General features: G+C 60.5%; 434 protein-coding genes, 6 tRNA genes and 5 pseudogenes (2 of these 445 only partly in view). 199 read left to right on the forward strand and 246 right to left on the reverse strand.

The window, feature by feature from the left end:
* On the forward strand, positions 1-933 hold the 3' portion of the coding sequence (locus tag ACSBPU_RS14130; RefSeq protein ID WP_442598356.1) for an aromatic ring-hydroxylating oxygenase subunit alpha. 252 nt of this gene lie to the left of the window's left edge; only the last 933 of its 1,185 coding nucleotides appear in the window; its start codon lies beyond the left edge, outside the window; the stop codon is at positions 931-933.
* Between the two features lie 43 nt (positions 934-976).
* Here ACSBPU_RS14130 and ACSBPU_RS14135 read toward each other — a convergent pair whose 3' ends face one another.
* The gene (locus tag ACSBPU_RS14135; RefSeq protein WP_442592701.1) at positions 977-1,840 is read right to left on the reverse strand and encodes a sulfurtransferase; all 864 of its coding nucleotides are present in this window, start codon (positions 1,838-1,840) and stop codon (positions 977-979) included.
* A complete protein-coding gene (locus ACSBPU_RS14140) occupies positions 1,833-2,756 on the reverse strand; it encodes a DMT family transporter (RefSeq protein ID WP_442592702.1) in 924 nt (307 codons plus the stop codon). Before ACSBPU_RS14140 ends, ACSBPU_RS14135 begins: the two co-directional genes overlap by 8 nt.
* 153 nt (positions 2,757-2,909) lie before the next feature.
* On the opposite strand from ACSBPU_RS14140, the gene htpX reads away from it, so the two are divergent.
* Together htpX and ACSBPU_RS14150 are read left to right on the forward strand one after the other, a co-directional pair.
* A complete protein-coding gene (htpX, locus tag ACSBPU_RS14145) occupies positions 2,910-3,791 on the forward strand; it encodes a protease HtpX (protein ID WP_442592703.1) in 882 nt (293 codons plus the stop codon).
* A 119-nt stretch (positions 3,792-3,910) separates the two neighbouring features.
* Positions 3,911-5,581: a Na/Pi cotransporter family protein gene (locus ACSBPU_RS14150; RefSeq protein WP_442592704.1), complete on the forward strand. Its 1,671-nt coding sequence runs from the start codon at positions 3,911-3,913 to the stop codon at positions 5,579-5,581.
* A 135-nt stretch (positions 5,582-5,716) separates the two neighbouring features.
* On the opposite strand, the gene ACSBPU_RS14155 is transcribed toward ACSBPU_RS14150, so the two are convergent.
* Positions 5,717-6,502: a dienelactone hydrolase family protein gene (locus ACSBPU_RS14155; protein ID WP_442592705.1), complete on the reverse strand. Its 786-nt coding sequence runs from the start codon at positions 6,500-6,502 to the stop codon at positions 5,717-5,719.
* A gap of 33 nt (positions 6,503-6,535) precedes the next feature.
* The gene (polA, locus tag ACSBPU_RS14160; protein WP_442592706.1) at positions 6,536-9,259 is read right to left on the reverse strand and encodes a DNA polymerase I; all 2,724 of its coding nucleotides are present in this window, start codon (positions 9,257-9,259) and stop codon (positions 6,536-6,538) included.
* Positions 9,260-9,311: 52 nt separating this feature from the next.
* Here polA and ACSBPU_RS14165 point away from each other — a divergent pair, with 52 nt between their 5' ends.
* The 5 genes from ACSBPU_RS14165 (at position 9,312) to pdxR (ending at position 14,584) form a co-directional block, all read left to right on the forward strand.
* On the forward strand, positions 9,312-9,938 hold the full coding sequence (locus tag ACSBPU_RS14165; protein WP_180068275.1) for a TIGR00730 family Rossman fold protein: 627 nt from the start codon (positions 9,312-9,314) through the stop codon (positions 9,936-9,938).
* Between the two features lie 274 nt (positions 9,939-10,212).
* Positions 10,213-11,250: a taurine ABC transporter substrate-binding protein gene (gene tauA, locus ACSBPU_RS14170; RefSeq protein WP_180068273.1), complete on the forward strand. Its 1,038-nt coding sequence runs from the start codon at positions 10,213-10,215 to the stop codon at positions 11,248-11,250.
* A 69-nt stretch (positions 11,251-11,319) separates the two neighbouring features.
* A complete protein-coding gene (locus tag ACSBPU_RS14175; protein ID WP_442592707.1) occupies positions 11,320-12,144 on the forward strand; it encodes a taurine ABC transporter ATP-binding protein in 825 nt (274 codons plus the stop codon).
* On the forward strand, positions 12,137-12,964 hold the full coding sequence (locus ACSBPU_RS14180; RefSeq protein ID WP_180068271.1) for an ABC transporter permease subunit: 828 nt from the start codon (positions 12,137-12,139) through the stop codon (positions 12,962-12,964). The genes ACSBPU_RS14175 and ACSBPU_RS14180 overlap by 8 nt, the downstream gene beginning before the upstream one ends.
* Positions 12,965-13,069: 105 nt before the next feature.
* Positions 13,070-14,584, forward strand: coding sequence for a MocR-like pyridoxine biosynthesis transcription factor PdxR (gene pdxR / locus ACSBPU_RS14185; protein WP_442592708.1), 1,515 nt, complete (start codon positions 13,070-13,072; stop codon positions 14,582-14,584).
* 16 nt (positions 14,585-14,600) lie between these two features.
* On the opposite strand, the gene ACSBPU_RS14190 is transcribed toward pdxR, so the two are convergent.
* Together ACSBPU_RS14190 and ACSBPU_RS14195 are read right to left on the reverse strand one after the other, a co-directional pair.
* Positions 14,601-16,010, reverse strand: a complete 1,410-nt coding sequence (locus ACSBPU_RS14190; protein ID WP_442592709.1) for an NAD(P)/FAD-dependent oxidoreductase — start codon at positions 16,008-16,010, stop codon at positions 14,601-14,603.
* Between the two features lie 26 nt (positions 16,011-16,036).
* Positions 16,037-16,429: a nuclear transport factor 2 family protein gene (locus ACSBPU_RS14195; RefSeq protein WP_180068264.1), complete on the reverse strand. Its 393-nt coding sequence runs from the start codon at positions 16,427-16,429 to the stop codon at positions 16,037-16,039.
* 329 nt (positions 16,430-16,758) lie between these two features.
* On the opposite strand from ACSBPU_RS14195, the gene xsc reads away from it, so the two are divergent.
* On the forward strand, positions 16,759-18,555 hold the full coding sequence (gene xsc, locus ACSBPU_RS14200; protein WP_442592710.1) for a sulfoacetaldehyde acetyltransferase: 1,797 nt from the start codon (positions 16,759-16,761) through the stop codon (positions 18,553-18,555).
* A gap of 21 nt (positions 18,556-18,576) precedes the next feature.
* Positions 18,577-19,599 (forward strand): phosphate acetyltransferase, encoded by a 1,023-nt coding sequence (gene pta, locus ACSBPU_RS14205; RefSeq protein WP_442592711.1) that lies wholly within the window; start codon positions 18,577-18,579, stop codon positions 19,597-19,599.
* A 119-nt stretch (positions 19,600-19,718) separates the two neighbouring features.
* Here pta and ACSBPU_RS14210 read toward each other — a convergent pair whose 3' ends face one another.
* The 11 genes and pseudogenes from ACSBPU_RS14210 to scpB form a co-directional block, all read right to left on the reverse strand.
* Positions 19,719-21,428 carry a cobaltochelatase CobT-related protein gene (locus tag ACSBPU_RS14210; RefSeq protein ID WP_442592712.1) on the reverse strand — a complete coding sequence of 570 codons (1,710 nt, stop codon included), beginning with the start codon at positions 21,426-21,428 and terminating at the stop codon, positions 19,719-19,721.
* Positions 21,429-21,434: 6 nt separating this feature from the next.
* On the reverse strand, positions 21,435-22,400 hold the full coding sequence (locus ACSBPU_RS14215) for an AAA family ATPase (protein ID WP_442592713.1): 966 nt from the start codon (positions 22,398-22,400) through the stop codon (positions 21,435-21,437).
* Positions 22,401-22,425: 25 nt separating this feature from the next.
* Positions 22,426-23,229, reverse strand: coding sequence for an IclR family transcriptional regulator (locus tag ACSBPU_RS14220; RefSeq protein WP_442592714.1), 804 nt, complete (start codon positions 23,227-23,229; stop codon positions 22,426-22,428).
* 210 nt (positions 23,230-23,439) lie between these two features.
* Positions 23,440-25,260 carry a translational GTPase TypA gene (typA, locus tag ACSBPU_RS14225; protein WP_442592715.1) on the reverse strand — a complete coding sequence of 607 codons (1,821 nt, stop codon included), beginning with the start codon at positions 25,258-25,260 and terminating at the stop codon, positions 23,440-23,442.
* Between the two features lie 4 nt (positions 25,261-25,264).
* On the reverse strand, positions 25,265-26,014 hold the full coding sequence (truB, locus tag ACSBPU_RS14230; protein WP_442592716.1) for a tRNA pseudouridine(55) synthase TruB: 750 nt from the start codon (positions 26,012-26,014) through the stop codon (positions 25,265-25,267).
* A 32-nt stretch (positions 26,015-26,046) separates the two neighbouring features.
* Positions 26,047-26,457: a 30S ribosome-binding factor RbfA gene (gene rbfA, locus ACSBPU_RS14235; protein WP_442592717.1), complete on the reverse strand. Its 411-nt coding sequence runs from the start codon at positions 26,455-26,457 to the stop codon at positions 26,047-26,049.
* A 5-nt stretch (positions 26,458-26,462) separates the two neighbouring features.
* Positions 26,463-29,468, reverse strand: coding sequence for a translation initiation factor IF-2 (infB, locus tag ACSBPU_RS14240; RefSeq protein WP_442592718.1), 3,006 nt, complete (start codon positions 29,466-29,468; stop codon positions 26,463-26,465).
* Positions 29,469-29,532: 64 nt separating this feature from the next.
* Positions 29,533-31,017, reverse strand: coding sequence for a transcription termination factor NusA (gene nusA / locus ACSBPU_RS14245; protein ID WP_180068250.1), 1,485 nt, complete (start codon positions 31,015-31,017; stop codon positions 29,533-29,535).
* A complete protein-coding gene (gene rimP / locus ACSBPU_RS14250) occupies positions 31,014-31,505 on the reverse strand; it encodes a ribosome maturation factor RimP (RefSeq protein WP_442592719.1) in 492 nt (163 codons plus the stop codon). Before rimP ends, nusA begins: the two co-directional genes overlap by 4 nt.
* A gap of 343 nt (positions 31,506-31,848) precedes the next feature.
* The gene (gene rluB / locus ACSBPU_RS14255; protein WP_442592720.1) at positions 31,849-33,576 is read right to left on the reverse strand and encodes a 23S rRNA pseudouridine(2605) synthase RluB; all 1,728 of its coding nucleotides are present in this window, start codon (positions 33,574-33,576) and stop codon (positions 31,849-31,851) included.
* Positions 33,577-33,709: 133 nt separating this feature from the next.
* Positions 33,710-34,255: pseudogene (gene scpB, locus ACSBPU_RS14260) on the reverse strand (SMC-Scp complex subunit ScpB); the annotation flags it as partial.
* A gap of 67 nt (positions 34,256-34,322) precedes the next feature.
* Between scpB and ACSBPU_RS14265 the strand changes: the two are divergent.
* Positions 34,323-34,399 (forward strand) — tRNA-Met (locus ACSBPU_RS14265).
* Positions 34,400-34,624: 225 nt separating this feature from the next.
* On the opposite strand, the gene ACSBPU_RS14270 is transcribed toward ACSBPU_RS14265, so the two are convergent.
* Together ACSBPU_RS14270 and ACSBPU_RS14275 are read right to left on the reverse strand one after the other, a co-directional pair.
* Positions 34,625-34,771 (reverse strand): hypothetical protein, encoded by a 147-nt coding sequence (locus ACSBPU_RS14270; RefSeq protein ID WP_442592721.1) that lies wholly within the window; start codon positions 34,769-34,771, stop codon positions 34,625-34,627.
* A gap of 468 nt (positions 34,772-35,239) precedes the next feature.
* Complete coding sequence (locus ACSBPU_RS14275) at positions 35,240-36,265, reverse strand: CobW family GTP-binding protein (protein ID WP_442592722.1); 1,026 nt, start codon at positions 36,263-36,265, stop codon at positions 35,240-35,242.
* An 89-nt stretch (positions 36,266-36,354) separates the two neighbouring features.
* Here ACSBPU_RS14275 and ACSBPU_RS14280 point away from each other — a divergent pair, with 89 nt between their 5' ends.
* Positions 36,355-37,476, forward strand: a complete 1,122-nt coding sequence (locus ACSBPU_RS14280) for a GNAT family N-acetyltransferase (RefSeq protein ID WP_442592723.1) — start codon at positions 36,355-36,357, stop codon at positions 37,474-37,476.
* 152 nt (positions 37,477-37,628) lie between these two features.
* Here ACSBPU_RS14280 and phaR read toward each other — a convergent pair whose 3' ends face one another.
* The 5 genes from phaR to ACSBPU_RS14305 form a co-directional block, all read right to left on the reverse strand.
* Positions 37,629-38,192: a polyhydroxyalkanoate synthesis repressor PhaR gene (gene phaR / locus ACSBPU_RS14285; protein WP_180068244.1), complete on the reverse strand. Its 564-nt coding sequence runs from the start codon at positions 38,190-38,192 to the stop codon at positions 37,629-37,631.
* An 82-nt stretch (positions 38,193-38,274) separates the two neighbouring features.
* Positions 38,275-39,012: an acetoacetyl-CoA reductase gene (phbB, locus tag ACSBPU_RS14290; protein ID WP_180068243.1), complete on the reverse strand. Its 738-nt coding sequence runs from the start codon at positions 39,010-39,012 to the stop codon at positions 38,275-38,277.
* Between the two features lie 22 nt (positions 39,013-39,034).
* Positions 39,035-40,669 carry a PHA/PHB synthase family protein gene (locus ACSBPU_RS14295; RefSeq protein ID WP_442592724.1) on the reverse strand — a complete coding sequence of 545 codons (1,635 nt, stop codon included), beginning with the start codon at positions 40,667-40,669 and terminating at the stop codon, positions 39,035-39,037.
* Between the two features lie 105 nt (positions 40,670-40,774).
* Positions 40,775-41,569 (reverse strand): peptidoglycan editing factor PgeF, encoded by a 795-nt coding sequence (gene pgeF, locus ACSBPU_RS14300; protein ID WP_442592725.1) that lies wholly within the window; start codon positions 41,567-41,569, stop codon positions 40,775-40,777.
* Positions 41,557-42,519 (reverse strand): RluA family pseudouridine synthase, encoded by a 963-nt coding sequence (locus ACSBPU_RS14305; protein WP_442592726.1) that lies wholly within the window; start codon positions 42,517-42,519, stop codon positions 41,557-41,559. Before ACSBPU_RS14305 ends, pgeF begins: the two co-directional genes overlap by 13 nt.
* 155 nt (positions 42,520-42,674) lie before the next feature.
* On the opposite strand from ACSBPU_RS14305, the gene ACSBPU_RS14310 reads away from it, so the two are divergent.
* Positions 42,675-43,418: an outer membrane protein assembly factor BamD gene (locus ACSBPU_RS14310; RefSeq protein WP_442598358.1), complete on the forward strand. Its 744-nt coding sequence runs from the start codon at positions 42,675-42,677 to the stop codon at positions 43,416-43,418.
* 87 nt (positions 43,419-43,505) lie between these two features.
* Here the strand turns inward: ACSBPU_RS14310 and ACSBPU_RS14315 are convergent, their stop codons facing one another.
* Positions 43,506-45,608: an ATP-dependent DNA helicase gene (locus tag ACSBPU_RS14315; protein ID WP_442592727.1), complete on the reverse strand. Its 2,103-nt coding sequence runs from the start codon at positions 45,606-45,608 to the stop codon at positions 43,506-43,508.
* Between the two features lie 163 nt (positions 45,609-45,771).
* Between ACSBPU_RS14315 and ACSBPU_RS14320 the strand changes: the two genes are divergently transcribed.
* The gene (locus tag ACSBPU_RS14320; RefSeq protein ID WP_442592728.1) at positions 45,772-48,156 is read left to right on the forward strand and encodes a Tex family protein; all 2,385 of its coding nucleotides are present in this window, start codon (positions 45,772-45,774) and stop codon (positions 48,154-48,156) included.
* A 3-nt stretch (positions 48,157-48,159) separates the two neighbouring features.
* The gene (locus ACSBPU_RS14325; protein ID WP_442592729.1) at positions 48,160-48,681 is read left to right on the forward strand and encodes a hypothetical protein; all 522 of its coding nucleotides are present in this window, start codon (positions 48,160-48,162) and stop codon (positions 48,679-48,681) included.
* A gap of 119 nt (positions 48,682-48,800) precedes the next feature.
* Here the strand turns inward: ACSBPU_RS14325 and ACSBPU_RS14330 are convergent, their stop codons facing one another.
* The 5 genes from ACSBPU_RS14330 to ACSBPU_RS14350 form a co-directional block, all read right to left on the reverse strand.
* Positions 48,801-50,129, reverse strand: a complete 1,329-nt coding sequence (locus tag ACSBPU_RS14330; RefSeq protein WP_442592730.1) for a tryptophan--tRNA ligase — start codon at positions 50,127-50,129, stop codon at positions 48,801-48,803.
* Positions 50,130-50,192: 63 nt separating this feature from the next.
* Positions 50,193-51,284 carry a cell division protein ZapE gene (zapE, locus tag ACSBPU_RS14335; RefSeq protein WP_442592731.1) on the reverse strand — a complete coding sequence of 364 codons (1,092 nt, stop codon included), beginning with the start codon at positions 51,282-51,284 and terminating at the stop codon, positions 50,193-50,195.
* A 103-nt stretch (positions 51,285-51,387) separates the two neighbouring features.
* Positions 51,388-52,815 (reverse strand): dihydrolipoyl dehydrogenase, encoded by a 1,428-nt coding sequence (gene lpdA, locus ACSBPU_RS14340; RefSeq protein ID WP_442592732.1) that lies wholly within the window; start codon positions 52,813-52,815, stop codon positions 51,388-51,390.
* A 108-nt stretch (positions 52,816-52,923) separates the two neighbouring features.
* Positions 52,924-54,132 carry a 2-oxoglutarate dehydrogenase complex dihydrolipoyllysine-residue succinyltransferase gene (gene odhB / locus ACSBPU_RS14345; RefSeq protein WP_442592733.1) on the reverse strand — a complete coding sequence of 403 codons (1,209 nt, stop codon included), beginning with the start codon at positions 54,130-54,132 and terminating at the stop codon, positions 52,924-52,926.
* Between the two features lie 30 nt (positions 54,133-54,162).
* On the reverse strand, positions 54,163-57,030 hold the full coding sequence (locus ACSBPU_RS14350) for a 2-oxoglutarate dehydrogenase E1 component (protein ID WP_442592734.1): 2,868 nt from the start codon (positions 57,028-57,030) through the stop codon (positions 54,163-54,165).
* A 302-nt stretch (positions 57,031-57,332) separates the two neighbouring features.
* Between ACSBPU_RS14350 and ACSBPU_RS14355 the strand changes: the two genes are divergently transcribed.
* Positions 57,333-59,630, forward strand: a complete 2,298-nt coding sequence (locus ACSBPU_RS14355) for an NADP-dependent malic enzyme (protein ID WP_442592735.1) — start codon at positions 57,333-57,335, stop codon at positions 59,628-59,630.
* Positions 59,631-59,776: 146 nt separating this feature from the next.
* Here ACSBPU_RS14355 and ACSBPU_RS14360 read toward each other — a convergent pair whose 3' ends face one another.
* From ACSBPU_RS14360 to ACSBPU_RS14390, 7 genes are all read right to left on the reverse strand, one after another.
* A complete protein-coding gene (locus ACSBPU_RS14360; protein ID WP_442592736.1) occupies positions 59,777-60,061 on the reverse strand; it encodes a DUF1330 domain-containing protein in 285 nt (94 codons plus the stop codon).
* 79 nt (positions 60,062-60,140) lie between these two features.
* Positions 60,141-60,992, reverse strand: coding sequence for a 3-deoxy-8-phosphooctulonate synthase (gene kdsA / locus ACSBPU_RS14365; RefSeq protein WP_442598360.1), 852 nt, complete (start codon positions 60,990-60,992; stop codon positions 60,141-60,143).
* Complete coding sequence (locus ACSBPU_RS14370; protein ID WP_180068227.1) at positions 60,986-62,638, reverse strand: CTP synthase; 1,653 nt, start codon at positions 62,636-62,638, stop codon at positions 60,986-60,988. Before ACSBPU_RS14370 ends, kdsA begins: the two co-directional genes overlap by 7 nt.
* A gap of 176 nt (positions 62,639-62,814) precedes the next feature.
* On the reverse strand, positions 62,815-64,611 hold the full coding sequence (locus ACSBPU_RS14375) for an aminopeptidase P family protein (protein ID WP_442592737.1): 1,797 nt from the start codon (positions 64,609-64,611) through the stop codon (positions 62,815-62,817).
* Positions 64,611-65,264, reverse strand: a complete 654-nt coding sequence (locus ACSBPU_RS14380) for a 3-oxoacid CoA-transferase subunit B (RefSeq protein ID WP_180068413.1) — start codon at positions 65,262-65,264, stop codon at positions 64,611-64,613. The genes ACSBPU_RS14375 and ACSBPU_RS14380 overlap by 1 nt, the downstream gene beginning before the upstream one ends.
* 2 nt (positions 65,265-65,266) lie before the next feature.
* Positions 65,267-65,974 carry a CoA transferase subunit A gene (locus ACSBPU_RS14385; protein ID WP_442592738.1) on the reverse strand — a complete coding sequence of 236 codons (708 nt, stop codon included), beginning with the start codon at positions 65,972-65,974 and terminating at the stop codon, positions 65,267-65,269.
* A 100-nt stretch (positions 65,975-66,074) separates the two neighbouring features.
* Positions 66,075-66,524, reverse strand: a complete 450-nt coding sequence (locus tag ACSBPU_RS14390) for an acyl-CoA thioesterase (protein WP_442592739.1) — start codon at positions 66,522-66,524, stop codon at positions 66,075-66,077.
* Positions 66,525-66,709: 185 nt separating this feature from the next.
* Here ACSBPU_RS14390 and ACSBPU_RS14395 point away from each other — a divergent pair, with 185 nt between their 5' ends.
* A complete protein-coding gene (locus ACSBPU_RS14395; RefSeq protein WP_442592740.1) occupies positions 66,710-68,356 on the forward strand; it encodes an electron transfer flavoprotein-ubiquinone oxidoreductase in 1,647 nt (548 codons plus the stop codon).
* Positions 68,357-68,439: 83 nt separating this feature from the next.
* Here the strand turns inward: ACSBPU_RS14395 and ACSBPU_RS14400 are convergent, their stop codons facing one another.
* The 4 genes from ACSBPU_RS14400 to ACSBPU_RS14415 form a co-directional block, all read right to left on the reverse strand.
* Positions 68,440-69,330 (reverse strand): DMT family transporter, encoded by an 891-nt coding sequence (locus tag ACSBPU_RS14400; protein WP_442598363.1) that lies wholly within the window; start codon positions 69,328-69,330, stop codon positions 68,440-68,442.
* Between the two features lie 130 nt (positions 69,331-69,460).
* Positions 69,461-71,440, reverse strand: a complete 1,980-nt coding sequence (acs, locus tag ACSBPU_RS14405; protein WP_442592741.1) for an acetate--CoA ligase — start codon at positions 71,438-71,440, stop codon at positions 69,461-69,463.
* Between the two features lie 130 nt (positions 71,441-71,570).
* Complete coding sequence (locus ACSBPU_RS14410; protein WP_442598365.1) at positions 71,571-72,905, reverse strand: MFS transporter; 1,335 nt, start codon at positions 72,903-72,905, stop codon at positions 71,571-71,573.
* A complete protein-coding gene (locus ACSBPU_RS14415) occupies positions 72,905-73,309 on the reverse strand; it encodes a heme-binding protein (RefSeq protein WP_442592742.1) in 405 nt (134 codons plus the stop codon). The genes ACSBPU_RS14410 and ACSBPU_RS14415 overlap by 1 nt, the downstream gene beginning before the upstream one ends.
* Before the next feature lie 370 nt (positions 73,310-73,679).
* Here ACSBPU_RS14415 and ACSBPU_RS14420 point away from each other — a divergent pair, with 370 nt between their 5' ends.
* Positions 73,680-74,267, forward strand: a complete 588-nt coding sequence (locus tag ACSBPU_RS14420; RefSeq protein ID WP_442592743.1) for a C40 family peptidase — start codon at positions 73,680-73,682, stop codon at positions 74,265-74,267.
* A gap of 179 nt (positions 74,268-74,446) precedes the next feature.
* Here ACSBPU_RS14420 and ACSBPU_RS14425 read toward each other — a convergent pair whose 3' ends face one another.
* From ACSBPU_RS14425 to ACSBPU_RS14440, 4 genes are all read right to left on the reverse strand, one after another.
* A complete protein-coding gene (locus ACSBPU_RS14425; RefSeq protein ID WP_442592744.1) occupies positions 74,447-74,854 on the reverse strand; it encodes a DUF2325 domain-containing protein in 408 nt (135 codons plus the stop codon).
* 162 nt (positions 74,855-75,016) lie between these two features.
* Positions 75,017-75,991, reverse strand: a complete 975-nt coding sequence (locus ACSBPU_RS14430) for a CysB family HTH-type transcriptional regulator (RefSeq protein ID WP_442592745.1) — start codon at positions 75,989-75,991, stop codon at positions 75,017-75,019.
* Positions 75,992-76,064: 73 nt separating this feature from the next.
* On the reverse strand, positions 76,065-77,558 hold the full coding sequence (locus ACSBPU_RS14435) for a CoA-acylating methylmalonate-semialdehyde dehydrogenase (protein ID WP_442592746.1): 1,494 nt from the start codon (positions 77,556-77,558) through the stop codon (positions 76,065-76,067).
* Positions 77,559-77,607: 49 nt separating this feature from the next.
* On the reverse strand, positions 77,608-78,831 hold the full coding sequence (locus tag ACSBPU_RS14440) for an ABC transporter substrate-binding protein (RefSeq protein ID WP_442592747.1): 1,224 nt from the start codon (positions 78,829-78,831) through the stop codon (positions 77,608-77,610).
* 120 nt (positions 78,832-78,951) lie between these two features.
* On the opposite strand from ACSBPU_RS14440, the gene ACSBPU_RS14445 reads away from it, so the two are divergent.
* From ACSBPU_RS14445 to ACSBPU_RS14460, 4 genes are all read left to right on the forward strand, one after another.
* Positions 78,952-79,911: a LysR family transcriptional regulator gene (locus ACSBPU_RS14445; protein ID WP_442592748.1), complete on the forward strand. Its 960-nt coding sequence runs from the start codon at positions 78,952-78,954 to the stop codon at positions 79,909-79,911.
* A gap of 31 nt (positions 79,912-79,942) precedes the next feature.
* Complete coding sequence (locus tag ACSBPU_RS14450) at positions 79,943-80,638, forward strand: RNA polymerase sigma factor (RefSeq protein WP_442592749.1); 696 nt, start codon at positions 79,943-79,945, stop codon at positions 80,636-80,638.
* Positions 80,639-80,709: 71 nt separating this feature from the next.
* Positions 80,710-81,285, forward strand: coding sequence for a ferritin-like domain-containing protein (locus ACSBPU_RS14455; protein ID WP_442592750.1), 576 nt, complete (start codon positions 80,710-80,712; stop codon positions 81,283-81,285).
* Entirely contained in the window at positions 81,282-81,674 is a 393-nt protein-coding gene (locus ACSBPU_RS14460) for a c-type cytochrome (protein WP_442592751.1), read from the forward strand. The genes ACSBPU_RS14455 and ACSBPU_RS14460 overlap by 4 nt, the downstream gene beginning before the upstream one ends.
* A gap of 102 nt (positions 81,675-81,776) precedes the next feature.
* Here the strand turns inward: ACSBPU_RS14460 and lptF are convergent, their stop codons facing one another.
* Complete coding sequence (gene lptF, locus ACSBPU_RS14465; protein ID WP_442592752.1) at positions 81,777-82,898, reverse strand: LPS export ABC transporter permease LptF; 1,122 nt, start codon at positions 82,896-82,898, stop codon at positions 81,777-81,779.
* Positions 82,899-82,953: 55 nt separating this feature from the next.
* On the opposite strand from lptF, the gene ACSBPU_RS14470 reads away from it, so the two are divergent.
* The 3 genes from ACSBPU_RS14470 (at position 82,954) to ACSBPU_RS14480 (ending at position 85,849) form a co-directional block, all read left to right on the forward strand.
* A complete protein-coding gene (locus ACSBPU_RS14470; protein WP_442592753.1) occupies positions 82,954-84,465 on the forward strand; it encodes a leucyl aminopeptidase in 1,512 nt (503 codons plus the stop codon).
* A 7-nt stretch (positions 84,466-84,472) separates the two neighbouring features.
* Positions 84,473-84,922 carry a DNA polymerase III subunit chi gene (locus ACSBPU_RS14475; RefSeq protein WP_442592754.1) on the forward strand — a complete coding sequence of 150 codons (450 nt, stop codon included), beginning with the start codon at positions 84,473-84,475 and terminating at the stop codon, positions 84,920-84,922.
* Between the two features lie 219 nt (positions 84,923-85,141).
* Positions 85,142-85,849, forward strand: coding sequence for a Bax inhibitor-1/YccA family protein (locus ACSBPU_RS14480; RefSeq protein WP_442592755.1), 708 nt, complete (start codon positions 85,142-85,144; stop codon positions 85,847-85,849).
* Positions 85,850-85,961: 112 nt separating this feature from the next.
* Here the strand turns inward: ACSBPU_RS14480 and rarD are convergent, their stop codons facing one another.
* The 20 genes from rarD to ACSBPU_RS14580 form a co-directional block, all read right to left on the reverse strand.
* Positions 85,962-86,849, reverse strand: coding sequence for an EamA family transporter RarD (rarD, locus tag ACSBPU_RS14485; protein WP_442592756.1), 888 nt, complete (start codon positions 86,847-86,849; stop codon positions 85,962-85,964).
* Complete coding sequence (locus tag ACSBPU_RS14490) at positions 86,846-87,430, reverse strand: PIN domain-containing protein (RefSeq protein ID WP_442592757.1); 585 nt, start codon at positions 87,428-87,430, stop codon at positions 86,846-86,848. The genes rarD and ACSBPU_RS14490 overlap by 4 nt, the downstream gene beginning before the upstream one ends.
* Positions 87,427-88,011 (reverse strand): DNA repair protein RecO, encoded by a 585-nt coding sequence (gene recO / locus ACSBPU_RS14495; protein ID WP_442592758.1) that lies wholly within the window; start codon positions 88,009-88,011, stop codon positions 87,427-87,429. Before recO ends, ACSBPU_RS14490 begins: the two co-directional genes overlap by 4 nt.
* Positions 88,004-88,891, reverse strand: coding sequence for a GTPase Era (gene era, locus ACSBPU_RS14500; protein ID WP_442592759.1), 888 nt, complete (start codon positions 88,889-88,891; stop codon positions 88,004-88,006). Before era ends, recO begins: the two co-directional genes overlap by 8 nt.
* Positions 88,888-89,646: a ribonuclease III gene (rnc, locus tag ACSBPU_RS14505; protein WP_180068205.1), complete on the reverse strand. Its 759-nt coding sequence runs from the start codon at positions 89,644-89,646 to the stop codon at positions 88,888-88,890. Before rnc ends, era begins: the two co-directional genes overlap by 4 nt.
* Positions 89,646-90,533 (reverse strand): signal peptidase I, encoded by an 888-nt coding sequence (gene lepB / locus ACSBPU_RS14510; protein ID WP_180068204.1) that lies wholly within the window; start codon positions 90,531-90,533, stop codon positions 89,646-89,648. Before lepB ends, rnc begins: the two co-directional genes overlap by 1 nt.
* A 26-nt stretch (positions 90,534-90,559) precedes the next feature.
* Positions 90,560-92,353, reverse strand: a complete 1,794-nt coding sequence (gene lepA / locus ACSBPU_RS14515; RefSeq protein ID WP_442592760.1) for a translation elongation factor 4 — start codon at positions 92,351-92,353, stop codon at positions 90,560-90,562.
* A gap of 119 nt (positions 92,354-92,472) precedes the next feature.
* Positions 92,473-93,972: a DegQ family serine endoprotease gene (locus ACSBPU_RS14520; protein WP_442598367.1), complete on the reverse strand. Its 1,500-nt coding sequence runs from the start codon at positions 93,970-93,972 to the stop codon at positions 92,473-92,475.
* A gap of 28 nt (positions 93,973-94,000) precedes the next feature.
* Positions 94,001-95,005 carry a MucB/RseB C-terminal domain-containing protein gene (locus ACSBPU_RS14525; protein ID WP_442592761.1) on the reverse strand — a complete coding sequence of 335 codons (1,005 nt, stop codon included), beginning with the start codon at positions 95,003-95,005 and terminating at the stop codon, positions 94,001-94,003.
* Positions 95,005-95,511 (reverse strand): RseA family anti-sigma factor, encoded by a 507-nt coding sequence (locus ACSBPU_RS14530; RefSeq protein WP_180068202.1) that lies wholly within the window; start codon positions 95,509-95,511, stop codon positions 95,005-95,007. The genes ACSBPU_RS14525 and ACSBPU_RS14530 overlap by 1 nt, the downstream gene beginning before the upstream one ends.
* Before the next feature lie 9 nt (positions 95,512-95,520).
* A complete protein-coding gene (gene rpoE, locus ACSBPU_RS14535; RefSeq protein ID WP_180068201.1) occupies positions 95,521-96,120 on the reverse strand; it encodes an RNA polymerase sigma factor RpoE in 600 nt (199 codons plus the stop codon).
* Positions 96,117-96,467: a hypothetical protein gene (locus ACSBPU_RS14540; RefSeq protein WP_442592762.1), complete on the reverse strand. Its 351-nt coding sequence runs from the start codon at positions 96,465-96,467 to the stop codon at positions 96,117-96,119. The genes rpoE and ACSBPU_RS14540 overlap by 4 nt, the downstream gene beginning before the upstream one ends.
* A gap of 13 nt (positions 96,468-96,480) precedes the next feature.
* A complete protein-coding gene (fabF, locus tag ACSBPU_RS14545) occupies positions 96,481-97,710 on the reverse strand; it encodes a beta-ketoacyl-ACP synthase II (RefSeq protein WP_442592763.1) in 1,230 nt (409 codons plus the stop codon).
* A gap of 153 nt (positions 97,711-97,863) precedes the next feature.
* Positions 97,864-98,103 (reverse strand): acyl carrier protein, encoded by a 240-nt coding sequence (gene acpP, locus ACSBPU_RS14550; RefSeq protein ID WP_013742768.1) that lies wholly within the window; start codon positions 98,101-98,103, stop codon positions 97,864-97,866.
* Between the two features lie 183 nt (positions 98,104-98,286).
* The gene (fabG, locus tag ACSBPU_RS14555; protein WP_180068198.1) at positions 98,287-99,027 is read right to left on the reverse strand and encodes a 3-oxoacyl-ACP reductase FabG; all 741 of its coding nucleotides are present in this window, start codon (positions 99,025-99,027) and stop codon (positions 98,287-98,289) included.
* Positions 99,028-99,032: 5 nt separating this feature from the next.
* Entirely contained in the window at positions 99,033-99,965 is a 933-nt protein-coding gene (gene fabD, locus ACSBPU_RS14560) for an ACP S-malonyltransferase (RefSeq protein ID WP_442592764.1), read from the reverse strand.
* 36 nt (positions 99,966-100,001) lie between these two features.
* Positions 100,002-100,976, reverse strand: a complete 975-nt coding sequence (locus ACSBPU_RS14565; protein WP_180068196.1) for a beta-ketoacyl-ACP synthase 3 — start codon at positions 100,974-100,976, stop codon at positions 100,002-100,004.
* 20 nt (positions 100,977-100,996) lie between these two features.
* Positions 100,997-102,079, reverse strand: coding sequence for a phosphate acyltransferase PlsX (plsX, locus tag ACSBPU_RS14570; RefSeq protein WP_180068195.1), 1,083 nt, complete (start codon positions 102,077-102,079; stop codon positions 100,997-100,999).
* A 46-nt stretch (positions 102,080-102,125) separates the two neighbouring features.
* Entirely contained in the window at positions 102,126-102,308 is a 183-nt protein-coding gene (rpmF, locus tag ACSBPU_RS14575) for a 50S ribosomal protein L32 (protein ID WP_180068194.1), read from the reverse strand.
* Positions 102,309-102,369: 61 nt separating this feature from the next.
* Entirely contained in the window at positions 102,370-102,849 is a 480-nt protein-coding gene (locus ACSBPU_RS14580) for a YceD family protein (protein WP_442592765.1), read from the reverse strand.
* A 346-nt stretch (positions 102,850-103,195) separates the two neighbouring features.
* Between ACSBPU_RS14580 and ACSBPU_RS14585 the strand changes: the two genes are divergently transcribed.
* From ACSBPU_RS14585 to ACSBPU_RS14595, 3 genes are all read left to right on the forward strand, one after another.
* On the forward strand, positions 103,196-103,777 hold the full coding sequence (locus ACSBPU_RS14585; protein WP_442592766.1) for a Maf-like protein: 582 nt from the start codon (positions 103,196-103,198) through the stop codon (positions 103,775-103,777).
* A gap of 34 nt (positions 103,778-103,811) precedes the next feature.
* Positions 103,812-104,531 carry an SAM-dependent methyltransferase gene (locus tag ACSBPU_RS14590; protein WP_442592767.1) on the forward strand — a complete coding sequence of 240 codons (720 nt, stop codon included), beginning with the start codon at positions 103,812-103,814 and terminating at the stop codon, positions 104,529-104,531.
* A 66-nt stretch (positions 104,532-104,597) separates the two neighbouring features.
* Positions 104,598-105,398: an N-acetylmuramoyl-L-alanine amidase gene (locus tag ACSBPU_RS14595; protein WP_442598369.1), complete on the forward strand. Its 801-nt coding sequence runs from the start codon at positions 104,598-104,600 to the stop codon at positions 105,396-105,398.
* An 84-nt stretch (positions 105,399-105,482) separates the two neighbouring features.
* Here ACSBPU_RS14595 and ACSBPU_RS14600 read toward each other — a convergent pair whose 3' ends face one another.
* The 4 genes from ACSBPU_RS14600 to ACSBPU_RS14615 all read right to left on the reverse strand — a co-directional run bounded on the left by ACSBPU_RS14600 (position 105,483) and on the right by ACSBPU_RS14615 (position 108,824).
* The gene (locus ACSBPU_RS14600; protein ID WP_442592768.1) at positions 105,483-106,130 is read right to left on the reverse strand and encodes a sulfite oxidase heme-binding subunit YedZ; all 648 of its coding nucleotides are present in this window, start codon (positions 106,128-106,130) and stop codon (positions 105,483-105,485) included.
* Positions 106,131-106,145: 15 nt separating this feature from the next.
* Positions 106,146-107,108: a protein-methionine-sulfoxide reductase catalytic subunit MsrP gene (msrP, locus tag ACSBPU_RS14605; RefSeq protein WP_442592769.1), complete on the reverse strand. Its 963-nt coding sequence runs from the start codon at positions 107,106-107,108 to the stop codon at positions 106,146-106,148.
* A 112-nt stretch (positions 107,109-107,220) separates the two neighbouring features.
* The gene (locus ACSBPU_RS14610; protein WP_442592770.1) at positions 107,221-107,874 is read right to left on the reverse strand and encodes an HAD-IA family hydrolase; all 654 of its coding nucleotides are present in this window, start codon (positions 107,872-107,874) and stop codon (positions 107,221-107,223) included.
* Complete coding sequence (locus ACSBPU_RS14615; protein ID WP_442592771.1) at positions 107,871-108,824, reverse strand: RluA family pseudouridine synthase; 954 nt, start codon at positions 108,822-108,824, stop codon at positions 107,871-107,873. Before ACSBPU_RS14615 ends, ACSBPU_RS14610 begins: the two co-directional genes overlap by 4 nt.
* 503 nt (positions 108,825-109,327) lie before the next feature.
* On the opposite strand from ACSBPU_RS14615, the gene ACSBPU_RS14620 reads away from it, so the two are divergent.
* A complete protein-coding gene (locus ACSBPU_RS14620) occupies positions 109,328-112,330 on the forward strand; it encodes an Rne/Rng family ribonuclease (RefSeq protein WP_442592772.1) in 3,003 nt (1,000 codons plus the stop codon).
* Positions 112,331-112,540: 210 nt separating this feature from the next.
* Here ACSBPU_RS14620 and accD read toward each other — a convergent pair whose 3' ends face one another.
* From accD to ACSBPU_RS14640, 4 genes are all read right to left on the reverse strand, one after another.
* Positions 112,541-113,416 (reverse strand): acetyl-CoA carboxylase, carboxyltransferase subunit beta, encoded by an 876-nt coding sequence (gene accD / locus ACSBPU_RS14625; RefSeq protein ID WP_442592773.1) that lies wholly within the window; start codon positions 113,414-113,416, stop codon positions 112,541-112,543.
* A gap of 52 nt (positions 113,417-113,468) precedes the next feature.
* Positions 113,469-114,314 carry a tryptophan synthase subunit alpha gene (gene trpA / locus ACSBPU_RS14630; protein ID WP_442592774.1) on the reverse strand — a complete coding sequence of 282 codons (846 nt, stop codon included), beginning with the start codon at positions 114,312-114,314 and terminating at the stop codon, positions 113,469-113,471.
* A gap of 17 nt (positions 114,315-114,331) precedes the next feature.
* The gene (gene trpB, locus ACSBPU_RS14635) at positions 114,332-115,531 is read right to left on the reverse strand and encodes a tryptophan synthase subunit beta (RefSeq protein ID WP_442592775.1); all 1,200 of its coding nucleotides are present in this window, start codon (positions 115,529-115,531) and stop codon (positions 114,332-114,334) included.
* Between the two features lie 115 nt (positions 115,532-115,646).
* Positions 115,647-117,887, reverse strand: a complete 2,241-nt coding sequence (locus tag ACSBPU_RS14640) for a RelA/SpoT family protein (RefSeq protein WP_442592776.1) — start codon at positions 117,885-117,887, stop codon at positions 115,647-115,649.
* An 89-nt stretch (positions 117,888-117,976) separates the two neighbouring features.
* On the opposite strand from ACSBPU_RS14640, the gene ACSBPU_RS14645 reads away from it, so the two are divergent.
* The gene (locus ACSBPU_RS14645; RefSeq protein WP_442592777.1) at positions 117,977-118,492 is read left to right on the forward strand and encodes an NAD(P)H-dependent oxidoreductase; all 516 of its coding nucleotides are present in this window, start codon (positions 117,977-117,979) and stop codon (positions 118,490-118,492) included.
* 16 nt (positions 118,493-118,508) lie between these two features.
* Here ACSBPU_RS14645 and ACSBPU_RS14650 read toward each other — a convergent pair whose 3' ends face one another.
* Together ACSBPU_RS14650 and pncB are read right to left on the reverse strand one after the other, a co-directional pair.
* Positions 118,509-118,862, reverse strand: a complete 354-nt coding sequence (locus ACSBPU_RS14650) for a RidA family protein (RefSeq protein ID WP_442592778.1) — start codon at positions 118,860-118,862, stop codon at positions 118,509-118,511.
* Positions 118,863-118,896: 34 nt separating this feature from the next.
* Positions 118,897-120,072: a nicotinate phosphoribosyltransferase gene (gene pncB / locus ACSBPU_RS14655; RefSeq protein ID WP_180068180.1), complete on the reverse strand. Its 1,176-nt coding sequence runs from the start codon at positions 120,070-120,072 to the stop codon at positions 118,897-118,899.
* Positions 120,073-120,234: 162 nt separating this feature from the next.
* Between pncB and fdxA the strand changes: the two genes are divergently transcribed.
* From fdxA to ACSBPU_RS14705, 10 genes are all read left to right on the forward strand, one after another.
* Complete coding sequence (gene fdxA / locus ACSBPU_RS14660) at positions 120,235-120,558, forward strand: ferredoxin FdxA (RefSeq protein WP_442592779.1); 324 nt, start codon at positions 120,235-120,237, stop codon at positions 120,556-120,558.
* Positions 120,559-120,699: 141 nt separating this feature from the next.
* A complete protein-coding gene (locus ACSBPU_RS14665) occupies positions 120,700-121,926 on the forward strand; it encodes a polyhydroxyalkanoate depolymerase (RefSeq protein ID WP_442592780.1) in 1,227 nt (408 codons plus the stop codon).
* 48 nt (positions 121,927-121,974) lie between these two features.
* On the forward strand, positions 121,975-122,622 hold the full coding sequence (gene rsxB, locus ACSBPU_RS14670) for an electron transport complex subunit RsxB (protein ID WP_442592781.1): 648 nt from the start codon (positions 121,975-121,977) through the stop codon (positions 122,620-122,622).
* Positions 122,600-123,232: an endonuclease III gene (gene nth / locus ACSBPU_RS14675; protein ID WP_442592782.1), complete on the forward strand. Its 633-nt coding sequence runs from the start codon at positions 122,600-122,602 to the stop codon at positions 123,230-123,232. Before rsxB ends, nth begins: the two co-directional genes overlap by 23 nt.
* 99 nt (positions 123,233-123,331) lie before the next feature.
* Complete coding sequence (locus ACSBPU_RS14680) at positions 123,332-124,102, forward strand: ABC transporter ATP-binding protein (RefSeq protein ID WP_442592783.1); 771 nt, start codon at positions 123,332-123,334, stop codon at positions 124,100-124,102.
* On the forward strand, positions 124,102-124,815 hold the full coding sequence (locus ACSBPU_RS14685) for an ABC transporter ATP-binding protein (RefSeq protein ID WP_442592784.1): 714 nt from the start codon (positions 124,102-124,104) through the stop codon (positions 124,813-124,815). The genes ACSBPU_RS14680 and ACSBPU_RS14685 overlap by 1 nt, the downstream gene beginning before the upstream one ends.
* 105 nt (positions 124,816-124,920) lie before the next feature.
* Complete coding sequence (locus ACSBPU_RS14690) at positions 124,921-126,132, forward strand: ABC transporter substrate-binding protein (RefSeq protein ID WP_442592785.1); 1,212 nt, start codon at positions 124,921-124,923, stop codon at positions 126,130-126,132.
* Between the two features lie 93 nt (positions 126,133-126,225).
* Entirely contained in the window at positions 126,226-127,113 is an 888-nt protein-coding gene (locus ACSBPU_RS14695; RefSeq protein ID WP_180068172.1) for a branched-chain amino acid ABC transporter permease, read from the forward strand.
* Positions 127,110-128,075: a branched-chain amino acid ABC transporter permease gene (locus ACSBPU_RS14700; RefSeq protein WP_180068171.1), complete on the forward strand. Its 966-nt coding sequence runs from the start codon at positions 127,110-127,112 to the stop codon at positions 128,073-128,075. The genes ACSBPU_RS14695 and ACSBPU_RS14700 overlap by 4 nt, the downstream gene beginning before the upstream one ends.
* A gap of 239 nt (positions 128,076-128,314) precedes the next feature.
* On the forward strand, positions 128,315-130,477 hold the full coding sequence (locus tag ACSBPU_RS14705) for a sulfatase-like hydrolase/transferase (protein ID WP_442592786.1): 2,163 nt from the start codon (positions 128,315-128,317) through the stop codon (positions 130,475-130,477).
* 142 nt (positions 130,478-130,619) lie between these two features.
* Here ACSBPU_RS14705 and ACSBPU_RS14710 read toward each other — a convergent pair whose 3' ends face one another.
* The 4 genes from ACSBPU_RS14710 to ACSBPU_RS14725 form a co-directional block, all read right to left on the reverse strand.
* The gene (locus ACSBPU_RS14710) at positions 130,620-131,390 is read right to left on the reverse strand and encodes an ABC transporter ATP-binding protein (RefSeq protein ID WP_442592787.1); all 771 of its coding nucleotides are present in this window, start codon (positions 131,388-131,390) and stop codon (positions 130,620-130,622) included.
* A 2-nt stretch (positions 131,391-131,392) separates the two neighbouring features.
* Entirely contained in the window at positions 131,393-133,246 is a 1,854-nt protein-coding gene (locus tag ACSBPU_RS14715) for a branched-chain amino acid ABC transporter ATP-binding protein/permease (protein WP_442592788.1), read from the reverse strand.
* A gap of 3 nt (positions 133,247-133,249) precedes the next feature.
* Entirely contained in the window at positions 133,250-134,287 is a 1,038-nt protein-coding gene (locus ACSBPU_RS14720; RefSeq protein WP_442592789.1) for a branched-chain amino acid ABC transporter permease, read from the reverse strand.
* A gap of 187 nt (positions 134,288-134,474) precedes the next feature.
* Positions 134,475-135,644, reverse strand: coding sequence for an ABC transporter substrate-binding protein (locus tag ACSBPU_RS14725; protein WP_442592790.1), 1,170 nt, complete (start codon positions 135,642-135,644; stop codon positions 134,475-134,477).
* Between the two features lie 324 nt (positions 135,645-135,968).
* Here ACSBPU_RS14725 and msrB point away from each other — a divergent pair, with 324 nt between their 5' ends.
* From msrB to ACSBPU_RS14745, 4 genes are read left to right on the forward strand one after another with little or no spacing between them, the layout of a single operon-like run.
* Positions 135,969-136,361, forward strand: coding sequence for a peptide-methionine (R)-S-oxide reductase MsrB (msrB, locus tag ACSBPU_RS14730; RefSeq protein ID WP_180068166.1), 393 nt, complete (start codon positions 135,969-135,971; stop codon positions 136,359-136,361).
* Complete coding sequence (locus ACSBPU_RS14735; protein ID WP_442592791.1) at positions 136,362-136,952, forward strand: septation protein A; 591 nt, start codon at positions 136,362-136,364, stop codon at positions 136,950-136,952.
* Positions 136,952-137,215, forward strand: coding sequence for a BolA family protein (locus ACSBPU_RS14740; protein ID WP_442592792.1), 264 nt, complete (start codon positions 136,952-136,954; stop codon positions 137,213-137,215). The genes ACSBPU_RS14735 and ACSBPU_RS14740 overlap by 1 nt, the downstream gene beginning before the upstream one ends.
* A 9-nt stretch (positions 137,216-137,224) precedes the next feature.
* Positions 137,225-138,001 (forward strand): peptidylprolyl isomerase, encoded by a 777-nt coding sequence (locus ACSBPU_RS14745; protein WP_442592793.1) that lies wholly within the window; start codon positions 137,225-137,227, stop codon positions 137,999-138,001.
* Between the two features lie 214 nt (positions 138,002-138,215).
* Here ACSBPU_RS14745 and ligA read toward each other — a convergent pair whose 3' ends face one another.
* Genes ligA through smc form a run of 3 tightly spaced genes read right to left on the reverse strand, consistent with a single transcriptional unit; the run spans position 138,216 to position 144,905 of the window.
* Positions 138,216-140,315 (reverse strand): NAD-dependent DNA ligase LigA, encoded by a 2,100-nt coding sequence (ligA, locus tag ACSBPU_RS14750; RefSeq protein WP_442592794.1) that lies wholly within the window; start codon positions 140,313-140,315, stop codon positions 138,216-138,218.
* A complete protein-coding gene (locus tag ACSBPU_RS14755; RefSeq protein ID WP_442592795.1) occupies positions 140,312-141,337 on the reverse strand; it encodes a cell division protein ZipA C-terminal FtsZ-binding domain-containing protein in 1,026 nt (341 codons plus the stop codon). The genes ligA and ACSBPU_RS14755 overlap by 4 nt, the downstream gene beginning before the upstream one ends.
* A gap of 43 nt (positions 141,338-141,380) precedes the next feature.
* A complete protein-coding gene (gene smc / locus ACSBPU_RS14760; protein WP_442592796.1) occupies positions 141,381-144,905 on the reverse strand; it encodes a chromosome segregation protein SMC in 3,525 nt (1,174 codons plus the stop codon).
* Positions 144,906-145,194: 289 nt separating this feature from the next.
* On the opposite strand from smc, the gene lplT reads away from it, so the two are divergent.
* A complete protein-coding gene (lplT, locus tag ACSBPU_RS14765; protein ID WP_442592797.1) occupies positions 145,195-146,502 on the forward strand; it encodes a lysophospholipid transporter LplT in 1,308 nt (435 codons plus the stop codon).
* A gap of 46 nt (positions 146,503-146,548) precedes the next feature.
* Here lplT and ACSBPU_RS14770 read toward each other — a convergent pair whose 3' ends face one another.
* Both ACSBPU_RS14770 and tsaB read right to left on the reverse strand, forming a co-directional pair.
* Positions 146,549-147,493 carry a uracil-DNA glycosylase gene (locus ACSBPU_RS14770; RefSeq protein ID WP_442592798.1) on the reverse strand — a complete coding sequence of 315 codons (945 nt, stop codon included), beginning with the start codon at positions 147,491-147,493 and terminating at the stop codon, positions 146,549-146,551.
* Positions 147,490-148,728 (reverse strand): tRNA (adenosine(37)-N6)-threonylcarbamoyltransferase complex dimerization subunit type 1 TsaB, encoded by a 1,239-nt coding sequence (tsaB, locus tag ACSBPU_RS14775; protein WP_442592799.1) that lies wholly within the window; start codon positions 148,726-148,728, stop codon positions 147,490-147,492. The genes ACSBPU_RS14770 and tsaB overlap by 4 nt, the downstream gene beginning before the upstream one ends.
* A 281-nt stretch (positions 148,729-149,009) precedes the next feature.
* Here tsaB and ompR point away from each other — a divergent pair, with 281 nt between their 5' ends.
* From ompR to ACSBPU_RS14795, 4 genes are all read left to right on the forward strand, one after another.
* Positions 149,010-149,744, forward strand: coding sequence for an osmolarity response regulator transcription factor OmpR (gene ompR, locus ACSBPU_RS14780; protein ID WP_180068156.1), 735 nt, complete (start codon positions 149,010-149,012; stop codon positions 149,742-149,744).
* 48 nt (positions 149,745-149,792) lie between these two features.
* Positions 149,793-151,205: an ATP-binding protein gene (locus ACSBPU_RS14785; RefSeq protein ID WP_442592800.1), complete on the forward strand. Its 1,413-nt coding sequence runs from the start codon at positions 149,793-149,795 to the stop codon at positions 151,203-151,205.
* Between the two features lie 154 nt (positions 151,206-151,359).
* Complete coding sequence (locus ACSBPU_RS14790) at positions 151,360-151,908, forward strand: redoxin domain-containing protein (protein WP_180068154.1); 549 nt, start codon at positions 151,360-151,362, stop codon at positions 151,906-151,908.
* A gap of 109 nt (positions 151,909-152,017) precedes the next feature.
* Complete coding sequence (locus tag ACSBPU_RS14795) at positions 152,018-152,536, forward strand: carboxymuconolactone decarboxylase family protein (RefSeq protein WP_442592801.1); 519 nt, start codon at positions 152,018-152,020, stop codon at positions 152,534-152,536.
* Between the two features lie 36 nt (positions 152,537-152,572).
* Here the strand turns inward: ACSBPU_RS14795 and ispF are convergent, their stop codons facing one another.
* Complete coding sequence (gene ispF, locus ACSBPU_RS14800; protein ID WP_442592802.1) at positions 152,573-153,061, reverse strand: 2-C-methyl-D-erythritol 2,4-cyclodiphosphate synthase; 489 nt, start codon at positions 153,059-153,061, stop codon at positions 152,573-152,575.
* 22 nt (positions 153,062-153,083) lie between these two features.
* Positions 153,084-153,869: a 2-C-methyl-D-erythritol 4-phosphate cytidylyltransferase gene (gene ispD, locus ACSBPU_RS14805; RefSeq protein WP_442592803.1), complete on the reverse strand. Its 786-nt coding sequence runs from the start codon at positions 153,867-153,869 to the stop codon at positions 153,084-153,086.
* Positions 153,870-153,898: 29 nt separating this feature from the next.
* Between ispD and mfd the strand changes: the two genes are divergently transcribed.
* Positions 153,899-157,357 carry a transcription-repair coupling factor gene (gene mfd / locus ACSBPU_RS14810; protein WP_442592804.1) on the forward strand — a complete coding sequence of 1,153 codons (3,459 nt, stop codon included), beginning with the start codon at positions 153,899-153,901 and terminating at the stop codon, positions 157,355-157,357.
* A gap of 141 nt (positions 157,358-157,498) precedes the next feature.
* Here mfd and serB read toward each other — a convergent pair whose 3' ends face one another.
* From serB to ACSBPU_RS14915, 21 genes are all read right to left on the reverse strand, one after another.
* Positions 157,499-158,344, reverse strand: coding sequence for a phosphoserine phosphatase SerB (gene serB / locus ACSBPU_RS14815; RefSeq protein WP_442592805.1), 846 nt, complete (start codon positions 158,342-158,344; stop codon positions 157,499-157,501).
* Position 158,345: 1 nt separating this feature from the next.
* Complete coding sequence (locus ACSBPU_RS14820; RefSeq protein ID WP_442592806.1) at positions 158,346-158,909, reverse strand: DUF2818 family protein; 564 nt, start codon at positions 158,907-158,909, stop codon at positions 158,346-158,348.
* 4 nt (positions 158,910-158,913) lie between these two features.
* Positions 158,914-160,398: an NADH-quinone oxidoreductase subunit NuoN gene (nuoN, locus tag ACSBPU_RS14825; protein WP_442592807.1), complete on the reverse strand. Its 1,485-nt coding sequence runs from the start codon at positions 160,396-160,398 to the stop codon at positions 158,914-158,916.
* Between the two features lie 12 nt (positions 160,399-160,410).
* A complete protein-coding gene (locus tag ACSBPU_RS14830; protein ID WP_180068394.1) occupies positions 160,411-161,913 on the reverse strand; it encodes an NADH-quinone oxidoreductase subunit M in 1,503 nt (500 codons plus the stop codon).
* Entirely contained in the window at positions 161,910-163,913 is a 2,004-nt protein-coding gene (gene nuoL / locus ACSBPU_RS14835) for an NADH-quinone oxidoreductase subunit L (protein WP_442598371.1), read from the reverse strand. The genes ACSBPU_RS14830 and nuoL overlap by 4 nt, the downstream gene beginning before the upstream one ends.
* Before the next feature lie 13 nt (positions 163,914-163,926).
* Positions 163,927-164,235, reverse strand: a complete 309-nt coding sequence (nuoK, locus tag ACSBPU_RS14840) for an NADH-quinone oxidoreductase subunit NuoK (protein WP_180068146.1) — start codon at positions 164,233-164,235, stop codon at positions 163,927-163,929.
* Positions 164,232-164,870: an NADH-quinone oxidoreductase subunit J gene (locus ACSBPU_RS14845; RefSeq protein WP_180068145.1), complete on the reverse strand. Its 639-nt coding sequence runs from the start codon at positions 164,868-164,870 to the stop codon at positions 164,232-164,234. Before ACSBPU_RS14845 ends, nuoK begins: the two co-directional genes overlap by 4 nt.
* Positions 164,871-164,887: 17 nt before the next feature.
* Entirely contained in the window at positions 164,888-165,376 is a 489-nt protein-coding gene (nuoI, locus tag ACSBPU_RS14850) for an NADH-quinone oxidoreductase subunit NuoI (RefSeq protein WP_180068144.1), read from the reverse strand.
* A 20-nt stretch (positions 165,377-165,396) separates the two neighbouring features.
* Positions 165,397-166,470 (reverse strand): NADH-quinone oxidoreductase subunit NuoH, encoded by a 1,074-nt coding sequence (gene nuoH, locus ACSBPU_RS14855; RefSeq protein WP_180068143.1) that lies wholly within the window; start codon positions 166,468-166,470, stop codon positions 165,397-165,399.
* Positions 166,470-168,800 (reverse strand): NADH-quinone oxidoreductase subunit NuoG, encoded by a 2,331-nt coding sequence (gene nuoG / locus ACSBPU_RS14860; RefSeq protein ID WP_442592808.1) that lies wholly within the window; start codon positions 168,798-168,800, stop codon positions 166,470-166,472. The genes nuoH and nuoG overlap by 1 nt, the downstream gene beginning before the upstream one ends.
* A gap of 15 nt (positions 168,801-168,815) precedes the next feature.
* A complete protein-coding gene (gene nuoF / locus ACSBPU_RS14865) occupies positions 168,816-170,183 on the reverse strand; it encodes an NADH-quinone oxidoreductase subunit NuoF (protein WP_442592809.1) in 1,368 nt (455 codons plus the stop codon).
* On the reverse strand, positions 170,180-170,674 hold the full coding sequence (nuoE, locus tag ACSBPU_RS14870) for an NADH-quinone oxidoreductase subunit NuoE (RefSeq protein WP_180068140.1): 495 nt from the start codon (positions 170,672-170,674) through the stop codon (positions 170,180-170,182). Before nuoE ends, nuoF begins: the two co-directional genes overlap by 4 nt.
* Before the next feature lie 35 nt (positions 170,675-170,709).
* A complete protein-coding gene (locus tag ACSBPU_RS14875; protein ID WP_180068139.1) occupies positions 170,710-171,966 on the reverse strand; it encodes an NADH-quinone oxidoreductase subunit D in 1,257 nt (418 codons plus the stop codon).
* Between the two features lie 3 nt (positions 171,967-171,969).
* The gene (locus ACSBPU_RS14880) at positions 171,970-172,581 is read right to left on the reverse strand and encodes an NADH-quinone oxidoreductase subunit C (protein WP_442592810.1); all 612 of its coding nucleotides are present in this window, start codon (positions 172,579-172,581) and stop codon (positions 171,970-171,972) included.
* 37 nt (positions 172,582-172,618) lie between these two features.
* Entirely contained in the window at positions 172,619-173,095 is a 477-nt protein-coding gene (locus ACSBPU_RS14885; RefSeq protein ID WP_130008530.1) for a NuoB/complex I 20 kDa subunit family protein, read from the reverse strand.
* 108 nt (positions 173,096-173,203) lie between these two features.
* Positions 173,204-173,563, reverse strand: coding sequence for an NADH-quinone oxidoreductase subunit A (locus tag ACSBPU_RS14890; RefSeq protein WP_180068137.1), 360 nt, complete (start codon positions 173,561-173,563; stop codon positions 173,204-173,206).
* Positions 173,564-173,808: 245 nt separating this feature from the next.
* Positions 173,809-174,942: a porin gene (locus tag ACSBPU_RS14895; protein WP_442592811.1), complete on the reverse strand. Its 1,134-nt coding sequence runs from the start codon at positions 174,940-174,942 to the stop codon at positions 173,809-173,811.
* 467 nt (positions 174,943-175,409) lie between these two features.
* The gene (locus tag ACSBPU_RS14900) at positions 175,410-176,603 is read right to left on the reverse strand and encodes a DUF1513 domain-containing protein (protein WP_442592812.1); all 1,194 of its coding nucleotides are present in this window, start codon (positions 176,601-176,603) and stop codon (positions 175,410-175,412) included.
* Positions 176,584-177,720, reverse strand: a complete 1,137-nt coding sequence (locus ACSBPU_RS14905) for an imelysin family protein (RefSeq protein ID WP_442592813.1) — start codon at positions 177,718-177,720, stop codon at positions 176,584-176,586. Before ACSBPU_RS14905 ends, ACSBPU_RS14900 begins: the two co-directional genes overlap by 20 nt.
* Complete coding sequence (locus tag ACSBPU_RS14910; RefSeq protein ID WP_442592814.1) at positions 177,717-179,228, reverse strand: di-heme oxidoreductase family protein; 1,512 nt, start codon at positions 179,226-179,228, stop codon at positions 177,717-177,719. Before ACSBPU_RS14910 ends, ACSBPU_RS14905 begins: the two co-directional genes overlap by 4 nt.
* 21 nt (positions 179,229-179,249) lie before the next feature.
* Entirely contained in the window at positions 179,250-180,548 is a 1,299-nt protein-coding gene (locus ACSBPU_RS14915; RefSeq protein ID WP_442592815.1) for an imelysin family protein, read from the reverse strand.
* A gap of 142 nt (positions 180,549-180,690) precedes the next feature.
* Between ACSBPU_RS14915 and ku the strand changes: the two genes are divergently transcribed.
* Entirely contained in the window at positions 180,691-181,728 is a 1,038-nt protein-coding gene (ku, locus tag ACSBPU_RS14920; protein WP_442592816.1) for a non-homologous end joining protein Ku, read from the forward strand.
* Positions 181,729-181,733: 5 nt separating this feature from the next.
* Positions 181,734-184,175 carry a DNA ligase D gene (gene ligD, locus ACSBPU_RS14925; protein WP_442592817.1) on the forward strand — a complete coding sequence of 814 codons (2,442 nt, stop codon included), beginning with the start codon at positions 181,734-181,736 and terminating at the stop codon, positions 184,173-184,175.
* Here the strand turns inward: ligD and ACSBPU_RS14930 are convergent.
* The 9 genes from ACSBPU_RS14930 to ACSBPU_RS14970 all read right to left on the reverse strand — a co-directional run bounded on the left by ACSBPU_RS14930 (position 184,132) and on the right by ACSBPU_RS14970 (position 192,697).
* A complete protein-coding gene (locus ACSBPU_RS14930) occupies positions 184,132-184,740 on the reverse strand; it encodes a glutathione S-transferase (protein ID WP_442592818.1) in 609 nt (202 codons plus the stop codon). The two genes, ligD and ACSBPU_RS14930, sit on opposite strands and share 44 nt — an antisense overlap.
* Positions 184,737-186,473 carry an FAD-binding protein gene (locus ACSBPU_RS14935; protein ID WP_442592819.1) on the reverse strand — a complete coding sequence of 579 codons (1,737 nt, stop codon included), beginning with the start codon at positions 186,471-186,473 and terminating at the stop codon, positions 184,737-184,739. The genes ACSBPU_RS14930 and ACSBPU_RS14935 overlap by 4 nt, the downstream gene beginning before the upstream one ends.
* Positions 186,474-186,477: 4 nt before the next feature.
* Complete coding sequence (locus ACSBPU_RS14940; RefSeq protein WP_442592820.1) at positions 186,478-187,203, reverse strand: SDR family NAD(P)-dependent oxidoreductase; 726 nt, start codon at positions 187,201-187,203, stop codon at positions 186,478-186,480.
* 5 nt (positions 187,204-187,208) lie between these two features.
* The gene (locus ACSBPU_RS14945) at positions 187,209-187,928 is read right to left on the reverse strand and encodes an ABC transporter ATP-binding protein (RefSeq protein ID WP_442592821.1); all 720 of its coding nucleotides are present in this window, start codon (positions 187,926-187,928) and stop codon (positions 187,209-187,211) included.
* A complete protein-coding gene (locus tag ACSBPU_RS14950) occupies positions 187,921-188,688 on the reverse strand; it encodes an ABC transporter ATP-binding protein (RefSeq protein WP_442592822.1) in 768 nt (255 codons plus the stop codon). The genes ACSBPU_RS14945 and ACSBPU_RS14950 overlap by 8 nt, the downstream gene beginning before the upstream one ends.
* Positions 188,685-189,671, reverse strand: a complete 987-nt coding sequence (locus tag ACSBPU_RS14955; protein ID WP_442592823.1) for a branched-chain amino acid ABC transporter permease — start codon at positions 189,669-189,671, stop codon at positions 188,685-188,687. The genes ACSBPU_RS14950 and ACSBPU_RS14955 overlap by 4 nt, the downstream gene beginning before the upstream one ends.
* Positions 189,668-190,570: a branched-chain amino acid ABC transporter permease gene (locus ACSBPU_RS14960; protein WP_442592824.1), complete on the reverse strand. Its 903-nt coding sequence runs from the start codon at positions 190,568-190,570 to the stop codon at positions 189,668-189,670. Before ACSBPU_RS14960 ends, ACSBPU_RS14955 begins: the two co-directional genes overlap by 4 nt.
* 69 nt (positions 190,571-190,639) lie before the next feature.
* The gene (locus ACSBPU_RS14965) at positions 190,640-191,860 is read right to left on the reverse strand and encodes an ABC transporter substrate-binding protein (RefSeq protein ID WP_180068122.1); all 1,221 of its coding nucleotides are present in this window, start codon (positions 191,858-191,860) and stop codon (positions 190,640-190,642) included.
* 54 nt (positions 191,861-191,914) lie between these two features.
* Positions 191,915-192,697: an SDR family NAD(P)-dependent oxidoreductase gene (locus tag ACSBPU_RS14970; protein ID WP_442592825.1), complete on the reverse strand. Its 783-nt coding sequence runs from the start codon at positions 192,695-192,697 to the stop codon at positions 191,915-191,917.
* A gap of 192 nt (positions 192,698-192,889) precedes the next feature.
* Between ACSBPU_RS14970 and ACSBPU_RS14975 the strand changes: the two genes are divergently transcribed.
* Complete coding sequence (locus ACSBPU_RS14975; RefSeq protein WP_180068120.1) at positions 192,890-193,615, forward strand: FCD domain-containing protein; 726 nt, start codon at positions 192,890-192,892, stop codon at positions 193,613-193,615.
* Positions 193,616-193,633: 18 nt separating this feature from the next.
* Here the strand turns inward: ACSBPU_RS14975 and ACSBPU_RS14980 are convergent, their stop codons facing one another.
* The 5 genes from ACSBPU_RS14980 to ACSBPU_RS15000 form a co-directional block, all read right to left on the reverse strand.
* On the reverse strand, positions 193,634-194,173 hold the full coding sequence (locus ACSBPU_RS14980; protein ID WP_442592826.1) for a cytochrome b: 540 nt from the start codon (positions 194,171-194,173) through the stop codon (positions 193,634-193,636).
* Between the two features lie 110 nt (positions 194,174-194,283).
* A complete protein-coding gene (locus ACSBPU_RS14985) occupies positions 194,284-195,756 on the reverse strand; it encodes an ArnT family glycosyltransferase (protein ID WP_442592827.1) in 1,473 nt (490 codons plus the stop codon).
* Complete coding sequence (locus ACSBPU_RS14990; protein WP_442592828.1) at positions 195,740-196,789, reverse strand: glycosyltransferase family 2 protein; 1,050 nt, start codon at positions 196,787-196,789, stop codon at positions 195,740-195,742. Before ACSBPU_RS14990 ends, ACSBPU_RS14985 begins: the two co-directional genes overlap by 17 nt.
* A gap of 132 nt (positions 196,790-196,921) precedes the next feature.
* Complete coding sequence (locus ACSBPU_RS14995; RefSeq protein ID WP_442592829.1) at positions 196,922-198,208, reverse strand: ATP-binding protein; 1,287 nt, start codon at positions 198,206-198,208, stop codon at positions 196,922-196,924.
* 11 nt (positions 198,209-198,219) lie between these two features.
* On the reverse strand, positions 198,220-198,915 hold the full coding sequence (locus ACSBPU_RS15000) for a response regulator transcription factor (RefSeq protein WP_442592830.1): 696 nt from the start codon (positions 198,913-198,915) through the stop codon (positions 198,220-198,222).
* Between the two features lie 328 nt (positions 198,916-199,243).
* On the opposite strand from ACSBPU_RS15000, the gene ACSBPU_RS15005 reads away from it, so the two are divergent.
* From ACSBPU_RS15005 to mobF, 24 genes are all read left to right on the forward strand, one after another.
* Positions 199,244-199,489, forward strand: a complete 246-nt coding sequence (locus tag ACSBPU_RS15005; protein WP_442592831.1) for an antitoxin — start codon at positions 199,244-199,246, stop codon at positions 199,487-199,489.
* A complete protein-coding gene (locus ACSBPU_RS15010) occupies positions 199,486-199,665 on the forward strand; it encodes a type II toxin-antitoxin system RelE/ParE family toxin (protein ID WP_442592832.1) in 180 nt (59 codons plus the stop codon). Before ACSBPU_RS15005 ends, ACSBPU_RS15010 begins: the two co-directional genes overlap by 4 nt.
* Positions 199,666-200,274: 609 nt before the next feature.
* A complete protein-coding gene (locus tag ACSBPU_RS15015) occupies positions 200,275-200,568 on the forward strand; it encodes a plasmid mobilization protein (protein WP_442592833.1) in 294 nt (97 codons plus the stop codon).
* Between the two features lie 56 nt (positions 200,569-200,624).
* A complete protein-coding gene (locus tag ACSBPU_RS15020) occupies positions 200,625-201,290 on the forward strand; it encodes a TrbM/KikA/MpfK family conjugal transfer protein (protein WP_442592834.1) in 666 nt (221 codons plus the stop codon).
* Positions 201,291-201,301: 11 nt separating this feature from the next.
* Positions 201,302-201,967 carry a lytic transglycosylase domain-containing protein gene (locus ACSBPU_RS15025; RefSeq protein WP_442592835.1) on the forward strand — a complete coding sequence of 222 codons (666 nt, stop codon included), beginning with the start codon at positions 201,302-201,304 and terminating at the stop codon, positions 201,965-201,967.
* Between the two features lie 88 nt (positions 201,968-202,055).
* The gene (locus ACSBPU_RS15030) at positions 202,056-202,376 is read left to right on the forward strand and encodes a TrbC/VirB2 family protein (RefSeq protein ID WP_442592836.1); all 321 of its coding nucleotides are present in this window, start codon (positions 202,056-202,058) and stop codon (positions 202,374-202,376) included.
* Positions 202,377-202,379: 3 nt separating this feature from the next.
* Positions 202,380-202,700, forward strand: a complete 321-nt coding sequence (locus ACSBPU_RS15035; RefSeq protein WP_442592837.1) for a type IV secretion system protein VirB3 — start codon at positions 202,380-202,382, stop codon at positions 202,698-202,700.
* An 11-nt stretch (positions 202,701-202,711) separates the two neighbouring features.
* Positions 202,712-205,156: a VirB4 family type IV secretion/conjugal transfer ATPase gene (locus ACSBPU_RS15040; protein WP_442592838.1), complete on the forward strand. Its 2,445-nt coding sequence runs from the start codon at positions 202,712-202,714 to the stop codon at positions 205,154-205,156.
* 11 nt (positions 205,157-205,167) lie between these two features.
* On the forward strand, positions 205,168-205,725 hold the full coding sequence (locus ACSBPU_RS15045) for a hypothetical protein (protein ID WP_442592839.1): 558 nt from the start codon (positions 205,168-205,170) through the stop codon (positions 205,723-205,725).
* 190 nt (positions 205,726-205,915) lie between these two features.
* Positions 205,916-206,293, forward strand: coding sequence for a hypothetical protein (locus tag ACSBPU_RS15050; protein WP_442592840.1), 378 nt, complete (start codon positions 205,916-205,918; stop codon positions 206,291-206,293).
* An 81-nt stretch (positions 206,294-206,374) separates the two neighbouring features.
* Entirely contained in the window at positions 206,375-207,079 is a 705-nt protein-coding gene (locus tag ACSBPU_RS15055) for a type IV secretion system protein (protein ID WP_442592841.1), read from the forward strand.
* An 11-nt stretch (positions 207,080-207,090) separates the two neighbouring features.
* On the forward strand, positions 207,091-208,041 hold the full coding sequence (locus tag ACSBPU_RS15060; protein ID WP_442592842.1) for a type IV secretion system protein: 951 nt from the start codon (positions 207,091-207,093) through the stop codon (positions 208,039-208,041).
* A gap of 91 nt (positions 208,042-208,132) precedes the next feature.
* The gene (locus ACSBPU_RS15065) at positions 208,133-208,270 is read left to right on the forward strand and encodes a conjugal transfer protein (RefSeq protein ID WP_442592843.1); all 138 of its coding nucleotides are present in this window, start codon (positions 208,133-208,135) and stop codon (positions 208,268-208,270) included.
* 3 nt (positions 208,271-208,273) lie between these two features.
* Positions 208,274-208,960 carry a virB8 family protein gene (locus ACSBPU_RS15070; RefSeq protein ID WP_442592844.1) on the forward strand — a complete coding sequence of 229 codons (687 nt, stop codon included), beginning with the start codon at positions 208,274-208,276 and terminating at the stop codon, positions 208,958-208,960.
* A 27-nt stretch (positions 208,961-208,987) separates the two neighbouring features.
* Positions 208,988-209,875, forward strand: a complete 888-nt coding sequence (locus ACSBPU_RS15075; RefSeq protein ID WP_442592845.1) for a TrbG/VirB9 family P-type conjugative transfer protein — start codon at positions 208,988-208,990, stop codon at positions 209,873-209,875.
* Complete coding sequence (gene virB10, locus ACSBPU_RS15080; RefSeq protein WP_442592846.1) at positions 209,872-211,005, forward strand: type IV secretion system protein VirB10; 1,134 nt, start codon at positions 209,872-209,874, stop codon at positions 211,003-211,005. Before ACSBPU_RS15075 ends, virB10 begins: the two co-directional genes overlap by 4 nt.
* Positions 210,983-212,002, forward strand: coding sequence for a P-type DNA transfer ATPase VirB11 (virB11, locus tag ACSBPU_RS15085; RefSeq protein WP_442592847.1), 1,020 nt, complete (start codon positions 210,983-210,985; stop codon positions 212,000-212,002). The genes virB10 and virB11 overlap by 23 nt, the downstream gene beginning before the upstream one ends.
* A 148-nt stretch (positions 212,003-212,150) precedes the next feature.
* Entirely contained in the window at positions 212,151-213,068 is a 918-nt protein-coding gene (locus ACSBPU_RS15090; RefSeq protein WP_442592848.1) for a TrfA, read from the forward strand.
* 444 nt (positions 213,069-213,512) lie between these two features.
* Positions 213,513-213,971, forward strand: a complete 459-nt coding sequence (locus ACSBPU_RS15095; protein WP_442592849.1) for a hypothetical protein — start codon at positions 213,513-213,515, stop codon at positions 213,969-213,971.
* Between the two features lie 34 nt (positions 213,972-214,005).
* Positions 214,006-214,443, forward strand: a complete 438-nt coding sequence (locus tag ACSBPU_RS15100) for a hypothetical protein (RefSeq protein WP_442592850.1) — start codon at positions 214,006-214,008, stop codon at positions 214,441-214,443.
* Positions 214,440-215,147, forward strand: coding sequence for a StbB family protein (gene stbB, locus ACSBPU_RS15105; protein WP_442592851.1), 708 nt, complete (start codon positions 214,440-214,442; stop codon positions 215,145-215,147). The genes ACSBPU_RS15100 and stbB overlap by 4 nt, the downstream gene beginning before the upstream one ends.
* Positions 215,148-215,157: 10 nt before the next feature.
* Complete coding sequence (locus ACSBPU_RS15110) at positions 215,158-215,592, forward strand: hypothetical protein (protein ID WP_442592852.1); 435 nt, start codon at positions 215,158-215,160, stop codon at positions 215,590-215,592.
* A 12-nt stretch (positions 215,593-215,604) separates the two neighbouring features.
* On the forward strand, positions 215,605-217,266 hold the full coding sequence (locus ACSBPU_RS15115; protein ID WP_442592853.1) for a type IV secretion system DNA-binding domain-containing protein: 1,662 nt from the start codon (positions 215,605-215,607) through the stop codon (positions 217,264-217,266).
* A gap of 135 nt (positions 217,267-217,401) precedes the next feature.
* Complete coding sequence (mobF, locus tag ACSBPU_RS15120; RefSeq protein ID WP_442592854.1) at positions 217,402-220,299, forward strand: MobF family relaxase; 2,898 nt, start codon at positions 217,402-217,404, stop codon at positions 220,297-220,299.
* A gap of 100 nt (positions 220,300-220,399) precedes the next feature.
* On the opposite strand, the gene merR is transcribed toward mobF, so the two are convergent.
* Positions 220,400-220,807 carry an Hg(II)-responsive transcriptional regulator gene (gene merR, locus ACSBPU_RS15125; protein ID WP_442592855.1) on the reverse strand — a complete coding sequence of 136 codons (408 nt, stop codon included), beginning with the start codon at positions 220,805-220,807 and terminating at the stop codon, positions 220,400-220,402.
* Between the two features lie 70 nt (positions 220,808-220,877).
* On the opposite strand from merR, the gene merT reads away from it, so the two are divergent.
* The 4 genes from merT to ACSBPU_RS15145 all read left to right on the forward strand — a co-directional run bounded on the left by merT (position 220,878) and on the right by ACSBPU_RS15145 (position 224,502).
* Positions 220,878-221,228 carry a mercuric ion transporter MerT gene (merT, locus tag ACSBPU_RS15130; protein WP_442592856.1) on the forward strand — a complete coding sequence of 117 codons (351 nt, stop codon included), beginning with the start codon at positions 220,878-220,880 and terminating at the stop codon, positions 221,226-221,228.
* A gap of 12 nt (positions 221,229-221,240) precedes the next feature.
* Positions 221,241-221,519, forward strand: a complete 279-nt coding sequence (gene merP / locus ACSBPU_RS15135) for a mercury resistance system periplasmic binding protein MerP (RefSeq protein ID WP_442592857.1) — start codon at positions 221,241-221,243, stop codon at positions 221,517-221,519.
* 8 nt (positions 221,520-221,527) lie between these two features.
* Positions 221,528-223,216, forward strand: a complete 1,689-nt coding sequence (gene merA / locus ACSBPU_RS15140) for a mercury(II) reductase (RefSeq protein WP_442592858.1) — start codon at positions 221,528-221,530, stop codon at positions 223,214-223,216.
* Between the two features lie 587 nt (positions 223,217-223,803).
* Positions 223,804-224,502: an SOS response-associated peptidase family protein gene (locus ACSBPU_RS15145; RefSeq protein WP_180013290.1), complete on the forward strand. Its 699-nt coding sequence runs from the start codon at positions 223,804-223,806 to the stop codon at positions 224,500-224,502.
* A 249-nt stretch (positions 224,503-224,751) separates the two neighbouring features.
* Here ACSBPU_RS15145 and ssb read toward each other — a convergent pair whose 3' ends face one another.
* The 3 genes from ssb to ACSBPU_RS15160 all read right to left on the reverse strand — a co-directional run bounded on the left by ssb (position 224,752) and on the right by ACSBPU_RS15160 (position 227,207).
* A complete protein-coding gene (ssb, locus tag ACSBPU_RS15150) occupies positions 224,752-225,231 on the reverse strand; it encodes a single-stranded DNA-binding protein (protein ID WP_180013292.1) in 480 nt (159 codons plus the stop codon).
* A gap of 76 nt (positions 225,232-225,307) precedes the next feature.
* Complete coding sequence (locus ACSBPU_RS15155) at positions 225,308-226,108, reverse strand: DUF3560 domain-containing protein (protein ID WP_180013293.1); 801 nt, start codon at positions 226,106-226,108, stop codon at positions 225,308-225,310.
* Between the two features lie 565 nt (positions 226,109-226,673).
* On the reverse strand, positions 226,674-227,207 hold the full coding sequence (locus tag ACSBPU_RS15160; RefSeq protein WP_108621329.1) for a JAB domain-containing protein: 534 nt from the start codon (positions 227,205-227,207) through the stop codon (positions 226,674-226,676).
* A gap of 1,036 nt (positions 227,208-228,243) precedes the next feature.
* Here ACSBPU_RS15160 and ccmA point away from each other — a divergent pair.
* From ccmA to ACSBPU_RS15225, 13 genes are all read left to right on the forward strand, one after another.
* Positions 228,244-228,858 carry a cytochrome c biogenesis heme-transporting ATPase CcmA gene (gene ccmA / locus ACSBPU_RS15165; protein WP_227870574.1) on the forward strand — a complete coding sequence of 205 codons (615 nt, stop codon included), beginning with the start codon at positions 228,244-228,246 and terminating at the stop codon, positions 228,856-228,858.
* Positions 228,855-229,538, forward strand: coding sequence for a heme exporter protein CcmB (gene ccmB, locus ACSBPU_RS15170; RefSeq protein WP_180013295.1), 684 nt, complete (start codon positions 228,855-228,857; stop codon positions 229,536-229,538). The genes ccmA and ccmB overlap by 4 nt, the downstream gene beginning before the upstream one ends.
* A gap of 6 nt (positions 229,539-229,544) precedes the next feature.
* Positions 229,545-230,282 carry a heme ABC transporter permease CcmC gene (locus ACSBPU_RS15175; RefSeq protein WP_180013297.1) on the forward strand — a complete coding sequence of 246 codons (738 nt, stop codon included), beginning with the start codon at positions 229,545-229,547 and terminating at the stop codon, positions 230,280-230,282.
* Positions 230,279-230,473, forward strand: a complete 195-nt coding sequence (gene ccmD, locus ACSBPU_RS15180; RefSeq protein WP_180013299.1) for a heme exporter protein CcmD — start codon at positions 230,279-230,281, stop codon at positions 230,471-230,473. Before ACSBPU_RS15175 ends, ccmD begins: the two co-directional genes overlap by 4 nt.
* Complete coding sequence (gene ccmE, locus ACSBPU_RS15185; RefSeq protein WP_180013301.1) at positions 230,457-230,906, forward strand: cytochrome c maturation protein CcmE; 450 nt, start codon at positions 230,457-230,459, stop codon at positions 230,904-230,906. Before ccmD ends, ccmE begins: the two co-directional genes overlap by 17 nt.
* Positions 230,903-232,864: a heme lyase CcmF/NrfE family subunit gene (locus tag ACSBPU_RS15190; protein ID WP_180013303.1), complete on the forward strand. Its 1,962-nt coding sequence runs from the start codon at positions 230,903-230,905 to the stop codon at positions 232,862-232,864. Before ccmE ends, ACSBPU_RS15190 begins: the two co-directional genes overlap by 4 nt.
* The gene (locus ACSBPU_RS15195; protein ID WP_180013305.1) at positions 232,861-233,385 is read left to right on the forward strand and encodes a DsbE family thiol:disulfide interchange protein; all 525 of its coding nucleotides are present in this window, start codon (positions 232,861-232,863) and stop codon (positions 233,383-233,385) included. The genes ACSBPU_RS15190 and ACSBPU_RS15195 overlap by 4 nt, the downstream gene beginning before the upstream one ends.
* Positions 233,382-233,837 (forward strand): cytochrome c-type biogenesis protein CcmH, encoded by a 456-nt coding sequence (locus tag ACSBPU_RS15200; protein ID WP_180013307.1) that lies wholly within the window; start codon positions 233,382-233,384, stop codon positions 233,835-233,837. The genes ACSBPU_RS15195 and ACSBPU_RS15200 overlap by 4 nt, the downstream gene beginning before the upstream one ends.
* Positions 233,834-234,712 (forward strand): c-type cytochrome biogenesis protein CcmI, encoded by an 879-nt coding sequence (gene ccmI / locus ACSBPU_RS15205; protein WP_180013309.1) that lies wholly within the window; start codon positions 233,834-233,836, stop codon positions 234,710-234,712. Before ACSBPU_RS15200 ends, ccmI begins: the two co-directional genes overlap by 4 nt.
* Entirely contained in the window at positions 234,709-235,323 is a 615-nt protein-coding gene (locus ACSBPU_RS15210; RefSeq protein ID WP_442592859.1) for a TlpA family protein disulfide reductase, read from the forward strand. The genes ccmI and ACSBPU_RS15210 overlap by 4 nt, the downstream gene beginning before the upstream one ends.
* Before the next feature lie 46 nt (positions 235,324-235,369).
* On the forward strand, positions 235,370-236,116 hold the full coding sequence (locus ACSBPU_RS15215; protein ID WP_108621338.1) for a cytochrome c biogenesis CcdA family protein: 747 nt from the start codon (positions 235,370-235,372) through the stop codon (positions 236,114-236,116).
* 125 nt (positions 236,117-236,241) lie between these two features.
* Positions 236,242-236,676 carry a disulfide bond formation protein B gene (locus ACSBPU_RS15220; protein ID WP_108621339.1) on the forward strand — a complete coding sequence of 145 codons (435 nt, stop codon included), beginning with the start codon at positions 236,242-236,244 and terminating at the stop codon, positions 236,674-236,676.
* Complete coding sequence (locus tag ACSBPU_RS15225; protein ID WP_180013311.1) at positions 236,673-237,323, forward strand: thioredoxin domain-containing protein; 651 nt, start codon at positions 236,673-236,675, stop codon at positions 237,321-237,323. Before ACSBPU_RS15220 ends, ACSBPU_RS15225 begins: the two co-directional genes overlap by 4 nt.
* Positions 237,324-238,018: 695 nt before the next feature.
* On the opposite strand, the gene ACSBPU_RS15230 is transcribed toward ACSBPU_RS15225, so the two are convergent.
* The 7 genes from ACSBPU_RS15230 to ACSBPU_RS15260 form a co-directional block, all read right to left on the reverse strand.
* Complete coding sequence (locus tag ACSBPU_RS15230; RefSeq protein ID WP_442592860.1) at positions 238,019-238,666, reverse strand: cation transporter; 648 nt, start codon at positions 238,664-238,666, stop codon at positions 238,019-238,021.
* 10 nt (positions 238,667-238,676) lie between these two features.
* The gene (locus ACSBPU_RS15235) at positions 238,677-239,924 is read right to left on the reverse strand and encodes a cytochrome P450 (protein ID WP_180013313.1); all 1,248 of its coding nucleotides are present in this window, start codon (positions 239,922-239,924) and stop codon (positions 238,677-238,679) included.
* Positions 239,925-239,994: 70 nt separating this feature from the next.
* Entirely contained in the window at positions 239,995-241,539 is a 1,545-nt protein-coding gene (gene lnt / locus ACSBPU_RS15240; protein ID WP_227870576.1) for an apolipoprotein N-acyltransferase, read from the reverse strand.
* A 77-nt stretch (positions 241,540-241,616) separates the two neighbouring features.
* Positions 241,617-242,108 carry a c-type cytochrome gene (locus ACSBPU_RS15245; RefSeq protein WP_180013315.1) on the reverse strand — a complete coding sequence of 164 codons (492 nt, stop codon included), beginning with the start codon at positions 242,106-242,108 and terminating at the stop codon, positions 241,617-241,619.
* A 63-nt stretch (positions 242,109-242,171) separates the two neighbouring features.
* Positions 242,172-242,702 carry a signal peptidase II gene (gene lspA, locus ACSBPU_RS15250; protein ID WP_180013317.1) on the reverse strand — a complete coding sequence of 177 codons (531 nt, stop codon included), beginning with the start codon at positions 242,700-242,702 and terminating at the stop codon, positions 242,172-242,174.
* Positions 242,703-242,864: 162 nt separating this feature from the next.
* Positions 242,865-243,389: a copper chaperone PCu(A)C gene (locus ACSBPU_RS15255; RefSeq protein ID WP_108621346.1), complete on the reverse strand. Its 525-nt coding sequence runs from the start codon at positions 243,387-243,389 to the stop codon at positions 242,865-242,867.
* Positions 243,390-243,487: 98 nt separating this feature from the next.
* Positions 243,488-245,917 carry a heavy metal translocating P-type ATPase gene (locus tag ACSBPU_RS15260; protein ID WP_108621347.1) on the reverse strand — a complete coding sequence of 810 codons (2,430 nt, stop codon included), beginning with the start codon at positions 245,915-245,917 and terminating at the stop codon, positions 243,488-243,490.
* 149 nt (positions 245,918-246,066) lie between these two features.
* On the opposite strand from ACSBPU_RS15260, the gene cadR reads away from it, so the two are divergent.
* Entirely contained in the window at positions 246,067-246,489 is a 423-nt protein-coding gene (cadR, locus tag ACSBPU_RS15265) for a Cd(II)/Pb(II)-responsive transcriptional regulator (RefSeq protein ID WP_108621348.1), read from the forward strand.
* Between the two features lie 175 nt (positions 246,490-246,664).
* Here cadR and ACSBPU_RS15270 read toward each other — a convergent pair whose 3' ends face one another.
* From ACSBPU_RS15270 to arsC, 3 genes are all read right to left on the reverse strand, one after another.
* A complete protein-coding gene (locus ACSBPU_RS15270; RefSeq protein WP_108623208.1) occupies positions 246,665-247,648 on the reverse strand; it encodes an arsenic resistance protein in 984 nt (327 codons plus the stop codon).
* 182 nt (positions 247,649-247,830) lie between these two features.
* Positions 247,831-248,589 (reverse strand): arsenical resistance protein ArsH, encoded by a 759-nt coding sequence (arsH, locus tag ACSBPU_RS15275; RefSeq protein ID WP_108621349.1) that lies wholly within the window; start codon positions 248,587-248,589, stop codon positions 247,831-247,833.
* A gap of 59 nt (positions 248,590-248,648) precedes the next feature.
* Positions 248,649-249,074, reverse strand: a complete 426-nt coding sequence (gene arsC, locus ACSBPU_RS15280) for an arsenate reductase (glutaredoxin) (protein WP_108621350.1) — start codon at positions 249,072-249,074, stop codon at positions 248,649-248,651.
* Between the two features lie 40 nt (positions 249,075-249,114).
* Between arsC and ACSBPU_RS15285 the strand changes: the two genes are divergently transcribed.
* The 6 genes from ACSBPU_RS15285 (at position 249,115) to ACSBPU_RS15310 (ending at position 255,020) form a co-directional block, all read left to right on the forward strand.
* A complete protein-coding gene (locus ACSBPU_RS15285) occupies positions 249,115-249,456 on the forward strand; it encodes an ArsR/SmtB family transcription factor (protein ID WP_108621351.1) in 342 nt (113 codons plus the stop codon).
* A 57-nt stretch (positions 249,457-249,513) separates the two neighbouring features.
* Positions 249,514-250,035, forward strand: coding sequence for an arsenate reductase ArsC (locus ACSBPU_RS15290; protein WP_108621352.1), 522 nt, complete (start codon positions 249,514-249,516; stop codon positions 250,033-250,035).
* Positions 250,036-250,128: 93 nt separating this feature from the next.
* The gene (locus tag ACSBPU_RS15295) at positions 250,129-250,608 is read left to right on the forward strand and encodes an arsenate reductase ArsC (RefSeq protein WP_180013319.1); all 480 of its coding nucleotides are present in this window, start codon (positions 250,129-250,131) and stop codon (positions 250,606-250,608) included.
* 88 nt (positions 250,609-250,696) lie between these two features.
* Positions 250,697-251,983 (forward strand): arsenite/antimonite efflux transporter, encoded by a 1,287-nt coding sequence (locus tag ACSBPU_RS15300; protein ID WP_180013321.1) that lies wholly within the window; start codon positions 250,697-250,699, stop codon positions 251,981-251,983.
* Positions 251,984-252,219: 236 nt separating this feature from the next.
* Entirely contained in the window at positions 252,220-254,469 is a 2,250-nt protein-coding gene (locus tag ACSBPU_RS15305; RefSeq protein ID WP_322348759.1) for a heavy metal translocating P-type ATPase, read from the forward strand.
* Between the two features lie 104 nt (positions 254,470-254,573).
* Entirely contained in the window at positions 254,574-255,020 is a 447-nt protein-coding gene (locus ACSBPU_RS15310; protein ID WP_442592861.1) for a DUF305 domain-containing protein, read from the forward strand.
* Positions 255,021-255,434: 414 nt separating this feature from the next.
* On the opposite strand, the gene ACSBPU_RS15315 is transcribed toward ACSBPU_RS15310, so the two are convergent.
* The 8 genes from ACSBPU_RS15315 to ACSBPU_RS15350 all read right to left on the reverse strand — a co-directional run bounded on the left by ACSBPU_RS15315 (position 255,435) and on the right by ACSBPU_RS15350 (position 263,133).
* Positions 255,435-255,794, reverse strand: coding sequence for a hypothetical protein (locus ACSBPU_RS15315; RefSeq protein ID WP_442592862.1), 360 nt, complete (start codon positions 255,792-255,794; stop codon positions 255,435-255,437).
* A gap of 160 nt (positions 255,795-255,954) precedes the next feature.
* Complete coding sequence (locus ACSBPU_RS15320) at positions 255,955-256,371, reverse strand: DUF411 domain-containing protein (protein ID WP_108621359.1); 417 nt, start codon at positions 256,369-256,371, stop codon at positions 255,955-255,957.
* A 70-nt stretch (positions 256,372-256,441) separates the two neighbouring features.
* Complete coding sequence (locus tag ACSBPU_RS15325; protein ID WP_442592863.1) at positions 256,442-256,915, reverse strand: c-type cytochrome; 474 nt, start codon at positions 256,913-256,915, stop codon at positions 256,442-256,444.
* Positions 256,916-256,929: 14 nt separating this feature from the next.
* A complete protein-coding gene (locus tag ACSBPU_RS15330; RefSeq protein WP_442592864.1) occupies positions 256,930-257,439 on the reverse strand; it encodes a cupredoxin domain-containing protein in 510 nt (169 codons plus the stop codon).
* Positions 257,440-257,513: 74 nt separating this feature from the next.
* The gene (locus ACSBPU_RS15335; protein WP_442598374.1) at positions 257,514-258,731 is read right to left on the reverse strand and encodes a copper resistance protein B; all 1,218 of its coding nucleotides are present in this window, start codon (positions 258,729-258,731) and stop codon (positions 257,514-257,516) included.
* Positions 258,732-258,736: 5 nt separating this feature from the next.
* Positions 258,737-260,599: a copper resistance system multicopper oxidase gene (locus ACSBPU_RS15340; RefSeq protein ID WP_442592865.1), complete on the reverse strand. Its 1,863-nt coding sequence runs from the start codon at positions 260,597-260,599 to the stop codon at positions 258,737-258,739.
* Between the two features lie 161 nt (positions 260,600-260,760).
* The gene (gene dsbD / locus ACSBPU_RS15345; RefSeq protein ID WP_442592866.1) at positions 260,761-262,719 is read right to left on the reverse strand and encodes a protein-disulfide reductase DsbD; all 1,959 of its coding nucleotides are present in this window, start codon (positions 262,717-262,719) and stop codon (positions 260,761-260,763) included.
* A gap of 129 nt (positions 262,720-262,848) precedes the next feature.
* The gene (locus ACSBPU_RS15350) at positions 262,849-263,133 is read right to left on the reverse strand and encodes a DUF2933 domain-containing protein (protein WP_442592867.1); all 285 of its coding nucleotides are present in this window, start codon (positions 263,131-263,133) and stop codon (positions 262,849-262,851) included.
* A 311-nt stretch (positions 263,134-263,444) separates the two neighbouring features.
* Between ACSBPU_RS15350 and ACSBPU_RS15355 the strand changes: the two genes are divergently transcribed.
* Entirely contained in the window at positions 263,445-263,645 is a 201-nt protein-coding gene (locus ACSBPU_RS15355) for a heavy-metal-associated domain-containing protein (RefSeq protein ID WP_442592868.1), read from the forward strand.
* Between the two features lie 89 nt (positions 263,646-263,734).
* Here the strand turns inward: ACSBPU_RS15355 and ACSBPU_RS15360 are convergent, their stop codons facing one another.
* Positions 263,735-264,070 (reverse strand): four-helix bundle copper-binding protein, encoded by a 336-nt coding sequence (locus tag ACSBPU_RS15360; RefSeq protein ID WP_427956395.1) that lies wholly within the window; start codon positions 264,068-264,070, stop codon positions 263,735-263,737.
* Positions 264,071-264,354: 284 nt separating this feature from the next.
* Between ACSBPU_RS15360 and ACSBPU_RS15365 the strand changes: the two genes are divergently transcribed.
* The 4 genes from ACSBPU_RS15365 (at position 264,355) to ACSBPU_RS15380 (ending at position 268,143) form a co-directional block, all read left to right on the forward strand.
* Positions 264,355-265,038, forward strand: a complete 684-nt coding sequence (locus ACSBPU_RS15365; RefSeq protein WP_129968238.1) for a heavy metal response regulator transcription factor — start codon at positions 264,355-264,357, stop codon at positions 265,036-265,038.
* Positions 265,039-265,041: 3 nt separating this feature from the next.
* A complete protein-coding gene (locus ACSBPU_RS15370) occupies positions 265,042-266,457 on the forward strand; it encodes a Cu(+)/Ag(+) sensor histidine kinase (protein WP_442592869.1) in 1,416 nt (471 codons plus the stop codon).
* A gap of 373 nt (positions 266,458-266,830) precedes the next feature.
* Positions 266,831-267,181 (forward strand): helix-turn-helix domain-containing protein, encoded by a 351-nt coding sequence (locus ACSBPU_RS15375; protein ID WP_442592870.1) that lies wholly within the window; start codon positions 266,831-266,833, stop codon positions 267,179-267,181.
* A gap of 707 nt (positions 267,182-267,888) precedes the next feature.
* Complete coding sequence (locus tag ACSBPU_RS15380; RefSeq protein WP_442592871.1) at positions 267,889-268,143, forward strand: helix-turn-helix transcriptional regulator; 255 nt, start codon at positions 267,889-267,891, stop codon at positions 268,141-268,143.
* 11 nt (positions 268,144-268,154) lie between these two features.
* On the opposite strand, the gene ACSBPU_RS15385 is transcribed toward ACSBPU_RS15380, so the two are convergent.
* The 5 genes from ACSBPU_RS15385 to ACSBPU_RS15405 form a co-directional block, all read right to left on the reverse strand.
* The gene (locus ACSBPU_RS15385; RefSeq protein ID WP_442592872.1) at positions 268,155-269,420 is read right to left on the reverse strand and encodes a tyrosine-type recombinase/integrase; all 1,266 of its coding nucleotides are present in this window, start codon (positions 269,418-269,420) and stop codon (positions 268,155-268,157) included.
* A 186-nt stretch (positions 269,421-269,606) separates the two neighbouring features.
* Positions 269,607-269,691: transfer RNA gene (locus tag ACSBPU_RS15390), tRNA-Leu, on the reverse strand.
* Positions 269,692-269,765: 74 nt separating this feature from the next.
* Positions 269,766-270,284, reverse strand: coding sequence for a preprotein translocase subunit SecG (secG, locus tag ACSBPU_RS15395; protein WP_442592873.1), 519 nt, complete (start codon positions 270,282-270,284; stop codon positions 269,766-269,768).
* Positions 270,285-270,300: 16 nt separating this feature from the next.
* Positions 270,301-271,050 (reverse strand): triose-phosphate isomerase, encoded by a 750-nt coding sequence (gene tpiA, locus ACSBPU_RS15400; RefSeq protein ID WP_442592874.1) that lies wholly within the window; start codon positions 271,048-271,050, stop codon positions 270,301-270,303.
* Positions 271,051-271,172: 122 nt separating this feature from the next.
* On the reverse strand, positions 271,173-272,150 hold the full coding sequence (locus tag ACSBPU_RS15405) for an NAD(P)H-quinone oxidoreductase (protein ID WP_442592875.1): 978 nt from the start codon (positions 272,148-272,150) through the stop codon (positions 271,173-271,175).
* 181 nt (positions 272,151-272,331) lie between these two features.
* On the opposite strand from ACSBPU_RS15405, the gene ACSBPU_RS15410 reads away from it, so the two are divergent.
* Positions 272,332-272,421, forward strand: a tRNA-Ser gene (locus tag ACSBPU_RS15410).
* A 53-nt stretch (positions 272,422-272,474) separates the two neighbouring features.
* Positions 272,475-272,560: transfer RNA gene (locus tag ACSBPU_RS15415), tRNA-Leu, on the forward strand.
* 39 nt (positions 272,561-272,599) lie between these two features.
* Here ACSBPU_RS15415 and ACSBPU_RS15420 read toward each other — a convergent pair.
* Complete coding sequence (locus tag ACSBPU_RS15420; RefSeq protein ID WP_442592876.1) at positions 272,600-272,980, reverse strand: ISL3 family transposase; 381 nt, start codon at positions 272,978-272,980, stop codon at positions 272,600-272,602.
* Positions 272,981-273,009: 29 nt separating this feature from the next.
* Entirely contained in the window at positions 273,010-273,660 is a 651-nt protein-coding gene (locus ACSBPU_RS15425; protein ID WP_442592877.1) for a transposase, read from the reverse strand.
* 687 nt (positions 273,661-274,347) lie between these two features.
* On the opposite strand from ACSBPU_RS15425, the gene ACSBPU_RS15430 reads away from it, so the two are divergent.
* The 4 genes from ACSBPU_RS15430 to ACSBPU_RS15445 all read left to right on the forward strand — a co-directional run bounded on the left by ACSBPU_RS15430 (position 274,348) and on the right by ACSBPU_RS15445 (position 277,283).
* Positions 274,348-275,019, forward strand: coding sequence for an SOS response-associated peptidase (locus ACSBPU_RS15430; RefSeq protein ID WP_442592878.1), 672 nt, complete (start codon positions 274,348-274,350; stop codon positions 275,017-275,019).
* A complete protein-coding gene (locus tag ACSBPU_RS15435; RefSeq protein ID WP_442592879.1) occupies positions 275,016-275,489 on the forward strand; it encodes an alpha/beta hydrolase in 474 nt (157 codons plus the stop codon). The genes ACSBPU_RS15430 and ACSBPU_RS15435 overlap by 4 nt, the downstream gene beginning before the upstream one ends.
* A gap of 262 nt (positions 275,490-275,751) precedes the next feature.
* Entirely contained in the window at positions 275,752-276,054 is a 303-nt protein-coding gene (locus ACSBPU_RS15440) for a hypothetical protein (RefSeq protein WP_442592880.1), read from the forward strand.
* Positions 276,055-276,314: 260 nt separating this feature from the next.
* Positions 276,315-277,283: a protein kinase family protein gene (locus ACSBPU_RS15445; RefSeq protein WP_442592881.1), complete on the forward strand. Its 969-nt coding sequence runs from the start codon at positions 276,315-276,317 to the stop codon at positions 277,281-277,283.
* Between the two features lie 583 nt (positions 277,284-277,866).
* On the opposite strand, the gene ACSBPU_RS15450 is transcribed toward ACSBPU_RS15445, so the two are convergent.
* The 10 genes from ACSBPU_RS15450 to ACSBPU_RS15495 all read right to left on the reverse strand — a co-directional run bounded on the left by ACSBPU_RS15450 (position 277,867) and on the right by ACSBPU_RS15495 (position 283,289).
* The gene (locus ACSBPU_RS15450; protein ID WP_442592882.1) at positions 277,867-277,992 is read right to left on the reverse strand and encodes a hypothetical protein; all 126 of its coding nucleotides are present in this window, start codon (positions 277,990-277,992) and stop codon (positions 277,867-277,869) included.
* Positions 277,985-278,242: a hypothetical protein gene (locus ACSBPU_RS15455; RefSeq protein WP_442592883.1), complete on the reverse strand. Its 258-nt coding sequence runs from the start codon at positions 278,240-278,242 to the stop codon at positions 277,985-277,987. The genes ACSBPU_RS15450 and ACSBPU_RS15455 overlap by 8 nt, the downstream gene beginning before the upstream one ends.
* On the reverse strand, positions 278,232-278,810 hold the full coding sequence (locus ACSBPU_RS15460) for a glycoside hydrolase family 108 protein (protein WP_442592884.1): 579 nt from the start codon (positions 278,808-278,810) through the stop codon (positions 278,232-278,234). The genes ACSBPU_RS15455 and ACSBPU_RS15460 overlap by 11 nt, the downstream gene beginning before the upstream one ends.
* Positions 278,807-279,004, reverse strand: coding sequence for a hypothetical protein (locus ACSBPU_RS15465; RefSeq protein WP_442592885.1), 198 nt, complete (start codon positions 279,002-279,004; stop codon positions 278,807-278,809). Before ACSBPU_RS15465 ends, ACSBPU_RS15460 begins: the two co-directional genes overlap by 4 nt.
* Before the next feature lie 56 nt (positions 279,005-279,060).
* Positions 279,061-279,372, reverse strand: coding sequence for a hypothetical protein (locus tag ACSBPU_RS15470; protein WP_442592457.1), 312 nt, complete (start codon positions 279,370-279,372; stop codon positions 279,061-279,063).
* 95 nt (positions 279,373-279,467) lie between these two features.
* Positions 279,468-279,596 (reverse strand): hypothetical protein, encoded by a 129-nt coding sequence (locus ACSBPU_RS15475; protein WP_442592886.1) that lies wholly within the window; start codon positions 279,594-279,596, stop codon positions 279,468-279,470.
* Positions 279,597-279,803: 207 nt separating this feature from the next.
* Positions 279,804-280,427 (reverse strand): hypothetical protein, encoded by a 624-nt coding sequence (locus ACSBPU_RS15480; RefSeq protein ID WP_442592887.1) that lies wholly within the window; start codon positions 280,425-280,427, stop codon positions 279,804-279,806.
* 1 nt (position 280,428) lies between these two features.
* The gene (locus tag ACSBPU_RS15485) at positions 280,429-281,415 is read right to left on the reverse strand and encodes a hypothetical protein (RefSeq protein WP_442592888.1); all 987 of its coding nucleotides are present in this window, start codon (positions 281,413-281,415) and stop codon (positions 280,429-280,431) included.
* 114 nt (positions 281,416-281,529) lie between these two features.
* The gene (locus tag ACSBPU_RS15490) at positions 281,530-282,981 is read right to left on the reverse strand and encodes a hypothetical protein (RefSeq protein WP_442592889.1); all 1,452 of its coding nucleotides are present in this window, start codon (positions 282,979-282,981) and stop codon (positions 281,530-281,532) included.
* 17 nt (positions 282,982-282,998) lie between these two features.
* Complete coding sequence (locus tag ACSBPU_RS15495) at positions 282,999-283,289, reverse strand: hypothetical protein (RefSeq protein ID WP_442592890.1); 291 nt, start codon at positions 283,287-283,289, stop codon at positions 282,999-283,001.
* Between the two features lie 100 nt (positions 283,290-283,389).
* Here ACSBPU_RS15495 and ACSBPU_RS15500 point away from each other — a divergent pair, with 100 nt between their 5' ends.
* The 3 genes from ACSBPU_RS15500 to ACSBPU_RS15510 all read left to right on the forward strand — a co-directional run bounded on the left by ACSBPU_RS15500 (position 283,390) and on the right by ACSBPU_RS15510 (position 284,358).
* The gene (locus tag ACSBPU_RS15500; protein ID WP_442592891.1) at positions 283,390-283,623 is read left to right on the forward strand and encodes a hypothetical protein; all 234 of its coding nucleotides are present in this window, start codon (positions 283,390-283,392) and stop codon (positions 283,621-283,623) included.
* Positions 283,624-283,791: 168 nt separating this feature from the next.
* Positions 283,792-283,977: a CsbD family protein gene (locus ACSBPU_RS15505; protein WP_442592892.1), complete on the forward strand. Its 186-nt coding sequence runs from the start codon at positions 283,792-283,794 to the stop codon at positions 283,975-283,977.
* A gap of 9 nt (positions 283,978-283,986) precedes the next feature.
* Positions 283,987-284,358, forward strand: coding sequence for a hypothetical protein (locus ACSBPU_RS15510; protein ID WP_442592893.1), 372 nt, complete (start codon positions 283,987-283,989; stop codon positions 284,356-284,358).
* A 72-nt stretch (positions 284,359-284,430) separates the two neighbouring features.
* On the opposite strand, the gene ACSBPU_RS15515 is transcribed toward ACSBPU_RS15510, so the two are convergent.
* Positions 284,431-284,715, reverse strand: a complete 285-nt coding sequence (locus tag ACSBPU_RS15515; RefSeq protein ID WP_442592894.1) for an Arc family DNA-binding protein — start codon at positions 284,713-284,715, stop codon at positions 284,431-284,433.
* A 152-nt stretch (positions 284,716-284,867) separates the two neighbouring features.
* Here ACSBPU_RS15515 and ACSBPU_RS15520 point away from each other — a divergent pair, with 152 nt between their 5' ends.
* Positions 284,868-285,485 carry an integrase gene (locus ACSBPU_RS15520; RefSeq protein ID WP_442592895.1) on the forward strand — a complete coding sequence of 206 codons (618 nt, stop codon included), beginning with the start codon at positions 284,868-284,870 and terminating at the stop codon, positions 285,483-285,485.
* Between the two features lie 191 nt (positions 285,486-285,676).
* Positions 285,677-286,174, forward strand: coding sequence for a hypothetical protein (locus ACSBPU_RS15525; RefSeq protein WP_442592896.1), 498 nt, complete (start codon positions 285,677-285,679; stop codon positions 286,172-286,174).
* A gap of 58 nt (positions 286,175-286,232) precedes the next feature.
* Here the strand turns inward: ACSBPU_RS15525 and ACSBPU_RS15530 are convergent, their stop codons facing one another.
* Entirely contained in the window at positions 286,233-286,454 is a 222-nt protein-coding gene (locus ACSBPU_RS15530; protein WP_442592897.1) for a hypothetical protein, read from the reverse strand.
* Between the two features lie 275 nt (positions 286,455-286,729).
* Here ACSBPU_RS15530 and ACSBPU_RS15535 point away from each other — a divergent pair, with 275 nt between their 5' ends.
* The 4 genes from ACSBPU_RS15535 (at position 286,730) to ACSBPU_RS15550 (ending at position 289,017) form a co-directional block, all read left to right on the forward strand.
* Entirely contained in the window at positions 286,730-286,909 is a 180-nt protein-coding gene (locus ACSBPU_RS15535; RefSeq protein WP_180071476.1) for a CsbD family protein, read from the forward strand.
* Between the two features lie 8 nt (positions 286,910-286,917).
* Entirely contained in the window at positions 286,918-287,289 is a 372-nt protein-coding gene (locus ACSBPU_RS15540) for a hypothetical protein (RefSeq protein ID WP_442592898.1), read from the forward strand.
* Positions 287,290-287,460: 171 nt separating this feature from the next.
* The gene (locus ACSBPU_RS15545; protein WP_442592899.1) at positions 287,461-287,826 is read left to right on the forward strand and encodes a pyrimidine dimer DNA glycosylase/endonuclease V; all 366 of its coding nucleotides are present in this window, start codon (positions 287,461-287,463) and stop codon (positions 287,824-287,826) included.
* 51 nt (positions 287,827-287,877) lie between these two features.
* Complete coding sequence (locus ACSBPU_RS15550) at positions 287,878-289,017, forward strand: DJ-1/PfpI family protein (RefSeq protein ID WP_442592900.1); 1,140 nt, start codon at positions 287,878-287,880, stop codon at positions 289,015-289,017.
* Positions 289,018-289,127: 110 nt separating this feature from the next.
* On the opposite strand, the gene pnp is transcribed toward ACSBPU_RS15550, so the two are convergent.
* Complete coding sequence (gene pnp, locus ACSBPU_RS15555; RefSeq protein ID WP_442592901.1) at positions 289,128-291,275, reverse strand: polyribonucleotide nucleotidyltransferase; 2,148 nt, start codon at positions 291,273-291,275, stop codon at positions 289,128-289,130.
* 90 nt (positions 291,276-291,365) lie between these two features.
* Positions 291,366-291,635, reverse strand: a complete 270-nt coding sequence (rpsO, locus tag ACSBPU_RS15560; RefSeq protein ID WP_094825516.1) for a 30S ribosomal protein S15 — start codon at positions 291,633-291,635, stop codon at positions 291,366-291,368.
* A gap of 315 nt (positions 291,636-291,950) precedes the next feature.
* On the opposite strand from rpsO, the gene ACSBPU_RS15565 reads away from it, so the two are divergent.
* Positions 291,951-292,424 carry a hypothetical protein gene (locus tag ACSBPU_RS15565; protein WP_442598376.1) on the forward strand — a complete coding sequence of 158 codons (474 nt, stop codon included), beginning with the start codon at positions 291,951-291,953 and terminating at the stop codon, positions 292,422-292,424.
* A gap of 79 nt (positions 292,425-292,503) precedes the next feature.
* Here ACSBPU_RS15565 and pssA read toward each other — a convergent pair whose 3' ends face one another.
* The 8 genes from pssA to ACSBPU_RS15605 form a co-directional block, all read right to left on the reverse strand.
* On the reverse strand, positions 292,504-293,313 hold the full coding sequence (gene pssA / locus ACSBPU_RS15570) for a CDP-diacylglycerol--serine O-phosphatidyltransferase (protein ID WP_180071481.1): 810 nt from the start codon (positions 293,311-293,313) through the stop codon (positions 292,504-292,506).
* 5 nt (positions 293,314-293,318) lie between these two features.
* The gene (locus tag ACSBPU_RS15575; RefSeq protein WP_442592902.1) at positions 293,319-293,984 is read right to left on the reverse strand and encodes a phosphatidylserine decarboxylase; all 666 of its coding nucleotides are present in this window, start codon (positions 293,982-293,984) and stop codon (positions 293,319-293,321) included.
* A gap of 60 nt (positions 293,985-294,044) precedes the next feature.
* Complete coding sequence (locus tag ACSBPU_RS15580) at positions 294,045-294,869, reverse strand: heme ABC transporter ATP-binding protein (protein WP_442592903.1); 825 nt, start codon at positions 294,867-294,869, stop codon at positions 294,045-294,047.
* Between the two features lie 11 nt (positions 294,870-294,880).
* The gene (locus tag ACSBPU_RS15585) at positions 294,881-295,891 is read right to left on the reverse strand and encodes a FecCD family ABC transporter permease (protein WP_442592904.1); all 1,011 of its coding nucleotides are present in this window, start codon (positions 295,889-295,891) and stop codon (positions 294,881-294,883) included.
* A 1-nt stretch (position 295,892) separates the two neighbouring features.
* Positions 295,893-296,705 carry a heme/hemin ABC transporter substrate-binding protein gene (locus ACSBPU_RS15590; protein ID WP_442592905.1) on the reverse strand — a complete coding sequence of 271 codons (813 nt, stop codon included), beginning with the start codon at positions 296,703-296,705 and terminating at the stop codon, positions 295,893-295,895.
* Between the two features lie 2 nt (positions 296,706-296,707).
* Complete coding sequence (locus ACSBPU_RS15595) at positions 296,708-297,754, reverse strand: hemin-degrading factor (RefSeq protein ID WP_442592906.1); 1,047 nt, start codon at positions 297,752-297,754, stop codon at positions 296,708-296,710.
* A gap of 66 nt (positions 297,755-297,820) precedes the next feature.
* Positions 297,821-300,139 (reverse strand): TonB-dependent hemoglobin/transferrin/lactoferrin family receptor, encoded by a 2,319-nt coding sequence (locus ACSBPU_RS15600; protein WP_442592907.1) that lies wholly within the window; start codon positions 300,137-300,139, stop codon positions 297,821-297,823.
* Between the two features lie 87 nt (positions 300,140-300,226).
* Complete coding sequence (locus ACSBPU_RS15605; protein ID WP_442592908.1) at positions 300,227-301,015, reverse strand: TetR/AcrR family transcriptional regulator; 789 nt, start codon at positions 301,013-301,015, stop codon at positions 300,227-300,229.
* 194 nt (positions 301,016-301,209) lie between these two features.
* On the opposite strand from ACSBPU_RS15605, the gene ACSBPU_RS15610 reads away from it, so the two are divergent.
* The 12 genes and pseudogenes from ACSBPU_RS15610 (at position 301,210) to ACSBPU_RS15665 (ending at position 312,880) form a co-directional block, all read left to right on the forward strand.
* Complete coding sequence (locus ACSBPU_RS15610; protein ID WP_442592909.1) at positions 301,210-301,389, forward strand: hypothetical protein; 180 nt, start codon at positions 301,210-301,212, stop codon at positions 301,387-301,389.
* Complete coding sequence (locus ACSBPU_RS15615) at positions 301,386-302,174, forward strand: alpha/beta fold hydrolase (RefSeq protein ID WP_442592910.1); 789 nt, start codon at positions 301,386-301,388, stop codon at positions 302,172-302,174. Before ACSBPU_RS15610 ends, ACSBPU_RS15615 begins: the two co-directional genes overlap by 4 nt.
* Before the next feature lie 11 nt (positions 302,175-302,185).
* Complete coding sequence (locus ACSBPU_RS15620; RefSeq protein ID WP_442592911.1) at positions 302,186-303,466, forward strand: amidohydrolase family protein; 1,281 nt, start codon at positions 302,186-302,188, stop codon at positions 303,464-303,466.
* 8 nt (positions 303,467-303,474) lie between these two features.
* On the forward strand, positions 303,475-304,434 hold the full coding sequence (locus tag ACSBPU_RS15625; RefSeq protein ID WP_442592912.1) for a branched-chain amino acid ABC transporter permease: 960 nt from the start codon (positions 303,475-303,477) through the stop codon (positions 304,432-304,434).
* On the forward strand, positions 304,431-305,546 hold the full coding sequence (locus ACSBPU_RS15630) for a branched-chain amino acid ABC transporter permease (RefSeq protein ID WP_442592913.1): 1,116 nt from the start codon (positions 304,431-304,433) through the stop codon (positions 305,544-305,546). Before ACSBPU_RS15625 ends, ACSBPU_RS15630 begins: the two co-directional genes overlap by 4 nt.
* Positions 305,547-305,589: 43 nt before the next feature.
* Positions 305,590-306,831 carry an ABC transporter substrate-binding protein gene (locus ACSBPU_RS15635; protein WP_442592914.1) on the forward strand — a complete coding sequence of 414 codons (1,242 nt, stop codon included), beginning with the start codon at positions 305,590-305,592 and terminating at the stop codon, positions 306,829-306,831.
* A gap of 34 nt (positions 306,832-306,865) precedes the next feature.
* Positions 306,866-307,654, forward strand: coding sequence for an ABC transporter ATP-binding protein (locus ACSBPU_RS15640; protein ID WP_442592915.1), 789 nt, complete (start codon positions 306,866-306,868; stop codon positions 307,652-307,654).
* A gap of 16 nt (positions 307,655-307,670) precedes the next feature.
* A pseudogene (locus ACSBPU_RS15645) lies at positions 307,671-308,159 on the forward strand (ABC transporter ATP-binding protein); the annotation flags it as partial.
* 474 nt (positions 308,160-308,633) lie between these two features.
* The gene (locus tag ACSBPU_RS15650; protein WP_442598378.1) at positions 308,634-309,869 is read left to right on the forward strand and encodes a Tm-1-like ATP-binding domain-containing protein; all 1,236 of its coding nucleotides are present in this window, start codon (positions 308,634-308,636) and stop codon (positions 309,867-309,869) included.
* 9 nt (positions 309,870-309,878) lie between these two features.
* Positions 309,879-310,709, forward strand: coding sequence for a phosphoenolpyruvate hydrolase family protein (locus tag ACSBPU_RS15655; protein WP_442592916.1), 831 nt, complete (start codon positions 309,879-309,881; stop codon positions 310,707-310,709).
* A gap of 18 nt (positions 310,710-310,727) precedes the next feature.
* Positions 310,728-312,431, forward strand: a complete 1,704-nt coding sequence (locus ACSBPU_RS15660) for a flotillin family protein (protein ID WP_442592917.1) — start codon at positions 310,728-310,730, stop codon at positions 312,429-312,431.
* On the forward strand, positions 312,428-312,880 hold the full coding sequence (locus ACSBPU_RS15665) for an SRPBCC family protein (protein WP_442592918.1): 453 nt from the start codon (positions 312,428-312,430) through the stop codon (positions 312,878-312,880). Before ACSBPU_RS15660 ends, ACSBPU_RS15665 begins: the two co-directional genes overlap by 4 nt.
* 141 nt (positions 312,881-313,021) lie before the next feature.
* Here the strand turns inward: ACSBPU_RS15665 and ilvC are convergent, their stop codons facing one another.
* The 4 genes from ilvC to ACSBPU_RS15685 form a co-directional block, all read right to left on the reverse strand.
* A complete protein-coding gene (gene ilvC, locus ACSBPU_RS15670; protein WP_180071497.1) occupies positions 313,022-314,038 on the reverse strand; it encodes a ketol-acid reductoisomerase in 1,017 nt (338 codons plus the stop codon).
* A gap of 111 nt (positions 314,039-314,149) precedes the next feature.
* Positions 314,150-314,641 (reverse strand): acetolactate synthase small subunit, encoded by a 492-nt coding sequence (gene ilvN, locus ACSBPU_RS15675; RefSeq protein ID WP_180071556.1) that lies wholly within the window; start codon positions 314,639-314,641, stop codon positions 314,150-314,152.
* 10 nt (positions 314,642-314,651) lie between these two features.
* On the reverse strand, positions 314,652-316,373 hold the full coding sequence (locus ACSBPU_RS15680; RefSeq protein ID WP_180071498.1) for an acetolactate synthase 3 catalytic subunit: 1,722 nt from the start codon (positions 316,371-316,373) through the stop codon (positions 314,652-314,654).
* Positions 316,374-316,823: 450 nt separating this feature from the next.
* Entirely contained in the window at positions 316,824-317,714 is an 891-nt protein-coding gene (locus ACSBPU_RS15685) for an isocitrate lyase/phosphoenolpyruvate mutase family protein (protein ID WP_180071499.1), read from the reverse strand.
* Positions 317,715-318,042: 328 nt separating this feature from the next.
* Between ACSBPU_RS15685 and acnA the strand changes: the two genes are divergently transcribed.
* The 8 genes from acnA to ACSBPU_RS15725 all read left to right on the forward strand — a co-directional run bounded on the left by acnA (position 318,043) and on the right by ACSBPU_RS15725 (position 329,145).
* The gene (gene acnA, locus ACSBPU_RS15690; RefSeq protein ID WP_442592919.1) at positions 318,043-320,796 is read left to right on the forward strand and encodes an aconitate hydratase AcnA; all 2,754 of its coding nucleotides are present in this window, start codon (positions 318,043-318,045) and stop codon (positions 320,794-320,796) included.
* A gap of 19 nt (positions 320,797-320,815) precedes the next feature.
* Positions 320,816-322,186 (forward strand): dihydroorotase, encoded by a 1,371-nt coding sequence (locus ACSBPU_RS15695; RefSeq protein WP_442592920.1) that lies wholly within the window; start codon positions 320,816-320,818, stop codon positions 322,184-322,186.
* A 31-nt stretch (positions 322,187-322,217) separates the two neighbouring features.
* Positions 322,218-322,943 carry an isochorismatase family protein gene (locus tag ACSBPU_RS15700; protein WP_442592921.1) on the forward strand — a complete coding sequence of 242 codons (726 nt, stop codon included), beginning with the start codon at positions 322,218-322,220 and terminating at the stop codon, positions 322,941-322,943.
* 25 nt (positions 322,944-322,968) lie between these two features.
* Complete coding sequence (locus tag ACSBPU_RS15705; protein WP_442592922.1) at positions 322,969-323,979, forward strand: CobW family GTP-binding protein; 1,011 nt, start codon at positions 322,969-322,971, stop codon at positions 323,977-323,979.
* A gap of 196 nt (positions 323,980-324,175) precedes the next feature.
* Complete coding sequence (locus tag ACSBPU_RS15710; protein WP_442592923.1) at positions 324,176-325,195, forward strand: Bug family tripartite tricarboxylate transporter substrate binding protein; 1,020 nt, start codon at positions 324,176-324,178, stop codon at positions 325,193-325,195.
* 36 nt (positions 325,196-325,231) lie between these two features.
* Complete coding sequence (locus ACSBPU_RS15715) at positions 325,232-326,626, forward strand: FAD-dependent oxidoreductase (RefSeq protein ID WP_442592924.1); 1,395 nt, start codon at positions 325,232-325,234, stop codon at positions 326,624-326,626.
* 33 nt (positions 326,627-326,659) lie between these two features.
* Positions 326,660-328,045: an MmgE/PrpD family protein gene (locus ACSBPU_RS15720; RefSeq protein WP_442592925.1), complete on the forward strand. Its 1,386-nt coding sequence runs from the start codon at positions 326,660-326,662 to the stop codon at positions 328,043-328,045.
* Between the two features lie 95 nt (positions 328,046-328,140).
* Complete coding sequence (locus tag ACSBPU_RS15725; protein WP_442592926.1) at positions 328,141-329,145, forward strand: tripartite tricarboxylate transporter substrate binding protein; 1,005 nt, start codon at positions 328,141-328,143, stop codon at positions 329,143-329,145.
* 47 nt (positions 329,146-329,192) lie between these two features.
* On the opposite strand, the gene ACSBPU_RS15730 is transcribed toward ACSBPU_RS15725, so the two are convergent.
* Both ACSBPU_RS15730 and ACSBPU_RS15735 read right to left on the reverse strand, forming a co-directional pair.
* Positions 329,193-330,551, reverse strand: coding sequence for an MmgE/PrpD family protein (locus ACSBPU_RS15730; RefSeq protein ID WP_442592927.1), 1,359 nt, complete (start codon positions 330,549-330,551; stop codon positions 329,193-329,195).
* Between the two features lie 55 nt (positions 330,552-330,606).
* Positions 330,607-331,287 carry a GntR family transcriptional regulator gene (locus tag ACSBPU_RS15735; RefSeq protein WP_442592928.1) on the reverse strand — a complete coding sequence of 227 codons (681 nt, stop codon included), beginning with the start codon at positions 331,285-331,287 and terminating at the stop codon, positions 330,607-330,609.
* A gap of 219 nt (positions 331,288-331,506) precedes the next feature.
* On the opposite strand from ACSBPU_RS15735, the gene ACSBPU_RS15740 reads away from it, so the two are divergent.
* A complete protein-coding gene (locus ACSBPU_RS15740) occupies positions 331,507-333,741 on the forward strand; it encodes an FUSC family membrane protein (protein ID WP_442592929.1) in 2,235 nt (744 codons plus the stop codon).
* Between the two features lie 21 nt (positions 333,742-333,762).
* Here ACSBPU_RS15740 and yaaA read toward each other — a convergent pair whose 3' ends face one another.
* A complete protein-coding gene (gene yaaA, locus ACSBPU_RS15745) occupies positions 333,763-334,560 on the reverse strand; it encodes a peroxide stress protein YaaA (protein ID WP_442592930.1) in 798 nt (265 codons plus the stop codon).
* An 87-nt stretch (positions 334,561-334,647) separates the two neighbouring features.
* Positions 334,648-335,430 (reverse strand): 3-hydroxybutyrate dehydrogenase, encoded by a 783-nt coding sequence (locus tag ACSBPU_RS15750; RefSeq protein ID WP_442592931.1) that lies wholly within the window; start codon positions 335,428-335,430, stop codon positions 334,648-334,650.
* Between the two features lie 230 nt (positions 335,431-335,660).
* Between ACSBPU_RS15750 and ACSBPU_RS15755 the strand changes: the two genes are divergently transcribed.
* Positions 335,661-335,750, forward strand: a tRNA-Ser gene (locus tag ACSBPU_RS15755).
* A gap of 101 nt (positions 335,751-335,851) precedes the next feature.
* On the opposite strand, the gene ACSBPU_RS15760 is transcribed toward ACSBPU_RS15755, so the two are convergent.
* From ACSBPU_RS15760 to ACSBPU_RS15770, 3 genes are all read right to left on the reverse strand, one after another.
* Complete coding sequence (locus tag ACSBPU_RS15760; RefSeq protein WP_442592932.1) at positions 335,852-336,232, reverse strand: transposase; 381 nt, start codon at positions 336,230-336,232, stop codon at positions 335,852-335,854.
* 232 nt (positions 336,233-336,464) lie between these two features.
* Positions 336,465-337,004, reverse strand: a complete 540-nt coding sequence (locus ACSBPU_RS15765; RefSeq protein ID WP_442592933.1) for a lipocalin family protein — start codon at positions 337,002-337,004, stop codon at positions 336,465-336,467.
* A complete protein-coding gene (locus tag ACSBPU_RS15770) occupies positions 337,001-337,129 on the reverse strand; it encodes a hypothetical protein (protein ID WP_442592934.1) in 129 nt (42 codons plus the stop codon). The genes ACSBPU_RS15765 and ACSBPU_RS15770 overlap by 4 nt, the downstream gene beginning before the upstream one ends.
* 105 nt (positions 337,130-337,234) lie before the next feature.
* On the opposite strand from ACSBPU_RS15770, the gene ACSBPU_RS15775 reads away from it, so the two are divergent.
* The 20 genes from ACSBPU_RS15775 (at position 337,235) to ACSBPU_RS15870 (ending at position 362,079) form a co-directional block, all read left to right on the forward strand.
* Complete coding sequence (locus ACSBPU_RS15775) at positions 337,235-337,432, forward strand: hypothetical protein (RefSeq protein WP_442592935.1); 198 nt, start codon at positions 337,235-337,237, stop codon at positions 337,430-337,432.
* Positions 337,433-337,591: 159 nt separating this feature from the next.
* The gene (locus tag ACSBPU_RS15780; RefSeq protein WP_442592936.1) at positions 337,592-338,149 is read left to right on the forward strand and encodes a transcriptional activator RfaH; all 558 of its coding nucleotides are present in this window, start codon (positions 337,592-337,594) and stop codon (positions 338,147-338,149) included.
* 318 nt (positions 338,150-338,467) lie between these two features.
* Entirely contained in the window at positions 338,468-339,625 is a 1,158-nt protein-coding gene (locus ACSBPU_RS15785; RefSeq protein WP_442592937.1) for a polysaccharide biosynthesis/export family protein, read from the forward strand.
* Between the two features lie 68 nt (positions 339,626-339,693).
* Positions 339,694-341,898, forward strand: coding sequence for a polysaccharide biosynthesis tyrosine autokinase (locus tag ACSBPU_RS15790; protein ID WP_442592938.1), 2,205 nt, complete (start codon positions 339,694-339,696; stop codon positions 341,896-341,898).
* Between the two features lie 9 nt (positions 341,899-341,907).
* Positions 341,908-342,852 carry a Gfo/Idh/MocA family protein gene (locus ACSBPU_RS15795; RefSeq protein WP_442592939.1) on the forward strand — a complete coding sequence of 315 codons (945 nt, stop codon included), beginning with the start codon at positions 341,908-341,910 and terminating at the stop codon, positions 342,850-342,852.
* Entirely contained in the window at positions 342,849-343,436 is a 588-nt protein-coding gene (locus ACSBPU_RS15800) for an acyltransferase (RefSeq protein WP_442592940.1), read from the forward strand. The genes ACSBPU_RS15795 and ACSBPU_RS15800 overlap by 4 nt, the downstream gene beginning before the upstream one ends.
* Positions 343,433-344,563 (forward strand): DegT/DnrJ/EryC1/StrS family aminotransferase, encoded by a 1,131-nt coding sequence (locus ACSBPU_RS15805; protein ID WP_442592941.1) that lies wholly within the window; start codon positions 343,433-343,435, stop codon positions 344,561-344,563. Before ACSBPU_RS15800 ends, ACSBPU_RS15805 begins: the two co-directional genes overlap by 4 nt.
* Positions 344,560-345,519 (forward strand): GNAT family N-acetyltransferase, encoded by a 960-nt coding sequence (locus tag ACSBPU_RS15810; protein WP_442592942.1) that lies wholly within the window; start codon positions 344,560-344,562, stop codon positions 345,517-345,519. The genes ACSBPU_RS15805 and ACSBPU_RS15810 overlap by 4 nt, the downstream gene beginning before the upstream one ends.
* Before the next feature lie 32 nt (positions 345,520-345,551).
* Entirely contained in the window at positions 345,552-346,928 is a 1,377-nt protein-coding gene (locus ACSBPU_RS15815) for a polysaccharide deacetylase family protein (protein WP_442592943.1), read from the forward strand.
* A gap of 46 nt (positions 346,929-346,974) precedes the next feature.
* On the forward strand, positions 346,975-348,090 hold the full coding sequence (locus ACSBPU_RS15820; protein ID WP_442592944.1) for a hypothetical protein: 1,116 nt from the start codon (positions 346,975-346,977) through the stop codon (positions 348,088-348,090).
* A gap of 25 nt (positions 348,091-348,115) precedes the next feature.
* Positions 348,116-350,125, forward strand: a complete 2,010-nt coding sequence (asnB, locus tag ACSBPU_RS15825; RefSeq protein ID WP_442592945.1) for an asparagine synthase (glutamine-hydrolyzing) — start codon at positions 348,116-348,118, stop codon at positions 350,123-350,125.
* On the forward strand, positions 350,091-351,257 hold the full coding sequence (locus ACSBPU_RS15830; RefSeq protein WP_442592946.1) for a glycosyltransferase family 4 protein: 1,167 nt from the start codon (positions 350,091-350,093) through the stop codon (positions 351,255-351,257). The genes asnB (ACSBPU_RS15825) and ACSBPU_RS15830 overlap by 35 nt, the downstream gene beginning before the upstream one ends.
* Before the next feature lie 23 nt (positions 351,258-351,280).
* Positions 351,281-352,435 (forward strand): hypothetical protein, encoded by a 1,155-nt coding sequence (locus ACSBPU_RS15835; RefSeq protein WP_442592947.1) that lies wholly within the window; start codon positions 351,281-351,283, stop codon positions 352,433-352,435.
* A 10-nt stretch (positions 352,436-352,445) separates the two neighbouring features.
* Positions 352,446-353,612: a glycosyltransferase family 4 protein gene (locus ACSBPU_RS15840; protein WP_442592948.1), complete on the forward strand. Its 1,167-nt coding sequence runs from the start codon at positions 352,446-352,448 to the stop codon at positions 353,610-353,612.
* A 30-nt stretch (positions 353,613-353,642) separates the two neighbouring features.
* Positions 353,643-354,296: a sugar transferase gene (locus tag ACSBPU_RS15845; RefSeq protein WP_442592949.1), complete on the forward strand. Its 654-nt coding sequence runs from the start codon at positions 353,643-353,645 to the stop codon at positions 354,294-354,296.
* A 68-nt stretch (positions 354,297-354,364) separates the two neighbouring features.
* Positions 354,365-355,057 carry an acetyltransferase gene (locus ACSBPU_RS15850; RefSeq protein WP_442592950.1) on the forward strand — a complete coding sequence of 231 codons (693 nt, stop codon included), beginning with the start codon at positions 354,365-354,367 and terminating at the stop codon, positions 355,055-355,057.
* 126 nt (positions 355,058-355,183) lie between these two features.
* Positions 355,184-356,362: a DegT/DnrJ/EryC1/StrS family aminotransferase gene (locus tag ACSBPU_RS15855; RefSeq protein WP_442592951.1), complete on the forward strand. Its 1,179-nt coding sequence runs from the start codon at positions 355,184-355,186 to the stop codon at positions 356,360-356,362.
* Positions 356,363-356,422: 60 nt separating this feature from the next.
* Positions 356,423-357,745, forward strand: coding sequence for an oligosaccharide flippase family protein (locus ACSBPU_RS15860; RefSeq protein WP_442592952.1), 1,323 nt, complete (start codon positions 356,423-356,425; stop codon positions 357,743-357,745).
* Between the two features lie 62 nt (positions 357,746-357,807).
* Positions 357,808-359,694, forward strand: a complete 1,887-nt coding sequence (asnB, locus tag ACSBPU_RS15865; RefSeq protein WP_442592953.1) for an asparagine synthase (glutamine-hydrolyzing) — start codon at positions 357,808-357,810, stop codon at positions 359,692-359,694.
* Between the two features lie 204 nt (positions 359,695-359,898).
* Positions 359,899-362,079 (forward strand): polysaccharide biosynthesis protein, encoded by a 2,181-nt coding sequence (locus ACSBPU_RS15870; RefSeq protein WP_442592954.1) that lies wholly within the window; start codon positions 359,899-359,901, stop codon positions 362,077-362,079.
* Positions 362,080-362,174: 95 nt separating this feature from the next.
* On the opposite strand, the gene ACSBPU_RS15875 is transcribed toward ACSBPU_RS15870, so the two are convergent.
* From ACSBPU_RS15875 to ACSBPU_RS15890, 4 genes are all read right to left on the reverse strand, one after another.
* Positions 362,175-363,983 carry a thiamine pyrophosphate-requiring protein gene (locus tag ACSBPU_RS15875; RefSeq protein ID WP_442598380.1) on the reverse strand — a complete coding sequence of 603 codons (1,809 nt, stop codon included), beginning with the start codon at positions 363,981-363,983 and terminating at the stop codon, positions 362,175-362,177.
* Positions 363,983-364,423, reverse strand: coding sequence for a PCC domain-containing protein (locus ACSBPU_RS15880; protein WP_180071513.1), 441 nt, complete (start codon positions 364,421-364,423; stop codon positions 363,983-363,985). The genes ACSBPU_RS15875 and ACSBPU_RS15880 overlap by 1 nt, the downstream gene beginning before the upstream one ends.
* Before the next feature lie 79 nt (positions 364,424-364,502).
* Positions 364,503-365,036: a superoxide dismutase [Cu-Zn] SodC gene (sodC, locus tag ACSBPU_RS15885; RefSeq protein ID WP_442592955.1), complete on the reverse strand. Its 534-nt coding sequence runs from the start codon at positions 365,034-365,036 to the stop codon at positions 364,503-364,505.
* Between the two features lie 102 nt (positions 365,037-365,138).
* Positions 365,139-365,954 carry an IclR family transcriptional regulator gene (locus ACSBPU_RS15890; protein WP_442592956.1) on the reverse strand — a complete coding sequence of 272 codons (816 nt, stop codon included), beginning with the start codon at positions 365,952-365,954 and terminating at the stop codon, positions 365,139-365,141.
* A gap of 135 nt (positions 365,955-366,089) precedes the next feature.
* Here ACSBPU_RS15890 and ACSBPU_RS15895 point away from each other — a divergent pair, with 135 nt between their 5' ends.
* The 9 genes and pseudogenes from ACSBPU_RS15895 to ACSBPU_RS15935 all read left to right on the forward strand — a co-directional run bounded on the left by ACSBPU_RS15895 (position 366,090) and on the right by ACSBPU_RS15935 (position 371,899).
* Positions 366,090-366,821 (forward strand): RraA family protein, encoded by a 732-nt coding sequence (locus ACSBPU_RS15895; protein WP_442592957.1) that lies wholly within the window; start codon positions 366,090-366,092, stop codon positions 366,819-366,821.
* 13 nt (positions 366,822-366,834) lie between these two features.
* Entirely contained in the window at positions 366,835-367,734 is a 900-nt protein-coding gene (locus ACSBPU_RS15900; RefSeq protein ID WP_442592958.1) for an SMP-30/gluconolactonase/LRE family protein, read from the forward strand.
* Positions 367,735-367,777: 43 nt separating this feature from the next.
* The gene (locus tag ACSBPU_RS15905) at positions 367,778-368,731 is read left to right on the forward strand and encodes a Bug family tripartite tricarboxylate transporter substrate binding protein (protein WP_442592960.1); all 954 of its coding nucleotides are present in this window, start codon (positions 367,778-367,780) and stop codon (positions 368,729-368,731) included.
* 7 nt (positions 368,732-368,738) lie between these two features.
* Positions 368,739-369,677, forward strand: a complete 939-nt coding sequence (locus ACSBPU_RS15910; RefSeq protein WP_442592961.1) for a 2-hydroxyacid dehydrogenase — start codon at positions 368,739-368,741, stop codon at positions 369,675-369,677.
* Positions 369,678-369,726: 49 nt separating this feature from the next.
* Positions 369,727-370,044 carry an NIPSNAP family protein gene (locus ACSBPU_RS15915; protein WP_442592962.1) on the forward strand — a complete coding sequence of 106 codons (318 nt, stop codon included), beginning with the start codon at positions 369,727-369,729 and terminating at the stop codon, positions 370,042-370,044.
* A 135-nt stretch (positions 370,045-370,179) separates the two neighbouring features.
* Positions 370,180-370,491, forward strand: a complete 312-nt coding sequence (locus ACSBPU_RS15920; RefSeq protein ID WP_442592963.1) for a virulence factor — start codon at positions 370,180-370,182, stop codon at positions 370,489-370,491.
* A gap of 81 nt (positions 370,492-370,572) precedes the next feature.
* Positions 370,573-370,770 (forward strand): annotated as a pseudogene (locus ACSBPU_RS15925) (ATP-binding cassette domain-containing protein); the annotation flags it as partial.
* 78 nt (positions 370,771-370,848) lie between these two features.
* Entirely contained in the window at positions 370,849-370,980 is a 132-nt protein-coding gene (locus ACSBPU_RS15930; protein ID WP_442592964.1) for a hypothetical protein, read from the forward strand.
* A 34-nt stretch (positions 370,981-371,014) separates the two neighbouring features.
* Positions 371,015-371,899, forward strand: a complete 885-nt coding sequence (locus ACSBPU_RS15935; RefSeq protein ID WP_442592965.1) for a polysaccharide deacetylase family protein — start codon at positions 371,015-371,017, stop codon at positions 371,897-371,899.
* Positions 371,900-372,083: 184 nt separating this feature from the next.
* On the opposite strand, the gene ACSBPU_RS15940 is transcribed toward ACSBPU_RS15935, so the two are convergent.
* The 5 genes from ACSBPU_RS15940 to ACSBPU_RS15960 all read right to left on the reverse strand — a co-directional run bounded on the left by ACSBPU_RS15940 (position 372,084) and on the right by ACSBPU_RS15960 (position 378,636).
* Positions 372,084-372,872, reverse strand: coding sequence for an SDR family oxidoreductase (locus ACSBPU_RS15940; protein WP_442592966.1), 789 nt, complete (start codon positions 372,870-372,872; stop codon positions 372,084-372,086).
* Between the two features lie 27 nt (positions 372,873-372,899).
* Positions 372,900-374,252, reverse strand: coding sequence for a serine--tRNA ligase (serS, locus tag ACSBPU_RS15945; protein ID WP_442592967.1), 1,353 nt, complete (start codon positions 374,250-374,252; stop codon positions 372,900-372,902).
* A 65-nt stretch (positions 374,253-374,317) separates the two neighbouring features.
* Positions 374,318-375,667: a replication-associated recombination protein A gene (locus ACSBPU_RS15950; protein ID WP_442592968.1), complete on the reverse strand. Its 1,350-nt coding sequence runs from the start codon at positions 375,665-375,667 to the stop codon at positions 374,318-374,320.
* A gap of 4 nt (positions 375,668-375,671) precedes the next feature.
* The gene (gene lolA / locus ACSBPU_RS15955; RefSeq protein ID WP_442592969.1) at positions 375,672-376,295 is read right to left on the reverse strand and encodes an outer membrane lipoprotein chaperone LolA; all 624 of its coding nucleotides are present in this window, start codon (positions 376,293-376,295) and stop codon (positions 375,672-375,674) included.
* Positions 376,285-378,636 (reverse strand): DNA translocase FtsK, encoded by a 2,352-nt coding sequence (locus tag ACSBPU_RS15960; protein ID WP_442592970.1) that lies wholly within the window; start codon positions 378,634-378,636, stop codon positions 376,285-376,287. Before ACSBPU_RS15960 ends, lolA begins: the two co-directional genes overlap by 11 nt.
* Positions 378,637-378,680: 44 nt before the next feature.
* Between ACSBPU_RS15960 and trxB the strand changes: the two genes are divergently transcribed.
* Positions 378,681-379,640 carry a thioredoxin-disulfide reductase gene (gene trxB / locus ACSBPU_RS15965; RefSeq protein ID WP_442592971.1) on the forward strand — a complete coding sequence of 320 codons (960 nt, stop codon included), beginning with the start codon at positions 378,681-378,683 and terminating at the stop codon, positions 379,638-379,640.
* A complete protein-coding gene (locus tag ACSBPU_RS15970; RefSeq protein WP_442592972.1) occupies positions 379,627-380,427 on the forward strand; it encodes a Smr/MutS family protein in 801 nt (266 codons plus the stop codon). The genes trxB and ACSBPU_RS15970 overlap by 14 nt, the downstream gene beginning before the upstream one ends.
* Before the next feature lie 271 nt (positions 380,428-380,698).
* On the opposite strand, the gene ACSBPU_RS15975 is transcribed toward ACSBPU_RS15970, so the two are convergent.
* The 4 genes from ACSBPU_RS15975 to sdhC are packed head-to-tail and all read right to left on the reverse strand — an operon-like array spanning position 380,699 to position 382,626.
* Complete coding sequence (locus ACSBPU_RS15975) at positions 380,699-381,145, reverse strand: CBS domain-containing protein (protein WP_442592973.1); 447 nt, start codon at positions 381,143-381,145, stop codon at positions 380,699-380,701.
* A 41-nt stretch (positions 381,146-381,186) separates the two neighbouring features.
* Positions 381,187-381,885, reverse strand: coding sequence for a succinate dehydrogenase iron-sulfur subunit (locus ACSBPU_RS15980; protein WP_442592974.1), 699 nt, complete (start codon positions 381,883-381,885; stop codon positions 381,187-381,189).
* A 34-nt stretch (positions 381,886-381,919) separates the two neighbouring features.
* Positions 381,920-382,267, reverse strand: a complete 348-nt coding sequence (gene sdhD, locus ACSBPU_RS15985) for a succinate dehydrogenase, hydrophobic membrane anchor protein (protein WP_442592975.1) — start codon at positions 382,265-382,267, stop codon at positions 381,920-381,922.
* Complete coding sequence (gene sdhC / locus ACSBPU_RS15990) at positions 382,258-382,626, reverse strand: succinate dehydrogenase, cytochrome b556 subunit (protein WP_442592976.1); 369 nt, start codon at positions 382,624-382,626, stop codon at positions 382,258-382,260. Before sdhC ends, sdhD begins: the two co-directional genes overlap by 10 nt.
* A 225-nt stretch (positions 382,627-382,851) precedes the next feature.
* Between sdhC and ACSBPU_RS15995 the strand changes: the two genes are divergently transcribed.
* Positions 382,852-383,409: a sugar O-acetyltransferase gene (locus tag ACSBPU_RS15995; RefSeq protein WP_442592977.1), complete on the forward strand. Its 558-nt coding sequence runs from the start codon at positions 382,852-382,854 to the stop codon at positions 383,407-383,409.
* 195 nt (positions 383,410-383,604) lie between these two features.
* Here the strand turns inward: ACSBPU_RS15995 and ACSBPU_RS16000 are convergent, their stop codons facing one another.
* Both ACSBPU_RS16000 and icd read right to left on the reverse strand, forming a co-directional pair.
* Positions 383,605-383,877 carry an addiction module antidote protein gene (locus tag ACSBPU_RS16000; protein WP_442592978.1) on the reverse strand — a complete coding sequence of 91 codons (273 nt, stop codon included), beginning with the start codon at positions 383,875-383,877 and terminating at the stop codon, positions 383,605-383,607.
* A 181-nt stretch (positions 383,878-384,058) separates the two neighbouring features.
* A complete protein-coding gene (gene icd, locus ACSBPU_RS16005) occupies positions 384,059-385,315 on the reverse strand; it encodes an NADP-dependent isocitrate dehydrogenase (protein ID WP_180071532.1) in 1,257 nt (418 codons plus the stop codon).
* A 176-nt stretch (positions 385,316-385,491) separates the two neighbouring features.
* Here icd and ACSBPU_RS16010 point away from each other — a divergent pair, with 176 nt between their 5' ends.
* Positions 385,492-385,920, forward strand: coding sequence for a DUF1841 family protein (locus tag ACSBPU_RS16010; RefSeq protein ID WP_442592979.1), 429 nt, complete (start codon positions 385,492-385,494; stop codon positions 385,918-385,920).
* A gap of 140 nt (positions 385,921-386,060) precedes the next feature.
* Here ACSBPU_RS16010 and ACSBPU_RS16015 read toward each other — a convergent pair whose 3' ends face one another.
* Together ACSBPU_RS16015 and ACSBPU_RS16020 are read right to left on the reverse strand one after the other, a co-directional pair.
* A complete protein-coding gene (locus ACSBPU_RS16015) occupies positions 386,061-386,423 on the reverse strand; it encodes a c-type cytochrome (RefSeq protein WP_442592980.1) in 363 nt (120 codons plus the stop codon).
* 12 nt (positions 386,424-386,435) lie between these two features.
* On the reverse strand, positions 386,436-386,789 hold the full coding sequence (locus ACSBPU_RS16020; protein ID WP_442592981.1) for a c-type cytochrome: 354 nt from the start codon (positions 386,787-386,789) through the stop codon (positions 386,436-386,438).
* A gap of 145 nt (positions 386,790-386,934) precedes the next feature.
* Between ACSBPU_RS16020 and ACSBPU_RS16025 the strand changes: the two genes are divergently transcribed.
* From ACSBPU_RS16025 to ACSBPU_RS16040, 4 genes are all read left to right on the forward strand, one after another.
* Positions 386,935-387,804: an AAA family ATPase gene (locus ACSBPU_RS16025; RefSeq protein WP_442592982.1), complete on the forward strand. Its 870-nt coding sequence runs from the start codon at positions 386,935-386,937 to the stop codon at positions 387,802-387,804.
* A 53-nt stretch (positions 387,805-387,857) separates the two neighbouring features.
* On the forward strand, positions 387,858-388,475 hold the full coding sequence (locus ACSBPU_RS16030; RefSeq protein WP_442592983.1) for a GNAT family N-acetyltransferase: 618 nt from the start codon (positions 387,858-387,860) through the stop codon (positions 388,473-388,475).
* Positions 388,465-389,637, forward strand: a complete 1,173-nt coding sequence (locus ACSBPU_RS16035) for a vWA domain-containing protein (protein ID WP_442592984.1) — start codon at positions 388,465-388,467, stop codon at positions 389,635-389,637. The genes ACSBPU_RS16030 and ACSBPU_RS16035 overlap by 11 nt, the downstream gene beginning before the upstream one ends.
* 87 nt (positions 389,638-389,724) lie before the next feature.
* Complete coding sequence (locus ACSBPU_RS16040) at positions 389,725-392,472, forward strand: M16 family metallopeptidase (protein ID WP_442592985.1); 2,748 nt, start codon at positions 389,725-389,727, stop codon at positions 392,470-392,472.
* A gap of 162 nt (positions 392,473-392,634) precedes the next feature.
* Here ACSBPU_RS16040 and dnaJ read toward each other — a convergent pair whose 3' ends face one another.
* From dnaJ to hrcA, 5 genes are all read right to left on the reverse strand, one after another.
* Positions 392,635-393,756 carry a molecular chaperone DnaJ gene (gene dnaJ, locus ACSBPU_RS16045; protein WP_180071540.1) on the reverse strand — a complete coding sequence of 374 codons (1,122 nt, stop codon included), beginning with the start codon at positions 393,754-393,756 and terminating at the stop codon, positions 392,635-392,637.
* A 103-nt stretch (positions 393,757-393,859) separates the two neighbouring features.
* The gene (gene dnaK, locus ACSBPU_RS16050; protein ID WP_442592986.1) at positions 393,860-395,779 is read right to left on the reverse strand and encodes a molecular chaperone DnaK; all 1,920 of its coding nucleotides are present in this window, start codon (positions 395,777-395,779) and stop codon (positions 393,860-393,862) included.
* Between the two features lie 133 nt (positions 395,780-395,912).
* Positions 395,913-396,509: a nucleotide exchange factor GrpE gene (grpE, locus tag ACSBPU_RS16055; RefSeq protein WP_442592987.1), complete on the reverse strand. Its 597-nt coding sequence runs from the start codon at positions 396,507-396,509 to the stop codon at positions 395,913-395,915.
* A gap of 216 nt (positions 396,510-396,725) precedes the next feature.
* Entirely contained in the window at positions 396,726-397,778 is a 1,053-nt protein-coding gene (gene hemH, locus ACSBPU_RS16060; RefSeq protein ID WP_442592988.1) for a ferrochelatase, read from the reverse strand.
* A gap of 2 nt (positions 397,779-397,780) precedes the next feature.
* Positions 397,781-398,791 (reverse strand): heat-inducible transcriptional repressor HrcA, encoded by a 1,011-nt coding sequence (gene hrcA, locus ACSBPU_RS16065; RefSeq protein ID WP_180071544.1) that lies wholly within the window; start codon positions 398,789-398,791, stop codon positions 397,781-397,783.
* Positions 398,792-398,934: 143 nt separating this feature from the next.
* Between hrcA and ACSBPU_RS16070 the strand changes: the two genes are divergently transcribed.
* Together ACSBPU_RS16070 and recN are read left to right on the forward strand one after the other, a co-directional pair.
* Positions 398,935-399,834 carry an NAD kinase gene (locus ACSBPU_RS16070; protein ID WP_442592989.1) on the forward strand — a complete coding sequence of 300 codons (900 nt, stop codon included), beginning with the start codon at positions 398,935-398,937 and terminating at the stop codon, positions 399,832-399,834.
* A gap of 3 nt (positions 399,835-399,837) precedes the next feature.
* Positions 399,838-401,481: a DNA repair protein RecN gene (gene recN / locus ACSBPU_RS16075; RefSeq protein ID WP_442592990.1), complete on the forward strand. Its 1,644-nt coding sequence runs from the start codon at positions 399,838-399,840 to the stop codon at positions 401,479-401,481.
* Between the two features lie 101 nt (positions 401,482-401,582).
* Here recN and fur read toward each other — a convergent pair whose 3' ends face one another.
* Positions 401,583-402,011 carry a ferric iron uptake transcriptional regulator gene (gene fur, locus ACSBPU_RS16080; protein WP_180071547.1) on the reverse strand — a complete coding sequence of 143 codons (429 nt, stop codon included), beginning with the start codon at positions 402,009-402,011 and terminating at the stop codon, positions 401,583-401,585.
* A gap of 163 nt (positions 402,012-402,174) precedes the next feature.
* Between fur and ACSBPU_RS16085 the strand changes: the two genes are divergently transcribed.
* Together ACSBPU_RS16085 and dapB are read left to right on the forward strand one after the other, a co-directional pair.
* Positions 402,175-402,750: an outer membrane protein assembly factor BamE gene (locus ACSBPU_RS16085; protein WP_442592991.1), complete on the forward strand. Its 576-nt coding sequence runs from the start codon at positions 402,175-402,177 to the stop codon at positions 402,748-402,750.
* A 12-nt stretch (positions 402,751-402,762) separates the two neighbouring features.
* A complete protein-coding gene (gene dapB, locus ACSBPU_RS16090; RefSeq protein ID WP_442592992.1) occupies positions 402,763-403,554 on the forward strand; it encodes a 4-hydroxy-tetrahydrodipicolinate reductase in 792 nt (263 codons plus the stop codon).
* A gap of 100 nt (positions 403,555-403,654) precedes the next feature.
* Here dapB and murB read toward each other — a convergent pair whose 3' ends face one another.
* A complete protein-coding gene (gene murB, locus ACSBPU_RS16095; protein ID WP_442592993.1) occupies positions 403,655-404,776 on the reverse strand; it encodes a UDP-N-acetylmuramate dehydrogenase in 1,122 nt (373 codons plus the stop codon).
* Between the two features lie 214 nt (positions 404,777-404,990).
* Between murB and ACSBPU_RS16100 the strand changes: the two genes are divergently transcribed.
* Together ACSBPU_RS16100 and ACSBPU_RS16105 are read left to right on the forward strand one after the other, a co-directional pair.
* Positions 404,991-405,066 (forward strand) — tRNA-Gly (locus ACSBPU_RS16100).
* A 228-nt stretch (positions 405,067-405,294) separates the two neighbouring features.
* Positions 405,295-407,226: a tyrosine-type recombinase/integrase gene (locus ACSBPU_RS16105; protein WP_197913183.1), complete on the forward strand. Its 1,932-nt coding sequence runs from the start codon at positions 405,295-405,297 to the stop codon at positions 407,224-407,226.
* A gap of 37 nt (positions 407,227-407,263) precedes the next feature.
* Here the strand turns inward: ACSBPU_RS16105 and ACSBPU_RS16110 are convergent, their stop codons facing one another.
* The 3 genes from ACSBPU_RS16110 to ACSBPU_RS16120 form a co-directional block, all read right to left on the reverse strand.
* Positions 407,264-407,854, reverse strand: a complete 591-nt coding sequence (locus ACSBPU_RS16110) for a Dyp-type peroxidase (RefSeq protein ID WP_269475623.1) — start codon at positions 407,852-407,854, stop codon at positions 407,264-407,266.
* Positions 407,855-407,870: 16 nt separating this feature from the next.
* Positions 407,871-408,224 carry a Dyp-type peroxidase domain-containing protein gene (locus ACSBPU_RS16115; protein ID WP_425357293.1) on the reverse strand — a complete coding sequence of 118 codons (354 nt, stop codon included), beginning with the start codon at positions 408,222-408,224 and terminating at the stop codon, positions 407,871-407,873.
* A 169-nt stretch (positions 408,225-408,393) separates the two neighbouring features.
* Positions 408,394-409,047 (reverse strand): substrate-binding domain-containing protein, encoded by a 654-nt coding sequence (locus ACSBPU_RS16120; protein ID WP_012112376.1) that lies wholly within the window; start codon positions 409,045-409,047, stop codon positions 408,394-408,396.
* 119 nt (positions 409,048-409,166) lie between these two features.
* On the opposite strand from ACSBPU_RS16120, the gene ACSBPU_RS16125 reads away from it, so the two are divergent.
* On the forward strand, positions 409,167-409,460 hold the full coding sequence (locus ACSBPU_RS16125; protein ID WP_012112375.1) for a helix-turn-helix domain-containing protein: 294 nt from the start codon (positions 409,167-409,169) through the stop codon (positions 409,458-409,460).
* 23 nt (positions 409,461-409,483) lie between these two features.
* On the opposite strand, the gene ACSBPU_RS16130 is transcribed toward ACSBPU_RS16125, so the two are convergent.
* From ACSBPU_RS16130 to ACSBPU_RS16220, 19 genes are all read right to left on the reverse strand, one after another.
* Positions 409,484-410,374 (reverse strand): LysR family transcriptional regulator, encoded by an 891-nt coding sequence (locus ACSBPU_RS16130; RefSeq protein ID WP_012112374.1) that lies wholly within the window; start codon positions 410,372-410,374, stop codon positions 409,484-409,486.
* Between the two features lie 189 nt (positions 410,375-410,563).
* Positions 410,564-412,081 (reverse strand): thymidine phosphorylase family protein, encoded by a 1,518-nt coding sequence (locus ACSBPU_RS16135; RefSeq protein WP_012112373.1) that lies wholly within the window; start codon positions 412,079-412,081, stop codon positions 410,564-410,566.
* Positions 412,078-413,436, reverse strand: coding sequence for an MBL fold metallo-hydrolase (locus ACSBPU_RS16140; protein ID WP_012112372.1), 1,359 nt, complete (start codon positions 413,434-413,436; stop codon positions 412,078-412,080). Before ACSBPU_RS16140 ends, ACSBPU_RS16135 begins: the two co-directional genes overlap by 4 nt.
* A 35-nt stretch (positions 413,437-413,471) precedes the next feature.
* Positions 413,472-415,850 carry a D-xylulose 5-phosphate/D-fructose 6-phosphate phosphoketolase gene (locus ACSBPU_RS16145; RefSeq protein WP_012112371.1) on the reverse strand — a complete coding sequence of 793 codons (2,379 nt, stop codon included), beginning with the start codon at positions 415,848-415,850 and terminating at the stop codon, positions 413,472-413,474.
* Between the two features lie 38 nt (positions 415,851-415,888).
* Positions 415,889-416,785: a ribose-phosphate pyrophosphokinase gene (locus ACSBPU_RS16150; RefSeq protein WP_003050021.1), complete on the reverse strand. Its 897-nt coding sequence runs from the start codon at positions 416,783-416,785 to the stop codon at positions 415,889-415,891.
* A gap of 203 nt (positions 416,786-416,988) precedes the next feature.
* Positions 416,989-418,005 carry a lipid A deacylase LpxR family protein gene (locus tag ACSBPU_RS16155; protein WP_003296535.1) on the reverse strand — a complete coding sequence of 339 codons (1,017 nt, stop codon included), beginning with the start codon at positions 418,003-418,005 and terminating at the stop codon, positions 416,989-416,991.
* A 53-nt stretch (positions 418,006-418,058) separates the two neighbouring features.
* Positions 418,059-418,553 (reverse strand): universal stress protein, encoded by a 495-nt coding sequence (locus ACSBPU_RS16160; RefSeq protein WP_012112369.1) that lies wholly within the window; start codon positions 418,551-418,553, stop codon positions 418,059-418,061.
* 86 nt (positions 418,554-418,639) lie between these two features.
* Positions 418,640-420,391, reverse strand: a complete 1,752-nt coding sequence (locus ACSBPU_RS16165) for a PHA/PHB synthase family protein (RefSeq protein WP_012112368.1) — start codon at positions 420,389-420,391, stop codon at positions 418,640-418,642.
* Positions 420,392-420,571: 180 nt separating this feature from the next.
* Positions 420,572-421,777, reverse strand: coding sequence for a sodium/glutamate symporter (gene gltS / locus ACSBPU_RS16170; RefSeq protein WP_012112367.1), 1,206 nt, complete (start codon positions 421,775-421,777; stop codon positions 420,572-420,574).
* Positions 421,774-423,012, reverse strand: coding sequence for an acetate/propionate family kinase (locus tag ACSBPU_RS16175; protein ID WP_012112365.1), 1,239 nt, complete (start codon positions 423,010-423,012; stop codon positions 421,774-421,776). The genes gltS and ACSBPU_RS16175 overlap by 4 nt, the downstream gene beginning before the upstream one ends.
* A 79-nt stretch (positions 423,013-423,091) precedes the next feature.
* Positions 423,092-423,844, reverse strand: a complete 753-nt coding sequence (locus tag ACSBPU_RS16180) for an SDR family NAD(P)-dependent oxidoreductase (protein ID WP_012112364.1) — start codon at positions 423,842-423,844, stop codon at positions 423,092-423,094.
* 43 nt (positions 423,845-423,887) lie between these two features.
* Positions 423,888-425,309, reverse strand: coding sequence for a bifunctional enoyl-CoA hydratase/phosphate acetyltransferase (locus ACSBPU_RS16185; RefSeq protein ID WP_012112363.1), 1,422 nt, complete (start codon positions 425,307-425,309; stop codon positions 423,888-423,890).
* A complete protein-coding gene (locus ACSBPU_RS16190; protein WP_012112362.1) occupies positions 425,306-427,810 on the reverse strand; it encodes a DUF3141 domain-containing protein in 2,505 nt (834 codons plus the stop codon). Before ACSBPU_RS16190 ends, ACSBPU_RS16185 begins: the two co-directional genes overlap by 4 nt.
* A gap of 85 nt (positions 427,811-427,895) precedes the next feature.
* Positions 427,896-428,642, reverse strand: a complete 747-nt coding sequence (phbB, locus tag ACSBPU_RS16195) for an acetoacetyl-CoA reductase (protein ID WP_012112361.1) — start codon at positions 428,640-428,642, stop codon at positions 427,896-427,898.
* Positions 428,632-429,093, reverse strand: a complete 462-nt coding sequence (locus tag ACSBPU_RS16200) for a phasin family protein (RefSeq protein WP_012112360.1) — start codon at positions 429,091-429,093, stop codon at positions 428,632-428,634. The genes phbB (ACSBPU_RS16195) and ACSBPU_RS16200 overlap by 11 nt, the downstream gene beginning before the upstream one ends.
* A 47-nt stretch (positions 429,094-429,140) precedes the next feature.
* The gene (locus ACSBPU_RS16205) at positions 429,141-430,271 is read right to left on the reverse strand and encodes an ABC transporter permease (protein ID WP_012112359.1); all 1,131 of its coding nucleotides are present in this window, start codon (positions 430,269-430,271) and stop codon (positions 429,141-429,143) included.
* Position 430,272: 1 nt separating this feature from the next.
* On the reverse strand, positions 430,273-433,041 hold the full coding sequence (gene rbbA / locus ACSBPU_RS16210; RefSeq protein WP_442592994.1) for a ribosome-associated ATPase/putative transporter RbbA: 2,769 nt from the start codon (positions 433,039-433,041) through the stop codon (positions 430,273-430,275).
* A gap of 3 nt (positions 433,042-433,044) precedes the next feature.
* Positions 433,045-434,124, reverse strand: coding sequence for an HlyD family secretion protein (locus tag ACSBPU_RS16215; protein ID WP_012112357.1), 1,080 nt, complete (start codon positions 434,122-434,124; stop codon positions 433,045-433,047).
* A gap of 14 nt (positions 434,125-434,138) precedes the next feature.
* Entirely contained in the window at positions 434,139-435,626 is a 1,488-nt protein-coding gene (locus ACSBPU_RS16220; protein ID WP_012112356.1) for an efflux transporter outer membrane subunit, read from the reverse strand.
* Between the two features lie 452 nt (positions 435,627-436,078).
* On the opposite strand from ACSBPU_RS16220, the gene ACSBPU_RS16225 reads away from it, so the two are divergent.
* The 8 genes and pseudogenes from ACSBPU_RS16225 to ACSBPU_RS16260 all read left to right on the forward strand — a co-directional run bounded on the left by ACSBPU_RS16225 (position 436,079) and on the right by ACSBPU_RS16260 (position 444,500).
* Entirely contained in the window at positions 436,079-436,714 is a 636-nt protein-coding gene (locus ACSBPU_RS16225) for a TetR/AcrR family transcriptional regulator (RefSeq protein ID WP_094840677.1), read from the forward strand.
* Positions 436,711-437,757: an Lnb N-terminal periplasmic domain-containing protein gene (locus ACSBPU_RS16230; protein ID WP_012112355.1), complete on the forward strand. Its 1,047-nt coding sequence runs from the start codon at positions 436,711-436,713 to the stop codon at positions 437,755-437,757. The genes ACSBPU_RS16225 and ACSBPU_RS16230 overlap by 4 nt, the downstream gene beginning before the upstream one ends.
* Positions 437,758-437,777: 20 nt before the next feature.
* The gene (locus tag ACSBPU_RS16235) at positions 437,778-439,697 is read left to right on the forward strand and encodes an esterase/lipase family protein (protein WP_245545169.1); all 1,920 of its coding nucleotides are present in this window, start codon (positions 437,778-437,780) and stop codon (positions 439,695-439,697) included.
* A gap of 287 nt (positions 439,698-439,984) precedes the next feature.
* A pseudogene (locus tag ACSBPU_RS16240) lies at positions 439,985-441,490 on the forward strand (IS3 family transposase); the annotation flags it as partial.
* Complete coding sequence (locus ACSBPU_RS16245; RefSeq protein WP_162850478.1) at positions 441,475-441,978, forward strand: alpha/beta hydrolase fold domain-containing protein; 504 nt, start codon at positions 441,475-441,477, stop codon at positions 441,976-441,978. The pseudogene ACSBPU_RS16240 and the gene ACSBPU_RS16245, both read left to right, overlap by 16 nt.
* Positions 441,979-442,342: 364 nt before the next feature.
* Positions 442,343-443,083 (forward strand): annotated as a pseudogene (locus ACSBPU_RS16250) (Mu transposase domain-containing protein); the annotation flags it as partial.
* Positions 443,084-443,148: 65 nt separating this feature from the next.
* A complete protein-coding gene (istB, locus tag ACSBPU_RS16255) occupies positions 443,149-443,928 on the forward strand; it encodes an IS21-like element helper ATPase IstB (RefSeq protein WP_012112352.1) in 780 nt (259 codons plus the stop codon).
* Positions 443,929-444,122: 194 nt separating this feature from the next.
* Entirely contained in the window at positions 444,123-444,500 is a 378-nt protein-coding gene (locus ACSBPU_RS16260; protein ID WP_012112351.1) for a hypothetical protein, read from the forward strand.
* Positions 444,501-444,769: 269 nt separating this feature from the next.
* On the opposite strand, the gene mobH is transcribed toward ACSBPU_RS16260, so the two are convergent.
* A complete protein-coding gene (gene mobH, locus ACSBPU_RS16265; protein ID WP_012112350.1) occupies positions 444,770-446,635 on the reverse strand; it encodes a MobH family relaxase in 1,866 nt (621 codons plus the stop codon).
* Between the two features lie 301 nt (positions 446,636-446,936).
* On the opposite strand from mobH, the gene ACSBPU_RS16270 reads away from it, so the two are divergent.
* The 3 genes from ACSBPU_RS16270 to ACSBPU_RS16280 are packed head-to-tail and all read left to right on the forward strand — an operon-like array spanning position 446,937 to position 448,099.
* Entirely contained in the window at positions 446,937-447,254 is a 318-nt protein-coding gene (locus tag ACSBPU_RS16270) for a type II toxin-antitoxin system PrlF family antitoxin (protein ID WP_041536097.1), read from the forward strand.
* A complete protein-coding gene (locus ACSBPU_RS16275; protein ID WP_012112348.1) occupies positions 447,254-447,712 on the forward strand; it encodes a type II toxin-antitoxin system YhaV family toxin in 459 nt (152 codons plus the stop codon). Before ACSBPU_RS16270 ends, ACSBPU_RS16275 begins: the two co-directional genes overlap by 1 nt.
* 27 nt (positions 447,713-447,739) lie before the next feature.
* Complete coding sequence (locus tag ACSBPU_RS16280) at positions 447,740-448,099, forward strand: DUF3742 family protein (protein WP_012112347.1); 360 nt, start codon at positions 447,740-447,742, stop codon at positions 448,097-448,099.
* 6 nt (positions 448,100-448,105) lie between these two features.
* Here ACSBPU_RS16280 and ACSBPU_RS16285 read toward each other — a convergent pair whose 3' ends face one another.
* The 14 genes from ACSBPU_RS16285 to ACSBPU_RS16350 all read right to left on the reverse strand — a co-directional run.
* Complete coding sequence (locus ACSBPU_RS16285; RefSeq protein WP_012112346.1) at positions 448,106-449,629, reverse strand: conjugal transfer protein TraG N-terminal domain-containing protein; 1,524 nt, start codon at positions 449,627-449,629, stop codon at positions 448,106-448,108.
* A 15-nt stretch (positions 449,630-449,644) separates the two neighbouring features.
* Positions 449,645-450,004 (reverse strand): hypothetical protein, encoded by a 360-nt coding sequence (locus tag ACSBPU_RS16290; RefSeq protein WP_012112345.1) that lies wholly within the window; start codon positions 450,002-450,004, stop codon positions 449,645-449,647.
* Positions 450,001-451,395 carry an integrating conjugative element protein gene (locus ACSBPU_RS16295; protein WP_012112344.1) on the reverse strand — a complete coding sequence of 465 codons (1,395 nt, stop codon included), beginning with the start codon at positions 451,393-451,395 and terminating at the stop codon, positions 450,001-450,003. The genes ACSBPU_RS16290 and ACSBPU_RS16295 overlap by 4 nt, the downstream gene beginning before the upstream one ends.
* A gap of 9 nt (positions 451,396-451,404) precedes the next feature.
* A complete protein-coding gene (locus ACSBPU_RS16300; RefSeq protein WP_012112343.1) occupies positions 451,405-452,352 on the reverse strand; it encodes a TIGR03756 family integrating conjugative element protein in 948 nt (315 codons plus the stop codon).
* The gene (locus tag ACSBPU_RS16305) at positions 452,349-452,795 is read right to left on the reverse strand and encodes a TIGR03757 family integrating conjugative element protein (RefSeq protein ID WP_012112342.1); all 447 of its coding nucleotides are present in this window, start codon (positions 452,793-452,795) and stop codon (positions 452,349-452,351) included. The genes ACSBPU_RS16300 and ACSBPU_RS16305 overlap by 4 nt, the downstream gene beginning before the upstream one ends.
* A gap of 159 nt (positions 452,796-452,954) precedes the next feature.
* The gene (locus tag ACSBPU_RS16310; protein ID WP_012112341.1) at positions 452,955-453,449 is read right to left on the reverse strand and encodes a JAB domain-containing protein; all 495 of its coding nucleotides are present in this window, start codon (positions 453,447-453,449) and stop codon (positions 452,955-452,957) included.
* Positions 453,450-453,633: 184 nt separating this feature from the next.
* Positions 453,634-454,398 (reverse strand): DsbA family protein, encoded by a 765-nt coding sequence (locus ACSBPU_RS16315; RefSeq protein WP_113934405.1) that lies wholly within the window; start codon positions 454,396-454,398, stop codon positions 453,634-453,636.
* A 12-nt stretch (positions 454,399-454,410) separates the two neighbouring features.
* A complete protein-coding gene (locus ACSBPU_RS16320; protein WP_012112339.1) occupies positions 454,411-457,281 on the reverse strand; it encodes a conjugative transfer ATPase in 2,871 nt (956 codons plus the stop codon).
* Complete coding sequence (locus ACSBPU_RS16325; protein WP_012112338.1) at positions 457,281-457,730, reverse strand: TIGR03751 family conjugal transfer lipoprotein; 450 nt, start codon at positions 457,728-457,730, stop codon at positions 457,281-457,283. Before ACSBPU_RS16325 ends, ACSBPU_RS16320 begins: the two co-directional genes overlap by 1 nt.
* Positions 457,711-459,120, reverse strand: coding sequence for a TIGR03752 family integrating conjugative element protein (locus ACSBPU_RS16330; RefSeq protein WP_442592995.1), 1,410 nt, complete (start codon positions 459,118-459,120; stop codon positions 457,711-457,713). Before ACSBPU_RS16330 ends, ACSBPU_RS16325 begins: the two co-directional genes overlap by 20 nt.
* The gene (locus ACSBPU_RS16335; RefSeq protein WP_012112336.1) at positions 459,110-460,036 is read right to left on the reverse strand and encodes a TIGR03749 family integrating conjugative element protein; all 927 of its coding nucleotides are present in this window, start codon (positions 460,034-460,036) and stop codon (positions 459,110-459,112) included. The genes ACSBPU_RS16330 and ACSBPU_RS16335 overlap by 11 nt, the downstream gene beginning before the upstream one ends.
* Positions 460,033-460,722: a PFL_4703 family integrating conjugative element protein gene (locus tag ACSBPU_RS16340; RefSeq protein WP_012112335.1), complete on the reverse strand. Its 690-nt coding sequence runs from the start codon at positions 460,720-460,722 to the stop codon at positions 460,033-460,035. The genes ACSBPU_RS16335 and ACSBPU_RS16340 overlap by 4 nt, the downstream gene beginning before the upstream one ends.
* A complete protein-coding gene (locus ACSBPU_RS16345; RefSeq protein ID WP_012112334.1) occupies positions 460,719-461,129 on the reverse strand; it encodes a TIGR03750 family conjugal transfer protein in 411 nt (136 codons plus the stop codon). Before ACSBPU_RS16345 ends, ACSBPU_RS16340 begins: the two co-directional genes overlap by 4 nt.
* A gap of 11 nt (positions 461,130-461,140) precedes the next feature.
* On the reverse strand, positions 461,141-461,373 hold the 3' portion of the coding sequence (locus ACSBPU_RS16350) for a TIGR03745 family integrating conjugative element membrane protein (RefSeq protein ID WP_012112333.1). 127 nt of this gene lie beyond the right edge of the window; only the last 233 of its 360 coding nucleotides appear in the window; its start codon lies beyond the right edge, outside the window; the stop codon is at positions 461,141-461,143.

The following is a 461,373-nucleotide window of genomic DNA, read 5'->3' on the forward strand; positions in this document are numbered from 1 at the left end:
CAGGCAATCATGCTGGGCGGCGAAGCAGGCGACGTCTGCAGCGCCCGGCTGGCCAGCGGCAATCTGCGCGACACCGGCGGCAACATCGTCTGCCCCGTGCATCGCTGGACCTACAGCGATCAGGGCAAGCTGATCGGCGCCCCCCAGTTTCCCAAGACTCCATGCATGGACTTGCAGCGCTTCACGCTCAAGAACTGCCATGGTCTATTGTTCGAAGGCCCGCGCAATCCCGCCAAAGACATGGCGGCACTGTTCGATCGCCCCGAATTCGATTTCTCGGAATACGTGCTCGACCACGTCGAAGTCCACGAGTGCAACTACAACTGGAAGACCTTCATCGAGGTCTACCTCGAGGACTACCACGTCGCGCCCTTCCATCCCGGCCTGGGCCATTTCGTCACCTGCGACGATCTGGCTTGGGAGTTTTCAGATTGGTATAGTTCGCAGCGCGTCGGCGTGAACAAGGCCCTGTCGCAGCCTGGCAGCGACATCTACAGCAAATGGCATGATCGGCTGCTGGACTATCGCAGCGGCGATACGCCCGATTTCGGTGCGGTATGGGTCACGTACTTTCCCACGCACATGATCGAGCTCTACCCGCACGTGGTGGTGCTGTCGACGCTGCATCCGGTCTCACCGCAAAAGACCGTGAACATCGTCGAATTCTATTATCCTGAAGACATCGTCGCCTTCGAGCGGGAATTTGTCGAAGCACAACGCGCGGCCTACATGGAAACCGCCATCGAAGACGATGAAATCGCCGAGCGCATGGATGCGGGCAGGAAGGCCCTGATGCTGCGCGGCACGAACGAAGCCGGCCCCTATCAGTCGCCCATGGAAGACGGCATGCAGCACTTCCATGAGTGGTATCGGCGGATGATGAGCGTGGATGCGGCGTTGGGGTCAGACCCCGAATGGGGTCTGACCCCTTGAAGCGGACCCGGGGTCAGACCCTTGGGGTCTGACCTCCAGCCCCTTAGGAACGCTCTACAGGCCGCGCGGGATCGCTGACCCATTCGCTCCAGGATCCCGGATACAGCGCCGAGCCGCCCAGGCCGGCGAGTTCCATGGCAAACAGATTATGGCTGGCGGTGATGCCGGAGCCGCATTGATGGACCAGTTGCTCGGGCGTGCGATTGCCCAACAGCGCCAGGTATTCCTGCCTTAGCTGTTCGGCCGGTTTGAACCGGCCGTCGCCCTGGAGATTCTCGGTGTTGGGACGGTTCAAGGCGCCTGGAATGTGGCCGGCAACCGGGTCGATGGGTTCGGTTTCGCCACGGTAGCGGTTTGCCGCGCGGGCATCCAGCACGGTGAAGACCGGTTGCTGAAGGTTGGCGAGCACCGCCTGCGCGTCGACAGTCGGCATGGCAGGCTCGGGCGGCAAGCCCAGGCTCTGGAGCGCCTGGGCTTCTGTGACGGAAGGCGCGCGCTCTCCGGTTTCGACCTCGCCGCCCGCCTTCAGCCAGGCTTCCCAGCCGCCGTCCAGCACTTGCACATTTTCATGGCCCAGCCAGCGCAGCATCCACCACAAGTGGGCGGCGAACATGCTGTTGCCGGCGTCGTAGACCACTACTTGCGACTGGCGTGTCAGGCCTTGCGAACGCATGAGCGCGCCGAGGTCCCGGCGCTCGGGCAAGGGATGCCGGCCGTTGGAGCCGGTCTTGGCGGCCGACAATTCGGTTTCGTGATCGAGATACAGAGCGCCGGGTATGTGGCCCTGCTCGTATGCGCGACGCCCTGCCGAGTGATCGGAAAGATCATGCCTTACGTCGAAAATCAACCACCCTCGGGAAGAGATGTTCTTGCGCAGGTCTTCTGCAGAGATCAATAAGTTAGACACGCCTGGTCTCCTGTGTTGCTGTTTCCGCACCGACCGGCTGCGCCTGCAGCGCGGTCTGCCCCCTCATGATACGGTCTTCGCTGTAGGTGCGCCAGATGGACAGCAGGCCCGACGCGATGATCAGCGCCATGCCCGCCCAGGCCACGATATCGGGCAGGTCATCCCAGAAGATGATGCCCAGCAGGGCAGCAAAGATGATGGTCGTGTACTGCAGGGCGGCGGTCAACAAGGCGGAGCCCAGGCCGAACGCGCGTGTCATGGCCAATTGCCCGACCAGCCCGAACATACCTACGCCGGTCAGCGCCAGCAGGGTGGCGCCGTCGATTTCGCGCTGTCCATCGATTGCAAATCCGGTGAATCCGGTAAAGCATACAAAACAGGAGAAAATGAACACTGTGCGCCATTCGGGCTCGCCCGCCTTGCCCAGCTCGCGCACCTGCATCATGGCAACCGCCGACAGCGCACCGGCAACGAGCCCCACGGCTGCGGGCAGCAACTGGTCATGGCCGATGCTGGGCCGAAGCACGGCAACGACACCCAGAAAACCCAGGATCACGGCTGCGATCCGGACCGGATCGCGCTGGGTGCCGCCCCAGGCCAGCATCCAGCCCGCGATGAACAGGGGTGCGGTGTAGTTCAGGCTGACGGCCGTGGACAGGGGAAGGTGGGAGATGGCATAAAACCCGAGCCACATCGAAGTAACGCCCGATACATTACGCCAGACATGGAGCTTCCAGCTTTTCGGCCGCAGGCTGCGCCTTGTGAGCAGTGTCCAAAAAAAAAGGAGGATGACGGATGGGACACCTCGGAAAATGACGACATAAGACAGCGAGGCACCAAGTTCGTAGGCGACTTTTATACAAGCCCCCATGCCAGCAAACATGACACTCGCCAGTAACATCCACAGAGACTGCATTTAATGTCGACCAAAATCCGGATAAGTTTTCAACCAGCCGATACTATACTCTGATGCCCGGATTTTTTTGCCGCGCGGGCTTTAAAATCCGGAACCCGCCTCTATATAAATTGTCCAAGCTTCGGCTCGCATCGTTTTGGATACACACATAATATGAAACGAATCTTTCTTTTCCTGCTCACCAATATTGCCGTCATGGTCGTGCTCAGCGCGTCCATGAACATACTGGGTGTCGGCCGCTACCTGACGGCCCAAGGTCTCGACATCACCCAGCTCCTGGTGTTCTCGGTCATCATCGGCTTCACGGGATCCATCATCTCGCTGCTTCTTAGCAAATGGATGGCCAAGCGATCGACGGGCGCCCGCGTGATCGACCCGCAAGCGCCCGCCAATGCCCGGGAGGCCTGGCTCGTGGATACCGTCCATCAGCTTGCCGACCGCGCCGGCATAGGCCGTCCCGAAGTGGCCATCTATGATGGCGCACCCAACGCCTTTGCCACTGGCGCCTTCAAGAACGAAGCCCTGGTCGCCGTGTCGACCGGCCTGCTCGAAAGCATGACGGAAGAAGAAGTCGCCGCGGTCCTGGGGCACGAAGTCGCGCACGTCGCCAACGGCGACATGGTCACGCTTACCCTGATCCAGGGGGTCGTGAACACCTTCGTCGTCTTCTTCGCTCGCATCGTCGGCTATTTCGTCGACCGGGTCGTCTTCAAGAACGACCGCGACATCGGCGCCGGGTACTACATCACCGTGATCGTCTGTGAAATCATCTTCGGGGTGCTGGCGTCCATCATCGTGGCCTGGTTCTCGCGCCAGCGCGAGTATCGCGCCGATGCGGGTTCCGCCAGCCTGCTGGGTTCCCGCGAACCCATGATCCGCGCCCTGGCGCGACTGGGCGGCGTCGAATCGGGCGAACTGCCCAAAGCCATGCAGGCCTTCGGCATCTCGGGCACCCGCTCGATCAGCGCCATGTTCGCCTCTCATCCTCCCATCGAAGCGCGCATTCATGCGCTCCAGGCCGCCCAGCGGATCTAGGACGAGGGGTCGGACCCCATCCGGGGTCCGACCCCGGTTAAGGGCATGGGGTCAGACCCCGTAGGGGGTCTGACCCCTCAACCCCTCAACCTCGGCTGGTTCCGGTTTATCATTCACGCATGAGTGATATTGTCGGGCTTCTGAACTTCGGCGGTTTCATCGCCCTCCTCATCTGGGGAGTCCACATGGTCCAGAGCGGCGTGCAACGCGCTTTCGGCGCTGCGCTGCGGACCTGGATGGGGCGCGCCCTCAACACACGGCTGCGTTCCTTCTTCGCCGGCCTGGCCATTACCTCGGCCATCCAGAGCAGCACGGCGACCGGTCTCATGATCACCAGCTTCGCGGCAAGCGGCCTGCTGGGACTGGTTCCCGGCCTGGCCGCCATGCTGGGCGCCAACGTCGGCACGACCATCATCGTGCAGTTGCTCTCGTTCAACCTCAACGCGCTCGCCCCTACTTTGATACTGATCGGCGTCTGGCTGTTCCGCCGCTACGAGCCCGGCCGCAAGCGTGATCTGGGCCGGCTCTTCATCGGCCTGGGCCTGCTCATGCTGGCACTGCACGAACTGGTACTGATGTTCGCGCCCCTGCAAGACGCCCATCTGCTGGAGATCGTGCTGGACGCGCTGGCGGGCCAGCCCGTCATCGCGTTGCTGCTTGCCGCCGCCCTGGCGTGGGCCGCCCATTCCAGCTTGGCCGTCGTGGTGCTCATCATGTCTCTGGCCCACCACGAGCTCATCAGCACCCAACTGGCATGCGCGCTGGTTCTGGGCGCGAACCTGGGCACTGCCATCAATCCCATGCTTGAAGCGGGCTCCGGAGACGATCCCGCCGACAAGCGCCTTCCGCTCGGCAATCTCGGGACAAGGATCACAGGTTGCCTGCTGGCATTGCTGGCGCTGCCCTGGCTGCCGGATCTCATGAATGTTCTCAGCGACGACCGGTCTCGCGCCGTCGCGAACTTCCATACGCTCTTCAACGTCGCGGTGGCCCTGATTTTCCTGCCATTGCTGAAGCCCTATTCCAAGCTGCTCATACGCTTGCTGCCCAAGCGCGCCGATCCCGACGACCCGTCGCGGCCGCAATACCTGGATGAATCTGCGCACGAAGTTCCGGCGATCGCCCTGGGCAACGCCGCGCGCGAAGCTTTGCGCATCGCCGACATGGCCCAGAGCCTGCTCGGGATCGCCCGCGGGGCGTTCCTGCGCGATAGCCGGCACCGTGTGGCCCACGCCCGCTACGTCAACAATGCCGTAAGCCGGCTCGAAAACCATATCACCACCTATCTGGCGACCCTGGATCCCGAAACCATGAACCAGGACGACGACCGCCGGCGCGAAGAGATACTGAGCTTTTCCTCGAACATGGCCCATGCCGCCAGTGTGGCCACGCAAGGCCTGCTGGGTTATGCGGCCACCATGAACAAGAAGGGCTGGATCTTTACGCCGCAGCAGCGCGAAAACCTGACCAAGGCCATGGACCGCCTGATACGCAACCACCGCCAGAGCGCGGCGCTGTTCGTGGCGGAAGACTTGCGCGGCGCCCGTTATCTGGCCTTCGAAAAGGACCACTTCCGGGAAGTCGAAGCCAATGCGGCCGAGCAGCACCTGCAAAGCCTGAAATCGGGAGACCTGGAGCAAGCACAGCAAGGCTCGCTGTACCTGGACGTCCTGCGCGAAGCCAAGACGCTTAATTCCTGCCTCGTCGAAGCCGCCGCCTACCCGATCCTGGCCAAGCACAACGAACTGCTGCCCAACCGCCTGCGCGAAAGCGAACAGCCGGCGGAGTGACCGGGGTCAGACCCCGAATGGGGTCTGACCCCTATACCGGAAGCAGCACATGACCTGGGGTCAGACCCCGTACGGGGTCTGACCCCTCGCAGCGATCGACGGGAAGGGGGTCGGGCCCCATTCGGGGTCTGACCCCTACATATGGCGCTTGAACCAGTCCAGCATGCGCTGCCAGGCGTCGACGGCATCCGCCTGCACGTAGGTGGGGCGATAGTCCGCAAAAAAGGCGTGGCCGGAATCGGGATATACCACGAACTCGGACGCCTTGGCGGCGGCGTTGCCCTCGGCCAGGGCCGCTTCCATGCGCTTTACCCCGTCCAGCGGAATGCTGGCGTCCTGTGCGCCGTAAAGGCCCAGCACCGGCGCATGCAGATCGCCGCACACGTCGATGGGGTTACGGACCTGCAACGGGCCGTGCCCTGAAACGAGGCGGCCATACCACGCCACCGCCGCCTTGCATCCGGGGTTGTGCGCCGCGTAAAGCCAGGTCAGGCGGCCGCCCCAGCAAAACCCGGTGACGCCCAGGCGCGACGTGTCCGCGCCCTGTTCCGCCGCCCATTTCATGCTGGCATCCAGGTCCGCCATGACCTGCTCGTCAGGCACCTTGGCGACGACTTCCTTGATGAGGGTGGGCGCATCGGTGTAGCTGGCGGGATCTCCCTGCCGGTGATAGAGCTCGACGGCCACCGCCATATAGCCTTGTTTGGCAAGCCGGCGGCAGACGTCCTGGATATGCTCGTGCAGGCCGAAGATCTCCTGGATCACAAGCACCACGGGCACCCGGCCGCTGTTCTCCGGCGCTGCGAAATAGGCTGGTATCGAGCCGTCGAACGTGGGCATGTCGATCATGCCGCAGCGCAATGCGCCGCCGTCGGTTTCCACCGCGGTTCCCGCTTTACCCGTAATTGAGGAATATGCCATGTTGACTCCTTGGTTCAATGCCGCCACGCGGCGTCAATGGGCCTGCTCCCAGTTCGGCCCAGTGCCGACCTCGGCCATCAGCGGAACATCGAGCTTGGCGACGTTGCACATCAGCCCGGGCAGGTGCTTCGCTATGGTTTCGACTTCGTCCAGCGGCGCATCGAGGACGAGTTCATCGTGCACTTGCATGACCATCAGGGTATGCAGCTCTTCGCGCTCGATCCAATCCTGGACGGCCACCATAGCCATTTTGATGAGATCGGCCGCCGTGCCCTGCATGGGCGCGTTGATCGCCGCGCGCTCGGCCGCTTTCTGGCGCGGGCCTTTGGCCCCGCGCAGTTCGGGCAGCCACAGACGGCGTCCGAAGACTGTTTCCACATATCCCTGCTCGTGGGCGCTGCGCTTGATGCGCTCCATGTAGTCGGCCACGCCCGGATAGCGCACGAAGTACCGGTCGATATACGCACGCGCCGCATCGCGCGTGATGCCCAGGTTCGCCGCCAGCCCGAACTCGCCCATTCCGTAGATCAGGCCGAAGTTGATGGCCTTGGCAGCGCGCCGCTGCTCGGAGCTGACGTCGGCCAGGGGCACGCCGAAAACCTCGGCCGCCGTGGCCTTGTGGATGTCCAGCCCTGCTTCGAATGCGCCTTGAAGATTCTTGTCGCCTGAAACGTGAGCCATGACGCGGAGCTCGATCTGCGAATAGTCGGCGGAAACGATCCGGCCATTCGTGGCGATGAAAGCCGTTCGTACGCGCCGGCCTTCGGCCGTGCGGACCGGAATGTTCTGCAGATTGGGATCCGAGGAAGCCAGCCGCCCCGTAATGACGGCGGCCTGGGCATATCGGGTATGCACCCGCCCGGTGGAGGCGTTGACCATGCGGGGCAGCTTGTCGGTATAGGTGGACTTGAGCTTGGCCAGCGCCCGGTATTCGAGCAGCAGTGCCGGCAAGGGATAGTCGCGCGCAAGCTTGGACAATACGTCCTCATCGGTCGAAGGCGCGCCGCTGGCGGTTTTCCGCAACACCGGCAACTGCATGCGCTGGAACAGGATCTCACCCAGTTGCTTGGGCGAATTCAGATTGAAGGGCTGGCCCGCGAGGTCGTAGGCACGCTTTTCGAGATCCAGCATCTGCTGGCCGAGCTCATGGCTTTGGCTCAGCAAGAGGTCGGCGTCCACCTTCACCCCATTGCGCTCTATCGTGGTCAAGACCCGCGAAGCGTTGATTTCAAGCTGATATATGCGCTCGAGTCCGGGCTCGGCCGCCACCTTGGGCCGCAGGACCTGGTGCAGCTGCAGCGTGAAATCGGCGTCCTCGCACGCATAGTGCGAGGCGCGCCCGACTTCGATTTCATCGAAGCAGAGCTGCTTGGCGCCTTTGCCGCACAAGTCTTCATAGCTGATACCCGTGCGGCCAAGCCAGCGCTCGGCCAGCTCCTGCATATTGACGCGCCGGTGGGATTCGAGCACATAGGCCTGCAGCATCGTGTCTTCGACGATGCCGGTCAGGCTTACGCCCTCGTTGAGGAAGACGTGAGAATCGTATTTCGCGTTGTGCAGCAGCTTGCGGGCGGTGGGGTCTTCCAGCCACTCCTTCAAACGGTTCAGCACTTCCTGGCGAGGCAGTTGCTCGACCCGGTCGGGCCCGCGATGGGCGACGGGTATGTAGCAGGCCTCTCCGGCCTTGACCGACAGCGAAATGCCCACCAGGCGCGCGGCCATGGGATCGAGCGAGGTCGTCTCGGTATCGAGCGCGACGAGTTCCGCCGAACGCAGGGTATCCAGCCATTTGTCGAAAGACTGCCAATCGAGCACGGTTTCGTACCGGACATCCGCGACGGGCGGCGGCACCGGAGCATCGGGTGCAATGCGGCTGTCTTGCGCCGGAATCCGTTCCTGGTCGCCGGTAAGCTCGCGCAGCCAGGTGCGGAACCCGAAGGCATCGTAGAGTTCGATCAGTTTTTCCCGGTCGGGCGCCCTGGGAACCAACGTGTCCATGCCGACACCTAGCTCGTCCATCTCGCAATCCGTCTTGACCGTGATGAGCTTTCGGGTCATGTCGAAGTTCGGGATGGACGCCCGCAGGTTCTCGCCAGCCACCCCCTTGATCGCATGAGCGTTCTCCACCAGCTTGTCCACGCTGCCGTATTCCGCCAGCCACTTGGCCGCGGTTTTGGGGCCGACCTTGGGCACGCCCGGTATGTTGTCGACGGCGTCGCCGGTAAGCATGAGGTAATCGATGATCTGTTCGGGGCCCACTCCGAATTTGTTCCGGACGCCGGCGATGTCCTGGCGCTCGCCGTTCATGGTGTTGACGAGCTCGACGTGCTCGTTCACCAGCTGTGCCAGGTCCTTGTCGCCGGTAGAGATGATGGTGTGAATGTTCTCGCGAGCGGCGCGGCAAGCCAGGGTGCCGATGATGTCGTCGGCCTCGACGCCCGGCACCGCAAGCACCGGCCAGCCCAGGGCCTCGACCGCCTGATGGATGGGAACGATTTGTGCTACCAGTTCGTCAGGCATGGATGGCCGATGGCCTTTGTATTCCGGGTAGAGCTCGTCGCGGAATGTCTTGCCTTTTGCGTCGAAAACACATGCTGCGTAGTCTGCCTTGTAATCCTGGACCAGTCTTCGTAACATGGAGATGACACCATATAGAGCGCCAGTCGGTTCGCCCATGGCGTTTCTAAGGTCGGGCATTGCGTGAAAAGCTCGATACAAATAGCTCGACCCATCAACAAGTAACAAGGTTTTTTTCATGTCAAACAATAAATTGGTCCGTCTGCCGGCAAGTATGCAGATTCCCGGAATTATGGCAGAGATGGAACGCGCTGCCGAGACGCTGAAAGATTTGCGCTGGGGCGTCAGTGTATTCGGTAGCGCGCGCATCCGCCCCGACTCCCCCTACTATGCAATCAGCGAACAAGTCGGGGCAAGGCTTGCGCAAGCCGGCCTGCCCGTGATTGCGGGCGGCGGCCCCGGCATCATGGAAGCAGCGAACAAAGGCGCCTTCGAAGCCGGCGGCCAGAGCGTGGGGCTGAATATCAAGCTGCCCATGGAAACCAGCAATAACCGCTACCAAACCCATAGTCTCACATTCGACTACTTTTACTCCCGGAAAGCTACTTTTTTCATGCACAGCGCCGCCTACATCGCCCTGCCCGGCGGCTTCGGCACGCTGGACGAGCTTTTCGAAGTGCTGACCCTGGTCCAGACCCGGAAAGTGCCTGCCGCCCCCATCATCCTGATCGGCACCGCATTCTGGGAGGGACTCATCGGTTGGGTACGCCAGGAGCTGCTCACGAATCGGCTCATCGGGCCCAACGATCTGGATCTGCTCACCATCACCGACGACCTGGATGTCGTCATGCAAACCATCAGCCATTATTGCGACGTCTTTTCCGAAGAGCGCCAGGCCGCCCCCGCCTTGCCCGAATAATGGCAGCGGCGCGCTTTGTTGCGCGCCGCAGCACCCGCAATCGACATCGGCATTTACCCTTAAGCCCATTGGCCGTTCCGCCATGCTTTCATCGGGAAAAGCCTCTGCATGCGCAGTTTCTTCATCTCCATCAAATTTCGGCGTCAAAACTGGTCCAATCTAATAAAATCAACTGGACCTAGTCGCAGGCCATGACTATAGGCACTATCCATCAGCATAGCGACACAAAGCCGCACATTCCCAGAGTGTCGCGATAACGAAATGGAGACAAACCATGAAGCCCCTGTTTCAACGTGGTCGCAAATTCGCCCTGATCGGCATGGCAGCTGGAATACTCGGCCTGGGCTCGATCGCCGCCCAGGCCCAAACCAAAGTCGTGGTGGGATACCAGCAGATCGTAGGTCCGTTCGTCAGCGCCATCGCCGACGGCAGCTTTGACAAGGCCGCCCAAGAGGCCGGCTATAAAATCGATTGGCGCCAGTTCTCGTCCGCCGGCGACATCTCCACCGCTTTCGCTTCCCGCGACGTGCCAATCGGCGTCCTGGGATCCACCGGCATTACCGCAGCGGTCACGCGCGGCGTCAATATAGAACTGTTCTGGATCCTGGACAACATCGGCAAGTCGGAAGCCCTGGTGGCACGCAACGGTTCCGGCGTGTCCAAGCCCGAAGACCTGGTCGGCAAGAAGGTCGGGGTGCCTTTCGTTTCCACCGCCCACTTCCACCTGCTGGTCGGCATGGACAAAGTCTGGAAGATCGATCCCCGCAAGGTCAACATCCTGAACATGCAGCCGCCGCAAATCGTTGCCGCATGGCAGCGCGGCGACCTGGATGCCGCCTATGTGTGGCCACCCGCGCTGACCGAAATCCAGAAGACGGGCACCACCATCGCCGACTCCGAGCAAATCGGCAAGGCCAGCGTACCCACTTTCGACGGCATCGTGGCCGACCGCGACTGGGCAGCCAAGAATCCCAAGTTCATGGCTGCGTTCACCAAGGTTCTGGCCCAATCCTACAAAGACTACAACGCCAACGCCGGCAAGCTCGCGGCAGATTCCGCAGGCGTCAAGGGCATCAGCAAGATGATAGGCGGCAAGCCCGACGACATCGTTTCCGCTCTGCAGCTGCTGCTGTTCCCCGACGCCAAGGAACAGGCTTCCAATGCCTGGCTGGGCGGCGGCAAGGACGGCGGTGCAGTCAAGGCACTCACGGAAAGCGCCAAGTTCCTGAAGGAACAGCGCCAGATCGACAAGCCTCTCGACGACTACAGCCCGTTCGTCAACGCAAGCTACGCCGAAGCGGCCGCCAAGTAACAGGCGCTTCGCTACCCGCTGCATCCCGTTCCGGGCTGCGGCGGGCGCATCAAGACAAGGAGCAAATGCATGTCAGCCCCCATGGCCCGACTCAGTGTAAAAGGCGTCAGCGTCACCTACCCCGCCCTGCGCGAAGGCGGGTCCGTCACCGCCTTGAAAGACGTCAACCTGGATATCGAACCGGGCGACTTCGTGGTCGCGTTGGGTGCGTCCGGCTGCGGCAAGACCACGTTGCTCAATCTGCTTGCCGGCTTCCTGTCTCCCACGCAAGGCGAGATCCTGCTGGGCGACAACCCCATCGTGGGCCCGGGGTCGGATCGGGGCGTGGTCTTCCAGAAGCATGCATTGCTGCCCTGGCTGAACGTCATCGAGAACACCGAGTTCGGCCTCAAGCTTCAAGGGGTCGACAAGGCCACCCGCCGCAACGTCGCCGAGCGCAACCTGGAACTCGTCGGCCTGCAGGATTTCCACCAGCACATGATCTATCAGTTGTCGGGCGGCATGCAGCAGCGGGTCGGCATAGCCCGTGCGCTGACCTGCGATCCGGCAATGCTGCTCATGGACGAACCCATGGCGGCGCTCGACGCGCTCACGCGCGAAACCATACAAGAGCTGCTGCTGGACGTCTGGCAGCACACCCACAAGATGTTCTTCTTCATCACTCACAGTGTCGAAGAAGCCCTGTTCCTGGGATCCCGGCTCATCGTCATGTCGCCCCGCCCCGGCCGCATCACCAATACCTACAACCTGGATTTCAACAAACGCTATCTGGAAACGAGGGACGCCCGTGCGATCAAATCTAGTCAGGACTTTATCGAGATGCGCGAAATCATCCTTAGTATCATCTACGGCGACGAGCGCGCAGCCGGCGAACCGGAAATCATCCATGCCTAAGAAGCGGTTCCTTGGCAAGCCCGCCGCACCGGGCAAGGTCTACGGCGCACCCGGAGCCGGCTATAGCGGCTTCATCAGCTTCATGACGGCCGTCGTGCTGATCGCGCTCTGGTTTCTTGTCACCAGCATGGGCTGGGTCAAGCCCATATTCATGCCATCGCCCTACGCGGTCTTCAACAAGTTCATCGAGGCCTGGACCGAAGGGGTCGCGAATTCGACACTGCTGCAGCATACCCTGGCCAGTCTGGGCCGAGTGCTGGGCGGCTTCCTGCTGGCCATGGTCACCGCCATTCCCATCGGCATCCTGATGGGTGTCAACCGCATCATGCGCGGCGTCTTCGATCCCATCATCGAGTTCTACCGGCCGCTGCCGCCGCTTGCCTACCTTCCTTTGGTCATCATCTGGTTCGGCATCGGCGAATTCCCCAAGGTTTTCCTTATCTATCTGGCCATCTTCGCTCCCATGGCGATCGCCGCGCGCTCGGGCGTGCGCTCGGTATCCATAGAGCAGATCCATGCCGCCTACGCCATGGGTGCATCCAGCCGGCAAATCATCACCCATGTCATCCTCAAGGCAGCCATGCCGGAAATCTTCACCGGCATGCGCATCGGCATCGGCGTGGGCTGGACGACCCTGGTCGCCGCCGAAATGGTCGCCTCGTCGCGCGGCCTGGGCTTCATGGTGTTGAATGCCGCTCAGTACCTGGCGTCGGACACCGTCATCATGGGCATCCTGGTCATCGGCTTCTTCGCCCTGATTTTCGATCTGCTGCTGCGTCACCTCGAGAAAGTGCTGATTCCCTGGAAGGGGAAGGTGTAGAGCGGGGTCAGGCCCCGTACGGGCATGCTAAAGCGGTGGGGGGTCAGACCCCGTACGGGGTCTGACCCCATACCAGTGCCTGCCTTCTTGGGCTATCATCGATCCATGCAAGTACCCGCCTCCGCGCCCATCTCCTCCGTTCTATGGACGTCATTGTTCGAACGGGTCGGTGATTCCGGCCTCAGCCTGCAGGGGCGCATTCGGCAGATGCTCGTATCGGCCATCCTTTCCGGCCACCTGCCGCCCGGCGCCCCCGTTCCGTCCAGCCGCCTGCTCGCGGACAGCCTCGGCGTTGCCCGCAACACCGTGGTGTTCGCTTACCAGCAACTGGTCTCCGAAGGCTATCTGGTGTCGCGCGAACGCAGCGGGCATTTCGTCTGCGACGACGTACGCAAGAGCCACGTGGCCACGCCGGCCGAACCCGAAAATCCATCCCGCCACCACTACACCGCAAGATGGCATCAGCGCGTCGTGTTCCACCCGTCCCGGCAGCGCAACATCGTCAAGCCGGAAAACTGGCAAAGCATGCCCTACCCGTTCGTGTACGCGCAATTCGACGCGGCCCAGTTTCCCACTGCTGAATGGCGCGAATGCTGTACCCGGGCACTGTCCGTGCTCGACATACGCAGTTGGGCCCCCGACCTCATCACCAACGACGATGCCGCCCTGATCGAAGAAATCCGCACCCAGGTGCTGCCGCGCCGCGGCGTATGGGCGGAAAAAGACGAAATCGTGATTACCGTTGGCGCACAGCATGCGCTGTATCTATTGGCCGACCTGCTGATACATGCCCATACCGTGGTCGGCATGGAGGATCCGGGCTATCCGGATGCGCGCAATACCTTCGCTCATCGAAGCGACAGGCTGATGCCGCTGCCCGTGGATGAAGACGGCCTTTGCATCACGCCCGAACTCACCGCCTGCGACTATATCTTCGTCACGCCCAGCCACCAGTGCCCCACCACCGTCACCATGCCCATCGAGCGGCGCGAGGCCTTGCTGGAACTGGCCGCCAGGTCGGACAGCATCATCATCGAAGATGACTACGAAACTGAAAACCGCTACGACAACCAGCCGACGCCGGCCCTCAAAAGCCTGGACAAGCATGGTCGCGTCATCTATGTGGGCAGCCTTTCCAAAAGCTTCGCTCCGGGGCTGCGCATAGGCTATATCGTGGCGCCTGCGGAGCTTACCCACGAACTGCGTGCGCTGCGGCGCCTGATGCTGCGCCATCCGTCCGCCTATATACAACGGGCGTTCGCCTTGTTCATTTCGTTGGGGCACCACCACGCGTTGTTGCGGCGGCTGTCGTTGAGCTACCAGGATCGCGCGCGGGCGCTGACCGAAGCGCTGGCTTCGAGCCTGCCCGAATTCAGCATGGTACCCATTACGGGCGGCTCATCAAGCTGGGTCAGGGCGCCCGCCCATGTCGATACCGAACAGCTGGCGCGCGCAGCCCTTGACGTCGGCGTGGTCATCGAGCCGGGCCACGTTTTCTACCATACCCCGGGTCCGGGAAAGAATAACGATATCCGCATCGGCTTCGCATCCATCGATATCGAGAAGATCCCGGCCGGCATCGCTAAGCTGGCCGGCGTCTATCGCAAACTTTACGGATGAGCATGCCGGCACATAGTCACAGGATTTCGTCCCGCAAGTAATAATACTTGTAAAGCATGGCCTGCCCAAGACGGCGGAAAGGCGCGAACAAGTGGCCGGGCAAGGGGCTGTTGTAAATGGGCAGGTCCCACTGCTTCCCGTCCTTGCCCACAACACGCTCCGCCAGCCGGCGCCCCGCATTGGCGGACGACGACACCCCGTTGCCTCCGTATCCGAAAGCATAGAACACGAGCTCGTCGGGATTGGGCTGGACCACGCGCGGCATCATGTCGTGGCTGACGTCGACCCAGCCCCACCATGAATAAGCGATGGGAACATCACGCAGGCGCGGGAACTTCCTGTATAAGCCGTTCTTCAAGAGCTCAAGGTGCCGCCCGTTCTGCGCGTCCGCCCCGGTCAGCGCGCTGCGGCTGCCGATTTGCATGGACCCATCGGGCAGCAGCCGATAATAGAAACGCAGGGTTCGTGTATCGGTGATGAACACGGTGCTCTTGAGGCCGGCTTCGGCGCGTTCATCGGCCGTCAAGGGCCGGGTCACCATGGAATTCGACAAAATAGGCATCATGCGGTTGGTCAGCGACGGATGCAGCCCCTGCGGCGTATAGCCGCCCGTTGCCACCGCCACCCTGCGGGCACGGACCGTGCCGCCTGGCGTACGCAGATGATGGATGCCATCGCGGGTCTCCCAGCCGAGCACCGGGCTGCACGGATGTATTTTCACGCCCAGCGCGCGCGCCTGGCGGATATAACCGAAGGCCAGCTTGAGCGGATGCACGCCCACCCCTTCCTGCTCATGCAAGGCCCCTACCGCCTCCTGATCCTCGACATAGCGCTCGTGCAGCGCTTCGCGGCTGAGCATGCGGGTATCGTATCCGAAGACATCGCGCATGACGCGGCACTCGTTCTGCAGGAAAGCCAGCTTCTTGGGCCTGTGTGCCGTATACAGATGGCCGCCCGGTTGCGCATCGCAATCTATGGTCGCCACCAGGCTTTGCCAGTATTCGAATCCTTCCCGGATTTCGGTGTCGAGCCGCTTGGCGACATCCAGCCCCCAGCGCTGTATCCACTGGGAACGATACAGGCGGCCGGAAGCGTTCTGCCCCTGTCCGCCGTTGCGGCTCGAGCAGCCCCATACCGCGCGGTTGGCTTCCAGCACCACCGCCGAGACGCCGTGCTCTTTGGCAAGATTCAATGCCGTGACCAGGCCGGTGAAGCCGGATCCGATGACGACGACATCGGCATCGAAATCGTTGCGGACCGGGCCATCGTCTTCCGGTGGAGGACCTGCTGTGCCGACCCAGTAAGTCGGCGCATAGGCCTGGCCGCAACCGGTCTTGGAGACCAGTGGATCGTACCTGGGATCATAGGGGCTTTCTTGGAATCCCTCCGGCGACGAAGGGTCCGCAAATTCGGGAATGGCTGCCATCACGACTCCGTAACAGACAAAGAACTTCAGCCTCGGGCCGGCAGGTGGGGCCGGTTCTTGCGGAATGCGTTCTTCAGGATGATCTTGCCGTCGCGAAACTCGAGCAGATCCACCATGTTGGCCTCGATACGTGAACCGTCGGCGGCCGTCCCGGTGAACGTGGACTCCATCACGCCCTTGTCCCCATGCGCCCAGCACCGGGCGTTGAGCCATTGTGCGTCGGGTATCGTTTGCCATGCCGCTTCGAAAGCCTTGCGCACGGCCGTCATGCCTTCATGCCGCGAACCATGGGCCTCGGGGCCCGCCACCGTTTCGAATACGCAGTTTTCGTGCATGAACGACATCAGCGCGTCGATATCGTGCCGATTCCAGGCATCGCCAAACGCCTTGATGCGCGTCACCAGATCTTCATCGGACATTCCTGTGGTCTCCCTGTCGATTCGGGGCGTACGCTCGCTGCCCCATTGCCTCGTAAGGTAGAAGATCCGCCGCTGCAGGGCTAGAGCCAGAGCGGACGTTTCGCATGAGCCAGTTCCCGTCGGGCATGCGCCATGTTTACTGCCCTAGGTGTTTTCACCTAAATCAGTATTATTTGTTCCGAAAACGATAAATGAAATTGACATTTTGATCGCCCCCCTTAAAATTGAAAAACAAAACAAATAACGGAACTTATTATTTCACTTTTGATTATTTAGGCAGCTCGATCGCGCCGGATTTTCTCTTCGCTACCTCTACAGGACTTATAGCCATGCAAACAGACAACCGAGAACCCGTCAGCGGCGTTCAGAAAATGACACCGTCCGAGGCCTTCGTCGAAACGCTGGTCGCCAACGGCGTCCGCGAAATCTTCGGCATCATGGGCTCGGCCTTCATGGACGCCATGGACATCTTCGCGCCCGCGGGCATCCGGCTCATCCCGGTGGTCCATGAACAAGGCGCGGGACACATGGCCGACGGCTACGCGCGAGTCAGCGGGCGGCATGGCGTCGTCATCGGGCAGAACGGCCCCGGCATCAGCAATTGCGTCACCGCCATCGCGGCGGCGTACTGGGCGCATTCCCCGGTCGTCATCGTCACGCCCGAAGCGGGCACCATGGGCATAGGCCTGGGCGGCTTCCAGGAAGGCAATCAGTTGCCCATGTTCCAGGAATTCACCAAGTACCAGGGTCATGTCACCAACCCCACCCGCATGGCCGAGTTCACCGGCCGCTGCTTCGACCGCGCCCTGTCCGAGATGGGGCCCACGCAGCTGAACATCCCGCGCGATTACTTCTACGGCGAAATCAAGGCCGAGATCCCGCGTCCGCAACACCTGGACCGTGGTCCCGGCGGGGACAAGACCCTGGACGAAGCGGCCGACCTGCTGGCGACCGCCAAATTCCCCGTGATCATTTCAGGCGGCGGCGTCGTCATGGCCGACGGCATGGAAGAATGCAAGGCGCTGGCCGAGCGCCTGGGCGCGCCCGTCGTCAACAGCTACCTGCATAACGACTCATTTCCCGCCAGCCATCCGCTATGGTGCGGCCCCCTGGGATACCAGGGCTCGAAAGCCGCCATGAAGCTCATTTCGCAAGCCGACGTCGTCCTCGCGCTGGGCACGCGACTGGGGCCCTTCGGCACCCTTCCCCAGCACGGCATGGATTACTGGCCCAAGAATGCCAAGATCATCCAGATCGACGCCGATCACAAGATGCTGGGGCTGGTCAAGAAAATCACCGTCGGCATCTGCGGCGATGCCAAGGCAGCGGCCGTGGCCCTGACCAAGCGCCTGCAAGACCGCAGCCTGGCCTGCGATGCCACCAAGGACGAACGCGCCGGCAAGATCAAGGCCGAAAAAGAAGCCTGGGAAAAAGAGCTGGACGAATGGACCCATGAGCGCGACTCGTTCAGCCTGGACATGATCGAAGAACAGAAAGGAGAACCGGGCAACTACCTGCATCCCCGCCAGGTACTGCGCGAACTCGAAAAAGCCATGCCCGAGAACGCCATGGTCTCCACCGACATCGGCAACATCAACTCGGTGGCCAACAGCTATCTGCGCTTCGAAAGGCCACGCAGCTTCTTCGCGCCCATGAGCTGGGGCAACTGCGGCTACGCCCTTCCCACCATCATCGGCGCGAAAGTGGCCGCGCCCGATCGCCCCGCCATCGCCTATGCGGGAGACGGCGCCTGGGGCATGAGCATGTCCGAAATCATGACATGCGTGCGCCACGACATTCCGGTCACCGCCGTGGTTTTCCATAATCGGCAGTGGGGCGCCGAAAAGAAGAACCAGGTGGATTTCTACAACCGTCGTTTCGTGGCGGGCGAGCTCGACAACCAAAGCTTCGCCGGCATTGCACGGGCCATGGGCGCGGAAGGCATCGTGGTCGACAAGCTCGAAGACGTCGGCCCCGCACTCAAGAAAGCCATCGACATGCAAATGAACGAAGGCAAGACCACCGTCGTGGAAATCATGTGCACGCGCGAGCTGGGGGACCCCTTCCGCCGCGACGCCCTGTCCAAGCCGGTCCGCTTCCTCGACAAATACAAGGACTATGTCTGAACGTTGACGGAGAGGCCAGCCATGAGTCTGCTCGATGCCATCTTTCACAAAGCCCGGTTGAACCCGATGCGCATCGTGCTGTGCGAAGGCGATGACCCGCGCATACTCGAAGCCGCCCACAAGGCGGCTGCCGAGGGGCTGGCCCGCATTTCGCTGGTCGGCGACGGCGAACGGATCGCCCGCACGCTGGAGCACCATGGCTGGAACGATCCGCACATCGATGTCATCGACCAGAAGCAGTCCTCGCTTGCGCCCTCCTTCGCGCAAGAGCTGGCCCGCCTGCGCGCCAAGCGCGGCATGAGCTTGCAACAGGCCGAAGCCGCGATTCTGGAACCCCTGGTCTTCGCCATGCTCCTGCTGCGTCTGGGACACGTCGACGGTTCCGTCGCAGGCGCGGTCCACACCACGGCCGACGTGGTTCGCAACGCCATACAGATCATCGGCATGAAGCCCGGCACGAAACTGGTATCGAGCTTTTTCATCATGCTGCGCGACGAACCCTTCCACACCAACGCTCATGCACTGATTTTCGCCGACTGCGGGCTGGTCATCGATCCGGACGCGGACGAGCTGGCCGAAATCGCCATGGCGGCGGCAGACAGCGCGACCGCCCTGCTCGACACCGAACCACGGGTAGCGCTGCTGTCCTTCTCCACCGGCGGCAGCGCCCGGCATGGCTGTGTGGACAAGGTAAGGCAGGCAGCAGAACGACTCAGGGCCCGCCGCCCCGGCCTGGCCGTGGACGGCGACATCCAGCTGGATGCGGCCATCGTTCCGCAGGTGGCGCAAAGCAAGCTGCCGGGATCACAGGTCGCCGGACAGGCGAACGTGCTCGTGTTCCCCAACCTGGATGCCGCCAATATCGGCTACAAGCTGACGGAGCGGCTTGGGCACGCCACTGCGATCGGGCCGCTGCTGCAGGGATTGGACAAGCCGGCCAACGATCTGTCGCGCGGGTGCAATGCGAACGACGTGTACAACGCGATCGCCGTAACGGTGGTCCAGGCTCAAGGGACGAGGGGTCAGACCCCGTATGGGGTCTGACCCCGGCAATGCAGCGGGCAAGGGGTCACTATAGTGAATGAGGGGTCAGACCCTATAGGGTCTGACCCCAAAAAATGCCGCGAAGGGTCAGACCCCATACGGGGTCTGACCCCCGCGCCTTAGCGTTTGCCCTGACCGGCCAGCAAAGCCAGAAATACGTCGAATACGGAATTACCCACGCCTTCCGAAAGGTCCAGGCTCAACGAGCGCGCATAGTATGCGCTCAGATCCAGTCCCAGCCCCACCCCCAGGATTTCGATGCCGGCATGTTGCCCGTAGTGCCTGACCACCGATCTCAGATGGCGGTCGAGGTAGAACTCGTCGTTAGCGAGATGCGTGGCGCCGTCCATGGGACAGCCGTCTGAAATCACGAAAAGCACACGCCTTTCCTCGTCTCTTGCGAGCAGGCGCTCGCAAGCCCATTGCACCGCCTCGCCATCGACGCCTTCGCGGAACAGGTCCGGCTTCATCATGGCCACGATGCTGCTCCTCGCGCGCCGCCAGGGCTGGGAGGCCGCCTTGAACACGATATGGCAGAGTTCATTCAAGCGGCCCGGCGCGGCCGGCCTGCCGGCAGCCCACCAGGCTTTCTGGGCGCGGCCTCCATTCCAGGCCTGCGTCGTGAATCCCAGGATCTCGGACCGTACGCCTGCGTGGTCCAGGGCCCGCATCAGCACGTCCATGATGAAGGCAAGGTCGGCACGATACTGCTTCATGGAACCCGAGCAATCGATCAGAAAGCTGACGGCGCAATGGGATACGGGTGTATGCCGATCCTGGTAGAAAACGCGGCGCTCCGCCGGGGAGCTGACAATCGAAGCCAACCTCCGGCCATCGATTCGCCCTTCTTCCTCGCCATACTGAAAGCCATCCCGGCGCGGACGCGTCAGCAAGGCGCGCAGCGCGCGCGACAGCCGGCCGATGTTCACGCCTTCTTGCACAAGGCGCTGGTCCAGCGCCTCACGATATTCATGGGCAAGGCCGGAGCGCAAGAGGTCCGCGGCGTCCACCTCGCGGTCATAGCGGCGCGTGAAGACGCGATAGGTTTCGCGGCCGCCGGGAATCCCGCCCCGCTCGCCGATAATGGCCTGCGTCTCCGGCGCATCGGCATCGCCGGATTCGAAATCCAGCGACAGGCTGAAATCCCCCCGCCGGACCGCTTTGGTCTCGGGGCTGTCTTCATATTCGCATTCCACACGCTGCGCAATCTCGTGCGCGATATGGAGAGCATGACGGGCGTAGGCGGCCTGATCGTCGCGGCATTGGCGCAAGCCGACCAGCGCCGGGCCCAGCGAAGGCGCCAGCGAGGCTCGCACCGGCTCGAGCAGGTCTTGCACGTGTTCGGGCAGCGCTTGCGCCATCAGGCGGCTCCATACGATCTGGGAGAACGCAAAGAGCAATATTCCCAAACTGCTTTCCGCCGCGCCGGAATCGAGGAAGTCATCCGACCAGCGTCGATAGTTCCGGATCAAATTGCTCCGGGTGCCCGGCAGGGAGGACGGCGCCAGCGACTCCACGCGCAGCTGCTCCAGCCATTCGAAAAGCAGTTTTTCGATGGATTCATCCGGCATCAACCGCTGATGGAGGATGGTATCCGAGAAGCGGCTGCGCAACGCCAGTGCATCGGCCACGGCGCGGCTGGATTCGAAGTCCGCCCACAGGAGCTGTCTTTGCAGATGCGGCGCATGAACGGGAACAGGCCGGGCATCGTCGTAGACTCGGCCGCCCTCGAAATGCAGCTGAACGTTGCCGCTCAACGCTCGCAGGACGGCGGCCGCCAGCTGTTCTGTTTGTATGGGAAGGCGTCGATGAGCGGTGCCGCTGTCCATGGCGATTCAGCGCATGGCCTGCGCGGCGGACTCGTCAAGGTCGCAATCGAAACAGCGCTGATAGTATTCCGCCACGACGGGCTTTTCGGCGTCTTCGCACTTGTTCAGGAAAGACAAGCGGAACGCCAGTTCGATATCCGAAAATATGCGGCTGTTTTCCGCCCACGAAATCACCGTGCGCGGCGACATCAAAGTGGAGATGTCCCCCGCCTCGAATCCCTTCCTGGTCAGATTCGCCACGCCTATCATGGCTGCGACCGTTTGCCTGCCTTGACTGTCGTCCATGCCGGGGACGCGCGCCAGCACGATCTCGAGTTCTTCCGCAGGATGGAGATAATTGAGCGTGGCCACGATGTTCCAGCGATCCAGCTGCGCATGATTGAGCGCCTGCACGCCGTGATACAGGCCGTTCAGGTTGCCCTGGCCCACGGTATTGGACGTGGCGAAAAGCCGGAAGCCCTCATGGGGCCGGATCACCCGGTTCTGGTCGAGCAGGGTGAAGCTGCCTTCACGCTCCAGGATGCGCTGGATGATGAACATGACGTCGGGCCGGCCCGCATCGTACTCGTCGAAGACCAGCGCCACGGGACGCTGCAGCGCCCATGGCACGATGCCTTCCTGAAACTCGGTGACTTGCCGGCCTTCGCGCAGCACGATGGCGTCTCGCCCGACCAGATCCAGGCGGCTGATCTGGCCGTCGAGATTGACCCGTACGCAAGGCCAATTCAGCCGGGCCGCGATCTGTTCGATGTGCGTCGATTTACCTGTGCCGTGCGCGCCCTGGACCAGGACCCGCCGATTCTGCATGAAACCGGCAAGCACCGCCAGCGTGACTTCCGGATTGAATCGATAGACGGGGTCGATCTCGGGAACGTGCTCGTCGCGCTCGGCAAAGGCGGGGATCTGGAAATCCTGTTGCAGGCCGAACGCCGCGCGGCTGGATACATGCTGCATGGGCGGGGTCGCGGACATGTTGTGTGCTCCTTGATGGCCGGACTTACGATCGGCCGTTCTCGATTTCGATTTCGGACAGCGCCCCAGCCGCCCTGTGAAGCGCGGGCAGGCATTGCAAGGACTTTTCGACGGTCATGCGCAGGGTCGGGGCCTGAATGGCAACGGCGATATTCGACTTCCCTTCCTTGACCGGTACCAGCACCGCCACGCACACGAGCCCTGGAAGAAACTCTTCATTGTCGACCGCGTACCCGTCGCGCCGCACATGATCGATTTCGGCCTCGACCTGGTCCATCGTCAGCAGCGTCTTGTCGGTATATTTGGTCAGCGCGGTGTGTCCCAGCAGGCGCCGCCGCTGCGAGGGCGTCATCTGGGCCAGGAACAGCTTGCCGCTGGCCGAGCAATGCACCGGCACCCTGGATCCGGGATGCAGATAGAAGCGCAGCGGCGCCACGGTTTCGACACGGTCCAGATACACGACTTCATTTCCGGTGCAACTGGTGATGTTGCAGCTTTCCCCGACCTCTTCGACAAGTTGTCGCAGTATTGCGTGCCTGGCGCCATGCACGGTGTTGTTCAAGAGCAGGTTCTCGGCCATGCGGCGCAAACGCAAGCCGCTGCTGTATTGGCGACCGTCTCCGTCGCGCTGGATCATGCCGGCGCTTTCCAATTGCTGCAGCATGCGGTGCAAGGTGGGCTTGGGCAGGCCGAGTTCGTCCACCAGGCCTTGCAAGGAAAAAAACTGATTCTTGCGGGCGATGACCTCAAGCAGCGCAAAAAGCCGCATGGTCGGCGTGTTGCCGTCTATCTTGAGTTCATCGGACTCGGCGATGCTGTCTTTGGCCATGATGATACGAATTCCGGAAATAGGAATGAATTGTATCGTTTTTTTGAGAGATCGGCCAAAAAACTTGAGGAGTCAGACCCTGCACAGGGTCTGACTCCTTTCAGGGCAACTCGACGAACTGGGGGTCAGACCCCATACGGGGTCTGACCCCTTCATCTTCAGGCCAGCTCGAAAAACCTGAGGTCAGACCCCATGCGGGGTCTGACCTCCTCAGCTCGCTTCGCGCGACATGCGGCGGCGCTCGTGCTCCTGCAGGTAACGCTTGCGCAAGCGGATGGACTTCGGCGTCACTTCCACCAGCTCATCGTCGTCGATGAATTCGACCGCATACTCGAGCGTGATCTGCACGGGCGGCACGAGGTCGATGTGCTCGTCCTTGCCGGAAGCCCGCACGTTGGTCAACTTTTTCTCCTTGGTGGGATTGACCACCAGGTCATTGTCGCGGCTGTGAATGCCGATGATCATCCCTTCGTACAAAGGATCCTGGGGCGTCACGAACATGCGACCACGCTCTTGCAGTTTCCAGAGCGCATAGGCCACCGCAACGCCGTCGTCCTGGCTGATGAGCACGCCGTTGCGGCGCTCGCCCACCCCCCCCTCGCGCATGGGAGCGTAGTCGTCGAAGATGTGGCTGATCAGGCCCGTGCCACGCGTCAGCGTCATGAAATCGCCCTGGAAGCCGATGAGGCCTCGGGCGGGGATGCGGTATTCCAGCCGGGTACGGCCACGCCCGTCGGCCTGCATGTCGAGCAAGTCGCCCTTGCGGCGGCCCAGTTCTTCCATGACGCCGCCCTGATGGCTGTCTTCCACGTCGACGGTCAACAGTTCGTAAGGCTCCAGCTTGACGCCGTTCTCTTCCTTGAACACCACACGCGGACGCGACACGGCCAACTCATAGCCTTCGCGGCGCATGTTTTCGAGCAGGATGGTCAGGTGCAGCTCGCCCCGCCCGCAAACCTCGAACACCGTATCGTCGTCCGTATCGTTGACGCGCAAGGCCACATTCGATTTCAGTTCGCGGTCCAGGCGGTCGCGCAGCTGGCGGCTGGTCACGAACTTGCCTTCCCGGCCTGCCAGCGGCGAGGTGTTCACCATGAAGTTCATGGTCAGAGTGGGCTCGTCGATGCGCAGCATCGGCAGTGCCTCCGGCTTGGCCGGATCCATGATCGTGCAGCCGATACCGATTTCCTCGATGCCGTTGATCAGCACGATGTCGCCCGCTTCAGCCTCATCCACCAGCTCGCGCTCCAGGCCTTTGAACTTCAGAACCTGGTTGACGCGGCCCTTGATCGGATCGCCGTCAGGGCCGAACTTGACGACCACGTCCATGCCGGCGCGCATGCGCCCGCGATTGATGCGGCCCACGCCGATCTTGCCGACATAGGTGCTGTAATCCAGCGAAATGATCTGCATCTGCAGAGGCCCTTCGGCATCGTCCTCGCGCTGTGGAACATGCTTGAGGATGGCATCGAACAGGGGACGCATGTCGCCGCTGCGCACGTCATCGGTCAGACCGGCGTATCCGGACAGGCCCGACGCATAGATGACCGGAAAATCGAGCTGTTCCTCCGTGGCGCCCAGCTTATCGAAGAGGTCGAAGGTGGCGTTGATGACGAAGTCGGGGCGCGCGCCGGGACGGTCGATCTTGTTGACGACCACAATGGGCTTCAGGCCCAGCGCCAGCGCCTTGCGCGTCACGAAACGCGTCTGGGGCATGGGACCTTCCACTGCGTCGACAAGCAGCACCACCCCGTCGACCATGGACAGCACCCGTTCGACTTCTCCGCCGAAGTCCGCGTGTCCCGGCGTGTCGATGATGTTGATGTGGGTGCCTTCGTACTGCACGGCGCAATTCTTCGCAAGAATGGTGATGCCGCGTTCTTTTTCGATGTCGCCCGAGTCCATGACACGCTCGGACACCTGCTGGTTGTCGCGGAACGTACCCGACTGACGCAGCAATTGGTCGACAAGCGTGGTCTTGCCGTGATCGACGTGGGCGATGATCGCCACATTGCGCAAAGCGCGGTTCATAGTTTCAATCCTTTTGTGTAGGGGTTGCCGGCTTCAGCCCGGCGGGCAAGGCATCCAGCGCGATCAGGGCCGCCTTGGGATCCGGCATGGCCTGCAGGGCTTCGAGCCCGACGGCCTTGTCGAGCCCGAACGGCCCGACACTGGTGCGCCTCAGTGCCTTCAAATGTGCGCCACAACCTAACTGGCGGCCGATGTCCTGCGCAAGCGTGCGTATGTACGTGCCTTTGCTGCATTGGACCGCTATGACTGCCTCGAGCCGGTCAAAGCTCAAGAGCTCTATGTCGTGGATCGTGACCGCGCGGGGCGGGCGATCCAGTTCTATCCCTTGGCGCGCATACTCGTACAGCGGCTTCCCATCGCGCTTCAGGGCGGAGTACATGGGCGGGATCTGCTGGATCTCGCCCTTGAAATTCAACAGCACCCGTTCGAGATCCGCCTGATCGACACCATCGAAGCCTGCAGGCGCCAAGCTGACCGGGTTGCCGGTGAGGTCGCCGCTATCGGTTTCCTCGCCAAAACGGAGCGTGGCCACATAGCCCTTGTCGGCATCGAGCATATGCCCCGAGATTTTCGTCGCCTTTCCCAGACAGCAGACCAGCAGGCCTGTGGCAAAGGGATCGAGCGTGCCGGTGTGGCCGGCCTTGCGCGCGTCGAGCGCGCGCTTGGCGCGCTGCAAAGCATGGTTGCTGGATAGACCTTCCGGTTTGTCCAGCAACAGGACACCATCGAGCATCTGCCCGCGTCGGGAAGCCATCGTTCATAGATCCTGGTGAAAACGACAGCCCCCTAGGGCTGTTCGTCGGGGTCCTCGGGTTCCGAGGGCTTGAAAGGTTCGGTACGGGGCTGGTTCGCCCGATCGATCAGTTGTGACAGTTCAAGGCCGCGCACGATTTGCTCATCGTGAATGAAACGCAGCGTAGGAACGGTATGGATGTGCAGCAGCTTGAACAGCAGGGAGTGCAGCCAGCCGGCCTTTTCCGTCAGGGCGGCGGTAGCCGCTTCGGGCTCGGCCCCCATGACGGTGAAGTAGACCTTCGCGTGCGCGTAGTCGGCCGAAAGCTCCACGCCCGTGAGCGTGATGAGCCCGGCGCGCGAGATGTCGATCTCGCGCTGTATCAGGCCGGCCAGATCCTTCTGGATCTGGTCGGCCAGCCGCGCATTGCGGCCGGGATTGGGTTTGGATTTATGACGACCCATGATGCTTACAGAGACCGCGCAACTTCTTTGATTTCGAAGACTTCGAGCTGATCGCCCACTTCGATATCGTTGTTGCCCTTCAGGGTAATGCCGCAATCGAATCCCGACTTGACTTCCTTGACGTCGTCCTTGAAGCGGCGCAGGGATTCGATGTGTCCCGTCCAGTGCACGACGTGATTGCGCAGCAATCGAATCTGCGAGTCGCGGCGCACCACGCCATCGGTGACCATGCAGCCGGCAATGTTGCCGACGCGCGATACGGAGAAGATCTCGCGGATCTCGACCATGCCGATGATCTCTTCGCGCTGTTCGGGCGCCAGCATGCCGGACATGGCGTTGCGTACGTCGTCGATCGCGTCGTAGATGATGTTGTAGTAGCGCAGGTCGACGCCATTGTGCTCGGCCAGCTTCTTGGCGCTTTGCTCGGCGCGTACGTTGAAGCCGATGATGACGGCGTGCGATGCAATCGCCAGGTTCACGTCGCTTTCCGAAATGCCGCCTACGGCCGCATGCACCACCTGTACGCGGACCTCGTCGGTCGACAGCTTGACCAACGAGGAAACCAGCGCCTCTTGTGAGCCCTGCACGTCCGTCTTGACGATCAGAGCAAGCGTCTGCGTGCCTTCGCCGATATTGTCGAACATGGACTCCAGCTTCGCGGCCTGCTGGCGGGCCAGCTTGACGTCGCGGAACTTGCCCTGGCGGAATAGCGCGATCTCGCGCGCCTTGCGCTCGTCGGCCATGGCGATGACTTCGTCGCCCGCGGCCGGCACATCGGTAAGCCCCTGGATCTCGACCGGAATGGACGGACCCGCGCTGTTGACCGGCTTGCCGTTCTCGTTCAGCATGGCCCGCACGCGGCCGAAGCTTGCGCCGGCCAGCACCGCGTCGCCGCGATTGAGCGTGCCGCTTTGCACCAGAATGGTCGCCACCGGTCCGCGTCCCTTGTCGAGACGGGCTTCAATGACGATACCCTTGGCGGGCGCATCGACCGGCTCTTTGAGTTCGAGGATCTCGGCCTGCAGCAAGACGTTCTCGAGAAGGTCGTCGATACCTTCGCCCGTCTTGGCGGACACGCCCACGAAAGGTACATCGCCGCCGTATTCTTCCGGCACGACCTGCTCGGCCACGAGTTCTTGCTTGACGCGCTCGGGATTGCCGTCGGGCTTGTCGATCTTGGTGATCGCCACGACCAGCGGCACGCCGGCGGCCTGCGCGTGGTGGATGGCTTCCTTGGTCTGCGGCATGACGCCGTCGTCGGATGCCACCACCAGAATGACGATGTCGGTTGCCTTCGTGCCTCGGGCGCGCATCGCCGTAAAGGCTTCGTGGCCCGGGGTATCCAGGAAGGTGACCATGCCGCGATCGGTCTTGACGTTGTATGCGCCGATATGCTGCGTGATGCCGCCGGCTTCACCCGACGCCACCTTGGTGCGGCGGATGTAGTCCAGCAGCGAGGTCTTGCCGTGGTCGACGTGGCCCATGACGGTAACCACGGGTGCACGCGGCAATGCCGGGGCCTCGGGGCCTTCGGCCTGTTCGAGGAAGGCCTCGGGATCGTCCAGCTTGGCGGCGATCGCGATGTGGCCCAGTTCTTCGACCACGATCATCGCGGTTTCCTGGTCCAGCACCTGATTGATGGTGACCATCTGGCCCAGCTTCATGAGATGCTTGATGACCTCGGCTGCCTTGACCGACATTTTGTGGGCAAGATCGGCAACGGAAATGGTCTCGGGCACATGGACTTCGCGGGCGATGAACTCCGCCGGCGCGGCGACCTGGCGCTCGGGCTGGGCGTTCCTGCCGCGGCCACGGGCATTGCCCTTCGCTCCCTTGCCTGCCTTGCCGCCCGCGCGCCAACCGTCGCGGCTTGCGCCGGGCGCCTGGGTTTCGGTCTTCGCAGCGGGCTTCTTGCGGCCGCTGTCGTCGGACCACGACGATGAGACATCGGAAGCCTTGATGGTCTTCTTGACTTCTCCCGGTGCGGCCTTGGCGTCCTTCTTGGTCCCCTTGCCGGATGTGGGTTTATGCAGCGTGCCCGACAAATTGCCGGCCTCGGGCTCCGGTGCCTTCAGCACCTTGCGGGGACGGCTGAGCATCTCGCGCAGCGCCGCGGCCTCGGCCTCGGCGGCCTTGCGGGCGCGCTCGCGTTCGGGATCGACGGCAGGCGCCGAAGCGGAAACCGCACGCTTGACGGCCTTTGCAGGGCGGTCGGCGGGCTTGGCCGCGCGTGCCTGCGCCGCCGGCGCGGGCTGGCTGGGTGTTTCAGCAGCGGGAGCCGGCGCAGCTTCCTGCCTGGGCGCTTCGGCCTTGGCGGGTTCAGACGGCGCCGGCACCACGGCTTCTTCCGCCGCTGCGGAGGAGGCTTCGACAGGCTCGGCGCCGGCAGGCGCGGGCTCGGCTTCGGCCGGGGCCTCTGCAGGCGCCGATTCAGGCACCTGGGGCGCTTCCGGCTCGGGAGCCGGCGCGGCTTCAGGCGCTGCTGTGGGTGCGGGCGCTGCTACGGGCGCCGCCTCGGCGGGAGCCTGGGTTTCAGCCGCCGGCTCGATGGACGCGGGCGACTCTTGGGGCTCCGGCTGAGCGGGCGTCACGGTTTGGGGAGCGTCGTCATGGCCGAGTACGGGTTGCTCGGCCGCGGCTTCCTGGGCCGCGTGCACGACGGGTTCGACCTTGTCGACGCCTTCGGCCTTGATGGCTTCGGCGGCAAGTTCGGACGTATCGCGCTTGACGAAAGTGCGCTTCTTTCGCACCTCTACTTGAATCGTGCGCGAACGGCCTGAGCCGTCGGCCTGCCGGATTTCGGAGGTCTGACGGCGAGTCAGGGTGATCTTCTTGCCCTCGCTCCCGCCATGGGCGCGGCGCAACGACTCAAGCAGCCTCGCCTTATCCGCGTCAGTGACGGCATCGTCAACCGACTTGAGTTCAACGCCGGCCGAACGCAGCTGCTCCAGCAGCACGTTTGCAGGCATTTTCAGTTCAACAGCGAACTGGGCGACGGTGTTACTCGGCATTCGACTCTCTCTTGCTTGCTACTACTATTTTCAATAAATACACCCAACTGATTCGATTCGAGGATTACGCTTCATCGTCAAACCAGTGAGCCCGGGCGCGCATGATCATCTGGCTGGCTTCTTCTTCGGACAAGCCGGTGATCTCGGCCAGTTCGTCAGTGGACAGTTCAGCCAGGTCGTCCAGCGTGGTGACCTCGTTTTCGGCGAGCTTGCCGAGCAACTCGGGCGTCATGCCTTCCAGTTCCTGCATATCCTGCGCGACGGTCTGCACACGCTCTTCGTGCGCAATGGCTTCCGTCAGCAGGGCGTTGCGCGCGCGGGTGCGCAGTTCGTTGATGGTCTCTTCGTCGAAGGCTTCGATCTCGAGCAGTTCCTGCATGGGCACATAAGCGATTTCTTCCAGACCGGTGAAGCCTTCGTCGATCAGGATGTCGGCGACTTCCTCGTCGACGTCGAGCCTGCTGATGAAGGCCTGGCGCAGCTCGCCGCGCTCTTCTTCCTGGCGGTTCTGGCTTTCTTCCGGCGTCATGATGTTGATCTGCCAGCCGGTGAGCTCGGAGGCCAGGCGCACGTTCTGGCCGCGGGCGCCGATGGCCTTGGGGAGGTTCTCGGCGTCAACCACGACATCCATGGCGTGCTTGTCTTCGTCGACCACGATGGATTCCACATGCGCCGGCGCCAGCGCGCCAATGACGAACTCGGCGGGGTCTTCCGCCCACAGCACGATGTCTACCTGTTCGCCGCCCAGCTCGTTGCGGACGGCGGTGACGCGCGAACCGCGCATGCCGACGCAAGTGCCGATGGGATCGATACGCTTGTCGTAGGCAATGACGGCGATCTTGGCGCGCACGCCGGGGTCTCGCGCCGCCGCCTTGATCTCGAGCAGGCCTTGTTCGATTTCCGGTACTTCGTTCTCAAACAGCTGGCGGATGAAGTCGGGCGCCGTCCGGGACAGGATGACCTGCTGGCCGCGTGCGGCGTGATCGACCTTGAGCACCCAGGCGCGGATACGATCGCCGATGCGGATGTTTTCCTTGGGGATCATTTCGACACGGGGAAGGCGGGCTTCGATCTTGCCGGTCTCGATGATGGCATCGCCCTTGTCCATGCGCTTCACGGTGCCCGACACGATGCTTTCGCCGCGCTCGAGGAAGTCGTTCAGCACTTGCTCGCGCTCGGCGTCGCGTATCCGTTGCAGGATGGCCTGCTTGGCCGCTTGCGCGCCGATGCGGCCGAACTCTTCGGGCTCGAGGGGCTCTTCGATATAGTCGCCAACTTCGATGCCGGGAACGATTTCCTGGGCATCGGAATACAGCTCTTGTTGATCCGGTTCTTGCAGGCCGGCGTCGTCGGGCACGACCAGCCAGCGGCGATAGCCTTCGTGCTCGCCGGTATTGCGGTCGATCGTCACACGGATGTCGGCGTCTTCCTTGAAGCGCTTTTTCATGGCCGATGCCAACGCGCCTTCAAGTGCGCCAAAAACCACCTCGCGGGCGACGTTTTTTTCACGCGCCAAGGCGTCAACCAATAGAAGAATTTCGCGACTCATCGCTTTTTACCCTTGAAATCAAGAATCGGATCCAGTTTGGCACGATCAACGTCGTCGAAGGTGAAGCTAAGGATGCGGGTTTCGTCTTTCTTGTCGGCGTCGATTTCGAGCCCGAACTCAGGCGAGGAAGCCGCAGCTGCATCCGCATCGGCAGGAACGCGAAGCGTGCCGACAAACACCTTGCGGTTGTCGACGGCTTCGCGCAGCTTGATTTCGACCCGCTCGCCGGCGAAACGAATGAAGTCGGCAACGCGCCTCAAAGGCCGATCGACCCCAGGCGAACCCACTTCAAGGCGCTTGTAATCGATGTTTTCCACTTCGAATACACGCGACAGCTGTTTTGAAACCTGTTCGCAGTCTTCAATTCGCACACCATCCGGACGATCGATCGTTACACGCAACAGCCCAAGGGGCGCGCGTTCCACGTCGACAAGCTCGATATCCATACCGGCCAGGGCCTCTTGTGTCAAAGCGAATATATCTGCCATAAAATCCAAAAAAAATGGGCTGTCTACCAGCCCACTGTTATCGCATCCGCGGTGCATGACATTGCACGGCTGGGCATGCGATGCGCCGCATTTTCATGCCGCAATCAAGCTTGGCCGTGCGTAACCATTACTTCACCAAAATAAAGACGCATTCGAAAATGTGCCGCTACCATTGTCAGTCAAGGTTCGCATGACGATGCCGCATGACCAAAAGCATGACAAAAACAATATAGCTGTAAAGCCCTACATTCTAACAGAAAAACAAAAAAAATCCTGTCATGTCTTGGCCTTACATAAAAAAAGCAACAGTGGCGGGGCCTGAAGCCCCGCGAGCCCCGGATATCTAGCGCTGGCGACGACCGCCCAGCACGCCCAGCTGCGACTCATGGGCCGACGCACCGCGTGGCTGCCAGTCGTCTCCGCCGGGCGATCCCGCCTTGCCGCGCCCGCCCGTCTTGCCGGAGCGCGCCTTGCCTTCGCCACGGCCTCCACCCGCCTTGGGCGCCGCGCCGCCGGGCTTGCCCGAACGCGCGCCCGGGCCGCGGCGGCGGTTTTCGGAGGCCGCGGCCCCCTCGCCGGCGGCCTTGGGGCCGCCCTTCTTGCCCTTGCCCGTGCCCTTGCCGTTTCGGGCACCCGCCCCATTGCCGGTGGGATGCCCATTGGGCAAGCCGCCGCTGAACATGAGGCCGGTTCCGTACGGATCGGAAGGATAGGTTTCGAGCGCCGAGCCCCGTGTCGGCCGGCCGCCGGAGAGCTTGCCTCGCCTGCTGACCTTGGCGCCGTTCATGCCATTGCGTTCCAATGTGCCGAAGCCGGGCGGCAATGCGCTGTCGTGGGAGGCGGGTTGCCGCTCGCGGCGATTGCCGCGGCCGTCGCCGTCATCGTCGCGCAGCAAGCCGAGCTGAACCATGAGCGCCGAGACGAGCGTGCTGTCGAGCTCTTCCCAGCGTCCGCGGCGCAGATTGCGCGGAAGCACGACCTCGCCGAAACGCGTGCGGATCAGCCGGCTGACGGTGACGCCCGCCGCTTCGAACATCCGGCGCACCTCGCGGTTGCGCCCTTCGGTCAGGGTGACGCGGTACCAGCGATTGCTGCCCTCGCCGCCCAGGTACTCCAGTGACCCGAACTGAGCCACCCCGTCTTCCAGCTCTATGCCCTTCAGCAGACGGGACTGCTGCTCGTCGCCCAGCTCGCCCAGCACCCGCACGGCGTACTCGCGCTCGGCGCCATAACGAGGGTGCATCAAGCGATTGGCGAGATCTCCGGACGTCGTCAGAATCAGCAGGCCTTCGGTATTCAGGTCGAGCCGCCCCACCGACAGCCATTTTCCGACACGCATCTTGGGCAGTCGGGCGAATACCGTGGCGCGGCCCTCGGGATCGTCGTGGCTGACGATTTCGCCGACCGGCTTGTGATACAGAATGATACGCGGCGGCTTCTTGGCATTCGGACGGGTCACAAGGCGACCGTTGACACGCACCTGGTCGTTCGCGCCTACCCTTTGCCCGATATGCGCCGGCTCACCGTTGACCGAAACACGCCCTGCCACGATCAGCTCTTCCATTTCCCGACGCGATCCCACGCCCGCGTCGGCAAGCACCTTGTGCAGCTTGGGCATGATTGCATCGCTGCTCAGGTATTTGCCCAGCCGCTGGGAAATCGGAGCAGCGGTGTCCAGGTAAGAGAGCGCCTGTTCGGTTTCTTTTTCGGATTCCCCGGTATCGGCGACCCGTTTGGATCCTCGGCCGCGCGGCCGGGCCGGCGCTTCGGCGGCATCGGGGCCAGGCTGCGCGGGCGCATCGGCGGCGGCCGGCTTGCGCCGGCGCGGCGCACGGGCCGGCTTCGCAGCTACGGCCTCGGCTTCGGCCGGCTTTTCAATGCCGGGGGCCGCCTCGCCGGCCGGCTCGCTCGATTCCGCCTGGGCGTCGCCGCGGCGGCGCCTGAATGGGGTCCTGAGCTTGCGGCCGCGCCCACGAGGGGCCGCAGCCTGGGTTGAATCGTCAGGGGCCTCGGACGCCGCGGGCGCGTCGACCGGCGAGGCGCCGTCGTAGGACTCATTGATGTCAGTCATTTTCTTTTAGGTACTCCGTTTCCATATCCATATCTGTGTGCTCGGACGCCGCTTCCGCGGCGCCTGCGTGTTCTGTCTGTTCTTGCTTCGCCTGATCGGCGCCATCGTCTGCGGCCTCGTCGGGAACGAGCTCCAGATCCAGGCCCGCCAACGCGATGGAGGCATCCTGCGGTTCGAGATCGGGCAGCTCGTCCAGAGCCTTCAGGCCCAGGTCATCCAGGAACTGGCGCGTAGTGCCCAGCAATGCCGGCCTGCCCGGCGCATCCCGATGGCCCAGCACTTCGATCCAGCCGCGATCCTCCAGGGTGCGGACGATTTGCGACGACACCGTGACGCCGCGTATGTCTTCGATATCGCCCCTGGTGACCGGCTGGCGCCAGGCAATGATGGCTAGCGTCTCAAGCACGGCGCGCGAGTATTTCGGGGGTTTCTCGGGGCTGAGCCGGGAAAGGTAGCGCTGCATTTCGGGCCGGCTCTGGAAGCGCCAGCCGCTGGAAAGGTTCACCAGTTCCAGGCCTTTATCGCTCCAGCTTGCCTGCAATGTCGATAGATGATCCCGCAGCGCCTCTGGGGAAATTTCTTCCGCCACGAACAATTTTCGCAGATCTGCGACGCTCATGGGTTGATCCGCGCACAACAACGCGGTTTCTAGGATGCGGATGATCTCGGTTTCAGTCATCTAGGGCTTGGAAATACTACCTTGCTTGCATGAATCAAAGGTATGGGTTAATATTTAACTCTTCAGACGCGGGGTGGAGCAGTCTGGCAGCTCGTCGGGCTCATAACCCGAAGGTCACAGGTTCAAATCCTGTCCCCGCAACCAGTATTCGAAATGGGTCATTTGCTTCATGCATTTGACCCATTTTTATTTGTGCCGCCGCCTGCACTGCAAACGGCCCGAATGTCATAAACGGCCCGAATGTCATAAACGGCCCGAATGTCATAAACGGCCCGAATGCCACAAGCACCGCAAATGCCACAAACACGCCAAAAGCGGGCACGCAAAATCCTTGCATCAAGAATCCGGCTACGGATGCTGCCTTTGCCTTCACAACGGGCTGCGCTGCGCATTCATGCGATCGTAGCCCCGCCGCCTGGCCGCAGACGCCATTTTCCCTATCGACAATTCCGGCATGGACAAGTCCGGCATTGGTCGTGCGCGGCGATACAGCTGCGGCGAATTTTCGCGTAGCATTTCGAGGTGCCGGCATGCCGGCTTTGATCGGGATATAAGCCATTATTCCTATTTCATGGCGTAGCGTGCCAGCTGCGAGCATGGCTGGCGCTGGATCATGCCGAGCCCCGCAGGGCGCTACGGTGGAATATCGTGGTTCAGGACCTCGCGCCATGCCAAGCCGCGCCGCCTGATGACGGGCACTTGGCGCACGCGGAAGACGCCTGCTTAAAAATTATTCGTTTATATTGCGATGGCCGGAGAAAGGATTCATCACGAGCCGTGGCCCGCAGGCCTTTGGGATGCATGTTGCTTGATTCAAGGTATGGACCCGGCAAAAAGCCCGCAAAACATAAGGGCCCATGCAGCAAGACACCCAGCCTGGGAGGCGATAATGCAAACATTACACCATCTGCGCAGCATCTGCGCAAGCCTTCATTGCGCCAAGTTGTCTTCAGGCGACAATAGCAGGCCGGCAGGCGCCAGCCTTCAGCGTTGACTGGCTCCGGGCAAGTGCCGCCCGATGAGCTCAAGAAGCTCCGCCTGGGCATCATCCTTGCGGCGATGGAAGATCAGCACCAGCGCGCATCCGTCGCCGCCCAGACTTTCCCCTTCCCTCGCGGTTTCCGGCTCCATGGGATACAGGACCCGATGCACACCCTGTACCGACCAGCGGCCTGCGGAGCCGGTGAAGCGAAACGATCCCTTGATGCGCAGCATGTCCGCGCCGGCATATGCCATGGCGTCTTCCAGCGCTTTGGTGGCGGCGGATCGCAATTGTGGAACCTGCCATTCCAGCGCCATCACATCAAGCATGCCATGGGCATTTGCATGACCACGGGAAGCCGGGCCGGCCCCGAAACGAAATCCGGAAGCCGGCTGCTTCCTGCCGCTGCGCCGCTCCACCTCGCCGAAGACGTCGACGGTTCTTTGCCCTTCCGACAATACATGCAAGGGAACCGAAGGATTCAGTCCGGCCAAGGCGGATTGCAGCGCCTTCCGGTCATCCTCCGAGGCAAGGTCCGTTTTGCTCAATGCCAGGGCGTCGGCCAGCACGACCTGCTGAACCGCCTCCCTGCGTTCGCGCAGATGCCGCATGCCGTGCAAGGCATCCACGACCACCAGGCAACCCGCATAGGCATACCGCTCCTGGAGGAAGCGCTCATACTGCAAGGTATAGCGGACAGGAGCCGGGTCGGCGATACCGGTGGTCTCGATGATCATGCGCGAAAAAGGCGGAATGGCCCTGCGCAAGGCCTGCAGAAACAGTTCGCGCAAGGTGTCCACCAGCTCGCCCTGGACCGTGCAGCACAGGCAGCCCGACTCCAGCAGCACCACCTTGTCGCTCAGGTGCCTGACGCGCCTGTGGTCCAGTCCGATTGCTCCAACCTCGTTGATCAGCACCATGGTCGATGAAGCGTCTTCGGGCTGTTCGCGCAGATAACGATTCAGCAACGTCGTCTTGCCGCTGCCGAGGAATCCCGAAAGCACCGTCACCGGTATCTTGCCTGCCATGCCCATCCTTCCAAGTATTCACAGGCCCTGCCCTGCGTTACACTGGCCCGAAGCTCCATCAGCAAAACGACCGAACCGTCAAAAGCGCCTTGTCTCCAAGCCTCAGCCTATCCCCACTCCAAGATATTAACGCCGAACAATGGGACCGCCTTGCAGGCGAACAGCCTTTTCTTCGCCATCGTTTCCTGCTTGCACTGGACGAAACCGGTTGCGCGTCTTCGCGCACCGGCTGGACGCCCCACTTCCTGCTGTTGCATGAAGGGTCCGAGCTGTCCGGCGCCATGCCGCTGTATCTCAAGGCGCATTCCCGCGGTGAATATGTCTTCGACCACGCCTGGGCGGAAGCCTTCGAGCGCCATGGGCTGCGCTATTACCCCAAGCTGCTCTGCGCCATTCCTTTCACCCCTGTTCCCGGTCCGCGCATTCTGGCACGCACGCATGAAGCGCGAGTCGCGTTGGCACGCGGCGCCATCGAATTCTGCCGCGTGAACGGCATTTCGTCCTTGCATGTGCTGTTTCCATCAGGGGAAGACTGCAAAGCGTTCGCGGAGGCAGGGTTCATGTTCCGGCACGGCGTGCAGTTCCACTGGTTCAACCAGGGCTATGCAAGCATGGAAGACTTCCTCATGAGCCTGAACCAGAAGAACCGCAAAAAGATCAGGCAAGATAGGAAGAAGTCGGACGCCGCCGGCGTGCGGTTCCGCTTCCTCAGCGGCGACGGCATCGACGACGACAGTCTTCGCTTCTTCTATCGCTGCTATCACCAGACATATCTCGAACACGGCCATCTGCCTTATCTGAACAGCGACTTCTTCTTCAGGCTCCGTTCGGAGATGGCGGACAGCATCGTGATCGTGATGGCGTTGCAAGGAGATGAACCCATCGCGGCCGCATTGAACCTGCGCGACGATCGGACTCTGTATGGCCGCTACTGGGGCAGTGTCCGCTACGTGCCGGGCCTGCATTTCGAGACCTGTTATATGCAGGGCATCGCTTATTGCGTCCAGGAGGGGCTTTCAGTCTTTCAGGGCGGCGCCCAGGGCGAACACAAGCTGGCGCGCGGGCTGCTGCCGGTGGAGACGTGCTCGGCGCACTGGATCGCGGACCAACGGTATGCGGACGCGATCCAGGACTACCTGGACCGCGAAACCCCGGCGGTGCGCGCGTACGCGGACGAATTGCGGGATCACAGCCCGTACCGGAAGGCGTGAGGGATCAGACCTGAGGGGTCAGACCCCGCATGGGGTCTGACCCCAGGGACGGAAAGGGAAAGGGTCAGCCCCCCCTACGAGGTCTGACCCCAGGCCGGGAGGGAAAAGGGTCAGACCCCGTACGGGGTCTGACCCTATACGGGGTTGACCCTCTATTTTTTATTGTCTTTCGGCGGATTGGGTGCAAACGGAAACACGGAAAACATGTTGCGGGTCTGGTCCTGCATCTGGTCCTGCATTTGCACGAACAGATTCTTGCTTTGATCCACGTAGTTGCTCATCATGTTTTGCAGCACCGGCGCCTGGACGTTCATGAATTGCGCCCAGGCTTCGGGGCCGAACTGATTGCCGTACAGGCCTTTGGATTGTTCCGCGATGCGGTCCTGGACATCCATGAAGGCCTGGATGTTCTTTTCCAGGAAGGAGCCCATCACGCCCTGCATGGCATGGCCATAGAAACGGATGATCTGCGACAGCGCCGTTGCCGAGAACATGGGCATGCCATCGCTCTCTTCTTCGAGAATGATTTGAAGAAGGATGCTGCGCGTCAGGTCTTCGCCCGACTTGGCATCCACGACCTGGAAGTTTTCGCAATCGAGCACGAGTTGCTTGACATCAGCCAAGGTAATGTAAGCGCTGGTCTGCGTGTCGTACAGGCGCCTGTTGGGATACTTCTTGATCAGGCGAGTGGGGCTGCTAGCTTGAGATTGCGTCATGACGATGGCCAAAATACGAAAAGCGAAAGAGGAGTAGTCGATTCGGAATGCACTGCGTTGCAGCCGCAGTGAAAGCAGGTACTTACCCCATATGCAATCCGCCGTTCAGCGAGAAGTCCGCACCCGTCGCAAAGCCGGAATCATCAGATGCCAGCCATGCGACCATGGAGCCGATTTCCTCGGGGCCTCCGAGGCGCTTGACCGGTATCGTGGCCACGATTTTTTCTAGGACATCGGGGCGCATGGCGCGAACCATGTCGGTGCCGATGTAGCCGGGCGACACCGTGTTCACGGTAACACCCTTGCTGGCGACCTCTTGGGCGAGCGCCATCGTGAAGCCGTGGATGCCGGCCTTGGCGGTGGAGTAGTTGGTCTGGCCGAACTGCCCTTTCTGGCCGTTGACCGAACTGATGTTGATGATGCGCCCCCATTGGCGGTCGACCATGTCCTCGATGACCTGCTTGGTGACGTTGAACAGGCTGTTGAGGTTGGTGTCGATCACGGCGCGCCAGTCTTCCTGGCTCATTTTGCGGAACAGGCCGTCGCGCGTGATGCCGGCATTATTCACCAGCACATCGACGGGACCGTGCTTTTCGCGCACCTGCGCAAACGCTTGAGCGGTGGATTCCCAATCGGCAACGTTGCCCACCGATGCATGGAACTGATACCCCAGCGCCGACTGTTCGTCGATCCATTGCTTGTGGTTCCGGCTGGGCCCGCAGCCCGCCACGACGGTAAAACCTTCCTTGGCGAGCCGTTGGCAAATACTGGTGCCTATGCCCCCCATTCCACCCGTCACATAAGCTAATTTTCCGCTCATATTGTTCTCCTAAAAAATCAGACTACACGGCCCTTGCCTTGACATAGCTGCCAGGGGCTTCTTCAAGCGGGACATGGCGCGCATTGCCCAGGCTCTTGCCGGCTCGGACCTTGGGTCCCGCATGCGCGGCTTGCCACGCGGCCCAGTCCGGCCACCAGCTTCCCGGGTGTTCCGAGGCGCCGCCAAACCATGCATCGGGCTCGGCCGGCAAGCCAGCGGGTGGCGATTCGGCATCCAGCTTCCAGTAGCTGCGGCGCTGCTTGCTGGGCGGATTGATCACCCCCGCGATATGGCCGGACGCACCCAGGACGAACCGCGCCGGACCGCGCAGGATACTGGCGCTTGCGTAGGCGGACCGCCACGGAACGATATGGTCTTCGCGCGAGCCGTAGATATACGCCGGCATGTCGAGCGTGGTGAGGTCGATGGGATGGCCGCCGATATGCAGGCGGCCGGGCACCTTCAAATTGTTTTCCAGGTAGGTATTGCGAAAATACCAGGTGAAGAACGGACCCGGCAGATTGGTGCCGTCGGCATTCCAGTACAGCAGGTCGAATGCCGGCGGCGCTTTTCCCTTGAGGTAGTTGCCCACCACGTAATTCCAGACCAGCTCCCCGGGCCGGAGGAACGAGAAAGTGGTGCCCAGTTCCCGCGCCGTCATCAGGCCGCCCTGCCCGATCTGGCTTTCGCGCAAGCTGGCGTGCAGCTCATCGACGAACACATCGAGAACGCCGGTATCGTTGAAGTCGAGCAAAGTGGTGAGCAGCGTAAGACCGCTTACGGGGCGCTTGCCTTGTGCGTGCGCCAGCGCGAGCGCCGAGGCGAGCAGCGTGCCGCCAACGCAGAACCCCAGCGCGTTGATCTGCTTCTGGCGCGTAATGTCGCAGACGGCATCGATGGACGCCAGCACGCCTTCTTGCAGGTAATCGCCCCAGCCCAGTGCATCGATGCCGTCGTCTTCAAGAGGAAGCGGATTCCGCCACGACACCATGAACACCGTAAAGCCTTGTTCGACCGCGTACCGGACGAAGGAGTTCTCGGGTTGGAGGTCGAGGATGTAGTACTTGTTGATGCACGGAGGAACGATGAGCAACGGCTTCTTGTGCACGGTGGCGGTAAGAGGCGCGTATTGGATGAGCTGGACGAGCCGGTTCTGGAACACGACCGCACCCTTGCTGGTGGCCACGTTGGCGCCAAGTTCGAACCGGGATTCGTCGGTTTGTGATATGCGGCCTTTTTGCAGGTCTTCGAGCAGGTTCTGCATGCCCTGGCTGAGTGTCTGGCCATGGCTTTCGATGAGCGCCTGCTGGACATCGGGATTGGTGGCAAGAAAATTTGCGGGCGACAGGGCTTCCGTCCATTGCATGACCGAAAAGCGCAGGCGGTTGCGCACGGGTTCGGGGATGTCGGCCGCGTCGACCATTTGATTCATGGCCTTGGCCGAAAGCAGATAGGCATGCGCCATGAGCAGACTGACGGGGCTGCCCGACCAGGCCGGCGCATTGAAGCGGCGGTCGGACAAAGGCGCCAGCTTGCCCTGCTGCGCACTGGCGGCCATCTGCAGCCATTCGCGCGAGAACTCCGCCTGAATTGCCGCCAGTTTTTCCGGCGCAACGCAGGGCGGAACAGGCCACTTGGATATGAACGGAGCACTCACGGGACACCTTGCTTGTATGGATATCGATGCGTTCAAACTATGGTGGAGGCCAATTGAAACCCTGTCAATCAGGGTAAGTCGCTACACCTTGCAAACCCTTGAAGATCAAGTGTTTTGCGGCTTGATCCAGGCAAGCGTGGCCATGCGGCCGGTATGCGGATCGCGGCGATAGGAGTAGTACAGATCTTCGCGCGCGAAGGTGCAGTGGCCGCTGAGTTCGATGGTGTCCACCCCTGCCTGGAACAGCCGATGACGGGCCAGCCCCGCCAGGTCGGCATGCCATTTCCGCTGCGGGATTTTTTCGGCGAAGAACATGCGCGCCGCGGCGTCGCCGGCCGTGAAGGCATCGAAGACGTCCGGCCCCACTTCGAAGTGCGCCTGGCTGATCGCCGGACCTACCCATGCCCGGATGTGCGAGGCATCGGACCGCTCCTGGCCTGCCTTGACGCGGAGCGCCGCCACCGTCTTTTCGAGTATGCCGCCGGCCAGTCCACGCCAGCCGGCATGAGCGGCCGCCAGCACCGTGCCGTCGACCGTAGCCAATACCACCGGCAGGCAGTCGGCCGTCATGATGGCCAGCACGCGGCCGGGCATCGTGGTGACCGCCGCGTCGGCCACCGGCGCATTCTGCGATGCCGCTTGCGGGAATGCGTCCGCATCCAGGACCTCGGTGCCGTGCACCTGCTTCAGCCACACCGGCTCCGAAGGCAGCGTGCTACGCAATAGATCGCGGTTCGCCCGCACGTCGCGTTCGTCATCGCCCGCATGCAGGCCAAGATTGAAGGAAGCCCAGCGTCCGCGACTCGATCCGCCATGGCGCTGCGTGCTGAAGTACGCCACACCGTCCCAAGGAAGGCCCGACACCGAGCCAAACGTTTCATTACCGCTCAGTCTTCCCATTGCACCCTTTCCAGAACCGCCGCGAAGTCATGGGCGAGTTCCGCTTCGAAAGCCTTGCGCCCGCCATCTGAAAAATCATCGAAAGCCAGTGCCCGCGCATGCAGCAACTGACGCTGGGCGCCCGCGATCTGCTTGCCACCATACAGCAAGTCTCCTACAAGAGGATGACCAAGGCTTGCCATATGGACGCGGATCTGGTGCGTGCGCCCGGTCTCGAGCCGGCAAGCCACTCCGCACACGCCGAAGTCGCCGTCGGCCACACCCATGCGCAGCGGTTCGTAATGCGTGATCGCAGGCTTGACGGCAATGGCCGGCTCGACGGCCATACGCACCGGCACCCTGGGGTCGCGGCCGATGGCGCGATCAACGGTGCCCGCCCTTCCCATGCGGCCATGCACCAGCGCGACGTATTGCCGGCTTACGGTACGCGCCTGCAATTGCCTGATGAGATGCGTCTGTGCCTTCTCGTGCCTTGCGACGACCAGCAGGCCCGACGTGTCTTTGTCCAGGCGATGCACGATGCCGGCCCGCGCAACCTGTGCAAGCTCCGGATAACGGTACAGCAAGCCGTTCAGCAGCGTGCCGCTCCAGTTGCCCGCACCAGGGTGCGTTACCAGGCCCGCCGGCTTGTTGACCACGATCCAGTCGGGGGAATCGGCCACCACGGCGAACTCGACGTCTTCCGGCGCGAACGCCTGCGACTCGGGCGGCTGCTGTTCCCAGACGATCAGCTCATCGCCCGGATGCACGGCCTGCTTGACCTTGCCGGGCCGCCCATTGACGAGCACATGCCCTTCTTCTATCCATGCCTGCAGGCGGCTGCGGGAATGCTCGGGAATGAGACGGGCCAGCGCTTTGTCCAGGCGTTCCTGCACGGCGTCGACGGGCAGGCGGAACTCCAGCGGGGCGCCCGCCGTGAAACTTTCTTTGTCTATATCTGTGTCAGGCATGGCGACAAATCATATAATCAGCCTGCAATGCTAACACCAAGGATGCTTTTGTGACCCGAACAGATCTCAATCTCTCTCGCTTTCCCGGACTGGCGCGCCTGAATCGGGCCGCGCTTGCACTCGTGATCGTCGCGTTCGTCGCCGGCTGCGGGACCATGAAAGCCGAGCCGGACAAAACCGCCGGCTGGAGCGCAGAGCGCCTGTACCAGGACGCCCGAGAGGAAATGAGCGCAGGCAGCTGGAGCAACGCCCGCGCGCGGCTCGAAACGCTCGAGGCCCGATATCCGTTTGGCGGCTATGCGCAGCAAGCGCTCATCGATCAGGCCTATGTCAACTGGAAGGACGAAGAACCCGAACAGGCTTTGGCCGCCATCGACCGCTTCCAGCAACAGTACCCGAACCACCCGGGTACCGACTACATGCTCTACCTGAAAGGCCTCATCACCTTCACGCCTCCCAGCGCGGCCTTCTCGAACATCACGCAGCAGGATCCCAGCGAACGCGACCCGAAAGGCTTGCGCGAGTCGTATGAATCCTTCAACGAGCTCGTCAAGCGCTATCCCGACAGCCGCTACGCCGCCGACGCGAAAAAGCGCCTGACCTGGCTGGTCGACACGATCGCCCGCAACGAAGTCCACGTCGCCCAGTACTACTACGAGCGCGACGCCTATGTGGCAGCGGCCAACCGCGCACAGACCGTCATCACCGACTTCGAAGGCGTGCCCATCGCCGAGAAAGCGCTCTACATCATGTACCTGTCGTACGACAAGCTCGGCCTGACCGACCTGCGGGACGATGCCAAGCGCGTGCTGGATCTCAACTTCCCCAACAGCAAGTACTACGAGCAAGGGCTGGACGAGCCGCGTGGCAGCCGCTGGAACCCCATCAACTGGTTCTGATTCGGGGCCGGGGTCAGACCCCGTACGGGTTCTGACCCCATATCCTTGAACAACCTGGGGGTCGGACCCCGCATGGGGTCTGACCCCTCATCCTTGAACTGCCTGGGGGTCGGACCCCGCATGGGGTCTGGCCCCACTTTCTTGAACCGCATGGGGGTCAGACCCCGTACGGGGTCTGACCCCAGCCTGTTTCTTCTGCAAAAAGGCCAATGCGGGTCCCGCTTCCCGCGTACGGGCAAAGGGCGGCAGCCCGCGCCACAAGAGCTTGCCATAGGGTTTTTCCACCATGCGGCGGTCACCTACCATGAGCACGCCCCAATCCGCTTCCGAGCGGATCAGCCGGCCCGCACCCTGCTTCAGCGCGATGGCCGCCTCCGGAAGCTGATATTCCATGAAGGGGTTTCCCCCTTCGTTCCTGCATAGATTCAATCGCGCTTCCAGGACGGGATCATCGGGCGGCGCAAAAGGCAGCTTGTCGATCGCGACCAGCGTCAAGGCATCGCCGGGAACATCGATGCCTTCCCAGAAGCTCGCGCTGCCGACCAGCACGGCATCCCCCTCGGAGCGGAAGCGCTCGAGCAGCACGCGCCGCGAGCTTTCCCCCTGGCGCAACAAGACCCGTTCCACGCCCTCGTCATCGAAACGCTCTTCGAAAAGCTCGGCTATGCGCTCGACGGCGCGCAGCGTCGTGCACAGCACCAGGACGCCGCCCGTCGACGCCTTGATCAAAGGCATCAGCGTATCGACGAAACGCTCATTGAAACCATGCTCGCTGGGCAGCGGAAGATTCTTGGGCACATACAACAGCCCTTGCTCGGGATAATTGAACGGTGACTCCCACCGCAGGGTAGTGGCATCCCACAGTCCCAGTTGCCTGAGGAAATGGCCGAAGTCGCCATTGACGGACAAGGTCGCCGACGTAAGCACCCACGCCTGGTCCTTGCCTCGGAAGCGGGAGAAGATACGCGACACCGACAGTGGCGCGCTGTGCAGCCGCATGTGATGCTGACTTTGCTCCACCCATCTCACCGCCGCGGCCTCTTGCACCGCCGGCCCGTCCTCCGCCGAGACCGCCGGCTTCAAGGCATTCCGGCCCTGTCGATCGGGCTGGCTCCATTGAAAAAGCTTGGCGCGCAGATCCATGCAGGTCTTGGCGGCGGCCGCCAGGTCGGGGTGTTTTTCGCTCACCACGTCAAGAAGCCTGGTGCTCTTGTCCAATACGCTCAGCAGGTCATCGAGCGCCGTGTCGAACGTCTCCGGATCGGGTATGGTCTGGAATGTGGCCTTGCGCCCCGGCATGTTCTCGACGCCGGCGGCGGCCAGGCGCAACGAGCGCGCCGCCTGCTCGATCTGCTTGCCGGCCTCGCTCCAGTTGGTGGCTTCGCGCGCATGCGCCAGGCCCGCCGCCTCGGTGGCGCGCGCGAGGTCGAGCAATTGATGGGAAGAAACACTGGTACCCAGGAAGCGGGTGGCAATATCGGGCAACTGATGCGCTTCATCGAACACCACCATCTCGACCGTGGGGAGAAGCTCGGTGATGCCCTCTTCCCGCAGCGCGAGGTCGGCCATGAACAGGGCATGGTTCACCACCACCAGATCCGCGTCCTGCGCCTGCCGCCTGGCTTTCAGGACGAAACAGTCGCGCACGTGCGGACACTCCTGTCCCAGGCAGTTCTCGCGCGTGGACGTCACCCGGCCCCAGATGTCGGCGTCCTCGGGCACCTGCGCAAGATCGCTCTTGTCGCCATGACTGGACTGCTGGGCGAATACCTGTATGTGGCGCAACTGGCTTATTTCCGCGCGCGAGCGCAGGCCGCGGTCGTCTCCGGACAGACGCTCCAGGTGGTAGTGACAGACGTAATTCCCCCTGCCCTTGAGCAGCGCCACCGTGATGGGCAGGCCCAGCGCCTTGCGCAAGCGGGGCAGATCGCGGCGGAACAATTGGTCCTGCAGCGTACGGGTGCCGGTGGAGACCAGCACCTTGCTGCCGCTGAGGAAGGCGGGAACGAGATAGGCCCATGTCTTGCCGGTGCCCGTGCCGGCCTCGGCGATCAGCGTCGAATGGTTTTGCAAGGTTTCCTGGATGGCCTGGGCGAGCTCCTGCTGCGCCAGCCGAGGACGATAGCCCGGCTCCGCCTGCGCCAGCGGGCCTTCGGGGGAGAAAATATCGGAGAGTTCTTGCAAAAGCATCAAAACGTAAATATGAAAGGGCACCGGCATGCAACGCACGGCAAAGAGGTAAAGTATGCAGTCCTGGACGCATCGCCAGACAAGATCATACCCGCCTATGTTTCCGCCTTGCGGGCCAGTATGGCAAAATGCGCCGCGTAATTCATGTTTTTATGGCTCATCGATGACTGACTCTTCTGTTCAAGCCCGGGCGGGCGCGCCTGCCGACTCCACAGACACCGCCCGTATCGTGGCTTTGCTGGCCAAGGAGCTCAATGCGCGTCCCGCGCAGGTAGCCGCCGCGGTGGAACTGCTGGATGACGGCGCGACGGTTCCGTTCATTGCCCGTTACCGCAAAGAGGTCACCGGCGGCCTGGACGACACCGTGCTGCGCAATCTGGAAGTGCGCCTGCTTTACGTCCGTGAACTCGAATCCCGGCGCGCCGCCATTCTGGAATCCATACGCCAGCAAGACAAGCTCACGCCGGAACTGGAACAGGAGATCACCACTGCCGACACCAAGCAGCGGCTGGAAGACCTGTACGCACCCTACAAGCCCAAGCGCCGCACGCGTGCCCAGATCGCCCGGGAGGCCGGCCTCGAGCCCTTGGCCGACGCGATTCTGGCGGATGCGCAATGCGATCCCGCCCTGCTCGCGAACGGCTACCTCAATCCCGAGGCATCCATCAACGACGCCAAGTCGGCGCTCGACGGCGCTCGCGACATTCTTGCGGAACGCTACGCCGAAAACGCCGACCTGCTCGAGAACCTGCGCGAACATCTCTGGAGCACAGGCCTGCTGTACTCCAAAGTGGTGGAAGGCAAGGAATCCGAGGGCGACAATTTCCGCGACTGGTTCGATTTCAGCGAAACCTTGCGCTCCCTTCCTTCGCACCGCATCCTGGCGCTGTTGCGCGGCCGACAGCAAGGGGTGCTGGACATCCGTCTGGGCCTGGATCCGGAACTGGAAGCGCAAACGCCCCACCCCTGCGTCGCGCGGATCGCCGATTTTCTGCGCATGGGCGCGGACTTCTCGGCGGACGCCGGCCCGCGCGGCCGCTGGCTGGGCGAGGTCTGCCGCTGGACCTGGCGCGTGAAGCTGCTGACTGCGTTCGAATCCGAACTGATCGGCCGCCTGCGCGACGCCGCCGAGCAGGAAGCCATACGGGTGTTCGCCGCCAATCTCAAGGATCTGCTGCTCGCCGCGCCGGCAGGCCCGAAATGCGTCATCGGCCTGGATCCGGGCATCCGCACGGGCGTCAAGGTCGCCATCATCGACGCTACGGGCAAGCTGCTGGACACGACGACCATCTATCCCTTCGAACCCCGCCGCGACCGCGAAGGCAGCATCAACACGCTGGCGGCCCTGGCCGCCCGCCACAAGGCCGAGCTCATCGCCATCGGCAACGGCACCGCCTCCCGGGAAACCGAGAAGCTGGTAACCGACATGCAGGAAAAATTCAAAGACATCAAGCTCACCCGCATCGTGGTGTCCGAAGCCGGTGCGTCGGTGTATTCCGCCTCCGAACTCGCCGCCCTCGAATTTCCTGGACTGGACGTCAGCCTGCGCGGCGCGGTGTCCATCGCCCGCCGTCTTCAGGACCCGCTCGCCGAACTCGTCAAGATCGAGCCCAAGGCCATAGGCGTCGGACAATATCAGCATGACGTCAACCAGCGCGAACTGGCCCGCTCGCTGGACGCGGTCGTCGAGGACTGCGTGAACGCGGTGGGCGTGGACGTCAACACCGCGTCGGCACCCTTGCTGACCCGCGTCTCCGGCCTGAACTCCCTGCTTGCCAAGAACATCGTCGCCTGGCGGGACAGCAACGGTGCCTTCCCCAATCGCAAGGCCCTGCTCAAAGTTCCGCGCTTCGGCGACAAGGCCTTTGAACAGGCGGCAGGCTTCCTTAGGATTCCGAGCGGCGACAATCCGCTGGACGCATCCGCCGTCCACCCGGAGGCCTATCCGGTGGTCGAGCGCATCCTGTCAAGGATCACGGCGAAGGCAAGCGAGGTCATGGGACGCCAGGGCGCGCTGAAAGGCGTCTCGCCCTCCGAGTTCACCGACGACCGGTTCGGCCTGCCCACGGTCAAGGACATCTTCCAGGAGCTGGAAAAACCCGGCCGCGATCCGCGTCCCGAATTCAAGACCGCGCAGTTCATGGAAGGCGTCAATACGCTGAACGATCTGCATCCCGGGATGATCCTGGAAGGCGTCGTCACCAATGTCGCCAATTTCGGCGCCTTCATCGATATCGGCGTGCACCAGGACGGCCTGGTGCATATTTCCGCGCTGTCAGAAACCTTCGTCAAGGATCCGCGCGACGTCGTGCGCGTGGGGCAAACGGTAAAGGTCAAGGTTCAGGAAGTCGATCCGGCGCGCAAGCGCATCGGGCTGACCATGCGCTTGAACGATGATGCCGCACCCCTGCGGCGCGGCGCGGTCGACGAAAGAAATTCCGGAGGCGGAAACAGACGCCGCGGCAACGGAGGCTCGCCGGCGCGCACCGCCCAACCGGCCGGCGGCATGGGCGCGATGGCCGCCGCCTTTGCCAAGCTCAGGAAATAAGCCATGACCGAGCCCACCGAGGAATACGAAAACAAGCTTGGCACACTGATAGGCCTGCTCAGTTGCGGCGACCTGGATGAACACGAAACCCAGCGCATCGTCCAGGCTTGCGTCGCGGCGCGCCGCGACGCCCCGAAGACCCTGCGCGAATTCTACGGGGCGGATGCCGCGAAAGTCGCGCAGTACGATCCGGCCGGTGTGATCGCTTTCGTTCTTTTTGTCGAGCTCGAAGACTATTTCGCCGTGGCGGACACCGTGGATGAGCTCTATGAGCAAGTCGTCGATGCCTTCGAACACCCCGCCCTGCCTGAGTATCCCTACGACGACAACGACTTCCAATCCATACCCGATTTCTATCAGTGGGTGGACGAGCAGCTGCTGCGCCACCACGACAAGTACTGCCTGATCGAATTCGGCGAAAGCTATACCAATGACTTCCAGGTCATATTGGTCCACCGCGCAACGGTGGACCGGACTTTGGATCTTTGCCGGGAATTGGAGCTGCACGCGGCACGCTGTTTATGAGACCCATGGGGTCAGACCCCATTCGGGGTCTGACCCCGGCATGCTAAGTTCAAGGGGTCTGACCCCAGCGTGTGAAATTCAAGGGGTCCGACCCCGTACGGGGTCGGACCCCACGCCTGTCAGTCCTGCAGCGTAAGCAAGGCTTCGGCGACGGCGTCGTGCTTGGCGGCGTCGAAACGCGCAATGACGGCGCCGTCGATCGCCAGGACCATATCGTCGTCCTGGCGCGACGCGATGCCGTCGAGGCCAACGCTTTGCAAGGATTTGATCGCCGCCCCCGCCGCCTTGGGATCGCTGAAGGCTTCGGACAGAAAGAGCTCCTGCCCGTCCGCCGCCAGCAAGCGAAAGCGGAAAAGGTTGCCGTCGTCTCGGAAGCTGACCAGCCGCGCGCGCTTGCCCGACGCCTTCTTGCCTTCTGCCGCCCGTGCCGCGCCCGCGCTGCCGCGCAGGCCGACTGCTTCGCGCAGCGTCGCCATGAAGGGCTCGGACAAGCGCCTTGCCTTCTCGGCCCCGGCCTGCAGGATCTCTTCGATGCGTTCCGGATGCGCCATCAGGTCGGCGTAGCGGTCGCGCATGGGGCCTATTTCCTGTTCGATGCGCTCGCACAGCAAGGACTTCGCGTCCCCCCAGCCCATGCCTTCTTCGAGCTGTTTGCGGAACTGGCTGCTTTCCGAAGGAGTCGCGAACGCACGGTACAGCGCGTACAGGTGAGAACCCTCCGCGTCCTTGGGTTCGCCCGGCTCGCGTGAGTCCGTCACGATGCGCATGACTGCCGAGCGCAGCGCCTTGGCGCCTCCCTCGAATAAAGGAATGGTGTTGTCGTAGCTCTTGGACATCTTGCGTCCATCCAGCCCGGGCAGCGTCGCCACTTCTTCGTCGATCTGCGCTTCGGGCAGGACGAAGAAGTCGCTGCCCTTTCCATACAGGTGATTGAAACGGCTTGCGATGTCGCGCGTCATTTCCAGATGCTGGATCTGGTCGCGACCCACCGGCACCTTGTGCGCGTTGAACATCAGGATATCGGCCGCCATGAGTATGGGGTAGGAAAACAGCCCCATGTTGATGCCGTCGTCGGGCTCGGCCTGGCGAGCGACATTCTGGTCCACGGAAGCCTTGTAGGCATGCGCCCGATTCATCAATCCTTTGGCCGTGACGCAGGTCAGCATCCAGCACAGTTCGGGGATGGCCGGCAGATCGGATTGCCGGTAGAACGTGACTTTGTCGGTGTCCAGGCCGCCCGCGATCCAGGTGGCCGCGATCTCGAGGCGCGAACGCGCCACACGCTGCGGGTCGTCGCATTTGATCAAGGCATGATAGTCGGCCATGAAATAGAACGCATCCACGCCGGGCTGCGTGCTTGCCTGTATGGAAGGACGTATCGCGCCCGCATAGTTGCCCAGGTGGGGCGTTCCGGAAGTGGTGATGCCAGTCAGTACGCGGATAGTCATAGAGTGTTTCGAATATTCTTGAGACAGAAGAAAAAGCCGGTCCGTCCGGCCGGAAAAATTCAGCTACAGCGTGACCGCCTCGCGCTTCTCGGCTTCGAGATACTCGCGCGATTGCATCTCGAGGATGCGTGAAACGGTGCGATGGAACTCGTTGGACATCGGCCCCTGAGTGTAGAGCTCTTCCGGATCGCATTCAGCGGACATGATCAGCTTGACCTTATGATCGTAGAATACATCGATCAGCCAGGTAAAGCGGCGCGCTTCGGAAGCCTGGCGCGGGCCCATGCGCGGCACATCGGAAAGAATCACCGTCTGGAACCGGCTGGCCAGGTCCAGGTAGTCGTTCTGCGATCGCGGCCCGCCGCACAAGGTGGCGAAATCGAACCAGACGATGTTGCCGCCCAGCGCCACGGCTTTGAGCTCGCGGTTCTCCACCGTCAGCACCGGCTTCAGCGGCGCCGTGTCCAGCAGCCGGTCGAACGCCTGCTGCAGCTCGGCCTGCGTGTCGGCGCTGATGGGCGTCAGGTACATGCGCACCTGCTCCAGCGTTCGGCGCCGGTAGTCCGTTCCGACATCGACGTTCATGATGTCCATGCGTTCCTGGATGAGCTTGATGGCGGGCAGGATCCGGTCGCGATGCAAGCCGTCGGGATACAGTGTGGACGGCTCGTAGTTGGAGGTCATGACGAAGGACGTCCCGTACTCGAACAGGCGAAAGAGCAGCCGGTACAGGATCATGGCGTCGGCGACATCGGACACATGGAATTCGTCGAAGCAGATGAGGCGATACCGCTTTGCGATGCGCCGGGCGACTTCGTCCAGGGGATCCTGCTGGCCTCTGACGTCGTCCAGTTCCTTGTGCACGCTGCGCATGAACTCGTGGAAGTGCACGCGCGTCTTGCGCTTGACCGGCACCGTCAGGTAGAAGGCATCCATCAGGAAGCTCTTGCCACGCCCCACGCCGCCCCACATGTAGACGCCGCGCGGCACATCGGGACGCTTGAACAGCTTGCGGAACGTCGATGCGCGGGCCTTCTTGAACTCTATCCAATCATCGAAGTAAGCCTGGAGGCGATCGATGGCCCGCAATTGAGCCTCATCGGGCTGATAGCCTCGGTCTTCCAGGGCTTTGGAGTAATACTCACGAACATTCATACTTTGCCTTGAGATGGGGCCATATTGCCTCGGCCTTCCAAGGCAAAAAAGGGCGGGCCGCCGCCCGCCCTTTACTGAGTCGCCGGGGATGTGACATGCACGATCAAAAGTTCAGCGTGCGCTTGTCCACGGCCAGCGCCGCTTCCTTCATGGCTTCCGACAAGGTCGGATGCGCATGGCAGATGCGCGCGATGTCTTCGGCCGCGCCACGGAATTCCATGATGGTTACGGCTTCGGAAATGAGCTCCGACGCCATGGGCCCGATGATGTGCACGCCCAGTACCTCGTCGGTCTTGGCGTCGGCCAGGACCTTCACGAAACCGGTGGTGTCGCCCAACGCCCGCGCCCGGCCGTTGGCCATGAAAGGAAAGCTTCCCGCCTTGTATTCGCGGCCTTCGGTCTTGAGCTGCTGTTCGTTCTTGCCGACCCAGGCGATCTCGGGCGAGGTATAGATGACCGAGGGTATGGTGCCGAAATTGACGTGGCCGTGCTGGCCGGCGATGCGTTCGGCAACCGCGACCCCTTCTTCTTCGGCCTTGTGGGCGAGCATGGGCCCACGGACTACGTCGCCGACCGCCCAGACGTTGGGCAGGCTGGTCTTGCAGTCGTCGTCGACGGCGATGAACCCGCGCTCATCGCGCTTGAGGCCCACGACATCGGCGCCCAGCCCTTCTACATTGGGCACCCGTCCGATCGACACGATCAGCTTGTCGACCGCGAGCTTCTGCTCGGCGCCGGCCGCATCGGTGTAGTTGACGGTGACCGATTTGGCACCGGCCTTGACGTCGGTGATCTTGACGCCCGTGTGGATGGCCAGACCTTGTTTGGTCAAGGCCTTGTGTGCTTCCTTGGCCACTTGCTGATCCGCGACGGCCAGGAAATCGGGCATGGCTTCCAGCACCGTGACTTCGGCACCCAGCCTGCGCCATACGCTGCCCAGCTCCAGTCCGATGACGCCCGCGCCGATCACACCCAGCTTTTTGGGGACGGCCGGAATGCGCAAGGCGCCGTCATTCGACAGCACCTGGGTTTCGTCGAACGGCAGGCCGGGAAGCTCGCGCGGCGAGGAACCGGTGGCGATGACGACATGCTTCGCGATGAGGTCTTCTTCCGTCTTGCCTTCGACCTTGATGTTCCAGCCGCCATCCACATGAGCGACGAACGATCCCTTGCCGTGGAAGAAGGTGACCTTGTTCTTCTTGAACAGATACAGAATGCCGTCGTTGTTCTGCTTGACGACCGTATCCTTGCGGCCGATGAGCGTGTCGAGCTTGAGGCTCACACCCTTGATTTCAATGCCGTGATCGGCAAAGTGGTGATTGGCCTGCTCGTAATGCTCGGAAGACTGCAGCAATGCCTTGGAGGGAATGCAGCCTACGTTGGTGCAGGTGCCGCCGGGTGCGGGCTTGCCGTCAGCGGCGGTCCAGGCGTCTATGCATGCCACGGTCATGCCCAGTTGTGCCGCGCGAATGGCGGCGATGTACCCGCCGGGACCCGCGCCGATAACGACGACGTCGAATTGTTTAGCCATATTGATCTCGATAAGAATAGGGTTGCGACAAGAAAAAAGCCCCGGCGGGCGTATCCAGGCGCACTGGATCGCTTCCGGGGTTTTTCTTACACCTTTGCCTGCATTGTTTTAGACATCCAGCAGGAGGCGCTGAGGATCCTCGAGCGCTTCCTTCATGGCCACCAGGCCCAGTACCGCTTCGCGGCCGTCGATGATGCGATGGTCATATGACAAGGCGAGGTAATTCATGGGACGAATCACCACCTGGCCGTTCTCGGCCACCGGCCGGTCCTTGGTGGCGTGAATGCCCAGGATCGCGGACTGCGGGGGATTGATGATGGGTGTGGACAGCATCGAACCGAACACGCCGCCGTTGGAGATGGAGAACGTGCCGCCGGTGAGTTCTTCGAGGCTGAGCTTGCCGTCGCGGGCGCGGGCACCGAAATCGGCGATCTGCTTTTCGATTTCAGCAATGGACAGTTGATCGGCATTGCGCAGGATGGGCACCACCAGACCGCGTGGGCTGCCGACGGCGATGCCGATGTCGAAATAGCCGTGATAGATGATGTCCTTGCCATCGACCGATGCGTTCAGCACGGGGTACTTCTTGAGCGCTGCAACGGCGGCCTTCACGAAGAACGAGGTGAAGCCCAGCTTGACGCCGTGCCCTTTCTCGAATTCGTCTTTGTACTTCTTGCGCAGGTCGAGGATGCCCTGCATGTTGACTTCGTTGAACGTCGTGAGGATGGCGTTCTCGGATTGGGATTGCAGCAGGCGCTCTGCAACGCGGGCGCGCAGCCGGCTCATGGGCACGCGCTGCTCGGGACGGCCGTCCAGTGACAGCGTGGGCGGTGCGACGGGCGCCGCCGCCTTTTTGGCGGGCGCCGAGCCGGACTGCAGCGCGTCGCCCTTGGTGATGCGGCCACCGCGGCCCGTGCCTTCGACACTGGACGGATCCACGCCCTTGTCGGCGAGAATCTTGCCGGCGGCGGGCGAGGTGATGGCGGACGCAGCGGGTGCGCCGCCGGCGGCGGGTGCCGAGGCCGGTGCCGGCGCGGCGCTTTCGGCGGGCGCGGCGGCCGGAGCGGCTGCCTTGCCTTCGGTGTCGATGCGGGCAAGGACTTCGCCGGACGTCACGGTGCTACCATCGCCTTTCACGATTTCTTTCAGGACGCCGCCAGCCGGTGCGGGCACTTCGAGCACGACCTTGTCGGTTTCGACTTCAATAAGAATTTCATCGGCTTCGACCGCTTCGCCAGGCTGCTTCTTCCAGTTGAGCAGTGTCGCTTCCGAAATGGATTCGGAAAGCTGGGGTACGAGAACGTCAGTAATTGCCATGTTGTGTATTCCGTTTATGTAAGGTGTTCGTTACTTGGCCAGGAAGGTCTTGAACTTGGGCGCGTAAGCCTGTTCGAGCAGCGCGCGCTGCTGCTCTTGGTGCTTGGCCAGATAGCCCACCGCCGGCGAAGCCGACGCGGAGCGCCCGGCGTATCCCAGTTTTTGACCTTCGGTCATGTTCTCGTACAGATGGTGCTGGATGTAGAACCAGGGGCCCTGATTCTGTGGCTCGTCCTGTACCCACATGACTTCCTTGGCGTTCGTATACTTTTGCAGTTCGGCTTGGAAGGCCTTGTGCGCGAAAGGATACAGTTGCTCGATGCGCAGGATGGCGACGTCGTTCCGGCCCGCGTCGTTGCGCGCATTGACCAGATCGTAATACACCTTGCCCGAGCAAACCAGGACGCGCTTGACGCCCGCCGGATCGATGTCGGTGTTTTGCTCGCCGATGACGGGAAGGAACTGGCTGACGGCCAGGTCGGAAAGCGGCGAGGCGGCGTCCTTGTTGCGCAGCAGCGACTTCGGCGTGAAGATCACCAGCGGCTTGCGGAACGGACGTATCATCTGGCGGCGCAATACGTGGAAGATCTGCGCACCGGTGGTGGGTTGCACCACCTGGATGTTGTTGTCGGCGCAAAGCTGCAGGAAGCGCTCGATGCGCGCCGACGAGTGCTCAGGGCCCTGGCCTTCGTAGCCGTGCGGCAGCATCAGGGTCAGGCCGCATTGACGGCCCCACTTGGCTTCGCCGGACGTAATGAACTGGTCGATGACGACTTGAGCGCCGTTGACGAAGTCGCCGAACTGCGCTTCCCAGATGGTCAGCGTATTGGGTTCGGCCGTGGCGTAACCGTACTCGAAGCCCAGAACCGCCTCTTCGGAAAGCACCGAGTCGATGACGGTGAAGGGTGCCTGGTTGTCGGAGACGTTCTGCAGCGGGATGTAGGTGCCGTCGTTCCAACGCTCGCGCTTCTGGTCGTGCAATACCGCATGGCGGTGAGTGAAGGTGCCGCGGCCGGAGTCCTGCCCGGTGATGCGGATGGCGTAACCACTGGCCACCAGGGTCGCAAACGCGAGGTGCTCGCCCATGCCCCAGTCGACGTTCATTTCGCCCCGCGCCATGGCGCGGCGGTCATTGAGCAGCTTGTTGACCAGCGAATGCGGCGTGAAGTTTTCTGGGATGGTCGTGAGCTTTTCGCCGATGCGGGTGAGCTCGGAGAGCGGCACGCCTGTGTCGGCCGAGTCCGTCCACTTGGCGCCCAGGAACGGCGACCAGTCTGTGGCGTACTTGTTCTTGTAGTCGGTCAGCACGGGCTCGATGGTGCGTTGCCCGTCTTCCATGAGCTGACGGTAGTCCTTGACAAGCTGATCGGGTTCCTCGGGCGACAACACGCCCTGCGCCACCAGCTTGTCGGCATAGACCTTGCGCGTGCCCGGATGCTTGCCGATGCTTTTGTACATCAGGGGCTGCGTGAGCGAAGGGGTGTCCTGCTCGTTGTGGCCCAGCTTGCGGAAGCAGACGATGTCGATGACGACGTCGTGGCGGAACTTCTGGCGATAATCGAGCGCCAATTGAGTCACGTATACCACGGCTTCAGGGTCGTCGCCATTGACGTGAAACACCGGTGCTTCGATCATCTTGACGACGTCGGTGCAATACAGCGTGGAGCGCGTATCGCGTGGATCGGAGGTCGTGAAGCCGATTTGGTTGTTGATGACGATATGCAGTGTGCCGCCCGTACCGTAGCCGCGCGTTTGGGCCAGATTCAGGGTCTCCATGACCACGCCCTGCCCCGCGAACGCCGCGTCGCCATGCACCAGCACAGGCAGGACCTGCGTGCCGTCGGTATCGCCGCGGCGGTCCTGGCGTGCGCGCACGCTGCCTTCCACCACGGGATTGACGATTTCAAGGTGGGACGGATTGAACGCCAGAGACAAATGCACGGGGCCTCCGCGCGTAGACAGGTCGCTGGAAAAGCCGTTGTGATATTTGACGTCGCCGTCGGTCAGGCCTTCGGCGTGCTTGCCTTCGAATTCGGCAAACAGGTCGCCCGGCATCTTGCCCATGATGTTCACGAGCATGTTGAGACGGCCGCGGTGCGCCATGCCGACGATGATTTCCTGCACGCCGTTCTCGCCGGCGTGGTTCACGACTTCGTCCATGGCGGCAATGAAGCTTTCGCCCCCTTCGAGGGAGAAACGCTTCTGGCCGACATATTTGGTGTGCAGATAGCGTTCGAGGCCTTCGGCCTCGGTCACTTGCTGCAGGATGTGGCGTCTTTGCTCGGAGCTGAGGGTCAGCACGCCCATGGAGGACTCAAGCCTTTCCTGGATCCAGCGCTTGGCGGTGGGGTCGGAAATATGCATGAATTCCGCACCGACATTGCGGCAATACGTGTCGCGCAAGGCCTTGAGCATGTCGCGCAAGGTCATGGTGTCGGCTTTGGTGAAATACGTGTTGGTCGCCGCGTAGACCTGATCCAGGTCGGCTTCGGTCAGGCCGTAGGAGCTGGGATCCAGCTCGGGGATGGCCGGGCGATCCTGGCGCTTCAGGGGGTCCAGGTCGGCCAGGCGCGAGCCCAGCGAGCGGTAGGCCGCTATGATGGACTGGACGTAGACCTGCTTGCTGGCGACCGAAAGATCGGGTTCCTGGGCGCGCACGACGAAGGCGTTGGCCTTGGCGCGCTGAGCGAAGGACTCGATGACCGGCGCATGGGCTTGATCGCGCGTGGTTTCCTTGCCATCGGCCGCAGGCTGGTTTTGCAGCTGGTCGAAATACTGGCGCCACTTGTCCGGGACGGAGCCGGGATTGTCAAGGTAGGACTCGTAGAGTTCCTCGACATAGGGGGCGTTGCTACCAAAAAGGTAAGAAGTGGATAAAAGTTCTATTTCCGATGACATATATGCGCTTCACCTATCCGAGTGTCTCACTCGTTATGATGCAGGAACACCTTCCGCGACACGGCCAGACCGATTAGCGGATAGCGGGGCAGAAGGCAACGTACGACGCCTTGATAAGCCGTATTCGCAGTAGTATACCCTTGAAGCAACAGGGCACAAACTTGGCGGGCGGAAATGGCGGCCAAATCGGCCAAAGCGTTGGCATTAACAAACACCTGGCGCCATCTGTCTACATTTTCTTTACCCAGCCTGGCAATCCGGTTAACTTTTCTGTCTTTTTGTTTTCATCAGGAGCTGTACTCATGGACGCCAATGCCGACCTCGCCAAACTCGCTTTGGACTATCACGCAAATCCGTCCCCCGGCAAGATCTCGGTCATGCCGACAAAGCCGCTGGCCAACCAGGACGACCTCTCGCTCGCCTACTCGCCGGGCGTCGCCTTCGCCTGCATGTCCATCCATGCCGATGGCGAACAGGCAGCATCCATGTATACCTCCCGCTCCAACCTCGTGGGCGTGATCACCAACGGCACCGCGGTACTGGGCCTGGGCAATATCGGCCCCCTGGCCGCCAAGCCCGTAATGGAAGGCAAGGGCTGCCTGTTCAAGAAGTTCGCCGGCATCGACGTCTTCGACATCGAACTGGCCGAAACCGACCCCGACAAGCTGGTGGACATCATTGCGGCGCTCGAACCCACGCTTGGCGGCGTGAACCTCGAAGACATCAAGGCGCCGGAATGCTTCTATATTGAAAAGAAGCTGCGCGAGCGCATGAAGATTCCCGTCTTCCACGACGACCAGCACGGTACCGCCATCATCTCGTCTGCGGCCATCATCAACGGCCTGAAGGTGGTCGGCAAGCAGATCGGCGACGTGAAGCTGGTGTGCTCGGGCGCCGGCGCCGCCGCCATTGCCTGCCTCGACCTGCTCGTGCATCTGGGCGTCAGCAAGCAGAATATCTTCGTGGTGGACTCGCGCGGTGTGATCAGCGTCGGACGCGACCAGAACATGGAGCCCAACAAGGCCCGTTATGCTCAAGACACCCAGGCCCGCACCCTGGCCGACGTCTGCGTCGACGCCGACGTCTTCCTGGGCTGCTCCGCGCCGGGCGTACTGACGGCCGATATGCTCAAGACCATGGCGCCCAGCCCGCTCGTTCTGGCGCTCGCCAACCCCGAGCCCGAGATCCGCCCCGAAATCGCCAAGGCGGCGCGCCCCGACTGCATCATCGCGACCGGCCGGTCCGACTATCCCAATCAGGTCAACAATGTCCTGTGCTTCCCCTTCATCTTCCGTGGCGCACTCGACGTCGGTGCCACCGTCATCAACGAAGAAATGAAGCTCGCCTGCGTCAAGGCCATCGCCGAACTTGCCGAAGCCGAACAGAACGACGAGGTCGCCACCGCCTACGCCGACCAGGACCTGGCCTTCGGACCCGACTACATCATTCCCAAGCCCTTCGACCCGCGCCTCATCGTCAAGATCGCGCCGGCCGTCGCCGAAGCCGCCGCCGCATCGGGCGTGGCCCGCCGCCCCATCGAAGACATCGAGGCCTATCGCCAGAAGCTGATGAGCCTGGTCTACCACACCGGCCAATTGATGCGCCCCCTGTTCATGCAGGCCAAGGCCGCGCCCAAGCGCGTCATCTATGCAGACGGCGAAGACGAACGCGTGCTGCGCGCCGCCCAGACCGTCGTCGACGAGAACATCGCCTTCCCCATCCTGGTGGGTCGTCCGGCGGTGATCAACATGCGCATCCAGAAATTCGGCCTGCGGCTAGAGGCAGGTCGCAACATCGAGATCGTCGATCCCGAGGACGATTCCCGCTTTAACGAAACCTGGTCGGCCTACTACAAGCTCAAGGGCCGCGACGGTGTCACGCCCGACATCGCCAAGGCCATGGTGCGCAAGCACAACTCCCTGATCGGCGTCATGCTTTTGCAGCGCGGCGACGCAGACGCCATGCTGTGCGGGGTAAGCAGCCGTTTCGACAACCAGTTGAAATACGTCGAGGAAGTCATCGGCCTGAAGGAAGGCGCAAAGACCTTTGCTGCCATGAACGTGCTGATGCTGCCCACGCAAACACTGTTCATTTGCGACACCCACGTCAATGAAGACCCGGATGCCGAGCAAATCGCCGACATGACCATCCAGGCAGCCGAGGAAATGCAGCGCTTCGGCGTCGTGCCCAAGGTGGCCTTGCTGTCGCACTCCAACTTCGGAAGCCGCAGCACGAAGTCGTCGCGCAAAATGGCCGAAGCCCGCCGCATTCTCGCCGAGCGCGCGCCCCAGCTGGAAGTGGACGGCGAAATGCACGCCGACTCCGCGCTATCCGAGAAGATCCGCAACAAGGCCTATCCGGATTCCTCGCTGAAGGGACCCGCGAACCTGCTCATCATGCCCAATCTGGATACGGGCAACATTACCTACAACATGCTGAAGATGACAGGCAGCAATGGCGTCACCATGGGCCCCGTCCTGCTGGGCGCGGCCCGTCCGGTGCATATCCTCACCACCAGTTCCACGGTCCGCCGCATCGTCAACATGACGACGCTGGCGGTGGTGGATGCACAGCAGGAGGCCGGCCAGGTTTCGCGGTAAAAGCGGACTTAGGGTCGGACCCCATGCGGGGTCCGACCCTGGCCGGCCTGGGGTCACGCTGATGGATGAAGGGTCAGACCCCGCATGGGGTCTGACCCTGAGCCGGCCTGGGGTCAGACCCCGAAAGCTGACTTGGGGTCAGACCCCTACACGCCTTCAACCACATACATATTCATCACTGCCGCGCGTTCACGCACATTGCGGGCGCGCCGATACTGGGCGGAGTGATAGAACGCACGCGCCGCGGCCATGGTGGGAAACTGCAGCACAACGGTACGGCCGGGGTCCCGGCCTTCGAGCGTTTCAGTCTTGCCGCCGCGCACCAGCACCTTGACATCGTGCGCGCGCATGGCCAAGGTGGAAAAACGCCGGTATTCCTCGTACTTTTCGGGGTTCGTGACAAAAACGTTAGCAATTACGTAAGCCGCCATACTGAATCTCGTGATCGTTGCAATAACAGATCGCAATATACAGGACGGAATGCGTCTCGAGACCGAGCGTCAACAGACCCTAGTCCATAGCCAATACGCCGCTGTCCTTGACGTAGCGATCGATGCTGGCCAGCGATTCGAGCAGGCGGCGCATGCGGTCCAGCGGAACGGCGTTCGGCCCATCGGACAGAGCCTGGTCGGGATCCGGATGTGTTTCCATGAACAGCCCTGCGATCCCGACGGCGACCGCGGCACGCGCCAAAACGGGCACGAATTCGCGCTGGCCGCCCGAACTGGTGCCCTGCCCGCCCGGCAGTTGCACCGAGTGCGTGGCGTCGAAGACGACCGGACAGCTGGTTTCGCGCATGATGGCCAGCGACCGCATGTCGGAAACCAGGTTGTTGTAGCCGAATGAAGCCCCGCGCTCGCACACCAGGATGTTATGGCCGTCGCCCCCCGCCGCCAGCGCGGCGGAGCGCGCCTTGGCCACGACCTGAGTCATGTCGTGCGGCGCAAGAAACTGGCCTTTCTTGATGTTCACGGGCTTGAGGGTCGCGGCGCAGGCCTGGATGAAATCGGTCTGGCGGCACAGGAAAGCAGGTGTCTGCAGGACATCCACCACCTCGGCAACCATCGCCACCTGCTCCACCGTATGGACGTCGGTCAAAACGGGGACGCCCACCTGGGCACGCACGTCGGCGAGGATCCGCAGGCCCTCGTCCTGTCCCGGCCCGCGATAGGACGCGCCCGAGCTGCGGTTCGCCTTGTCGAAGGAGCTTTTGTAGATGAACGGTATGCCGAGCTCGGCCGTCATCTCTTTGAGTATTCCTGCGGTATCGAAAGCCATCTGGCGCGATTCGATGACGCAGGGACCCGCGATCAGGAAAAAAGGATGCGCTAGACCCGCTTCAAAACCGCATAGTTTCATGATGTCGCCTTGCGTTCAGCCTGATGTTCGATTGCCGCCCGGATGTAGCTGGTGAACAGCGGATGGCCGTCACGCGGCGTGGAGGTGAACTCCGGGTGGAACTGGACGCCCATGAACCAGCGGTGGCCTGGCAGCTCCATGATCTCGGGAAGGTTCTCAGTGGGCGTGCGGGCGCTGATCACCATGCCCGCGTCTTCGAGCCGGGGAACATAGACATTGTTGACTTCGTAGCGGTGGCGATGGCGCTCGTTGACCTCGCTGCCGTAGATCTTGCTGGCGCGCGTATCGGGCTTGACCGGGCATTTTTGAGCGCCCTTGCGCATCGTGCCGCCCAGGTCGGAGTCCTGGTCGCGCTTCTCGACCTTGCCTTCGCGATCCTGCCACTCTGTGATTAGCGCCACGACGGGGTGGGGAGCCGACGGGTCGAACTCGGTGCTGTTGGCGCCGCCCAGCCCGGCCACATGGCGGGCGAACTCGACGACCGCCAGCTGCATGCCCAGGCAAATGCCCAGATAAGGCACATTGTGTTCGCGCGCATAACGGATGGCCTTGATCTTGCCTTCCGTGCCCCGCTTGCCGAATCCGCCGGGCACCAGGATGGCATCCAGGTCTTCAAGGCAAGCCGTGCCTTCGGTCTCGATTTGCTCCGAATCCAGATATTCGATTTCGACGCGCGAACGCGTGTGGATGCCCGCGTGGACCAGCGCTTCGCTCAGTGACTTGTAGGATTCGGTCAGGTCGACATACTTGCCCACCATGCCGATGCGCACATGATGAACGGGGTTCTCGATGGCATCGACCAGGCGGTCCCACATGGTAAGGTCCGCGGGCGGCGGCGTGAGCGCCAGTGCGTCGCACACCAGGTTGTCCAGGCCCTGCTGATGCAGCATGGCCGGAATTTTGTAGATGGAATCGGCATCCCAGACGGAAATGACCGCGTCAAGGGGCACGTTGGAGAACAGCGAAATCTTCGCGCGTTCCTCGTCCGGAATGGGCCGGTCGGCGCGACACAACAGCGCATGGGGATAGATACCGATTTCGCGCAGCTTCTGTACCGAATGCTGGGTCGGCTTCGTCTTGAGCTCGCCCGCCGAGGCAATGAAGGGCACCAGGGTCAGATGCACGAAGGCGGCGTTGTTGCGCCCCAGGCGCAGGCTCATTTGACGCGCGGCTTCAAGGAAGGGCAGGGATTCGATGTCGCCCACCGTACCGCCGATTTCCACGATGGCGACGTCGGTTTCGCCATTCCAGCCCGCCTTGGCCCCGCGCGCCACGAAATCCTGGATTTCATTGGTGATGTGCGGGATTACCTGCACCGTCTTGCCCAGGTAGTCGCCGCGGCGCTCTTTGCGCAGCACGGATTCGTAGATCTGGCCGGTGGTGAAGTTGTTGACCTTGCGCATGCGCGCCGAAATGAAACGCTCGTAGTGACCGAGATCCAGGTCTGTTTCCGCGCCGTCCTCGGTGACGAAGACCTCGCCATGCTGGAAGGGGCTCATGGTGCCGGGGTCGACGTTGATGTAGGGATCGAGCTTCAGCAGGGTGACGCGCAGCCCCCGGGATTCCAAGATGGCGGCAAGAGAAGCAGCTGCAATGCCCTTACCCAGGGAGGACACGACGCCTCCCGTGACAAATACATATTTGGTCATTGTGTATATACATGCCCGGGATGACCGGACAGGAGCGGGAAATTTGGATTATAGCCGGGAGCCGACCGCTTGTTTTGCCTGGAAGCCGATATTTTGGGGTCAGACCCCATGCGGGGTCTGACCCCGGAAGGGCCCAGGGTTGGTAGGGGTCAGACCCCGCATGGGGGTCTGACCCCTCAAATCGCTTGCGTGCGCAGCACCAGCCACTGCAGCGCCGGCCCATCGACCAACGGTTCGAGCCGGCTGCGGACATATTCGTGGTACCTGTTCAGCCAGGCCCGCTCGTCGGCGGCAAGCAGGTCGGTATCGATGCAGCGCGTATCGATGGGGCAAAGCGTCAGGGTTTCGAAGCGAAGGAAGCGGCCGAACTCGGTTTCGCAGGCCGGCGTCGCCAGCACCAGGTTCTCGATGCGGATGCCCCATTTCCCGGGCCGATACAGACCGGGCTCGTTCGATGTGATCATGCCCGGCAGCATGGCGGAGTGCGGCGTGACCGTGGCGCGGTAGGCGATGGACTGCGGGCCCTCATGGACGTTCATGAAGTACCCTACCCCATGCCCCGTTCCGTGGCCGTATTCCGACCCGGTGCGCCAGATGGGCGCTCGGGCGATGGTGTCCAGCAGCGGCGCGGCGAGGCCTTCGGGGAAGACCGCTTGCGAAAGCGCGATCATGCCCTTCAACACCGCGGTGTAGTCGCGCTTCTGTTCGGCACTGACCCGTCCAACGGGCACGACGCGCGTGATGTCGGTCGTTCCGTTCAGGTACTGCCCTCCCGAATCGATGAGCAACAGGCCGTCGCCTTCGATGACGGCGTGAGAGGCTTCCGTGGCGTGGTAATGCGGCATCGCGCCGTTCGCGGCATAAGCCGCGATGGTGCCGAAGCTAGGGGATACAAATCCCTTTCGGCGGCTCCGCGCCTCGGTGATTTTTTCGTCGATGGTGAGCTCGGTGATTCGCCGACTGCCTTGCTCGGCTTCGAACCAGGCGAAGAATTCGCATAACGCGGCGCCGTCCTGCTCCATCGCGGCACGTACGTTCTCGATTTCCGCCGCGTTCTTGCGCGACTTCATGAGCTGCGTGGGGTTGAGCGCCTCGGCCTTGGTCGCGAAAGCGGCCGCCTGCAGCAGCCCTATCGTGGTCCGCGCCGGATCGACCAGCAAGGTCTGGCCTTCCGCCAGGCAAGCCAGAGCGCCGGCGATATCCTCATAAGGCTCGATGCGGATGCCATCGGCCGCCAGAGCCTGGCGCAATTCAGTGCCGATTTTTTCCTGAGCCACAAAGAGCCGCGCCTCTGTGCGGCCGATCAGCGCGTAAGCAAGGAATACCGGGTTGTAGGACACATCGCTGCCGCGCAAATTGAAGAGCCAGGCGATGTCATCGAGCGACGACAGCAGATGCCAATCGGCGCGGTGCTCGCGCATCGCCGTTCGCAGCCCCGCAAGATTCTCGGGCCGGGTCCTGCAGGCATAAGGAGGAAGATGTTCGAACACGGCCTCGTGCGGCAGCGCCGGCCGGGGCGTCCAGATGCCGTCCAGCGCATCCCGGTCGGAAACCAGCTTGATGTTCTTTTTCGATAGCACCTCCTGCCATTGCCGGTGCGCCTGCACCGACAGCGCATTGCCGTCGATGTTCACCCGCGCGCCCTCCGGTAGCTGGTTGGCCAGCCACTGAGCGGGGCCCGGAACGTCGGGCGCGCCGGCGCGCATCGTTGCGATGCCCGTGCCGGCCAGGTCGTTATCGGCCTGTTCCCAATACCGGCTGTCCGTCCAGAGGCCGGCGAAATCGGCGGTCACGACCAGCGTGCCGGCGGAACCATCGAAGCCGCTCAGCCACCGGCGCCCCTGCCAGCGATCGGGCAGGTACTCGGAAAGATGCGGATCCGACGACAAGGCCACATAGGCATCCAGGCCGGAGCTCTTGAGGGTGGCTCGCAGGGCCTTCAGGCGCCCGGCGAATTCCTGCTGGCCGGACATCACGCCACCGCCGAGACATCCAGGCGGGCCGCCGTCTTGGACTGGATTTCCTCGACCGTGACGCCAGGCGCGACTTCAAGCAGCTTCAGGCCGCTGTCCGAGACTTCCATGACGCCCAGGTCGGTGATGATGAGGTCCACGACGCCCACGCCCGTCAAGGGCAAGGTGCATTCGGGCAGCAGCTTCATATCCTCGGTGCCGTCCTTCTTGCGGGCCACGTGCTCCATGAGCACGACCACGCGTCCGACGCCGGCCACCAGGTCCATGGCGCCGCCCATGCCTTTGATCATCTTGCCGGGAATCATCCAGTTGGCGAGATCGCCTTTTTCGGACACCTGCATGGCGCCCAGAATGGCAAGATTGATCTTGCCGCCCCGGATCATGGCAAACGAATCGGCGGAAGAAAAAATGGAAGACCCCGGCAGCGTGGTCACCGTTTGCTTGCCGGCGTTGATCAGATCGGCGTCGATTTGCTCTTCGGTGGGGAACGGGCCGATGCCCAGCAAGCCGTTTTCGGACTGCAGCCAGACTTCGACGCCGGCCGGCACATGGTTGGCCACCAGCGTGGGAAGGCCGATGCCCAGGTTCACGTAGAAACCGTCCTGCAGCTCTTGCGCGGCGCGCGCCGCCATTTGGTCACGATTCCAGGCCATCATCAAGCTCCTTGGGCACCGCGGACGGTGCGCTGTTCGATACGTTTCTCGGGTGTGGCATTGAGCACGATGCGATGCACGAAGATACCCGGCAAGTGGATGTCGTCGGGATCCAGATCGCCGGTGGCGACGATGTGTTCGACCTCGGCCACCGTGATCTTGCCCGCCATGGCGACATTGGGATTGAAGTTGCGGGCGGTCCTGCGGAAGATCAGGTTGCCGCTGCGGTCGGCCTTGTAGGCCTTGACCAGCGAGACGTCGGGAACGAGCGAGCGCTCCATGACATAGGTTTCGCCATCGAATTCGCGGGTTTCCTTGCCTTCCGCCACCACGGTACCCACGCCGGTGCGCGTGAAGAAAGCCGGAATGCCGGCGCCGCCGGCCCGCAGCTTCTCGGCAAGCGTGCCCTGGGGAGTGAATTCCAGCTCCAGTTCGCCCGACAGGTATTGGCGTTCGAATTCTTTGTTTTCGCCCACATACGAGGCGATCATCTTCTTGATCTGCCGTGTGGTCAGAAGCTGGCCCAGGCCGAAGCCGTCGACCCCCGCGTTATTGCTGATGCAGGTGAGATCCTGCACGCCCGAATCGCGCAAGGCCGCAATCAGGGCCTCCGGGATGCCGCACAGGCCGAATCCGCCGACCGCAATGGTCTGGCCATCGGCAATCACGCCTTTGAGCGCCTCTGACGCGCTCGCATATACTTTATCCATTACTCCTGTCCTTTCATTGAATTTATATTCGCCAGGCGCTACGTTTATCGTCCGGCGACCCTTCTACCGCGCAAACATCACAAACGGCGGGACTGCCGCATCAACTAATTGAGAACATCTGCTCCAGCCGCCGTGCCTCCGCTTCCGTCCATGGCATGGACTTGCCGGTGGCCTTGTCGGACCCGACCATGACGTAGCGGCCCCGCGCGTAGACCACGCCCGGCTCGCCCTCGAGCTCGAGCGTGACCTCGACCTCGAGGCTGGAGCGGCCGATGCGCACCAGCCCCTGCCGCACCACCACCGTGGCGGGATACAGTACGGGCTTGAGGAAGTCACAGGACGCCTGCGCGAGAACGGATCCGCGCCCGGCGTCGTCGAAGATTCCCGCAGCGGCCAGCAACTGCACCCGGGCTTCTTCAAAGTAGCGGAAATAAACCGTATTATTGACGTGATCCATGGCATCGAGGTCGCCCCAACGCACCGGTATCACACAAGGCTCCGCCCAGCGAACGGACGGCAATGGCAAACGATCGGCGGCTTGAATCGACATAGGCTCTTCTGCTGAATCTGGTACCGAGCAAGTATACCGTGAGCCGCCCCTTTGGCGCGCCCTTTGCCGACCGCGCCCGCAGGCCTTTTCAACGCATACCCGGACTGCAATACAATTGCGGCAGAAAATTACGGCCCGCGCGGCTGAATGCAAGCCATACCTATTACATTCTGGAGAACCCACTCATGTCTGAACGTGAATCAATGGAATACGACGTAGTCGTGGTCGGCGCGGGCCCGGCCGGGCTCGCCGCAGCCATTCGGCTCAAACAACTCGCCTCGGAACGCGAACAGGAAATCAGCGTTTGCGTACTCGAAAAGGGCGCGGAAGTCGGTGCCCATATCCTGTCCGGCGCCGTCATGGATCCACGTGCGCTGACCGAACTCATTCCGGACTGGAAAGAGAAAGGCGCGCCGCTCGAAACGGAAGTGACGGAAGACAAATTCCTGTTCCTGTCTCAGAAAGGTGCCCGGGCCACACCGGGCTGGCTGCTTCCCGAATGCTTTCAGAACCATGGCAACTACATCGTTCAGCTGGGCAACGTGACCCGCTGGCTGGGCGAACAGGCCGAAGCGCTGGGCGTGGATCTCTTCCCGGGCTTTGCCGCGGCCGAGATCCTGTATACGGACGACGGCGCGGTCAAAGGCGTCGCAACGGGGGACATGGGCGTGGCGCGCGATGGTTCGCACACCGACCACTACCAGCCGGGAATGGAGCTGCATGCGCGCTACACCGTGTTTGCCGAAGGCTCGCGAGGCCAGCTGGGCCGCCAACTGACCGAGCGCTACAAGCTCGATGCCGGGCGCGATCCTCAAAGCTACGGCATCGGCATCAAGGAAATGTGGGAAGTCGATCCGTCGCAGTCGCAGCCGGGCCTGGTCGTGCATACCGCCGGCTGGCCGCTCGACTCCGACACCTACGGCGGCTCCTTCCTGTACCACTTGCCCAACAACATCGTGGTGGTCGGCCTGGTCGTCGGACTCGATTACGCCAATCCCTGGCTCTCCCCTTTCGAAGAATTCCAGCGCTACAAGACTCATCCGGCCATCCGCCCGACCTTCGAAGGTGGAAAACGCATCGCCTATGGTGCGCGTTCGCTGACGGCGGGCGGCCTGCTTTCCATTCCCAAGCTGTGTTTTCCGGGTGGCGTGCTCGTGGGCTGCGAAGCGGGCATGCTCAATGCGTCGCGCATCAAAGGCAGCCACTCGGCCATCAAGTCGGGCGCGCTTGCCGCCGAAGCCGCATTCGACGCGCTGGTCGCCGGCAGGAGCCATGACGAGCTGGTGGCGTATCCGGCCGCGTTCGAGGCATCCTGGCTTCATGCGGAGCTGAACAAAGCCCGCAATTTCAAGCAATGGTTCAAGAAAGGCCGGACCATCGCCACCCTGATGACGGGCGTGGAGCAATGGCTGCTGAAAGGCAAAATGCCATGGACGATTCACCGCAGCAAGCCGGATCACGCCTGTCTGCAACCTGCTGCGGAATGCGCGCGCATCGATTATCCCAAGCCCGACGGCAAGCTCACCTTCGACCGCCTGAGCTCGGTGTTCATCTCCAACACCAACCATGACGAAAACGAACCCATCCACCTGACGCTCAAGGATCCTAGCATTCCGGTTTCCGTGAACCTGGCGAAGTACGGCGGCCCCGAGGCGCGCTACTGTCCGGCGGGCGTCTATGAATTCGTCAAGACCGATACGGGCGAGGACAAGCTGCAGATCAACGCCCAGAACTGCGTCCACTGCAAGACCTGCGACATCAAGGACCCGACCCAGAACATCGTCTGGGTCGCGCCCCAGGGCGGCGAAGGGCCGGTATATAACGGCATGTAGGGCCTTGGGGTCAGACCCGATGGGTCTGACCCCCCGCCATGGCGTTGAATCGGGGTCGGACCCCATGCGGGGTCCGACCCCTTTTACCCGCGCCGGCTCTTGGGGTCAGACGCCGCATGGGGTCTGACCCCCCTTCCCAAAGCCGGCGCCAGATTCACCACCAGCAGGCCGCACATGATGAAGCCGATCCCCACCAGTTCCAGCCACGTCGGCCTTTCCCCCAGCAGCAGCCATGCAAGCACGACCGTCAAGACCGGCACTCCCAGGCTGGACATGCCCGCGACCATGGCGCTGACCCTGCGAACCACCGACATCCACAGCCACCAGCCCAGGGCCGAGGCGATGACCGCCATGTAGGCCACGCCCCAGAATAGCTCCGGAGCCCAGACCACCGGGCGTTGGGGAAAGAGCAGCGTCAACGGGAAAGTCACCGCCGCGCCCAGCAACATCTGCCAGCAAGTCAAGGTCAGGACGTTGGGCCGATGCCGCTGGAACATTTTCTTGGCCAGCACCATGCCCAGGCCCCAGCTCACGCCGCCGGCCAGGGCCAGCAGCGATCCGGTGAAAGACCCCAGGCCCTGCCAGGGCGCCACTATCCCCACGAGGCCCACGCCCGCCAGGAGGAATCCCAGCGTGTGCCAGCGCGTGGGCCGGTCACCCAGGATCAGCCAGGCGAACAGCGCCGCCCAGAAGGGCATGGTGTAGGCCAGCGTCGCCACCTTGCCCGCCCCGCCGGTGACGAGCGCCAGCTGGCACAGGCACTGAAAGCCGGAGGTCTGGAAGATCGCGATCCATACGTTCAAGCCATAGGGCCGCGGGCAGGCCAGGGGCTGCCGGGTAAGCAGCAGCACCGCGAAAAGAACCAGAAAGGCGATCGCATAGCGGGACATCACCAGATCGAAAGGCCCGATATAGTCGACGAGCGACTTCATGGCGATCCAGCTGAGCCCCCACAAGGTGACGGTCAGGGCCATCAGGGCCAAAGCGCCCCGATCCGTTTGATTCGATCCCAAGGGATGCTCCGCAAAAAACAAAAAGCGCCCCCATGGCGGGGGCGGCAAGCGCCGGAACGCCGCAGGGGCGGTCCGGTATCAGATCAGGACTTCAATGCGCCTGCGACAATTGATCGAGGATGGTTGGATTTTCGAGCGTGGAGACGTCCTGCGTGACTTTTTCCCCTTTGGCGACCACACGCAACAAGCGGCGCATGATCTTGCCCGAACGCGTCTTGGGCAGGTTTTCACCGAAGCGGATGTCTTTGGGCTTGGCGATCGGGCCGATCTCTTTGGCGACCCAATCGCGCAATTGCTTGGCGATCGCCACCGCTTCATCGCCCTCGGGCAAGGAACGGTTCAGCACGACGAACGCCACGACCGCCTCGCCGGTCGTGGCGTCCGGCCGCCCCACCACGGCCGCCTCGGCGACCAGCTCGTGCGAGACCAGCGCCGATTCGACTTCCATGGTGCCCAGGCGGTGTCCGGACACGTTCAGCACATCATCGATGCGGCCCATGATCCAGAAGTATCCGTCCTGGTCGCGCTGGGCGCCGTCGCCGGCCAGGTAATACCCTTTGAGCTCCGGGGGGAAGTAACTGCTCTTGAAGCGCTCGGGGTCGCCCCAGATGGTCCGTATCATTGCCGGCCACGGGCGCTTGGCGACCAGGAACCCGCCCTTGCCATGCTCGACGTCTTCGCCCGCCTCGTCCACCACCGCCATGGCGATGCCCGGCAGCGGCAATGTGCAGGATCCGGGCTTCAACGGGGTGACGCCCGGCAGCGGCGTAATCATGTGGGCGCCGGTTTCGGTCTGCCACCAGGTATCCAGCACCGGGCAGCGCTCGCGCCCGACATTGGTGTAATACCACATCCAGGCCTCCGGATTGATGGGTTCACCGACGGACCCGATGATGCGCAGGCTGCTCAGGTCGTACTGGCGCGGGTGGAATTCGGGCGTCGATTCCGCCGCCTTGGTGAGCGACCGTATCGCGGTGGGCGCAGTGTAGAACACGGTCACCTTGTGCCGCTGGATCATTTCCCAGAAGCGGCCGGAATTGGGATAGGTGGGAACCCCCTCGAAAACCACCTGTGTCAGGCCCGCAGCCAGCGGGCCATAAGTGATGTAGGTATGGCCGGTAACCCAGCCGACGTCGGCCGTGCACCAGAATACATCGCTGTCCTTGGCGTCGAACGTCCATTTGACGGTCATGAGCGACCACAGCAGATAGCCCGCGGAAGAATGCTGCACGCCTTTGGGCTTGCCCGTGGAGCCGGACGTATAGAGGATGAACAGCGGATGCTCCGCATTCACGGGGACGGGTTCGCAGGTGGACGGCTGGTTCGCGCATACGTCGTGCAGCCACAGGTCGCGGCCTTCCTTCCAGGCCACCTGGCCGCCGGTGCGCCGATACACGACGACATGCCGGACGGCCTCGCAGCCGCCCGACTCCAGGGCTTCGTCCACCGCGCTCTTGAGCGGAATGGTCTTGCCCCCGCGGACCTGCTCGTCGGCGGTGATGACCAGGGATGCGCCGACGTCGATGGTGCGCTCGTGCAGGCTCTTGGACGAAAAGCCGCCGAATACGACGGAATGGATGATGCCCAGGCGCGCGCAGGCTTGCATGGCCACCACGGCTTCGATGGACATCGGCATGTACAGAATGGCCCGCTCGCCCTTGGAATGCCCCAGCGCCTTCAGGCCGTTGGCCAGCTCGCAAACGCGGGCATGGAGCTCTTTATACGTGACCGTACTGACTTTGCCGTCATCCGACTCGAAAATAAGCGCCGTTTTATTGGCGGTTGGGGTATCGAGATGCTTGTCGAGGCAGTTGGCCGAAATATTCAGCTCGCCATCCCCAAACCAACGATAAAACGGCGCTTCGGATTCATCGAGCACCTGCGTGAACGGCTTGTGCCAATCCAGGTTTTCGCGGGCCAGGCGTCCCCAGAACTCGTCGGGCGCGCGTTCGGCCTCGGCGCACAATTCCTGGTAGGCCGGCATGCCTGATATGGCGGCTTCCTTCACCAGATTGGCGAACGGTGGAAAGACCCGGTTCTCGATCAACACCGATTCTATTTCACTGGACATGCTAATGACTCCTTCTATTTGATATGTTATTTCCGGCATTGCCGGCCTACCGTAGCGCAATCGGCTTACGGCACACTGACAATCCAGCGCAATGCGCACATGGCGTTCGAAGCCGTCGGTTTGGGACGTGCTATGCGCTGGCGGCGCGCGCCAGGGCGCCCCTGTGGAAGTCCAGGCGTGCCAGCACAGCCAGCCCTGCAACGAAGAACAGGCCGGTGCACAGCAAGGCGAGGCGATGGTTTCCGCCGGTCAACCAAGTGACCAGACCATAGCAGAATGGGCCCACGACGGCAGCCAGCTGCGTTGCGAAGGCCCATAACGAATAGAATTCTGCCAGCCGCTGCCTGGGCGCCAGCGCGCCTACCATGGCCCGGCCCGCGCTTTGGCTCGTGCCCATGCACAAGCCCGCGACGGTCGCCGCGCACCAGAAGACCCATACCTGCCTGGCCGAGTAAGCCAGCAACACCATGACGATCCACCCTACAAGTGTAATCGACAGCGCCTGTTTATGCCCGATTTTGTCCTGCAGATAGCCAAACAGGAAAGCGCCTGCCGCGGCGGCGATGTTCACCGTGAAAACCAGCATCATCGTTTGTGGCATGGTGAACCCCATGGCCTCCGATGCATACACGGCGGACAGGGTGATGACCACCGAGATGCCCGCATGGTAGCAAGCCCCGCAGAACAGCAGCAGGCGGAAGTCGGGAAAATGGCGGCCGGTGTCGCGCCAGGCATTCCGCAGCCGCTGCAGCATCGGTTCGTCAGGCTTGCGGCTTGCGGGACTACGCTCTTTCAGAAACAGGACCGACGGAACGGCCGCCACCGCGAAGATCGCGGCCGTCAACGCCATGACATACGGCACGTAATCGCTGGCGTTCCAGCCTTGCTCGGTAGCCCAGGCAACCAAGGCCAGCGACAGGCCCAGCGCCAGCATTCCGCCGAAATATCCGAAGCTCCAGCCCCAGCCCGAAACACGGCCCAGCGACTGGGGCCTTGCGATCTCCGGAAGGAAGGCTGCAATGATTGCCTCGCCGACGCAGTAGCAATAATTGGATATCGCAATGAACGCCAGGCCCCAGGCGATGTCGCCCGGGCCTGTGAATGCCAGCATGGCGGTCGCCAGCACGCAGCCCAGCGTGCTGGTAAAAAGCAGCCGGCGCTTGCCGGCCCGCGCATCCGCGCGAGCCCCAAGCGCCGGCATGGTAAGCATGATGAGCAAGTAGGAAAGGGAAAGCGCGGACGTCAGGGCCAGTGTGGCCCAGGGCTTCTGCCCTGCGACCACCCCGACGAAATATGCGCTGAATACGGTCGTGAGGACGACCGTGGTATAGCCCGAGTTGGCGAAATCGTACATCGCCCACGCCCAGACCTCGCGCTTGCGTACTCCGGCATTCAGGATGCCTTCCGGCGCGGGCGTCTCATGGGAGGCCCGCGCCGGTTCCGGGCCTGCACCGGAGCCCGCCATCATGCGGACAGCTTGGCGATACCCGCGCGGGCGATCTCGACGTCCTCGGACGATTTCACGCCGGACACACCGACCGCTCCGACGACATGGCCATCCACGACGACGGGCACCCCGCCTTCCAGCATGCCTTCGAGGGGCGCCGAAAGGAAGGCGGTGCGCCCTTGATTGATGGTGTCCTCATAGGTTTTCGATTCGCGGCGGCCCAGCGCGGCGGTTCGCGCCTTGGCCGGAGAAATCTGGGCGGAAATCGGGGCTGCGTCGTCCAGCCGCAGCAGGCCCAGCACATGTCCGCCGTCGTCCACCACCGAAATGGTGACCGCCCATTTGTTCTTCAGGGCGTGTTCTTCCGCCCCCGCCAGTATGGTTTTGACGTCGGAGGCGCTCAGCATTGGTTTGGTCTTCATGGGAATCCTTGGATGAATTTATTGTAACTGCGAGTAAAAGCAAAGGCGATCACGGATACGGACCGAACCATAGACTAGCCCGGCAAGCGGACCAGGTAAAGTAGCTGGAAAAGTAAAACACCTTTACGTTCACGTTTCGATTGAGTACACTTTCGCCACCCAATGTTCAATTTGTGTAAAGCATTTGGTTTTTGACGGCGGCTTGCCTTCCGATGTGAACGATTTAGCATCTGATAGATACAAAATCGCACATCCTCGTCAAGTGCTTTACACAAGCTAAAACGAAAAGCCCATGCCGCCGCACCATCGACTATATCGCTCGTTACCGTCCTTTCACTCTCTCTTCTTCACCCGCGGCGCCAAGTGTCTTTTGGCAGCCGCTACCGTGGTCCTCGCCGGTTGCGCAACGAATCCCCCCAGTACCTCGGCAAGCAGCCACCACCTGATACGCGACGCCTACCTGTCTTACACGCAGTCAGACCCGCTCGGCGCCTATCTCAAGTCTCAGGATCGCCAGAATTACGGCACAAGCACTCCCAATGCCAGCGAAGCTTCCCGCTCGTTCGCCAGCACGGCGCTCGGCGCGCTGGGAATCAAATATCGCTTTGGCGGCGATACGCCTTCCACCGGCTTCGATTGCAGCGGGCTGGTCGCCTATGCGGCTGAAAAGTCGCTGGGCCTGAAGCTGCCACGCAAATCGTCCGATATTGCACGGTTGGGCAAATCCGTCGACCGCAACGAACTCAAGAAGGGCGACCTCGTCTTCTTCAATACGCGCGGGCATCGCTTTTCCCATGTGGGCATTTATCTGGGCGACAAGAAATTCGTGCATGCGCCGCGTGCGGGCTCGGTGGTCCGCATCGAAAGCATGGACATCGCCTACTGGAAAAAGCGCTATAACGGCGCCCGGCGCTTGCCGGCGGGCAACACGGCCGAAACCCGGCTGGCCTCCAAATGATGAAAGCGGCGCAAGCCGCTTTTTTTTGTGGGGTCAGACCCCGCATGGGTCTGACCCCAGTCCTGTGCAATCTGCTGCCCGAAGGGGTCAGCCCCCCATGCGGGGTCTGACCCCGCAATCCTGATCAATCGCCGTTTCAAGGGGTCAGACCCCATTCGGGGTCTGACCCCGCCGCTCCGCTAACGGGGCCTGACTCCGCTGCGCTTGCCTTGCCTTCCCGCGTCCTTACCGGCATCGGGCGCGAACTTCATGTTCCGCTCCATCGGCACCTCCATGGAACAAGTCTCGCAGTAACCGCATTGATTCAATGCCTGCTTCATGCTGCAGACCGAGCGCCTGCAGGCGAGCACCCGTATTCCGGCGCGCTGAGCCGCTGCCCGAAATGTCTTCATGACGTTATGCCCGAGAAAGTCGGTGAGAAGAATCAGCAGTTCAGTACCGGACGGCAGCTGCAGCGTTTTCTTCTGATGCGAGGGATCGCGCCCGCTGATGTGATGGCGGATCGCAATGTTGTGCCCTTTGAGAAGATCCGGGATATTGCCGAGACGGTCGGCTCCAACGATGACTGCGCTGACGACTTGGGACATGACATCCTCCGATGAATGGTTTTCGTAACGATAATCATTCCTATTTGTGTTGTCAAATAGGGTTTGCGATTATGTGTTCATCGGAAAGGAGCTAGAAGGGGTCAGACCCCGTACGGGGTCTGACCCCCGTCCAGCGGGCACCAGCATGGGTCGTTTTCAGGGTCAGACCCCCTTGGGGTCTGACCCTGCTTCGGCGCCCGGCGCCTGATCTATGGCCTCTTGCACCACTTCGCGCGTGAGCTCGGGTGCCAGCATTTCGAGCAGCACGTACACGTAATCGCGCAGGAACACGCCGGACTTCACGGCAACGCGCGTGGTATGCGTGCCGAACAGATGCCCCGCGGGCAGGCCCACCAGGCCTTTGTCGCGTCGGGGATCGAAAGCCATGCCGGCAATGATGCCGATGCCCAGCCCCACATCCACATAAGTCTTGATCACGTCCGCATCGATGGCCTCGAGGACGATGTCGGGTGTGATGCCGGCCTGCATGAAGGACTTGTCTATCGCCCCCCTGCCCGAAAAGGCATGGTCATAGGTCACGATGGGATACTGTGCGACCTGCTCCAGGGAGATCTCCTTGGCGGCGCTGGACGTCAGTTCGGCGAGGGGGTGATCAGGGCGCACCACGATCGTGTGCTCCCATGAGTAGACAGGCAGCGCCGCCAAGCCGGGGGTTTGCGACAGCGTTTCGGTCGCAATGGCGACGTCGGCCTGTTCATGCAGCACCATTCTGGCCAGGTGCGGCGGGTTGCCTTCGGCTAGCGATACACGGACTTTGGGAAACCTTTCACGAAACGCCGGAATCACCTTGGGCAGGATGTAGCGCGCCTGGGCGTGCGTGCAGGCGATGACCAGTCCTCCTTCGTCGCGCCGGGCGAATTCGTCGCTCACTTTTTTAAGATTGTCGACTTCGCGCATGATGCGTTCGATGACTTGGGCAACGACTTGGCCGGGCTTGGTCAGGCCTTTGATCCGCTTGCCATGGCGCTCGAAGATCTTGACGCCCAGCTCGTCCTCGAACTCTATGATCGCCTTCGATACGCCAGGCTGCGAAGTAAACAACGTGCGCGCCGCCTCGGTCAGGTTGAAGTTGCGGCGAATAGTTTCACGAACGAACCGGAATTGTTGAAGATTCATAAAAAAATAGCCCTGTAAGTAGGGCTATTATATGTAATAAAGAAATTAATTTATATTTATTCTGGTAATAAGCTTACTTCATGGAGATGGTAGTGTTCACCCCTGTAGCGTGCGCCACCCAGCGCGCTGTCACGGTCTTTGTCTGCGTCCAGAAATGCACCGCCTGCTTGCCGTTGGGACCCAGGTCGCCCAGCTTCGAGGCGCGCGACCCGGTGAAGCTGAACCAGGCGACGGGAACCGGAATCGGGATGTTGATGCCGATCTGCCCGACGTCGATGTGGTTCTGGAAGTAGCGTGCGGTGCCGCCGTCCTGCGTGAACACGGCCACGCCGTTGCCGTTGGGATTCTGGTTGATGAACTCCACCGCCTCTTCCAAGGTGTCGACGCACACCACGCACAGCACTGGGCCGAATATTTCTTCGCGGTATATGGCCATGTCGGCTTTGACGCCACCGAAGACGGTCGGCCCCACGAAGTTTCCTTGCTCGTAGCCGGCGACGCTCAGGCCGCGCCCATCCAGCAGCAGTTCAGCGCCCTCTTCGACGCCCTTCTGTATCAAGCCCTCTACGCGCTTCTTCGCGGCGGGAGAAACCAGCGGGCCGAGATCCGCATCGCGATCGGAGCCTATATTGACCTTGAGCTTGCGTGCGCGCTCGACGAAATCCGGCAGCCAGTCCTTGGCCTCGCCGACCACTACCGCGACCGACGTGGCCATGCAACGCTGTCCCGCCGCTCCGAAGGCCGCGCCCACCAGCTGGTTCAATGCCACCTCGCGGTCGGCGTCCGGCATGATCACGCAGTGGTTCTTGGCGCCCATCATGGCCTGGCATCGCTTGCCCGCTTCGGACGCGCGCCGGTAGATTTCAGTGCCCACGCGTGTCGAGCCAATAAAGGAAACCGCCTTCACATGAGGGTGTTCGCACAACCCATTGGCAATGTCCGGGCCGCCATGGATCACATTGAGCACGCCTGGAGGCAGCCCCGCCTCCAGCGCCAGCTGGGCCAGCATCAGGGATGAGCTCGGATCCTGTTCCGACGGTTTCAGTATGAAGGTGTTGCCGGCCGCGACGGCGATCGGAAACATGAAGCAAGGCAGCATGATGGGGAAATTGAACGCCGTGATGCCGGCACATACGCCCAGAGGCTGTATCAGGGTATAGACATCGATGCCCGTCGCGGCGTTCTCGGCATATTCGCCCAGTTGCAAAGACGATATCGCGCACGCATGCTCGATGACTTCAAGACCGCGGCCCACCTCGCCTTCGGCATCCGGCAGGGTCTTGCCGTGCTCCAGCGTAATCGCCTTGGCCAGTGCGGCGGTGTTGTCACGAACCAGCTTCTGAAGATTGAGCATGACCCGCGTGCGGGCGGCCTGGCTGGTATTGCGCCAAGCGGCAAATGCCTCGCGCGAATTCTCCACCGCCAGATCGAGCTCCTCTTTGGTGGCGAACGGAACTTGCGCCACCACCTCCTGAGTCGCCGGATTGAATACATCGCGCCATTCGGTGGTTTTCGATTGCACGAGTTTTCCGCCGATCAGCAGCGGGATGCGTGGAACTGCACTCATTGAAGTCTCCTAGAACTATGCACGCGGATTGCGTGCCAAGGGTGATGCATCAGCCGGCGGCCTTGGATTCCGCCACGAGGGGGCATGTGGATTCGGACAAAGGCTGGAAGGCGTCCGCAGCCGGTATGGTGGCGACCAGCTTGGACAGATCCCATTCGCCGGTGGACTCCGAAGGCCGCTTCACCTCGTACAGATACATGTCGTGGATCACCCGGCCGTCCGGGCGTATGGACGCATTGCGCATGACCAGGTCCTGTATGGGCAATTCCCTCATCTTCGCCGCAACCACGTCGCCGTCGGTGGACTGCGCGGAAGCGACGGCTTTCAGATAATGCAGCACACTGGAATACACGCCGGCCTGCGTCATGGTCGGCTTCAGGCCGCGGAAGGCCTGCGCAAACCGGTCCGACCACTTGCGCGTGCCGTCATCGAAATCCCAATAGAATCCATCGACATACGTCAAGCCTTGCGCGGTATCCAGTCCCAGTGCGCGCAAATCCGAAAGAAAGATCAGGAGCGAGGCCAGCCGCTGTCCACCGGAGACGATCCCGAACTCGCGCGCCTGCTTGATGGCGTTGACCACGTCGGCCCCGCCATTGGCCAGCGCCACGACCTGCGCCTTTGAGCTTTGGGCCTGAAGCAGATAAGAGGCGAAATCCGGGACATTCAGGGGATGCAGCACCGAACCCACGACCGCGCCGCCCAGCTTCTGCACCATGTCCCCGGCGCCCTTCTGCAGGGAATGGCCGAACGCGTAGTCGACCGTGATGAAGAACCAGGACTTTCCGCCCTTCTCGATGGTGGCGCCCACACCGCCGACCGATTGGGAATAGACGTCGAACATCCAATGAAAGCCCACGGGAGAGCAAGACTTGTTGGTCAGTTCCGTGGTGGCCGGGCCGGAAAACATCACTACCTTGTTTTTCTCCTTGGCGATGCCTTGCACCGCCAGAGCCACGGCGGAGTTGGTCAGGTCCGCAATGGCGGTGACACCGTCCCGGTCGAACCATTCGCGCGCCTTGGCGGCGCCCACATCGGCCTTGTTCTGGTTGTCGGCCGACAGAAGATCGATGTCCATGCCCTTGCATTCGGCTGCCAGGCAGTCGTCGATGGCCAATTGCGCCGCGGCGACCGAACCCGCCCCGCCCATGGAGGCGTAGGTACCCGACATATCGGTAAGGATGCCGATCTTGACCGCCGGCGCCTTGGCGCTGGCCGTTCCCAATACGCCCATGCAAACACTGATAGCCAGTGACACACTGAGTCTCTTCATGCTTGTCTCCGATGTTTTTTATAGGGTCGCGCCCGCAGGCACTCTCGCAGTGTAGTTGTGTAAAAAACTAATTCCTATCAAAATATTTGCACATTAGTTGCTAATTTATGCACAACAGCCATGCTCGACTGGGACGGAATCCGTTATTTTCTTGAAGTGGCCCGCACGCAGCGCGTCAGCGCCGCGGCGCAGCGCCTGGGTGTGCGCCACAGCACCGTCTCGCGCAGGATCCAGGCCCTTGAACGCGAACTGAACGCCGTCCTGTTCAACAAGTCGAAGGCCAGCGGCTTCACGCTGACCGAAGATGGCCAACGCTTTTTTGCCTACGCCGAACGCATAGAAGGCACGCTGATCAATGCGCGTGAAGAAATATCCGGCCAGTCGCAAGCCGTGTCGGGCCATTTGCGCGTTGGCTCGACCGAAGGATTCGGCAGCTATGTCCTGGCGCCGCTCATGGTGGACTTCCAGCGCCGCTTTCCCGCAGTGACGCTGGACATCATGCCCGTGCCCCGTTTCATCAGCCTTTCCAAGCGCGAGGCCGATATCGCGATCTCCCTGGAACGCCCGCAGCGTGGGCCCTATCTATGCACGAAGCTGCTGGATTATTCGCTCAAGCTCTATGGCAGCAAGGCATATCTGGTGGATTCCCACCCGATACGCAGCAAGGCCGACCTGCCATCGCACACCTTCATCGGCTATGTCGAAGAGCTCCTGTTCAGCGATCACTTGCGCTATCTCGAGGACATCGTTTCCGACGCAAGAGTGATATTCAAGAGCACCAGCGTCGTGGCGCAATACCACGCCGCCCTGCAAGGCCAGTCTCTGGCCATCCTGCCCTGCTTCATGGCGGCACAGGACACCAGGCTCCAAGCCGTCCTCGAAGACGAGATCGAGGTGCGGCGCAGCTTCTGGATGTATTGCCACGAAGACCTCCGGCATTCCAGCCGCGTCATGGCGCTGTGGGACTTTCTGAAGGCCTCCGTACAGCTCAACCAGGGCCTGATGCGGGGTGATGAGGGCACACTGAAATACCTGCCGCGGGAAGCGGGCGGGAACGCCGCCGTCGCGCAAGGCATCTAATGGGGCAAGCAGATACATTCAGGATACCGACATGCCGCTCGCCCTGGTCAAACCCCAAGAAAATCATCTCGCCGACCTGCATCTGGCGCAACGCATCGCTCAAGGCGACCGCCAGGCCTTCATTGGCCTGATGCGCAGCCTGAACCAGCGCATGTATCGCAGCGCGCGAAGCATTCTACGCAACGATGCGGACGCTGAGGAGGCCGTACAAGACGCCTTCTACAAGGCCTACTGTGCCATGCACCGTTTCCACGGAAACTCCGCGCTCTCGACCTGGCTGGTGCGCATCGTGATCAACGAGTCCGTGCACCGCCTGCGCAAGATCAACCACCTGGCGGCCTGGCTCGAGTTCAAGGACGAGCCTTTAGATGGGGACATCAGCATGGAAACCTCGACGCCCCTGTCGGTGGGTGGCACGCCGGAGCAAAACCTGGCGGGACGCCAAGTCCGGCACATTCTGGAAACACGCATCGATCAGCTTCCCGATCTCTTCCGCATGGTGTTCGTTCTGCGCGCCGTCGAAGAACTGAGCGTGGAAGAGACAGCCGCGCTCTTGCAGATTGCGCCGGCCACCGTGCGCAGCCGCTATTTCCGCGCGCGCCGCCTGCTACGCGAATCTCTTGGAAGCATGCCGAAAGACGCCCTGCCCGAAAGCTTCAGCTTTGCCGGCGACCGCTGCAACCGCATCGTGGCAAACGTCCTCGCCCGGCTCGACGCCGCGCCATAGCGCAGGTCTTCCCCGCTCCTCTCTTTTCCCCATCAGGGGCCACTCCATCCTTTTCCTCAAGGAGAAGCATCATGTCGTTTCTCGCTTTTGCCGCCACGCCGGCCTTGCACCTTCCGCGCCGCGCCTTTCTCGGCGGCACCGGCCTCGTCCTGTCGGGCACTGCCATTGCCCTGCTCGCCGGACGGCCCGCCCTGGCCAAGGGCCAGGACGCGCCGGCTTCCGATGTCCGCGTCCTGAACTCCGCCCTGAGCGCCGAACTGGAAGCCATTGCGGCCTATCAGCTGGGCGCGGACAGCGGCCTGCTGAAGCCGCCCGTCCGGGACCTTGCCCTCACTTTTCAGGGACATCATGCCCAGCATGCGGAACTGCTGGCGAAAACCGTTCAGACGCTCGGCGGCCGACCCGCCTCGGCCAAGGACAAATATCAATTTCCGACCGATAAACTCAAGTCTCAGGAAGATGTGCTCCGCTTCGCCGCGCTGCTGGAAAAAGGGGCGGTCAGCGCCTACCTCGGCGCCGTGCCCATCCTGGACAATCGCGAACTCGCAAAGGCGGCGGCCAGCATACTGGGCGATGAAGCCATGCACTGGGCCGTGCTGCGCAATGCCCTGGGAGAGGCGCCGGTGCCGGACGCTTTCGTATCATGATCATGCGCCTAGCGTTGGGAGCCGGGCTGCTTTCAGGCGCCTCGCTGTGCGTGGCGGGCCCTGCCGGCGACGCCGTTCGAGGCGCCACCGTCTATGAGCGATGTCTGGCCTGCCATGCCCTGGCCTACGACCGGACCGGTCCGCGGCACTGCGGCCTGCTGGGGCGTAAGGCGGGGTCTGTGCCCGGCTTTCCTTACTCTCCGGCCATGCGGGCTTCCGGCCTAGTCTGGGACCAGGCTGCGCTGGACGCCTTCCTGCGCAGCCCCATGGACAGCGTGCCGGGAACGTCCATGGGCTATGCGGGCATCCCCGACCCCCAGGAGCGCGCCGACCTCATTGCATGGCTGCGACAGGCCGACTCGTCGCCCGAATGCAAGGCCCGGAAGTAGGGGTCAGACCCCGTACGGGGTCTGACCCCGAGATCTCCCGTACGGGGTCCGGACGTGGGGGTCAGACCCCGTAGGGGGTCTGACCCCAAGGCCTCCCCCCGCTCAAACCGCGGGGTCGGGTGGAGCCGGATCCTTGGGAGCCTTGACGCGCAGCTTGCGCCACATCATATAGGCCATCAACGCCGTGAAAATGGCATGCACCAGCCAGACGCCGACGCCGAAACTCAATTGCCCGCTACCGATCCAGCCACGCGACAGATTGATCAGGTTCATGTAAAGCAGGCCGACCAGGCCGGCGATGAGAAAATCGCCCGAGCGCCCGAGCCGCGGATTGACCGAGCCCAGCGGAATGGCCAGCAAGGCGAGGTTCAATGCCGCCAGCGGCAAGGCCAGCCGCCACATGATCTGCGACCTGGCCTCGTCCGTGTCGTCGGCGAACAGCTGCATGGTCGGCCTGGCCTTGATCTGGCTTTCGGCAAGCTGGCGCGCCGCGTCGATCGAGCTCGCGCTGGCCTTGCTTTCGAGTCGGAAGCCGTAGCGCTCGAAGTCGATCAGGCGAAAATCGGGCAGGCCGGGCTTCAGGTCGTAGCGATGGCCTTCGCTCAAGACCAGAAAGCGGTCGCCGTTGGCTTCCTCCTGGATGCGCGCGCCTTGAGCAGTGACGACGCTCAGCCATTCCTGATCCACGACCCGCGCAATGATGTTGCCCATCTCCTCGCCCGGTTGCGTGGGCTGTTCGGCAAAAAACACCCGTGCGCCGTCATTGGTTTCGATGAACTGGCCGGTCGTCACCTTGGAAAGGTCGGAACGCTGCTCGTAGCGCTGCCGGTACTCGGTGATCTGTCGATAGGCCCAGGGCGAGGCGACCAGGGTCAGGACCGCGATCATCAAGGCGATCGGCACCGCGCAGCGCATGATCGGCCCTATCCAGTCTTTCAGCGATAGCCCGCTGGCAAACCACACCACCATTTCGGATTCACGGAAATTGCGCGTGACCGTCGTCAGGACGGCAATGAACAGCGACACCGACAAAATGACGGGCAAGGCGGTGATGCTGGAAAACGTGGCCAGCCCGAACACCACGTCGGCGCCTATGGACCCGTTGGCTGCCTCGCCAAGCAAGCGCACCAGCAATACGCTGAGCCACACCACCAGCAGCGTGGACAGCACGACGCCGGCGTGACTCATGATTTCCGAGACTACGGAACGCTTGAATAGTGACATGAGAGAATATGCGGGATAATCACAAGCATCCTATGGACACTCTCGGGAAACTGGAATGGAATTTAGCACACAGACCACCGCTTCATTGCATCAATTGAAAACAGCGGCGCTGGCCATCGGCATATTCGCCGACGGCGCGCTGAGCCCTGCCGCTGAAACCATCGATCGCGCAAGCAATGGCGCCGTGAGCGCGGCGCTCAAGACTGAATTCAAAGGCAAGGCCGGTAGCCATCTTGCCCTGCACAACCTGCCCGGCGTGAGCGCCGTACGCGTCATTTTAGTCGGCCTGGGCAATCAAGAATCCTATACAGCCGCCACGCATGCCAAAGCCGAACAGGCTTTCGCAAAATACTGCGTCGGCGCCAACCTGTCCGAAGGCACCTCCACGCTGGCCGCCATCGACTGCCCCGACAGCAGCTTGCGGGCCCGCGCCCGTTCCGCCGCCTGCGCCGCCGGCGTGTCGGTCTACCGGTACAGCGCCACCCTGAGCAAAGACAAGGAAAAGGATGGCGCGCCCAAACTCAAGAAGTTCACGGTCTGGATCCCGCGCACACAGGCAACCCAAGTCCAGAACGGACTGCGCGAAGGTCGCGCCATCGCCAACGGCATGAACCTCACGCGCGAACTCGGCGACCTGCCACCCAACGTCTGCACGCCCACCTATCTGGGCGCCACCGCCAAAAAGCTGGCCAAGGAGTTCAAGTCGCTCAAGGCCGAAGTCCTCAACGCCAAACAGATCGAAGCCCTCAAGATGGGCTCCTTCCTTTCGGTGGCGCGCGGCTCCTATGAACCGCCCGCCTTCATCGTCCTCAGGCACACGCCCGCCACGGGCAAGCCCGCATCGAAGGGCGACAAGGCGCCCATCGTACTGGTCGGCAAAGGCATTACCTTCGACGCCGGCGGCATCTCGCTCAAGCCCGCCGCCAACATGGACGAAATGAAATACGACATGTGCGGCGCCGCCAGCGTGCTGGGCACGCTGCGCGCGGTTGCCGAGCTCGAGCTCGGCCGCGAAGTCATCGGCCTGATTCCCGCCTGCGAGAACCTGCCCAGCGGGCGTGCCAACAAGCCGGGCGACGTCGTCACCAGCATGTCGGGCCAGACCATCGAAATCCTCAATACCGATGCCGAGGGCCGCCTGGTGCTGTGCGATGCCCTGACATACGCCGAACGCTTCAAGCCGGCCGCCGTGATCGACATCGCCACCCTGACCGGCGCTTGCGTGGTGGCGCTGGGCCATGTCAACACCGGGCTTTTCAGCAAGAGCGACGAACTCGCCGACAGCCTTCTGAAAGCGGGACGCGAGGCCAACGATACCGCATGGCGCATGCCCCTGGAGGACGCCTATCAGGAACAGCTCCATTCGAATTTCGCCGACATGGCCAATATCGGCGGCATGCCGGGAGGATCCGTCACGGCGGCGTGCTTCCTGTCGCGGTTCACCAAGAACTATCCCTGGGCACACCTGGACATCGCCGGCACGGCGTGGCGCAGCGGCAAGGACAAGGGCGCATCGGGCCGCCCTGTCCCCTTGCTCGTCCATTACCTGCTGGCCCAGGCGGGCTGAACCGGCAGTGAGCCGCATCGACTTCGCCTTCGGCGCGCCGGACCGTCTGCGCATGGCTTGCCAAGTCGCCAACAAGCAGTTTCTGGCGGGCCGCCGGCTGGTCGTCTATACGCAAGACCAGGCCCGGCTGGCCAAATTCGATCGCTTGCTGTGGGGCTTCGAAGCCACGGCCTTCGTGCCCCATGTCCATGCCGACGACGCGCTCGCCCCGGAAACGCCGGTGCTGCTGACCAGCAACGCGCCCGTCCCGCCCGAGCCCGGCGCAGCCCAGGCCCCATGCTGGCTGCTCAACCTGGACCTCCAGTGCCCGCCGAACGCCGGGCAATTCGAGCGGATCCTGGAAATCGTGTCCGGCCACGACGAAGACAAGCTCGCGGCACGCGAACGGTGGCGCGAATACCAGGCGGCCGGGCACGACCTGCATGCCCATGACGTGTCCTCGGCATCCAAGCGCTGAACGGGGGTCGGACCCCGTACGGTGCCTGACCCCTTCAATGGAACCCATCACGACGTCAGGGGTCAGACCCCATATGGGGTCTGACCCCAACAATGAAATCCGGCGCGACCACCGGGGTCAGACCCTTTGGGTCTGACCCCATAATCAGCACCTTGCATTTTCAGCTAGTTGTCAGTTAACCTTAGCGTTAAAGTTTCTATCTATCTCAAAGGAAGCATCATGAGCGATCTTCGTCCAACCTTGGCTGACAACGGCGCGTACTCCACCGCCACGTCGGCAGCGGTGCGCAACCGTGTCATGCGCAATACTTATGGGCTGCTTGCCCTTTCGCTGGTGCCTACCGTCCTGGGCGCCTTCGTCGGGCTGAATTCAGGCATCAATCAAGTCATGGGCGCCAGCCCCGGCACCAGCGCCATCGTCTTCCTGATCGGCGCATTCGGCCTCATGTACCTCATCGAGCGCAACAAGAACAGCTCGGTCGGCGTCGCGCTGCTGCTCGCCTTCACGTTCTTCATGGGCATCATGCTGTCGCGCCTGCTGGGCCACGTCATGGGCCTGGCCAACGGCTCGCAGCTCATCATGCTGGCCTTCGGCGGCACGGCGGTGGTGTTCGGCGCCATGGCAAGCGTCGCCAGCACCAGCAAGCGCGACTTCTCCACCATGCACAAGTTCTTGTTCATTGGCGTGGTGATCCTCATCGTGGCCTCGCTCGCCAACATCTTCCTGCAGTTGCCCGCACTTATGCTGACCATCTCCGTCATGGCCATCGGCATTTTCTCGGCACTGCTTCTGGTAGACCTCCAGCGCGTCATCAACGGCGGCGAAACCAACTACGTTACGGCCACGCTCGCCATCTACCTGGACGTCTACAATATTTTCGCCAACCTGCTCATGCTGCTCGGCATTTTCGGCGGCGACCGGGAATAAAGGCGATAGGTGTCAGACCTCATGCGGGGTCTGACACCCAGATCGGACCTCGAGACCATGGGGTCAGGCCCCGTACGGGGCCTGACCCCCTCTTCTTGCGCCTCAGGCGGGTTCAGATCCGCTTGCGGCGTCTGAGCCCTTTCATTCCATCCAGGGCCACCAGCGCCACTGCCATCCAGATCGGAACGTAGGTCAGCCACGCCGCCGCCGGCACCTCTTCGCTCAGAAACAGCAGGGCGACCCAGAACAGCAGCACCGGTTCCACATACCCCAGCAGGCCAAACAGGCCCAAAGGCAGGTATCGGCTTGCCGTCAGATAGGCGATCAGCGCCGCGGAGCTGATGACGCCAAGCACCGGCACCAAGCCAAGAAGCGCCGGCCGCTGCCGGAACTGCTCGATCACTCCAAGATCCTGGCCTCCCAATATGAGCAAGGCGGCCGGCACCATCAGCATCATGTCGAACCAAAGTGTGCTCAGCGACCCCATCCGAAGCTTGCGGCGCACAATGAAATACGGCGGATAACCGAACATGACCAGCGCCGTCACCCAGGAGAACGTCCCGGTGCGCATGAGTTCATGGGCCACGCCCAAGGCCGCGACGAAGACCGCGGCGGTCTGTAGCCGGTTCAGCTTTTCCTGATAGAGTACGCGGCCGATCAGAACCATGACGAGCGGCAGCAGGAAATATCCCATGGAGACGTCCATCGCCCTCTGATGCAGGGGCGCCCAGACAAACAGCCAAAGCTGGGCGCCTATCAATGCGGAACTCAAAGGCAGCAGCAGCCATAGGCGCCATTCATGGCGCAGCCGCCTGAAAACCTGCGCCACCTCTTTCCAGCCTCGGGATCGGGCAAGCAACACCGCCACGGCGGGCAGGCACAGCAATATGCGCCAAGCGAATATCTCGGCCCCGTCCAGAGGATGAAGCAGGGTCGTGTAGTAGTACAGGACGGCAAACAGGACGGAGGACAGGACGGAAAGGACGACACCGCGCGTCATGGCGAACAGACGACCAGCTTGTTGATCCGGAACAGCCGCTCGCGCCTCAGTATGGCGTCCAGCGGCTCGAGCTCTTTGTCGGGCGCCAAGGCATAGCCGGGCAAGGCCGCCATCAGGCCATGCGTGGCATCCGGGTACTGTTGCCAGCAACGCAGCATGAACTCGTCCGGATCGAGCAGGCCGAGGCCCATCCCTCGCAGTTCCGAGCGATTGAAGTCCCGGATATTTCGCGTCAGGATGCTCGCTTCCAGCCCGGGCCACCGCGCCTGTGCCGCCCGGCCGGCCGCCACGACATGCCAATCCTTCGGATCGCTGCGCCGCAAGCCGGCCTTATAGGCTTCGACGTTTCCTTGGTCCGCCTCCGGAAACGCGTCTTGCAGTTCCTGCCATTGGGTCTGGACGTCTTCGTGGGGCACGCCCCACAAACGAGCGGCATTGCGGCGCCATTCATCGCCTATGACCTCGCTCCAGACCGGACGGAAACAGGCTTGCCGCGCCAGGTGAAGCACGCCTCGGCGCAGGACATTGGAAATCAGGACGCAAGTATCCATGACCAGGATATCGGGCACGCGCTTGTTCAATATCTTTGCAGCTCCATCAGGACCTTGCGGGTCTGGAGCGGGCGGCCGAGAAGCTCATCGAGACGCTCCCGCAGCTGCCGGCGCAGTTGAGGCTCCAGCGCCGGGTCGTCGAAATCGGGGGCGTCGTTTTCGACCCCGTATCCGGTTTCATGCAGCAGCATCCATTCGAAGCGGCGCAATGCACTTGCGGCCGGCTGCTGCGATGCGAGCCGCCTCAGCGCCGCATCATAGGCATCGAAAAGGACGGGATGAGGGTCCTCGCGCGGCAACAGCCGCAGCAGCAGTTCGTTCATGTACCAAGCGGACATGTGCGCCCGGCCGGAAAGCCTGTGCACCCCCGCGCATTCGGCCCGCGTGAGCGTCTTGACCTCGCCCGCGCCGCTCCAGGAAATCGCGAGCGGCTGAAAAGCGGACAGGACGGGCCTCAGGACGGAATACGGCCGTTTTGCGCCCCGCGCGGCAAGAGACACCACACCATGCTCGCGCGCGAATGCCTGGATCAGGAGCGAGGTCTCGCGCCAGGGCGAGGAATGCAGCAGATAGGCCTCGGCATCCTGGACACGCAGCGTCCTTCTACTCATACCCCAGTTCGCGCAGCGCGCTCTCGCGGTCCGACCAGCCCTTGCGGACCTTGATGTAGACCTCGAGGTGCACCGGTTTATCCAGAAGCTTGATCATGTCCTGCCGTGCCTCCGAAGCGATGCGCTTCATGTGGACGCCGCCCGCCCCCAAAAGAATGGGCCGATAGCTTTCGCGCTCGACAAGCACGCAGGCGGCCACGCGGGCTCCGGCGTCGTCCTCTTCCCACTGCTCGATCACGACCGTGCACCCGTAGGGCAGTTCGTCGCCCACCAAGCGGAAGATCTTCTCGCGGATGAGCTCAGCGGCGATGAAGCGGACCGGCCTGTCGGTCAGGGTATCGGCTTCGAACATCGGTTCGCCCTCGGGCAGGCGCGCCGCGATTTCCCCCAGCAGTTCCTCGAGCTGAACCCCGCGCAGGGCGCTGACCGGCACCACGGCGGAATAGGGAAACTGCGCCATGATCTTGCTCACGTAGGCGAACATGTCGTTCTTGCTCTTGAGCGCGTCGACCTTGTTGATCACCAGGATGGTGTTGCCCCCCTTGGGCAGCAAGGGCAGCAGCTGGGCGTCCCCCGCAGACCATTTGCCCGCCTCGACGACATGCACCACGACGTCGACGTCGGCGAGGGCCTGGGTAACCACCCGGTTCATCATGCGGTTCATCGCTCCGCCGTGGCGGGTCTGAAAGCCCGGCGTATCGACGAATACGAATTGTTCTTTGTCGCGTGTCAGCACGCCATGGATGCGATGCCGAGTGGTCTGCGCCTTGCGCGAAACGATGGAGATCTTGGTGCCGATCAGGGCGTTGGTCAGGGTCGATTTGCCCACATTGGGACGGCCCACGACGGCCACGAAGCCGCAACGATAGGGAGTGGTCATTTGTGCTCCTGTGGCACAGCGACGGGCAAGGAGAGCTGTGTGGATTTACGTGGCCGGTGCCCTCTTCCGCCCTTGGCCGGTGCCAGGGCCTCCAGCGCGGCGATGGCCTGTTCGGCCGCCTGCTGCTCGGCGGCGCGCCGGCTGCCGCCTCCGGCCGTCACTTTGATGTCGAACTTGGGGATATGGCACTCCACTTCAAAAAGCTGATTATGCGCCGCGCCGTGCGTGGCGATGACGGTATAGACGGGCAGGTCCACCTTGCGGGCCTGCAGGAGTTCCTGCAGCAAAGTCTTGGGATCCTTGCCCAGGGTCTTGGCATTCACGTTCTGCAGGATGGGTTCGTATTGCCTGGCGATCACGTGCTGTGCGGCGGCATAGCCGCCATCCAGGAATACGGCGCCGAACAAGGCTTCGAGCGCATCGGCGAGGATCGACGGACGGCGGAAGCCGCCGCTCTTGAGTTCGCCCTCGCCCAGCCTCAAGTATTGCGACAAGGACAGGTTCCCAGCGATGTCTGCCAATGAGGCCTGCTTGACCAGGTTGGCACGCAGCCGCGACAGATCGCCTTCGTCGATTTTGTCGAAACGCTGGAACAGCAAAGCGGCCACGACAAAATTCAGCACCGAGTCCCCTAGAAATTCCAGGCGCTCATTGTGCCGGGCGCTGTGGCTGCGATGCGTCAGCGCCTGCTCCAGCAGAGAGGCGTCCGCAAACTGATGCCCCAGGGCCGTCTGCAAGGAAACCAGGTTGCCCATTAGCGAAAGCCACCTATGCGACCGAGGTCGCCGAAGTTCATCCAGATGAAAAAGGCCCGGCCCACGATGTGCGCTTCAGGCACGAAGCCCCAATAGCGGCTGTCCAGGCTGTTGTCGCGGTTGTCGCCCATCATGAAGTAATGGCCGGCCGGCACGGTGCAGCGCACCCCGTTGCCCAGGTAGTCGCAATTTTCCCGATACGGGAAATTCGAGATGGGCATGTAGTCCTGGCGCGCCTGCTTGTTGAGCAGGATGTCGTGGCTCGTCTCGCCGAGCTCTTCGATGTAGCGCCCGACGTAGGCCGAGCGGTCCGGCTCGAAATAATCGCCGTCGCGTACGTGGCGCACCGGATTGCCATTGACGGTCAAGACCTTGTTCTGATACTGCACCACATCGCCCGGCAGGCCGACGACGCGCTTGATGTAGTCCACGTCCGGATCCACCGGATAGCGGAACACGATGACGTCGCCGCGCTTGGGCTCGCCGATGTCGATGATTTTCTTGTCGATGACAGGCAGCCGGATCCCGTACTGGAATTTGTTGACCAGGATCAGGTCGCCGTTCTGCAGTGTAGGCAGCATGGAGCCCGACGGGATGCGAAAAGGCTCCACAACGAAGGAGCGCAACGCAAAGACAAAAAGTATCACCGGAAAAAAGCTGACGCAGTATTCCACCCACCACGGCGCGCGATTGGCGTTGTCATAGGCCTCCTGGCGTATGCGGGCGGCATCGGAAGGCTCGAGCCCCTCGATGGCCGGCGCAACCGACGCCATGGCTGCGACGCCGTTCGCGCGCCGCCTGCTGCGCAGGAAAAAGAAATCCAGGCACCAGACCACACCCGTGACCAGCAGCAACAGGAACAAGATCAGCGCAAAATCCCAACTCATACCCGGTAAACCCTCATTTGAAATTATTATTTATCCTCGACCTGCAGGATGGCCAGGAAGGCTTCCTGGGGTATTTCCACGTTGCCCACTTGCTTCATGCGCTTCTTGCCGGCCTTCTGCTTTTCAAGCAGTTTCTTCTTGCGGGAGATGTCGCCACCGTAGCATTTTGCCAGCACATTCTTGCGCAGGGCCTTGACGTTTTCCCGGGCAATGACTTCGGCGCCGATGGCCGCCTGGATGGCGATGTCGAACATCTGTCGCGGTATGAGCCCCCGCATCTTGGACACGACCTCGCGCCCCCGATAGCGGGCGTTGGCGCGGTGCACGATCATCGACAACGCATCGACGCGATCGCCGTTGATCAGGAGATCGACCCGCACGACATCGGCAGCCCGGTATTCCTTGAACTCGTAGTCCATCGACGCGTACCCACGCGACACGGATTTCAGCTTGTCGAAGAAATCGAGCACGATTTCAGCCAGCGGCATTTCGTACATGAGATGCACTTGCCGGCCGTGGTAGGTCATGTTCAGCTGCACGCCGCGCTTGGCCATGCACAAGGACATCACGGGACCCACGTATTCTTGCGGCATGAACAGCGTGATGGTGACGATGGGCTCGCGAATTTCGGTGATGTTGCCGACCTCGGGCATCCGCGACGGGCTTTCTATCATGGCCACCGTACCGTCGCGCTGCTCGACTTCGTACACGACGGACGGGGCGGTCGTGATGATGTCCATGTCGAATTCGCGCTCGAGCCGTTCCTGGACGATCTCCATGTGCAGCAGCCCAAGAAAGCCGCAGCGAAAGCCGAAGCCCAGCGCCTGGGAGACCTCTGGCTCGAACATCAGTGAAGAGTCGTTCAGCTTCAGCTTCTCGAGCGAATCCCGAAGCTGATCGTACTCGCTGCTTTCGACTGGGTAAAGCCCGGCGAAAACCTGGGGCTTCACTTCCTTGAAGCCGGGCAGCGCCTGGCTGGCGGGCTTGCCGGACAGCGTGATGGTGTCGCCCACTTTGGCGTGTTCCAGCTCTTTGATGCCGGCGATCACGAACCCGACCTCGCCGGCCGACAGCTCGGTGCGCGGCACGGATTTGGGCGTGAAGACGCCGATATGCTCGCAAAGATGGCTGGCGCCGGCCGCCATCAGCAGGATCTTGTCCTTGGGCCGCAGCACGCCGTTCACGATCCGGACCAGCATGACCACGCCGACGTAGTTGTCGAACCACGAATCGATGATCAGCGCCTGCAGGGGCTTGGCAGGGTCGCCCACGGGCGGCGGCACCTTGCTGACGATCATCTCGAGGATGTCGTCGATGCCCATGCCGGTCTTGGCGCTGCAGAGTATGGCTTCGGAAGCGTCGATGCCGATGACGTCCTCGACCTCCTGGCGCGCCCCTTCGGGATCGGCGGAGGGAAGATCCATTTTATTGAGCACCGGCAGGACCTCGACGCCCAGCTCGATGGCCGTATAGCAGTTCGCGACGGTCTGGGCCTCGACGCCCTGCGATGCGTCGACGACCAGCAGTGCCCCTTCGCAGGCGGACAGCGACCGGCTGACTTCGTAGGAAAAGTCCACATGGCCCGGGGTATCGATGAGATTGAGCGCGTATTCCTTTCCGTTCCGGGCCTGGTAGCGCAGCGCGGCCGTCTGGGCCTTGATGGTAATGCCGCGCTCGCGCTCGATATCCATGGAATCAAGGACCTGGGTGGACATTTCCCGGTCGGCCAGCCCCCCGCAACGATGAATCAGGCGATCGGCAAGCGTGGACTTGCCGTGGTCAATGTGGGCAATAATGGAAAAGTTGCGGATGTGATCCATAAACCATCAGAAAGAAACCCGCCCGGGTGCCGGGCAGAGAGTATTAATGGGAAGCATAAAAAAGGGAGCGCTAGAGGGCGCTCCCTTTTGCCTGACGACATTTTAGCCGTTTCTGCCAATTATTTTCGGGGAGTGATGGTGATCCACTGGGATTGATCGCCACGCATCACCAGCAAGGCTGCCGCGCGGGATTTGTTCAAGCCCGACACCACCTTGGCATACTGCGAAGGGCTGGTGATGTCCACGTCGTTGATGGTGACGATGATGTCGCCCGGGGCAAGGCCCGCCGTGGCAGCCGGCTCTTCGACCTGGGCCACTTGCACGCCGCCCTTGATGTCCAGCTTTTCGCGGACCGCATCGGACACTTCGATCACCTTCAGGCCCAGGACGTCGGCCGCCTCGGCCTTGGGCTGCTCGCCCTGCTCTGCGCTCGGCTCGTCTCCGGAAGGCATTTCGCCCACCTTGACATGAAGGGTCACGGTCTTGCCTTTGCGCCAGACCTCCATGGGCACGCGATTGCCCGGCTTGGTACCGCCCACGATACGGGGAAGATCCGACATCTGGGAAATCTGCTTGCCATCGAAGCTGGTGATGACATCGCCGGAGCGCACGCCTGCCTGTGCGGCCGGGCCGCTGGGTTCGACGTTGCTGACCATCGCGCCCTTGGCGTTTTCAAGGCCTATCGCCTTGGCGACGTCTTCGGACACCGAACCGATCTGCACGCCGATGCGGCCGCGCGTCACCTTGCCATGCGCCTTCAGCTGGTCGACCACCCGCATCGCCTCATCGATGGGAATCGCGAGGGAAATCCCCATGAAGCCGCCGCTTTGGGAGATGATCTGGGAATTGACCCCTACCACCTGCCCGGCCAGATTGATGAGCGGCCCGCCGGAGTTGCCGGGATTGACCGCCACGTCGGTCTGGATGAAGGGAAGATAGTCGCCCGTATCGCGATTGATCGCGCTGACGATGCCGGAGGTTACGGTGGAGTCCAGCCCGAAAGGCGAACCGATGGCAAGGACCCACTGCCCCTTCTTGAGCTTGGTGGAATCGCCGATGGGCAACGGGGTGAGGCCTTCGGCGTCGATCTTGATGAGCGCGACATCGGTACGGGGATCCGTTCCGATGACCTTGGCCTTGTACTCCTTGCCCGACGTCAACGTGACGAAGATGCCATTGGATTTCGCCACCACATGGTTATTGGTGAGGATGTACCCGTCGGCCGAAATGATGAAGCCCGAACCGACGCCGCGAGGCACGGTGCGTTCTTGCTCTGGCGGCGTGGGCGCATTGCGCTGGCGCGGTCCGCCCGGACCGCCCGGCATGCCGGGCGGCACGAAATCGGGACCGAAGAACCAGCGGAACATTTCGTAGGGATCGTTGCCGCCGGGGCCCATGGGGCTGCGGCGCACGGGTACCGACTCGGTCGTGCGAATATTGACGACGGACCCTTCGGTCTGCTCGACCACCTGCGTGAAATCGGGAACGGACAGCGTCGGCGCGACACTGGACTGGGCGTTGACGGCCGTTCCCGCAACGGCTAAGGCCATGGCGACGCTGGCCGCGGCGCAGGCCGCGATACGTTTGATTGGTGTGCTTCCTAGACGTATCAATTGCATCATGGAACTCCTGGCTGGAAAATTCAAATTATTGGGATTGGGCCAAGGGGACGTACTCGGTGCGCTCTGCGATGCTTTGCAGGGTTTCCGGAGGAACTTCTCCCAAGGCTGTCAACCAGTGATCACCCACGCGCGTACGGAATATGTTCATTGCGCCGGCGTTGACGACCGCGTTGACGTTCTGGCCTTTCTGATCTTGCTCGAACGGCTCTATGAAGACGGAAATTGCGGCGAGCCCGTCAGTGACGACCAGCTGGCTGACCGCGCCGCGCTTCATGTGGCGCTGCACTTGCGTGATGGGCTGGAACCCTTGTGGAAAAGGGATGCGCCAGCCGTTTTTCGCGAGATCGATCGGTGACATGGAGGGTTCGACAACCGTCCAGTCCTTTAGGTTCCAATTGGAAGCGAGAAGACTCGATTCGACCTTGTCGCCGACCTGGATGCTGTTGAATGCGATCTGGTCCAGGACTTGGCGCTCGGCATTGAGGGTTTGCAGCTTGAGCAGCAGATCGGTCTTGGTATCGACGCAAAGGCGGTAGCCGTAGCGCAGCCCATCGCGTGGAATGAGCTCGACGATGCCGCATTCGCGGCCGGCCACGCGGCCCACCGCCGCCTGGGGCCGGACGTCGTAATGCGCCGGGATCTCTTTTCCGCCGGCCAGCAGCAGCGCGGGAAATCTCTCGCCATTGCGCCGCTCTATGACGACGGTTTTCTTTTCAGGAAAAAGGCATTGCGTGACGTCGTTCTGGCGGATGAATTCCCGCGGCATGCCGTCCAGGACCTCGATGCGCTCGCGCTCGCCCGTGCCGTCGACCATATGGATGATGCGCGAGGAGCTCATCACCTGGCCCTGCTGGTAGGTGTAGACCCCAGAGTAGTCGAGCTGGCGCGCAGCCTTGTGTATTTTTTCCAGCACCGCCAGGGTCTGTTCCGGGGCGGCTTCCGCCGCCCATGCGGACGCTGGCGGGAACAGACAGCCCACCGCCAGCCATACGGCCGAATACGCCTGGCCCATCTTGAACGAAAACCGCATCACCGGCGTACCTCGAACGAGGCCTGCCTGACGGGATTCACCCCGGCTATCTCACGGTGGGCGTCCAGGTAGTCGCCCAGCCCGGCGGGCTCGTCGGCGACGCTGGCCATCAGCGGAGCGCCGGTTACCGGAATGGATTGCTCGCCGGCCATGTACGGCAAGGCCACCCAGACGACGGTCGCCACGGCGGCCGCCACCGCCAGCCCTGACAGGCCGATGCGCAGCGGACTGCTTCGGCGCAGGTTGCGGGGCGCCACGATGGGCGGCTCGGCGTCGATGGCCTTGGAAACCCGGGCGTAGAAGAAGTCCGAGGGCTTGACGGCCAGGTCCTGATTGCGCAGGACATCGCCAATCAGGTGATAGGTATCCCATACCTGGCGTCCGTAGGGTGTATCCAATTCTTCAGGACGGATATCGTCTTCACCATCTATCCAAGAAGAAACCGACGCCTCCCAGGAAGGCTGAGCATCGTCCTGATTCAGCCCGGTCCGATTGACGTATTGCATTGTGGCTCCTTACCAACGACGGTCGGAATCGCCGCCCAGCACTGGACGCAACTGCGCCGCAATGGCTTCCCGTGCCCGGAAGATCCGTGAACGGACCGTTCCGATGGGACAGCCCATGCTTTGGGCGATATCCTCGTAACTCATACCTTCAATTTCGCGCAGCACGATGGCTGTGCGCAGGTCTTCCGGCAAACTGCTGATGGCCGCGTTCACCGTCTCGACGATTTCACGGCTGGCCATGGCTGATTCCGGGGTGTTGATGTCTGTTAGGTTGTCAATTTGGCTAAAAGTTTCACCATCTTCAGACTCAATTGCATTTAAAGTGACGGGGCGCCTGCCGCTGGCCGCCTGCCAGTTGCGCGCCGTATTGATGGCGATTCTGTAAAGCCAGGTATAAAAGGCGCTTTCGCCCCTGAATTGGGGCAAGGCCCGATAAGCCTTGATGAATGCCTCCTGGGCGACGTCTTCGACCTCGGCCGGGTCGCGTATCATGCGCGACAGCAAGCGCATGATCTTGCGCTGATACTTGAGCACCAGAAGATCATAGGCGCGCTTGTCGCCTCGCTGAACGCGAGCGACCAGTTCGGCATCGACATCGCGTTCGCTCATGGTGTGTCCTTATTATGACTACGGTCCGGCATGGCCTGCTGCGCGGCGACGCATCTCCGCAAGTGACGCCATTCTCCTTCCTTCAGGCCGGCTTTCCATACAGTGAACTCTAGTGGTTTTCCCCGAGCGCCGGGGGCATCTTCCTGAAATCGCAGCGTGATCCAGGCAAAGGCGGGCCACGCATGCACCAGCCGCAAGGGGCGGACCGTGCCGGCCAGGGAGACCGCCCAATGGCCGGCGCCCTGGAGTGTCAGCGTTGCCGGCGCATCCGGGTCCGCCAAGCCGAGCGCCTTCGCCAGGTCGGCCCAGCGGCCGGGCCGGACCGGCCAGCAGCCGACCATCGACATGGGGCCGGCCAGCCTAGATCCTCCGGACGACCATGGACCCGTTCGTGCCGCCAAAACCGAAGGAATTGGACAGCGCGACGTCGATCTTCATGTCGCGCGCCTGGTTGGCGCAGTAGTCCAGGTCGCACTCGGGATCCTGGTTGAAGATATTGATCGTGGGCGGCGAAATCTGATAGTGGACCGCCAAGGTCGTGAAAACCGCTTCGATACCGCCGGCCGCCCCGAGCAGGTGCCCGGTCATCGACTTGGTGGAGTTCACCACCAGACGGGCAGCGTGGTCGCCGAAAGCCAGCTTGAGCGCTTCGGTTTCGTTCTTGTCGCCCAAAGGCGTGGACGTGCCGTGCGCATTCACGTAATCGACGTCCTGAGGATTGATCCCGCCACTGCGCAAGGCGTTGAGGATGCCGCGGCGCGGACCGTCGCGGTCGGGCGACGTGATGTGGTGGGCATCGGAGCTCATGCCATAGCCTGCGAATTCGCCGTAGATGCGGGCGCCACGCTTGCGAGCGTGCTCGTACTCTTCGAGCACCACCACGCCTGCCCCTTCGCCCAGCACGAAGCCATCGCGATCGCGGTCCCAAGGCCGCGAAGCCGTGGCGGGATCATCGTTGCGGGTGGACAGGGCACGCATGGCGGCGAAGCCACCCACGCCCAGGGGCGAGACAGTGGATTCCGCACCGCCGGCCACCATGACGTCGGCATCGCCGTACTCGATGAGCCGCGCCGCGTCGCCGATGGAGTGCAGGCCGGTCGTGCAGGCCGAAACGACGGCGTAGCTGGGTCCCTTGAAACCCAGCATGATGGACAGTTGTCCGGAAATCAGGTTGATCAGCGAGGCAGGCACGAAGAACGGGGAAATCCGGCGCGGACCGCGTTCCAGGTATTCCGCCTGAGTTTCTTCTATGCGAGGCAAACCGCCGATGCCCGACCCGACGATGACGCCGACGCGCTCGGCGTTTTCCTCGGTGATTTCGAGGCCGGCGTCGCGCCATGCCTGCATGCCCGCCGCCACGCCGTAATGGATGAAAGTATCCATTGTTTTGGCTTCCTTGGCGGACATGTACTGCGTAACGTCGAAACCCTTGACCTCACCCGCTATCTGGGCATTGAGCGCAGACGGATCGAAGCGCGTGATTCGGCTGATGCCCGAACGCCCGTTGACGATATTGTCCCAGGCTGTGGGAATATCGTTGCCGACTGGCGAGACAATACCCAGGCCGGTAATGACGACACGTCGTTTCACGGATGACTCCTAAAATAAAAAAGCGGTTTAAAGCCCGCAGGCACCGCGCCTAGCCAAGCAATAGCGCTTGGGAAGAAGCGGGGCCCGGCTCTAAAAACCGCCCTGAAGGGAGGAGCGGCGGAGAAAACCGCGCCCGCACCCGAAAATGGAAAATTACTGTTTGCTGTGCGAAGAGATGTAATCAACAGCTTGCTGAACCGTCGTGATTTTCTCTGCCTCTTCGTCAGGAATTTCAGTTTCGAATTCATCTTCGAGTGCCATCACGAGCTCGACCATATCGAGCGAATCGGCACCGAGGTCGTCAAGGAAGGAAGATTCGTTTTTGATCTCGGCTTCGTTGACGCCAAGTTGTTCAGCGACGATCTTCTTGACGCGCTGTTCGATGCTTTCCATGCAGATCTCCAAGTGGGGAAAATTCCCGCGAATTATAGCCAAACGAATAAGTTATTGGTGTTGGCCATGATAAAAAACAGCATTGCCGAATGCTCAAGTCGCCCGCCTGGTTGCTGCAGGCGCATTCGGAACACCCTAAAAGTGGACAGATTTTACCCTACGAGAGGGTCACTGTCGGTTTCGTTACATATACATTCCGCCATTCACGTGCACGGTCGTGCCCGTGATGTAGCCCGCTTGCGGGCTGGCAAGGAATGCGACGGCGTGGGCGATGTCCGTGGCGGCGCCCAGGCGTCCCAAGGGAATCTGCGACAGTATCGCCGCCGTCTGGGTTTCGTTCAGGGCGCGCGTCATGTCGGTTTCGATGAAACCCGGCGCCACGCAATTGACGGTGATGTTCCGGCTGCCCAGTTCGCGCGCCAGCGCACGCGACATGCCGGCGACGCCGGCCTTGGCGGCCGCGTAATTGGCCTGGCCAGGGTTGCCGCTGGAACCGATCACCGAGGTGATGTTGATGATGCGTCCCCAGCGGGCCTTCATCATGCTCTTGGTCACGGCCCGCGACAGGCGGAACACCGCCGTCAGATTGGTGTCGATCACCGCTTGCCAGTCATCGTCCTTCATGCGCATTGCCAGATTGTCGCGCGTGATGCCCGCATTATTGACCAGGATGTGCGGCCCGCCCTCCTGGGCCAGGTCGGCCACTACCCGCTCGCAAGCGGCAGCGTCGTCCACATTGAGCGCCACGCCGCGGCCACCGGACCCGGCCAGCATTTCGCCTATCGATTGCGCGCCCGACTCCGACGTCGCCGTGCCGATCACGACGGCGCCCCGCGCAGCGAGTTCAAGCGCGATCGCTTTTCCTATGCCGCGCGTCGCGCCGGTCACCAGGGCAGTCTTGCCCTCGAGTTGTTTGTCTTGCATTGACGTCACCCTTGTAAAGTGTCCAAAGCATGCTGCAAGGAAGCCGGGTCGGTAATGGCCAGCCCGACCAGTTCACGGTCGATGCGCTTGGTCAGCCCGCTGAGCACCTTGCCCGGCCCGCATTCGACCACGTGAGTGATTCCCTGCGCCTTCATGGCCTGTATGGTTTCGACCCAGCGCACAGCATGCCAGGCCTGCCTGACGAGCGCATCCTTGATGCCGCCGGGATCGGATATTTCGGCCACGTCGACGTTATTGATCAGGGGGATGGCCGGCGCGGACATATCGATGCCGGACAGGGCCTCTTCGAGAACCAGCGCGGCAGGCTTGAGCAGGCGGGAATGGAAAGGCGCGGACACCGGAAGGACCAGCGCGCGCTTCGCGCCCGCCGCCTTGGCCAGATCGCAGGCGCGCTGCACTGCGTCCTTGTGCCCGGCGATGACCACCTGTTCCGGCGCATTGAAGTTCACGGCCTCCACGACCTCGCCCTGTGCCGCATCGGCACATACCGAGCGCACGGTGTCGTCGTCCAGGCCCAATATGGCGGCCATGCCGCCGGTGCCCACTGGCACGGCTTCCTGCATGGCGTCGGCGCGGATCCGTACGATGCGCACCGCGTCTTCCAGACGGATGGCGTCGGCGGCGGCAAGCGCGGAGTACTCGCCCAGGCTATGCCCGGCCACCAGCACGGGCTTTGCACCGCCCGCGGCGATCCAGGCCCGGTACATGGCCACCGCTGCCGTCAGCATGGCCGGCTGGGTGTTCGTGGTGAGATTGAGCTCGTCGGCCGGGCCGCCGGCAATCAGCGCCCCCAGGTCTTGCCCCAGCGCGTCGGAAGCCTGCTTGATGGTGTCTTCCACCACCTGGTTGCCGGCCCAGGCGTCGAGCATCCCAACCGATTGGGAACCCTGGCCCGGAAATACAAATGCAACTTTCATAGAATCCAATGAAAACGGTTAGACGATCCTGCTGCCTTACATGCGGGCCAGCACAGATCCCCAGGTGAAGCCGCCGCCCACCCCTTGCATCATGACCAGGTCGCCCTGCTTGATGCGCCCGTCGCGGCGGGCGGCATCGAAAGCAAGGGGAACGCTGGCCGCCGAGGTATTCGCGTGCTGATCCACCGTGACGACGACTTTATCGTCCGTCAGGCCGAGCCGGCGCCCAAGGAAATTGATGATGCGGACATTCGCCTGATGCGGCACGAACCAATCGATTTCTTCGAGCTTGATGCCGGCTTCCGCGCATACGTCGGTGGCGGACTTGGCCAGGGAAGTGACGGCAAGCTTGAATACCGCCTGCCCGTCCATGCGCAGGAAGGGATCGCCCACGACTTTTCCGTGCGCCACGTTGCCGGCCGCGCACAGGATTTTCATCTGGCTTCCGTCGGCATTCAGCTGGGCGGCAATGATGCCGGGCTCGTCGGCGGCCTTGAGCACCACCGCGCCCGCGCCGTCGCCGAACAGGACGCAGGTGCCGCGGTCGTTCCAATCGAGGATGCTGGAGAACACTTCGGCGCCGATGACCAGGGCGGTCTTGGCGCGGCCCGCGCGGATGAAGGCATCGGCCGTCGCCAGCGCATACACGAAGCCGCTGCAAACCGCCTGGACGTCGAATGCCGCTCCGCCCTTCGATCCCAGAGCCGCCTGAACCAGGCATGCCGTGCTCGGGAAGACGAAGTCGGGAGTGGAGGTCGCGACGATGATGAGGTCCAGGTCTTCGGCCGCCACGCCGGCGTCATCCAGCGCGATTTGCGCGGCGCGGGTCGCCAATTGGCTCGTCGTCACGCCGGGATCGGCCAGATGGCGCTGCCGTATGCCCGTGCGCTCGACGATCCAGGTGTCCGAAGTTTCGATTTGTCGAGTCGCCAGGTCCGCTGCAAGATCGTCATTGGTCACGACCCTGGGCGGCAGATAGCCGCCCGACCCGATAATTTTCGCATAAGGCATAGTAGCTTCCAGATACCTGGCTATGGCGCAGGATCAGATACATCGTTGGCGAGCTCCGCCGATTGCACGGCCGCAGCCTGCAAGCTCTGGCGAAGGCGATCTATGGCGCTTGTCGTTCCGTCAAGCAGGCCTTTGTGCACCGCATCGCGCGCGCGTTGCAGTGCATAGCCGAACGCATAGGCGTCGGCGGATCCATGGCTCTTTATGACGATTCCGCGCAGGCCCAGCAATGCGGCGCCGTTATAGCGCCGGTTGTCGACACGGTCGCGCAAGCGATTGAGCACAGGCTTGGCCACCATGCCGGCCGCCATCGACAGCGCGTCCCGGGTGAATTCGGCGCGCATCATGTTGGCAACCATCTTGGCCAGCCCTTCGATGGATTTGAGTACTACATTGCCGACGAAGCCATCGCAGACGATGACGTCGACGGTACCTTTGCAGATATCGTCGCCTTCGACATTGCCGTAGAAATTCAAACCGCTGCCGCGCAGCAACTCCGCGGCCTGCTTGACGACTTCGTTGCCCTTGATGACCTCTTCGCCGATATTGAGCAGGCCGATGGTGGGCCTTTCGTGCCGATCGACGGTGGAGGCCAGGGCGGAGCCCATGATGGCGAACTGCAATAAATGCTCGGCCGTACAGTCCACATTGGCCCCCAGGTCCAGCATGGTGGTCGCGCCACCCTTCTGGTTGGGTATGGAAGTGGCGATGGCGGGCCGGTCGATGCCGTCGAGCGTCTTGAGGACGTAGCGCGAAATGGCCATCCAGGCGCCGGTATTGCCCGCCGAGATGCAGGCGTCGGCACGCCCATCCTTGACCGCTTGCGCAGCCACGCGCATGGACGAATCCTTTTTGCGGCGAAGGGCGATCTCGACCGAATCGTCCATAGTGACGACCTCGGACGCAGGAAGGATTTCATACCACTGCCTGCCCAGGCTTGCCAAGCCCTGAAGCGCGGTTTCGATCGCCGCGGGGTCGCCCGCGAGAAGAAAGCGCGTATCGGGATGTTGCTTTGCAAACTGATGGGCCGCAGGAACGGTGACCGGCAAGCCGACATCACCGCCCATGCAATCGATGGCGATCCGAGTTTCTGATTTCGACATCAAGCGCGCAATCTGTGGCGTTTATAGCGAGATCGCTGGACGAAGCTTATTCGTCGTTCTTGGTCTTGATCACTTTACGGCCACGGTAGATACCGTTGGGGCTGATATGGTGACGCAGGTGCAATTCACCGGTGGTGGGTTCTACAGCCGTGGGAGGCGTGGTAAGAAAATCGTGCGAACGATGCATACCGCGTTTAGACGGGCTCTTTTTGTTTTGCTGAACGGCCATGATGACTCCTGAAAACGGGTCGCTATTGTACGCGATAGCCCCGCAAGTTAAGTGCGTTAAATCAATTTTTCTTGAGCTGGCTCAATACCGAGAACGGTGAAGGCCTGCCCGTGTCGCTGTCGGCATCCAAAGCCGCCGGCAACGAAGGACAAACATCGTGCTTGGGCACGTACGGCAGGGCGAGAATGATCTCGTCTTCGACGAGTTCCAGGACATCGAAACGCTGAGAGCCCAGAATACGCTCGGGCGCTTCGTCGTCGTCAAGCCCGCCTTCGGGATCGAGATCGGCTTCCGACGCAACGAGCTGCAAACGGCTGTCGACCTTGACAGGAAAAACAAAGGGCTGCATGCAACGCTGGCACATGAGCACCGGGCTCGCCTTGACATCGACACGCAAGAAACGCTGGCCGTGGGCGTCGGTTTCACCGCGCACCGACCAGACGACCTCGGAACCTTCCTGCGCAGGCAGATCGCCAATCAGGCGCTCAAAGCGGGCAATACCCGCCCGCCCGGCAACCTCGCGGCCCAACCGGGCAAGCACATAGGTATCTACGTACGCCTGGCTGCCTTGGTCGCTACTGCCTTGATCCGCAGTATTTCGACCCTCCGGGTCTGGACCCATATCTGGGTCCATATCTTGGCCCCTAGTATCTTGGCCCCTAGTATCTTGATCCCTAGTGTCTTGGTCCATATAGCCCTGTACCGTCCCGCGCGCAAAAGCTCCCCGTAAACCTTACAGTGGGCTTTCCCCCATGGGCTTTTCTCGTAAGCCTTTTCTCGCAAGCCCCGTGTTTTCTCGCCAACCGCGCTTTTCAAGCACAAAGAAAACATTAGATAATACTGTGTTTCAGCAATCGCAGTCAAACAGAACAGGCCCAGCTTCGCTTATGCGTCTCATCCTAGCCTCAAGCTCGCGCTATCGCAAAACCATGCTCGAACGGCTCGGCATGCCTTTTTGCAGCATATCGCCCGACATCGACGAATCGCCGCTGCAAGGCGAAACACCATCGCAGCTCGCACTGCGCCTTTCCATGGCGAAAGCCCAGGCCATCCTGGCCGGTCATCCGGACGCCGTCGTCATTGGCTCGGACCAGGTCGCCACGCTGGACGGCCAGCCCATCGGCAAGCCGGGCAATTTCGAGCGCGCCCGCGAACAACTGGAAATGCTCAGCGGGCGCACTGTGGAATTTCACAGCGCACTGTGCGTCACCGACGGCAGGCGCTACGAAATCGACGACGTCGTCACGCGCTGCCGCTTCCGCAGCTTGCGCACAAGCGAAATCATAGCCTATCTGGAGAAAGAACAGCCCTACGACACGGCCGGGAGCGCGAAAGCCGAGGGCCTGGGTATTGCCCTGATGGACGGCATGGAGTCCAATGACCCCACCGCCATCATCGGCCTGCCCCTGATCGCGCTGAGCCGCATGTTGCGCAGCTTCGGCCTGGATCCGCTCGCAGACGCCCAATAGCACGCCTGTCGCTCATTCCCTACTGGAAAACACCTTGAAACCAACCGGAACACTACATTTGATCCCCGTCGGCCTGGGCGACGCGCCGCCTGCCTCATGGCTGCCGTCCGACGTGCGGGAACTGGCGGGGCGCATTCCGACCTACATCGCCGAGAACGCAAAGACGGCGCGCGCCTTCTTGAAACTGGTGGGCACGCTGCGCCCCATACAGGAAATCACCATCCATACGCTGGATGCCAAGACTGACGCCAAGCAAATGCGTGCCTGGCTGCAGCCCCTGCTTTCCGGCGGCGACATCGGATTGGTTTCCGAGGCCGGGTGCCCCGCCGTTGCCGACCCTGGCGCCCGTGTCGTCGCCGAAGCGCACGACATGGGCCTGCGGGTTGCGCCCTGGGTAGGCCCGTCCTCCATACTCCTCAGCCTCATGGCCAGCGGCCTGGACGGCCAACGATTCGCCTTCCATGGCTATGCGCCGGTCAATGCATCGGAACGGTCCGCCCAGATCAAGTCCTGGGAGGCCTTGTCGCTCAAACATCAGCAAACGCAGATCCTGATCGAAACCCCTTATCGCAACGACGCCATGTTCCAGGCGCTGCTGCAATCGCTGAAGGGCAATACGCGGCTTTGCGTCGCACGCGCGCTCACCACACCCGACGAATGGATTGCCAGCCACGCCGTCAGCCGATGGAAAACCCTGCCGGCGCCCGACCTGTCGAAGAAGCCGGCCATTTTCCTGTTCCTTGCGAGCCGCTAGGGCATGAACACGGCAACCGTTGAACAACGGGAGAAGAAGCGCGATCGCGGCAGCTTCTTGGCAAGCATGCGCCGCGAGAGGCGGCAGCGCTCGCCTTTGTCGCCAGGGCTGGCCGCGCTGCTGCTGGCGATGGCCGGCTGCAGCGGCTACGACCCCGGCAAGCTGGACATAGATCGCAGCATACAGGCGAAAAGCCAGAGCAGCCGGGTGGATTTCATCGTGCTGCACTACACCTCCGCCGACAACGAAACCTCGCTCAGGATCCTTTCCGAGGGCAATGTCAGCAGCCATTACCTGATCACCGACCATCCGCGCCCCCGTGTCTACCAGCTCGTCGATGAAAGCCGGCGCGCCTGGCATGCCGGTGCCAGCTCCTGGTACGGCCGCAGCGGCGTGAACAGCAGTTCGATCGGAGTGGAGGTCGTGAATCCCGGAAAGGCCGATGAGACATGGAGCGCATACTCGTCCAGGCAAATCGCCACCCTTGCCACGCTCCTCAGGGATCTCATCAGCCGCCATCAGATCAAGCCCCAGAATATCGTGGGCCATAGCGATATTGCCCCTCAGCGCAAAATCGATCCCGGCCCCTTGTTTCCCTGGAAAAAGCTCGCCGACGAAGGGATAGGCCGATGGTACGACGAAGCAGCGGCGCAACGGTACGAGCGCGACTTCCAGGCAAATGGCCTGCCGGACGCCGCCTGGGTGCAGCAGGAGCTTGGCCGCGTCGGCTACGAGGTGCCGCGCAGCGGCCTGCTGGACCCCGCCACACGCAATGTGATCGCCGCCTTCCAGATGCGGTATCGCCCCGAGCTTTTCGACGGCATGCCCGACGCCAGAACCCTGGCGATCCTGAAAGCGCTGCCATAGGAAGGGGTCAGACCCCACATGGGGTGTGACCCTGATCTTATGCATGCGGGGGTCAGACCCCGCATGGGGTCTGACCCCTTCCTATCAACGCCCGGGGTCAGACCCCGTACGGGGTCTGACCCCGAAGAAAAACATCACGCGCAGCAATAGCAGCACAGCCAGGAGCACGCCATACGCGTATGGCTCCGCGAAATCGTTCTTGCCGGCGCGCACCAGCCAGAAATGCCAGACGGACAGGGCCGCGATCGCGTACACGCTGCGGTGCAGGCGCTGCCAATAGTGGCCCATCCGGCGTATCCAGCCCCGGGTGGAGGTAATGGCGAGAGCCAGCATGAGAACGAAGGCGATCGTACCGACCAGGATGAAAGTGCGCTGCACGATGTCTTCCCACATCGAAGCCAGGGACCAGCCTCTTTCCCAGAATGCCCAGCCGAGCACATGCAGGACAGTGTAGAAAAAAGCAAACAGGCCCAGCATGCGCCGCACACCGACGAGAGCGGGCTGTCCGAGCAATCTGCGCAGCGGCGTCACCGCCAGCGTCAGTCCCAAGGCAACTAGGCCCCATATGCCTGTGGAACGGATCAGGAACTCCGGCGGATTGGCACTGAGGCCATCGGTATAAGCCAGCCACACCCACCGGTAGACGGGATACAAAGCCAGCAGGAACAAGAAAGGCTTGAAGCGCGCGATCTGCTTGGACGACCAGTTGGAGCGAGGCGTGGCTATCTTCACTAGGACCCGTCAACGCTAGTAATACCGGTTCAAGTCCATGCCTTGATACAGCGAGGCCACCTGTTCGGCGTATCCGTTGAACATCATGGTTTCCACACGTGGCGCCAAAAAGCTTGCGCCGATGCGACGTTCCGTGGCCTGGCTCCAGCGGGGATGGTCGACGTCGGGATTGACGTTGGCGTAGAAGCCGTATTCGTTGGGCGCAATTTTCACCCAGCTGGTCTCGGGCATGGTTTCCAGCAAGCGTATCCGGACGATGGACTTTCCGGATTTGAAGCCGTATTTCCAGGGAATGGCAACACGCAGCGGAGCGCCGTTCTGGTTCGGCAGCATTTTCCCGTAGACGCCGAAAACCAACATGGTCAAGGGATGCATGGCCTCATCCAGGCGCAGCGCCTCGACATAGGGCCAGTCTATGATCCGGCTTCGAAGGCCCGGCATGGTGTCCGGCTGGGCTGCCGTCGTGAATTCGATGAACTTCGCCTTGCTGGTGGGCTGCACCTGGTCCAGCAACGCCGACAATGAATAGCCGATCCAGGGGATGACCATCGACCAGGCTTCCACGCATCGCAAACGGTAAATGCGCTCTTCCATGGGCGCAAGCTTGAGCAGGTCGTCGATATCGAAGGTGCGCGGCTTGGCCACCTCGCCCTCGACCGTGACGGTCCAAGGACGGGTCTGAAACCGGCCCGACCTGTCTCGGGGATCGGTCTTGCCCGTGCCGAACTCGTAGAAATTGTTGTAGCCGGTGACGTCCTTCTCGGAGGTGGGTTTTTCGCTCAGCCAGTACTGCGGATTAGGCGTGGCCGGCAGCGCCGGCTTTTCGGCGGCGGCCGCCCACGGCATCCCGGGCACCGAGGCCGCACCCAGCGCGACCGCCCCCATGCCCATTTGACGCAGCCAGACGCGCCGGGCTTGCCAGACCGGTTCGGGCGTGATTTCGGACGGTGCGATGCGTGGTATCTGGATCCTGGCCATGGCACTGGACTCCTTCAGGATGGGGTCAGACCCCGTAGGGGGTCTGACCCCTGTTTTTGATTCTACACCCAACGGCGCTCCGCGGGGTCAGACCCCGCATGGGGTCTGACCCCTACACCCGCTCCAGGAGCCAGGACCGCATTTCGCGAACGCTCGACACCATGATCGTCGGCTCCGCCTTCAGCAGGATGCTCTTCTGATGCGCGCCATAGGTGACGGCCATGCTGTCGACGCCGGCTGCCGTGGCCATCTGGATGTCGTGCGATGTGTCCCCGACCATCAATACCGCATGGGGCTCCAGGCTGAGTTCTTCCATGAGCTCCAGCAGCATTGCCGGATGCGGCTTGCTGAATGACTCGTCGGCACAGCGCGTGGCGTGAAAATAGCCGCCCAGCTGCATGTTGCCCAATACGCGATCCAGGCCGATCCGGCTCTTGCCGGTGGCCACGCCCAAGGTGACATCGCGCTGCTGCAGTGCGCCCAGAAGGTCCAGCATGCCGTCGAACAGCTTCAGATGCGGGTCGCGGCTCAGAAAATGAAAACGATAGCGCTCAAGAAACAAGGGAAGCTGCTCTGCGGTCAGCGTGGGCACGCAACGGTACAACGCGCTTTCGAGCGACAGGCCGATCACCCAGCTCGCCTCTTCGGCGGGGGGAATGGGAAGCCCGACATCCGCGCACGCCCCTTGTATCGCCTCGACGATGGAATGGGTCGAATCCATGACGGTGCCGTCCCAGTCGAAAATGACCGCCTTGTAACGCTTCACGAGTGTTGCTCCAGATAATCAAGTATTTTCAGACATGCGGGCGGCAAAGGCGCTTCCAGTCGCAGGGGCTCGCCGCTCAGCGGGTGCGGAAGCTCGAGCCGGCCCGCATGAAGAAACATGCGTTCCAGTCCGAGGCGCGCGAAATGCGCCCGGACCTCGTCCGAACCGTATTTGTCATCGCCGACGATGGGATGGCCGCTGGAGGCCAGATGGACGCGAATCTGGTGGGTGCGCCCGGTGCGCAGTTCCGCCCCCACCAGGCTGTATCGCCCGTACCGCTTTTGCATAGTGATGATGGTATGGGCGGCCTTGCCTTGCGCGTCGACCCTGACGCGCCGCTCGCCCGCCGCCGTCAGCCACTTGAGCAGGGGCAGCCGGATGTGCTGCCGGTCGTTGACCCAGTCGCCGACGACCAGAGCCTGGTAATGCTTGCGCCCCCCGCCCTCGCGCATCATGTCGTGCAGCGCCACCAGCGCCTTGCGCTTCTTGGCGATGATCAGCAAGCCTGAGGTTTCCCGGTCCAGCCGGTGGGCCAATTCCAGGAATGGCGCCTGCGGACGCGCGGCGCGCAATTGTTCGATGACGCCGAACGACACCCCGCTGCCGCCGTGAACCGCGACGCCCGCCGGCTTGTTGATGACCAGCATGGCGTCGTCTTCGTAGATGACTGGAAAGGAAGCCGGCGGGACCGGGCGGGGCTCGTCCGCCCGCGGCAGCCGGATCGGGGGAATCCTGACGGTATCCCCTTCCTCGACGCGGTAATCGGCCGAAGTACGCCCCTTGTTGACGCGTACTTCGCCGCTGCGGATGGCCTTGTATATATGGCTTTTGGGCACGCCCTTGCACAGCCGCAAGAGGAAATTGTCGATGCGCTGCCCGGCCTGTTCGGTCCCGACCTGGACCAAGCGGACGCTTGGCGGACTATCTTGGACAATAACTGTTTTGCGCATAGGGAAAAGCGGAATATAATCGCGTCAGCCTATAGAAGCTGAAAAACCGCCCGACGTAGAGATGCAAGGTGCGTCTCCGTTGGACGAACAAAGGTCATATTGTACTGCCTGGGTTTCAGCTTCTGGGTCATTAGGTCGCCGGGGCAAGCCCGATACGCCGATGGTGGTGTGGCGAACAGCCCGCTATTCGAGTATCACCTGCCAACCGCGTGCGACGCTGAATCTCTTTGCAAAGCTTGTCATCGTTCTTATGCACCAGCCGCGGCTTAAAACACGCGTCTGCCGTTCCCAGCAAATTTATTTTCGTCAACAACACTATAGTGAACCTGACCTCCCTGCTGACTGAACTGCGCACCTACCAGTGCGCCGTGCCTGCTCGACACAAGGTGGGCAATGCCTGACATCGTCAGCCATCCCTCCCACGCAGATTTAGCGCCACACACCGAGTGACCCGCGGTCGTGCGCCGATCAACGGTGCGCCATGACTACGGAGAAACACACTCATGAAACGAATGCTGTTCAATGCAACGCATCAAGAAGAACTACGCGTTGCTATTGTCGACGGTCAAAAACTCATTGACCTCGACATCGAAACCGCCGGGCGCGAACAACGCAAAGGCAACATCTACAAAGGGGTCATCACCCGCATAGAGCCCGGCCTCGAAGCCTGCTTCGTCAGCTACGGCGAAGAACGCCACGGCTTCCTGCCCTTCAAGGAAATCGCCCGCAGCTACTTCAAGGAAGGCGTCGATGTGCGTACGGCGCGCATCCAGGACGCCCTCTCCGAAGGTCAGGAGCTCATCATTCAGGTCGAAAAGGAAGAGCGCGGCAACAAGGGCGCCGCCCTGACCACCTTCATCTCGCTGGCGGGGCGCTACTTGGTCCTGATGCCCAACAACCCCCGGGGCGGCGGCGTCTCGCGCCGGGTCGAAGGCGAAGACCGCCAGGAACTGCGCGAAACCATGGACCAGTTGGACGTCCCGTCCGGCATGAGCATCATCGCCCGCACGGCCGGCATAGGCCGCAGCGTCGAAGAGCTCCAATGGGACTTGTCCTATCTGCTCCAGCTCTGGAATGCCATCGACGGCGCGGCGCGCGAAAACAAGGCGCCCATTCTCATCTACCTGGAATCCAGCCTGGTCATCCGCGCCATACGCGATTACTACTCTCCCGAAATCGGCGAAATCCTCATCGATACCGACGACATCTACGACCAGGCCACCGCCTTCATGAGCGTAGTCATGCCGGACAATGTCCAGCGCGTCAAAATGTATCGCGACGACATCCCGCTGTTCTCCCGTTTCCAGATCGAACACCAGATCGAAACCGCGTATTCGCGCACTGTCCAGCTGCCCTCGGGCGGCTCGGTGGTCATCGACCACACCGAAGCCCTGGTGGCGATCGACGTCAACTCCGCACGCTCGACGCGGGGCGCCGACATCGAAGAAACGGCGATGCGCACCAACCTCGAGGCGGCTGACGAAGTAGCGCGCCAGTTGCGCCTGCGCGACCTCGGCGGCCTGATCGTCATCGACTTCATCGATATGGAGGACAGCAAGAATCAGCGCGCGGTCGAACAACGATTGCGCGACGCCCTCCATTTCGATCGCGCCCGCGTGCAAATGGGCAAGATCTCCCGCTTCGGGCTCATGGAACTGTCGCGCCAGCGTCTGCGCCCCGCCCTGAACGAAGGCTCGCACATCACCTGCCCGCGCTGCAATGGCACCGGCGTCGTCCGCGACGCGGAATCCAGCGCCCTGCATGTGCTGCGCCTGCTGCAGGAAGAAGCCATGAAGGAAGGCACGGCCGCCCTTCACGCCCAGGTGCCGGTCGACGTGGCCACTTTCCTGCTGAACGAAAAGCGCACCGATATCACCAAGATCGAGTCCAGGCTCAAGGTCAACCTCGTCCTGATTCCCAACAAGAATCTGGAAACACCGCACCACCACATCGAACGGCTGCGCCACGACGATCCCCGCCTTGAGGAAATCAAGACCAGCTTCGAGCTCGTGACGCAACCCGAGGACAAGGTCGTCTGGGAGCCCAACAAGGCGCTGGAGTCCAAGACGCGTCCCGAAGCGCTGGTCAAAGGCATTACGCCTTCTCAGCCGGCACCCGTATCCGCCCCCAGCGCACAAGCGTCCGCCCCTGCTGCCCAGCAAGGCGCAGGTCTCCTGAAGCGCCTTATCAATTGGTTGACCGGCAGCGGGCAAAAGGCCGAGGCCCCCACCGCCGCCGAGCCCGCCAAGGCGGCGCATGGCGGTCGTGGTAAAGGAAACCGTTCCCAGGAACAACGCCGCGATCGCAGCCATGGCGAGCGCGGGCGCTCCCGCCGGGGCGACCGCCGTCCGGAAGCCGCCGGCATCAAGGGCGAAGAACTGGCCCCTGTCCAGAAATCCCGTCGCCACACGCAGGATGCTCCCATCGCGAGCGAAGCCCCTCGCCAGGCTCCCCAGCAGCCAGCCCCCTCCTTCGCCACCGACGCCACCGAAGGCAACGGGCGCAGCCGGAACCGGCGCGGACGCGGGCGCAGCCGCCGGGAAGAGACCCAATCCGAGGCAACGGAAACCGAAACCGTGCTGGCTACCCTGCCAGTTGCAGCGGCCCCCATCGTTGACGCCGTGATTCCTGCCGAACCCGAGACCGAGGCCATCGAAGAAACCATCGTGGCCGAATCCGAGCTCATCAGCGAAACGCCGGCCGAAGGCGACCAGCAGGAAACCGAGCGCAAGCGTCGTCGCCGTCGCAGCCGCCGTAGCCGCAAGTCTTCGGAAGCCGGCGTGGAAGGCAGCACCGTCCAGGCCGACGAGGACGGCTCAGCCGACGAGCAGGCTTCCTTCATCGGACACGAAACACCGGGCTTCGACCCCCAAGCCACGCCGGCCGCCGATGTCCAGCCTGCCGACGCAAGTGCGGAAGAGCCAACCGCCGCCGTCACCGACGTGGCGGAAGCCGAAACCAGCGACGCCCAGGCCAATATCACGGAGCCGGTCGCCATTGCGCACGCCGCCGCTGAACCGGTTGCCGACGTCCCGGCCTCCACGGATGCAGACGTCCAGGAAGCACCCACCGAGCCGGCCACGGTCGTCGCGGAAACTGCGGCGGTGCAGCCCGACGTGCAGGCGCCTGCCGACACCGTTCCGGCACATGAAGAGGCATCCATTACGGCGCAAGCACCGGCTGCCGAGCCGGAACAGGCCGAACTCTCAGCGGAACCGGAAGCCGCTTCGGCGGCCCAGCCTTCGGAAGCTCCCGAAGACACCGGCGCCCCCGTTGAAGAAACCGCCTCTACCCGCGATCAAGCCCCGATCGCGCTGAACGGCGCAGCTTCCAAAGCGGAAACCGGCCTGGATGAAGTGCTGCAGAACGCCGGCATGCAACTCATCGAAACCAAGGCAGCCTTGGCGCAAACCGAGGCTCCCGCCCCGGCGGTTCGCCTGGGCCGGGCTCGCAAGCCCGCGGCTTCCGTTGCCAGCGAAGCCTTGCAGCAGGTGGAAACCCACTGATGGCGCTCACGCCCGCCGCCTAGCGGCGGGCGTACGCAAAAAAAAGCCTTGCCGGTTTACCGCCGGCAAGGCTTTTTTGTGAGTTCCAAGGGGTCAGACCCCATTCGGGGTCTGACCCCGTCTTTACTACATGGGGCCAGACCCTTCCGGGTCTGACCCCCTTTATCCTTTTTCATGGGGTCAGACCCCGTCCGGGGTCTGACCCCTCATTCAGTCCTTGGCCACCACGTCGACCGGCTGACGAGTCAGAATGGCCATCAAGTGGGCCAGTTCGTTGCGCATTTCGCGGCGGTCGACCACCATGTCGATCGCTCCTTTCTGCAACAGGAACTCAGCGCGCTGAAAGCCCTCGGGGAGCTTCTCGCGCACAGTCTGCTCGATGACGCGCGGGCCGGCAAAACCGATCAAGGCCTTGGGCTCGGCGAGCACGACATCGCCCATGAAAGCGAAGCTGGCGGAGACGCCGCCCATGGTGGGATCGGTCAGCACGCTGATGAACGGCAGGCCCGCCGCCGACAGCCGCGTGAGCATGGCGTTGGTTTTGGCCATTTGCATCAGGGACAGCACGCTTTCCTGCATGCGCGCGCCGCCGGAGGCGGCGACGCAGATGAATGGGGTGCGGTTCTTGATGGCCTCCTGCACGCCCCGCGCAAAGCGCTCGCCGACCACGGAGCCCATGGATCCGCCCATGAACTCGAATTCGAAGCAGGCCAGCACGGTCGGCACCTCGAGGATGCATCCGCTCATGACGACCAGGGCCTCGTTTTCGCCCGTCTGCTTGACGGCTTCGGAGACGCGGTCCGGATACTTGCGCGTGTCGCGGAATTTCAGCGGGTCCATGGGGCGCGTTTCCTGCCCGATTTCGACGCGCCCGTCGGCATCGAGCAACGCATCGATGCGGGCACGCGAGCCGATGCGCATGTGATGGCTGCACTTGGGGCACACGTTGAGCGTCGCCTTCAGGTCTTCCTTGTACAGCACGGACTCGCAGGACGGGCACTTGACCCACACCCCTTCGGGGACCCGCCTGCCGCCCTCGTTGCTGCGGTTGATGCGCGGTGGAAGTATTTTATCGATCCAACTCATGTTCTTTTCCGATGTAGGCCCCCTTCGGGCCGTTGGGTTCTTGCTATGTTGCTCAACCGCCCGAAGGCAGGACCCGCCGTATTCCGGCCAGCCAGCCTTCCGCAGCCTCGATGGCCGCTGTGTCGGCCTCTTCGGGCGAGCCGCCGCGCTGGCTTACCTGCGCCACGGCGGCTTCCATGGTTTCTATCAGCTTGCTGCCGATGACGACCGCATCCGCGCACTCGGACAGGCGTTTGGCGCTATCAGCATCCCGGATGCCAAAGCCCACGCCAACCGGGATCGACACATGGCGGCGAATTTCGGCCAGGCGCGCCGCAACGTCTGCCGTATCCAGGTGACCGGCGCCGGTGACGCCTTTCAGCGATACATAGTAGACATAGCCGCGCGCCAATTGCCCGATCTTGCTCATGCGCTCCTGCGTCGAGGTAGGCGCCAACAGGAATATGGGATCGATCTCCGCCTTGCCCAGCAGTTCGGCGAATGCCTCGATTTCCTCGGGCGGGTAGTCCACCACCAGCACGCCATCGACGCCCGCCTGCTGCGCGCGTTCCGCAAACACGGCCGGCCCCATGCGCTCGATGGGATTGGCATAGCCCATCAGGACAACGGGCGTATCCTGGTTCTGAAGACGAAATTCGGCGACCATGTCGAGCACCTGGCGCAGCCCCACGCCCCGGCGTATGGCACGCTCGCCCGCACGCTGAATGACGGGACCGTCGGCCATGGGGTCGGAAAAAGGAACACCCAGCTCGATGACGTCGGCTCCGGCGCGAACCAGAGCGTGCATCAGCCGCGGCGTGGCCTCAATGGAGGGATCGCCTGCGGTAATGTATGGAATCAGCGCCGTGCGCCCTTTATCGGCAAAGCTCGCAAGCAAACGCTTGTTGGAAGAATTCATTATGTAAACCCCGCTCCCTACAGGCTGATGCCGCTGAAGTCGGCCACGGTATGCATGTCTTTGTCGCCTCGCCCGGACAGGCAGACAAGAATGATTTTGTCCTTGGGAAGCGTTGGCGCAAGCTTCTGTGCATAGGCGATCGCATGTGATGACTCGAGCGCGGGCATGATGCCCTCGATACGGCAGCAGGCATGGAAAGCGGCGAGCGCCTCGTTGTCATCGATGCATTCGTAGCGGGCACGCCCTGAATCCTTCAGCCAGGCGTGTTCGGGACCAACCCCGGGATAGTCCAGGCCGGCGGAGATGGAATGGGTCTCGATGATCTGGCCGTTGTCGTCCTGGATGACATAAGTGCGGTTGCCGTGCAGCACGCCGACCGCGCCCGCATTGAGCGACGCCGCATGCTTGCCGCTGGACAAGCCCTCTCCGGCCGCCTCGATGCCCACCAGGCTTACGTCCTGGTGTTCGATATAGGGATAAAAGATGCCCATGGCGTTCGAGCCACCACCCACCGAAGCCACTACGTAGTCGGGCTGGCGACCGGTTTCGGCCGGCATCTGCTCAAGGCATTCGTCGCCGATGACGGACTGGAAATCGCGGACCATCATGGGGTAGGGATGCGGCCCGGCCACCGTGCCGATGATGTAGAAGGTGTTTTCGACATTGGTGACCCAGTCGCGCATGGCCTCGTTCAAGGCGTCCTTGAGCGTGCGCGAGCCGGAATCGACAGGCACCACGGTGGCGCCGAGCAGCTTCATGCGGTACACATTGGACGCCTGGCGGCGCACGTCTTCGCTGCCCATGTAGACCACGCATTCCAGGCCGTAGCGGGCGGCGACGGTGGCGGTGGCAACGCCATGCTGCCCCGCACCGGTTTCGGCAATGATGCGGGGCTTGCCCATGCGTCGGGCCAGCAGGATCTGCCCTATGCAGTTGTTGATCTTGTGCGCCCCCGTGTGATTGAGGTCTTCGCGCTTGAACCAGATTTGCGCTCCGCCCAGCTCTTCCGACCATCGACGAGCATGGTACACAGGGCTGGGGCGCCCCACGAAGTGCTTGAGCTCGTAGGCGAATTCCTTCAGGAATTCGGGATCATTGCGGTACTTGTCGTAGGCAAGACGCAACTCGTCCAGGGCATGGACCAGGGTTTCAGCGGCGAATGAGCCGCCATACTGGCCAAAGTGCCCGTTCTGATCAGGCAGAGTATAGGATTTCAAAACATGACTCTCTGGTTATGCAACATTGTCGAGACCGGCCATTTTACCAGTCCCGACGCAAGGTTTCGGCGGCCCGGCGCGCCGGCAATGGAAACCGGCGCGGCGCATGCCGCCTTCAGTGGCGCGCCGCCGTCACCCCCGACAGCTCGTTCAGCGCCGCAAGCGCCCTGCCGATCTGCTCGCCGTTCTTCACCTCGATGGTGAACACCATGTGGGCCAGCGACCGCCTGCTGTGCGTATTGACGCTCACCACGTTCAGCCGCAGCTTGGCAAAGACCTCGGACAGGTCCCGCAGCAGATTGGGACGCTCCGGCGCATGGATGCTGATGTCGATGGGGTACACGGCGTCGCCGGTATTGCCCCAGTCCACGTCGATCAACCGTTCGGGACTGCGGGCGGCCAGCGCGGCATAGGCGCTGCAATCGCGCCGGTGTATGGACACGCCGCGGCCGCGCGTCACGAACCCGACGATGGAATCGGGAGGCGCGGGGCGGCAGCAGCGCGCAAGCTGGGTCATCAGCGAATCCACGCCTACCACCAGCACGCCGCTCTTGCCGGTGCGTGCCACGCTCTCGTCCCGGCTGCCGTAGATCCGGGCCTCGGATACGTTCGCCTCGGAGTCTCCCTCCGGTGTGCGACCCTTGCCGCCCATGAGCAGGTAGTCGATCTGGCGCAGGCTGAACTCTTCCTTGGCCACCGCGACGTAAAGGTCATCGGCGCGTGCGAAGTCGAGCTGTTGGGCCATTTGTTCGAGGTTGACCGCGGTCTTGCCCAGGCGCTGCAGCTCTTTTTCCACCATGGCCTGGCCCTGCGAGATGCGCTGCTGCAACTCGATCGCATTGAACCAGGCCCTGACCTTGGCGCGCGAACGAGGGCTGGCCAGGAATCCCAACTGGGGGTTGAGCCAGTCGCGGGACGGGCCGCCCGATTTGGCCGCAATGATTTCCACCGTCTGGCCGGTCGACAACCGGGTCAGCAGCGGGACCATCTGCCCATCGACGCGCGCGCCCCGGCAGCGGTGGCCCAGGTCGGTGTGCAGGTAATAGGCAAAATCGACCGGCGTCGCGCCGGCCGGCAGCTCGATGACCCGCGCCTGGGGTGTCATGACGTAGATGCGTTCATCAGTCGCCCGCGCAGTTTCGGTGCCCTCCGGCGCGCGCAGGGTTTCCGCGTCGTCTTTGTCCCAAGCAAGCAATTGCCGCATCCAGGCGATCTTCTGATCGTAGCCGCCCGAAGCAGCAACCTGGCCTCCGCGCGGCCCCGCCTCTTTATAGCGCCAATGGGCCGCCATGCCGTATTCGGCGAACTGGTGCATTTCGTGCGTGCGTATCTGAATCTCGAACGTTCTTCCCTGCACGTCGGCCACCACGGTGTGCAGCGACCGGTAGCCATTGGGCTTCGGCCGCGAAATATAGTCGTCGAACTCATCGGAAACCGGCGTCCACATGGCATGCACCAGCGCCAGCGCGCCATAGCAGGCGCGCTCGTCTTCGACGATGACTCGCAAGGCCCGCAGGTCGTACAGCTGATTGAACTCCAGGCTCTTGTTGCGCATCTTGTTCCAGATGCTGTAGATGTGCTTGGGCCTGCCGCTCACGTCGGCATGGATGCGCGCCTTTTTTAGAGCGGCCCGCAACCGCCGGACCGTGTCGCTGATGAAGGCCTCGCGCTCGACGCGTTTTTCCTCGAGCTGGCGGGCGATGGTCTTGTAGGTATCGGGCTCCAGGAATCGGAACGCCAGGTCTTCCATTTCCCATTTGATCTGCCATATTCCCAGCCGGTTCGCCAGGGGCGTGTAGAGCTCCATGGTCTCCTGCGCGAAACTCCTTGGGCATGGCGTCTTGGAACTGGCGTGCCAGCGCAAGGACTGCAGGCGCGATGCGAGACGCATCAGGACGATGCGCAAGTCGGCGGCCATGGCCAGCAGCATCTTGCGCTGCATTTCCTTTTGATCCGTGCCGGTGGCGGCCTGATCGGTCGCCTGCCCCGCAAGATGACCAAGCCGCAGCAAGGCGCGCGTACCCTGGACAAGAGACATGACTTCCGGGCCGAACCGCTTGAACAAAGGATCGTCGCGTTCGTTGCGTGTGTTCTCGGGCCGCAGGACGGTCAGCAGCGCGCTGGCGCGCGCCTGGGCATCGGTGCCGAGTTCGGCCAGAATCAGCACCACCTCCGCGCTGTGTTCCGCAAGCGGTTCGCCGGTGGTGGCCAGAAGGCCGGTGGTATGCTCGCGCGCCCAATCCGCGGCGTCCTTCAGCAACTGGCAGCCGCTCTCGTCCAGGTCTGCGCAAGCGCGTTTGAACCATTGCGCATCGAAGGGCAATTTTTCGGAATCCGGTGGAGCAATCGTAGCCATGGCGGGAAACTTACAGACAACAGAAGCGTGCGAATTTTGCAGCGCCCCTATACTAACGTGTATGGAGGCCATGCGAAACAACGACCATCATGAATTCAGAGACTCGGAAAACCCTGCTCGTCGTATGGCATTCGCGCACCGGCGCCGCAAAACAGATGGCGGATGCCGCAATTGCGGGCGCCCGCGCCGCCGCCGACGAGTTGCAGGCACGGCACAGGCTGGACATCGTGATCCGGCACGCTGACGAGGCCCAGGCGGAAGACTTGCTGGGCGCGGACGCCATGCTGTTCTGCTGTCCGGAGAATCTTGCCGGCCTGAGCGGAGCAATGAAGGAATTCTTCGACCGCAATTACTATGCCGTGCTGGACCGCCTGAACGGGCGCCACTACGGGTTGCTGGTCAGCGCGGGCAGCGACGGCGGCAATGCCGTGCGCCAGGCCGAAAGAATCTGCACCGGGTGGCGCCTGAAGCCGGCGGCCCCTGCCTATATCGCCAACACGGCGGCGCAAACCGCCGAGGCCATCCTGGCACCGAAGACCATCCGCCCTCAAGACCGGCAGGCCAGCGAAAACATGGGCGGCCTGCTGGCGGCCCTGCTGCTGTGAAAGCCGCCCTGCCGGCTTAACGCAGGGCGGCGGTGACGACGATTTCGACTTTGTAGTCGGGATTGGCCAGGCGCGCCTCGACGGTTGCCCGGGGCGGAGCGTTGCCCGGCGCGACCCAGGCGTCCCAAGCCTTGTTCATGCCGTCGAATTCCTTCATGTTGGCAACGAAGATCTGGGCCATTAGAATGCGGGACTTGTCGGTGCCGGCCGTGGCGAGCAGCCGGTCGATCGTGGCCAGGACTTGCGCTGTCTGGCCCTGGATATCCAGTGATGCGTCATCGGGAACCTGGCCCGCCAGGTAGGCGACGCCATTGTAGATGGCCATGTCCGACAGACGTTTTTCAACATTGACGCGTTCCACTTCGCTCATAAGAAGCCTCCAAAACTGGCAAATATAGCAGACCTCAGGCCGGCGGCAGCTCGAAGACCTGGCGCAGGTAGGCCAAGTAGGCTGGGTCGTCGCACATGGTCTTTTCTGGCGCATCCGACACTTTCGCCACGGGTTGGCCGTTGCAGCGGACCATCTTCATCACGATTTGCAAGGGCTCGTGGCCCAGGTCGTTGGTAAGATTGGTGCCGATTCCGAAAGAAATCTTGCAACGGCCGGCGAAATGCTTGGCGAGCTCGATGGCGCGCGGGATGGTCAAGGCGTCGGAGAACACCAGGATTTTAGTACGGGGATCGGTGCGGTTGCGAGCGTAATGCTCGAGCAGGCGCTCGCCCCATACGAAAGGGTCGCCCGAATCATGGCGCGCCCCGTCGAACAGCTTGCAGAAATACATGTCGAAGTCACGCAGGAAGGCATCCATGCCGTAGACGTCGGACAGCGCGATCCCGAGGTCGCCGCGGTATTCCTTGGCCCAGACTTCCAGCGCATAGACTTGCGAGTCGCGCAGGCGCGGCCCGAGGGCCTGGCAGGCCTGCAGGTATTCGTGAGCCATGGTACCCAGCGGGGTGACCTGGTGCTTCATGGCCAGTTCCACGTTGCTGGTGCCGGCAAAGTGGACGCCCATCTGGCTTTTCATGGTGGTCACGACTTCGTCGTGCCAGAGCTTCGAGAACCGCCTGCGTGTGCCGTATTCCGCGACACGGAAGTCGGCCAGAGCGGGATCATCGACGACCAGACGCATTTTTTCCTGCAGCCGCTTGCGCCCTTCTTCCCAGCCCGGTTCACGGCAGACGTTGCGGAAGTACACTTCGTTGACGATCGCCAGCACGGGGATTTCGAATAATATGGTGTGCAGCCACGGCCCCTTCACGCTGATTTCGATTTCACCCGGCACCTTGCTTTCGGTGATGCTGATGCATTTTTCGGGAAGGTGGAACAGCCCCAGAAAATCAACGAAATCGCTTTTGATGAATCGGAGCGAACGCAGATACTGAAGTTCCGCCTCGGTGAAGCGCAGCTGGCACAGCTGGTGCACTTCCTCGCGGATTTCGTCCAGATAGGCCGCCAGGTTGATATTGGGATTGCGGCACTTGTAACGATATTCGACCTGCGCGGCGGGGAACTGATGCAGGACCACCTGCATCATGGTGAACTTGTACAGATCGGTGTCGAGTAACGAAGTAATTATCATGGGGTCCGGCGAAAGTTTTGCTTACCATATCACAGGGCGGCCGCCCTGCCTCCGATGCAAACGACATCATAGAGGCAAAGACCAGCTTTGCCGACAGGTCAATCCGGGCTTACCTTCAGTTAATTGGGTAAAATCAAGCTCATCTGATGTTGGAGCTTTGAAATGACACACGTTGTCACCGAAAACTGTATCAAATGCAAGTTCACCGATTGTGTCGACGTCTGTCCGGTGGACTGTTTCCGCGAAGGGCCCAATTTCCTGGTGATCGATCCGGACGAATGCATCGACTGCGCAGTCTGCGTGCCGGAATGCCCTGCCAACGCTATCTTTGCCGAAGAGGACGTCCCCCAGGACCAGGTCCAGTACATCGAGCTCAACGCGGAACTGACCCCCGAGTTCGGCCCCATCAACCGGTCGAAGTCGCCTCTGCCCGACGCCGATGACTGGAATGGCGTGCCCGACAAACTGAAGTATCTTGAAAAGTAACGTTAAAACAACAGATGATCCGTGGTGCCGCCCAGGGAAGATGCAAACTTCTGGTAACTTCTTATTGGTAATCTAGCGTGATTGTGATTAGCTTATAACCATGCTCACAAGAAGAATATTTTTATAAGGCCGCACCCTCTCATGCTGTACGATCTGCACGAACTCCAACGGGCCTTCCTGACCCCTTTGGCCGCCTTTACCAATTCAGGCAGCCAGCTTTTTTCCCACCCCTACAGCCCCTTCAGCTATACGCCGGTGTCCCGGCAGGTTGCGGCCGCCTACGAGCTGGTCCACCGCCTGGGCAAGGATTATGAAAAGCCCGCATGGGGGCTGGACAGCACCGAGCGCGACGGCCATCCCGTGGTGGTCCGCAAAGAGATCGCGCTCAGCAAGCCTTTTTGCAACCTGATCCATTTTCAGCGCGACAGCCAGGCGAAGCTGGACGACGATCCGCGCATCCTCCTGGTGGCGCCGCTTTCAGGCCACCATGCCACGCTGTTGCGCGACACCGTCCGCACCCTGCTGCCCCACCACGACGTCTATGTCACCGATTGGCTCGACGCCCGCATGGTGCCCGCCGATGCCGGCCCGTTCCACCTGAACGACTACGTACGATACATACAGGGCTTTCTGCGCCATCTGGGCCCGCAGACGCACGTCATTGCGGTCTGCCAGCCCACCGTGCCGGTTCTGGCGGCGGTATCGCTCATGGCCGCCAACGATGATCCCTGTCAGCCCTGCAGCATGGTCATGATGGGCGGCCCCATCGATACCCGACAATCGCCGACCCAGGTCAACCGCCTCGCCACCACCAAATCGTACAGCTGGTTCGAGAACAATGTCATACACCGCGTACCGGCGCGCTATCCCGGCGCGGGCCGGCATGTCTATCCCGGCTTCCTGCAGCATGCGGGATTCATGGCGATGAACCCCGACCGGCATCTGCGCTCGCACTACGATTTCTACATGGACCTGCTCAAGGGCGACGACGATGACGCCGAGGCGCACCGCCGGTTCTACGATGAATACAACGCCGTGCTGGACATGCCGGCCGAATTCTATCTGGACACCATCAAGATCGTCTTCCAAGAGCATCGGCTTCCCCTCGGAACCTGGATCATCGATGGCCAGAAGGTCGACCCGTCCGTCATCCGGCATACCGCACTGATGACGATCGAGGGCGAACTCGACGACATCTCCGGCCAAGGCCAGACTCAGGCCGCGCAAACGCTTTGCGCCGGCATACCGGCCGAACGCAAGCAGCACTACACCGCCATGGGCTGCGGACACTATGGCATTTTTTCCGGTCGGCGCTGGCGCAACATCATCTATCCTAAAATAGTGCAATTCATACGCGACATGGCGTAGGGCCTGGCAAGCGCACGCCTTGGGGCCCTGCGCGGGCCCTTTTTACTTATGCAAGCCTCTTCACTCATCGAACGCATCGATGCCGCACTCCCGCAGACCCAATGCACGAAGTGCGGATACGATGGCTGCCTGCCCTATGCGCGCGCCCTGGCGACAGAAGGCGAAGCCATCAATCGCTGCCCGCCCGGCGGCCCGGAGGGCATACGCCTGCTCGCGGAAATCCTGGACACGCCCGAGCTTCCCCTTGACCCCGAATGCGGAGAGCATGTGCCGCTGCGCATCGCGGTCATAGACGAAGCCCACTGTATAGGTTGCACACTTTGCATACAGGCTTGCCCGGTGGATGCCATCGTCGGCGCGAACAAGCTCATGCACACGGTGCTGGCGGACCGCTGCACCGGCTGCGATCTGTGCGTGGCGCCCTGTCCGGTCGATTGCATCGACATGATTCCCGCCACTCACGAGTGGACGCCTGACCACGCAGCGCGGGCGCGCGAACGCCACCAGCGGCGTCAACAGCGGCTTAGCGGCCAGCACCATGAATCATCCGCGCTTGCCGCCCGGACCTTGGCTAACAAGGCGCCCATCGCCACGGGCATGGGCGGCGATTCCGCGCTCAAACAAAGAATCATTGCCGATGCGCTGGCCAAGGCCCGCGCGCGGCGTCGAAAAAATGAATCAGGCCAAGCGAACTGAAATCTTCGAGCGGCTGCGAGCCGCCAATCCCAGCCCTACGACCGAACTGGAATATGCAAGCACCTTCCAGTTGCTGATCGCCGTTCTCCTTTCGGCGCAGGCCACCGACCGGTCCGTGAACCTGGCCACGCGAAAATTCTTTCCCGAGCATGGCACGCCGCAAGGGTTGCTGGCGCTCGGCGAGGAAAGACTCAGCGACTACATCAAGACCATCGGCCTTTATAAGACCAAGGCAAAGAATGTGATCAAGACATGTCATATTCTGCTGGAACAGCACGGCGGCCGGGTTCCCGAAGACAGGGAAGCGCTTGAGGCCCTGCCCGGCGTAGGACGGAAAACGGCGAACGTGGTGCTCAACACGGCATTCGGGCATCCCACGATCGCGGTTGATACGCATATCTTTCGCGTTGCCAACCGCACCCGGATCGCCCCCGGTAAAAACGTAGTCGAAGTCGAACGCAAGCTTGAAAAAGTCATTCCGAAACCTTTCCTGCTCGACGCCCATCACTGGCTGATCCTGCATGGGCGCTACGTCTGCGTGGCTCGCACGCCCAAGTGCCCGCAATGCGGCATCGAGGACCTTTGTGAATACAAGGAGAAAACACGTTAAGGGTTTTCCAGATCCTATGTAAAACCCGCATGGCGTTTTACCGAGCCAACTCGCATACTTTTCGCAGCCTGAACAGTATAAAGAGCCAAGCGGGTTGGTATGAGCGATCACATTCTAGAAACAAAAGATCTCGTCAAGGAATTCCGCGGCTTCGTCGCCGTGAACGACGTCAGCCTGCAGGTAGAACGCGGCAGCATCCATGCTCTCATCGGACCGAACGGTGCGGGGAAAACCACCTGCTTCAATCTGCTGACCAAGTTCCTAGTGCCCACTTCAGGCAAGATCTTCTTCGCGGGCAAAGAAATCACCCACGAGAAGCCCGCGCAAATCGCGCGTCGCGGCATCATCCGCTCATTTCAGATCTCCGCCGTATTTCCCCAGTTGACCGTTCTCGAGAACGTACGCATCGGCCTGCAGCGCGGCACCGGCATGTCCTATCAGTTCTGGCGCAGCCATAGAACGCTCGACCGCCTCAATGATGCCGCTCGCGCCCTGCTCGAACAGGTCGATCTGGCCGACTTCGCAGACGAGCGCACGGTCAATCTTCCCTATGGCCGCAAGCGCGCCCTGGAAATCGCCACCACCCTGGCCATGGACCCCGAACTGATGCTGCTCGACGAACCCACGCAAGGCATGGGTCACGAAGACGTCAGCCGGGTCACTCAACTGATCAAGAAAGTCAGCGCAGGCCGCACGATACTCATGGTCGAACACAATATGAACGTCGTTTCCCAGATCGCCGACAAGATCACGGTGCTGGCCCGCGGATCGGTGCTGGCCGAAGGCAACTACCAAGAAGTCTCACGCAACGCCGCGGTCATGGAAGCCTACATGGGAACGACCAGCGGCGAACTCGAAGGGGCCCACTGATGAACGAGCCAGCACTCGAAATCTCCAATCTGCATGCCTGGTACGGCGAGTCCCATGTGCTGCACGGCGTGGACATGAAAGTCGAAAAAGGCCAGGTCGTCACCCTGCTCGGGCGCAACGGATCCGGCCGCAGCACCACATTGCGCGCCATTCTCGGCCTCACAGGATCACGCAAGGGATCCATCCGCATACAGGGAACCGAATCCATCAACCTGCCCACCTACCGCATCGCACACCTGGGCATCGGCTATTGCCCCGAAGAGCGCGGCATATTCGCCGGCCTGTCCTGCGAAGAGAACCTGCTGCTGCCGCCGGTCGTCGGCGATACGCTGGGCGGCGGCATGTCGCTGGCCGAAATCTATGAAATGTTTCCCAATCTCGAAGAACGCAAGCACTCTCCGGGCACGCGTCTTTCGGGCGGCGAACAGCAAATGCTGGCGGTGGCCCGCATCCTGCGCACCGGCGCCAATCTGCTCTTGCTGGACGAGATCTCCGAAGGTCTCGCTCCCGTCATCGTGCAAGCCCTCGCCCGCATGATCACCACTCTCAAGAGCAAGGGCTACACCATCGTGATGGTAGAACAGAACTTCCGCTTCGCCGCGCCCCTGGCTGACCACTTCTACGTGATGGAACATGGCCAGATCGTCGAACAATTCAATGCCAACGAGCTTCAATCCAAACAGGATGCGCTCAATATCCTGCTGGGCGTCTAGGGCCGATCGATGCCTTCCGGCCCAAAGCATCCCCACCCACTCATGCAGACCAGGCAGAACGATTTCCCGGCACATCCCGCCGGTCACGACAAGGAGACTCACCCTATGAAACTGCGCACCCTTACTGCAGCACTGTCCCTTGCGGGCGTAGGCTTTGCCACGCCCGGCCTGGCGGCGGGCATTTCCGACGACGTCATCCGCATCGGCTTCATCACCGACATGTCCAGTGTTTATTCCGATCTCGATGGCAAGGCGGGCGCAGACGCCATCCGCATGGCCATTGCCGATGCGGGCGGTGAAATCAATGGCAAGAAGATCGAGCTCCTCGTTGCCGACCACCAGAACAAGCCTGACGTCGCCTCGACCCGCGCGCGCGAATGGTTCGACGAGCAAAAACTCGATATGCTCGTCGGCGGCACGAACTCCTCCACGGCGCTTGCCATGGCCGCCGTCGCGGCCGAGAAAAAGAAACCCTACATCGCCATTGGCGCCGGGTCTTCCAACCTTACCAATTCGCAGTGCACCCCCTACACCATCCACTATGCCTACGACACCATCGCGCTGGCGCGCGGCACCGGGTCCGCGGTGGTCAAGAACGGCGGCGACTCCTGGTTCTTCCTGACCGCCGACTATGCCTTCGGCCACTCGCTCGAGCGCGATACATCCGAAGTCGTGAAAAAGGCGGGGGGCAAAGTGCTGGGCAGTGTCCGCGCGCCGCTGGCCGTTTCCGACTTCTCGTCCTTCCTGCTCCAGGCGCAATCGTCGGGCGCCAAGATCCTGGGCCTGGCCAACGCCGGCGGCGACTTCATCGCGTCCGTCAAGGCAGCCAGCGAATTCGGGGTCACGCAAACAATGAAGCTTGCCGGCCTGCTGGTGTTCATCAACGACATCCATGCGCTCGGCCTGGAAGCCACTCAAGGACTATATCTCACCTCCGGCTGGTACTGGGATCAATCCGACGAATCCCGCAAATGGGCCGAGCGTTTCTACAAGGACCACAACCGCATGCCCTCCTTCGTCCAGGCTGCGGACTACTCCAGCGCCGCCTTCTACCTGAAAGGCGTCAAGGAAACCGGCACCGACGACGCCGACACCCTCATGAAGTGGATGAAGTCCAACAAGATCAACGACATGTTCGCGACCAACGGCGTCGTGCGTGAAGACGGCCGCATGGTCTATGACATGTACTTGATGCAGGTGAAGGCGCCAAGCGAATCCAAGCGGCCCTGGGATTACTACAAGAAGGTGGCCACGCTACCCGGCAACGAGGTCTACGCCTCGCTGGAAGAATCCACTTGCCCGTTAATCAAAAAGTAAATCTAAGTGTCATAGGTCCCCGGCGCCTCCGGCCCGGGGGCCTGCGTGTCACCCCGGGCCCGCTGCGCGCCCTGCCACGGATTCAATATCAACATGACTGATTTATTCGGCATTCCTATCCAGGCCTTGTTGGGACAGTTGCTGCTGGGCCTGGTCAATGGTTCGTTCTATGCCGTGCTGTCGCTCGGCCTGGCCGTCATCTTCGGCCTGCTTAACATCATCAATTTCGCGCACGGCGCCCTCTACATGCTGGGCGCATTCGTGGCCTGGATGGGCTTGCAGTACCTGGGCCTGAACTACTGGATCATGCTCATCCTGGCGCCTCTCGTCGTCGGTCTCTTCGGCATCATCCTCGAGCGCCTGCTGATCCGCCATCTGTACAAGCTGGACCATCTCTATGGCCTGCTGCTCACTTTTGGCCTGACCCTGCTCATCGAAGGCGTTTTCCGCAGCCTCTACGGCGTATCGGGCCAGCCCTACCCCACGCCCGAATTGCTGCGCGGGGGCGTCAATCTCGGCTTCATGTACATGCCTGTTTACCGCGGCTGGGTGGTCATTGCTTCCGTCCTGGTTTGCCTGGCCACGTGGTTCATGATCGAAAAGACGCGGCTTGGCGCGCTCCTGCGGGCAAGCACGGAAAACTCCAAGCTGGTGGAGGCCTTCGGCGTCAACGTGCCGCTGGTCGTCACGCTCACCTATGGCTTCGGCGTCGCGCTGGCCGGCTTTGCCGGCGTGCTCGCGGCCCCCATCATGCAGGTATCGCCGCTCATGGGCTCCAACCTCATCATCGTGGTCTTCGCCGTCGTCGTGATCGGCGGCATGGGCTCGATCATGGGGTCCATCCTCACGGGCCTGGGGCTGGGCGTCATCGAGGGCCTGACCAAGGTGTTCTGGCCGGAAGCATCGAATACCGTCGTATTCATCATCATGGTCATCGTCCTGCTGCTGCGTCCCGCCGGGCTATTTGGGAAAGAAAAATGAATCGTCAACTGATCGGCTACCTGCTCGCCGCGATCGTCATCGCCCTGCTGCCGGCCCTCGGAGCCTATCCCATCTTCGTCATGAAGGTCATGTGCTATGCGCTGTTCGCCTGCGCCTTCAACCTGCTGCTGGGCTTCACCGGCCTGCTCTCCTTCGGGCATGCCGCCTTCCTGGGCGGTGCCGCGTATGCCACCGGCCACGCGCTCACGGTCTGGGGAATGCCCACGACCGCGGGGCTGCTGTTCGGCACGGCCGTCGCCGCGCTCATGGGCCTGGTCATGGGCGCCATTGCCATCCGGCGCAGCGGCATCTATTTCGCCATGATCACGCTCGCGATGGCGCAAATGCTGTTCTTCTTCTTTTTGCAGGCGCCGTTTACGCACGGCGAAGACGGCCTGCAACGCATACCGCGCGGCAGCGTGCTCGGCATCGACCTGTCCAACGACTTCAATCTGTACTATTTCATCATGGCCATTTTCATTCTTGGCTATGCCGTAATCTGGCGCGCAATCAACTCTCCTTTCGGACAGGTGCTCAAAGCCATACGCGAGAACGAAGCCAGGGCGATTTCCCTGGGCTACGACGTCGACAACTTCAAGCTCCTGGCCTTCGTGCTGTCGGCCACGCTCGCCGGCCTGGCCGGCGCCAGCAAGTCCCTGGTCTTCGTTTCGGCAACGCTGTCGGATGCCACCTGGCAAATGTCCGGCCTGGTCATCCTCATGACCCTGATCGGCGGCCTCGGCACGTTCACGGGTCCGGTGCTCGGCGCCTTCATCGTCGTCATGCTCGAAAACAAGGTCGGGGAATTCGGCCGTCTGCTCAGCCAGGAAACCGGCATCAAATGGTTCCAGGTGCTGGGCGAGTCCGTCACCATCGTGATCGGACTGATCTTCATCCTGTGCGTCATGGCCTTCCGGCGCGGCATCGTCGGCGAAATCAGCCATCGCCTCAAGAAAGAGTAAGCTCGGGGTCAGACCCGAAGTAGGCGTGGGGTCAGGCCCGAAGTAGGCATGGAGTCAGACCCGGAGTAGGCATGGGGTCAGACCCCGTACGGGGTCTGACCCCTTATTGCACCACCGGCAATAATCCGTTACCCTTTTCCTGACATCCTAATACGAAGAACATAGGCCTAGGTTAAAAGACGTAGCGTCATATTCAGCGTCCAGCGCCTGGGGCGGGCACGAGCCCTCAGGAGACTGCTGTGAAAAAGACGCTTCCAACGATGGCACTCGCCGCGGTCGCCGCGTTAGGCTTGACTTCCTGCGGCAGCGACAGCAACGTCGCATCCAGCGATCCCGCGCCGTCCAACATCCTGTTTGTCATCATGGACGACGTCGGTATCGATCAGATGAGGTCCTTCGGCTACGGTGGCGCCACGCCGCCAAGCATGCCGAACATGGATGCGATCGCGCGGGTAGGCGTCCGATTCCGCAATACCTGGTCGATGCCCGAATGCTCGCCCGGCCGCGCCGCCTTCTTTGCGGGCAGGTATCCATTCCGCACGAATGTGAACCAGGCACTCGGGCCCAGCGATCTGGCCAATTCCCAGCTCTCGCCCTACGACATGACGACGCCCAAGCTGCTGAAGGAGGCAGGCTATGAAAGCGGGCTGTTCGGCAAATTCCACCTAGCGGGTCCCGAAAACAATCAAGCCGGCGCCGCCACTCCCAGCGTGGCGGGCTGGGACTACTTCTATGGCTGGGTGGGCGGGCTGCCCGGTTCCGTCGACACCACCGCGGGCGGCGTAGGTGCCGAAAAAACCTATTCCTGCGGTTTCGTACCCGGCACGCAGGCCGGCGGCGCGGATACAGGCGCCTGCTATCAAGCCGACAACACTTGCTCGGTTGTCACGCGCAGCGCGCTTGTGCAAGACGCGGCCGGCCTGCAATGCCTGGCTTCCGGCGGCATCTTCGTTCCGAACGAGCTCTGCGGAAAGCCACCGTCCACGCTGAACTTTTCGCGCGTCAACGGGTACTACGTCTCGCCGCTGGTTATCATCAACGGAGACAGTGTCGAAGAGGTGCCCCTCGCCGATCCGCGCGCCCGAAAATACCGTACCCAATTGGAAGCCGATGCGGCGATCAACTGGATCAAGTCGCGTCCCGCGAATAAGCCCTGGATGGCCACGGTCAGCTTCACCGCGGCGCATACGCCCTGGCAGCAGCCGCCCGGCGAACTGCTTTCCATGCGCAACGATCCCGTATCAGACAACTGGAATTGCAACGGACCGGAAGCAGGCAGGCTGATTCAAGACAAAATGACGGAAGCCATGGATACCGAATTCGGGCGGCTGCTGGTCGAAACAGGCCTGGCCAGCCGAGCCGATGACGGCAGCCTGGTCTACGATCCCAAGACCTCGGGCACGACCATCGTGATCATCGGCGACAACGGCACACTCGGCACGGCAGTCAAACAGCCATTCATCCCGTCCCAGGCGAAAGGAACCTCTTACCAGACAGGCGTCTGGGACCCTCTGATCATCGCGGGGCCGCAAGTCGTCCAGCCCGACCGCAATGTCGAGCACATGGTCAACGCCGTGGATTTATTCCAGTTTTTCGCCGAGATCGCCGGCCTGGACGCCCACAAAACCGTGCCGCGCACCATCGATTCAGTGGGCCTGCTGCCCTATCTCGCCAATCCAGAGCAAGCCAGCCTGCGCACCATCAACTTCACGATGGGCGGCGGCAATCTGCAAGCCCATGGCGCCAGAAACGGCCCATGCGTGATCAGCGGCAGCTGCACCCAAAGCGCTCCGTCCAAAGAGGTATGCCAGGACAACCAAGGCAACTGGTGGGGTGCGGATTACACCCACGACAGCGTGATTCCCAACAATGGCGTGGGGTACGAGACATGCGCGGATGTAAACCATGCGCTATACAACGAAGGCCGGGAAATGTTCAACGTACTTCCGGACGTCACGATGGCCGTGCGCAACGACCGCTACAAGCTGGTGCGCAACATCGTCCTCGACTTCAATCCCGCTGTCAACGAAATCCAGACCAACACCATCGATGAACTATACGAGGTCGACCAGGCGACACCCAAGCCACTGCTCGATACGCCCGATCGCAACCTTCTGGCCAGCCCCACAACCGAAACGCAGGCCATCTATGACAATCTGCACGCGACGCTGGACCGCATCCTGGCCTCAGAACCCGATTGTCCGGGCGACGGCAACAAAGACGGGGTGGTCGACGCAAAAGACCTGGAGAACTGGCGCCAGATCGCCTTCCAATGGGGACTCTCCAGCGTCTACGACTTTGTCGTCGGCGGCGTTTACGATGGGCTGACCAACCACCTGGACGAAGCGGTCATCCAGAGCAACCTGAACAAGACCTGCAAGCGGTCTTACGGCGTGTATTAGAGGGGTCAGACCCCGTACGGGGTCTGACCCCATCACTCAAACGCCCAGGGTCAGACTCGTGCGGGGTCAGACCTCATTATTCAGACGCCCAGGGTCAGACCCCGCATGGGGTCTGACCCTACATGGGTTACCCCTGCCATCCTCAGTCTTTCTCCTTGTTCCCCGTACCCAATCCCAGGTAGCTTTCGATGACGCGCGGATTGCCGGCCAGCTCTTTGGCCTTGCCTTCCAGCACCACCTCGCCGGTCTCCAGCACGTATCCGTAGTCTGCCACTTGCAGGGCCGCGCGCGCATTCTGTTCGACCAGCAGTATGGCGACGCCCGTGCTGCGCAGGCGCGAGATGATCTGGAAAATTTCCCGGACAATGCGTGGCGCCAGGCCGAGGCTGGGTTCATCGAGCATCAGGAGCTGAGGCTGGGCCATCAGCGCCCGCCCGACGGCCAGCATCTGGCGTTCGCCGCCCGACAGCGTCCCCGCTTGCTGCGACTTGCGCTCGCGCAGGCGCGGAAACAGGTCGTAGACCTCGTTGATGGTTTCCCGCCAACCGTGCTTGCCGGCTCGATACAGGCGAAAGCCGCCCAACAGTAGATTGTCTTCCACCGACATGCTGCCGAAAAGCTCCCGCCTTTCGGGCACCAGCGAAATACCGTCCGAGACGCGGCGCTCCACCTGCCAAGCGCCGATCTCCGAACCCAGGTACTGCACGGAGCCCGAGCAGCTTCCGGTGGACGGCAAAGACCCCATGATGGAGTTCAGCAAGGTCGACTTGCCCGCGCCGTTGCCGCCGATGACCGTCACGATGCTGCCGCGCGTTACCGCGATATTGGCGCCCACGACTGCGTTGACCTTGCCGTACCGGGTGGAAAGATCGGTGACCTGCAGGATGGGATGCTTGGGTTTATTGACGTTCATGACTATCCTCCCGTCGCTGCCGGCACTGCTCCGCCCTTGGGCGTATCGCCCGGGGGATCATCAAAATCCATTTCATCATCGATTCCGCCAAGATAGGCTTCCAGGACCTTGGGATTCTTCTGAATGTCGGCGGGCAAACCTTCGGCCAGCTTCGTACCGAAATCCATGACGACCAGATGGTCGGTAAGATTCATGACAAAGTCCATATCGTGCTCGACCAGCAGGATGCTCATGCCTTCCTGGCGAAGCTGGTCCAGCACCTTCGCGAGTTCCTGCTTCTCCTTGTAGCGCAAGCCGGCGGCAGGCTCATCGAGCAGCAACAGTATGGGGTCCGCCGCGAGGGCGCGCGCGATTTCAAGAATGCGCTGCTGCCCCAGCGCCAGGTTGCCGGCCTGCTCGTACAGGTAGTCGCCCAGGCCGACGCGCTGCAGCTGCTTGGCGGCTTCGTGCAGCAGCTCGGCCTCGTCCCGCCGTTCGATATGCAGGGCGGCTGCCAGCACGCCGACCTTGCTGCGCAGATGCGCACCCAGGGCGACGTTTTCGAGCACCGTCATGGTCGGCAGCAACTGCACATGCTGGAAGCTGCGGCCCACGCCGAGCTTGGCGATCTCGCGCGAGGGCAGGACATCCAGCCGCTCGCCCAAGAACCGCACCGTGCCGCGCGTGGCCTGCAGGACGCCCGTGATCAGATTGAAGGTCGTGCTCTTGCCGGCACCGTTAGGCCCGATCAGCCCCATGATTTCCCCGGCCTTCAACGAGAAGCTGATATCGTTCACCGCGACCAGCCCGCCGAATTCCTTGCGGATGGAATCGACCTCGAGCACCAGCGAGCCTTTTTGAGGCCTTGCGCGCTGCGGCAGTGCGGGCGCCTCCGGAGGCGGCGCCATGCGGCGGCGCTCGGTTGCGCCGGTCAGCATGGACCACCAATTGCTGAGTATCGGCCAGACACCGTCGCGTGCATACTGCAGCACGAGTATCATCAATACGCCGAAAACGATGAGTTCGAAGTTGGAGTCAGTATCGAGCAGCTTGGGCAGGACGTTCTGCAGCTGGTCTTTCAGGCTGAGTATCAGCCCTGAACCCAGGACTGCCCCCCACACGCTGCCCACGCCGCCCACCACGGCCATGAACAGGTATTCAATGCCGTAGTTCAGGCCGAAGGGGCTGGGGCTCACCGCCCGCTGCATATGCGCATACAGCCACCCGGATACGCAAGCCAGCAGGGCCGCATAAACGAAGATGATGACTTTGTACGTGGCCATGTTCACGCCGAAGGATTCGGCCATGCCGCCGCCGCTGCGCAGCGCGCGTATGGCTCGGCCGGGGCGCGAGTCCAGCAGATTGCGGGTGGCCCACATGGACAGCAGGACGAAGACCCAGATCAAATAGTAAATATGCCGCCCCTGGCCCAGCGACAGGCCGAAAATCTCGATGGGCTGTATGCCGGCGATGCCGTCGTACTGGCCCAGGAAATCCAGGTTGCCGAACAGATAATACAGGGACAGGCACCAGGCGATGGTGCCCAAAGGCAGGTAGTGCCCGGACAGGCGCAGCGTGATGGCCCCCAATATGTAGGCGACCAGGAAGGTGATCGCCAGGCCCACCAGCAAAGCGGCCCAGGGCGACCAGCCCATGGCGGTGGTCAGCCACGCAGTGGCATAGGCCCCGATCCCCACGAAGGCCGCCTGACCGAATGAGGTCAGGCCGCCTACGCCTGTAAGCAGGATCAGGCCGAGCACGACCAGGCTGGCCAGCCCGACATAATTCAGATGGGTGATCCAGAATTCGGGTGTGGCCGGGACCATGGGCAGGCCGGCAATGACCAGCACGACGACGGCAAGCAGTATCTTGTTCATGGCTTACTCCTCGTCCTCGATGTGGTGCGACCCGAACGAGCGCCACAGCAATACGGGAATAATCAGCGTAAACACGATGACCTCTTTATATGCGCTGGCCCAGAACGATGAAAATGCTTCGAGGATGCCGACGAAGATTGCGCCGCCGGCCGCGATCGGGTAGCTGACCAGGCCGCCGAAGATGGCGGCGACGAAGCCCTTCAGGCCGATCAGGAACCCCGTGTCGTAATAGATGGTGGTGACCGGCGCGATGAGCATGCCGGACAATGCGCCGATGGCGGCAGCCAGCGTGAATGTCAGGCTGCCCGACATATTGGTGCTGATGCCCACGAGCCGCGCGCCGCGCCGGTTGACCGCAGTGGCGCGCAGCGCGCGGCCATACAGGGTCTTGCCAAAGAAAATCCAGAGTGCAATGATCAGCGCCGCACAAGTGCCGAGCACGAAGAATGTCTGGGCAGACCAGCTCACCACGCCCATTTGCACATCCCCTTCGACGAAAGGCGGCGTGCGCCAGCCTTCCGCGCCGAAGAAGACCAGGGCAAGACCGGTGAGCGCGAAATGCACCGCCACCGAAATAATGAGCAGGACCAGCACACTGGCTTCCGCCACCGGCTGGTAGACGAGGCGATAGAGCATGGGTCCCAGAGGGACGACCAGCGCCATGGAAAACAGGACGTTGACCCAAAGCGACGTGTCGTTGCTGACGATATACGGCGCAAGCAGGTAAAGAATCACGGGCAGCAGCAGCGTCCAGGCGAAGGTCTTGCCTATGCCCGTCCAGTTGCGGCTGCGCAGCGCGGCGATGCATTCGACCAAAAAAACGAGGGTGCCGATGATAAGCAGCAGATTGACCGTTCCCGGCATGCGGCCGTTGACCATGAAGGCCAATGTCAGCGCGCCGAAGGCGACGAACTCGCCCTGCGGGATGAAGATGACGCGCGTCACCACGAACACCAGCACCAGGGCGAGGCCCAGCAGCGCATAGATGGCGCCGTTGAGGACGCCGTCCTGCAACAGTATGAGTACTATCGTTGAATCCATTTCGGATAAGCCATAACAATGGGGCCAGGCTCAAATGTCCTGCCGGGTTGGCATGCATGCTCAACCGGGCAGGACAGCAGCCTTTCCGCCCCCTAATTCAAAAGACGGCGTGCCACGGTTCAGCGCCCCCCGCGGCACACACGCCGGCCCCGTCCGTTGGACAAGGGCCGGAATACCCGATTGGAAATCAGAGATCAGGTTGGTAGGTCCATTTGCCATCGACCACTTTGACGATGACGCGGGCGCGGTTGTCGAAACCGGCGTGATCGGTCGAGCTCATGGTGAAAACGCCCTGCGAGGCGGGCAGGTCCTTGATTTGCTCGATGGCGTCGCGCAAGGCTTTGCGGAACTCGGCGGTGCCCGGCTTGGCGCCGGACTTCAGGGCGGCGGGAATGGCCGTGCTGATCAGCAGGCCGGCGTCCCACATATGGCCGCCAAACGTGTTGATGGTGCCTTCGCCGTACTTGGCCTCGTATTTGGTCTTGTATTCGAGCGCGCTTTTCTTGACCGGGTTGCTGTCGGGCAATTGATCGGCAACCAGAAGAGGACCGGCCGGAAGAATCATGTCGTTGCAGTCTTTGCCGCAAACGCGCAGAACGTCGTTGTTGGCCGCACCGTGCGTTTGATACATGATGCCCTTGTAGCCACGGCTTTTGAGCTCGCGCTGAGGCAGCGCCACGGGCGTACCCGAGCCGGCGACCAGAATGCCGTCCGGCTTCGCGGCGACCAGCTTGAGCGCCTGGCCAGTAACGCTGGTATCGGTACGCCCGTAGCGCTCGACCGCCACCATCTTGATGCCCTTGGCTTTGGCGGCCTCGGTCATGACATTCAGCCAGCCCTCGCCATAGGCGTCGCTGTAGCCGATGAAGCCCAAGGTTTTCACCCCTTGCTTCGCCATGGCGTCGGCCAGCGCACCGGCCATCAACTGATCGTTCTGCGGCGTCTTGAAGACCCATTCGCGGGCGCCTTCGACCGGATCGACGATTTTGGCGTTGGCCGCCACGCTGATCATCGGCGTCTTGGTTTCCCCGGCGACATCGACCATGGCGAGCGAGCCAGGTGTGACGGAGGTGCCCACCACCACGTCGACCTTGTCGTCGGTGATCAGTTTGCGCATGTTCTTGACGGCAACGGTGGTGTCGGTACCGTCGTCGAGAACGATGTATTCGATTTTCTGGCCCGCGATTTCGGTGGGCAGCAGGCTGACGGTATTGCGCTCGGGAATACCCAGCGAAGCGGCGGGGCCGGTGCTGGCCACCGTAATGCCGACTTTGATCTGCGCCGAAGCGAGCATGGGCAGAGCCATTGCCACGGCCCCTGCCAGGACAGAAAGTCGAACTGACTGATTGAAATTCATTGTTGTCTCCATGGGGATGCTCGATATCCGTTCGCAAAGAATGAGGGGCGATGGGATACAGACGTTATACAAAATCCAGCCCGTCACTAAAATTACAGTATCACTTTGAATCGGCAAAACACATTAGTGTTTTCCAGCGATATTTTAGGGTTCTAGCAATTTTGCGCAGGTCCGGGAATTATGGACAAAAAGAGATACAAAGTCTTTTAGGGGATTCCCTGCATAGACAGTAAAAAGAAAACTCCGGTTTCCTTGAAACTTCTGGCGCACGGGAAAGTCGATTAACATGTTGAATATCATCGAATAGCCCTTACAGGTACTCACGTGAACAAGATTCAAAAATCCGACGCGCAGTGGCGCGCGGAGCTGACCCCCGAGGAATACATCGTAGCGCGCCAGAAAGGCACCGAGCGCCCGTTCACCGGCCGCTACTGGGACACGACCGAAACCGGCATCTACCGCTGCGTGGGCTGCGGCACGCCGCTCTTTGCATCCGATACCAAGTTCGATGCGGGCTGCGGCTGGCCCAGCTATTTCGAGCCTCTTGATCCCGACAACGTCCGCGAGGAAACCGACACCAGCCACGGCATGGTGCGTACGGAAGTTCTCTGCAACGTATGCGACAGCCACCTGGGCCATGTTTTCCCCGACGGCCCGCCGCCTACCGGCCGGCGCTATTGCATCAACTCCCTTTCGCTCAAGTTCGAGCCCGCATAAATGAAGAAATTCCTGTTCGACCTGTTTCCGCTCATCCTGTTCTTTGTCGCGTTCAAGTTCTATGACATTTTCACCGCCACGGCGGTCGCCATCGCGGCGGCCGTCGGGCAGTTCATTTGGCTGAAGGCCACCGGCAAGGCCATCGAAGCCGCGCACTGGATCAACCTCACCGTCATCGTCGTGTTCGGGGGCGCCACCCTGCTGTTCAAGAACGATGCCTTCATCAAATGGAAGCCTACGGTACTGTACTGGCTCTTCGCACTCATACTGGTGGGCGGCAAGGTGTTCTTCAAGCGCAATCTCATGCAAAAGCTTATGGGCGAAAAGGTTTCCATGCCGACTGCCGTCTGGGACAAAATGAACTACAGCTGGTCGGCCTTTTTCGTCGTCTCCGGCGCACTCAATCTGTATGTCGCGTTTTCAGGACACTACACCGAATCGCAATGGGTAAACTTCAAAGTATTCGGTCTCATGGCGCTGCTGCTGGTGTTCGTGATCGGTCAGTCCATCTGGCTGGGCCGGCACATGAAAGAAGGCGGCGATGCCCCCGATACGCTGGCCGCTCCGCGGGAACCAAAAGAGGGCCACTGATGTCTATAGACCGTATGCAATTGCTGAAAGAGCGGCTCGCGCCGCTCGCCCCGACATTCCTGGACGTCATCGATGAATCGCACCTGCACGCCGGGCACGAGGGCAGCAAATCGGGCGCAAGCCACTTCCGGCTCATCATCTGGACTGAACAATTCAACGGGCTTTCCACCTTGGCCAGGCACCGACTTGTGTATGATCGCGTTCACGATTTAATGCCTTATCCCATTCATGCCTTGGCCATCGTCGCCAAAAACAACTCTTAAAGGAAATACATGAAACGTCTTGCCGTACTCGCTGCAGCCTGCGCCATCGCCCTGCCGGTCTATGCTCAGAACGTAGCCACCGTGAACGGGCAGCCCATCACGCAAAAAAGCCTGGACCAATTCGTCGCCCTGCTCGTCGAGCAAGGTGCCCAGGACACGCCCGAATTGCGCACACAGGTGAAGCAGGAAATGGTCAACCGCCTGGTCGCCGTGCAAGCGGCCGAAAAAGCCGGCCTCGACAAGCAAGCCGCCGTCAAACAGGAGATCGAACTTGCGCGTCAGGGCATACTGGTCCGTGCCCTCATGGCCGACTACCTGAAGAAGAACTCGATCACCGACGCCAAGATCCAGGCCGAATACGACAAGATCAAGGCATCCCAGGCCGACAAGCAGGAATACAAGGTCCGGCACATCCTCGTCAAAGAGCAGAAAGCCGCTGAAGACATCACCGCCGCCATCAAGTCCAAGAAGGTCACTTTCGATGCCGCCGCGAAAAAAGACTCCATCGATCCCGGCAGCGGCAAGAATGGCGGCGACCTGGGTTGGGCGCCCTCCAGCAACTATGTGCCCGAATTCGCCCAGGCGGTCGAGGGCCTGAAAAAAGGCCAGATGACCGACAAGCCGGTTCAGTCGCAATTCGGCTGGCACATCATCCAGGTCGACGACACACGGGCCGCGAAGTTCCCTGAACTGGCAGAGGTCAAACCTCAACTGGAAGAAATGATGCGCCAGCAGCAACTGGCCGAATTCCAGGACAAGCTCATCAAAGACGCCAAGATCCAATAAGCCGTTTCAGCTCGGGGTCAGATCCATGGGTCTGACCCCCTCTTCTGATTCCGTCCGTTGGGAGCGGGGTCAGACCCCATACGGGGTCTGACCCCTTTTTCTTGCCGCCTCGTCCCGCCGGATGTGGGGTCAGACCCCGTACGGGGTCTGACCCCTTTTCTTGCCGCCGCGCCCCCGCTGGAGCGGGGTCAGACCCCGCATGGGGTCTGACCCCTCAGCCCGTCATATCCAGCAGATCTTTCAAGCCCTGCTCGTCGATCACCGGCACGCCGAGCTCTTGCGCCTTGACCAGCTTGCTGCCCGCATCCTCGCCCGCCACGACGTATGCCGTTTTTTTGGATACCGAGCCGCTGACCTTGCCGCCTGCCGCCAGGATATGCCGTGTGGCCTCGTCGCGGGTCCAGTTCGGCATGGTTCCGGTCAGCACCAGCGTCCGGCCGGCCAACCGCTGATTTCCGCCGGCTGGCACCTCCGGCGGGACCGCATGTACGCCGGCGCGAGCCAGCGCTTCGACCACGTCGCGATTATGCGGCTCGGCAAAGAACCGGAGGATGGAGCCGGCCACCACCGGGCCCACGTCGTTCACCTGCAGCAGGGCAGCCTCATCGGCGGCCATGACGGCCTCGATGCTGCCAAAGCGCAGGGCCAGGTCTCTTGCCGTGGCCTCGCCCACATGCCGGATGCCCAAGGCGTACAGCAATCTCCCCAATGCGGGCTTGCGCGCCGCTTCCAGCGCCGCCACCAGGTTCTCGGCGGACTTGCGGCCCATTCGCTCGTAGGCGGCAAGCTCTTCGACCGTCAAGGTAAACAGATCGGCAAGCGATTTGACCCGCCCGCTCTCCACCAGTTGATCCACCAGCTTTTCGCCCAGGCCTTCGATGTCCAGCGCCTTGCGGCCCGCGGCATGAGTCAGGCTCTGTTTGCGCTGCGCCGCACAAAAAAGGCCGCCCGTGCAGCGCGAGATGGCCTCGTCCTCAGGGCGCTCGACGGCTGATCCGCATACCGGACAGTGAGAGGGCATCACGAAGAGCGAGGTATCCGGGGGACGCAGCTCCAGCACCGGACCGACGATTTCCGGAATGACGTCGCCCGCCCGGCGCACGACCACCGTATCGCCGATGCGCACATCCTTGCGCCGGATTTCGTCGTCATTGTGCAGCGTTGCATTGGTGACCGTGACACCGCCGACGAAGACCGGCCTGAGCCTGGCGACGGGCGTAATCGCGCCGGTGCGTCCCACCTGCACGTCGATACCAAGCAACTGCGTGGTCTCCTCCTGCGCCGGAAACTTATGCGCGACGGCAAATCTCGGCGCGCGAGCGACATAGCCCAGGACGTCCTGCGCCGCGAGCTCGTTCACTTTGTATACGACGCCATCGATGTCGAAAGGCAGGCCCGCACGGCCGGCGCCCACCGCCGCGTAGAACGCCAGCATGCCGTCCGCGCCGAGAACTACCTTGCGCTCACCATTCACCGGCAGCCCCAGGGACTCGAACCAGTCCAGCATGCCGGCATGGGTGTCACATGGCATGTCGGCATCGCCTGCTTCCTGCAGGAAGCGTTCGACCTGCCCCCGGCTCACGAGGCGGATCTCGCCCCAGCCGTAAGCGAAAAAACGCAGGGGCCGGGTCGCCGTGATGCGCGGGTCGAGCTGCCGCAGGCTGCCGGCCGCCGCGTTGCGCGGATTGACGAAGATTTTTTCGCCTCGTGCCCGCTGCGCTTCATTCAAGCGCTCGAAATCGCTGCGATTCATCAGTACTTCGCCGCGGACCTCCAGCACTTCCGGATACTTGCCGGTCAGCATCAGGGGTACCGAGCGCAGCGTCCGGATATTGCTGGTGATGTCTTCGCCCGTCTGGCCGTCTCCGCGCGTGGCGGCCTGCACCAGCCTGCCCTGCTCGTAGCGCAGACTGACCGCCAGCCCATCGAATTTGAGTTCGGCCACATACTCCACTTGCTGGCCGGGGGTCACCATGCCGGCGCCGCTCAGCGTATCGGAAACGCGCTTGTTGAAAGCCTGCACATCTTCAGGGTCGAAAGCGTTTCCCAAGGAGCGCATGGGCACGGCATGCCGCAGACTGCCGAAAGCGGTCAAGGGCTGCGCCCCCACCCGCTGAGTCGGGGACTCCGGCGTGATAAGCCCGGGATGCGCATGCTCGATGTCGAGCAGCTCGTTCATCAGGCGATCGTATTCGGCGTCCGAGACGATGGGCGCGTCAAGTACGTAGTATCTATGGTTATGTTGTGCAATCTGGCTGCGCAGCACCTCGGCCCGCCGCGCCGCCTCTGAATCCGCCGTTTTTTTTTGCGTCACGAAAATACTCGCACGGTGCGCTCGGAGGCTGCCTCGAAGCCGGCATGCTCCAGGTTGCGATAAAGATCGAACAATTGGCGGTCTATGGTTTCATCTGCGCCGTCCGACACCGGACGGCCCTGGTCGTCGAGCAATTCGGCATGCAGGCGTCTTGCCAGGTCCCGGCCCACGCTCGCCATGCGGCTGAAAGCCTGCTCATCGGCCGGGCTGTTGGGCAAATCCAGCAAAAGATCCACACGATTGACGCTTTCGGATTTGAGCTCTTGCGGCGATATGCCGTCGAAAAGCGCGGTGAAGCGCGGCACCCCGGTATCGGACATCCATGCCAGTTGCCGGCCGTAGGGCAGGAAACCCGCATCCTCGAGCACCTGCCTGGCTTCGCTGGCGGCAACGGTTTCATTCAGGCGCAGAATGAGCCCGACCTGTGCATCCAGGCCGGCGCAAAGCTCGTCCAGCTGCGCCGCCCGCCGGACGACCTCGTCCTGTTCGGGGGCTTCGATGACGCCGTCGAAACGCTCGGCCAGCCCTTGTGCCGCAGACCAGAGCTGCGACCATTCAATATCCGTCAAGGGACCGTTGCGGTTGGCCAGCAGGACTGCAAGCTGCATGGAAACATAGGTCTCGTTCGCTCGCAAGCGAGCGCGGTGGCCGCCGCCGTCGCGCTCCGCGAAGATGCGTACCGGCTTGTTCCCCGCGCGAGCCAATCCCTGAACGGCCTGCTGCAACTGCCCCGACGCGACAGGCTGGGCAAAGCTGATGTCGATGACCACTTCGGTTCCGGGATCGACTTCCGCATCATCATCGGCGGCGGCCTCGCCGCTTTCGGTGATCATGGAGCCGAAGCCCGGCTCGCGGCGCACCGGCCCCTGAGGCTGCGCACCCATCAGCGGATCGTTATCTCGTTCCGGAAAATGCTCTTGCATCTTCTGCCGTATGCGCCTGTCCTGCCACCAATTGAACATGACGACCACCAGAATCAACAAGATGCCCAGTAGTATCAAACCGATTTGCAAATCGCTCATAGTCAGCCCCGCCGTATCACCAAACGTTTATACGCATACACTATCAGACCTCCGCCAACTGCAGGGCCGAATCTATGTCGACGGCGACGATACGCGACACGCCCTGCTCTTGCATGGTAACCCCGACCAGTTGCCTGGCCATCTGCATCGCAATTTTATTGTGAGAAATGAACAGGAACTGAGTCTGCTCGCTCATGCTGCTTACCAAATTGGCATAGCGCTCGGTATTGGCGTCATCCAGCGGCGCGTCGACTTCGTCGAGCAGGCAGAACGGAGCCGGATTCAATTTGAACAAGGCGAACACCAGCGCTGTCGCGGTCAACGCCTTTTCGCCCCCCGACAACAGATGGATGGTGCTGTTGCGTTTGCCGGGCGGCTGGGCCATGACTTGCACGCCCGCATCCAGGATCTCGTCGCCGGTGATGATCAGCTTGGCCTCGCCGCCCCCGAAAAGCCGCGGAAACAACTCGCCAAAGTGGTGGTTCACGGTATCGAAGGTGTCTTGCAGCAGCTGGCGAGTCTCGCGATCGATCTTGCGGATGGCGTCTTCCAGGGTCTCGATGGCGGTGGACAGGTCCTGATGCTGATCATCCAGGAAGCCCTTGCGCTCGCGCGCGGCCAACAGTTCATCCAGCGCGGCGAGGTTGACCGAGCCCAGGCCGTCGATGGCACGGGATATTCTTTGCACCTCCGATTGCAGCCAGCCGGTGCGGCGCCATTCCTCCGGCTTCTGATCAAGCATCTGCTGCAGGCCTGCGCGATCGACTTGATGCGCATCGAGCTGCTCGGCGAACTGTTCGACGGCCAGCCGCGCCGCCTGCTCCTGCAGCTGAAGTTCCATGATGCGGGCACGCCGGGGCTCGAGCGATCGCTCCAACGCAATGCGCTCCTCGTCGGCGCTGCGCAGCATGGCGGCAAGGTTGTCCAGCTCGATGCGGGCCAGGCGCAAGGATTCCTCGCGCTCGGCCCTGACCTCCAGGGCTTCCTGCAGGCCAGCCTGCGATGCCGAGGCGTCCAGCTCGAAGAGCTCGCCCTGCAGGCCTTCCATTTCCGCCGACGCACGCTGGGCCTGGTCCGCTGCCAGCTGCAGATTGCGCTTCAGGTCGGCGATACGGGTCTGCAATGCTCGTTCGGTGTATTCGGATTCGTGTACCGCCCGTTCCAGGTCGCGCAATTGCTGCCTGGCTCCTTCCGCCTCTTGCTGCAAGGCCTCGCCGGATATTTCCGCGTCCGAGAATCGCGATTGGTGCTCCGCGAGCTGGAGATCCAGCTCTTCGAACCGCACTTCCGCCTCTTCCCTGGCAGCGCGCAACTCCTCGGATTGGGCGGCGATCTCGGCCAGATCCTCGCGCAGGCGCGTCGCCCGCTCTTCGGACTGCTCGGCCTGCTGCTTGAGACGAGAATGTTCGAGCTGGATGTCATGCAGGCGCCGGGTAAGCTCCGCGGCGCGCTGGCGCGCCGGACCGAGCGCCTGCGATACCTGCTGCCATGCACTTTCCGCTTGCGCGACCGCGGCGACGGCCTGGTCGGCGATCAACTGCCTCGCCTTGACATCGCGCTGCAGATTTTCAATTTCCTGCTGACGCGCAAGCAGCCCCGACTGCTCGGAATCGGGTGCATAGAAGCGCAGGCTGTGGTGATCGACCAGATGGCCTTCCCGAACCACATACATCGCGCCGGGCGGCAGTTCGCCGCGCAGGCTCAGCGCCTTGCCAAGATCGTCAGTGACGTAGACGCCCTTCAGCCAGTCGTTGAGCAAAGTCCTGAGTTCCGGATCGCTGATGCGCAGCAGGCTGCTCAGGCCCTGGAGGCCCGGCACTGCGGCATCAGGCGCCTGGACGCCGGGCAACTGATAGAACGCAAGCCTGGCCGGCGGCGCGTCTGCTGCGAATGCGCTGGCATGTTCGAGCCTGCGCAGTTCGAGTCCAGCCATGCGCTCGCGCAAGACCGCTTCCAGCGCGGTTTCCCAGCCTGGCTGGATGCTGAGCTTTTGCCAAAGCCGGCCCAGGCGATCCAGTTCATGATGCGCCAGCCAGGGTTCCAGCGCTCCCTGTTTCTGCACATCGTCCTGCAGCTTGGTCAACGCAGTCAGGCGCGCATCCAGCCGTGCCATCGCCTGCGCTTCTTCGTGTGCCGCGCTTTGGGCGGCGCGCCGCTTATCGTCCAGCTCGGGCAGGCGCTCTTCGAGCTCGGCAAGCTGCGCCTGCGCCTCTTCCAGCTGTTCCTGCATTGCGGCGCCGTCGCCCGCCAGGCGCTCGATATTGGCGGGATCCGGAGCGTTGAGATCGCGCAGTTCTTGCTCCAGGCGCTCCTGCCGGTTTTCCAGCGCTTGCAACTGGCGGTCGGCATCGCGCTGAGCCTGCGCCACCAGCGCAAGCTGCTGTTCGAGCGCGGCAAGCGCGCTTCGCATTTCATCGCGCGCCGTCGCTGCGCCGCGGACGCGGCTTTCGACGTCCGGCAACTGCATCTGGGCCTGTTCGGCCCGGGCGCGGGACTCTTCCGTGCGCGCGGCCGCGGCTTCGAGATCGGCTTCCGCCTGGGCGATTTGTTCGGCGCAGTGGGCCTGCTGATCGGCCCACTCCTGCAACTGTTCTTGCAATTGCGCACGGCGCGCCTGCACGCGATTGCGCGAGTCGACCACGTGCCTGATCTCCGCTTCCAGCCGGCTGACCTGCGCACCCGCCTCGTACAACTGGCCCTGTGCGGCATGCACGGCGTCGCTGGCCGCGTAGTGGGCCTGGCGCCGGGACTCGAGCGTGGATTCGCCTGCGCGCAATCCCGCCATGGAAGCCTCGAGCTCGGTCTGCGCCTGTTCGATGGCCACGAACTTGGCGCGCTGATCTTCTTTGGCGTTGCTTTCCTTCATCAGCCACAAGGCGTGCTGCTTGAGTTCGCCGTCCGCCTGCAGCTCGCGATATCGCTTTGCGACCTCGGCCTGGGTTTCGAGCTTTTCCAGCTGACTGCCCAGTTCGCGAAGGATGTCTTCAACCCGGGTCAGATTCTCGCGCGTGTCGGACAACCGGTTCTCGGTCTCCCGCCGCCTTTCCTTGTAGCGTGAAACGCCGGCCGCCTCTTCCAGGAAAACACGCAGTTCTTCGGGGCGGGCCTCGATCAGGCGATTGATCATGCCCTGGCCGATGATCGCATAGCCGCGCGACCCGAGCCCCGTTCCCAGGAAGATATCGTGGATGTCGCGCCGCCGCACCTGCTGGTTGTTCACCAGATAGCTGCTGGTCCCGTCCCGGGTCAGCACGCGCCGCACGGCAATTTCGGAATACGTGCTCCATTGCCCGGCCGCGCGGCCTTCGGAATTGTCGAACACCAGCTCGACCGACGCCCGGGCCGCGGGCTTGCGATGGCCCGATCCATTGAAAATTACGTCCTGCATGGATTCGCCGCGCAATTCGGAAGCCCGGGTTTCGCCCAGCACCCATCGCACCGCATCGATGATGTTGGACTTTCCGCAGCCATTGGGGCCTACGACGCCCACCAACTGGCTGGGTGTGGGAATGATGGTCGGCTCGACGAACGATTTGAAACCAGCGAGTTTTATCTGGGTCAGGCGCACAGTAAGCGATCAATAAATTAAGGCGATGGCCTGTATTCGCAGAAACAGGCATTCATGAAAAAAAGGCGGCCATACTGGCAGGTAACCGGCTCGTATGATAACGCACCCTCCGGTCCCCGCTCCTATGTGAGAACGAAACTACGCTATTATTTTTCGTCCGGGCCTTGAGCCGACGCTATACTCGATAACATTTTTTTGCTATTTGCATAAAGAAGCTGTGGATAAAGCGAGCGACGACTTGTCCAACAGTTCTTGAACCTCGCCCCGCCAAACAAACAGGGATTTCGCTTTGAAAAAAGGCTTCTATCTGGTCATGATCGCCCAGGCGCTTTCGTCTGTCGCCGACAACGCGCTATTGATTGCCGCTATTGCGCTGATCGCCGATCTTCAAGGCCCCGACTGGATGGCGCCCATGATGAAATGGTGGTTCGCGCTTGCCTATGTGGTGCTGGCCGCTTTCGTCGGGGCATTCGCCGACTCCTTCCCGAAGGGGCGGGTGATGTTCATCACCAACGCCATCAAGATCAGCGGCTGCCTGCTGATGTTCAGCTACCAGACGCTGGGTTCGGATCATCATTCGCAATTGATACTCGTCTTCTGTGCGTACACCTTGGTCGGCATCGGCGCCGCCGCCTACTCGCCCGCAAAATACGGCATCGTCACCGAAATGCTGCCGCCCCATTTGCTGGTGAAGGGAAACAGCTGGATCGAAGGGCTCACTGTGCTGTCCATCATCATCGGCACGGTACTGGGCGGCATCCTCATCCACCCGTCGGTGTCCGACATGCTGCTTGCCCACTCGGGGATTGCGCAGTTCGCGCAGACACGGGCCGAAGCGGCCATTTTCATGATCGCCTTCGTGTACCTGATGGCGGCCGGCACCAATCTCCTCATACCGCTGACCAACGTCCGCTATCCCAAGCAACAGACCAATCCCGTCAAGCTCATCAGAACGTTCGGCGGGTATGTCAGCATTCTGTGGCATGACAAGCTGGGCCAGATTTCCTTGGCCGTCACCACTTTGTTCTGGGGCGCCGGGGCTACCTTGCAGTTCATCGTCATCGAATGGGGTGCGCAGCATCTGGGCTATCGCCTGGATCAGGCTTCAGTCCTTATGGGCATCGCGGCGGTGGGCACCGTCTTTGGTTCCATACTGGCAGGCCGCGTGCCGCTGAAACGGGCATTATCGGTATTGCCGGTCGGGGTGGTCATGGGCTTTGCCGTCATGCTGATGCCCATCGTTCGCGAAACCTGGGAAGTTTACGGCGTATTGCTGCTGGTCGGAGCACTGTCGGGATTTTTCGTCGTACCCATGAACGCGCTCTTGCAGCATCGCGGCCACGTACTGCTTTCCGCGGGGCATTCCATTGCCGTGCAGAACTTCAATGAGCAATTGAACATCCTTCTGATGCTTGCGATCTACAGCCTGATGCTATGGCTCAACCTGCCCATCAATGTGATCATCGTCATCTTCGGCGTGCTGGTCGCGACGCTGATGCTGATTTTCATCCGCTGGAACCGCATCAACCATCGGGCAAATCCAAATCTGGAAAGCACCATCGGCCAGCACGGCCACGGCCAGGCCCTGAAACCGTAGGGGCTTGGGGGCAGACCCCGTACGGGGTCTGACCCCCCAGGCGATTTTAAGGGGTCAGACCCCGAATGGGGTCTGACCCCTCGGGTGATGTTATGGGGTCAGACCTGGGGTCTGACCCCTTTTTCGCCACCGGGTCTGACCCATCCTCCCGCACGAGCGAGCGCAGCAATGCCAGGTCCCGCCAGGCATCGGCCTTGTGCTGAGGCCGCAGCAGCAGCGCAGCAGGATGGTAGCTTGCGACCACGCTGGTTTCCTCGCCTGTTTCACTGCGAATGACGTGCACCGCGCCGCGCAGCGCGTCTAGTTCTCCTTCGGTGCCCAGCAGCGCTTGAGCGGCCCAGTTGCCCAGGGCCAGGATATGGCGCGGCTTTGCCAGCGAAATCTGGCGCTGCAGGTAAGGCATGCAAGCCTGCACTTCTTCAGCGGTGGGCGGCCGGTTGCCCAAAGGACGGCACTTGACCAGGTTCGTGTAGAAGGCCGTTGCGCCGTCGAGGCCGGCCGCCGCGAGCATGGCCTGCAAAAGAATGCCCGCCTTGCCCTGGAATGGCAGCCCGGCTCGATCATCGGAGCCGCCGGGCGCCTCGCCGATCACCATCAGCTGCGGCGCCTGGACGTCTCCCGAACCAAAAACCGCGCGGCCCCGGACACTATGAAGCGCGCAGCCCTGGCATGACACGACTTGCTCGCGCAAGCCATCCCAGTCGCCCGCGACCTCGGCCCTGACCGGCGGTGTTTCGGCCGCAGGCGCCGCAGCCTGCGGTGCCCGCCTGGGGGGAGGCGTCTGGGCCGGAGGCCGTATGCCACGGGGCGGCGCATCGGCGGCCGGAGCGGCGATGTCCGGCCCGCTTGGCGCCGCTGCCCCCTGTCGGACGGGAGCCGTGCCGGGATCGCCGAATTCGCCTTGCGCGACGTAATGCGCCAGCATGCGGCGATCGATACCGATCTCCTGCAGCCATGCAATCTGGACGCGGGTCAGTTCGGGCGCGTTCATAATGCTTTCTGCATGATGCAGGCGTCTTCGCGCCTGCCGTCGGCGGCGGGATAATAGTCCCGCCGGGTGGACAGCTGCTGATAGCCTCCATGCCGATAGAACGCCAGCGCGTTGCCGTTCGAAGGCCGAACCTCGAGAATGATGGCCGGCAACTGCTTCGAGCGGGCCATTTGTTCGCAATGGTCCAGCAAACGGCCGCCGATTCCTTTTTTCTGCTGGTCGGGCGCCACGGCAATGACTAGCACGTGCGCGACATCAGGTGCGAACATGGCCATGTAGAAACCTACCGTCCGCCCGGCCTGCCGAGCCACGTAGGCGGTGTAGCCCGCGTCCAGGCCGTCCTGGAAATTGCGCCGGCTCCAGGGAAACGACTGCACCAGGCTCTCGATTTCGGCGACATCGTCCAGATGTTCCGGCAGCATGGGCTCAATGCGTATCGGAAAGCCTTCAGCGCGCGGATTGCCTCCGGCGCCCGACTCACGCTCGCGCGTCGTATAGGCAACCTTGTCGCGGACATACAGGGGCATGGCGTGATCCGGCGCCAGGGTTGCGCCATCTCGCCATGCCTGGAGCGCCAGGCTCGCGATGGCTGCGGCGTCCGCGCGCAACGCGTCGCCGGCCTCGGTGTCGATTCCGTCCAATCGGATGAGCCGGAGATCGGGATATGCGTCCAGGGCGTCTCCCACGAGCCTCAGTACAGGAGGACGGTGCCCGGTTGAGGGCCATTCCGGCCACGCCTGGCTCAGCCAGGGGCCGACGTCGGCCGCATCGAGCAGCACAGGAGCTTGCAAGGTTTCCCACTGGACGGCCGTGCCCGCCACGCGGTCTTGGTAGACACCCAGGTATACCTCGCCCATGCGCGCATCCTGAACGACGACCCGGACTGCACCGGTCTGCGCCTGCCTGTTCCGATCGCGCTCGGCCACGGCCAGGAGCGAAACAATCGGCACGACGGGAACGCCAAGCGCATAGGCGATGCCTTGCGCCACGCCACAGGCTACACGCAGGCCCGTAAAGCCGCCGGGCCCTTGCCCGAAAGCGACCCCCGACAACTGCGCCCTGTCGATGCCGGCTTCACGCATGACACCGTCGGCCATGGGGAGCAGGCGCTCGGCGTGCTCGCCGGTCGCGTCGTGCTCTTGGACGAACACCCGCACCGCGTCGTCGGAGCACGAGAGCAGGGCCACGCCGCAGACGCTTGAAGAGGTTTCTAGAGCAAGGATATGGACTGTCATAGCCGCCCATTTTACTGTCTACGGCAAATGTCGGACGGACAATCACGAGCGGCCCACCCTAAAATAGTATCGCTTGCGTCGGCAAGCGGATAAAATGAATTTGCAGCGACCAAAAAGAACAGAGAACCAGAAGGAGACTGCCAAACATCCAAGCGATACAGTTCCTATGGGGTTCCGTGTGCCCGAAGGGAATGTAATTGCAATTTCTACTATACGCTTAATGTGTAATATCTTGCTACAGACCCCTGTACGGCTTAACTCCACCCTGTTACATTTTCCTCATGAACACACAAAACCAATCTCTATCTCGCAAAATCCTCGTCGTTGACGACGATCCTCGCTTACGCGATTTGCTGCGACGTTATCTTTCGGAGCAGGGTTTTAATGTTTTCGTAGCCGAAGATGCCAAGGAAATGGGCAAATTGTGGCAGCGCGAGCACTTCGACTTGCTGGTACTCGACCTTATGTTGCCGGGTGAAGACGGGCTGTCGATCTGTCGCCGCCTTCGAGGCGGGCACGATAACACCCCCATCATCATCCTGACCGCCAAGGCCGAGGAAATCGACCGCATCGTTGGCCTGGAAATGGGTGCCGACGACTATCTTTCCAAACCGTTCAATCCGCGGGAGCTCCTTGCGCGCGTCAATGCCATTTTGCGCCGCCGCGGCACCGAAGAGCACCCGGGCGCACCCAGCCAGGAAAACGAGTCCATCGAATTCGGTCCCTATGTACTCAATCTTTCCACCCGCACGCTCACCAAGAACAACGAGCAGGTTCCCATCACCACCGGCGAATTCTCCGTCCTGAAGGTATTTGCCCGTCATCCCAAGATACCCCTGTCCCGTGACAAGCTGATGGAACTCGCGCGCGGCCGGGAGTACGAAGCCTTTGACCGGAGCCTGGACGTGCAGATTTCCCGCCTGCGCAAGCTGGTCGAGCCCAATCCATCCAAGCCGGTGTTCATCCAGACCGTCTGGGGGCTGGGCTACGTGTTCGTGCCGGACGGCGGCCACTGACACACAGCGCTCACTGGCACACAGCGGGCGTGATACCCTCGATCGGATATGTCTCCCCCGCAGAAGGCTCGCAGCAAGAAAACATCGCGTCTCCGCCTGGGTTTGTTCAGCCGGTCATTCCTGCTTCTGGCGGGACTGATGCTGGTCAGCCTGGGCGCTTGGCTGCAGGTTTTTTTCAGCATGGAAGAAGGGCCGCGCGCCGCACAGATGGCGCAGCGCGTCACGACCGCCGTCAGCATCACGCGTTCGGCCCTCATCTACGCGCCCACCAGCGTGCGGCCCGCCCTGCTTCTGGACCTGGCCACCAAGGAAAGCCTCCGCGTCCAGCCCCACGAGCCCACCGATGTTCTGGGAGGGCTGCCCAGCTCGAATTATTGGAAGCACGTCGCGCGCGACATCAAGGAAAGGCTGGGCCCGGAAACCCTGGTCATGTGGTCGGTGAACCAGACGCCCGGCGTCTGGGTCAGTTTCGAAATCAACAATGATCAATATTGGCTGGTATTCGATCGCGAGCAACTGGGGCTGACCGCTGGCGCGGAATGGCTGGGCTGGGGCCTTACCGCCCTGCTGCTGGCGCTCATCGGCGCGGCCGTCAGCGTCCGCTTCGTCAACCGCCCCCTTGCGCAGCTGGCCAAGGTCGCTCAGCAACTGGCTCGCGGGGAAACGCCTTCCCCGCTGCCAGAAAAAGGGCCGGCCGAGATCCGAGACATGAACATCGCCTTCAACCGCATGGCGCGTGACATACGCCAGACCGAAGCCGATCGCGAAATCATGCTGGCCGGCATTTCCCACGACTTGCGAACTCCGCTGGCGCGCATGCGGCTGGAGATCGAGATGAGCGATGTCTCCGAGGAAACACGCCAGGCGATCGACGAAGACTTGGGGCAGATCGACCACAGCATCGGCCAACTGATGGAATACGCGCGGCCGGCCGGCGTGGTGCCCGAACAGGGCACGGACATCTCGTCGGTTCTGCAAGACCTGTATGAGCGTGAACGCAGCCATACGGAATCCCTGGGGGGCGAACTCACCGCGTCCATAGAGCCCAACCTCTATGCCAAGATCAATGCCCACGACCTCAAGCGCATCGTTGGCAACCTGCTCGAGAACGCCCGTCGCTACGGTCGCAGCCCATCCGACGGCAAAGCCCGCATCGCCCTGTCGGCCAGGCAGCAGGGCAATATTCTTGCCATCGAAGTCAAGGATCAGGGCACCGGCATCGCATCGACGGACGTGCACCGGCTCCTGCGCCCTTTTTCTCGAGGCGAGTCAGCCCGCACCGGCGTCAGCGGCGCGGGCCTGGGCCTGGCCATCGTGGAACGCCTGCTTGGCCAGGTGGGCGGCCAGCTGGAACTCATTTCCGAGCCGCCAGGCGGCCTCCTTGCCCGCATCGAGATTCCCAAGGTCCGTATCCGGAACGCGGGGTCAGACCCCATGCGGGGTCTGACCCCGGAACGCTAGCCTGGAGACGCTGGAGTCGGACCCCATGCGGGGTCCGACCCTGGAGGCTTCGGGGTCAGACCCCGTACGGGGCCTGACCCCAACTCCACCTCATGGAATTTTGCGCCGCCATGTGCGACCATACGGTTGTTATTCCCCGAATTCAGGAGATCAGATGAAAACAGTTGGCGACAAGCTTGAACCCTTCAAAGTGGCCGGTGTCAAGCCAGGTTTCAATCACCACGAGGAAAACGCCGTCTCGGCGTTTGAAGACATCACCGAAAGCTCCTTTCCCGGCAAATGGAAGGTCATCTACTTCTATCCCAAGGATTTCACTTTCGTCTGCCCGACGGAAATCGTGGGCTTCAACAACCTGGTCCAGGATTTCGAAGACCGTGATGCCGTGCTGATGGGCGGCTCGGTCGACAACGAGTTCGTAAAGCTCGCCTGGCGGCGCGAACACACCGACCTCAGCAAGCTGGGCCATTACCAGTTCGGCGACACCACCGGTTCGCTGATAGACCAATTGGGCATACGTGAAAAGACGGAAGGCGTGGCGCTGCGGGCCACCTTCATCGTCGACCCCGACAACGTCATCCAGCACGTATCGGTGAACAATCTGAACGTCGGGCGCAATCCTGAAGAGATCCTGCGCATTCTGGATGGCCTGCAAACCGACGAGCTCTGCCCCTGCAATCGGGGTCTGGGCGGCGATACGCTGTAAGCCTGCCCGGGCGCTGAAGCCTGGTGCCAGTCAAGCCCGCCAGGCGGCACCGGCCTCCGGCCCGGCATGGTCCGGGCTTTTTTGTGTTTCGATGATACAGGTCTGAATCATGGAATTTCTTGCATCGATCAAAAGCTTGATCCCGGACTGGGCGAAAGACGTCCGCCTGAATCTGGACGGCACCATAGCGCGCTCTTCTCTGAAGCGCGAAGACGCCGTAGGCGTCGCCCTGGCGGCCGCCTATGCCGCCCGCAGCCAGGTCCTGGTCCGGGCCTTCAGGTCCGGACTCTCGGATACCGACGCCACTGGCGTGCTGACCGCCGCCGCCCTGATGGGCATGAACAATACCTACTATCCCTACGTGGAAATGTCCGGCGACGAGCAGCTCAAGACGCTTCCGCCGCAATTGCGCATGAACGCGTACGCCACGCATGGCGGCATCGAGCAGGCCCGGTTCGAGCTCTTCGCGCTGGCCGCTTCCATTGTCGGGAAGTGTCATTTCTGCGTGCGCTCGCATCACCAGAATCTGAAAAAAGCCGGCTACACGACAGAGCAGCTGCGCGACGCAGGCCGGATTGCGGCAGTCGTCAATGCGGCCTCGCTGGTGCTCGCGGCGGAGGGGCAATAGCATCCTGCGGAATCCGGGCCGGGCGGCGCAGGCCCGTCAGGCCTTTCTTGCCAGCAGGGCCACCACAGTGGCCGCAATGCCTTCCTTGCGTCCCAGGTAGCCCAACCCTTCATTGGTTTTCGCCTTGATGTTCACATCGGCTGGATCCACCCCCAGGTCGGCCGAGATATTGGCCGCCATGGCGGGCGCATGCGGGCCGATCTTGGGCGCTTGCGCGTGTATGGTCGCATCCACGTTCACCACCTTCCAGCCCGCATCCCGCAGCTTCTGCATCGCCGTCCGGAGCAGGACCCGACTGTCGGCGCCCTTGTAAGCCGGATCGGTATCGGGGAAATGGCGCCCGATATCGCCCATGCCCGCAGCCCCCAGGATGGCGTCGGTGATCGCATGCAGCAGGACGTCCGCATCGGAGTGGCCCTGCAGGCCCCGTTCGTGCGGAATGCACACTCCGCCGATGATCAAGGGCCGCCCCTCGACCAGCGCATGCACATCGAATCCTTGTCCTACACGAAATGGAAAATCCATTACTGCTTCCTTGTTCAAGCGGCTACTCCGGGCCTGTCGACGCCGAAATCGGCGCATCCGGTAGCCATTTTTCCATCAAATCGAAATCCTCGGGCCAAGTCACCTTGAAATTCCGCGCAGAGCCCGGCACCAGGCAAGGCTGGTATCCCAGGCGCTCCAGCGCGGAGGCTTCGTCGGTGATCTCCGCCGAATCGGCCGCCGCCTGGCGCAAGGCGGCCAGCAACAGCCCCGCGGGAAACATCTGAGGCGTCTGGGCCAGCCACAGCCCGTCGCGCGGAACGGTTGCCTCGGCATGCGGCACAACTGTCAGCGCGTCGCCATCGGTTGCGGCAGGCAGATTCGCCAACGGCACAACGGCCGCTCGCTTGACCGTATCCGCCACCGGCTGCGCCAGCAATCCTCCGGCATCCAGCGCCAGGCAGTGATCCAGCAAGCGGGCCAGCGCACCAGCCGGCAAGCCCGGCCGTGCGGCATCATGGACCAGCACCCAGTCATCGGGGCGGAGCCCGGCGTCTTCGATGGCCGCCCGGACGGTATCGGCCCGGCTTGGCCCGCCGCAAGCCCTCCATACCGTGCGAGGCAGGCCGGAGAGTGCCGCCTCCGCCCAGGTGTCCTGCGGCGCCACGGCCACTCTCACCTGATGTATGCGCGGATCGCGGAGCAAGGCCTTCACCGCCCAGCGCAGCATGGGCTCGCCCTTGAGCGGACGATATTGCTTGGGCAGAGGGGACCTCGCATCAGACCCGGCAGCCTGCGCGCGCGCGCCGATGCCCGCTGCGGGGACGATCGCAATCAGTTTCTTTTCCATAGGAAAGGCATTTTATAATGCAAGGCTACATGGCTACAGAATCCTCCTCTCTTTTGACCCTTCCCTCGACCAAAACCGTACTGGCCGCACTGCGCCCCGGGCAAAGACATGCGCAAGCGCTGCCGCCCGGCTCCGGCGACGCCTGGCTGCTCGCGGACCTTGCCCAGCAGGCCAGGCAGACCATCGTCGTGCTCTGCGCCGATCCTTTGACCGCCCAAAGGCTGGCCGATGAAATCGTAATGTTTGCGCCGGACCTGCGCGTCAGGCAGATGCCCGACTGGGAAACCCTGCCCTACGACAGTTTTTCCCCGCACCAGGACTTGATTTCGGAACGCCTGCGCACGCTGCATGCACTGATGCAAAATGCGGTGGACATCCTTACGGTCCCGGTCACCACGGCCTTGTACCGGCTGGCTCCGCCCGACTTTCTCGCCGCCTATACCTTCTCGTTCAGGCAGGGCGACAAGCTGGACGAAGAGGGCCTGCGGCGCCAGCTTACCCTGGCCAACTATACCCATGTCACGCAGGTGACCGCGCCCGGAGAGTTCTGCATCCGCGGAGGGCTGATCGACCTCTTCCCCATGGGTTCGGTCCTGCCTTACCGGCTGGATCTCTTCGACGACGAGATCGAATCCATCCGCAGCTTCGACGTGGATACGCAGCGCAGCCTCTATCCGGTAAAGGAAATCCAGTTGCTGCCGGGGCGCGAATTTCCGATGGACGAATCGGCGCGCAACCAGTTCCGCGCCCGGTTCCGGGAGATCTTCGAAGGCGACCCCTCGCGCGCACTGCCCTACAAGGACATCGGCAACGGCATTGCCTTCGCGGGCGTCGAATATTATCTGCCGCTGTTCTTCGAAGGCACGGCCACGCTGTTCGACTACCTGCCTGAACAAGCCGTCACCGTGACGCTGGGGGACATCAATCAGGCCATACAGCGATTCGCCGCCGACACGCACAGTCGCTATCAGTTCTTCAAGAGCGACCGGGAGCGCCCCGTCCTGCCGCCCGGCCAACTGTTCCTCGATGAGGAAGATCTCTTCATCCGTCTCAAGTCCTTTCCCAGGCTGGCGCTTGTTGCGGGAGAGACCCATCCGGACTTCTTCCAGGCCCCGGACGTGGCGGTCGCGCGGCGCGCGGACGACCCGCTGGCCAGTTTGCGCATGCTTTTGGGACAGGGCCGCAGCAAAGTCGTATTGTGCGCCGACTCACCGGGGCGGCGCGAAACGCTGATGCAAATGCTGGCGGAGTTCGGCATCCGGCCCGATTCGCCGAGCGAATCGCTGCAGGAGGCCCTTGAGTCCGCCACGCACTTCGCACTCGTCACTGCGCCTCTGACCAATGGCTTCGGGCTCGCCGAGCAGGGCTTGACGCTGCTGACGGAGAACAATCTTTATCCGACACAGGCAAGGACGCTGCGTCGCGGAAAGCGTGCCCAGCAGGCCAGCAGCGACGTCGAAGCCATGGTGCGCGATCTGTCGGAATTGCGCGAGGGCGACCCGGTGGTCCATGCCCAGCACGGCATAGGCCGGTATTGCGGGCTGGTCGAGATGGATCTTGGCGAAGGGCCCATGGAGTTCCTGCATCTCGAGTACGCCACCGGCAGCACCTTGTACGTTCCGGTGTCTCAGCTGCACGTCATTGCCCGCTACAGCGGAGCCGATCCCGAGAACGCGCCACTGCATCAGCTTGGTTCGGGCCAGTGGGACAAGGCGCGCCGCAAAGCGGCCAAGCAAGTGCGCGACGCCGCTGCGGAACTGCTGGCGCTGTATGCGCAGCGCGCCGCCCGCGACGGCTACCGCTACAAAGTGGCGCCCAATGATTACCAGGCCTTTGCGGAAGGCTTCGGCTTCGAGGAAACACCAGACCAGGCGGCAGCCATCGAAGCGGTCATCGGCGATATGACTTCCGGCCAGCCCATGGACAGACTGGTCTGCGGAGACGTGGGATTCGGCAAGACGGAAGTCGCACTGCGCGCTGCCTTCATCGCGGTGCTCAATGGCAAGCAGGTCGCCCTGCTCTGCCCCACCACCCTGCTGGCCGAGCAGCATGCCCAGACGTTTGCCGACCGCTTCGCGGACTGGCCGGTCAAGGTCGTGGAATTATCGCGCTTCCGTTCGGGCAAGGAGATCAGCGCGGCGGTGGAAGGCATCAACAAAGGCAGTGTGGACATCGTCATCGGCACGCACAAGATTCTGTCGAAGGACGTGAAGTTCAAGGATCTCGGACTCGTCATCATCGACGAAGAGCACCGTTTCGGCGTCCGCCAGAAGGAAGCGCTGAAGACGCTGAGGGCCGAGGTGGATGTGCTCACGCTGACGGCCACCCCCATTCCCCGCACGCTGGGCATGTCGCTGGAAGGCATACGCGACTTCTCGGTGATCGCCACCGCGCCGCAAAAACGCCTGGCCATCAAGACCTTCGTCCGGCGCGAGGACGGCAGCACGATACGCGAGGCGCTGCTCCGCGAACTCAAGCGCGGGGGCCAGGTATATTTCCTGCACAACGAGGTCGAGACCATCCATAACCGGCGCGCCAAACTGGAAGAACTCGTCCCCGAGGCCCGCATCGCGGTCGCACATGGGCAGATGCCGGAGCGCGAACTGGAAGAAGTCATGAAAGGCTTCTACCAGCAGCGTTTCAACGTGCTGCTGTGCACGACCATCATCGAAACCGGCATCGACGTTCCCACGGCAAACACCATCGTCATACACCGGGCGGACAAGCTCGGACTGGCCCAGCTGCATCAATTGCGGGGCCGCGTCGGCCGGTCCCACCATCAGGCCTATGCTTACCTGCTGACGCCCGGCGAGGATGCCATGACGTCGAACGCCAAGAAACGCCTGGAGGCCATACAGGCGATGGAGGAACTGGGTGCAGGCTTCTTCCTCGCCATGCACGACCTGGAGATCCGCGGCACCGGGGAAGTGCTGGGCGAATCTCAGTCCGGCAATATCCAGGAAATCGGATTCTCCATGTACTCCGAGATGCTCAACGCTGCGGTGCGAGCACTCAAGTCCGGCGAAGAGCCGGATCTGGATTCGCCCTTTTCCTCACTGTGCGAAGTCAACCTGCATGCATCCGCCCTCCTGCCACCCGATTACTGCCCCGATGTACATGCCCGGCTGGGCATGTACAAGAAGCTGTCCCATGCTCGCCATGAAGACGACATGATCGCCATCCAGGAAGAACTGATAGACCGCTACGGGAAATTGCCCGAAGCGGCGCAGACGCTGCTTGCCACCCATCGCCTGCGCTTGAGCGGCGAACCGCTGGGTGTGGTCAAGATCGACGCGAGCGAAAACCAGGCCATGATCCAGTTCTCGGCCAAGCCCAGCGTCGATCCGCTGCGCATCATCGAATTGGTGCAAAAGAGAAAGGACGTGAAACTGGCCGGCCAGGACAAGCTCAAGGTGGAGATCAAGCAGGGACAACAGGTTTCCGCCCGCATCGACGCCGTGCGCAACGTGCTGCGCGCGCTGGCTTGAAGGATTTAAGGGGTCAGACCCCGTACGGGGTCTGACCCCGGGCAAGTCTCTGAGGGGTGAGACCCATTGGGTCTGACCCCAGCTGATTTGACGGACGGGGTCAGACCCCGCATGGGGTCTGACCCCATGACACCAGACCCCCTACATCCGGAACCAGTTCAGGATGGCGTCCAGCGGGCTGACGTTGAGCGCATAATTGGCTTGCTCGCGCACGACCGGCTTGGCACGATAAGCGACGGAATATTTGGCCAGCGCCATCATCTTCAGATCGTTGGCGCCGTCACCCACGGCGATGATCTGGTCGGACGTTGCACCAAGCTCCTGGGCCAGCGACGCCAGGCGTGCGGCTTTGCCCTGGGCGTCGACGATATCGCCGTGGACGCGGCCGGAAAGCTTGCCGCCGCTGACTTCCAGCACATTCGCATGGCAGGCGTCCAGGTCCAGGCGGGCCTTGAGCCTTTCGGTGAAGAAGGTAAATCCTCCCGACACGAGCAGAACCTTCAGACCGTATCGGCGCGCCGTCGCAATCAGGTTTTCCGCGCCGGGATTCAGGCGCAGGCGTTCTTCATAAACCCTTTCAAGCGCCGTGGCATCGACGCCCTCCAGCAAGGCCACCCGGCGCCTCAGACTTTCGGCGAAATCCTTGATCTCGCCGCGCATCGCCGCCTCGGTGATGGCGGACACCTCGGCCTTGCGTCCGGCCAAGTCGGCGATCTCGTCGATGCATTCGATATTGACCAGCGTGGAGTCCATGTCCATCGCCAGTATCCTGCAGTCGCGCAAGCGCGCAATGTGATCGAAGAAAGCGTAGTCCATGCCGAATGCGTCACAGCATGCCTGCACTTCGGGCCGTACGTCAGGGTCGACATCCAGCAGGCGGACCGCCGTGTTGCCGAGCTCCTGCACCCCGCCGGCGCTGGCGATGGCGGCGATCTTTTCGATGTTGGAAGCGACCAGATTGGGCGCCTGCAGAATGAGATGTGTCATGTCAGTGTGCTGCGGCCGAGACCGCAGCCTTGCCAGGCTTGCGCCGGCGCATCAGATAGCGGAAAACGAACCCTGGATACCCCAGCACCAGGAACAGGCTTAGGGTGATGGCAAAGAACTCCCACTGCTTGGGAAACAGATTGCCCATATTGGCTTCGAATCCAAAGCCCATGGCGCCCACCAGGACGTAGAGCACCAATACCTCGAGCAGGCTCGAGAAAAAGGATTTGTCGGCCTGCCGGCCCCGGTTGCGCCAGCCGGGATAGGCGAGCAGCGCGATCGCAATGCCGACGACAGCCAGTAGCTTGATCGTGAACAAGGCGACCGATGCCGCGTCGGACGCCATGAAGAAAGCACCCGCAAGGAGTGCGTATCCACCATAAGCCATACCGGCCAGGGCAGCGAAAAAAACCAGTGATTCCAGCAGGTTCCGCCAAGCGGGACGCGGCGGTTCACCTGCCTGCGTCCAGGGCAGCGCCAGCATCGGGCGCTTCAGGACGAAAGGCAGGTTCGCCATCAAGAGCGAAAGGCCGATCAGGAACCAGATCGCAAATGCCTGTGTCATGCGATCAGAACTTCAAAGAGCTCTCGATGACCCGGACGCACAACGCCATGAGACCACCCGGCAATATGCCCAGCGCAAGGATCAGAAGGCCATTGAGAGACATCAGGCCGTTGGTGACGACGCCGGTATTGACCGGAACCAGTTCGCCTTCGGGCTCGTCGAAGTACGCAACCTTGACCACGCGCAAATAGTAGAAGGCGCCAATCAGCGAAAACAGCACCGCGACCACCGCCATGGCGATGTAGCCCGCGCCGATCAACGCCTGCAGCACCGCCAGCTTAGCGTAGAAGCCCGCCAGCGGCGGAATGCCCGTCAGCGAAAACATGGAGACCAGCAGCAGCCCGGCCAGTACCGGATTACGGCGATTCAGGCCCTTCAGGTCGGAGATCTCTTCGCACTCGAAACCTTCGCGGCTCAAGAGCAGGATCAGGCCGAAAGTGACCAGCGTGGTCAGGACGTAGATGACCACGTAGAACAGCGCCGAACCGTATGCCGAGCCTGCCGCGACCGCCTGCCCTTCCACCACGCCCGACAGCAGGCCCAGGAACACGAAGCCCATGTGCGAGATCGTCGAATAGGCCAGCATGCGCTTGAAATTGGATTGCATGATGGCGGCCAGGTTGCCGATGGCCAGCGACAGGACGGCCATCACGAGCAGCATGGGTTGCCAGTCGATGGCAATACCGTGCAGGCCTTCGATCAGAAGGCGCAGCGTGATGGCGAAAGCCGCCAGCTTGGGCGCGGCGCCAACGATCAGGGTGACGGAGGTCGGTGCGCCCTGATAGACGTCGGGGGTCCACATATGGAATGGCGCTGCGGTCAGCTTGAACGCCAGGCCGGAGACGATGAACACCACGCCGAAGACCAGTGGCAGGCGCTCGGCATTGCCACTGTTGATGACCTGGGCGATCAGGCGCATGTCGAGCTGGCCGGTCGCGCCGTAGATCATGGACATGCCGTACAGCAACACGCCCGACGCCAGTGCGCCCAGCACAAAGTACTTCATGGCGGCTTCCGTGGCCTTGATGTGATCGCGGCGCAGCGCAACCAGCGCATACAGGGCGAAGGACATCAGCTCAACGCCCAGATAGACCGTGAGCATGCTGCCGGCGGAGATCATGATCATCTGCCCGAGCAAGGCGAAGAGCGCCAGGCAGTATAGTTCGCCGCCATTCTTGACCATGTCGCGGCGCTCGGAATACTCGCGGCCGTAGATCATGGTGGCCGCCACTGCGATATAAGACAGTACCTTCAGGAAATGCGCGAGATCGTCGACGACATACAGGCCGCCGAAGGAGTTGCCCCGCACGCCGGCGCCCCATTGCCACAAGGAAATTACCGTCAGCACCAGCATGGCGCCGATGCTCAAGGTGAAGGTCGTATGGCGGGACTCGGTCTTGTTGAATGCGTCGACCAGCAAGATGGCGCAGGCCATGATCAACAGCGAAATCTCGGGCGTAGCCAAAGCGAAGTCAAATGGATTTTGCATAGTATTTCAGGTCTACAGTTTCGAGATAGAGACGTGCTGCAGCAAGGCCTGCACCGACACATGCATGACATCTGTAAACGGTTTCGGATGGATACCCATGTAAAGCACCGCGATGGCCATGACACCCAGGATGAAGAACTCGCGCCGGCTGAGGTCGCTCATGCTGCGCACCGCATCGTTGGCGATGTCGCCGAAAGCCACGCGCTTGAGCATCCAGAGCGAATAGGACGCACCGAGGATGAGCGAGGTTGCAGCCAGAAGGCCTATCCAGAAGTTGTATTCCACCGCGCCCATGATGACGGTGAACTCGCCCACGAATCCGCTGGTCGCCGGCAGGCCGGCATTGGCCATGGAAAACAGCACGAAATACGTGACGAAGCGCGGCATGACGTTGATGACGCCGCCATAGTCATCGATGCGGCGCGTGTGCAGGCGATCGTACAGTACCCCGATACACAGGAACATGGCGCCCGACACGAAGCCGTGGGAGATCATCTGCACGATGGCGCCCTCGAGGCCGGCCGTGTTGAACACGAAGAAGCCGAGCGTCACGAAGCCCATGTGGGCGACCGATGAATACGCCACCAGCTTCTTCATGTCGTCCTGAACGATGGCGACCAGGCCAATGTAGATGACCGCGATGAGCGACAGGGCGATCATCATGCCGGCCAGGCTCTGCGAGGCGTCAGGCGCGATCGGGAGCGAGAACCGCAGGAAGCCGTATGCGCCGAGCTTCAGCATGATGGCGGCCAGCACTACCGAACCTCCGGTGGGCGCCTCGACGTGCGCGTCCGGCAACCATGTATGCACCGGCCACATGGGAACCTTGACGGCGAACGCCGCAAGCAGGGCCAGGAAGATCAGGATCTGGGGCGTGTAGTCCAGTTTGAGCCCATGCCAGGCGAGGATGTCGAACGAGCCGCCGGCGGAATGCCACAAATAGATGAAAGCGACGAGTGTGAGCAACGAACCCAGCAAGGTGTACAGGAAGAACTTGAATGCCGCGTACACACGATTCGGGCCGCCCCATACCCCGATGATCAGGTACATCGGAATGAGCGTCGCTTCGAAGAACACGTAGAACAGCATGCCGTCCAGCGCCGCGAACACGCCGACCATCAGCCCCGAAAGAATCAGGAAGGCTGCCATGTACTGCGAGATCCGACTGGTGATGACTTCCCAGCCCGCAAGCACCACGATGATGGTGATGAAGGCCGTGAGCAGCACGAACCAGAGCGAAATGCCATCGATGCCGAGATGGTAGTTGACCGCAAAGGTTTCGATCCAAGATGCCTTCTCGACGAACTGCATGTCGGCTGTATCGGGATTGAAGCCCGTGTACAGCGGCAAGGTGACGAGAAACCCCGCGACGGCTCCGATCAGCGAAATCTTGCGCGTGAAGCCCGGCCGATCATCGCGGCCCAGCAGCAGCACCAACAGACCCGCAACAATGGGAACGAAAATCGAGAGCGTTAACCAGGGAAAATTAGAAGACGCCATATCGCTTGCCATCAGTGAACCGTCAGCACAAAAAAGGTTAATAAAGCCATGATCCCGATGATCATCGCAAAGGCGTAGTGATAGATGTAGCCGGATTGCAGGTGACGGCTGACCGCCGCCACCCAGCCCACCACGCGGGCGCTTCCGTTGACGAGCAGGCCGTCGATCAGGCCGCGGTCGCCGGCCTTCCAGAAGCCGTGGCCCAGGCAGCGCGCCAGACGCGCCACCACTTGCTCATTGAACCAGTCGGCGTAGTACTTGTTGTCCAGGATCCGGTTGACCACGGACAGATTGCGATGGATGGCGGCCGGGACCTTGGGATTGACCAGGTAGCAATACCATGCAACCACGAAGCCCGCGATCATCAGCCAGAACGGAACGGTGACGAAGCCATGCAGCGCATATGCCACCCAGCCGTGCCAGTGTGAAGCCAGCTCCGCCATGGCGGGATGCGCAGGCAGGACAGCGATGACGCCATCGAAGAAGCTGCCGAACAGCAGCGGATCGATGAACCACGCACCGGCAATGACCGACGGAATGGCCAGCAGCACCAGCGGCAGCGTGACGACCCAGGGGGATTCGTGCGGCGTGCCGCCGTGATGCCCGTGATCGTCGTGGCCGTGGGCGGCATGCCCAAGGGCGTCGAAGCGTTCCTTGCCATGGAAGACCAGGAAATACACCCGGAAGGAATACAGCGAAGTCACGAACACGCCGATCAGCGTCGCGTAGTAGCCGAAGCCCGCGCCCCATACGTCGGCCGCGCCCGCCGCTTCGATGATGTGCTCTTTCGAGTAGAAGCCGGCGAAGAAAGGCGTTCCGACCAGCGATAGCGTACCGATCAGGAAGGTGATCCAGGTGATGGGCATGTACTTGCGCAAACCGCCCATGTTGCGGATGTCCTGGTCATGGTGCATGCCGATGATGACGGAGCCCGCACCCAGGAACAGCAGCGCCTTGAAGAAGGCATGCGTCATGAGGTGGAAGATCGCGGCCGAGTATGCCGATGCGCCGAGCGCTACCGTCATGTAGCCCAGCTGGGAAAGCGTGGAGTACGCCACGACGCGCTTGATGTCGTTCTGGACGATGCCCAGTATGCCCAGGAACAGCGCGCCGATGGCGCCGATCACGATCATGACCGACAAGGCGGTGTTCGACTGCTCGAACAGCGGCGAGAAACGCGCGACCATGAATATGCCGGCCGTCACCATGGTGGCGGCGTGGATCAGTGCGGAAATCGGCGTGGGGCCTTCCATGGAATCTGGCAGCCAGGTGTGCAGCGGGACCTGCGCGGATTTACCCATTGCGCCCACGAAAAGCGAGATGCAGGCCACCGTCAGCAACTGCCAGTCGGTGCCCGGGAACGCCATGCCGGCGAGCTTCTCGCTTTGATCGAATATTTCGCCGTAGTGCATGCTGCCCGCATAGGCGAACAACAGACCGATGCCCAGGATGAAGCCGAAGTCGCCGACGCGGTTGACCAGGAAGGCCTTCATGTTGGCGAAAATGGCCGTGGGACGCGTATACCAGAAGCCGATCAGCAGGTAGGACACCAGGCCGACCGCTTCCCAGCCGAAGAACAGCTGGACCATGTTGTTGGACATGACCAGCATCAGCATGGAAAAGGTAAAGAGCGAGATGTAGGCGAAGAAGCGCTGATAGCCCGGATCGTCGGCCATGTAGCCTATGGTGTAGATATGCACCATCAGCGAAACCGAAGTAACGACGACCATCATCAGGGCGGACAGCGGATCGATCAGGAAACCGAGCTCCAGCTTGGTCGTGCCAATGACCGACCAGGTATATAGCGTGCCGTCGTAGGTATGCCCATCGAGAACCTGGAACAGCACCATGACCGAACCGATGAACGATACCGCCACCAAGGCGATGGTGAGCATGTGCGAACCGCGGCGGCTCACCCAGCGGCCCAGGAAGCCGGTGCCGAAAAGGCCGGCCAATATGGCGCCCGCCAGCGGCGCCAGCGCGATCAACAAGTAGAGATTTGGTGAATTCATAATTTGAGCAATCCCATCAACCCTTGAGCTGGTCAAGTGCGTCAACATTGATCGTATTCAGGTTGCGGAACAGCAACACCAAGATCGCCAGCCCGATGGCGGCTTCCGCCGCGGCCACCGTCAGCACGAAGAAGACGAACACCTGGCCGGCCGTATCGCCGAACCAAGTCGAGAACGCCACGAAATTCATGTTTGCGGCAAGCAGCATGAGCTCGATGGACATCAACAGGATGATGAGATTGCGGCGATTCAGAAAGAAGCCGAAGATGCCGATGGAGAAAAGAATTGCGCCAAGTATCAGATAGTGGGCAAGTGTCAATGTCATTTGGTATCCCCTTGAGCTTTTTCCGCCTCGTTTTTCGCGGGCGCTTCAGTCTGCGACGGCATGCTGACCATGCGCAAGCGGTCCTGGGCGCGGACCCTGACCTGTTGTGAAGGATTGGTGCGCTTCACGTCGCTCCGGCGCCGCAGCGTCAGTGCTATGGCGGCAATCATGCCCACCAACAAGACAACGCCTCCGACCTGCACGGCCAGCACGTAGTCCGTATACATGGCCACGCCCAGCGCATGCGTATTGTTGTAGTCGTCGGCAACAGGGGCGGCGGGGCCCGCGTCGAGCCAAGTGCTTGCAAGCACGAAGGCCATCTCGAGCACCATGATCGACCCGATCAGCAAGCCGGCGGGCAAATAGGCCTTGAAGCCGGCGCGCAGTGCATCCATGCGTACGTCAAGCATCATCACGACGAACAGGAACATCACCATGACGGCGCCGACGTAGACGACGACGAGCAGCAGCGAGAGGAATTCTGCGCCCAGCAACATCCAGATCATGGACGCGGTGAAGAACACCAGGATGAGATGCAGGACGCCGGTGACAGGACTGGAGGCGGTGACGACACGGAATGCGGCAATCACCAGCACCAGCGCCAGCAGATAAAACAGGACAGTAGAAAAAATCATAGGTGTCTGGTCCGGCATCAACGATAAGGGGCGTCTTCTGAACGACGGCGCGCGATTTCAGCTTCGTAGCGGTCCCCGACGGCCAGCAACATGTCTTTGGTGAAGTACAGGTCGCCGCGCTTCTCGCCGTGGTACTCGGAGATGTGCGTTTCGACGATGGAATCCACCGGACAGCTTTCTTCGCAGAAGCCACAGAATATGCACTTGGTCAGATCGATGTCGTAGCGCGTGGTGCGGCGGGTGCCGTCCTCGCGCTCCTCGGATTCGATTGAGATGGCCAGCGCAGGGCAGACGGCCTCACACAGCTTGCATGCAATGCAGCGCTCTTCCCCGTTCGGGTAGCGCCGCAAGGCATGCAGGCCGCGAAAGCGCGGCGATGCCGGTGTCTTTTCCTGCGGATATCGCAAGGTGACCTTGCGCTTGAAGAAATATTTTCCCGTCAGGCGCATGCCCTTCAGCATTTCGGACAGCATCAAACTGCCGAAGAAATCTTTAATTGCTTCCATAATCTTCTAGCCCCTGTGTCCTATTGCCAAATATTCCAGGGCGTCTGCATCCATATCGCCACAACGAGCAGCCAGATACCGGTCAAGGGAATGAACACCTTCCAGCCCAGACGCATGATCTGGTCGTAACGGTAGCGCGGGAACGTCGCACGGAACCATATAAACATCGAAACCACAAAAAAGGTCTTGATACCCAGCCACAGCCATCCTGGAATCCAGGTGAGCGGCGCGATGTCCAGCGGGGGCATCCAGCCGCCCAGGAACATGATGGACGCCATCGCCGAGAGCAGGATCATGTTCGCGTATTCGCCGAGGAAGAACAGCGCAAAGCCCATGCCCGAATACTCGACCATGTGGCCGGCCACGATTTCCGATTCGCCTTCCACCACGTCGAACGGATGCCGGTTGGTTTCGGCCACTGCCGACACCACGTAGATGACGAACAGCGGCAGCAAAGGCAGCCAGTTCCAGGACATGAAGGTAATGCCCTTGGAGGCGAACCACCCGGCGCCCTGCCCTTCCACGATGCCGCTGAGGTTCAAGGTGCCCGACACGAGAAGAACGGTGATGAAGACGAAGCCGATGGCCAGTTCGTACGACACCATTTGCGCGGCTGCCCGCAGCGCGCCCAGGAATGCATACTTGGAGTTCGATGCCCAGCCTGCGACGATCACTCCGTATACCCCCAGGGAAGTGATGGCCAGGACATACAGCAAGCCGGCGTTGACATCGGCCAGCACGACTTCAGGGCCGAAGGGAATCACCGCCCAGGCCGCCAGCGCGGGCATCAGGGTGACGACCGGCGCGAGAATATACAAGACCTTGTTGGCCTTGCTGGGCACGATGACTTCCTTGGTGAGAAGTTTGAACACGTCCGCAAAAGGCTGCAGCAGGCCGCGGTAGCCGACCCGGGTGGGCCCGAGGCGAACGTGCATGGCGCCGATCATCTTGCGTTCCCAGTAAGTCAGGTAGGCTACGCACAGGATGATGGGGACGGCGATGACTACGATCTTGACGAGCGTCCATACGACCAGCCACGCGGTGGGGCCCAGCAGGCCCACGCCATAGTTTTCAAGAACTGTAAGCCACTCCATTAGACTCGCTCCACCGTCAGTTGGCCGGAACCGCTGCCCAGCGCCAGAGTTTCATTGAACGCCGTCGCGATACGCACGCAACCAGGGGCAACCGTATCGTCCAGCTGCACCGCCAGAACCACCTCGCCCTGGGCGCTGCCCACACGCACGGCGGCGTCGGCCGCAATGCCAAGGCCGGCCATCGTGCCGGCGGACATGCGAGCCTTGGGAGGCAGCGATGCGGAAGCCTGCTGCAAGGGTTCGGAGCGGCGCACCAGCGCATCGCTGCGGTAGATGGGTACGTCGGCCACCCTTTCGAGCCCGGCCGCGGGCGCCGCAAGCGCCGGCAATGCCGCAACCTGATTGGACAGACGGGCTTCGACGCCGCCGACCATGACGGAATCGCGAACCGATTCGGAGGTTTCGTCTTCGAAGCCCTGGAGATCGAGCAAATTGCCCAGAACACGCAACACCTTCCAGGCCGGACGGGTATCCGCGTACGGCGCCGCGACACCCTTGAAGCTTTGCACCCGGCCTTCGATGCTGACGAAGGTGCCCGAAGTTTCGGTGAAAGGAGAAATGGGCAGCATGACGTCGGCCCATTCTTCAGCCGCCGAGCGGAACGACGTCAGTGCGACCTTGAATGAGGCCGACTTGAGAGTCTGGAGCGCTCGGGCGCCATTGTCGCTGTCAAGGGCCGGCTCGGCATGGAGCACGACATAGGCTTTCAGCGGTTGCTGAAGCATCTGCTCGGCAGTAAGTCCGCCGCGGACCGGCACGGCCCCGGCCAGGTATCCGCCCACGGTATTGCCACCCGAGGTCAGGAAGCCCAATGTCGCCTGTGCGGCCTTGGCAAGTTCCGACGCATTCGCAGCAATCAGGCTGGCATGGGCGGATGCCATGGCCATGTCGCCCAGGAAAACACCGACGCGTTGTCCGGAGGCCAGGCCGGCCGCGACCAGCCGAGCCGCCTCGGTGGGCTGAACATTGGCCAGGCCGTCTGGTGTGGATGGCTCTGCCGTGTTCTGCGCCAGCGCGACCAGCACCTCTGCCACGGCGTTGGGCACTTGGCTGGGGGCAACCGTGATCCGGCCGGCGACAGGGAACAGAGGGTCTTCGGCGGCCGAGTCGATGAAGAAGATCTGCGTGCCGCGCTTGGCAGCCTGGCGCAGGCGCTGGGCCAGCAACGGCTGCTCCTTGCGCAGGACCGAGCCTACGACGAGCACGCGATCGAGTTCGCCGAAGTCGGCCACGGACATGCCCAGCCAGGGCACGCCGGCAACGGCCTGGTCGAGCGTCGGATCGATGGCGCGCAAGCGGAAATCGACATTCTCGGAACCGACGGCGCGCATCAGACGGGCCAATAAAGCGAGTTCCTCGGTGGTGGCCATGGGGCTGCCGATGCCGCCGATTTGATCGCCGCCAAACTGCTCGCGCACGTTGCTCAACCCTTGGGCGACGACTTGCAGCGCGTCGGTCCAGGACGCCTCGCGCCATTGGCCGTCTTCGCCCTTCACCATGGGATGGGCAAGGCGGTCATGCGTATACAGGCCTTCATAGGAAAAACGATCACGGTCGCTGATCCAGCACTCGTTGACGTCTTCGTTCTCGAAGGGCACGACCCGCAGCACACGGTCGAGCTTGGTCTGCACGACCAGATTGGCGCCCAGGCTGTCGTGCGGACTCACCGAACGGCGTCGCGCCATTTCCCAGGTACGCGCCGAAAACTTGAACGGTTTCGAAAGCAAGGCGCCAACCGGGCAGATGTCTATCATGTTGCCGGAAAGCTCGGACTCGACCGCCTTGCCGACGAACGTCGTGATTTCGGAGTGCTCGCCCCGGTTGACCATGCCGATTTCCATGATCCCGCCGATCTCCTGGCCGAAGCGGACGCAGCGGGTGCAATGGATGCACCGTTGCATGCCGTCGGTGGAAATGAGCGGGCCCATGCTCTTGGCGACGACCACGCGCTTTTCTTCCTGGTAGCGCGACGCCGAAGCCCCGTATCCGACGGCCAGGTCCTGCAACTGGCATTCGCCGCCCTGGTCGCAGACCGGACAGTCGAGCGGGTGATTGATCAGCAGGAATTCCATGACGCTCTTCTGGGCCGCAATGGCCTTGGGCGAGCGCGTATGCACGATCATTCCGTTGGTGACCGGTGTTGCACAGGCAGGCAGGGCCTTGGGCGCCTTTTCGACGTCGACCAGGCACATGCGGCAGTTGGCGGCCACGGAAAGTTTCTTGTGATAGCAAAAATGCGGCACGAACACCCCGAGCTTGTGGGCGGCCTGGATAACCATGCTGCCTTCGGGTGCTTCTACTTTGATGCCGTCGATGGTGAGTTCAACCATTAGCGTGTCCTGACCCTACAGATATTTGGGCACCACACAGCTCTTGTGCTCGATGTGGTGTGCGAACTCGTCGCGGAAATGCTTGATGAAGCTGCGTACCGGCATGGCGGCCGCATCGCCCAGCGCACAGATCGTGCGCCCCATGATGTTCTGGGCGACGTTGTCGAGGACGTCGAGATCCTCGGGCCGGCCTTGGCCGTTTTCGATGCGCGCCAGCATGCGGTACAGCCAGCCGGTACCTTCACGGCATGGCGTGCATTGGCCGCAGCTTTCTTCGTAATAGAAATAGGACAGGCGCAGCAGGGATTTCACCATGCAGCGGGTTTCGTCCATGACGATGACGGCGCCCGAGCCGAGCATGGAGCCGGCCTTGGCGATGGAGTCGTAGTCGAGGTTGGTTTGCATCATGATGTCGGCGGGTAGCACGGGGGCGCTGGAGCCGCCCGGGATGACCGCCTTGAGCTTGCGGCCGCCACGCATGCCGCCGGCAAGCTCGAGCAGCTTGCTGAAGGGCGTGCCCAGGGGGACTTCATAGTTGCCGGGCAGTTCGACGTCGCCGGATATCGAGAACAGCTTGGTGCCGCCGGCATTGGGCACGCCGATATCCAAGTATTCTTGCCCGCTGTTGCGGAAAATCCAGGGAACGGCCGCGAAGGTTTCCGTGTTGTTGATCGTCGTGGGCTTGCCGTACAGGCCGAAACTGGCGGGAAACGGCGGCTTGAACCGAGGCTGTCCTTTCTTGCCTTCGAGCGATTCGAGCAAGGCGGTTTCTTCGCCGCAGATGTACGCACCGTAGCCGTGAAAGGCATGCAGCTGGAAATTGAAGCCCGAACCCAGGATGTTGTCGCCCAGGAAACCGGCCTCGCGGGCCTGCTCCAGAGCGCGCTCGAAACGATCGTAGATTTCGAATATTTCGCCGTGGATGTAGTTGTAGCCCACGGTGATGCCCATGGCGTATGCCGCGATGGCCATGCCTTCGATCACGATATGCGGATTGAAGCGCAGGATGTCCCGGTCCTTGAAGGTGCCCGGCTCGCCTTCGTCGGAATTGCACACCAGGTACTTCTGCCCAGGAAGCGTGCGCGGCATGAAGCTCCACTTCAAGCCGGTCGGAAAGCCCGCGCCGCCCCGGCCGCGCAAGCTGGATGCCTTGACCTCGGCAATGACGTCATCGGGCGTCATCCCCGTGGTGAGGATTTTGCGCAGGGCCTCGTAGCCGCCGCGCTTGACGTAGTCTTCCAGCCCCCAGTTAGAGCCGTCCAGCCCCGCGACGATCTGCGGGTTGATATGGCGGTCGTGGAAGATCATGCTGTTGGACAGATCATCGCCCGGGTTGGGCGTCAGTCCTTGCGAAAATCGCTGCAACAGACCGGGCGCGCTCATGCCGACTCCCCATGCTGTTTAAGTTCCTGGATCATTGCATCTATCCTTTCCGGAGACATGCGTACGCACATATGGTGATTGTTCATGAGCATGACGGGCGAATCACCGCAAGCCCCCATGCACTCACCCTCCATCAAGGTGAACAGCCCATCGGGCGTGGTCTCGTGGAAATCGATGCCCAGTTTCTGCTTCAGGTAATCGGCCGCCTTCACGCCGTCGCGCAAGGCACAGGGCAGGTTGGTGCATACCGTGATCTTGAAGCGACCGACGGGATGCGTATTGAACATGTTGTAGAAAGTGGCGACTTCCTGCACGGCAATGGAAGGAACGCGCAGGTAAGCGGCGATGTCGTCGATGACTTCAGTGGATACCCAGCCCTTCTCTTCCTGTGCAATGGTCAGCGCCGCCATGATGGCGGACTGTTGCTGGTCCTGCGGGAACTTCGTGAGCTCCCGGTCGATTTTCTGATAGGCTTGTTCGGAAAGCAGCATATTTTGAATCCGGTTTTTACCTTGGCTCGCGCCGGTTAACGGTCGATTTCGCCAAACACGATGTCTTGCGTACCAATGATGGTGACGGCATCGGCGATCATGTGTCCGCGCGCCATTTCGTCCATGGACTGCAAATGGGCAAAGCCGGGCGCGCGAATCTTCATGCGGTAAGGCTTGTTGGCGCCGTCGGAGACCATGTAGATGCCGAACTCGCCTTTCGGGTGCTCGACGCCCGCATAGACTTCACCGGCCGGCACATGCATGCCTTCGGTAAAGAGCTTGAAATGGTGAATCAAGTCTTCCATGCCCGTCTTCATTTTCTCGCGGGAAGGCGGAGCGACCTTGTGGTTGTCGACAATGACGGGGCCGGGGTTGTTGCGCAGCCATTCCACGCATTGCCGGATGATGCGATTGCTTTCGCGCATTTCGGCCACGCGGACCAGATAGCGGTCGTAGCAATCGCCGTTCACGCCGACGGGGATGTCGAATTCCAGGCGGTCATAGACTTCATATGGCTGGGTGCGGCGCAAGTCCCACTCGACGCCGGATCCCCGCAGCATGGGGCCGGTAAAGCCCAGCGCCTTGGCGCGGTCGGGATCCACCACGCCCACGCCCACCAGGCGCTGCTTCCAGATGCGGTTGTCGGTCAGCAGGGTTTCATATTCGTCGACGCAGGCCGGGAAGCGATTGGTGAAGTCTTCGATGAAGTCGAGCAGCGAGCCGGAGCGTGCCTCGTTCATGGCGCGCACTTCTTTTTCGCCACGGTACTTGCTGGACTGGCCGTACTGGGGCATGGCATCGGGCAAGTCGCGATACACGCCGCCCGGCCGGTAGTAGGCCGCGTGCATCCGCGCGCCCGACACGGCCTCGTAGCAGTCCATGAGGTCTTCGCGTTCGCGGAACGCATACAGGAAGACGGCCATGGCGCCGACGTCGAGCGCATGCGAACCCAGCGACATGAGGTGATTGAGCAGGCGAGTGATCTCGTCGAACATGACGCGGATGTACTGCGCCCGCAAGGGCACCTGGACGCCCAGCAGCTTTTCCACCGCCATGACATAAGCGTGCTCGTTGCACATCATGGACACGTAGTCCAGGCGGTCCATATAAGGCAGCGCCTGCAGGAAGGTTTTGTGCTCGGCCAGCTTTTCGGTGGCGCGATGCAGCAGGCCGATGTGCGGATCCGCCCGCTGGATGACTTCGCCGTCCAGCTCCAGAACCAGGCGCAGCACGCCGTGGGCGGCCGGGTGTTGGGGACCGAAGTTGAGTGTGTAGTTCTTGATGTCAGCCATGCTTTAGCGCCCTGCTCCGTAGCCTTCTTCACGCACGACGCGCGGGTTGATCTCGCGCGGTTCTATCGTGACGGGTTGATAAATGACCCGCTTCTGCTCGGTGTCGTAACGCATCTCGACGTTGCCGGACAGGGGGAAGTCTTTACGGAAAGGATGCCCGATGAAACCGTAATCGGTCAGAATGCGGCGCAGGTCGGGATGGCCTTCAAAAACAATGCCGTAAAGGTCGAAAGCTTCGCGCTCGAACCAATTGACGGTGGGCCAGACATCGACCAGCGAGGCAATGACCGGAAACTCTTCGTCTTCGATGTAGGCCCGCACGCGCAGCCGAATGTTGTTCTTGACCGACAGCAGATGAATAACCACGGCGAAGCGATGCGGATGCACGCTGGCGTCGGGCACATGGGTGGGCGCTCCCCAGGCGGAGTAATCGATGCCGCAGAGGTCGATGCATGTATCGAAACCCAGAGAGGGAGTGTCTCGCAAAGTGGTACAGGCATCGGCCCAGCTCTTGGCCGGCACCACGAGCGTCAGCTCGTTCAGAGCCAGCGTCAGCGTGGCGGATTCGCCAAATGCGGCCTGCAGATTGTGTTGTAGCGTTTCGAGCCTAGTCATATCTCTATTCAACGTTGAACGCGGCAGCCCGGCGGGCTCAGCGCGCGATGGTGTTGGTCAGGCGGATCTTGTTCTGCATCTGGAGCAGGCCGTAGACCAGGGCCTCAGCCGTGGGAGGACAGCCGGGCACATAGACGTCGACCGGAACGATGCGGTCGCAACCCCGGACCACCGAGTACGAATAGTGGTAGTAGCCCCCGCCGTTGGCACAGGAACCCATGGATACCACCCAGCGAGGCTCGGCCATCTGGTCGTACACCTTGCGCAAGGCGGGCGCCATCTTGTTGCACAGCGTGCCGGCGACGATCATGAGGTCTGATTGACGCGGGCTCGGACGAAAGATGATGCCGAACTGATCCAGGTCGTAGCGTGCCGCCCCGGCGTGCATCATCTCGACCGCGCAGCATGCCAGGCCGAATGTCATGGGCCACAGCGAACCCGTCTTGGCCCAGTTCAGAAACTTGTCTGCACTGGTGGTGATAAAGCCTTCTTTCATAATGCCGTCGATAGCCATATATTTGCCTCGTAGGTCGGCCGGACGCCTGGCGTCCGGACCGACAAAAACACAAGCGGCGTTACCGCGATGCGTGCAGCCTGAAACCGTGCGCTTCAGGCCTTGCCGTTATTCCCAGTCGAGCGCGCCTTTTTTCCACTCGTAGATGAAGCCCACGGTGAGAATGGCGAGGAACACCATGACGGTCCAGAATCCAACCAGCCCGATGGTTCCGTTGGCGATGGCCCAGGGGAACAAAAATGCGATTTCCAGATCGAACATGATGAACAGGATCGCAACCAGGTAATAGCGCACGTCGAATTTCATGCGCGAATCGCCAAAGGCCTCGAAGCCGCACTCGTACTGCGAGAGCTTTTCCTCGTACGGACGATGCGGACCAAGCAAGCGACCGGCGGCAAGCAGCGCAAAACCTATCAGCGTCGCAACGACAATAAACAGCAGAACGGGAAAGTACTGTTGCAGATTCATCCGGGGCGTCCAATCACAATAAGTAAACTCTGGGATTGTAGCATTTTGAGAGCGTCATTCGGCTGAAAGCCCTTGAACGGAAACAAGTTATTGGCTGCATGCCACCCTTTGCCGGACAAGGAAAAAACACACAGCAAAAAGCCACCCGAAAAGGGTGGCTTTTTGTTGCAAGCCTGGCTTGCTGCGCTCTGTATCGGCCCGGAAATCCGGGCCGACTCGGTGCATAGACGAGCTATGCGTACCGATTAGAAGCGGTGACGCAGACCGACGCCGATGACGGTCGATTTTGCATCAGGCAGGAACTGAGCGTGCTTGGTGTACGAACCGATAGCGTACACGTTGGTGCGCTTGGACAGGTCGTAGGTGTAGCCCAGGCTGTACGTTTGTTGCTTGTCGGTGTCCAGATCCGTACCGTTCCATGCATCGGGATTGCTACGGGGATCAGCCATGTGCCAGGAAGCCATTACCTTGCCGGCGCCCAAAGGAGCAGTCAAACCAACCAGGTAGGAATTGATCTTCAGGCCTTCAGCATTGACTTGGCCGGTGGGCAGTTGGCTACCGAAGCTTTCAGCAGCGAACAGACCATTGCGGGTTTGGCCGTATGCCAAGTGCAGCTTGACGACTTCGAAGTCGTAGGCAGCACCCAGGTTCCAGGCGCGGACCGTGAAGCCGTCACCGGAAGTCTTGGTCTGGTCGTAGCTCAAAGCAGCGGTCAGAGGACCATTGGCGTAACGCAGACCGGTGGTGATACCACGGTTGTTAGGATCGTCGTTGCCGCTGATCTTGAACTGTTGCGTGCCGCTGGTGCGGAACGAGTAACCTGCACCAAACTGGAAGCCCGAGAAGCTGGGGGTTTGATACATGACCATGTTGTCCCAACGCACGGTGTTGACGGCCGTGAAGGCTGCACCGATGTTGGCTTGGCCGAAGCCTTGGCTGAACGGATCGATCGCGCCGAAGTACTTGGAACCGATGTTGGTTTGACGACCAACGTCCAGACGGCCCCATGCGTCGCTTTGCAGACCCAGGGTTGCCTGACGGCCGAACAGACGGTCGTTTTGAGCGTTGGATTGACCTTGGTTACCAGTACCCAGGTCGAAGCCGCTTTCCACTTGGAAAATGGCTTGCAGGCCATTGCCCAGATCTTCGGTACCACGCAGACCCCAACGGTTGCCGGACTGAACGCCGTTGATCATGCCAGTCTTGGTCGCTTTGGAATCGGTCGCGCCAGTGCGGCTAGCCGAGTAGCTGGTGTTACCTTTGACTTGTTGATAGCCAATACCACCGTCCAGGATACCGTAGAGGGTAACCGACGTTTCTGCTTGAGCAACGCCAGCAAAGCCGGCGACTAGAGCAGCAGCGAGCAGAGTCTTTTTCATGTAAGAAATCTCCGTAGATTTGAGTAACTAGAGCAGCGACTACCAAACTGTGCTGCTGCTCTTTCTAACTCCGCGATGGGAAGTTGCTGCTATTGCATCAAAATTCCGGCCTCGTGGCTACGACAGCTTCAGCAAAAGACGGGTTTTTCGCTGTCTCTGTTGGCTAGCAACAACAGAACAGCCCCAGGGGAAACAAAAAGTAAGGGATTACCCGGGTCTATTTGTGGCGATGATGCGACATCGGCAAGCTGCGTTTTTGTTTTAAGGGGCAATTTAAGTATATGCCGCAAGCACCTGTTTTCATTAAGGCTTTTTCGGTGCTGCCCATTGCGGAAAAATCATACGTTTTTCAAGGATTTAACAGCTACGCCCCATCGGGAATGACGGAAATTTACGTTCTGGACGCCTGTACGAAACGGCGCATTCCTGGATAATGTAACGATCCTCCGCCGTGACCGCATTACCCGTCAAACGCGGCGCATGTGATTGTCCCAGGCCAGTTGCCGTTCAGCCTGGACGACAGCCTTGAAATTATCCTTCGGCGCGATTCTTGCCAGGCGCCCGTCGCCGCTGCTGATCAGAAACCCGCCGCCGGGCGCGGCTGCAACGCCGCAGCCATCGAAAATCGCGCTTCGTCCCAGGCATTGCCCGCTTTGCGCATCCCAGAAAACAGCCACACCGCCCACCGGGCTCGTCGTCGACACCACTTTGCCCCAGGGATCGTAGGCAAGCGAGCCTATATAGTTCTTCATGGCTCGCAAGTTGCCTTCGTCGGCCTGAAGCAATTCGGCGGGCATCCCGCGCCGATGCCTGCCCAGAAGCGGAGGCCTATGGGCCGCCGGCCCGGTGTACTGGCAGCCGAACCATACGTATCCCGCCTCGTCCACGACCAGATGGCGGATGGAAAGCCGGTTCAAGGATTCATCCAGGAATACCTGTTCCAGCAAGTCTCCCGTGGCCAGATCCAGATACGCCAGGGACGGCCGCATCTCAGCCGCGTTCAGTTGCAGTTTCCCGTAGTCGGGATGCGTCAGGATACCGCCGTTGGCCACGCATAGCGTGCGCCCATTCGCCAATAGCACGACCTCATGGGGGCCTACGCCGCCCGTGGAGTATTCGCCGATGCGGCCATAGCCCTGTCCCGGCCTGCAGTCGTACACCCCGATTACGCCACGCCCCGCCTCGTAGTCATTCTCGGTCGCGTACAAACGGCGGCCATCCGGCGCATACACACCATGGCCGTAAAAATGGCGGCCCACCTCCGCCTTCAGGATGAGCGGTTCGCCGGCGGAGTCGAACTCCATTGCCACCGCAAAGAAACCGGGCTGCCGGCCGAATGCAACGGCGCGGCGATGCTTGCTGTCTATCGCGAAACTGTGCCCACGGCCCGGCAAGGAAATGACCGATCTATCCTTCGCCTTGTCATCGAACAAGGCCGCTTCGTAACGTTCGCCATTTTTTCGCGCCGCGAGATAAAGAACGTCTTCCTGGATGGCGGAGGCGCTTCCGCCGCCGTCCAAAGCAAGGGATTGCGCACTGCTGCGCATAGGGTCAGATCCCGTATGGGGTCTGACCCCTTTGATCGCGTCCAGGCCGATGAAGAATCCGCCCAGCGCAATGGCCGACAGCAAGCGGCGCCGTTCAATCTCCATCGAGCGCATTGAATCCTATCCTTACGCCGAACGCCGGCGCCATGTGTTCGTCCACCACACTCTTCGCATTCTTCAGAATCAGGGCGATCAGCTGAAGCTGGCGGTAGCCATCGTCCGAGTTCACTGCCTGGTCCCATGGCGACGGGAGTCGGCCAAAGGCCTCCGCCGCCCTTTGCAGCTCATTCCGCACGCTTTCATCCACCCATTGCTCATCATCGCCGTACTGATATGCGCCAGCCAGGTAAAATCCGCGCATGCCTTCGATTGCCGCCCGCTGCGACATGGCTGCAAGCCCGCTCCTCCAAAATGGAGCACGGCGCGGCGTGGCGCCGGCGGCATCGCGTCCGAGTACCGGCTGAAGCTTGACGGTCTGTCCAAACTGCAGTCCCGTCGATAAAGCCTTGAGCGCCTCCGATGCGACTTCCTGCCGGCTGCGGTACAGCGCCCGGTCCGGTGCAGGCTGTACGAATTGACGTCCGAACTCGCTGTCCGCGCGCCACTCCGTCGTCAACGCCTCCCCGATGGCGGCAAGGTTGCCCGTGATGGCGCCGGCGAACCTGCAGGAACGTTCGCGCCCGGCCGCCTGCCCGGACAGCAGGCCATGCTCTCTATAAAGCACGTATTCCAACGCGGGCAATCCCTGCAGCGCCACGCTCAGCTTCGCCAGCCCTTCGGAATCCGGCAGATCCTGCTTCCCATTGAGCACCGCCTGTACCTGCCTCAAGACAACGCCGCGGGGATCAGGCCAGAACTGGATGCGCTCATAGCGGTTCTCGTTCATCATCGGACCGAACCGAAGGAATTCGATATGCGACCACGCACCGACCAGGGTGGCGAATTCTTTGGCGACGGCCATGCTTGACGATTGTGCCGGCCGCGCACAATACAGGCCCACCGCGGCCATCAAATTGCGCGCGGAATCGCGGAACTCCCGCATGGCCGGACTAATATAGTCCCGCAGCAGGTTCGCCCCCAGTTGCGGCGGCAGCGTTCCCGCCCAGCAAGCGCTCGCAACGGCCAACGAAGCCAGGCCGGCTGTGATGGCCGCCGATGCCAAGCGCCGGGGGGGCAGACCCCGTATGGGGTCTGACCCCTTCGCCTGACCAGGCTTTTGCCGGCAATTCATAAAGACTCCAGAAACCGGATCAGGTCGGCACGCTGTGCCGGCGTCATGTCGCGGACACGGTCGCGGGCCGCCTGCGCCTCGCCTCCATGCCAGAGAATGGCCTCCAGCAACGTGCGGGCCCGTCCATCATGCAACCACGTCGCGGCAGGATTGACCGTTCGCGTGAGGCCTATGCCCCACAACGGCGGCGTCCGCCATTCGCGCCCGGATGCCTCGCCCTCTTCCACGTTGTCCGCCAGGCCTTCGCCCATGTCGTGCAAGAGCAGATCGGTATAGGGCCAGATGAGCTGAAAACGATGCTCGGGCCGCTCGGCGTCGCGCCTGGTCACATACTTGGGCACATGGCAGCCTATGCAATTGGCCTCGTAAAACAGCTTCTTGCCGGCGAGCACCCGCTCGTCCTCGACGTTGCGCCGTTGCGGCAGCGCCAGATTGAGTGCGTAGGCCGTCACCAGATCCATCAAGCGCCCCGGCACTTCGTGCTCGCCCAGATGAGACTGCGCGCCATTGGGCATGGCGAGGCAGGCCTCCTGAACCGAGGTGCAATCGCCATAGTGGTCTGGAAACAAAGGCGAGGACAAGCCCATATCGCCCGAGAAAGCCCTCGCCGACTGGCGCGCCACCGAGGATTCGCCGGCCTTCCAGTTGAAACGCCCCAGGACTCGCTCGCCCGTGTCGGGATCGAGCACCCAGTTTGGCTTGCCCGAAATGCCGTCTCCGCGCGCTGCCGCGGCATTGGCGAGAATGTCGTCGGGATGTATCGCCTCCAGCAGCCCCAGGCCAAGCATGGGCGGCGCCAGGCGCGGCGAGACGCGCACGTCGGGATGCAGGGGCCCATAGCCCAACGACTCCAGGCGATAGCTTGGCACCATGAGAACCGCCGCCTCCTCGCCGTTCAAGCCGACGGGGTTTTCTTGATAGGAAATTCTGATTTCCCCTTCCGCCGGCAACCCCGGCACCGCAAAGGGCTGGAATTGATGGCCGTATACCGGATCGGGAATCAAGACGTTGCCGGCGCGTTTCAATCGGTCCTGGGCCTCCTGGGCCGTATCGGGCAGCGCCAGGCGCAGCAGCAAGGCCACCGCATCGTTCTGCTGCAGGGGATCAAAGCCCGGGACGGAACCACGTCCGTCTTTCACATGGCAAGCCTGGCACGAGCGCGCATTGAACAACGGGCCCAGCCCGTCCGACGCCTGAGTGGAGGACGGGGACGACACCCAGTCCTTGCGGAACAATCCGTTCCCGACCATGAAGTCCTGCCGGCCTTCGAAATCAAGGTTGGCGGCGGGATGAGAGAAAATATCGGGGTTGATCAGCTTGCGGACGGTGCCCGCGCCGCCCTGCATCGCCTCAAAAGATTCCGCCCGGTCGAATTGCGCGGCGGGCGCCGTGATCCGCCGGACGCGTTGCCGTTCCTCTTGCGACAGATCGGCACGCTGCGGACCGCCCGCCCACGCGGCACTCGTGCATGCGGCAAGAACGAAGGCAAGAAAGAAGGCGGATCGCACGGTCTGGGCTGAAAACGCCGCCTACTGAAAGACGGCCGATGGGTTGTCGAGGCTGTCCGACCCTTCCAGCTGAACCTGTCCCAGATCCAGCGCAGTGACGATGCGCTCTATGCTGCGTGTCTGCGTAACCAAGGCGTCGATGACCGCCTGCACCACCGCATTGCCCTCGGTATTGCCCTGCGCGATCATCTGGTCATAGGTTTCGATCTGCTCCGCCCTGTCCTTCATGGCCTGCATGGCGGACAGCGTCTCGCCCAGCCGGGCGCGCATTTCCCCGTCCAGCGCCGGGTCGCGCTGGCGGACGAGGTCCGACAGCGATGCTCCCTTGACGCGGGAGCCATCCACGCGCTGATATTCCCCGAGATAGACATTCATCATGCCGACCTGGTCATAGAAGTGCGAATTGTGGGTGTTGTCCGAAAAGCAATCGTGCTCTTCTTCGGGATCATGCAGCATGAGCCCCAATTTGATGCGCTCGCCAGCCAGCTCTCCGTAGGAAAGGCTTCCCAGTCCGGTCACCATGGCCACCAGCCCGGCTTGCGCGTCATCCTGGACGGCCTGGCGAGCCTCGCCCCCTTCTCTCCAGTTAGCCACCATTTCCTCCAGATCGGACACCAGCATGTCGGTCGCGGTCTGCAGGTACTGCGCGCGGCGGTCGCAATGGCCGCCCGTGCAGTTTTTCGCGTCGTAATCCGTGTAGGGCCGGTTGCCCGCATGCCGCTCTTGCGGCGTGCCCTGGCGGCCGGCCGGCGCGGGGCCTGTTCCGTTCAAGTCCTGTCCCCACAACAGGAACTCGATCGCGTGGTAGCCGGTTGCAACGTTCGCTTCGTTGCCGTCGGCTTCGTGCAGGACTTCACGCAGCAGCGTGGCATTGATGCGGCTGCTGTCCGCCGACTTTCCGCCGACCTTCAGTTGTTGATTGGCGATGACGTTCACGACGTAATAGACATTGGCATCGGAATCCGTGCCGTAGGAAGCGTCGACGTAATCGATCATGCCTTCGTCCAGCGGCCACGCATTGACCCTGCCTTCCCAGTCGTCGACGATGGGATTGCCAAAACGATAGGCTTCAGTCTGCTGATACGGAACACGCGCAGCCAGCCATGCCTTGCGCGCCGCAGCCATCGAATCGGCGCTGGGCTTGTCAACCAGTTCTTGCACCGCGTCCTGCAAGGCCTTGGCGGTGAAAAGCGCGTCTTCGTATTCGGCCAGAGCGATGTCGGCATAGGTCTGCAGCACCGCCGAAGGCGCGACATCGGCATGCGCCGCCGTTCCACACATCGCGACACCCAAGCCGACACTCAACAGCCATTTCCTCATGCTCCCCCCTTTTTGACGGCATGGACGTAAAACGAAATTGTAAACGATTTTCATTACGAAACCGGTGCTGCCAGCCACGCCCGCGCACTGCCGAGGCACGGAAATTGCTGCGGCAGGCGCACACACCCACAAGGAAAGGCACATGGCTGCAGGCAACAGGCGCTCCCTCTGGAAAGGCGCCATTTCATTCGGTCTGGTCCATATTCCCGTTGCCCTTTATTCGGCGACGGAAAGCCAGGGCATCGATTTCGACTGGCTCGACGAGCGCAGCATGGAACCGGTGGGATACAAGCGCGTCAATAAGGTGACCGGGAAAGAAGTCCGCAAGGAACATATCGTCAAGGGCATTGAATACGAGGACGGACAGTACGTGGTCCTCTCTCCGGAGGAAATCGCCGCTGCGTACCCCAAGACCACTCAGACAGTGGAAATAGAAACTTTCGTACCCATCGACGACATTCCCTTTGCCTACCTGGAACGCCCTTACTACCTGGCCCCGGTCAACAAAGGCGCCAAAGTGTACGCGCTGTTGCGCGAGGTGCTGGCCAAGAACGACAAGGCGGGGATCGCAAAAGTCGTGATCCATACTCGTCAGCATCTCGCCATTGTCATGGCCTGCGGACGCGCGCTGATCCTGAACCTGATGCGATGGGAAAGCGAGTTGCGCGGCACGGAGGACCTGAATCTTCCCGAGAAAGGCATCAAGGCCAACGGGCTCAGCCCCAAGGAGCTCGCTATGGCCGAACAACTGGTTTCCAATATGAGCGGCACATGGGAGCCTACCGATTTCTCCGACTCGTTTCGGGAACAGATTCTCCAGCTCGTCAAAGAAAAGTTCGAAGCCGGCGACATCCACGCCGTCGCTTCCGCTGAGTCCCTGGAAGAAACAGCTCCCAGCGCCCGCATCTATGACTTGACGGAAATGTTGCAGCGCAGTCTCAATAAAGGAACCGGCGCTCGCAAGACAGCGGAAGCCGAGCCCGCCAAAGCGAAAGCGCCGGCCAGCGGCAAAGCGGCGCCCAGGAAAGCGGCAAAGGCCGCTTCCAGGACGGCGCCGAGCGGCTCTGCCAAGCCAGCCCGCAAGAGCGCCGCAAAGACCGCCGTCAAAAGTGCGGCCAAAAAGGCCGCCGCCGCGAAGCCCCGTAGCACCCCGCGCAAAGGCAGCGCCAAAGCGGCTTGATCGACATGCCGAAAAAAGATCCGCTGCGCCAATACCGTTCGATGCGTGATTTTTCGCAGACGGCCGAACCCAGCGCCGGCGGCGCCGCCAGCACGGAGGCACCCGTCTTCGTGGTGCAGAAGCATTGGGCGACAAGGCTCCACTACGATTTTCGCCTGGAGCTGGACGGAAGCCTGAAGAGCTGGGCGGTTCCCAAAGGCCCGAGCCTCGATCCGGCGGACAAGCGCATGGCCGTGCACGTGGAAGACCATCCCATTTCATACAAGGATTTCGAAGGAACGATTCCCGCGAAGCAGTATGGCGCGGGCAAAGTCATCATTTGGGACCAGGGCGTGTGGAAGGCCCAAGGCGACGCGGCGCGCGGATACCGGGAGGGCAAACTCAAGTTCACGCTGGACGGACGGAAACTGCGCGGCGGATGGACACTGGTGCGAATGAAGGGAAAAAGCGAGAAAAACCCGCCATGGCTGTTGATCAAGGAAAACGATGCGCACGCCCGTCCTTCGAGCTCATTCAACATCGTCGACGAGATGCCGGACAGCGTCGCCGAACCGGTAGCCGCAGCGGGCGAAAGCCTGCCCGCCATGCTCAAGCCCCAGCTCGCAACCCTGGTTGATGCGGCACCGTCCGACGCCGCGGAGTGGGTGTTTGAAGCGAAATTCGACGGCTATCGCCTGCTGGCTCGGGTGGCGGACGGCAGCGCGCGCCTGTATACGCGCAGCGGACTCGACTGGACGCATCGCTTGAGGCCGCTGGCGAAAGCCGCCGGCCGCCTGCCAGAAGGCTGGTACGACGGCGAAATCGTCGTCCTCGACGCAAAAGGCGTCCCCGACTTTCAAGCCTTGCAAGGCTCTTTTGACGACAACTCGCCGGAATCCATCATTTACTATCTTTTCGATCTGCCCTATTCCCTCGGCCGGAACTTGCGCCGCCAGCCCCTGACCCTGCGGCGCGATCGCCTCAAGTCCTTGCTGGAACAATCAGGCCTGCTGGACGGCGATGATGAGCGCATCCGGTTCAGCGAAGGCTTCGACGTCCCTGCCGCAGACCTTCTGGAATCCGCCTGCCGGCTGGGTCTGGAAGGCCTGATCGGCAAGCGCAAGGATTCCTTCTATGTTTCGAGCCGGTCGCCGGATTGGATCAAGCTCAAGTGCGGGCAGCGCCAGGAATTCGTCATCGTCGGCTATACGGAGCCTCAAGGTACGCGCATAGGCGTAGGCGCCTTGCTTCTGGGTGTGCACGACGAAAATGGAACGCTGCGCTATGCAGGCAAGGTGGGCACTGGTTTTCGTTCAGGGTCGCTGGCCGCGCTGCGCAAACAGCTCGATGCGATCCGGACCGCACGCAGCCCGCTCGCCTCCACGGCGGGAACCGAGAAAGGCGCAATATGGGTGCGTCCGGACTTGATGGCCGAGGTGTCCTTCGCGCAATGGACCGGCTCCGGCCGCATACGCCATGCCGTCTTTCATGGGCTGCGTACCGACAAGCCCGCCCGTTCCATTTCCCGGGAAACCAGCATGAAAGCCAGAAAGAACGCCGGCCGAACCACCAAAGTAAGCCATCCCGAACGCGTCGTGGATGAAACGACGGGTACCCGCAAGATCGATATCGTCGATTACTACGCCGACGCGGCTTCTTTATTGATCGAACACCTGAAGGACAGGCCGGTGTCGCTGTTGCGCGCACCTGACGGGGTCACCGGCTCGATGTTTTTTCAAAAGCACCTTGGCCCGACCCAGATACCCGGGATTCGCGAGCTTTCCCGGGACCTTGATCCCGATCACGATCCATTGATGGAGATTCCCGGCACCGAAGGCCTGCTGTCCGCGGCGCAAATGAATGTGATCGAGTTCCATACCTGGAATGCGCGCAAGACGCTGATTGCGAAACCGGACCGCATGACTTTCGACCTCGATCCGGGCAAGGGAGTGGAGTGGCCGGCGGTCCAGGAAGGGGCGCTGATACTGCGCGCCTTCCTGCACGAACTCGAACTTCCCGGCTTCATCAAGACAAGCGGCGGCAAGGGCCTGCACGTCGTGGTGCCGCTGCAGCGGCGCCACGACTGGGATACGGTCAAGTCGTTCTCCCGCGACGTGGTGACCCATCTTGCCAAGACTCTGCCTCGTCATTTCAGCGCACGCAGCGGACCGCGCAACCGCGTCGGGAAAATCTTCATCGACTATCTGCGCAACGGCTTCGGAGCGACCACCGTATGTGCCTGGTCGGCCAGGGCCCGGCCGGGCATAGGCATCTCGGTTCCAATACGATGGGACGAAGTGGAACGCCTGGAGGGGCCGCAGCACTGGCGCCTGGAAAACATCAGGGAGCGCATGAGCGAAGGTAATGCGCCATGGGCGGATTATGCGGAAGCCGCCACCACCTTGACACGGGCAATGCGGATTCTCAAGCAGGCGGCGCCGAATCCTTCACGGAAGGACGCTGACTGAAGCTCGCGTACCACTTCGCCAGTGCCGGATGCGCGCTGCGCCAATCGTAGTCGGCGAAACGGAAATCCAGGTAACCGAGCGCGCAAGCCAGCGAGATCGTGCTGATGTCCACCACACCATCCTTGCCTGCAATGGCTTTCTCGAAATATCCGAGACCGCTGACGATCTTCTCCATCTGGCCCTGTGTCCAGCCTTCCCATTGGAACTCGGCCGGGCGAACCGCCTTCTCGTAGCGCGCCAGGAGCGCGGCATCCAGAATTCCGTCGGCAAGCGATTGTTCCGTCAGCGCCTGCCAACGGCGGTCGGGGTCCGAAGGGAAGATTTCTCCGTTTCCTCGATGATTCAGGTATTCGCAAATGACGCGGCTGTCATACAAGGCCTGACCGGTCTCGGTGAAGAAAGTCGGCACCTGGCCCAGCGGGTTGGTCGCGACGATGGTCTGGTCGCGGGTGACCGGATTCGCGGCGCTCGGCAGCTTCTCGATCTGCTCGGCCAGACCCAGTTCGGCGGCGACCACCATGCACTTGCGTACAAAAGGCGAGGAGGAAGAGAAATAGATCTTCATGCTTGGTTTTCCTGTTGATGTTGATGGCTGGCGGCGCGAGCCAAATGCCGGCCCGCGATCCAGCCGAATGTGAGCCCAGGCCCTAATGTAATACCGGGAGCCGGGTATGCGCCACCCATGACGGACTGCATGTCGTTGCCGACCACGTACAGGCCTGGAATGACCTTGCCATCGGCCATCAAAGCCTGGGCATGCTCATTCGTGGAAACGCCGCAGGCCGTGCCGATGTCGCCGGCGACCACCCGCACGGCATAGAACGGGGGCCGGACGACGGGACCAAGGCAGGGGTTGGGCAGATGGCCCGGGGCGCCCAGATACCGGTTATAGGCCGTGCTTCCCTTTCCGAAATCCAGGTCCTCGCCGTTTTGCGCCATATCGTTGTAGCGCTTCACGGTCTCCGACAATACCGCCGCATCCAGATTCAGCCGCCGTGCGAGATCCTCCAGACTGTCGCCGCGTATCAGATAGCCAGCGTCGATCAAGTGCCGCCTGGGCCGTCCTCCCGGCAATGCCAGGCCCAGGCCCCATTTTTCGATGAAGCCATGGTCGCAGATCAAATAGGCCGGGATGGCGGGCGAGGCCGGATTGGCACCATACATGGCCTTGACGAATTCATGGTACGAGGCCGACTCGTTGACAAAGCGCTTGCCCGACGCATCGACCGCGATCAATCCTGGTTTCGCCCTGTCCCAGACCAAATGGGGGTAGCGAACCGGACCGCCTTCTTTGCGTTCCAGCAGGGATACCGGCGCCCAGAAAGCGGGCGACACGTGGGCATCGCCCATGGCTGCGCCCGCCGCCAAGGCCAGCTCTATGCCCTGGCCCTCGTTGTCGCGCGGCGCCATGGACCAGGGACCGGTGGGCTTGGGATAGTGTTTGCTGCGCAGTGTCTCGTTCCATGGAAAACCGCCGGTAGCGACGACCACGCCCTTACGCGCCCGGATGTTGATGACTGCGCCCTGGCGCTTCACCGCCACACCCAGAATCCGCCCCTCGCCGTCCTGGTGTATGCCGCAGATTGGAGATTCCAGCCAATAGGGAAGACCGTGCTTGAGCACCGCATGAAATAGCTGGGCGGCCAAGGCATTACCCAGCAATAGCCGCGTACCGCGATGATAGCCCCGCAGGCGATCCGCCCAGTAGCGCAGCACCAGCACCCCTCCATGCAAGAACGACTTCAGCGAGCGGCTTGCTCCCAGCAGATGATAGACGTCGTTGATGTTGACCATCATGCCGCCCAGCACCAGGAATTCCTTCAATGGATCCCGCAGTTCACGAAATCGCGCCCCCAGCGTTCTGCCGTCGAACTCCACGGGGTCCAGCGAGCGCCCGCCCATGGCGGCGCCGGGCAGATCCGGATAATAGTCGGGGGAATAGGTGCGCGCAGCGAGCTTGATCGCCCCACGCGACACCATGTAGTCGTACATGGCCGGGCCCGCATCGAGAAAGGCCCGCTTCATATCGGCCGAAGAGGCGTCTCCCACCGTATGGGACAAGTATTCCCAGACTTCCTCATAGCTGTCCGGATGGCCGGCGCCTGCTGCGTCCGCGTTCAGCGGAAGCCAGACCGCACCGCCCGAGATTGCGGTTGATCCGCCGATCCTGGCCGCCTTCTCCACGATCAGTACTTCCAGCCCTTCGAAGTGCGCCGTAAGCGCCGCGGACATGCCGCTGGCGCCGGAGCCCGCGACGACCACGTCGAACGAGCGATCCCAGCGTATAGAATCCTTCATATGATTAAGCTCCCGACCCGCCCAGGGATTTCCCGCCGTCCACGAAAATGACTTGGCCTGTAATGAATTCCATCTTGGGGTCGGCCAGGAAAGACACGGCGTTGGCAATGTCCTCGGGCCTGCCGGCCCTGCCGGTGGGCTGCAGCGCCAGCTGCGCCGCCATGCGTTCCGGATCGAGCGCCCTCAACATGGGGGTGTCGATGAGGCCGGGAGCCACCGCGTTCACCAGTATGCCCCGCGGCCCGAGCTCCATGGCGCAGGCCCTGGTGTAGCCGACCAAAGCCGCCTTGGATGCCACATAATGGATATGATTCCTGGCGCCCAGATAGGCGCGCGAAGCGATATTGACGACTTTCCCACCGGGCCGCATGCCTGCCGCAACCGCCTGCGTCAAGGTGGCGACGGCGACAAGATTGATTTCGTACATGCGCCGGAAGTCCTGCGGATCGGCGTCGAAGAATCCCCGCTCGTCGAAGAGGCCGGCATTATTGACCAGCGCATCGACGGAAGGAAGATCTTCCACCAGCCTGCGGACCGCCGTCGCATCGGTGAGATCCAGCTCGCGCCCCTCGACGTCCAGGCCGTCGCCCCGATACAGTTCCACCACGCTCTTCAGCTGCTCTGCGTTCCGGTCGAGGATCACGGCGTGGAAGCCGTCTTCGGCCAATCTGCGCGCGATCGCCTTGCCTATTCCGCTGGCACCGCCCGTGACCACGGCAATCCGTTTCATATGCGTCAGGCCCCCAGATAGGCGCGCTGCACGCCTTCATCGTTCTGCAGATCGGAAGACCTGCCCTCGAGCGCCACTTCGCCATTTTCGAGAATATAGGCATAGCTGGACACCGCAAGCGCCAGCTTCACGTTCTGCTCGACCAGCAATATGGTCATGCCCTGCTCCCGGTTCAGGGTCAAAATCGTATCGAAGATCTGTTCGATGATCAGCGGAGCCAGGCCCATGGAAGGCTCGTCCAGGAGAATCATGCGCGGCCTGGCCATCATGGCCCTTCCCGTCGCCAGCATCTGCTGCTCTCCGCCCGACAGGGTGGCCGCCTTCTGTGACGCGCGCTCCTTCAGCCTCGGAAAGATCCGGAACACATTGTCGAAGTCACCTGCAATGCCGGAACGGTCGCGCCGCGTGTAGGCGCCCATTTCGAGGTTCTCGCGGACACTCATGTCGCGGAAGACTTCGCGGCCTTCCGGCACCTGGATGATTCCCCGGCGAACGATTTCGTCCGTCGGAAGGTCATGGATGGCTTGCCCATCGAACCGGACCGAACCGGATGTGGGCCGCACGATGCGCGAGATCACATTGAGCGTCGTCGACTTTCCCGCGCCATTGGCGCCCAATAGCGCGACGATTTCCCCTTTGGGCACTTGCAGCGACACGTTCTCCAGCGCCGAAATATTCCCATAGGACGCGGAAACCGACTCCACCCGCAGCAGTGGCTCACTCATGAGCGCCCCCTTTGCCCAGATAGGCCTCGATGACTTTCTCGTTGCTGCGAATCTCCTGGGGCGTGCCTTCGGCAATCTTCTGTCCGAAGGACATCACGGTGATGCGCTCGGAAATGGACATGACGAGCTGCATGACGTGCTCCACCAGCAATATCGTCATGCCTTCCTTGCCGGCAAGCTCCGTGAGTATGCTGTCCAGCGCATCGATTTCGCGGTTGCGCAAGCCGGCAGCCGGTTCGTCGAGCAGCAGGAGCTTGGGCCGGATCGCCATGGCCCGCGCAAGTTCCAGCATTTTCTGGCGTCCGAAATCCAGGCCTTTTGCAAAATGATGCCGATAATCGATCAACCCCACCCGCTGCAGGAGGTGTTCGGCAAACTCGCGGGTCTCGACGGCGGGTGCCCTCAGCACCTTGCGGAGGCCGCGGGCGCCGTGCGAATAGGTTCCAAGCAGCACGTTCTCGAGCACGGACAATTCGTTGAAGAGTTCCAGATTTTGAAAGGTGCGCGCCACGCCCATGCCGGCCATTTCGTCCGCGCGCCGGTGGGTGATGTCCGTGCCATCGAACCGGATGCTGCCTTGCGTGGGGTCGTAGTAGCGCGAAATGCAATTGAAGGTGGTCGACTTGCCCGCGCCGTTGGGGCCGATGAGCGCGTGTACGGTGCCCCGCTTCACCTCGAACGAGAGATCCTTGATGGCCGTCAGCCCGCCGAACTGCACCGTCAAGCCTTTGAGCGACAGCAGATTATCGTGAGAACTCATGCCTTGGTCCCCTTCGCTTCCGTTCCGACACGGCTTTTTCCTCCGACTTCCCGAGCGATGACGGATCGCCTCGATTCCCGCCCGCTGAAGAGCCCTTTGGGCAGAAACATCATGAATAAAATGAGGATGGCGCCATAAATGATCTCCTGGAAAGAAAGGACCTGACGCAATAGCTCAGAAATCAGCCCGAAAATGACGGCGCCGGCGATGGCGCCACGAACCGAACCGATACCGCCCACCACGATCATGATCAGGATCAGCACCGTTGCCTGGAAGCCCAGGCTGTCGGGGTGGATGAAGGAAGAAAACGTCGTAAACAGACCGCCCGCCAGCCCGGCATAGGCGGCGGAAATCATGAAGGCGATGCGTTTGACCCGATTGACGTTCACGCCCATGGCCTGCGCCGCCACATCGCTTTCGCGCACGGCCCGAAACGCGGAGCCGAGCTGCGAGCGGGACAGGTACACGGTCAGCCCGAGCATGGCGCCCGCCGCCAGCACGACGAATGGATAGGCGCGCAGGTCCGACACGAGCTCGAAGCCGAAGAACTGGGCGGGCGACATCCGATAACCGTTGGACCCATTGGTGACGGCAACCCAGTTCAGGAAAACCCATTGCATGGCTTCCCCGAAAGCGAAAGTCGACAAGGCGAGATAGATATCACGCATCCGGATCGCAAGCGCGCCCAGCATGTACCCGAGGACTCCCGCCACCACTGCGCTGACGAGTATGGAAATGACGAAGTTGGGGTGCCAGGCATTATTGATGATGCCCGCGGTGTAGATGCCTATGCCGTAGAAGGCGATATGCGCCAGCGCGAACTGCCCGGTCTCGCCCAGGACGATGTGCAAGCCCAGCGCGAGCACGATGTAGACCATCAGGAGATTGACGATAAAGAGCACGTAGCCGCTGGCCACGAAGGGCAAGACCGCCAGTATTGCGGCGCAGGCCAGCAGCAGTCCCTTGTCGAGATCGATTTTCATACTTTCTTAACCTGCAGCTTGCCGCCAAGGATGCCTTGGGGACGAACGATCAGAACGATCATGATGGCAAGAAAAGGCGCGACCACGATGGCGTTGGTCGAAATGAACAGCCCCACCAGGTTTTCCGCGACGCCGATGATGAAGCCGCCCACGATGGCCCCGGGAATGCTCGAGATTCCCCCCACGATGGCGGCAGCGAAGGCCAGGATGGCGATGTGCCCGATGTCCGGTGTGATCAGGATCTTGGGGGCGATGAGTAAGGCCGTCACGGCGGAAATCAGGCCGGCCAGCGCCCAGACCGCCGTGCGGATGCGCACCAGGCTTACCCCGACAATCTGCGCGGCGCGGGGATTCATGCCTACCGCCCTCATCGCCTTGCCGATGCGGGTGAAATTGAACATCAGGAACAGCGCCACCATCGTGCCGACGGCGACTGCAAAGATCATGAGGTCGAGCTTGGTAAGGAACGCGTCCCCGATCATGACGGTGTCGGTCGACACGAGAGGCGGCAGCGACCTGGGCGAATCGCCCAGGCCGGTCTGCCGAACGGCGCCCTTGAGCACATAGGCCAGCCCCAACGTCGCGATGACCAGCTGGACGCCGACGCCCTTCGATTTCACCACCTTCTCCATGACGATGCGCTGGAACAGCGCAGTGATGGCGGCAACGAACAGCAAGGTCAAGGGAATGACCACCCACGAAGGCCATTGCTGCATGAGCACCATGGCCAGGGCGGCGTATCCGCCCACCATGAAGATCTCGCCCTGGGCAAAATTGGGCACGTCCGTCGTCTTGAATACCGTGACGAAGGCGACGGCAAGAAGCGCATAGACGCTTCCCGTCACCAGGCCCGAGAGCACTCCCTGCTGCAGGAACAGCCAGACTTCCGTTAGCGTCATTGTCTTGTTCTCCACCTTCCGCCGGCCGTCAACCGGCGGCCGGCATCCGCCCCGTGCGGGACTCTCCTTCTATTGCTTGGGAACGTACTGCCAGACGCTCTTGAACGTGCCCGGAATCAACTCTTTGTTGACGCCGTCGAACTTGATGTAGATGGCGGATTTCAACGCCGCATGGTCCGTGGGCGTGAACTCGACCGGCGCCGCCATCACGTTGGTTTCCAGCTTCATGTTCTCGAGCGCGCTCAGCACTTTCTCCCGCGTGGGCTCGGGTCCGGCCTCTTGCAGTGCCTTTACGATAGACATGGCCGACGGCAGCCCGTAGGGCATGTAGCTTTGCGGATGTCCCGGCTTGGCTGCCAGGTCCGGGTAGTATTGCTTGTACATGTCATACACCCACGCCAGCTTGGGATCCGAGGGCAGCGCGGCCAGCACGTCCTGAATATAGAAGTTCTTCAGGGCGTCCGGCCCACCCACGTTCTCGACCAGCTGCGTCAAATCGGCGGTGCCGGTCACGGTCAGCACAATGGGCTTGGTCCAGCCCAGTTCGCGCGCCTTCTTGATGATGAGCGCCGCCGGCCGGGCATAGGTGGTGAGCACCAGCACGTCTGGGTTGGCGGCCCGGATCTTCAGCATGGGCGCCGTCACATCATTGATGTTGGCGTTGATGGACTGCACATTGAGGCTGACATCGCCCAGCTGCTTCACCTGCGCCTCGGCCGCCTCCAGGTTCCATGTACCGTAGGCATCATCATGGTTGATGTAGCCGATCTTCTTGGCCTTGAGGTGTTCCGCCACAAATTGCACGGCGGAGCCGCCGAGAGCATGCTGGGAAATCGAGAAGGCTCCATAGATGTACTTGGAAGGCGGATACAGCGCCCCGTCGCCCGATGCGTTCAGCATCAGGAAGGGAACCTTGGCACGCTCGACATATTCACGAGCGCCCACCACCGCTGCCGAGCAGGAGCCGCCATTCAGCAGAAAGACCTTGTCCTGCTCTACCAGCTTCTTCACCGCCGCCACCAGGTCATTCGCGTTGCAGCGGGTATCCTCGATGACAAGTTCGATCTGGCGGCCATGAATGCCACCCTCTTTGTTGATCTTGTCGTACCACATTTTTGCGGCGTTGATCACGTCGAAACCATAGGCCATGCCCGGCCCTGAAAGCGGCGAGAACAGGCCGATGCGTATCGTCTTGTCGGTAATGCCGGGTTCGGTCTGGGCGAGCGCGGGTTGCATTGCGCCCACGCCGGCGATCAGCACCGCCATTGCCATGCGTTTGAATATCTTCATATTGATGTCTCCATGGTATTTATAGTCAGTTCACTGCCGCATTCGAAAGCGAACTCATTGCATGCGATAGCCGCCATTCACATCAATGACGCCACCTGTGATGTATCCCGCCTCTTCCGAAACGAGATAATCGACGGCCGAGGCCACGTCGGCCACCGTGCCGATGCGGCCCAGCGGGATGCTGGCCGCCGCTGCCTCCATCGCACCGCTGCTGGTCACCGTGCTGCGCAGCATTTCGGTATCGATCAAACCTGGTGAAACGCTATTGACGGTAATGCCCAGCGACGCGACCTCGCGCGCCAGCGCTTTGGTGAATCCGAGCACGGCGGATTTGGCGGCGATATAAGAGGCGCTCGATCGATAGCCGCCCAATTGAGCGGCAACCGATCCGAAAGTGATGAAGCGGCCATGCGGGACGGGCGCCGCCTCGCGGCGCCGGACATAAGCGCGGGCGCAAAGGAAGACGCCTGTCGCGTTCACGGCCATGCTTCGATTCCAGAGTTCGAGCTCCGTGGATTTGATCAAGGGCCGATCCCCGTTGGGCTCGAACTGCAGCAAGCCCGCAGCGCATACCACCACGCGTACCGGACCGTGATCGGATTCCAGCTTGGAGAATGCCGACTCGACCGCGGCCTCGTCCGCCACATCGAACGCCAGGGACAAGTGCGTGGGTCCCAGTTCTTCGGCCACCGCACGCGCACGCTGCGCGTCGAGGTCCGCCACCACGACTGTCAAACCTCTATCCGCAAGCCTGCGGCAAATTTCCGACCCGATGCCGCCCGCCGCGCCGGTAACCAATGCGAGGCCCGACCCCTTTGTCTCCTTGTGTTGCTCCATGCTTTTGCCCGTATGTATACATGTGATGTGCGATCTCTTCCTGATAATTGAAAAATATCAAGAATATCGTCTAGAGGAGGCAATTATGAATACATGAGACTAAGGCAAAAATTAAGGTTTACCCTAGATTTCTCCAAAAAACCCTTCAATTCCAGTGGTAGAAGCCGGCTTTCCATGTATACAATTCTTCTCATGGATACATTATCACATTCAGTTACAGAAACATTGCGCGAATGGATCATCCAGGGTGTGCTTCCGCCCGGTGAGCGGCTGGAAGAGATTCCGTTAGCGAAGAAGCTGGGCGTATCGCGGACTCCGGTACGGGCCGCCCTGGCGTTGCTGGGCAACGACGGACTGCTCGAGCACCAGCCCAAACGCGGCTACACAGTGCGCGTGTATAAATTCGAAGAGGTCATAGGAGCCTATGAGGTCCGATCAGTGCTCGAAGGACTGGCATGCAGGCGGGCAGCCCAGCGCGGCCTCAGCGAGTCCGCCAAGGACGAGTTGCTGGCCTGCCTTGCCCAAGGGGATGCCATCCTGGCCTGCGGCAGCTTGCGGCCCGAAGACCATGCGCCCTATCAACAAGTCAATGTCCGGATTCACAATACCATCCTGCATGCCGCCGACAACTCATGGGTGACGCGTTTCGCAACCCAGGCGCAGACCACGCCCTTCGCCTCGGATCGCATCATGCTTTGGGACGACTACGACATCATCTACCGCTCGCATGGCGACCACCATCGCATCGTCGAGGCAATCATCAAACGGGATGCCGCAAGGGCCGAGGCACTGATGCGGGAACATGTCTACTACGCCGGCATCATCCTCACGAACAACTATGAAAGACTGGCACGGCAAGAGATTCCGCCGGGCGCAACCGCCGCCGGGCCACAAACAGGGCTGCTCGCGCAGCCCTGAACAAGAAACCCGGCCGCGTCAGCCCACCATGCGCGGCAACACCGTGGTTTCGCTGGAACGCGCATGCCAAACCGCCGCGACGATATGCCCGACGATCGAAGCCAGCAGAACCAGGCCAAGCAAGCCATGGAAATTGCCGCCCAGATCCACCATCCAGTGGATCCGCCCGCCCTCGAAGCCGTCCATCAAAGGCAAGCCGAAGGGAGAGAATTCCCTTCCCGAGCCATACTGCCGGATCAGGCCAATGAGCGGGACGGCGAACATCAAGACATACATCAGCTTATGGCCGATACTAGCCGCCGCACTGACGGAAGCCGGCCGCCTCGAGAAGTTCAGGGCGGCCCATATGGTGCGCAGCACGATCAGCAGCATCAGCAAGGCCCCCACCGGCTTGTGCGTCGCCCACATGAACTGGTCGAACGGCGAATCCTCGGCGAATATTCTGGCTCCGACCGAGGTGAACTGCCAGGCAAACAATACCGCCATCCCCCAATGCAGAAACCGAGTCACCAGCCCATAACGGGACGACGAATCACAGAACGTGGCGGATGCTTGCATGTTTTTCCCCTTTTTGAATTTCAAACTCGGCAGCCTATCAGAGGAATGTAGACGATCTGAAGCACGAATGGTTCCATTGGGCCGTCAGGCGCTTGAACTATACAGAAAACTCAGGCGCCCGGATTTCGGGATCGACGGAGATCGGCCGACGGCACCCTCACCAAGTTGAACCGCTTATTCGAGAAGACGGGGAGCAGAGGCTCATGCAGATCGCGTACGGCCGCGTCCAGCCTGTCCTTGGGAATCGCCAGATAGAACGCCTCGCCCTGTGTCATGAGCCGCGCCAGGTCCGCTTCCGTGATTTCCCGAGCATGCCCCGCCGAATAGAATTGAGCCGAGAAAGGAAGCTCCGCAAGATAGAACAGCGGTACCGAAGGCCCGGGCTGGTGCATGGCGTACCGGACCAGCTCGCGTTCCGTATTTCGCAGGTCGGGCTCCATCCACATGACGGCGCCTCCCGCCGACACCGCCATGGGCACCAGCGCGGCGGCCCACAGCAACCTACCGCGCAGCGACGCATACCGGTCCATTATCTCGACCGCCAGCATGGCCGCGAGAACGCTGAAACCCGCCAAAGAAGGGAGCAGATACGTCCAGAGTATGTTGGCGGAGAAGGTAAAGAAAACGGGTACGAACAGCGCGCTCGACATCCAATAGCCAAACAGTGGCCTCTCGCGGGCGGCTTGCATTGCCATGCGCAGACGCACGCTGCGATACGCACCAGCCACCGCGGCCAGAGCGAGCAGGCCCCACGGAAACGACGCTTGCAGCCAGTAAATCCATATCGTGCCATGGACCCGCCTATGGGCGCTGCCGTATAGATCTCCTGCCCATCCCGGGTCGACGAACCGCCGGTAGTGTTCGCCCACGATGAAGTAATCGATGAATCCCGGGGTTTTGATCTCGGCTAAAACATACCACGGCAAAGTCAAAAGCAGGGTAAGCGCCAGCCCATTTCGCCATGGTAGCGACACCGTGGCTTTCCGGATATTGCGGTGGAAAACCGTCCAGATCCCGATAGGCGCTGCGATGACAAGCACTGCCAGAGGGCCTTTGGCCAGCAGACCGATGGCAAGGCCCAGGAACACTCCGTATCGCCACCGTTGCGCACCGCCGCCATGCGCCACCCGGGCGAACGAAACCAGGGACAGCGTCGTGCCCAGCGCCAAGAACGGGTCGGTCAGGACGGCATTCGAACTTATGTAGGCCAAGGTGCATGTGCTATAGATGATGGCCGTCCATAATGCGACGCGCGCGCCCAGCACGGGCTTTAACCCGATGACGAACAAGATGCAGGTCAGGACCAGGCACAGCCAAGATGGAAGACGGCCGGCGAACTCGGTGTAGCCGAATGCCCTCATTGAAATCGCCTGCGCCCAGAATGAAAGCGGGGGCTTGCCCCAAAAAGGCACGCCATCGCTGAACCACGGAGTGATCCAATCCCCGGTCTCCGCCATGACCCTCGCGATCTCCGCGTAGCGGGGTTCACTGGTATCGTAGAACGGGACGATCGTCATGGAGAAGAGCGGCAACGGCAAAATCAACGAAAACAGCGGCCAGACTGCTTTACTCGGCTGCTGCATAGCCATCCTTGCTTGCCTTGTTCCAGCCGAACTTGCCGTTGATGCCGCTCGCCGCCTTCCCGCTGCGCATCACGTCGCGCACGATATAAACCGGACGCCGCTTGGTTTCGTAGTACGTCTTGCCGAGGTACTCTCCCAGCAGGCCTATCGATAGAAGCTGCGCCCCTCCGAGAATTGCAATCATGGATATGAGCGACGGGTATCCTTGAACGGGGTCGCCCAGAACCAGCGCCTTGACGACGATCCAGAGAGTGAACAGCACACCGAACAGAGCGGTCAGAAGCCCGCCCGCCATGGCGAGCCGCAAGGGAGCGGTAGAGAAAGAAGTGATCCCTTGGAATGCAAGATTGAACAGGCTCAGATAGTCCCACTTGGTAGCGCCGGCAATGCGCGGCATCCTGTCATATTCAATGACCGTCGTTGGCAGCCCGATCCATGCGAACAAGCCCTTCATGTATCGATTACGTTCATTGAGCTGAAGCAAGGCATCCACCGCCTTACGGCTCAGCAAGCGAAAGTCGCCGGTGTCCGGCGGGATGTCGACATCGCTGATCGCATTGAGCAGTCTGTAGAACCCATGCGCGCTGAAGCGCTTAAACCAGGACTCTCCCGCCCGAGAACGCCGACGCATGCACACCACTTCGGCGCCCGCTTTCCAGGCCTGCATCATTCGCGGAATAAGTTCCGGCGGATCCTGCAGGTCCGCATCCATGATGATGACCGCCTCGCCGCCCGCATGCTCCAGGCCGGCCGTAAGCGCCGCTTCCTTTCCGAAGTTGCGGCTGAGGAAAACCGCCGTGACGGTCGAGTCTTTAGCAGCCAGTTCGTGGAGCATGTGGGACGTGCCATCCCGGCTGCCATCATCCACCAGAACCAGTTCGTAAGCGACCTGCAAGCCAACAAGCACCGCCGTCACGCGCGCGTACATGGCCTGGATAACCTCATGCTCGTCGTACAGCGGGATGACGACCGACAGCCCTATCGGATGGGCCGCGTACGCATCGCACGGCCATTCTTCGGCTAAAGCATTCATCGAACAAAATCCTTTCGTAAAGAATAAAAGAATCGTTCCCTCCGCCACCACGGCGAGAGGCCTGGGCTTCGACAAGCCCAAACGATGAAGTCAGGATACGAAAGCGGGCAACAAGAATTCGTTAAGCAAACATCAAGATTTCATCAACAGGTCCTGGGACCTGTTGACGCCCAGGCGTATTTTTGTGCCGTTCTTGTCCGTGTGCGCAATATCGAGGCGCCAACCCAGTCTTTCAGCCATCAACGTGACGATGTAAAGGCCCAGTCCGCTCAGCGCTCCCCCATCGGCCGCCAGCTTCTTTCGCCCCGTCAGGATGGCCTGATGCTCCACCGCCAAGCCATGCCCCTGGTCCTCTATCTCTATGGAGTCTTTGCATATCGTCAGTCTGATGTCATGTTCGGTATGCTGCGCCGCATTCTGGATGAGGTTGCGAAGCAGCATTCCAACCATCACGGGATCCGCTTCCACAAGCAGCGTAGACGCCGTGTCGAGCCTTGCCCGGCCTTCCAGCTTATGGCCGACCGCCAAATCATCAAGGACCTTCTGCGCAATCGCGCCGACGTCTATCGACTCCCTAACCGGATCGCCCGGGTCACGGCGCGCGAGCTTGAGCAGAATCTCGACGTTGTCCCTCATTTCATCACATGCCTGCCGAACGCGCCTCAATGTAGCCCGGTCGTTATCGCTTAGCTGATCGCGCAGTTCTATCACGTCCAAAGCGCCGGACATCACCGCTATCGGCGTCCTCAGTTCATGGCTGGCCAGGCTCAAAAGGGATTGCTCCCTGCGGACAAAGGATTCGAGCTCGTCGAGAAACCGGTTGAATGTCCGCGCGATCGAATGCAGTTCGACATCGCCGTAGTCAACCGTCATGCGCGGCATGCTGGGCCCGACGGGTATTCTGCTGATGCGCTCGGACAAGAGCCTCAGCGGCCTGACGATACGGCGGCTGCTCAATATGGCAAGCAACAGGCTGAACGCAACGATGATCAGCGCCATGATGATGAGGGCAACTCCGAAGAGCGCTTCGCGTTTCTCGAAATGCGTTATGTTCTTTGCTATATACAGCACACCATTGCTCGCCGGCTCCACCGTCACGAGGTAGGTTTCATCCCCGAGTTCGATTTCCGCTGCGTAATGCCTTGGCAACCCCCTGAATATTTGCGGCAAAGCAGGGGGATGGGCTTCGCCGGAGGGCAAGAAGGCGACCGAAAACCCCGGCGTGTCCCATATAAAAACATCGTCTCCAGCATGATTCTGGAGTATGAAATCGCGCTCCTGTGCGAACTCGACGTTGAGCATGGTGTGCTCCAAGTCCTCATTGACCAGAAGGACGGTCGCCACCATGGCGAGCGTCGTGATCACGCTCACGGCGAGAATGGCCCGATAGACTCGCCTTGCAATCGACCTCGGTTTCATGGACTGGCCAATCACGGTGGCAGGAGCCGATAGCCGCGACCGTGCATGGTCTTGATAAGCGGTTGCCGAAAGGCATCCAGAAGCAGTTTGCGCAACGAATATACATGCGTGCGCAGCGTATTCATGTCCACTTCTTTTTCACCCCATACCTTGTCCCGGATTTGCGCATACGAAAGAAAATCCGGATATGCCTTGATGAGCTCCTCGAATATCCGTGCAGCAGTGCCCGAAAGCTCGAGCTGATCGCCATTATCGGTACGCACCATGAACGTTCCGGGATCGAAACTGATGCCGGGCGCCCGAAGCTCGGGCTTTCGCGGGGAACCAGTCTTGCGCCGGTAGAGCGCGTCCACCCGGAGCTGGAGCTCTCGAAGGTTGAACGGCTTGACCAGATAGTCATCCGCTCCCGTCGAGAATCCTTCTTCCTTGTCCTGCAATTGATCCTTGGCGGTCACCATAATGACCGGCGTGGAGGACTGGAGATCGTTACGCAGGCGCCGGCATATCTCGAACCCTGAAAGCCCGGGAAGCATCACGTCCAGGATGATGACATCATATGGATTGGTCGCGACCAGATGAAGCGCGGTCAATCCGTCCGACGCAAAATCAAGGATATAGCGCTCGTCGTTGAAGAACTCAAAAAGATTCGTTGCCAGTCCGGCGTGGTCTTCGACTATCAGTATTCGTACGGCCTGCCTCAACGACATCACATTGCCTCCAGCCGGTTTTCGAAACGTCTACGGTATCGTAAGCCATTCGCCGGCAACGATTTATCAAAAATATATCAAGAAAACATCAAAAAAGACCGCTCCGCATACCCAAACCTGAACACATTGCCATCGCGCGGCAACTCTTCTGCGACAACGCTAATGAGTACGGATCTTCCCTGAACGAAGCGAACTCAACTGATAGCGAATAATCCTTTCAGCCACCACAACGGAATACGCCGACCCGCTCTACCACTCATAGATGTCGACATGCAATCAGACCAAAATGTATAAATGTGGGTTTAATGAAATCTACGGAGCGACTGCTATGAGCCGCCTTACCATTGACATGACCGCCGAACAGCACCAAAGCCTGAAGGCGATGGCCGCCCTACAGGGCAAGACGATCAAGCAATACACGCTTGAACGGCTATTTCCTACTGACGATCAGGCGTGGCAGGACCTGCAAACCCTTCTGACCAAGCGCATCAATGACGGGTTAGCCGGGAAAGTATCCACCAAAAGCGTGGACGAAATTCTTGATGAAGAACTCGTCAAGGGTGACCACACTTGACCTCGCTTGGCTATCGCCTGGTCGATGCGGCTGAAGCCGATTTACGCGGCATCAGCCGCTACACGCGCAAACAGTGGGGCAATGCTCAGGTGCGCCGTTACATCATTACACTGGAACGACACATGGCCCGCCTGGCCACCCGCCAGGGCGTGTACCAGGACATGAACGCCCTCTAACCAGCGCTGTGCATGGCGCATGTGAGCACCATTACATATGTTGCCTGCCACGCGGGAAAGCGCCGGCGCTGATCGTAGCGATCCTCCACGAACGCATGGACTTGATGACAATTGGCGGTCAGATTAAATCCCGACCCGGTGCACCCGAATAGTTCTGCCCGGGCCTGTCTACGGCCACCTGCTTTCCTCTTCCCGGAGACTTCCCCAGCACACCCTTCCCGCCTTGCGAGCCGGGGCGCTGATGCTCGCCTGGCATGTCGGGTCTCCGTGGGGGAAACGCTATGGTATGTCAGTTTTAACATACCAAAAAACATGAGACTTACCGAAACAGCCTGAGGCGCCCTGAACGCAAAAAACCCGCATGAAACTAATGTTCATGCGGGTTCCGGGTACTTTACAAGTCGTTTTGAAGCGACCTGATTTTTAAATCTTGGTGCGACGGCGAGACTCGAATAGTCAATATCTATGCGGGTTTCAAAGCACATCAACTCTTTAAATACCAAAAGACATACCAAAAACGTGAGGCTTGTATACACCAGCCTAGCGTATTGGCGCCCAGGCCACGAGCTAATACAAGATTCTCACTTGTCCACTATAAGGGATAACACCATGAATGAACCTCTGTCCGAGGTCATCCGTATACGGGTGACCCCGTCTCATGCTGCTCGATTGGGCGAGGCTGCCGCCCTTTCCGGGCTATCCCTCTCTAACTATATAAGGCGGCGGCTGTCCGCCGACGACACGCTGCAGGAAGAATTGACGCTGTTGCGTCAGATCGTGGCCGATTTGGGCCATCTGCGCGACACACGCCTGGCCGCTATCGAAACCGCCCATCTGGTGCGGGCCATGGCCAAACCTGAACAGATTGCCCTAGCGCAACAGACGCTGCAGCATCAACGCTGATCCTTTCATGGCCTGTTCCAAGGCCACCTGCCGTACCCCTTCCCCGGAGACACTTCATGCACACCCTTCCCACCCTGCGGGCCGGGGCGCTGGCGCTCGCCTGCGTCCTGGCTCCTGTCACTCATGCTGCTGGCACTGCTGACTTGCTCACTGGCACCCCCCGCCTGGCCTGCGAAGCAACGTTATGCCTGTCTTCCAGCTTGCGGCCTGGCCAATGCAGTCCATCCCTGGACCACTACTTCGACATCAAGAAGTACAACAAGCACGGCTTGGACTGGTCTGCCACCGTCGCGGCGAGACGTTCCTTTCTATCCCAGTGCCCGGCGTCCGGAGACCCAGGCATGTCAGGCCGCATCGACGCCATTTCTCGTGGAGCGGGGAAATGTGACGCGGAATTCTTGAACCAAAACTATGCCGCTACGGCGTACAAATGGCGCAAACGCGAGTACGGCGGCGACAGCGGAGAGACCATCTACGACATCCATCCGTTGCCTACGGTCACACTCGACCAAATGCCCACCTATTGTGTCGTTTACAACGATCACGCCTGGACGTATGAGCTGTCTGTACGCTACGTTGGCAGGCCAACCATGGGCGGGCACTGGGTTAAAGCCGAAGAGTATGAGGCAGCGCAAGCCAAATGGGATGCGGACCATAATGGTCTATGGGCTAAAGGCTGGAATTTTTCGCTGACGGACCCCAGACACCGGCGCGGACGCTGAAGGAGCCACCCATGATCGCAGAACTTGCCGCCTTGGCCCTGACCTGCGCACCCAACATCCACCCAGTCACGCTGCATGCACTGATTCGTCATGAGTCCCGAATCCGGCAGTACGCCATCGGCGTCAACCGAAAGGGCCGGCACCTACGACGGCAACCTCGTTCCTTGTCCGAAGCGACCGCAGCCGCCGACCGCCTCATTGACCAGGGTATCGACTTCGATGCCGGACTGGGACAGATCAATGTTCGCAACTGGGCGTGGTTGAATCTGGATAGCAAAACCGTCTTTGATCCCTGCTGCAATCTGGCGGCCGCCCAGACTGTACTGGCAGAGTGCTATGCCCGAGCGTTACCCCGACAGGCGGATCCGCAGCATGCCTTGCGCGCCGCACTGTCCTGCTACAACACCGGCAATTTCAAGCGCGGTTTCACCAATGGCTATGTAGGCAAAGTGTTGGCCCAAGCCAAGATCAAGGTTCCGGCCTTGGCACCCTTGGAAAATGAAACGACCAGGCCCGCGGCAAAGGCTACACCGGCAGAGTCGGCGCAAAAACCTGATCAAGAACCACCCACTCAACCCGAAGGTGCACCGGACGGCTTCAGCGCTAATCCGGCAACCGACGGTTTTTCACAAACGCGCGACGACGAACGAGACATCAAGCCAGACTCCGACGCCTGACGCACCCCGGGCCGGCCCGGCTAAGTTCATTCCTTTTCTTATCTACCACACCCCTGCGCCACCTGGTGCCTGGGTCAGGAGCCTTTGCATGTCTCTACTGGAACACATCAGAAACGCTACGTCTCTCCTGCACATCATCAACAAACTGATTACAGCCACACTGCTGTTCGGCATCCATCAGGCTGCATTTGCACAATCCATCGGCGGACTTTCCCGAGCGCAAACCACATTGCAGACCCTCCGAGACAATCTGGATGTCATCCTGCCCATTGCAGCCATCATCATCGGCGTCATCATTTTTGTACTGTATTCCGCAGAGGTCATGCGCAAAGACGATGCCATACGCTGGGGCATCGGCGTACTGCTGGCGGGATCGGCTGCCGAGCTGGTCGTACTGCTTTGGAAGTAAGTCATGGCGACCAACACCTATCCGGTCTTTAGAGGACTGGGCCGCAAGGCCACCTTCATGGGCGTTCCCACCAAGTTGTTACTGGGTGCCTTTACCTGCGTGGCCATGATCGCCATGACGGCAGGCCTGGCGTGGTGGGGCTTGCTGTTCATCGTCATACCCACGCTCGCCATTGTCACCCGCGATGACGATAAAGCCCTCGATGTGCTGTGGCTCGAACTGAAAACGCGACGGCGCAATCGCAATCAACGCTTCTGGCAGGGCTCAAGCTACGCCCTGCAAGGCTATCACCGGCGCCGGCCCTGGCGCGCCTTCATCAAGTAAAGGATGTTTCCATGACTGCTGCTACCACCCTGGCCGTGGACGAACGGCGCGTCTCACGCTATCTGCCTTATTCCCACCACGTCACCGACCAGATCATTGCCTGCGATAACCATGAATATCTGGCGATCATAAAGGTAACGGGCCGCGCGCCGGACGCCTATGCACAAGATGAGCTGAAAGACTGGATCGAAGCGCTGCATAACGTACTACGCGGCTTGCCCATGGGATCGCTTGGCCTGTACTCCCATATCGTGCGCCGCCGCGTCACGGAATACCCCGACAGCACCTTTAACCAACCCTTTGCCTCCCGGTTCGATGCCGCCTACCGTGCCACGTTCGACGCCTCGGGCCTGATGATCAACGACCTATACCTGACAGTGCTCATTCACCCGGTACAGGATCCGATACTGGGCACATTCGCCAGCCTGGAAAAAGCCGACGCGCAACGCATTGCGCACTGGCAGGCCGAATCCATCGAACGCCTGAACGGCATCTTACGCGCCCTGAGCGCGGGCCTGTACCGCTACGATCCGCAAACGCTGGGCATCGTGGATCGCAAGGGCTTTGCTTTCAGCGAAGCCGCCGAGTTCCTGGGATTCCTGCTTTCCGGTACGCACAGGCCCGTACCAATCAGCCGGGAACGCTTGCGAGACACCCTGCCCTATGCCAGGCCGATCTTTGGCCGTCATGGGGAATTGGGCGAACTGAGGACCGTCGCCAGCTCCCGCATCTTCGGCATGATGGAGCTGCGCGACTACCCGGAAACCACAAAACCGGGACACCTGGATCGGCTGCTGGGCCTGCCCCACGAATTCGTGCTCACCCAATCGTGGGGCAGCCATACCGGGGCCGCAGCCAAGAAGCTGGTCAAGAAACACCATAAGCTGCTGGTCGATTCAGGCGACGATTCCATCAGCCAGGTCACCCAACTGACTGAGGCCATGGACGACCTGACGTCAGCTCGCATGGGCCTGGGCGATCATCACGCCACGATGCTGATTTATGGCGACACGGCTGAAGGCGTACGCCAGGCATTGGCTCAGACCGCCACGCTACTAGCCGAAGAGGCGGTCGGCTTCCGGCCACTGGATCGAGCGCTGGAAGCCGGGTTCTGGGCGCAACTGCCAGGTAACTGGCACTGGCGGCCACGTCCAGTGCCCATCACATCGCTCAACTTCCTGTGTTTTTCCAGCCTGCATAACCAGCTGACCGGCAAACCGGTCGGCAACCCCTGGGGGCCAGCGGTCACTCTGCTCAAAACCCAGACAGGTAGCCCGTTCTTTTTCAACTTCCACGCCTCTACCGAGGACTTGGACGAAACTGGAAAACGTCGCCCTGGCAACACCATGATCATTGGAATGACCGGCACGGGTAAGACCGTATTGCAGGGAATGCTGCTCACCCAGGCACAGAAGTTTGGTGCAACGTGTGTTGTTTGGGACAAGGATCAGGGCATGCAGGTGCTCATCATGGCGTTAGGGGGCCGATACTTCAACATCCGACTTGGTGAAACAACAGGCTGGAATCCGTTCCAGATGGAGCCCACCAAAGGAAACGTCGCCTTCATGGTGCGCCTAGTCGTATTCCTGGCCGAGCGCCGAGGCGAAGCTGTCACCACACGACAGCAGGCCGAGATCACCCAGGCAGTGCAGCAGCTAACCACGCTGATCGACCGGGAGGCCCGCACGCTATCGACCCTGAATACCTTGCTACCCAATCCGTACAGTGAGGATGACACCACAAGCACCATCCATGCTCGCCTGGCTCCCTGGTGCCAGGGCGGTGAATACGGCTGGGTGTTCGATAACCCTACCGATGAACTGAGTCTAGCCACCGACACGGGCGAACCTGCCATCTTTGGATTTGATCTGACTGAACTGCTCGATGATGACGCGGTACGGGGCGCAGCCACGATGTATCTGAAGCACCGCATTGATGCCCTGCACGATGGCCGGCGCATCATCAACCTGTACGACGAATGCCAGCACCCATTAAAGGACAGGCATTTTCAGGATGACATGCAGGACGCCAGCCGCACCATCCGCAAGAAAAACGGTGTGCTGGCCTTCGCCACCCAGGAGCCGGGTGCCATCACGGAAAACCCGGTCGGCCCCTCTTTGGTTCAGCAGACAGCCACCTTGATACTGCTGCCCAACCCCAGAGCCAAGGCCCGCGACTACATCGAAGGCTTCGGCCTGTCACCCACCGAGTTCGAGCTGTTGAAGTCTTTGGGCGAGGCCAGCCGCAAGTTCCTCGTCAAGCAAGGCTCCAGCGTCACCGTCGCCCAGCTGGACTTGTCCGGCTGCGAGGATGAACTGCTGGTGTTCTCTGGCAGTCCTGACATGGCCGAGATAGCCGAGCAGGCCGTGGCCCAGGCCGGGCATGATCCGGTTGCCTGGCTACCCGTGTACCTGGACATCGTCAGACAAAGCCGCCAGATAACCGCCATCTCATAAGAAGGTAGCCTATGAAACAAGATACTCATGACCGGGAAAAGCAGCGGGCAGCGCTTGAGCACAACCATCGCCAGGCACAGGCTCGCGACGATCTGCAGACAACAAAGGATGAGGACTTCTATGCCCGTCTGGGGCTTACCGGCTCAGAAGCCGAAGCGGGCACCGCGGATGACGCTTTTGTCATTTCCATCCATTGTGAACGCTGGACACTTCAAGACCTGGAAGCACGTGGAGTCAGTACCCACGATATCGAACTCGACCGCGTCATCGTCGTTGCCGATGATCTGGCGCGCCATGGCCGGGATTACGGGATTTCCGAACCATCGTGCACCGATCCCAGCATGGCCCCGGACATTTGGTTCCGCTCCACGTATCCGCGCCAAGATCGTGCCTATTTTGAGCAAGGTGTACAGAAATATTACAGCCTGCACATTCACGAAGTGAACGGCCACCCACCGAGCCCTATCGAGTATCAACGGGTGGCTGACTTGGTCGGCGTCCGCTTTGATCAAGCAGTGCTAAGGCAGGAACAGGGGCTCGAACAAGAAGGACCAGACCTATGCTTATGAATCCATTCAGCCTCCAAAATATCCCCGCTCCGAATGACGACATGGGCGTACTTTGTCGGTACATCCTGAAACATAAACAAGGACCCGACTGGCTTACAAAGGCTGGGCACGTTTGCAGCGTGACCGACGCCTGGGCAGCATTCCAACGTAGCCCGGCTCACCCCAACAACCGTTCACCATAGGAAACCCAATGAACCGACGAAATTTCATCACTGCCGCTGGTGTCAGTAGCTTAGCAATTCTTTCGGGCTGCAAGACCGAGCCCAACGGAGAAAAATTCATCGGGTACTGGTTCTCGGACAATGGTCGCTATCCCCCAACCCTGGTTCACATTGAACGCAATGGCGATAGCTTTCTGTTCACAGAAACCGCCTGGAATAATTTGGGCACGGTCGGCTACCAGTCCAATACTGTGCCTGCCACACTCAAGGGTTCAGTCAATATCCTCGTAGTGGCCGACGCTGCTCAGGTGGCCTACAAAGAAGCAGATGATGAGATTGTTTCCGACAGCCTGAAGGCCCGGCGCATCACAGAAGCCGAGTACCAGGCCGCCGTTTCCCGAAAGTAGCCGTTTACAGCTCATCCCCGAGCACGACACCAAAAATACGGCGATCCCGTTCGCCGTCACCATTTTTCCCTTGGAGCCCTCATGACACGCTGCAAATTCCTTGCGGCGGGCATCACCTTGTCCGTCACCTTCCTGAGTCCAGCCCACGCCAGTGGTATTCCCACGGTCGATGCAGCCACCATCGCCCAATTGCAGGAACAATTACTGACTGCCCGCGATCAGTTGCAGAACATGACTGAACAGCTACAAACGGCAAAAAGCCAATTGGCAGCTTTCACCCAGTCGAGCGGTTACGGCAGCCTCACGGGCGATCTCGATATCCGCAACCAGCTACGCGCCGCGCTGCCATCCAGCGCCCAAGACCTTCTGGATCGCTCCGGCAGTTCGGGCCTCAACGGGGATGTCTCCCGAATTACTGATGATGTTATGGCACCAGTGGACTTCAGCGAGGATCGCCAACAGCTCTCAAAACGGGCACTGAACATTGAAGCCACAGCAAAGGCCATGAGCGAACGTGCTTATGATTCCATGACCCAACGTCTAGCTAATGTGGATACGCTACAAAGCAAGATTAATCAAACCACCAATCCCAAGGAGATCGCTGAATTACAGGCTCGTATCCAGATTGAGCAGGCCAACATCACCGCAGAGCAGACACGTATTGAACTGGCGTCTCAGCAACTGGAAGCAGAACGTCACTTGCTGCAGGCAAGAGCCGAACGAGTCTATGGCGGCTGGTTTGGAAATAGCTCAGGATCCAGCAACCCCACCGGCCCTGCAGAATAGGGCCGAACATCATGGCCAGCCTCAGCCCTCCCGTCGCACCCCCATCTGCCCCGAGCGACATCGCACAATGGGTCACAACTCAGACTGAAAGCATACTGAGCGATGCCGTCAATGGCCCCATGCAGGCGCTGTTTGAAGCGCTTATGCCGGTTATCGTGGTGGGCCTCACCCTGCAATTCGTTGTGTACGCATTTGCCCTTATGCACGGGCAGAGCAATATGACTGTGACCGAGTTCTTTCGCAAAGCAATTCTCGTGGCCATTATTTCAATGATCTTTGGTGCTGGTGGCCTGTATCAGGCCGGCATCGCGAAGACGATGATCGCGCTGCCGGACGATGTCACACAATTGGCGCTCGGCACAGGTGACGTAGCCTTGGAAGTAGACAGACTACAGAATGAAACTAGTGAGGCATCCAATGCCATGCTCGGCGCTAGTGACCGTCCCTGGTACAACTTCATGCCTTCAACGAAGGAAGTCCTAGTCAGCATTCTGGCAACACTGTTGCGCATCAATGCCGCCGTAGTAGGCAGCATCATCATGGTGATAGTCGTGGTCTGCAAAGTAGGAATGGCCCTAGTCGTCGCAGCAGGCCCGATATTCATTGCCGCCACGTTGTTTGAATCAACCAAGCAGCTTTTCAACAGTTGGGTGTCTCAGGCACTGAACTTCATATTCCTGGCCTTGCTCGCAGGTCTTGTCTTTGGCCTCATCCTGCAACTCAATATTCAACTGATCCGCATGATTGCCGATCAGATCGAAACGGGTGTTTCTGACGTTCTCTCGCTGTTCGGAGCCCAAGTGCTGGTTGGCGCAGCAAGCCTTGTCATCATGGTCATGATTCCAGGCCTCGCCGCCGGACTCTCCAACGGCTTCGGCGCTCAGCTCGGTGTGGGTACCGCTGCCAAAGGCGCGTTCTCCATCATGCGTCTGCGCAGCATGATGCGCCTGCGCGCCAAATAGGCAATCCGCCTGTCGGCCCATACCGGGGCCATCGACCTGCTTTCCATCCCCCCCAATCCTTCTGCCGGTCCGGCAGGACAGGAATCTTCTCATGAAAAACTTCTTTGCCGCCTTGGCGCTGGCCGGGCTGCTGGCTGGCTGCGCCTTTCATGCGCCTCAGCCGCCGCAACCCGTCGACACTCCCCGCGTGCCAGTCAATGCCACGCCGCCTCTTTTCAAAGGAGTTTGACTCGTGTCCTCATCTCTCAAATCCGAAGACGTTGCCGCCTACCTGGAGCAATCGCGCGGCCTGGAGCGCGATCACCTCGGGGAGCTCGTCAGCAGCCGTAAGCGCGCCTGGCAGGTGGCCATCGGCGCGGGCCTTGTCGCCTTGGCCTCCATCGCTGCTGTAGCGGGCCTCACCCCTTTGAAGCAGCCGCCTGAAATGTATGTAGTACGCGTCGATAGCGCCACCGGCACCATCGAACATGTCAGCAGTCTGGGCCAGCCGCTCGAAGACTACGGCCAGCGCATCGCCAAATATTTTCTGAACACTTACGTGCTGAACTGCGAGGGCTACAGCTGGCAAACGATACAGGAGCAATTCGACACTTGCGCTTTGTTGTCCTCCGCGCCCATCCAAACGCAGTACGGCACACGATTCGAAGGGCAGGACGCCGTCACGACACGCCTCGGTACCCAGGGCACAGTCGATGTGCAGGTTCATTCGATCACATTGGGTGCCAACCAGGCCGCCATCGTGCGCTTTACCAAGACAGAGCGGGAAGTCACCACGGGCAACATCACCAAGGTTCAGCACCTGATTGCCACCATGGCGTACCAATACACCGACGTGCCGCTCACCGAAGCGGTCGCCCGTCTGAACCCGCTGGGCTTTCAGGTCATGCGCTATGACCTGGCTGCCGACCTGTCGCGCTGACACCGACAAGGATCTGAAGGAATTCTTATGCTCAAACATTTCCCCAGTCGGCAGGCGCTGGCGCTGTTCTTCTGCCTGGCCATACCTGCCAGCGCCCTGGCGCTGGAGACCCCTCGCTCCTCGCGGCTCGACCACCGCGTGCGTTATGTAAATTACAACGACGCCAATGTCATCCAGCTCAACGCCGTGATCGGCGTGGCCACCCATATCGTGCTGGAGCCAGGTGAGCACTATGTCTACCATGTCTTTGGCGACAGCCAGGCCTATGCATTTACCTACAAGAACAATCACCTGTTCTTCAAGCCCACGGCAGAGGACGCCAACACCAACCTCATCGTTGTCACTGATCGACGCGATTACAGCTTCAGGCTCTCGTACAGCGACAACCGCAACTCAGCCGCCTTGTACAAACTCGTGATCCGTTACCCAGAGGTTGAAGCCAGGCAACGAACTCAGGCCGCACAAGAGGCTGCGATTGAACGATCCTTACAAGCCGTTAGCACTAACATGAACTGGCAGGCCTACACCCGCAGCGGCGATGCGGCCATCGCGCCAGTACACGCCTGGGATGATGGCCGTCAGACCTGGCTGCAGTTTGCGCCGCAAGCCGACATCCCGACCGTGTACCGCGTCACGCCAGACGGCCAGGAAGTCATCACCAATCACCACATGGCAGATGAACGCACCATGGTGCTTCATCGCACGTCTGCCTTATGGCATCTGCGCCTGGGCGACCAAGTGCTGGCGATTCACAACGGCGCCTACGGCACCACACCCATGCCAGCACATACCGGGACGGCATCACCAGCAGTCAGACGCAGCATCAAAGGCACTGCGAGTCCGCAATCGCCCGCTGCGGCACCTGTGCCCACCATCCGCATACGCGAAGCCACGCAAGAAAGGAATTCCCCATGACGGAAAAGGAACAAGACCAGGCACAGGTACGAGCCTCGCAAGAGGGGAATCCAAAAGACGCGAACCTGGAAAGGGAAACGCTGAACCTGGAAGCAACCGGGCGCAGCGCCCCGCGCGGTGCCCGCGCATTTCTGTGGCTCACCATCCTGATCGCTGTGGCAGTGGCTGTCGGTGTGCTCATGAAGGTCTGGAGCCGCGAGTCAGCAGCAAAAGCCGATAACGGCCTGGAAGCCGATCAAAGCGGCATCACCAATCGCCTCAAAGCTCCCAAGGTAGAGCGCCCCACGCCACCTCCAGCACTGCCGCCTCCGACGCCCGAGCCAACGGTGGTGCCCAGCTACAACATCTCGCCACCCATGCCCGCAGCCCCGCCTCCTGTCGACGAACTTACCCAGCGTCGGCTGGCCAGTCCGCTACAGGCCGGTGGTGCAGACGCAAGCGGCACAACCCCAAGCCAGTCAAATGGCCCCCAAGGCCCTTATAGCGATGCTGGCCCTCTGGCCGACAAGCTGCGACCGCTGGAGCTGGCCCCATCAGTGGCTGGGCAACTGGGTGACCGCAACTTCCTTCTCACGCAAGGCACCATGATCGACTGCACCCTGCAGACAAAACTGGTCAGCACCCAGTCCGGGCTTCTGACGTGTCTGGCCACGCACGATGTCATGAGCGCCAACGGCAAGGTCAAGCTCATTGATGCCGGCACCAAATTCACGGGTTATCAGTCTGGAGGCATACAGCAGGGCCAGGCCCGCGCCTTTGTGACATGGAACCGGCTGGAAACGCCTACCGGCGTCATCGTGAATTTGAGTTCGCCCGGTACAGGCCCGCTGGGCGAAGCGGGATTGGGCGGACATATCGACAACCACTTCTGGGAACGCTTTGGCAACGCCATCCTTCTTTCTCTGGTGGGCGACTTCGGTAACTGGGCATCCAATCAAGGGCAATCGGGCAGCAACAACATCCGCTTTGACAACACCGCCGAAGGCGGACAAGAAGCGGTTGCAAAGATATTGGAAAAGTCCCTGGACATTCCTCCCACTCTTTACAAGAACCAGGGCGAGCGTATCGGCATCATGGTCGCCCGCGATCTGGATTTCAGCCACGTCTATGAGCTTGAACCCATCCCCTGAACCGATTCCCTTTGATCGATCCATTGCCGTTCGCACCTTTCTACGGCCCTTGTCCAAACACCTGGAAGACCCTAGCGTCACTGAAATTGCCATCGTGCGGGCCGGTGAGATTTACACCCGTACACGCGGTGCCTGGCAGCTTCACGAATGCCTTCAGCTTTCCTACCCGCACCTGGAAGCTCTGGCCACCGCGCTAGCAGCGTATAACCACATGGCGCGCGGTCCGATTCAATCTGTTGTCCTGCCCGACGGTGAGCGCGGCCAGATTGTGCTGCCCCCCGCCTGCATTGACGGCACGCTGGCCATCAATATCCGCAAGCACGCCCAGGTGGCTCTTTCCCTGGAGGAGTTGCACGCTCAAGGCGCTTTTGAGGCCACTCACGACGCCGCCGCCCAATATACTTCGGACGGTCTTTCGAAAACAGATCAAGAACTGATGGCCCTGAAGGATGCAGGTGACATTCGCGGATTTCTTCTCGCAGCCATTCAGGCCCGCAAGAATCTGGTCATCTCCGGCGCAACAGGATCCGGCAAAACCACCTTTGCGAGATCGCTGATCGACCGGGTGCCCGTCGATGAACGCCTGGTCACCATTGAGGACGTTCATGAACTCATTCTGCCTCGGCACAAAAACCGTATTCATCTGATGTATGGCGGCACACGCGGTCGCGTGTCAGCCACCGAAAGCCTGGCCGCCTGCATGCGCTTGTCGCCAGACCGGATATTCCTTGCCGAACTGCGCGGCCCTGAAACCTGGGATTACTTGGCGGCGTTGAATACCGGCCATCCGGGGTCAGTCACCACCACGCACGCCAATGGGGCCGCCGATACCTTTGACCGCCTGGCGATGCTCATCAAGCAATCACCCACGGGCGGCAACCTCGATCTGCCAACCATCCAGGCCTTTCTACGTCAGACCGTAGACATCGTGTTGCATTTCGAGCGGTTTCGGCTTAAAGAACTTTGGTTTGAACCCAGGCGACAAGTCAACGGCTGAACCGCAGCTAACTACGCCCTGACGGGCATCCATATTCATCCTTGCGGCCAGCCATCGCTTTGCCCGGTCGCATCTACCCCTGAACCCCGTGTGAGGCGCTGCACACGTTCCGGGCAGGCCTTGTATGGGCTCGTCTGGAGCTTTACCCATGACCTCATCCACACGCCTGCCGTTTCACCAGGCCACTAATCTACTGCGCCTGTCAGCAGCTATGCAACGGGCTCAGCAAAAGGCTACCCAGGCCTTGGCCGCCGCCGCAGAAAAGCAGGCCTCAACCCCGACCCCATTCATGCTGCCGGGTATCAATGAAACGGCCAGAGCCATCCCCAACTACATCGCCCGAAGCGCCATTTTTGCGCCGGTTCGTCGGGGCTGGCGCACTCTGCACGATGACACCGTTTTTCTGGAAGGCAGCAACATCCTGCTTAAAGGATCCGGCAAGCAGTTGAGCGAAGACCACGCCGACATCTGGATGCACGCCATGTACTTGCAGACCACGGCCCTGTTGGGCGAAGCGCCAGTTATCAACCGAGCGGATTTCCTGCGCGGCATGGGCAGACCCACAGGTGGCAGCGCCTATGAATGGCTGCATGAAGGCATGAAAGACTTGGCCCGCTTCACCCTATGCATTGAGGCCCGCAGAAAGGATGGCTCAGTCAAATACAGCTACGGCAGACATCCTTCTACCCGAGTCCTCGCCATGCTGGGCGGCTTTGATTACCACGAACCAACCGGAAGCTATACCCTGTACGCCGATCCTCGTTGGGCACAAATCTTCGGCAATCGGGAATATGCCCTGGTGGACTGGGCCAAGCGCCTGCAAATGCGACACGACCTGTCCAAAAGCCTGCAGCGCCTGATCGGCACATCCGCCGACATCCAGCAAAAGTACAGCCTGGACATTCTCAAGCAGCGCGCCCAATACACCGGTCGCATGCGTGATTTTCGGACGAGTTTGGAGCGCAGCCTGACGGAATTGGAAGAACTGGAGGTCATTACAAAGCCACGCATAGAAACCGCCACCCGGGGCCACGAGCAAGCCGTCTGGATACGTCTGGATCGCTAGATTTCCAATCGTCATAACATCGCGCCCGACTTACAGAAACATCCGATTCCAGGGTCTTTTACAGGTTGTGGATAAGTGGTTCTTACCGTCGTCATAGCATCGCACCGACGTCGTCATAAGATCGCGGCTTCTCGTCACAGCATCGCGCTTTATCGTCATAGCATCGCAAATAATTTCTGGAAACCCGCGTAAACAGGTCCTTTCCAGCCATCGATACGCCTTCTACCTTATTTCTACCTTACTTCTACCAACCAGGCCTGTGAATAAGTCGGCCTGCCCGATATGCACCGCCCCCGCCTGCACGGCTCAGACCGTCTTATATCATCACGCTGGGCAGCCGCACAGCGGCTGCATCGGTCAGCAACGGACCACATCCGCCCTTTCGGGCACTTCCCTCTTTCATCCCCATCACTGCCCTTCAAGCCATAGGGCAAAGGAGACTTCATGCACGCGAACATCGACACCCGCATGCTCGACATCGTTCAGCAAGCCGCTCACTACGGCATTGGCACTATGAGCCTGGGCGAAGCCCTGACGGCTGCCCTTGCGCTGGATCGCAGCGACTGGCTCCGTGAGCGAGGCTACAGCATCGCTGAAGCCTTGGATCGCATCGGTCCGGACTGGGCGGCCCGCCTCTGCGAGGTGGCCAGGCAATTTCATACTGAAGCGACTCAGGCTTCGCGGCGGTTCTCCTTCGAGATCATCCCCCACCACTCCGAGATCGGCGCCTACACCCTGCGCCTGCTCGATGACGGTCAGGAAGTCGGCGGCGGACAGTTCTCCGCACAAGGCAAGTCGGTTCGGTTCGCTGACGAACAATCTGCCTATGACGAAGCGCTTGCTGCAGGCTGCACCTGGCTGGCAGGCAAACAGGCCAAGGTCTTTCTCGAGCTGTCGCGCTGAGCGACACCGTGTTCACCCCAACTCCTGGAAAACCATGAATGAATCTCCATCCGTAACGCGCTACCGAACCACACTTGCGGCCCTGGATCCTCGCATCAGCATCGCTGCGCAGCTGCGCGCCCTGTTTCCCTTGATCGAAACTGAGCTGGCTACCGGCGTCCCACATGCTGCCGTGCTGGATGATCTGGCCGCCGCAGGCCTGACTGTACAACGCAGCACCTACGCCATCACGCTGTACCGCTGGCGCAAAGCCCAGCGACCAGCAGCCAGGCCTCCAGTCTCTGCAGTGAAACCACCCTCACATCCTCCGGCACTTGATGCTATCCAGGGCCGACCGCGCGACATTCAGACACCCGGCGATTTGCGCAAGATTCGCGACATGCAGATAGACCTGGAGGCTTTGCGCCGTGAGGGCTTGGCCAATCGTACTCAACCTGCTGACAGCAACCCCACCAAAAGGAATGAACCATGAAAGTCGCCGTCCTGAACTACACCGGCTCCGTTGGCAAGACAGTTGCCGCCTCTCACCTTCTGGCGCCACGTATGAACAGCGCACAGATTTTTGCAGTGGAATCCACCAACGAAACGGGCGCTGACCTGGGCCTGAATGTCGATCAGCTACGCGGGGAACACTTTGGCCGACTGTTCCGGGAACTACTCACCCGCGACGATGCGATTGTCGATGTGGGCGCCAGCAACATCGAGGATTTTCTGACGCACATGATGCGCTACGAAGGCGCGCACGAGGAAATGAATTACTTCGTACTGCCTGTCATCAATACCGGCAAGGCCCAGCGCGAGACCATCAAAACCGTGGCAGCCCTGGCTGAACTGGGCGTCGATCCAGAGCGGGTGCGGATCCTTTTCAATCGTGTCGATACCAGCGTGCAGGATGAATTTCCCTCGATCCTGGCCTATGCCGCCAAAACAGGTGAAGTGCAGGCCAACCCCCGGGCCGCCATTTACGAAAACGAAGTCTTCGAGTTGCTCGCAGACCAACGCACCACGATTGCCGACGTACTGGCTGACCAGACGGACTACCGCGCCCTGCTTCGCGCTGCCGATCCTGAAGACCATGTTCGCATTTCGCAGTTGAGCAACCGACACGCCCTGCGTGCGCTGGCCAAGCCAGTGGACCGGCAAATGAACGCAGCTTTCACCGCGCTGTTTTCCTGAGCTGGCCACTATGGAATCACACTCGAATTCCAGTGGCGCGCGTACCAAGCTGGATTTGCTGTACCACGAGGCATTGGGTGAAGTCGCAGGCCTCGTGGACCGACTGGAAAGCGCCACACAAAGTCTGGATGCGGTCCAGAAGCAGATGCAGTCCATGGGCGAAGCGCAGCAAGTCTTGCCTCAGCAACTTGGCCGCCATCTCACCGCCACGATGGAAGCGGCAGCCAAACCCATCAATCAGCAGGCCCAGCACGCCATCCAGACCATGCTGGATGACACCGACAGCCGGCTGAATCAGTTGTCCCGGGATGCCGCCCAGTACGCCAGCATCGCCCACCGATCCGCACGTCGCATGGCACTCATTGCCTTGGTCGTGGGCGGCGCAGCCGGCATTTTAGGAGGCTTACTGGCTGGCCTGACTCTGGGCCAGATTTTGATTTCTTGAGGATCGGCACTTATGTCCACCCTAATCTCGCCCATTACCCGGCGGCGCATCGCCGCCTTCTCTTTGGCCCTCCTCCCTACTGGTGCCTGGATGGCCGCTGCCACCTGGGGCAGCCGCATGCACTGGCGAGACTGGAATGCCCGAACCTTCCGGCATTTCGTCGTTTTGACGCCTCAATATCCCTTGCTCTACGGAGCGCTTGGCGTCGGCCTGGCCCTGTCGCTCATGCTCATCCTGATTATCGGGCGCACCGCCAAAACTGAAGGATTTGAGGGAGCTGCCTACAAGCGCTTTGTGCGTGGCACCCGAACCACCTCGGCAAAAAGCCTAGCACGCCAGTGCGCAGAGCGCGGCAAACAGCAGATCGACGTGGGCGGCATCCCTATGCCGACCGCCAACGAGAACCTGCATTTGCTCATCAGCGGCGCTACAGGTTCCGGTAAATCGGTGTTGTTGCGCAACATGGCCGCTTCTGTGCTGAATCGCTCAAGGCACAGCATGAACAACCGCTTGCCCGGCCGAACGCCAGAGCGCAACGATCGGATGATCGTGATCGACCCCAATGGCGACCTACTGAGCAAGTTTTGGCAGCCTAATGACGTGATCCTCAACCCCTACGATGCCCGCAGCCAGGGTTGGTCGTTCTTCAATGAAGTTCGTGCCGACTACGACTGGAAGCGGCTGGCCCATTCCATGGTTCCCATGAGCCAGGATAAGAACGCCGAAGAATGGAACGACTTCGGTCGCCTGCTGTTACGCGAGACTGCCAAGAAACTCCACCAGCTGCAGGGCGACGGGGCAAGTGTCATGGATCTGTTCCGGCTATGTACCATCGAAGACCCCAAGGTCTTGAAGCAATTCTTGGAAGGCACGCTGGCCGAATCCCTTTTTGTTGGCTCCAGCGAAGCCAGCAAAGCCCTGTCTTCTGCCCGCTTCGTGCTATCGAACAAGCTGTCCGAGCACACCGGCATGAAGCCTGGGCGGTTCTCCATTCGAGACTGGTTGGCTAAGCCTGACGGTGGAAACCTATACATCAACTGGCGCGAAGACATGATGAGTTCCATGAAGCCGCTGGTGTCGTCATGGGCTGACGTGTTCATTACGTCCATCTTATCCATGCCTGAAGGCACCCACCGACGCTGGTGGTTGTTCATTGATGAGCTGGCTAGCCTGGAAGCCCTGCCGTCACTGGAAGCGGGCCTGACCAAGGGTCGGAAAAATGGCCTGCGTATTGTGGCGGGTTTGCAGAGTACGTCGCAGTTGGAACATATCTACGGGCGCACCATGTCCACCACTATCCGGGCGAGCTTTCGCAACCTGGCTGTGCTGGGCGGCTCCCGTACCGACCCGCAAACGGCAAAGGATATGAGTGAAAGCCTCGGAAAGCACGAGGTCGAACGGCCTAAGTACAGCATCAGTCGCAGTGTGGATCATCGGAATACGTCGGACAACATGGATCGGACGACAGAAGACGTGGTGACCGCTGCACAGATACAGGCACTGCCGTCGCTGGGCGGGTATGTTGCCTTGGCAGGGGATTTTCCGATTGCGAGGGTGAGGTTGCCGTTCAGGGAGTTTGGGGCGACTGCGATGGCGTTTCAAGAGTCGGGAAGAGTGCTAAATGCTGCTACTTCCACAACAACACCATCTAATGGACTAATCGATCACGATTAGTTGCCCCGCCACTTATCCACATAATCTGTGGATAAACTTGTGTAAACCCTTCCTCCTTACCTTCAAGAGCTAGCACTGGTAAGGGTTAGTGCCCTGCTGGCCAATTTCTCGCCACCACCCTTGCCTGGAGCTCACATGATCTCGCACAGCCAGATCTATCGCGCCCGCGCGTCCCTTGCAACCCACTACTACGCCGATCAAGCCGATGATTACTACAGCCGTGACGGCAACGCCGCCACGTGGCAAGGCGAAGGCGCTCGACGTCTGGGGGCCATCGGTGAAATCGACCCTCAACGCTTCAAAGCCATGCTGCAGGGCGATTTTGGCCGTGGCGTCGCAGCCGGCAGGTCAATCCGCAAAGATGCCAAAGCTCGCGCCGCCCTCGATCTGACCTTCGGCGCACCTAAAAGCATCACCCTGCAGGCCTTGATCGGTGGCGACGAACGCCTGATTCACGCCAACGATAAAGCGGTCGCCTCGGCTCTCGTCTATGTCGAACAGCACCTAACCATGGGCCGTCGCAAGGAAAACGGCAAGTCAAGGGTAGAACACACAGGCAATCTCATTATTGCCAAGTTCCGCCACGAAACCGCACGCCCCACCGAAGGCGCTGCCCCCGATCCTCATCTGCACATTCACGCCCTACTGATGAATTTGACTCAGCGGGTCGACGGCAGTTGGGTAGCGTTGTCCAATGAAGAAATCTTCAAGCTGCTGCGCGTGACGGACTCGATCTACCAGGCGGAACTGGAACGCAATGTCCGTGCGCTGGGGTACGCGGTTCGCCATGAAAAAAGCCATATCGAACTGGCCCATATCAGCCGTGAGCAGATCGAGTTTTTCAGTAAACGCAGCGCCGGCATCACGGCTGAACTATCTGCACGTGGCACCAGTCGTGAAGCCGCCCCTCACGCCCTACGTCAAGGCATCACTCTAGCCCACCGCCAGGCGAAGACACAGGAACTCAATCGAACGGAACTGTATCGGCAATGGCGTGACGCCGCTACAGCTATCGGGATGCAGTTTGACCATGCCAACCAACAAGCGGATATCCAGCCGACACAGGAATTGGAGCATCGATCCGATTTGGTGGCTCAAGCCTCACTGAACTGGTCGATCCAACATCTGGCCGAAAGGGAATCCGTCATGCCTCTGGCGGATTTGCTGCAAAACGCCGTTCGCCATGCCGGTGGCCATACGGATATCACAGCCATTCAGGCAGCGATCCAGGAACGTGTGGCGTCCGGCGCATTGATCCGGGAAGCACCGCACTACCGCAGCACTCTAGACATGCAAGACCTTCCTTTGACGCGCGAAGGCTGGGCTGCAGAAGTCATACGTCTGCGCGGCCTGCCTCAGGACACCGCCCTGCAACTAGTTGATCAGGCCATTGCCGAAGGACGCCTGTTGATGGAAAGCCCACGCTATGCAACCCGAAAGGCCTTTGAGGTTGAATTCAGAATAATGGCCGCCGAACATGCTGGCCGCTGTGCCTGGCACGCCACAATTACCGACACCAGTGCCGAAAGCAGCCTGGACACACGCCTGACGCCAGGCCAGCGCGAGGCCGTCATGTTGATCACGACCGGCTCCGATCAAATCACCGGTATCCAGGGCCTGGCTGGCACGGGTAAATCCTTCGCTCTGCAAAATGCACAAGCCATCCTGCAACAACAGGGTCATGCCATGGCATCCCTAGCCCCCTACGGGAACATGGTTCGTAATCTGCGCGAAGATGGCATACCGGCCAACACGATTGCATCGGTACTTTCTGCGTCTGACAAACGCCCCTTCATCAACACCCTGGGGCCGAAAACCGTCGTAGTGATTGACGAAGCTGGGGTCGTGCCCGTGCGCCAGGTGGACAAGCTGCTGGCACTCATTCAACCAACAGGCGCTAAAGTAGTCTTGCTGGGCGACACCGCCCAGACCAAGGCCATCGAGGCAGGCCGCGCGTTTGCCATGCTTCAGGAAAGCGGCATGAAAACCGTATTGATGGCGGACATCCAGCGACAACGCTCTGAACGGCTACGCCAAGCAGTGCAGCTCGCCGCCGAAGGCCAAGCCAGCCGATCCCTACCGCTCCTAGATCAGGTGCTTAGCATCCCGGATCAATTCACTACTGACGAGCATGGCCACAAAAGCCGGGACAGTTCCGCACGATATGAAGCTATTGCCCAAGCCTATGTACAGCTTCCAGCGGCAGACCAAGCGGGCACCATCGTGGTGACTGGAACCAACTCGTCTCGCGTAGCCATCAATGAACGGATCCACGCCCTGCTCGGCCTGGAAGGAAAAGGGTACCGATGCCAACTGCTGACTCGCCATGACACCACTCGCGCAGAGCGCAGTGTCGCCCGGTATTACACCGTTGGCGACATTGTCGTTCCGGAACGGGATTACCAGTGCGGTCTGAAACGCGGCGAGCTGTACAGTGTCACCAGCAGCACGCGCCATGACCGCATCACCGTGGAACCGCTCAAGCCCAGCCCAACCCATGCCGAACCCATAGAGATCATCCCGAAAACCATGTCCAAGCTATCGGTCTACCACCTGAGCCGGGCAGAGCTGTCTGTGGGCGACCATGTCCGCATCACACGCAACGATGCCCAGAACGACCTAGTCAACGGCCAATTGGCGAAAGTCGCGGCGATTGATGCAAGCAGCGTCACCATCGAAACCAACGGTCGCCGCGTGCAGCTATCCACAGATCGACCGCTACACATGGACTATGCGTACACCACCACCGCGCATAGCGCCCAGGGTTTGACCTGCGACCGGGTGCTTTACAACGCTGAAAGTTTCAGCCGCACGACCGCCCAGGACACCTACTATGTCAGCATTTCTCGTGAGCGGCACGAAATTGTGGCATTTACAGATGATGCATCCAAGCTGCCCCAACGCGTGGATCGCCTGACATATAAAGGCTTAGCTCATGACCTGCAGCAGATGGCGGCACATGAGCTGGAGCAAGGAAAGAACGAGCTTGGCACAGCGCCCCTGAAAGCGGAATCCGAGTTGGACATTGCATGATTTCCAAGATCGCCCATCAGTTCAGGCACCTGTGCCCTATCTGGAGGCGTCTCAGAAATCGAAAAAAAAATCGTACGCTAAGGCGCGCGACAGCTTTGACCTAGCAGCAGTGCAACGCTGCAATCAACGGGCAGGAAACATTGCCGTGGTGCGCACTGCACTCGCTCACTAACTTCGACAGCGCTGCTTCCATTCGCGTGAGGTCCGCCATGCGTGCGCGCACATCGGCCAGCCGGTGGGCGGCCAGTTCGGCCGCCTCGCTGCAATGGGTGCCATCCTCCAGTTTCAGGAGCTGGCCAACCTCATCCAGGCTGAATCCTAAGCGCTGGGCTGATTTCACGAACGTCACCCGCGCCACGTCCGCCTGCCCGTAGCGGCGGATCCTCCCATAAGGCCGCTCTGGCTGGGACAGCAAACCCTTGCGTTGATAAAAGCGGATTGTCTCTACATTGACCCCGGCTGCCTTGGCGAAGGCACCAATGGTTAGATTCTCTTGAGCGCTCTGCACGGCCTTGACTCCGTAGTTGACTACGGAAGTAACATTACAGCATCAAGCGAAGACTCGGAAGGAAAACCTTATGTCGGAACCCAAGAGCGGTCGCGGCGCGTTGGCCGCTGGCGGTCTCGCGACCATCTTGGCCTCAACGTGCTGCCTCGGCCCGCTCGTCTTGGTCGCTCTCGGCTTCTCGGGCGCATGGATTGGCAACCTGACCGTGCTGGAGCCGTACCGGCCAATCTTCATCGTCGTAGCGCTCATCGCGCTGTTCTTCGCCGGGCGCAGCATCTTCCGACCGCCCCATGCCTGCAAGCCCGGCGACGTTTGCGCCTCACCCCAAGTCCGGACAGCCTACAAGGTGATTTTCTGGATCGTGTCCACCCTGGTCCTGGTGGCCCTCGTTTTCCCCTACGTCCTGCCGCTGTTCTATTGAAAGGAAATCCTCATGAGAAAACTCACTGTCCTGTTCGCCATTGCCACTGCGCTTTCCTCCCCGGCTTGGGCGGCCGATAAGTTGGTAACGCTGTCCATTCCAGGCATGACATGCGGCGCTTGCCCGATCACTGTGCGCACTGCACTCAACCGCATACCTGGCGTGGAGAAGATTGGCATCGACGAGGCGCACAAGCTAGTCAGTGTCACCTATGATGACAGCAAGACCAACGTACAGGCTCTGGTTGAAGCGACCAAGGACGCTGGCTATCCCTCCAGCGCCAAACAGTAGGGATGGCTATGACCGAAACCGCATCTCTTCACATCGAAGGCATGGCCTGCACGTCATGCGCCGAGCACGTCCAGGAGGCTTTGAAGAACGTGTCCGGCGTACGCTCGGCCTCGGTGTCCTATGCGCAACGGCAAGCCGACATTGAGGCGGACGCAGGCGTGAGCGTGGCCACGCTGGTTGGCGCAGTGGCCACGCTCGGCTATCGCGCACGGATTGCCGATATGCCGAACAAGCCTACCGGCCTGCTGAACAAGGCGCTGGGCCGGCTCGGTGGAGAAACGAAGCATGAAGGCAGTGAGCAAGCACTGCACGTGACCGTAATCGGCAGCGGCGGCGCGGCGATGGCGGCAGCATTGAAAGCTGTGGAGCGTGGGGCGCGCGTGACGCTGATCGAGCGCGGCACCATTGGCGGCACCTGCGTCAATGTGGGCTGCGTGCCCTCCAAGATCATGATCCGGGCCGCGCATATCGCCCACCTGCGTCGCGAAAGCCCATTCGATGAAGGTCTGCCTGCCGTAGCGCCTGCCGTACTGCGCGAGCGTCTACTGGCCCAGCAACAAGGCCGAGTCGAAGAACTGCGCCACGCCAAGTACGAAGGCATCCTAGCGAGCACCCCGGCCATCACGCAGCTAGCGGGCGAAGCTCGGTTCAAGGACGGGCGTACACTAACCGTGGCAACCGATGACGGCAGCACGCGCGAAGTGACCTTCGACAGTTGCCTGATCGCTACCGGCGCGGGTCCAGCGATCCCGCCGATCCCCCGCTTGAAGGACACGCCGTACTGGACGTCTACCGAGGCGCTGGCGAGCGATACGATCCCCGAGCGGTTGGCCGTCATCGGCTCGTCGGTGGTGGCGGTGGAGTTAGCACAAGCCTTTGCACGACTAGGCAGCCAGGTCACGATTCTGGCGCGCAGCACGCTATTCTTCCGCGAAGACCCGGCCATTGGCGAAGCCTTAGCAAACGCCTTCCGTGCCGAGGGCATCGAGGTGCTGGAGCACACCCAGGCGAGCCAGGTCGCCTACGCGGACGGGGAATTCGTGCTTACCACCGGGCATGGTGAGTTGCACGCCGACAAGCTGCTCATCGCCACGGGTCGCGCACCGAACACCGGCAACTTGAACCTCGAAGCGACGGGCATCGAGGTGAACACGCAAGGGGCCATCGTCATCGACCGCACCATGCGCACCAGCGCGCCGCACATCTATGCGGCCGGCGACTGCACCGACCAGCCGCAGTTCGTCTATGTAGCGGCGGCGGCCGGCACGCGCGCAGCGGTCAACATGATCGGCGGCAATGCTGAGCTGGACCTGACGACGATGCCAACGGTGGTGTTCACCGATCCGCAGGTGGCGACTGTGGGCTACAGCGAGGCGCAAGCGCACCACCACGGTATCGAGACCGACAGCCGCACACTCACCCTCGACAACGTGCCGCGTGCGCTCGCCAACTTCGACACGCGCGGCTTCATCAAGCTTGTGGTGGAGGCCGGCTCGGGGCGGTTGATCGGGGTGCAGGCGGTGGCTCCAGAAGCGGGCGAACTGATCCAGACGGCCGCGTTGGCGATCCGCCACCGGATGACCGTGCAGGAGCTGGCCGACCAGTTGTTCCCGTATCTCACGATGGTCGAAGGGCTGAAACTCGCGGCGCAGACTTTCAGCAAGGACGTATCGCGCTTGTCCTGCTGCGCCGGGTGAGGAAAAGGAGGTGTTCGATGACCGCCTACACGTTATCCCGCCTGCCCATACGTCGTAATGAATCTGTCCAGAAGAATTGATGGAACGCGCTCAGTCCCAGGACGCAGCCCTCTAGTAGATCTATTGCGGCGATCATGTAATCCCATCACAGCCCATATGCAATCATGGCGTGGCGCTCATGCAGCTTTGATGCTGTCACAGTGCAGAAGGAAAGCTGTCGATTTGTAGTCATAGTGTTGGGGCCATATGGTCGCCACCCCGTCTACGCACCAGAAGGCCACGACCGTAGCCTCAACCCTCCCCGCCATATCAAAGCCTTACACCAGTTTGTTGCTCTGTCTGTCCTACGACGGCGCACGTGACCGTTTTCCTGCAAGCATTTGATAAATAAGATCCTTCCTCACCCCGTCAGGGGTGCGTCTTGTGTGGCACTTTTAAGGCCACAAATGAGCGACAGCGAATTGGGGGATTTATAAGTGCCAGCCAGATCGAAGATCTGGCAACGTCATCAGTCAGGGACCCATCGAAGATGGGACACCAAACTTGCTCAGTTGATATCCGAGGCATGGGTTCTGTCACAATAAAGCATGTGCAATCGCTATGTGACACCGAGCCGGGCCGAAATTGAGAGGTTTTGGCATATTGGAAACCGGAACCAGCCTCGATGGTGGGAGGCTGCCGTTCACCCTCGTGCCGCCGGCCCATTTGTCCGGGCACACGATATCGGGCGTGATCTGGTAGTCGGCCAGTGGGCGCTTATTCCGCACTTTGCCAAGTCGGCGAAGCTGCCATATCAGACAAATAACGCTCGTTCAGAAGAGTTGACCAGCAAGGCAAGCTATCGCCAACCCTGGCAGCTCGGCCAACGCTGTATTATCCCGGCGATGTCTTTCGACGAGCCTTGCTGGGAAACTGGCCGCAACGTGTGGTGGCAATTCCGACGGTCAGACGGTGCCCCTTGGGGCTTGGCTGGTCTGTGGAACACCTGGACCGATCCGGCAACGGGCGAAGTATTGGAAAGCTACACGATGCTCACGATCAACGCCGATGCACATCCGTTGATGCGTCGGATGCACAAGCCTGACCCGACGAAGTCAGCCACTGCCCAAGACAAGCGCTCAGTCATTCCAATCGGAGTGAGTGATGTCGATTGTTGGCTGACAGGCTCAGTCGAGGAGGCTAGCAGCCTCTTGCGCTTGGCACCGGAAGATATTTTCGATGCCAAGCCTGTCGAGGTGCCTTCGCTGGGCGGTGCAAACGCCATCACCCAACAGGCGCTGTGGTAGCTACTCCGACATTTTTAACGATAGCTTTACGGTCTGAGACACTGTCATTCCGTCGTCCCAGGCAGACGCCAGGACGTCGTCACTCTGTACTTCCTGTGCCTCTATCATCGCCTGAGCATCTGACCATGTCATGTTGCCCTGCTCACTGAGCAAATCATATACAGCGCTTTCCCAATCGTTTCGTGGTTCGGCTGGCATTCTGTTCTCCCGTCTTAATGGATGCCCCAGCAAAAGCCGGGGCAGTCCTTCTTACATGCAAAGCCAGCTGCGTCCTGCACCTGCCAGATTGAACGGAATATCATCGGCCACGACAGCACCACCAGCCGTAGATGCAGGGGCTGCTGCCGCCTTACGGGCTGCAGGCTTAGCTGAAGGGGCCTGGCCGTCTGCACCACGGCCCCCGAGCATCTGCATTTCCTCGGCTACGATCTCGGTACTGTAGCGGTCAGCGCCAGTTTCCTTATCCTGCCATTTTCTGGTTTTCAAGCGCCCTTCTATATAGACCGCACTACCCTGGCGCAAGTATTCTCCGGCGATTTCTGCCAAGCGGTTATAGAACACAATCCGATGCCATTCGGTTTCTTCTCGTTTCTCGCCTGTCGCCTTGTCTTTCCAGTTTGTCGATGTTGCAACGGAAATGGTGCAGATCCCGACTCCATCCGCGCTATAGCGGATCTCTGGACCACGGCCCAAGTTGCCGATAATGATGACTTTGTTGACTGATGCCATGTTGTTGCTCCTGGTAGTGGTTCGGCGTGCTGGCCGACAAATTTCCCAGGCCGATAAAGCGGCCTGGGGCTTCGGTTTAGTTATCGGTCGAGCCGTTCAAAAGCTGCATGACGGCTTTTGCCTGCCAAATGGCGGCGTTGTTCAATTGACGCACCCACGCGCCACGGGTTGGGCTCCACCGAAAACCATGGCGTTTTAGAATTTCACGGGTGGCTTTTTCCGGTTTACCTTCGAACATAAACATCACACGATTCTCTTCCACGTCTTCAGCGTATGCATACCCCGTCCCCTGTATGCGTATTGGCTCACGCTCCTGGTTGGCCTGTAATTGTTTGATTCGTTGCTGAATACGGCGAATATTCGCGTTATTGTTAGTCAACGCATAAGCTGGGAAGCCTAAACGCCCGGCATAGTCCGGTGTGATCAGCTTCTGTGCGCTTTCTTCCGAGTACCCAAGCTCAACCAAAGCACGCCGTTGGCCCTCTGAATCTCCCTTATGCTTACGGATCATCTGGTTGATCTTCTTCATATGCTCCTGATGCGCTGTGAGTTGCTCTACCTGGCGCATGAGTTTTGCTATTGCATCCGGGTCATCGCTGGATACTCCCCCATCGCCTACAGCAGCCGCCTTCTTCACATAATGGTCAGCCTTCTTTTGCAGATCAAAGGCTTTGCCGTACGTGTTATGGATCCGCTGCCGGTAATTGCGGTCTCGGCCTTCGCTATGGTGGCCAACTAGGATCGGCTGTCCGAACGGAATCGCTTCACCCATTTGCTTTGCGCGGTCATAGGTGGTTGCCGCCTGTGCCTCGGCCTGCACTGCCCTGGCCTCTAGCCTGGCCTTACGATCTGCCTGCTTTGCTTCGTAGTGGTTCATGTCGCTTTCCTTCAAAAAGTGCGCAGTGGCGCGGTTGTGATGTCATTGCTGACCGGGCCTGAAGATTCTTGAGCCCGTTTGTAGGTTTTTGCTGCCTGGTTGTGTGTTGGTTCCATCGCGTTTTGCCGCCAGTCCTGTGAGTTCCATCGCCCTTGCCGTGCTGAATCAGGCAGTGACTAGCGGAAAGGGGGAAGATTTGTAAAAGTCGCGTAGCGGGTTTTATGAACACCCCCTTGAAGCGCCGGAACGTAGTGATACAGTCGGCGTTTTAGGGCGATGGAACCCTCAGGACCAGGCTTGCGGTGTCACCACACACAACCCGGCAGCAGCCCGCGCGGTGAGCGCCACCATCACCGAGGCGGTGATCTAAATTGAAGGCAGTTACGCAGCTGTATCCAGCTTGCGCCAGCAAGCCGCTACGCCCATCCCGGTACACCGGGATGGGCTGCTTTTGTTGAGAAGGAAGAAAGAGGAAAACTACTTGGGCGACAGCACAAGTCCAATCTGCGCCGCAGCACGCGGCGTCTACCTGTACAGGCGGGCTCACACCCGCCCTGCTCCAGGCTTACACCTGACCTCGTTCCGCTAACGAAGTGGTGTTCTGCCCGGTCACGATGATGTGATCCAACAAACGAACATCAACCAGCGCCAAAGCATGTTTTAAGTGCCGCGTCAGTGCCAGATCGGCCTCGCTGGGCTCAGGTATGCCGCTCGGGTGGTTATGCGACATGATGATTGCAGCCGCATCCAGGCGAAGCGCCGTTTTCACGATCTCACGAGGGTATACGCTGGCCTGCGTCAACGTTCCGTGACTCATTTCCATGTAACGGATCACCTTAAACTGGCTGTTCAGATACAGCACAGCGGCAACTTCATGCCCCATGCCCGACAATTTGGCCTGAAAATACCGTTTGACGGCATTAGGGTTCCCCATGTCAGCCCGATCACCGATCAAGCTTTCGGCTGCAATCCGCGCGGCAGCCAGCACGTGCGAATCGGTCGCGGCATGATATCGGCCTGACGGGCTACGCACATAAAGCGTCTGCCCTGCGTTCATGTTGTCATAGCCCAAAGCCGCATTGAGGTTAACGTGTTCCATTTTCCTGTTCCTTCAAAAGCCGGTTGGTTTTCCTGCTGACCGGGGCCGAAGATTCCGAGCCTGATCGTAGGTTTTCGGCGTTCGCAGTAATACGGTTCCTGCGGGGTTGCCGCCGTTGCCGTGAGTTCGTCGCCTTGCCGTGCTGAACTGCTGGCCGGGGCTGATGAACAGGACCGTGGAATATATGGAGGGGACCCGCCTTGCGGGGAGGAAGCCGTTTATGCCGCGAAAGCCAGGGCAGCGGAAACGGATGGCGGTACAGTCGGCGTTTTGGGCGGCGCACTCATGGCGACGGGAATGACGGCCCGATATGCACTAATTGCAAATGCTGGCCCGCGCGGCGAGCGCAATCATCGCCCAATGGGCGATCTAATCGAAATTGGTTTTAATGGCTAGGTCCGTTAGCATGAACACGAAAGCTTTGGTCCCATAGCCGTTTGCGAGACCTATGCCAACCCGGTACAATATCGAGCGTGTTGAATAGACTTATCCTCATCGTGATGCTTGCTCTTGTCCCGCTCCAGGCGTCCTGGGCGGTTGTGAGCATGTATTGTGGGCCAGAACAGGTGGGCTGCATTGACCCCTGTTATCCCACCAATCCGGAGCAACAAGTCTATTCAACCGATGTGGCGAAGCAATCAGCCCCAACATCCGGCATGCTGGATCACTATGAGCATTCATGCCATGCTTCTCCTGCGTTCCTCATTTCCTCTTCACACGAAACTCCTCCCCCGCACGTTTCCAACTTGGCTGCCCCGTTTCCAGAGGCAACGCTAAGTTTGGGTATGCTCGCAGAGCGGCCCGATCGGCCCCAGTGGCTTTCTCTTGCCTAAGCTGGCACGCCGCTAACTCAACTCATTTGCTTGATTGATCCCGCGTTCGGGGCGTGAAAGCGCACGCAGTTCACTGTGCGCGCCCTCTTCCAGCCATCTCAAAATCGCCTAGCGCCAAATGTACTGGACTACCGGTCTTCTAGCGCCAGGCCTTCACCGACGTTGCCCAACATTTAAAGCTATTGCTGGAGCTGGGACCGATAGTGCTTGAAGCCATCAATCTCGACTGCGTGCGCGGAAAACGCCGCTTATTTCATAGCCTGAGCTTTGAGCTCGAAGCTGGCGCGAGCCTGTTCGTGCGAGGTCAGAACGGAAGCGGAAAAACAAGCCTGCTGCGTATATTGGCAGGACTCACCCCGCCTAGTGCTGGAACTGTCCGCTGGAAGGGTAATTCCCTTCAAAAGCAGACAGATGAGTGGCGACGTGACCTCTGTTATTACGGACACCTCCTGGGCCTCAAAGATGACCTGACGGCAGCGGAGAATTTGGTTTACGCAACGGCGCTGGCTAACAAACCTATTAGCCATGCAGCGGTGCTGGAGGCCTTACATCAGAGTGGTTTGCAAGGTAGAGAACATCTGCCGGTGCGGACGCTGTCGCAAGGTCAGAAGCGTCGCGCAAGTCTGGCGAGACTGCTGTTACATCGGCGGCCTCTTTGGATACTCGATGAGCCTTTGACGGCACTGGACGACGAAGCTACCCAATGGGTACTCCGAATGATTTCGGATCACCTCAGAGACGGCGGCATCGTGGTTTGGACCAGTCACCTGGACATGCCCTTGTCCGGCGCCACGCGTACCTTACGGATAAACCTATGACCGACACATTCGGGTTGACTGCGCTTTCTGCAGTGATACGTCGGGACGTGCGCCTTGCCATGCGCCGTAAGGCCGATGCGTTAACGCCGCTTTTTTTCTTCGCCATCGTAGTGAGCTTGTTTCCGCTAGGCATCGGGCCAGAGCGCGACACGCTGCGTCAGATCGCCCCGGGGGTCCTTTGGGTCGCGGCGTTATTGGCAAGCATCCTCTCACTTAATCGCCTGTTCGAACAGGACTACGCCGATGGCACGCTAGAGCAACTCGTACTCGGGGCGGCTCCACTTGGCCTTCTAGTGGCCGGCAAAGTGACAGCGCACTGGCTACTCTCTGGCCTACCCCTGGTGCTGCTTGCGCCGCTATTGGCTTTGCAGTTCGATCTGCCCTCCGCGTCCTTACTCACTTTGGCGGCGTCCCTGGCGATCGGTACCCCGGTACTCAGTCTAATCGGTGCGATTGGAGCAAGTCTGACTGTCGGCTTGCGAGGCGGCGGCGTCCTCGTCGCGCTATTAGTGTTGCCGCTTTATGTGCCCGTGCTTATCTTCGGCGCGGGCGCGGTGAGCTCGGTTAGCGCTGGCTTGGACGGCGAGTCGCATCTCTCATTATTGGCAGCGGGCCTGGTGCTCGCCGGCTTCTTTGCGCCGTGGGCCACTACCGTGGCACTGCGGATCGCGTTGGAATAGGCAGAAATGATCAACTGGTTTAAGTACTCAACGCCAAGGACGTTTTATCCTCTCGCAGGAAGTGTGGTTCCGTGGTTCGCGGTGGGCGCCGTGTTGACGGCAATCGCAGGGCTTTATGTGGGGTTCTTTATGGCTCCTACCGATGCCCAACAAGGCGAAGGCTATCGAATTATTTTTGTGCATGTACCGGTTTCGTGGATGTCCATGTTCATCTACGTGGTCATGGCGTTCTGGGCCGCCGTGGGTCTCGCGTTCAACAGTCGGCTCTCGGCCATGATGGCCAGCGCCCTGGCGCCGACTGGCGCAATGTTCACCTTTCTGTCGCTTTGGACTGGGGCCCTATGGGGTAAGCCGATGTGGGGGACGTGGTGGGTATGGGATGCCCGATTGACCTCTGAACTGATTTTGCTGTTTCTATACATTGCATTCATGGCGCTGCAGTCGGCCATTGATGATCCTCGGCGCGCCGATAAAGCTGGCGCCGTGCTTGCGCTTGTCGGTGTCGTGAATATTCCCATTATTTATTTTTCGGTTCAATGGTGGAACACCCTGCACCAAGGTGCATCGGTATCACTGACCCGAGCTCCTTCCATGGCCACGATCATGCTGGTCGGAATGCTGCTCATGGCTTTGGCTGCGTGGATGTACACAGTGGCTGTCGCCCTGATGCGCGTGCGATGCATCATTTTGGAGCGTGAAGGACATGCCGAATGGGTTGGGCAACTGAACGAGGTGAAACGATGACCTGGAATAGTGCCGCTGAATTTTTTGCAATGGGCGGCTATGCGCAATACGTATGGGGTTCGGTCGGCGTCAGTGCTATCGCGCTGGCTGTGGAATTGTTCCTGCTTCGACAACGCCGACAAGGCGCTTTGTTGCAATCAAAACATGAATTAACTTTGGAAAGGAAAGGCCTCAATGAAAGCTCGACATAAGAGGATGGCACTCATTGGCGGTGGCTTGGCCGCGCTAGGGATCGCCAGTGCATTGGTGCTTAACGCTTTCCAAGACAATCTGGTGTTTTTCTTTACGCCCACACAAGTCAGTGCGGGAGAGGCACCCGAGAATCGCACCTTTCGCATTGGTGGCATGGTCCAAACCGCCAGCGTGCAACGCGATGGCCTGACGGTCCGGTTTGTTGTTACAGACTCGGCCAAGACCATACCAGTTCGCTATACCGGGATACTGCCTGACCTGTTTAGCGAAGGTAAGGGTGTGGTGGCCCAAGGCAAGCTGGAGAGCAGTGGTTGGTTTCGTGCCGACGAAGTTCTGGCCAAGCACGATGAAAACTATATGCCGCCCGAAGCCCAACATGCCTTGGATCAGGCAGCGATAAACACCCAATCCGCGAGGCAAGAACCAAAATGATCGCTGAACTTGGCCACTTTTCTCTTATTTTGACGCTGCTCGTCGCGCTTGCTCAAGGCGCTTTGACCCTGCCCGGCGCGGCACGCGGTAACGCAGCATGGATCGCTTTGGCGCGACCCGCCGCAGGTATCCAGTTCTTCTTAATTGTTATTGCTTTCTCGAGTTTGACATGGGCCTTTGTCACGAAGGACTTCTCGGTTGCTTATGTTGCGCAGAACGCCAATTCGCAACTGCCCTTGGCTTACCGTATCGCCGCGGTATGGGGCGGGCATGAAGGGTCGCTTCTGCTATGGCTGCTCATGCAAACGGGTTGGGCATATGCCGTCAGTATGTTTTCTCGACAATTGCCCGACGCAATGGTGGCGCGCGTACTCGGTGTTCTGGGCCTGGTGACAGCCGGCTTCTTGCTCTTTGTCTTGCTCACATCCAATCCTTTTGAGCGCCTTTCGCCCGCTCCGATCGAGGGGCTCGATTTGAACCCGTTGTTGCAGGACGTCGGGCTGATTTTCCACCCCCCGCTGCTGTACATGGGCTATGTCGGGTTTTCGGTGGTATTTGCCTTTGCCATTGCAGCCCTTCTTGCCGGCCAACTCGACGCGACATGGGCGCGGTGGTCCAGGCCCTGGGCGACAGCGGCATGGCTCTTTCTTACCTTGGGCATAGCATTGGGTAGCTGGTGGGCCTACTACGAATTAGGCTGGGGTGGCTGGTGGTTTTGGGATCCGGTAGAAAACTCGTCCTTTATCCCCTGGCTGGTGGGCACCGCCCTCATCCACTCATTGGCCGTCACCGAAAAGCGCAACAGTTTCAAGAGCTGGACGGTGCTGCTTGCCATTAGCACCTTCTCGCTCTCATTGCTCGGCGCGTTTCTCGTTCGCTCGGGCGTGCTGACCTCCGTACATGCCTTTGCCACGGATCCACGCAGGGGCGTATTCATCTTGTTGCTGTTTACGGTGGTAGTGGGAACCTCGTTATTCCTGTATGCGCTGCGGGCGCCCAAAATCGGATTAGGCGGTCGGTTCGATCTCATCTCCCGCGAATCCCTATTGCTTACCAATAATGTATTGATGGCGGTAGCCGCCGGATCCGTGATCCTGGGCACCTTGTATCCCTTATTTATTGATGCGCTGGGCTTGGGCAAGCTGTCTGTGGGCCCGCCCTACTTTAACGCCGTCTTTGTGCCGCTTATGGTGCCTGCCTTGTTGCTCATGGCCGTGGGTCCGGTTGCTAACTGGAAGTCGGCCAAACTGCCGGCCATGATGAAACGATTGTATGTGCCAGCAGTGTTGGCCGTCGCCGTCGGTGTTGGCGTGCCGTTTGTCCTAGGACGCTGGTCGTTGATGGTAGCTTTAGGCGTAGCGCTGGCTACATGGATCGCTGCTGCCGTAGTCCTGGGTATTTACGAGCGCATGCAAGCCACCCGTAGTGGTTTACTCGCGCAGCCGCGCAGTTGGCTTGGTATGCATGTGGCGCATCTGGGAATCGCTGTGTTCGTTGCCGGCGTCACGCTTGTGATGGGCTACGAGACCGAACAAGACGTAAGCATGGCGCCCGGACAAACCGTGAGCACGGGTGGTTACGAGTTGAAGTTCCTGGGCGTGCGAAAAGCTCGGGGGCCGAACTATGTCGCCGAAGTGGGCGACATCGAGATGTCGCGCGAAGGGAAGGTTCTGCGCTTGCTCCATCCGGAGAAGCGAACCTATGCATCCTCCGCTATGCCGATGACCGAAGCGGCGATCGATGCCAATGGACTTCGCCATGTGTACGTGGCGTTGGGCGAACCGCTTGCCGACGACGCTTGGAGTATTCGCGTCTATTACAAACCTTTCGTCGACTGGATCTGGGCGGGTTGCATCTTGATGGCGCTGGGCGGATTGCTGGCTATTAGCGACCGGCGCTACCGCCTGAAGCGCAAGCGGCATAGCGTCTCTACGGCATTGAAAGGGGCAACATCGTGAATCGTTTCTTTTGGCCCTTGGCCGGCTTTATCGTGTTGGTGGGTTTTCTTGCGATAGGTCTCACATTAAAGCCGAGCGAACTGCCGTCACCATTGATCAGTAAGCCAGCACCAAGCTTTTCCCTGCCCCACTTAGCGGCGCCCGAGAAGACCTTTACGCCTGAAGCGATGAAGGGTCAGGTGTGGCTATTAAACGTTTGGGCATCATGGTGTGTTGCCTGCCTTGATGAGCATCCTGTCATCACGGAACTGGCCAAATCGGGCATCGTGCCCATCGTAGGGCTCAATTACAAGGATGTGCGAAACGAAGCCCTCGCGTGGCTCGCACGGAACGGCGATGCTTATACGCTGTCAGTTTCCGATACGCAGGGGCGCGTGGGCATCGACTACGGCGTCTATGGCGTGCCTGAAACATTTGTGATCGATAAGCAAGGCGTGATTCGCTACAAACACATAGGGCCAGTGACGCAAAGCGCTGTGCGCGACACGCTTTTGCCTCTGATAAGGGAGTTGCAGCAATGAACTATTGGCGGCTGGCGGTGTTTTGCCTTCTGAGTGCCATGTCCTCCTTGGCGACGAGCGCCGATCTTGAGAAACGTATGCTCGGTATCGCAGCCGAATTGCGCTGCCTGGTATGTCAGAACGAATCCATTGCTGCATCACGGGCCGATCTGGCGGTCGATTTACGTCAGCAAATCCGCGAGCAGATCCAAGCCGGTCAGACTAACGATGAAATTCGAACCTATATGGTCGAACGCTACGGTGATTTCGTGCTCTATCGCCCGCCGCTCAAAGCCAGCACCCTTTTGCTTTGGTTCGGACCGATGCTGCTCTTTTTCTTTGGCCTCACGATACTAATGGTGTCGCTACGACGACGCAGGGCTCGAATCGTCAACTCGTCGTTGAGCGCTGAAGAGCGCCGACAAGCAGACGCGCTATTGGACCAATCTGCCGACACTGGGAAACCCCGATGAATCTGATCTTTATTGTACTTGCCGCGCTGCTGGTTTCAGTAGTCGTGCTGCGCCTTGGGCTCGTGCTATGGCGGGGGCCGCGCACAGACGGGCATCTCGAGCACCACGTTGTTAATGCGTCCGTACTGCGTGACCAATTAGCTGAACTGGACCGTGACCGCAGAAACGGCACCTTATCCGAGCAAGACCACGAAGAAACGGTTCAAGACTTACAACGCCGGGCCCTTGAGGAGGCAAAGCCGCCCACAACGATCGTGAGCCGCCGGCCAAACAGCAAGTATGCAGCGCTAGGCCTGGCCATCGTACTGCCCCTCGCGTCCACGTTGATTTACCTTCGTTTGGGAAATCCCGCGGCAATTAGCCCGGTACCCGTGCAAAGCATCCAAAATGTCACGCAGGCCGATGTGCAAGCCATGGTCGATTCGCTCGCTGCTCGCCTGGCGCTCAACCCCGATGATCCCGCAGGTTGGCTGATGTTGGCACGTTCGTATCGCTATTTCGACAAGTATGAAGACGCCGCTAATGCTTTCGCGAAAGCGGGCGGCGCGATCGAGTCAGACCCGCTCGCTTTGACCGAATATGCCGAAGCACTTGCAAGAAGTAGCCCAAATGGGTTCGCAGGCGAGCCCACCGCGTTACTTGGGCGCGCGCTCGCTCTTAAGCCTAAAGAACCCTTTGCATTGACCCTAGCAGGCGCGGCGGCGCTCGAACGCCGTGATTACGATCAGGCAATCAGCTATTGGCAACAGTTGCACGAACTACTTCCCTCCGATTCAGACGCCGCGCGCGCGGTCAACGATAGTATCGAGCGCGCGCGTGGGCAACGGGATCAAAATACAACTGCCGATAAGGTAGGGATTGAGCAGCCATCATGAAGAGTTCCTTTAAGATATTCGCCTGGTCGGCGCTAGCGCTTATCGCCGTCATTGCCATCGCGACCGCTTTGTATTTTTATCAGCGTGGCAATGCGTCGAAGAATCCCCTCGCTGGCATGCTCAATGTTGCAGTCGATATTGGAGACCAACGCTTTATGCGCTGGCATACGCCGCGCGACCTGCCCGCCTTCACTTTTCAGGACGAAGCCGGCAAGGAGATGAGCCTGACGGACTTCCGTGGAAAGGTCGTGTTGCTCAACATTTGGGCCACCTGGTGTCCACCTTGCCGAGAAGAAATGCCCTCGCTTGATCGGTTGAACGACAAACGTGGCGGCGAGAACTTTGAAGTGGTGGCCTTGTCGATTGATCGTGACACCGCCTTGGTCAAGCCGTTCTATGAAGAGTTCGGGATACAGGCTTTGCGCGGCTACTTCGATCCGTCGGCACAGATTCCAAATGCGCTTCGCGCCCCAGGCGTTCCAACGACTCTGCTGATTGATCGGGACGGACGTGAAATTGGTCGCGCAATGGGGCCTGCCGCTTGGGATAGTACTCAAGTAGAAGCCTTGATCGATGCCGCATTGGCGCGCTCGCCGGGTGAAGGCCAATGACAATGGGAAGCTTCAATGTTAAGAAACAACCGTTTGAGGCTATGCGATGCTTGAGTTGAGTACCGTTGGATTGCTAACAGCGTTTGTCGCCGGCATCGCGTCATTCTTGTCGCCGTGTGTGTTACCGCTCGTACCAGGCTATCTCTCTTTTGTTGCGGGTGGCGCGGTTGCGCCAACGGCATCCCCAATGGAGGTGCGCCTTAGGCGCTGGAGAACCCTTGGACTAAGCGCATGCTTTGTGCTGGGATTTTCGTCGGTGTTTCTGATTCTGGGCGCCAGCATTACGGCAATCGGACGCCTGTTCTTAAGCTATCGCTACGAACTCAATATTGCGGCAGGCGTCATTATCGCGCTTGCGGGCCTCATGATCATGGGCGTCGTTCGTACGCCGCTATGGGCTCAACGCTACTATCGCTTCGAGTCCAGCGTGAAGGGTGGTAACCCTTGGTCGGCAACATTGCTTGGCGTGGCCTTTGGTTTTGGTTGGACGCCATGCATTGGACCGGTGCTTGGCAGCATCCTTGTGCTGAGCGCCACCTCTGAGAGTGTTGGGCATGGAACAGTGCTGTTAGGTGTGTATGCCTTGGGGCTGGGGGTACCGTTCCTCCTTTCCGCATTCTTCATGACGCCTTTTATGCACCGTCTGAGCGCTTTGCGCCGTACGGGTCGTTACCTGCAGCTCGTAACCGGTGCGATCCTCGTCTTGATGGGTATCGCCGTAGCGAGCGGGCAATTGGTGCGTTTTGCGATTTGGTTGCTAAGGACATTCCCGGCCCTTGGCAGTATAGGTTAACGGACACAGGCCATGTGATCCAAGCCGATGCCGACGCTATATGGTCGCGAGCGCCATGGCGCTCGCCTCGTCCATTATGAGGTCGGCCTATTTTTTTGGAGTCGTCCATTGAGGACTGAAGTTTTATGACTATCGCAACGCATCTTTCTGAACCACGTTGGTATCGCCTCTTTGCTGCATGGATTATTGCACTTGTCGCAACGCTGGGGGCCTTATTTCTCAGTGAAATCATGGGCCTGGACCCTTGCGAGCTTTGTTGGTACCAGCGCATTTTCATGTTTCCGCTCGTTTTCGTTCTAGCAGTTGGCCTGGCCACTTCGGACACACAAGTCTTCAGGTATGCATTGCCGCTCGTCGCCGCTGGATGGCTTGTCGCCGCGTACCATAATCTTTTGTATGTCGGTGTTATTCCGGAAGCGCTCCAGCCCTGTGGCGCAGGCCCTTCCTGTGCGAAAGCCGATCTGAACCTGTTCGGTTTTATTTCGATTCCCCTCCTGTCGTTAGTCGCATTCACCACGCTCGCTGTTCTTCTTATCGTAAAAAAAGGTCCTCAAAAGTGAAAAAACGAACTCTTCTTACTCTTACCAGCATCGTCGCGGTCATGGCTTTTGCCCTGAGCGCTTTCGTATATGAACAGAGCCAGCTTCGCAAGAATAAGACGGCAGACACCCCGGCGAGCGAGCTCGTTCGAATGCATTCGCCTGTTTTCGGCGCGGCGAGCGCCAAGGTCACGATCGTTGAATTTTTCGATCCATCCTGCGAAACATGCCGGGCTTTCTACCCCGGCGTCAAAGATCTCGTCAACGCCCATGATGGAAAAGTCAAACTCGTCATTCGCTATGCCCCTTTTCACGAGGGCTCCGAGGACATGATTAAGATTCTTGAGGCGTCCAGAATGCAAGATAAGTATTGGCCGACTTTGGAAACGGTCCTACGTATGCAGCCCCAATGGGCCTCGCATGACAATCCACAGCCAGATCTAATTTGGGGCTTTCTCGAGGAAAGCGGTTTGGACGTTGAAAAGGCGCGTAAAGACGCGGGTAAGGAAACCGTTGCGGCCGTTATTGAACAAGACAAGACAGATCTTCGTACCTTGAATATAAAGCAGACGCCCACCTTTTTTGTCAATGGCCAGCCTTTGCCTAAATTTGGCTATGAGCAGCTTAAGGCGTTAGTTGAGCAAGAGGTCAAGGCGGCCTATCCCTAAAGCCCGCGCTTTCCATCCCACACCCCAGAACGGAATAACGGCTGACGTATTGATCAGATTGACGTTAGACGAGCATATCCATGAGGCGGAGGGGCGTGTCAAAGAATTGATGCAGTTCAAGAGGCATCTGATTCAAGTTGGAGTGTGGCGTGGTGGGTGGAAATCGCATGGCGAGAATCGACACAGAATCGCGCTAGAATTCTTGAACTATGTCTTGCGGTGCCGTAGCGCCGCTGCGGAGTGATAAATGATCAGTTTGGCCAGTGGCATTATACTGGTTGTCGCATTTGCGATAGCCTTTGCTATTTCCCGGCTTGTTGTAAAGCGCCGTGCGGCAAGCGCAGCTACACAGGAGCGATTGCGTGGTGAGCAGCTTCGACAAAACTCGCTGCCGCCTGTGCTATCGAAGAATAAAAGTAAAAGGCGGCGCCAAGAGCGTGCGCAACGCTGATGTCTGTTTTTGAGAGCGCCCCTTGTCAAGGCTTCTGTAGTGGTTTAGTGGCGTCATTTGTTGCAGGGCATAACAGGTGCATAAGGGTAAAGGAAAGTGTCCGTAGTTCGACGTTGTTGAGCGAACCAGCGCCACAATAATCATTGTCGAACCTATCGGCTCGTCGGCGAGGTAGAAGGGCAGAGCGACTTCAACCAACAACGCCTACGGCACGCGCCGTCATAAATGGGCCGCAGATAGGCGATTATCGTTGCTTTTCGGGTGCGGCAGGTGCCCCTTCGCGGCGCGCCTGGCGTGCTTGCTCTAGGATCTCCCATCCGCCCTTAAGCGCGATGCCGGCCACCACCAGCCCGATCAGCAAGTCCGGCAGTGGCGATTTGAAGAAAATGATCGCGACCCCAGAAACGGCAATGCCGGCATTAGCGATCATGTCGTTGGTGGTGAAAATCCACGAGGCATGCAGATTAACCGCCTCTTTCCGATGCGCCCGCAATAGGCGCAGGCAGACCAGATTGGCGGCTGCGTTTGCGATCGCCGCGACGATCATCACCATGCCGACCGGCTCTCCGCCCGCCGCAAAACGCCACAGGACTTCGACGAGCAGCCCCACGGCAAGCGCGATCAAGAAAAATCCGGACAAGCGCGCGGCTCGCGCCTTGGCGACAACAGAGTGACCGACGGCGTACAGGCTCACCGCATACACCAAGCCGTCGGCAAGATTGTCCAGGGCCGCGCCCATCAGACCAGTGGAGTCGGCAGCCACGCCGACGACGCCAATTACCAACGCTTGCGCCAGATTGATGGCAAGTACCCAAACCAGCGTGCGCCGCTGGGTAGCATCGCGCACATCAAGTTCGCTCTCGCCGCCATCGGCGTCGCATTCATTGCTCATGCCCAACCTCCTAGATCTGCCGCACATTCCTAATCAAAAATCGGCTGTTCGGCAATGCCGGGATGCGCGACAGACTGATCCGCAAATCCTGCTGCGAGACCTCGTATTGAATGCGCGCGCTCAGGAACTCCGCAGCTACTTTCATCAGTTCGATGGTAATCCACTCACCAGGGCAGCGATGGCCGTTGCGGTGGCTGCCTCCTCCCTGTGGGATGAAATTGAAGGCGCTCCCGTCCCAGTGTCGGAAACGCTCCGGTACAAATGCGTCTGGCCTATCCCAGAGTCGGGTATCGTGGTCCGTGCCGTATAAATCGAGGAGCACCCTTGTTCGCCCGGGCAATCGATAGCCCTTCCATTCGAACTCGTGGCGTGTGCGCGCGGCGACTACTGGGAAAAAAGGATAGAACCTGCGAACCTCCTGCACGAAACATTCCAGATAGCCCTCCTGCGCGGCCGCAATCCGTTGTCGACATTCAGGATATTGGTGCAACGCCAGGGCCGCGAACGTCACATACCAAGCTACGGCAACGGTCGGGCGCAGCACGTTGATGAGCTCCACCGCCGCGATCCGTTCATTCAGCAACTGCCCCTGCCTATCACGGTGAAATGCGATCATATGCAGCGCGCTGCCTTCATCCGGTGCTAGCCGGTGGTTACGTACATCCTCCACGATGCCGCCGATCCACTTTTCCGCCCGATTGCGCGCCCATCTTCCACGCCAGTGCCGCAGGCCGATCGCCGCCCCTGCGTCGATCATCGCGGCGAAGTCCCGAGCTCTTTTCGTTACCTCCAATTCTGCGAGCGGCACCCCAGCCCACTCGCATACGGCACGGCACAGGATTTCGCATGCTTCGTCCAGCAGCACAATCTGCTCCTGCTCTTCCCACTTTGCCGCATAGGCGCGCCACTGCATCGCGCTCAGCTCGCCCAAACGCGAGATGGCTTGCGCGCTCATCAGCGACAGAAACATCTCTTTGCGCCAACGGTGGGCCGCGCCGTCCGATCCCTGCACTCCGCCCCGGCCGAACAAGGTTTCCTGAACCCTGACCGGGGCGACGCCGGAGCGTTCGAACCGGCCTTCGTCGTAAAACAACCGCGCTGCGTCTTCGCCGCGCATGCAGATGCTTTTGCGTAGCAGGAGCCGCGTCTGAAACAGATCTGTTCGGTACCGATCGCAACGTTTCGTGACGAACAGGTAACCATCCCGTGCAAACGGAAGCGTGCTGTCCAATGTTTTGTCGCTTGGAGTCTTCAGCATAAAAATGTTCTCTCCATTGCAGGGCGATCGCGGTGCCAGCTTCCAGTACCATTTTAATAAGCTGCCTAGACTAACTCAGCAAGAATCTTGCCCGGTAGTTTCGCACCGCCGCGCACAGCACGAGCAGCACACCGGCTCCGCAGAGTAACAGAGTCGGCAGATTGCCCATCTGTACATAGGGCGTAGCCCCAGTAAAACCTTGTGCCATATCTAACAGCCCCACCGTCCTGTGCATTGGTGCCAATTGCACGATACGTCCGCGTTCATTAATGATGCCCGTGGCACCGGTATTCGTTGCGCGCAACATGTACCGGCCGGTTTCCAGAGCCCGCACTTGAGCGATCTGCAGATGCTGCGGCAACGCCAACGTGTCGCCGAACCAAGCCAGATTGCTGAGATTTACCAAGACTGTCGCCTCCGGCAAAGTCCGGATGATCTCCTCGCCGAACACGTCCTCGAAACAGATATTGATCGCCACTCTTTGGCCAGCCAGGCGTAGCGGCGGCTGCGCAGCGGCGCCAGACGATAAGTCGGCTAGCGGAATATGCAGGATATCGAGCACCCAGCCCAGCAACGGTTTGGCTGGGATGAATTCGCCAAATGGAACGAGATGTTGCTTGCGATACGTTTGTCCAGCCGACGTTCCCATGGTAACCGCGCTGTTGTAGTAACGCGTCTCGTTTTGTTCAACCACGCGCTCCGGTACGCCGATGATCAGATCGGCCTGGGCCGACCGCGTCCACCTGCTCAGTTCGTCAACATACCCCAACGGAAGCTCGTCAACGAACAACGGCAACGCAGTTTCCGGCATAACGACAAGCTTCGCCTTGCCTTGCTGCTGCAGCAATGAACGGTAAGTGTCTAGCGTTGATGCGACCTCGTCAGTACGCCATTTTCGGTCTTGCGGAATATTTCCCTGCAACAGCGCAACGAGAAATGACGGCCCGACGGGCGATGTCCAATGCACCTGCTGCAGCCCCGCGCCGACGGCCCACATGCCGAACAGCAGTGCGATACTCCATCGTTTTCGGCCCTTTCGATGCGTCAGAAAGTCATGCAACAGTGCTGCGCTTACTGCCACGACAAGGGAAACGCCATATACACCCAGCACCGGCACATAACCGGCTAACGGACTGGGAAATGTCTGCGAATAGCCGACAGCCAGCCATGGGAAACCGGTGAATATGACGCCGCGCATCCATTCTGTCGCCACCCAGCACGCGGGTAGCGCAACGATACACAACAGCCGGCCGTTATCGCGGGCATACCAAGCGCCGGCGCCAAACAAAGCGGAAAACAGCGCCAAAAAGCTGCAAAACCCGATGGTCGCGATGATCGCTAGCATCACCGACATACCGCCGTACACGTGCAAGCTGACGTAGATCCAGCTCACACCCGCGCCGAACAAGCCCAGCCCGAAAAAAAATGCCACCAGCGCAGCGTGCCTGGCGGTGGACTGTCGCAGCACGAGGCCAAACAGTGTGGCCAGCGAAAGCACCGGCACCGCGAAGAGTGCAAACGGCGCGTACCCGAGCACCGTTAACGCGCCCACTGTCAGGGCAACGGCACAGGAAAAGGCTGGCACGCCGACGATGACAGCGATTAATCGACGCAACCCCGCCTCCAGTCACCGTTCGAATGCCCTGCTAAGCTCTCGCCGCTCGGACGATATCGGTTAATCATCGCTTGATACTAAAGCTTACGTAGGTACGTGATGATTTTCCAGATTTCTGTTTCTTGGAGGACGCCATCAAATGGAGGCATTGCTGTTCCAAGCGGTACCCCGCCTTTCGCGATCGTCCAGTACAAATAGCCGTCCGTCGCCATCGGCATTTTGCTAAATACTGCAATGTTTGACGGGCGCGGGTTTAAAATCTTCCCCGCCTCGCCGTTACCCAGTCCTGTCGCTCCATGACAGGAAGCACAGTTTTGCTCATATAGTTTTTTCCCGCTCGCGATGATTTGTGAGTCAGGAGAAAGTGGATTGTTTTTGTTAGTGTATCTTTCATCAATGCCGTTCATCATGGCGAATCGATGACGCTTCATCGACATATTCATTTGTCCACAATCTTGCATCGGGCGCAAATCCATATGTCCGTCTCTCATCATTCCCATCTGACCATATCCCGATACTGGCAAAAGGACTACAGCGGACACGGCAATACTGGTAAACAGTTTTCTCATTTCACATCCTAGTCTCGCTTACGTTGAACAAGTTGCCAGTTGTCGCCGCAACGGAACTCCGGGCTATTCATTCGTTTTCTCCTTCGATACATCGTTTGCTTGACGCAGGCTTGAAAAGACCATCAGCGCGGCGCCGCAGACGATGGCGATATCCGCCACGTTGAATGCAGGCCAATGCCAGCCGCCCAGATGAAAATCGAGGTAATCGACGACGTGTCCGCGCAGCAGGCGATCGAACGCGTTCCCAAGCGCGCCACCTAAGATTAAGCTATAAGCTAATGCCTGCGACGCTGGCAACGGCTTGCGTAGCTCAAGAGCTATCCAGACCGAGACGGCGAAGGCGATCACGATGAAGAAATATCGCTGCCATCCCCCGCCGTCGGCCAAGAAACTGAACGCAGCGCCGGTATTCCAAGTATGCACAAGATTGAAAAAGCCGGTCATCGGAACCGATTGCCCATACGGCATTAGCGCCGACACGCCAGCTTTGGTGATGATATCCAGCACCAGCGCCGCGAACGCGATCATCAACCAGCGCCGTTGATACGCACGCACCTGATTAGGCATACTCGGTTGCAAGAGTTTATCGGTCATATTGCATCTCCAAATCTTCCTTGTGCCAGATCGGCATCAACATCGGCCGGAATGCGCGCGCATGCAAATCGGTTGCTTCGCCTAAGCGAAATGTGAAGCGGCCCATGGTCCGGTCATGCTCGCCTGTTCGGACCAGCGCAGAACTTGTCGCCATAATATGTACTACTTCGAGAGAGCGTTGGCAGGCTTAACTTCGCACAGCGCCTTAGCTGTTTCCCCTGACTGAAACGCGAAATCGGCTTCGACTTCCTTACCAACGGCAAGCGCTTGAGTAGGCTTCTCAAGCATCGCATGGTAGCTGCCCGGCTTAAACTCCAGTTCGCCACCGGCAGGGATCGAAACAGCGTCAGCCACGGCCATTCTGCTTTTCCCGTCCTGATCGATCGTTTGATGTAAGGACACCTGGTCGAAAGCGGCAATAGACATGGAGGCGAGCTTTGCTTCACTATTGCCGGCGTTCTTTATCACAAAGTAGCCCGCAGAAGGAGTCGGCCTTGGCAAGGAGCGAATCCAGCAATCCGAAACCGTCAGTGTTTTAGACAGCTCGGCGCCGCCATCGGCGCCTTTGCTGACGTGTTGTGCGGTTTGCGCATGAGCTGCGACGGGTACGTGTGCATCGTGTGGACCTGCAGCATAGACAATGGAACCCGTACACAGGACAAAAGCGCCAACAATCACTCTTTTCATACGGTTACCTCAGAAAAACGAAAACTTTCATAAACGCTCGGATGTCATTCCTGTCCGGACAGGATCAATATGAACCAAAACATCGCCTTCACGTTTGCTCACGATGCCCTTGCCGGCTGTAAGGGCAATTGATGATGCTTTGTCGGCGCCGCTCCCTTGAAACGCAGCAGACGTAACGCATTGAGCGTGACAATTGCCGTCGCGCCCGTATCGGCCATGACGGCAACCCACAAGCCCGTGACGCCCAGCACAGTGGTAATCAGGAATACGGCCTTCAAACCGAGCGCAAAAATCACGTTCTGATGGATATTTGCCATCGTTGCACGTGAAAGCGCGACTAGGTGGGCTACATCCGTAACGCGGCTTTTCAGCAGAGCCGCGTCGGCCGTTTCGATCGCCACGTCGGTGCCACCGCCCATCGCGATGCCGACATCGGCCGTTGCCAGCGCTGGTGCATCGTTGATGCCATCGCCCACCATGGCGACCTTGGCGCTGCGCTTCATTTCATCGATCAGGCGCAGCTTATCCTGGGGCAGAAGCTCGGCTTCCCATTCCATGCCCAAATGGCCGGCGATGGCTTGGGCGGTCAGGCGGTTATCGCCGGTGAGCATGACTGAGCGCACGCCCATCGCTTTGAGTTCGGCCACACCTTCTTGTGCGTCCTGCCTTGGCTCATCGCGTAGCGCCACCAGTCCAAGCACTTCACGGGTCTGTTCGTCCAGTAGAACGGAAACGGTTTTTCCGTCATGTTGCAGCGCTTCGATGCGTGCGCGTTGTCCTTCTGTCAGGGTTGCTGCTTGCGCGGTGTAAATCGGCGACCCAATGGCCAACTGGCGGCCAGCTACGCTTGCATGTACGGCTTTACCTGCGGTGGCGTAGGCATGCGAGGCAGCGGGGATAAGGCTGTTAGCGGCCTCGGCATGGCTCACAATGGCTTTGGCTAGCGGGTGATTCGAACCGGATTCTACGCTTGCGGCGAGCGCTAAAATCTCGTCCTCGCGCCCTGATGTAAAGGCAACCACGTCAGTGACGCGGGGCTTGCCCTCGGTCAAGGTGCCTGTCTTGTCAAACGCGATCGTACTCACCCGACCAATGGTTTCTAAGGCATTGCCGCCCTTGATGAGTAGCCCGCGGCGCGTCCCGACAGCCAAGCCTGAGGCAATAGCCGCCGGCGTAGACAGCACGAGTGCGCAGGGGCAGGCGATCAGCAACAGCGCCAGACCACGATAAAGCCACGTTTCCCAGTCAGCCCCCATCGCCAGCGGCGGAACAAGCACGATCAGCGCGGCAATAGCCATCACGGCCGGCGTGTAGTAACGACTGAACTGCTCAATGAAACGGGCGGTGGGTGCCTTAGAGGCCTGTGCCTGTTCAACCAGATGGATAATGCGCGAAATCGTGTTGTCGGCGGCGGCCTTTTCCACGCGAATCTGGAGCACTCCATCAATGTTGATGGAGCCAGCGAATACATTATCGCCTGCCGTCTTCGCAAGAGGTATGGACTCGCCTGTGATGGGCGACTCGTCAAGGCTGGACGCGCCTTGGATAATCACGCCATCGGCGGACACCCGGTCCCCGGGGCGCACGAGCACATGGTCGTTCACGTCCAACGAGGCCGCGAGGACCTCGCGTTGCCCACCTTGTGGATCGATTAAAACCGCCGTTTTCGGAACCAGTGATGCCAAGGCCCTGATGCCAGCGCGAGCATGGCCGGCAGCGACGCTCTCCAGCAACTCACCGACCGAAAATAAAAATACGACGGCCGCTGCCTCTTCGGCCTCGCCAATGACCAGGGCGCCAAGCGCGGCCACGGACATTAGCGTTTCGATCGAAAAGGGCGAGCCAGACTTGGCCAGCGCGAGCGCTTTGCGGGCAAAGGGAAAGACGCCGACAATCACGGCTGCAGCAAACACCCAGGCTCCGTAATTCGGGAAAAATTGCGCGATAGCGTAGGCGGTGGCCATCAGAATGCCAAGGCCCACGACCTGCTTGCCCTTTCTAGTTTGCCACCAACGCAGCTGGGGTGCGGCGGCTTGATCGTCCGTGCCGATGCCTGGCGTAGCGCTTTGGTCGGTACTGGCGGATACGCCAAAGCCCAAGCTCTTAATGGTTTTTTTGATGTCACCAAGCTGGGTGGGCGATTCGGGCGCCAGCGTCAGTTCGAGCCTCTCTGTGGCGAAGTTCAGCCGGATATCAGAAACGCCGGGCATGCGTGCCAGCGCCGTTTCAATCTTGCCGACGCAGCTTGCGCAGTCCATTCCCTCTACTTGCATGGAGACGCCTGGAGGCACTTCCTGGGCGGGAGCGGAAGCCGCGCTTTTAGCGACTGGGGCATCGCTGCCGCGGGGTGGGTAACCCGCCTGGCACAAGGCGGTTTCAAGCTGCATTCTTGTCGCTGACGAGGTGACTTGCACGCTGCGCGTGGGCGGATCGGTGGCGACCTCCGCCTTCGGATCGACTGAGTGGATGGCTTTGACGACATTGCCGGCGCAACCGCCACATGTCATGGCTTCGATATGAAACTGCATGAGAATTTCTCCTTTGAATGCAGGTATTAGAAAGCCTCTAGCGGCTTCAGAGTCAAGCGCTTTGATTTCACCCCGCAACAGGTCAGATCTTGATTTCTTGATCGCACAAGCCTATAGTCACTCGAGTGTTATAAACAATAGAGGCCGTCATGCCAATGAAGATCGGTGAGCTTGCCAAACGTACAGAATCAACGGTTGAAACCATCCGGTACTACGAAAAGGAGGGCTTGCTGCCCGAGCCTTCTCGAAGCGATGGCAATTATCGTTTGTATGGCGAGGAACACATTGAACGCTTACGATTCATCCGGCACTGCCGTACGCTCGACATGGCGTTGGACGAAGTTCGAACTTTGCTTCGGTACCGCGATACGCCTACTGAGGATTGTGGCGACGTGAATGCCTTGCTTGATGAGCACATCCACGCGGTGGAGGTGCGCGTCGACGAGTTGATGCAATTAAAGGGGCATCTGGTGGTTTTGCGCCAAAAATGCGCGAGCACGGCACCGACCAGTTCATGCGGGATATTGCGTGCCCTTTCCGATCGATCTTGCCATGCGGAGAAGCTGCCCTAGTGAGGTGACGAACCAGAAAACACGCGGATTACTTTATTGTCATATTTCCGAAATGATAGTCGGGTATACGAAGCCATGCGGTAGCGGCGCAGCAAGGACGCACAGCGGTGTGAGCGCTCCTTGCTTTGTTGACCTAAAGCTTTAATAAAGTAGGTAAGCGTGCAGGGCCTCTTGTTTACTTGGAGGCTTGCGGCGCAGTACGAACGGTGCCGCCGAGCTTTGCAATCAAACGTACGTAGACCAGTTCACTAATTAACTCGACCAAGGTTTGCGTGACGATGATTGCCGGCAGGACGGGGATGGCCCCAGGCACAGCGAGGGCAAGCGGCAACACGACCAGAGAATTACGCGTTCCGGCACTGAAAGCGACGGCCCGTCCGGCGGCGGGATCAAGGCGAAATAACCGGCCGACACTCCATCCGATGAATGGAGCAATCATGGCAAAGAGGATATAAAACGGGATCACGCCCAAGGCCGCATCGGTGGCTGGCCCGAGCTGCGCCAGGACAGCCAACACGACAATGAACAAGACGACGGCGGTCGCTGGTACGGGCAAAAACCCAAGTGCCGCGGATGCTCTTTTACCACTGTGGCTTCGAGCTGCCCACAGCTGCATGGCGCCGGCCAGGGCGAGCGGAGCAGCAATTAACCAGACAAAGGCATGGACGAAGGGGCCGGGCTGGACAAGGGTTGCTGCATCATTCCCGAGGAACAGTCCCAGATAGACTGGTAGCAACAACATCTGCACAACCAAGAGCGTGGGAGTTGCCGCCAATAGCAGGCGAGCATCAGCTCGCCCCAAGTGCGAGAACGTTACTACGTAGTCGATGCACGGCGTCAGCAACACCAACAGAACCCCTAATCGCACCAGAGGGTCGGGCGGCAGGAGTTGCACGACTACAGCAATCAAAAGCGGAATAGCCACAAAGTTCGTGGTGAGTAATGCAGCGAGAAACCGACCACGACCGAATGCTCGCCCAAGATCGGCTAATGGCACTTGCAGGAATGTTACAAACAACATAACAGCGAGCGCGGGATTGATGCCATATCCGAGTGCCGTGGTGCCAGGCACTAATGAAACCACTAAAACAGCTAAGACAACCGAGCCCAAATAGATGCCGACTTGGTGCTTTTCGACTAACTCTCTCTTGATTTGCATACCTCTGTTTAGCTCCGCCATACTAAATTACGTGCATATTATGCGGATGACCGAACGTCAACACGAAGCCCCGTAATAGCGTTGCTCTGAAATTCCGGGCAGATACAAGCATCAAACCATGGCCTACTCGCACCATACGTCAATATCCAAAGCACGGTCCGAAGACCGTGCTCCGTTGCCGTTTAGCTTCCTGTGCTTTCTGCCTCGTGCTCCATGGCGCGCTCCGCCAAGCGGGCGACCTCGGCCGCCACTCCCTTTCGCTCGCTGTAGCGGTCTGTCAAGTAATCGCTGCGATCCCGGACCAGCAAGGTGAATTTAACAAGTTCTTCCATCACGTCGACGACACGGTCGTAGTAGGCCGAAGGTTTCATCCGTCCGTCCTCGTCGAACTCCTGGTAGGCCTTCGCCACCGATGACTGGTTAGGGATGGTCACCATGCGCATCCAACGGCCAAGTACGCGCAGCGCGTTGACCGCGTTAAAGGATTGGGAGCCGCCGCTGACCTGCATGACAGCGAGGGTACGGCCTTGCGTCGGTCGCACGCTTCCCACCTCCAGAGGCAGCCAATCGATTTGGCTCTTGAACACCCCTGTTAAGGTGCCATGTCGTTCGGGGCTACACCAGACCTGCCCTTCGGACCAATTCGATAGTTCCCGCAACTCAATGACTTTAGGATGATCGGCAGGAACGCTATCGGGCAGCGGAAGACCCTGTGGATTAAAAATTCTTGTTTCGGCGCCCAAGCGCGTCAGGATGCGCGCCGCTTCTTCGGTAAGGAGGCGGCTGTATGAGCGCTCACGTAGCGAACCGTACAGTAGAAGAATACGGGGCGGATGCGTTGCCCCAACCGACAAGGAAAGTTTGTCATGAGTGGGTGTATCCAATAGGGTCTCGTCGACTATTGGCAAGGTCAAATCGGCGGGTGAAGAATAGCTGGTCATCAATATTCTCAAACTAACAAAAAAAGACGCGCTGAGTCGCGTTGGAGGGCGGAGTATCGTTAACGCACGCGTTGGCCGCGCTCATCGATGACAACTTCCCCGTCCTCTTTGGTAAAGGGCCCCTGCTGGGCTTGAGGAAGAATATCGAGAACCATCTCCGAAGGCCGGCACAGGCGTACCCCTAAGGGTGTAACAACGAAAGGTCGGTTCATCAAAATGGGATGCTCTTGCATCGCCTCGAGCAACTGGGCATCCGTGAGTGCCGTATTATCCAGGCCCAGTTCCATAAATGGAGTGCCTTTTTCACGTAGCGCCTGGCGCACCGTTAACCCGGCACGTTGAATTAGATCGGCGAGCGCCTCACGGGAGGGTGGCGTTTTCAAGTACTCAATTACGGTGAGCTCTATACCGGCATTGCGGATCAAGTCCAGCGTGTTGCGCGAGGTGCCGCAGTCGGGATTGTGGTAGATCGTGATATCGCTCATAGTGGTTCCATTATTTTAACGTTTCTAGTATTATTGATCAATGGAAACGAAAAGTATAGTCCGCGCACTGGCCGCCATCGCCCACGAGTCCCGCCTGGAAGCCTATCGCTACTTGGTGCAAGCCGGCCCAGCCGGCCTACCGGCCGGGCAGCTGTCAGAATTGGTAGGGATTGCGCCCTCCTCGCTTTCTTTTCACCTAAAAGAACTGGTGAACGCGGGGCTGTTGTCGTCGCGACAAGAAGGACGTTTTGTATTTTATTCAGCCGAATACGAAGCCATGAATTCTCTTCTGACCTATCTCACCGAAAACTGCTGTGGCGGAAACCCGTGCTCGCCCGTAAGTCTCGATGCCTGTGCCGTGACCCAGAAAACGCGCGCTTGACCACTCTCATGGACTGGCCATTGAACCAGCAACACACAACAGAGGACATTTTGCACTATGTCAGATAAAGTTTATAACACCCTGTTTCTTTGTACAGGGAATTCAGCGCGCAGCATCATGGCCGAAGTGCTACTCAATTCTTTCGGCCATGATCGTTTTAAGGCATTCAGCGCCGGAAGCCGCCCCGGCCCGCACGTGAATCCGATTGCTCTCGACATTCTTCAAGCAACGCGTCTGTCGGTCGATGGCTTGCGCAGCAAAAGCTGGGATGAGTTCGCCCGACCAGGAGCCCCACAAATGGACTTTGTGGTCACCCTCTGCGATAGCGCAGCGGGTGAAGAATGTCCATTGTGGCCTGGCCAACCGATCACCGCACACTGGGGCTTTGAAGATCCATCGGCCAGTACGGGAACCGCTGAAGAACAGCGAGGGAAGTTTGATAAGGTTTTTCGCCAGATCGCAACCCGCATCAAGATTTTCAATAGCCTGCCATTGGCCACGCTGGACAAAGCGGCAATCAAACGCGAACTCGACACACTGGGCGATCGCGCAACACTAGCGAGCACCACAGCTTCTTAACCAATATGCGCTCGGACAGGTTCGGCGCGAGCCCTTTTGCGGATCTGAATCTGTTGCCAGGATCGCCCTTCCCATCTCTTGTGTATCGCATATATGAACGTCCTTTTCCTGTGCACGGGTAACTCGTGCCGCTCTATCCTGGCTGAAGCCACTTTCAATCACCTTGCGCCTACAGGCTGGGAGGCCATGAGCGCCGGCAGCCATCCTACGGGCCAGGTTCACCCCAGGTCATTGGCGCTGCTCGCGCGTGAAGGCATTTCAGTTGATGGTTACTTCAGTAAAGCCTGGGATAACCTGCCGCACACGCCCGATGTGGTCGTTACCGTTTGTGCCAGCGCCGCAGGCGAAACCTGCCCCGCGTACCTGGGGCCAGCCATACGCACACATTGGGGCGTTGAGGATCCTGCCCACGCCACGGGCACCGACGACGAAATTGACGCGGCGTTCGATGCTGCATACCGCATTTTACGAACGCGCATTGAGGCATTCTTGGCGTTGTCGCTCACTGATTTGAAGAATGACCCGACCCGCCTGAAAGCCGAACTCGATCGTATTGGCGATCTTTTCCCTTGATGCATCATTGCGTTTTTGAATTGACGTTCTCATCTCCAATGCCCTTTGCCGAGGGCGCCTTCCCGTTTGTCGTAAAGAGAGATACAACGTGCTTGCTGCACTATTAATTTTTATTGTCACCATTGTCCTGGTTATTTGGCAGCCGCGCGGCTTGAACATTGGTTGGAGCGCTTTGATCGGCGCAGCACTTGCGCTGGCTTTCGGCGTAGTGAGCTTCAGCGACATACCCGTGGTCTGGCAGATTGTCTGGAACGCGACCGGCACGTTCGTGGCAATCATCATTATCAGTCTGTTATTGGACGAAGCGGGCTTTTTTGAATGGACAGCACTGCATGTCGCCAGGTGGGGCGGTGGGCATGGCCGGCGATTATTCGCACTGATCGTGTTGCTTGGGGCTGCGGTATCTGCGTTCTTCGCCAATGACGGCGCCGCCTTGATTTTGACACCCATCGTCATGGCCATGCTGTTGGCGTTAGGATTTAGCCCTGCAGCCACACTGGCTTTTGTCATGGCGGCGGGCTTTATTGCCGACACGGCCAGTCTGCCACTCATCGTGTCCAACCTGGTCAATATTGTTTCCGCTGATTTTTTCGATATTAGTTTTGCGCGATATGCCGCGGTCATGGTGCCCGTCAACGTTGTGTCCGTTGCCGCCACCCTGCTGGTTCTGTTGCTGTATTTCTACCGCAGTATTCCGGTTCGCTACGACGACAGCCAGCTCAAAGAACCGAAAACGGCGATTCGCGATCTGGCGACATTTCGCGCCGGCTGGATCGTACTAGGGTTGTTGTTGATCAGTTTTTTCACCCTTGAAGAATTTGGCGTGCCAGTCAGTGCCATTGCAGCTTTGGGTGCAATCACGCTGCTTATCGTCGCGGGACGCGGGCACAAAATCAGCACACGCAAAGTCGTGCGCGAAGCGCCTTGGCCTATCGTAATATTCTCTCTGGGCATGTATTTGGTCGTCTATGGGCTGCGCAATGCGGGGCTGACGGAAATGATCGCTAATCTGCTCGACTATCTGGCCAGCCACGGTTTATGGGCTGCCACCTTGGGCACCGGCGTGCTCACCGCCCTACTCTCGTCCATTATGAATAACATGCCTACCGTTCTGGTCGGGGCGCTTTCGATTGACGCCAGTCAGGCAACGGGCGTGGTTAAAGAAGCCATGATCTATGCCAATGTCATTGGCAGCGACCTGGGCCCCAAGATCACGCCTATCGGCAGCTTGGCTACGCTCCTGTGGCTGCATGTCCTGGCACGCAAGGGGATGACCATTACGTGGGGATATTACTTCCGAGTAGGCATCGTGCTCACTTTGCCCGTATTGCTTATTACCCTCGCGGCGCTCGCGCTGCGATTAGGTGTTACATGACAAAAATGTAATGCGCCAAGCCCCGAATTAACGTCTGATCACGTGTTGGTATGTGGCATGATGGAATTTGACCCCAATTTCCCTGGCGCTAAAAGCATCTGGCCGTACACGGGCTGAACTTGCGCTCACACTCTTGGAAGGTTTTTATCGCCATGGCGCACAACAAGTCTGAACCTCACAACCACAACGTGACGCAGCCCGCCTCCAGCTTGCAACTAACCGATCCTGTGTGCGGTATGCCAGTGACGAAAGACTCCGTAAATCAGGTTCAGCATGAAGGCAAGCGTTTCTATTTTTGTAGCACCAAGTGCTCGGAAACGTTCAAGCGTGATCCCAAAAAATTCACCGGTCAGAAAAACAAGAACGAAGCAGCTTTCGAGCAGGTAGCTCCTGGCACAATTTATACCTGTCCGATGCACCCTGAGATTCGACAGGATCGTCCAGGAAACTGTCCGAAGTGTGGCATGGCGCTCGAGCCACTGATGCCCAGCCTGGAAGACGACAATCCCGAACTGAAAGATTTCTCTCGGCGATTCTGGTGGACGCTGCCCTTTACGGTCATTGTGACCGTGCTGGCCATGTTCGGCCCGCAGCTTGGCTGGTTCAGCATGAGCGCCCAGACATGGATCGAACTCGTGTTATCTATACCCGTGGTGCTATGGGCCGGCCAGCCCTTCTTCGTACGCGGCTGGCAATCCGTTATCAACAGTAGCCCCAATATGTGGACGCTCATTGGCCTGGGTACAGGCGCCGCGTTTGTCTACAGCGTAGTGGCGACAATCGTACCGGACGTTTTTCCCGAAACGTTCATGTCCATGGGGCGTGTGGCTGTTTACTTTGAAGCCGCAGTGGTCATCATTTCCTTGACTCTGTTTGGCCAGATCCTGGAACTGCGGGCGCGTTCGCAGACGTCAGCTGCCATCAAATCACTGCTGGGACTCGCACCCAAAACAGCCCGCCGGATCAACGCGGATGGATCAGAAGAAGATGTACCCCTGACGCACGTGCATGAAGGCGATCGCTTGCGCGTGCGTCCCGGGGAGAAGGTCCCCGTTGATGGCGTCGTCGAAGATGGTGCGAGTTCGCTGGATGAATCCATGCTCACGGGCGAACCTCTGCCGGTGAGCAAGCGCGCTGGTGACAAAGTGATTGGCGCGACGATGAACACATCCGGCTCGCTAATAATTAGAGCTGAAAAGGTCGGCTCAGCGACCGTGCTTTCGCAGATCGTGCAGCTCGTCGCACAAGCGCAGCGCTCCCGCGCACCGATGCAACGCATGGCAGATCAAGTGGCTGGTTATTTTGTGATGGCAGTCGTCGTCATCGCCATCATCACGTTTTTTGTTTGGGGTACTTTTGGGCCGCAACCGAGCTGGGTATATGGCCTGATTAACGCCGTAGCTGTACTGATCATCGCCTGCCCATGTGCCCTGGGCTTGGCCACGCCCATGTCCATTATGGTGGCAACCGGCCGTGGCGCCACCCAGGGCGTGCTGTTTCGCGATGCAGCAGCCATCGAGAACCTACGTAAAGTCGATGTCCTTATCGTCGATAAGACCGGCACCTTGACGGAAGGCCGCCCTGCGTTCGAGCAGGCCATTCCGGCAGGCGACACAGAGGCTGCCGAAGTGCTGCGTCTGGCGGCTAGCCTTGATCAAGGCAGTGAACATCCGCTAGCAGACGCCATTGTTAGCGCAGCGCGTGAGCAAGGCTTAAGCCTCAGTGCCGTCAACGAGTTCGAATCGGGTAGCGGTATTGGGGTGCGGGGCCAGGTCGACGGTAAGCACCTCGCCCTCGGCAACACCGCTCTCATGGACCAAGAAAACGTTAACGTTACGATCATGGCCAGTACCGCCGAATCGTTGCGCACCAAGGGTGCAAGCGTCATGTATTTGTCAACAGACGGTCAATTAATAGGCTTGCTGGCCGTCTCTGATCCAATCAAGAAAAGCACACCGGAAGCCGTGAAGGATCTCAAGGCGGCTGGGATCCGCGTCATCATGGCAACAGGCGACGGCATTTCGACGGCTAAAGCTGTGGCACAGCAATTAGGAATTGACGAGGTTCACGGTGAAGTGAAGCCGGCCGACAAGCTGGATTTGGTCAGCAAACTTCAAGCAGAAGGCCGAGTTGTTGCGATGGCCGGCGACGGCATTAATGACGCACCTGCCCTAGCCAAAGCGGATGTCGGGATTGCGATGGGTACCGGAACCGACGTGGCGATGAACAGCGCGCAGGTCACGCTGGTCAAGGGAGACTTGCGCGGCATCTCGATTGCGCGCCACCTCTCGGACAAAACAATCGCCAATATGAAGCAAAATCTCGGCTTCGCATTCGTTTACAACGCTCTTGGGGTGCCCTTGGCCGCTGGGGTCTTGTACCCGTTTGTCGGGCTGTTGCTTTCACCCATGTTCGCGGCATTGGCGATGAGTCTGAGTTCAGCATCGGTCGTTTTCAATGCCCTTAGGCTTCGAAAGTCTACCTGAAGTGCAACGCGTCGCGTGAGTCGGTGGCACTTGAACTTAGCAAGTAGCCAAAGCTGACGTGTTTGGAGAAATAGCAAATCTTTACGTAAAACAGGAGTTCCGCCATGCGCCAATACCTTCGATTTGCCGCCATGATAGGCACCTCAACCATCATCATGTTCGGCCTTATGTATTTGAATACGTATGAGCTGACCGACGTATTTTTTAGTGAGACGCGCGTCTACATGGCGTTGCTGATGGGCGCTGCGATGGCGATCATCATGCTGGCCTTCATGCTGAACATGCATCAGAATCGCCGGGTGAATATCGGGATTTTTGCCGGAAGCGCGGTTGTATTCGTCCTTGCGCTCTGGCTTGTGCGTAGTCAGACAACCATCGAGGACGTTTCTTGGATGAAGGCAATGATTCCACATCATTCCATCGCAATCTTGACCAGCGAACGAGCGAATCTCTCAGATCCGCGTGTTCGTGAGCTAGCCGGTCAAATCATCGAGTCACAGCGAAGGGAAATCGAAGAGATGAAAGCGCTTATCAATGATCTCGAGAAATAAGTCCGCATCTGAGTCGCAAGTGAGACCAACGGAGTGACAGGAATAAGCTGCAAGCAACAAAACTCATTTGACTGCGTGGTTAACTGCGCAGGATTGAATTCCGGAACTTCTACATCAGACAGCGATGCGCTGACCTGGGTCTACAGCGTCGCGTTGGTCTCAGGCGCTCTGCCAATCGCATTGGCGACTGTGATCGCGCGACTGCTCATCAATGCAAAGCGAAGTGCGCAGGGTGCCGAAGGCAAATGGCTTGCTTAAGCGACCGCTCCATCGTCTCCAATGATGCTGCGGGATGGTGGTCTCCGGTTAGCGCCGGCATCTGGCAACCGACGCCCCATGAAAAGTGGCTCGCAGCGCATCCAAAGCCATCGAAATCGGTTTCTTGACAGGTCTTCGATTTGGACTCAGGTCTCGTTATTGAGGTGAGGATGGCACTTCAAGCTTATCGGCATACTTAATCATGATGTCGCCCATGGCACGCATCATCTCGCCATGCATCTGCATCATCACTTTGCCATTGGCGCCGCTAGCGGCGCTCATCATAGGGCAACTGCCCATCATCCCCATCATGCCGCCGCCCATCATGCCGTGATCTTTCATTGTGTCTGGCTTCATCTGACCCATCTGCGCCGCGTCACCATTTTGCATCATCCCTGGTCCAGCTCTCATGCCCGTGGTGGCGCCATCGCCGCTGGGAGTCGCTGCTACTCCCGCAACGCTTACGCCCAGCAAGAGCGCCGTAATGGGCGCAATAAATAGTGCTTTCATATTCATTTTGATCTCCTAAATTCAAAAAATTGACTTTTCACGAACCGGCTTGAACTTGTGGCGCAAGAGAGATGTAGGTGTGGAGGTGTAGTATCTTCCAGCGTCAGAGCAGCAAATGCGTACCAATCGTGGCGTACCCGGCTATATCGTTGCTCGTCTGTAGATTTTAGTCCTTAGAAAATGGTTTACCGTTAAAGTCGACAGTAACTAAATTGCCGTCCAGCTCCCCCATGCCCGGCGCATTCAACGGCATGCCAGGCGCCGACACGCCCTTCACCGACGAGTCAGCGAGCAACTTGTTGACTGCATTGGCGGGCACATGCCCTTCTATGATCTGGCCGGTGGCGTTTACCACGCCTGTATGGCACGATCCAAGCTTTGGTGGCACACCGAGTTTTTGCTTGACTGAAGCCATGTCGGCTGTTTTGATCGCCGTAACATCAAAGCCAGCATCCCGCATATGCTCGACCCATCCGGTGCAGCAGCCGCAATTGGGGTCCTGATATACGGTAATGGCCGTGCCGGCAGCCTGTGCAAAGGATGACGCGACAGATAAGGCAGCCGCTGTTAGCCATAGTTTCATGAAACCTGCTCCAGCAAAAATGTAGATCTTGAATGATTCATAGTATAGATAAAGACCACAACCAAGCAGCTTAGTTCTGCCGTTGCAAAGTAACTTCCTTCTGTGCCTCGAGAACCTTAGGAGGCCAAGTGCTCTTGATATAAGCCAGTACCGCAATGATCTCCTGGTCGCTGAGGATGTCGCGATACGCGGGCATGTCGCTTACATAGCCTGGAGGTGCTGTCTTCCCAGGGACCAGACCGTTTTTCACCATATCGACCAACATCGCATCGGGATGGTGCCAGGTATGGCCGGTCTTGTCATGGGGCGGTGCAGGTAGCCTGCCATTGGACATGCGTTCACGCCAGTTCGGCTGGCCTTGCAGGGCCTCGCCATGGCAGGCTGCGCAATTGTTCGCATAGATCGCCTTGCCCTGAATCACAAGGGAGGGGTCCGCAGGGTCGATGAATGCCGGGCCAGATGGCCGAATCGTGCTGTAAAGGACGGCGGCGGCTCCGATTATGACGACGCCAACCACTCCAAAGACCAATTTTCTCCGTGTCATTTGAATGCGCTAGATCAGCTGACTTTTACCTTGCCGACCATTCCAGCTTCCATGTGCCCAGGAATCAGGCAAGCGAAATCGACAGTGCCCGCCTGGTCGAACTGCCACACCAAGCCGCCAATCTTACCCGGGCCCAATGTGATCATATTCGGTTCCGAATGCTGCATCCCCGGCATTTTCTGCATTTCGGCCGCATGGGCCTTCAGATCGGCAATGGAGCCGATCACCATTTCATGGGGGATTTTCCCAGTATTCTTGATAAAGAAGCGGACGGTCTCGCCGGCGCGGACCTGGATGTCACCAGGCGTAAACCGCATGGTGTCGTCCATCGTCAGTTCAATCGTGTGCGTAACTTTAGCCGGATCTCCAGGCTGACCAGTTGGCGAAGGTGCATTCGACATGGTGGACATATCGTGACCGGGCATGCCGTGCGCCGGTGCGCCATGCCCCCCGCCATGGTTGCCGGCAGCTAATGCGAGGGTCGGAAGTACGCTCAAAGCCAGAATAGAAAGGGTCTTTTTCATATCAATACTCTCTTGAGATTTGCTTTAGCAGGCTGCCTTTTCAAGCCGCCCATGTGAAAAGGTGAAAGGCGACTTCAGAAGCGAAAGCTCAAACCGGCCACAAAACGGGTTTCCTGCTTGGAGTCGCCCGCTGCCCGTGCGTAGTCCGCCGTTTTTCCAAACTTGCTGGACCATTCGACGCCAACGTACGGGACAAACTGACGCGTGACTTCGTACTTGAGGCGCAAGCCCGCCGTGCCGTCTGTCAAGCCGCTGCCAATGCCCCAGCGTTCATCGTCCTTGCCATAGAAATTCACCTCGACGCTTGGTTGGAGGTACAGCTTCTGAGTCAGCAGGATGTCGTACTCGGCCTTCAGCGCCAAAGCGGTGCGGCCGCTCGAGCCAACATAGGCGGTGGCATCGACTTCAAACCAGTAAGGCGCTAACCCTTTAAAGCCAAATGCCAACCATTCCCGGTTCGGCACGCCTTGGCCATGATCGAAACGAAAACCCAGTTCCGTATCCCAAAACGTAGAAACTGCATGGCGCCACAGAAGTTGTGTCTCAGACTCTTGCAGCTTACCGCCCGCCACTTCGCCTTCGGCCTTGATCACGGCGCGGTTGTAAGTGCTGCCGTACCAGGCCTCGCCTTCATAGGCCACCCATTCCTCGCCGCGCGCCCTGACGTATTCCAACCGGTCAAAATTGACGGAGCCGAAGTTGTGCATGTCGGACATGACTAGCGCATCTGACGGCGGCAACGCATATTTTCCGGCATTGCGGACGTAGCCATCGGAGTACGCGTCCGGATCACGGGCATCCGGCGGCGGCGATCCGCCTTGCATTTGCATATCGCCGTGATCCATTTCGCCACTGCCATGATCCATCGCGCTCATGTCGTGGGCAGAGGCCGGCGCATTAGAACTCGACTGGCCGTGCATCATCCCCGGCATGGCGGAAGCATCTTCGCTCGTGCCAGCCTGCGTCATAGGCATCTTCATGGCTTCATGGCTTTGTGCTGGGACTTTCCCCGCACCATGGTCCATACCGGACATGTCCATCGAGCCGTGATCCATACCTGGCATACCCATTGAGCCATGATCCATATCGGACATGTTCATGGAGCCGTGATTCATGCCTGGAGCTGTCGCCGGTGCACTCGCCTTTGACGGCTCAGAGGTGTGGCCGGCATGGCCCGCATGCGTCTGCGCATAGGCAAGCACGGGCATCACTCCCACTGTAGCGATGGTCGCCGCAAGAAACTTCTTCTTCAATTGATTGTTCATGACCGGGATGCCTAACGTGTCGTTCATTGTCTTCATGCCACCACCACTTCGCGAAACATCCCTGCATCCATATGCAACATCAGATGGCAATGCCACGCCCAGCGTCCGAGCGCATCGGCGGTCACAAGAAAGCTGATACGCTGAGCAGGCTGCACGGGTATCGTGTGGCGTCGCGCCTGAAATTGGCCGTCTGGCGTTTCCAGCTCACTCCACATCCCGTGCAGATGCATGGGGTGCGTCATCATGGTGTCGTTGTGCAAGATGACTCTGACCCGTTCGCCATAACGGAAATGAACCGGGGTTGATTTTCCGAACTCGACGCCATCGAACGACCAGGTATAGCGCTCCATATTGCCGGTCAAATGGAGCTCGATTTCACGCTCTGCGCCGCGCGGGTCCATTGGCCCGCCCACGGTGTGCAAATCGGACAGCGTTAGCACGCGTCGGCCGTTATTGCGCAGACCGATGCCTGGGTCGTCTAGGTTGGTACGAGGCATGTCGACCCGCATATCGGTGCTTGCGCCGTACTCGGTCCTGGCATGGCGCACCTGAGGGCTGGCGCCGGCCGCAGACATCGCGCCGTGGTCCATGCCTGACATGCCTGCGTGATTCATACCTTGCATGCTGCCGTGATTCATCCCAGCCATATTCCCGTGGCCCATTCCGGTCATGCCTCCATGGTTCATGCCACCGGACGATTGGCTGGCTGCGCCATGATTCATTCCTGCCATGCCCCCGCCCATAGCGCCCATCATGTCCGCCATGGTCAACCATTCCACGGGGTCAAGCGCCGGTACTGGCGCTTCGAGACCAGCATGCGTGGCTAGCGTACCGCGCGCATATCCCGTGCGGTCCATTGCTTGCGCATAAACGGTGTAAGCGTCGTCCTTCGGCTGCACCAGTACATCGTAGGTTTCCCCGGGCCCGAATCGGAACTCGTCCACCGTAACGGGCTCCACATTGACCCCGTCGGCTTGAACGACGGTCAACTGAAGGCCCGGGATGCGTACATCGTAGAAAGTATTAGCCGCGCCGTTGATAAAGCGCAGCCGCACCCGCTCTCCAGGTCGAAATAGCCCCGTCCAGTTGCCCGCTGGCGTCGTACCATTCATCAGGTAGGTCAGCACGTTCGCGGACAGATCGGCCAAATCCGTGGGGCTCATGCGCATCTCGTTCCACATCTTGCGCTTGTCGATAGCCGCTTTCAGGCCCATCTGGGAGGCATCCTGAAAGAAATCGACGGCCGTGGGCTGGTTGTAGTTGTAGTAGTCGCCCTGCATCTTGAGCTTGGCCAGGACCCGCATCGGATCCTCGTCGGTCCAATCAGAGAGTTGGACGACGTACTCGCGATCGGCCCGTATGGGGTCAGCTTGCGCCGGGTCGATAATGATCGCCCCATAGACCCCTGTGGCCTCTTGCATGCCCGAGTGCGAGTGATACCAATACGTGCCGCTTTGCTGCACTTTAAACCGATACGTGAACGTTTCGCCGGGCGGGATCCCCGTAAAGCTGATCCCGGGCACTCCGTCCATCTGAAACGGCAGGATGATGCCGTGCCAATGGATTGAGGTGGTTTCGTTCAGGCGGTTCTTGACGCGAATGGTGATGGTATCCCCCTCACGCCAACGCAACGTGGGCGCCGGCAGCGAGCCATTGACCGTCGTCGCCATACGAGGGCTACCAGTGAAATTCACGGGTGATTCACCGATCTCCAGATTGAACTGGGTCCCAGTCAGTACAGCGGCTGAACCAGTACTCGTTCCGCCCGATTGCATTCCAGTGGCACGGGCAAATGGCGACAGGCCCAGCAACACGCCTCCGGCCACAAGGCCTTGCACAAAACGGCGGCGAGGTACGGCCGGGAGGGGAACGGCTAGCGTAGTAGAGCGTTTCACGCGGAGAGAATCCTGTAGTAAGTCGTTATTAGAAACGGCGTCTGCCAGTTCAATTGAAGCGACAGGGCGTCATTTCTTAACTTTAATCAAGTAGAGCTGTCGCACTAATGACGGCTCCATTACTTTTTTGTAATCCATGGACCGGATCGCACCCCGGGCCATTAGAGAGGTATTGCGGAATCCAATGAACGCAAAAATTTCTTTGGCGCCTGAAACCCGATGACTTGGTAATCGATCTCCATACCCTGTCTATCGAAAAAGACGATGCCGGGGGGGCCGAACAACTCAAAACGTTTAAGCAGTGCCTGATGGTCTGCGTTGTTTGCCGTCACATCGGCCTTAAGCAGCACAACGTCTTTGAGACGCTTTCTTACCTGAGCGTCTGTAAACGTGAAACGCTCCATTTCCTTGCATGAGATGCACCAATCTGCCCAGAAATCGAGCATGATGTAGCGACCTTCGGCCGCTTGGACTTCGGACTCGAGGTCAGCAAGGCTCGCAACTTTTTTAAACTTCAGCTCGGGCGAGCCGATATTTTGCGCGGCTGAAGCACCTGGAACTCTTAAACCGTCCAGCGGCTGCAGAACATCGCGGCCGCCTGACAGCACGCCAATGAGCAACGCAAGGCCCGAAACGAGTGCAATGACCCCAACCCCTTTGCCCAAACGCACAAAGCCAGGCGAGCCGTCAGGCAGGGGATCCAATGCCCTCAGGTACATCGCGGAAATAATGAGCAAGACCGCCCATAAGCTCATATGGACGACAGCAGGTATGACCGGGGAAATCAGGTAGATGGCCACAGCCAGCATCGTGACGCCAAAAAAGTGCTGCACGGACTTCATCCACGGACCAGCTTTTGGCAACAGTGCGCCCGCTGTGGTGCCAAAAATCAGAAGCGGGACCCCCATCCCTATGGCGAGCGAGAAAAGCGCCAAACCACCCAGCACAATATCTCCTGTCTGCCCAATGTAAAGCAGTGCTCCAGCCAGCGGCGCCGCAACGCATGGCCCGACAATAATGGCGGACAACACACCCATAACGGATACGCTCAAGACCCTGCCGCCGGCAGACCGGTTTGCGGCGCCCGCTAGGCGGGTCTGAATGGAAGCGGGTATCTGCAGCTGATAAAAACCGAACATGGAAAGCGCGAGCAGCACGAAGACGGCGGCAAAACTGCCCAGCACCCATGGGTTTTGCAGGTAGGCCGAGAGCATTGTGCCCGCTAACCCTGCGCCCACACCGGCGAGCGCATAGGTAACGGCCATGGCCATCACATAAACCAAAGAAAGGCCAAACGCATGGCGGCGGCTTATCGAGCGCCCTTGCCCAATAATCATTCCCGACAGAATTGGAATCATGGGAAGCATGCAGGGCGTAAACGCCAGAACCAAGCCAAACCCAAAGAATGCAGCAATGAGCGCCCACGCATTATCTTGGGCGAATAGATCTCGAATGAGGTTCGTCTCCGACACCGGGACCTCAGCTGCGCTCTGGGCTCCGCTGCTACGTGCCGGTGCTGGCATGGGGCTCACATCGCCAGAGTCGGAACTTGAGTCAGCTACCCCGACAAGGGGTACGGACAGCGTCTTCTCTATCGGCGGATAGCAGACACCGGTGGGATCGTTACAGCCTTGATAGGACGCTTGCAGAACCAGCGCCTCCGAAATGGATCCGGACGGGCGATTCAACGTAATTGGGATCTGAACGGACCCGTAGTACACCTGGACCTGACCGAAGGTGGGATCATCCTTGACCTTACCTTCAGGCAGCACGACGTTCTTGATCGCTGCGTCGGACGACTCCTGAAGATCAAACGCGATCCTGTCCCGATAAAGATAATAGCCCTCTGCTGCAGTGAGCATCGCGACCAGCGTATCGGCGTCGCGGGCCCTCACGAAGACTTTGAACGCTTCGTCTGGCGGCAAGAGCTCTTGGTTAGCACCCTCATCACCAAACCAATCACGCAAAGAATCGAAGAGGCCCTGAGTCGAGGAGCCAGAGTCTGAGGCCGTAATACTCGTGGAGCTGGCCGGTATTGCAGAGAATTCCGCTGGACTAATACCAGGTAGCCACGCCAGTGACAGTACGAGCAGGGCTGTCATCAAACGGATCGATTTCACTTCAACTACTCATCATCCAAAACATCATAATGCCCATGAAAACGAAGGCGAAAATGGCGACCAAGCCAATTGCCGCTAGTGCTAGGAGGACTATTCGCGTGAGTCTGGTCCCCATGGTCCGCTCAAGCATCAAGGCGCTTTACGACGGTTCAGCGGACGCGGGTGCCCGCCGGCATTAGTCCCTTCCAGTAGTGGTGCTTGAGTGGGTCTACCGTTCTTTGAACCGTTATCGCTGTGACACGACTGCATGCCTTTCATCATGAAAAACATCATCAGCGGACAGATCAAAAAGAATAAGAATGGGCTCACCGCAGCAATCCACTCCCGCGCGTCAGGCAAGGCCGCGTACGCCACTGCAATCAGCGCGGCCAGTCCGAGGCCGCCTTTCAACATCGCTTTCATATCGCATTTCATTGTGGGCTCTCCTTGTACTTGCGTCGCTGGAGCTCAATCTAGCGACGAGCTCACTGTAACGGTCCGTCGCTGTCAGAAAGATGGCGTGGGCATTACATCTTTGTCATCTTTGGAGAAGAGCTCAGGGAAGCAATAATTTAGTTGCTATATGTACAAAGCACTCGTATTGCTTTAATTGCACCGCCTTGCGCGGGGCAAAGCATTCTCTATTTACAACGGGCCGCAAAAACCACGGTATCTGTTGACATTGCCACTATGGGAATGTTTAACCTACAGTTATTCGGTTTGATGAGTAACGAAGAGAGGAAAAAATGATTCAGTTTGAAGTAAACGACATGACCTGTGGACACTGCGTGGGCGCTGTCACTGCGGCTGTCAAAGACGCCGCACCCGAAGCTACCATTTCGATTGACCTGGCCGAACACGCCGTACGCGTGGAAGGGGCTCGTGATGCAGGCGTAGTAGAACAAGCTATTCGCGCGGCGGGTTACAGTCCGTCGCGTAAAGCTTAAAAAGGCCAAGGTGCTGTGATGCGCCCTGGCCTCAATCTTTGGTTTGCCCGCACCATTCATGAGGGCAGGGGCCCTGCTTGTTAGGCCGCTCAGGCCATCTGCGCCATCCGCCTGCACTCTTCAGCACATCTGCGGCAAGCCTCGGCGCAGCGCTGGCAGTGGTCCATTTGGTGTTTGGCGCATTCGTCTCCGCAGGCTTGGCAAACATCCGCGCACAGACGGCAAAGCGCTTGGGCGAATTCACTTCCCCGAGCCATATAACTGGCCGCCATGCGGCAAATTTGTGCGCAATCCATGTCCAGCTTTATGCAGCGCGCCATGCTTTTAACGTCCTGTTCTCCGAGGCATGAAACGGCGCAGTGGTCGCACTCCGTAGCGCAGGCATAACAAGCGTCTATGCATGATTGAAACTTTTCATGAGGCATATCGATCTCCAACGAGGTTGAGGTGTGATCATCATGTGGCCACCGTCATGCGGAGCCACTTCCCTCATGCAGCAACTTGGATGCCGTACGCGCAGTAATTTGCCTATAAATGCTGGCATTTCCGTTCAAACTCAGCTCTGCGCGTGACGGCTTCTGCCCCGGCATTACACTTTTGTAATCCTCACGTCATGTTGCCGTCAGCGCCATCGCACTAAAGTCCGACTATGGACGGCAGAACGCTCTTCTTTTGTCGTGATAGCCGATAGACCTACAGGATCGAACCTATGAAATTGCTGTTGGTCGAAGATGAGACCAAAACCGGTGATTACGTACGCCAAGGGCTAGTTGAGTCCGGCTTCGTTGTGGACCTCGTGCGCACTGGCTTAGACGGGCATCATTTGGCCCTGACTGGTTCTTACGATTTGATTATCTTGGACGTCATGCTGCCCGATGTGGACGGTTGGCGTATCGTCCAGGCGCTACGTGATGCGAAATCGTCAACGCCGGTACTTTTTCTGACTGCCCGGGATAGCGTGGAAGATCGGGTCAAAGGGCTAGAGCTGGGCGCAGACGATTACTTGGTAAAACCGTTCGCTTTTTCAGAGCTCCTAGCGCGCGTTCGTACGTTATTAAGGCGGGGCGCCACTCCTGCTTTCCAGGATCAATTACAGATTGCCGATCTCGTTCTCGATATTCCGCGCCGCCGAGCTCAGCGCCAAAACGTGCGTATTAATCTTACGAACAAAGAGTTTGCCTTGTTGGAGCTCTTGGTACGCCGGCAAGGCGAAGTGCTGCCTCGCTCGTTGATCGCTTCCCAGGTTTGGGACATGAACTTTGACAGCGACACCAATGTCATTGATGTCGCGATCCGACGCCTACGCGCCAAAATCGATGACGATTTTGATCCTAAGCTTATCCACACGGTACGCGGCATGGGTTACATGCTCGACGTGACGCTGCCGGAATAGTTGATGAAAAGACGGCCGGCATCCCTAGCTGTACGGCTTACCGTTTCTATTGGGGCGGTCATAACAGTCGTCCTACTCACATTCGGCTGGATCGTAGAGCGGTCAATCAACAACCACTTTATCCAGCAAGATGTTGATGAACTGAATGCCGTCGTTCAGGCCTTGAAGCACACGCTAGCCACGCTACCGCCTGATATAGCACGTGCCGAATTGAATCAGCGGTTTGCCAATGCCGTGTCCGGCCACCATAACGCTCAATATCGTATCTCCTCGGACTCCGGTGCCCTAATCTATGCTACGCCGGGATCAAATTTGGACAGGTTTGCTCAAATCGCTCAGCCTGTAGAGAAAATCACTATCGACACGGTTGGCATATGGCAAGACCACGGCGAGACATTTCGAGGAGCTGTACTACGGACCGGAACCGACAGTTTCCCTGCACCGCGCACCTTAACCATCGCAGTCGCCACGGGCATCAATTTCCATCTGCATTACCTGGACAGCTTTCGGGACTACCTTCGAATCATCACGGTTGCGGCCTGTCTCATTGCGATTTTGGCTACATGGCTCGCGGTGCACCAAGGCCATGCACCGATACGGCGCATCAGCCGCGAAATCGGAAAAATCAGGTCTGATCAGCTGCATATACGACTCGAACCACACGCCGTGCCTACTGAACTGGTCGAGCTCGCAATGTCTTTCAACGGAATGCTTGAGCGGCTTGAGGACGTCTTCCGCCGTCTCTCCGATTTTTCAGGTGACATTGCGCACGAGCTTCGAACCCCCATCACGAACCTGAAAACCCAAACTGAAGTCGCGCTTTCTCAGTCCCGCAGCGTCGAACAGTATCGGGAGATCCTGTATTCGAACTTAGAAGAGTACGAGCGCATGGCCAAAATGGTCAGCGATATGCTGTTTCTAGCTCAGGCCGACAACAATTTACTTAAACCTGAGCTTGTTGAGATTGACCTCGAAGCCGAGATCAAGATGCTATTTGATTACTTTAGTGCCTGGGCCGAAGAACGCGAAGTGCAACTGCATGCTGTCGGCGGCCCAGTACTCGTCCGTGGGGACAGACTCATGATACGCCGAGCGCTGAGTAATCTATTGTCGAACGCCATTCGCTACGCGCCGCGTGGACGCAGCGTTACGGTATTGCTCAATCTCGTCGCCGACAAGGCAAGCGTTTGTATCGCGAACCCAGGGCCGATCATAACTCCGGAGCACCTCACCCATATTTTCGAACGATTCTATAGGCCGGATTCATCGCGCCAGCGCAGCAGTGAAGGCTCGGGGCTCGGCTTAGCTATCGTGAAAACAATTGTAGAGGCCCATGGGGGTCGAGTCAGCGCCAGCTCGACGGCCGATGCAACCCAGTTCGAAGTAGTGTTTCCAGCGGCGCAACGTTCAATACGCTAGCAGCACTCTGAGCCCCTATGGCTCTATCGCATAGTGCCGAGAGCGAGTCTAGCCCCGCTCCAGAACGGCGCTCGAAATCAGAAAACCACACTCAATATTTCCATCTGCATTCAGCTGGTCCGCCACGAGCGCGTCACGGCGCGCTGCATGCTGACGGCTGGTAGTGCTGCCTCCCGTACGGAAAGGTCGTTGTCTTTACAATCTTTGCCTCTCATGCTGTGCCGTTAGCTGTCACAATGGCGCAAATTGGAGTCAGCCATATGATTAACCGCGTGATTTTATTAGTTAAGTATTTTATCGACAGTTATATATTGATTCACCCTCATGTCATAATGTATCAAACTACTGGAAAAACCCCCTGACCCTCGACATCATGAGCATCGGCGAGCGCCTACGTATCGCACGTACGAAACGAGGCCTAACCCAAGAAGCGTTGGCCGGTCTGGTTCAGGCTCCCCTGACCCAGGGTGCCATCGCACATATAGAAAGCGGCCGAAGCGAGTCCTCACGCCACATAGTATGGATCGCTGCAGCCCTTCGAGTCCGCGCCGAATGGCTCGTTACCGGAGAAGGGGAAATGTTCGAGGATGAGTGGCCATGGCCCGGAATATCGCGGGACTCCGTATCAAAGCTGCCAACGTTGGTCTTGGAAGACATTGGCGATTACATCGAGATGAAACTCTCTAAGCATGGCAGGGACAGCGGCGAAGGCAAAACGGAATAAGACAACTAGACAGTTGCTGAAATGAGTCGCCGCAGGCGGCCATCGCTTCTAGATGGTCGCTGAAAAGCTACAAAAATCCTGCGCGCCGGCCTTCGACCTACAACGGATCAGAGCGATCCGGTTTGATTCATTCCGAATCACAATAAGCGTACCGTCTACAAATTTAAACGACCCATATGACTTATTCATATTAGTTTTGTATTGACTCTTCTAATTAGATACGTAATGATTGCACCAAGCCTGCTCTTTAACAACGCAACACCGATGAATACCGCGCCCTGCCCGACGACGGGCGGTGCGAGTGCGCGGCTACCCGAGTCGTCAGCATACTGCGGGGCGACAGGCACCTGGGTAGGAGCAAAACAGGTGAAAAATCATCACTCCCCCGGGCCGGTAGAGACTGGCGCAAACTGGGGGAACTGGTGACGATCCGTACCCACGGACGCCGGCACTGCCACCAAAGGCAGGCCACCCTCGACGGATGGCGCGTAATCCGTTGATGACAGCGGCAAAGACCGCAGTTCTCGGCATCCCACCGAACCGCAGCAGCGGGCCAGCGGCGGGCTCCGCCGAGAATGATCGAAGCACCCGGCCCCCATCGCGGCATCTTGGAGGGCCGTCCACGAAGGCGCGGGTCGCGCCTGCTTTGGAAAGCATCCTGAACCCCATTCTCCCAGGGTGCTTCCCAAGGTCCAACGGAGGAAGAAATGAAGGAACAGCAGGTCCAGTCACAAATTTTTGGCCACCCGTCAACCAGATACCATACCCAGCAAGCACCAGATCAAGCACTTCTCTACCGGATTCACACAGCCGAAGCCAAGCTTGGGGTATCGCGGTCAACAATCTATCGGCTGGTCAACGAAGGCGAGTTGGTACTGATCAAGATCGGCAAACGATCCAGCGGCATCACCGCAGCTAGCGTGCACGCGCTTATCGAGCGCAACAAAGCACTTGCCTGCTGACCCCTCGGATGCTACGCGCGTTTCATCTGCAATACCTTGGCGGATTCAGCCTGCTCATGCAGGAAGTCCGCCCACACTTTCATGACAACGCGCCGCTCGTCCTCAAACCGGGCCCGGTCGTAGGCGGCCTGAATCTCATCCGCCTTAGCATGAGCCAGCTGGGCCTCCAGTACATCAATATCGATCTTCAGGCGTTCACGCGCTACCGTGCGCAACATTGCTCTGAAGCCATGGGTTGCGTGCTGTCCTTGAAACCCCATATCGCGAAGCGCCTTACTCAATGCGTCGCGGTGCAAATGGGGATTGCCTCGTTTCCCGACGCCGGGAAAGACATATTCGCCACCGCCATACTGGCGCATCTCGTTCAACATTTCCAAGGCCTGCTTCGGCAGGCTGACCACATGCTCGATCCGAGTTTTCATCTTGACGGCAGGAATACACCATTCAGCCCGCTCTAGATCCATTTCGGCCCAGCGCGCTGATGCGACTACGCCGGGCCGGCAAGCCGTATAAGCGGCCAGCAGCAAGCCTCCACGCACCACCCTGCCCTCGTACCCTAGGATGGCCCGTATTAACGGCCCTACACCCTGAATTTTAGTGACGGCGGGAATATGGCCTCCTCGGTGCCGGGGCAAGGCGCGTTGCAGTCTCAAAAGCTGGTCGTCGCCACGAATACCACGCACGATACAGTAATCGACGATGCCATTCAGGCATTGGCGAGCCTTTACAGCAATGGATGGAGTCGCGGTCGCCAGATCAACCAGAACCGACACCACATCCTTGCTTGCGAGCGTTCGCATGTCAGCCCGACCGAGCAGCGGCTGCAAACGCTTCTGGACAATAAAAATCGACTTGTCGTAGGTCGCAGGAGCCCAGCCCGGCCTGCGATCTTCCAACCAAGCATCCGAGATTACGGTGAATGAATGCTTCCGCGCCTCTTCGGCGAGCCGTTCAACCTCGGCTTCTTCTTTGGATTTGGAGGCCATTTCAGCGCGCCGCCGGTCGTACATTCCCTCTGGCGGCTCGCCCATGCGGACTCGTTGACGCAATCCGTCCGCTGCTTTGTGCGCATCGGCGATTCCCATGTCTGGGTAAATACCGATAATGCGGTTGCCACGTTTGCCCTCAGGGGTCTGGAACCTGACCATCCACTGCTTGATGCCTGTCGGCTGCACGAGAAGAAATAGGCCTCGCCCCGAAGGCAAGGTATAAACAGCGTCTTTTGACTTGGCCTTGCGGGCCGCTAGATCGGACAATTGCGTGGGTGTTTTTGGCATGTCGAGTCTCTAAGTGGGCAATTCTATGGTATGTAAGTTTTAACATACCAAAGCGCATACCAAAAAAGCCGACATTTACCGAAACCCCCTGAGACGGCCTGAACGCAAAAAACCCGCAGAACGTTAATGTTCATGCGGGTTTCAGGTACTTTATCAGTCGTTATGAAACGGCCTGATTTTATGTCTTGGTGCCGACGGCGAGACTCGAACTCGCACAGCTTTCGCCACTACCCCCTCAAGATAGCGTGTCTACCAATTCCACCACGTCGGCGATGAAAGACCAGCATTCTAGCACAGTTTTCCGTGTATTGCGCCCGGGGCGCTAGGCACCCGTTGGAATTCAGGCTATTTGTTTGCGCCGCTTTCAGCAGGCTTATCCGAAGAAGCGCTGGAGCCCGCCGCAGTATCGGAGCCGGTCGCCGGCTGAGCCGCTTCTGCCGCAGGCTTTTCAGGCGACGCGGCAGGCGCTGCAGGGACGTCGGCCGGGACGGAAGGCACCGAGGGCACGCTGGAGGTTGCCGGGGTGGCCGCACCGGGCACTGCCGGAACCGCGCCGCCAGCCGCCGGAACGGCCGAACCCTGATAGTCTTGCATGACGCCGCCGTCAATCAAGCCCGTGCCCGCGGGATGATGCGCCATATAGGCCAGGCCGCCCGTGGACACGAAGAAGATGATGGCCGCCCATTTCGTCATGCGCGACAGAAAGTTCGCGGCGCCGGCCGCGCCGAACAGGCTCCCTGCCGAACCACCACCGAAGGACGAGCCCATATCGGCGCCCTTGCCTTGCTGCAGCAAGACCAGAACGATGATGCTAAGCGAAGAAATAACCTGGACCGCCATGAAAACGGGAGACAACCATTGCATGAAAAAACTCCGAGGCCTATGCGGCCGCTATACGTAAAAATTCCTCAGCCATCAGTGAGGCGCCGCCAACCAGCGCGCCGTCGATGTCTTCCATTGCAAACAGACTGCCCGCGTTGGACGCTTTGACGCTGCCGCCATACAACACACGGACTTGCGGCGCACCGAGTTCGGCCAGCCGCTCGCGGATGAAGGCATGCACCGCCTGCGCCTGCTCGGGCGTGGCTGTGAGACCCGTACCGATCGCCCACACGGGCTCGTAAGCCAACACCATGCCGGCAACGCGGTCCTTCCCCAGCGCCAGCACAGGCGCCAACTGGCGCGCGATGACTTTTGCGGTCTGGCCGGATTGCTGCTCGTCAAGGGTTTCACCGACACATACGACAGGCGTGATGCCGGCCTCGAGCGCCGCCAAGGCTTTGTCGGCAACCTGCTCGTCGGTTTCGGCATGCAGGCTGCGACGCTCGGAATGGCCGACCAGCACCCACTTGCATGCGAAGTCGTGCAGCATGGCCGCCGAAATCTCACCGGTATAAGCGCCCTGCTCATGCGTGCTGACGTCCTGGGCGCCCCAGGTAACGCCCGTGCCCCGCAGGTTTTCCTGCGCCTGCGCCAAGTACGGGAAAGGAACACAAACTGCAATATCGCTATTGTGTACGGCAGCTACACCGGCGCATATGCCGTCCAGGAGCTTGGCGTTCGCGGCCAAGCTGCCGTGCATCTTCCAATTGCCCATGACCAGGCGACGACGAGTGGGAACACTAAGCATTGAAGAAGAATAAAAAAATTGAATAACCCGGCATTGTAGCTTGGAAAAGCCCTCTTCGCCTACCATGCGGCGGCCTTGCCGGGCAAAAAACGGGTGGACACGCCCACCCGCATCCGAGATCGCTACACGGTAAGCACGATCTTGCCGATTTGCTCACCCGCGTCCATCATGGCGTGGGCGTCGCAGGCGCGCTCGAGAGGAAACGTAGCGTGAACAATAGGCTTGATCTTGCCGGCCTCGAACAGGGGCCAGACCCGCTCTTTCAACGAGCGGGCGATTGCCCCCTTGAACGACACCGGGCGCGGACGCAGCGTGGATCCCGTTACCGTGAGGCGACGGCGCAGTATCTGGCTGAAGTCCAGTTCCGCCTTAACTCCGCCCAGCAAGGCGATGATCACGGTTCTGCCGTCGTCAGCCAAGCAATTGATGTTGCGATTGACATAGCTGCCGGCAACCATGTCCAGAATCACGTCGACCCCCCTGCCGTCGGTGGCGTTCTTGATCTCCTCGACGAAATCCTGAGTGCGGTAATTGAAGGCTTTCACGGCACCCAGGGCCTCGACGGCGCGGGCGCGCTCATCGCTGCCGACGGTCGCATACACCTTATGCCCCAATGCCGTGGCCAGTTGCACGGCCGTCGTGCCGATGCCGCTGGCCCCACCGTGCACCAACAGGGTTTCGCCGGCCGCCAGGCGACCGCGATCGAACACGTTGCTCCATACGGTGTAATAGGTTTCCGGTATGCCGGCAGCTTCGACGTCGGTAAGCCCCTTGGGCACGGGAAGGCATTGCTCTACGGGCGCCGCGCAATATTCCGCGTAACCCCCACCGGCCACGAGAGCGCATACCTTGTCCCCCACCGCCAAACCGCTCGCGCCCAAATCGCCGGAAATGATCTCGCCCACGATCTCCAGGCCAGGCAGGTCGGAAGCGCCTGGAGGAGGCGGATACTTGCCCTTGCGCTGAACGACATCGGGGCGGTTGACGCCGGCGGCGGATACCTTGATGAGGACTTCTCCTGCCCGGGGTTCCGGCATGGGCCTGTCCACCGGAACAAGGACTTCCGGGCCGCCGGGCTTTGAAATTTCCACCGCTTTCATATGGTCTCCATAATGCAAAAGGCACAAAACCGCATTATCGCTGATATCCCGATTTTTTCCCCGATTTCCGCAAATGCGCCCCACAAGCCGGTCCACATAGGCTAAACTCTCGTGCTTCTGAAAGGTTGGGGCGAGCCGGTATAAAATCGAGCTTTCCTTTGGAAATTCTGTCAGTAACTACGGAAGCGTGCCAGAGCGGTTGAATGGACTGGTCTTGAAAACCAGCGACGGGGCAACCCGTCCGTGAGTTCGAATCTCACCGCTTCCGCCATCTACCTGGGTCGCCAACTCCCTTCGATACACCGGCAGCCCATCGCAAACCGCGCACCCATGGCGGAATTGGTAGACGCAAGAGACTTAAAATCTCTCGATCCTTGATCGTGCCGGTTCGATTCCGGCTGGGTGCACCAAAATGGGGCTCTACCCCATTTTCGGGGGATGCGCATTCACTAGACACGGTTGATGACACCGTTCCAACCGCACTGGGCCAAGACCCGCATGCGGTAATTCTCAAAATTCCTGAAGCCATACGCTCTGCGCGAGAGCATCTCCATCTTGGTGTGGAATCCTTCGGTGATGCCGTTGGATTTGGAGAAGCGCCACATGCGCACAATCGGCTCCAGCCACGATGTTAGCGTAGCGGCCAAGGCCCTGGCTGGACTTTGTTCGAACTGACGAATCAACGCCAGGAACTTGGGCAAGAGCCGCTGGGCTCGCTGGGCCCTCATGTTCTTCATGACAAGAAATCCATTCAGTTGCTGCTTGGCAAAATACAGCGCCCGCAGCACGGGCGACTGGGCCAGGTACTGATGCAGTCGCTCCTTTTGCACAGAAGAGAGCTTCCAGTGGTGCCGACGCATCAGGCTGAGCAGCCCCGGTTCTTGCGCCCTTCAGGGTCGTGCTGCTGCCACAGCTTCAGAAAATGCCGGTTCACCAACCGGATGACATGGAAGCGATCAGCCACGATCATCGCATTGGGAAAGTACTCCTGGGCAATGCGCCGATAGGTCTCGGACAGATCCATCACAATGACACGCACGTGCTCGCGGCCTGGTAAACGCTTCAAATAGGCCCGCAGACTCTGTTCGGAGCGGCCCAGCACCACATCGAACACCTTGTGGTGCTTTAAATCCACCAGCGTGGTGGCATAGCCCTTCTTGCGACTGAAGAAGTGTTCATCAATGCCCAGCACCTGGGGGCACGTTCGGCCAGACAGCTCCGAGACCCGTTGCTTGATAAAGGACTGGTACCAGCGCTCGACCGTGGCGCTGCCGATCCGGTGCGTGCGCGTGAGCTGACGCTGGCTCACGCCCCCGTCGTGCGCCTCGAAGACCTCCAGGCGATACGCCTCGGTGGCCCGGCGCCGCGGCCGGATGCCCGCAAAGCGATGGCGAAAATACCGATTGCAGTCCAAGCAGTGGTACTTGGGCACGGCCAGGTGCAACACCATGAGCTGATTGCCCTGGCGCGTGTGCTTGAGCGTACGCTGGTGCGTGGCTTTAATGCGCACCGGCCCTTGCTGGCAATGGATGCAGGCCGAGCGCTTGGTTGGCCTGGCCCAGACATGAATCTCTCGGCCACGCTCGACGCGTTCAATCAATACATCCCGGATTCCTAAGATAAAATCGACTGGGGACATCGGCATTCACTCCATTAGACGTGTTTCTTCGCAAAAACAAGTTTAATGAATGTCGCTGTCCCCCTTTTATGATGAAGAGCCAATCAATTACTTAGAGTGCAGCCGGATTTCGCTTTTTTGCGACGTTCCGCATTCGTTCCGCAAGGCGTTCCGCTTTTGCAAATAAACGACCGCCCATAGCCCGCCACCATGCGGGCTTTTTTGTGCTAAAAATACTGTGTTTATATCCAGTTTTATAGCATGCCTCCGCCTCCCCTCTCCCGTCTGGAATTGATCGCCATCCGCGACGGCAACTTACGCAACGCCGACGTGCGCAGGCTGCTGCACGAGATCCGGCGCCTGCGCGTGATAGCAGTTATCGCGCAGCAGTATGTAGATTGCGTGGATAGCAGATCTGAGTGCACAGACCTTGTACGCCATGGACTTGTGGAAAGGCTCAAGGTTGAGCCATGCATCCAGGAGATAGAGGACAATCGGCAGGCTATGCGCCAGGAATTGGATAAGGCGGGCGGTTGATGGCGTATTATTCAAGGCGTACACAGGCGAGCGGAGATCGTGATGTGCGGACGAATCAAGCAGGCCGTGGGGCTGGCCGACTACATGGAGACGCTCCGCTGGAGCCCTCGAGCGATCCTTGACGTTCCGGACGGTCCGAAATACAACGTCCCGCCTGGTGCCAGGCCGCTGGTCCTGCATCGGCTGGGTGACGGCGCCGAGCATGCAGACCGGCTCTTTTGGGGCTACAAGCCACCTTGGTACAAGCATGGGCCAGTGAGCAATGCGCGCTTGGACACCGTGCTCAAGGGCTCGGGCTTTTGGAAGCCGCTGCTGGCCAATCGAATCATCGTGCCGGCGGACGGCTGGTATGAATGGACCGGCGACAAGGGCGATAAGCAGCCCTGGTTTATCAACCCTAAGGATACGCAGCCCATTTTGATGGCCGGCATCACAGCCTGGCTACCGGGGCGCGAGGTATCCGCGGAAACCGGCTTTGCCATCATCACCGACGACGCCGCCGGCGGCATGGTCGATATCCACGACCGCAGGCCCATATGCCTGTCGCCCGAAGACGCGATCACGTGGCTGGATCCGGCCACGCCAGTCGATGCAGCGCTTGAGCTGCTCACCACCTCGCGGCCGGAGTCTGCGTTTCGGTGGTGGGAGGTAACGCGAAAGATGGGCAACACCAGGTATCAGCTTGACGATGCCAGTAAGCAGATAGATTTATGACCGAGCAACAATTTGCAGTCCTGGCTAGTTTGATGGGCCTTTCGGAACCAGACCGGGCAGCAGCGCATGCTGTCATTTTTGAGAATGAGCGCGGCACCGTCGCAGCGGCCAACATCGTAGATCGGCTGCGAGAGGCGGACATGGCTATTCGGGGCGCATACGTCGTTCACGGGCCAATGGAGTTCCGTATTGTTGTAGGCCACCGCGATACGCACCGTGCGCCGGGCGCGCTTGAGCTAAATATCGGGGACGTGGTGCAACTGACGGCCCAATCGACTGAACGATGGATCCCGGTTCGTGTTACCGCCCTGCCCACGAAGCCGACCGACTACTACAGCGGTGTGATTATCGAGCAGTTGGTGACTGCCAGCCGCTACCAGGTCGGCAATGGCGTCAGGTTCAGTGAGGATCAAGTAATGAGCGAGGCGCCACGCGCAGCATCGAGCTTTCGGCGCCGAAGATATTACTGAGAAATCTCGGTATGAGCTGCCGGATGCGAGTGAGCCAATTTAACCGCCCACGCGGGCGCCGTTACTCGAGGCCGCACGCAAGTCGAAGCCAGACGGATGGGGAGCCAGGGCGAACGAATGGATGATGGAGGGTAAATGCAAGGGGCGGTAGCGACCTCTGGCGCGACCCGGGAATGCAGCACTTCAGGCTGACCGATAAATATGTCAAAATGCATCCGCAGGTTCTGATCGATAACCGCCCGTCGTTGATACAGGAGCAGCCATGTTATTCAGAGCGTTCGTCGTAGCTATCATCGCCGCTGCCGCCACCGGTTGCGCGACTCCGACATCAGAGAGCGTTGCAGCGAAGTGGAAGGGCAAGAATATTACCGAAGCCGTGCAGGTACTTGGTCCCCCTCAGTCCACCATGCCCATGCCTGACAACATCACAATCTACACTTGGGAGGAGCAGTTCGGCTCGGCGAATGCAGCAGTACGCGGATATTGCCGCACGGGCCTACACGTCGACCACAAGGGCACCATCGTCGCGGCTTCCCAGGTGTCCCGCTCTCTTCTCTGTAAATAGTGCTCAAAAAAGGAAACGGTCCCGGACGGTGTCTCGAGCTGAGGCGGTGTGACTGCTGCCTAGTTGACAGAAAGCGGGGCTTTTCCGATTTGGTTGTCATGGCATGGTAACAACCAACCCCACGGAGAAACCCGAGGAGACGGAAGAATGGCTTGGGGGTAGGATGGCGCGGTATCACATGGCGGAAGCGGCGGAGCCGATTTGAACTGACGTCGCACAATGCTAACCCTGCAAAACGGCAATTCCAAAGGATCGTAGCGGTGAGCCAGTTTCCACAGCAGAATCAGTCTCCACATCAGAACGAGTGGATCGCACCACCACTGCAGGCCGCACCTTTAGGCCTTACTGTTCAGCAGGCGCCTGTTCGCACGTTCGTTCCCCCGACCGAAGGCGAGCGGATTTGGTCCAACAATATTACTTACTTCATAGGTCGAATAATCGACTCCGGCGCATTCGGGACAGTGTATGAATGTGTTGACGAATGGGGCAATGAGCTTGCAGCGAAAGTCATATCTCCACAATCCCAAACATATGAACAGGTTCGCGCCATTTGGCACGCAGAGCTGATGAGCCTGCTTTACCTGCGGCATCCCAATATCACATATGTTCACGCCGCCTTCGAGTTTAGAGATACGTTCTACATCGTGATGGAACGGTGTGCGATGACTCTTTCCGCCATCTTGCTCGCTCCAGGACTAAACGGAGAACTATGGTTGCCCCATGTCGCACGCCACGTGCTTCACGCACTTCACTTCATCCATGGGAGCGGATATGTTCACAAAGACCTCCACGCGGGGAATATCTTAGTGTCGCATCAGCGTGATGCAATGGCGCCGTGGAAGGATCCGGTTTGGCAATTCAAGGTTGCAGATTTAGGGATCAGTAACCTAGAAGGCAATATTCGACAATCCGGCTCAATCGTCGCGCAATGGATCATGCCTCCAGAATGCCTCAACCATTCTGAGTTTGGCGCCGTCGGCAGACATGTAGATATCTACCACGTAGGGCTGCTTCTGCTGAACCTAATTCATAACAAGGAATTGCATTTTGGTCGGCAGGATATATTGGATGGCGTGCCGCGACAGCTGGCCGAGGCACATTCGTCACCTTACGCTCCTGCAATCGCGAGAGCTCTAAGGCGGCATGTCAGCTCACGCACCCAATCGGCCATTGAGCTGTGGAGAGAAGTCTCTGCCACCGCAGCAAGTTTACGATCCCAGCAGACTTGATCAGTTATGCCCATAGAGTAATGCGATTCGCCCACGCGCCGCGTTAGCGCACTTTGTTGCGCCAGAGGATTTACCGTGCGCCCTGTGCGTGGACACATCACCTCGGCCACGCCTCCGCCGTCTCCCGGTGCCGCGCCGCATACTCTCCATACGCCACCAACACGCGTTCCTGCACTCAGGCTTGCCATGCGTCATGACCACTGGCACTGAGCAGTATTTCGGGCGGAGGCGGTGTGATCGTCAGGCGGACTTGATTGCTTGCAAATCATTCCTAGGTCAATGACGGTCCGTAGCGTATCCTGAACTGGTGACAATAATAAAAGTCGGCCACACGGAATCATCCCAGGTTGACGATTAGGATCTATATGACAGCTGTACCCTACACCGCTCACGCCCTATTTGCACAGGGCAGCAACATGAACATGCCACCCAACCCGCCCTCCCCGGCAGATGAGGATACGCGGAAACGCCGCTCCACTCTGCTAAGGAAGCGTCTCGTGCGCCAGCTGAAACGCACTTTCCCAGGCTTGCCGTACTGATGCGGGCTTATTGGGCACCGCACACCCTCTCCCACGTAGCCGCCTCACGCCGGGCACCGCAGCGCCCTCAACCGATTATGGACCAGCAGATCGTCGGCCAGCTCCTCGGTCAGAATGTCGCCCTGGCTCACCCTGAAGGGCTTGGTCCAGTAGCAGCTGGTATCAATCACGCGACCAGTCGCGCCGCAGCTCGCTAAGAGAGGCGCCAGGAGGCATGCTGCGCACAGCGTCTTCCACCGAGCTGCGGTCCGTGGCCGCTTTAAGCGCCTCGACCGCCTGTCTTGATTTCTCATCGCTTACCCCTTGATCGTATTTGTGTGAGCCGTACAGCAGCACGGTGCCGATGATGGCCAAGACGGCCAGCGCGCCGGCCAGCAGCTTCCAGTGGCTCCGGATCAATACCAGTGCGTTAAGCATCATCGGCTCCATAATTCAGATTTCCAGCCACCCGACGCGCCCAGCCCTTGCCGAAGCTGGGCCAGGTCGAAAGCTTGGTGTAAAACTCCAGCCGCGCCGCATTGAAACGGGCCAGCACGTCGGTGACGGTCATGCGCTGCACAGCCGACATCGTCACCGGCCCGATCAGCCCGTCGTCAGCCACACTGGCCGCCCGCTGCAGAAAACGGATGCTGTTGCCGATGCCATGGTTGACTGCGGCATCGAACACCTGAAAAGCAATGGCGCCGTCGAACTCGTCACACCGGGCCCGCTGCCAGTAGGCGGTGCGATAGATCTCGCGCGCTTGGTCACGGGTGAGTTCCCGAATGGAACCGGTGTAACCCACCTCTCGGGCCGTGCGCAGGGTGATGCCCCAGTTGGTTTCTCCGCCCGGGTCGTCAGGATGGTTGACGTAGCCGCCCTCGTGACCGATCAGCCGCTCAAATGCAAGATCGAACGTGACCGGCGTGCCGGGCGCTGGCAGCGCGGGCGGCGGGATTCTTTCGGGCGGCTTGGCGGTGGCACCAAAAAGATTCGATAGCCAGCTCATTGCGCACCTCGCACATGCTTATAGGCGACGGCCATGACATAGCCGGCCATGGCCAAGGCCAGCGCCGCGGATCCGTCGCTTGCCCAGCCATCCGCGACGATTCGGCATGCGGCACCCGTGGCCGCAAGCGACACCGCCGACAGCCCCAGCCGCTCCATGGTGGTGTCGTGGATCGACTTGGCAACCACGGCCAAGCCAGCACACCGCCGACACTGCCGCCTGGACGGTCATGTATATGGTTTGGTCCATGTCATACCCCTCGTCCGCGTATGCGATCGATGACGGCCTGCCAGATCGCGTTAATCGGAAAGGCCTGCACTGCTTCCCATGCCCGGGATGCGACGGCCATACCAAAGAATCCGACCAGGAATCCGGTCAGACCCTCGGGTATGCCGAGCCTCATGGAAATGTGTGGGGCGAGGTAGTAGCTGAGCAGTGCGCCGCTGGTCGCCATGCTCAGACGCTCAAGCAAGGTGCCCTGCAGGAATCGCATGGACACCACGGCCCCGGCCACACCCGCCAGCTTGACAGCTATCGCCTCGAAATTTTGCATATCAGCCATCGGCCTCTCTCGGTGGATAGAAAAGAAAAAGCCCCACCAATCGGCAGGGCCTGAAAGAAGAAACCCGGCGCGGGGCCGGGCATAGATATCAGCGGTCAACCGACTTCATTCAGCACTCCTTCTTCCAGGACATCGGAAAAAATACCGAAATAGTCGCGGTTCATCCGCTCCACGTAGGCGCGATCGCTCTCCGTGGCTTGCCGAACATGGGGCGTTATGCCCATTTGGCTCAGCCTTGATAGCACCGTGCGATACGGGTGGATTTTTCGCTTCCCCTTGAACGGGCCATCTGCGTACACTTCTTCAGCTTGCTTTAGATAGTCCACTGTCAACCCCACGAAAAAGAACGTACGGAAAAGTTACCGTTCAGGAAAGTGGGGCGCGGGGGGGAATATTTCAAGGGGCCAAAAAGAAACCGGCTCGGGGCCGGTCTATGCTTGGATGCTTGCGCCTAGGCGGAACATGTCGTCGATGCGCTCCTGGCTGAGCGGAACCAGCGCGGTGCCGCCCGTTTCAAGGGTGAGCGTCACCTCGCAGTTGCGATATGCTGGAATGCCCGTGAACTGCGCGTCACGCTGCAGATCAAAGGGCGCAAAGCACCAATCCCATGCGGTGGTCACCCGCGCGACCAACACGCGGCGATCGTCGAACACCACATCGCCGCCCGTCTTGTCTCGCACGACGACATGGGCGGCGGTCACGTTGCTCATGTTGCCCAGCCACAAACTGGTGATGACGCCGGGCTTGAACACCACCTCCAGGTTGGCGTCTATCGGCCCGACCGTCTGAGACTTGACCACCTTGTCAAACATGGCCACCCGATTCATCGGGCCCGTATCGACCCAGTACGGCAACTGGGCAACCGCGATATTCTCCTCGGGCGGCACACCGCCACTTGGAACGTTGTAGGCCGCTCGGTAGACGCGCTGAGTATCGGAGCGGGTGACGATTGACCCGGCTGGCCAGGCCGCGTTTGTCCACTCCACCTCGCCAGGCCGACGCTCAGGCGCGTTGGTGCTCACGATGGTGACTTCGTTGGAAAGCAATACATCCATATCAAGTTCCTGGGATCACTGCGACGGTGGGAACAGCTGCGTTCGTTACGTAGACCGGCGCCCCTTGTTCAGCCATCTGTCTATTGGTTTGCTCAATGTTCCGCGAGGTGCGGTTGCCCTCGTCCAGCTTCGTTGCCAGCATGGCGCGCAGCTCCCGGATCTCCTGCTGCAACAAGCGAATCTCGCTGCCTTGATTGCTCCCCCGGGCCAGCATCTGCATCAGCTCTCGGTTGTCAGCCGCAGGGACGATTCGCTCGCCCTCGTGGATAGAAACCCCGTGCATATCGAACGGCACGTAGTTCGTGCCCACCGCGAAAGAGCGGCCTTCGTTGCGCCCATACGTGTCCCAGTGATACTGAGCCCAGGCTTCGGGCGACATCCCCCACGACGTGTCGTAAGCAGTCAGGACATCGGGGTTGGACAGGAAGTAATCCGTTGTCCAGCTCGATGAGCCGATATCGGACCCGGGAACTGGCGTATAGCCTCCACCGCCACCTGTGCCCGCCCCACCGCCGGCTGCAGGCGGCATTACCAGCTTGATGTTGCCAATGGGCGCCGTGATGCCGGCGAGCGCTTCGGGGATCGTCAAGAGCGTCTGGTACGTGCCCATGGCGATGTCCAGGCGCTGACGCTCCATTTCCAGGAGCTGGTCCAGGCGCTCCATTTCCGCCTGGTACCACTGCTGCGAGTTCTTGAGCTGATCCTCCAGCGCGTTGAGTGCGCGCTTCTCGGTCGACAATTGGCTGTCGGCCAGCTCGTTCAGGCTGCTGATCGTGTGAGCCGTGCGCAAGAAATCGGCCTGGTAATCCTCGAAGCTGCTGAACAAGCCTTCGGAAGGCTCCGCCACAATGGACAGAGCCGCCTCAAAGTCGGCGCCCTGCGGCATGACACCAGTGAGCTTGGCCACCGACAGCGCCCGGTCAATGCGATCTCGTGCCCAGGCACGGTTCCGACTGTCGTCCAGGCCCTGTCCGATCATGCGCTGCACGGTCGAGGTCAGGCGCCCGGTCAGGCTCGTCAGCTCGTTGACCGTGCTTGAGGCGGCTGAGATCGAATTGCGCAGGGCGTCGGCAATGGCTTGCGATTCCTTCTGCAGGCGCGACTACTCGGCGGAGACGGACCGGGACAGCGCGCTGAACGCGGATTCGCCAGCCGCCACAGCCGTATCCCAGGCGGATTGCTGATCCTGCAACGACCAGATGTACCGCTGCAGCGCGTGATTGCTCGCGTCCAGCGCATCGAGCTCACGTCGACGGATCTCGGCTGTATTGCCTTGCAGTTGCAGCAGCTGCAGTTCCAGGCCCTGGCGCTCGCGCAGGATGTCGGCGGCAGAGCGGACCGTGTCGGCCACCGTCCCGGCAGCACCATTGAGTTCGCCAAACGCCGTGATCACCTGCGCAAACCCACCAGACAGGCCGGTGAGCGCCACAAACGTGCGCTGGCCTTCTTCGGTGGTCAGATCCAGCGATTCGACCATGCCCCGGAATGCAAGCCTTGCAGACTCCGCCCCAAGCGCAAGGTCCGGCATTGCGAAGCCCAGGCTCTCAAAGGCGCTGCTGATCTGGCTGGTCGAGCGGGCGAGCTTCTCCTGATCAGTATAAAAGTGCTCGTAATAGGTATTGAGGTTGCCGGTCAGCTTCTCCAGGCTGCCCGCTGCGGCGAGCATGCCTGCAGCTGCATCAAAGCTCAGCCCGCGCAGCTGCTCGAACGGCAAGGCCTCGACGGCGGTCAAGAATTGCGTCGCTCCATCGGCGACCGCGGCAAACCGCGTAGCAAGATCCTGCGCCGTCGCCGCGTCGATGTTGCGAAAATCGATGCCGGCAAGCATGTTCGACAGCACGCTCGGCAACTGGTCGCCCAACGCCTGGAAGGCTTCGAGCGTCGTCAGCGTGATGTCCGTCTGCAGGCGCGAGAGCATATCCTCGCTGGACCACCCACCGACCCCGGCGAAAGTCATGTCGCTCGACTGCTTTATGCCGATCTGGCGCAACTGGTTGCCGATGCGCAGCATGCCGCCCGAGGCTACGCCGTTGCGATCGCCCAGAACCGACGACTCCATGATCGCGTAAAACGATTCAATCCCGGCGTTGACGCCTACCTTGGCGAAGAGGTCATTGGCTGCAGCGACCGCGCTTTGTGCGGCGGCGAGTGCTGCTTGCTCAGATCCTGCTGCCTGGCGATCATCCACCGCCGAGATGCCGTATGCGCCACCGGTGTAGTCGATTGTGGTGCGTTGGCCGTGCCTCGTCTTCGGAGGTCCGCTGTCGAAGAGCCCGAAGGCGGAGGCGGCGGCCAGGCCGATACCGACATATGGCAAAGCCGCGCCGATAGCCGAACCGAGGCCGGCCGCACCGCCCCCGACAACGCTACCGACGACCCCGCTGCCTTCAATGACAGTGGCAAGCTGTTGCTCGCTCGCCCCGACCTGCTCAGCCCATTTCTTTGCATTCGCGATTTTCTCATCGCGCTGCCGGATGCGAGATTTCGACTGCTCGATCAGCTTGGCCCAGCCCTTGGCGGCGTGCGGTTGCGAATTCGCGTTTGGTGACGACAAATGCCATGGTGTATGCCTCAATAAGAATGGCCGCCTTGGTCAAGCGCCGCGGTGTCTATATCGATCCGCCTCACAGGCCCATCAAGATATAGGATGCACCCGCCGCGGTGAGGAATGTTGTCGTAGGCAATGATAGGGATATCAAGCAATCGCGCCAGTTCATTGACGATCGTCCCGTAGCTCATGGTGAGTCCTTCGATTTTGTGCTCACCCGGCTGTAATGAGCCGGACAATCCAGCAAATACCGGACCGAACGCAAACCAAGCGACGGTGCCGCGCGCGCCGTATCGTATACCGAGCGCGAGCATTCCACCTACCCATCGGGCACGGCTTATGCTTCGCTATGTTCCCACGCCCCGCCGGCAGCTCTACGAACCACCCGGGGCCTGGAGAATCAGGAGTCACACCATGACGCAAAATCAACCGAACCAAACGAACCAGCCTGGCCAACAAGGTCAGAACCAATCCGGACAACAAGGCGGGCAAAAGCCCGGCCAAGGACAGACCGGACAGGGACAGCCTGGTCAAGGGCAGTCTGGACAGTCTGGGCAACAACAGGGCCAGCAGGGGCAGCAAGGGCAGAATCAGCCCGGACAAGGCCAACAAGGGCAAAAGTCCGGGCAGCAAAATCAAGGAAAATAGTCAGCCGGCTTAACGTTCACCGCATATGACTATCTTGCAGCCTCTCTAGGAGGGGCTTTTCCATTCCTACGCCCTCCGTTACGAGTTCTTTCGACCTCGGCATCGCCGGGCACACTACTTGCCAACGTGTCTGTATCTGGCCATCGGGCCAGCCCATTGGAGATACAGATGGACAAAGACCAAGTTAAGGGCGCCGCCAAGGAAGTGAAAGGCGGTGTCAAGGAAGCATTCGGAAAGGCCACCGACAACCCCAAGACAGAGGCTGAAGGCAAGGTAGAAAAGAACGTGGGTACTGCTCAGCGCAAAGTCGGGGACGCAAAAGAAGCAGTCCGTGACGCTGTTAAATCAAAATAGGAACATCAAATGCAAACCAAAAACTTAGGACGAATCATCGCGATTGCCGCCACCCCTCTGCTCATGGCTTTCGCCGCTTCAGCAGGCGCTGCCCAGACAATGACCTCTGATCAAATCGATGCTCAGTATGACGCGGCCATGAAGCGTTGCGACGGAATGAGCGGCAACGACAAGGACGTTTGTAAGAAAGAGGCGAAGGCGCAGCGTGAAGCCGCAGAGGCGGACACAAAAGCGAACAAGAAGTCCGCCGAAGCCCGCCATGACGCGGAAAAAGACAAGCGCGACGCGAACTATAAAGTCGCCAAGGAAAAATGTGACGCCATGTCGGGCGACGCAAAAGATAAGTGCATTGCGGACGCAAAAACGATGTACGGCAAGTAAGCCTGCATAGCAAAGGTTTCTACGAACCGTCTGCAGAGCCCTCTTCGGAGGGCTTTTCTTCTGCCCGGCGCCCTACTTCCCATTCATTCGATTGAGCAGTTCATCGAGCTTTGCCTCGATGCGGGCCAGGCGCTCTTCGGCTTCGGTGGGCTTCTTCATGCCCTGCTCGATGAAGGCGACGATCTCGCTGTTTGCGGATCTGCCGTTGCGGGCGGCGAGCTTGTTGATGCGGTCGCGCAGGCCGTCCGGCAGCCGTATCGTTACCTGATCTGAGGTTCTTGTTGTGCGTGGTCTTCCCATGCCCGGCAGCGTACGCCCGCTATTTGCGTCGAATTCGTCCAGCTTTCGGAAAATCAACGTGGGATGCCATCACAGTTGCCCACCTCAAAGCATATCTAAAAGCCAGGAGCGCCAAGACCCAAGGCAATCGCGAGCTATCCGTGCTTTCGATTATTTGGAATTGGGCGCGCCTGGAAGGGCTGACCAGTCTTGCGTGGCCAGCGGCAGGCATGGAAAAATCCGGCTGGAAGAACAAAGAAAAGGCCCGCACGTTCGAGGTCACAGACGCCCTGTTTGATGCCGTCTACGAGAAAGCTGACCAGGTGCTTAAGGATTGCATGGACATTGCCACGGCAACCGCTCTGCGGATTACGGACGCGCGAACCGTGGCGATGCCCGTCGACGGTAAGCTGAGAATCAATGCCAGCAAGACCGGAAAAGCAGCCCACTTTGATGTCGACTCGTCACCCACCTTGTCGGCTATTGTGGCCCGCCGAAAAGCGATCAAGGCGAGCCACGTCATGCTGCTGTCCACGCCGACCGGGCGGCCTGTTACCTACGCAATGTTAAGGGCGCGCTGGGAGGATGCGCGAAAGGCTGCGGCGAAAAAGGCACAGGAGGCCGGCAACGATGCGCTGGCAAGGGAAATTGCAGCCATGTACCTGCGCGACATGCGCAAGCGCGCGAGCGACCTTGTTGAGACAGTGGAGGAGGCGGCTCAGCTGCTCCAGCACAGCAGCATTCATGTCACCCGCAAACACTATCGCGCAAGGCTGAAAAGCTGCGAGCCGTTCGGTAAAAAGTGTTCCGCATTGAATGTTTCTCATAGCGGGGAAATGTCGATTTAATGCGGAACGTTTCGCCCGGAAAACCGAATGGTTAAGCCATTTCGGCATGGGACTTAAAATCTCTCGATCCTTGATCGTGCCGGTTCGATTCCGGCTGGGTGCACCAATAAAAATCGCCACTGAAGGCTGCCGCCATACGGCGGATATAAGAATCGACAGAAGACTGCTATCGTCGGAAAAAAGGAGACGCTATGCCCTTCTTCGCTTCGCTAGCAGAGGACCAGGACCCCGGAATCGAATCGCTTCACGCATTCGTCTCGGCCGTTCAAGACTTCATCGGCGCAATCCTTGACCTTTCCATATTTGACGCCGAAGATCGGGACATCGAAATGCCTAATCTGTTTCGTCAATTCCATGACGACGCACAAGAGGTCTACAGGCAATATCTGCCCCGCTCCTTTGACGCCCTGCGAAGCAATATTCCCAAAATCAGGCCGGAGCATATCGAGGCACACGGACTGACCGGCGCGCCTCAGCGACTGAAGCTTCGTGTGCTGGGAGCCGTCGAGCAAGCTCGCAAACGGTTTCAAACCGTCTGGGACTGGCTGAAAGAGGCACTCAGGCAGATCAATCACATCCTGGAGTCCATTATTGATGCGGTTGCGGCTTCCACGGGCACTCCCCACGGCGGACTCATCAAGGAGTTCAAGGACACCTTGATGATCACGTTCGTTCAAATGCGTTCGTAAATGAAAAGATCGGGACGGCCCTGGCATGACAAATCATGCCGGGGCTCTTTCGTCCGGACTACTCGCCCAGCTGATCGAATATGATCGAATCCGGCTCTATATCGCCACGATAGAGCTGGGCGTCGACGTCTTCGTGCTCGCCGTCCGCCGCATCCACCCGGGGCAAATCGAGCTTGGCTGCCAGCTCTCTTTTTGCCTGAAGGACGCTGGAGACGGGCCCGTCTATGAGGGCGACCCCCTCGCTCCCGTCCATCTTCTTGAATTGGATTTGGGTTTTCATCTGGTCTCCTGATCGCGGGGCATCCGCTCAGCGGCCATGCTGCAAGTTTGATGCCCGGCGGCCTTGCCCAGATGTTTCGCAGGCGCTCCGCGTGGCCGGCTTGGCCCTGGCACCTCGTTTGCCGCCGATCGTACTCATCGCTGCCCTTATCGCGGGAATCGCGCTCGCCTAAGAGAGGTAGACCGTTTGGCAGCCATATGGTGCAGGCACGCCGCTTGCTAGATCAGCGATGAGCAGCGCTCGCAGATTGCGAGACCTCAACCCTAGGAGCAAATATGAACAAGGATCAAGTTAAAGGCGCCGCCAAAGAAATCAAAGGCTCCGTAAAGGAGACCGCCGGCCGAGTCACCGACAACAAGCAGACCGAGCTGGAAGGCAAGGTTGAAAAGAATATCGGCACTGCTCAGCGCAAGGTGGGTGAAGCGAAAGACGCCGTGCGTGACGCATCGAAATGAGGACATGTATGAAAAGCAGAAATTTGAAGCAACTTATCGTCATCGCGGCCACCCCGTTGTTCATGGGTCTCGCCGCCACGGCGGGTGCAGCTCAAACCTTGACGTCCGATCAAATAGACGCGCAATATGATGCCGCGATGAAACAGTGCGACGGCATGAAGGGCAATGACAAGGACGTTTGCAAGAAAGAAGCAAAGGCCCAGCGCGACTCGGCCGAAGCCGACATGAAGGCGGGCAAGAAAACCGCGGAAGCGCGTCATGACGCAGTGAAGGAAAAGCGCGACGCCGCCTATGGCGTTGCCAAGGAAAAGTGCGATGCCATGTCCGGCGACGCCAAGGACCAGTGCATCGCAGAAGCCAAGACCAAGTATGGAAAGTAGCCGTCTGGCCGACTAGTACCACACACTCCGTAGTTCTTTGCCCTCTTCGGAGGGCTTTTTTACGCAAATACCGGCCGTGGGCTGCGGTCTTCTTGTAGCTGCGAGTAAAATTCACCATGGGCGGTTACGCGCGGAAGTTCGTATACTGGCTTCTCATATCAGGTGGCCGAAGTGACTCGTATAAATTGCATCCCTGTCAATGAATTAAGCGGCCCGCATTTGGTGGCCGAATATCGCGAATTGCCCCGGGTTTTCAGACTCGCTGAAAAGGCCGCAAGCCGTGGAAAACTGGTTCAACCCGACGCATACACCCTGGGCAAAGGCCATCTTCTTTTCTTCTACACTCGTCTTGGATACCTGGCCAAACGACATGCGGAATTGATACAGGAAATGAAGCGCAGGAACTACAAGCCGTCGTTCGCCGGCATCGAGCGCGACCAGTTTCCCGGCATACCGGACAGCTTTTGGAATAACTGGAGTCCCACCGAAGAAGCCTTGCAGCTTAACCGGCAACGAATCCAAGAGCGCAGCCCATAAGGCGTGGGCCGCAGTTACAGTGAGTATCTTCAACCATTGGGCGGCCACACCATGAACCTGCGAAGAATCCTGTGGGTCGTACTGGGCATAGTGATCTCGTTATCCGCTTTGGGCACAGCTTGGCTCATGTCGTTGCCGGCCACGCCCGGCATCGCTGCCGCTGCTTCCATCCCGGAAACCGAAACCGCAGCAATGCTGGCGGCGTTGCAGCCGCCCAAGCGCAGCCGCCCGGTAATCGCCATCATCGCGATCAACGATGCTACCGAAACTACGGATTTCCTGATGCCTTACGGCATCTTGAAGCGTGCCGATGCGGCCGACGTCATGGCTCTGGCGACTCGACCGGGACTCGTATCGCTGTATCCAGCGCTCCAGGCTGAACCCGATGCGACCATCGCACAATTCGACGAACGCTATCCCGACGGCGCGGACTATGTGATTGTTCCCGCAATGAGCCGTGATGACGACCCCGAAGCCCTGCAATGGATCAAGCAGCAGGCAGACAAGGGCGCCATCATCGTAAGCGTCTGCGCGGGCGCCAAAGTGGCGGCGGCAGCCGGCCTGCTCGATGGCCGTTCGGCGACAACGCATTGGTACTATGTCGATGAGCTGCTTGAAGAACATCCAGAGATTCGTTATGTCGAGAATCGCCGTATGGTGGTCGACCGTGCGGTTGCATCCACCACGGGCATCACGGCATCCATGCCGATGATGCTGACGCTGATCGAAGCTTTTGCCGGCAAGGAAAAGGCGGCGGCCATTGCCGCAGGGCTGGGGGTCGCGAACTGGGATGCGCGCCATGACAGCGCTGCGTTCAAGTTCACGCGCGCGTTCGCCGCTACGGCCATAGCGAACCGCCTGGCTTTCTGGAGGGCGGAAGATCTGGGCATTCCGTTGCGCCCGGGCGTTGACGAAGTGTCTCTCGCACTCGTTGCCGACGCCTGGTCGCGCACGTACCGGTCAAGCGTCGTGACATACGCAAATGGCGCGCAGCCAGTCGAGACCCGCCATGGCTTGCGTATCATTCCGGACAAGACCTCGGCAGACTGGCCCGCCAACCGAAAGCTTACTCGAATAGAAGGGCTGAAGCCTGCTGAGGCGCTCGATCACGCGCTTGCAGGAATTGCGCTGCGTTATGGCAAAGACACGGCTCATTTCGTAGCAATGCAGTTGGAATACGCTCCGTTTTAAAGGGACAGGCTCCGCATGGTGCCTATCCCTAGTAAAAAAGACGACACCTTGCGGTGTCGTCTTTTTGGAGCGGGGGTCAGACCCCATACGGGGTCTGACCCCTTTGGCGATTATTCCTCGCCCGTAGCCGGCCCCTGGGGACCACCCTGAGCCTCGATGCCGCCGATGGCCTTCATGGAAAGACGCAAGCGGCCTTTGTCGTCCGCTTCGATGACCTTGATGCGCACCATCTGGCCGACCTTCAGCACATCGTTGATGTTGGCGATGCGATAGTTGGCGATTTCAGAAATATGCAGCAGGCCGTCGCGGCCGGGTAGCACTTGCACGATGGCGCCGAAGTCCAGCAGTCGCAGAACCGGGCCTTCGTATTCCTGCCCGACTTCGACATCGGCCGTCAGCTCTTTGATACGCCGCTCGGCTTCGCGTGCCTTGTCGAGATCTGCGCTGGAAATCGTGATGTTCCCGTCGTCGTTGATGTCGATCTGGGTGCCGGTTTCTTCGGTCAGGGCACGAATGGTTGCGCCGCCCTTGCCGATGACATCGCGAATCTTTTCAGGATTGATCTTGATGCTGAGCATGCGCGGAGCGAATTCGGAGAGTTCGTTGCGCGAGCCTTCGATTGCTTCCTTCATCTTGCCGAGAATATGCAGGCGGCCTTCCTTGGCTTGCGCCAAGGCGACCTGCATGATTTCCTTGGTGATGCCCTGGATCTTGATGTCCATCTGCAAGGCGGTGATGCCTTGGACGGTTCCGGCAACCTTGAAATCCATATCGCCCAGGTGATCTTCGTCGCCCAGGATGTCGGTCAGCACGGCGAACTTGCCGCCGTCCTTGATCAGCCCCATGGCAACGCCGGCTACGTGATCCTTGACCGGCACGCCGGCGTCCATCATGGCCAGCGAGCCGCCGCAGACGGACGCCATGGAAGAGGAACCATTCGACTCGGTGATTTCAGACACGACACGGATGGTGTATTGGAAATCTTCGGGTGCCGGCAAAAGCGATACGAGCGCACGCTTCGCGAGGCGGCCGTGGCCGATTTCGCGGCGCTTGGGCACGCCGAAACGGCCTGTTTCGCCAGTGGCGAACGGAGGCATGTTGTAGTGCATCATGAAGCGATCGCGATGCTCGCCCATGATGGAGTCGATGATTTGCTCGTCCTGCTTGGTTCCCAGCGTGGCCACCACGAGCGCCTGCGTTTCGCCGCGGGTGAACAGGGCCGAGCCGTGCGCGCGGGGCAATACGCCCAGGCGCACGCTGATGGGACGCACGGTGCGGGTATCCCGGCCGTCGATGCGCGGCTCGCCGTTCAGGATCTGGCCACGGACAATGCGTGACTCGAGATCGAACATGATGTTGTCGACTTCAACGCTGTCGGGTGTCTCTTCACCCTTGGCAGCCGCATGTTCAGCCAGCTTGGCCTTGACGTTGGCATAGGCTTCACGCAGCTTGCCGGTACGGTCCTGCTTCTGACGGATCTGGTAGGCCGCCTGCAGTTCGTCCTGCGCGGCCGACACGACTGCCGTGACCAGCGCCTCGTTCTTGGCGGCGGGCTGCCAGTCCCATTCCGGCTTGCCTGCTTCGGCGACCAGATCATGTATGGCGTTGATGACGGCCTGCATTTGCTCGTGGCCATACACCACACCGCCGAGCATGATGTCTTCGGAGAGCTCTTTGGCTTCGGATTCGACCATGAGCACGGCGGTTTCCGTGCCCGCGACCACCAGGTCCATGGCCGATGATTGCTTCAATTGCGTGCTTGTCGGGTTCAACACATACTGGCCATCGACATAGCCCACGCGGGCGGCGCCGATCGGGCCATTGAAGGGAATTCCCGAAATTGCCAGCGCCGCGGAAGCGCCGATCATTGCTGCGATGTCGGGATCGATTTCAGGGTTCACCGAAACCGTATGGATGATGACCTGGACGTCGTTGTAGAAGCCTTCGGGGAACAGCGGCCGCAGCGGACGGTCGATGAGACGCGAAGTCAGGGTTTCTTTTTCGGACGGCTTGCCTTCGCGCTTGAAGAAGCCGCCGGGAATACGGCCTGCCGCATAAGTCTTTTCGACATAATCGACGGTCAGGGGAAAGAAGTCTTGACCGGGCTTGGCATTCTTGGCCGCCACGACAGTGGCGAGCACGACAGTATCTTCAATCGAAACCAGTACGGCGCCGGAGGCCTGGCGAGCAATCTCGCCAGTTTCCAGAACCACCGTGTGCTCGCCGTACTGAAACGATTTGCTCACTTTATTAAACATTAGGGATTATCCTTACAATAAAAAAACCGTGCACACCGCGAAGTACTTCGCAGCGTCCACGGTTGCATCGTGGGGAGCCAGCCCCGGTGATCACTTACGCAGACCGAGCTTTTCGATCAGTGCGCGATACGAATCAGGGTTGCGGCCTTTCAGGTAGTCCAGCAATTTGCGGCGACGGCTAACCATGCGCAGCAAGCCGCGGCGCGAATGGTGATCTTTCATGTGCGCCTTGAAGTGGCCGGTCAGTTCGTTGATACGCGCGGTAAGCAGCGCAACTTGTACTTCGGGGGAACCCGTATCACCTTGCGCACGTTGAAATTGTGCAACGATTTCAGATTTTTTGATGTCGGCAACAGACATTATTCAGCCTCTTTGACAAGCGACAGAGCCGAGGTGCCCTGACGTGAGATGATTAACAAACTACAATTTTGAATGTTCCCCGAGAAATGGCGGTGTTGCAACACAGCATCACGGCTCGAAGAAGTTGGCATTATACCGGAAAGCGAGATCATGAGCCCACACACCCTCTTTTCCCTGCCCGGGGTCAGCCCCCAATCCTACGAAGACGGGGTCAGACCCCATACGGGGTCTGACCCCAAGCACATTCCGCAATCTTCCGAGGACGGGGTCAGACCCCGTACGGGGTCTGACCCCAAGCTGGCCGTCGCACTGGCAATGGCCGCCCTGCTGTCCGGCTGCGCCAACATGGCCGACACGCCCCCGGGGACCGCGTTGCAAGACGTCGAGGCCCGCTACGGCAAGGCCGGTTATTCATGCCCCGCCGACCAGGGCAAGCAACGGCTGATCTGGACCCAGCAGCCCTATGGGCAATATGCCTGGACCGCCCTTGTCGATGAAAATGGCAAGGTCGACCGGATCGTCCCCGCCCTGACCGATGCCCGCTTCCGAATCCTGGATTCGGGTTCATGGACGCCTGAGCAGGTTCGCTGCGAATTCGGTCCGCCGGCGGAAATCTCCACGATAGGCCTGCCCGGTTCCCGGCAGGTGGTATGGAGCTACCGCTACAAGCAGGACGGAGTCTGGAATTCGCTGATGTATATCTATTTCGGATCGGACGGCGCGCGGGTCACACGGCGCCATGCGGGCCCCGATCCCTTGTTCGACCCGATCGAGATCGAGCGATGGTAATTTACTTCAAAACGTAACGCACGCAGCGGCTTGCCTTCCCGCGTCCAGCAACGCTTTTCGGCGTCTGGCAAGGCCCGTGCTAAGTGCTTGGAGGCTCAGGCGGGTTTGGCGGCTCGCGTGGGGTTTCCGATTCGCTGCGCATGCGGGTAAGCAGTCGCGCGCGCCGCCAGCGCCACAGCATGATGAACCAGCCCGACAAACCGTAGATCACGAACAAACCGAAAAGGACGACGGGCGGGTCGCTGGAGACGAAGACAAAAGCGGCAACCACAAGCAAAATGACCCAGAACGGCACGCTGCGCCCCAGCGCAAATGTCTTGCCGCTATAGAATGGCGCGTTCGTCACCATGGCGATGCCGGCATACACCGTGAAGACGAACGCCAGCCATCGTATGGTTTGGGGATCCAGCAGGAACTTGTTGTCGACCGCCAGCCAGACGAACCCAGCCACCAATGCCGCTGCAGACGGGCTGGGCAATCCCTGGAAGAAGCGCTTGTCGATCACGCCGATATTGGTATTGAAGCGGGCCAGCCTGAGGGCCGCACCGACCACATAGATGAAAGCGGCCAGCCAACCCCAGCGGCCCAGGTCCTGAAGCGCCCATTCGTACATCACCAGCGCCGGCGCAATGCCAAACGAGGCCATATCGGACAGCGAGTCGTACTGCTCGCCGAAAGCAGACTGGGTGTTGGTCAGGCGCGCCACGCGCCCGTCCATGCCGTCGAACACCATCGCCAGGAAGATCGCGATGGCGGCCATTTCGAATTGTTCGTTCATGGCCTGCACGACGGCATAAAAGCCGGCGAACAGATTGGCGGTGGTAAACGCATTGGGTAGCAGATAGATGCTGCGACGCCGACGGGTTTCATCCATGGAGAAATTGGGCATAGTTTCTAGGGCCTGACGGAAGTATCCGGCAACTCAGCAAGTACCGTGCTGGTGGCCTGAACCTTGTCGCCGATGGCAACACGCGGACGCGCGCCAAGCGGCAGGTAGACATCGACACGCGAACCGAAGCGTATGAAGCCGTAACGCTGCCCAGCATACAACCGATCACCCTGCTTTGCATAACAAAGAATACGCTTGGCGACCAGGCCGGCCACCTGGACCGACGTGACCACGTGCCCGTGTTCGGTATGCAAGACCATCGCGTTGCGCTCGTTTTCAAGCGACGCCTTGTCCAGGGCCGCATTGACAAAGCTGCCGGGAAAATAGTTGATTTGCTGCACGGTTCCGTTTACCGGCGAGCGGTTCGAATGCACGTTGAATACATTCATGAACACGCTGATCTTCAACGCCTCGCGGTCGGCGTAGGCATCGCGCACTTCTTCTACCGCGACGATGCGCCCGTCGGCGGGAGAAAGAACGTTCAGTTCTCCGGCGGGCGCAACGCGCCCGGGGTCGCGAAAAAACTGCAGCACGAAGACCGAGACTATCCAGAATGGAATCGAGACAGGCGCAGACCATAGGCTGACCAGGATGGATATCAGCACAATGCCGGCCAGAAACGGCCAGCCTTCGCGAGCGATAATGGGGTGGGGGTATGGAGGTTTATTCATCTTAAGCCGAAGGATAACCGAAATGTGTCGGCTTTATAGCACAGTGCGTTACACACGCAATCAGCCGAACACGACCAGTGGTTTGTCGGGATGCAAGGGATGAGCCATCACGTGCACGTCCACGCCATACACCACATCCAGGTTTTGCGGTGTCAATACCTTGGCGGGGGCGTCACAGGCCAATATCTTTCCGTTTGCCAGCAAGGCGATGCGATCGCTCCAGAGCGCCGCGAGGTTCACATCGTGGATGACCACCAGAATACCCACCCTCTCCCCGCGCGCCAGCTGCCGCAGCGTTTCGAGCAGCGAACGCTGATGCAAAGGATCCAGGCTGGCGGTGGGTTCGTCCAGCAGCATATATCGGCCCTGCGGGTCTGCGCGCCGTTGCGCAAGCACCTGCAGCAGCACCCGGGCAAACTGGACCCGCTGCTGTTCGCCGCCCGAAAGCTCGAGATACCGACGCGCAGCCAAATGAGTGATTCCGGCACGCTGCAGTGCTGCGTGCACCGCCTCTTCGACGTCGGAGGCGGAAAGCGCAGGAAACGGATACGCCCCCATCGCGACGACTTCTCCGACATCCAGATCGAAGGCCAGGGCCGGTTTTTGCGGCAGGACCGTACGGATGCGCGCCTGCCGCGCCGCGGAAAGCATCGGCAATGCGAACCCATTGAGCATCACGCCCACATGTCCCTCACGGGCGTCGTCGGATTTGAGTTCGCCGGCCAGGATCGACAAGAGGGTGGACTTCCCCGCCCCGTTGGCGCCCAGGAGGCTCACGACCTCACCCGGCCGGATGCAAAGCGTGGCCTGGTCGAGCACCCGGCCTTGCCTGCGCCGCAGGACGATCTCGTCTGCCGCGAACTCGTCGCCTTTGCCGCTTTCCATATAGGTATCCATCACTGGCGTACGGCCCGTCCGCGGGCTAGCAGAAAGAAAAAGAAGGGACCGCCGACCAGGCTGGTGACCAGCCCGATGGGCAGCTCCGCGGGGCTTACGAGCAAGCGCGCGAGCCAATCCGCCAAGGTCAGCAGCAATCCGCCTGCGACCATGGACGCCGGCATCAGGTAGCGATGGTGCGCCCCCAGCAGCATGCGTATCAGATGAGGCACCACCAGCCCGATGAAGCCGATTCCGCCCGTAACCGCCACCAGCGGGCCAATGACCAGGGCCGTGACGACAATGAGACGGCGCCGGACGACCGCGAGTTCAAAACCCAAGTGCGCCGCTTCGCGTTCCCCCAGAAGCAAGGCGTTCAGTACCCGCCATTGCTTGCAAAGATAGGCCATCAAAAGCAGCGTCCAGGGACCCAGCCAAGCCAGGGTGGACCAGTCCGCTCCCGCCAGGCTGCCCATGTTCCAGAAGGTCAGGTCGCGCAACTGTGCGTCGTTGGCCAGATAAGTGAACACGCCGATGGCGCTGCCCGCTATCGTATTGATGGCAATGCCGGCAAGCAGCAGCCCCGCCACCCCGCTATAGCGACGGCCGATGGAGTAGGCAAGGAATGTTGCCGCCAGGCTACCAAGAAAGGCAAAGCAGGCTATGGTCAGGAAGCCCCCCGCTGTCATGACGATCGCGAATACCGCCCCCAGCGCCGCCCCGGATGAAATACCCACCAGGCCGGGCTCGGCCAGCGGATTCCGGAACAGCGCCTGCATGGTCACGCCCGTGGCGGCCAGGGCGGCCCCGGTCACGGTGCTGAAAAGCACCCTGGGCAAGCGGATATCCATCAGCACGCGATGCAGCAGGTCGTCGTCCGGTGACAAGGTTCCCCACAGCAGGCGTGGGAAGCTGTTCCAGGGAATGTATACGGCGCCGCTGGCGCTGGCGGCGAGCATCGCCAGCGCCAGGCAAATCAACAGAATGAGCAGGACTGGCTGGGGTGCCAGCTTGCGCGATTCAGACAGCATGTCAGTGCGCCGCTTCTTTCAGCAAGCGTATGGCGTCGCCCACCCGGGGGCCGATTCCCAGGATGAGCAGATCGTTCATGGCGACGACTCGCCCTTCGCGCGCCGCCGGCGTTGCGGCGATGGCCGGATTGGCGGTGAGTTTTTCCATGCCCCCGCTGGCTTTTACGGAGGCCTCGCTGACGATGATCATATCGGGTGCGAGCAAGGCCAGGCCCTCGGCCGACACGGGTTTGTAGCCCGCCTGCTGAGCAAGCGCGTTCTCCAGCCCGGCCAGTGCAAGAACGGCGTTGGCGGCAGTATTGCCACCGGCCCCGAGCAGCGGCCCCGTACGGTTGACCAGCACGACCGCCCGGCGCGCCGTGGATGGCTCGGCCTGAGCAGCAGCCACGTCCTCGCGCACGCGTTCCGACAATTCACGCCCCTGTTCGGGGACCTGGAGCTCCGATGCGACTTGTTGAATGCGGTCGTACAGAGAATCGATGGTGGGCTTGTCCGACACCGAGGTCAGCGGAATGCCCAGTCCCTTCAGTCTTTCCAGCGCTTTCGGCGGGCCGGCGTTCTCGGAAGCCAGGACCAGATCCGGTTTCATTGCCACCACGCCTTCCACGGGAACGGAACGGTAATAGCCGACGCGAGGCAATTCGCGCGCCGCTTCCGGATACATGCTGGACTCGTCGTCGGCAACGAGGCGCCCGCCCTGTCCCAAATCGTAGACGATTTCAGTAACGCTTCCGCCCAGGGTGACGACACGCTCGGCCGCGGCGTGCGCCGGCCCCGAGACCAAAAGACAAAGAGCCAGTAGACACCGCAACATCGTTACGCCGCCAGCGGTTCGGGACAATAACCGACCAGAAGCTCGCGCCAACTGGCAAGTTCCGGCACCCCCGGCTTGCGAGCACCGAAGAATTGGGCGATGAGGTCGCCATTCTCGGCATAGCATTCCAAGGAGGTCACCCAACCGTCCTTGGTCGGCTTGTTGACGATCCAACTGGAGGCGATGGCCGTGGTATCGAGATGCAGGTTGAAGTGCGGTTCGAGAACGTTGAACCATGGCCCCGTGCGCATCAGCTTCTTGACGGGTCCGGAATGGATCTGGATCATGCCCTTGTTGCCCACGAAGCACATGAAAGAGATGTCGCGTTCCGCGACGTCTTCCAGCATGCGTTCGGCCAGGCCATTGTCCACCTGCTGCGCAAGATCGGGGCCTATTCCGCGCAAAGCTGTCAGGCGCGAAACATTGTGCTTGCGCAGCAGTCCGAAGAATTCGTGCGTGTCTTCCATGGCAAGCCAGTCCGCACGCATTGCGGCGGGTATTTCCGGAAGCGTGGTGTCCTCTTCCTGCGCCAGCGGTTCGACCTTGGGCCAGGCCGGATCGGGATCCGTGAACTTCTGGACCAGGGCGTCGTAGGCCTCTTTGTTCGACTCGTCGGTGATGTACACCTTGTGTACGGCGTTGCCGGCTTTGTCGAAGAACTGCAGGCTTTGCCGGCCATCGTCCGTAACGGCGAAGGTGAACTTCCAGTCGCCGAAGAACATGCGCAGATCGATGTCGGGCCCCAATACGATGCCCATGGTGTTACCGGCGCGGATGTCCTCATAGGCACCGTGCCGTTCGTGTACGCACCAGTCGTTGCGCGTCAGCGCCATGACCCGGCCCAGGCTGCCCAGCTCTTTGAATATGGCCTGGGGCGGCTCTTTGAGCAAGGTCGATTTGACCGCGCCGCAGCCGGCGGCGACGAGTTCCATTTCGGAAACCTGCATCAGTTCGGCCAGATTGCGTATACGCATCTTCGGATGCTCTGCCTTGAGCTCGGCATAGCGTTCGCGCAGCGCCGCCGCCTCGCTTTCAAAGGGATGCGTCATGACGGGAAACTCCTTTTTGCAAGTAAGGTTTAATTATATCGATAATAAGATTGATTCTTGGTTCTATCAATATTGATAGGTCAAGGATACGCGCACGCTGCGTCCAGGTTCGGTGTAGCTGTCGATGGGCGCGGAATCCCGCCCGCCGGCGCGCGGCACATTCAATGCATTCCAGTACTTGCGGTCAAACACGTTGTACACCCCGGCCTGCAGACGCAAGCCTTTGACGGCGGCGGGTTTCCACCAGGCGTTCAGATCGAGCACGCCGTATCCGGGCGCCTCGAAGTCGGAAACACTGGTACCCGGCACGACATCGGGCGCTGAATATTCCACCTGCGTACGGCGTTTGGCGAGGGTCGTCAAGGCTTCCGCACCCCAGGCTTCGGTCCGGTAGCCCAGCGCCAGCGTAGCCTTCAAGGGCGCGACGGAATTCAGATAGCGGCCGGTGTCCTGATCGCGACCGTGCGCCCACGCGAGCGAGCCCCAGGTGTACCAGTTCTGGTCAATGTTCCAGTGGCCGCTGAGCTCGGCGCCGTAGATGCGCACGCGAGCGCGATTCGCGTATGCCGTGACGCCCATGGGGTAGGTGCCGGTCCAGGCCGGGCTCCATTCGGGTGAGCTCGGGGTAAGCGGCACCTCTTCTTCGATGAAGTTCTTGTAGCGGTTGTCGAACACGCTGAGGCGACCGCCCAGGTCGCGATTGCCCACGTCCACGCCCAGTTCCCATCCACGGCTGATCTCCGCCTCGAGGTTGGGATTTCCCACCCGAAGATAGGTTCCCGGCGCACCGTAGTTCATATAGAGCTGCGTTGCGGTGGGCGCCTTGTATCCGTAGCCATACCTGGCATAGAACGACAGGTCCGAAGCCGGCCTGTAGGTCGCCAGCAAGGACGGCGACAGGCGCTGGCCGCTGGCCGAGCTCAGGTCGGTTATTCCGGCATTCGGGTTGCTGTCGTAGGAAGCGCTGGACTCGGGCTTATGTTTATAGGAATCGAACCTCAGCGCCGGGGTGAGCGCGTATTTTCCGTCGCTCCAGGAGATTTCATCCTGGACCCATAACGCCCATTGCTGGCCCTTCGAGTTGGCAACGTCGGCCTGATTGGTATGAAGCAGATCGCAGCTGCGCGGGCCGAACATTCCCGAAACGGAGGCCGGCACAGGCCTCAGGCCGGAGGGGCAGTTGTCATAGCCGGAGGAATCCTGCTTGTTCTTGCTGCCATACCATTCGGCACCCGCCGCCCAGTGGTGCTGGACCGAGGCCGACCGCAAGAAGCCGCTCCATTGCGTAAGGGCGCCGACACCCGACTCCTCGACGCTGTTGTCGCGGCGGTATTCTCCGTAAGGGTAGCCGTAGCCGTAAAGAGCCCCGACGGGCGACCTTCCCCTGCCGTCCATATTCCGGAAGGCGTCCTGCGCGCCATCCAGGTAGCTCCGCTGCCAATAGAGCTTCACCTCGCCATGCTGGACGGCGGCGCGCTCCGCGCGAGCGTCGTACTCGTAGCCCATGAGCACACGCTTGCGGCTCAGCTCTTTGCGCGTGCTGTTATTGCCGATGGAATAGGTGGCGGTGTTCTGCTCGCGCATATTGTCGATGTCGGTCTTGCGCTGGAAATATTCGCCGCTCAAAGTCAGCCGGTGCTCTTCGTTCAACGCATGCTGAAGCTTCAGCATGAAATTGTTCTGCTTGTAGGTTTCAGGGTTGGCCTGCTCGCGGGTGGGTCCGTAGCCGCCGATCTCGCCCATGTTCTCGCGCTCATGGCCCTTGCGGTATCCCGCCTGCAAGAGCCAGCTCGTGCCCTGCCCCAGGCGGCCCGCCAAAGCGGCGTCCGCACCCCAGCTGTTGTCGGCGCCGTCGTAGCCGCTTTTGACCAGTGCGCCGAAATCCTTGCCCGGCGCCAACAAATCGCCCGGCGCCAAGGTACGCAGGTCCAGATATCCGACCAGCGAACCAGACTGTACCGCACCGTTGGCGCGCACTACGTCGATGGCCGAGAGCGTATTGAAGTTCAGCATGTCCAAGCCGCCCTTCTCGCCGCGCGCGCCGTCATTCAGCCAAGGCAGACGGATGCCGTCGACCCGCGTCACCACACGGTCCTGGTCCATGCCCCGGATATTCACGCTCTTCGTGTTGGCATTGAAATTCACGCCCGGCTCGGCACGCTTGGAAAAATCCTCCCAGCTATTGATGGAACGATCGTCCAGCTCTTGCCTGGTAACGATGGACGACCCTTCGGGCAATTCGGTTTCGAGTCTTTGGCCTTGCACGACAAGCGGGCTCAGTTCCTGGATTCCACCAGGCGTTCCAGCACCTCCCGTTTGCGCGGCAACCTGGGCGGCCGCCACCGCCATGAAGACGCCACTCCACCAAAAAATCGTTTTCCCCATTTCCTTGCCCATTTGTAAGAATGTATTAAAGGGGAAAATGATAACTATTTCTATTTGCCTTTGCAATAAAAATGATACAAATCAAATTTACTCGGGGTCGGACCCCGTACGGGGTCCGACCCCCTTCGTCTTTCGAGCCGGGGTCAGACCCATAGGGTCTGACCCTTTTATACTTCTGCGCTGTTTGCCCGGGGTCAGACCCCGCACGGGGTCTGACCCCTGATCCCCCTGACCCATGGAATCTGCCCCCCTTCCTTTCGCCTCCGCCAAGGTGGCGTCTATCAGGGCCGTGGCCATCCAGCGCACGGTCGATTCGACTTCGCGGTCCGACGCATTCCAGATATCTTTCAACACCACGTAGGCTTCGTATCCATAGATGGTGGACAGCGCCTTGTGCAGCCGGCGGATCAAGGGCTTGGGGATCTGGTTCTCGAACGGCAGCAAGGCCTGCGCAAGAATCTTCACACGGTGCCCTCGCCGGTAGGGCTCTTCGTCGAGCATGCCGGCGCGCTCCATCGCCCGGTGCTCCAGGGCGAGCTGGAGCGCCGCCCGCATCTCGGTTTCGTACTCCTTGAATCGGGGGAAGGTGTGATCGAACAATTCCATGACACGCTCGCGGGCGCTCTCATGCTTGGAAGCGGTGGTGCGCACCGGACCCAATGAGGTGTCGACGACCGCGGCAATGAGCTTGCTGCGGCTCGGAAAGTAACGATACGCCGTCGCCCGCGATACGTCCGCACGCGCCGCCACCTGGGCGACGGACGGCATGATGCCGGTGCGGATCAGCTCCATCGCGGCTTGTAGCAGCGCCGCATGAGTTCGTGCTCGGGGACCGCTAGCGGGCGCTCTGGGCACCGAAGTAACCACGTATCTCATATACCTGTTCCTTTTTTATTCTTGATAAAAGTCAAAAAACCACTTGACCATACTTAAAAGGATTCATAGAATCAAATCAATTTTTAAGACACATGTCTCATTTTGAGTCTTATGTCTTAAATAGTAAATAAGAATTCCTATAACCGCCCGAGTCAGTAGAACCCCAAGGTTTCGTCGGGCGCGGAGACAACATCATGAATACAGCCACCTTCCCGTGGGGCGGGCCGCGTCATGCAGCCATCCCGGCATGCACCAGCGCCTGTTCGCGCGGCATCTTTCTTGACTCGGGCGATTCCATCGCCAGCGGCATGCCCGCCGGCCTCGAGGCGTGCGCCGAAACTGACGGCGGAATTCCAAAGGGCACATCCAAATGACGACGCAGTTCATCGAGAACATGGCCGTGGAGATCACGGGCGAAGGCGAGCCCATCGTATGCCTGCACGGCCTTGGCGGCTCATCCAACAACTGGACACCGGTAGAGCCGGCGCTGGCCAACTTCCAGTTGGTTCGTTTCGATCTTCCCGGCAGCGCACGGTCCTCGGGCATCGGCGGCGATCTCTCCATCGAAAGCATCGCCGACCGCATCGTCCAGGCCTGCGGCAAGCTGGGCATCAACCGCGCACACTTTCTCGGCCATTCGCTCGGCACCATCGTCTGTTTTCACATCGCCGCCACGCAGCCCAGACTGGTCAAGAGCCTGGCGCTGTTCGGCCCCTTGCTGTGCCCGCCCGACGCGGCCCGCCCCAATATACGAGCCCGGGCCGACAAGGCACGCAATGAAGGCGTCAAAGGCATGCAGGAAATCGCTGACGCCATCGTGGCTGGCGCCATTTCCGCCACCACCCGCCGGGAGCAGCCCGCTGTTTCCGCGCTGGTCAGGGAAAGCATCATGCGTCAGGACGCCCAAGGCTATGCCCGCTGCTGCGATGCATTGGCCAATGCTCAGGCACCTTCCGTCGACGCCATCGAATGCCCCGTCCTGCTCGTCACGGGCGACCAGGATGGCGTGGCGCCGCCCCAGGCGGTCCGCGCCATTGCAGACCGTATTCCCGGAAGCCGCAGCACCGTGTATGCGCAGTGCGGGCACTGGACCACATTCGAACGCGCGCACGATTGCATGCGCGATCTCAAGGATTTCTATTCCGGTCGCTTTCAGTAAAGGACGGCAGCATGGCCCATACCCTATTCACCAATGTCCGCATTTTCGACGGCTCGGGTGCGCAGCCCTACCATGGCGAAGTCCTGGTCGAGGGCAATCGGATCACGCGGGTGGCGCGTTCGGCGCGCTCCTTCCAAAGCGGCGACGCCACCGTGATCGACGGTGCCGGCGCCTTCCTGATGCCGGGCATGACCGAAGCGCATACGCACTTTTCCTGGAACGACCAGCCCTCGCTGAATGCCATCCAGATGATGCCGCCGGAGGAACACATACTGTGGTGCGTACGGGTTGCCAAACGGTACCTGGAAATGGGATGGACTTCCTGTGTAGGCGCCGCCACCGCCAAGGCGCGGCTGGACGTGGTGCTGCGCAACGCGATCAACGCCGGGGAATTCCCCGGGCCGCGCTATTTGGCGGCAAGCCAGGAAATCACCACCATAGGCGGTCTCGGTGACGAATCTCGTCCCCACCTGCCCTTTCCAGAACTGAGCTTCGGTTGTGTCGTGACCGGCGCCGACGAGATGCGCCGGGCCGCGCGCACGTACATCAAGTATGGTGTGGACACACTGAAAATCAATCTTTCCGGCGAGTACATCGCCGGCATGCCGGCCGAAACCACGCCTTTCACGGACTCGGAGATCGCCGCGCTCGTGGAAGAGGCCCACAAAAATGGCCGCCGGGTCGCCGCCCACGCCCGCTCATGCGAGTCCATCAAGCAGTGCATACGTCACAACATCGATCTCATTTATCACGCCAGTTTCACGGATGACGAAGCGCTGGACATGCTGGAGGCCCACCGCCACAGGATCTTCCTGGCGCCCGGTCTGGCATGGCTCGTGAACACCAGCTATCACGCATCGGAATACGGCATTACCCCGGCCATCGCTGAATCCATGGGGTATCACCGCGAGCTGGAGACCGCAATCGAGTCCCTGAAGAAGATGCATAAGCGCGGAGTCCGCATCCTGCCCGGAGGCGACTATGGCTTTGCATGGATCAAGCATGCGACCAATGCCCAGGATCTCGAGTACTTCGTCAAGTATCTGGGCTTCTCGCCCATGGAGGCTTTGCTGAGCGCCACGCGGCTCGGCGGGGAAATCATGCTGCGCCCCCATGAACTGGGTCAGGTCAAAGAGGGCTATCTTGCCGACATGATCCTGGTCGATGGCGATCCCTTGTCCGACATCCGGGTCCTGCAGGACTCCAAGCGCATTCTTGCCGTAATGAAGGATGGCGAGTTCTACAAGAAGCCCGAGGTCCAGGGCACCCGCAACATGACGCGCTGGGCCTGACCATGGATGTGAGCAAATGGAAACGTCCCCGCCGCTCGGTGCTGATCACCTTGCTGGTGATCGGCCTGCCCCTGCTTGCGCTCAGCATCGCGGCGCTCGCGAGCAATGCCCGCCTTTTCATTCTCACTCTCATGAACGGGCTCACGCTGGCCGCGCTGTATTTTCTCGTGGCCAGCGGCTTCACGCTCATCTTCGGCCTCATGCGCAACGTCAACCTGGCGCATGGGTCGCTATTCCTGCTCGGCGGATACATCGGCTATAGCGTCGGCGACCTGACCGGCTCCTGGTTTGCCGCCCTCATTGCCGGTTTCGTCTCCGTGGCGCTGACGGGTCTGCTGCTCCAGGTGTTCGTCTTCCGGTACATGGACGGCCAGGAGCTCAGACAGACACTCGTCACCATCGGGCTTTCCATCGTTCTGGCCGACATCTACATGTGGATCTGGGGCGGCGACACCTATCAGTTCGATCCGCCCGAGTGGACGCAGTTCCCGATGCCCATGCCCATCATCAACGCCTATCCGGCCTTCAGGCTGCTGGTGCTGCTGATCGCCATCGTGATCGGCGTCGGGCTATGGCTGTTCCTGAACCGCACGCGCATCGGAGCCATGATACGGGCAGGCGTGGACGACAAGCGGATGCTGTCGGCCAGCGGCGTGAATGTGCAGCGCGTCTTCGCGGTCACCTTCGCCCTCGGCGCGGGGCTGGCGGGAGCGGCCGGCGTGATCGGCGGCACGGCGCTCTCCATCGCACCCGGGGAAGACGTGCGCTACCTGCTCGCCTCCCTCATCGTCGTCATTGTCGGAGGCATGGGAAGCATTACCGGCGCGGTCATTGGCGCCCTCCTCATCGGCGTCGCCGAAACCATGGGCATGGCGTACGCTCCTACCTACGGCGTCGTATTCACTTTCATCATCATGGTGGTCGTGCTCGCGTTGCGTCCCCAAGGCATCATGGGGAAAAAAGCATGAGCGCGAACAAGTGGCGGCATGCCATGAGCACCAACAGCGGCGCACCAGCAAGAAGGGGCCGCTCTCCGGCGACCCCGACATCCGTTTCGCAAGCAGGCGCATCACAAGCCGCCACGGCCCATCCCGACCGGCGTGGCCAAGCCCGCGCCAAGCTCCTGCGATATGCCATCGTCATGGCGGCCCTGCTTGTTTATCCGTGGATCGCATCCAGTTTCTTCACGTTTCAGATCGGCGCGCAATCGCTCATTCTAGGCATCATCGCGCTTTCGCTGGCGTTTCTCGCCGGCTACGGCGGCATGGTCAGCCTGTCTCAGATGACGATCGCCGGCATCGCGGGCTACGTCATGGCCATTTTCGGCCACTCGGCCGTCAGCCAGATCAGCATGGAATGGCCCTGGTGGCTGGCCTCCGTGCTGGCCGTGCTGCTTGCGGTCGGCACCGCGACGCTCATCGGTATCGTGTCGGTGCGCACGGATGGCATCTATACGATCATGATCACCCTGGCCATCGGCGTGGCGATGTTCTACCTTACCCAGCAGAACTACACCGTATTCAATGGCTTCCAGGGTTTCTCGAGCATATTTCCGCCCCAGCTCGGAACGCTCAATCTGCGCGACCCCGTACCCTTTTATTATCTTTCCCTGTTCTTCGCCCTGCTGTCCTACGCGGCGGTCAAATATATTGTCCGCACGCCGTTCGGAATCGCCCTGCAGGGCACGCGGGACAATGCCCGGCGGATGCGCGCGCTGGGGTTCAACGTGGCCGCGCACCGCGTTGCGGCCCATGCGTTCGCCGGCTTGCTGGCCGGCATCGGGGGCGTCCTGCTGGTCTGGTACAACGCACGCATTTCGCCCGGAACCATCGGCACCTCCGCCCTCATCAACATTCTCATCATCGCCGTGATCGGGGGCCTGCGCCATCCCTTGGGGGCGTTCATCGGAGCGCTTGCCTTCGTGCTCCTGCAGAACTTTGCAATCGACCTGATCGACCGCGAGCGCTTCAACCTGATCATCGGAGGCGCCTTTCTGCTGATACTGGTTTTCTCGCCCGACGGCCTGCTGGGCCTCTGGCATCGCGTACGTGGCCTGCTTCGCCCGGCCCGGAAACAATAGGGTGAAGACCGTGCTCAATCATCACAACATCCGGAGACACAACATGAAATCGACGAAGATCCGCTTTTGCGGCACCTTTCTGGCCATCGCGCTGGCGGGCATGGGCACCGCCGCGCACGCTCAGGACACATTGAAGATAGGCGTCCTGGCGACGCTCGAGGGGGCGCTTACCGTTTCCGGCCAGGACGGCATGCGCGGCATGGAGCTTGCCATGCGGCAGCACAACTTCACGGCCGGAGGAAAAAAGATCGAGGTCATCCGCGCCTCGTCGACAGGACAGCCCGATACCGCCGTCAATGCGGCCCGCAAGCTGGTTGAACAGGACAAGGTGGCCATCCTGATCGGTCCCCTGTCCGGCTCCGAGGGCATCGCCGTCAAGGACTACGCCAAGACCCAGCCCAACGTGATCTTCGTGAACGGATCGTCGGCCGCGCAGGAAACAACGCTCAAAGACCCGGCCAGCAATTTCTACCGTTTCTCGACAGATGGCGCGCAATGGTCGGCAGGCCTGGGATCTTATGTCTACAACGACAAGGGCTACAAGAAAGTGGCGGTCGTCGCTGAAGACTATTCCTTTCCCTACGCTCAGGTCCAGGGCTTCATGATCGAATACTGCAAGGCCGGCGGCAAAGTCACCGACAAGCAGTGGGTGCCGCTGGGCACCAAGGACTATTCTTCGGTCATTGCCAAGCTGCCTTCCGATGTCGACGCCATCTATGTCGCGCTGGGCGGGTCCGACGCCGTCAACTTCTTCTCGCAGTATGAGCAGTCCGGCGGCAACAAGCCCTTCATCGGCGGGTCCATCACGGTAGACCAGACGGTACTGAGCTACAAAGGCAAGCGGCGCGATGCGCTGGTCGGTACGCCTGCGGCGGGACCCACCGCCGACAGCTGGGACGACGCGGAATGGAAGAAATTCGTCCAGGCCTACCGCGATGCCAAGTTCGATAACGCCTATCCGACACCCGGCCTGTTCGCACATGCGTACTACGTCAATACCAAAGCGGTCCTCGCCGGCCTGGATGCGGTGAACGGCGATGTCGGCAAGCTCGGCCAACAGCTGGCGACGATGACGGTCGACACCCCCACCGGCCCCGTCAAGCTGGATGAAAACCGCAACGGCGTGGCGAACATCTTCCTGACGGAGGTCGCCAAGGGGGACAACGGTGCTCTGTACAACCGTGTGGTCAAGATCACGCCGAACGTCACGCAGACTCTGGGGTTGAGCAAGGATGAGTTCGCCAAGATGGGCTTCGGCACGCGGACCAACCCCGAGTGCAAATAATCCTTCGCAACCTTTGACCGACACGGCAACGAACATGGCTACCTCTCCATCCGGCTCCGGCTTCCAGTCCGGCAATGCGCTTGAATTGCGCCGCGTATCTCGCAGTTTCGGCGCGCTCAAGGCCATCGACGACGTCTCCTTCAGCGTCGCGGCCGGACAGCGGTATGCCGTGCTGGGCTCCAATGGGGCCGGCAAAACGACTTTGTTCAATGCCATCACGGGCGACTTCTTCCCGAGCAGCGGCCGCGTGCTGCTGTTCGGAGAGGATGTCACGTTTTTTCCGCCGCAGGAGCGTATCCGGCGCGGCCTGCGGCGCACCTATCAGTCCTCTCTGCTCTTTCGCGACCTCACCGTCCGCGACAACCTTTTCCTCGCCGTACGGGGTGTCACACGGGGCAGGTTCAGCTTCGTGCGCGCAGCCTGCGAAGACGCCAGCAATGTCTCGGCAGCGCAGTTGCTGGAGCACATCCGCCTGAGCCATCTGGCCGACACGATGGTTTCGGAACTTTCGCACGGGCAGCAGCGGCAGCTGGAGATCGGCATGGCTTTGGCCGGCTCCCCGCGGCTCATTCTCTTCGACGAGCCGGCCGCCGGCCTGTCGCCCGCCGAACGCAAGGAGCTGGTCGCCTTGCTGCGGGCTCTGCCGCCGCATCTGGGCTATGTGATCATCGAGCACGATCTCGAGATCGCGCTCAACGTCGTGGAACGCGTGACAGTCATGCACAACGGTCGCGTGCTCTGCCACGGTACCCCTCGCGAAATCGAGGACAACCCGGAAGTCCAGGCCATTTACATGGGAGAGCATGGCTATGGCCATCATTGACGGGCAGCATTACGCGATGGCCGGACGCGGCGAGGGCAAAGGCGCCCTCCTTGAAGTGTCCGGACTCGACGTCTATTATGGCCAGGCACATGCCGTACAGGGCGTTACGTTCACCGTGGACGGCAATGTGCTGGCCATCGTCGGCAAGAACGGCATGGGCAAGACGTCGGTCTGCAATGCCATCACCGGACTCATTCCAGCGAAAGGCAGCGTCCGGTTGAACGGGCACGAGTTGCTGGGGCGTCCGCCGCACAGCATCACGCACGCCGGCATCGGCTATGTGCCGCAAGGCCGCCGTGTGTGGCCATCCCTCACGGTCGACGAACACCTGGAGCTCTCCGCCCGCACTGCGAATCGCGGCGACTGGACGGTGGACCGCATCTACCAGTTGTTTCCACGTCTGGCTGAACGAAGGGACAACGGCGGCGCCCAGCTCTCCGGCGGCGAGCAGCAGATGCTGGCGATAGGACGCGCGCTGCTGTTCAATCCCAAGCTGCTCGTGATGGACGAGCCCACCGAAGGCCTCGCGCCCGTCATCGTCGAACACGTGGCATCCATGCTCAAGACGGTCTCCCGGGAAACCGACGTCTCGATATTGCTGATCGAACAGAACCTGGGCGTCGCGATCGACGTTGCGGATACGGTCGCCGTCATGACGAACGGCCGCATCAGCCGCCTGCTGCCCGCTTCCGAACTGGCCGCCGACCGCGAACTCCAGCAACGCCTGCTGGGCGTGCGCTCCTCCATGGAAGAAGAAGGATCGACCGGCCAGCCGATGGCGGAACCAGGCACGGCCGGCGGCTCCGATTCAGGCGGACAGGAATCACCCGGGCAGCAGGTCTGGGTCATACGCCGGACCTACCAGGATGAAGACCCGCCCCTGCCCAGGATGCAGGCACGGGTGCTGGATTCCGACGCCGGCAAACGCCCGCCGCGCGCGGAAGCCACCCAGCGCGCGGTGCGCATGAGGCCCGCCGGCTTGGCGAGCGCCGACCGGACAGCCTACGTCGTCGGTACCTTCGACACCAAAGGTTCCGAATTGCAATATTTGCGCAGCTGCATCGAAAAGCTCGGCATACGGGTGACGACGGTCGACCTGGCAACCAGCGGCGCCATGTCGTCGGCCAGCATCACGGCGCGGGAAGTGGCCCGATTCCATCCCAAGGGCGAGGCGGCCGTATTCACGAAGGACCGCGGCTCATCCGTCGCCGGGATGACCGAAGCCTTCGGGCGCTTTCTCGCCAGCCGGCGCGACCTGGGCGGAATCATTTCCGCCGGCGGATCGGGCGGTACGGCGCTGGCCACGGCGGGCATGCGCTCGATTCCGGTAGGCATACCAAAAGTCATGGTCTCGACCGTGGCCTCCGGCGATGTCGCGCCTTACGTGGGCGAGTCAGACATCTGCATGATGTACTCGATTACCGACGTGTCCGGCCTGAACCGGATCAGCGCGCAGGTGCTCGGCAATGCCGCCCATGCGCTGGCGGGAATGATCGCCAATCCCGTCCAGCCCGCCGATGAGCCCAAGCCGGCCATCGGCCTCACCATGTTCGGCGTCACGACGACCTGTGTCCAGGCGGTCACCAAAGCGCTCTCGTCCAGCTACGACTGCCTGGTCTTCCACGCCACGGGCACAGGCGGACGATCGATGGAGATGCTGACCGATTCGGGCCTGCTTGACGGCATCATCGACATCACGACGACGGAGATCGCCGACCTGATCGTGGGCGGCGTCTTCTCCGCCGGCGACACGCGCATGGATGCCGTCATCCGAAGCCGCCTGCCCTATGTGGGTTCCTGCGGCGCGCTGGATATGGTTAACTTCCATGCCATGGCCACGCTCCCCGCGCGTTTCCGCGGACGCAACATATACAAACACAACGAAAACGTCACCTTGGTCCGCACCTTGCCCGAAGAGAACGTTGCAATCGGCGAATTCATCGCGGGCAAGCTGAATCAAATGGAAGGTCCTGTGCGTTTCCTGATTCCGGAAGGCGGCGTCTCGGCCATCGATGCGCCGGGCCAGCCCTTCCATGATCCGGCCGCGAACCGTGCGCTGTTCTCGACCATCGAGAAGAACTTCAAGCCCGGCTCGCAGCGCAAGCTGATCAAGCTTCCCTACAACATCAACGACCCGGCTTTCGCCGAGGCGCTCGTACAGGCCTTCCAGGAAATCCGCCCGCAGGCGCCGGCGCGCCCGTCATATAAACGCTAGGAAACCGTCATGCCCCGCATTCAACGCTCAACACTGCTCGAGAAATTCCGCGAGATGATACGCAACCGGATACCGATCATCGGCGGAGGCGCAGGCACCGGCTTGTCCGCAAAGTGCGAGGAGGCCGGAGGCATAGACCTCATCGTGATCTACAACTCGGGGCGCTATCGGATGGCGGGCCGCGGGTCGCTGGCCGGCTTGCTGGCGTACGGCAACGCAAACCAGATCGTCGTCGAGATGGCCAGCGAAGTCCTGCCGATGGTGAAACACACTCCCGTCCTGGCGGGCGTGAATGGAACCGATCCGTTCATGATTCCGGAACATTTTTTGCGCCAGTTGATCAGCCTGGGGTTCTCCGGCATCCAGAACTTTCCGACCGTCGGGCTGATAGACGGCACATTCAGGACGAATCTCGAGGAAACCGGCATGGGCTATGGCCTGGAGGTCGACCTCATACGCAAGGCGCGCGAGCTGGATCTGCTGACCACACCCTATGTCTTCAACGAAGCGAACGCCACCGACATGGCGCGCGCCGGCGCGGACATCATCGTCTGCCATCTTGGGCTGACCACCGGCGGGGCCATCGGCGCCGAAACCGCCCTGACACTCGAAGACTGCGTGCCCGCCATCAATGCCTGGGCGGAAGCAGCCAGGCGCGCCAATCCGGACATCATCGTCCTGTGCCACGGCGGCCCCATCGCTACACCGGCCGACGCGGCCTTCATACTCGAAAGCTGTCCCGGCTGCCATGGCTTCTATGGCGCCTCGAGCATGGAGCGCCTGCCCGTGGAAACCGCGCTGACGGAACGCACGCGCGAATTCAAGAACATCAAGCGTTAACAAGCCAAGGAGTCGACCATGACTGGTTCAGAGTTCGGAGTTTTCTTATTGGGCCTTCTGGCTGTGGTCATCGTCGTGGCCATCGGCATATGGCTGCTGCACTGGCTGTATCTCAGGTCATCCAAAGGCCGCGCTTTCGTGCGTACCGGCCTGGGCGGCCAGAAGGTCGTGCTTGACGGCGGCGCTTTCGTGCTGCCCATCGTGCATGACGTCATCCCGGTGAACATGAATACGCTGCGTCTGGAGGTCACTCGTGGCCGCGACAAGGCGCTGATCACCAAAGATCGCATGCGCGTCGACGTCACGGCGGAGTTCTATGTCCGCGTTGCGGCAAATCCCGACGCCGTGGCCACGGCCGCCCAGACGCTGGGAGAACGCAGCATGGAGCCGGATCGGCTGATCGAGCTGGTGGAGGGCAAATTCGTGGACGCCTTGCGCACCGCGGCCGCCGAGATGACCATGGAAGAGCTGCATGAGAAACGCGGCGAATACGTCAAGAAAGTCAGCGTCGATGTTGCGGACGACCTCACCAAGAATGGCCTGGAACTCGAAGCGGCTTCCCTGACCCAACTCGACCAGACGGCAATGGAGTTCTTCAATCCGTCCAACCAGTTCGATGCCGAAGGCATGACGCGGCTCACCGAACAGATAGAAAGACGCAAGAAGCAACGCAACGACATCGAGCAGGACACTCTGATCTCCATACGCAGCAAGAACCTGGAGGCCGAAAAACTGGCGCTGGACATCGACCGCGAAGCGGAATATGCCAGGCTCGCCCAGGAGCGCGAAGTGGAAATCGCCCGTGCCCAGCAAAGGGCGGAGGTCGCCCGGGAACGCGCCGAAACCGAACACCGGGCGGAGCGGGCGCAGATCGAAGCGCGCCAGGCGGTGGAGCAAGCTCAAGTCCGGGCAGAGCTGCAGATCGAGCATGAGCGCATCGCCAAGGAGAAGGAGCTGCAAGCCGCCAACCTGGAGCGCCGCAAGGCGCTTGAACTGGCGGAGCAACAGCGTGCAATCGCCATCGCCGAACAGTCGAGACGCCAATCGGAAGCCCAGACGGCCGCGGACCAGGCGCGCGCCGAAGCCGTTGCCGCGGAAGAGCGCGTCTTTTCGGCGCGTGAACTGGAAGTCGCCGAACGCCGCAAGCAGGTCGAGCTCATCGCCGCCCGCCAGGCAGCCGAAAAAGAAGGCCTGCAGCTGCGCTTGGCCGCTGAAGCCGAAAAGGCGGCGAGCGCCGACCGCGCCGCCGCCATCCGGGCGCATGCCGAAGCGGATGCCGATGCGGAAAGGATACGTGCGGAGGCCAGCAGGGTCCGCAGCGAAGTGGAAGCCGAAGGCCTGCGCCGCATGAACGAGGCTTCCAATGTGCTGACGGCCGACGCGCGGGCTTCCGCGCTGCGCCTGCGCATCGTCGACAAAATGGAAGGCATCATCCGAGAATCGGTCAAGCCCATGGAAAATATCGACAGCATCAAGATATTGCAGCTGGACGGGCTCGGCAACGTGGGTAACGGCGCTGGCGTAGACGACAGGAGTGTCGGCATTGCCGACGGCGTCGTCAATTCGGCCTTGCGTTATCGGGCGCAGGCGCCGGTGGTCGATCAGCTCCTGCGTGAAATCGGCCTCGATGGCGGCAACCTCGCGGGCGCAGCAGGCACCATGCTGCCCACGCCGGCATCCAGCACCGGCAACGACGACAAGAAAGGCAAGAACGCGCCATGAAAGTCTATGTCAGCAGTGTCATCGACGCCCCGGCGCAGGACGTCTGGAGCATCATCCGCGACTTCAACGGCCTGCCGCAATGGACGCCGTTCGTCGCACACAGCAGGATCGAAGGAAACTCTCCGTCGGACGCGGTAGGCTGCGTGCGCAACTTCGAACTACGCCAGGGCGGGACGATACGCGAGCAACTGCTTGCTTTGTCGGACTATGACTTCACTTGCGTTTACTCGATACTGGAAAGCCCCATGGGGGTCAGCGATTATGTCGCCACGCTGAGGATCATACCCGTGACAGACGGGGACCGCAGCTTCGTGGAATGGTCGGCCGAGTTCGGCTGCGATGCAGGACGCGAGGACGAGCTTCGTCGGCTCATCGGCCAGGAGGTTTTTCTGGCGGCGCTGAAATCGCTGCAATCGATGGTGCGGGGTCAGACCCCGCATGGGGTCTGATCCTGGGAAACGACAAGGGGTCAGACCCGAAAGGGTCTGACCCCACAACAAGAAGCTGCAGCCGGGGTCGGACCCCGTACGGGGTCCGACCCCAGTATGAATCAAGGTGTCAGACCCCACATGGGGTCCGACCCCCATCCATCAGTTCTTGGTCTGATCAACCAGCTTGTTCGCTGCGATCCAAGGCATCATGGCGCGCAGCTTGCCGCCGACCTGTTCGATCTGCGATTCAGCGTTGATGCGACGACGCGAAATCAGCGTCGGAGCGCCGGCGGAATTTTCCAGGATGAAGCTCTTGGCATATTCACCCGTCTGGATGTCCTTCAGGCACTGGCGCATGGCGTTCTTGGTTTCCTCGGTCACGATGCGCGGGCCGGTGACGTATTCACCGTACTCGGCGTTGTTGGAGATCGAGTAGTTCATGTTGGCGATGCCGCCCTCGTAGATCAGGTCGACGATCAGCTTGAGCTCGTGCAGGCACTCGAAATAAGCCATTTCGGGCGCGTAGCCGGCTTCCACCAGCGTTTCGAAACCTGCCTTGATCAGTTCGACGGTACCGCCGCACAGCACGGCCTGTTCGCCGAAGAGGTCGGTTTCGGTTTCTTCGCGGAAGTTCGTTTCGATGACGCCCGCACGGCCGCTACCGATCGCGCAAGCATACGACAGCGCGATGTCGCGGGCTGCGCCGGACGTATCCTGATGGACGGCGACGAGCGCCGGCACGCCGCCGCCCTGGCGGTAGGTGCCGCGCACGGTGTGGCCGGGAGCCTTGGGCGCGATCATGATGACGTCGATGTCGGCGCGCGGCTGAACCTGGCCGTAGTGCACATTGAAACCATGAGCGAACGCCAGCGCGGCACCCGCCTTGATGTTGTCCGCCACCTGCGTGCGATAGACTTCGGCGATGTTTTCATCGGGCAGAAGAATCATGACCAGGTCGGCACCCTTGACGGCCTCGGCAACTTCCTGCACGTTCAGGCCCGCGTTCTCGGCCTTGCTCCAGGATGCGCCGCCCTTGCGCAGGCCCACCACCACATTGACACCCGATTCATGCAGGTTCAGCGCATGCGCGTGGCCTTGCGAGCCGTAGCCGATGATGGCGACAGTCTTGCCTTTGATGAGGGAGAGATCACAATCTTTATCGTAGAAAACTTTCATTTAGGGTGCTCCAATACTGTTCGTAGTATTTTGATTTTTTCTGAATGCCAGCATCCAGATGCCTAGGTTAAGATCGGACCGGCATACCGCCGCCAGGCCCGGAATGATGATTTACAACTTCAGGACCCGTTCGCCCCGTCCGATGCCGGACACCCCGGTACGGACGGTTTCCAGAATCGCGCTACGATCCAGCGCACCGATGAAGGCTTCGATCTTTTCTTGATCGCCCGTCAGTTCGATGGTGTAGACCTTGTCGGTGACATCGATGATGCGGCCACGGAAGATATCGGCCATGCGCTTCATCTCGTCCCGTTCCTTGCCCACCGCGCGAACCTTGATCATCATGAGTTCGCGCTCGATGTGAGGCCCTTCGGAAAGATCGACGACTTTCACGACATCCACGAGGCGATTGAGATGCTTGGTGATCTGCTCGACGATCTCGTCGGAACCATGCGTGACGATCGTCATGCGGGACAGCGTGGCGTCTTCCGTAGGGGCAACGGTAAGGGTCTCGATATTATATCCACGGGCGGAAAACAGCCCCACCACGCGCGACAGCGCGCCCGGCTCGTTCTCGAGAAGGATAGAAATTACGTGTTTCATCATTCTCTCCTTACAGGTCTTCAGAACCAAGCAGCATTTCGGTAAGCCCGCGCCCCGCCTTTACCATGGGCCAGACGTTTTCGGTCTGGTCCGTGATGAAGTCAAGGAAAACCAGGCGGTCCTTGTGCTTGCCGAAAGCCTCGCGGATCGCGGGCTCGACATCGGCCGGCTTCTCGATGCGAAGGCCCACATGCCCATAGCTTTCAACCAGCTTCACGAAATCGGGCAGCGCATCCACATAGGATTCGGAATAGCGCGAGCCGTAATCGATCTGCTGCCACTGCCGGACCATGCCCAGGTAGCGATTGTTCAGGCAGAGAACCTTGGGCGAAAGACGGTACTGCTTGCAGGTGGAGAGTTCCTGGATATTCATCTGTATGGAACCTTCGCCGGTGATGACCGCGACATCGGCCTCGGGATTGGCCATCTGCACGCCCATTGCATAGGGCAGGCCCACGCCCATGGTGCCGAGCCCGCCGGAATTGATCCAGCGGCGGGGTTCGTTGAAGCGGTAGTACTGCGCCGCCCACATCTGGTGCTGCCCGACGTCGGAGGTCACGAAGGCATTCCCGCCGGTGACTTCCCAGAGCTTCTCGATCACGAATTGCGGCTTGATGAGCTCGGAAGACGGCTCATAGGCCAGGCACTGCTTGCCGCGCCAGGTATTGATCTGCTGCCACCACTTCGCAAGCGCGGCCTTGTTCGGGGCCGAATCGGCGAGCGCCTGCGCATACAGGCTGTTGAACTCCTGCAGCACTTCCTTCACGCTGCCGACGATGGGGACGTCGACCCTTACGCGCTTGGAGATGGAAGAAGGGTCGATATCGATGTGGACGATCTTGCGCGGAACCTGGGCAAAGTGCTTGGTGTTGCCGATTACCCGGTCATCGAAGCGAGCCCCCACTGCGATGAGCACATCGCAGTTCTGCATGGCCATATTGGCTTCATAAGTGCCGTGCATGCCCGGCATGCCGACGAACTTGTCGTCGTCGGCGGGATAGGCGCCCAGGCCCATCAGGGTATTGGTGCACGGCGCACCGGACAGCTTCACCAGTTCGCGCAGTTCGGCGGATGAATCCGACAGGATCACGCCGCCGCCGGAATAGATCATGGGGCGCTCGGCCGTCAGCAGCATCTGGACGGCTTTCTTGATCTGGCCGAGATGCCCTTTGGTGACAGGCGCATACGAGCGCATCTTGACTTCGCCACGCTTTGCCGTGAACTTGCAGGTCGCAACGGTGATGTCTTTGGGGATATCGACCAGCACTGGTCCCGGACGCCCGGTCTTGGCAATATAGAAGGCCCGTCGCATGGTCTCGGCCAGATCCTTGATGTCGCGCACCAGGAAGTTGTGCTTGACGCATGGCCGGGTGATGCCGACGGTATCGCATTCCTGGAAAGCATCTTCGCCGATGGCCTGGGTAGGCACCTGGCCGCTGATGATCACCATCGGGATGGAGTCCATGTAGGCGGTGGCGATGCCGGTGACCGCGTTGGTCAGCCCCGGGCCGCTGGTGACCAGAGCCACGCCTATTTTGTTCGACGAACGGGAGTAGGCATCGGCCGCATGCACGGCAGCCTGCTCGTGCCGAACGAGTATGTGCTTGAAATTGTCTTGTTTGTAGATTGCGTCGTAGATGTACAGTACCGCGCCGCCAGGGTAGCCAAACACATGGTCTACGCCCTCTTCGGCAAGGCAACGCACGACGATATCGGCGCCATTGAGTTCCATATTGAAATTCCTTTCATAACCAGCACTGTCAACCCGACTGGCCCTGAAGCCCGAGCCCCACCCGGAAGCCGGCAACATGACCTGGCGTTTTATGGCTCACGGAACCATGCCACCCAGACACCTTACCGACCCGAATCGAACTCATCGAATGTGCAGCGCGAGCGTTCACATGAACGCGGGAGGTAGAAACGGAAGCCTGGCAACACACGCTTGTGGCGCGGCCAACAGCAAAGTATTACAGGCGCAAAAAACCGGGCGGATAGCCCGGAACACGGTGCCTTGTGCGGCCCGCCCTGGATACTCGAGCAGGCCAATACAATAATGTAGCAAGTAACCCGGCCGGAATCAAATCGGCCTAGGGGTTGGGGTCGGACCCCATGCGGGGTCCGACCCCCTGAGAAACAGGCCCTGGGGTCAGACCCCGCATGGGGTCTGACCTCCTCCGCCCGGTCAATCGAAAGTGGTAAGGCGCTTTTCGAGGGCGCGCATGTTCTCGTAGTCCATGAGCTTCATGATGTCTTCGATGCCCACCAGCAGATCGGGCCGGTCGGCCGGCTCGCCCGTTGCAATCACTTCCTGCATCACGCTCAAAGCTTGCTGCATCGCGTGGATGGCGGCGGCCGGCAGCATGCGTGGAAGACTGATGCGCTTGACGCCCAGTTCTTTCAGCCGTGGCAACGGAATCAATGGGGTCGTGGGACGCGCGCGGATGCCGAAGCCCATGTTGACGCTCACGGGGATGCCGGCGGCATCGACGATGCGCTTGATATCGTCTTCGGTGCGCACCGCGTCCGGAAACAGCATGTCTGCGCCCGCTGCCGCATATGCCTTGGCTCGCTTGATTGCGCCTTCGATGCCTTCCAGGGCCAGAGAATCCGTGCGCGCGATGATCACGAAGTCGTCGTTGCGGCGCGCCAGGCACGCTGCCTCGATCTTCTTGACCATCTCGGCCTCGCTCACGACGTCCTTGCCCGGCATGTGCCCGCAACGCTTCGGGCTCACCTGGTCCTCGAGATTGACACCGGCCACGCCCGCTTCCTCAAACAACCTGACCGTATGGAATACGTTCACCGGATTGCCATAGCCGGTATCGGCATCCGCCGTAAGCGGAATGGAGACCGAACGCGCCAGGTTGCGGCAATGGTTGACGTTTTCAGCCAAGCCCATCACGCCAATGTCAGGCACGCCAAGCAGCGAATTGGAGAGCGCGGCGCCACTAGTGCAGGCAGTCTTGAAACCCGCCGCTTCGACCAGACGTATGCTGTAGCCATCGTAGACCCCGGGTGAAACGATAAAGGCTTCACTTTTCAGCAACGCCCGAAACTTGCTGGCACTATTCATTCTTTGTTCATTCCCACAAAAGTAAACATACACGGCCTTCTTCATCAACGTACCGCAGGGCGATAACAACCTTGATACCAAGCCCGAATGTTCGTCAGATTATCAACCCTCCTCAAAAGTGTCAACTCTTTTGCGAAATGAGTTAGCCAATAGGCTCATCATCGCCACTCAATTGAATCCCGAGGCAATTAGAATACAAACGCATAATATATAAGTGAATTTACTGCACATCGTTGATCTTCTCTAGTATTTTCCAACGGTACGAGGCCAATTTACCGGTGACTCTTTCCAGCCAAACTGTTGACAATAACAAACAATAGTCATAACCTTGGAAAACTATTCCACGCCGACACGCTTCGCCATGACACAGCAGATACAGATACGACAGCAGCCCTTCCTATATACCAACATACAGGAAGTCGCCGCGGCGTCCAGCCTCGACCTGTCCACGTTTCCTTTCGTCATACGCATCCTTCTCGAGAACCTCTGCCGCCACAAGGCCTGGGGCTCGAACATAACGGACAGCGAAGTCGACGCACTGCTCAAGTGGAATGACAACATCGGCGCTGAACTCCCGCTACATGTGGCGCGCGTCATTCTTCCCGACTCCAGCGGGCTGCCCGTGCTTCAAGACCTGGCGGCCCTGCGGGACGCCGTGGCGCACAACAACGGCGACCCCAACGCCGTCGACACCCGCATTCCCGTCGACCTGGTCGTGGATCACTCCTTGCAAGTGGACAACTGGGGGCATGCGAACGCCATGCCGCTGAATCTGCAGCGCGAGTTCGAGCGCAATCGCGAGCGCTACGAGTTCTTGAAGTGGGCGCAGCAGGCCTTCCGCGGATTGCGCGTGTTCCCTCCCGGGACGGGAATCATCCATCAGGTCAACCTGGAATACATCGCTTCCGTAGTCATGAAGGAACAGCGGAAAGACGGAACCTGGGCGTATCCGGATTTTGTGATCGGGGGCGATTCCCACACCCCTATGGTCAACGCCCTTGGTGTTCTGGGATGGGGCGTAGGCGGCATCGACGCGGAAGCCGCCTTGCTGGGGCATGCCTACACCTTCCCCATTCCGGAAGTCGTCGGCGTCAGGCTGGTCGGCAGCATACCCGCTCCCGCACTGACAACGGACGCCGCCCTGCTCATTACGCAGGCCTTGCGCAAAGAAGGCGTTGCAGGCAGCATGGTCGAGTTCTTCGGCCCCGCGGTGCCGACGCTACCCGTACAGGAACGCGCCACCATTGCGAACATGGCGCCCGAATATGGCGCCACTTGCGGCTTCTTTCCCGTGGACGACCGCACGCTCGAGTACCTGCGCAACTCGGGCCGCGACCTCGAACACATAGAACTCATCGAAGCCTACAGCAAAGCCAATGACCTGTTCCGGTCCTCGCCCGAGCACAGGCCGCAATACAGCCGCGTGCTGGAAATCGACCTGTCCGAAGCGCGGCCATCCATGGCGGGGCCGCGCCGGCCGCAAGACCGCATGGCGATCGACGCCGTTGCCACGGACTTCAAAGAGCGCATGGCCAAGCCCCTGTCGGAAGGCGGGTTCGGCGTGCACGATGCTTCTCCTCGCTTGCCGCAACCGCAGCCATCCGATATTGGCGATCTCGATCATGGCGCCGTCGTGCTCGCGGCGATCACCTCCTGCACCAACACGTCCAATCCCAGCGTCATGATCGCCGCCGGACTGGTGGCCAGCAAAGCGGTGGGCCTGGGGCTCTCTGTTCCCGGCTGGGTCAAGACCTCGCTTGCGCCGGGGTCGCGCACCGTCACACGATACCTGGAAGACGCCGGCTTGCTGCAGCCTCTCGCAACGCTTGGGTTCCATCTGATCGGATACGGCTGTACAACCTGTGGCGGAAAATCAGGGCCACTGGACGTAGCGGTAATGGCACAGATCGAAAAGAAAGGCCTGGTCGTCGCGGCCGCCCTGTCGGGCAACCGCAATTTTGAAGGCCGCATACACAAGCTCATACGCGCCAATTACATAGGCGCGCCGCCGCTCGTCGTCGCCTACGCGCTGGCGGGCAGAATCGACATCGATTTCGATAACGAACCCCTGGGCCATGACAAGGACGGCAAAGCCATCTATCTGCGCGACGTCTGGCCAAGCCCGGACGAGATCGCCGCCCTGCTGCCCTTGGCAAGCAAGCCCGAGACATTCAAACAGACATACCAAGCGGAAGATCTCGATACGGAAATATGGCGGAAGATGCATGCCCCCGAGGGCGTCCTGTTTCCGTGGAATCCGGAGTCGCACTATTTGATCGAACCGCCCTTCTTCAAGCATCTTCCGGATGGCGATGGACTCTCCCGGCTGGCGCTGGGCCTGGAAAACGCCAATGTACTGGCCGCCTTTGACGACTCGCTGACGACGGACCACATCTCCCCCGGCGGCGAGATTCCCAGCGAGACGCCGGCCGGCCAGTATCTGCTGGCGGCCGGCATCGCACCACGGGACTTCAACAGCTACGTGGCGCGCCGATGCAATCATCAGGTCATGACGCGCGCGACCTTCGCCAACATCCGCATCAAGAACCAACTGGTTCCGGAAGTGGAAGGAGGCGTCACCCGCCACTTCCCGGATGGCAAGCAAATGACCATCTTCGACGCCGCAATGCTCTATAAGCAGGAAGGGCGCAGCGCCATCATTCTGGCCGGCAAAGAGTACGGCACCGGCAGCAGCCGGGATTGGGCAGCCAAGGGATCCGCGCTCCTGGGCATACGGGCCGTCATTGCCGAATCCTACGAGCGCATCCACCGCGCCAACCTCGTCGGCATGGGGATCCTTCCTCTGGCGTTCATGGAAGGACAAGGCTGGCGGCAGCTTGGCCTTGCCGGCAACGAGTCCTTCCATTTCGAGAACATCGAGGCCGGCGTCAAGGATGGTGCGCTCATCAGCGTCACCGCCAGGCAGGGAGACCGCGAGACCGGCTTCCAGGTCCGCCCGCAAGTGCTTACCGCCGCGGAGCGCCATCTCATTGCGGAAGGCGGCATTCCCTCCAGCGTGCTGCGCAGCTTCTTGAAAGAATCCACCGCGCCTGGCATTACGACTCAGAAATCGGATATTTAACGACACTCAAGACAAAACCATGGAACTGGACCTCGTACTGACCAATACCCAAATCATGCTGCCAAGCAAGGGGCTGACTCCAGGGCAGATCGGAATACACGGCGGCCGCATCGCACTCATCGCCGAGCCCGGCGCCAAACTGCAGGCCAAGGAGACCATCGACTGCAAAGGACTCTGGACGCTGCCCGGCATCATCGATCCCCATGTGCATTTCGGCTTCGGCTCGCCCGAGACCGACTTCCAGACCGAATCCCGCTTCGCCGCGCTCGGAGGAACGACGACCGTGCTGTCCTTCCATCGCTCAGCCGACATCCGCGATTCGTTCGATCCCGTACGCGAGCGCGCCGAGCGCCAAAGCTGCGTCGATTTCGGCTTCCACTTCGGCATTACGAGCCACTTGCACGTAGAGACCCTCAACGAGATCTCGCACCGGTTTGGCGTTCCCTCTTACAAGCTCTACATGATGTACAAGGGCGCGGCGGGACTGTCCAAGGGTTTCACCGACATCGACGACGGCCTGCTGTTTGCCGCCCTGCGTGAAACCGCCAAAATTCCGGGCGCCGTGCTGGGCGTGCACTGCGAAAACGTAGAGGTGATCCCTCTGCTGCGCGATCCTCTGCGCGCCGCCGGACGCGACGACTTGAAAGCATGGAATGAACAGAGTCCCGACTTCCTGGAAGCGGAAAACGTACATCGCGTATGCTACTTCGCCACCAAGACCGGCACCCCGGTCAACATCGTGCACCTGAGCAGCCGCGAAGCATTGGATGAAGTGCGCCGCCACCGGCTTGCTCCCAACGCACCGCCCATGTACGTCGAGACCTGCCCGCACTACCTCTTTCTGAATGACGAGTCTCCCGCCGGCACTTACGCCAAAGTCAATCCGCCCGTTCGCGGACAAGCCGATGTAGAGGCCATGTGGCAGGGCGTCATTGACGGATCCATCACCACCATCGGTTCGGACCATGTACCCCGCAAGCGGGAAACCAAAGACAAGGACATCTGGGCCGCCAGCAACGGCTTTCCCGGCACGGGCATGATCCTGCCCATCCTGCTGCACGAGGGCTACCACAGGCGCAAGGTCCCGCTGGAGACCCTCGTGAAGGTGGCGAGCGAGAACTCCGCTCGTATTTACGGCATGCCGAGCAAGGGCAGCATAGAAATCGGCAAAGACGCCGATCTCGTGGTCGTCGATCCCGATCTCGAAAAAACCGTCGACCCGGGCACTCTGGAATCCAACTCCGACTATTCGCCGTATGAAGGAATGACGCTCAAAGGCTGGCCGGTGCGCACGCTGGTCCGCGGTCGCACCGTTGCGCTGGATGGACGGATCACGATGGATGCAAGCAATTCACCTGGCGGCCAATTCTTGCGGCGCCTGACCCCCTGATAACTCCGAACTTTGATTCATAGGAACACACATGAGCGAAACCAAGCGAATTTGGGAAGACTTCCTGACCGAGCGCGACAAGCAGGTCTTCAAGGCCGCGGGCTACGGCAAACGCGGGGGCTTCGGCAAGCGGCCGGCCCTGTTCATCATCGACGTGCAATACAACTTCTGCGGCGACACGCCGGAAGACATTCTGGAAGGCCTGAAGCAATATCGCACGCATTGCGGCAAGGAAGCCTGGGACGCGGTTGCGCACATGGTGCCTCTGCTCGAGCTGGCCCGCGAAAAGAACATTCCTGTTTTCTATACGGAAAGCGGTCGCAGGCCCGACCTTCTGGACAGCGGCGTCCAGGTGGGCAAGAATCATCGGGGCGGCGAAAAAACCGTGGTGGCGAATACCCACGCGACCGAAACCGTCGCTCCGCTGGCGCCGCGCCCGCAGGATATCCGGATCACCAAGCAGAAGCCCTCATGCTTCTTCGGCACCATTTTCATGAGCCACCTGAACTTCTTCGACGTCGATACATTGATTCTGGTGGGTTGCGCGACGTCGGGCTGCCTGCGCGCGACCGCGGTGGACGCGTACTCGTACAACTTCAAGGTGATCATCCCCGAAGAGGCCTCTTTCGACCGCTTCCAGGCCAGCCATGCCGTAAACCTGTTCGATCTGAACTGCAAGTACGCTGACGTGATCCCGGCCGCAGAGGTCGCCGACTATCTGCGCGAACTGCCAGCCAGCGACAACGGCGCGGCCTGAACGACAACGCTGGAGGCTTCGTCTGATGTCCGACCGAACCGGCGCGATTTCCTCGCAATACACTCCGGTCTTCCTGCTGACGGGATTCCTCGGCAGCGGAAAGACGAGCCTATTGAGCCGGCTGATACACCGGCCCGAATTCTCCGATACGGCCGTCATCATCAACGAATTCGGAGAGGTCGGCCTGGATCACATGCTGGTGGATCAATCCAGCGATACGGACATCGTATTGCTGGACTCCGGATGCCTGTGCTGCGCCATGAGCGGATCCTTGCAGGAAAGCCTGGAGTCGCTCTATTACCGCCGCCTCAGGAAAGAAATTCCTCATTTCGAACGCATCGTCATAGAGACTTCGGGGCTTGCCGACCCGGGCGCCATCATCAACGCCATAGGCGGCGATCCCGCGGTCGCCCGACGTTTCCGGCTTGCGGGCATCATCACCACGGTCGACGCCCTCCATGGACTTGAAGCCATCGGTTCCTACCGCGAGGCGGCGGCCCAACTCGCGGTCGCCGACCATGTCGTCCTGACCAAGACCGACCTGCTGGAGGACTCCGTGGCGGCCCTGGACCTGCGGGAGGAACTGGGAATCCGGAATCCTCATGCCGAAATTCATATCGGACCGACACTGGACTCATCCGGAATTCGCCGACTGTTCACGAGCACCGAAACCAGGCCGATGGACCCACCGGCCTTGGCCAATCGCAACGAACGCGGCTCTCCACTGGGCCATGTCTTCAAATACGGCATCACGGCGCAGACCTTTCATCTGCAGAAGCCCATAAGCTGGCCGGCCTACGCGGACTGGGTCCACGCCATGCAACGCCGCCATGGCGAATCCCTGCTGCGTGCCAAGGGTATTCTGCGCATGGAAGACGGCGAATGCTACGCCATACATGCCGTACATCATCTTTTCAGCGCACCACTCAAGCTGCAGCGCGCCATCGAAGGCCCCCAGCAAGGCGCCCTCGTGCTGATCACCGAGAAGCTCAGCAGGCAGGAGCTCGAGGAAACCGTTGCTCTATTGCTTCAGTAGTCATATTAATGTCAACAGTTAACAGGACCACAAGGAAATTAATTCGCCTTGCAGGCCTGTATTTAGGGTAATTACTAGCGTTTGCTATTTATATATCAGTAGCCAACTGTTGACATTTGTTATCACCATCAATACAGTGTTAACACTATGCAGCGTGATGCGCTGCCGTCCCCTCTTCAAGCATAAGGAAGTCGCTATGTCTTACTCCCTCTCCCCCTCATTCAAGCAGAACCGGCGCACCCTCATTGCCGCAGCCCTCGCCTCTGCACTCGGCGCGTCTTTCTCCTTGCCGGCCATGGCTCAGGGCGATAGCGCGGCCGGCTATCCGAACAAGCCCGTCAAGCTCGTCGTTCCGTTCGCGCCAGGCGGCCCAACCGACATCACCGCACGCCTCATCGGCGAAGCGCTGTCCAAAAAATGGGACCAGCCGGTAGTCATGGAGAACCGGGCAGGCGCTGGCGGTACGATCGGGGCGGCAACGGTCTCCAAAGCGGCACCCGACGGCTACACCCTGGTGCTCGGCGTTACGGGCTCTCATTCCATCGCCGGCTCGCTCTACAAACAGCTTCCCTATGATCCTCAGGCCGACTTCGAACCCATCAGCCGCGCGGTCATCTACCCGAACGCCATTCTTGCGAATCCCGCCTTGCCGGCCAACAACCTTCAGGAGCTGATCGCACTTGCGAAGAAAGACAAGGAGCTGCACAGCTATGGCACGGACGGCAATGGCACCGCCTCGCATCTCACGATGGAGCTTCTGAAAGAGCGCGGCGGCTTCAAGCTCGACGCCGTGCAGTACAAGGGCGCGTCCCCCATGCTCAATGACTTGGCGGCGGGCTTCATCCAGGTCGGCATCACCGGTCTGCCTTCGGCGGAAACGCTGCTCCAGGCCGGCAAAGTGAAGCTGATCGCGATCACTACAGACAAGGACTACAGCGAAAAAGGCTACGCCACCATCGCCGGACAGGGCTTCCCTGGTTTTGCAGCCGCTCCGTGGTCCGGTTTGTTCGCACCCAAAGGCACCCCCAAGGAAATCGTCGAGAAGATCTCCAAGGACGTGAACGAGGTCATGAACACCGCCGAAATGAAAGAGAAAATGAAGGGTCTCGGCCTTCAGCCGCTACCCAACACGCCTGAACAGTTCAAGACGGAACTGGCGCAGGAAGCGGCGAACTGGGCCAAGGCGGTCGAAATCTCGGGCGCGCGCGTGGAATAAACACGTGCTGGGCAGACATTCGTAAAGATGAATTCTATGGCTAATCCGATGAGTTTCGATGCGGAATTCGACGTGCTCGTCATTGGCGCGGGCGGTTGCGGGCTGGTGGCGGCCTTGGCCGCCCACGAAAACGGCATGGACGTGGCGATCGTCGAAAAGATGGACCGCGTCCAGGGCAACACCGTACTTTCCAGTGGGTCCATACCGGCGGCGAACACCCGCTTCCAGCGCGCCGCCGGCGTCGTGGACAGCCCCGACGTCTTTGTCGAAGACCTGGAGCGCGTGGCCGGCCGGCACGACGCGCCTGAACTGACACGCCGGCTCGCTGATATTTCGGCGGAGCTGGTCGAATGGCTGGTCGACAACGCCGATGTGAACATGACCCTTGTGGAAACCTACAAACATATCGGTCATCGGGTGCATCGGCTGCACTCGCCGCCCTCCAGGCGAGGTTCAGACCTTGTGAACGATCTGCTCAAGACCATTGAGAACCGCGATATTCCCATCGCGTACGGCAATCCGGCCGTCGATCTGCTCATTTCGCCTGACGGAAAAGTCATGGGAGCCGTCACCGAAACCAAGACAGGCGAACGCACCGCCATCGGCGCCAAGGCAGTCATCCTGGCTACAAACGGCTTCGGCGCCAATCGCGAATTGCTTGCGCGGTTCTGCCCGGAGCTCGCAGCCGTACCCTACGGTGGCTCGGTCGCCAGCGAAGGCGAAGCCATACGCTGGGGCGAAGAACTGGGCGCCGACTTGGCCAATATGGGCGCCTATCAGGCCCATGCCAGCCTGGCCGACCCGCACGGCTCGCTGGTCACCTGGACGGTCGTAGAAAAAGGCGGCGTAATCGTCGACCATCAGGGCACTCGCTTCGGCGATGAAACGATCGGATACTCCGCCTTCGCCGCTCAGGAACTGGAGCGCGAAGGCCCGTTCTATGTGATCGCCGACACACGCGTGCGCGACGTCACCGCCGGCGGCCAGGAAGAATATGCCGAACTCTGCGAGCACGGCGGGGTGATCGAAGCGCCCGATGCCGCCAGCCTGGCGCAAAGGCTGGGGATGGACCCCGTCAGGCTCGCCGCGACGCTGGACGACACCATCGCAGCCGCCCGCAGCGCAGTGCAAGACCAGTACGGGCGCAAGGCCTGGGGACTAGGCCCTTTGAACGCTCCTTTCACCGCCACTCGAATCGGACCGGCCCTGTTCCATACGCAAGGCGGCCTGAAAGTGGACATGGACGGCCGGGTACTGAAACAGCAGCGACCCATACCGGGGCTATACGCCGGCGGCGGCGCCGCCTGCGGAATCAGCGGCTCAAAAGGAGGACTGGGCTATATGTCGGGCAATGGCCTGCTCGGCGCGCTGGGTCTTGGTTACCTGGCGGGCAGAGCCGCCGCGCGCGACGCATCCGCCTTCCCCGCGTGAACTCATTTTTTCTTTGCATCAGGAAAGCCACGCATGAACTCGCAGAAAGATCCCGGCAGCACTTCGACTCCTACGAAATCGCTGGCAAGCTTCGCCAGCAACGTCACATACGCGAAACTGGCCGAGCATGAAAAGCATGAAACGCTCAGGCATCTGCTGGATACGCTCGGCGCGTGCGCCGCGGGAATAGACCAGCCCATTGTTCAGGCAGTCAGCGAACTGTGCCGGAAAAACGGCGTGGCGCAAGGCGATGTGCCGGTCGTCGGTTCTGCGCTGTCCGCCGACATCCTGACGGCTTGCTACCTCATGGCGGCGGCAGGACATGCATTGGAAATGGATGACGGAAACCGGGAAGGCTCCATTCATCCCGGCACCGTCGTCATTCCAGCCGCTCTGGCCATGGCCCATCGACAGAACGTCGATGCAGACACTTTGTTGTCGGCCGTCATCGCCGGTTATGAAGTGGCCGTTTCGATTGCCGAATGCCTGCATCCGCACGCCAGCAAGCGAGGCTTCCAGACGACACCCGTCGCGGGGACGCTGGGCGCGGCCGCCGCGGCCGGCAGGGTGCTGGGACTTGATCCGAACGACATGGAGAGCGCACTGGGTATCGCAGCCAGCTCCTCGTCCGGAATCTTCGCCTATCTGTCAGGCGGCGGCAACATCAAGAAGCTTCATCCGGCGCATGCGGCGCGGGAAGGCGTATTCGCAGCACTGCTGGCCCAGCAAGGCATCGTGCAGGGGCCGCGCAACGTCGCCGAAACGCGCGCAGGGGTCCTTCAGGCGTTCGGCGGCCTGGAGCAATGGGCCGGCAAACCGGAAAGCCGGCAAGAGCTGGCCGTCGTCCGCTCTTATCTGAAACCTTATCCCTGCTGCCGGCACATTCATCCGGCCATCGACGCCCTGCTTCGGCTTCGGATTGATCATGGCCTGCAGCCCAGCGAGGTCGCCAGCGTCTCGGTAGGCACATATGAAGCCGCCATGCCTCATGCATCGCTTCCATGGGACACACTGAACATTGCCCAATTGAGTTTTCCGTATGTCATGGCCATTGCCATGCTGAAAGGCACCGTCGACCTGCCGGCCTTTTCACCTGAGAACCGCAACGACGAATCGGTGGCCCGCTTGGCAGCCAAAGTCAGTGTCCATGTCGACCCGGAATGCAATGCGCTCTATCCGGCGAACGGCCCCGCGCGCGTCACCGTTACGCTGAACGACGGAAGGTCGCATGAGTTGTTCGTCCCCGAACCCATCGGGTCGCCGGATCTGCCGCTGTCCGATCAAGCGCTGGTCGAGAAATTCTGCCTTGCCACGACACAAGTCTTGAGCCGAGACGACGCCTATGCATTGGCCACCTCCAGCCTTGCCGGAAACACACTGCCCGACGCGCGCGCGCTGATGCGCATCCTCGCCGCATAGATAGCGCCACTGTCCGCCACGACTCAGCCTCCTGCGCGCGCCGCCGTGCGCATGGGCCCCGCTTTGCCTTTTTACGTTTCTACATGGAGATCAAAATGAAAGCGAAGGTATTTTCGACCGTCGGAAAAATTGCGTCCATCGCGTCCCTGGCGGCGCTGCCGCTGCTGGCAAACGCAACGAGTCATGACGCCAGTGCGCAGAACTATCCCGACCGTGCCGTGCGCATCGTCGTACCGTTCGCGGCAGGCGGCGCGACGGACCTTTTCGGGCGCCTCATCGCATCCGAGCTCACCGGCATGCTGAAACAACAGTTCATCGTCGAGAACAAACCCGGCGGAGGCGGAAACATAGGCTCCAACCAGGTGGCAAAAAGCGCTGCCGACGGCTACACGCTGCTGTTCGGCGCCGCCGGCAACATCGCCATCAACCCGGCGCTCTTCAGCAACATGCCGTACAGCCCTTCCAAGGATCTCGCACCCGTGGCGCTCATGGGTTCGTCGATGAACGTGCTGGTGGTTCCCTCGTCGCTGCCCGTCAAATCGGTACAGGAACTGATCGCTCTGGAAAAAGCCAAGCCCGGAGAACTGAATTACGGATCGTCCGGCAATGGAGGCACTACGCACCTGTCGGGAGAACTGTTCAACAGCACGGCAAACACCAGGATCGTGCATGTTCCCTATCAGGGCAGCGGTCCGGCGATGATCGATCTGCTGGCTGCACGCGTACAAATGATGTTCGACAACCTGCCCTCGTCCATGCCGCATATCCAGCGCGGCGACCTGAGGGCCTTGGGCGTGACCGGAGCCAGCAGGAGCGCCCTGCTTCCCGATGTGCCGACGATAGCGGAATCGGGACTCCCGGGATTCGAAGCCACGACATGGTTCGGACTGTTCGCACCCGCCGGGACGCCTCCCGCCGTCATCGAGAAAATCAACGTCGCCGTGAACCAGGCAATGGCCAAGCCCGAGATCATCGAGCGCCTGCGAAAACTGGGGACCGACGTCGCTACGGGAACACCGGAAAGCTTTGCCGAACTGGTGAAAAGAGATACCGAGAAATGGGCCAAGGTCATCAAGGACGCCAACATCGTCATGAATTGATCTTCAATCCATGACAGACCGCCCCTCCCTGGGGCGGTCTGGCCTTTTCAGCGCAGCATGTCGAGCAACTCGCCCCACGGCGTGGAGCCCTGTCTCTCGATGCAGCCTGACGCCAACAACGACGCGAGCCCCGGAAGCACCGGGGCCGACAGTTCACGGACTTTTTGTTCCAGCACCGACTCGGGCAGAGGACGATCGGGCCCGCCCTGGGCGCTCAGGCACTCCGACTCGTGAACCTGGCCGTCGGCGGTGACGATCACCACCTTGGCGGGCCGATCGTGTGGCGGCACCAGCGCCTCCTCGTACGGCCTGAGCTCCACGATCCTGCGCAGATGCGCCACCTGAGGATCGTGCAGCGCGTCGCTCGAGAACGCCCGGGCGCTGCCGGTGCCGAACACGAAAGGAGCGGCCACCATGTGCGGCATCGAGAACTTCGCGCCCAAAGTGGTCGATGGTTCGGGGTTCGATAGAGTGAGCGCCAAGGGATGCGTATAGACGACGATGCTTCGAATCCGGCCGGCATCCAAGGCATGCGATCGGACGAGCTCGAGCACCGCCTCGACCGCGGAGTGCCCATGCTGGCAACACGCGTAGATTTTGTGATAACCCGACGCTATGGACCATTCGACGCCCAATTGATCGTCCAGCGCGTTGAAGTTTTCAGCAGCCCCGAGGATATCGCGATAAACACCCGGTATGCTGGATTCCGCGCCTTGAATACCGCATGCCGCCCAATCGGCGCACTGCAGACCATTGACTGCGCCGGCAGCAGCCCAACCATTGCGGACCAGCACGCCTTCCACCAGATGAGGACGCGGCCCCATCGACGCGGTGGTTGCAGCCGCGGTGACGGCGCCAAACAATTCGGCGGCATTTCCGCCGCGCGCAATCACCACGCCCGCCGCTGCGCCTATGCTCGACCAGAGGGCGTGACCATGCACGGCAGGCTGGGCAAACCGGAAGCTCATCGCAATTCGCGTCACGACCTCATAAGCCAGTACCAATGCCCGCAAGACTTGCGTATATCGAAGGCCCAGGGCTTGCGCTTCTGCAAGCAAGGCGGGCAATACGTAGATACCGGCATGGCAAATCGTCCTGCGAAACCCTTCGTCCAGTTCGCACCAGTTTCCTGCAAGCGCATTCAGTGAAGCCGCCTGGAAACGGTCGGCCGCAGGGAGACCGACGGCGAAAACCGCAGATTCGGCGCATCGGAGCCTGGACAGCACTTTTTCGCGATAGCGCGCGGGTTCAGGCTCCAGCGAGCCCGCAATCATGGCCGAAATATCGTCCAACAATACAAGAACCGCCCTTTTCCGTACGGGTTCCGGCATGTCTTCCCAGCGGCAAGCCGTCGCCCATTCGCAAAGCCGGTTCAGGCCGGTGGAAAATTCATCTGTCTGGTTCACTGTTTCCTTCCATTGCTTGGCTGCGGTTGATCGCGCAGAAATTTCCGGTCTTCGTTCACTGCCGGACTGTATCGGGCAGGTGCCGGACAAGATGGTTCGCGGCCCGCTCGATGTGTGAGCGCATCAGAGACTCGGCAAGGCCGCCGTCCCGGCTTTTTATGGCGCGCACGATCTGCCAGTGCTCGGAGTAAGCGTCGTCCTTGCGCTCAAGTACCGTGCCGGAATGCCGACGATAAATCCGAAGCAGGTGGTACAGATCGCCGCACAACGCGGCGATGATGCGCTGATTTCCAGAGGCCCGGACGATGCGCTCGTGGAAGTCGAAGACCCGCGGCTGCTCGGCTCCACTGACGCGCTGCTGCCGGTCCTGCTCCATTTCGCTCAGAAGCGCGTCGATTTCATCGTCGGGCATGCGTTGCGTCGCAAGGTTACAGGCCATGCCTTCCAAGGCCATGCGCATCTGGAACAGTTCCAGTGCGGACTCCGCCGACAGGGACATGACCCGCGCCTTGATGTATGGCTCGCGGGTGACGAGCTGGATGCCCTGCAACCGCCGTATGGCTTCGCGGACCGGCCCCCGGCTCACGCCGAATTCTTGCGCCATCGACACTTCGTTGATGATGCTGCCCGGCGCCAGGCGGCCGTCGTAGATGGCGTCGAGAATTTTTTGAAAGACGGCGTCCGCCAGGGGAATCTGAGTCTCTTGTTTGTTGATTACCGTTACGGTCGCGCTCATGTTCATAGTGTTCCTAGGCTATCAAACACTTTGTAAAAGTGTCAACTCTTTTTCCTTAACAAAACAAATCCTTGGGGTCAGACCCCATACGGGGTCCGGCCCCGAAAAACAGGCACAGGGTCAGACCCCCGAGAAATAGACGTGGGGTCAGACCCCGTAGGGGGTCTGACCCCTCAGAGTTGTCTATACTCCCTACTTCCATCTCCGTTCCGGACATGTATGGTATCTCGCATTCCGCAGCTCCAGCGCTTCGTGTACAGCCATTATTTTTATGGCGGACTGCGGCAGGCCGTAGGCGTGCTGCTACCGGCACTGGTTCTTGTCGGCGCCATGCAAATGTACAGCGTCGGGATGATTGCGGCCGTAGGCGCGGGCTGCGTGGCCATTCTGGACCAGCCCGGCGGCCCTCGGCGCTACGGAACCAACGGCATGCTGGCCGCAATGGTGCTGGGCTCCGCAACCGTCCTGCTGACCGGCCTCGCTTCCTCGCATAGCCTGTTCATCTGGCTGCTCGTCCCGACGCTGTGCTTCGCGTTCTCCATGCTCACAGTGTTCGGCAAGCAAGGCGGCCTGCTCGGATTCGCATGCCTGCTGATCATGACGTTGACGATGCGCATCCCACTGAGTCCGCATGAAGTGCTGCAGCACACGCTTTATTCTTTCGGAGGCGGCGCCTTTTATTTTCTCTTCAGCTTTGCCACCCATCGAATCTTCTGGCATCGCGAAGAACAGCATGCGCTGTCGGCGGCGCTGTTTGCAACCGCCGACTACATGGCTGCGCGTTCCGCATTCTACGATGTAAACACTGAACTGGAAGCCAACTATAGGCGACTGATCCATGCGCAATCGGCCATGACGGAAAAACACCAGGCGGCTCGCGACACCGTACTGCGCGAACTGCCGCGCGGCCAGGGAAGAAACGACAAGCTGCGGATCGCGTCGCTGAACGTCTTCATCGACATGGTGGCCCTGCTGGACACACTGGTAGCCACTCATACCGACTATGCCACCCTGCGCCGCCGCGTGCCGGACAGCGACGTGCTGATTTTCGCCCGCGACGCCTTGCGCAAGCTTTCCGGCAACGTCGAACATATCGCGCTGTGCGTGGCGCGGGACAAGGCCGCCAGCGAGCGCAACAGCGTCAAGGCCGAATTGCGCGCCATCGAATTTGAATTGGTAAGCTACCGTACCGACGGCATGGCCGAGCGCGAGCCGGAAATCTACGCACTGCTGGTGCAGATCCTGCGCCGCCTGCGCAACGCGACGCGCCTCGTGGAGCGCATGGCCCATCACACCGGCAAGCAGGCCAGCATCGAGCTGGTGGACATGCGGCTGGACAAATCCCTGGATCGTTTCCTGTCGAGGCAAACCTGGCGGCTCGGTATGTTCACCAGCAATCTGCGGCTGGACTCCTCGCACTGCCGGTACGCGCTCAGGGTGGCCATGGCCGCCGTGCTGGCGCTGACCGTCTCAGCCGCGCTGGCCCGGACCGGCTTGCTGAATCGCGTGGTTCCGGGACTCAGCGCCCACAGCTATTGGATCGTCCTGACCATCCTGGTGGTCATGAAGCCCGGTTTCGCGCTCACGCGGCAACGCAATGGCTGGCGCCTTGTCGGCACGCTGATCGGATGCGGCCTGGCCCTGGCACTATTCAAGTCGACCGAGAACACCGACGTCTACCTTGCCGTTCTGGTCGTCGCCTGCGTGCTGGGCTACAGCCTGATACTCGTCAACTTCATGCTCGCCGCCCTCTTCAACACGGTTTTCGTGTTGCTGGCATTCCACTTCCTGACCCCTGACGGCAGTTCCGTCATTGGAGAGCGCCTTGTCGATACTCTCCTGGGCTGCGGCATCGCGCTGCTGTGCAGCTATGTCCTGCCTTGGTGGGAGCACAGCTATATGGGGTCGTTGGCGAGGGCTCTGAAGAACGCCAATCAGGAGTTCCTGCGCACCGGCCTGGTTTTCGCGGATCTGGCCAGGGCCAGATTGCGGTCGTCGGCGATGGCGGCGGACCGAGCGGCCTTGACGGAACCGCCCGGTGGCGAGGAAGTGCTTCCCGGCGAGGGCATTGTCGAAGAGGCGGAAGTGCGCTGGCGGCTTGCGCGCAAAAACATGCACATCGCTTTCAGCAATTTCGCGGCCGCTTTCTACCGCATGATGGACGAACCCATCAAGCGCCAGAAAAATGTGCCCGAGCTGAACAACCTCCTGATCCAGAACCACGTCCTGGCGCTGCAAATCACGTCGGCCATACCCATATTGTGCAATCTGGAACAGGTGCCGCCCGGCATCCAGTCATCTCTGGACGCCATCCAGGCCTATCTGGACGACAAAGACGCCGAACCGCCTGCTTCCATAGAAACCGAGGGCGAGCTGGCGACGCTCGCCTACCCGCTGAGACAAATGGTGAAAGCTTCGCAACTGGTCCGCCAGGAAATGCGCAGCATTCAATAGCTTGCGAGCGGCACCCTGGGGTCAGACCCCGTTCGGGGCCTGACCCCTTCGGCGGAACACAAGCCGGTCGGCCGAGGACTCGGCTGCCGCGAACGCATAGCCTTCGCTGTCAAAGCCGGACAGGCCCTCGGGCTTGGCGACCCTGTTTTCGATCACGTAGCGCGCCATCAAGCCCCGTGCGCGCTTCGCATGGAAACTGATGACTTTCCAAACACCGTTCTTGTAGTCCTGGAACACACATTGCACGACCCGCGCACGCAGCGTCTTTTTATCCACGGACTTGAAATACTCTTCGGACGCAAGATTGAGCACGATGGGGTCTCGCTTGCCGGGCAGCGTCGCCAATTGCTCGTTCAAGCAGGCTGATATCTTTTCGCCCCAGAACTCATACAGATTCTTGCCCCGCTTCGTGGCGAGCCCGGTGCCCATTTCAAGGCGATAAGGCCGCATGAGATCGAGCGGACGGAGCACGCCATATAACCCGCTCAATAAGGCGATATGCTGCTGAGCCCATTTCAGCTGAGCATCGGAAAGCGTGGGCGCATCCAGCCCTTCGTAGACGTCTCCGTTGAACGCAAGCACCGCCTGCCTGGAGTTGGACAGATCGAATGCCGGCTGCCACTCGGCATAGCGCTGAACATTCAGTTCGGCCAGGGCATCGCTGAGCTTCATCAGGGAGGCGATATCGGCGGCGGATTTTTTTTTCAGGACGGCAATCAGTTCGGCCGCATCGTCAATGAACAAGGGCTGCGTATGCAGCGCCGTGCGTACGGGCGAGTCATAATCCAGCTTCTTGGCCGGCGAAAGTAGCAACAGCATTTCTATCCTTCTTTGAATGGTGCGCGGACAAGCGCGAACCGGCGGCCCGAACCGCCGGAATCCCGGTCAACGTCGGACCGCAATGATTCAGCGGGCGGTCCAGCCGCCATCGAGCGACAATGTCGTGCCGGTCATTTGGTCCGCACCCTCGGACGCCAGGAACACCGCTGCTGCGCCGAGCTGCTTGGGCGTGACGAACTGCAGCGAAGGCTGCTTTTCAGCAAGCAGCTCTTTGGCGGCGTCTTCTATCGAGACATCGAGCTTCTGTGCGAGCGCTTCGATTTGTTTTTCGACCAGCGGAGTGCGCACCCAGCCAGGACATATGGCGTTGCAGGTAATGCCCGAGCCCGCGCTCTCCAGCGCAGTGACTTTGGTCAGCCCGACCACGCCGTGCTTCGCGGCAACATACGCGGACTTGTATGCTGAGGCCACCAGCCCATGAGCCGATGCGATGTTGATGATGCGGCCCCAGCCTTTTTTCTTCATATACGGCAGCACGGCGGCGGTACCATGAAAAACGGCCGAAAGATTCAGCGCGATGATCGCATCCCAGCGCTCGGCGGGAAAGCTCTCGATAGGGTCGGTGTGCTGTATGCCCGCGTTGTTGACCAGGATATCTATGCCACCCAGCGCGCTGGCCGCCTGGTCGATGAAAGCCCGGGTGGCATCGCCGCGCATCAGGTCGGCATTGATATAGCAGACTTTCACGTCGTACTCGAGCTCCAGATTGATGCGCTGCTTTTCTATTTCGTCCGCATCGCCAAATCCGTTGATGACGAGATTGGTGCCATTGGCGGCCAATTCGCGTGCGATGGCCAACCCTATCCCGCTCGTCGAACCCGTGACAACCGCATTTTTTCCTATAAGCATAGCGCCCCTTTCTTTGATCAAGCTGGTCAATGCTCATAGTTTACCGCCCTGAACCCCGACATTTGGCCAATATAGGCAGGAAGAAAAACGCGATTATGATTTTTCTCGGATTCTTGCTAGAATATCGCTCTTTGCCGATCCAGCAAGGGCGCTTTCGACTACGCGAGCCTTGCTTGCCAACACTTTTACAGTGTACGTGGCTAGGCAATCTTGCAGCCAGGCAGGAACCAGGACAGGTGGCAGAGTGGTCGAATGCGCCGGACTCGAAATCCGGTATACGTTTAGGCGTATCGTGAGTTCGAATCTCACCCTGTCCGCCAAGAATTCAAAAGGGGTCAGACCCCATATGGGGTCTGACCCCGGCTCTTCCCCATTTTCGAGGATCAGCGGCTCTACCCCATTTTCGGGGGATGCGCATTCACTAGACACGGTTGATGACACCGTTCCAACCGCACTGGGCCAAGACCCGCATGCGGTAATTCTCAAAATTCCTGAAGCCATACGCTCTGCGTGAGAGCATCTCCATCTTCGTATGGAACCCTTCGGTGATGCCATTAGATTTGGTGAACCGCCACATGCGTACGCTGGGCTCCAGCCAAGATCGTAACGTAGCGGCCAGTGCCTTGGCCGGGCTTTGCTCAAACTGACGGATCAGGGCCAGGAATTGGGGCAGCATCTGCTTGGCCCGCTTGGCCTTCAGACTCTCCATGACCAGAAAGCCATTCAGTTGCGGCTTGGCAAAGTACAGCGCCTGCAGCACCGGCGACTGGGCCAAGTATTGGCGCAGTCGCTCCTTTTGCATGGATGACTGATTCCAGTGATGGCGGCGCCTCGAAGGAGTTGCGAACTGACTCACCAATCTTACATAGCCGTGAACTCACACGATAGACCTCCTTCGAAACAGTCCAGTCGGTTAGCAGCTGCTGTTCACGCTGCTCTCGCCTGCGGTCATCGTTTTGGTAAAGAGGGACCAGCACCGCTGCTAGCGATGCGCCCATGAGGCGCCCCGGCCTAAGAAGCCGGGGCGGTGAATCCTACTTTTCCGATTTAGTCACCTGCTCTACTGGGAAGTCGAGAGTCCGCGCATAGTCCAGCAGTTCATTGACCACAGAATCGTCAGCGTTTTGATCTCGGGAAAGCACCCAGAGATACTTTCGGTCTGGCGTCCCTACGAGCGAGTATTGGTAATCGCCCTCAAGCCTAAGTATCCAGTAATCGCCCCAAACCATAGGCAGCCAGGAGGTCCACTTTGGTGCAAATCTGACCTCAAGCTTTGATGGATCCCGCGGTGTGGATGCGTTGGATAATCTGCCTTCGCCCTGCGCGACTTTGGTGGCCCCATCCTTCGTTCGGCACTGGTTTGTAACGGTGATGGTCTTATCGGCTTGCAATACGTAGTCGGCCTTCACGTTGCCGACGCAATCGTCCTGAAAGCGATTGGGCAAACGGGCCTGTTCATACCATGTGCCTGCGTATCTCTGCAGATCAACGCCTTGCTGCGTGGGCATATCTGATGGGGTGGTGGCGCACCCCGAAAGCAGCACGAAAAGAGACGTGGCGAGAGTTCGTTTCACATTCTTCTCCTGCATTTTTGAATTGCGGTCGACAGATAAGCAAAATTCGGGCCCTGCAGCGGCTTGATCGGCGCATACACGGCCAAACCAGCCCCCTTGCCGTTCGCCTGCTGCGGATCTGCCAAGCTAGAGGCCTGGATCCCTGGGCCGCTCTGTCAGTGATTCCTTGTAGTCACCTGTATACCCAAAATGCGGGGCTTCGATCTGTTGGGCCATCCAGAAATCGGTAAATGGCGCTACGTCTGGCTGGCAATGCCAATAGGCTTTCCCATTGGCATCTATTGCCCACCCGCCAGCTTGACGGCCATCGCCTCGAAATTTTTCATATCGGCCATCGGCCTCTCTCGGTGGATAGAAATAAAAAAACCCCACCAAATGGCAGGTCTGAAATGAAAAATCCGCCTATAGGCGGATATGAAGACCTGTAAGGCACTGCTATCGTCGTGAAAAAAGGAGACGACCATGGCCTACTTCAGCTTGGATTACCTAGAGGGACAAGAACTCAATGGGGGGCCAGACCCCATATGGGGTCTGGCCCCTGGCATGGCCCTAGCACAAGAGGCTGCGAAAGGCGGAGGCAGCAAAGCATGACCGCTCACTTGCAAACCACTGTGGCATGGTATGCGGCTTATACCAAGCCCCGACAGGAAGGCGTCGCAGTCGCCAATTTGCAGCGGCAAGGTTTTCATACCTATTCCCCATTGTTCAAGACCCTCAGAAAGCCCGCAGGCAAAAGCGAAGCGAACCTTGTTTCAGCCGGCGACCCAAACTCGATGCTTGTCGCTTACGAGCCGATGTTCCCGCGCTACGTTTTCTTCCAACCCTCAAGTCCCAGGCACTCCGTTGCCACAGTGCGCTCGACACGCGGAATCAGCTCGATCGTCACATTCGGCGCCGAGTTCGCGGTTGTTCAGCCGGAAATCTTGCAAACCATTCAGTCGCTCGAGGAACAGCGAAACCAGGCGCCGCTTCAAACCATCAGCCCCTATCAGCCAGGCCGTCGCGTGCGCTTGCGCGCCGCAGCGCTAAATGGTCTGGAAGGGCTCGTTCAAACAGTATCGTCCAAGCGAGTGACCATATTGCTGGAGCTCCTCGGCCGGCAAAAAACGCTCAAAGTGGAGCACGATCAAATCGAACTGATCTAGGACCTGTTAACGCTGAAAGACAGCCTGAGTGTAGGTTTTTCGGCTTCAGCCTAAGACATCTATCCTAGAGAAAAGCAAATGCCGGCGAGCTATAACTACACGCAAGGTGTCCGCTGGTGTTTTTGCCGAAGAATGGCGAAAAACACTGCGGTAGCCTGCACGCTGACTGGGTTTGAGGGGCATTGGGAATAACCGGCAGGCGCGTCGTCTCAAAGTGTTTTGATATACGGCGTCATCCCTGGAAACACGGCGGTTAACTTCTGGCCACCCAATAAACACGCTGCGGAATCGTCCCCTTTCTACATAGACAAGTCTTCGATGTCCAATTTTGTTGTTGACCGGATTCGTATCGCATGCTTACGCTACGCCGCCGCTTGCCTGGTAATTTGCCTGGCCGGGCTGCTATCGGCCTGCAGCCTTTCTCCGGGCATGTACATGGGTCCTCCTCAGGCAGTCGCCAAGTCCCTGGAAGACGCTGGCGCCCCGCCGGGGGCCCTGATGACGATCACGCCAGAGCTGATCAGCCAACAAAAGGCAGCACTGGCCACCGCTACACAGCAGGACGTCGAAGGGCTGTTCGGTATCGGGAAGGCATACAAGATCGGCTCCGGCGATATTCTCAATATAACGGTGTGGGGACACCCAGAGCTGACCACGGTATCCGCCAACCTCGAAGCGGCGGCGGATCCATCCACCCGTCCACCCACCATCGGCGATGGTTATAACGTCTGCCATGACGGCTTGATCCAGTTTCCTTTCATAGGCGCCATAAAGGTCGCCGGCCTCACGGAATACGAAGCAAGGTCACTGCTCACCCGGCGTCTGGCGCCGTATATTACCGACCCGCAACTGACGGTGCGCATCAAAGCCTATCGCAACGGCCGCGTGTATATCGATGGGGAAGTACGGACGCCCGGTCTGCAAACCATGGACGACATCCCCCTGACCCTGCCCGAAGCCATCAACCGCGCGGGCGGATTCACTCCCGCCGCGGATCGCTCCTCGATCATCCTGACACGCCATGGCGCCACGACGCGCATCAACCTTCCGCAATTGATCAGCACCGGAATCAATCCCACCAGAATATTGCTGGAAAGCGGTGATCTCCTGCGGGTCGTCAGCCGTGAAGAATCAAAAGTCTTTGTACTGGGGGACGTCGTGGAGCCCCGCTCCCAGCCCTTGCATGACGGCCGCCTGACTTTGAGCGACGCGTTGGGCGAAGCCAAGGGCGTGAATCCCGCAGCCGCCGACCCGCGCCAGATTTACGTCATACGCGGAGGCGCCGGAAGCCGGCCCGAAATCTATCATCTCGATGCCAGCTCACCGACGGCCTTTGTGCTTGCCAATGGATTTTTCCTGCAGGCACGCGACATCGTGTTTGTGGACCCGGCCCCCGTCGTCCGCTGGAATCGCGTGATCAGCATGCTGCTTCCCAGCTACGGCGTCGTCTACAGCACCCGGGAAATAACCCGATGAGCGGGTCGCCATCGCACGCCGGCTCGCACGTGCTGGCCACTTCCGCATCAGTCGAAGGTTCAAACCGCATGAGCACTTTCCATCGCAACGCAAACGTCTCTTCGCCGGAACCTTACGACGACATCAATTTTCGCGGCCTTCTCGATGTGGTGCTGGAGGCTCGATGGCTGATTCTGGCCATCACATCACTTGTTCTTCTCGCAGGAGCAGCTTACGCGTACTTGAGTCCGCCCATCTACCGTGCCGACACATTGATACAAGTCGAACAAACTCAGGGCACCGCCAATAACATGCTTGACCAGTTGGCCAATGTATTCAATGTGCAGACTCCCGCCTCGGCAGAGATGGAAATCCTCCGGTCGCGCTTGGTCGTGGGACAAGCGGCGGACGCCTTGCAGCTGTATGTCACGGCACACCCGAAATACCTGCCTGTCGTCGGTTCATGGCTGGCGAGCCGCGCAACGCAGTTGACGGAGCCCGGACTCCTGGGTTTCGGAGGATACGTATGGGGTACTGAATCCATACAAGTGGAGCAACTGACGGTGCCTCCGGGTCTGGAGGGTCAGCACTTTATGCTGCGCACCACAGAGACCGGGTACGAACTGCTCGTTCCTGGTCACGGCAAGGTGGTTGAAGGCAAGACAGGCACCTTGAGCAAGTTCCATATAGACGGACAGCCGGCCGCCATTCTGGTCAACAGCCTGCATGCCGAACCCGGGGCCGAATTCGCCATCGTGCGCCGCTCTCGCCTGAACGTGATCCAGGACCTGCAGGACAGCCTGGCGATCGCCGAAAAAGGGAAGCCGTCGGGAGTGCTGTCCATCAGTCTCGAGGGGACAAACCCCACTCATATCACTCAGATCCTGAACGCGGTCGGCGCAGCTTACGTACGACAAAATATAGAGCGCAGGTCGGCGGAAGCGGAAAAGTCGCTCGCATTCCTGAACGACTTCTTACCGCAGCTTAAACAACAAATGGAAGAGTCCGAACGGAAATACACCCAGTTTCGTGATCGCCACGGCACCTTCGATTTGACCACTCAAGGCACACTGACGCTCAATACGTCGGCGAGCCTTCAAACGCAGCTGCTCGAGCTGGAACAAAAATACCGTGATCTTTCATCCAGATTTGCGCCGGCCCATCCAAGCGTTCGCGTCATCGAGGAACAGATCAGCGCAGTCAAGGACGAAATCGCCAAGCTGGCCGGCCGTATCAAGACTTTGCCCGATCTGGAACAACAGCTGCTCACATTGGTTCGCGACGTCAAGGTCAATGGCGAACTGTACGCAAGCCTGCTCAATAGCGCCCAGCAGCTGCGCCTGATCAAGGAAGGCAAGGTGGGAAATGTTCGCGTTGTCGACACGGCCGCCCTGCCCCAGCAAGCTATCAAGCCAAATCGTCCATTAGCCATGACGATCGCGTCGATCCTCGGCCTGGCGCTGGGCATCGGCGTGGCTTTGCTGCGCAACATGCTGCGCACAGGAATCAGGCATCCCAGCGAAATAGAGTCACACCTTGGCTTGCCCGTGTTTGCGGCCATTCCGCACTCCGCTCCCCAAGTCAAATTGCAGTCATTGATACAGGAGCACGTTTCGGGCAAGCATTTGCTGGTGAATACCGCTAGCCAAGACCCTGCCATTGAGAGCTTGCGCAGTCTACGTACAGCGCTGCAATTCGCCATGCAGGAGGCGCCCAACAACATCGTGCTCTTGACCAGCCCCACACCCAACACCGGAAAATCGTTTGTCAGCGTGAACTTTGCCGCCGTACTGGGTGCAGCCGGAAAGAGAGTGCTGCTTATCGATGCCGACCTGCGTCGAGGCCATATCAATCAGTACTTCGGGCTGGAGCGTCGAGGCGGCTTGAGCGAGCTGGCCAGCGGACGCCTATCGCTGGAACAAGCATTGCGTGAAAGCGTGATGCCAAATCTGGACCTCATCACTTCGGGGACTCTGCCTCCCAATCCGGCGGAACTGCTGCAGTCGGAACCTGTCGCGCAGATTCTTGAGAAGGCATCCGCACAATACGATGTGGTGCTACTGGATTGCGCTCCTATCTTGGCGGTGTCCGACGCCATGGCGTTGGCGCCGCAGGCGGGAACCGTCTTCTTGCTGGCGCGTACCCGCATTTCGACCATCGCGGAGCTGGAAGAGTCCGCCAAGCGTCTGCGCCAGGTCGGCGCAGACGCCAGAGGCGTACTTCTGAATGACCTGTCACTGAACAGCCGAGGCTACGGCACCCCACTCTATCCATACTCGAACTATGGAGCTTAGCGAGCCAATATGAAGAACTTCGCCCTGATCGGAGCGGCCGGCTATATCGCTCCGCGCCATATGCAAGCCATTAAGGCGACCGGCAACAACTTGGTTGCCGCCCTGGATTTGAATGACTCAGTGGGCATCATCGACAGTCACTTCCCAAGCGCCGACTTCTTCACCGAGTTCGAGCGCTTTGATCGGCATATAGACAAGATGCGCCGCGCCAATCACACCAAACGCATCGACTACGTATCGATTTGTTCTCCCAACTATCTGCACGATTCGCATATGCGCTTCGCGCTGCGATCGGACGCCGACGCAATCTGCGAGAAGCCGCTGGTGCTCAATCCATGGAATATCGACGGGCTGCTCGAACTCGAGCGCGATACCGGCCACAAGGTCAATACCATCTTGCAGCTGCGCGTCCATCCGTCCATTGTGGCCCTACGCGAGAAAGTACAGACAGACCCACGCGACACCAAGCACGAGGTCGACCTCACCTACATCACTTCGCGCGGCCATTGGTATTTGCGATCCTGGAAGGGCGACCTGAAGAAGTCAGGGGGGATTGCAACCAATATCGGCGTGCATTTCTTCGATATGTTGCACTTCATTTTCGGTGATCTGCAGCACAACGTCGTACATCACTCATCCGACACGAAAGCCGCCGGCTATCTCGAGTACAAGCACGCCAGGGCCCGCTGGTTCCTGTCGGTCGACGTGGACGACGTACCGCAGGCGCAGCAGGCCGCCGGGCAGCGCACGTATCGTTCCATCACTGTCGACGGTGAGGAGATCGAGTTCTCCGGAGGCTTCAATGACCTGCATATCCGCAGTTACGAAGAGATCCTGCAAGGACGCGGCTACGGTCTGGAAGACAACCGCTGCGCCATCACCACGGTCGCCACGATTCGAAACGCCGCGCAGGCGCCTTTGCTGGGCGACTACCATCCGTTCCTGAAAAAATGAACTACTACCAGCATCCGAGCGCCATCGTCGATGAGGGCGCGCAAATTGGAGAGGGCTCCCGCATATGGCACTTCACGCATGTCTGTGGCGGCGCACGCGTGGGCGCGCGGGTATCCATGGGGCAAAACGTCTATGTCGGCAATCAGGTCATCATCGGAAACGACTGCAAGATCCAGAACAACGTATCGGTGTTCGATGGCGTTACTTTGGAAGACGGCGTTTTTTGCGGCCCCAGCGTGGTCTTTACCAACGTCTATAACCCACGCTCGTTGATAGAGCGGAAGAATGAGTATCGCGACACTCTTGTCAAAAAGGGTGCGACGCTCGGTGCGAACAGCACGATCATCTGCGGCGTGACCATAGGCCGGTTTGCTTTTATCGGTGCCGGCGCGGTCGTCAACCAGGATGTCCCCGAGTACGGCTTGATGGCAGGCGTGCCGGCGCGGCAGATCGGCTGGATGAGCGAATTCGGCGAACAGCTGGCTCTGCCGCTCAATGGCGGCGGCGTGGCGATTTGCCCGCATACCAACGCACGCTATGTCCTCAATGGCAATCAAATAAGCAAACAGGATCCGCAGCCATGATCGACTTCATAGACCTGAAATCCCAGCAAGCCCGCATCAAAGAAAAAATAGATGCCGGCATTCAACGCGTATTGACCCATGGCCAGTACATCCTGGGACCGGAGGTCGCCGAACTGGAAGAAAAGCTCGCCGCTTTCGTCGGTGCCCGGTACTGCATCACCTGCGCCAACGGCACCGATGCGCTTCAAATTGCGCAGATGGCACTGGGCATTGGCCCCCAAGATGAAGTCATCACGCCTGGCTTCACTTATATCGCGACTACCGAAACCGTTGCGCTGCTGGGAGCCAAGCCCGTATATGTGGATATAGACCCTCGCACCTACAACCTGGACCCGTCGCTTCTGGAGGCCGCCATCAGCCCGCGTACCAAAGCCATCATTCCGGTGTCGCTATATGGGCAGTGCGCCGACATGGACGCCATCAACGCCGTGGCCGGCAAGCACGGCATACCAGTCATCGAGGACGCCGCGCAAAGTTTCGGCGCCCGCTACAAAGACCGGCGCTCATGCAACCTAAGCACCATTGCATGCACCAGCTTCTTTCCCAGCAAGCCATTGGGCTGCTACGGCGATGGAGGCGCCCTCTTCACCAACGACGCGGCACTTGCCAAGGTACTGAGGCAAATCGCCCGCCATGGCCAGGAACGCCGCTATCACCATATTCGCTTAGGCGTAAACAGCCGGCTGGACACCCTTCAAGCCGCCATCCTGCTGCCCAAGCTGGAAATCCTGAACGAAGAGATCGCGCTGCGCGGCCAGGTGGCGCTGTCCTACAACGACCTGCTTCAGGATGCGGGTGTCGACTCCACGCCTTATACGGAATCCCACAATGTCAGCGTATTCGCCCAGTACACCATACGCGTGCCGGATCGCGAGCGGATACAGGCGCATCTGCAGCGAGCCGGCGTTCCCACAGCGGTTCATTACCCGATTCCCCTGAACATGCAGCCCGCCGTCGCCGACAGCGCGGCACGGCTGCCTGTGGGCGACAAGGCGGCGGAGCAGGTGCTCAGCCTGCCGATGCATCCATATTTGAGCGTGCAGCAACAGCGGTTGATTTCAAGCGCCTTGGAAGCTGCATTATCCAGTTTGGATCACGACCTTTCCATAGCAAGCAATATTGAATGAAAGACGCAAAAGCAATCTATCGTGCGCTTTGCGACACCGAGGCCTCGATTCCACTCTTTAGCAGCGCATGGTGGCTGGACGCGGTGGCCGGGAACAGCAACTGGGACGTGGCATTGGTGGAGAAGAATGGGGCCGTCATCGCTGCCATGCCATATGTCATGAGAAAAAGACTTGGATTCAAATTGTTGACACAACCGCCTCTGACTCAAACGCTGGGGCCTTGGCTGAGAATCGACACCACAAAAAGCGCCACACGGCTTAGCCGGCAGAAAGAAATGATGGACGCGTTGATCGCCCGCTTGCCGCCTTTTGACCATTATATTCAGCGGTGGCATTACTCGAATACGAACTGGCTACCCTTTTATTGGTCGGGTTTTGAACAAACGACCCGCTATACATATGTCATTGAAGATCTTTCAGACCTGGACGTAGTGCTTTCAGGCTTTTCGCCAAGCAAGCGACGAAACATCAGAAAAGCCGAAAAAATCGTTGACGTTGCATTCGATATACCGGCAGAGCTGTTCTACAACAACCACAAAATGATCCTGAGCCAACAGAATGCAAAGATTTCCTATGCTTTCGACGTATTCAAGCGTATGTACGACCGTGGGTACGAGCGCAAACAGGCATGCACGATTGCAGCATATGGTAAAGACAGAATCTTGCATGCGGCGCTTTTTCTAGTGTGGGACCAAAATAGTGCCTACAACTTGATCAGCACCATAGACCATCGTTACAGGAACAGTGGCGCGGCTTCTTTGCTGTTTCGTGAGGCACTGAAGCACGTCTCGACCAAAGCCAAGAGGTTTGACTTCGAAGGCAGCATGATACAGCCCGTTGAGCGCTCGTACCGGCAATTCAATACCGTGCAGGTACCCTATTTTTCCGTTTCAAAGACCCCGTCAAAGCTATATGCGCTGGGAAAGTTCGTGAAGTCCCTGCGACCCGCTCGCTGACTGGGCAAGCATGTGTCAAGCAGAATAAGAAAATGACAGACATCCAAATGAACAAAATACACACGCATCACACCCGCACGGCCCTTGATTGGTTGCAGTCAATTTTGTTCGAACGTTTTGGCCACGTATTCACGATGTCGCAATCAATGGGTTATACCAACCTATCGATACCTTTTAGTCGTTCAGCCATCCGCATAGCATCCAATTTACGCACATTCATCCGTACTGACTCCGATCTACCATTTACACAATGGGATGGCGCCAATGAGGGTTGGGACACTCCTTTGGACCGGCCGCTGCCGGCACCAGGGTCGGCCAGCTTACGGTCTCCATTAATAGAAAAAGACAAGCAGGGAGTCACTATCCATTACGACATACTTGGCCTCGCCTACTGGATGCTGTCTCGCCAGGAAGAGGTCGGGCGCAGCGATCTGGATCTTCACGGGCGCTTCCCCGCCACTGCATCCCATGCATACAAGCATGGCTATCTGGAGCGTCCAGTCGTTGATGAATGGCTGGACATACTTGGCCAAGTCATCAAACGACTTTGGCCCTCATTGAAACAACTCGAGCATCGGTTCTCGATCCAGGTGTCGCACGACGTCGATGGGGTCGGAGTGTATAGCTTTTCCAGCGGCATGCAACTCGTTCGCAAGATGGCAGGCGACGTACTGAAGCGACATGACATCATTCAGGCACTGAAAACGCCTAGGCTCTGGTGGGAATCACGAGAACGACTGCACCCGGACGATCCCTACAATACCTTTGACTGGATTATGGATGCCTCGGAGAGTCATGGCCTGGTCAGCGCGTTCTACTTCATGTGCGGTCGAACAGATTTGACGAAGGATGCACGGTACGAAGTCGAGCATCCTTCTATCCGGGACTTAATGCGCCGGATTCACGCTCGCGGCCATAACATCGGTCTGCATCCCAGCTATAACGCCTATCGGTATCCCCATGTGATCGCTGCCGAAGCAGCGCGGCTAAAACGTTTGTGCCAGGAAGAAAAAATCGAGCAATATGCATGGGGCGGTCGGATGCATTATCTCCGTTGGGAAACGCCGACGACCTTGCATGGCTGGGAACAAGCAGGCATGAACTACGACAGCTCCCTTAGCTATGCAGATCATCCGGGCTTCCGTTGCGGTACATGTTTCGAGTACCCGGCTTTCGATCCCGTAATCGGCCAAGCACTTAATTTGCGTATTCGACCATTGATCGCCATGGAATGCACAGTGATCGCCTCGCGCTATCTGAATTTGGGGACAAGCGCCGCCGCGCGGGCAAAGTTCGTCCAATTAAAAGATGCCTGCCATGCCGTCAAAGGGTGCTTCACCTTGCTATGGCATAACTCGCATCTCAATAGTCAGCAGGAACGGGATCTTTATATAGACCTGCTTTCGTAGCTCGACCGACAACAGCACTTGACTGTCATTTTCTACGTGAATTCCTATGAAAGTTCTGCATGCCGCATTCATGCCGACTCCGATTCATGGCATTGTGAACCAGATGCACTGGGAACAAATAGCGGCCCGCAAGAACAATATGAACTGGGCCACAAGGCTTTTTTGCCCCGACACAACTCACCCATCCAGCGATGTCTTCGTTGCAGCAAAAGCGGTAAGTTCCAATCCCGCCCCGCAGATGCGCCACCGGGCAGCGAACTGGATAAAGCTACGCCATGAATACTACCAGTGGATCAAAAAACAAGCCGCGCACTATGATGTAGTGCTTCTGCGTTATAGCTCATACGACGCGTTTCAGACCGCATGTATTAGCGGCCTCGGCAGACCGACCTACTCGATCCATCATACCCTTGAGATACCGGAGATCAGACACTCCAATCGAGTATTGATACGTTCGGCACAAATCGGCATTGAAAATTTCTTCGGGAAAAAAACCTTGAAGGAAGCCGCAGGGCTTATCGGCGTTACTGATGAAATAGTCCGCTACGAAAAAAATCGTATAAACGACCAGAATAAAGCTGCTTATGTTTATCCTAACGGCGTCTACTACCCGGATGAAAAGCATAAGGAAATTATCGATAGCAGGCGCTCGGTTCCAGAGCTACTGTTCGTTGCCAGCCATTTCGCCGATTGGCATGGGCTCGATCTTCTATTAGAAAGCCTGCGAAACTCGAGATCCAACTTCATTTTGCATCTGGTGGGCAGCCTGAATCGCCAAGACCAGGCTGAAGCAGCCGGCGATTCCAGAATAAAAACGTATGGAATCCTGACCAGCGCCGAGATCGGGCTCTTATCGCAAAAGTGCTGGCTGGGCCTGTCATCGTTCGCGTTGCACCGTAAAGGCATGCTACAGGCCTGCACTCTGAAAGTCAGGGACTATCTGATGAATGGGCTACCTGTCTATGCCAATTATCACGATGTATTTCCCGCTGCTTTTCCGTTTTATAAAGTTGGCCCCCCGGATATTGAAAAGATTCTTGAATATGCCTGGCTAATGAGGACTGCCACGCGTGCCGACGTCTCAGGGCAATCCGAATCATATATTTCAAAGACCTCTCTGGTATCAGCATTGCATGACTGGCTGAAAGCAATGCATTCCTAGCAGTACCTTATCGACGAGATCCAATATGTGCGGCCTGATAGGCTTCTACTCTCCCATCCGTCTCGATGCCGCAGCCGAGATTGGCTGGAACATGGCCAATGCGGTAACGCATCGGGGACCGGATGATCTTGATGTCTGGGTCGATGATGCACTCTGCCTCACGCTCGGCCATCGTCGCTTATCGATCCTCGACCTGTCAGCAGCGGGCCGGCAACCTATGCTCTCGGCGTGCAAGCGCTACGTACTGGCCTTCAACGGAGAGATCTACAACCATCTCGAACTACGAACGCGCCTGACTCGCGACGGCGAGGCGCCTCCTTGGAGAGGCCATTCCGATACGGAAACATTGCTCGCGTGCTTCTCCGCCTGGGGTGTTAAAAAAACCCTACAGGCCGCCGTAGGCATGTTTGCCATAGCGCTGTGGAACCGGCAAACCAGAATGCTTACGCTTGCACGCGACCGCTTAGGCGAGAAGCCCTTGTACTGGGGGTGGCAGGATGGCTCGCTTTTGTTTGCGTCAGAGCTCAAAGCGCTCAAGGCCCATCCGGGCTTCAAGGCTGAAGTCGATCGAAACGCGGTGGTTTTATTGCTTCGCCACGGATACGTGGACGCACCGCACAGTATCTATAAAGATATCCGGAAGCTCCAGCCCGGCCATTTCGTCGATATTTCCTTATCTGATATGGCAGTGGCCCGCGCAGCATGTCCAACAGCATATTGGCGATTGAACGATGTGGCCAGGGCCGGCCTGGACCAGCCTTTCAAGGGCACACCCGCACAGGCCGTCGAAGAACTTGAACGGCAGCTCACAGAAAGCGTTCGTGCCCAGATGCTCGCAGATGTGCCGCTTGGTGCATTTCTTAGCGGTGGCATAGACAGCAGCACAATCGTGGCATTGATGCAAACACAAAGCCCACGGCCTGTCCGGACGTTCACCATTGGGTTCACTGAAGACAAGTATAACGAGGCGCAATACGCCCGCGCCGTTGCCGAGCATATCGGTACGCAGCATACCGACCTTTATGTGCAGGCGGACGATGCCCTGGCCTTGATACCCCGCCTTCCGGAAGTCTACGATGAGCCTTTCGCAGACAGTTCGCAAATACCTACTTATCTGGTCAGCCGGCTGGCACGCCAACATGTCGCCATAGCATTAAGCGGCGACGCCGGTGATGAGTTGTTTGGCGGCTACGACACCTACCGGTTTGTACCTTCGGTTTGGAACAGAATAGGCCGTATCCCGGCACCGTTGCGAAGCAGCGCCGCGTTTGCCTTGAAATCCCTGCCTCCGCCTGCATGGAACATGATGTTCAGTCGAATCCGATCATTAATGCCCAAACTGAACGACGCCATAACGGGCGAAAAGGTGCACAAGCTGGCCGAGCTTCTGGCATGCACGGGTAAAGAAAGCTTCTATCACCAACTCAGCAGCCATTGGAAAGATCCGGAACGTATCGTCATAGCCTCGAAGGAGCCTCGCACCATACACAATACCGTGAATGCCTGGCCAAAGACGGATACTTTCGAACATTGGATGATGGCCGTGGGCGCTCAAACCTACATGACCGACGACATCCTGGTCAAGGTAGACCGCGCCGCCATGAGCAACAGTCTGGAAGTCAGGATACCCATGCTGGACCATCGCGTCGTTGAATTGGCCTGGCGCATGCCGATCGGCCTGAAGATACGCGATGGCACGGGCAAATGGCTATTGCGCGAAGTTCTTTACCGGCACATACCTAAAGAGCTGGTCGACCGGCCAAAGATGGGGTTCACCATTCCGTTGGCCGACTGGCTGCGAGGCCCCTTGCGCACCTGGGCCGAGGCATTACTAGACGAAGCGCGCATTTTGCGCGAAGGGTTCTTCCATCCCGCTCCAATTAGAGCCTCTTGGGCCGACCATATTTGCGGCCGACGCGATCACTCTGCAAAGCTTTGGTGCGTACTGATGTTCCAAGCTTGGCTTGAACGGGAAAGCCAGCCAAGGGCGCAATTCTCCAATGCGAATACTACACATCATCACCGGCCTGAATAATGGCGGCGCAGAAGGCGCACTATATCGGCTGACGACGTCCGACCGGCGTTCGGGCAATCAGCATTTTGTCGTATCGCTAATGGGCCGCGGCGTCTACGCAGACCGCCTGGAGCAAGCGGGACACGGAGTGGAATGCTTGTTCATGCCCCGGGGCCGGATCACGTTTCGTGGCGTGTTCAAACTATATCGTCACATCAAAACACTGCATCCGGACATCATACAGACATGGCTCTATCATGCCGATCTGATCGGAGGGCTAATAGCCCGATTGGCCGGAAATAAAACGGTTGTTTGGGGAATACGGCATTCAAATGTTGACGCCGGCAAGAACAAGAGACTCACCTTTCTGACCATGAAAGTTTGCGCGTTGCTCTCGAGCTTCATCCCCACCAGCATCGCGTGCTGTTCCGAGAGAGCGGTGCCTTTGCATCAGAACATCGGGTACCGGGTCGACAAGTTCACAGTGATACCGAACGGCTATGCCATGGACCGTGTCAAGCCCGATCTCACAGCCAGATCAAGGATTCGTCACGAGCTAGGAATCGACGATCAAACCGTCGTACTGGGCATGGTGGCCCGATACGACCCGGAAAAAGATCATGAGAACCTTCTTCAAGCATTGAGCTTATTAACACAAAGCCTGCCTGCGTTCACTTGCCTTTTGACCGGCAATGGGATGTCGTTCGATAACGCCGAGTTGACCACGCTCATCCACGATGCGGGCGTTCAACGCTCCATACGGCTGCTGGGTCCGCGGGACGACATTCCTTCTATTCTGAATGCGCTGGATATCCATGTGCTTTCCAGCCGCAGCGAGGCCTTTCCCAATGTGGTGGCCGAGGCGATGGCTTGCGGCACGCCATGCGTCAGCACGGACGTTGGCGACGCGCGCTTGATCATAGGATCCACGGGTTGGCTGGTACCCCATGGCGATCCCGCTGCACTGGCCAAGGCGATCATGATTGCGCTCTGCGAGCGCCGCGCGAATCCCCGGCAGTGGATAGCCCGTCAAGAACGTTGTCGAGAGCACATACTTGAAAAATACGACATTGAGAAAATGGTGCTCGCTTACGACAAGCTATGGCAGCATGCTCTGTCCACGACGAAGCCTCGAATCCGGCGTTGCCAATAAAAAACTGAACACGACAATACCAAATGGAACTCGTTTCGTCTCCCTGGCATGTCATCAGTACCTTGCTGGTCTTCCTAGCCGGCGCAGTCGTCGCTGTGACCATCAATAAATCATTCCAAACACGCGCCCGCCGTTCGCTACTACTGTATGGCTGGCATACTGCGTTCTGCGTTAGCTATGCCATCTATACGCTCAGCAACATCGCCGATGCCGAAGGTTATTACCGTGCAGCTTTAGGCGGAGACATCTCGTTCAGCTTTGGCTCCGCAGCCGTCGAACTACTTACTTTCTTCTGCGTTTCCGTACTGGGCCTATCGTATCTAGGCAGCTTCTTCTTCTACAACATCCTGGGATTCGTCGGCCTCATTGCGTTTGACGCCAGTCTTCGCGTCGCCACAGCCAACAAATCGAGAGTACTGCGCCTACTTGCCACGCTGATCGCGTTCTTGCCTTCCGTCAGTTTTTGGTCCTCGGCAATCGGCAAGGACGCAATTTCCTTCATGGGAACGGGTCTGGCACTGTGGGCTGCGCTGCGTCTCAAGCGTAGGGTCTGGCTGATGATGACGGCAGTGATACTCATGCTCATGGTCCGGCCGCATGTGGCCGGCATCATGATCCTCGCTTTGGCGGGATCGCAGATCGTGCAACGCGGCATCACTCTAAGCCAACGATTAATGATGGGTGGAGCAGCCGCGCTGGCCGCCGTCCTGATGGTGCCTCTGGCAATGAACTATTCAGGAGTGGGCAGCGGAGCCAATGCCGAAGAGCTGGTCAGTTACATAGAACAAAGGCAGCAAGAGAATCAGGAGGGCGGCAGTTCTATAGATATCGCGTCGATGAATCCTCCGATGCAACTGTTCACTTATCTTTTCAGGCCTGTGCCTTTGGAGGCGCACAGCCTTTTCTCACTGGCTTCATCAATCGACAACGTAATTTTACTGCTCTTGTTCGTGGCCGCCTTATGCAGAGCTCCAAGATGGCCCAGGCAGCCTTTGGAAGGCAACCGCGCTTTCATGTGGTTCTATTCAATACTGGCATGGGTTCTTCTGGCATCGACGACCTCCAACATGGGTATTGCTGTGCGTCAGAAGTGGATGTTTGTGCCAATGCTGATTTTTCTGCTGCTTTCGTTGATGGGCAGGCGCAAGCCCGGCAAAAGCCGTCACATCGCATATTGAAGGCTGCACGATGCGCATACGGAAATTTTTAATTGTAACCACGGCCCCCGAAACATTGGCGACCATACTCAAGCATCAGCCGGGTTACTTGGCAAGGGCGCTGGCTAAAACAACGGCTGTCGAACTGGTGACCTCTCCAGGTCCAATCTGCCATGACATTGCTCAGACTGAACGCGTGCCGGTACACAATGTTCGCATGGTGCGCGGGATGGCACCGTTAGCCGACTTGATATCGGTGCTGTCGATGATACGGTTACTGATGCAGGTCAGGCCCGCCATTGTCCATTCGTACACGCCCAAGGCGGGACTGGTCACCATGCTCGCCGCTTGGTTGTGCCGCGTACCCGTTCGGATCCATACATTCACTGGCCTTGTGTTTCCTACCCAAACCGGGCTCAAGCAGAAAATTCTGATATGGGTGGATCGTGTAATCTGCGCCTGCGCGAATCAGGTCGTACCAGAAGGAAATGGTGTCAAAAATGACCTGCAACGTTTCGGCATCACGGCAAAACCGTTGGGTCTGATAGGTCATGGAAACATCGCCGGCGTGGACACATGCCACTTCGATCGTCATGCCGACTGTGCCCAAGACGCGAGCCGCGTTCTTGCCGATCAATTGCAAATTTGCACTCGGGAGTTTGTATTCTGCTTCGCGGGCAGGCTGAACCGCGACAAGGGAATCAGCGAGCTATTGGCCGCGTTCACCGCATTGCCGGAGCACGCCCGGCTGATCCTGGTCGGCGGGCTGGATCTCAGCGCTCCCATCAGCAAACGCGACCAGCTCATCATCCAGCAACACAAACGTATCCATTCCCTGGGATTTCTTGCAGATATACGGCCAGCGCTTCACCTGGCCAACGTCCTGGTTCTTCCCAGCTACCGTGAGGGCTTTCCCAATGTGTTGCTGCAAGCGGGCGCCATGGAACTGCCTGTCATCGCCACGGACATAAACGGCTGCAATGAGGCCATCGAGCCTGGTGTAAACGGCTGGCTGGTCCGGCCCCGCTCTTCGAGCGCTCTGCATGAAGCGATGCGCACGGCGCTCAGCACACCACCTGCCGTGCGTCAACAGATGGGTGCACAAGCCCGTCTGCGCGTCATGCAGCGCTTTGAGCAAAAACAGCACTGGGAAAACATGCTGCGCTTCTATACCAGACTGCTCGAACCGAGCAATTGAGGCCTTTCTTCCGTTACGCGAGGCATACGAATGGATAGCTTTTGGGCTCATTACGGCAAGCGCAGCTTCGACGTTCTTTTTGCCGGAGCATTGATCGTCCTGCTATGGCCGGTCATGCTCTGCGTCGCTTTGCTCGTGCGCAGCAAGCTAGGGTCACCAGTGTTGTTCAAGCAGCAGCGCCTAGGCAAAGATACGAAAGAATTCCTGCTGTTCAAATTTCGTTCAATGAGCGATGACCGCGATGCCGACGGCCGCCCATTACCTGATGAAGAACGGCTAGGCCGATTCGGTGCACTATTACGCAGCACCAGTCTTGACGAACTGCCTCAAATCATCAATGTGCTCAAAGGCGAGATGAGCCTCATCGGCCCAAGAGCGATGCTGCCTGACTATAAAGAATTGTTGCTGGAGCGCTATCCTGAACGCTTCAAGGTACTGCCGGGCATTACAAGCCTACCTGCCATCAGAGGTCGGAACACCCTGCCCTGGGACAGGAAGTTCTCAATGGACGTCGAGTATGTCGAACGCTTCGGGTTCTCCATGGACGTCCACATTTTTCTTCATACCATTCCCGTGGTGCTCGGCCGTAAGGGAATATCCATGCCGGGGGTCGCCACCGCGACGCGCTACGACGATGAGGTTAGAAAATCATCCGAGGCCGACCAAGGCAAGGCCCGTGAATAAGCTTCCGAATCCGTATATACGCGCGATCCAACGGTCTGGACAAGTAACGTAACGTTTAGAGGACGAAAATGAGCAAGATGCCCAAGAACACCCCGCGCATGATATTTGGCCTATACGGAACCGGTGGCTTTGCACGCGAGGTTATACCCCTCGTTGCAGAATACGTCTCCGCCACGGTCCAAACCGCCCGTAAGGACGCAAGCCAAATATTCTTTGTGGAAACGACGCCGACGAAAACTGAAATCAATGGCTATCCGGTGATCTCCGAAGAGGCGTTTTTCAACATGGCGTGTGAAGAGAAGTTTTTCAACATTGCAATCGCCGACTCCAAAGTGAGAGAACGTATTGCCGATCAATGCATGGAAAAAGGAGTCAGGCCCATGTCTCTGCAATCTTCACGGTCCCTGATGTACGACCGGAACGAAGTAGGTAACGGAGCCATCATCTGCGCCCACAGCACCATAACCTCGAACGCCAGGATTGGTAAGTTCTTCCACTCCAACCTGTATTCGTATGTCGCGCACGATTGCGTCATCGGCGACTATGTAACGTTCGCGCCGAATGTCCATTGCAATGGAAATATTCATATTCAAGACCACGCCTATATAGGAACCGGCGCAATCATTAAACAAGGCACCTCCGACCGGCCCTTGGTCATAGGAGAGGGCGCCATCGTAGGTATGGGCGCGGTGGTCACAAAAAACGTATCGCCTTACACCACAGTCATAGGAAATCCTGCCAGGCCTCATAGCAAAGAATAGGCAAAAAACAGGTGCTGCAAGCAGCGCCACTATGGCTTTCAGCTTAGAACGGACGACCGCTACCCTGGCAAGCGGAATCCGGCGAATATGTAGCGGACCGCTTACGCCCGACGAAAGGACGGAATCATGCTCGAGACCTCGTTTTCTCCCTGGCCCAGCTTCACTGACGAAGAGGCCGACGCAGTGCGCGACGTCATTCTATCGAACAAGGTGAACTACTGGACAGGCCGGGAGGGCCGTCGATTCGAACAAGAGTTCGCAGCATGGGCGGGATGCGAGTATGCCGTGGCGCTGGCAAACGGCACGCTGGCATTGGACGCAGCCCTGAAAGCGCTTGACATCGGCCCCGGGGACGAAGTGATCGTCACGCCGCGCAGCTTCATCGCGTCGGTATCAACAGTCGTCAATGCCGGGGCAGTGCCGGTTTTCGCCGATATTGACCGCGACTCGCAGAACATCACCGCGGACACCATTCGCGCTGTGATGACACCACGTACTCGCGCGATCATCTGCGTGCATCTGGCAGGCTGGCCGTGCGATATGGACCCCATCATGGCATTGGCCGAAGAAAACGGACTTTGGGTCATAGAAGACTGCGCGCAAGCGCACGGGGCACAATACAAGGGCCGCTCGGTCGGCTCCATCGGCCACATAGGCGCATGGTCGTTCTGCCAGGACAAGATCATGACCACAGGGGGCGAAGGCGGCATGATCACGACTCGCGACCGAATGCTTTGGTCAAGAATCTGGGCCTTCAAGGACCACGGAAAAGCCTGGGAAGCTGTCTATGAGCGAGAACATGCACCCGGCTTTCGATGGCTACACGAAAGCTTCGGCACCAACTGGCGCATGCTTGAAACACAAGCCGTCCTCGGGCGGATTCAACTTCGCCGCATGGAGCAATGGCAAACGAAACGCCAGGAGTATGCAAGTCGCATTTGGGACGCCGCCAGAGCCGTGCCAGGATTGCGCGTTCCCACCTTGCCATCGTCCATCCGCCACGCGGGCTATAGGTGTTATGTCTTCGTCCAGCCAGACCCGCTCAGGCCGGACTGGAATCGGGATCAGATTCTTGGGGAAATCATGGCACGCGGCGTGCCCTGCTATTCCGGCTCGTGCTCTGAAATCTACCTGGAAAAGGCGTTCGACGACACCGGCTGGCGCCCAAAAGAGCGCTTGCCTGTCAGCAAGGAGCTCGGTGAAACCTCGCTGGCGTTCCTGGTGCATCCGACGCTGAGCGATGGGGAGATCGAAAGAACCTGCACCGCGCTGACGGAAATCTCGGCGCTGTCTGCCGCTTGGTGAATTACTAATCGTGAAGCCCGCTGCTTTCGTACATATTCAATACTCGCCAAGCAAGATCGGATGCTCAAGCAATTGAAGCTCAAGGGCGAGTTTGGCAAGCACGTCGCAACCTTGATGACTGGAACGTTCATCGCTCAGGTGTTGCCCATTGCGATCAGCCCGGTTCTTACCCGGATCTACAGCCCCGCGGATTTCGGCGTGTATGCGCTATACATGGCTATAACGACGGTTGTCAGCGTTGTCGCTTCGGGCAGGTATGAACTGGCGATCATGTTGCCAGATGATAATCATGACTCGGGCAATATTATGGCTTTATCGGCCGCTATCGCCCTGGCAACCGGCATAGGGCTGTGGATCATGGCTTTTTTAAACAACCATGAAATTGCTGAATTCCTGGACAGTCCGTCAATGGCCACATGGATACTGTTATTGCCGGTCAGCATAATGCTCACCGCTTTCTATCAAATTCTAAGCTACTGGAACAACAGGAACACGCGCTTCAAGCAACTCTCTTTAAGCCGAGTCGCACACGGCACCACGTCGGTTTCAGTTCAGTGCGGTTTGGGCTATGGCTTGAATTCTTCTGGAGGCTTGATTCTAGGTAATATTGTCGGACAGATTTTTGCTCTGCTTTATCTGGCACGAGTCAATGCTCGATCAATAAAGGACATTACGCCGTTTGTGTCCGTTGCAGCCATAAGAAAAAACGCGAAGCACTATAAGAAATTTCCCTTGATTTCAAGCTGGGGCACCCTGTTGGATAACGGAGCCTTGCAAATGCCGCTGTTCATCATAGCGAAGGTCTTCGGCGCCGGCGTTACAGGACTGTTCAGCTTTTCTTTCAAAGTGTTGACCGTGCCCCTATTTTTGATATCCGGCGCAATTTCCCAAGTGTTATTTCAAAAGGTCGCAGAGATTCATAACAACGACCCCGCTCATTTGCGTATTTATATACTACGAATACTTCTGGTGCTCATCTGCATCGCCGTTCCATTCACCCTCGTCTTCAGCGCATTTGGAACGGTTATTTTTTCAATTATTTTTGGCGAAGACTGGGCGCAAGCAGGTGAATTTGCCGAAACGCTGGTAATAGCGGCCGGCGTCCGCTTTATCGTGAGCCCCTTAAGCGTCGTGCTCAGCCTGAATCACAACATCGCAAAAGGAAGTGCCTGGCAAATAACTTACTTCTTCACATTAACCACCGTTTTGATTTTGTGTTCAGGCTCAACCATTGAATATTTTCTTAAAGCGCTCGTCATACATGAAGTGGTCCTTTACGGACTGTATTTATTTTTGATCTTGAAGGCGACGAAATATTCACCAGGGCATGGCACTGTACAGAAGAATGAGGTTTCTTTAACCGTATTGAATCAAAACCGATAGATCTGCTCGCGCACCCTCCATATCGGTCGATCGTAGTGCTCAAATACCCAAGGAAGATATCCATGTGTGGCATAACCGGTGGTTGGTGGGCGACAGCACCAAAGAATCTAGACGAGAAATTCAGATCGTCACTGAACAAACTGAAGAACAGGGGGCCTAACGATCTTGGTTCTCAGTGTTATCGAGACTCTCGAGGCACCGTCATGCTTGGGCACACGAGGCTTTCGATCATAGACTTGACTGCGGCAGGGCATCAACCCATGTTATCGAAGGATCAGCGATTCAGCATTGTCTTCAACGGCGAGATCTACAACTATCGAGAGCTGCGCAAAGAGTTGGCTACGCTGGGCCATTCCTTCTCTTCGGACTCGGACACCGAAGTTCTGCTGGCAGCCTGGCAAGAGTGGGATGTAGGCAGCCTGGAGCGCCTGGAGGGCATGTTCGCCTTTGTCGTATACGACACCATAAGAAATACGCTGAGCTGTGTTCGTGATGCGTTCGGAATCAAACCGCTTTTCTACGACATACAGCAACACCGCTTCTTGTTTTCCTCAGAGCAGGCCGCACTTTTAAGCCTGCGTGAAGAGAAATCAAAGGCGAATTGGCAGCGCTGTCACGATTATCTGGTGCACAGCGATTACGATAGCCAGCAACATACGTTCATCGATGGTGTAGAACATCTATTGCCAGGCCATTGGCTTGAGGTTCATTTGCCAAACCCTTCCGTTTCCAGACAGCAATGCTGGTGGCGACCGGAACTCCGCCCGCCTTCAGACCTTACTTTTGCGCAGGCCGCAGAAGCCATACGGGAGCAGTTTCTTCACAACATACGCTTGCATCTGCGCAGCGATGTACCACTCGGAGCGGCCTTGTCCGGCGGCGTGGACTCGTCAGCAGTCGTGTGCGCCATGCGACATGTTCAGCCTGATATGCCAATCAATACATTCACGTTCGTAGCTGATAATTTCGCAAAATCAGAGGAGCGATGGGCGGATCAGATCAATCACTTTACCGGTGCCCATGAACACAAGATCAGTGCGACCGGTGAAGACCTTGCCCGGGATCTGGACAACTTGATCAAAGCTCAAGGAGAGCCGTTCGGAAGCACGGCCATTTATGCTCATTATCGCGTCTGTCAATTGACCCGCGACCGGGGCGTGACAGTGACGCTCGAAGGGCATGGCGGGGATGAACTATTAGCCGGATATACAGGATATCCAGGATATCGCCTACTGAGCCTGCTGGAACAGGGTAACTTGCTTGAAGCACAACGATTTACGAGAAACTGGGCGCGCTGGCCCGACCGGCAATATGTTCACGTTTGGCAGCAACTTGCTGCTGCGGCACTCCCAGATCCGATGTACCGGATCGCACGCAGGACTTCAGGCCGCAGGACCCCCACATGGCTGAACGTGGACATTATGGCCGAAGCAGGAGTACGGCCATTGCTGGGCCGAACCGTGAAAGCCAAAATGGGTAAGGGACGGCGGGTCACAGAGCATCTGGTCAGTACGCTGCAGTCACAAAACCTGCCGAGCATGCTTCGACACAGCGACCGCAGTTCCATGCATTTCTCTGTAGAGAGTCGCGTACCATTTTTGACACTGCCATTGGCAAACCTGCTGTTGTCCATGCCAGAACATTATCTGATCTCCGTCAATGGGGAAACGAAAAGCGTGTTTCGTGCGGCCATGCGTGGAATCGTTCCCGATGAAGCGTTGAACCGCAGAGACAAAATCGGATTCTCCACACCTGAGAAGGTATGGCTATTCGAGATTGCCCATAAAGTACGCGATTGGTTACAGGCTAGCGAACGCATACCTTTCCTGGACAGGAGAGCCTTGCTGGACAGCTTCGATTCGGTCGTCGCTGGTAGAACTCCCTTTACCTGGCAGATCTGGCGGTGGATCAACTTCATCAGATGGTACGAAACATTCGAACTGGAGTGAACTCAGGCGCGGCCCTAATCGTATTAGGACTTGTCCGTTCCGCCTACCGTCGACAACTTAGGGCTTCTGTCTTATTTCCTAATTCCAACCGTCCTTCTACGATCCAGAGTGCAGCGTATCAAGACGTTATATCGGCCCGATTGGATACGGTCAAAACAGACTGAAACACAGTCAAGCAATAAAAATAACTTTGAGAGGGAACGAATGGCCAGTACCGCCCCTACCAGCCGGCCCACGATGATTGCGGCGCATGCCCAGCCATTCAGCCTAAGAGATCGCCTGCTGGCGCTCCCGCGCGCCCAGAAGCGCATGCTGCAGATCACGGTGGACATCGTCCTGATATGGAGCACTCTGTGGCTGGCATTCTATCTGCGGCTGGATGGCGCGGAATTGATCGAGCCTTTCGGCGGACACGCTTGGCTCTTTCTGCTTGCCCAGCTGCTTACGCTGCCCTTGTTCGTACGATTCGGGCTTTATCGGGCCGTGATGCGCTACGTCGGCTATCAAGCCCTCATGAGCATCGCTTGCGCGATCACGATATCGGCGTTGCTTCTGGCGCTGGCCATCTATCTTTACAACGATCCGCCCGCCCTGATCCCCCGCTCGGTGGTTGTCATTTACTGGGTATGCAGTCTGTTGTTCATAGGCGGGCTTCGCTTGTTGATGCGACAGTATTTCAGCAAGAGCCCGCTGCTCAAACTACCCGCCCAGGTACTGAGCCGCCACATGAAAGGCAGCTCCGCCCCGCAGACCAAAGTGGCGATCTACGGGGCGGGAGCGGCCGGCAATCAGTTGCTTTCCGCCTTGCGCTTCAGCCACAGGATGGTCCCCGTCGCCTTCATCGACGATAACATCGAACTGAAAGGACAAAAGATAGCCGGCCTCCCGGTGTATGAGCCTAACGACCTGACCCGGCTGATCCGGGATACCGGCACACAGGAAGTGCTGCTGGCCCTGCCCTCGGCATCACGAGCACGGCGCAATAAGATCATCACTATCCTGGCCCCCTATCCGCTGCTGGTGCGTACAGTGCCCGGCATCATGGACCTGGCCAGCGGTCAGGTCAGCGTGGACGATTTGCGCGAAGTGGACATTGGCGACCTGCTCGGGCGCGACCCCGTCCTTCCGAACACCGCCCTGTTCGAGCGCTGCATACGCAAGCAAGTCGTGATGGTTACGGGCGCGGGCGGGTCGATTGGTTCGGAATTGTGCCGCCAGATCGCTCGCAGCGAGCCTCAGACGCTCATTCTTTTTGAGCAATCAGAATTCGCCCTGTATCGCATCCAAAGCGAGTTCGACGCCTATCTTCGCAGCACGGGCCTGACGATGCAGCTTGTGCCCATACTGGGTTCGGTGCGCAATCAAGGGCTCTTGTTCAACGTCATGTCCTTGTGGCGGGTCGATACTGTTTATCATGCGGCCGCGTACAAGCACGTTCCAATGGTGGAGCGCAACAACGCGGAAGGCATCATCAACAACACCTTCGGTACGCTATATTCGGCCCAGGCAGCGCTTCAGGCGGGCGTCAGTAACTTCGTCCTCATATCAACCGATAAAGCCGTACGGCCGACAAACATCATGGGCTGCACCAAGCGTATCGCCGAACTGGTGCTTCAGGCTCTGTCGGCTCAGGTCAGTCCACGGCTGTATGGCGACACGAGCAATCTGCCGGTGCGCAACCGCACGCGCTTTACGATGGTGCGCTTCGGCAACGTGCTTGGTTCGTCCGGTTCCGTGATTCCTCTGTTCAAGAAGCAGATCCGTGCGGGTGGCCCAGTCACCGTCACACACCGCAACATTACACGGTACTTCATGACGATTCCGGAAGCGGCGCAGCTCGTGATACAGGCGGGCGCGATGGGCGAAGGCGGAGATGTCTTTGTGCTGGACATGGGAGAGCCGATAAAAATTGCCCAGCTTGCCGAGAAAATGATTTCTCTGTCGGGTCTCAGCGTGCGTTCGGACGACAACCCGGATGGCGACATCGCCATTGAATTCACCGGCTTGCGGCCGGGCGAAAAACTGTACGAAGAGCTATTGATCGGCGGCAACGTTACCGTAACGGAGCACCCCATGATCATGCGCGCCAATGAAACGCGGCTGGACTGGGAAGCGCTCAAGGCGGCCTTGTTCGAACTGGCTGTCGCCGTCAAGGACGACAACCATCCCCGCATCAGCGCGCTGCTCAAGAGCCTGGTTGATGGCTATACCCCGGACAAGGAGATCGTCGATTGGATCTACCGGCAGCACGCAAGTGGCAAGCATGAATCCGCCGCTCATCCTGACGCCGTCGCCGTCGTATTTCAGTCGGCTTATGACGATGAGGCCATGGATGTTGGTGTGAAGCGCCATGAGGCGTGGGGTCAGACCCCATACGGGGTCTGACCCCGTCTGCCCGCGGTATGGAGACAGACCCCGTACGGGGTACGACCTGGAGGCGTGGGGACAGACCCCGTATGGGGTCTGTCCCCTCTCCCCGTTCATCCTCGCTTGCCCGGCGCGATGCCGTCCCACCATTGCCGGGCCGAGTTCTTGATCATGGACAGCGCGTCCGGATCTCTTTGCCATAGCGCGGAAAGATATGCCTTGGCTTGCGAACCCGTGATGTGGGGAGGAATGGGCGGCACGTTCGGATCGGTCATCACTTCCACTACCGTGGGCATATCGGCCCGCAGAGCCTCGTCCCAGGCGCCGCCGACATCGCCGGGACGGTCCACCCGGATTCCATTGAGTCCAATGAGCCTGGCGTACTCGGCATAGGCGAAATCCGGGAGCACTTGCGATGCTTCGAACTTGGGGTCTCCCTGCAGTGCGCGCTGCTCCCAGGTCACCTGATTCAGGTCGCCATTGTTCAGGACCAGCACGGTCAGCCTGGGATTTTCCCATTGTCGCCAAAGCCTGGCAATCGTGATCAAACCGTTGAGCCCGTTCATCTGCATGGCGCCATCCCCCACCAGCGCAATGACGTCCCGACCAGGGTGGGCGAGCTTGGCGGCAATCGCGTAAGGCACTGCCGGCCCCATGGTTGCCAGCCCGCCCGATAGCGAAGCCATCATGCCGCGCCTCATCTTCAGGTCACGCGCATACCAATTGGCGGCGGATCCCGAGTCGCAAGTGATTATGCAATCGTCCGGCAGGCGCGGCGAAAGCTCCCAGAATACGCGTTGGGGGTTGACCGGATCCGCATCGCTCATGGCACGCGCTTCAAGCACGCTCCACCAGCGCGCCACATTGTCTTCAACGCGCTGGCGCCAGTCTTGGTCTTTCTTTGGCTCCAGCAGCGGCAGCAGCGCGCGCAGCGTCTCGCGACTGTCTCCGACCAGGTCCATCTCCATGGGGTAACGCAGATTGAGCCGGCGCGGGTCGATGTCTATCTGGATGCCGCGCGCCTGGCCCTCTTCGGGCAGAAACTCGGAATAGGGAAAGCTGGAGCCCACCATCAGCAGCGTGTCGCACTCCGTCATCAGGTCCCAGCTCGGCTTGGTGCCCAACAAGCCGATGGAGCCGGTGACGAAAGGCAGGTCATCCGGCAAGGCCGCTTTCCCGAGCAATGCCTTGGCAACACCGGCCCCCAGCCGTTGCGCCACTTCGATCACTTCGTCGGTAGTGTGCAGGGCCCCCGCGCCCACCAGCATGGCGACCTTGCTTCCCGCATTCAGGATGTCTGCGGCCCGCTGCAATTCGTCCTGAGCCGGGGCTATCCGCATGGCGGGCCGACCGATGCCAATGCCGCTATGGACGGTGCCATGCTTGCGCGGCGGCGCCTCCACCGCATCCAGTTCCTGCAGGTCGTTGGGAAGAATGATGCAGGTCACCGCCCGCTGATCACGCGCTATGCGCATTGCCCGGTCCACCAAGTGGCGCACCTGCTCGGGCGTGACAGCCATGTGCACGAACTCGTGTGCGACATCCTTGAAAAGGCTCACCAGATCCACTTCCTGCTGATAGTCCCCACCCAGCGCCGCGCGCGCCTGCTGGCCTACGATGGCCACCACCGGCTGGTGGTCCAGCTTGGCGTCATACAGTCCATTGAGCAAGTGGATGGCGCCAGGGCCGGATGTGGCAAGGCACACACCGACCTCGCCGGTGAACTTGGCATGGCCGCAGGCCATGAACGCCGAAAGCTCTTCATGCCTGGATTGGACGAACTCCAGGTCCATGCCGCTTTTCTGGATGCGGCCGAGCGCTCCCATGATGCCGTTGATGCCATCGCCCGGATATCCGAATATGCGGCGCACGCCCCAGGCATGCAGCCGCTTGAGCAGGAAATCGCTGACGGAATCTCCCATCATGATTCTCCAATCTTGATCAAGGGCAGTCCCGAGGCGGGGTCGAACTCGCGCTTCAGATACGCCGGCGAGTCGGTCAGCACCACTTCGAGCGTAGGCCTGGTGGCTGCCCACAGCAGATGTCCGCCGCGCACGCTGCCATCGCGCCTGCCCAGGACGACATGAGCGTGCAGCTTCGCGTCCGGCCCTTGCAGTGCAATATCGCCGACCAGTGAAAGCACTTCGACCTGTTCGTCGATCTCGATGCGTTCATATTCTTTGGTGTCCCAATTGAAATACCCCAACGTGGCGCTGCTGAAAGCGCCGATGGCGGTAATGCGGCTCGCGGTCAGGCTGTGCTCGTTGGCAAATGCCTCTAGCGTCGAAACGACTTCGTCGCCGGCATCCAGGACGAGCGCAAAACTGCGCTCGCCCACGTCGTTGAGTAGTTTTGCACGCATGTAGCGACTCCCTCTGAAATTCCGGATACAAAGAAAAAAGCCGGCAGCGACCGATGCTTCGAAGCCGGCAATCATCCATTTACCGCTGTGCCGAGATCACGCCGCAGGCTACCCTCGCCCCCCCGCCTCCCAATGGCTTGGGGCTGTCGGAGTGGTTGTCGCCTCCGTGATGGATCATCAACGAACGTCCCGATATATCCGACAGCTTTTTGAGGCGCGGCGCCAGGACGGGGTTGGTGGAGGCGCCATTGCTGTCCACATAGATTGCGGGCAGGTCGCCGATGTGCCCGTCTCCCCATGGGGCGCCGTGCTTTCCCGTTTTTTCCGGATCGAAGTGGTCGCCCGCCCCACCGGCCGCAACTGGCTTGCCATCCTTCGTCGCAGGTTTGCAACTGGGGTTCTCATGGATGTGGAAGCCGTGGACTCCCGGCTCCAGCCCTTTGAGCTGCGGGGTAAAGACCAATCCGTAGGCCGATTCGGATATGGATACCGAGCCAATGGCTTCGGCTGTCCCCTGAGCGTTCACCGCATGCATTTGCACGGTGGTGTCGGCCAGCGCCGCATTCGCCAACATGGCGCTCGCCGATAAGGCAATAAGAAAGTGATGTCGCATCGCGCCCTCCGCGTTGTGTAGTCAGGTTGCCAAGGCGGAACGGTTCCGTCCGCCGGCTGCGTCGCCAGCAAGTGCCGGGCCAATGACAATCTGGCGGAGGGGTCAGGCCCCGTACGGGGCCTGACCCCTCGGTGCGATGCTCAAATATTCCTGCGCGATTCTTTCGGCCAGCGCATGCAGGCCTTGCGCGCATGCGGCTTCATTTTCGGGCGGCATGGCGGCGCTGAGATGTGCGCTGGCCAGGCTGCCGATCAGGCGCTGGTCGCCGGGCAGCAGGATGGGCACCGCCACACCCATGACCATGGGTGTGATCTGACCGCGGCTGGTGGCGTAGCCAATACGCCGTATCCTCGACATCTTGTGCCGGAACTCGTCCCAATTCTGCCCGAGTCCGGCTTGCTTGATTGCCTGCTCGTTTCTTAGATAAGTCTGGCGTATCCGATGCTGCGATAGATAAGCCAGCATGGCCAGCGACGCCGCCCCCTGAAAGAGAGAAAAAGGAATGCCCCGCGCCCGCAGTATGACCACGTGCTGGTTCCCATGCTGCAACACGTCCGGGCCGACCTTGTATATGCACAGCACCTTGTCCTGGTACAGGTTATGCAGAAGCAAGGCATTGTTGTCGCATTCCTGGCCGTCCAATACGGCGGCACCCGCCCGATACAAAGGATCCGTCAGGGCCAGCATGCGCTCCAGTTCGACAATGCGTGGCCCCAGGCTGTATGCCGCTCCGGTCGTGGCCGCGATCAATCCCGCCGCGCTGAGCTCCTTGATATAGCGATATGCGGTGGAACGCGTGTATCCCAGACGCGACGCAATGTCCTCCGCTGTCAGCACGGGGGTATCGATCGTGAATAGCGCCAGTATTTCCAATGCGCGGGATAGGCTGGAGCCGGCCTCTTTTTCTTTATTCATCATGCGCGGATTGTATCGCCTGGAGCTCGGACGGCGAGAAAGCCCGTCAAGGGTGCTATATCAATAATCCCATATTACAGGATTATTGATAAAGCCTGAATAGTAGGATAATATTCAATACAATCAACCAGATCATCCATGACCACACGCAAACTCACCGGCCGCATATCCGCCGACGCCATTCGTCATATGGAGCTTCCCAGGCTCTCGCCGCAGATACTGCAGCGCTACGCACGCCTAAGCGATCTCACCGGCGTGCTGTCCGACGCCATGGACCAGCTAAGGCTGCGTGGTGCAATCCCCGCCTCCATCTTGATGCCCAACCTTCCTCAGGCGCGCCTCGTCGGCCAGGCCGTAACCGTCCGGAACGTCGAGCGCGACGAAGATCCCTGGACATGCGCTGGCACCGGCGTCGGCAAGATGGCCGAGCACGAAGCCTACAACCTGGCCGACCCGGGCGACGTCGTCGTCATAGAAGGCTTGATGGGCGTATCCAATATGGGCGGCCAGTCCGCCACTGTCGCGCACAGGGCGAGATGCGCTGGCGCCATCATCGACGGATCCTTCCGTGATCCCGGCGCTTCCCGGGAACTTGGATTTCCAATCTGGGCGAAAGGGGTTACACCCATTACAGGAAAGTGGCGCCTGAAAACCGTCGAGATCAATGGCCCCGTCCGGATATCCGGCATAACCGTCCAGGCGGGCGACCTGGTCGCCGCGGACGAGGCGGGGGTGGTCTTCGTTCCCTATGAACATGCCGAGCAGGTTCTGGCGGAAGCGGAAAGAATCGACGCCGGCGACACGCGGCAAAAGACAGATATAGCGGCCGGCATCGACCTGGCCACGCTTGCGGCAACCAAATACAAATGATCCCGGCGCAGAAATGAACATAGAAACGAACGTGGCAATACATACCGTCGTGCAGGCCGCCGACATCCTCGGCGAGGTCCCGCTGTGGTGCGACCGCAGCCGCCGCCTCTGGTGGATAGACGTGCGCCGCCCGGCGCTGCAGTATTACGAGCCTTCCACAGGGAAACATGCAGCCTTGCGCCTTCATCCCGATCTGATAACCGGCGCAATCGCCCTGCACGAGTCGGGCGGTTTCGTGTTGGCGGCGCAAACGGGCTTCCATCATTACGACCCCGCCAGCGGCAAGCCGGCGACATTCATCGTCAACCCCGAACAAGACAAGCCAGGCATGCGCCTCAACGATGGAAAGTGCGATCGACGCGGCCGTTTCTGGTGCGGCAGCATGCATGACACGCGCCGCGAACCTCTGGGCACGCTCTACCGGCTCGACCCCGATCTCAGCTGCCACAGCATGCTAAGCGACTTCGTGCTGCCCAATGCGATTTCCTGGAGCCCCGACGACAAGACCATGTATTTCGCCGATACGCACCGCCAGGTGATATGGGCCTTCGACTACGACATCGATGATGGCGCCATTTCCAATCGCCGCGTCTTCAAAGACTGGACCCACCAGGCCGGTCGGCCCGACGGAGCGACGGTGGATGCGGAAGGCTATATCTGGAATTGCATGGTTGCCACCGGCCATCTCATGCGCCTCGCGCCCGACGGCCGCGTGGATCGCTGTATCCAGTTGCCCGTCACGAATCCCACATGTCCGGCATTCGGCGGAGATGATCTGCGAACGCTCTACATCACTACCCATTCGCAACGATTCACACCGGAGCAGCAGGCCAGAGAACCGCTTGCAGGCGCGCTGCTGTCATTGGATGTGGGCGTCCGTGGGCTTCCGGAGCCCAGATTCGCATCTCGATGACGACGCAACATTGCTGAACCCACATAATAAACAGGAGATAACCATGCTGAAAAAACTTGCCCTTTGCGCCGCTCTGGTTGGCGCGCTAGGCCATGCCACCACCGGCTTTGCCGCGGAAACGGTAAGAATGATCGTGCCATTTTCCGCGGGCGGCCCCACCGATTTGATCGCGCGCATCATTGCGCCCAGCCTGGGCGAGAAGCTCGGCAAGACCGTGGTCGTCGAAAACAAGGGCGGTGCAGGCGGAACCATCGGAGCACACCTGGTCGCCGAAGCGCCGCCAGACGGCAACACCATCCTGCTTTCCACTTCCAGCCTGATCCTGTCCACCGGAACCCGCAGCAATCTGCCCTATGACCCGCGAACGGCGCTCAAAGCGGTGTACCTGTTGGGCGAAGTGCAAACCATGGTGGCGGTGTCTCCCAAACTCGGCGTCGACACCCTGGACGAGCTCATCAAGAAAGCGAAATCCACTCCCAACGGCCTGAACTACGGATCCACGGGAGTAGGCGGGACGATGCACGTGGGCGCCGAACTGCTGCGCAAGGCGGCCGACATTCCCTTGACTCATGTCCCCTATCGCGGTGCGGCCCCTGCCCTCGTCGCGCTCATCGCGGGCGACGTCGACCTGGTCAATGCCGATGTGCCCGTTCTTCAGCCTTATATCAAGGAAGGCCGCATCAAAGGGCTGGTCATCTACGACACGACGCGCTCCGCCTTGCTTCCTGATGTTCCCACCGCCAAAGAGGCAGGCATGCCCGCACTGCAAATGACGAACTGGTACGGCATCCTTGTCCCGTCCAAGACGCCGGATGCGGCTCGCAACGCCCTGGAGTCCGCCTTGGCCAAGGTCGTGCGCGAACCCGATATCGCCGATAAACTGGCGAAAGCCGGCTTCACCAACCCTCAGGGAGCCCAGGCATTCCAGGCCCGGCTGGACCAGGACTTTGCCCAATGGCTGCCATGGCTCAAGGAAGCAAACATCCATACAGATTGATCTTTGCATGAACACAAAAAAGCTTCTACAGATTGGCCCATTGCCCCGGGGCCTGGAACAACGGCTCGGGCAACGGTACGATTTGCACCCTCTCTGGACGGAGCCGGACCGCGCCCGCTTTCTGGAAAACAGCAAGGGGCGCTTTGCCGGCGGTGTCACCATGTCCCGGCACGGCTGCCCGGCAGACATATTTTCCCTTCTGCAAGGCACAGTTGTTGCGTGCTTCGGCGTCGGATACGAAGGACTCGACCTGGAGGCCGCCAAACACCACGATGTGCAGGTCAGCACAACGCCCAATGTCTTGAATGACTGTGTGGCCGATTGCGCATTTGCGCTCGTACTGTCGGTGGCGCGCCGCATCGTGGCCGCTGACAGATTCGTGCAAAAGGGGCGGTGGCCGACGGAAGCCTTCGGGCTCGGCACACGCGTCAGCGGCAAGAAACTGGGCATCGTCGGGCTTGGCCGCATAGGCCGAGCCATCGCTCTTCGCGCCGGCGGTTTCGGCATGGATGTGCGTTACCATGGTCCCCGCCCTCGGCCAGACGCCACTTACCCATTCGAACCGGATCTGATCTCGCTGGCGAACTGGGCGGACTTCCTGGTTGTGGCCTGCCCAGGCGGCGACCGTACTCGTAACCTGGTCTCGGCCGACGTCCTGCGGGCGCTTGGCGCCGAAGGCTATCTGATCAACATCGCGCGGGGAAGCATCGTCGACGAAGAAGCCCTGTTGCAGGCGATCGTGAACCAGTCCATCGCCGGCGCCGGTCTCGACGTCTACCAGCATGAACCCCACGTCCCCCCGCAGTTGCTGGACAACGACCGTGTCGTGCTATTGCCGCACATCGCCGCCGGCACCCGCGAAACACGGGCCGAGATGGAAAAGCTCGTCGAAGACAATCTCGAGTCGTTCTTCCGCAGCGGCAAGGTCCTGACCCCTCCGGGTTGAGCCCAGGCGCCGCAAGCCATACCGCTTTCCTTTTATCGATACCCCTAGCATGATATTCGAACACCGCACCTACACCGTGGCGCACGGCAAAATGGACAGCTATCTTGAGCGCTACGAAAAGTACGCCCTGCCGCTACAGAAGAAACATCTTGGACGCCTCCTGGGTTTCTTCGTCAGCGAGATCGGGCCGCTGAACCAAGTCCTGCATATCTGGGTCTATGACGATATGGCCGATCGCGAGCGACGACGCGCCGCCCTCGACGCCGATCCGGCCTGGCACGAGTTCAAGAAGATGAACGTGGGAACCTTTGTCGCTCAGGAAGTTAGAATCATGCGTGATGCCCGCTTCTGCCCTCATCACGTTTAGAGGGGTCGGACCCCGTACGGGGTCTGACCCCTCCCCCTGAAACCTTTTGACGCTTTTTCGCTGCTTTGCCTAACCGTTCTGAAACTTTTCCTGGGCGACAATAGGACATCTGTACGAGATCAGAAAGGTGCTTCCATGAAACGAATATTGCTGGCTGGGGCCGCCATGCTGGCCATGTTGACTTCCGGCGCCGCCATGGCGCGGGGTGGCGTGGACGTGAATATTTCCATAGGCGTTCCCGGAGTGATCTACACGCAACCCGATTATTACTATCCGCCCGTGCGCTACGTAGAGCGACCGCGCGTGGTGGTGGTGCCCGAACGCATCTACCAGCCCGTCCCGGTATATAGATCCGACCGCTATTACCGGAAGGACTTCCGCGGGCCGAAACACTACCATAAGCATCATAAAGGCCATCACAAGCATCATCACCGTCACGGCCGCTGATCAGGGCTTACCGTATGGGAGACCGTCGTCTTCGGCCCGCAAGTCGCAGGGGCCAAAAAAAACGATTACGAGCCACGCGCCAGGGAGATGCTGGAAATCACCGGCCTGTCGGGCTTTCTGGATCATCTGCCCGTCCAGCTGTCGGGCGGCATGCGCCAACGGGTCGGCATCGCCCGTGTCCTGACGCTGGGCTCCCAGGTCCTGCTGATGGATGAGCCTTTCGGTGCGCTGGACGCCCAAACCCGGCTCACCATGCAGGAATTGCTGCTGTCCGTGTAGAGCAAGCTGCGCACGACCGTACTGTTCGTCACGCACGACATCGACGAAGCCATTCTGCTGGCTGATACCATCTACGTCATGACCGCCCGCCCCGGCCGCATACACACCCGCATCGACGTGCCGATCGACCGTCCCCGAACGATCGAAGACACCACGACCAAGGCGTTCAACGAGCTGAAGCGCGAGATCCTGAAGCAGATCCGGCACTAACGCATGCCGGCGTCCCATACCATAGGAGCAGATCATGTCGAATCCCCGCATTCCTTACCGCTTTTCCACACGGCGCCCCGCGCTGGTCGCGCCCGAGGCGGGACGCATCATGGTGCATCTCGTGGTCAACGTAGAGAACTGGCGCTTTGACCAAGCCATGCCGCGCACCATCATTACTCCGCCCCACGGCAAGGAAACGATACCCGACGTTCCCAACTTCAGTTGGGTCGATTACGGAATGCGGGCCGGCTTGCCCCGGATCCTGGACGCCATCGCACAACGGGGCTTGCCTGCCTCCACCAGCTTCAATGCCAGCGTCATCGATGCCTACCCCGCCGCCGCGGAAGCGATGCTGGAAGCAGGCTGGGAGTTCATCGGACACGGCATGCATCAAAAGTCGCTGAATGCCGGCGACGATGAAGCGGAAACCATCTTTCAATCGCTGGAGAGAATCCAGGCATTCACCGGTACCCGCCCTCGGGGCTGGCTGAGCCCGGGCCTGCGCGAAACCCACGAGACGCCGGAGCTCCTTGTAGAGGCGGGCGTGGAATACGTCTTCGACTGGGTGGTGGACGACCTGCCGAACTGGATGCAGGTCAAACGCGGCAGCCTGCTGCAGATGCCCTACAACCTCGAACTGAACGACTCCATCATCTACGCCATCGAAAAGCACTCGTCGGAGGAATTCCTGCTGCGTCTTCAGCGCACCCTGAGCCTATTCGAGCGCGAATCGGAAGAGCAGCCGCGGGTACTGGCCCTGGGCCTGCATCCGCACCTCATCGGCGTGCCGCACCGTTTTGGCTATTTCGAGGAAATGCTGGACCTTCTCCTGAGAAGCCAGCATGTCTGCTTCATGACGGGCGGCCAGATCGCGGACTGGTATCGCGTGCAGGAACCCGCTCTTGAACCCAGTCTCTGATCGCGAGGTAGACATGCCATACGCACAGACCGGTGATGAAGACGACTGCGGGGTCGACTTCGGGGTCAGACCCCATAGGGGTCTGACCCCAGTCCAAGCGAGCGCCTGAAAGCTTTGGGGTCAGACCCCCCGTCCATAAAGCTTTGGGGTCAGACCCCGTACGGGGTCTGACCCCTCCCCCACGCTAGCAGACCATGGGATACATCGCCCCGTCCATCGCCACCAGCGCGCCATTGACATAGCTTGCCCGCTCGGAGGCCAGGAACAGCGTGGTGTTGGCAACCTCGTCGGGACGGGCCAGGCGGCCCAGGGGCAAGCGCTGCTCCATTGACTTGAGCACGTCGTCCGTCGACTTGCCGGACCGTTCCGCCTCGGCATCCAGCGAACCTTGCACCCTGCCGGTGAGGGTCGAACCCGGATTGATGGCATTGACGCGTATGCCTTGGCCTCCGAAAGCGTTGGCCAGGCCGGACGAGACCAGCATCAGCGCCGCGTTCGCCGCCCCGCCTGGAAGATGGATGGGCTTGGGCACCTTGCCGCCAGTACCGATGATGTTGACGATCGCGCCCTTGCCCCGCTCGGCCATGCGCTTGATGACGGCGTCCATGGCATTGATGTAGGGAAAATATTTGGCGTCCATGGCGTCGCGCCAGGCCTGGGGCGTCAGGGAAGCGGGAGGATAGCGCTTGGCCGCGCCGGCCGAGTTCACCAGGATGTCGATCGCCCCCAGTTCGCGGCTCACGGCCTCGACGGCTGCCTGGGCGGCGTCGGCCTGACTCAGATTGGCCTGCTGCGTCATGACTTGATGACCCTCTTTTTCCAGCTCGCGCCTGGCCGCCTCGAGGTTCTCGGCGCTACGCGAGACGATCGCGACCCGCGCCCCTTCGCGCGCGAAAGCATGAGCGCAGGCAAGTCCGATGCCCTTGCTGCCGCCAGTGATGAGGACCACCTTGCCATTCAATTCCAGATCCATCTTGTCTCTCCCACCTTCCGGTGTCGTTTATGCATTCAATTTTTCGATGCCACCCATGTACGGGCGTAGCGCTTCAGGTACAACGATACTGCCATCTTCCTGCTGGTAGTTCTCCAGCACTGCAACCAGTGCCCTGCCTACGGCCAGGCCGGAACCGTTCAGCGTATGCAGGTACTCCGGCTTGCCTTTTTCCGGCCGGTAGCGCGCCTGCATGCGCCGAGCCTGGAAGGCTTCGCAATTAGAGACGGACGAGATCTCGCGCCAGGTATTTTGCGCAGGCAGCCAGACTTCGAGATCATAAGTTTTAGAAGAGCCGAATCCCATGTCCCCGCCGCACAACAACACGACCCGATACGGCAACCTCAGCCGCTGCAGCACCGCCTCCGCGTGGCCGACCATTTCCTCGAGGGCGTCGTAGGATTTCGCGGGATCGACGACCTGCACCATTTCGACCTTGTCGAACTGGTGCTGCCGGATCATGCCTCGTACGTCGCGACCGCCGCTACCCGCCTCCGAACGGAAGCATGGCGTGTGTGCCGTCAGTTTCAAGGGCAGTTCCTGCTGGGGCACGATGGTGTCGCGAACCGACCCGGTCAGTGTGATCTCAGAGGTGGAAATCAGATAGAGGTCCTCGTGCTCGATGGGGTTTCCATGCTCGTCGAGCTCAGGTTCCAGGCCCTGCCCGCCTTTGGTCACCCAGAACATGTCGTCCTTGAACTTCGGGAGCTGGCCGGTTCCGAACAAGGTGGAGCTATTGACGATATAGGGGGTATAGCACTCTTGGTAGCCGTGCTCGGTGGTCTGGAGGTCCAGCATGAACTGGGCCAGCGCCCGGTGCAGGCGCGCCATCTGGCCGCGCAGCATCATGAAGCGCGAGCCCGACAGCTTGCGAGCCGTGTCGAAGTCCAGCCCGATCGGCTCGCCCAGGCTGACGTGGTCCCTGACCTCGAACGGCAACGGCTTGGGACAACCGTCGGAGCCGACTTCCATACCGTCGGGGATCCAGCGCCGCACTTCCACGTTGTCGTCGCTGTCCTTGCCTGCCGGCACGCTTTCGTTCGGCAGGTTCGGAATGGTCGTCAGCCAGCTGTTCAATTCGCCCTGCACAGCTGCCAATTCGGCTTCCAGCTCTTTCAAGCGAGCGGGAATCTGCTGCGACTCGGCCATTTCCTTGCCGGCGTCCTCGCCCTTGGACTTCAATTGACCAATCAATTTGGAAACGGCATTCCGCCGCGCCTGCAACGCCTCGGTCTCGACCTGGACGGATTTGCGGCGGGCTTCAAGCTGGTTGAAGCGGTCGGCGTCGAATTCGATGCCGCGCAAGGCCAGCGCCTTGATCACCGCCGGCAAGTCTTTACGCAACTGATTGGGATCTAACATAATTAACCAAAAGAAGATTTAGGGACGCAGAAATGCCGGCATGGCGCGATGCGCCTGCAGGCAAACTATGATTTGGCTTGCCTGTCCAGCTGCCTCAGGAAAGCCAGTTTCTCGGAGATTTTACCTTCAAGGCCGCGGTCGGTAGGTTGATAAAAGCGTGCGCGAAGGCCATCCGGAAAGTAATTCTCGCCTGCCGCGTAACCCTGCGGTTCGTCATGGGCATAGCGGTATTCCTTGCCATGGCCCATTTGCTTCATGAGCTTGGTGGGCGCGTTGCGTAAATGGATGGGCACCGGCGCGCTGCCGTGCTCTTCGGCGTATCGCCGAGCCTGCTTGTAAGCCATGTACAAGGCGTTGGACTTTGCCGCACAAGCCAAGTACACGACGGCTTGTGCCAAGGCGAGTTCGCCCTCCGGAGAACCCAGCCGCTCGTAGATGTCGGCCCCGTTCAGCGCCAGCTGCGTCGCGCGCGGATCGGCAAGCCCGATGTCCTCCACTGCCATGCGAACGATGCGGCGGGCTAGGTAGCGGGGGTCTGCCCCGCCATCCAGCATGCGCGCGAACCAGTACAAGGCCGCATCGGGGTCGGAGCCGCGCACCGATTTATGCAATGCGCTGATTTGGTCGTAGAATGCGTCGCCGCCTTTGTCGAAGCGGCGCAGATTCTGGGAAAGCGAAGTCTCCAGCCATTCGCCGTCGACCACAGTTCGCCCCGCCGCCATGGCCGATTCCGCAACCACTTCGATGGCGTTGATGACGCGCCGCGCATCGCCGTCCGCCCAGCGCGCCAGCACTTCGCGCGCCTCGGGCGCAAGTTGCAGCGGCGTCCGTTCGCCGTCCTCAGTATCGGAATCCCGGCCAAGGATATCGATGGCCCTGTCGATCAATTGCATCAGCTCTTCGACCGACAGCGACTCCAGCACATAGACCCGCGCCCGCGACAGCAGCGCCGAGTTGACCTCGAAAGAAGGATTCTCGGTGGTTGCGCCAATGAAGGTGAACAGGCCGCTTTCGACATACGGCAGGAACGCGTCCTGCTGTGCCTTGTTGAACCGGTGCACTTCGTCGACAAACAGTATGGTGCGCCGGCCCTGGCCCTGTGCTACCTGCGCCACCTGGACCGCTTCGCGTATGTCCTTCACGCCTCCCAGCACGGCCGAAATGGCGATGAATTGCGCGTCGAAACCATCGGCCATCAGCCGGGCGAGAGTCGTCTTGCCGACGCCCGGCGGCCCCCAGAAAATCATGGAATGCGGACGCCCCGACTCGAACGCCACGCGCAGCGGCTTACCCGGCCCCAATAGATGCGATTGCCCGACGACCTCCGACAGGTCGCGCGGACGCATGCGCTCGGCAAGCGGCGCATGCCTTGCGGTCGCTGGGCCGCCGGAGAAGAGATCCTGGGATCCAGCCATATGCCTACTGCATCTTGACGACGTCCACCCCCGCCGGCGGCGTGAACGTGAACGTCGCGGCGTCGAGCTTGGGATTGGCGCGGATGCCGGTCAGGCTGATGCGGGTGGTCTGGCCGAACGAATCGAGCAAATCGATACGCTGCGGCATGCTGTCCTTGAAACCGATCTCCACGTGAGTGAATCCCGCATCGGCGCTGCGCGGCTTGGCCCTGAGCCACTCCAGGCCGTCCCGCGGCGGTAGGTCCTGAAGCTCGAAGGCGTCTTCGATCGCCCCGGAACCGAACAGAATCGCCGCGGGCGACGCGCCGATGGACTGATCGACATTGCGCTCGGTCACTTGGGCGAGGTCGGGATCGTACTGATAGAGCCGCTGACCGTCGGAAATGATCAATTGTTCATAGGGCTTGCGCACATCCCATTTAAATTTGCCGGGACGCTGGAAGGAAAACTCGCCGGTCTGGGCGGGCTTCCCGGCACCCTGCCTATCGGTTGCCTGCTGGCTGAAGCTGCCGCTGGCCGACTGCACGCTTTTTACGAAATCGCGCAGCTGCTCGGCGCCCGATGCCGACCATGCAAGAACAGGGCTGGCGGCCATGACGGCCGCGGCCAGGATTTGCCTAATCTTCATTGGATGTGTTCCCCGGAGCGAGAATTTCACGGTTGCCATTGGACTGCATGGCCGATACCAGGCCCGCTTGTTCCATTTGCTCGAGCAAACGGGCCGCGCGGTTGTAGCCTATGCGCAAATGCCGCTGCACCGATGAAATGGACGCGCGCCGGTTCTTGAGTATGACTTCGACAGCCTGATCGTACAAAGGGTCGGATTCCGCGTCGGCAAAGCCGGTCACGCCGCCCACACCGTCGCCGGTCTCGCCTTCGAGCGAGCCTTCCAGCAAGCCATCAATATAATTGGGCTCGCCCTGCTGCTTGAGCGACTCGACCACCCGGTGGACTTCATCGTCATGCACGAAGGCGCCGTGCACCCGGGCGGGCAGGCCCGTGCCCGGCGGCAAATACAGCATATCGCCCTGCCCCAGCAAGGTCTCCGCCCCCATCTGGTCCAGGATGGTGCGCGAATCGATCTTGGAAGAGACCTGGAAAGCGATGCGGGTGGGAATATTGGCCTTGATGAGCCCGGTGATCACGTCGACGCTGGGCCGCTGGGTCGCAAGGATAAGGTGTATGCCCGCAGCCCGGGCTTTTTGCGCCAGGCGGGCAATGAGCTCCTCGATTTTCTTGCCGACCACCATCATCAGGTCGGCGAGCTCGTCGATGACCACGACGATCATGGGCAGGGTAGCCAGCGGCTCGGGCGCGTCGGGTGTCAGCGAAAACGGATTCGGTATGGGTTCTTCGCGCTTGATCGCCTCGCGTATCTTGTTGTTGTAGCCGGCCAGATTGCGCACCCCCATCTTGCTCATGAGGCGATAGCGCTTTTCCATTTCGCCCACGCACCAGTTCAAGGCGTTGGCGGCGTGCCGCATATCGGTTACCACCGGCGCCAGCAGATGCGGTATGCCCTCATAGACGCTCATTTCCAGCATCTTGGGATCGATGAGTATCAACCTGACCTGCGTGGCGTCCGCCTTGTAGAGCAGCGAGAGGATCATGGCGTTGATTCCCACCGATTTGCCCGAGCCCGTGGTGCCCGCCACCAGCAGGTGGGGCATCTTGGCCAGGTCGGCAACGACGGGATTCCCCGCGATATCCTTGCCGAGCGCCATCGTCAGCACGGATGAGCTGGCATGGTAGGTTTGCGAACCGATGATCTCGGACAGCTTCACGACCTGGCGCTTCGGATTGGGCAATTCCAGCCCCATCAGGTTCTTGCCGGGTATGGTTTCGACCACCCGGATGCTGACCAGGCTGAGCGCGCGCGCCAGATCCTTGGCCAGGTTCACGATCTGGCTACCCTTGACGCCGGTTGCCGGCTCGATTTCATAGCGCGTGATCACCGGCCCGGCCTGCGCCGCCACGACGACCGCCCTGACGCCGAAGTCGGACAGTTTTTTCTCGATCAGCCGCGAGGTGTATTCGATGGTTTCGGGCGAGACGGTCTCGATATTGTCTTGCGGCGCATCCAGCAGATTCACCGCCGGCAGGTCGCCGGAGCCGCCGCTTTCGATGGGCGCGGTAAACAAGGCTTTCTGCTTTTCCTTTTCGACACGGACGGACTTGGGCACCGAGGTGATTGCCGGTTCGATGCGCACCGGCTGCTCATGCACGAGCTGCTCTTGTTTGGCGACGACGATTTCCTCGCGCTCCGCCTTCTTGACCTGCCCGACTCTGCGATCCTCGTAGGCGGTCTTGAGCTCGAGAACACGTTTTATGCCCCGTTCGACGGCCTGTCCGACGCGCTCGGCAATGTGCAGCCAGGAAAAGCCGAAGAACAGGCTCGCGCCCACGACGATGAAGGCAAGCAGAAGCAGCGTGCATCCGGTCGCGCCCAGCGACGAGGACATGACATGCGCCAGCAGCTTGCCCAATTGCCCACCCGCTCCCGCGGGCAGCGCGGCGCCGAGCTGCTTCATTTGCAAGGCTTCGATACCCATGCAGCCCACGAGCAACAGGAAGAAGCCACCGCCTACTTCCCAGCGCACGCGCGGAAGCGGCCCTTCGGTATTGGGCAGCAGCAGGCTGGTGAGCCTGTAGAACCCCATGGCGACCCGCTGGGCCAGCAGCACGACCCAAAGCCATGCGGAATAGCCGAACAGGAAAAGAAGGAAATCAGAGATATAGGCGCCGAGCGTGCCGCCGCGATTGGACGTGCTGGCGGCCAGGACCGAATGCGACCATGCCGGGTCGGCAGGGTCCCAGGTAGCGAGCACGAGGCCAAGCCAAGCCGCGAGCGCCGCGAACACGATCCACCGTGCTTCGCGGAACAGGCCTGACAGGCGCGATTGCAGGGGCGACGGCCCGTTGCGCACATTGCGGGAGGAGCGTGGGGATGTAGCGGGTAATCTAGCCATAGACTCATTATAATTGGCTGTTCACTTTTTTCGGATTTTGTGTAATGACGACTCCCAAGCACGCCAAAGTACTCATCCTGGGCTCGGGTCCCGCCGGTTATACGGCGGCGGTTTATGCCGCTCGCGCCAATCTGAAGCCCGTGCTCGTCACGGGCCTGGAGCAAGGCGGCCAGCTCATGACGACCACTGATGTCGACAACTGGCCGGCGGATGCGCAAGGCGTTCAGGGACCCGATCTCATGCAGCGCTTCCAGGCGCACGCTGAGCGCTTCGATACGGAAATGGTCTTCGATCACATCACCAGCGTCGACCTGTCCAAGCGGCCGTTCACGCTCACCGGCGACACGGGCTCGGCCTATACCTGCGACTCGCTCATCATCGCCACCGGCGCGTCCGCCCAGTACCTGGGCCTGCCTTCCGAACAGGAATTCATGGGCCGCGGCGTGTCGGGCTGCGCAACCTGCGACGGCTTCTTCTACAAGAACCAGGACGTCGTCGTCGTGGGCGGCGGAAACACCGCCGTCGAAGAGGCGCTATACCTGTCCAACATCTGCCGCAGCGTCACACTGGTGCACCGCCGCGACAAATTCCGCTCGGAACCCATCCTGACCGACAAGCTCATGGACAAGGTCGAGAACGGCAACATGAAGCTCAAGCTGTTCTATGAACTTCAGGAGGTCCTGGGCGACCAGTCCGGCGTGACCGGCGTGCGCTTGCTCAACAACCAGACCGGCAATACCGAAGACCTGGCCGTCACCGGCGCTTTCATCGCCATCGGCCACAAGCCCAATACCGGCATCTTCGAAGGCCAGCTCAACATGGAAAACGGCTACATCATCACACGCAGCGGTCTCAGCGGGCTTGCAACCATGACCTCCGTCCCGGGCGTATTCGCCGCCGGCGACGTCCAGGACCACGTCTACCGCCAGGCCATCACCAGCGCCGGCACGGGCTGCATGGCCGCCCTGGACGCGCAGCGCTGGCTGGAGAATGCCGGCGAATAAAGGCAGGCGCGGTCAAGGCGGAGCCACGGGCCACGGGCTCGCCGACCTGAAGCGCCTGCGCAAGGAAGCCGAAGCCGCCAAGGAAGGGGTCAGACCCCATACGGGGTCTGACCCCTTACGACGCCGCGCCAATGCCATACCCCAGGAGCGGGCTGGGGTCAGACCCCATACGGGGTCTGACCCCTCGACCCGGCGCCCGACTGGGATCACACCCCGCACGGGGTCTGACCCCGATCCTGAAACCCTGCCCCGGGAAGACGCCGAGCTGTTCCGGCGGGCCGTCAAATCGGTGATCCGCCTCAAGGACAGCAACCGGGCCGTCCTGCCCCCGGTCCCGATGGCCCCGACTGCCGTGCTGGCCGAACGCCGTGCGCGCGCCATGGGCCGGGATGTTCCGGTACCGCCGCAAATATCCGATCAGTTCAGCCCTCCCGGCATCGAGCAGGACGACTCCAGCTACTTGCGCCCTGACTGCGGCCCCGATCTGCTCAAGGATCTGCGGCGCGGGAAATGGCCCATAGGCGCCAGCCTGGACCTTCATGGCAGTACCTTGGACGAGGCACGCGAGCGGCTGGACCGTTTCCTGCAATCCTGCCTGGAGCACCAGGTGCGCTGCGTGCGCATCGTGCACGGGAAAGGCTATGGCTCGAAGGACAGCGAGCCCGTGCTGCGCCAGACGATCAGGCGCTGGCTGAGCCAGCTGGCCGCCGTGCAGGCCTATACAGAGTGCTCGGAGCAGGACGGAGGGGCCGGCGCCGTGCAGGTGCTGCTGAGGAAATCGGCATAGGATCCGGCTTAACCCACGACGCCCATGCGGCATACATGACAAAGGCCGACGATTTTGTCGTCGGCCTTTGTGCTTTTTTTATTTCTTATGGGACCTGCTACATTTATTGTTTTACCGACTTATCGGCTTGCCCATGCAGGGCTTTGTCTCCTCACCTGCATGGAACGCATTGTGCAACATAATTCACTGCGCGACACTTAGGGTATGCACTATGTTAATGGTTTTTATGGGGTCGGACCCCGTACGGGGTCCGACCCCCGGGCTGTCCACGCTATCGGTAGCCGACTCCCATGACATAGTCGCGCAGCAGGGATTCTTCGTATTCGCTGTCCTTGATGAGCGCCTCGAGGGCATCGCTGACGTATAGCAGGCCCAAGGGCTCGGCCGCTTCATTTGCGACCGGCAATTGTTTCAAGCCATGCTTTTTCATCGTCAACCAGGCATCGTGCAAACGGTCTTCCGGCTTGCATACGATGAGCTCGGTGCTCATGACGTCGGCAATCATGGTGGTGCAGCTGCATCCTTGGCAATGACTGATCTGCCGTACGACATCGCTTTTTGTAACGACGCCTCGCATGCGCCCTTCAGACCCGCACACCACCACCAGGTTCGAGTGGCTTTCACTGAGCAGCCTGGCCGCCTCGACCAGTGGCGCAGCGGTCGGGATGGTCAATAAACGCTTCCTGGCAACATCCAGCACGGTTCGAACCAATTGCATTTAGGATACCTCCAACCTGATGCCGGCAGGCATTTCAGATTTCACAAAGTGTGATTCAACATGGACAGACGAATGTGCTCGATCGCCCGGGACGGCGCCAAGCCTTTGGGACAGACCTCTGTACAGTTCATGATGCTGCGGCACCGGAACACGCGATAGGCGTCATTCAGGTCGTCGAGGCGCTCTTCCGTGGCTGTGTCGCGGCTGTCGCTGATGAAACGATAAGCGTTCAATAAGCCTGCGGGCCCTACGAACTTGTCCGGATTCCACCAATATGACGGGCACTGGCTGGAGCAGCATGCGCACAAGATGCATTCATACAGGCCATCGAGCGATTCCCGTTGCGAGGGAGACTGAAGGCGCTCTTTATCGGGGGGAGGCTCCGGATTGATCAGGTACGGCCTGATGGACCAATACTGTTTGTAGAACTGCGTCATGTCCACTACCAGGTCCCGGATCACCGGGAAGGTAGGCAGCGGGCGCAGCATCACGGGTTGTTTCAAGGATCTCAACGGCGTGATGCAGGCCAGACCATTGCGGCCATTGATATTGATGGCATCCGAGCCGCAAATTCCTTCGCGACAGGACTTTCGCAAGCTCAGCGTGTCGTCCAGTTCGGACTTGATTCGCAGAATGACGTCGAGCAGCATGTGGTCGGCGGGACCCACCTTGATTTCGAAGTCCTGCATCCTGGGTCTTGCATCTGCATCGGGATCAAACCGGTATATGGAAAACCTCATGTCGTTCCCCTATGTTTCAACCTCATAGCCGCCGTCAGGCGCCGGCGACATACAATACCTTTATCGCCCACCCTCCCATGCCAACCAGCCCAAAGGCCAGAAGCGCCAATACGCCGATACGAAGCGGCAATGGCTTCACGTAATCCAGAATCACGTCGCGCAGGCCGACCCATGCGTGCACCAGCAAGGCGACGATGAATACGCAAGCCGCGGTCACAAAGAACGCACCCGATGCGCGCGCTCGCCATGCGTCGTACGAACCGGGGGGATAAAATGCAAACGAGGCGATGAACAGCGGCAGCGCAACAAGCAGATAGACGGCCGTCAATCGCTGAATCAGCCAGGCACGAAGACCGCTCAACGGCGCTGTCTTCATAGCCATACCACCGCCGCAAACAACGCGATCAGGACTGCCAACACGTTCACCGCCCATGCACTGCGGCGGGCGGCCGCCAGCCGGGAACCAATATCGACATCGCTCAGCATATGGCGCAAGCCCGCCAGCAGGTGATGAGCCAGTGCCCAGGCAAACAGCACCGCCAGGCATCGGGCCCCAAAGGCATCGAAGAAGGCGCCGACCCTGGCATAGCCGTCGGGTCCTTCAAGCGAGACGCTGAACAGATAAATGCCGATAGGGATGCCCGCAGCGAGCAAAATGCCAGTGACACGATGTGTAATGGAGGTCAACGCGCCAACCGGCATCTGGATCTGGAACACATTGAAAAACATCGTTTTTTTCATGCCTCCTCCTTTTCAAGACTAAGTCCCCCTGCCCTCGGCATCCGCTGGAAACCATATCACGTTCCTTTGGCGGGCCGGCTTATTCCGCTTTTGGCAGTATGGTGATTATTCACATGGGGGTCAGACCCCGGATTATTCACATGGGGGTCAGACCCCGTATGGGGTCTGACCCCGACCCCTTCCCAGGCCTTCAAATTGCTACATGGTCGTCCGGAGGACCGCATCATGAAATCGGAACGTCAAAAGATGGTGGATGGGGAGCTCTATCTGCCAATGGACCCGGAACTCGTGGCGGCTCGCACTCGCGCGCGCGATCTTTGCCAGGCTCTGAATGCGACGAGCGAATCGCAATCCGAACAGCGTCGGAAGATTCTTGATGATGTGTTTGCGTCGGGCGGGGATTCAGTCTGGATGCAACCACCCTTCTTCTGCGACTACGGTGCCAATATCGAACTGGGCGAGCGGGTATTCTTCAACTTCAACTGCGTCGTGCTCGACGTGTGCCTGGTCCGGATCGGCAGCTACACCCTGTTTGGCCCGGCAGTGCAAATCTACACCCCCATGCATCCGTTCAACGCCGAACTGCGCCGCCGTGAAGAATTCGGCAAGCCGGTGGACATCGGATCGGACGTCTGGGTGGGCGGCGGCGCCATCATACTGCCTGGCGTACACATCGGATCGCGCGCAGTGATCGGGGCAGGCAGCGTGGTCACGCGCGATGTCCCGGAAGGCGTGTTCGCCGCGGGGAATCCATGCCGGGTAATTCGCGAGATCACTGAGTAAGCCGCAGCGCGTACTCGCCGCGCTCCATCCTTGATCCTTGGGTGAACCCGTTCTTCGCAGCTCTTCCAGGTGGGCGATTTTGATCGGAGCGTTCTCACTTCGATCAGGCGCGGGCTGCGCGACGAGATCGTGCTGATGACCAAAGTCGGCATGTGGGAGCCACGCAAAAGCCACCGCCCTGCGACCAAGACAAGGCTAGGAATGCACCGGCCGGGCAGTCAGTTGCACACCCAGCGCAGTACATACGCGAGCAATGGTATCAAAGCGCGGATGCGAACCAGGGCGCAAGGCCTTATAAAGCGCCTCGCGCGTCAGTCCACTGGCCCGCGCCACTTCGGCAATGCCACGCGCACGGGCAATGATGCCCAGCGCATGGGAAAGCTCGGCGGGATCGTTTTCTTCCAGAACCGCCGTCAGATAGTTGGCAATGTCCTCATCTGTCTTGAGGATTTCGGCACACCACGTCAATCTTCCGAGGCCTACCGCCGTGCTTGCTTCTACCCTCGGTGTGTAAGTCGATCCACGCCATGATGTCGCAACGCCTCCACTTTAAAAAGCATACGACGCCATGCAAGCCACCGAATGAAAAACCCGCAAACCTATGTGGAATGCGGGTTTCGTGTACTACCTGATACGACGGTGGACAGACTTACATGTTGTCGATCATGACTTGACCAAAGCCCGAGCAGGACACCTGGGTCGCGCCTTCGAGCAGGCGGGCGAAGTCGTACGTGACCTTCTTGGACAGGATGGATTTTTCCATGCTGCTGATGATGAGGTCAGCGGCTTCGGTCCAGCCCATGTGGCGCAGCATCATTTCAGCGGACAGGATCTCGGAGCCCGGATTCACGTAGTCCTTGCCGGCATACTTGGGCGCCGTGCCGTGCGTGGCTTCGAACATGGCAACCGAGTCGGACAAGTTGGCGCCCGGGGCGATGCCGATACCGCCGACTTGAGCGGCCAGCGCGTCGGAAACGTAGTCGCCGTTCAGGTTCAAGGTTGCGATGACGTCGTATTCGGCGGGACGAAGCAGGATCTGTTGCAGGAAGGCGTCGGCAATCGAATCCTTGACCGTGATTTCACGACCGGTCTTGGGATTCTTGAACTTGCACCATGGGCCGCCGTCGATCAGCTGGGCGCCGAATTCCTTCTGGGCGAGTTCGTAGCCCCAGTCGCGGAAACCGCCTTCGGTGAACTTCATGATGTTGCCCTTGTGCACCAGCGTGACCGAAGAGCGGTCGTTGTCGATGGCGTACTGGATGGCCTTGCGGACCAGGCGTTGCGTGCCTTCGCGCGAAACGGGCTTCACACCGATACCGGAGGTCTCGGGGAAACGGATCTTCTTGACGCCGAGCTCGTTTTGCAGGAAAGCGATCAGCTTCTTGGCATTGGCGCTTTCGGCCTCGAATTCGATGCCGGCGTAGATGTCTTCGGAGTTCTCGCGGAAAATGACCATATTGGTCTTTTCGGGTTCACGCACAGGCGAAGGAACGCCCTTGAAGTACTGGATCGGGCGCAGGCAGACGTACAGGTCAAGCTGCTGGCGCAGCGCTACGTTCAGCGAACGGATGCCGCCGCCGACGGGTGTGGTCAACGGACCCTTGATGGAGACGACGTAGTCGCGCACGGCGTCAAGGGTTTCTTCGGGCAGCCAGACGTCGGATCCGTACACCTTGGTTGACTTTTCACCGGCATAGACTTCCATCCAGTGAATCTTGCGTTTGCCGCCGTAGGCCTTGGCAACCGCCGCGTCGACGACCTTGAGCATGACGGGAGTGATATCGGCACCTGTGCCATCGCCCTCGATGTAGGGGATGATGGGTTCGTCAGGGACGTTGAGCGAAAAATCGGCGTTGACGGTGATTTTTTGGCCCGCGGCCGGGACCTTGATGTGCTGATAGGACATGGATGCTCCAGTTGAGCTCGGGAAAGAGCAGAAATCGTAAAACAAGAACAGACGCCCGGCACATGCCCGGGTCTTATATAAGAGTAGTTTATCCTATATTGGGCAAACCTGTCAGTGGCGCCCATGGCGGTTAAAATGCTCTATTGCACGGCAATAGCATTACAACGGAAAGTCATATGTTCAATCCCTCGCGGGAACAGGTACGGCAGTTCTTTACCGAGGCATGGCGCAAGCACAGGACCGCAGGCGTCCTGACGCCTCTGGAAACCATGGCCGTCGACCTCATCGAACTGCATCCCGAATACCACGCCGACCTGGAAGATCCCGAAGCCGCGTCCGCCGACTTCAGCGTGGAACAGGGCAGGACGAATCCCTTCCTGCATCTGTCCATGCACCTGGCCATCAACGAGCAATTATCCATCGACCAGCCGCCGGGCATCAAGGCGGCCTTCCAAAGCCTGCTGGCCACGCGCGACGCCCACGAGGCCGCCCATGTGATCATGGAAGCGCTGGGCGAAGTGGTGTGGGAAGCGCAGCGGCTGGGCACGCCCCTGGACACCGAAAAATACATAGACCTGATCCGGCGCCACGCCGGCCGCCACTGACGGGCCCTTGCCCCGATTTCGAAGATCCTGGACGTGCGGCATTTTCGGAACAACGATGTTTCCAGCCATAACCACTGGGCAAACAAAAAAGGCGCCATGCCGGCGCCTTTTTCTGGTTGGTGTCCCCTTCCCCGGCGTGCTTACTTGCGCACGGACAGCGGCGACGGCTGGGCGGCCAGCCAGGCGGCGATGTTTTCGATGTCGGCCGGCGTCAGCTGCGCAACCATGGCGCCCATGATGGCGTTCTTGCGCACGTTGGCGGTCGCCGGCAGATTGGCCGCGCCGCGCTTGTATGAGCGCAGGGCGTGTTCGAGATAGTCCTGGTGCTGGCCGGCGATGATGGGGTAGGTGGGCATCACCGAAGTCTTGGCATCGGCGCCATGGCAGGAAGCACAAGTGAACTTTTCGAAGGCCGCCTTGCCTGCGGCCAGATCCGCGGCGGATGCGCCGGAAGCCAATGCAACGAGAACGGAGCCTGCCAATGCGAGTGTCAATTTTTTCATACAGGCCCCCTGTTATTTGAGATTGGCGTAGTAAGCAGCAAGATCCGCCATGTCCTGTTCGGACAGGCTTTGCGCGATAGCTTCCATGGTGGGGAAGGTGCGCGCGCCGCTGGCGTATTCTTTCAGGGCTGCGACGATGTATTCGGCATTCTGGCCCGCGATCATGGGAACATGATAGACCTCGGGATAGCTGGACTTGTAGCCCTTGATGCCGTGGCAACCAATGCACATAGAGGTTTTAGAGAGAGCGGCCTTGGCGTCGCCCACAGGTACGGCATCGGCCGCAAGGGCTTGGCCCGTAAACACACAGGAAGCCATGACGGCCAGCGCAGACAAGGTGCGCGTCGTAGAGGTTCGCAACTTCATAATAGCTCTTGTTGGCGGTGATTAAAATGTTGATCTGAGTCAACAGATCGTCGAAAAAATTTGATTGTACGATAATTGTCTTGCGTGATACATGTATGGGTTCACGACGTTGCAATACGGTTCATAAACTACGGAATACGACACAATGACTTCTGCAGCACCCGAATTTTCCTCAGAGCGGTTCACCGGCACCGAACGCTACGTCGCCACGGACGACCTGAAGCTTGCCGTGAATGCCGCGCTGGCCTTGCAGCGTCCGCTGCTGATCAAAGGGGAACCCGGAACGGGCAAGACCATGCTGGCGGAAGAAGTAGCCGCCGCGCTGGGCCGGCCGCTGCTGCAATGGCATATCAAGTCGACCACCAAGGCGCATCAGGGACTGTACGAATACGACGCGGTATCCCGGCTGCGCGATTCGCAATTGGGCGACGAGAAAGTCCGCGACATCGGCAACTACATCGTCAAGGGCGTACTATGGCGCGCTTTTGAATCCGACGAACCGGTGGTTGTACTGATTGACGAAATCGACAAAGCCGACATCGAGTTCCCCAATGATCTGCTGCGCGAACTCGATCGCATGGAATTCCATGTATACGAGACGCGTGAAACCATTCAGGCGCGGCATCGCCCCCTTATCATCATTACCTCCAACAACGAAAAAGACCTTCCCGACGCCTTCCTGCGCCGCTGCTTCTTCCACTACATCAACTTCCCGGACCGGACGACCATGCAGGAAATCGTGGCCGTGCACTACCCGGATATCAAAGAGGACATCCTGCGCGCGGCGCTGGATACCTTCTTCACCCTGCGCGACGCGCCCGGGCTCAAGAAGAAGCCGTCGACTTCCGAGTTTCTGGATTGGCTGCGCCTGCTGATGAACGAAGGCATACGCGCCGAAGACATCGGCGACACCGAGACCAGCCTGCCCATCATGGCCGGCGCGCTGCTCAAAAACGAACAAGACCTCACACTGCTTCAACGCCTGGCCGCGATGACGCGGGCCGGACGGCGCTGATCGCCCAGCCGGCGCATATTGGCCGAGTATCTACCGGAGCCCCAGAACAAGACATGAGCACAACAACAGGTTTTCTGAAGAATCCCAGCCCCACCACGCTGGAAGCGCGCGGCGTGCGGCTGATGCCGCTGGATGCATCGCACGCCAATGAGCTCGAACAGGCCGCGGCCGACGGCGAACTATGGAAGCTGAGGGTCACCTCCGTTCCCGCGCCGGGCGAAGCCGCCGCTTATATAAAAGCAGCGCTGGCAGGACGGGATGGCGGCCATATGCTGCCTTTCGCCGTGTTGGAAACGGATAGCGGGCGCATCATCGGGACCACCCGCTACCACGACATCGTCCCGGCCATCGGCCGGCTGGAAATCGGCTACACATGGTATGCGAAAAGCCGGCAGCGCAGCCATGTCAACACCACCTGCAAGCTGCTGTTGCTCGAGCATGCCTTCGAAGACCTGGGAGCGCACGTGGTAGGGTGGCGCACGGACAATTTCAACTTCGCCTCGCAACGCGCCATCGAGCGGCTCGGCGCCAAGAAAGACGGCGTGCTGCGCCATCACGCAGCGCGACGCGACGGCTCGGTGCGGGATACGGTCATGTACAGCATGGCGCGCGGCGAATGGCCCGAAATCCGCCGGCATCTCGAATACCAGCTCGCTCGCCATGCTGATTGATTTCTTCTACCATCTGCGTGCCCACAGGCTTCCGGTTTCAGTGCAGGAGTACCTGACGCTGCTCGAGACACTGCAAAGCGGCGTCATGCCGCCCACCGTCGATGACTTCTACCATCTTGCCCGCATGACGCTCGTCAAGAACGAGACCTTCTTCGATCGCTACGATCAAGCCTTCGGGAGCTTTTACCGCTCGGTGGAAGCAGCGCTGCCTGCCGACAAGGACATACCCCTGGAGTGGCTGATCAAGCAGTTTCAGAAGCAGCTCACACCCGAAGAAAAAGCGGCTCTGGAAAAACACGGCTGGGACAAACTCATGGAAATGTTCAAGCAGCGGCTCGAAGAACAGGAAGGACGGCATGCCGGCGGCAGCAAGTGGATAGGCACCGGCGGGTCGTCGCCGTTCGGGCATGGCGGCTATCATCCTGAAGGCATACGGCTGGGCGGCCCGTCAGCCGGCAACCGCAGCGCCGTCAAAGTCTGGGAAAAACGCGAATACCGCGACTACGACGATCAACAGGAGCTGGGCACGCGTAATTTCAAGATGGCCTTGCGCAGGCTGCGCCGCTTCGCCCGGGAAGGTGCAGAACTCGAACTGGACCTGGATGGCACCATCAGCAATACCGCCCGCAATGCGGGCTTTCTGGACCTGCAAATGGTTCCGGAGCGCCACAACACCGTCAAGGTCCTGATGCTGCTGGACGTCGGCGGCAGCATGGACGACCACATCGCTCGGGTGGAAGAATTGTTCTCGGCGGCGCGCAGCGAGTTCAGGCACCTCGACGTATTCTATTTCCACAACTGCCCTTATGAAATGCTCTGGCAGGACAACCGGCGACGCCACACCGAACGCTTCGATACCTGGGACATCTTGCGCAAATACAACGAAGACTGGCGCCTGATCATCGTGGGCGATGCAACCATGAGCCCCTACGAAATCATCCAGCCCGGCGGGTCTGTCGAGCACAACAACAAGGAATCGGGCGCGACATGGATGCAGCGCCTGCTCGAAAACTGGCCCAAGGCGGTATGGCTGAATCCGGAACCCTCGGCCTACTGGCAGTACCGGCAATCCATATCCATCATGCAGAATCTCATGGGCGGCCGTATGTTCGGCGTGACGGTGAGCGGGCTTGAACAGGCCATGCGCGCATTGTCCAAGTAAAGGACGGCACATGGTCCGCCCTTCCGTGCAGGCCATGTGGTAAAAGTAGCTTTGCTTTCCTGGTCAACATAAAAGGGACTCGCGCGCATGCTTTCCTTTCTTTCCCGCACCGTGCTCTTCGTCGGTGCCATGCTGTTTGGCACCACCCTGGTTTTCTCCGCCCGGGCCATGGAGCTTCCCACCGGCGTCAGCGAGATCACCTCCGTAGAAGGCGTGGCCGAATACGTCCTGCCGAACGGGCTGCGCATTTTGCTGGCGCCCGATGACTCCAAACCGACCACTACGGTCAACATGACCTACAAGGTGGGCTCTCGCCACGAGAACTATGGGCAGACCGGCATGGCCCACCTGCTTGAGCATCTGCTGTTCCGGGGCACGCCCACGCTGCGCAATGCGCTGGCCGAGTTTTCCAAGCGCGGCCTGGCCGCCAATGGGTCCACCAGCAGCGACCGCACCAATTACTACGCCAGCTTCGCGGCGGACCCTGACAATCTTGAATGGTATCTGCGCTGGCAAGCCGACGCGATGGTCAACTCGCTCATCGCCCGTGAAGACCTGGACTCCGAGATGACGGTGGTCAGGAACGAAATGGAACGCGGCGAGAACAACCCCTTCCAGGTGCTGCTGCAGCGCATGCAGGCCTCCGCATTCCAGTGGCACAACTACGGCAAGTCCACGATAGGCGCACGCTCCGATGTCGAGAACGTGGACATCACTCAGCTTCAGGCTTTCTACCGCATGTACTACCAGCCTGACAACGCGGTACTGATCGTCTCCGGTCGCTTCGATCCGGAAAAAGTGCTTGCCATCGCCGGCGATGCGTTCGGCAAGATCCCGAAGCCCGACCGCCGCCTGCCGCCGGAATATACGGAAGAACCCGTGCAGGACGGCGAACGGAAGGTGGTGCTGCGGCGCCACGGCGGCAGCCCCCTCATTGCCGCCCTCTTCCATGCCCCGGCCAGCGCTGACCCGGACTTCGTCGCGCTGGACATGGGCGTCTCCATCTTGGCGGACACCCCTTCCGGCAGGCTCTATCACGAGCTGGTCGGCAATGGGCTAAGCTCCAGCGTGTTCGCCTTTTCTTCCGGTCAGCGCCAGCCGGGCTATGCCTTCTTCGGCGCCCAGCTCGAAGAAGGCATGGATCAGGACAAAGCATTGTCCGTCATGAACGACACCATCGGCTCCGTCGCCAAAGAGCCTTTCAAGCAGGAAGAACTGGATCGCATGCGCAATAAATGGCTCACCGGCTGGTCGCGTACGTACGCCAATCCCGCCAGCCTGGCCAGCGCGCTGTCGGAATCGGTTGGCGACGGAGACTGGCGTCTCTTCTTCCTGCAACGCGACCGCGTCGAAAATGTGAAGCTGGACGATGTACAACGCGTGACCGCAGCCTATCTCGTGCCAAGCAACCGTACCAACGGCATGTACGTGCCGGGCGAAAGTCCAAGGCGGGCACCAAAGCCGGACTCGATGGATCTGGATACCATGCTGCATGACTACCGCGGCAAAGACACCGGGGCCGCGGCGGGCGCATTCGACCCCACGCCCGACAACATCGATGCCGCAACCGACCGCAGCCCGCTGGAACTCGCCAACGGCCAGGTGAAGCTGGCTCTGCTGTCGAAGCCGACGCGCGGCGATCGGGTCGAGGCCAAGCTGCTCGTTCAGTTCGGCAACGCCGAATCACTGAAAGGCATGCGCGATATCTCGGAAACGACCGCATCCCTGCTCGCCCATGGGACCAGCACCATGACGCGCCAGGAAATCGAGGACCGCTACAACGCGCTCCAGGCCGAAGTCGATTTCGGCGGCGGCGCGGGCGTGGTGGCCGTGCACATGTCGACCATCGGCGAAAACCTTCCTGAAGTCATCAAGCTGTCGCTGCACATTCTGCGCGAAGCCAGTTTTCCGGCGAAGGAACTGACTGAATACCAGCGGCAGGCCAGCACCGCCATACGCAACGCCATGGCCGAGCCCGGGTCGCTCGCCTCGCGCGCCCTGGCCAGGCACGACAACCCTTGGCCGCGCGACGACGTTCGCTACACGCCGACTTTCGAGGAAGAACTGGCCAGCGTGGCTGCCTTGACCCGCGGACAGCTCGAACAGTTCCATAATCGCTTCTACGGGGCAGGTACCATCGCCTTCTCGGCCGTGGGACAGTTCGATGGCGCAGCGGTGAAGGCGGCGCTGAGCGAAGGGCTGAAAGGCTGGCAAAAGGCCCCTGCTTACACACGTGTGCCGGATCCCTATCACGACGTTCCCCCGCAAGAGTTTCTCATCAACACACCCGACAAGGCCAATGCCTTCTATCTGGCGGCGCTGCCTTTGAAATTGCAGGATACGGACGAAGACTACGCCGCACTTTATCTTGCCAATTACCTGCTGGGCAGTTCGGAAACTTCACGCTTGTGGACACGCGTCCGGGTACAGGACGGATTGTCCTACGACGTGCGCAGCATGCTCAGCGCTTCCTCGTTCGAACCTTCCGGAAACTGGACTTTCTACGCCATCCATGCGCCCGAAAGCACCAAGCGCCTGCGCGAAGCCATGACGGCGGAACTGGATCGGGCCATCAAGAACGGGTTTACAGAGGAAGAAGTCCGGGAAGGCGTCTCGGCCTTGCTGAATTTCCGCAAACTGGCGCGTACGCGCGATGGCGCGCTGGCAACCACCTGGATCAACTACATGCAGCTGGACCGCAGTTTCGAATGGTCGGCACACATCGACCAGGCCCTGTCGAAGCTGTCCGCCGAATCGGTGAACCAGGCCATGCGGAAAAGGCTGGACCCGGCGCGGCTCAGTATCGCGATAGCGGCGGATCAATCCAAGCAGTAGCTGCTGGGAGGTGTCGGACCCCGCAGGGGGTTTGACCCCGCGACTTGAAAAACAGGGGTCTGCCCCTGTACTTAAAAAACAAGGGGTCAGACCCTGTACAGGGTCTGACCCCAAATTATTGCGAAAAGGGTCAGACCACGAATGGGGTCTGACCCTGCCCTCTCATGAAAAGAATTTCTTGACGCGGTCCGTCCAGGACTGGCTGTTGGGCGAATGCTTTTCACCGCCTTGCTGCAGCGAGACCTCGAACTGGCGCAGGATCTTCTTCTGTTCTTCGCTGAGACGCACGGGTGTTTCCACCGAAACATGGCAGTACAGGTCGCCCGGGTAGCTGGCGCGCAAGCCGCGTATGCCTTTTCCGCGCAGCCGGAAAGTCTTCCCGCTTTGCGTTCCTTCCGGAATCGTGATCTGCCCACGCCCGGTCAAGGTGGGCACCTCGAGCTCTCCGCCCAGCGCGGCCGTCGTGAACGGAATCGTCAGTTCGCAATGCAGGTCATCGCCATCGCGTTGGAATATTCCGTGCGGCTTCAAGTGGATCTCGACATAGAGATCGCCGGGAGGCCCGCCATTGACTCCGGGCTCGCCGTTCCCGGCCGAGCGGATGCGCATGCCGTCATCGATGCCGGCGGGAATCTTGACCTGCAGGGTCTTGTTCTTGCGGACACGGCCCACGCCATCGCAAGCCGTGCATGGATCGGTGATTTCCTTGCCCGTGCCGTGGCAGGTCGGGCAGGTCTGCTGGACGCTGAAGAAGCCTTGCTGCATGCGCACCGCGCCGCTGCCGTCGCAAGTGTGGCAAGTCTTGGGTTGCGTGCCGGGCTTGGATCCGGAACCATGGCAGACGTCGCAGCGTTCCCAACTGGGTACCCGGATCTCGGTGTCGAAGCCGTTGGCGGCCTGCTCGAGGCTGATGTCCAGCGTGTACTTGAGATCAGCCCCGCGATACACCTGCGGGCCACCGCCGCGGCGCGCGGCACCGCCGAAGATCTCGCCGAAGATGTCGCCAAAGGCATCGGCAAAACCCGCCCCGCCCATACCCGCGCCCATGCCGGCGTTGGGATCCACGCCCGCGTGGCCGTACTTGTCGTAGGCTGCGCGTTTCTGCTCGTCGGACAGCATCTCGTAGGCCTCTTTGACCTCTTTGAACTTTTCCTCGGCTTCCTTGCTATCGGGATTACGGTCGGGGTGGTACTTCATCGCCAGCTTGCGATAAGCTTTTTTCAGCTCATCATCGGAGGCGTTCTTGGCCACACCCAGAATTTCATAATAGTCGCGTTTTGCCATTTGGATCGCTTGCGTCTGTGACGTCTGTTCTTTGAGTCTGAATAAGAATGCCCGATTTCCGGTAAATAACCAGAAACCGGGCTGAAGCCGCTAGGGCCAGGCCTTATTGATCGCGCTTGACTTCTTTGAAATCGGCATCGACCACATTGTCGTCAGCGGGCTTGGCCGCATCTGCAGCGCCTTGCTGCGCCGCCTGAGCCTGCATGTCGGCATACATCTTTTCACCCAGCTTCTGGGAAGCCGTTGACAGCGCCTCCACCTTGGCATCGATGGCCGCCTTGTCGCCGTCCTTCAGGGTTTCCTCGAGATCCTTCAGAGCGGCCTCGATGGCTTCCTTGTCCGACGCATCGAGCTTGTCGCCGTATTCCTCCAGCGACTTGCGGGTGGAGTGCAGCAGCGAGTCGGCCTGATTGCGCGTGAGCGCGAGTTCGGCAATACGGTGGTCTTCCTCGGCATTGGCCTCGGCATCCTTCACCATGCGCTCGATCTCGTCTTCGGTCAGGCCGGAGCTTGCCTTGATAGTGATCTTGTTTTCCTTGCCGGTGCCCTTGTCCTTGGCCGACACGTGCAAGATACCATTGGCGTCGATGTCGAACGTGACTTCGATCTGGGGCGTGCCGCGTGCCGCAGGCGGAATGCCTTCCAGATTGAACTCGCCCAGTGCCTTGTTGCCCGCCGCGATTTCACGCTCGCCCTGGAACACCTTGATGGTCACCGCCGGCTGGTTGTCGTCGGCCGTGGAGAACACTTGCGAATAACGCGTAGGAATCGTGGTGTTCTTCTGGATCATCTTGGTCATGACGCCGCCCAGCGTCTCGATGCCGAGGGACAGGGGCGTCACGTCGAGCAGCAGCACGTCCTTGCGGTCGCCGGACAGGACGGAGCCCTGGATGGCGGCGCCGGCGGCCACGGCTTCATCGGGGTTGACGTCCTTGCGCGGCTCTTTGCCGAAGAACTCCTTGACCTTTTCCTGCACCTTGGGCATGCGGGTCATGCCGCCGACCAGGATCACGTCGTCGATCTCGGAGACCTTGACGCCGGCATCCTTGATGGCGATACGGCAAGGCTCGATCGTGCGTTCGATCAGGCTCTCGACCAGGGCTTCGAGCTTGGCGCGGGTGATCTTCAGGTTCAGGTGCTTGGGACCGGACGCATCGGCCGTGATGTAAGGCAGGTTGATTTCGGTCTGCTGCGTCGACGAAAGCTCGATCTTGGCCTTTTCAGCGGACTCTTTCAGGCGCTGCAACGCGAGCACGTCTTTCGACAGGTCTACGCCGCTTTCCTTCTTGAATTCGCCGATGATGTAGTCGATGATGTGCTGGTCGAAGTCTTCGCCACCAAGGAAGGTATCGCCGTTGGTCGACAGGACTTCGAATTGCTTCTCGCCATCGACGTCGGCAATTTCAATGATGGAGACGTCGAACGTACCGCCGCCCAGGTCATACACCGCAATCTTGCGATCGCCCTTTTCGGTCTTGTCCATGCCGAACGCCAACGCAGCCGCTGTGGGCTCGTTGATGATGCGCTTGACGTCGAGACCGGCGATGCGGCCGGCATCCTTGGTGGCCTGCCGCTGGCTGTCGTTGAAGTAGGCGGGCACGGTAATGACCGCCTCGGTGACTTCCTCGCCCAGGTAGTCTTCGGCCGTCTTCTTCATTTTGCGCAGCACGTCGGCCGACACCTGCGGAGGCGCCAGCTTCTTGCCTTGGGCTTCGACCCAGGCGTCGCCGTTATCTGCCTTGACGATGCTGTAGGGCATCAGGTTGATGTCTTTCTGCACCGCTTTTTCGTCGAACTTGCGGCCGATGAGGCGCTTGACGGCATATAGCGTGTTCTTGGGGTTGGTCACCGCCTGGCGTTTTGCAGGCGCCCCGACCAGGATTTCGCCGTCTTGCATGTAAGCGACGATGGAAGGCGTGGTGCGCGTGCCTTCCGCGTTTTCGATGATCTTGACGCTGCTGCCGTCCAGCACAGCCACACAGCTGTTGGTCGTACCCAGGTCAATGCCAATGATCTTGCCCATATTATTACCCTGCTAGAGATTTTGAATTTGTAAAAACTTTCCGATGGACTTCAAGTGGGGGTGCGGGACGCGATTTCAAGCCTTCCGACACAATTTTTATCGTGGAGACGCGTTTACGCCCCCAGGCACCCGCCTAGCCTGCCTGCCCCGAAGAAACCATGACCAGCGCAGGACGCAGCACACGGTCCGCAATGGTGTAGCCCTTTTGCAGCATCTGCGCCACCGTGCCCTCCGGATGTTCGGACGGCACCGTGGAAATGGCCTGATGATGGTGCGGATCGAACTTCTCGCCCGCGGCAGGCGCTACTTCCCTCAGAAGATTACGCTCGAATGCGGTATTCACTTGCCGGAGCGTGGCCTCCACCCCTTCGCGCCAGGCCTCGGCGGTCTGGTCGCTGAGCGCCAGGGCGGCTTCCAGGCTGTCGCGCACCGGAATCAGGCTTTCGGCGAATGATTCCGTGCCGAATTTGCGGGCCTTGGCAACGTCTTCCTGGGCGCGGCGCCGGATGTTCTCGGTCTCGGCACGGGCGCGCAGCAGTTCCTCGTGATACTGGGCGATCTTGGCCTCGGCCTCGGACAACAAAGTGGCCCAGTCCTTTTCCGCCTCGATCTGCTCCTGGGCTTCGACGGCCTCGGGAGAGGCTTCGCCCTCATTGACCTCGAGCTGCTCTGACGTATCGACCGCAGGATCTTTAGCTTGGGAATCCAGGTTTTCTTTGCTTGCCGACATAAAAAATCTCCACATACGATTATGCAATTCATGGAAAATGGGGGCTGACGCCCCCATTTCAAGACCTCTTTGAAAAACTTTGGAATGAGGGGTCATACCCCGTACGGGGTCTGACCCCCAGGTTCATACTATTAAGGGGTCATACCCCGTATGGGGTCTGACCCCCGGGTTCATGCTATTAGGGGGTCAGACCCCGCACGGGGTCTGACCCCAAGTTCACCAGCCGCCGAGATGCCGGCGTATCAATCGCGCAAAGGCCTGGGACCATGCCGCATCATCATTCAGGCAGGGCAGATAGCGCAACTGCTCGCCGCCCTCTTCCAGAAATGCATCCCGGCATTCGACACTGATTTCCTCCAGGGTTTCCAGGCAATCGGCCAGAAAGCCCGGACACATGACGTCCACACGCTTGACTCCCTGGCGCGCCCATTCCCGCAAGGTGGGCTCGGTGTAGGGTTCCAGCCACTTGGCCGCGCCGAAACGGCTCTGGAAAGCGGCATGAACCAGCTCGCCATCGGCGCCCAGCCGCCGCTTGAGCAAGGAGACGGTCTCCATGCAGTCCCGATAGTAAGGGTCGCCCTGTTCGATGGAAAACCGGGGCAGGCCGTGGAAACTGAGCAGCAGGCGCTCGGGTCGGCCTTCTCGACTCCAGTGTTCCTGGATCTGCCGCGCAAGCGCGGCGATGTAGCCCGCATCGTCGTGATAGCGCTTTACGAACCGCAGTTCGGGCTGGTCGCGCAGCCGCGCGGCATGCCGCGCGACATGATCCACGGCGGTGGCGGTCGTGCTGGCGGCATACTGGGGATACATTGGAACGGTCAGTATGCGCTCGCATCCTTCCGCCCTGAGCTCATCGAGCGCCCGCGCAATCGACGGATTGCCGTAGCGCATGCCCAGCTTCACCCTGGTGTCCAACCCCTGCCCGGCCAGTTCGCGCTGTACGGCACTAGCCTGCGCCTGGCTCCATACCAGCAGCGGAGACCCGTCCTGCAGCCAGATGTCGCGATACCTTGGCGCCAACGCCCGCGGCCGCCTTGGAAGAATGAATAGCCGGAGAATGACCTGCCAGATCCACGCGGGTATCTCTATGACGCGCGGATCGGAAAGGAATTCCGCCAGGTACCGGCGTATGTCGCGCGGCGTCGGGGTGTCCGGCGTGCCCAGATTGACCAACAGGACCCCAACAGGGCCGGGCGGCCGCGGCGGCGGATCGGCGCTGAAAGCATGGGGATCGGATGGTTCCGGCAAATAAGGTGAAGCGAATTTCATTCTTAGGATTGATTGTGGCTCAGGGCGTTGGACAGCAGGCGCGCCGTGATGTCAACGATCGGGATCACGCGCTCGTAAGCCATGCGCGACGGCCCGATGACTCCGAGCGTACCGACCACCTTCCCATCGACGCCATAGGGCGCGGTAACGACCGAGACATCTTCCATGGGGACCAGGTTCGAGTCGCCGCCGATGTAGATCTGGACGCCCTGGGCTCGGCTGGAGACATCCAGCAGCTGAAGCAGGTCGGTTTTCTTTTCGAACAGCGAAAACAGGCGGCGCAGGCGTTCCATGTCGGACGTGATCTCGAAGACATCGAGCAGTTTGCTTTCGCCGGAAATGACCACGGATTCGTCGATGTCGGCCGTTGCGCTGCCCGCCTCCACCGCCGCTTGCATGAGACGCGAGATATCGGCCTGCAGGGAAGAGAGCTCTTCGGCCAGGGCCACGCGGACCTTTTCGAACGACATGCCGGCGAAGTGCTGGTTGAAGAAATTGCTGGCCTCGTGGAGCTCCGGCTCGGTGTAGTCACGCTTAACGAAGAGAATGCGATTCTGGACATCGCCGTCGGGCGTCACGATGATGAGCAGCACGCGCTTGTCGGACAGCCGGATGAATTCGATCTGGCGAAATACCTGTGCGCGCTTGGGTGCGAGCACCACGCCGGCGAACTGCGACAGGTTGGACAGCAGCGTGGCAGCGGCGGACACGGCACGCGTGGGTTCGGCCGCGGGCAGCATCTGGCGGATCTGGGTGGGCGGCAGGACCTCGAAACGCTGCACGGCCAGCAGCCTGTCGACGAACATGCGATACCCCTTGGGCGTGGGAATGCGCCCGGCCGACGTATGGGGGCTATGGATCATGCCCATGTCTTCCAGGTCGGCCATGACATTGCGTATGGTAGCCGGCGACAGATCGAACATTTTCGAAAGGGTGCGCGACCCCACCGGCTGGCCATCGGCGATGTATCGTTCTATGAGCGCCTTCAGCAGCGCATTGGCTCGGTCATCCATGACTCTATTCTAGGCAATTGGAGCAATATTGGCTCGATACTGGTTGTTGCACCCGCATCCATGAGGCCGCGGTGCCCATATAATCGTTGAGTCTCTATTATTTCACCAATCGTTGTTTCGTCAATTCACAAGGTATTCGCCTCATGCACTTCAAAACCGTGGCAATCATTGGCAGATACCAGGACACCGGCCTGGACGCCCCGCTGCGCACGCTGGCGGAAGCGCTCGAAGGGGCCGGCTGTAAGGTGTTGATCGAGGCCGACACCGCCCGCAACACGGGCCTGACCGAACACGCCATCGCCTCGTATGCCGATATCGGCGAGCAGGCGGATCTGGCGATCGTCATGGGCGGCGACGGCACCATGCTGGGCGCCGCTCGGCAACTGGCGCACAGCAAGGTGTCGCTCATCGGCATCAACCATGGCCGGCTGGGGTTCATTACCGACATCCCGCTGCACAGCGCGAACGATGCGCTCGCAAGCGTCATACAGGGAAACTACGAAGCCGAAGACCGCGTCATGCTGGAAGGCCGGGTCGTGCGCGCCGGCCAGACCCTGTTTTCCGGCATCGCCCTGAACGACGTCGTCCTGAACCGCGCCGGGCGCGGCGGCATGATAGACGTGCGCGTCGAATTCGACGGCACCTTCATGTACAACCAGCGCGCCGACGGGCTCATCGTCGCCACGCCTACGGGATCCACCGCCTACTCGCTTTCCGCCAACGGCCCCATCGTGCACTCGCAATTGAACGCCATGCTGCTGGTACCGGTTGCCCCGCAAACGCTTTCAAACCGCCCCATCGTCCTGCCGGATTCCGGCACGCTCAGCATGACCATCACCGCCCTGGGCCGCGTGGAGTCCGGCGCCAGCGTGCACTTCGATATGCAAACCTGGTCCGACTGCCAGCCCGGCGACCTCGTCGAAGTACGGCGCGCGCAACACACCGTACGCTTCATTCACCCAACCGGCTACAGCTTTTTTTCGACGTTGCGACGCAAGCTGTACTGGAACCACATGCCCCAACCTTCGGACGAGGCCGAATAAACCATGCTGCGTACTTTGCACCTACGCGATTTTGTCATTGTCGATGAAGCGGAAATCCACTTCGAAAGCGGATTCACGGTTTTTTCCGGGGAAACCGGCGCGGGCAAGTCCATACTGATCGACGCACTTTCGCTGGCGCTAGGCGCGCGCGGAGACACGTCCGTGCTGCGAGAAGGCAGCAGCCGCAGCGACATCACCGCAGTCTTCGAAGCACCCGCCGACGTGCAGGCCTGGCTGCGCGAGCGCGAACTCGATACCGACGATGCGCTCATCCTGCGGCGCGTCATCGACAGCCAGGGCAGGAGCCGCGCCTTCATCAACGGCCTGCCCGCGAATCTCGCACAACTGCGCGAACTGGGCGAACAACTGGTCGACATCCATGGGCAGCACATGCACCAGAGCCTGCTGAAAACAGCCTGCCAGCGCGACATGCTTGATGCCCAGGGCGGCCATCAGGATCTGGCCCGGCAGGTGCAGCAGGCGTGGCATGCCTGGCAGGCCGCCGAAAAATCGCTGGACCAGGCCAGGCGGAACGCCGCCGCGCTCAAAGAAGAGCGTGAACGCCTGGAATGGCAGGTTGCCGAACTCGAGCGCCTGGGCCTGCAAGAAGGCGAATGGGAAAGCATCAGTCAGGATCACAACCGCCTGGCCCACGCCCAAGCCCTTCTGGAAGGCGCCGGGCAAGCCCTGGCGGTACTGGACGACGAGCAAGGATCCGCCCGCCACACGCTCAACGCGGCGGCTCATCACATCCAGCAATTGCTGCGGCACGACAGCCAGTTGCAAACCATCTATGACGCCATCGAGTCCGCGCGTATTTCCGTGTCCGAGGCGGTGTCCGACCTGAACAGCTACCTGGACCGCCTTGAGCTGAATCCCGAACAGCTCGAACAAGCCGAGCGCCGGATGTCCGCCATCTTTGAAGCCGCCCGCAAGTTCAAGGTCGAGCCAGGTGAACTGGACGCCTTGCTGGCCAGCCTGCAAGCAAGGCTGGACGCCAGCGAGGCCGCGGCCGACACCCAAGCGCTCGCAGAGAAAGCCGGGAGGCTCGCCAACGAATATCAGGCCGCCGCCGATGCCCTGGGCAAGGCGCGTCGCAAAACAAGCAAGATGCTGGCCGGCCAGGTCAGCGAGGCCATGCAGACCCTGGCCATGAAGGGCGGCCGCTTCGACGTCAGTCTGACCAAATGTCCGCCGGGGCCTCATGGCAACGAAAGCGTGGAATTCCTGGTGTCGGGCCACGCCGGCACCACGCCCAAGCCCCTGGGTAAAGTGGCCTCGGGCGGCGAGTTGGCGCGTATTTCACTTGCGCTGTCGGTCATTGCCAGCCGGGCGGCACGCGTTCCCACCCTGATCTTCGACGAAGTCGACACGGGTGTCGGCGGCGCCGTGGCGGAAGTCGTCGGCCGCCTGCTGCGCGAACTCGGCGAACGCCATCAGGTGCTGTGCGTCACGCACTTGCCCCAGGTCGCCGCACGAGGCGCGCATCATTTCGAAGTAAAAAAATCCAGTTCGGCCGCCAGCACCCTGTCGAGCATCGAACCATTGGATGAACCTGGCAGAGTCAATGAGCTTGCCCGCATGCTGGGCGGGGTAAAAATTACCGACACCACCCGCGAGCATGCACGGGAAATGCTGAACAGCTAGGGGTCAGACCCCGAATGGGGTCTGACCCCCACAGCCGCTGACCGCCTTCATGACGGAGGGGGTCAGACCCCGAACGGGGTCTGACCCCTTGAAACGGTTTCTTACTTGGGCGCTGCTTTCGGAGAGCAGTTCGGGCAAATCCCGTACAGCAGCATCGTATGGCTTTCCAGCGCAAAACCGTGATCCTTGGCGATCTTGTGCTGGCGCTTTTCGATGTCGGAATCCGTGAATTCCTCGACCTTGCCGCAATTCGTGCAGATGAGGTGATCGTGATGGTCGCCGTCATTGAGTTCAAACACGGCCTTGCCGCCGTCGAACTGACTGCGTACCAGTATTCCCGCCTGTTCAAACTGGGTCAGGACCCGATACACCGTCGCGAGGCCAATATCGACATCTTCGGCAATGAGGGTGCGATAGACATCTTCAGCGCTTTGATGACGTTCGTCGGCTCGGCGAAAAATATCAAGAATCTTCAGGCGGGGAAACGTCGCCTTAAGGCCCATATTTTTGAGTTCGTTCTGATCGTTCATAGCTAAAATGTCTTCGGTGATGATGGTGGTGATGTTCGAGCAGGCACCGGAAACCCTGCGCCGCGCCCGACCCTGACTGACGCTATTATGCGTTTTATTCTGTTTATTGACTGTCCTCCTTTATGATAACGGTTTTATCCAATTTGAATCACAGGGGCGCTTTGTGCTGACGACTGCAAAACCCATTATTTCCACGCTACGCATCGGCGCCGCCGCCGGCGTGCTGGCCGTCGTTCTTTCCGCCTGCGGCACGACCAACTGGGGGTTCCCGTATCGGCCCGACATTCAGCAAGGCAACTGGATCACCTCCGAACAGGTTGCGCAGCTGCAGCAAGGCATGAGCCGCGAACAAGTGCGCTTCATTCTGGGCACTCCCACCCTGCAAGATGTCTTCCGTACCGACCGCTGGGACTACCCCTACTATAACAAGCCGGGATACGGACGAGAGCAGGAACGCAAATTCACGGTCTGGTTCGAGGGCGACAGCCTGGTCCGCTGGGATGGCGACCAGCAGCCCGACCGACAGCCTTTCCAGAAGGCCGACACCGGCATGAAGAAAGACGGTACGCTCGACACCGCGCCTCAGAACGAAACCGAGCGCGCCCAGGGCAACGACAAGGCCGAAACCGGCACCGACTCCGAGCCGCAACGCACGCCGTCGATTTTCAATGCCGAACCCCAGCCTGTACCGCCGGGCGCACCTGTGCCCGGCCGCGACACCGCCGAACCACTGCGTTAATCAAGGAACACCATGCGTATTGCAATCGCCGGAGCCGACGGCCGTATGGGCCGCATGCTGATCGAAGCCGTGCTCCAAAGCGCCGACCTGAAGTTATCCGTCGCGCTCGACCGCCCGGGTTCGCCCGCCATCGGCCAGGACGCCGGCACCTTCCTGGGTCAGGACACAGGCGTCCTGATCACCGACGACCTCGATGCCCTGTCCCAGGCTGACTGCCTCATCGACTTCACCCGACCCGAAGGCACGTTGAATCACCTTCAAGCCTGCGTCAAGCACGGCACGAAATGCGTCATCGGCACCACCGGCTTCAGCGACCAGGGCAAACAGGCCATCCAGGCCGCCAGCCAGAAAATCGCCATCGTCTTCGCCCCCAACATGAGCGTCGGCGTGAACGCCACGCTCAAGCTCCTTGACATGGCGGCCAGGCTCTTGAACAGTGGTTACGATGTCGAGGTGTTCGAGGCCCATCACCGCAACAAGGTCGACGCCCCCTCCGGCACCGCGCTCGCCATGGGCGAAGCCGTGGCCTCCGCCTGGGGCAAAAAGCTCGATGACATCGCCGACTGGGCGCGCCACGGTGAAACCGGCGCTCGCGAAACCGGCAAGATCGGGTTTTCCGTGGTCCGCGGCGGCGACATCATCGGCGATCACACCGTGTACTTCTGCGGCACGGGAGAACGCATCGAAATCACGCACCGCTCCAGCAACCGCGCCACCTACGCCCAAGGCAGCCTGCGTGCGGCGCGCTACCTGGCACGCAAGGAGTTCGGCCTGTTCGACATGCAAGACGTCCTGGCCGCCTGACCGGTTCCGGTTGATTAGGACCTTTTGCCGCTGAAAGCCAGGGGGCGGTCGTAGACTGTTCGTGATCGTACCTAGAGCGCTTGAGCCGCGTGTGCGCGGCTCAAGTCACGTTTACGGGTTCCTGCTCCAGCGTCACCCCGAAGCGCTCTCGCACGTCGGACCGGATAGACGCCGCCAATGACAGAACGTCTTCAGCCACCGCCCCGCCATGATTGACCAGCACCAGGGCCTGCCGGTCATGCACGCCCACCGGCCCCACGCGACGCCCTTTCCATCCTGCCCTGTCGATCAGCCAACCCGCCGCGAGCTTGTATGAAACGCCATCCGCCTGAGGGTAGGCGACGATATCCGGGTATTGCCGCTTGAGCGCTTCAAAATCCGGTGCCGCCACGATGGGATTCTTGAAGAAGCTGCCCGCATTGCCCAGCACAGCCGGATCCGGCAGCTTGCTGCGACGGATGTCGCATACCGCATCGAATATCTGTTGCGCCTCGATACCGCTACGCATCAACTCCGCACGTCGCTGCAGATCGGGGTAGGCCAAGACCGGCGTCCAGGCCCGCGGCAACAGGAAACGCACGGCCACGATCAGCCAGCGCCCCGGCCCGGCCTCCTTGAACACGCTGTGCCGATAGGAAAACCCGCAGTCCTGCGGCCCCATCTCGACCATACGGCCCTTGGTGATGTCCCAGGCCAGCAAGCTATGGAAACGCTGGTCGAGCTCTACCCCGTATGCCCCGATATTCTGCACCGGTGCGGCGCCCACCGTGCCCGGAATCAAAGCCAGATTCTCCAGCCCGTTCCACCCGGCTTTCACGCAATGGGCCACAAAGCCGTGCCAGACCTCGCCCCCCTCGGCTTCGACCAGCACATGCTCGTCGTCTTGATCGAGCAGCCGAATACCCGAGGTCAAAACCTTTACCACCAATCCCGTCACCTGCGGAGCAAGGACGACATTGCTTCCGCCTCCCAGGACGAATATCGTCCGATGTGATCGGACCAGGTCGGAAAGCTCATTCAACTGGCTCTTGTCCGTATATTGGACGTAACGGTGCGCTCTGGAACGCAGTCCCAAAGTATTGAATGCGGAAAGGTCCTGGTCGAAGATTAGCTGCAAGAAACGCCCCACCCTGATCAAGCCGGCCACGCCCCGGCAAAAGGCATAAGCATAACGCGCCGGCCTGCGCCGCTGGGGCGCGTGCCTTGCTTGTGCCGAAGGCATGTGGAACTGGTTTGACAGCCCTATTACTTTTTAGTTAATATCTTGGTCTTCGCTCACCAAGCAGTTTTTTTTGGGCAGGCAGCGCGGGTAGTTTTTAAATGTGTTTAAAAACAGTTCACCCAGCGATTTGCAAGCAACGAAAAAATGCTTTAGAATGCGAAGCTTCTTTCAGCAAGAACAACGACTTGCAAGAAGAACACCAAGCAGTATATATGCGGGAATAGCTCAGTTGGTAGAGCGCAACCTTGCCAAGGTTGAGGTCGCGAGTTCGAGACTCGTTTCCCGCTCCAAATTATGATCTACAGACTTCCACTGGGGTCTGTAAGTCGTTGAAAAGAGGAGCTTCGGCTCCTTTTTTCATTCCAGCAAAAGCCACTGGAATCCACCGACAGCCAGCGTTTTTGAGGCCAAAAACAAGGCCAAAGAATGCGGGCGGTGCCGGTTCCGGTTTGTTGCTGGGGTTGGATCGGGATGACCAGCAGCATCGGGCCTAAGTCCAAGACTTAGGAGCTTCGATGATGGCACTCTCTGATCTGACTGTGCGGCAAGCCAAGGCCGCTGACAAAACCTACAGCCTCCCCGATACCGATGGCCTCGGCCTGGTGGTCGCCCCTACCGGCGGCAAATCGTGGCACCTGCGCTACTACTGGCTCGGCAAGCAAAAGCGCATCTCCCTGGGCAACTACCCCGAGATCGGCCTGCGTGAAGCGCGTACCTTGCGCGACGAAGCCCGCGCACTCTTGGCTAGGGGCATCAACCCTCACACCGACCGCAAGCAGAAACGCCATGCCGTGAAGCTGGCGGCCGACTACACGTTCAAGGCGGTCTTCGATGCCTGGGTCGAGCATCGGCGCAAGGAACTCAAGGAAGGCCGTCAAAGCACCCTCTCGCAGATCCTGCGGATTTTCGGCAAGGACGTGCTGCCCGCCCTCGGGAAGATGTCGATCTACGACATTCGCCGGCCCCAGCTTCTGGGCGTCCTGGCAAGAATCGAGGAACGCAAGGCTTTCACCACGGCAGAAAAGGTCCGCACCTGGTTGAGCCAGTTGTTCCGCTATGCCCTCGTGATCGTCGAGGGGCTGGAGGCCAATCCGGCTTCTGACCTGGATGTGGTGGCGGAGCCCAAGCCTCCGGTGAACCACAACCCGTACTTGCATTTGCCCGAGCTGCCGGAATTCCTTCAGAAGCTCCGGCTCTACAACCCGCGTGGCTGGCAGACCCAGCTCGGCATCCGGCTGCTGTTCCTGACCGGGGTGCGAACCGGCGAGCTGCGGCTGGCGACCCCGGATCAGTTCGACCTGGACCGCGGCCTCTGGATCATTCCGCCCCAGATCGTCAAGCAGCTTCAGGATGAGATGCGCAAGGCCGGCAAGCGCCCCCAGGATGTGCCGCCCTACATCGTACCGCTGTCCCTTCAAGCCATCGAGATCGTGAGCTACCTTCTGGGGGTGATACGGCCGGCCCAGCGCCACCTGCTGGCGCACCGCAGCGAACTCAAGAAGCGCATCAGCGAGAACACCCTCAATGCCGCCTTGAAGCGGATGGGCTACGAGGACCAACTGACCGGCCACGGCATCCGGGGAACGATTTCGACGGCGCTCAACGAGATCGGCTACCCCAAGATTTGGGTGGACGCGCAGCTCTCGCACTCCGACCCGAACAAGGTGAGTTCGGCTTACAACCATGCCAAGTACGTTGAGCCGCGCCGCCGGATGATGCAGGACTGGGCGGATCGCCTCGACCTGCTCGAACAGGGCCAGGTGGAGGCGGCCAGCGCGCACCTCACCATTCACATCGAGGGCGTGCCGGCCATGGCAGAGGAGGACAAGCCCGACGCCATCGTTGCAGCGTCCTCTGCGGCACCCGTTCCGTCGATGGTGACCGCTCCCATCGTCGTGACGCCGAACGACGGGAGCATCACGTTCCAGCGGCTGTCGCAGGTGCCGCCGCCTCCGACGCATGCGCCAGAACCGGAAGTATCTGCCATCCAGCGCGAGCGCGAGGAAATGCTGGCCATCTATGAATCGCCGAGCAGCCTGCCGGTCCCCCTGTTCGGCAAGTTGGCCGGGAAGTCCAAAGACCAGATCAACCGCGAGTTGAAGGCCGGCAAACTGCTATCCGTCAGCTTGGGCAACCGGGGCCAGCGAGTTCCCGATTGGCAACTGGTGCCGCTCAAGCACAAGCTGGCCCAGGTGCTCATGCGCCAGTGTCCGCAAGCGGATTCGTGGGAGCTTTACCGCATGCTGACCCGGCCACACCCGGACCTGGGCGATCGCGCGGCCATCGATTTGGTGACGCCAAGCAATCTGGGCATGGTGGTCCAGGTCATCGCAAGCGGCCAGTTCCATGCGAATGCGCCAGAGACAGTCCCACCGCGGCCTATCCCAGAGGAGGTGCGGCAGAGCGTTCGCCGAATGGTGGACAGCGCCGTGGTTCTGGACGGCGCATAGGGCTACCAGCCCTTGCGGGCGCCTTGCGGCCCCCGCGCTACGCTTGTACAGCCTGCACGAGTTCGCTCAGCGTGCGCGGGGCGGACGCAAAGAACACGGCACCAGTGTGCGCCGTCGAGAAATCGAGCAGGCGGTCGTTCATGCCCGGCGGATCGCCGAGGAACATGCGCTTCAGCATCTTCTGCGTGACGCACAGATGCCTGGAGTAGCCGATGAAGTAGGTGCCGTATTCGCCTTGGCCGGGGCGGCCAAAGGGCATGTTGTCGCGCAGGATGTCGTGCTCGGTACCGTCAGCACCCACGATCGTGGCGAGGGTCTTGTGCGACTTCTGGCCGCTCGTCGCATCGGGCAATTCGATATTGCTGACGATCTCCCGGCCGATGATCTGCTCTTGCTGGTCCTCGGGAAGCCGAGCCCACGGCTGCATTTGATGCAGATACATCTGCACCACCACGTAGCTCCCGCCGGCGAATTCCTGATCCTCACTGCCGACCAGCGTGGATGCGCCGATTTCGTGCCCGGTCGGATTGGCTGTGCCATCGACGAAGCCAAGGAGATCGCGGGAGTCGAAATAGCGAAAGCACGCCACCTCGTCGGCCACCGTCACGCTGCTGCCCAATTGGTCCAACAGCAGGCGCTCGAATTCAAAGCAGAGGTCCTCGCCCTCGGCCCGGATATGAGCCGGGCGTGGCCGGCGCGGTGTGCTTCGCGCCCTTGATGGGTGCGAAGGGACGCAGTTCTTTCGGGCGCCTTCCGGCCTGGAAACGGTCCCACAGCGCCGATCCCAGGGGGGTGATGCACGACAGCCGGCCGTTGAGATCGCGAAGAAAGCCCACCGTCTTGATCAGGTCGTCCAGGCCGTCCAGGACGCCGGCGACCGCCTGCAGGGACTCTCGGCCCTCGGCGACCGTCAATGTGAGAAACACCGCCGCGCGCGACAGTGGCGCATCGATGCTTTGCGAGTCGATGGGTACTCGGTCCCAACTACTTCCAACCATTGGCATCTCCATAAGGCCGGTTTAATTCGTCATGTTGCCAGAGATGAAAACGCGATGCTGGCGCATTGACAGCGCGTGCCGTTGCAATTACCAGGAAGCAGTGAATTCCCGCGCCGATTACGGATGCCTGGCGTCGGCATCTGAGTGGAGAGCACGCAGCGCGAGTGAGCTATCGGGTATTCGAGTAGGCCGCGCTATCTTTGGCAACCTGCATCGCCCTGCGCTCGAACAGCTCAGAAATGGCGCTGGCTCGCTCCCTGGGCCGCTGCAGATGTGTCACGACCTCGTAGGGAGCATCAGAAAGCGGCCGCATGGTGATGCCCCAGGCATGGGCGCGCTCAATACGCGATTGCGCAGAGATCCCGACGCCATAGCCAGCGGCGACCCATAGCGCCAAAATCTCAAACGAAGTGACATGCTGCATGCTCTGCTCGCTCAGCGGCGGGAAGGAGGACAACCGCTGATCCAGCAGCGGGCAGGTCTCTGCTTGCCAGCGAAACCCGGGGTAGTCCAGAACCTCGGCGGTCGTGAGCGTTGCCCGGCCAAGCAAGGAAGACCGCAATGGCATGGCGACAGCCATGTTATCGATCCACAAAGGCTGGCTTCTCAGGAACGGAGCACTCACGTGCCGAAGCGATATTCCTGCGTCATAGCGGCCTTCTTCAAGGCCGATCACCAGGTCGTCACCCGAGGCTTCAAAGAAGGCGATGGGGGTGTCCGGCTCTTCCGTGCGCTGCAGGGCGAGAAGCGTGGAGAGGCATGAGGACGGCACCCCGGGTGCTATAGCAAGCCTGAAATGAGAAAACTGGCTGGTGGCATGCATGAGGACCCCCAAGAAGCGATCTGGCCAGGAAGGCGAACCAACATCGTGGTTAAGAGTGAAGTTTAACGTCGTTAAAAATAACGTGGTTAATTTTGGAAGATTGTTTGACGCTTCTGCTAATGCAGAAATCAACAATCCAGCCAGGCCGCCCTACTGGCACATCAACGTATGAATCCGAGTCGGCGTTGGCCTTCGGACAGGCCGTGCGCGCTGCCCGCGTCGCTCAGGGAGTCGCGCAAGACGAGTTCGCGTCTCGGGCAGTCATCTCGCGCTCGCACATGGGCAAGATCGAGCGCGGTGAGCACGTGCCCACACTGCCTCTCATACTGAGAATTTCTACGGCGCTCAGGATAAGCGCGGCTGAACTGATGACGGCGACCGAACGCAATCTGCGTGCCGAAACCGATCCTTGAGGATGTCCGCCGGCAGGACTCCGTCAACCGTCGGACGAGTCGCGTAACCGAGCGATAAACCGCTCCAGCGAAGCCGACAAACTGTTGCTTTCAGGCCGAAGCAAGTAGGTGGTGATCACCGCGGAATCCATCGCCAAGGGACGAATCACCACATCCGGCCATTGGCAGACCGGAATCTTGGTCGCCGTCATGAAGCCGACGCCATATCCTGCACCGACCAGCGTGAGCATCATGTCCAGCGAAGACACTTCCTCGACGATGTTCAGCTTGTGCTCCAGCACCTGCAAGAGCCGCCCCAATTCGCGGCAGTACCCCTCGCATGCGTGAGGGTCGCACAAGACAAGCGGATGCCCCCGGAGTTCATGAAGTGGGACCTTCTTGTGGACGAGCAGCGCGTGCCGAGCTGGCACGGCGATCACCAACGGATCCCGCCAGATGGGTTCGGCAACAATGTCGTCACCGACTTCGGCCGTGTGCGCGAATCCGATCGTGAAGTCGCCTGACCGCAAGCCGCGTAGCTGCTCGGCCAACGGCACCTCGGATAGGCGTATCTCTATCTCCGGTTCCTCTGCGCGGCAGCGGACCAGAAATGCTGACAGTCGAGGATCGATCGCACCATCGGACACTGCAATGCGCAAGCTGCCTCGCAAGCCTGAGGCGACAGCCTTGGCGTTTTCTCGTGCCTGCTCCAGGACGGTGAGCAGGCGTCGAATATCCTGCAAGAAGGCAGCACCTGCTGCGGTCAGAACGGTTCCACGGCGATTTCGGTCGAAAAGTACCACCCCCAGTTCGTCTTCAAGCTCTTTGATGGCGCGAGATAAAGGGGGTTGCTCGATATGCAGGCGCTCGGCGGCCCGTGTGAAATGAAGCTCTTCGGCCAAAACGATAAAGCAACGCAGGTGTCGCAGTTCCATGAGCAATGTTCCTATTCAGACGCTGACGACCTCCTTCTATTTGCTCCACGCTATGCAGGTTGAAAACTGCTTTTAAGCGATGTATGTGGCATATGTTCTTTGAGCACGAGTCGTAGGCGTTCAACTTTTCCAAACGAGAGGCCGGGCTGTGTTTGACTGAGCATTCAAGAGCCCTGTTTATCTACGGCGCTAAGGTTCAATCTTTACGATGTCACCAATGTCATGCACGTATGCGAGTGCATAGGCCATCTCTCCAGAGGTTTGCGCATGCAAAAACATCAATGATTGTCCGCGTGTTACCTCGTCACCTAAGCGCACTTGCAATTGAATCCCTGCGGCTGGACTCTCAGGCGCTCCGGCTAATTTGGCTAAACGGGACAGCTTACGGTTGTCGATGTGTACTGCTCGGCCTGAAGTGGTTGCCAAAAGCGGTTCGACGTAAAGAGCTTGGGGTGGCTCACGAAATCCCCCCTGAGCGGCACAGATCCTCTGAAATTTTTCCCAGGCGCGGCCACTGCTGATCGTCTCGTGAGCCAATCGAATTCCATCCCCTTCTTTGGCGACGCCGCCAAGCTCAAGTACCGCACCCGCGACCAACGCCACGCGGTCACATAGGTCTTGCGGCGCATCCGCCTCGTTGCGCAATACGGCCAACACGTCGCGCGCCTCCAACGCCGGGCCGATACCTCTGCCGACAGGCTGATTCCCGTCTGTAAACAGGCAACGCAATACAAGGCCAAATGACGCGGCGACTTCCGAAAGGTGATGCGCAAGATGCTCGGCAGTTTCCCGGCTGCGGACTTTTGCGGTTGGCCCAACCGGAATATCGATCACGATGTGGGTCGCCCCTGCTGCAATCTTCTTGGATAACACCGAGGCAATCAGTTGTCCTTGCGTGTCGATATCCAGTTCACGCTCAATACGCACGAAGATGTCGTCCGCGGGGCTGAGGTGCATCGCGCCGCCCCACGCCACGCATCCACCCTCTTTCTCCACGACCTTTCTGAGCGTATCCAGGTCCAGGTCTACAGGAGCCAGCGTTTCCATGGTGTCCGCGGTGCCAGCGGGAGAGGTGATGGCGCGTGATGAGGTCTTGGGCATCACCAATCCATTGGCTGCGGCGATGGCAACCACCAACGGCGTGGTGCGATTTCCCGGTAATCCGCCCACGCAATGCTTGTCCACAACAATCGGAGCCTGCCATTGCAGGTGATCTCCGACATCGACCATCGCACGGGTGAGATGGATGGTCTCTTGCATATCCAGAGGCAGTACCGCCGTTGCGGTCAGGAAGGCCGAAAGTGCGACATCGGTATAGCGACCATCGACCACATCACGGACGATCGCCTGCAACTCCGTCGTTTGCAGTCGGTGGCCGTGAATTCGCGCACGCACGGCCGACAACGATTCGAGCAGCGGAGGATGCCGAACCTGCACAAGATCGCCCTCATGAATGTCCAGGGCATCCCAGGCGGCCTCGGACAGAGCGATCTGTCCGGTTTTGAGCAGATCGCTGTCGATTTGGTACAGTAGCGCTTGCACAGTGCGGTCGCCGGCAATGATCAGTACCTGTGACCGCGGTGCCAGCCCTTCGGCACGGCAGACATGGCAATCGGTACGCATCAAGACGACGGGTTGATGCTGGGCATGCAGTCGCATGCGCAATGCTTGCAAGGCGGGTGTCTGGGGAGTGATGCGGGCACTCACAGGGCGAACTCCTGGTTTTGCATGGGCACCGATGCGTGCCATTTGAGTTCGCGCTGAATACGTTCGCGCAGCGCCTCGGAGGCATTGGATTCACCATGAACAATGAACACCCCTTCCGGCGCCCGGGTAAAGCCGCCCAGCCAACGCATCAGTTCATCGCTGTCGGCATGAGCCGACAACATCGCAAGCTCGGCGACCTCCGCCTTGATCGGCATCCAGCGCCCATGAATTTTGACTTCGCGAGCGCCCTCAAGCAGCTTGCGTCCGCGCGTACCTGCTGCCTGGAATCCAGAGAACAGCAGCGTGTTCTGATGACTGCCGCCAAACGCTTCTATGTGATGCAGCACGCGGCCACCGGTGGCCATGCCGCTGGCGGAAATAATCACCTTGGGGTAGCGATTCGCCGATAGCGCCTTGGACTCTTCAACGTCGCGCATGTATGTGACTTCTGAGAATGCCGCCTCGAAATCGTGTTGTGCGAGCTTGTGGTCGTCGGCATGGCGGTGCAGCAGCGCAGTTGCGCTGGTGGCCATGGGACTGTCCAGATAGACGGGCACGGTGCGGAGCCGACCGCGCTGTCGCAACAGCCATAGGTCATAGATCAACGACTGCGCGCGTCCAACGGCAAAAGCGGGAATCACTACGGTGCCTCCGCGGCGAGTCGTGCGCTCGATGATGTCGCCCAGCGCTTCGACGGCATCGGAACGGTCATGACGACGATTGCCATAGGTGGACTCGATGATGATGTAGTCCGCTGCCGTGACGGGTTCAGGATCAGGCATGACCACATCGTCATAGCGCCCCAGGTCGCCGGAGAACACCAAACGCTTGCCGCCAATGTCGATCTGAACCGTCGCCGCCCCAAGAATGTGACCAGCGCTGCGCAGCAGTAGACGGGCATTGCCCGGCAATTCCGTCTCTTGATGCAGCGGCACCGGTTTGAACTGCAGGAGCGCACGTTCTGCATCCCGAACCCGATACAGCGGAAGGGCTGGCTTGTGTTTGGAAAATCCTTTTCGATTGGCGAACTCGGCGTCCTTCTCTTGCAACCAGGCACTGTCGAGCAGGATGAGTTCGGCGACATCTCGCGTGGCTGAGGTCGAGAAAATCTTCCCGCGGAACCCGTCCAGCACCAATCGGGGCAGATACCCACAATGATCCAGGTGCGCATGCGTCAGTACGACCGCATCGATGTCCTTGGGTTCAACGGCCAGGCGCTGCCAATTAAGTTCGCGCAGGTTTTTCAATCCCTGGAACAGTCCGCAGTCGATCAGGATGCGGGTATTGCCATGGGTGATAAGGTGCTTGGAGCCGGTGACGGTGCCGGCACCACCCAGGCTGGTCAATGAGAGCATGTATTTGTCTCCTCTCTTGTTGGTGGGTTGTGAAATCAGGAACCGGCGCGGTCGCCGCGGACCGCGTCAGAACCACTTGAAATTCGCGCGTCGGTCGCGGCCGCAGCAACCTGCGAACTGTTCCAGCCGGTCACTTGCGCAGCCGCATAGATGGCGTCCGCCCAGGTGCAGCGGTTGGCGATCAGCATTCCAGCCACATCGAGTGTGCCGCCGCGGTTGATGTAGCCCAAAGCCCGCGTCTTCGAGGGGCCGCTGTCAATGCGGCGCAGCACGCCCAGCATCGGCTCAGGGCGGGTATGGCTCATCAACACGCGCGGCAGGTGAGGCGGGAAGAGCGCTTGCAGTGCTTCGTCACCGAGCACGAAGGCGGCCTCAAGGTCGTCTCGTGGAATGCGCAGACGGCCGGGCTCGATCGCCACGGTGACGCACGACGTAAACCCATGGTGCCCCAGGCGGGCGTGGGCTTTGAGCGCTTCCTCCAACTGGTAGGCGCCAATCGCCACGAACTGCAGTTGTGCTGTAGCCGGATCGCCGGCTACATGGGCTGCGCCGTGCTCGATCAGCGATTGAGCGGCGGCGGCATTGAAGTGATTCGGCGTGTCGCGCTTGGAGACCACAACACAAGCCACTTGGCCCCGGCTGGCGTAGACCGCTCGCAGCGCGGCGCACGCCGTGTTGGCATCCACCGGGAACAACACGCGTGCGGTGTCCGACATCTCCCCCAGCAATGCTTCGCCAATGGTCGGGTCCTGGTGTGACTGCTCGTTCTTGCTGTTCTCCCAGGTGTGGGATGTGACGATCAGCGGGACGGAGATCCAGCCTGGCGGCTGGCCCAGTTCCTTCTGCCGACGCGCGAAGATGATCTCCTGGCGCATCAATCCAAGCATCTTGACCGCGAAGGCCTCGTAGCTGACGATCAGGTTCAGCCCCCCTTTGTTGGCGAGGGCGGCGGCCGCAACGGCTTCTTCATTGAGTGCGGTGACCACCGAGCCATCCGTCGATTCCGGGGCGCCGGGTTCGGGCACGTTGACGCGGTGCCTGAGCAGCGCCAGCGTGGCACCCATCTTGTTGCTGGCCAGTTCATCGGGATTGCCGATCCGGATGCGCAACTGTGGATTTGCCTGCACTAGCTCCACGAACCAACGGTCCAGTGCGGACATGGCGCTGCCCGACACCTCGGTTGGCACCCAGGCCGGCATCGGCAGATGAGGGCTCGCTGGATGGCGTCGGGCCATGGGGTGCTCGCTTTCGCGCGAGCGCTGGCTCTGGCCGTGATTCGCCAGGACGGTGAACGCGTTTGCCAGTTCGCTCTCAGGCACGAACAGCGCCGCAGCCCCTGCGTTGAAGGCCTCGCGTGCCTGCGCATCCTCGCGCGGATTGCCGTTCAGCGGCAGGTTGTGGGCGGCATTGGTCGCCGCGCCCGGGAAGCCAAAACCTTTCTCCGTCTCGGCGATCACGTAAGGCAGCTTGACCGGATAGCGCCGATCCGAGCGTGCAGCGAAGGCGCTCAGCGTGTCTTCGGCTTCAACAATGGCCCATGCGATCGCCACTGGATCGCGTCCATCGACGATGACGGGATCGAAGCCGTTGTGGCGCAGGTCTTCGGCCAGCCAGGCAGCGCCACCTTCCTGCACGATCTGGGTGCGCTGCTCGATGCGCCGTCCGTTGAGAATCATGACCGGGATGGCGAAGCCGCAGTCCTCGGCGCGCCACCAGCGCGGCGCCCAGTCCGAGCCACGTTGTTCCTCGAAAGCGCCATCACTGAGGAATGCCACCAGGCTTTCTCCCGGCAACGGCGTGTGCACATACTGCAGCCCGGCGAACCCCAGATAGCCGCCTTCGGAGATCGCGCCGGCCGTGTTCGGCCCGGCATGGCTACCCAGCGGTACCGCGGGCCGACCCTGCTTATCGATGGCATAGGAGTAGAAGTCCGCGATCAGGAGCGACAGGCCCGCCTCGCTGCGGTCGTAGCGTCCACGCTGGGCGGCGGATACATCGCCGGTCAGTGCGTTCACCGCCTCGATCGCGGCCACGCAGTGCCCCTGCCCCATGAGCCAGCCGCGTGTCGTCCCGGTCAGCGCGTTGGCCAACAGATAACCCACGAAGGCTGGCACCATGTTGAGCGAGCCGCCGGTGTGGCCTTCGGGCGTTTGTTTGAAATCATCGGAGCCCAGTGGGCAGCCGCTTCGGTCGATGCGCCGGGCATAGGTCATATGCGCCACTACGCTCATGGCCGTGCAGGCCACCCGGTCGGCTGCAGCCAGCAGCGCATGGGCCGAGGCTTCGTCTGCTATACGCCTTTGCGCGACCAGACGTTGCACTAGGGCCTGCATACGTTCGATGGTTTCAGACCTGTGCGCGATGGGCCCGTAACCAGCACGCCAATCGGTTGCGAGGTTAGCTTGAGAGGACATTTCAGGTCTCCTTGAAAATAGTTGGATCGATAAAAAGATCAGCCTCGCGGATCGGTTTTCCCGCTAGAGAGAGCGTCGGCAATCAGCGAAGCGAGACCAATCCGGTTGCTCGGATGCGGTACTGCGTCGGTGGACGTAATTCGGGCAAACAACGGTGTCAATTGGGCCCAGGCATCCTCGGCGAACAGGGCATGCACCACTACGCACTCCGGCTTGCGCATTCCTTGCTCGGCGAGCTTGCGCGCCGCGACGGCGAGCGTGCGGCCTGATGATGCGATGTCGTCCACAAGCACCGGCGTTCTGCCGCGCCAGATCGACAGGTCGGGAACATCGATGTCCACGCTGCGATCGCCATGGCGTGTCTTGCGAAGCACAGCGTGCGGTACGCCGATGCGGGACGCGATGGCGCCGGCCCACTGCTCGCTTTCCTCGTCGGGGCCCACGATCAAAGGTTCTTCGACATGATTCGCGATCCAGTCGGCCAGCAGTGGTGCGGCATGCAAGGTGATGGTGGGGATCGTGTAGACCGCTGATAGTGTCGGATAGCGGTGCAGATGCGGATCCACCGTGAGCAGCTTGTCGAAGGTCGATGAGACCAGACGTGCGAAGGACCGCGACGTCACGCTTTCTCCGTCATGGAATCGCTTGTCCTGGCGCATGTAGGCCAGATACGGTGCGATCAGGTTCACCTCTTGCGCGCCAAGTTCGCGCGCCGCGTCAGCGGCAAAAGCCAGAAGCAGGAACTGCGGATCAGGATGGGCCAGCGTGCAAATCACATCCACGATCCGATCGGCAGGTTCGCCATGCAACCGGACATAGCTCTCGCCATCGGGGAATCGGCGCGTTTCGATGCGGCCGGCTTCGCTGCCGCATGCCTGCGCGATGCCGCGGGCCAGATCTTCATTGCCGGGTAGGGCCAGGGTGAGTCGTTGCATCCATTTATCTCCTTATTTGTTGTCCTTGGTCTCTTATCGAGCGCGGGTGCCTTATCGTTCAGCTCGCTGTGTTCACCTTGCCAACTGGCTAATGACGACGGCATTGGCAGTACTGCGTCGACGTGGTAGCTCCACAAGCAACCAGGCTCTTGTCATGAACAGCAACAGAGTGGCTTGCATGGCGTTCAAGGAATCGATCTGCATCAGAATCGCCGTCCTACGGTGATCGTTCCGTAGACCGGGATTTCCTTTTGTCCACGAAATTCGCGGGTGCGGTGGTAGCGGGCTATCGCGATGCGCCAGTTGCCCTGAGTCATCGCGATGCCATAGCCCACATCGGCCACGAATGGCCGTTTATCAACACTATGACTGGACTTGAACGTATTGCCGTCCAACGTGATGTCGTGCAAAACCCAGCGACCGTCGAGTGCCACGAACAGGTGCCCGTTCCAGTTGCTGCCAGCGGTCTTACGCACGGGCGAGGTGTTTTCTCCAGCCGGGCGCAGCGGTGCGGTGCCTAAGTCGTCCGGCAGGCGTAGGCCATAGCGCAGTTCTCCGCCGACATTCGCGTAGGTGGCGAAATTGCCCAAGCTGCCGCCCCAGTGGCGGGTCAGATCCCAACCCCAACCGCTGACGTTTTCTTGCCTGATGACTCGTGTTCGGCGTTCGTGGAGCAACTGCAGCACGGGTTCGTCGCGCAGTTGATGTCTCCAGCCATTGAATCTGTCCACTCCGACGGTGTCATGCCACCAGTTCTGGACTTGCCTGGCCTGGGAGGAGGGCCCCACCACCCCCACGCGGAGTTGCGAAGTGCGCAGCGTATCGCCCCGCCTCGCGTTATAGCCAAGGCTCAACATCAAGGCGCCCGCGAAAGGACGATCATCCTTGATGAGATCGCTGCGCGTTTTGTCGTTCGGGGTGTACATCATCTGCCCGAAGCCGATGGTCATGTTCTGTTCGTCGAAGCCTTGGGGTTGGAGCATCGTGAGAAAGCGATTCAGCCCACGGACGAGACGCGGTAGACAAGGGTCATCGCTATAGTCCACGAGGTTGGGGGAAACCCAACTGGCGAGAAACCCGTTGGAGTACCCTTGATCCTGTCCCATGCCGCCGAACATGTCGTTGTCGATCCGCAGATTGAGCGTTCCGGTCGAGCGCAGCGGATTGTCACGGTGGCAGGACTGTGCCTGCGCGCAGGCACTCAGCGACAGCAGCAGCAAGGTAGCTGCGACTCTGAGCCTCCATTCAGCGAGGTCAGTGGGCTGAACTTTCGTCACGCTGGCATGCCACCGTGCCCAGGGGTTGCAGTAGCAATGACAGAATGGGGCTGGCGTACCAGCATCACGGGAACCGGTGCGATCCGAGCGAGCTGCTCGGCATCGCTTCCCAGCAGCAGCCTGTCCACGCCCCGACGTCCGTGGGTGCCCAGCACCACCAGCTCGCATCCGGTAGCCAGTGCCTGCTGCGCGATAAGTACCGAGACGCGCTCGCCCTTGCTCTCCAGAAGGACGGTCTCTACCGTCAAGCCTTCCTGTCTCAGCCAGAGCGCCGCCTCGTCCAGCAGCTTCTGCCCGGCCGCCAGGAAGCCTGGCCTTACTTCTTCAAGGTAAATTCTCGGCCTCTCGAAGCCGTTGCTGTGCTTCATTTCCTCGATAATGTGCAGCAAGATGATGGTTGCACCGCTTAGGCGTGCCAGCACCGCGGCGTGGTGGAGGGCCAAATTGGCGGTAGAACTTCCGTCGAGCGGAACCAGCAGTCTTGAGTACATGAATGTCTCCAGTTATCAAAGTAGGTGGGGTGTCGAATAGATATTGCGCATAGCGTGTCGCAATAGCGGACGCGGTATGCGCGTATTCAGCTGCGTACATATTTCCCCGGGGCGTCGCAAATAGTGGGATATCCACGGGATTCGGCCCCCATGAGCGGAGGCGCAACACCTTCACCAGAGCGCTCTCGAAGCCATGCTGACCATGCCGGCCACCACGAATCTAGATGCGTCTGTGCAGTGGCTTGCCACTCGTCCGGCGCCATGTATCCATCACCGGCCGCGCGGGTATGGATTTGATATTGGCGCTTACCTCGGCCGGGCTCGCTGACGATGCCGCCGTTGTGTCCTCCAGTGGTCAGCACGAAAGTCAGCTCGGCCGAAGACAGGAGATGCAGCTTGTAAACCGAGCGCCAAGGCGCAATATGATCCGAGGCAGTGCCGACGCAAAACACCGGCACAGCGATGTCTCCCACTGAAACGGGGCGACCCGTGACGGGATAACGCCCCGCGCTGAGATCGTTATTCAGGTAAAGGCGTCGGAGATACTGCGAATGCATCTTCGCGGGCAGGCGAGTCCCATCGGCATTCCAAGCCATCAGGTCGGTCATTGGCCGGCGATCGCCCAATAGGTATTCGTCAATCATGCGAGACCATATGAGATCGTAGGAGCGCAGTAGCTGAAAAGCTCCGCTCATCTGGTCGGAGGTCAAATAACCGGTTTGAGCCATGCTGGCTTCCAACAGCGCCACTTGACTCTCGTTGATGAAAAGACTCAGCTCGCCCGGTTCGCTGAAGTCCGTCTGTGCGGCAAGCAGGCTTACCGACACCAGCCGCGTATCGCCATCACGCGCCATGGCTGAAGCACCAATGGCCAGTAGCGTTCCGCCCAGGCAATAACCAGCCGCGTGGATTCCCTGCTCGGGGACGATGGATGTCACGGCGTCCAGCGCCGCACGCAAGCCGAACTCAAGATACTCATCCATGCCCAAGTCTCGATCACCAGCATCCGGATTTTTCCAGGAGATGCAAAAAACCGTATGGCCTTGCGCAACCAGATACCGTATCAGCGAGTTATGGGGAGATAGATCGAGTACGTAGTACTTCATGATCCAGGCAGGAATGATCAGTATCGGCTCAGGATGGACTTTCTCGGTAGTGGGCGTGTATTGAATCAACTCGATTAATTGATTCCTCAGTACGACTTTTCCTTCCGTCACCGCCACGTCGCGCCCAACGACGAAGTTCTCGGTTCCCGCAGGAGGCTCACCGGATAGTTGTCGGCGCAGGTCATCGAGAAAGTTGGACATGCCACGCGCCAGGTTGGCGCCTTGTTCTTCTATCGTTTTTTTCAGGACAACGGGGTTAAAAAGCGCAGAATTGGTCGGCGATACCATTTCCAGCCATTGCTTTGCGCCAAACGCCAATAGGCGTTCGTGTTGTGGATCAACACCCCATACACCTTGCGTGGCTTGCTCCCACCATTTGGATTGAATAAGAAAGGAACTGCGGAAAAGGTTGTAGGGCCATTGATCCCATGCCGGATCGTTGAAACGACGGTCATTGGTAGGTGACGGTTCAGGAGATGCAACTTCCTGGTCCGGACTGACCAAGCTCTTTTTCAGCAGAGACATCCATTGCTCAGACAAGGAGCCTGCAAAAGCCAAAAGCTCCGATTGCTTTCCGGGGCTGTTCGCTAAATGGCTTGCCCAATCAGTCCAAGCCAACAGCGACGATTCAGGTGAAATTGAGGACCAAGCCTGGGCCCAAGCCATATGCGCTTGCATATCCAGTGCCGGAACGATTGTCGATGAAGTATTACCTTTCTTATTTTTTGTCAAAACGCATTACCTCAATTGCTATTCAAATAGATGGAGCGCCCTCGTTTGAACACGGGGGTAGTTGTGCTCGCTTGTGTTCATGCACACCGGCACTCATGTCATCAGCGCTTTTGCGATGACACCGTGCCAGCGTGCTAGAGATGTCTCCGCCTGCCGGCGCATTCCGTTAATTCTTTCGTCTTAACCGGCCATCAGGCTGATCACCAGCGCGTTCGCAATGTCGATGACGAACCCGCACACCAGGGGCACCACAATGAACGCCTCGCGCGCAGCGCCATGCTCCCGAGTGATCGCCGTCATGTTGGCGATGGCGGTGGCGGTAGAGCCCAGCGCGATTCCGCCGAAACCGGCGCACATCACTGCGGCTTGGTAATCCCTGCCCATTGCCCGAAAAACGATCAGAAGCACGAATGCGATGACCAGGATGATCTGCACCAGCATTGCCACGGTGATGAAGGCAAGCACAGGCTGCAGCTCCCAGAGTCTGAGGCCCATCAGCGCCATGGTCAGAAACAGGCCCAATGACATGTCGGAGATCAAAGCGATGCCCGGCTGCATGCTCGGCCAGTTCCATAGACGCCCGCGCCCACTCGGCCTCATCCAGTCGCCAATCATGCGCAGGAGAATGCCGGCCAGCAGGCAGCCCACAAAGGCGGGTAGCGTGACAGGGGTAAGCGCGACCAAGGCATTGACTCCGGAGCCCAACATCAAGGCTAAGTTGAGCCAGAGCAATGCCAATAGCACACCGTAGTAGTCCAGACGGGCATGCTGTTCATCGCTGTGCAGCGTGCCAATCTCCAGTGTGCTGTCCCCGGAGGCTCGAAGTTGATATCTGCGCATGAGTAGGCTTGCGATCGGGCCACCGATGGTGCAGGCCGCGATCAGGCCGATCATGTTCGCTGCCAATCCCAGTTCCTGCGCTTGCGCAATGCCGAGGTTTTGAACGAAGTGATCGGACCAGGCCAAGGTGGTGCCCACGCCTCCGGTCAGGGAAATCGATCCCACCATCAGCCCGGCGCGCGGATCCAGGCCGAAGGCGCGTGCCATCTCCATCCCGGCCAGGTTCTGCAGCACCATGAACCCGATGGCCAACCCCGACAGGATCAGCAAGGGCCGCCCACCATGGCGCAGCGTGCGGGCGTCGGTACTCAGGCCAATGGCCGCAAAGAAGTACAGCAGCAGCGCGTCACGCGCTTCGAGATCGAAACTGACGACGATCCCCGCACCGTAGTACAGGGCGAAGACAACCAGGGCGCAGGCCAGGCCGCCCACCAGGGATTCCGGGATGCTGTATCGACGCAAGATGCCCCAACGCGCAACCAGGCCCTTGCCCACGAACAACAGCACGATGGCGAGCGTGAATCCATGGAAGGCATCGATCTTCATCGCACCTTCTCCCTGTCCAGGCAGGACAGTGCGTGGCTGGCGGCTATCCACTCTTCGTTGGTGGGCTCGACCGCCACGATGACCTGGCTGTGGTCGCTGGAAATCTTCGCCGCGTGGCGGGCGTTGGCGTCGGTATCCAGGGCAATGCCCAGAAAGCCCAGCGCCGCACAGATGCGCTCGCGAATGAACGCATTGTGTTCACCGACACCCGCCGTGAACACCAACATGTCCAGACCGCCCAGCACGGCGACCAGGGCCCCGATCTCGCGCACGATGCGTCGCACGTAAAGGGCCAGTGCCAAGCGCGCTCGCTCCCCCGTTTCGCCTGCATCGTTCTCGTGCCGGACAATGACGCGCGGCTCGGCCGAGATTCCCGAAACGCCGAGCAGACCGGACTCGTGATAGAGGACACGCCCCACTTGTTCCAGTGAAAGCTTCTCGATCTCCATCAGGTAGAGCACGGCGCCTGGATCGAGCGCACCGGTGCGGGTGCCCATCATCAGCCCGTCAAGCGCGGAGAAACCCATGGTGGTGGCCACGCTTTTGAGTCCTTGCATAGCACACAGGCTGGCGCCACTGCCCAGGTGGGCAACGATGGTGCGCCTGCGCGCCGCGTCGCCATGGCGTTCGGGCAAAGCCTCAGCCATGTACTCATACGACAGGCCGTGAAATCCGTACCGGCGCAGACCGCGCTCCCATGCGGCGTAGGGCAACGGCAGGAGCTGCTCGAGCTTGGGGATGGTGTGATGGAAGCCGGTGTCGAAGCAGGCCACCTGAGGCAGCTCCGGCTGTTCGCGCAGCAGAATATCGATGGCTTCCAGCGCGAACGGCTGGTGCAGTGGCGCCAGCGGGATGTATCCCTGCAGATCGGTGAGCACCTGGGCGTCCACCCGCACTGGCTCGAAATACCTGCTGCCACCGTGGACGATCCGATGAGCGACCGCACCTATCCGGCGGCCGTCGAGCCGCTGACTGACGCGATCGCGGATGATGCGCAGTGCGGCGCGATACGGATGTGCCGTGTCCAGTTCGATCGAGAACGGCGCAACTCCGGTCTCTCCGAAATCCGGGTTGGCGCCGCCGATTCCCTGCACCTTGCCATTCCACAATGCCTGACGCGGCAGTGGCGCGGCCGAGGAATCGAACACCGCAAACTTGATGCTGGATGAACCGCAGTTCAGCACAAGGATCAGTCCGTGTTCGCGGCGCCCGGAGCGGGCCATGGTGACGTCCATCAGGTCGTCCTCTCTGCGCGCCGTCCGCGCGACTTCGCCGAGGTGTGCGGGGGTGTCTGCTGTCTCATCGTCTTCAGACTCAGCGCGCCGTGTAGCCGCCATCGGCGATGAGCTGGGTGCCCACAAGGAAGCTGCTTCCTTCCGACAGCAAAAACGCCACGGCATGGGCGATTTCGTCCGATGTACCCAGACGACCGATCGGATGCAGGTCAACGGCCTTCTGGAGGGCCGATTCATCCAGGAAATCCAGGATGGGCGTACGCACGTAACCGGGATGAATCGAATTGATCCGGATTCCCTTGGACGCATAGGCCAGTCCTGCCGAGCGGGTCAGCCCGGTCACGCCATGTTTGGCTGCGACGTACGCAGGGTTCGCTGCGTCGCCCACCACCCCCAGGATGGAGGAGACGTTGACGATGGCGCCGCCTCCCGAGCGCAGGATGGCGGGAATCTGATGGCGCAGGCCATAGAACACGCCGTTCAGGTTGACATCGATCACCCGGCGCCAGGCGGCAGGGTCCAGTTCTCCCGCCGGGCTCTGGTCGCCACCGATACCGGCGTTGTTGACGGCAAAATGAAGGTCGCCGAACGTATCGACCGCGCAGGCCACGGCAGCCTGGACCTCATCGATGCGTGCCACGTCGGCCACATTGGCCACGGCTTGGCCGCCATCGGCGCTGATGAGCTTGGCGACGCGCTGCGCATTGTCGGCGCTGACATCCGAGACGACGACACTCACGCCGTTACTCGCAAGAAGTCGCGCGATGGCCTCGCCAATGCCGGATCCTGCACCGGTGACCAGGGCTACGCGGCCAGAAAATGAGTACTTCATAGTGTTTCCTCCAATGGGGTGGATACGTTGCTGATAAGTCGATTCACGGGGGTGACAGCCGATAGTGGTGCGCCAGCATCAGTGCAATCGCGCATGAGGCGATGCGTGTATCGCGCGAGTCGGCGCGGCTGGTCAGAATGACCGGCACTTTCGCTCCGAGGACGATTCCGGCGCTGGCTGCGCCGCCCAGGAATATCAACTGCTTGGCAAGCATGTTGCCGCTCTCCAGGTCAGGCACGACAAGGATGTCGGCCTGCCCGGCGACCTCGGAGACGATCCCCTTGGTGCGCGCAGCGGCGATGGAGATCGCGTTGTCGAAGGCCAACGGCCCGTCGAGCAGGCCGCCAGTGATCTGGCCGCGATCGGCCATCTTGCACAGCGCCGCCGCGTCGAGCGTGGCCGTCATCGTCGGGCTGACCGTCTCGACTGCGGCCAGGATTGCGACCTTGGGTTCGCGCACGCCGATCACCTGTGCCAGCTCGATGGCGTTGCGGATGATGTCTGCCTTCTGTTCCAGATTCGGGGCGATATTGATCGCTGCATCGGTGACGATGAACGGGCGCGGATAGGCCGGTGTCTGCAACAGGAAGCAATGGCTGACCCGGCGCTTGGTGCGCAACCCCGCTGCTGCCGAAACCAGCGCGGACATCAGCTCGTCGGTGTGCAGGCTCCCTTTCATCAGGGCTTCGACTTCACCTGCGGCTGCCAAGGCGACGGCTTGCTGCGCAGCGGCGTGGCTGTGCGGGACGTCCACAATGGCGACGTCGGCCAGATCCAGCCCGGCCTCGGTGGCGACTGCTTCGAGCCGCCCTCGTGGCCCGACCAGCACCGGCTCGATCAACCCCGCGTGGCGCGCTTCAAGCGCAGCGGACAGGCTGGGGACATCGCACGGATGGACGACGGCTACCCGAATCGGTTGCAAGTGCGCGACATGCGCCAGCAGGTGCTGCAGGCCTGTGCGGCCCTGCGCATCCGGATGGATTTCCGGCAACGCCGTGCGCGTTCTTTCAATGCGCTCAGTGGGCGCTACGACCTCTACCTGGCCTTGGAAAATCGCCACCCCCTCCTGGCTGGTGCAGGTGCAGTCCAGCGTGACGTGATGGGTGGCCGTGTCCTTGCTGCTCACCTGCATCTGCACGGTCAGCCTGTCGCCGGGCCGAACGGCTCCGAGCAAGCGCAGGTTCTGGCTGACATATTGGGTTCCAGGCCCCGGCAGGCGTGTTCCCAGCACAGCCGAGATCAGGACGTTTGCACAAATGGCCTCCGTGGTGTCCCGCGAGGGCGAAGACACCGAAGATTCCGGATCCACATCGCCCGATTGCAGCGCGAACATGTGGATGTCTTGCGGCGAAAACGTGCGTTCGAGGCTGGCGCTGTCGCCGATGGCGATCTCGTCGAAGGTGCGGTTGCGCAGAACCTGCAATGCGTCGGCGGCGCCATCGACCGGTGCGGAGGACGTCGTCATTTGCCTTTCCCTCGCCGTGTTTGACTTGTCCGCGGGGCGGCTGGCGTCTTGGACACAGTTTTCTGCGCAGCAGTTTTCTTCTGAGGCGCCTTAGGCTTTGGAGAGGATGTCTTGGAGGTCGTGTTTATGGCCGGAGCGGAGGTGTCACTGGCGGAGCTCGGCATGGCTGGCGCCGCATTCGCATCCTCGACCGCAGCGGATGTGCCACTGGCAGAGCGTGGCATGGCGGTTGTCGACTTCGCGTCCACGACCGTAGCGGAGGTATCAGTGGCGGGACTTGTCACGGCGGGCGCCGAAGCCGCCTGCGCTTGGCGCTCGGCCTGCTCGAACAAGGTAGAAACCTGTTCCAGCCTGGCTTGTTCTTGTGCGGACAGCACACCGCCGCTGCCAATCACTTGCACGATCATTCCCGCCACCTGGCGGATGTCATCGGGCGCTATGCCGTTGAGCAATCCGGGGATGGCGGACACCGTGGCGTCCTCGTCGAGCCTCATGAGCAAAGCCTGCCGACGAACGAGGTGGCGAAAGACCTGCATGTCGAAGTCGTTTGCCAAATGGGGGCGCGCGACTTCCTCTGCGTGCCGGAAGTGCCGCCCGTCGGCCTCGCCACGCGCTGCAAGCACAAAGAACAGCGCCCGTATGGAGGCTTCGGTGATCCCGCCGCTGTGAATATCCGCTTCGAGCCGTGTCAACTCTTGCGCCAGATACTGGCGATGCTCGGGCGTCTCGCTGGGATGGGGTCGCGGCGGTGCATCGTCGTGCAGGCTCTGTCCAGTCATGGCCTGCACCAGCGGCAGGCTGTACAGCGTGTCAAACGCCTGTGCGTAGATCTGGTCGCGGCAATCACGGAATTGATCCAGCATCTGTTCGACGGCGGCGGAAAACTGCGCCTGCAGTTGCAGGAAAGGGTTGGCCTCGGAGACGGGCTGACGATGGTCGCGCACGTGTTGCGCAGCCTCATGTACTGCGGCGGCGAGCGGATGCCTGTCAGACCACAATTCATAGCCCATGCGCAGCGGATGCAGCGGCTCCAGCCACTTCGCACCCTGGTCCGTGACCAGGGCACGCATCCATGGCTGCACGAAGCTGCGGTAGCAAGCCAGGTTGACCTCGGAGATCCGCGCAACGGCGGCGAACCGGCGATCGTTCTCAGGGTCGGGACGGACGATCTCACGGACTTCATCGATGTTGCTGCGCTGGATCCGAGTCAGGTAGGCGTTCCCGGTCGGCTCGCCTTCCTGCGACCCGTCGGGATTTTCATCGACCAGCATGCGGTGGATACCGGCCGGCAGCACGTCGATGACGTCGATGTTGGCGGCGAACTCCTGGTGCTCTTTACGCCCGACGCTGCCGGAGACGAAGATACCCAGATGCCCGATGCTGTCATGGGTGGCGTAGACGATGGTCTGGTCATGCCCCATCACGTCCAGATCGTTGCGGTACAGATCGGTGATCCAGCCCAGGGCCTGGGGCGGTGGCGTGATGTTGTCCCCATAGGAGCAGAACACCACGATCGGCGAGCGAATATTGCGCAGGTCGATGCGCACGCCATCAGACGTCACCAGCTGCGCCGTACTCAGTTTGTTGCCGATGAACAGGTTATCGACGATGTACTGTATTTCCACATCGTTCAGGAACACGTGGCCGCCCCAGTACTTCTCGAATTGCAAGTAGCGCGGGCCTTCCGTGTCGACCTTGGCGTACAGGTTGTACTGTTTGCTCCACAGCGTATTGGCCGGGTCCAGGTTCTCGAAGTTCTGTACCAGCCAGGCGCCGTCGAAGCGGCCGGCGCCCAGATCGCTGGTCAATGCCGTCAACCAGCTACCGCCGGTCAGACCGCCCGCGTAGCGCATCGGCATGTCGCCCGCCCAGTACGACAGCGGCGCACCGGCCACGATGATCGGTCCGAACAGTTCGGGCCAGACGGCGGCTGCCATCAGGATCTGCCAGCCTGCCTGGCAATTGCCGATGACCGCAGGCTTGCCGCGGCTGTCGGGGTGCAGCTCGCCGACCTTGCGCACGAAGGCCGCTTCGGCGCGCATGACGTCTTCGACGGTCTGGCCGGGAACGGGATCGGGCAGAAAGCCTACGAAGTAGCAGGGATGGCCAGCCTTGAGGGCCGCGCCGACCTCGCTATCGGGTTTGAAGCCGCCGATGCCTGGGCCGTGGCCCGCGCGTGGATCGACCACCACGAACGGTCGCTTGTGGGGATCGCTCGGCGTGTCGGCTGGCGGCAGGATACGTACGAGGCCATAGTTGACCGGCTGCGGAAGGTCCAGCCCGGACATGATGACCTCAGAGGCGAAGTCGAGTACGTTCGGCGTCTGCTCCTGCAAATGCTCCTGGTACTGGTTGCCGCGTTGGCGGCGAACGTCGGCATACAGAATGGACCGCTGCCAGGCATCCACTGCATACTCGCTTGCCATCGCCGATAGTCGCAACGGGTCCCACAGCAACTGCCCCCAATCGGCCGTTGGTGATGTCGTGGTGTCTCGATTCATGGCGATGGGCATTCCCTCTATGATGAAACTGAAAAATTGAATGGAAAGGGGCCGCAGGCACATCGTCTTGCCGGCCCTTCCTCACTCAGTACATGTGCTGGCCACCATTCATCGACGCATTGCTGCCGGTCATGAACCCCGCAGACTCGCTGGCGATGAATGCAACCAGTGCGGCGATTTCCTCAGGCCGTCCCAGACGACCCACGGGAATACCGGCAACCACCTGCTTGACCACTTCCTCCGACATGCTCGTCACCATCTTCGTATCCAGATACCCCGGCGAGACGGTGTTGACCGTCACGCCCTTGCGCGCCACCTCTTGCGCGAGGGCTTTGGTGAATCCATGCATCCCGGCTTTCGCGGCGGAGTAGTTGGTTTGGCCGAACTGCCCCTTCGAGCCGTTGATGGAGGAGATGTTGATGATCCTGCCCCAGCCCCTTTCGAGCATGCCGTCAATGAATGGCCGAGTGACGTTGAAAACGGAGTCGAGATTGACGCGCAGAACCGCATCCCAATCGGCGTAGCTCAGCTTGCGGAACGTAGCATCACGCGTGATGCCCGCGTTGTTGACCAGAATGTCGATGTGGTGACCGTCTGCTTGAATGAGGCCGGCCAGCTCCTGGCAGGAGGCATGGTCGGCCACATCCGCGCCGTAGGCGATGAAGTTGTAACCTTCACCCGCCTGGGCTTCCAACCACGCGCCGATGCTGGCATTGCCTGGCGAGTGGATGACGAGCACGGTATGCCCAGCATCGTGCAAGGCTCGGGCGATGGCCGCGCCCAGGCCACCGTTGCCGCCCGTGACCAGGGCGGTGCGTTGTTCAGCCGGCATTGCGGCCACCGGTCTTGCCCGGTGCCTCCTTGTCCTGGGCCGAGGCCCACACGGCCCCCCACTGTTTGAATATATCCTGGAACGGAAGTACCGCATCGCCCTGGCCTACGGCCTGCGTGACCGATTTCTGCCAGTCTTGAATGGCTTTTTGCAGGCCTTGGGTGAAGCTTGTCTGGTTTTTGATCGCGACTTGTGTCAGCGCCTGCGCGCCGCCCACGTGATGCTGAAACTGACGCCAGAAGGCTTGTGCGGGCAGCGTGGCCAGTTCCTGCCAGTTCTGGGCCTTGAGCAGGCTTTCGATTTCCGCGCCGGACTCGGCAATGCCGTCTTTGCCCGCGCGCGTGGCGTTCTCCAACCATTGCTGGCCGTTTTCCTGCACCAGGCGCTGGAGACGCAACTGCAGTTCCAGGTTCGCCTTGAACAGGTTGAGAGGGATGGTTTCATTGCTCATGGTCAAACTCCTTACTGGGTTGAGTGCCCACTCGGGCGGTCAAACGATCAGGCCATCTGGCCGATCGTTTTGCGAAAGCGTGCTAACGACAGGAAAAACAGAACTGTGCCGATCAGTGCCAGCGCCAGGAAGGGCTGCCACACCGTCTCCAGGCCGGCGCCCCGGTAGAGGATAGCCTGGCTCAGTTCCACGAAATGGGTGGTGGGTGCGATCAGCATGATGTTCTGCACTATCTCGGGCATGCTTTCGCGTGGCGTGGTGCCACCCGAGAGCATCTGCAGCGGCATGATGGTGAGCATCATCAACATGCCGAATTGGGGCATGTTGCGCGCCAGGGTGGCGATGAAGATGCCCATCGAGGTGGTGGCGAACAGACTGAGCGCCGCGCCAGCGAAGAACAGCGCAATGGAACCCTCGACGGGAACGCCCAGGACGCCGCGCACCATGAGATTGAGGGACAGGAAGGAGGCGATCAGCACGACCAGGGCCATCGACCAGACCTTGGAGAGCATGATCTGCGCGGGCGTGACCGGCATCACCAGCAGATGCTCGATAGTGCCGTGCTCGCGCTCCCGGATCAGCGCCGCGCCGGTGAGGATGATGGACAACAGCGTGATGTGGTTGATGATCTGCACCACCGAGCCGAACCAGGCCTTGTCCAGTGCGGGGTTGAAGCGTGCGCGCAAGGCCAGATCCACGGGTGGCGCGTCGGTGCCGCGGTAACGCTTGACGAACTCATTGACTTCACCGGTGAAGATCTGCTGGATATAGCCACTGCCGGTGAAGGCTTGACTCATTCGGGTGGCATCGACATTGAGCTGCGCGGCGGGCGATCGCCCCGCCAGCACGTCACGCTGGAAGTTGGGCGGAATAACCAGGGCGAAGGTGTACAGCCCCGCGTCCATGCCCGGGTCCACGTCTCTATAGTCGATCATGGCCGGCTGGGTGAACTGCGGGGGGTAGAAGGCCGAAGCAATCCGCTGGGACAGGGCCGAATTATCCTCGTCGATGATGGCGATGGGCGCGTTGTGCAGCGTCTCCGGCATGGAGGTCGCTGAGGTGTAGACCGATGCGGTGAACACATAGAGGATGAGCACGAGCATCATCGGATCGCGCCAAAGACTCCACAGCTCCTTGACACCCAGGTCGTAGATGTTGGCCAGGTTTCTTCTGCGCATCTCAGCGCTCCTGCTTCTTGAGTAGCAAAACGGCGGCGCCGAGAATGACCGGGACCGACAAGAGCATCGACCACAGCGGCCCCGTCAGGTCGGCCAGGCCGAGTGATTTGCTGAAAACGCCACGGCTGATGGAGATCATGTGCGTGGCGGGATAGATCTGCCCGATGAACTTGCTGGAGCCCTCGAGCGAAGACACCGGATCGATCAGACCTGCAAACTGGGTGGCCGGTATGAGCGTGCCGATCATGGCAAAGAACATGGCGGCGATCTGGCTGCGTGTGACGGCCGAGGCCAGCAGCCCCATGCCTGTCGCGGCGAAGGAGAAGATCAGCGCAGCCAGCGCCAGGGTGAAAAAGCTGCCCTTGACCGGAACGCCAAAGATGGTGACCGCGAGCAGCGTCATCAGCAGGAAGTTCACCATGGCCAGGCCGACATAGGGCAGTTGCTTGCCGAGCAGGAACTCGATGCGCGTGACCGGCGTCACGTACAGATTGGTGATCGACCCGGTTTCTTTCTCGCGCACCACCGCCAGCGCAGTCAGCATGGCCGGCAGCATGAGCAGCAGCAGAGGGATCACCGCCGGCACCATGGCTGGCAGACTCTTGACATCGGGGTTGTAGCGAAAGCGCGTCTCGACGCTCGCATTGCCTGCGGCGCTGGCGCCGCTGCGTTCGCTGGCCTGTACGAGTAGCCAGTGCTGGTGCATGCCTTGAACGTAGCCCTGCACGGTTTCCGCGCGTTGCGGCATGGCGCCGTCGAGCCAGGCGCCGATCTGCACGTTCTGGCCCCGCAACACGTCGCGGCTGAAGCCAGGGGGGATCTCAATGGCCAGCGACAGTTCGCCGCTACGCATCCGCCGGTCGAGATCGTCGTAGTCTACGATCGGCGCGTGCTCGGTGAAGTAGCGCGAGCCGGCCAGGTTCAGCGTGTAGCTCTGGCTGAGCGTGGTCTGGTCGCGATCGAGCACCGCATAGCTCAGGTCCTCGACGTCCATGGTGATGCCGAAGCCGATCACGAACATCAGCAGCAGCGAACCGCCCAGCGCCAGCGTGGCGCGTACCGGGTCCCGCTGCAATTCCAGCGTCTCGCGCCACAGATAGCTGAACATGCGCTGCAGACTGAAACCGCCAGAGCCGTGCCCGCCGTGTTCAGCGGTCGCCGCCGATGGTTGCTCCTCGTGATCGGCGGCCCCGGGCTGGCTGGCCGGCGCCGCCGTGCCGCCCTCGGCTTCGACGAGGTAGCCGATGAAGGCCTCTTCAAGGGTTTTGGCGCCGCGCTTCTCGACCAGTCTGGCGGGCACGTCGCTGTCGAGCACCTTGCCCGCATGCATCATCGACATGCGGTCGCAGCGCTCTGCCTCGTTCATGAAGTGGGTGGAAATGAAGACCGTCACCCGGTCACGCCGCGACAGCTCGATGAGCAGTCGCCAGAACGCATCGCGCGCCACCGGGTCGACGCCCGAAGTCGGTTCGTCCAGAATCAGCAGTTCTGGCTTGTGCACCATGGCGACCGCCAGCGACAGGCGTTGGCGTATGCCCAGAGGCAGACTGGCCGGCAGGCTGTCGATGACGTCCACCAGCCCGAAGCGCTCCACCATCTCATCGACGCGAGCAGGAATGTCCTCCGGGGACACACTGAAGAGTTTGGCGTGCAACTCCAGGTTCTGGCGTACCGTGATTTCGCTGTAGAGCGAGAACGCTTGGGACATGTAGCCGACGCGGCGGCGGGTGTCCAGATCATGCGGGTCCACTTCATGGCCGAACAGCCAGGCCCGACCCTCGCTCGCCGGCAACAGGCCGGTAAGCATCTTCATCGTCGTGGACTTGCCGCACCCGTTGGAGCCGAGGAAGCCGAAGATTTCACCGCGCCGGATGCGGAAGGACACGCTATCGACGGCAACGAAGTCGCCAAAGCGCATGGTCAGCCCCTCGGCCTCGATGGCGATATCGTCCGCGCCGCCATCCGACAAGGGGGGAATGACTACCGCTTGGTGTCCGCGCTTTTTCTCTTCCGGGAGCAGGCGGATGAATGCCTCTTCCAGGTTCGGGCTGCCTGTTCTTGCCAGCAATTCCTTCGGCGTGCCGGTGGCGAGGACCTTGCCGTCGTCGATGGCGGCCAGCCAGTCGAAGCGCTGGGCCTCATCCATGTAGGCCGTGGCCACGATCACGCTCATGCCGGGGCGATCGGCGCGGATACGGTCAATCAGATCCCAGAACTGCGCGCGCGCCAGCGGGTCCACGCCAGTCGTCGGCTCATCGAGAATCAGAAAATCCGGGTCATGAATCAGCGCGCAGCACAGGCCGAGTTTTTGCTTCATGCCCCCGGACAGCTTGCCTGCCGGGCGCTCCAGGAATTTGAACAGGCCAGTGGCCTGGGTGAGCTCATCGATCCGCTGGCGGCGCTCTGCGGCGCCATGACCGAACAGGCGCGCGAAGAATTGCAGATTCTCCTCGACCGAGAGCGTCGGATACAGGTTTTTGCCCAGTCCCTGCGGCATGTAGGCGATGCGCGGGCACACTTTATTGCGATGGGCCTTGCTGGCCATGTCGCCACCCAGCACCTCGACCGTGCCCTCCTGGATGATGCGCACACCCGCCAGCAATGAGAGCAGACTGGATTTGCCCACGCCGTCGGGGCCGATCAGGCCGACCATCCGTCCGGCGGGAATGTCCAGATCGATGCCATCCAGGGCGATGACGTCGCCGTAACGCAAGCGCACCTGACGGACGCTTGCAACGGTCGTGGGCTGCGCACTCGCACTGTGGCTCATACCTTACTCCGGCACGCGAACGGAGAGGTTTTGAGGCCACTCGGCATTGGCGTCGAGTTTGATCCAGGCCACGCCAGGCAACCCGGTCTTGACCTGATTGAGGTGCTCACGCAGCAACTCCTGCGAAATCTGCGCACGCACGCGAAACATCAGTTTCTGCCGTTCGCTGGCGGTTTCCACCGTTTTGGGGGTGAACTGCGCCGCGCTGGCGACGAAGGAAACGGTGGCTGGTATCACGTACTCCGGCGCGGCATCCAGAACGATGCGTACCTCGGAGCCGAGCCCGACACGCCCGGCCACGGTCTCGGGCAAGAAGAAGGTGAGGTATACGTCCGACAGGTCGATCAGGTTCAAGACGCGTCCGCCCGAACCCAGCACCTCGCCGGGTTGCGCCACGCGCACCTGCACCCGACCGTCACGCGGCGAGCGCAGTTCGCTGTCGCGGATATCGGCTTCGATGCGATTGATACTGGCCGTGGCAGCGGACACGCTGGACCTTGCGCCGACCAACTGCGCTTTGGCGGCCTCGACCGCGGCGCGGGCAGCGGCGGTCTGTGCTTTGCTGGCCGCGAGCGTCGCCTGTGCGCCCCGCACGCGCGCCCGGTCATCGTCCAATTCTTGTATCGAGGCGGCGCCTTCTTGGGACAATGTCTGCGAACGTTTCAGCCGCCGTTGCGCGGCATCGAGCTCCGACTCGCGCTGACCGACGAGTGCCTGCGCCGCAACCACGTCGGCTTCACGCAGCGCCACCTGGGCCTGTGCTGCGGTCACAGAATGCTCGGCCTGTTCACGCATGGCGAAGGCTTCGTCGCGCTGCGCCTCAAGCGTTTCCAGTTGCATCCTGGCCAGCGGCTGGCCCGCTGCGACGAAATCGCCTTCACGTACAAGGATGTCTTCGATACGTCCGGGAAGCTTGGTGGCGATGTCGATCTCGGTGGCTTCGATGCGGCCATTGCCGTTGACGAATCCTTCGCCGGGGCCGGTGTCGGCAAATTTCGTCCAGCCCCACCAGGCCAGCGCGACAACAACCGCTGCGGCGGCAGCGACCAGGAGTTTTTTCTTGAGAGAGGGTGAGAAGGTCATGGGTTCGGCGTGCCTTAACGGATTGATGGGGTGGGAGCGGGCGTCGAGGTCGCACCCTGCGCCCCGTCGGTTGCAGCGAGGGTGCCGCCGCCGAGCGCGGCATACAGCGCCACCTGGCTGGACAGCAGCGCGCGGCGCGCCTGTACCAGTTGTTGCTGGGCACCCAGCAGATCGCGTTGGGCATCCAGCACCTCCAGGAAGGCGGCCGAGCCGTTGTCGTAGCGCAACTGGGCCAGCCGTGCGCGTTCGCTTTGCGCTTCCAGGTTGGCTCTCTGGATCGTCAACTGCTCAGCCAGCCAGTGCTTTGCGCTCAGCGCATCGGCCACCTCGCGGAAGGCTGTTTGAATGGTTTTTTCGTAACCGGCGACGGCGATGTCGCGGCGCACTTCGCTCAGTTCCAGATTGGCGCGTCGGCGCCCGCCATCGAAGATGGGCAGTGACAGGGTGGGCATGAAGGTCCAGGCGCGACTGCCGGAATCGAACAAGCCATTCAAGTCGGAGCTGGCCGTGCCGAAGCTGCCAGTCAGCGCAATGCGCGGCAAGAACGCCGCGCGGGCCGCGCCGATGTGGGCATCGCTGGCACGCAATTGGTGTTCGGCGGCAATGATGTCCGGGCGACTGACCAGCAGCTCCGAAGGCAGACCGGCCCGCAGCTCAGCCAGCACCGTCGTTTCATCGAAGGGCACCTTGGTGGGCAGCGGGCCAGGATCGGCGCCCACCAGCATCGCCAGCGCATGCCGTTGCGTGGCGCGGGCTTGCTCAAGCTGGGTTAGCAGCGCCTGAGCCTGGTTCAGCAAAGTTTGGACTTGAGTGAGGTCCAGCTTCGAGGTCGAGCCGACTTCAACGCGGCGCCGGAAAATGCGATAGGACTCCTCGCGGGTCGCGACGGTTTGACGGGCGATAGCCACGCGTTCGTCTATCTCGCGCAAGCCAAGATAACCGTCGGCCACCTGGGCGATCAGCGCCAGGTGGACGGCCTGGCGGGCCGCGTCGGAAGCCAGCCAGCTTTGCAGGGCGGCGTCTTCCAGGTTGCGGACCCGGCCCCACAGATCCAGCTCCCAGGTGCTCAAACCCACCTCGGCCCGATATTCGCCGCCCACCTGCGATCGGCCCGACATGTTCAGATCGCCAGGGACGCGCGCGCGTCCACCTTGGGCGCCCACGCCCACGGCAGGAAAACGATCCGAGCGCTGAATGCGGAATGTGGCGCTGGCTTCCTCGACGCGCAGCGCGGCCAAGCGCAGGTCGCGGTTGTTCTCCAGCGCGGTCTCGATGAGGCGTTGCAGCAGGGGGTCGGTGAAGTACGCCTGCCAGGCAAGCTCTCCCGCGTGGGCGCCGTCGGTGCCTGATCCAAGATGCGCAGGCCAGGCTTCGGGCACGGGCAGCGGCGGGGTGTCTGGCGCCGGAGCGAGCGACATGCAGCCGGTCAAGACGACGGCGCTCAGGGCCAACGAGGCAGTGCGCAAGCTGAACGCAGGAAACAACAGGGAAGCTGGGGGCATGGTCACGTTCCGTACGGGTATCGGGCTGAAGAGGGGCTGGTTGCAGAGGAGGGGATAGCTGCCACCCACGCAATGCGGAGTTCGTGGCCGATGTCCGCAGGCCTTCCTTTCCTGCTTGCAAGTGCTGTCAAGCCCACTTCATCTCCTTGTTGATATGTGCATCCCCGTGTCCCCTGGCTGGTTGATGAGGTGCTCTTCCTGTGTCACATCCCAATGTGCCGGGTTCGTTCGCGCCTCTGAGTTGGCTTGCATCGTGAAATTTGAAAACAAACGACTGGACGGTTGTTTTTAATTATACGTTACAATCCGGGAACCGCAATCAGCGGGCTCGTCGGTCATTGACGCAGATCAATTCGAGCTGCCGGCTTGGGTTCAAGGAAGGCCCTGATTTCTGGTAGAGCCGGTGACCGGCCCGTGGGAACACCCCTCAGATCTTTGAACAGAGCCTTTGAATGCTACCCAAGAAAGATGACGCGCCCGACAAGCGCCGCTACCTGTCCTCTGCCGCCAGAAAAGAAGAAATACTCGACGCGGCCTTGGTCGAATTCGCGGATCGGACGTACAACGCCGTGTCAATGGAGCGCCTGGCGGAATGCGCAGGCTTGTCCAAGGCTGGTATCTACGCCCACTTCAAAAGCAAGGAAGAAATTTTTCATGCCTTGCTCGAACGCACGACAAAGCAGATTTGCGATTTCCAGGGCTGGCTCCCGGATGAAGATCTGACGTTGCCAGAGCTGGTAGATGTCTACCTGGATCGCCTATACGCGACCTTTAGCTCCCCTGCCACGATGTCGATTTACCGGCTGCTTCTGGCCGAAAGCGCCAGAACACCAGAGCTGGTGCAGCGTTGGCACAACGAAGTTGCTCACGGACTGAAAGAGCGGGCGCAGCTCATCATCCAACGCAACATAGAACGGGGCATCATTCGTCCGGGCGTCTTGACCGAGCACTTTTTCCCGCTGGCGCTCGCTCCCGCACTGCTATGGCTGAGCTCGTCAATGCTATCCAGGGGCAACCCTTCCATAGCGCTGGTGCAGTTACAGGATGCGCATCGGCAACTGCTGCTTGAGCTTTTGGAGCCTCGATGAGCAAGGTGACGCAAAAAGTCAGGCACCTCCCCATGCGCCTGGTGATCGGCATTGCGGTGCTATTGCTGACTGCGTGGGGCGCGCTGGCCCTGTGGCACCAGATGCCGCAACATCCAGCGGCTCGCTGGATCGCCACTCTGGCGTGGTCTGCCTCGGGGCTGTCCGTCGCCGTGTCGCTGGCAGGCTTGCTTGAAAGACGGACACGCAGGATCGCCGGATTCGTGTTCGGGGCCGCAACGGCAGCCCTGCTCATGTGGTGGGGAACGCTGCAGCCATCACACCAACGCCCATGGGCTGACGATGTCGCCCAGTTGCTGGAGGCCGGAATCGACGGCAGCCACGTTCACCTGAAAAATGTACGCAACTTCGAGTGGCGCAGCGAAACCGACTACACCCCGCAGTGGGAGAACCGCACATACGATCTGGACCGCTTGCGCAGTGCCGACCTGGTACTTTCCTACTGGATGGGGCCGCACATTGCGCACACACTGGTGTCGTTCGGCTTCGACGGTGGCGAGCGGGTAGTGTTCTCACTGGAAATACGCAAGGAGCGCCACGAGTCCTTCTCGGCGATCGGCGGATTCTTCCGTCAGTTCGAGCAGATCCTGGTAGCCGCCGATGAGCGCGACATTGTGCGTACGCGCAGCAATGCGCGAGGCGAGGACGTTTATCTCTATCGGTTGCAGATGAGTCAGGCGAATGTCCGCGCGTTGTTTCTGGAGTATCTGCACGCGGCCAATGAACTGCGGCGCACACCGCGCTTTTACAACACCTTGACCAGTAACTGCACGACCATCGTATTCGAGCTGGCTCGGCTCATTGCGCCAGCGTTGCCGGCGGACTATCGCCTGCTGCTGTCCGGACACTTTGCGGAATACATCCATGACCTGCACGGATTGACGCCCGGCCATCGCTACGCAGAACTGCAGGCACTGGGGCACATCAACGAACGCGCACTGGCCTCTGACGCATCAGGAGACGACTTCTCGATGTCGATTCGACAAGGTGTGCCCGGCGTGCCGGCCGACGAGGTATCTCCATGAGGTTCCAGCAGTCTTGCCGCATGGCAGTGTGGCTCGTCATTGCCCCGCTGTTGCTGGGGGGCTGCTCGATCCTGCGTGAGTTCGGCCCAGTGGTTGAGGTTCATACACTGGATGCGGGCGAGGCCATCGAACTCAAGCGCGGCGATATCCTGACACGCGGCAAACTCAGCGATGCGACGACCCAGACCATCAGGGTGGCGGCATTGGATGCGCAGGCTTGCGCAAAACCGATCTCAGCGGATTGCGTCGAGGCCCTGGCCGCCGTGACCGGCGTTGCCGCGGATCGACGCCTGGCTGCACTGTCCGAACTGTGGCTGGCGCAGGCTCAGGCCATGAAGCCCGGATCAGAGCAGCAAGCCGCCTGGCTTGAGACCATTCGTTATGCCTATGCCTACCTGTTCTTCGGTGACCATACGCCTGGGGAGCGAGCCTTCGAGGATCGCCAGACGCAAGTGCGGGATTGGTATAACTATGCGGTCGAACGTGCCGCCACCGGGATGTTCGAGGTTCGGCAACAAATGTCTACGCAGTTGCCAGCGCAGACCCGCTGGAACATTGCAGGCTGGGAGCTGCAGCTGGATATGCGCAGCGCGCGCTTGCCGGGCAGTACGGCGGTGCCAGCCGAACTCCTGCCAGCCTCGTCCCTGTCTTTCCGCGGACTGCGCAGCCTCTACCGGCGCGACGGTTTCGGCGCCGAGCTGGTGGCGGTCATGCCGGACGAACCCCTGACTTCCGCCCCCACCCGGGATGGCCATCCAGCGGCCAAACGCAATCAGCAGCCTCTACCCTGGAGCGAGATGCCCGCGCCGTCCATGACGATTCTGCTGCACCCGGACGGAGACGACCTGGACAGCGTGCTGCATACCCGCACTGTCCGTTTGACGGTGCATGACCCCTATGTGGAGTCGGCCATCATGCTGCGCGGGCAGCGCGTACCGCTGGCGGCCAATTTCACCGCCGGCTACGGACTGTGGCTGGCCCGCGCCAACTTCAACCGGCAGTCGCTGCGCAGCCTGCTTGGGCGCGAGGGTGGAATCGACCGTCCGCACGTCTACCTGATGCAGCCCTACGATCCGAACCGACGGATCATCGTCATGCTGCACGGACTGGCCAGTAGCCCGGAAGCCTGGGTGGAACTCGCCAACGAAATCCTGGGCGATGAGGCGCTGCGCCAGCATTACCAAATCTGGCAGGTCTACTACCCGACCAATATGCCGATCGCATTGAACCACGCGATGATTCGCAGGGCGCTCGGGGATACGCTGGCGCATTTCGATCCTTCCGGCCAGGCGCCGGCATCGTCCGACCTTGTACTGGTGGGGCATAGCATGGGCGGGGTCATCGCGCGGTTGATGGTGTCGTCAACCGACCAGTCGCTGGTGCAGCTGGCTGCGGATCGCAGTCGGCTGACGCCGCAGCAGATCAAACGCATAGATCCGATGTTGCGTTTCGAGCCCTTCCCGCATGTCGGCCGCGCCATCTTCATCGCAGCACCGCACCGGGGCACGTCGGTCGCAGGTGGACGCCTGGGGCGCTGGATGGCGGGATTCATTCGCTTCCCCGTTACGGTGCTCGAAGAACTCGCCCACACACTAGCACCCAATGCGGCGGCCAGCAGCCACGAAAGCCTGGGGCATATCCCCAATAGCGTCGACAACCTCGACGAGAACGATCCTTTCGTGCGCGCGGCAGCGGACTTTCCCATCTCTGCCCAGGTGAACTATCACTCGATCGTGGCCCAGGCTGACCCCGAAGTGGCCCTCGTTGATTCCGATGACGGCCTCGTGCCTTACCGCAGCGCCCACCTTCCCGGGGCGCAATCCGAGAAAATCATCATTTCAGGACACAGCGTGCAACAGAGCGCGGCGGCAGTGCTGGAAATCCAGCGCATTCTGAGAGAGGACATTGCTCTGCGGGAAGCGCATTTCATGCAGCCATAGACAACTGCCATCTGCTGTACGCAGCCGAGCTGATTTGGGCAAGCTTCTATCTTTCAGATGGGCGTAGTGCACTCCTCTGTAATGCGTAGGTCGTAGGTTCGATTCCTATTTCCGGCACCAGATTTAAGCTAACAAGCTGTAAGAAAGTATCGAAAAATCAAGGGGTTGGCCGGGTTCCCGTCCAGCCCCTTTTTTCATGCCCTCCCGGTCCGTCCCGGTGTTAGTGCCGACCCAAAACTGACCATCTGGGGGTGCGGACGAAAACTTGGACTACCAGGAGGTAGTTCATGTATTCCTACGAAGATCGAATTCGAGCGGTTGAGCTCTATATCAAGCTGGGCAGGCGCGTCAGGCCCACGATCCGCCAGCTGGGTTATCCAACAAAGAATTCTCTGAAGGGCTGGTACAACGAATACCAGCAGAAGCTCGACTTGCCAGCGGGCTATGCGGGCCGGAGACCCAAGTTCTCGAAGGAACAGAAGGCGGCAGCTATCGAGCATTACCTCGCTCACGACCGCTGCATTGCGGCCACCATGAGGGCACTGGGCTACCCCTGCAGAGGGACGCTAACCGCTTGGATTCGCGAGGCCCTTCCTGAAGCCAGAAGGCGTGTCGTCGGCAGTACGGTGCGACGAAGGTATTCCGGGGAGCTGATGCAAGCAGGAGTCATGGAACTCTGCACTCGCGAGGAAAGTGCCCAGGCTGTAGCCGACAAGTTCGGCGTGTGCCGGCCAACGCTGTACAACTGGAAGAACCAACTTCTGGGACGTGAAGCACCCGCATCCATGAAACGTACCAATCCATCTTCGCCTTCGCAGGAGCGCGATGAGCTCGAGCGCCAGGTTGAGTCCCTGCGCCGCGAAGTCAGGCAACTGCGCCTCGAGCAGGATCTTTTGAACAAGGCCAACGAACTGTTAAAAAAAGGCCTGGGCGTCGACCTGCAGCTCCTGTCCAACCGGGAGAAGACACTGCTGATTGACGCCCTCAGGGAGCACTATGGCCTGCCAGAGCTCCTTGCACAGTTGGATCTTGCGCGCAGTTCGTATTTCTATCACCGGGCCCGCGCAGCGGTGGGCGACAAGTACCTGAAGGTTCGGCAATCCATCACCGACATCTTTGAGTCGAACCACCGCTGCTATGGCTACCGCAGGCTGCAGGCATCTCTGACCAGGCAGGACGTCACGATCTCAGAGAAGGTTGTACAGCGGTTGATGAAGCAGGAAAGCCTGGTTGTTCCAAGGCCCAGAAAGCGCCGCTATGCGTCTTACCTTGGCGAAATCAGCCCAGCGCCTGAGAACCTCATCGATCGCGACTTCCAGGCCGCGGTGCCCAACGCGAAATGGCTCACGGACATCACGGAGTTCCAGATCCCGGCTGGCAAGGTGTACCTCTCGCCCATCATCGACTGCTTCGACGGAATGGTCGTCAGCTGGACCATTGGGACCAGTCCGGACGCGGAGTTGGTCAACACGATGCTGGACGCAGCCATCGAGACGTTGGCCGACACGGCTGATCGTCCCGTGGTCCACTCCGATCGGGGCGGCCACTACCGCTGGCCGGGTTGGCTCTCAAGAATGAGCAACGCGAACTTCATCCGCTCGATGTCTCGCAAAGCATGCTCACCTGATAACGCTGCCTGCGAAGGCTTCTTCGGTCGGCTGAAGAATGAGCTGTTCTATCCTCGGGACTGGAAGACCGCCACCATTGAGCAGTTCGTCGAGGCGGTCGACTCGTACATCCGCTGGTACAACGAGAAGCGGATCAAGATCGCACCCGTATTCTTGTCAGCGGTGACAGCGCAGGCGGCGGCCTCGCGGCGGCGCTGGCATTGCTCGCGCGCGATAGGGGTAAGTATGCGATCGCCTACCAGCATCTGGTCTTCCCAATGATCGATGACCGCACGGCGATTGATCCCGACGTATCACCCTATGCAGGGGAGTTCATCTGGACGCAGGCCTCAGATCTGTATGGCTGGACATCATTGCTCAATTGCGCGCCCGGCTCGCGCGAGGTGTCCTGCTACGCCGCTGCGGCACGGGCAGAAGATCTTGCGGGATTGCCACCCACATTCATCATGTGCGGGGCACTAGACCTATTCCTTGAGGAGAGCCTCGAATATGCCCGACGGTTAATGCGGGCTGGGGTGCCCGTCGAAATGCACATCTACCCTGGCGCTCCACACGGGTTTCAGATGGTGCAGACAGCAGTGGTGAGCCAACAGGCAGTTCGCGACTCCACGGCAGCGTTGTCAAAAGCATTACGAGGGACGAGACACGAATGAGCGGTGATCCGCTGCTCATTCGGCGCAAATGCGATCAGCATGGATTTCTTTGAAACTGGTCGTTTTGCGTCGTATTGACGCGCAGAAGCGGCGCTCCGCACTAGTAGCTATAGTGCGGCGCCCTTTCGCCTTGGGAAGGCGTGGCGACGGTGGCGAAACATTGTCTTAAGAAGGCGACAGTCATCAGGGCGGCCTCTACGTCGGTTTGTCGCTATATTGCGTTTGCTCAAGGAAATCCACAATCCGTTCGTGGTAGTCCTGTCGATGACTCGGACGTCCACTGCCCGCCAAGGAATGCGTGCCCCCAGGGTAAAGGACCATCGTGGCGTCGGCCTTGCCACTGCGCACTAGAGCGGATTTCACCCGTTGGGTGCTGGCCCGGCTGCGCCACCATCGCTTCGACACCGTCGCCCAGGTCGATGCAGCCATCACCGAACTGCTATCGAGCGTGAACGACCGGCCGTTTCAGAAGCTGCCCGGCAGCCGCGCCAGCGTGTTCGCCGAACTGGATGCGCCGACACTGATGTCGCTGCCGCGCCAACCCTATGAGCTTGCCCGCTTCAAGACGGTGAAGGTCCACATCGACTACCACGTCGAGATGGAGGGCCACCGCTACAGCGTGCCGCATGCGCTCGTCGGCCAGGCCCTGGAGGCGCGCCTCACCCGCCACGGCGTGGAGTTGCTGCTGCGCGGCCAGCGCGTGGCCGCCCACGCTCGCAACGAGCGCCGCGGCGGCTACACCACGGTGGAGGCCCACATGCCTGCTGCCCACCGCGCCCACCTGGAGTGGACGCCTCAGCGGCTGATCGATTGGGGCCAACGCATCGGCATGGCATGCGGCGAACTCATCACCCGGCTGCTGCAGACCTACAAGCATCCCGAACACGGCTACCGCTCCTGCCTGGGACTGCTGAACCTGTCGCGCCGATATGGCGAGGCACGGCTGGAGGCGGCCTGCGAACGGGCCCTCGCTCTGGGTGCCTTCCGCTACCACCATGTGCGCGACCTGCTGGCCAACAACCGTGACCAGGTGCCGCTGGATGCCGAAGCCGAATGGACCAGTCCGACGCACGCCAACCTGCGCGGACCGGGCTACTACCAGTGAGGACGACCGACCTCACCAGCCCAGAGCCCACCATGAACCCATCCAATCCATTGCACCCACACGCCATGCTCAACAACGCCACCCTGACCCAACTGCGCGCGCTCAAACTGCAGGGCTTCGCCGACGCCTTGCAGCAGCAGCAAGAACAGGCCGACTGCCTGAACCTGTCGTTCGACGAGCGACTGGCCCTGCTGGTCGAGCGCGAGGTCTACGCCCGAGGCGACCGCAAGCGGGCTCGGCTGCTGCAGCGTGCCCAGCTGAAGTACCCCACGGCCACCTTGGAGGACGCCAGCTTCGAGACGGTGCGCGGCATCGACAGGTCCACCTTGATGGGCGTCGCACTGTCGACCTGGATCGAGCGGGGCGAGACGCTGACCTTCGCCGGCGCCACCGGGCTGGGCAAGACGTGGCTGGCCTGCGCGCTGGCCCAGTACGCCTGTCGCCAGGGACACTCGGCGCTGTACCTGAGGGTGCCACGTCTGGCCGAGGAGCTTCGCATCCTCCACGGCGCAGGCACCTTCCGACGTTGGCTCGAGCAGCTTGCCAAGGTCGACGTGTTGATCCTGGACGATTGGGGGACGGGTCCGATGGACAGTGTCACCCGGGGTGACCTGCTGGAGGTCATTGATGACCGGGTAGGCCACCGCGCGACGATCATCACGCACCAGTTGCCCATCGAGCATTGGCACGCCTGGCTGGGCGACGCCACGATCGCCGACGCCATCCTCGACCGATTGATGCAAAGCTGCCGGCGCTTCAATCTCGAGGGCGAGTCGCGTCGCACCGGCAAGGCCGCGCGGGCGGCAGCCAAGTCAACAAGGGCAGTTCAGGAGGCCAGCCAATGATCTGAGCGAACCTGACCGCCCCTAAACTCTGCCCCCTGCGCAGCACCGCCATCGACCTGGGCGGTCACGATCACCGAAACGCGTGGTCACGTTGCCGAAATGACGCCGAATTCACCGCTCGGCGTGCCGGTCACGATGGACCGAAATGGGCGGTCACGTTCGCCGAAATACGCATTTTCTACCTGCGGCCTCCCATGGACGTGGAGATCGACCCGAAGACCGGGATCCTCCATGCCTACGCGAAGATCTTCGACAACTCCTGGTATCCCCACTCCCCAGGGTTTTTGCCCACGGCAGTGGTGGGTGCATCCCCGCTGGGAAAGGGATCAGCGGTGGTTGGGGTGGAGCACGGAGGCCGTTACCACGCTGCCTTGCGCCTGAAGCCTGAAGACGTGGCTGAGCTGAACCGGGTCGGGCGCGACGCTACCGGGGATCGAATCTTTTTCAAGGTCCTGAAGGGCGGCCTTCAGCCCAACGGCCTGCCAGACATCGTTCTCCAAGTCGACCGTTTGGAGATCGGCTACAAAAACCAGGTCATCGGCATTACCCCATCCAAAGACAAGGACGCTTGAATGAAGCCACAGACGAAGTTTGCCGCAGCCCTGGGGGTGCAGCCGGGTTGCCCCGTGCAGGTCACGTAAGGAACTGGCGCAAGCGCCGAGCTGCTGGGCCACTCCCAGCGATAGGGGTTGTTCGTCTTCCCCACCAGGTCGGATGCGCAGGCCTGGCGACAAACCGCCATGGATGTGCCCCCACCGGTCCAGTTGTAGTCGCAGTAGTGCATACCCGCGTAACCCTTCGGGCGCAACTTGACAGGTCGGTTGCGCTTGGGCTGTTCCCATCAGATCAACGACAGATACGGATTGTTTGGAGGCACCTCCGTAAACAACAAATGGGGGTCTTGCAAAAGGTAGCCATGCAGGCGCCGTGATTTTCGCGGACCTGTCACTTCGCTGGCCCAGATGTTCAAGCCGTTGGGATGCTTGCGATGCAACTGCACCCGCTCGAAGCGCTTTTGCACCCATTGCCAATCTTGTTGGCTCTCCTGCTTTGCCAGCATGCCCACTTGTGGGTGTTCTTGTGCGTACCGCTGGAACACGCCAGGGCTGACCAGATACGCGGTGTCGCTCACGGTATGCACGAGCGCCTTCGCATCATTGATGATGAGCTTGCGTAAAGCGATACCCTGGCGCAGCCACTCCATGAAATGCTCACCGGATGGCCGTGCGCTTAAGGGTGGCGGTGCAGCTATGGCCGTGGATACAGGCGACGTTGGCGAGGTCACAGCCATAGTCGGCATAGGAGCCTCGGAGCGTGCGGCAGATGTGTTGGCTGTATCGGCCTGCTCATTGTGAGAAACGTCGGGCGGATCGCCCATGCCTACCATAGCTAACATGTCTTCCATGGCATCGGGCATGGCCGGGGAAGCGGGCGGGGGAGCCTGGGCAGCGATGTCGCCGCTTTCCTCCCAACGCTTCGGCTCCTGACCCTCGGCGGCTGGCTTTGTCGCGATCGCGGCCGGGGGTACGAAAGCATCGGTATCTTTGGCTGCAGGCGCTACGTCGATTACCACGGTGCCAGCGAACGGTGTCGGCCGCTGGCCAGATTCCCAGATCAGCGCAGGAGCGATGCGCAGCAGCGTGAACGAGTGAGACCAGCCGCTGGGGCTGGTCACGGTCGCCCGCCAGACCGCCTTGTCGTCCGGTGTGGGCTGCAACATACCGTGGTCCTGCAGCACATTGAACACCGCCGTGTTGTTCGCCGGGATGCCATCGATGCCCTGGGATAGCAGGTGCGCACGCAGCTTGTCGGAGACCGTCTTGCTCACCAGCCACAGCGCGTCCTCGGTGAGCCAGCCATCGGAGGCCTCGGGCTGGTTCAGTTTCAACTCTTCCTTGAGCAGATAGCGCAGCCCGTCGAGTAGCTTGCGTTGCAGCGCATGCTTGGGTGCGGCCATGGCGCGCGCCGGATCGCCGCCCAGCTCCTGCGCTACCGAGGCACGGTCGGCTTGCACGACAAGCTCGCCCAGTATCCCGGCGTGCTCGTACTGGCCAGCCAGGACGTAGAGCAGCGGCGCCCATAGCGCCGGATAGCCACTGAGCCAGTCCAGGACTTGGCGGTCAAGCAGCTGGCGGTAGAGCAAGCCTGTCGCGGCACTGTGCAGGCGATACTCGCGATCGTCGCGGTAGCGGAAGCGGTACGGCTGGTGCAACGGGCCGTGCCAGGGATGCCAGGTGTTGCCGTCGGCCAGTTCGACGTGCAGATCGACCGCGATCTTGCCGATGTCGTGCAGCAGAGCGGCATAGGCGACGGCGGCCGTCCAGGCTTCGGCTTGCGCGGCCTGGTTCTCAGGGCTGGCGCCGATGGGCAGCAGATGGGACTGTCGCAGCTTGAGGCTATAGGCGACGATCTCCAGGCCGTGGTCCAGCATGCCGCCCGGGTAGGCATGGTGGTGGTTTTCGGAGGCGGGGAACTGCTGGACCAGCTCGGCGTAGCGCTCCAGCGGTGCGCGGTATAGGGTGGCGAACTGCCTGCGCGACAGCGACGTGCGCTGCCAGATGTGTTCCAGCAGTTTCTGCCGGCGCGGTGTTGCCAGCAGCGCTGCGGCGGCTTCTGGCCGCAGCAGCCCTTTCGGGAGATCGATGGCAGGTGCTGGCGACGGAGCGGGGGCGACAGAGACCCTTTTTCGCTGGAACAAGGAGAGCATGTAGGTGTCCTGTTGGCGGGCCGGCCGGGAGGCCTTTTCGCCTTTTCAGGTAGGGCCTTTCCCCTTGCGCCCCATTCCCTTGCCCTTTCGGCCCTTTGGCCTTTAACCATTTGGGTATAGGACGCCGGGCATCGATCGTCCATCGCCAATGCGGGGTGCGGGCGGTCGGATTGATGCATGAAGGCTCGCTATTCCCGGCCTACGATGGGCGATTCTTGGACGGGAGAACGCCATGAGGCATCACATTGACAAGGTAAGGAATATTCCTTACCATAGAGGCATCTCTATCAGGAGAACGGCCATGCCTGTCATTCATGAAGTTGCCACACTGACCTCCAAGGGCCAGATCACTCTGCCCAAGCCCATCCGGCAAGCGCTCGGTGTCGATGCCGGCGGCAAAGTCGCATTTGACCTGCGTGACGGCGAAGTCGTCGTGACCCGTGCCGACGCCGAGCACGAGGACCCCGCCATCGGTGCGTTTCTGAGCCTGCTGGCCCGCGACATCGAGGCTGGCCGGAACGTCCAAGGCCTGCCCGAGGATCTGGCTCGCGCCATGCTGAAGCACGCGGGGCACGGCGTGAAGCTGGACGAGGAAATCGACGGGGAAGTGGCGCTCTGATGCAACGGCATGGCTGGACGCTGCTATTCCATGACTGCGTGATCGAGCAGTTGCAGAAGTTGCATGCAGCCGCCCGGCGCGCGCAGGAGAACGATCCGAATGGCTTCGAGTCCAACGCCAACGTCAAGCTCTTCCGGGCCTTGAGTCAGTTGATGCTGGATGTGGTGCCGAGTGATCCGGCGCGCGACGAATACCGCCAGGGCAATACCTTGGGGCCGGCCCACCGCCACTGGCGACGGGCCAAGATCGGAAGGCGGTTCCGGCTGTTCTTCCGGTACGACTCCAAGGCGAAGATCATCGTTTACGCCTGGGTCAACGATGAGCAGACATTGCGGTCGTCGGGCAGCAAGTCAGACCCCTACGCCGTTTTTGAGAAGATGTTGGGGCGGGGAAATCCGCCGGACGACTGGAACGCATTGGTACTGGCAAGCAAGCAGGATTGGAGCAAACTGAAGTAGGCATCCCCCATGTAGCAGGAGACGACCATGAGCACGACAACACGCATCAGCACCGCAGAACGGCTTGGCCGCAGCGTCGGCCGCGGGTGGCGGGCCTATGCCCGCAGCGAACGGCGAGTGTCGAACTGGCTGGTTTCCAAGGGTGTGCCGGTGGCTGGTGCCACCGCGCTGCTGTGGTTGGTCAAGTTGGCCGTGCTCGGTGTGCTCCTGTACACCACTTTCTGGCTGGCTCTGCTGCTGGTGTTCGCAATAGCTGCCGCTTGGATGGCCCGCAATGCTGATCTGGATCACGAGTTACCCGAGCCGGAATGGAGAAACGGGCCTGCGGGATTTGGCCTGTACACCTATGACGGCTTTCGCGTTGATCCACATGTCGAGGATGATTAGCAGCACTCACTTTTTCGACACGGCGTTGAGCGCAATACCTCCTCCTTTACCCCCTGCAGCCTTGGCATCTCCCGTGGCTCCAGCGAGGCCTTGAAGGACGTTGCCGGCGCGAACGCCTGCCCAAGCCAAGGCCATGACCCAGAAGGTGGGCATTACGATGAACATTGTGCCCATGACGAAGTTCAGGAGCATGTCGCCGAACGCATTGTTCAACCCGACCAGTGGATCAAAGTTGTTGTGCGGCCGGTTCCAGCCCCAGCCCCACCCATAGAGCGCGTCGAGGATAGTGCTGTCGATCCAGCGTGCGAGCTGGAACCAAAAATCCACGAAGAACAGCGCGAATTGCACGACGCTGACGGTAACGACCGTCTTCAGGTCATAGGTGCCAATGACCAGCACGAGCGGGATGCAGATGACCAGCGCCATCTTGAGCAAGGCGAGCACCATGGGCAGCGCCTGGCGAACGACGTCCATGGCAGGGAACGCTGCGATTCCCCCGACTGCCATTCCTACGTCGCCGGCCGCGCGCGTGATGACGTTCGGCAAGGTCTTGTCGATCTGGCCACCGTAGTCCGTATAGACGCTCCCCTGGTTCAGTTTCTGCTGTCTCGGTGAAGCGATGGTGCGGATCACGGAGTCGTCCACCTCGGCGCGGCTCAGAAACCCGGCCCAGCCCGCCACCCGCGTGAGCAGATTTGGGTCCACTTGGCCCAACAGCCGCGCGCGCAAGCCATTGCTGCCGTCGGCCCACCATTGCCTGCAGGTCGGATAGCCACCGCCGCTGGACACTTGGGCCAGCCCAGCATCACGGTCACTGTCGTAAGGCCAGTCATCGCGTGGCGTGCTCGACCGATAGTTGTCGTAGTAGCCGGCCGTGTCCGTGAAAAAGCGGGAGCCAATCCAGGTCACGTCGTGCATCTGCGCCTCATCGAGGTTCGGGCGCTGCATGAACAGCTTGGCGCGGGCCGGCCCGTAGCAGTCGTGCGTGAAATCCGCGACCTCCTGAGCCAAAACCGGGTCGTCGATGCGCGTGGCGTCGATCTCCATCCGCATCTGCCGCAAATCAGTGCCGCAAGGGATCGCCGCCACGGAAGCTCCCGTGACCGCACGCGAGAGCGCGTGCATGAAGGCCCACCACACCGGCAGCTTGGCGCTCTGGTTGTTGAGCGTCGAGAAGGACTGCGACCAGCCCGTGCCGGTAGGCTGCGGCACGCTGACCTGGCACTGCGCCGAGCGCGAGCTGTCGTACTGGATGGTGTTGAGGTCCACGTCGATGAACGGAATGCCAGCGAACATCACCACCACGATGGCGACGAACACCCGGTTCTCAATGCGCGCAGCCGACAGCACGCCCTTGTTGCCCTCGTCCGCGCCTTCCGCGCGTGCCTTGAGCCATTCCTGCACGATGATCGCCACGAAAGGCAACGCGAATACCCCGCTGGACACCAGCACGGCCCAGATTCCGTTATGGACGATCCAGGAGACTAGGGTGAGGTAGTACTCCAGGTAGTCGGTCGTAAAAAGCGTCATTGCCTGAATCTCCCCTCAGCCCTGCATCAGCAGGCTGGCTTCCAGCGCTACGATTGCGATGACGCCAGCGATCTCGCTGCGCACCAGGCGGCGCCGTGCCTGCCCATCCGCGCCGTTCTGGGCCTCGCGCGCCAGCAACCGGCGGCGCATCCAGACCCATCCATAGGCTGTCGCGCCGTACAGGCACAGCCGCCACACCAGGAAGTAGCCCGCAGTGGCGGCCAGCCACTGCTCCCAGCCGTCAACGCTGCCGACCAGGTAGATGCCGACGACGTTGGCCCCCACGGCAGCCGCGATGATCACCACCGTCCATAGCAGCGCCTTCACCGCGTGCCGGCTGAACAGCCGGCCCAGCCAGTTCGCGCGCGGACTCATGGCCGGCCTCCCGGGTTGCCCTTCTGCAACTGGTCGAGGCGGTCGGGCACCGGGTCCCCCTCATAGACGCCGCGCGAACCCGCCGCGCGCGTACCGTGGCGCTGGATGATGGCCATCGGCGAGTTGTTGGCCAGCTCGCGGCGCAGCTCCAGCTCGGTCTTGAGGTTGCGGATCTCGCGGTCGAGCGTGTCGCTCTCGTGGTTCACCGCCTCGACCGCCAACTGGTTGGCCGCCACGTTGGGTTCCTTCTTGCCCGTCAGCAGGGTCCGCTGGAGCAGCAATGCTTTCTCCAGCACCGACGAGAGCGCGACCTCGGACGCTAGGCGTCGCGCGAGCAGGTCCTGGTCCGGCTCGTCGCGCAGTGCCTCGATCACGCCGCGCGTGATCGGCAGCGACGTGCTGCCGGCCTCGCGCAGGTTCTCGAAGGTCGTGTTGCGCGTCCCCGAGATCAGCTCCTGCAAGGTTTCCAGCTTCACCTCGTATTCTTCCTGGATCAGCGGCGTCAGTCCGACGCCGGGCACCGTCTCGGTCTTGGTGCAGGCATCGCAGGTGCGCTGCTCCTGCTCCCCGAGGACCCGTGTGGCCCATTCGATCGCCTGCTGCGGCGAGGTCCAGGTCTGGCACGACAGGCTCACGCAACTGGCTGATGCGATGGATGACGTGTCGGTCACGCCACGGCCGTTGACCAGGTTGTAGCCCGCGCGAGTGACATCGCCGACCACCCGAATAGCCGGCTGGCCTGCGCCACCGGCATTGCTGCCGCCCACCCAGGGCACGCCATCATTGCCCCGGCGCGTCTCGGCCTGCTCGATGGCCGACACGGCGTCCGTGCTCGACACCGCATCGCGCAGCGCCATGCCTTCGGCCATCTGGCTCCAGCCAAGCTGGCCGCCCGCCATCTCGGCCATCTTCTCGGCCATGGCGCGGCACGTCAGCTTGGAACGGTCGAAATCCAGCCGCGCTTGCAGCACGCCATTCGTGAGCAAGTTGTACAAACCGGGATCGGCGCGTTGGATGATCAGCGCCGGCAGGGATGCCACGGCACTCGTGGCGCTCTGGATCACGTTACCCATGATCTGCTGGAAACCATTCGTGATGCCATTGAGCTGATTGCGCAGGGTGGTCTGAAGGCTCATGTCACCGCAGATCAGGTTGCTGTTCCACCCCACGCCGACCCCGATCGAACGCATGCCGGCGGCGCGGCCCATGGACACTGCGCTGCCGCCGCCGATCGAGTACATGACGTCATCGCCGACGACGGGGCCGCTGTTCTGGTATCCGGCCTGTGCCCATGCCAGGCCGCAGCCCAGGGCGAGCGCGCCGGCCAGTGCCGTCGGACGCAGCAGGCGGTACGCCCTGGTGGAGAGATTCGTCGGTTCAGGACGCTTCATCGTGGCACCTCAGAGGAAATCAACGCTGCCAAGAAACACCTGCCCACGGCGTTCACAGCACGCATAGGGCCGCCACAGCGCCCACGCGTAATCGCCTTGCTGGGCCTGTGTCAGGGAGCCGTTGCGCGGGAAGACCGAGCATGACGATGACAGGACGGGTGTGAGTTCCTGCCACTTGCCCGTCGAGGCGTCGCCTTCGACCAGCTCGCCAGCCGGCCAGTAGCCATCACGGGCGTTGGCGAGCAGCGGCTGGTACACGTGCAACTGCCCGCGGCGAGTGACGACATCGCCCGCACGCTGGGCCACCACGGCACCAGCCTTGTGGTCGTCTGTCTGATGCAGGAAGCCGCCGCGCGGATACACGTTGCCCCAGAGGTTCAACGTCGAGCGCACGCCGATCTCGCGCGTCCCGGGGATCAGTGCCTCCGGGTAGGCCATCTCGGGCACGTTGTAGCGCCAGGCCAGCGTGTCCAAGGTGCTGAGCAGATACGGCATGAACGCCGTGCCCGCGCCCTCGCAGAAGTAGCCCGATGAGGAGACGAACTGGTTGAATACCTCGACGCCGGGATGCCCGATGACATCCGCGTTCTTGAATTTGGCGAGGTTGTTCTCGTGGTCTTCGTTGGTGGTGCCGTCACCACCGGCCTGAGCTGAAGGATTGGGCGTGCTCATCGCCCGAACCTCGGCCCAGGGGTTTTCTCCGGTATTGCTGTAGCTGGAGACGACCGCATCCGGGATGTAGTGGCGCACTTTGACCGACGTGCGCACCGTGCAGCCGGTCCAGGTGCAGTACAGCCAGTAGCAGATCCCGACGACGCGGTATTCGAGGCAGTCTGGCGATGCCACCGAGCCGACGATGGTTGCGGTGTTGAGCGCATAGCTGCCCGTGGCGCTGAGCAGCAGCACGGATGCCACGCCAGCACGCAAGCGGCGCATCAGGTCGAATGGGCGGGTCACGGCTGGGCCCTCCGGTGCTGCTCGATGCGCGCGACAGCGCGGGCCACATCGGGTTCGCCATAGACGACGTAGCGTTGATCCACCACGACGGCCGGGATGCTGGTGATGCCCAGGCTCCATGCGTCGGCAACGCCCTGGTAGGCGGAAGCGATGCGGCGTTGGAGGTCGGTGCCGCCGCTGTTCAGCCGACGCTTGACGAGGGCGGTCGCCTGTTCGGGTTCGGCGGGCAGTTCCGCAGAAAGCTCCGCTTCAATCCGGTACGCTTCGTCCAGCTCGATCAGCCGCTCGCCGCCCATGGTCTTGACCGGATGGCGGCTGTCGGTGATGACCAGCACATCGGCAGCGAATGTGGCCGGACTGAAGACACCCAAGGACACCGGCAGTACAACGGCCAGGCCAAGGGCTCGCCAGCTTGGAGCGGACCTGGGAAAAGATGCTGGCATGACGCGTGCCCCGGAAGTTGATCAGGGCCATAGTCAAACGCCGAACCCGGTCCGGCCCCCACAAACAATGCGCATCGCGGACACCCCGCATACCTGCTTGCTTCTCGGCAAGGAAGAAGCGGAGGCCGAAGCCCCCGCTGTGATCAATGAAGCGATGTGCTACAGCAGGCCGTGCTCCGCGAAGGAGTACGGAATTCCCTGGCCGACGATGATGTGATCCAGTACCCGAACATCGATCAGCGCCAGCGCGGCCTGCAGTTGCTGGGTCAGCGCGCGGTCGGCGCTCGACGGCTCAGTGGCTCCCGAGGGATGCTGGTGCGAAAGAATGACCGCGGCGGCATTCAGCTCCAAAGCACGCTGCACGATGACACGCGCGTGCACCGTGGCCGAATTGATCGTGCCTCTGAACATCGGCTCGTAGGCCAGCACCTGGTGCAGGCTGTCCATGAACACAACGACGAATACTTCGTTGGGCTCGGCGACCAGTTTCAGACGCAGGTAGTCCCGCACGGCTGCTGGCCGGTCGAGCCGGGGGCCGGCTTTGAAAACCCGCTGTTCCAGCAGCGCGATGGCTTGCTGGATGATCCAGTCTTCGTGCTGGGCTGCGACGACGGAAAGCGACTCCACGCAGGAGTCATTGACGACGAAAGACATGACGAACCTCCGGGTGATGAGATCGGAGGCGCATGCCCAGGGAGGGCAAGCCCTCCTGGGGATGGGAACAACGGAACATGATGCATCCACCACCGCGGGTGCGGTGATCGTTCGCGGCCAGGATGCGAGGCGAACGGGTAGCGATCAGCGCAGAGGACTGCGCCGTAGCCTCAAGGACCGCAGGCTACCTGGGCATGTCGCCGACAACGTCGGCAGGCATTTCGGTGGTCGGTGCGGCGGCCGAGTCGTCAGCCGACAGCATGTCCATGGCCGAAAGCAAGGAGTCGCCCTCGATCGGCCCTTGCAGTAGGATTGCCTGACCGGTCTGGCGATCATGCAGCCGGATAGATGGCGTGGCGGTCACGCCGCCCTTCGTGGCTTCCTCGGCCTGGGCGCGGATCACCGCATCCGGCCGCTTGCTTGCCAGACAGTGCTCGATGGCGGGCGTAAGGTCTGGATAGCTCAGGCCGTCGGGCAAGCCCTGGCCGTCGCTGCGTGTATGGGCATAGACCCATTCGATGGCCCGCCAGAAGGCAGCTTGCCCGCCGACCTCAGCGGCGCATTCGGCCAGGCGTGCTTCGGCGGACGCGGCCGGCTCATGCGCGGCCAGCGGCTGGTGATGCCATTGCAAGGCAACGTCGGTATTGGCTCCCACCCACTGCTTGAGCCTCGGAAAATAATCCCGGCAGAACGGGCATTCCAGGTCGGCATAGAGCGTCAGCGTAAAGCGGCCGTCCTGGTTGCCCATCTGCCACGGCGGCCCCGCCGCCTGCGCAGCGCTGTCCGGGGCGGACGACTGCGTTAAGGATTCGCCGGACGACTGGAACACGAGCCAGATCAGCAGTAGCGCGACCAGCGTAGCGGCCGAGACCCAGATCCAGCGCTTCCGCGAGCGATGGCGACGGAACGCCTGCACTTGCATCGGAATGAAGGGACGTTTCGGCTCCATGGCGTTCTCCGGCTATTGCGGCAGGTCCAGGGCCGGCGACTCGATGCCGCGTGCCTGGTCGATGTTCTCGGCCACCTTGAAGGCCGCCTCCAGTTCGGTGATGCCGTACTGCTGCATGAGCTGGTAGCGTTCGGCCTTCTCCTCGGGTTCGGTCTGCGCGAGTGCGAGGTAGAGGCTTGGCGGTACGGCCCGAAACAGCACCTCCATCGACTTCGACAGGATCACGCCTTCGGTGAATTTCCCTGCTTCCTTGCGTGCGGAAAGCATCAACGCCTTCTGCGCGGGCGAGAGTTCGCGAAAGCGCGCGATCTTCTCCACCTCGTCCGGCGGCATCGACAGGCAGATCCACCACTCGATCATGTTGAGCATGGGTTCTGCGGCACGGGGCAGATCGTCAATGTTCTGCGTCGCGAGCCAGAACCACGCGCCCAACTTGCGCCACATCTTCGTGATCTTCACGACGTAGGGCGCGAGCAACGGGTTCTTGGTGATGATGTGGCCTTCGTCGGTCACATTGACGATCGGTCGGCCCAGATACTGGTCGCGCTCGGCGATGTTGTTCACCGTGCTGATCAGGCTGATGTACGCGATGGAGAGCTGCGCGTTGTAGCCCTCGCGAGCATAGGTCGCGAGATCCACCAGAGTGATGTCGGCCTCGGGCCAAGGGGAACCGTCCCGATCGAACATCTCGCCATCCGTGCCCTGGCAGAACATGTCCATTGCGTCCGCCATCTCCAGCAGCCGCACGCGCCGCATCTCTGGCAGCGTGCTGTCGTTGCCCCGCGCGCGCAACGCATCACGCACATCACGCGTGAGCACCGTGCGCCTCTTGGCCACGCAGCGCTCGGCAGCATCCAGAATGCACTGGCGGATCAGCGAGCGGTCGGCCCGCGTCATGCGGGCTTCTTCCTTGTCTTCCCCACCTGTGATCATCAACCGCGCGGTGATCTCCAACTCGCCCAGTACGTCGCGTTGCTCGTCCGGCTCCATGGCCGAGGCATCGGGTGGCAGCTCTTCGTCCAGCGCATCGGCATCGAGCGTTTGCACGTCGCTGGGTGTCTCGATCAGCCGGCGCGCATCGGCAAACGGCGCCAGGGTCACGCCCGAGCCAGGGGCCAGCTTCACGCGGTTGACCGTCAGACCCAAACGCCTGGCAAATTCGCTGAACAAACCGAAGCTGTTGCCAGCCTCCACGATGAAGAGCCGCGGCCGGTAGATGGCCGTGACCTGGTTCAGCAGGTTGTTGAGCGTGGCGCTTTTGCCCGAGCCGGTTGGGCCGAACAGGAACAGATGGGCATTCATCTGTCGGTCCAGGCGGTTGAGCGGGTCGAAAGTGATCGGGCCGCCGCCGCGGTTGAACATCGTGATGCCGGGGTGCCCGGTGCCCTGAGCACGGCCCCATACCGGCGACAGATTCGCCGCGTGCTGGGCGAACATGAGTTGCGTGTACCACTTGCGCCGGTCTTGGCTGGGGTTGTAGCAGCACGGCAGCCAGCGCAGGTAGCTGTTGAGCGGCGCCACCTCGTCGTCCTCGCGCACCGGCTGCAAGCCGGCGTTGAGCATCACGTTCGCCAGATCCAGCCCGCGACGGTTCAGCTCGGCTTCGTCACGCCCGCGCAGGTAGAACGCCAGCGTGCCCCGGTAGAGCTTGTGCGCGCTGCCGATGAGCGAACGGGCCTCGTGCACATCCTTGAGCGTCTGCTCGGATGCCAGGGTTTCGCCCACGGCCTTCTTCGCCAGGTGATTCAAATCCGATTCGAGGACATCCTGCGGTGTGGCGACCATCGTCAGGCACATCAAGGTGTCTTCGGGCATCTGGTCGAACAGCGTGTTGATCGCATCGCCCTTGCGGGTCTCTCCGGTCAGATGCCCGGCGCCGGGTGGCATCCGTAGCCGGTCGGTGATCAGCACGCGGTGCGGCATGCCGTCGAAGGTCCAGGTACCGCGCGCTACGTCGGAGCGCGGTTGCCCAAAGAACAACCGTTGGCTGAAATCCCGTCCGCTCGCCAGTTCGATCTCGCCGTCTTCGGTCTCATCGGGATAGCGTGCCAACGCATAGAAGCGCTCGCGGTCCTCGACCGCAGGCCCGAGCAACGCGGGATTGGGGTTGAACCACCGCAGCAGCCAGTCGTGAACGTCGGTTGCGACCATACGCCGGGCCTGAATACCGGCGTTGGCCAAGCCACCACACAGGCGATCGCAGACGATATTGAGCATCTGCTCCGGCGTCTGGCCACGGCGGCTCGCCTGTCCGCTGGAACGCCGATAGACCACCATCCGTACACGCCGGCTTTGGCCGCGCCAGCGCAGGCGCGTGACCACGGTGTCCTCGAACAGGCCACCCGGCTTGGCCACCGCGCGCAGGTGATGACCGAAAAAGCGCAGGTAGAACTCGGTGAAAGCTGTATCGCGTGCGCGCGGCTGCACGTAGTCGCGCAGGGTCTGCATGTACTGGTCGAAGCTGGCCTCGTCCTGGGCGTAGAGCTGGAGTACCCAGGGGTGCTCGTCCAATTCATCGAAGCTGTCTTGCAGCGCATTCTCCAGGGCATCCCGGGCATGTGCGAGCCAGCCGGGTTCCCGGCCCTCGGTGCCCAGCGGCACCAACTCGTAGAAGGCCGCGACCGATTGCCCGTCCTCCAGCAGCATGGCCTTCGACTCGGGCAGGAACTCCACCCAAGGCAGCAGTTCCACGAACGAAGGCGCGACGTCGTACAGCGCCTGCTCGTCGGCCACCGTTGCCGACCTGCGCCCGCGGACCGCCGAGCCGGGTTCGGGAATACCGGCCTGGCGCAAGGCCTCAACATGGCGCTTCCAGCCGTCCGGTTGCTCTTCATCGCCAGCACTGGATGCGGCCAGCTTCGGCCAAGAGAGTTTCCAGCGCATCAATAATCCTCCACGCGCTCGCCCGGCATGGCGTACTGGGTACGCTGGTACAGGGGGAAAACGGTCGTGTAGCCCGGCACAGGTATGGGGTCGGTGCCCGCCAGGTGGGGGAACACATACATCACAAGGTCGGGATTCGGCAGGCGCTGAAATTGGCGATAGACTTCGTTGCGCGCCGTGCGCGTGTAGCGCATCTGCTCAGAAGGTGCGGCCTGCACGTCCGCTTCGGTCAGCGGCCGACGCAGGCTTTGACGCGCATCGAGCAATTGCCTGCGCGCTACCTGGCCAGCACCGCCGCCACCGTCGCCGGCTTCCTGCTGCCAAATGTCCATCATCGTGCTGCTACCGTGGGGCAGCAGCTTTTCCTTGCTGGTGGCGCAGCCGCCGAGCACCGCAACGGCAACGGCCAGCGCAAGGCCACGGGTCAAGTCAGTCAAGTTCGAGAGCATGGCTTTCTCCTGCGCGGTGATCGACCTTGCGACCCTCGGGGTCGAAGTCGATGGCAAGGGGTTTTTCGAGGTGGACAGCGACTTTCGCGCCGGGCTGCACATAGACGGCGGCGAAGGCCTGCCCGTAGAGCTTGTTGACCCAGTTCGACATTTCCTGGACGCCACCGGCGAGAATCCGGCCCACGGCCTCCTGACCACTGATGCCCACAGTGCCGATGGAGCCGTCCGAGCCGACGTAGGACATCTGGCCGCTGTCGCTTTCGATGAGCGAGGCCACGCCGGCACCGGCCGCGGTGATCAGGGCCTGCGAACCGAGGTACTGCTGGGCGTTGCTGCGCCGCTCCCCACTGACGCAGGGAATGCCATAGGGATCGCTGATCCAGCCCAGGCCATCGCGTTGCTGGTTGTTCTGCTGGTTGCCCTCGCGGTCCTCGGGAATGGTGCGGATGGTTCCGTCATGAAAGACGAACGTAATGCTGCGCACCTGGCCGCGCACGCACGAGAGCGTCCAGTCGCCCGAGGCTGTGCCGCTGAACACGGCGCCCGCCACGTCGGGAATATCGATGCCGTTGGCCGTGAGGTTGTCGGGGCCCACCAGGACTTTGAAGGGGTACGGGTCGTTCACGGTGCCGTCGATCGGCACACGGCCGATTAGCGCGGTCATCGCCACCGATCCCATGAGGGTGGAGTTTGTCGGAACCGTATAAACAGCCTTGGCGGTCTTGACGCCGGCGGCGCGTGCGCCCGCGTTCGCCACGGTTTCCGCCGTGGTTTCCAGCGTGCGCTGCGCCGGTCCAAAGCTCGTCGGAAAGCTCATGGCGCCACTGGACGAGCCGCGCGCCTCAGCCTTCTTCGCGTCGTCCGGTTCCACCCAGCGCACGCCGCCTTCCATCCCGGCCTCGTCGCCGTCGCGCAGTCCCAGGCCCACCGGCAGGTCGGCATGGCCGCCGCCACGACCGCCGATCGCCTCCAGGCGTCGCTGCAAGTCCGCGAGCAAGCCTTCGGTTTGCTGGCGCTCGCTCGCGGCTTGCTGCTGGTCGCGCCGCAGGTTGGAACGCTCGGCTTCGAGCGCGGCGTTGATGCGCTGATCGATCGAGTTCTTGCGCTGGCGCAGGCGTTGGTTTTCCTCGCGCTGAGACTTGTTGTCGGACAGCGCGGTCTGAAGCTCGGTGCGCAGTTGCTTGACCTGCGCGACCAGCGTGGCGACGGTATCGCGCGGGGTATCGCCCTCGATGCCCAGCGCCTTCATCTCTTCGGGCGTGAGCTGGCTCCCCGCGTCGGCTTGGGAAAGTGTCGAAGGTCCGCCGCCCGAGAACAGACGGACGCCGATGAACAGCACCAGGAGGGCCACTGGGATCATCAGCCACTTCAGGAGTCCGTTACTGCGCATGACGGGCCTCCTTGCCGTTCTCATCCGCATTCGGTTGCGGCAGATGCACGGCCGGGTCGAAGCGGTGAATGGCGGGCAGCAGCGATTGCGCAAGGCCCCGCCCGCGCGTTACCAGGTACACGGTGGTGGTGTCCTCCGGTGTGCCGCGCGGGCCCAACGCCTCATGCTGGAAAGTGGCGGTGAGGAAATCGCCTTGCAGCACGCGCGGGTCGAGCGTGATCCAGGCGGCACTGCTGTTCGTGAGACGCACGGCAGTGACCCACTGATCCTCCAAGCGCCAGGATGCGAGCGCGACGGCGCGCACCGACAACGTCGGCATCAGCGTGCCGAGGTCCAGGTTGCGGCGCAGGTTGACGCGCATCACGCCCGCAAGTGGCTCAACCGTACGCAGCGGTGCGTACAGGTTCTGCGCGGCAAACCGCGTCAGCACGACCGCGACCGGCGTTTCGCGCCGGGCCGGCGGCGCGCCCGTCGAATCACCAGAGCGTGCCGACACTTTATCGGCGCCCGCTGGCTGACCGCCATAGCGCGCTGAAGCGGTATTGCCCTCGACGATGCGCACCGGCTCCAGCTCCGCTTCGCCGTCCTTGGGCGGCTCGGCCGCAATGTCCAGCAGGATCAATGCGCCCGTGTCGGCGTCTTGCAGTTGCAGCCGTGCGGGCTCGATTGGCTCGCTGGCGCGCAGGTACACCGCGCCGCCCGCGCTCTGCACCCGCAGGCGCTCGCCCACGGCGGCCGGCACGCCCACGCGCACGTTCCGGTCGATGAACACAATGCGCTCCTGGCCGACCTTCAGGGGAACGGCCAGCGGCATGCGCTCCCAGCGCAGGATCTCCACCGCCTGGGCCGCAGATGCCAAGGCCACGGCCAGCAGCCCCAGCAAGGCGAGGGAGTAATGCTGTAAGGAGTGCTTCATGGGGTTTCTCCTTGAGGCGCTTGCGAAGGCAACCTGCCAGATGTCGGGCGCGTCGGCTCCGGGACGTTGATGCGCTGGGGCGTGCCGTCGTAGCAATCGAGCGCCAGGCCGAACGGGTTGCGTGAGGGATCGACGTCCACCCGCGTGACTTTGATGGGGTAGCGCACCAGGGCGCGCTTGACCTGCTCAGCGCCGTAATACTCGTCGGCGCTGATGTCTAGCGTCACCACCCAGTCGCGGTCGGAGACGACGCGCACGCGGGCGGTGGGATCGTCGCCATAACCACGGCCCGGGATTTCATAGATGCCGCGCACGCGCTGGCGCAGCTCGCCGGTGCTGCGCCGGTAGTCGTAGTCGGCACGCAGAAAGGCGTGACAGGCTGGCGTGAGGTATGGCGAGAGCGCGTGCAGGTTGCGCGGGTAGTCTTCCTCGCCATTGGTCGGCCAGCGGTTGAGCTGCTGGAACACGTAGAACGTGAAGGCATAGACCGATTCGGGTGGCACTTCCCACCACTTGCGGGTGCTGCCGGAGCGCAGGTCAGGCGGGACGTGGATGGTCAGATCGCGCGGGGCACTCCACCAACCGCCACCCATGACCAGCGCGACGATGACCAGCGCGCCCGCGCCCAGGCGCAGCGTCTTAATGTGCGCCTGCAGGTGGGTGATCTCGTTCTTGAAACGGCTCATCGCGTCCCCCTTGCAACAGACCTTCGGGTGGTCCAGAAGCCGGAACGCGAGATCAGCACGTGGCCGCCCACCCAGCCGGCAGCCAACGGATGCTTCGTGGCGATGCGCCACTGCAACTGCCGGTACAGCCAGGTGTCGGGACGGCCGCGCTTGAGCCGACGTAGGATACCGCCGCCCACGAACACACCAAACGCCACGCCCAGCACGATGAATGTGGGCGCCAGCGCAATGGTGCGGGACACCCAGGACAGCGGCGCGCCGATCAGCAAGCCGGCGCCGCCAGACAAGCCGCAGCAGATCCACAGTTCGTCTGCGGTAAGGCCGCGCACCACAATGGGATGGCGGTTGAGCCGGTGTGGAAGGAACGTGACCGTCCCGTCCGCACGGACGTGCTGCTGCTCGGACATACCGACCTCGCTTACAGGATGCCGGTGGCTTCGGTGAGCAGCCAGATGCCGATCACGAGCAGCACGGCGCCAATGGCGACCGTGAGGCCGAACTGGCCCCAGGTCTTGCGGCCGGTGTGGATCTCCGCGTAGGTGCCGTAGGCGTGATAGCAGACACCGATGAACATCGACGCCACCACCAGGAGGGCCACGAGCATGATGATGTCGTAGCCGTAGTTGCGGATCGTCTCCATGATGCCGTTGC

Source organism: Parapusillimonas sp. JC17 (assembly GCF_052180245.1).
Classification (GTDB): domain Bacteria; phylum Pseudomonadota; class Gammaproteobacteria; order Burkholderiales; family Burkholderiaceae_B; genus Parapusillimonas.

Coding starts and splice junctions, on each gene's coding strand:
- ACSBPU_RS14140 (WP_442592702.1), bottom strand. CDS start 2,756: ATGCAGTCTCTGTGGATGTTACTGGCGAGTGTCATGTTTGCTGGCATG.
- htpX (WP_442592703.1), top strand. CDS start 2,910: ATGAAACGAATCTTTCTTTTCCTGCTCACCAATATTGCCGTCATGGTC.
- ACSBPU_RS14150 (WP_442592704.1), top strand. CDS start 3,911: ATGAGTGATATTGTCGGGCTTCTGAACTTCGGCGGTTTCATCGCCCTC.
- ACSBPU_RS14155 (WP_442592705.1), bottom strand. CDS start 6,502: ATGGCATATTCCTCAATTACGGGTAAAGCGGGAACCGCGGTGGAAACC.
- polA (WP_442592706.1), bottom strand. CDS start 9,259: ATGAAAAAAACCTTGTTACTTGTTGATGGGTCGAGCTATTTGTATCGA.
- ACSBPU_RS14165 (WP_180068275.1), top strand. CDS start 9,312: ATGGCAGAGATGGAACGCGCTGCCGAGACGCTGAAAGATTTGCGCTGG.
- tauA (WP_180068273.1), top strand. CDS start 10,213: ATGAAGCCCCTGTTTCAACGTGGTCGCAAATTCGCCCTGATCGGCATG.
- ACSBPU_RS14175 (WP_442592707.1), top strand. CDS start 11,320: ATGTCAGCCCCCATGGCCCGACTCAGTGTAAAAGGCGTCAGCGTCACC.
- ACSBPU_RS14180 (WP_180068271.1), top strand. CDS start 12,137: ATGCCTAAGAAGCGGTTCCTTGGCAAGCCCGCCGCACCGGGCAAGGTC.
- pdxR (WP_442592708.1), top strand. CDS start 13,070: ATGCAAGTACCCGCCTCCGCGCCCATCTCCTCCGTTCTATGGACGTCA.
- ACSBPU_RS14190 (WP_442592709.1), bottom strand. CDS start 16,010: ATGGCAGCCATTCCCGAATTTGCGGACCCTTCGTCGCCGGAGGGATTC.
- ACSBPU_RS14195 (WP_180068264.1), bottom strand. CDS start 16,429: ATGTCCGATGAAGATCTGGTGACGCGCATCAAGGCGTTTGGCGATGCC.
- xsc (WP_442592710.1), top strand. CDS start 16,759: ATGCAAACAGACAACCGAGAACCCGTCAGCGGCGTTCAGAAAATGACA.
- pta (WP_442592711.1), top strand. CDS start 18,577: ATGAGTCTGCTCGATGCCATCTTTCACAAAGCCCGGTTGAACCCGATG.
- ACSBPU_RS14210 (WP_442592712.1), bottom strand. CDS start 21,428: ATGGACAGCGGCACCGCTCATCGACGCCTTCCCATACAAACAGAACAG.
- ACSBPU_RS14215 (WP_442592713.1), bottom strand. CDS start 22,400: ATGTCCGCGACCCCGCCCATGCAGCATGTATCCAGCCGCGCGGCGTTC.
- ACSBPU_RS14220 (WP_442592714.1), bottom strand. CDS start 23,229: ATGGCCAAAGACAGCATCGCCGAGTCCGATGAACTCAAGATAGACGGC.
- typA (WP_442592715.1), bottom strand. CDS start 25,260: ATGAACCGCGCTTTGCGCAATGTGGCGATCATCGCCCACGTCGATCAC.
- truB (WP_442592716.1), bottom strand. CDS start 26,014: ATGGCTTCCCGACGCGGGCAGATGCTCGATGGTGTCCTGTTGCTGGAC.
- rbfA (WP_442592717.1), bottom strand. CDS start 26,457: ATGGGTCGTCATAAATCCAAACCCAATCCCGGCCGCAATGCGCGGCTG.
- infB (WP_442592718.1), bottom strand. CDS start 29,468: ATGCCGAGTAACACCGTCGCCCAGTTCGCTGTTGAACTGAAAATGCCT.
- nusA (WP_180068250.1), bottom strand. CDS start 31,017: ATGAGTCGCGAAATTCTTCTATTGGTTGACGCCTTGGCGCGTGAAAAA.
- rimP (WP_442592719.1), bottom strand. CDS start 31,505: ATGGCAGATATATTCGCTTTGACACAAGAGGCCCTGGCCGGTATGGAT.
- rluB (WP_442592720.1), bottom strand. CDS start 33,576: ATGACTGACATCAATGAGTCCTACGACGGCGCCTCGCCGGTCGACGCG.
- ACSBPU_RS14270 (WP_442592721.1), bottom strand. CDS start 34,771: ATGCTACGCGAAAATTCGCCGCAGCTGTATCGCCGCGCACGACCAATG.
- ACSBPU_RS14275 (WP_442592722.1), bottom strand. CDS start 36,265: ATGGCAGGCAAGATACCGGTGACGGTGCTTTCGGGATTCCTCGGCAGC.
- phaR (WP_180068244.1), bottom strand. CDS start 38,192: ATGACGCAATCTCAAGCTAGCAGCCCCACTCGCCTGATCAAGAAGTAT.
- phbB (WP_180068243.1), bottom strand. CDS start 39,012: ATGAGCGGAAAATTAGCTTATGTGACGGGTGGAATGGGGGGCATAGGC.
- pgeF (WP_442592725.1), bottom strand. CDS start 41,569: ATGGGAAGACTGAGCGGTAATGAAACGTTTGGCTCGGTGTCGGGCCTT.
- ACSBPU_RS14305 (WP_442592726.1), bottom strand. CDS start 42,519: ATGCCTGACACAGATATAGACAAAGAAAGTTTCACGGCGGGCGCCCCG.
- ACSBPU_RS14310 (WP_442598358.1), top strand. CDS start 42,675: ATGAAAGCCGAGCCGGACAAAACCGCCGGCTGGAGCGCAGAGCGCCTG.
- ACSBPU_RS14315 (WP_442592727.1), bottom strand. CDS start 45,608: ATGCTTTTGCAAGAACTCTCCGATATTTTCTCCCCCGAAGGCCCGCTG.
- ACSBPU_RS14320 (WP_442592728.1), top strand. CDS start 45,772: ATGACTGACTCTTCTGTTCAAGCCCGGGCGGGCGCGCCTGCCGACTCC.
- ACSBPU_RS14325 (WP_442592729.1), top strand. CDS start 48,160: ATGACCGAGCCCACCGAGGAATACGAAAACAAGCTTGGCACACTGATA.
- ACSBPU_RS14330 (WP_442592730.1), bottom strand. CDS start 50,129: ATGACTATCCGCGTACTGACTGGCATCACCACTTCCGGAACGCCCCAC.
- zapE (WP_442592731.1), bottom strand. CDS start 51,284: ATGAATGTTCGTGAGTATTACTCCAAAGCCCTGGAAGACCGAGGCTAT.
- lpdA (WP_442592732.1), bottom strand. CDS start 52,815: ATGGCTAAACAATTCGACGTCGTCGTTATCGGCGCGGGTCCCGGCGGG.
- odhB (WP_442592733.1), bottom strand. CDS start 54,132: ATGGCAATTACTGACGTTCTCGTACCCCAGCTTTCCGAATCCATTTCG.
- ACSBPU_RS14350 (WP_442592734.1), bottom strand. CDS start 57,030: ATGTCATCGGAAATAGAACTTTTATCCACTTCTTACCTTTTTGGTAGC.
- ACSBPU_RS14355 (WP_442592735.1), top strand. CDS start 57,333: ATGGACGCCAATGCCGACCTCGCCAAACTCGCTTTGGACTATCACGCA.
- ACSBPU_RS14360 (WP_442592736.1), bottom strand. CDS start 60,061: ATGGCGGCTTACGTAATTGCTAACGTTTTTGTCACGAACCCCGAAAAG.
- ACSBPU_RS14370 (WP_180068227.1), bottom strand. CDS start 62,638: ATGACCAAATATGTATTTGTCACGGGAGGCGTCGTGTCCTCCCTGGGT.
- ACSBPU_RS14375 (WP_442592737.1), bottom strand. CDS start 64,611: ATGTCCGGCCAGCAGGAATTCGCCGGGCGCCTGAAGGCCCTGCGAGCC.
- ACSBPU_RS14380 (WP_180068413.1), bottom strand. CDS start 65,264: ATGGCCTGGAATCGTGACCAAATGGCGGCGCGCGCCGCGCAAGAGCTG.
- ACSBPU_RS14385 (WP_442592738.1), bottom strand. CDS start 65,974: ATGGATAAAGTATATGCGAGCGCGTCAGAGGCGCTCAAAGGCGTGATT.
- ACSBPU_RS14390 (WP_442592739.1), bottom strand. CDS start 66,524: ATGTCGATTCAAGCCGCCGATCGTTTGCCATTGCCGTCCGTTCGCTGG.
- ACSBPU_RS14395 (WP_442592740.1), top strand. CDS start 66,710: ATGTCTGAACGTGAATCAATGGAATACGACGTAGTCGTGGTCGGCGCG.
- ACSBPU_RS14400 (WP_442598363.1), bottom strand. CDS start 69,330: ATGGCCCTGACCGTCACCTTGTGGGGGCTCAGCTGGATCGCCATGAAG.
- acs (WP_442592741.1), bottom strand. CDS start 71,440: ATGTCCAGTGAAATAGAATCGGTGTTGATCGAGAACCGGGTCTTTCCA.
- ACSBPU_RS14410 (WP_442598365.1), bottom strand. CDS start 72,905: ATGGCGGGCTCCGGTGCAGGCCCGGAACCGGCGCGGGCCTCCCATGAG.
- ACSBPU_RS14415 (WP_442592742.1), bottom strand. CDS start 73,309: ATGAAGACCAAACCAATGCTGAGCGCCTCCGACGTCAAAACCATACTG.
- ACSBPU_RS14425 (WP_442592744.1), bottom strand. CDS start 74,854: ATGTCCCAAGTCGTCAGCGCAGTCATCGTTGGAGCCGACCGTCTCGGC.
- ACSBPU_RS14430 (WP_442592745.1), bottom strand. CDS start 75,991: ATGAATCTTCAACAATTCCGGTTCGTTCGTGAAACTATTCGCCGCAAC.
- ACSBPU_RS14435 (WP_442592746.1), bottom strand. CDS start 77,558: ATGAGTGCAGTTCCACGCATCCCGCTGCTGATCGGCGGAAAACTCGTG.
- ACSBPU_RS14440 (WP_442592747.1), bottom strand. CDS start 78,831: ATGAAGAGACTCAGTGTGTCACTGGCTATCAGTGTTTGCATGGGCGTA.
- ACSBPU_RS14445 (WP_442592748.1), top strand. CDS start 78,952: ATGCTCGACTGGGACGGAATCCGTTATTTTCTTGAAGTGGCCCGCACG.
- ACSBPU_RS14450 (WP_442592749.1), top strand. CDS start 79,943: ATGCCGCTCGCCCTGGTCAAACCCCAAGAAAATCATCTCGCCGACCTG.
- ACSBPU_RS14455 (WP_442592750.1), top strand. CDS start 80,710: ATGTCGTTTCTCGCTTTTGCCGCCACGCCGGCCTTGCACCTTCCGCGC.
- ACSBPU_RS14460 (WP_442592751.1), top strand. CDS start 81,282: ATGATCATGCGCCTAGCGTTGGGAGCCGGGCTGCTTTCAGGCGCCTCG.
- lptF (WP_442592752.1), bottom strand. CDS start 82,898: ATGTCACTATTCAAGCGTTCCGTAGTCTCGGAAATCATGAGTCACGCC.
- ACSBPU_RS14470 (WP_442592753.1), top strand. CDS start 82,954: ATGGAATTTAGCACACAGACCACCGCTTCATTGCATCAATTGAAAACA.
- ACSBPU_RS14480 (WP_442592755.1), top strand. CDS start 85,142: ATGAGCGATCTTCGTCCAACCTTGGCTGACAACGGCGCGTACTCCACC.
- rarD (WP_442592756.1), bottom strand. CDS start 86,849: ATGACGCGCGGTGTCGTCCTTTCCGTCCTGTCCTCCGTCCTGTTTGCC.
- recO (WP_442592758.1), bottom strand. CDS start 88,011: ATGAGTAGAAGGACGCTGCGTGTCCAGGATGCCGAGGCCTATCTGCTG.
- era (WP_442592759.1), bottom strand. CDS start 88,891: ATGACCACTCCCTATCGTTGCGGCTTCGTGGCCGTCGTGGGCCGTCCC.
- rnc (WP_180068205.1), bottom strand. CDS start 89,646: ATGGGCAACCTGGTTTCCTTGCAGACGGCCCTGGGGCATCAGTTTGCG.
- lepB (WP_180068204.1), bottom strand. CDS start 90,533: ATGAGTTGGGATTTTGCGCTGATCTTGTTCCTGTTGCTGCTGGTCACG.
- lepA (WP_442592760.1), bottom strand. CDS start 92,353: ATGGATCACATCCGCAACTTTTCCATTATTGCCCACATTGACCACGGC.
- ACSBPU_RS14520 (WP_442598367.1), bottom strand. CDS start 93,972: ATGCAATTGATACGTCTAGGAAGCACACCAATCAAACGTATCGCGGCC.
- ACSBPU_RS14525 (WP_442592761.1), bottom strand. CDS start 95,005: ATGCGGTTTTCGTTCAAGATGGGCCAGGCGTATTCGGCCGTATGGCTG.
- ACSBPU_RS14530 (WP_180068202.1), bottom strand. CDS start 95,511: ATGCAATACGTCAATCGGACCGGGCTGAATCAGGACGATGCTCAGCCT.
- rpoE (WP_180068201.1), bottom strand. CDS start 96,120: ATGAGCGAACGCGATGTCGATGCCGAACTGGTCGCTCGCGTTCAGCGA.
- ACSBPU_RS14540 (WP_442592762.1), bottom strand. CDS start 96,467: ATGTCGATGGTCGGCTGCTGGCCGGTCCGGCCCGGCCGCTGGGCCGAC.
- acpP (WP_013742768.1), bottom strand. CDS start 98,103: ATGGAAAGCATCGAACAGCGCGTCAAGAAGATCGTCGCTGAACAACTT.
- fabG (WP_180068198.1), bottom strand. CDS start 99,027: ATGCAAGACAAACAACTCGAGGGCAAGACTGCCCTGGTGACCGGCGCG.
- fabD (WP_442592764.1), bottom strand. CDS start 99,965: ATGAAAGTTGCATTTGTATTTCCGGGCCAGGGTTCCCAATCGGTTGGG.
- ACSBPU_RS14565 (WP_180068196.1), bottom strand. CDS start 100,976: ATGCCTTATGCGAAAATTATCGGGTCGGGCGGCTATCTGCCGCCCAGG.
- plsX (WP_180068195.1), bottom strand. CDS start 102,079: ATGTCGAAATCAGAAACTCGGATCGCCATCGATTGCATGGGCGGTGAT.
- rpmF (WP_180068194.1), bottom strand. CDS start 102,308: ATGGCCGTTCAGCAAAACAAAAAGAGCCCGTCTAAACGCGGTATGCAT.
- ACSBPU_RS14585 (WP_442592766.1), top strand. CDS start 103,196: ATGCGTCTCATCCTAGCCTCAAGCTCGCGCTATCGCAAAACCATGCTC.
- ACSBPU_RS14595 (WP_442598369.1), top strand. CDS start 104,598: ATGCGCCGCGAGAGGCGGCAGCGCTCGCCTTTGTCGCCAGGGCTGGCC.
- msrP (WP_442592769.1), bottom strand. CDS start 107,108: ATGGCCAGGATCCAGATACCACGCATCGCACCGTCCGAAATCACGCCC.
- ACSBPU_RS14615 (WP_442592771.1), bottom strand. CDS start 108,824: ATGCGCAAAACAGTTATTGTCCAAGATAGTCCGCCAAGCGTCCGCTTG.
- ACSBPU_RS14620 (WP_442592772.1), top strand. CDS start 109,328: ATGAAACGAATGCTGTTCAATGCAACGCATCAAGAAGAACTACGCGTT.
- accD (WP_442592773.1), bottom strand. CDS start 113,416: ATGAGTTGGATCGATAAAATACTTCCACCGCGCATCAACCGCAGCAAC.
- trpA (WP_442592774.1), bottom strand. CDS start 114,314: ATGAATTCTTCCAACAAGCGTTTGCTTGCGAGCTTTGCCGATAAAGGG.
- ACSBPU_RS14640 (WP_442592776.1), bottom strand. CDS start 117,887: ATGGCTACGATTGCTCCACCGGATTCCGAAAAATTGCCCTTCGATGCG.
- ACSBPU_RS14645 (WP_442592777.1), top strand. CDS start 117,977: ATGAATTCAGAGACTCGGAAAACCCTGCTCGTCGTATGGCATTCGCGC.
- ACSBPU_RS14650 (WP_442592778.1), bottom strand. CDS start 118,862: ATGAGCGAAGTGGAACGCGTCAATGTTGAAAAACGTCTGTCGGACATG.
- pncB (WP_180068180.1), bottom strand. CDS start 120,072: ATGATAATTACTTCGTTACTCGACACCGATCTGTACAAGTTCACCATG.
- fdxA (WP_442592779.1), top strand. CDS start 120,235: ATGACACACGTTGTCACCGAAAACTGTATCAAATGCAAGTTCACCGAT.
- ACSBPU_RS14665 (WP_442592780.1), top strand. CDS start 120,700: ATGCTGTACGATCTGCACGAACTCCAACGGGCCTTCCTGACCCCTTTG.
- rsxB (WP_442592781.1), top strand. CDS start 121,975: ATGCAAGCCTCTTCACTCATCGAACGCATCGATGCCGCACTCCCGCAG.
- nth (WP_442592782.1), top strand. CDS start 122,600: ATGAATCAGGCCAAGCGAACTGAAATCTTCGAGCGGCTGCGAGCCGCC.
- ACSBPU_RS14680 (WP_442592783.1), top strand. CDS start 123,332: ATGAGCGATCACATTCTAGAAACAAAAGATCTCGTCAAGGAATTCCGC.
- ACSBPU_RS14685 (WP_442592784.1), top strand. CDS start 124,102: ATGAACGAGCCAGCACTCGAAATCTCCAATCTGCATGCCTGGTACGGC.
- ACSBPU_RS14690 (WP_442592785.1), top strand. CDS start 124,921: ATGAAACTGCGCACCCTTACTGCAGCACTGTCCCTTGCGGGCGTAGGC.
- ACSBPU_RS14695 (WP_180068172.1), top strand. CDS start 126,226: ATGACTGATTTATTCGGCATTCCTATCCAGGCCTTGTTGGGACAGTTG.
- ACSBPU_RS14700 (WP_180068171.1), top strand. CDS start 127,110: ATGAATCGTCAACTGATCGGCTACCTGCTCGCCGCGATCGTCATCGCC.
- ACSBPU_RS14710 (WP_442592787.1), bottom strand. CDS start 131,390: ATGAACGTCAATAAACCCAAGCATCCCATCCTGCAGGTCACCGATCTT.
- ACSBPU_RS14715 (WP_442592788.1), bottom strand. CDS start 133,246: ATGAACAAGATACTGCTTGCCGTCGTCGTGCTGGTCATTGCCGGCCTG.
- ACSBPU_RS14720 (WP_442592789.1), bottom strand. CDS start 134,287: ATGGATTCAACGATAGTACTCATACTGTTGCAGGACGGCGTCCTCAAC.
- ACSBPU_RS14725 (WP_442592790.1), bottom strand. CDS start 135,644: ATGAATTTCAATCAGTCAGTTCGACTTTCTGTCCTGGCAGGGGCCGTG.
- ACSBPU_RS14735 (WP_442592791.1), top strand. CDS start 136,362: ATGAAGAAATTCCTGTTCGACCTGTTTCCGCTCATCCTGTTCTTTGTC.
- ACSBPU_RS14740 (WP_442592792.1), top strand. CDS start 136,952: ATGTCTATAGACCGTATGCAATTGCTGAAAGAGCGGCTCGCGCCGCTC.
- ACSBPU_RS14745 (WP_442592793.1), top strand. CDS start 137,225: ATGAAACGTCTTGCCGTACTCGCTGCAGCCTGCGCCATCGCCCTGCCG.
- ACSBPU_RS14755 (WP_442592795.1), bottom strand. CDS start 141,337: ATGAGCGATTTGCAAATCGGTTTGATACTACTGGGCATCTTGTTGATT.
- ACSBPU_RS14770 (WP_442592798.1), bottom strand. CDS start 147,493: ATGAACGCGCCCGAACTGACCCGCGTCCAGATTGCATGGCTGCAGGAG.
- tsaB (WP_442592799.1), bottom strand. CDS start 148,728: ATGACAGTCCATATCCTTGCTCTAGAAACCTCTTCAAGCGTCTGCGGC.
- ompR (WP_180068156.1), top strand. CDS start 149,010: ATGAACACACAAAACCAATCTCTATCTCGCAAAATCCTCGTCGTTGAC.
- ACSBPU_RS14785 (WP_442592800.1), top strand. CDS start 149,793: ATGTCTCCCCCGCAGAAGGCTCGCAGCAAGAAAACATCGCGTCTCCGC.
- ACSBPU_RS14790 (WP_180068154.1), top strand. CDS start 151,360: ATGAAAACAGTTGGCGACAAGCTTGAACCCTTCAAAGTGGCCGGTGTC.
- ACSBPU_RS14795 (WP_442592801.1), top strand. CDS start 152,018: ATGGAATTTCTTGCATCGATCAAAAGCTTGATCCCGGACTGGGCGAAA.
- ispF (WP_442592802.1), bottom strand. CDS start 153,061: ATGGATTTTCCATTTCGTGTAGGACAAGGATTCGATGTGCATGCGCTG.
- ispD (WP_442592803.1), bottom strand. CDS start 153,869: ATGGAAAAGAAACTGATTGCGATCGTCCCCGCAGCGGGCATCGGCGCG.
- mfd (WP_442592804.1), top strand. CDS start 153,899: ATGGCTACAGAATCCTCCTCTCTTTTGACCCTTCCCTCGACCAAAACC.
- serB (WP_442592805.1), bottom strand. CDS start 158,344: ATGACACATCTCATTCTGCAGGCGCCCAATCTGGTCGCTTCCAACATC.
- ACSBPU_RS14820 (WP_442592806.1), bottom strand. CDS start 158,909: ATGACACAGGCATTTGCGATCTGGTTCCTGATCGGCCTTTCGCTCTTG.
- nuoN (WP_442592807.1), bottom strand. CDS start 160,398: ATGCAAAATCCATTTGACTTCGCTTTGGCTACGCCCGAGATTTCGCTG.
- nuoK (WP_180068146.1), bottom strand. CDS start 164,235: ATGACATTGACACTTGCCCACTATCTGATACTTGGCGCAATTCTTTTC.
- ACSBPU_RS14845 (WP_180068145.1), bottom strand. CDS start 164,870: ATGATTTTTTCTACTGTCCTGTTTTATCTGCTGGCGCTGGTGCTGGTG.
- nuoI (WP_180068144.1), bottom strand. CDS start 165,376: ATGGAAGCAATTAAAGATTTCTTCGGCAGTTTGATGCTGTCCGAAATG.
- nuoH (WP_180068143.1), bottom strand. CDS start 166,470: ATGGAGTGGCTTACAGTTCTTGAAAACTATGGCGTGGGCCTGCTGGGC.
- nuoG (WP_442592808.1), bottom strand. CDS start 168,800: ATGGTTGAACTCACCATCGACGGCATCAAAGTAGAAGCACCCGAAGGC.
- nuoF (WP_442592809.1), bottom strand. CDS start 170,183: ATGAGCGCGCCCGGTCTGTTGCAGCGATTTTCGCAAGGACTGACGCCC.
- nuoE (WP_180068140.1), bottom strand. CDS start 170,674: ATGCTGCTTTCCGAACAAGCCTATCAGAAAATCGACCGGGAGCTCACG.
- ACSBPU_RS14875 (WP_180068139.1), bottom strand. CDS start 171,966: ATGGCTGACATCAAGAACTACACACTCAACTTCGGTCCCCAACACCCG.
- ACSBPU_RS14880 (WP_442592810.1), bottom strand. CDS start 172,581: ATGACTAGGCTCGAAACGCTACAACACAATCTGCAGGCCGCATTTGGC.
- ACSBPU_RS14885 (WP_130008530.1), bottom strand. CDS start 173,095: ATGGCTATCGACGGCATTATGAAAGAAGGCTTTATCACCACCAGTGCA.
- ACSBPU_RS14890 (WP_180068137.1), bottom strand. CDS start 173,563: ATGAATCTGCAACAGTACTTTCCCGTTCTGCTGTTTATTGTCGTTGCG.
- ACSBPU_RS14895 (WP_442592811.1), bottom strand. CDS start 174,942: ATGAAAAAGACTCTGCTCGCTGCTGCTCTAGTCGCCGGCTTTGCTGGC.
- ACSBPU_RS14900 (WP_442592812.1), bottom strand. CDS start 176,603: ATGCGCTCGATGGAGATTGAACGGCGCCGCTTGCTGTCGGCCATTGCG.
- ACSBPU_RS14905 (WP_442592813.1), bottom strand. CDS start 177,720: ATGAATTGCCGGCAAAAGCCTGGTCAGGCGAAGGGGTCAGACCCCATA.
- ACSBPU_RS14915 (WP_442592815.1), bottom strand. CDS start 180,548: ATGAGGAAATGGCTGTTGAGTGTCGGCTTGGGTGTCGCGATGTGTGGA.
- ku (WP_442592816.1), top strand. CDS start 180,691: ATGGCTGCAGGCAACAGGCGCTCCCTCTGGAAAGGCGCCATTTCATTC.
- ligD (WP_442592817.1), top strand. CDS start 181,734: ATGCCGAAAAAAGATCCGCTGCGCCAATACCGTTCGATGCGTGATTTT.
- ACSBPU_RS14930 (WP_442592818.1), bottom strand. CDS start 184,740: ATGAAGATCTATTTCTCTTCCTCCTCGCCTTTTGTACGCAAGTGCATG.
- ACSBPU_RS14935 (WP_442592819.1), bottom strand. CDS start 186,473: ATGAAGGATTCTATACGCTGGGATCGCTCGTTCGACGTGGTCGTCGCG.
- ACSBPU_RS14940 (WP_442592820.1), bottom strand. CDS start 187,203: ATGAAACGGATTGCCGTGGTCACGGGCGGTGCCAGCGGAATAGGCAAG.
- ACSBPU_RS14945 (WP_442592821.1), bottom strand. CDS start 187,928: ATGAGTGAGCCACTGCTGCGGGTGGAGTCGGTTTCCGCGTCCTATGGG.
- ACSBPU_RS14950 (WP_442592822.1), bottom strand. CDS start 188,688: ATGAGTTCTCACGATAATCTGCTGTCGCTCAAAGGCTTGACGGTGCAG.
- ACSBPU_RS14955 (WP_442592823.1), bottom strand. CDS start 189,671: ATGAAAATCGATCTCGACAAGGGACTGCTGCTGGCCTGCGCCGCAATA.
- ACSBPU_RS14960 (WP_442592824.1), bottom strand. CDS start 190,570: ATGACGCTAACGGAAGTCTGGCTGTTCCTGCAGCAGGGAGTGCTCTCG.
- ACSBPU_RS14965 (WP_180068122.1), bottom strand. CDS start 191,860: ATGAAGATATTCAAACGCATGGCAATGGCGGTGCTGATCGCCGGCGTG.
- ACSBPU_RS14970 (WP_442592825.1), bottom strand. CDS start 192,697: ATGGAGCAACACAAGGAGACAAAGGGGTCGGGCCTCGCATTGGTTACC.
- ACSBPU_RS14975 (WP_180068120.1), top strand. CDS start 192,890: ATGGATACATTATCACATTCAGTTACAGAAACATTGCGCGAATGGATC.
- ACSBPU_RS14980 (WP_442592826.1), bottom strand. CDS start 194,173: ATGCAAGCATCCGCCACGTTCTGTGATTCGTCGTCCCGTTATGGGCTG.
- ACSBPU_RS14985 (WP_442592827.1), bottom strand. CDS start 195,756: ATGCAGCAGCCGAGTAAAGCAGTCTGGCCGCTGTTTTCGTTGATTTTG.
- ACSBPU_RS14990 (WP_442592828.1), bottom strand. CDS start 196,789: ATGAATGCTTTAGCCGAAGAATGGCCGTGCGATGCGTACGCGGCCCAT.
- ACSBPU_RS14995 (WP_442592829.1), bottom strand. CDS start 198,208: ATGAAACCGAGGTCGATTGCAAGGCGAGTCTATCGGGCCATTCTCGCC.
- ACSBPU_RS15000 (WP_442592830.1), bottom strand. CDS start 198,915: ATGTCGTTGAGGCAGGCCGTACGAATACTGATAGTCGAAGACCACGCC.
- ACSBPU_RS15005 (WP_442592831.1), top strand. CDS start 199,244: ATGAGCCGCCTTACCATTGACATGACCGCCGAACAGCACCAAAGCCTG.
- ACSBPU_RS15015 (WP_442592833.1), top strand. CDS start 200,275: ATGAATGAACCTCTGTCCGAGGTCATCCGTATACGGGTGACCCCGTCT.
- ACSBPU_RS15020 (WP_442592834.1), top strand. CDS start 200,625: ATGCACACCCTTCCCACCCTGCGGGCCGGGGCGCTGGCGCTCGCCTGC.
- ACSBPU_RS15025 (WP_442592835.1), top strand. CDS start 201,302: ATGATCGCAGAACTTGCCGCCTTGGCCCTGACCTGCGCACCCAACATC.
- ACSBPU_RS15030 (WP_442592836.1), top strand. CDS start 202,056: ATGTCTCTACTGGAACACATCAGAAACGCTACGTCTCTCCTGCACATC.
- ACSBPU_RS15035 (WP_442592837.1), top strand. CDS start 202,380: ATGGCGACCAACACCTATCCGGTCTTTAGAGGACTGGGCCGCAAGGCC.
- ACSBPU_RS15040 (WP_442592838.1), top strand. CDS start 202,712: ATGACTGCTGCTACCACCCTGGCCGTGGACGAACGGCGCGTCTCACGC.
- ACSBPU_RS15045 (WP_442592839.1), top strand. CDS start 205,168: ATGAAACAAGATACTCATGACCGGGAAAAGCAGCGGGCAGCGCTTGAG.
- ACSBPU_RS15050 (WP_442592840.1), top strand. CDS start 205,916: ATGAACCGACGAAATTTCATCACTGCCGCTGGTGTCAGTAGCTTAGCA.
- ACSBPU_RS15055 (WP_442592841.1), top strand. CDS start 206,375: ATGACACGCTGCAAATTCCTTGCGGCGGGCATCACCTTGTCCGTCACC.
- ACSBPU_RS15060 (WP_442592842.1), top strand. CDS start 207,091: ATGGCCAGCCTCAGCCCTCCCGTCGCACCCCCATCTGCCCCGAGCGAC.
- ACSBPU_RS15065 (WP_442592843.1), top strand. CDS start 208,133: ATGAAAAACTTCTTTGCCGCCTTGGCGCTGGCCGGGCTGCTGGCTGGC.
- ACSBPU_RS15075 (WP_442592845.1), top strand. CDS start 208,988: ATGCTCAAACATTTCCCCAGTCGGCAGGCGCTGGCGCTGTTCTTCTGC.
- virB10 (WP_442592846.1), top strand. CDS start 209,872: ATGACGGAAAAGGAACAAGACCAGGCACAGGTACGAGCCTCGCAAGAG.
- virB11 (WP_442592847.1), top strand. CDS start 210,983: ATGAGCTTGAACCCATCCCCTGAACCGATTCCCTTTGATCGATCCATT.
- ACSBPU_RS15090 (WP_442592848.1), top strand. CDS start 212,151: ATGACCTCATCCACACGCCTGCCGTTTCACCAGGCCACTAATCTACTG.
- ACSBPU_RS15095 (WP_442592849.1), top strand. CDS start 213,513: ATGCACGCGAACATCGACACCCGCATGCTCGACATCGTTCAGCAAGCC.
- ACSBPU_RS15100 (WP_442592850.1), top strand. CDS start 214,006: ATGAATGAATCTCCATCCGTAACGCGCTACCGAACCACACTTGCGGCC.
- stbB (WP_442592851.1), top strand. CDS start 214,440: ATGAAAGTCGCCGTCCTGAACTACACCGGCTCCGTTGGCAAGACAGTT.
- ACSBPU_RS15110 (WP_442592852.1), top strand. CDS start 215,158: ATGGAATCACACTCGAATTCCAGTGGCGCGCGTACCAAGCTGGATTTG.
- ACSBPU_RS15115 (WP_442592853.1), top strand. CDS start 215,605: ATGTCCACCCTAATCTCGCCCATTACCCGGCGGCGCATCGCCGCCTTC.
- mobF (WP_442592854.1), top strand. CDS start 217,402: ATGATCTCGCACAGCCAGATCTATCGCGCCCGCGCGTCCCTTGCAACC.
- merT (WP_442592856.1), top strand. CDS start 220,878: ATGTCGGAACCCAAGAGCGGTCGCGGCGCGTTGGCCGCTGGCGGTCTC.
- merP (WP_442592857.1), top strand. CDS start 221,241: ATGAGAAAACTCACTGTCCTGTTCGCCATTGCCACTGCGCTTTCCTCC.
- merA (WP_442592858.1), top strand. CDS start 221,528: ATGACCGAAACCGCATCTCTTCACATCGAAGGCATGGCCTGCACGTCA.
- ACSBPU_RS15145 (WP_180013290.1), top strand. CDS start 223,804: ATGTGCAATCGCTATGTGACACCGAGCCGGGCCGAAATTGAGAGGTTT.
- ssb (WP_180013292.1), bottom strand. CDS start 225,231: ATGGCATCAGTCAACAAAGTCATCATTATCGGCAACTTGGGCCGTGGT.
- ACSBPU_RS15155 (WP_180013293.1), bottom strand. CDS start 226,108: ATGAACCACTACGAAGCAAAGCAGGCAGATCGTAAGGCCAGGCTAGAG.
- ACSBPU_RS15160 (WP_108621329.1), bottom strand. CDS start 227,207: ATGGAACACGTTAACCTCAATGCGGCTTTGGGCTATGACAACATGAAC.
- ccmB (WP_180013295.1), top strand. CDS start 228,855: ATGACCGACACATTCGGGTTGACTGCGCTTTCTGCAGTGATACGTCGG.
- ACSBPU_RS15175 (WP_180013297.1), top strand. CDS start 229,545: ATGATCAACTGGTTTAAGTACTCAACGCCAAGGACGTTTTATCCTCTC.
- ccmD (WP_180013299.1), top strand. CDS start 230,279: ATGACCTGGAATAGTGCCGCTGAATTTTTTGCAATGGGCGGCTATGCG.
- ccmE (WP_180013301.1), top strand. CDS start 230,457: ATGAAAGCTCGACATAAGAGGATGGCACTCATTGGCGGTGGCTTGGCC.
- ACSBPU_RS15190 (WP_180013303.1), top strand. CDS start 230,903: ATGATCGCTGAACTTGGCCACTTTTCTCTTATTTTGACGCTGCTCGTC.
- ACSBPU_RS15200 (WP_180013307.1), top strand. CDS start 233,382: ATGAACTATTGGCGGCTGGCGGTGTTTTGCCTTCTGAGTGCCATGTCC.
- ccmI (WP_180013309.1), top strand. CDS start 233,834: ATGAATCTGATCTTTATTGTACTTGCCGCGCTGCTGGTTTCAGTAGTC.
- ACSBPU_RS15210 (WP_442592859.1), top strand. CDS start 234,709: ATGAAGAGTTCCTTTAAGATATTCGCCTGGTCGGCGCTAGCGCTTATC.
- ACSBPU_RS15215 (WP_108621338.1), top strand. CDS start 235,370: ATGCTTGAGTTGAGTACCGTTGGATTGCTAACAGCGTTTGTCGCCGGC.
- ACSBPU_RS15220 (WP_108621339.1), top strand. CDS start 236,242: ATGACTATCGCAACGCATCTTTCTGAACCACGTTGGTATCGCCTCTTT.
- ACSBPU_RS15230 (WP_442592860.1), bottom strand. CDS start 238,666: ATGAGCAATGAATGCGACGCCGATGGCGGCGAGAGCGAACTTGATGTG.
- ACSBPU_RS15235 (WP_180013313.1), bottom strand. CDS start 239,924: ATGCTGAAGACTCCAAGCGACAAAACATTGGACAGCACGCTTCCGTTT.
- ACSBPU_RS15245 (WP_180013315.1), bottom strand. CDS start 242,108: ATGAGAAAACTGTTTACCAGTATTGCCGTGTCCGCTGTAGTCCTTTTG.
- lspA (WP_180013317.1), bottom strand. CDS start 242,702: ATGACCGATAAACTCTTGCAACCGAGTATGCCTAATCAGGTGCGTGCG.
- ACSBPU_RS15255 (WP_108621346.1), bottom strand. CDS start 243,389: ATGAAAAGAGTGATTGTTGGCGCTTTTGTCCTGTGTACGGGTTCCATT.
- ACSBPU_RS15260 (WP_108621347.1), bottom strand. CDS start 245,917: ATGCAGTTTCATATCGAAGCCATGACATGTGGCGGTTGCGCCGGCAAT.
- cadR (WP_108621348.1), top strand. CDS start 246,067: ATGCCAATGAAGATCGGTGAGCTTGCCAAACGTACAGAATCAACGGTT.
- ACSBPU_RS15270 (WP_108623208.1), bottom strand. CDS start 247,648: ATGCAAATCAAGAGAGAGTTAGTCGAAAAGCACCAAGTCGGCATCTAT.
- arsH (WP_108621349.1), bottom strand. CDS start 248,589: ATGACCAGCTATTCTTCACCCGCCGATTTGACCTTGCCAATAGTCGAC.
- arsC (WP_108621350.1), bottom strand. CDS start 249,074: ATGAGCGATATCACGATCTACCACAATCCCGACTGCGGCACCTCGCGC.
- ACSBPU_RS15285 (WP_108621351.1), top strand. CDS start 249,115: ATGGAAACGAAAAGTATAGTCCGCGCACTGGCCGCCATCGCCCACGAG.
- ACSBPU_RS15290 (WP_108621352.1), top strand. CDS start 249,514: ATGTCAGATAAAGTTTATAACACCCTGTTTCTTTGTACAGGGAATTCA.
- ACSBPU_RS15295 (WP_180013319.1), top strand. CDS start 250,129: ATGAACGTCCTTTTCCTGTGCACGGGTAACTCGTGCCGCTCTATCCTG.
- ACSBPU_RS15305 (WP_322348759.1), top strand. CDS start 252,220: ATGCCAGTGACGAAAGACTCCGTAAATCAGGTTCAGCATGAAGGCAAG.
- ACSBPU_RS15310 (WP_442592861.1), top strand. CDS start 254,574: ATGCGCCAATACCTTCGATTTGCCGCCATGATAGGCACCTCAACCATC.
- ACSBPU_RS15315 (WP_442592862.1), bottom strand. CDS start 255,794: ATGAATATGAAAGCACTATTTATTGCGCCCATTACGGCGCTCTTGCTG.
- ACSBPU_RS15320 (WP_108621359.1), bottom strand. CDS start 256,371: ATGAAACTATGGCTAACAGCGGCTGCCTTATCTGTCGCGTCATCCTTT.
- ACSBPU_RS15325 (WP_442592863.1), bottom strand. CDS start 256,915: ATGACACGGAGAAAATTGGTCTTTGGAGTGGTTGGCGTCGTCATAATC.
- ACSBPU_RS15330 (WP_442592864.1), bottom strand. CDS start 257,439: ATGAAAAAGACCCTTTCTATTCTGGCTTTGAGCGTACTTCCGACCCTC.
- ACSBPU_RS15335 (WP_442598374.1), bottom strand. CDS start 258,731: ATGAACGACACGTTAGGCATCCCGGTCATGAACAATCAATTGAAGAAG.
- ACSBPU_RS15350 (WP_442592867.1), bottom strand. CDS start 263,133: ATGAAATGCGATATGAAAGCGATGTTGAAAGGCGGCCTCGGACTGGCC.
- ACSBPU_RS15355 (WP_442592868.1), top strand. CDS start 263,445: ATGATTCAGTTTGAAGTAAACGACATGACCTGTGGACACTGCGTGGGC.
- ACSBPU_RS15360 (WP_427956395.1), bottom strand. CDS start 264,070: ATGCCTCATGAAAAGTTTCAATCATGCATAGACGCTTGTTATGCCTGC.
- ACSBPU_RS15365 (WP_129968238.1), top strand. CDS start 264,355: ATGAAATTGCTGTTGGTCGAAGATGAGACCAAAACCGGTGATTACGTA.
- ACSBPU_RS15370 (WP_442592869.1), top strand. CDS start 265,042: ATGAAAAGACGGCCGGCATCCCTAGCTGTACGGCTTACCGTTTCTATT.
- ACSBPU_RS15375 (WP_442592870.1), top strand. CDS start 266,831: ATGAGCATCGGCGAGCGCCTACGTATCGCACGTACGAAACGAGGCCTA.
- ACSBPU_RS15380 (WP_442592871.1), top strand. CDS start 267,889: ATGAAGGAACAGCAGGTCCAGTCACAAATTTTTGGCCACCCGTCAACC.
- ACSBPU_RS15385 (WP_442592872.1), bottom strand. CDS start 269,420: ATGCCAAAAACACCCACGCAATTGTCCGATCTAGCGGCCCGCAAGGCC.
- secG (WP_442592873.1), bottom strand. CDS start 270,284: ATGCAATGGTTGTCTCCCGTTTTCATGGCGGTCCAGGTTATTTCTTCG.
- tpiA (WP_442592874.1), bottom strand. CDS start 271,050: ATGCTTAGTGTTCCCACTCGTCGTCGCCTGGTCATGGGCAATTGGAAG.
- ACSBPU_RS15405 (WP_442592875.1), bottom strand. CDS start 272,150: ATGAAAGCGGTGGAAATTTCAAAGCCCGGCGGCCCGGAAGTCCTTGTT.
- ACSBPU_RS15430 (WP_442592878.1), top strand. CDS start 274,348: ATGTGCGGACGAATCAAGCAGGCCGTGGGGCTGGCCGACTACATGGAG.
- ACSBPU_RS15435 (WP_442592879.1), top strand. CDS start 275,016: ATGACCGAGCAACAATTTGCAGTCCTGGCTAGTTTGATGGGCCTTTCG.
- ACSBPU_RS15440 (WP_442592880.1), top strand. CDS start 275,752: ATGTTATTCAGAGCGTTCGTCGTAGCTATCATCGCCGCTGCCGCCACC.
- ACSBPU_RS15455 (WP_442592883.1), bottom strand. CDS start 278,242: ATGATGCTTAACGCACTGGTATTGATCCGGAGCCACTGGAAGCTGCTG.
- ACSBPU_RS15460 (WP_442592884.1), bottom strand. CDS start 278,810: ATGAGCTGGCTATCGAATCTTTTTGGTGCCACCGCCAAGCCGCCCGAA.
- ACSBPU_RS15470 (WP_442592457.1), bottom strand. CDS start 279,372: ATGGCTGATATGCAAAATTTCGAGGCGATAGCTGTCAAGCTGGCGGGT.
- ACSBPU_RS15475 (WP_442592886.1), bottom strand. CDS start 279,596: ATGGGCATAACGCCCCATGTTCGGCAAGCCACGGAGAGCGATCGCGCC.
- ACSBPU_RS15480 (WP_442592887.1), bottom strand. CDS start 280,427: ATGGATGTATTGCTTTCCAACGAAGTCACCATCGTGAGCACCAACGCG.
- ACSBPU_RS15495 (WP_442592890.1), bottom strand. CDS start 283,289: ATGCTCGCGCTCGGTATACGATACGGCGCGCGCGGCACCGTCGCTTGG.
- ACSBPU_RS15500 (WP_442592891.1), top strand. CDS start 283,390: ATGACGCAAAATCAACCGAACCAAACGAACCAGCCTGGCCAACAAGGT.
- ACSBPU_RS15505 (WP_442592892.1), top strand. CDS start 283,792: ATGGACAAAGACCAAGTTAAGGGCGCCGCCAAGGAAGTGAAAGGCGGT.
- ACSBPU_RS15510 (WP_442592893.1), top strand. CDS start 283,987: ATGCAAACCAAAAACTTAGGACGAATCATCGCGATTGCCGCCACCCCT.
- ACSBPU_RS15520 (WP_442592895.1), top strand. CDS start 284,868: ATGGAAAAATCCGGCTGGAAGAACAAAGAAAAGGCCCGCACGTTCGAG.
- ACSBPU_RS15525 (WP_442592896.1), top strand. CDS start 285,677: ATGCCCTTCTTCGCTTCGCTAGCAGAGGACCAGGACCCCGGAATCGAA.
- ACSBPU_RS15530 (WP_442592897.1), bottom strand. CDS start 286,454: ATGAAAACCCAAATCCAATTCAAGAAGATGGACGGGAGCGAGGGGGTC.
- ACSBPU_RS15535 (WP_180071476.1), top strand. CDS start 286,730: ATGAACAAGGATCAAGTTAAAGGCGCCGCCAAAGAAATCAAAGGCTCC.
- ACSBPU_RS15540 (WP_442592898.1), top strand. CDS start 286,918: ATGAAAAGCAGAAATTTGAAGCAACTTATCGTCATCGCGGCCACCCCG.
- ACSBPU_RS15550 (WP_442592900.1), top strand. CDS start 287,878: ATGAACCTGCGAAGAATCCTGTGGGTCGTACTGGGCATAGTGATCTCG.
- pnp (WP_442592901.1), bottom strand. CDS start 291,275: ATGTTTAATAAAGTGAGCAAATCGTTTCAGTACGGCGAGCACACGGTG.
- rpsO (WP_094825516.1), bottom strand. CDS start 291,635: ATGTCTGTTGCCGACATCAAAAAATCTGAAATCGTTGCACAATTTCAA.
- ACSBPU_RS15565 (WP_442598376.1), top strand. CDS start 291,951: ATGGCCGCCCTGCTGTCCGGCTGCGCCAACATGGCCGACACGCCCCCG.
- pssA (WP_180071481.1), bottom strand. CDS start 293,313: ATGCCCAATTTCTCCATGGATGAAACCCGTCGGCGTCGCAGCATCTAT.
- ACSBPU_RS15575 (WP_442592902.1), bottom strand. CDS start 293,984: ATGAATAAACCTCCATACCCCCACCCCATTATCGCTCGCGAAGGCTGG.
- ACSBPU_RS15580 (WP_442592903.1), bottom strand. CDS start 294,869: ATGGAAAGCGGCAAAGGCGACGAGTTCGCGGCAGACGAGATCGTCCTG.
- ACSBPU_RS15585 (WP_442592904.1), bottom strand. CDS start 295,891: ATGCTGTCTGAATCGCGCAAGCTGGCACCCCAGCCAGTCCTGCTCATT.
- ACSBPU_RS15590 (WP_442592905.1), bottom strand. CDS start 296,705: ATGTTGCGGTGTCTACTGGCTCTTTGTCTTTTGGTCTCGGGGCCGGCG.
- ACSBPU_RS15595 (WP_442592906.1), bottom strand. CDS start 297,754: ATGACGCATCCCTTTGAAAGCGAGGCGGCGGCGCTGCGCGAACGCTAT.
- ACSBPU_RS15600 (WP_442592907.1), bottom strand. CDS start 300,139: ATGGGGAAAACGATTTTTTGGTGGAGTGGCGTCTTCATGGCGGTGGCG.
- ACSBPU_RS15605 (WP_442592908.1), bottom strand. CDS start 301,015: ATGAGATACGTGGTTACTTCGGTGCCCAGAGCGCCCGCTAGCGGTCCC.
- ACSBPU_RS15610 (WP_442592909.1), top strand. CDS start 301,210: ATGAATACAGCCACCTTCCCGTGGGGCGGGCCGCGTCATGCAGCCATC.
- ACSBPU_RS15615 (WP_442592910.1), top strand. CDS start 301,386: ATGACGACGCAGTTCATCGAGAACATGGCCGTGGAGATCACGGGCGAA.
- ACSBPU_RS15620 (WP_442592911.1), top strand. CDS start 302,186: ATGGCCCATACCCTATTCACCAATGTCCGCATTTTCGACGGCTCGGGT.
- ACSBPU_RS15630 (WP_442592913.1), top strand. CDS start 304,431: ATGAGCGCGAACAAGTGGCGGCATGCCATGAGCACCAACAGCGGCGCA.
- ACSBPU_RS15635 (WP_442592914.1), top strand. CDS start 305,590: ATGAAATCGACGAAGATCCGCTTTTGCGGCACCTTTCTGGCCATCGCG.
- ACSBPU_RS15640 (WP_442592915.1), top strand. CDS start 306,866: ATGGCTACCTCTCCATCCGGCTCCGGCTTCCAGTCCGGCAATGCGCTT.
- ACSBPU_RS15655 (WP_442592916.1), top strand. CDS start 309,879: ATGCCCCGCATTCAACGCTCAACACTGCTCGAGAAATTCCGCGAGATG.
- ACSBPU_RS15660 (WP_442592917.1), top strand. CDS start 310,728: ATGACTGGTTCAGAGTTCGGAGTTTTCTTATTGGGCCTTCTGGCTGTG.
- ACSBPU_RS15665 (WP_442592918.1), top strand. CDS start 312,428: ATGAAAGTCTATGTCAGCAGTGTCATCGACGCCCCGGCGCAGGACGTC.
- ilvC (WP_180071497.1), bottom strand. CDS start 314,038: ATGAAAGTTTTCTACGATAAAGATTGTGATCTCTCCCTCATCAAAGGC.
- ilvN (WP_180071556.1), bottom strand. CDS start 314,641: ATGAAACACGTAATTTCTATCCTTCTCGAGAACGAGCCGGGCGCGCTG.
- ACSBPU_RS15680 (WP_180071498.1), bottom strand. CDS start 316,373: ATGGAACTCAATGGCGCCGATATCGTCGTGCGTTGCCTTGCCGAAGAG.
- ACSBPU_RS15685 (WP_180071499.1), bottom strand. CDS start 317,714: ATGAATAGTGCCAGCAAGTTTCGGGCGTTGCTGAAAAGTGAAGCCTTT.
- ACSBPU_RS15695 (WP_442592920.1), top strand. CDS start 320,816: ATGGAACTGGACCTCGTACTGACCAATACCCAAATCATGCTGCCAAGC.
- ACSBPU_RS15700 (WP_442592921.1), top strand. CDS start 322,218: ATGAGCGAAACCAAGCGAATTTGGGAAGACTTCCTGACCGAGCGCGAC.
- ACSBPU_RS15705 (WP_442592922.1), top strand. CDS start 322,969: ATGTCCGACCGAACCGGCGCGATTTCCTCGCAATACACTCCGGTCTTC.
- ACSBPU_RS15710 (WP_442592923.1), top strand. CDS start 324,176: ATGTCTTACTCCCTCTCCCCCTCATTCAAGCAGAACCGGCGCACCCTC.
- ACSBPU_RS15715 (WP_442592924.1), top strand. CDS start 325,232: ATGGCTAATCCGATGAGTTTCGATGCGGAATTCGACGTGCTCGTCATT.
- ACSBPU_RS15720 (WP_442592925.1), top strand. CDS start 326,660: ATGAACTCGCAGAAAGATCCCGGCAGCACTTCGACTCCTACGAAATCG.
- ACSBPU_RS15725 (WP_442592926.1), top strand. CDS start 328,141: ATGAAAGCGAAGGTATTTTCGACCGTCGGAAAAATTGCGTCCATCGCG.
- ACSBPU_RS15735 (WP_442592928.1), bottom strand. CDS start 331,287: ATGAGCGCGACCGTAACGGTAATCAACAAACAAGAGACTCAGATTCCC.
- ACSBPU_RS15740 (WP_442592929.1), top strand. CDS start 331,507: ATGGTATCTCGCATTCCGCAGCTCCAGCGCTTCGTGTACAGCCATTAT.
- yaaA (WP_442592930.1), bottom strand. CDS start 334,560: ATGCTGTTGCTACTTTCGCCGGCCAAGAAGCTGGATTATGACTCGCCC.
- ACSBPU_RS15750 (WP_442592931.1), bottom strand. CDS start 335,430: ATGCTTATAGGAAAAAATGCGGTTGTCACGGGTTCGACGAGCGGGATA.
- ACSBPU_RS15760 (WP_442592932.1), bottom strand. CDS start 336,232: ATGCAAAAGGAGCGACTGCGCCAATACTTGGCCCAGTCGCCGGTGCTG.
- ACSBPU_RS15775 (WP_442592935.1), top strand. CDS start 337,235: ATGGCGCTACGTCTGGCTGGCAATGCCAATAGGCTTTCCCATTGGCAT.
- ACSBPU_RS15780 (WP_442592936.1), top strand. CDS start 337,592: ATGACCGCTCACTTGCAAACCACTGTGGCATGGTATGCGGCTTATACC.
- ACSBPU_RS15785 (WP_442592937.1), top strand. CDS start 338,468: ATGTCCAATTTTGTTGTTGACCGGATTCGTATCGCATGCTTACGCTAC.
- ACSBPU_RS15790 (WP_442592938.1), top strand. CDS start 339,694: ATGAGCACTTTCCATCGCAACGCAAACGTCTCTTCGCCGGAACCTTAC.
- ACSBPU_RS15795 (WP_442592939.1), top strand. CDS start 341,908: ATGAAGAACTTCGCCCTGATCGGAGCGGCCGGCTATATCGCTCCGCGC.
- ACSBPU_RS15800 (WP_442592940.1), top strand. CDS start 342,849: ATGAACTACTACCAGCATCCGAGCGCCATCGTCGATGAGGGCGCGCAA.
- ACSBPU_RS15805 (WP_442592941.1), top strand. CDS start 343,433: ATGATCGACTTCATAGACCTGAAATCCCAGCAAGCCCGCATCAAAGAA.
- ACSBPU_RS15810 (WP_442592942.1), top strand. CDS start 344,560: ATGAAAGACGCAAAAGCAATCTATCGTGCGCTTTGCGACACCGAGGCC.
- ACSBPU_RS15815 (WP_442592943.1), top strand. CDS start 345,552: ATGACAGACATCCAAATGAACAAAATACACACGCATCACACCCGCACG.
- ACSBPU_RS15820 (WP_442592944.1), top strand. CDS start 346,975: ATGAAAGTTCTGCATGCCGCATTCATGCCGACTCCGATTCATGGCATT.
- asnB (WP_442592945.1), top strand. CDS start 348,116: ATGTGCGGCCTGATAGGCTTCTACTCTCCCATCCGTCTCGATGCCGCA.
- ACSBPU_RS15830 (WP_442592946.1), top strand. CDS start 350,091: ATGCGAATACTACACATCATCACCGGCCTGAATAATGGCGGCGCAGAA.
- ACSBPU_RS15835 (WP_442592947.1), top strand. CDS start 351,281: ATGGAACTCGTTTCGTCTCCCTGGCATGTCATCAGTACCTTGCTGGTC.
- ACSBPU_RS15840 (WP_442592948.1), top strand. CDS start 352,446: ATGCGCATACGGAAATTTTTAATTGTAACCACGGCCCCCGAAACATTG.
- ACSBPU_RS15845 (WP_442592949.1), top strand. CDS start 353,643: ATGGATAGCTTTTGGGCTCATTACGGCAAGCGCAGCTTCGACGTTCTT.
- ACSBPU_RS15850 (WP_442592950.1), top strand. CDS start 354,365: ATGAGCAAGATGCCCAAGAACACCCCGCGCATGATATTTGGCCTATAC.
- ACSBPU_RS15855 (WP_442592951.1), top strand. CDS start 355,184: ATGCTCGAGACCTCGTTTTCTCCCTGGCCCAGCTTCACTGACGAAGAG.
- ACSBPU_RS15860 (WP_442592952.1), top strand. CDS start 356,423: ATGCTCAAGCAATTGAAGCTCAAGGGCGAGTTTGGCAAGCACGTCGCA.
- asnB (WP_442592953.1), top strand. CDS start 357,808: ATGTGTGGCATAACCGGTGGTTGGTGGGCGACAGCACCAAAGAATCTA.
- ACSBPU_RS15870 (WP_442592954.1), top strand. CDS start 359,899: ATGGCCAGTACCGCCCCTACCAGCCGGCCCACGATGATTGCGGCGCAT.
- ACSBPU_RS15875 (WP_442598380.1), bottom strand. CDS start 363,983: ATGGGAGATTCCGTCAGCGATTTCCTGCTCAAGCGGCTGCATGCCTGG.
- ACSBPU_RS15880 (WP_180071513.1), bottom strand. CDS start 364,423: ATGCGTGCAAAACTACTCAACGACGTGGGCGAGCGCAGTTTTGCGCTC.
- sodC (WP_442592955.1), bottom strand. CDS start 365,036: ATGCGACATCACTTTCTTATTGCCTTATCGGCGAGCGCCATGTTGGCG.
- ACSBPU_RS15890 (WP_442592956.1), bottom strand. CDS start 365,954: ATGATGAATAAAGAAAAAGAGGCCGGCTCCAGCCTATCCCGCGCATTG.
- ACSBPU_RS15895 (WP_442592957.1), top strand. CDS start 366,090: ATGACCACACGCAAACTCACCGGCCGCATATCCGCCGACGCCATTCGT.
- ACSBPU_RS15900 (WP_442592958.1), top strand. CDS start 366,835: ATGAACATAGAAACGAACGTGGCAATACATACCGTCGTGCAGGCCGCC.
- ACSBPU_RS15905 (WP_442592960.1), top strand. CDS start 367,778: ATGCTGAAAAAACTTGCCCTTTGCGCCGCTCTGGTTGGCGCGCTAGGC.
- ACSBPU_RS15910 (WP_442592961.1), top strand. CDS start 368,739: ATGAACACAAAAAAGCTTCTACAGATTGGCCCATTGCCCCGGGGCCTG.
- ACSBPU_RS15915 (WP_442592962.1), top strand. CDS start 369,727: ATGATATTCGAACACCGCACCTACACCGTGGCGCACGGCAAAATGGAC.
- ACSBPU_RS15920 (WP_442592963.1), top strand. CDS start 370,180: ATGAAACGAATATTGCTGGCTGGGGCCGCCATGCTGGCCATGTTGACT.
- ACSBPU_RS15930 (WP_442592964.1), top strand. CDS start 370,849: ATGACCGCCCGCCCCGGCCGCATACACACCCGCATCGACGTGCCGATC.
- ACSBPU_RS15935 (WP_442592965.1), top strand. CDS start 371,015: ATGTCGAATCCCCGCATTCCTTACCGCTTTTCCACACGGCGCCCCGCG.
- ACSBPU_RS15940 (WP_442592966.1), bottom strand. CDS start 372,872: ATGGATCTGGAATTGAATGGCAAGGTGGTCCTCATCACTGGCGGCAGC.
- serS (WP_442592967.1), bottom strand. CDS start 374,252: ATGTTAGATCCCAATCAGTTGCGTAAAGACTTGCCGGCGGTGATCAAG.
- ACSBPU_RS15950 (WP_442592968.1), bottom strand. CDS start 375,667: ATGGCTGGATCCCAGGATCTCTTCTCCGGCGGCCCAGCGACCGCAAGG.
- lolA (WP_442592969.1), bottom strand. CDS start 376,295: ATGAAGATTAGGCAAATCCTGGCCGCGGCCGTCATGGCCGCCAGCCCT.
- ACSBPU_RS15960 (WP_442592970.1), bottom strand. CDS start 378,636: ATGGCTAGATTACCCGCTACATCCCCACGCTCCTCCCGCAATGTGCGC.
- trxB (WP_442592971.1), top strand. CDS start 378,681: ATGACGACTCCCAAGCACGCCAAAGTACTCATCCTGGGCTCGGGTCCC.
- ACSBPU_RS15970 (WP_442592972.1), top strand. CDS start 379,627: ATGCCGGCGAATAAAGGCAGGCGCGGTCAAGGCGGAGCCACGGGCCAC.
- ACSBPU_RS15975 (WP_442592973.1), bottom strand. CDS start 381,145: ATGCAATTGGTTCGAACCGTGCTGGATGTTGCCAGGAAGCGTTTATTG.
- ACSBPU_RS15980 (WP_442592974.1), bottom strand. CDS start 381,885: ATGAGGTTTTCCATATACCGGTTTGATCCCGATGCAGATGCAAGACCC.
- sdhD (WP_442592975.1), bottom strand. CDS start 382,267: ATGGCTATGAAGACAGCGCCGTTGAGCGGTCTTCGTGCCTGGCTGATT.
- sdhC (WP_442592976.1), bottom strand. CDS start 382,626: ATGAAAAAAACGATGTTTTTCAATGTGTTCCAGATCCAGATGCCGGTT.
- ACSBPU_RS15995 (WP_442592977.1), top strand. CDS start 382,852: ATGAAATCGGAACGTCAAAAGATGGTGGATGGGGAGCTCTATCTGCCA.
- icd (WP_180071532.1), bottom strand. CDS start 385,315: ATGTCCTATCAGCACATCAAGGTCCCGGCCGCGGGCCAAAAAATCACC.
- ACSBPU_RS16010 (WP_442592979.1), top strand. CDS start 385,492: ATGTTCAATCCCTCGCGGGAACAGGTACGGCAGTTCTTTACCGAGGCA.
- ACSBPU_RS16015 (WP_442592980.1), bottom strand. CDS start 386,423: ATGAAAAAATTGACACTCGCATTGGCAGGCTCCGTTCTCGTTGCATTG.
- ACSBPU_RS16020 (WP_442592981.1), bottom strand. CDS start 386,789: ATGAAGTTGCGAACCTCTACGACGCGCACCTTGTCTGCGCTGGCCGTC.
- ACSBPU_RS16025 (WP_442592982.1), top strand. CDS start 386,935: ATGACTTCTGCAGCACCCGAATTTTCCTCAGAGCGGTTCACCGGCACC.
- ACSBPU_RS16030 (WP_442592983.1), top strand. CDS start 387,858: ATGAGCACAACAACAGGTTTTCTGAAGAATCCCAGCCCCACCACGCTG.
- ACSBPU_RS16035 (WP_442592984.1), top strand. CDS start 388,465: ATGCTGATTGATTTCTTCTACCATCTGCGTGCCCACAGGCTTCCGGTT.
- ACSBPU_RS16040 (WP_442592985.1), top strand. CDS start 389,725: ATGCTTTCCTTTCTTTCCCGCACCGTGCTCTTCGTCGGTGCCATGCTG.
- dnaJ (WP_180071540.1), bottom strand. CDS start 393,756: ATGGCAAAACGCGACTATTATGAAATTCTGGGTGTGGCCAAGAACGCC.
- dnaK (WP_442592986.1), bottom strand. CDS start 395,779: ATGGGCAAGATCATTGGCATTGACCTGGGTACGACCAACAGCTGTGTG.
- grpE (WP_442592987.1), bottom strand. CDS start 396,509: ATGTCGGCAAGCAAAGAAAACCTGGATTCCCAAGCTAAAGATCCTGCG.
- hemH (WP_442592988.1), bottom strand. CDS start 397,778: ATGAAATTCGCTTCACCTTATTTGCCGGAACCATCCGATCCCCATGCT.
- hrcA (WP_180071544.1), bottom strand. CDS start 398,791: ATGGATGACCGAGCCAATGCGCTGCTGAAGGCGCTCATAGAACGATAC.
- ACSBPU_RS16070 (WP_442592989.1), top strand. CDS start 398,935: ATGCACTTCAAAACCGTGGCAATCATTGGCAGATACCAGGACACCGGC.
- recN (WP_442592990.1), top strand. CDS start 399,838: ATGCTGCGTACTTTGCACCTACGCGATTTTGTCATTGTCGATGAAGCG.
- fur (WP_180071547.1), bottom strand. CDS start 402,011: ATGAACGATCAGAACGAACTCAAAAATATGGGCCTTAAGGCGACGTTT.
- dapB (WP_442592992.1), top strand. CDS start 402,763: ATGCGTATTGCAATCGCCGGAGCCGACGGCCGTATGGGCCGCATGCTG.
- murB (WP_442592993.1), bottom strand. CDS start 404,776: ATGCCTTCGGCACAAGCAAGGCACGCGCCCCAGCGGCGCAGGCCGGCG.
- ACSBPU_RS16105 (WP_197913183.1), top strand. CDS start 405,295: ATGGCACTCTCTGATCTGACTGTGCGGCAAGCCAAGGCCGCTGACAAA.
- ACSBPU_RS16115 (WP_425357293.1), bottom strand. CDS start 408,224: ATGGTTGGAAGTAGTTGGGACCGAGTACCCATCGACTCGCAAAGCATC.
- ACSBPU_RS16120 (WP_012112376.1), bottom strand. CDS start 409,047: ATGCATGCCACCAGCCAGTTTTCTCATTTCAGGCTTGCTATAGCACCC.
- ACSBPU_RS16125 (WP_012112375.1), top strand. CDS start 409,167: ATGCAGAAATCAACAATCCAGCCAGGCCGCCCTACTGGCACATCAACG.
- ACSBPU_RS16130 (WP_012112374.1), bottom strand. CDS start 410,374: ATGGAACTGCGACACCTGCGTTGCTTTATCGTTTTGGCCGAAGAGCTT.
- ACSBPU_RS16140 (WP_012112372.1), bottom strand. CDS start 413,436: ATGCTCTCATTGACCAGCCTGGGTGGTGCCGGCACCGTCACCGGCTCC.
- ACSBPU_RS16145 (WP_012112371.1), bottom strand. CDS start 415,850: ATGTCCTCTCAAGCTAACCTCGCAACCGATTGGCGTGCTGGTTACGGG.
- ACSBPU_RS16150 (WP_003050021.1), bottom strand. CDS start 416,785: ATGCAACGACTCACCCTGGCCCTACCCGGCAATGAAGATCTGGCCCGC.
- ACSBPU_RS16160 (WP_012112369.1), bottom strand. CDS start 418,553: ATGTACTCAAGACTGCTGGTTCCGCTCGACGGAAGTTCTACCGCCAAT.
- gltS (WP_012112367.1), bottom strand. CDS start 421,777: ATGAAGATCGATGCCTTCCATGGATTCACGCTCGCCATCGTGCTGTTG.
- ACSBPU_RS16175 (WP_012112365.1), bottom strand. CDS start 423,012: ATGGACGTCACCATGGCCCGCTCCGGGCGCCGCGAACACGGACTGATC.
- ACSBPU_RS16180 (WP_012112364.1), bottom strand. CDS start 423,844: ATGAAGTACTCATTTTCTGGCCGCGTAGCCCTGGTCACCGGTGCAGGA.
- ACSBPU_RS16185 (WP_012112363.1), bottom strand. CDS start 425,309: ATGACGACGTCCTCCGCACCGGTCGATGGCGCCGCCGACGCATTGCAG.
- ACSBPU_RS16190 (WP_012112362.1), bottom strand. CDS start 427,810: ATGAATCGAGACACCACGACATCACCAACGGCCGATTGGGGGCAGTTG.
- phbB (WP_012112361.1), bottom strand. CDS start 428,642: ATGCCGGCTGAACAACGCACCGCCCTGGTCACGGGCGGCAACGGTGGC.
- ACSBPU_RS16200 (WP_012112360.1), bottom strand. CDS start 429,093: ATGAGCAATGAAACCATCCCTCTCAACCTGTTCAAGGCGAACCTGGAA.
- ACSBPU_RS16205 (WP_012112359.1), bottom strand. CDS start 430,271: ATGCGCAGAAGAAACCTGGCCAACATCTACGACCTGGGTGTCAAGGAG.
- rbbA (WP_442592994.1), bottom strand. CDS start 433,041: ATGAGCCACAGTGCGAGTGCGCAGCCCACGACCGTTGCAAGCGTCCGT.
- ACSBPU_RS16215 (WP_012112357.1), bottom strand. CDS start 434,124: ATGACCTTCTCACCCTCTCTCAAGAAAAAACTCCTGGTCGCTGCCGCC.
- ACSBPU_RS16220 (WP_012112356.1), bottom strand. CDS start 435,626: ATGCCCCCAGCTTCCCTGTTGTTTCCTGCGTTCAGCTTGCGCACTGCC.
- ACSBPU_RS16225 (WP_094840677.1), top strand. CDS start 436,079: ATGCTACCCAAGAAAGATGACGCGCCCGACAAGCGCCGCTACCTGTCC.
- ACSBPU_RS16230 (WP_012112355.1), top strand. CDS start 436,711: ATGAGCAAGGTGACGCAAAAAGTCAGGCACCTCCCCATGCGCCTGGTG.
- ACSBPU_RS16235 (WP_245545169.1), top strand. CDS start 437,778: ATGGCAGTGTGGCTCGTCATTGCCCCGCTGTTGCTGGGGGGCTGCTCG.
- istB (WP_012112352.1), top strand. CDS start 443,149: ATGCTCAACAACGCCACCCTGACCCAACTGCGCGCGCTCAAACTGCAG.
- ACSBPU_RS16260 (WP_012112351.1), top strand. CDS start 444,123: ATGGACGTGGAGATCGACCCGAAGACCGGGATCCTCCATGCCTACGCG.
- mobH (WP_012112350.1), bottom strand. CDS start 446,635: ATGCTCTCCTTGTTCCAGCGAAAAAGGGTCTCTGTCGCCCCCGCTCCG.
- ACSBPU_RS16270 (WP_041536097.1), top strand. CDS start 446,937: ATGCCTGTCATTCATGAAGTTGCCACACTGACCTCCAAGGGCCAGATC.
- ACSBPU_RS16275 (WP_012112348.1), top strand. CDS start 447,254: ATGCAACGGCATGGCTGGACGCTGCTATTCCATGACTGCGTGATCGAG.
- ACSBPU_RS16280 (WP_012112347.1), top strand. CDS start 447,740: ATGAGCACGACAACACGCATCAGCACCGCAGAACGGCTTGGCCGCAGC.
- ACSBPU_RS16285 (WP_012112346.1), bottom strand. CDS start 449,629: ATGACGCTTTTTACGACCGACTACCTGGAGTACTACCTCACCCTAGTC.
- ACSBPU_RS16290 (WP_012112345.1), bottom strand. CDS start 450,004: ATGAGTCCGCGCGCGAACTGGCTGGGCCGGCTGTTCAGCCGGCACGCG.
- ACSBPU_RS16295 (WP_012112344.1), bottom strand. CDS start 451,395: ATGAAGCGTCCTGAACCGACGAATCTCTCCACCAGGGCGTACCGCCTG.
- ACSBPU_RS16305 (WP_012112342.1), bottom strand. CDS start 452,795: ATGCCAGCATCTTTTCCCAGGTCCGCTCCAAGCTGGCGAGCCCTTGGC.
- ACSBPU_RS16310 (WP_012112341.1), bottom strand. CDS start 453,449: ATGTCTTTCGTCGTCAATGACTCCTGCGTGGAGTCGCTTTCCGTCGTC.
- ACSBPU_RS16315 (WP_113934405.1), bottom strand. CDS start 454,398: ATGGAGCCGAAACGTCCCTTCATTCCGATGCAAGTGCAGGCGTTCCGT.
- ACSBPU_RS16320 (WP_012112339.1), bottom strand. CDS start 457,281: ATGCGCTGGAAACTCTCTTGGCCGAAGCTGGCCGCATCCAGTGCTGGC.
- ACSBPU_RS16325 (WP_012112338.1), bottom strand. CDS start 457,730: ATGCTCTCGAACTTGACTGACTTGACCCGTGGCCTTGCGCTGGCCGTT.
- ACSBPU_RS16330 (WP_442592995.1), bottom strand. CDS start 459,120: ATGCGCAGTAACGGACTCCTGAAGTGGCTGATGATCCCAGTGGCCCTC.
- ACSBPU_RS16335 (WP_012112336.1), bottom strand. CDS start 460,036: ATGAAGCACTCCTTACAGCATTACTCCCTCGCCTTGCTGGGGCTGCTG.
- ACSBPU_RS16340 (WP_012112335.1), bottom strand. CDS start 460,722: ATGAGCCGTTTCAAGAACGAGATCACCCACCTGCAGGCGCACATTAAG.
- ACSBPU_RS16345 (WP_012112334.1), bottom strand. CDS start 461,129: ATGTCCGAGCAGCAGCACGTCCGTGCGGACGGGACGGTCACGTTCCTT.